439 protein-coding genes, 14 tRNA genes, 3 other RNA genes, 5 pseudogenes and 1 other annotated feature (2 of these 462 only partly in view) are annotated in these 457358 nt (G+C 53.3%); of the genes and pseudogenes, 215 read left to right on the top strand and 246 right to left on the bottom strand.

What is annotated here, in order from left to right:
- From ACS0RQ_RS21520 to amtB, 5 genes are all read left to right on the top strand, one after another.
- Positions 1 to 333 carry the 3' portion of an Lrp/AsnC family transcriptional regulator gene (locus tag ACS0RQ_RS21520; protein WP_041852490.1) on the top strand. It extends 126 nt beyond the left edge of the window, so 333 of the gene's 459 nt are visible here — the last part of the coding sequence; the start codon falls outside the window, past its left edge; its stop codon occupies positions 331 to 333.
- Between the two features lie 45 nt (positions 334 to 378).
- Complete coding sequence (locus ACS0RQ_RS21515) at positions 379 to 2142, top strand: SmdA family multidrug ABC transporter permease/ATP-binding protein (RefSeq protein WP_271850356.1); 1764 nt, start codon at positions 379 to 381, stop codon at positions 2140 to 2142.
- On the top strand, positions 2135 to 3913 hold the full coding sequence (locus ACS0RQ_RS21510) for a SmdB family multidrug efflux ABC transporter permease/ATP-binding protein (RefSeq protein WP_132439382.1): 1779 nt from the start codon (positions 2135 to 2137) through the stop codon (positions 3911 to 3913). The genes ACS0RQ_RS21515 and ACS0RQ_RS21510 overlap by 8 nt, the downstream gene beginning before the upstream one ends.
- Before the next feature lie 255 nt (positions 3914 to 4168).
- On the top strand, positions 4169 to 4507 hold the full coding sequence (gene glnK, locus ACS0RQ_RS21505) for a P-II family nitrogen regulator (RefSeq protein WP_002891893.1): 339 nt from the start codon (positions 4169 to 4171) through the stop codon (positions 4505 to 4507).
- Between the two features lie 30 nt (positions 4508 to 4537).
- The gene (amtB, locus tag ACS0RQ_RS21500) at positions 4538 to 5827 is read left to right on the top strand and encodes an ammonium transporter AmtB (protein WP_271850355.1); all 1290 of its coding nucleotides are present in this window, start codon (positions 4538 to 4540) and stop codon (positions 5825 to 5827) included.
- 66 nt (positions 5828 to 5893) lie between these two features.
- On the opposite strand, the gene tesB is transcribed toward amtB, so the two are convergent.
- Positions 5894 to 6763: an acyl-CoA thioesterase II gene (tesB, locus tag ACS0RQ_RS21495; RefSeq protein ID WP_041852486.1), complete on the bottom strand. Its 870-nt coding sequence runs from the start codon at positions 6761 to 6763 to the stop codon at positions 5894 to 5896.
- 228 nt (positions 6764 to 6991) lie between these two features.
- Here tesB and ACS0RQ_RS21490 point away from each other — a divergent pair, with 228 nt between their 5' ends.
- A complete protein-coding gene (locus ACS0RQ_RS21490) occupies positions 6992 to 7558 on the top strand; it encodes a YbaY family lipoprotein (RefSeq protein WP_071195825.1) in 567 nt (188 codons plus the stop codon).
- Between the two features lie 34 nt (positions 7559 to 7592).
- On the opposite strand, the gene ACS0RQ_RS21485 is transcribed toward ACS0RQ_RS21490, so the two are convergent.
- The gene (locus ACS0RQ_RS21485) at positions 7593 to 7904 is read right to left on the bottom strand and encodes an MGMT family protein (protein WP_193795295.1); all 312 of its coding nucleotides are present in this window, start codon (positions 7902 to 7904) and stop codon (positions 7593 to 7595) included.
- A 165-nt stretch (positions 7905 to 8069) separates the two neighbouring features.
- Here ACS0RQ_RS21485 and ffs point away from each other — a divergent pair.
- From ffs to ACS0RQ_RS21450, 7 genes are all read left to right on the top strand, one after another.
- Positions 8070 to 8166, top strand: an RNA gene (gene ffs / locus ACS0RQ_RS21480) — signal recognition particle sRNA small type.
- 88 nt (positions 8167 to 8254) lie between these two features.
- Positions 8255 to 8806, top strand: coding sequence for a GNAT family N-acetyltransferase (locus ACS0RQ_RS21475; protein ID WP_271850354.1), 552 nt, complete (start codon positions 8255 to 8257; stop codon positions 8804 to 8806).
- 456 nt (positions 8807 to 9262) lie between these two features.
- Complete coding sequence (locus tag ACS0RQ_RS21470; RefSeq protein WP_041852482.1) at positions 9263 to 9514, top strand: hypothetical protein; 252 nt, start codon at positions 9263 to 9265, stop codon at positions 9512 to 9514.
- Entirely contained in the window at positions 9511 to 9729 is a 219-nt protein-coding gene (locus ACS0RQ_RS21465; RefSeq protein WP_271850353.1) for a hypothetical protein, read from the top strand. Before ACS0RQ_RS21470 ends, ACS0RQ_RS21465 begins: the two co-directional genes overlap by 4 nt.
- A gap of 252 nt (positions 9730 to 9981) precedes the next feature.
- Positions 9982 to 11064, top strand: a complete 1083-nt coding sequence (locus ACS0RQ_RS21460) for a LacI family DNA-binding transcriptional regulator (RefSeq protein ID WP_271850352.1) — start codon at positions 9982 to 9984, stop codon at positions 11062 to 11064.
- Between the two features lie 105 nt (positions 11065 to 11169).
- Positions 11170 to 14244, top strand: coding sequence for a beta-galactosidase (locus ACS0RQ_RS21455; protein ID WP_271850351.1), 3075 nt, complete (start codon positions 11170 to 11172; stop codon positions 14242 to 14244).
- A 62-nt stretch (positions 14245 to 14306) separates the two neighbouring features.
- Positions 14307 to 14660, top strand: coding sequence for a DUF1428 domain-containing protein (locus tag ACS0RQ_RS21450; RefSeq protein WP_041852478.1), 354 nt, complete (start codon positions 14307 to 14309; stop codon positions 14658 to 14660).
- A 233-nt stretch (positions 14661 to 14893) separates the two neighbouring features.
- Here the strand turns inward: ACS0RQ_RS21450 and pdeB are convergent, their stop codons facing one another.
- Positions 14894 to 16453 (bottom strand): cyclic di-3',5'-guanosine monophosphate phosphodiesterase PdeB, encoded by a 1560-nt coding sequence (gene pdeB, locus ACS0RQ_RS21445; protein WP_334633786.1) that lies wholly within the window; start codon positions 16451 to 16453, stop codon positions 14894 to 14896.
- A 99-nt stretch (positions 16454 to 16552) separates the two neighbouring features.
- Between pdeB and ACS0RQ_RS21440 the strand changes: the two genes are divergently transcribed.
- Positions 16553 to 17269, top strand: coding sequence for a GntR family transcriptional regulator (locus ACS0RQ_RS21440; protein WP_271850349.1), 717 nt, complete (start codon positions 16553 to 16555; stop codon positions 17267 to 17269).
- A 1-nt stretch (position 17270) separates the two neighbouring features.
- Here the strand turns inward: ACS0RQ_RS21440 and ACS0RQ_RS21435 are convergent, their stop codons facing one another.
- Positions 17271 to 18470, bottom strand: coding sequence for an enolase C-terminal domain-like protein (locus ACS0RQ_RS21435; RefSeq protein ID WP_271850348.1), 1200 nt, complete (start codon positions 18468 to 18470; stop codon positions 17271 to 17273).
- Between the two features lie 276 nt (positions 18471 to 18746).
- Here ACS0RQ_RS21435 and ACS0RQ_RS21430 point away from each other — a divergent pair, with 276 nt between their 5' ends.
- Entirely contained in the window at positions 18747 to 20114 is a 1368-nt protein-coding gene (locus tag ACS0RQ_RS21430; protein ID WP_079497550.1) for a PTS transporter subunit EIIC, read from the top strand.
- 1 nt (position 20115) lies between these two features.
- Here ACS0RQ_RS21430 and ACS0RQ_RS21425 read toward each other — a convergent pair whose 3' ends face one another.
- From ACS0RQ_RS21425 to ACS0RQ_RS21410, 4 genes are read right to left on the bottom strand one after another with little or no spacing between them, the layout of a single operon-like run.
- On the bottom strand, positions 20116 to 20775 hold the full coding sequence (locus ACS0RQ_RS21425) for a methionine ABC transporter permease (protein ID WP_162303311.1): 660 nt from the start codon (positions 20773 to 20775) through the stop codon (positions 20116 to 20118).
- On the bottom strand, positions 20772 to 21563 hold the full coding sequence (locus ACS0RQ_RS21420) for a methionine ABC transporter ATP-binding protein (protein ID WP_271850347.1): 792 nt from the start codon (positions 21561 to 21563) through the stop codon (positions 20772 to 20774). Before ACS0RQ_RS21420 ends, ACS0RQ_RS21425 begins: the two co-directional genes overlap by 4 nt.
- Positions 21560 to 22366 carry a MetQ/NlpA family ABC transporter substrate-binding protein gene (locus tag ACS0RQ_RS21415; protein WP_271850346.1) on the bottom strand — a complete coding sequence of 269 codons (807 nt, stop codon included), beginning with the start codon at positions 22364 to 22366 and terminating at the stop codon, positions 21560 to 21562. The genes ACS0RQ_RS21420 and ACS0RQ_RS21415 overlap by 4 nt, the downstream gene beginning before the upstream one ends.
- A 25-nt stretch (positions 22367 to 22391) precedes the next feature.
- Entirely contained in the window at positions 22392 to 23420 is a 1029-nt protein-coding gene (locus ACS0RQ_RS21410; protein ID WP_271850345.1) for an isopenicillin N synthase family dioxygenase, read from the bottom strand.
- Between the two features lie 265 nt (positions 23421 to 23685).
- Between ACS0RQ_RS21410 and ACS0RQ_RS21405 the strand changes: the two genes are divergently transcribed.
- Both ACS0RQ_RS21405 and ykgO read left to right on the top strand, forming a co-directional pair.
- On the top strand, positions 23686 to 23946 hold the full coding sequence (locus ACS0RQ_RS21405; protein WP_271850344.1) for a type B 50S ribosomal protein L31: 261 nt from the start codon (positions 23686 to 23688) through the stop codon (positions 23944 to 23946).
- Between the two features lie 3 nt (positions 23947 to 23949).
- Complete coding sequence (gene ykgO, locus ACS0RQ_RS21400) at positions 23950 to 24090, top strand: type B 50S ribosomal protein L36 (RefSeq protein WP_006818844.1); 141 nt, start codon at positions 23950 to 23952, stop codon at positions 24088 to 24090.
- Here ykgO and ACS0RQ_RS21395 read toward each other — a convergent pair.
- Positions 24087 to 24788, bottom strand: a complete 702-nt coding sequence (locus tag ACS0RQ_RS21395; RefSeq protein ID WP_271850343.1) for a GNAT family N-acetyltransferase — start codon at positions 24786 to 24788, stop codon at positions 24087 to 24089. The two genes, ykgO and ACS0RQ_RS21395, sit on opposite strands and share 4 nt — an antisense overlap.
- 99 nt (positions 24789 to 24887) lie before the next feature.
- Here ACS0RQ_RS21395 and pdxR (ACS0RQ_RS21390) point away from each other — a divergent pair, with 99 nt between their 5' ends.
- Positions 24888 to 26333, top strand: coding sequence for a MocR-like pyridoxine biosynthesis transcription factor PdxR (gene pdxR, locus ACS0RQ_RS21390; RefSeq protein ID WP_271850342.1), 1446 nt, complete (start codon positions 24888 to 24890; stop codon positions 26331 to 26333).
- Here pdxR (ACS0RQ_RS21390) and ACS0RQ_RS21385 read toward each other — a convergent pair.
- The 6 genes from ACS0RQ_RS21385 to acrA form a co-directional block, all read right to left on the bottom strand.
- Complete coding sequence (locus ACS0RQ_RS21385) at positions 26311 to 26778, bottom strand: YlaC family protein (RefSeq protein ID WP_271850341.1); 468 nt, start codon at positions 26776 to 26778, stop codon at positions 26311 to 26313. The genes pdxR (ACS0RQ_RS21390) and ACS0RQ_RS21385 overlap by 23 nt on opposite strands.
- 99 nt (positions 26779 to 26877) lie before the next feature.
- The gene (gene maa / locus ACS0RQ_RS21380; RefSeq protein WP_271850340.1) at positions 26878 to 27444 is read right to left on the bottom strand and encodes a maltose O-acetyltransferase; all 567 of its coding nucleotides are present in this window, start codon (positions 27442 to 27444) and stop codon (positions 26878 to 26880) included.
- 68 nt (positions 27445 to 27512) lie between these two features.
- Positions 27513 to 27731 (bottom strand): hemolysin expression-modulating protein Hha, encoded by a 219-nt coding sequence (hha, locus tag ACS0RQ_RS21375; protein ID WP_041852465.1) that lies wholly within the window; start codon positions 27729 to 27731, stop codon positions 27513 to 27515.
- A gap of 26 nt (positions 27732 to 27757) precedes the next feature.
- Positions 27758 to 28132 carry an Hha toxicity modulator TomB gene (tomB, locus tag ACS0RQ_RS21370; RefSeq protein ID WP_041852464.1) on the bottom strand — a complete coding sequence of 125 codons (375 nt, stop codon included), beginning with the start codon at positions 28130 to 28132 and terminating at the stop codon, positions 27758 to 27760.
- Positions 28133 to 28651: 519 nt separating this feature from the next.
- Positions 28652 to 31801 carry a multidrug efflux RND transporter permease subunit AcrB gene (gene acrB / locus ACS0RQ_RS21365; protein ID WP_125125202.1) on the bottom strand — a complete coding sequence of 1050 codons (3150 nt, stop codon included), beginning with the start codon at positions 31799 to 31801 and terminating at the stop codon, positions 28652 to 28654.
- 22 nt (positions 31802 to 31823) lie between these two features.
- The gene (gene acrA, locus ACS0RQ_RS21360; protein ID WP_499079237.1) at positions 31824 to 33020 is read right to left on the bottom strand and encodes a multidrug efflux RND transporter periplasmic adaptor subunit AcrA; all 1197 of its coding nucleotides are present in this window, start codon (positions 33018 to 33020) and stop codon (positions 31824 to 31826) included.
- Between the two features lie 141 nt (positions 33021 to 33161).
- Here acrA and acrR point away from each other — a divergent pair, with 141 nt between their 5' ends.
- Positions 33162 to 33815: a multidrug efflux transporter transcriptional repressor AcrR gene (acrR, locus tag ACS0RQ_RS21355; RefSeq protein ID WP_041852461.1), complete on the top strand. Its 654-nt coding sequence runs from the start codon at positions 33162 to 33164 to the stop codon at positions 33813 to 33815.
- 125 nt (positions 33816 to 33940) lie between these two features.
- On the top strand, positions 33941 to 37294 hold the full coding sequence (gene mscK, locus ACS0RQ_RS21350) for a mechanosensitive channel MscK (RefSeq protein ID WP_271850361.1): 3354 nt from the start codon (positions 33941 to 33943) through the stop codon (positions 37292 to 37294).
- Between the two features lie 150 nt (positions 37295 to 37444).
- On the opposite strand, the gene rsmS is transcribed toward mscK, so the two are convergent.
- Together rsmS and priC are read right to left on the bottom strand one after the other, a co-directional pair.
- Positions 37445 to 37597, bottom strand: coding sequence for a pleiotropic regulatory protein RsmS (gene rsmS / locus ACS0RQ_RS21345; RefSeq protein ID WP_271850338.1), 153 nt, complete (start codon positions 37595 to 37597; stop codon positions 37445 to 37447).
- A 14-nt stretch (positions 37598 to 37611) separates the two neighbouring features.
- A complete protein-coding gene (gene priC, locus ACS0RQ_RS21340; RefSeq protein WP_271850337.1) occupies positions 37612 to 38139 on the bottom strand; it encodes a primosomal replication protein N'' in 528 nt (175 codons plus the stop codon).
- A 69-nt stretch (positions 38140 to 38208) separates the two neighbouring features.
- Between priC and ACS0RQ_RS21335 the strand changes: the two genes are divergently transcribed.
- The 8 genes from ACS0RQ_RS21335 to hemH all read left to right on the top strand — a co-directional run bounded on the left by ACS0RQ_RS21335 (position 38209) and on the right by hemH (position 46367).
- On the top strand, positions 38209 to 38586 hold the full coding sequence (locus ACS0RQ_RS21335) for a DUF454 family protein (RefSeq protein WP_271850336.1): 378 nt from the start codon (positions 38209 to 38211) through the stop codon (positions 38584 to 38586).
- A gap of 151 nt (positions 38587 to 38737) precedes the next feature.
- Positions 38738 to 39289: an adenine phosphoribosyltransferase gene (apt, locus tag ACS0RQ_RS21330; RefSeq protein WP_047371543.1), complete on the top strand. Its 552-nt coding sequence runs from the start codon at positions 38738 to 38740 to the stop codon at positions 39287 to 39289.
- Positions 39290 to 39467: 178 nt separating this feature from the next.
- Positions 39468 to 41408 (top strand): DNA polymerase III subunit gamma/tau, encoded by a 1941-nt coding sequence (dnaX, locus tag ACS0RQ_RS21325; RefSeq protein WP_271850335.1) that lies wholly within the window; start codon positions 39468 to 39470, stop codon positions 41406 to 41408.
- Positions 40741 to 40805, top strand: a sequence feature (DnaX frameshifting element). It overlaps the preceding gene by 65 nt.
- Positions 41409 to 41461: 53 nt before the next feature.
- Positions 41462 to 41794, top strand: a complete 333-nt coding sequence (locus ACS0RQ_RS21320) for a YbaB/EbfC family nucleoid-associated protein (RefSeq protein ID WP_041852682.1) — start codon at positions 41462 to 41464, stop codon at positions 41792 to 41794.
- A complete protein-coding gene (gene recR / locus ACS0RQ_RS21315; protein ID WP_193795314.1) occupies positions 41794 to 42399 on the top strand; it encodes a recombination mediator RecR in 606 nt (201 codons plus the stop codon). The genes ACS0RQ_RS21320 and recR overlap by 1 nt, the downstream gene beginning before the upstream one ends.
- Before the next feature lie 146 nt (positions 42400 to 42545).
- Complete coding sequence (gene htpG / locus ACS0RQ_RS21310; RefSeq protein WP_271850334.1) at positions 42546 to 44420, top strand: molecular chaperone HtpG; 1875 nt, start codon at positions 42546 to 42548, stop codon at positions 44418 to 44420.
- A 227-nt stretch (positions 44421 to 44647) separates the two neighbouring features.
- The gene (gene adk, locus ACS0RQ_RS21305; protein WP_041852454.1) at positions 44648 to 45292 is read left to right on the top strand and encodes an adenylate kinase; all 645 of its coding nucleotides are present in this window, start codon (positions 44648 to 44650) and stop codon (positions 45290 to 45292) included.
- Between the two features lie 112 nt (positions 45293 to 45404).
- Positions 45405 to 46367: a ferrochelatase gene (hemH, locus tag ACS0RQ_RS21300; protein WP_041852453.1), complete on the top strand. Its 963-nt coding sequence runs from the start codon at positions 45405 to 45407 to the stop codon at positions 46365 to 46367.
- On the opposite strand, the gene aes is transcribed toward hemH, so the two are convergent.
- A complete protein-coding gene (aes, locus tag ACS0RQ_RS21295; protein WP_271850333.1) occupies positions 46364 to 47329 on the bottom strand; it encodes an acetyl esterase in 966 nt (321 codons plus the stop codon). The two genes, hemH and aes, sit on opposite strands and share 4 nt — an antisense overlap.
- 158 nt (positions 47330 to 47487) lie before the next feature.
- On the opposite strand from aes, the gene ACS0RQ_RS21290 reads away from it, so the two are divergent.
- The gene (locus tag ACS0RQ_RS21290; RefSeq protein ID WP_041852681.1) at positions 47488 to 48792 is read left to right on the top strand and encodes an inosine/guanosine kinase; all 1305 of its coding nucleotides are present in this window, start codon (positions 47488 to 47490) and stop codon (positions 48790 to 48792) included.
- A gap of 139 nt (positions 48793 to 48931) precedes the next feature.
- Here ACS0RQ_RS21290 and ybaL read toward each other — a convergent pair whose 3' ends face one another.
- Both ybaL and ACS0RQ_RS21280 read right to left on the bottom strand, forming a co-directional pair.
- Entirely contained in the window at positions 48932 to 50608 is a 1677-nt protein-coding gene (gene ybaL, locus ACS0RQ_RS21285) for a YbaL family putative K(+) efflux transporter (RefSeq protein WP_041852451.1), read from the bottom strand.
- 232 nt (positions 50609 to 50840) lie between these two features.
- A complete protein-coding gene (locus ACS0RQ_RS21280) occupies positions 50841 to 52061 on the bottom strand; it encodes an MFS transporter (RefSeq protein WP_334633771.1) in 1221 nt (406 codons plus the stop codon).
- Between the two features lie 168 nt (positions 52062 to 52229).
- Here ACS0RQ_RS21280 and ushA point away from each other — a divergent pair, with 168 nt between their 5' ends.
- Positions 52230 to 53882, top strand: a complete 1653-nt coding sequence (gene ushA / locus ACS0RQ_RS21275) for a bifunctional UDP-sugar hydrolase/5'-nucleotidase UshA (protein ID WP_041852449.1) — start codon at positions 52230 to 52232, stop codon at positions 53880 to 53882.
- An 81-nt stretch (positions 53883 to 53963) separates the two neighbouring features.
- Here ushA and ybaK read toward each other — a convergent pair whose 3' ends face one another.
- The 3 genes from ybaK to copA form a co-directional block, all read right to left on the bottom strand.
- A complete protein-coding gene (gene ybaK, locus ACS0RQ_RS21270; protein ID WP_090082487.1) occupies positions 53964 to 54443 on the bottom strand; it encodes a Cys-tRNA(Pro)/Cys-tRNA(Cys) deacylase YbaK in 480 nt (159 codons plus the stop codon).
- Between the two features lie 186 nt (positions 54444 to 54629).
- The gene (locus ACS0RQ_RS21265) at positions 54630 to 55430 is read right to left on the bottom strand and encodes a TraB/GumN family protein (RefSeq protein ID WP_271850331.1); all 801 of its coding nucleotides are present in this window, start codon (positions 55428 to 55430) and stop codon (positions 54630 to 54632) included.
- Positions 55431 to 55514: 84 nt separating this feature from the next.
- Positions 55515 to 58016, bottom strand: a complete 2502-nt coding sequence (gene copA / locus ACS0RQ_RS21260) for a copper-exporting P-type ATPase CopA (protein WP_271850330.1) — start codon at positions 58014 to 58016, stop codon at positions 55515 to 55517.
- A 108-nt stretch (positions 58017 to 58124) separates the two neighbouring features.
- Here copA and cueR point away from each other — a divergent pair, with 108 nt between their 5' ends.
- A complete protein-coding gene (gene cueR / locus ACS0RQ_RS21255) occupies positions 58125 to 58541 on the top strand; it encodes a Cu(I)-responsive transcriptional regulator (protein ID WP_071195807.1) in 417 nt (138 codons plus the stop codon).
- Here the strand turns inward: cueR and ACS0RQ_RS21250 are convergent.
- The 7 genes from ACS0RQ_RS21250 to tesA all read right to left on the bottom strand — a co-directional run bounded on the left by ACS0RQ_RS21250 (position 58531) and on the right by tesA (position 65177).
- A complete protein-coding gene (locus ACS0RQ_RS21250) occupies positions 58531 to 59232 on the bottom strand; it encodes a DUF3142 domain-containing protein (protein WP_271850329.1) in 702 nt (233 codons plus the stop codon). The two genes, cueR and ACS0RQ_RS21250, sit on opposite strands and share 11 nt — an antisense overlap.
- Positions 59202 to 61358: a PA5441 family protein gene (locus ACS0RQ_RS21245; RefSeq protein ID WP_271850328.1), complete on the bottom strand. Its 2157-nt coding sequence runs from the start codon at positions 61356 to 61358 to the stop codon at positions 59202 to 59204. The genes ACS0RQ_RS21250 and ACS0RQ_RS21245 overlap by 31 nt, the downstream gene beginning before the upstream one ends.
- A gap of 22 nt (positions 61359 to 61380) precedes the next feature.
- Positions 61381 to 61839 (bottom strand): NfeD family protein, encoded by a 459-nt coding sequence (locus ACS0RQ_RS21240; protein WP_271850327.1) that lies wholly within the window; start codon positions 61837 to 61839, stop codon positions 61381 to 61383.
- Positions 61836 to 62753 carry an SPFH domain-containing protein gene (locus tag ACS0RQ_RS21235; protein WP_271850326.1) on the bottom strand — a complete coding sequence of 306 codons (918 nt, stop codon included), beginning with the start codon at positions 62751 to 62753 and terminating at the stop codon, positions 61836 to 61838. The genes ACS0RQ_RS21240 and ACS0RQ_RS21235 overlap by 4 nt, the downstream gene beginning before the upstream one ends.
- A gap of 85 nt (positions 62754 to 62838) precedes the next feature.
- Positions 62839 to 63693 carry a co-chaperone YbbN gene (locus ACS0RQ_RS21230; RefSeq protein WP_041852440.1) on the bottom strand — a complete coding sequence of 285 codons (855 nt, stop codon included), beginning with the start codon at positions 63691 to 63693 and terminating at the stop codon, positions 62839 to 62841.
- 58 nt (positions 63694 to 63751) lie between these two features.
- A complete protein-coding gene (locus ACS0RQ_RS21225) occupies positions 63752 to 64522 on the bottom strand; it encodes an SDR family oxidoreductase (protein ID WP_110296092.1) in 771 nt (256 codons plus the stop codon).
- A 28-nt stretch (positions 64523 to 64550) separates the two neighbouring features.
- Positions 64551 to 65177 carry a multifunctional acyl-CoA thioesterase I/protease I/lysophospholipase L1 gene (gene tesA / locus ACS0RQ_RS21220; protein ID WP_125125191.1) on the bottom strand — a complete coding sequence of 209 codons (627 nt, stop codon included), beginning with the start codon at positions 65175 to 65177 and terminating at the stop codon, positions 64551 to 64553.
- On the opposite strand from tesA, the gene ybbA reads away from it, so the two are divergent.
- The 6 genes from ybbA (at position 65145) to ACS0RQ_RS21190 (ending at position 72542) form a co-directional block, all read left to right on the top strand.
- Positions 65145 to 65831 carry a putative ABC transporter ATP-binding protein YbbA gene (gene ybbA / locus ACS0RQ_RS21215; protein ID WP_271850325.1) on the top strand — a complete coding sequence of 229 codons (687 nt, stop codon included), beginning with the start codon at positions 65145 to 65147 and terminating at the stop codon, positions 65829 to 65831. The genes tesA and ybbA overlap by 33 nt on opposite strands.
- Entirely contained in the window at positions 65828 to 68242 is a 2415-nt protein-coding gene (ybbP, locus tag ACS0RQ_RS21210) for a putative ABC transporter permease subunit YbbP (RefSeq protein ID WP_271850324.1), read from the top strand. The genes ybbA and ybbP overlap by 4 nt, the downstream gene beginning before the upstream one ends.
- Before the next feature lie 182 nt (positions 68243 to 68424).
- Positions 68425 to 69570, top strand: a complete 1146-nt coding sequence (locus ACS0RQ_RS21205; protein WP_193795334.1) for a porin — start codon at positions 68425 to 68427, stop codon at positions 69568 to 69570.
- A gap of 409 nt (positions 69571 to 69979) precedes the next feature.
- Positions 69980 to 70816, top strand: a complete 837-nt coding sequence (locus tag ACS0RQ_RS21200; protein ID WP_071195801.1) for a MetQ/NlpA family ABC transporter substrate-binding protein — start codon at positions 69980 to 69982, stop codon at positions 70814 to 70816.
- 57 nt (positions 70817 to 70873) lie between these two features.
- Complete coding sequence (gene sfbB / locus ACS0RQ_RS21195) at positions 70874 to 71890, top strand: virulence-associated ABC transporter ATP-binding protein SfbB (protein ID WP_169039812.1); 1017 nt, start codon at positions 70874 to 70876, stop codon at positions 71888 to 71890.
- Entirely contained in the window at positions 71883 to 72542 is a 660-nt protein-coding gene (locus ACS0RQ_RS21190) for a methionine ABC transporter permease (protein ID WP_041852434.1), read from the top strand. Before sfbB ends, ACS0RQ_RS21190 begins: the two co-directional genes overlap by 8 nt.
- An 87-nt stretch (positions 72543 to 72629) precedes the next feature.
- Here ACS0RQ_RS21190 and purK read toward each other — a convergent pair whose 3' ends face one another.
- The 5 genes from purK to ppiB form a co-directional block, all read right to left on the bottom strand.
- Positions 72630 to 73697, bottom strand: a complete 1068-nt coding sequence (gene purK / locus ACS0RQ_RS21185) for a 5-(carboxyamino)imidazole ribonucleotide synthase (protein ID WP_125125188.1) — start codon at positions 73695 to 73697, stop codon at positions 72630 to 72632.
- Positions 73694 to 74203 carry a 5-(carboxyamino)imidazole ribonucleotide mutase gene (purE, locus tag ACS0RQ_RS21180; protein ID WP_271850323.1) on the bottom strand — a complete coding sequence of 170 codons (510 nt, stop codon included), beginning with the start codon at positions 74201 to 74203 and terminating at the stop codon, positions 73694 to 73696. Before purE ends, purK begins: the two co-directional genes overlap by 4 nt.
- A gap of 98 nt (positions 74204 to 74301) precedes the next feature.
- Positions 74302 to 74631, bottom strand: a complete 330-nt coding sequence (locus tag ACS0RQ_RS21175) for a hypothetical protein (protein WP_271850322.1) — start codon at positions 74629 to 74631, stop codon at positions 74302 to 74304.
- Positions 74632 to 74735: 104 nt separating this feature from the next.
- Positions 74736 to 75458, bottom strand: coding sequence for a UDP-2,3-diacylglucosamine diphosphatase (gene lpxH / locus ACS0RQ_RS21170; RefSeq protein WP_271850321.1), 723 nt, complete (start codon positions 75456 to 75458; stop codon positions 74736 to 74738).
- Positions 75459 to 75460: 2 nt separating this feature from the next.
- Positions 75461 to 75955, bottom strand: coding sequence for a peptidylprolyl isomerase B (gene ppiB / locus ACS0RQ_RS21165; RefSeq protein ID WP_041852430.1), 495 nt, complete (start codon positions 75953 to 75955; stop codon positions 75461 to 75463).
- A gap of 174 nt (positions 75956 to 76129) precedes the next feature.
- On the opposite strand from ppiB, the gene cysS reads away from it, so the two are divergent.
- Entirely contained in the window at positions 76130 to 77515 is a 1386-nt protein-coding gene (gene cysS, locus ACS0RQ_RS21160; RefSeq protein ID WP_271850320.1) for a cysteine--tRNA ligase, read from the top strand.
- Between the two features lie 153 nt (positions 77516 to 77668).
- Here cysS and ACS0RQ_RS21155 read toward each other — a convergent pair whose 3' ends face one another.
- The 5 genes from ACS0RQ_RS21155 to folD all read right to left on the bottom strand — a co-directional run bounded on the left by ACS0RQ_RS21155 (position 77669) and on the right by folD (position 82464).
- Positions 77669 to 78193: a metal-dependent hydrolase gene (locus tag ACS0RQ_RS21155; RefSeq protein WP_071195797.1), complete on the bottom strand. Its 525-nt coding sequence runs from the start codon at positions 78191 to 78193 to the stop codon at positions 77669 to 77671.
- Positions 78194 to 78533: 340 nt separating this feature from the next.
- Positions 78534 to 79550, bottom strand: coding sequence for a substrate-binding domain-containing protein (locus ACS0RQ_RS21150; protein ID WP_271850319.1), 1017 nt, complete (start codon positions 79548 to 79550; stop codon positions 78534 to 78536).
- Between the two features lie 92 nt (positions 79551 to 79642).
- On the bottom strand, positions 79643 to 81142 hold the full coding sequence (locus ACS0RQ_RS21145; RefSeq protein ID WP_271850318.1) for a PTS transporter subunit EIIC: 1500 nt from the start codon (positions 81140 to 81142) through the stop codon (positions 79643 to 79645).
- A 241-nt stretch (positions 81143 to 81383) separates the two neighbouring features.
- The gene (ybcJ, locus tag ACS0RQ_RS21140; RefSeq protein WP_271850317.1) at positions 81384 to 81596 is read right to left on the bottom strand and encodes a ribosome-associated protein YbcJ; all 213 of its coding nucleotides are present in this window, start codon (positions 81594 to 81596) and stop codon (positions 81384 to 81386) included.
- 1 nt (position 81597) lies between these two features.
- Positions 81598 to 82464 (bottom strand): bifunctional methylenetetrahydrofolate dehydrogenase/methenyltetrahydrofolate cyclohydrolase FolD, encoded by an 867-nt coding sequence (gene folD / locus ACS0RQ_RS21135; RefSeq protein WP_271850316.1) that lies wholly within the window; start codon positions 82462 to 82464, stop codon positions 81598 to 81600.
- Between the two features lie 222 nt (positions 82465 to 82686).
- Here folD and ACS0RQ_RS21130 point away from each other — a divergent pair.
- A tRNA-Arg gene (locus tag ACS0RQ_RS21130) sits at positions 82687 to 82763 on the top strand.
- A gap of 77 nt (positions 82764 to 82840) precedes the next feature.
- Here ACS0RQ_RS21130 and ACS0RQ_RS21125 read toward each other — a convergent pair.
- The 7 genes from ACS0RQ_RS21125 to rdgC form a co-directional block, all read right to left on the bottom strand.
- Positions 82841 to 83032, bottom strand: coding sequence for a helix-turn-helix transcriptional regulator (locus tag ACS0RQ_RS21125; protein WP_041852423.1), 192 nt, complete (start codon positions 83030 to 83032; stop codon positions 82841 to 82843).
- A gap of 27 nt (positions 83033 to 83059) precedes the next feature.
- Positions 83060 to 83335: a hypothetical protein gene (locus ACS0RQ_RS21120; protein ID WP_334633759.1), complete on the bottom strand. Its 276-nt coding sequence runs from the start codon at positions 83333 to 83335 to the stop codon at positions 83060 to 83062.
- Positions 83335 to 83592, bottom strand: coding sequence for a hypothetical protein (locus ACS0RQ_RS21115; protein ID WP_334633758.1), 258 nt, complete (start codon positions 83590 to 83592; stop codon positions 83335 to 83337). The genes ACS0RQ_RS21120 and ACS0RQ_RS21115 overlap by 1 nt, the downstream gene beginning before the upstream one ends.
- On the bottom strand, positions 83589 to 84446 hold the full coding sequence (locus ACS0RQ_RS21110; protein WP_334633756.1) for an MmcB family DNA repair protein: 858 nt from the start codon (positions 84444 to 84446) through the stop codon (positions 83589 to 83591). Before ACS0RQ_RS21110 ends, ACS0RQ_RS21115 begins: the two co-directional genes overlap by 4 nt.
- Positions 84443 to 85282, bottom strand: coding sequence for a ParB/RepB/Spo0J family partition protein (locus ACS0RQ_RS21105; protein WP_334633754.1), 840 nt, complete (start codon positions 85280 to 85282; stop codon positions 84443 to 84445). The genes ACS0RQ_RS21110 and ACS0RQ_RS21105 overlap by 4 nt, the downstream gene beginning before the upstream one ends.
- The gene (locus ACS0RQ_RS21100) at positions 85272 to 85982 is read right to left on the bottom strand and encodes a BAR domain-containing protein (RefSeq protein WP_334633752.1); all 711 of its coding nucleotides are present in this window, start codon (positions 85980 to 85982) and stop codon (positions 85272 to 85274) included. Before ACS0RQ_RS21100 ends, ACS0RQ_RS21105 begins: the two co-directional genes overlap by 11 nt.
- A 382-nt stretch (positions 85983 to 86364) precedes the next feature.
- Positions 86365 to 87282: a recombination-associated protein RdgC gene (rdgC, locus tag ACS0RQ_RS21095; RefSeq protein ID WP_334633750.1), complete on the bottom strand. Its 918-nt coding sequence runs from the start codon at positions 87280 to 87282 to the stop codon at positions 86365 to 86367.
- 295 nt (positions 87283 to 87577) lie between these two features.
- Between rdgC and ACS0RQ_RS21090 the strand changes: the two genes are divergently transcribed.
- Entirely contained in the window at positions 87578 to 87889 is a 312-nt protein-coding gene (locus tag ACS0RQ_RS21090; protein ID WP_334633748.1) for a hypothetical protein, read from the top strand.
- Positions 87890 to 88195: 306 nt separating this feature from the next.
- On the opposite strand, the gene ACS0RQ_RS21085 is transcribed toward ACS0RQ_RS21090, so the two are convergent.
- Positions 88196 to 88954 carry a S24 family peptidase gene (locus tag ACS0RQ_RS21085; RefSeq protein WP_317078964.1) on the bottom strand — a complete coding sequence of 253 codons (759 nt, stop codon included), beginning with the start codon at positions 88952 to 88954 and terminating at the stop codon, positions 88196 to 88198.
- Between the two features lie 111 nt (positions 88955 to 89065).
- Between ACS0RQ_RS21085 and ACS0RQ_RS21080 the strand changes: the two genes are divergently transcribed.
- From ACS0RQ_RS21080 to ACS0RQ_RS20885, 40 genes are all read left to right on the top strand, one after another.
- Positions 89066 to 89305, top strand: a complete 240-nt coding sequence (locus tag ACS0RQ_RS21080; RefSeq protein WP_317078963.1) for a transcriptional regulator — start codon at positions 89066 to 89068, stop codon at positions 89303 to 89305.
- 158 nt (positions 89306 to 89463) lie between these two features.
- Complete coding sequence (locus ACS0RQ_RS21075) at positions 89464 to 90006, top strand: YmfL family putative regulatory protein (protein WP_317078962.1); 543 nt, start codon at positions 89464 to 89466, stop codon at positions 90004 to 90006.
- Positions 90007 to 90188: 182 nt separating this feature from the next.
- Positions 90189 to 90380 carry a DUF4222 domain-containing protein gene (locus ACS0RQ_RS21070; protein WP_271850306.1) on the top strand — a complete coding sequence of 64 codons (192 nt, stop codon included), beginning with the start codon at positions 90189 to 90191 and terminating at the stop codon, positions 90378 to 90380.
- On the top strand, positions 90364 to 91389 hold the full coding sequence (locus ACS0RQ_RS21065) for a phage replication protein O (RefSeq protein WP_271850305.1): 1026 nt from the start codon (positions 90364 to 90366) through the stop codon (positions 91387 to 91389). Before ACS0RQ_RS21070 ends, ACS0RQ_RS21065 begins: the two co-directional genes overlap by 17 nt.
- Positions 91386 to 91826 (top strand): hypothetical protein, encoded by a 441-nt coding sequence (locus ACS0RQ_RS21060; protein ID WP_271850304.1) that lies wholly within the window; start codon positions 91386 to 91388, stop codon positions 91824 to 91826. Before ACS0RQ_RS21065 ends, ACS0RQ_RS21060 begins: the two co-directional genes overlap by 4 nt.
- A gap of 3 nt (positions 91827 to 91829) precedes the next feature.
- The gene (locus tag ACS0RQ_RS21055) at positions 91830 to 93029 is read left to right on the top strand and encodes a phage N-6-adenine-methyltransferase (RefSeq protein ID WP_271850303.1); all 1200 of its coding nucleotides are present in this window, start codon (positions 91830 to 91832) and stop codon (positions 93027 to 93029) included.
- Positions 93026 to 93406, top strand: a complete 381-nt coding sequence (locus ACS0RQ_RS21050; protein WP_271850302.1) for a RusA family crossover junction endodeoxyribonuclease — start codon at positions 93026 to 93028, stop codon at positions 93404 to 93406. Before ACS0RQ_RS21055 ends, ACS0RQ_RS21050 begins: the two co-directional genes overlap by 4 nt.
- Complete coding sequence (locus tag ACS0RQ_RS21045) at positions 93403 to 94392, top strand: DUF968 domain-containing protein (RefSeq protein ID WP_271850301.1); 990 nt, start codon at positions 93403 to 93405, stop codon at positions 94390 to 94392. The genes ACS0RQ_RS21050 and ACS0RQ_RS21045 overlap by 4 nt, the downstream gene beginning before the upstream one ends.
- A 16-nt stretch (positions 94393 to 94408) precedes the next feature.
- Positions 94409 to 94813, top strand: a complete 405-nt coding sequence (locus ACS0RQ_RS21040) for an antiterminator Q family protein (RefSeq protein WP_271850300.1) — start codon at positions 94409 to 94411, stop codon at positions 94811 to 94813.
- Between the two features lie 323 nt (positions 94814 to 95136).
- Positions 95137 to 95973, top strand: coding sequence for a TAXI family TRAP transporter solute-binding subunit (locus ACS0RQ_RS21035; protein WP_271850299.1), 837 nt, complete (start codon positions 95137 to 95139; stop codon positions 95971 to 95973).
- Complete coding sequence (locus ACS0RQ_RS21030; RefSeq protein ID WP_167337870.1) at positions 95970 to 96122, top strand: hypothetical protein; 153 nt, start codon at positions 95970 to 95972, stop codon at positions 96120 to 96122. Before ACS0RQ_RS21035 ends, ACS0RQ_RS21030 begins: the two co-directional genes overlap by 4 nt.
- Before the next feature lie 675 nt (positions 96123 to 96797).
- A complete protein-coding gene (locus ACS0RQ_RS21025) occupies positions 96798 to 97013 on the top strand; it encodes a class II holin family protein (protein ID WP_271850298.1) in 216 nt (71 codons plus the stop codon).
- A complete protein-coding gene (locus ACS0RQ_RS21020; protein ID WP_271850297.1) occupies positions 97013 to 97549 on the top strand; it encodes a lysozyme in 537 nt (178 codons plus the stop codon). Before ACS0RQ_RS21025 ends, ACS0RQ_RS21020 begins: the two co-directional genes overlap by 1 nt.
- Positions 97546 to 97998: a lysis protein gene (locus tag ACS0RQ_RS21015; protein ID WP_271850296.1), complete on the top strand. Its 453-nt coding sequence runs from the start codon at positions 97546 to 97548 to the stop codon at positions 97996 to 97998. Before ACS0RQ_RS21020 ends, ACS0RQ_RS21015 begins: the two co-directional genes overlap by 4 nt.
- Positions 97999 to 98382: 384 nt before the next feature.
- Positions 98383 to 98610, top strand: coding sequence for a hypothetical protein (locus tag ACS0RQ_RS21010; RefSeq protein WP_249573362.1), 228 nt, complete (start codon positions 98383 to 98385; stop codon positions 98608 to 98610).
- 578 nt (positions 98611 to 99188) lie between these two features.
- Complete coding sequence (locus ACS0RQ_RS21005; RefSeq protein WP_271850295.1) at positions 99189 to 99992, top strand: hypothetical protein; 804 nt, start codon at positions 99189 to 99191, stop codon at positions 99990 to 99992.
- A gap of 22 nt (positions 99993 to 100014) precedes the next feature.
- Positions 100015 to 100356, top strand: coding sequence for an HNH endonuclease (locus ACS0RQ_RS21000; protein ID WP_249573331.1), 342 nt, complete (start codon positions 100015 to 100017; stop codon positions 100354 to 100356).
- A gap of 146 nt (positions 100357 to 100502) precedes the next feature.
- Entirely contained in the window at positions 100503 to 101000 is a 498-nt protein-coding gene (locus ACS0RQ_RS20995) for a phage terminase small subunit P27 family (RefSeq protein ID WP_499079235.1), read from the top strand.
- Positions 101000 to 102757 carry a terminase large subunit gene (locus ACS0RQ_RS20990; RefSeq protein ID WP_125125521.1) on the top strand — a complete coding sequence of 586 codons (1758 nt, stop codon included), beginning with the start codon at positions 101000 to 101002 and terminating at the stop codon, positions 102755 to 102757. Before ACS0RQ_RS20995 ends, ACS0RQ_RS20990 begins: the two co-directional genes overlap by 1 nt.
- On the top strand, positions 102754 to 102915 hold the full coding sequence (locus ACS0RQ_RS20985) for a hypothetical protein (protein WP_271850292.1): 162 nt from the start codon (positions 102754 to 102756) through the stop codon (positions 102913 to 102915). Before ACS0RQ_RS20990 ends, ACS0RQ_RS20985 begins: the two co-directional genes overlap by 4 nt.
- Entirely contained in the window at positions 102905 to 104131 is a 1227-nt protein-coding gene (locus ACS0RQ_RS20980; protein ID WP_499079234.1) for a phage portal protein, read from the top strand. The genes ACS0RQ_RS20985 and ACS0RQ_RS20980 overlap by 11 nt, the downstream gene beginning before the upstream one ends.
- A complete protein-coding gene (locus ACS0RQ_RS20975) occupies positions 104124 to 104723 on the top strand; it encodes an HK97 family phage prohead protease (protein ID WP_499079233.1) in 600 nt (199 codons plus the stop codon). The genes ACS0RQ_RS20980 and ACS0RQ_RS20975 overlap by 8 nt, the downstream gene beginning before the upstream one ends.
- Before the next feature lie 10 nt (positions 104724 to 104733).
- Entirely contained in the window at positions 104734 to 105960 is a 1227-nt protein-coding gene (locus ACS0RQ_RS20970) for a phage major capsid protein (protein WP_334634428.1), read from the top strand.
- 74 nt (positions 105961 to 106034) lie between these two features.
- On the top strand, positions 106035 to 106352 hold the full coding sequence (locus ACS0RQ_RS20965; protein WP_249573240.1) for a head-tail connector protein: 318 nt from the start codon (positions 106035 to 106037) through the stop codon (positions 106350 to 106352).
- 10 nt (positions 106353 to 106362) lie between these two features.
- On the top strand, positions 106363 to 106701 hold the full coding sequence (locus ACS0RQ_RS20960; protein ID WP_125125519.1) for a phage head closure protein: 339 nt from the start codon (positions 106363 to 106365) through the stop codon (positions 106699 to 106701).
- Positions 106698 to 107144, top strand: coding sequence for an HK97-gp10 family putative phage morphogenesis protein (locus ACS0RQ_RS20955; RefSeq protein WP_125125518.1), 447 nt, complete (start codon positions 106698 to 106700; stop codon positions 107142 to 107144). Before ACS0RQ_RS20960 ends, ACS0RQ_RS20955 begins: the two co-directional genes overlap by 4 nt.
- Positions 107141 to 107488: a tail completion protein gp17 gene (gene gp17 / locus ACS0RQ_RS20950; RefSeq protein ID WP_103245424.1), complete on the top strand. Its 348-nt coding sequence runs from the start codon at positions 107141 to 107143 to the stop codon at positions 107486 to 107488. The genes ACS0RQ_RS20955 and gp17 overlap by 4 nt, the downstream gene beginning before the upstream one ends.
- 57 nt (positions 107489 to 107545) lie before the next feature.
- Entirely contained in the window at positions 107546 to 108022 is a 477-nt protein-coding gene (locus ACS0RQ_RS20945; RefSeq protein ID WP_103245425.1) for a phage tail tube protein, read from the top strand.
- A 43-nt stretch (positions 108023 to 108065) separates the two neighbouring features.
- On the top strand, positions 108066 to 108461 hold the full coding sequence (locus tag ACS0RQ_RS20940) for a phage tail assembly chaperone (RefSeq protein WP_103245426.1): 396 nt from the start codon (positions 108066 to 108068) through the stop codon (positions 108459 to 108461).
- A gap of 11 nt (positions 108462 to 108472) precedes the next feature.
- Positions 108473 to 108730 (top strand): phage tail assembly protein T, encoded by a 258-nt coding sequence (locus tag ACS0RQ_RS20935; protein ID WP_103245427.1) that lies wholly within the window; start codon positions 108473 to 108475, stop codon positions 108728 to 108730.
- 35 nt (positions 108731 to 108765) lie between these two features.
- A complete protein-coding gene (locus ACS0RQ_RS20930) occupies positions 108766 to 112314 on the top strand; it encodes a phage tail tape measure protein (protein WP_334634423.1) in 3549 nt (1182 codons plus the stop codon).
- A complete protein-coding gene (locus ACS0RQ_RS20925; RefSeq protein WP_334634420.1) occupies positions 112314 to 112652 on the top strand; it encodes a phage tail protein in 339 nt (112 codons plus the stop codon). Before ACS0RQ_RS20930 ends, ACS0RQ_RS20925 begins: the two co-directional genes overlap by 1 nt.
- The gene (locus ACS0RQ_RS20920) at positions 112649 to 113404 is read left to right on the top strand and encodes a phage minor tail protein L (protein ID WP_334634418.1); all 756 of its coding nucleotides are present in this window, start codon (positions 112649 to 112651) and stop codon (positions 113402 to 113404) included. The genes ACS0RQ_RS20925 and ACS0RQ_RS20920 overlap by 4 nt, the downstream gene beginning before the upstream one ends.
- A gap of 1 nt (position 113405) precedes the next feature.
- Positions 113406 to 114116, top strand: a complete 711-nt coding sequence (locus tag ACS0RQ_RS20915; RefSeq protein ID WP_334634416.1) for a C40 family peptidase — start codon at positions 113406 to 113408, stop codon at positions 114114 to 114116.
- Between the two features lie 31 nt (positions 114117 to 114147).
- A complete protein-coding gene (locus ACS0RQ_RS20910) occupies positions 114148 to 114558 on the top strand; it encodes a hypothetical protein (RefSeq protein WP_334634414.1) in 411 nt (136 codons plus the stop codon).
- 38 nt (positions 114559 to 114596) lie between these two features.
- The gene (locus ACS0RQ_RS20905; protein ID WP_334634412.1) at positions 114597 to 115187 is read left to right on the top strand and encodes a tail assembly protein; all 591 of its coding nucleotides are present in this window, start codon (positions 114597 to 114599) and stop codon (positions 115185 to 115187) included.
- Between the two features lie 51 nt (positions 115188 to 115238).
- Positions 115239 to 119408 (top strand): TipJ family phage tail tip protein, encoded by a 4170-nt coding sequence (locus ACS0RQ_RS20900; protein WP_334634410.1) that lies wholly within the window; start codon positions 115239 to 115241, stop codon positions 119406 to 119408.
- 42 nt (positions 119409 to 119450) lie between these two features.
- Positions 119451 to 120608, top strand: a complete 1158-nt coding sequence (locus ACS0RQ_RS20895) for a tail fiber domain-containing protein (protein ID WP_334634408.1) — start codon at positions 119451 to 119453, stop codon at positions 120606 to 120608.
- Positions 120609 to 120711: 103 nt separating this feature from the next.
- Positions 120712 to 120951, top strand: a complete 240-nt coding sequence (locus tag ACS0RQ_RS20890; RefSeq protein WP_271850277.1) for a hypothetical protein — start codon at positions 120712 to 120714, stop codon at positions 120949 to 120951.
- Entirely contained in the window at positions 120951 to 121274 is a 324-nt protein-coding gene (locus ACS0RQ_RS20885) for a hypothetical protein (RefSeq protein WP_334634406.1), read from the top strand. The genes ACS0RQ_RS20890 and ACS0RQ_RS20885 overlap by 1 nt, the downstream gene beginning before the upstream one ends.
- 2 nt (positions 121275 to 121276) lie before the next feature.
- Here ACS0RQ_RS20885 and ACS0RQ_RS20880 read toward each other — a convergent pair whose 3' ends face one another.
- Entirely contained in the window at positions 121277 to 122494 is a 1218-nt protein-coding gene (locus tag ACS0RQ_RS20880) for a tyrosine-type recombinase/integrase (RefSeq protein ID WP_271850275.1), read from the bottom strand.
- Between the two features lie 123 nt (positions 122495 to 122617).
- Here ACS0RQ_RS20880 and ACS0RQ_RS20875 point away from each other — a divergent pair.
- Positions 122618 to 122683 (top strand) — tRNA-Arg (locus ACS0RQ_RS20875).
- Positions 122684 to 123006: 323 nt separating this feature from the next.
- Here the strand turns inward: ACS0RQ_RS20875 and ACS0RQ_RS20870 are convergent.
- The 8 genes from ACS0RQ_RS20870 to ACS0RQ_RS20835 form a co-directional block, all read right to left on the bottom strand.
- Positions 123007 to 123405: an SMI1/KNR4 family protein gene (locus ACS0RQ_RS20870; protein ID WP_271850274.1), complete on the bottom strand. Its 399-nt coding sequence runs from the start codon at positions 123403 to 123405 to the stop codon at positions 123007 to 123009.
- Positions 123405 to 124142: an HNH/ENDO VII family nuclease gene (locus ACS0RQ_RS20865; protein ID WP_271850273.1), complete on the bottom strand. Its 738-nt coding sequence runs from the start codon at positions 124140 to 124142 to the stop codon at positions 123405 to 123407. Before ACS0RQ_RS20865 ends, ACS0RQ_RS20870 begins: the two co-directional genes overlap by 1 nt.
- Positions 124139 to 127318: an ATP-binding protein gene (locus tag ACS0RQ_RS20860; protein WP_271850272.1), complete on the bottom strand. Its 3180-nt coding sequence runs from the start codon at positions 127316 to 127318 to the stop codon at positions 124139 to 124141. The genes ACS0RQ_RS20865 and ACS0RQ_RS20860 overlap by 4 nt, the downstream gene beginning before the upstream one ends.
- A 1-nt stretch (position 127319) precedes the next feature.
- Positions 127320 to 127964, bottom strand: a complete 645-nt coding sequence (locus ACS0RQ_RS20855) for a hypothetical protein (protein WP_271850271.1) — start codon at positions 127962 to 127964, stop codon at positions 127320 to 127322.
- The gene (locus tag ACS0RQ_RS20850) at positions 127954 to 130041 is read right to left on the bottom strand and encodes a dynamin family protein (RefSeq protein WP_334634401.1); all 2088 of its coding nucleotides are present in this window, start codon (positions 130039 to 130041) and stop codon (positions 127954 to 127956) included. The genes ACS0RQ_RS20855 and ACS0RQ_RS20850 overlap by 11 nt, the downstream gene beginning before the upstream one ends.
- Positions 130042 to 130800: 759 nt before the next feature.
- The gene (locus ACS0RQ_RS20845; protein WP_271850269.1) at positions 130801 to 131004 is read right to left on the bottom strand and encodes a hypothetical protein; all 204 of its coding nucleotides are present in this window, start codon (positions 131002 to 131004) and stop codon (positions 130801 to 130803) included.
- Positions 131005 to 131361: 357 nt separating this feature from the next.
- Entirely contained in the window at positions 131362 to 134436 is a 3075-nt protein-coding gene (locus tag ACS0RQ_RS20840) for an autotransporter outer membrane beta-barrel domain-containing protein (RefSeq protein WP_271850268.1), read from the bottom strand.
- Between the two features lie 201 nt (positions 134437 to 134637).
- On the bottom strand, positions 134638 to 134952 hold the full coding sequence (locus ACS0RQ_RS20835; RefSeq protein ID WP_271850267.1) for a lipoprotein: 315 nt from the start codon (positions 134950 to 134952) through the stop codon (positions 134638 to 134640).
- Positions 134953 to 135130: 178 nt separating this feature from the next.
- Between ACS0RQ_RS20835 and ACS0RQ_RS20830 the strand changes: the two genes are divergently transcribed.
- Together ACS0RQ_RS20830 and ACS0RQ_RS20825 are read left to right on the top strand one after the other, a co-directional pair.
- Positions 135131 to 135763 (top strand): response regulator transcription factor, encoded by a 633-nt coding sequence (locus tag ACS0RQ_RS20830; RefSeq protein ID WP_271850266.1) that lies wholly within the window; start codon positions 135131 to 135133, stop codon positions 135761 to 135763.
- Entirely contained in the window at positions 135760 to 137544 is a 1785-nt protein-coding gene (locus ACS0RQ_RS20825) for a hybrid sensor histidine kinase/response regulator (RefSeq protein WP_334634397.1), read from the top strand. Before ACS0RQ_RS20830 ends, ACS0RQ_RS20825 begins: the two co-directional genes overlap by 4 nt.
- Before the next feature lie 214 nt (positions 137545 to 137758).
- Here the strand turns inward: ACS0RQ_RS20825 and ACS0RQ_RS20820 are convergent, their stop codons facing one another.
- The 20 genes and pseudogenes from ACS0RQ_RS20820 to ACS0RQ_RS20725 form a co-directional block, all read right to left on the bottom strand.
- The gene (locus ACS0RQ_RS20820) at positions 137759 to 139303 is read right to left on the bottom strand and encodes a methyl-accepting chemotaxis protein (protein ID WP_271850264.1); all 1545 of its coding nucleotides are present in this window, start codon (positions 139301 to 139303) and stop codon (positions 137759 to 137761) included.
- 372 nt (positions 139304 to 139675) lie between these two features.
- On the bottom strand, positions 139676 to 139894 hold the full coding sequence (locus tag ACS0RQ_RS20815) for an acyl carrier protein (protein ID WP_041852336.1): 219 nt from the start codon (positions 139892 to 139894) through the stop codon (positions 139676 to 139678).
- Between the two features lie 17 nt (positions 139895 to 139911).
- Entirely contained in the window at positions 139912 to 141345 is a 1434-nt protein-coding gene (locus ACS0RQ_RS20810) for an AMP-binding protein (RefSeq protein WP_271850263.1), read from the bottom strand.
- Entirely contained in the window at positions 141342 to 142460 is a 1119-nt protein-coding gene (locus ACS0RQ_RS20805) for an MBOAT family O-acyltransferase (RefSeq protein ID WP_101999298.1), read from the bottom strand. The genes ACS0RQ_RS20810 and ACS0RQ_RS20805 overlap by 4 nt, the downstream gene beginning before the upstream one ends.
- 9 nt (positions 142461 to 142469) lie before the next feature.
- Positions 142470 to 142592 (bottom strand): hypothetical protein, encoded by a 123-nt coding sequence (locus ACS0RQ_RS20800; protein ID WP_255423173.1) that lies wholly within the window; start codon positions 142590 to 142592, stop codon positions 142470 to 142472.
- Positions 142589 to 143728, bottom strand: a complete 1140-nt coding sequence (locus ACS0RQ_RS20795) for a D-alanyl-lipoteichoic acid biosynthesis protein DltD (protein ID WP_271850262.1) — start codon at positions 143726 to 143728, stop codon at positions 142589 to 142591. Before ACS0RQ_RS20795 ends, ACS0RQ_RS20800 begins: the two co-directional genes overlap by 4 nt.
- 542 nt (positions 143729 to 144270) lie before the next feature.
- Positions 144271 to 145418, bottom strand: a protein-coding gene (locus ACS0RQ_RS20790) for an IS3 family transposase (RefSeq protein ID WP_085949497.1) whose coding sequence is annotated in 2 segments (ribosomal slippage) — positions 144271 to 145181 and positions 145181 to 145418 — 1149 coding nt in all. Because the reading frame shifts where the segments join, the coding sequence is not laid out codon by codon here.
- Between the two features lie 22 nt (positions 145419 to 145440).
- A pseudogene (locus tag ACS0RQ_RS20785) lies at positions 145441 to 145758 on the bottom strand (anion permease); the annotation flags it as partial.
- A 60-nt stretch (positions 145759 to 145818) separates the two neighbouring features.
- Positions 145819 to 145915 (bottom strand): annotated as a pseudogene (locus tag ACS0RQ_RS20780) (hypothetical protein); the annotation flags it as partial.
- Positions 145916 to 146051: 136 nt separating this feature from the next.
- Positions 146052 to 148646 (bottom strand): bifunctional aconitate hydratase 2/2-methylisocitrate dehydratase, encoded by a 2595-nt coding sequence (gene acnB / locus ACS0RQ_RS20775; protein WP_271850261.1) that lies wholly within the window; start codon positions 148644 to 148646, stop codon positions 146052 to 146054.
- Between the two features lie 64 nt (positions 148647 to 148710).
- Complete coding sequence (locus ACS0RQ_RS20770; protein WP_271850260.1) at positions 148711 to 149274, bottom strand: RBBP9/YdeN family alpha/beta hydrolase; 564 nt, start codon at positions 149272 to 149274, stop codon at positions 148711 to 148713.
- Positions 149275 to 149305: 31 nt separating this feature from the next.
- Positions 149306 to 150178 carry a triphosphoribosyl-dephospho-CoA synthase CitG gene (gene citG, locus ACS0RQ_RS20765; protein WP_271850258.1) on the bottom strand — a complete coding sequence of 291 codons (873 nt, stop codon included), beginning with the start codon at positions 150176 to 150178 and terminating at the stop codon, positions 149306 to 149308.
- On the bottom strand, positions 150153 to 150698 hold the full coding sequence (citX, locus tag ACS0RQ_RS20760) for a citrate lyase holo-[acyl-carrier protein] synthase (protein ID WP_271850257.1): 546 nt from the start codon (positions 150696 to 150698) through the stop codon (positions 150153 to 150155). Before citX ends, citG begins: the two co-directional genes overlap by 26 nt.
- Positions 150698 to 152218, bottom strand: a complete 1521-nt coding sequence (citF, locus tag ACS0RQ_RS20755) for a citrate lyase subunit alpha (protein ID WP_271850256.1) — start codon at positions 152216 to 152218, stop codon at positions 150698 to 150700. The genes citX and citF overlap by 1 nt, the downstream gene beginning before the upstream one ends.
- A gap of 17 nt (positions 152219 to 152235) precedes the next feature.
- Positions 152236 to 153111: a citrate (pro-3S)-lyase subunit beta gene (citE, locus tag ACS0RQ_RS20750; protein WP_271850255.1), complete on the bottom strand. Its 876-nt coding sequence runs from the start codon at positions 153109 to 153111 to the stop codon at positions 152236 to 152238.
- Positions 153108 to 153401, bottom strand: a complete 294-nt coding sequence (citD, locus tag ACS0RQ_RS20745) for a citrate lyase acyl carrier protein (protein WP_041852327.1) — start codon at positions 153399 to 153401, stop codon at positions 153108 to 153110. Before citD ends, citE begins: the two co-directional genes overlap by 4 nt.
- Before the next feature lies 1 nt (position 153402).
- Positions 153403 to 154500, bottom strand: coding sequence for a [citrate (pro-3S)-lyase] ligase (gene citC / locus ACS0RQ_RS20740; RefSeq protein ID WP_271850254.1), 1098 nt, complete (start codon positions 154498 to 154500; stop codon positions 153403 to 153405).
- A gap of 62 nt (positions 154501 to 154562) precedes the next feature.
- On the bottom strand, positions 154563 to 155426 hold the full coding sequence (locus ACS0RQ_RS20735; RefSeq protein WP_271850253.1) for a fumarylacetoacetate hydrolase family protein: 864 nt from the start codon (positions 155424 to 155426) through the stop codon (positions 154563 to 154565).
- 75 nt (positions 155427 to 155501) lie between these two features.
- Complete coding sequence (locus ACS0RQ_RS20730; RefSeq protein WP_271850252.1) at positions 155502 to 156746, bottom strand: MFS transporter; 1245 nt, start codon at positions 156744 to 156746, stop codon at positions 155502 to 155504.
- Positions 156747 to 156840: 94 nt separating this feature from the next.
- Positions 156841 to 157929 carry a 4-oxalomesaconate tautomerase gene (locus ACS0RQ_RS20725; RefSeq protein ID WP_041852323.1) on the bottom strand — a complete coding sequence of 363 codons (1089 nt, stop codon included), beginning with the start codon at positions 157927 to 157929 and terminating at the stop codon, positions 156841 to 156843.
- 155 nt (positions 157930 to 158084) lie between these two features.
- On the opposite strand from ACS0RQ_RS20725, the gene ACS0RQ_RS20720 reads away from it, so the two are divergent.
- Positions 158085 to 159011, top strand: coding sequence for a LysR family transcriptional regulator (locus tag ACS0RQ_RS20720; protein WP_052249353.1), 927 nt, complete (start codon positions 158085 to 158087; stop codon positions 159009 to 159011).
- A 168-nt stretch (positions 159012 to 159179) separates the two neighbouring features.
- On the opposite strand, the gene ACS0RQ_RS20715 is transcribed toward ACS0RQ_RS20720, so the two are convergent.
- The 6 genes from ACS0RQ_RS20715 to ACS0RQ_RS20690 form a co-directional block, all read right to left on the bottom strand.
- Positions 159180 to 160607, bottom strand: a complete 1428-nt coding sequence (locus ACS0RQ_RS20715) for a methyl-accepting chemotaxis protein (RefSeq protein WP_271850251.1) — start codon at positions 160605 to 160607, stop codon at positions 159180 to 159182.
- 341 nt (positions 160608 to 160948) lie between these two features.
- Positions 160949 to 161968 (bottom strand): NAD(P)H-quinone oxidoreductase, encoded by a 1020-nt coding sequence (locus ACS0RQ_RS20710; RefSeq protein WP_271850250.1) that lies wholly within the window; start codon positions 161966 to 161968, stop codon positions 160949 to 160951.
- A 23-nt stretch (positions 161969 to 161991) separates the two neighbouring features.
- The gene (locus tag ACS0RQ_RS20705) at positions 161992 to 163185 is read right to left on the bottom strand and encodes an MFS transporter (protein WP_271850249.1); all 1194 of its coding nucleotides are present in this window, start codon (positions 163183 to 163185) and stop codon (positions 161992 to 161994) included.
- Between the two features lie 108 nt (positions 163186 to 163293).
- Positions 163294 to 164214 carry a LysR family transcriptional regulator gene (locus tag ACS0RQ_RS20700; protein WP_271850248.1) on the bottom strand — a complete coding sequence of 307 codons (921 nt, stop codon included), beginning with the start codon at positions 164212 to 164214 and terminating at the stop codon, positions 163294 to 163296.
- Positions 164215 to 164285: 71 nt separating this feature from the next.
- Positions 164286 to 165467 (bottom strand): MFS transporter, encoded by a 1182-nt coding sequence (locus tag ACS0RQ_RS20695; RefSeq protein ID WP_271850247.1) that lies wholly within the window; start codon positions 165465 to 165467, stop codon positions 164286 to 164288.
- A complete protein-coding gene (locus ACS0RQ_RS20690) occupies positions 165464 to 166609 on the bottom strand; it encodes a serine hydrolase domain-containing protein (protein ID WP_271850246.1) in 1146 nt (381 codons plus the stop codon). The genes ACS0RQ_RS20695 and ACS0RQ_RS20690 overlap by 4 nt, the downstream gene beginning before the upstream one ends.
- Before the next feature lie 112 nt (positions 166610 to 166721).
- On the opposite strand from ACS0RQ_RS20690, the gene ACS0RQ_RS20685 reads away from it, so the two are divergent.
- The 7 genes from ACS0RQ_RS20685 to ACS0RQ_RS20655 all read left to right on the top strand — a co-directional run bounded on the left by ACS0RQ_RS20685 (position 166722) and on the right by ACS0RQ_RS20655 (position 173511).
- Complete coding sequence (locus tag ACS0RQ_RS20685) at positions 166722 to 167615, top strand: LysR family transcriptional regulator (RefSeq protein WP_271850245.1); 894 nt, start codon at positions 166722 to 166724, stop codon at positions 167613 to 167615.
- Between the two features lie 595 nt (positions 167616 to 168210).
- The gene (locus ACS0RQ_RS20680) at positions 168211 to 170460 is read left to right on the top strand and encodes a YadA C-terminal domain-containing protein (RefSeq protein WP_499079232.1); all 2250 of its coding nucleotides are present in this window, start codon (positions 168211 to 168213) and stop codon (positions 170458 to 170460) included.
- A 72-nt stretch (positions 170461 to 170532) separates the two neighbouring features.
- The gene (locus ACS0RQ_RS20675; protein ID WP_271850242.1) at positions 170533 to 170994 is read left to right on the top strand and encodes a hypothetical protein; all 462 of its coding nucleotides are present in this window, start codon (positions 170533 to 170535) and stop codon (positions 170992 to 170994) included.
- Between the two features lies 1 nt (position 170995).
- Positions 170996 to 171337, top strand: coding sequence for a hypothetical protein (locus tag ACS0RQ_RS20670; RefSeq protein WP_271850241.1), 342 nt, complete (start codon positions 170996 to 170998; stop codon positions 171335 to 171337).
- 9 nt (positions 171338 to 171346) lie between these two features.
- Positions 171347 to 171565, top strand: coding sequence for a hypothetical protein (locus ACS0RQ_RS20665; protein WP_132439418.1), 219 nt, complete (start codon positions 171347 to 171349; stop codon positions 171563 to 171565).
- Between the two features lie 187 nt (positions 171566 to 171752).
- Positions 171753 to 172730, top strand: a complete 978-nt coding sequence (locus tag ACS0RQ_RS20660; RefSeq protein ID WP_271850240.1) for a fatty acid desaturase — start codon at positions 171753 to 171755, stop codon at positions 172728 to 172730.
- Complete coding sequence (locus ACS0RQ_RS20655) at positions 172720 to 173511, top strand: phosphate/phosphite/phosphonate ABC transporter substrate-binding protein (RefSeq protein WP_271850239.1); 792 nt, start codon at positions 172720 to 172722, stop codon at positions 173509 to 173511. Before ACS0RQ_RS20660 ends, ACS0RQ_RS20655 begins: the two co-directional genes overlap by 11 nt.
- 138 nt (positions 173512 to 173649) lie before the next feature.
- Here ACS0RQ_RS20655 and ACS0RQ_RS20650 read toward each other — a convergent pair whose 3' ends face one another.
- The 3 genes from ACS0RQ_RS20650 to ACS0RQ_RS20640 form a co-directional block, all read right to left on the bottom strand.
- On the bottom strand, positions 173650 to 175251 hold the full coding sequence (locus ACS0RQ_RS20650) for an EAL domain-containing protein (protein WP_271850238.1): 1602 nt from the start codon (positions 175249 to 175251) through the stop codon (positions 173650 to 173652).
- A gap of 103 nt (positions 175252 to 175354) precedes the next feature.
- Positions 175355 to 177034 (bottom strand): methyl-accepting chemotaxis protein, encoded by a 1680-nt coding sequence (locus ACS0RQ_RS20645; RefSeq protein ID WP_271850237.1) that lies wholly within the window; start codon positions 177032 to 177034, stop codon positions 175355 to 175357.
- A gap of 404 nt (positions 177035 to 177438) precedes the next feature.
- Entirely contained in the window at positions 177439 to 177855 is a 417-nt protein-coding gene (locus tag ACS0RQ_RS20640) for a winged helix-turn-helix domain-containing protein (RefSeq protein ID WP_271850236.1), read from the bottom strand.
- Between the two features lie 625 nt (positions 177856 to 178480).
- On the opposite strand from ACS0RQ_RS20640, the gene ACS0RQ_RS20635 reads away from it, so the two are divergent.
- The 4 genes from ACS0RQ_RS20635 to ACS0RQ_RS20620 all read left to right on the top strand — a co-directional run bounded on the left by ACS0RQ_RS20635 (position 178481) and on the right by ACS0RQ_RS20620 (position 180152).
- Complete coding sequence (locus ACS0RQ_RS20635) at positions 178481 to 178735, top strand: winged helix-turn-helix domain-containing protein (protein ID WP_271850235.1); 255 nt, start codon at positions 178481 to 178483, stop codon at positions 178733 to 178735.
- A 23-nt stretch (positions 178736 to 178758) separates the two neighbouring features.
- On the top strand, positions 178759 to 179289 hold the full coding sequence (locus ACS0RQ_RS20630; protein ID WP_271850234.1) for a hypothetical protein: 531 nt from the start codon (positions 178759 to 178761) through the stop codon (positions 179287 to 179289).
- Positions 179276 to 179749: a YqeJ family protein gene (locus tag ACS0RQ_RS20625; protein ID WP_041852308.1), complete on the top strand. Its 474-nt coding sequence runs from the start codon at positions 179276 to 179278 to the stop codon at positions 179747 to 179749. The genes ACS0RQ_RS20630 and ACS0RQ_RS20625 overlap by 14 nt, the downstream gene beginning before the upstream one ends.
- A 154-nt stretch (positions 179750 to 179903) precedes the next feature.
- Complete coding sequence (locus tag ACS0RQ_RS20620) at positions 179904 to 180152, top strand: biofilm development regulator YmgB/AriR family protein (RefSeq protein ID WP_041852307.1); 249 nt, start codon at positions 179904 to 179906, stop codon at positions 180150 to 180152.
- Positions 180153 to 180261: 109 nt separating this feature from the next.
- On the opposite strand, the gene ACS0RQ_RS20615 is transcribed toward ACS0RQ_RS20620, so the two are convergent.
- The 6 genes from ACS0RQ_RS20615 to ACS0RQ_RS20590 form a co-directional block, all read right to left on the bottom strand.
- Positions 180262 to 180474, bottom strand: a complete 213-nt coding sequence (locus tag ACS0RQ_RS20615) for a hypothetical protein (protein ID WP_041852306.1) — start codon at positions 180472 to 180474, stop codon at positions 180262 to 180264.
- A 163-nt stretch (positions 180475 to 180637) separates the two neighbouring features.
- The gene (locus ACS0RQ_RS20610; RefSeq protein ID WP_041852305.1) at positions 180638 to 180940 is read right to left on the bottom strand and encodes a hypothetical protein; all 303 of its coding nucleotides are present in this window, start codon (positions 180938 to 180940) and stop codon (positions 180638 to 180640) included.
- Positions 180941 to 181049: 109 nt separating this feature from the next.
- Positions 181050 to 181286, bottom strand: coding sequence for a biofilm development regulator YmgB/AriR family protein (locus ACS0RQ_RS20605; RefSeq protein WP_271850233.1), 237 nt, complete (start codon positions 181284 to 181286; stop codon positions 181050 to 181052).
- A 221-nt stretch (positions 181287 to 181507) separates the two neighbouring features.
- The gene (uxuA, locus tag ACS0RQ_RS20600; protein WP_193795380.1) at positions 181508 to 182578 is read right to left on the bottom strand and encodes a mannonate dehydratase; all 1071 of its coding nucleotides are present in this window, start codon (positions 182576 to 182578) and stop codon (positions 181508 to 181510) included.
- 137 nt (positions 182579 to 182715) lie between these two features.
- The gene (locus tag ACS0RQ_RS20595; protein ID WP_271850232.1) at positions 182716 to 183126 is read right to left on the bottom strand and encodes a GFA family protein; all 411 of its coding nucleotides are present in this window, start codon (positions 183124 to 183126) and stop codon (positions 182716 to 182718) included.
- 95 nt (positions 183127 to 183221) lie between these two features.
- Positions 183222 to 183440 (bottom strand): hypothetical protein, encoded by a 219-nt coding sequence (locus ACS0RQ_RS20590; RefSeq protein WP_041852301.1) that lies wholly within the window; start codon positions 183438 to 183440, stop codon positions 183222 to 183224.
- A 337-nt stretch (positions 183441 to 183777) separates the two neighbouring features.
- Here ACS0RQ_RS20590 and ACS0RQ_RS20585 point away from each other — a divergent pair, with 337 nt between their 5' ends.
- From ACS0RQ_RS20585 to ACS0RQ_RS20570, 4 genes are all read left to right on the top strand, one after another.
- Entirely contained in the window at positions 183778 to 184794 is a 1017-nt protein-coding gene (locus ACS0RQ_RS20585) for an iron ABC transporter substrate-binding protein (protein ID WP_041852300.1), read from the top strand.
- 21 nt (positions 184795 to 184815) lie between these two features.
- On the top strand, positions 184816 to 186390 hold the full coding sequence (locus ACS0RQ_RS20580; protein ID WP_041852299.1) for an ABC transporter permease: 1575 nt from the start codon (positions 184816 to 184818) through the stop codon (positions 186388 to 186390).
- Between the two features lies 1 nt (position 186391).
- Entirely contained in the window at positions 186392 to 187426 is a 1035-nt protein-coding gene (locus tag ACS0RQ_RS20575) for an ABC transporter ATP-binding protein (protein WP_271850231.1), read from the top strand.
- A 79-nt stretch (positions 187427 to 187505) separates the two neighbouring features.
- Positions 187506 to 187940, top strand: coding sequence for an EamA family transporter (locus tag ACS0RQ_RS20570; RefSeq protein ID WP_041852297.1), 435 nt, complete (start codon positions 187506 to 187508; stop codon positions 187938 to 187940).
- Here the strand turns inward: ACS0RQ_RS20570 and arnF are convergent, their stop codons facing one another.
- From arnF to arnB, 7 genes are read right to left on the bottom strand one after another with little or no spacing between them, the layout of a single operon-like run.
- Positions 187941 to 188330 (bottom strand): 4-amino-4-deoxy-L-arabinose-phosphoundecaprenol flippase subunit ArnF, encoded by a 390-nt coding sequence (gene arnF, locus ACS0RQ_RS20565; RefSeq protein ID WP_271850230.1) that lies wholly within the window; start codon positions 188328 to 188330, stop codon positions 187941 to 187943. It lies immediately after the preceding gene.
- Positions 188327 to 188662, bottom strand: coding sequence for a 4-amino-4-deoxy-L-arabinose-phosphoundecaprenol flippase subunit ArnE (gene arnE, locus ACS0RQ_RS20560; protein ID WP_271850229.1), 336 nt, complete (start codon positions 188660 to 188662; stop codon positions 188327 to 188329). Before arnE ends, arnF begins: the two co-directional genes overlap by 4 nt.
- Positions 188659 to 190320, bottom strand: a complete 1662-nt coding sequence (arnT, locus tag ACS0RQ_RS20555) for a lipid IV(A) 4-amino-4-deoxy-L-arabinosyltransferase (protein WP_271850228.1) — start codon at positions 190318 to 190320, stop codon at positions 188659 to 188661. The genes arnE and arnT overlap by 4 nt, the downstream gene beginning before the upstream one ends.
- The gene (arnD, locus tag ACS0RQ_RS20550) at positions 190317 to 191216 is read right to left on the bottom strand and encodes a 4-deoxy-4-formamido-L-arabinose-phosphoundecaprenol deformylase (protein WP_271850227.1); all 900 of its coding nucleotides are present in this window, start codon (positions 191214 to 191216) and stop codon (positions 190317 to 190319) included. The genes arnT and arnD overlap by 4 nt, the downstream gene beginning before the upstream one ends.
- Entirely contained in the window at positions 191213 to 193195 is a 1983-nt protein-coding gene (gene arnA, locus ACS0RQ_RS20545) for a bifunctional UDP-4-amino-4-deoxy-L-arabinose formyltransferase/UDP-glucuronic acid oxidase ArnA (RefSeq protein ID WP_271850226.1), read from the bottom strand. The genes arnD and arnA overlap by 4 nt, the downstream gene beginning before the upstream one ends.
- Positions 193192 to 194175, bottom strand: coding sequence for an undecaprenyl-phosphate 4-deoxy-4-formamido-L-arabinose transferase (arnC, locus tag ACS0RQ_RS20540; RefSeq protein ID WP_271850225.1), 984 nt, complete (start codon positions 194173 to 194175; stop codon positions 193192 to 193194). Before arnC ends, arnA begins: the two co-directional genes overlap by 4 nt.
- A gap of 2 nt (positions 194176 to 194177) precedes the next feature.
- Positions 194178 to 195317: a UDP-4-amino-4-deoxy-L-arabinose aminotransferase gene (arnB, locus tag ACS0RQ_RS20535; RefSeq protein ID WP_041852290.1), complete on the bottom strand. Its 1140-nt coding sequence runs from the start codon at positions 195315 to 195317 to the stop codon at positions 194178 to 194180.
- Between the two features lie 665 nt (positions 195318 to 195982).
- Here arnB and ACS0RQ_RS20530 point away from each other — a divergent pair.
- Together ACS0RQ_RS20530 and ACS0RQ_RS20525 are read left to right on the top strand one after the other, a co-directional pair.
- Entirely contained in the window at positions 195983 to 196369 is a 387-nt protein-coding gene (locus ACS0RQ_RS20530; protein WP_271850224.1) for a hypothetical protein, read from the top strand.
- Positions 196370 to 196374: 5 nt separating this feature from the next.
- The gene (locus tag ACS0RQ_RS20525) at positions 196375 to 196917 is read left to right on the top strand and encodes an RNA polymerase sigma factor (RefSeq protein ID WP_071193956.1); all 543 of its coding nucleotides are present in this window, start codon (positions 196375 to 196377) and stop codon (positions 196915 to 196917) included.
- A gap of 68 nt (positions 196918 to 196985) precedes the next feature.
- Here the strand turns inward: ACS0RQ_RS20525 and ACS0RQ_RS20520 are convergent, their stop codons facing one another.
- The 5 genes from ACS0RQ_RS20520 to ACS0RQ_RS20500 form a co-directional block, all read right to left on the bottom strand.
- Positions 196986 to 197690, bottom strand: a complete 705-nt coding sequence (locus ACS0RQ_RS20520) for a DUF2076 domain-containing protein (protein ID WP_271850223.1) — start codon at positions 197688 to 197690, stop codon at positions 196986 to 196988.
- A gap of 215 nt (positions 197691 to 197905) precedes the next feature.
- The gene (locus ACS0RQ_RS20515) at positions 197906 to 199555 is read right to left on the bottom strand and encodes a methyl-accepting chemotaxis protein (protein ID WP_271850222.1); all 1650 of its coding nucleotides are present in this window, start codon (positions 199553 to 199555) and stop codon (positions 197906 to 197908) included.
- Between the two features lie 278 nt (positions 199556 to 199833).
- Positions 199834 to 202443, bottom strand: coding sequence for a bifunctional diguanylate cyclase/phosphodiesterase (locus ACS0RQ_RS20510; RefSeq protein ID WP_271850221.1), 2610 nt, complete (start codon positions 202441 to 202443; stop codon positions 199834 to 199836).
- A 654-nt stretch (positions 202444 to 203097) separates the two neighbouring features.
- A complete protein-coding gene (locus ACS0RQ_RS20505) occupies positions 203098 to 204066 on the bottom strand; it encodes an IS5 family transposase (RefSeq protein WP_023279773.1) in 969 nt (322 codons plus the stop codon).
- An 84-nt stretch (positions 204067 to 204150) separates the two neighbouring features.
- On the bottom strand, positions 204151 to 205221 hold the full coding sequence (locus tag ACS0RQ_RS20500; RefSeq protein WP_271850220.1) for an SDR family oxidoreductase: 1071 nt from the start codon (positions 205219 to 205221) through the stop codon (positions 204151 to 204153).
- A 102-nt stretch (positions 205222 to 205323) separates the two neighbouring features.
- Between ACS0RQ_RS20500 and ACS0RQ_RS20495 the strand changes: the two genes are divergently transcribed.
- Positions 205324 to 206229, top strand: a complete 906-nt coding sequence (locus ACS0RQ_RS20495; protein WP_271850219.1) for a LysR family transcriptional regulator — start codon at positions 205324 to 205326, stop codon at positions 206227 to 206229.
- A 139-nt stretch (positions 206230 to 206368) separates the two neighbouring features.
- Here the strand turns inward: ACS0RQ_RS20495 and ACS0RQ_RS20490 are convergent, their stop codons facing one another.
- Entirely contained in the window at positions 206369 to 206629 is a 261-nt protein-coding gene (locus ACS0RQ_RS20490; RefSeq protein WP_079497931.1) for a DUF2534 family protein, read from the bottom strand.
- Between the two features lie 380 nt (positions 206630 to 207009).
- On the opposite strand from ACS0RQ_RS20490, the gene ACS0RQ_RS20485 reads away from it, so the two are divergent.
- From ACS0RQ_RS20485 to ACS0RQ_RS20475, 3 genes are all read left to right on the top strand, one after another.
- Positions 207010 to 207324: a PTS sugar transporter subunit IIB gene (locus ACS0RQ_RS20485; protein ID WP_271850218.1), complete on the top strand. Its 315-nt coding sequence runs from the start codon at positions 207010 to 207012 to the stop codon at positions 207322 to 207324.
- Positions 207325 to 207686: 362 nt separating this feature from the next.
- Positions 207687 to 209249 (top strand): methyl-accepting chemotaxis protein, encoded by a 1563-nt coding sequence (locus ACS0RQ_RS20480; RefSeq protein ID WP_271850217.1) that lies wholly within the window; start codon positions 207687 to 207689, stop codon positions 209247 to 209249.
- A gap of 166 nt (positions 209250 to 209415) precedes the next feature.
- Positions 209416 to 210384, top strand: coding sequence for an IS5 family transposase (locus tag ACS0RQ_RS20475; protein WP_023279773.1), 969 nt, complete (start codon positions 209416 to 209418; stop codon positions 210382 to 210384).
- Positions 210385 to 210439: 55 nt separating this feature from the next.
- Here the strand turns inward: ACS0RQ_RS20475 and ACS0RQ_RS20470 are convergent, their stop codons facing one another.
- Entirely contained in the window at positions 210440 to 210730 is a 291-nt protein-coding gene (locus ACS0RQ_RS20470; protein ID WP_334633617.1) for a helix-turn-helix domain-containing protein, read from the bottom strand.
- A gap of 423 nt (positions 210731 to 211153) precedes the next feature.
- On the opposite strand from ACS0RQ_RS20470, the gene ACS0RQ_RS20465 reads away from it, so the two are divergent.
- Positions 211154 to 211408, top strand: a complete 255-nt coding sequence (locus ACS0RQ_RS20465) for a YdgH/BhsA/McbA family protein (protein WP_271850216.1) — start codon at positions 211154 to 211156, stop codon at positions 211406 to 211408.
- A 41-nt stretch (positions 211409 to 211449) separates the two neighbouring features.
- Here ACS0RQ_RS20465 and ACS0RQ_RS20460 read toward each other — a convergent pair whose 3' ends face one another.
- Both ACS0RQ_RS20460 and ACS0RQ_RS20455 read right to left on the bottom strand, forming a co-directional pair.
- Positions 211450 to 212901: a heavy metal sensor histidine kinase gene (locus ACS0RQ_RS20460; RefSeq protein WP_271850215.1), complete on the bottom strand. Its 1452-nt coding sequence runs from the start codon at positions 212899 to 212901 to the stop codon at positions 211450 to 211452.
- Positions 212902 to 212910: 9 nt separating this feature from the next.
- On the bottom strand, positions 212911 to 213603 hold the full coding sequence (locus tag ACS0RQ_RS20455) for a heavy metal response regulator transcription factor (protein ID WP_271850214.1): 693 nt from the start codon (positions 213601 to 213603) through the stop codon (positions 212911 to 212913).
- Between the two features lie 274 nt (positions 213604 to 213877).
- On the opposite strand from ACS0RQ_RS20455, the gene ACS0RQ_RS20450 reads away from it, so the two are divergent.
- On the top strand, positions 213878 to 215329 hold the full coding sequence (locus tag ACS0RQ_RS20450) for an MFS transporter (protein ID WP_271850213.1): 1452 nt from the start codon (positions 213878 to 213880) through the stop codon (positions 215327 to 215329).
- A gap of 260 nt (positions 215330 to 215589) precedes the next feature.
- On the top strand, positions 215590 to 216909 hold the full coding sequence (locus ACS0RQ_RS20445; protein WP_108701856.1) for a sensor domain-containing diguanylate cyclase: 1320 nt from the start codon (positions 215590 to 215592) through the stop codon (positions 216907 to 216909).
- Positions 216910 to 217188: 279 nt separating this feature from the next.
- Here ACS0RQ_RS20445 and ACS0RQ_RS20440 read toward each other — a convergent pair whose 3' ends face one another.
- The 21 genes from ACS0RQ_RS20440 to ACS0RQ_RS20340 form a co-directional block, all read right to left on the bottom strand.
- Entirely contained in the window at positions 217189 to 217431 is a 243-nt protein-coding gene (locus tag ACS0RQ_RS20440; RefSeq protein WP_271850211.1) for a biofilm development regulator YmgB/AriR family protein, read from the bottom strand.
- 269 nt (positions 217432 to 217700) lie between these two features.
- A complete protein-coding gene (locus ACS0RQ_RS20435; RefSeq protein WP_271850210.1) occupies positions 217701 to 220328 on the bottom strand; it encodes a fimbria/pilus outer membrane usher protein in 2628 nt (875 codons plus the stop codon).
- 87 nt (positions 220329 to 220415) lie between these two features.
- Positions 220416 to 221135, bottom strand: a complete 720-nt coding sequence (locus ACS0RQ_RS20430) for a fimbrial biogenesis chaperone (RefSeq protein WP_271850209.1) — start codon at positions 221133 to 221135, stop codon at positions 220416 to 220418.
- A 46-nt stretch (positions 221136 to 221181) separates the two neighbouring features.
- Positions 221182 to 221763, bottom strand: a complete 582-nt coding sequence (locus ACS0RQ_RS20425) for a fimbrial protein (RefSeq protein ID WP_271850207.1) — start codon at positions 221761 to 221763, stop codon at positions 221182 to 221184.
- 184 nt (positions 221764 to 221947) lie between these two features.
- A complete protein-coding gene (locus ACS0RQ_RS20420) occupies positions 221948 to 222529 on the bottom strand; it encodes a fimbrial protein (RefSeq protein ID WP_271850206.1) in 582 nt (193 codons plus the stop codon).
- 63 nt (positions 222530 to 222592) lie between these two features.
- Positions 222593 to 223183, bottom strand: a complete 591-nt coding sequence (locus ACS0RQ_RS20415) for a fimbrial protein (protein WP_271850205.1) — start codon at positions 223181 to 223183, stop codon at positions 222593 to 222595.
- Between the two features lie 63 nt (positions 223184 to 223246).
- Complete coding sequence (locus tag ACS0RQ_RS20410) at positions 223247 to 223828, bottom strand: fimbrial protein (RefSeq protein ID WP_271850204.1); 582 nt, start codon at positions 223826 to 223828, stop codon at positions 223247 to 223249.
- 66 nt (positions 223829 to 223894) lie between these two features.
- Positions 223895 to 224482, bottom strand: coding sequence for a fimbrial protein (locus ACS0RQ_RS20405; RefSeq protein WP_271850203.1), 588 nt, complete (start codon positions 224480 to 224482; stop codon positions 223895 to 223897).
- A gap of 88 nt (positions 224483 to 224570) precedes the next feature.
- The gene (locus tag ACS0RQ_RS20400) at positions 224571 to 225026 is read right to left on the bottom strand and encodes a winged helix-turn-helix domain-containing protein (RefSeq protein WP_271850202.1); all 456 of its coding nucleotides are present in this window, start codon (positions 225024 to 225026) and stop codon (positions 224571 to 224573) included.
- A 611-nt stretch (positions 225027 to 225637) separates the two neighbouring features.
- The gene (locus ACS0RQ_RS20395; protein WP_271850201.1) at positions 225638 to 226876 is read right to left on the bottom strand and encodes an EAL and HDOD domain-containing protein; all 1239 of its coding nucleotides are present in this window, start codon (positions 226874 to 226876) and stop codon (positions 225638 to 225640) included.
- Positions 226877 to 227167: 291 nt separating this feature from the next.
- The gene (locus ACS0RQ_RS20390) at positions 227168 to 228454 is read right to left on the bottom strand and encodes a Zn-dependent hydrolase (protein ID WP_271850200.1); all 1287 of its coding nucleotides are present in this window, start codon (positions 228452 to 228454) and stop codon (positions 227168 to 227170) included.
- A 24-nt stretch (positions 228455 to 228478) separates the two neighbouring features.
- A complete protein-coding gene (gene hydA, locus ACS0RQ_RS20385; RefSeq protein WP_271850199.1) occupies positions 228479 to 229927 on the bottom strand; it encodes a dihydropyrimidinase in 1449 nt (482 codons plus the stop codon).
- Positions 229928 to 230185: 258 nt separating this feature from the next.
- A complete protein-coding gene (preA, locus tag ACS0RQ_RS20380; protein WP_071193938.1) occupies positions 230186 to 231490 on the bottom strand; it encodes an NAD-dependent dihydropyrimidine dehydrogenase subunit PreA in 1305 nt (434 codons plus the stop codon).
- Positions 231483 to 232871, bottom strand: coding sequence for an NAD(P)-dependent oxidoreductase (locus ACS0RQ_RS20375; protein ID WP_271850198.1), 1389 nt, complete (start codon positions 232869 to 232871; stop codon positions 231483 to 231485). Before ACS0RQ_RS20375 ends, preA begins: the two co-directional genes overlap by 8 nt.
- Before the next feature lie 234 nt (positions 232872 to 233105).
- Positions 233106 to 233753, bottom strand: a complete 648-nt coding sequence (locus ACS0RQ_RS20370) for a TetR family transcriptional regulator C-terminal domain-containing protein (RefSeq protein WP_052249339.1) — start codon at positions 233751 to 233753, stop codon at positions 233106 to 233108.
- 43 nt (positions 233754 to 233796) lie between these two features.
- Positions 233797 to 234813: an ABC transporter substrate-binding protein gene (locus ACS0RQ_RS20365; RefSeq protein WP_271850197.1), complete on the bottom strand. Its 1017-nt coding sequence runs from the start codon at positions 234811 to 234813 to the stop codon at positions 233797 to 233799.
- Between the two features lie 47 nt (positions 234814 to 234860).
- Positions 234861 to 235934, bottom strand: coding sequence for an ABC transporter permease (locus ACS0RQ_RS20360; RefSeq protein WP_271850196.1), 1074 nt, complete (start codon positions 235932 to 235934; stop codon positions 234861 to 234863).
- Complete coding sequence (locus ACS0RQ_RS20355; protein WP_271850195.1) at positions 235931 to 236812, bottom strand: ABC transporter permease; 882 nt, start codon at positions 236810 to 236812, stop codon at positions 235931 to 235933. Before ACS0RQ_RS20355 ends, ACS0RQ_RS20360 begins: the two co-directional genes overlap by 4 nt.
- A complete protein-coding gene (locus tag ACS0RQ_RS20350) occupies positions 236802 to 237641 on the bottom strand; it encodes an ABC transporter ATP-binding protein (protein ID WP_071193935.1) in 840 nt (279 codons plus the stop codon). Before ACS0RQ_RS20350 ends, ACS0RQ_RS20355 begins: the two co-directional genes overlap by 11 nt.
- 282 nt (positions 237642 to 237923) lie before the next feature.
- Positions 237924 to 238454 (bottom strand): chromate transporter, encoded by a 531-nt coding sequence (locus tag ACS0RQ_RS20345; protein ID WP_169039746.1) that lies wholly within the window; start codon positions 238452 to 238454, stop codon positions 237924 to 237926.
- Positions 238451 to 239002: a chromate transporter gene (locus ACS0RQ_RS20340; protein WP_271850194.1), complete on the bottom strand. Its 552-nt coding sequence runs from the start codon at positions 239000 to 239002 to the stop codon at positions 238451 to 238453. Before ACS0RQ_RS20340 ends, ACS0RQ_RS20345 begins: the two co-directional genes overlap by 4 nt.
- A 208-nt stretch (positions 239003 to 239210) precedes the next feature.
- On the opposite strand from ACS0RQ_RS20340, the gene ACS0RQ_RS20335 reads away from it, so the two are divergent.
- Both ACS0RQ_RS20335 and accB read left to right on the top strand, forming a co-directional pair.
- Complete coding sequence (locus ACS0RQ_RS20335) at positions 239211 to 239813, top strand: cupin domain-containing protein (RefSeq protein WP_271850193.1); 603 nt, start codon at positions 239211 to 239213, stop codon at positions 239811 to 239813.
- Between the two features lie 585 nt (positions 239814 to 240398).
- Positions 240399 to 240860: an acetyl-CoA carboxylase biotin carboxyl carrier protein gene (gene accB / locus ACS0RQ_RS20330; protein WP_041852243.1), complete on the top strand. Its 462-nt coding sequence runs from the start codon at positions 240399 to 240401 to the stop codon at positions 240858 to 240860.
- Between the two features lie 38 nt (positions 240861 to 240898).
- Here the strand turns inward: accB and ACS0RQ_RS20325 are convergent, their stop codons facing one another.
- From ACS0RQ_RS20325 to ACS0RQ_RS20305, 5 genes are all read right to left on the bottom strand, one after another.
- Positions 240899 to 241663 carry a GGDEF domain-containing protein gene (locus ACS0RQ_RS20325; RefSeq protein ID WP_041852242.1) on the bottom strand — a complete coding sequence of 255 codons (765 nt, stop codon included), beginning with the start codon at positions 241661 to 241663 and terminating at the stop codon, positions 240899 to 240901.
- The gene (locus ACS0RQ_RS20320) at positions 241657 to 242073 is read right to left on the bottom strand and encodes a DUF1987 domain-containing protein (protein ID WP_071193932.1); all 417 of its coding nucleotides are present in this window, start codon (positions 242071 to 242073) and stop codon (positions 241657 to 241659) included. The genes ACS0RQ_RS20325 and ACS0RQ_RS20320 overlap by 7 nt, the downstream gene beginning before the upstream one ends.
- Positions 242066 to 242647, bottom strand: coding sequence for a SiaB family protein kinase (locus ACS0RQ_RS20315; RefSeq protein WP_041852240.1), 582 nt, complete (start codon positions 242645 to 242647; stop codon positions 242066 to 242068). Before ACS0RQ_RS20315 ends, ACS0RQ_RS20320 begins: the two co-directional genes overlap by 8 nt.
- An 8-nt stretch (positions 242648 to 242655) precedes the next feature.
- Positions 242656 to 243864 carry a SpoIIE family protein phosphatase gene (locus tag ACS0RQ_RS20310; protein ID WP_041852239.1) on the bottom strand — a complete coding sequence of 403 codons (1209 nt, stop codon included), beginning with the start codon at positions 243862 to 243864 and terminating at the stop codon, positions 242656 to 242658.
- Between the two features lie 469 nt (positions 243865 to 244333).
- Entirely contained in the window at positions 244334 to 245347 is a 1014-nt protein-coding gene (locus ACS0RQ_RS20305; protein ID WP_271850192.1) for a malate/lactate/ureidoglycolate dehydrogenase, read from the bottom strand.
- A gap of 256 nt (positions 245348 to 245603) precedes the next feature.
- Between ACS0RQ_RS20305 and ACS0RQ_RS20300 the strand changes: the two genes are divergently transcribed.
- From ACS0RQ_RS20300 to ACS0RQ_RS20285, 4 genes are all read left to right on the top strand, one after another.
- On the top strand, positions 245604 to 246593 hold the full coding sequence (locus ACS0RQ_RS20300; RefSeq protein ID WP_143348963.1) for an ABC transporter substrate-binding protein: 990 nt from the start codon (positions 245604 to 245606) through the stop codon (positions 246591 to 246593).
- A gap of 20 nt (positions 246594 to 246613) precedes the next feature.
- Positions 246614 to 247456: an ABC transporter ATP-binding protein gene (locus ACS0RQ_RS20295; protein WP_041852276.1), complete on the top strand. Its 843-nt coding sequence runs from the start codon at positions 246614 to 246616 to the stop codon at positions 247454 to 247456.
- Entirely contained in the window at positions 247428 to 248294 is an 867-nt protein-coding gene (locus tag ACS0RQ_RS20290) for an ABC transporter permease (protein WP_041852236.1), read from the top strand. Before ACS0RQ_RS20295 ends, ACS0RQ_RS20290 begins: the two co-directional genes overlap by 29 nt.
- 68 nt (positions 248295 to 248362) lie before the next feature.
- A complete protein-coding gene (locus ACS0RQ_RS20285) occupies positions 248363 to 248812 on the top strand; it encodes a GNAT family N-acetyltransferase (RefSeq protein ID WP_271850191.1) in 450 nt (149 codons plus the stop codon).
- A 45-nt stretch (positions 248813 to 248857) separates the two neighbouring features.
- Here ACS0RQ_RS20285 and ACS0RQ_RS20280 read toward each other — a convergent pair whose 3' ends face one another.
- A complete protein-coding gene (locus ACS0RQ_RS20280) occupies positions 248858 to 249325 on the bottom strand; it encodes a helix-turn-helix domain-containing protein (protein WP_271850190.1) in 468 nt (155 codons plus the stop codon).
- 374 nt (positions 249326 to 249699) lie between these two features.
- Between ACS0RQ_RS20280 and pheP the strand changes: the two genes are divergently transcribed.
- From pheP to ACS0RQ_RS20250, 6 genes are all read left to right on the top strand, one after another.
- Positions 249700 to 251097, top strand: coding sequence for a phenylalanine transporter (gene pheP / locus ACS0RQ_RS20275; protein ID WP_041852233.1), 1398 nt, complete (start codon positions 249700 to 249702; stop codon positions 251095 to 251097).
- A gap of 165 nt (positions 251098 to 251262) precedes the next feature.
- Positions 251263 to 252501 (top strand): MFS transporter, encoded by a 1239-nt coding sequence (locus ACS0RQ_RS20270; RefSeq protein WP_271850189.1) that lies wholly within the window; start codon positions 251263 to 251265, stop codon positions 252499 to 252501.
- Between the two features lie 15 nt (positions 252502 to 252516).
- Positions 252517 to 253581, top strand: a complete 1065-nt coding sequence (locus ACS0RQ_RS20265; protein ID WP_271850188.1) for a sugar phosphate isomerase/epimerase family protein — start codon at positions 252517 to 252519, stop codon at positions 253579 to 253581.
- Entirely contained in the window at positions 253578 to 254726 is a 1149-nt protein-coding gene (locus tag ACS0RQ_RS20260; RefSeq protein ID WP_271850187.1) for a Gfo/Idh/MocA family protein, read from the top strand. Before ACS0RQ_RS20265 ends, ACS0RQ_RS20260 begins: the two co-directional genes overlap by 4 nt.
- A 175-nt stretch (positions 254727 to 254901) precedes the next feature.
- Entirely contained in the window at positions 254902 to 255882 is a 981-nt protein-coding gene (locus ACS0RQ_RS20255; RefSeq protein WP_271850186.1) for a LacI family DNA-binding transcriptional regulator, read from the top strand.
- A 65-nt stretch (positions 255883 to 255947) separates the two neighbouring features.
- Positions 255948 to 256817 carry a DMT family transporter gene (locus ACS0RQ_RS20250; RefSeq protein ID WP_079497961.1) on the top strand — a complete coding sequence of 290 codons (870 nt, stop codon included), beginning with the start codon at positions 255948 to 255950 and terminating at the stop codon, positions 256815 to 256817.
- Between the two features lie 5 nt (positions 256818 to 256822).
- Here the strand turns inward: ACS0RQ_RS20250 and ACS0RQ_RS20245 are convergent, their stop codons facing one another.
- Positions 256823 to 258244, bottom strand: coding sequence for an MFS transporter (locus ACS0RQ_RS20245; RefSeq protein WP_071193926.1), 1422 nt, complete (start codon positions 258242 to 258244; stop codon positions 256823 to 256825).
- 107 nt (positions 258245 to 258351) lie between these two features.
- Between ACS0RQ_RS20245 and ACS0RQ_RS20240 the strand changes: the two are divergent.
- A pseudogene (locus tag ACS0RQ_RS20240) lies at positions 258352 to 259224 on the top strand (helix-turn-helix transcriptional regulator).
- Positions 259225 to 259231: 7 nt separating this feature from the next.
- Here the strand turns inward: ACS0RQ_RS20240 and ACS0RQ_RS20235 are convergent.
- From ACS0RQ_RS20235 to ACS0RQ_RS20225, 3 genes are all read right to left on the bottom strand, one after another.
- Positions 259232 to 260029, bottom strand: a complete 798-nt coding sequence (locus ACS0RQ_RS20235) for a PhzF family phenazine biosynthesis protein (protein WP_271850185.1) — start codon at positions 260027 to 260029, stop codon at positions 259232 to 259234.
- A 62-nt stretch (positions 260030 to 260091) separates the two neighbouring features.
- Positions 260092 to 260460, bottom strand: coding sequence for an MmcQ/YjbR family DNA-binding protein (locus ACS0RQ_RS20230; RefSeq protein WP_271850184.1), 369 nt, complete (start codon positions 260458 to 260460; stop codon positions 260092 to 260094).
- On the bottom strand, positions 260450 to 261040 hold the full coding sequence (locus tag ACS0RQ_RS20225; RefSeq protein ID WP_041852223.1) for a TetR/AcrR family transcriptional regulator: 591 nt from the start codon (positions 261038 to 261040) through the stop codon (positions 260450 to 260452). Before ACS0RQ_RS20225 ends, ACS0RQ_RS20230 begins: the two co-directional genes overlap by 11 nt.
- Positions 261041 to 261234: 194 nt before the next feature.
- Between ACS0RQ_RS20225 and ACS0RQ_RS20220 the strand changes: the two genes are divergently transcribed.
- The gene (locus ACS0RQ_RS20220; RefSeq protein WP_271850183.1) at positions 261235 to 262335 is read left to right on the top strand and encodes an MBL fold metallo-hydrolase; all 1101 of its coding nucleotides are present in this window, start codon (positions 261235 to 261237) and stop codon (positions 262333 to 262335) included.
- 36 nt (positions 262336 to 262371) lie between these two features.
- Positions 262372 to 262713 (top strand): RamA family antibiotic efflux transcriptional regulator, encoded by a 342-nt coding sequence (locus ACS0RQ_RS20215; RefSeq protein ID WP_041852221.1) that lies wholly within the window; start codon positions 262372 to 262374, stop codon positions 262711 to 262713.
- A 139-nt stretch (positions 262714 to 262852) separates the two neighbouring features.
- On the opposite strand, the gene ACS0RQ_RS20210 is transcribed toward ACS0RQ_RS20215, so the two are convergent.
- The 3 genes from ACS0RQ_RS20210 to pdxR (ACS0RQ_RS20200) all read right to left on the bottom strand — a co-directional run bounded on the left by ACS0RQ_RS20210 (position 262853) and on the right by pdxR (ACS0RQ_RS20200) (position 265823).
- Positions 262853 to 263098 carry a DUF1158 domain-containing protein gene (locus tag ACS0RQ_RS20210; protein WP_041852220.1) on the bottom strand — a complete coding sequence of 82 codons (246 nt, stop codon included), beginning with the start codon at positions 263096 to 263098 and terminating at the stop codon, positions 262853 to 262855.
- Positions 263099 to 263169: 71 nt separating this feature from the next.
- Positions 263170 to 264288, bottom strand: a complete 1119-nt coding sequence (locus ACS0RQ_RS20205) for a YbdK family carboxylate-amine ligase (protein ID WP_271850182.1) — start codon at positions 264286 to 264288, stop codon at positions 263170 to 263172.
- Between the two features lie 71 nt (positions 264289 to 264359).
- Positions 264360 to 265823: a MocR-like pyridoxine biosynthesis transcription factor PdxR gene (gene pdxR / locus ACS0RQ_RS20200; RefSeq protein ID WP_271850181.1), complete on the bottom strand. Its 1464-nt coding sequence runs from the start codon at positions 265821 to 265823 to the stop codon at positions 264360 to 264362.
- Positions 265824 to 266056: 233 nt separating this feature from the next.
- Between pdxR (ACS0RQ_RS20200) and ACS0RQ_RS20195 the strand changes: the two genes are divergently transcribed.
- From ACS0RQ_RS20195 to ACS0RQ_RS20180, 4 genes are read left to right on the top strand one after another with little or no spacing between them, the layout of a single operon-like run.
- The gene (locus ACS0RQ_RS20195; RefSeq protein ID WP_041852217.1) at positions 266057 to 266905 is read left to right on the top strand and encodes a transporter substrate-binding domain-containing protein; all 849 of its coding nucleotides are present in this window, start codon (positions 266057 to 266059) and stop codon (positions 266903 to 266905) included.
- A 45-nt stretch (positions 266906 to 266950) separates the two neighbouring features.
- Positions 266951 to 267592, top strand: a complete 642-nt coding sequence (locus tag ACS0RQ_RS20190; RefSeq protein WP_041852216.1) for an amino acid ABC transporter permease — start codon at positions 266951 to 266953, stop codon at positions 267590 to 267592.
- A 14-nt stretch (positions 267593 to 267606) separates the two neighbouring features.
- Positions 267607 to 268272 (top strand): amino acid ABC transporter permease, encoded by a 666-nt coding sequence (locus ACS0RQ_RS20185; RefSeq protein ID WP_271850180.1) that lies wholly within the window; start codon positions 267607 to 267609, stop codon positions 268270 to 268272.
- Positions 268265 to 269026, top strand: a complete 762-nt coding sequence (locus ACS0RQ_RS20180; protein WP_193795429.1) for an amino acid ABC transporter ATP-binding protein — start codon at positions 268265 to 268267, stop codon at positions 269024 to 269026. Before ACS0RQ_RS20185 ends, ACS0RQ_RS20180 begins: the two co-directional genes overlap by 8 nt.
- Before the next feature lie 227 nt (positions 269027 to 269253).
- On the opposite strand, the gene ACS0RQ_RS20175 is transcribed toward ACS0RQ_RS20180, so the two are convergent.
- The gene (locus ACS0RQ_RS20175; RefSeq protein ID WP_271850178.1) at positions 269254 to 270021 is read right to left on the bottom strand and encodes an SDR family NAD(P)-dependent oxidoreductase; all 768 of its coding nucleotides are present in this window, start codon (positions 270019 to 270021) and stop codon (positions 269254 to 269256) included.
- Positions 270022 to 270204: 183 nt separating this feature from the next.
- Between ACS0RQ_RS20175 and ACS0RQ_RS20170 the strand changes: the two genes are divergently transcribed.
- Together ACS0RQ_RS20170 and ACS0RQ_RS20165 are read left to right on the top strand one after the other, a co-directional pair.
- Complete coding sequence (locus tag ACS0RQ_RS20170; protein WP_271850177.1) at positions 270205 to 271542, top strand: aspartate aminotransferase family protein; 1338 nt, start codon at positions 270205 to 270207, stop codon at positions 271540 to 271542.
- Between the two features lie 240 nt (positions 271543 to 271782).
- Positions 271783 to 271935: a Hok/Gef family protein gene (locus ACS0RQ_RS20165; RefSeq protein ID WP_107222510.1), complete on the top strand. Its 153-nt coding sequence runs from the start codon at positions 271783 to 271785 to the stop codon at positions 271933 to 271935.
- A gap of 72 nt (positions 271936 to 272007) precedes the next feature.
- Here the strand turns inward: ACS0RQ_RS20165 and ACS0RQ_RS20160 are convergent, their stop codons facing one another.
- From ACS0RQ_RS20160 to ACS0RQ_RS20120, 9 genes are all read right to left on the bottom strand, one after another.
- Entirely contained in the window at positions 272008 to 272712 is a 705-nt protein-coding gene (locus ACS0RQ_RS20160) for an ABC transporter ATP-binding protein (protein WP_271850175.1), read from the bottom strand.
- Positions 272699 to 273535 (bottom strand): ABC transporter ATP-binding protein, encoded by an 837-nt coding sequence (locus ACS0RQ_RS20155; RefSeq protein WP_271850174.1) that lies wholly within the window; start codon positions 273533 to 273535, stop codon positions 272699 to 272701. The genes ACS0RQ_RS20160 and ACS0RQ_RS20155 overlap by 14 nt, the downstream gene beginning before the upstream one ends.
- A complete protein-coding gene (locus ACS0RQ_RS20150; RefSeq protein WP_271850173.1) occupies positions 273528 to 274361 on the bottom strand; it encodes an ABC transporter permease in 834 nt (277 codons plus the stop codon). Before ACS0RQ_RS20150 ends, ACS0RQ_RS20155 begins: the two co-directional genes overlap by 8 nt.
- Positions 274361 to 275383, bottom strand: coding sequence for an ABC transporter permease (locus ACS0RQ_RS20145; RefSeq protein ID WP_271850172.1), 1023 nt, complete (start codon positions 275381 to 275383; stop codon positions 274361 to 274363). Before ACS0RQ_RS20145 ends, ACS0RQ_RS20150 begins: the two co-directional genes overlap by 1 nt.
- A gap of 78 nt (positions 275384 to 275461) precedes the next feature.
- Positions 275462 to 277030, bottom strand: coding sequence for an ABC transporter substrate-binding protein (locus ACS0RQ_RS20140; protein ID WP_271850171.1), 1569 nt, complete (start codon positions 277028 to 277030; stop codon positions 275462 to 275464).
- Between the two features lie 630 nt (positions 277031 to 277660).
- Positions 277661 to 279172, bottom strand: coding sequence for an FGGY family carbohydrate kinase (locus ACS0RQ_RS20135; RefSeq protein ID WP_271850170.1), 1512 nt, complete (start codon positions 279170 to 279172; stop codon positions 277661 to 277663).
- 32 nt (positions 279173 to 279204) lie between these two features.
- Positions 279205 to 280623 carry an L-fucose/L-arabinose isomerase family protein gene (locus tag ACS0RQ_RS20130; protein WP_334633589.1) on the bottom strand — a complete coding sequence of 473 codons (1419 nt, stop codon included), beginning with the start codon at positions 280621 to 280623 and terminating at the stop codon, positions 279205 to 279207.
- Positions 280624 to 280657: 34 nt separating this feature from the next.
- Entirely contained in the window at positions 280658 to 281602 is a 945-nt protein-coding gene (locus tag ACS0RQ_RS20125; RefSeq protein WP_271850168.1) for a transketolase family protein, read from the bottom strand.
- Entirely contained in the window at positions 281595 to 282425 is an 831-nt protein-coding gene (locus ACS0RQ_RS20120) for a transketolase (protein ID WP_041852202.1), read from the bottom strand. Before ACS0RQ_RS20120 ends, ACS0RQ_RS20125 begins: the two co-directional genes overlap by 8 nt.
- A 316-nt stretch (positions 282426 to 282741) precedes the next feature.
- Between ACS0RQ_RS20120 and ACS0RQ_RS20115 the strand changes: the two genes are divergently transcribed.
- Entirely contained in the window at positions 282742 to 283695 is a 954-nt protein-coding gene (locus ACS0RQ_RS20115; protein WP_271850167.1) for a sugar-binding transcriptional regulator, read from the top strand.
- Positions 283696 to 283990: 295 nt separating this feature from the next.
- Here ACS0RQ_RS20115 and ACS0RQ_RS20110 read toward each other — a convergent pair whose 3' ends face one another.
- The 6 genes from ACS0RQ_RS20110 to ACS0RQ_RS20085 form a co-directional block, all read right to left on the bottom strand.
- Entirely contained in the window at positions 283991 to 285079 is a 1089-nt protein-coding gene (locus ACS0RQ_RS20110) for an ABC transporter permease (protein ID WP_041852200.1), read from the bottom strand.
- 1 nt (position 285080) lies between these two features.
- Complete coding sequence (locus ACS0RQ_RS20105; RefSeq protein WP_271850166.1) at positions 285081 to 286607, bottom strand: sugar ABC transporter ATP-binding protein; 1527 nt, start codon at positions 286605 to 286607, stop codon at positions 285081 to 285083.
- Complete coding sequence (locus tag ACS0RQ_RS20100; RefSeq protein WP_271850165.1) at positions 286607 to 287215, bottom strand: DUF2291 family protein; 609 nt, start codon at positions 287213 to 287215, stop codon at positions 286607 to 286609. Before ACS0RQ_RS20100 ends, ACS0RQ_RS20105 begins: the two co-directional genes overlap by 1 nt.
- A gap of 13 nt (positions 287216 to 287228) precedes the next feature.
- Positions 287229 to 288170, bottom strand: a complete 942-nt coding sequence (locus tag ACS0RQ_RS20095) for a D-ribose ABC transporter substrate-binding protein (RefSeq protein WP_110295786.1) — start codon at positions 288168 to 288170, stop codon at positions 287229 to 287231.
- A gap of 117 nt (positions 288171 to 288287) precedes the next feature.
- Positions 288288 to 288950, bottom strand: a complete 663-nt coding sequence (gene entD, locus ACS0RQ_RS20090) for an enterobactin synthase subunit EntD (protein WP_271850164.1) — start codon at positions 288948 to 288950, stop codon at positions 288288 to 288290.
- A 50-nt stretch (positions 288951 to 289000) separates the two neighbouring features.
- Complete coding sequence (locus ACS0RQ_RS20085) at positions 289001 to 291256, bottom strand: TonB-dependent siderophore receptor (RefSeq protein ID WP_271850163.1); 2256 nt, start codon at positions 291254 to 291256, stop codon at positions 289001 to 289003.
- Positions 291257 to 291507: 251 nt separating this feature from the next.
- On the opposite strand from ACS0RQ_RS20085, the gene fes reads away from it, so the two are divergent.
- The 3 genes from fes to entF are packed head-to-tail and all read left to right on the top strand — an operon-like array spanning position 291508 to position 296842.
- Positions 291508 to 292728 (top strand): enterochelin esterase, encoded by a 1221-nt coding sequence (gene fes, locus ACS0RQ_RS20080; RefSeq protein ID WP_499079230.1) that lies wholly within the window; start codon positions 291508 to 291510, stop codon positions 292726 to 292728.
- Positions 292729 to 292752: 24 nt separating this feature from the next.
- A complete protein-coding gene (locus tag ACS0RQ_RS20075) occupies positions 292753 to 292956 on the top strand; it encodes an MbtH family protein (protein ID WP_271850162.1) in 204 nt (67 codons plus the stop codon).
- Positions 292957 to 292966: 10 nt separating this feature from the next.
- Complete coding sequence (entF, locus tag ACS0RQ_RS20070; RefSeq protein ID WP_271850161.1) at positions 292967 to 296842, top strand: enterobactin non-ribosomal peptide synthetase EntF; 3876 nt, start codon at positions 292967 to 292969, stop codon at positions 296840 to 296842.
- An 88-nt stretch (positions 296843 to 296930) separates the two neighbouring features.
- Here entF and fepC read toward each other — a convergent pair whose 3' ends face one another.
- Genes fepC through fepD form a run of 3 tightly spaced genes read right to left on the bottom strand, consistent with a single transcriptional unit; the run spans position 296931 to position 299721 of the window.
- On the bottom strand, positions 296931 to 297731 hold the full coding sequence (gene fepC / locus ACS0RQ_RS20065) for an iron-enterobactin ABC transporter ATP-binding protein (protein ID WP_271850160.1): 801 nt from the start codon (positions 297729 to 297731) through the stop codon (positions 296931 to 296933).
- Positions 297728 to 298678 (bottom strand): iron-enterobactin ABC transporter permease, encoded by a 951-nt coding sequence (fepG, locus tag ACS0RQ_RS20060; RefSeq protein WP_420372483.1) that lies wholly within the window; start codon positions 298676 to 298678, stop codon positions 297728 to 297730. The genes fepC and fepG overlap by 4 nt, the downstream gene beginning before the upstream one ends.
- A 38-nt stretch (positions 298679 to 298716) precedes the next feature.
- Positions 298717 to 299721 (bottom strand): Fe(3+)-siderophore ABC transporter permease, encoded by a 1005-nt coding sequence (gene fepD / locus ACS0RQ_RS20055; RefSeq protein WP_271850158.1) that lies wholly within the window; start codon positions 299719 to 299721, stop codon positions 298717 to 298719.
- A gap of 110 nt (positions 299722 to 299831) precedes the next feature.
- Between fepD and entS the strand changes: the two genes are divergently transcribed.
- Positions 299832 to 301088: an enterobactin transporter EntS gene (entS, locus tag ACS0RQ_RS20050; protein WP_271850157.1), complete on the top strand. Its 1257-nt coding sequence runs from the start codon at positions 299832 to 299834 to the stop codon at positions 301086 to 301088.
- A gap of 66 nt (positions 301089 to 301154) precedes the next feature.
- Here the strand turns inward: entS and fepB are convergent, their stop codons facing one another.
- Positions 301155 to 302078 (bottom strand): Fe2+-enterobactin ABC transporter substrate-binding protein, encoded by a 924-nt coding sequence (fepB, locus tag ACS0RQ_RS20045; protein ID WP_420372495.1) that lies wholly within the window; start codon positions 302076 to 302078, stop codon positions 301155 to 301157.
- A 223-nt stretch (positions 302079 to 302301) separates the two neighbouring features.
- Here fepB and entC point away from each other — a divergent pair, with 223 nt between their 5' ends.
- The 7 genes from entC to ACS0RQ_RS20010 all read left to right on the top strand — a co-directional run bounded on the left by entC (position 302302) and on the right by ACS0RQ_RS20010 (position 309833).
- Complete coding sequence (gene entC / locus ACS0RQ_RS20040) at positions 302302 to 303477, top strand: isochorismate synthase EntC (protein ID WP_271851257.1); 1176 nt, start codon at positions 302302 to 302304, stop codon at positions 303475 to 303477.
- A gap of 9 nt (positions 303478 to 303486) precedes the next feature.
- Positions 303487 to 305097: a (2,3-dihydroxybenzoyl)adenylate synthase EntE gene (entE, locus tag ACS0RQ_RS20035; RefSeq protein WP_110295796.1), complete on the top strand. Its 1611-nt coding sequence runs from the start codon at positions 303487 to 303489 to the stop codon at positions 305095 to 305097.
- Positions 305098 to 305109: 12 nt separating this feature from the next.
- Positions 305110 to 305961 (top strand): isochorismatase, encoded by an 852-nt coding sequence (locus ACS0RQ_RS20030; protein ID WP_334633581.1) that lies wholly within the window; start codon positions 305110 to 305112, stop codon positions 305959 to 305961.
- Positions 305961 to 306707: a 2,3-dihydro-2,3-dihydroxybenzoate dehydrogenase EntA gene (entA, locus tag ACS0RQ_RS20025; RefSeq protein WP_271851256.1), complete on the top strand. Its 747-nt coding sequence runs from the start codon at positions 305961 to 305963 to the stop codon at positions 306705 to 306707. The genes ACS0RQ_RS20030 and entA overlap by 1 nt, the downstream gene beginning before the upstream one ends.
- The gene (gene entH, locus ACS0RQ_RS20020; RefSeq protein ID WP_041852183.1) at positions 306708 to 307121 is read left to right on the top strand and encodes a proofreading thioesterase EntH; all 414 of its coding nucleotides are present in this window, start codon (positions 306708 to 306710) and stop codon (positions 307119 to 307121) included.
- Positions 307122 to 307428: 307 nt separating this feature from the next.
- Complete coding sequence (gene cstA / locus ACS0RQ_RS20015; protein ID WP_334633577.1) at positions 307429 to 309534, top strand: pyruvate/proton symporter CstA; 2106 nt, start codon at positions 307429 to 307431, stop codon at positions 309532 to 309534.
- Between the two features lie 101 nt (positions 309535 to 309635).
- On the top strand, positions 309636 to 309833 hold the full coding sequence (locus ACS0RQ_RS20010) for a YbdD/YjiX family protein (protein WP_041852181.1): 198 nt from the start codon (positions 309636 to 309638) through the stop codon (positions 309831 to 309833).
- A 104-nt stretch (positions 309834 to 309937) separates the two neighbouring features.
- On the opposite strand, the gene ACS0RQ_RS20005 is transcribed toward ACS0RQ_RS20010, so the two are convergent.
- A complete protein-coding gene (locus ACS0RQ_RS20005; protein WP_271851254.1) occupies positions 309938 to 310681 on the bottom strand; it encodes an SDR family NAD(P)-dependent oxidoreductase in 744 nt (247 codons plus the stop codon).
- A gap of 113 nt (positions 310682 to 310794) precedes the next feature.
- On the opposite strand from ACS0RQ_RS20005, the gene ACS0RQ_RS20000 reads away from it, so the two are divergent.
- Positions 310795 to 311382 carry a TetR/AcrR family transcriptional regulator gene (locus tag ACS0RQ_RS20000; RefSeq protein ID WP_052249346.1) on the top strand — a complete coding sequence of 196 codons (588 nt, stop codon included), beginning with the start codon at positions 310795 to 310797 and terminating at the stop codon, positions 311380 to 311382.
- Between the two features lies 1 nt (position 311383).
- On the opposite strand, the gene ACS0RQ_RS19995 is transcribed toward ACS0RQ_RS20000, so the two are convergent.
- The gene (locus ACS0RQ_RS19995) at positions 311384 to 312472 is read right to left on the bottom strand and encodes an oxidoreductase (RefSeq protein WP_271851253.1); all 1089 of its coding nucleotides are present in this window, start codon (positions 312470 to 312472) and stop codon (positions 311384 to 311386) included.
- Between the two features lie 160 nt (positions 312473 to 312632).
- Here ACS0RQ_RS19995 and ACS0RQ_RS19990 point away from each other — a divergent pair, with 160 nt between their 5' ends.
- The 4 genes from ACS0RQ_RS19990 to ACS0RQ_RS19975 all read left to right on the top strand — a co-directional run bounded on the left by ACS0RQ_RS19990 (position 312633) and on the right by ACS0RQ_RS19975 (position 317600).
- A complete protein-coding gene (locus tag ACS0RQ_RS19990) occupies positions 312633 to 314135 on the top strand; it encodes a sugar ABC transporter ATP-binding protein (RefSeq protein ID WP_271851252.1) in 1503 nt (500 codons plus the stop codon).
- Positions 314132 to 315127 (top strand): ABC transporter permease, encoded by a 996-nt coding sequence (locus tag ACS0RQ_RS19985; RefSeq protein ID WP_271851251.1) that lies wholly within the window; start codon positions 314132 to 314134, stop codon positions 315125 to 315127. Before ACS0RQ_RS19990 ends, ACS0RQ_RS19985 begins: the two co-directional genes overlap by 4 nt.
- Positions 315128 to 315145: 18 nt before the next feature.
- Complete coding sequence (locus tag ACS0RQ_RS19980; protein ID WP_041852175.1) at positions 315146 to 316210, top strand: sugar ABC transporter substrate-binding protein; 1065 nt, start codon at positions 315146 to 315148, stop codon at positions 316208 to 316210.
- Between the two features lie 145 nt (positions 316211 to 316355).
- Entirely contained in the window at positions 316356 to 317600 is a 1245-nt protein-coding gene (locus tag ACS0RQ_RS19975) for an LVIVD repeat-containing protein (RefSeq protein WP_271851250.1), read from the top strand.
- Between the two features lie 107 nt (positions 317601 to 317707).
- On the opposite strand, the gene mtnK is transcribed toward ACS0RQ_RS19975, so the two are convergent.
- Positions 317708 to 318907 carry an S-methyl-5-thioribose kinase gene (gene mtnK / locus ACS0RQ_RS19970; protein ID WP_271851249.1) on the bottom strand — a complete coding sequence of 400 codons (1200 nt, stop codon included), beginning with the start codon at positions 318905 to 318907 and terminating at the stop codon, positions 317708 to 317710.
- Between the two features lie 106 nt (positions 318908 to 319013).
- Between mtnK and mtnA the strand changes: the two genes are divergently transcribed.
- On the top strand, positions 319014 to 320033 hold the full coding sequence (gene mtnA / locus ACS0RQ_RS19965) for an S-methyl-5-thioribose-1-phosphate isomerase (protein ID WP_271851248.1): 1020 nt from the start codon (positions 319014 to 319016) through the stop codon (positions 320031 to 320033).
- Between the two features lie 114 nt (positions 320034 to 320147).
- Here the strand turns inward: mtnA and ACS0RQ_RS19960 are convergent, their stop codons facing one another.
- The 3 genes from ACS0RQ_RS19960 to ACS0RQ_RS19950 are packed head-to-tail and all read right to left on the bottom strand — an operon-like array spanning position 320148 to position 321660.
- Positions 320148 to 320999 carry a Vmh family MBL fold metallo-hydrolase gene (locus ACS0RQ_RS19960; protein ID WP_271851247.1) on the bottom strand — a complete coding sequence of 284 codons (852 nt, stop codon included), beginning with the start codon at positions 320997 to 320999 and terminating at the stop codon, positions 320148 to 320150.
- Positions 321000 to 321007: 8 nt separating this feature from the next.
- The gene (locus tag ACS0RQ_RS19955; RefSeq protein WP_271851246.1) at positions 321008 to 321445 is read right to left on the bottom strand and encodes a hypothetical protein; all 438 of its coding nucleotides are present in this window, start codon (positions 321443 to 321445) and stop codon (positions 321008 to 321010) included.
- A 5-nt stretch (positions 321446 to 321450) separates the two neighbouring features.
- On the bottom strand, positions 321451 to 321660 hold the full coding sequence (locus ACS0RQ_RS19950) for a hypothetical protein (RefSeq protein WP_271851245.1): 210 nt from the start codon (positions 321658 to 321660) through the stop codon (positions 321451 to 321453).
- Between the two features lie 107 nt (positions 321661 to 321767).
- Here ACS0RQ_RS19950 and ACS0RQ_RS19945 point away from each other — a divergent pair, with 107 nt between their 5' ends.
- The gene (locus tag ACS0RQ_RS19945) at positions 321768 to 322646 is read left to right on the top strand and encodes a LysR family transcriptional regulator (protein ID WP_271851244.1); all 879 of its coding nucleotides are present in this window, start codon (positions 321768 to 321770) and stop codon (positions 322644 to 322646) included.
- On the opposite strand, the gene ACS0RQ_RS19940 is transcribed toward ACS0RQ_RS19945, so the two are convergent.
- On the bottom strand, positions 322643 to 323572 hold the full coding sequence (locus tag ACS0RQ_RS19940; RefSeq protein ID WP_108701818.1) for a LysR family transcriptional regulator: 930 nt from the start codon (positions 323570 to 323572) through the stop codon (positions 322643 to 322645). The two genes, ACS0RQ_RS19945 and ACS0RQ_RS19940, sit on opposite strands and share 4 nt — an antisense overlap.
- A 223-nt stretch (positions 323573 to 323795) precedes the next feature.
- Between ACS0RQ_RS19940 and ACS0RQ_RS19935 the strand changes: the two genes are divergently transcribed.
- Together ACS0RQ_RS19935 and ACS0RQ_RS19930 are read left to right on the top strand one after the other, a co-directional pair.
- Positions 323796 to 325220, top strand: a complete 1425-nt coding sequence (locus ACS0RQ_RS19935) for a M20 family metallopeptidase (RefSeq protein WP_271851243.1) — start codon at positions 323796 to 323798, stop codon at positions 325218 to 325220.
- On the top strand, positions 325217 to 326491 hold the full coding sequence (locus ACS0RQ_RS19930; RefSeq protein WP_071193886.1) for an MFS transporter: 1275 nt from the start codon (positions 325217 to 325219) through the stop codon (positions 326489 to 326491). The genes ACS0RQ_RS19935 and ACS0RQ_RS19930 overlap by 4 nt, the downstream gene beginning before the upstream one ends.
- A 33-nt stretch (positions 326492 to 326524) precedes the next feature.
- Here the strand turns inward: ACS0RQ_RS19930 and ACS0RQ_RS19925 are convergent, their stop codons facing one another.
- Positions 326525 to 326977, bottom strand: a complete 453-nt coding sequence (locus ACS0RQ_RS19925) for a hypothetical protein (protein ID WP_041852166.1) — start codon at positions 326975 to 326977, stop codon at positions 326525 to 326527.
- A 205-nt stretch (positions 326978 to 327182) separates the two neighbouring features.
- Between ACS0RQ_RS19925 and ACS0RQ_RS19920 the strand changes: the two genes are divergently transcribed.
- The gene (locus tag ACS0RQ_RS19920) at positions 327183 to 327515 is read left to right on the top strand and encodes an SdpI family protein (RefSeq protein ID WP_271851242.1); all 333 of its coding nucleotides are present in this window, start codon (positions 327183 to 327185) and stop codon (positions 327513 to 327515) included.
- A 127-nt stretch (positions 327516 to 327642) separates the two neighbouring features.
- Here the strand turns inward: ACS0RQ_RS19920 and ACS0RQ_RS19915 are convergent, their stop codons facing one another.
- The 4 genes from ACS0RQ_RS19915 to ACS0RQ_RS19900 form a co-directional block, all read right to left on the bottom strand.
- Positions 327643 to 328206, bottom strand: coding sequence for a hypothetical protein (locus tag ACS0RQ_RS19915; protein WP_271851241.1), 564 nt, complete (start codon positions 328204 to 328206; stop codon positions 327643 to 327645).
- Between the two features lie 139 nt (positions 328207 to 328345).
- On the bottom strand, positions 328346 to 328888 hold the full coding sequence (locus ACS0RQ_RS19910; protein ID WP_071193883.1) for a 1,2-dihydroxy-3-keto-5-methylthiopentene dioxygenase: 543 nt from the start codon (positions 328886 to 328888) through the stop codon (positions 328346 to 328348).
- Complete coding sequence (gene mtnC / locus ACS0RQ_RS19905; RefSeq protein WP_271851240.1) at positions 328885 to 329574, bottom strand: acireductone synthase; 690 nt, start codon at positions 329572 to 329574, stop codon at positions 328885 to 328887. Before mtnC ends, ACS0RQ_RS19910 begins: the two co-directional genes overlap by 4 nt.
- Complete coding sequence (locus tag ACS0RQ_RS19900) at positions 329574 to 330185, bottom strand: methylthioribulose 1-phosphate dehydratase (protein WP_079498400.1); 612 nt, start codon at positions 330183 to 330185, stop codon at positions 329574 to 329576. The genes mtnC and ACS0RQ_RS19900 overlap by 1 nt, the downstream gene beginning before the upstream one ends.
- Positions 330186 to 330310: 125 nt before the next feature.
- Between ACS0RQ_RS19900 and ACS0RQ_RS19895 the strand changes: the two genes are divergently transcribed.
- Positions 330311 to 331471, top strand: a complete 1161-nt coding sequence (locus ACS0RQ_RS19895) for a pyridoxal phosphate-dependent aminotransferase (protein ID WP_271851239.1) — start codon at positions 330311 to 330313, stop codon at positions 331469 to 331471.
- A gap of 6 nt (positions 331472 to 331477) precedes the next feature.
- On the opposite strand, the gene ACS0RQ_RS19890 is transcribed toward ACS0RQ_RS19895, so the two are convergent.
- From ACS0RQ_RS19890 to dsbG, 3 genes are all read right to left on the bottom strand, one after another.
- Positions 331478 to 332104: an IbrB-like domain-containing protein gene (locus ACS0RQ_RS19890; protein ID WP_271851238.1), complete on the bottom strand. Its 627-nt coding sequence runs from the start codon at positions 332102 to 332104 to the stop codon at positions 331478 to 331480.
- On the bottom strand, positions 332089 to 333264 hold the full coding sequence (locus ACS0RQ_RS19885; protein WP_271851237.1) for a phosphoadenosine phosphosulfate reductase: 1176 nt from the start codon (positions 333262 to 333264) through the stop codon (positions 332089 to 332091). Before ACS0RQ_RS19885 ends, ACS0RQ_RS19890 begins: the two co-directional genes overlap by 16 nt.
- Positions 333265 to 333589: 325 nt before the next feature.
- Entirely contained in the window at positions 333590 to 334333 is a 744-nt protein-coding gene (gene dsbG, locus ACS0RQ_RS19880; RefSeq protein ID WP_271851236.1) for a thiol:disulfide interchange protein DsbG, read from the bottom strand.
- A gap of 396 nt (positions 334334 to 334729) precedes the next feature.
- Here dsbG and ahpC point away from each other — a divergent pair, with 396 nt between their 5' ends.
- Together ahpC and ahpF are read left to right on the top strand one after the other, a co-directional pair.
- The gene (gene ahpC, locus ACS0RQ_RS19875) at positions 334730 to 335293 is read left to right on the top strand and encodes an alkyl hydroperoxide reductase subunit C (protein ID WP_041852156.1); all 564 of its coding nucleotides are present in this window, start codon (positions 334730 to 334732) and stop codon (positions 335291 to 335293) included.
- A gap of 374 nt (positions 335294 to 335667) precedes the next feature.
- The gene (gene ahpF / locus ACS0RQ_RS19870; protein ID WP_041852155.1) at positions 335668 to 337233 is read left to right on the top strand and encodes an alkyl hydroperoxide reductase subunit F; all 1566 of its coding nucleotides are present in this window, start codon (positions 335668 to 335670) and stop codon (positions 337231 to 337233) included.
- A gap of 137 nt (positions 337234 to 337370) precedes the next feature.
- On the opposite strand, the gene uspG is transcribed toward ahpF, so the two are convergent.
- The 5 genes from uspG to dcuC all read right to left on the bottom strand — a co-directional run bounded on the left by uspG (position 337371) and on the right by dcuC (position 341011).
- Positions 337371 to 337799, bottom strand: coding sequence for a universal stress protein UspG (uspG, locus tag ACS0RQ_RS19865; RefSeq protein ID WP_110295810.1), 429 nt, complete (start codon positions 337797 to 337799; stop codon positions 337371 to 337373).
- Between the two features lie 132 nt (positions 337800 to 337931).
- On the bottom strand, positions 337932 to 338021 hold the full coding sequence (gene yldA / locus ACS0RQ_RS19860) for a small membrane protein YldA (RefSeq protein ID WP_271851235.1): 90 nt from the start codon (positions 338019 to 338021) through the stop codon (positions 337932 to 337934).
- 128 nt (positions 338022 to 338149) lie between these two features.
- Positions 338150 to 338560, bottom strand: a complete 411-nt coding sequence (rnk, locus tag ACS0RQ_RS19855; protein WP_071193879.1) for a nucleoside diphosphate kinase regulator — start codon at positions 338558 to 338560, stop codon at positions 338150 to 338152.
- A gap of 170 nt (positions 338561 to 338730) precedes the next feature.
- Positions 338731 to 339501 (bottom strand): ribonuclease I, encoded by a 771-nt coding sequence (gene rna / locus ACS0RQ_RS19850; protein WP_271851259.1) that lies wholly within the window; start codon positions 339499 to 339501, stop codon positions 338731 to 338733.
- Positions 339502 to 339637: 136 nt separating this feature from the next.
- A complete protein-coding gene (dcuC, locus tag ACS0RQ_RS19845; RefSeq protein WP_334633562.1) occupies positions 339638 to 341011 on the bottom strand; it encodes an anaerobic C4-dicarboxylate transporter DcuC in 1374 nt (457 codons plus the stop codon).
- A gap of 402 nt (positions 341012 to 341413) precedes the next feature.
- Here dcuC and ACS0RQ_RS19840 point away from each other — a divergent pair, with 402 nt between their 5' ends.
- From ACS0RQ_RS19840 to cspE, 6 genes are all read left to right on the top strand, one after another.
- Positions 341414 to 341773, top strand: a complete 360-nt coding sequence (locus tag ACS0RQ_RS19840) for a DUF2946 domain-containing protein (protein ID WP_334312451.1) — start codon at positions 341414 to 341416, stop codon at positions 341771 to 341773.
- 54 nt (positions 341774 to 341827) lie between these two features.
- Positions 341828 to 342172, top strand: coding sequence for a copper-binding protein (locus tag ACS0RQ_RS19835; protein ID WP_107223631.1), 345 nt, complete (start codon positions 341828 to 341830; stop codon positions 342170 to 342172).
- A 10-nt stretch (positions 342173 to 342182) separates the two neighbouring features.
- On the top strand, positions 342183 to 343439 hold the full coding sequence (locus ACS0RQ_RS19830) for a TolC family protein (protein WP_271851233.1): 1257 nt from the start codon (positions 342183 to 342185) through the stop codon (positions 343437 to 343439).
- Positions 343436 to 344908 (top strand): efflux RND transporter periplasmic adaptor subunit, encoded by a 1473-nt coding sequence (locus ACS0RQ_RS19825; protein ID WP_271851232.1) that lies wholly within the window; start codon positions 343436 to 343438, stop codon positions 344906 to 344908. Before ACS0RQ_RS19830 ends, ACS0RQ_RS19825 begins: the two co-directional genes overlap by 4 nt.
- A complete protein-coding gene (locus ACS0RQ_RS19820) occupies positions 344905 to 348024 on the top strand; it encodes an efflux RND transporter permease subunit (RefSeq protein WP_271851231.1) in 3120 nt (1039 codons plus the stop codon). The genes ACS0RQ_RS19825 and ACS0RQ_RS19820 overlap by 4 nt, the downstream gene beginning before the upstream one ends.
- A gap of 218 nt (positions 348025 to 348242) precedes the next feature.
- Positions 348243 to 348452 (top strand): transcription antiterminator/RNA stability regulator CspE, encoded by a 210-nt coding sequence (gene cspE / locus ACS0RQ_RS19815; RefSeq protein ID WP_012542460.1) that lies wholly within the window; start codon positions 348243 to 348245, stop codon positions 348450 to 348452.
- Positions 348453 to 348507: 55 nt separating this feature from the next.
- Here the strand turns inward: cspE and crcB are convergent, their stop codons facing one another.
- Complete coding sequence (crcB, locus tag ACS0RQ_RS19810) at positions 348508 to 348891, bottom strand: fluoride efflux transporter CrcB (RefSeq protein ID WP_041852145.1); 384 nt, start codon at positions 348889 to 348891, stop codon at positions 348508 to 348510.
- 88 nt (positions 348892 to 348979) lie between these two features.
- Here crcB and ACS0RQ_RS19805 point away from each other — a divergent pair, with 88 nt between their 5' ends.
- Together ACS0RQ_RS19805 and tatE are read left to right on the top strand one after the other, a co-directional pair.
- Positions 348980 to 349768: a deaminated glutathione amidase gene (locus ACS0RQ_RS19805; protein ID WP_271851230.1), complete on the top strand. Its 789-nt coding sequence runs from the start codon at positions 348980 to 348982 to the stop codon at positions 349766 to 349768.
- 127 nt (positions 349769 to 349895) lie between these two features.
- On the top strand, positions 349896 to 350099 hold the full coding sequence (gene tatE, locus ACS0RQ_RS19800) for a twin-arginine translocase subunit TatE (protein WP_041852143.1): 204 nt from the start codon (positions 349896 to 349898) through the stop codon (positions 350097 to 350099).
- A gap of 75 nt (positions 350100 to 350174) precedes the next feature.
- On the opposite strand, the gene lipA is transcribed toward tatE, so the two are convergent.
- The 12 genes and pseudogenes from lipA to ACS0RQ_RS19740 all read right to left on the bottom strand — a co-directional run bounded on the left by lipA (position 350175) and on the right by ACS0RQ_RS19740 (position 362151).
- Positions 350175 to 351140, bottom strand: coding sequence for a lipoyl synthase (gene lipA / locus ACS0RQ_RS19795; protein ID WP_079498387.1), 966 nt, complete (start codon positions 351138 to 351140; stop codon positions 350175 to 350177).
- A gap of 209 nt (positions 351141 to 351349) precedes the next feature.
- Positions 351350 to 352240, bottom strand: a pseudogene (locus ACS0RQ_RS19790) (YbeF family transcriptional regulator); the annotation flags it as partial.
- Between the two features lie 17 nt (positions 352241 to 352257).
- A protein-coding gene (locus ACS0RQ_RS19785) for an IS3 family transposase (protein ID WP_085949497.1) occupies positions 352258 to 353405 on the bottom strand; the annotation gives its coding sequence in 2 pieces (ribosomal slippage) (positions 352258 to 353168 and positions 353168 to 353405; 1149 coding nt in all).
- A gap of 438 nt (positions 353406 to 353843) precedes the next feature.
- Positions 353844 to 354485, bottom strand: coding sequence for a lipoyl(octanoyl) transferase LipB (gene lipB, locus ACS0RQ_RS19780; RefSeq protein ID WP_193795482.1), 642 nt, complete (start codon positions 354483 to 354485; stop codon positions 353844 to 353846).
- An 88-nt stretch (positions 354486 to 354573) separates the two neighbouring features.
- Positions 354574 to 354837, bottom strand: a complete 264-nt coding sequence (gene ybeD / locus ACS0RQ_RS19775) for a DUF493 family protein YbeD (protein ID WP_007373847.1) — start codon at positions 354835 to 354837, stop codon at positions 354574 to 354576.
- A gap of 103 nt (positions 354838 to 354940) precedes the next feature.
- Positions 354941 to 356152, bottom strand: a complete 1212-nt coding sequence (dacA, locus tag ACS0RQ_RS19770) for a D-alanyl-D-alanine carboxypeptidase DacA (protein WP_271850852.1) — start codon at positions 356150 to 356152, stop codon at positions 354941 to 354943.
- Between the two features lie 137 nt (positions 356153 to 356289).
- Positions 356290 to 357435, bottom strand: a complete 1146-nt coding sequence (gene rlpA, locus ACS0RQ_RS19765; protein WP_271850822.1) for an endolytic peptidoglycan transglycosylase RlpA — start codon at positions 357433 to 357435, stop codon at positions 356290 to 356292.
- A gap of 10 nt (positions 357436 to 357445) precedes the next feature.
- A complete protein-coding gene (gene mrdB / locus ACS0RQ_RS19760; protein ID WP_041852137.1) occupies positions 357446 to 358558 on the bottom strand; it encodes a peptidoglycan glycosyltransferase MrdB in 1113 nt (370 codons plus the stop codon).
- Positions 358559 to 358560: 2 nt separating this feature from the next.
- Positions 358561 to 360462: a peptidoglycan DD-transpeptidase MrdA gene (gene mrdA / locus ACS0RQ_RS19755; protein WP_041852136.1), complete on the bottom strand. Its 1902-nt coding sequence runs from the start codon at positions 360460 to 360462 to the stop codon at positions 358561 to 358563.
- A 26-nt stretch (positions 360463 to 360488) separates the two neighbouring features.
- On the bottom strand, positions 360489 to 360956 hold the full coding sequence (gene rlmH / locus ACS0RQ_RS19750) for a 23S rRNA (pseudouridine(1915)-N(3))-methyltransferase RlmH (RefSeq protein ID WP_271850823.1): 468 nt from the start codon (positions 360954 to 360956) through the stop codon (positions 360489 to 360491).
- Positions 360957 to 360959: 3 nt separating this feature from the next.
- Complete coding sequence (gene rsfS, locus ACS0RQ_RS19745) at positions 360960 to 361277, bottom strand: ribosome silencing factor (RefSeq protein WP_041852134.1); 318 nt, start codon at positions 361275 to 361277, stop codon at positions 360960 to 360962.
- Positions 361278 to 361539: 262 nt separating this feature from the next.
- Positions 361540 to 362151, bottom strand: coding sequence for an adenosylcobalamin/alpha-ribazole phosphatase (locus ACS0RQ_RS19740; protein WP_079498423.1), 612 nt, complete (start codon positions 362149 to 362151; stop codon positions 361540 to 361542).
- Between the two features lie 97 nt (positions 362152 to 362248).
- Here ACS0RQ_RS19740 and cobD point away from each other — a divergent pair, with 97 nt between their 5' ends.
- On the top strand, positions 362249 to 363340 hold the full coding sequence (cobD, locus tag ACS0RQ_RS19735) for a threonine-phosphate decarboxylase CobD (RefSeq protein WP_271850824.1): 1092 nt from the start codon (positions 362249 to 362251) through the stop codon (positions 363338 to 363340).
- On the opposite strand, the gene nadD is transcribed toward cobD, so the two are convergent.
- Genes nadD through leuS form a run of 4 tightly spaced genes read right to left on the bottom strand, consistent with a single transcriptional unit; the run spans position 363315 to position 368134 of the window.
- On the bottom strand, positions 363315 to 363956 hold the full coding sequence (gene nadD, locus ACS0RQ_RS19730; protein ID WP_103245940.1) for a nicotinate-nucleotide adenylyltransferase: 642 nt from the start codon (positions 363954 to 363956) through the stop codon (positions 363315 to 363317). The genes cobD and nadD overlap by 26 nt on opposite strands.
- Before the next feature lies 1 nt (position 363957).
- A complete protein-coding gene (gene holA / locus ACS0RQ_RS19725) occupies positions 363958 to 364989 on the bottom strand; it encodes a DNA polymerase III subunit delta (protein ID WP_271850825.1) in 1032 nt (343 codons plus the stop codon).
- Positions 364989 to 365537, bottom strand: a complete 549-nt coding sequence (gene lptE, locus ACS0RQ_RS19720) for an LPS assembly lipoprotein LptE (protein ID WP_271850826.1) — start codon at positions 365535 to 365537, stop codon at positions 364989 to 364991. The genes holA and lptE overlap by 1 nt, the downstream gene beginning before the upstream one ends.
- Positions 365538 to 365551: 14 nt before the next feature.
- Positions 365552 to 368134, bottom strand: coding sequence for a leucine--tRNA ligase (gene leuS, locus ACS0RQ_RS19715; RefSeq protein WP_271850827.1), 2583 nt, complete (start codon positions 368132 to 368134; stop codon positions 365552 to 365554).
- Positions 368135 to 368362: 228 nt separating this feature from the next.
- Between leuS and ACS0RQ_RS19710 the strand changes: the two genes are divergently transcribed.
- Positions 368363 to 368845, top strand: coding sequence for a zinc ribbon-containing protein (locus ACS0RQ_RS19710; RefSeq protein ID WP_041852128.1), 483 nt, complete (start codon positions 368363 to 368365; stop codon positions 368843 to 368845).
- 63 nt (positions 368846 to 368908) lie between these two features.
- On the opposite strand, the gene rihA is transcribed toward ACS0RQ_RS19710, so the two are convergent.
- The 10 genes from rihA to miaB form a co-directional block, all read right to left on the bottom strand.
- Positions 368909 to 369850, bottom strand: a complete 942-nt coding sequence (rihA, locus tag ACS0RQ_RS19705) for a pyrimidine-specific ribonucleoside hydrolase RihA (RefSeq protein ID WP_271850828.1) — start codon at positions 369848 to 369850, stop codon at positions 368909 to 368911.
- Positions 369851 to 369968: 118 nt separating this feature from the next.
- Positions 369969 to 370694 carry an amino acid ABC transporter ATP-binding protein gene (locus tag ACS0RQ_RS19700; RefSeq protein ID WP_041852126.1) on the bottom strand — a complete coding sequence of 242 codons (726 nt, stop codon included), beginning with the start codon at positions 370692 to 370694 and terminating at the stop codon, positions 369969 to 369971.
- Positions 370694 to 371368, bottom strand: a complete 675-nt coding sequence (gltK, locus tag ACS0RQ_RS19695) for a glutamate/aspartate ABC transporter permease GltK (protein WP_041852125.1) — start codon at positions 371366 to 371368, stop codon at positions 370694 to 370696. The genes ACS0RQ_RS19700 and gltK overlap by 1 nt, the downstream gene beginning before the upstream one ends.
- On the bottom strand, positions 371368 to 372108 hold the full coding sequence (locus ACS0RQ_RS19690; protein WP_041852124.1) for an amino acid ABC transporter permease: 741 nt from the start codon (positions 372106 to 372108) through the stop codon (positions 371368 to 371370). Before ACS0RQ_RS19690 ends, gltK begins: the two co-directional genes overlap by 1 nt.
- A gap of 284 nt (positions 372109 to 372392) precedes the next feature.
- Entirely contained in the window at positions 372393 to 373331 is a 939-nt protein-coding gene (locus tag ACS0RQ_RS19685; RefSeq protein ID WP_071193864.1) for an amino acid ABC transporter substrate-binding protein, read from the bottom strand.
- A gap of 365 nt (positions 373332 to 373696) precedes the next feature.
- Positions 373697 to 375235, bottom strand: coding sequence for an apolipoprotein N-acyltransferase (gene lnt / locus ACS0RQ_RS19680; RefSeq protein WP_271850830.1), 1539 nt, complete (start codon positions 375233 to 375235; stop codon positions 373697 to 373699).
- A gap of 5 nt (positions 375236 to 375240) precedes the next feature.
- Positions 375241 to 376116: a CNNM family magnesium/cobalt transport protein CorC gene (corC, locus tag ACS0RQ_RS19675; protein ID WP_041852121.1), complete on the bottom strand. Its 876-nt coding sequence runs from the start codon at positions 376114 to 376116 to the stop codon at positions 375241 to 375243.
- 102 nt (positions 376117 to 376218) lie between these two features.
- Positions 376219 to 376686, bottom strand: coding sequence for an rRNA maturation RNase YbeY (gene ybeY, locus ACS0RQ_RS19670; RefSeq protein ID WP_271850832.1), 468 nt, complete (start codon positions 376684 to 376686; stop codon positions 376219 to 376221).
- Positions 376683 to 377729 (bottom strand): PhoH family protein, encoded by a 1047-nt coding sequence (locus tag ACS0RQ_RS19665; protein WP_041852119.1) that lies wholly within the window; start codon positions 377727 to 377729, stop codon positions 376683 to 376685. Before ACS0RQ_RS19665 ends, ybeY begins: the two co-directional genes overlap by 4 nt.
- 265 nt (positions 377730 to 377994) lie before the next feature.
- Positions 377995 to 379419 (bottom strand): tRNA (N6-isopentenyl adenosine(37)-C2)-methylthiotransferase MiaB, encoded by a 1425-nt coding sequence (gene miaB, locus ACS0RQ_RS19660; protein WP_041852118.1) that lies wholly within the window; start codon positions 379417 to 379419, stop codon positions 377995 to 377997.
- 146 nt (positions 379420 to 379565) lie between these two features.
- On the opposite strand from miaB, the gene ubiF reads away from it, so the two are divergent.
- Positions 379566 to 380741 (top strand): 3-demethoxyubiquinol 3-hydroxylase, encoded by a 1176-nt coding sequence (gene ubiF, locus ACS0RQ_RS19655; protein WP_271850833.1) that lies wholly within the window; start codon positions 379566 to 379568, stop codon positions 380739 to 380741.
- A gap of 87 nt (positions 380742 to 380828) precedes the next feature.
- Here ubiF and ACS0RQ_RS19650 read toward each other — a convergent pair.
- The 12 genes from ACS0RQ_RS19650 to nagB all read right to left on the bottom strand — a co-directional run bounded on the left by ACS0RQ_RS19650 (position 380829) and on the right by nagB (position 387922).
- A tRNA-Gln gene (locus tag ACS0RQ_RS19650) sits at positions 380829 to 380902 on the bottom strand.
- Between the two features lie 77 nt (positions 380903 to 380979).
- A tRNA-Gln gene (locus ACS0RQ_RS19645) sits at positions 380980 to 381054 on the bottom strand.
- A gap of 49 nt (positions 381055 to 381103) precedes the next feature.
- Positions 381104 to 381180 (bottom strand) — tRNA-Met (locus ACS0RQ_RS19640).
- A 27-nt stretch (positions 381181 to 381207) separates the two neighbouring features.
- Positions 381208 to 381282 (bottom strand) — tRNA-Gln (locus ACS0RQ_RS19635).
- Between the two features lie 34 nt (positions 381283 to 381316).
- Positions 381317 to 381391, bottom strand: a tRNA-Gln gene (locus ACS0RQ_RS19630).
- A gap of 23 nt (positions 381392 to 381414) precedes the next feature.
- Positions 381415 to 381499 (bottom strand) — tRNA-Leu (locus ACS0RQ_RS19625).
- 9 nt (positions 381500 to 381508) lie between these two features.
- Positions 381509 to 381585, bottom strand: a tRNA-Met gene (locus tag ACS0RQ_RS19620).
- Between the two features lie 228 nt (positions 381586 to 381813).
- A complete protein-coding gene (asnB, locus tag ACS0RQ_RS19615; RefSeq protein ID WP_041852112.1) occupies positions 381814 to 383478 on the bottom strand; it encodes an asparagine synthase B in 1665 nt (554 codons plus the stop codon).
- 285 nt (positions 383479 to 383763) lie between these two features.
- The gene (locus ACS0RQ_RS19610; protein WP_071193860.1) at positions 383764 to 384516 is read right to left on the bottom strand and encodes an HAD-IIA family hydrolase; all 753 of its coding nucleotides are present in this window, start codon (positions 384514 to 384516) and stop codon (positions 383764 to 383766) included.
- Between the two features lie 168 nt (positions 384517 to 384684).
- Positions 384685 to 385905, bottom strand: a complete 1221-nt coding sequence (gene nagC, locus ACS0RQ_RS19605) for a DNA-binding transcriptional regulator NagC (protein ID WP_271850834.1) — start codon at positions 385903 to 385905, stop codon at positions 384685 to 384687.
- A 9-nt stretch (positions 385906 to 385914) separates the two neighbouring features.
- On the bottom strand, positions 385915 to 387063 hold the full coding sequence (gene nagA, locus ACS0RQ_RS19600) for an N-acetylglucosamine-6-phosphate deacetylase (RefSeq protein WP_271850835.1): 1149 nt from the start codon (positions 387061 to 387063) through the stop codon (positions 385915 to 385917).
- A gap of 58 nt (positions 387064 to 387121) precedes the next feature.
- The gene (gene nagB, locus ACS0RQ_RS19595) at positions 387122 to 387922 is read right to left on the bottom strand and encodes a glucosamine-6-phosphate deaminase (protein WP_041852108.1); all 801 of its coding nucleotides are present in this window, start codon (positions 387920 to 387922) and stop codon (positions 387122 to 387124) included.
- Positions 387923 to 388240: 318 nt separating this feature from the next.
- Between nagB and nagE the strand changes: the two genes are divergently transcribed.
- The 4 genes from nagE (at position 388241) to chiQ (ending at position 394258) form a co-directional block, all read left to right on the top strand.
- On the top strand, positions 388241 to 390265 hold the full coding sequence (gene nagE, locus ACS0RQ_RS19590; protein WP_271850836.1) for an N-acetylglucosamine-specific PTS transporter subunit IIBC: 2025 nt from the start codon (positions 388241 to 388243) through the stop codon (positions 390263 to 390265).
- Between the two features lie 179 nt (positions 390266 to 390444).
- The gene (gene glnS, locus ACS0RQ_RS19585) at positions 390445 to 392112 is read left to right on the top strand and encodes a glutamine--tRNA ligase (RefSeq protein ID WP_079498370.1); all 1668 of its coding nucleotides are present in this window, start codon (positions 390445 to 390447) and stop codon (positions 392110 to 392112) included.
- 392 nt (positions 392113 to 392504) lie between these two features.
- Complete coding sequence (gene chiP, locus ACS0RQ_RS19580; protein ID WP_271850837.1) at positions 392505 to 393905, top strand: chitoporin ChiP; 1401 nt, start codon at positions 392505 to 392507, stop codon at positions 393903 to 393905.
- A 17-nt stretch (positions 393906 to 393922) separates the two neighbouring features.
- A complete protein-coding gene (chiQ, locus tag ACS0RQ_RS19575) occupies positions 393923 to 394258 on the top strand; it encodes a ChiQ/YbfN family lipoprotein (protein ID WP_271850853.1) in 336 nt (111 codons plus the stop codon).
- A gap of 97 nt (positions 394259 to 394355) precedes the next feature.
- On the opposite strand, the gene fur is transcribed toward chiQ, so the two are convergent.
- From fur to ybfF, 4 genes are all read right to left on the bottom strand, one after another.
- Entirely contained in the window at positions 394356 to 394808 is a 453-nt protein-coding gene (fur, locus tag ACS0RQ_RS19570) for a ferric iron uptake transcriptional regulator (RefSeq protein ID WP_041852104.1), read from the bottom strand.
- 289 nt (positions 394809 to 395097) lie between these two features.
- Complete coding sequence (gene fldA / locus ACS0RQ_RS19565; protein WP_041852103.1) at positions 395098 to 395628, bottom strand: flavodoxin FldA; 531 nt, start codon at positions 395626 to 395628, stop codon at positions 395098 to 395100.
- Positions 395629 to 395777: 149 nt separating this feature from the next.
- Positions 395778 to 396071: a LexA regulated protein gene (gene ybfE / locus ACS0RQ_RS19560; protein WP_041852102.1), complete on the bottom strand. Its 294-nt coding sequence runs from the start codon at positions 396069 to 396071 to the stop codon at positions 395778 to 395780.
- Between the two features lie 131 nt (positions 396072 to 396202).
- The gene (gene ybfF / locus ACS0RQ_RS19555; RefSeq protein ID WP_271850838.1) at positions 396203 to 396976 is read right to left on the bottom strand and encodes an esterase; all 774 of its coding nucleotides are present in this window, start codon (positions 396974 to 396976) and stop codon (positions 396203 to 396205) included.
- A gap of 182 nt (positions 396977 to 397158) precedes the next feature.
- Between ybfF and seqA the strand changes: the two genes are divergently transcribed.
- Positions 397159 to 397707, top strand: coding sequence for a replication initiation negative regulator SeqA (gene seqA / locus ACS0RQ_RS19550; protein ID WP_071193854.1), 549 nt, complete (start codon positions 397159 to 397161; stop codon positions 397705 to 397707).
- Between the two features lie 24 nt (positions 397708 to 397731).
- Positions 397732 to 399372, top strand: a complete 1641-nt coding sequence (gene pgm / locus ACS0RQ_RS19545) for a phosphoglucomutase (alpha-D-glucose-1,6-bisphosphate-dependent) (protein ID WP_041852099.1) — start codon at positions 397732 to 397734, stop codon at positions 399370 to 399372.
- Between the two features lie 35 nt (positions 399373 to 399407).
- Here the strand turns inward: pgm and kdpE are convergent, their stop codons facing one another.
- The 7 genes and pseudogenes from kdpE to kdpF form a co-directional block, all read right to left on the bottom strand.
- Positions 399408 to 400085: a two-component system response regulator KdpE gene (kdpE, locus tag ACS0RQ_RS19540; protein ID WP_041852098.1), complete on the bottom strand. Its 678-nt coding sequence runs from the start codon at positions 400083 to 400085 to the stop codon at positions 399408 to 399410.
- A 158-nt stretch (positions 400086 to 400243) separates the two neighbouring features.
- The gene (tet(C), locus tag ACS0RQ_RS19535; protein ID WP_001297013.1) at positions 400244 to 401434 is read right to left on the bottom strand and encodes a tetracycline efflux MFS transporter Tet(C); all 1191 of its coding nucleotides are present in this window, start codon (positions 401432 to 401434) and stop codon (positions 400244 to 400246) included.
- 148 nt (positions 401435 to 401582) lie between these two features.
- Positions 401583 to 401702, bottom strand: a pseudogene (gene rpsL, locus ACS0RQ_RS19530) (30S ribosomal protein S12); the annotation flags it as partial.
- Positions 401703 to 401722: 20 nt separating this feature from the next.
- Positions 401723 to 402301, bottom strand: a complete 579-nt coding sequence (gene kdpC / locus ACS0RQ_RS19525) for a potassium-transporting ATPase subunit KdpC (RefSeq protein ID WP_271850840.1) — start codon at positions 402299 to 402301, stop codon at positions 401723 to 401725.
- Between the two features lie 13 nt (positions 402302 to 402314).
- Positions 402315 to 404363 (bottom strand): potassium-transporting ATPase subunit KdpB, encoded by a 2049-nt coding sequence (gene kdpB / locus ACS0RQ_RS19520; protein WP_041852095.1) that lies wholly within the window; start codon positions 404361 to 404363, stop codon positions 402315 to 402317.
- A 17-nt stretch (positions 404364 to 404380) separates the two neighbouring features.
- Complete coding sequence (gene kdpA / locus ACS0RQ_RS19515) at positions 404381 to 406060, bottom strand: potassium-transporting ATPase subunit KdpA (RefSeq protein WP_271850841.1); 1680 nt, start codon at positions 406058 to 406060, stop codon at positions 404381 to 404383.
- The gene (gene kdpF, locus ACS0RQ_RS19510) at positions 406060 to 406149 is read right to left on the bottom strand and encodes a K(+)-transporting ATPase subunit F (RefSeq protein WP_041852093.1); all 90 of its coding nucleotides are present in this window, start codon (positions 406147 to 406149) and stop codon (positions 406060 to 406062) included. Before kdpF ends, kdpA begins: the two co-directional genes overlap by 1 nt.
- Before the next feature lie 343 nt (positions 406150 to 406492).
- Between kdpF and ACS0RQ_RS19505 the strand changes: the two genes are divergently transcribed.
- From ACS0RQ_RS19505 to nei, 7 genes are all read left to right on the top strand, one after another.
- On the top strand, positions 406493 to 406699 hold the full coding sequence (locus ACS0RQ_RS19505; RefSeq protein ID WP_041852092.1) for a YbfA family protein: 207 nt from the start codon (positions 406493 to 406495) through the stop codon (positions 406697 to 406699).
- A gap of 282 nt (positions 406700 to 406981) precedes the next feature.
- Positions 406982 to 408400, top strand: coding sequence for a deoxyribodipyrimidine photo-lyase (gene phrB, locus ACS0RQ_RS19500; protein WP_271850842.1), 1419 nt, complete (start codon positions 406982 to 406984; stop codon positions 408398 to 408400).
- An 11-nt stretch (positions 408401 to 408411) separates the two neighbouring features.
- A complete protein-coding gene (locus ACS0RQ_RS19495; protein ID WP_271850843.1) occupies positions 408412 to 409161 on the top strand; it encodes a type 2 GTP cyclohydrolase I in 750 nt (249 codons plus the stop codon).
- Positions 409162 to 409172: 11 nt separating this feature from the next.
- Positions 409173 to 409829, top strand: a complete 657-nt coding sequence (gene pxpB, locus ACS0RQ_RS19490) for a 5-oxoprolinase subunit PxpB (RefSeq protein WP_108701793.1) — start codon at positions 409173 to 409175, stop codon at positions 409827 to 409829.
- Positions 409823 to 410755, top strand: a complete 933-nt coding sequence (pxpC, locus tag ACS0RQ_RS19485; protein WP_271850844.1) for a 5-oxoprolinase subunit PxpC — start codon at positions 409823 to 409825, stop codon at positions 410753 to 410755. Before pxpB ends, pxpC begins: the two co-directional genes overlap by 7 nt.
- Positions 410745 to 411485, top strand: coding sequence for a 5-oxoprolinase subunit PxpA (pxpA, locus tag ACS0RQ_RS19480; RefSeq protein WP_271850845.1), 741 nt, complete (start codon positions 410745 to 410747; stop codon positions 411483 to 411485). Before pxpC ends, pxpA begins: the two co-directional genes overlap by 11 nt.
- 12 nt (positions 411486 to 411497) lie before the next feature.
- Positions 411498 to 412289, top strand: coding sequence for an endonuclease VIII (nei, locus tag ACS0RQ_RS19475; RefSeq protein WP_271850846.1), 792 nt, complete (start codon positions 411498 to 411500; stop codon positions 412287 to 412289).
- 98 nt (positions 412290 to 412387) lie between these two features.
- Here nei and ACS0RQ_RS19470 read toward each other — a convergent pair whose 3' ends face one another.
- Positions 412388 to 413674 (bottom strand): citrate synthase, encoded by a 1287-nt coding sequence (locus ACS0RQ_RS19470; RefSeq protein WP_041852084.1) that lies wholly within the window; start codon positions 413672 to 413674, stop codon positions 412388 to 412390.
- A 180-nt stretch (positions 413675 to 413854) separates the two neighbouring features.
- On the bottom strand, positions 413855 to 414037 hold the full coding sequence (locus tag ACS0RQ_RS19465; RefSeq protein WP_075203577.1) for a hypothetical protein: 183 nt from the start codon (positions 414035 to 414037) through the stop codon (positions 413855 to 413857).
- 274 nt (positions 414038 to 414311) lie between these two features.
- Here ACS0RQ_RS19465 and sdhC point away from each other — a divergent pair, with 274 nt between their 5' ends.
- The 8 genes from sdhC to sucD all read left to right on the top strand — a co-directional run bounded on the left by sdhC (position 414312) and on the right by sucD (position 424030).
- Positions 414312 to 414716, top strand: coding sequence for a succinate dehydrogenase cytochrome b556 subunit (sdhC, locus tag ACS0RQ_RS19460; RefSeq protein WP_047371241.1), 405 nt, complete (start codon positions 414312 to 414314; stop codon positions 414714 to 414716).
- Positions 414710 to 415057, top strand: a complete 348-nt coding sequence (gene sdhD / locus ACS0RQ_RS19455; RefSeq protein ID WP_041852082.1) for a succinate dehydrogenase membrane anchor subunit — start codon at positions 414710 to 414712, stop codon at positions 415055 to 415057. Before sdhC ends, sdhD begins: the two co-directional genes overlap by 7 nt.
- A complete protein-coding gene (gene sdhA / locus ACS0RQ_RS19450) occupies positions 415057 to 416823 on the top strand; it encodes a succinate dehydrogenase flavoprotein subunit (RefSeq protein WP_041852081.1) in 1767 nt (588 codons plus the stop codon). Before sdhD ends, sdhA begins: the two co-directional genes overlap by 1 nt.
- Before the next feature lie 15 nt (positions 416824 to 416838).
- The gene (gene sdhB, locus ACS0RQ_RS19445; RefSeq protein WP_041852080.1) at positions 416839 to 417555 is read left to right on the top strand and encodes a succinate dehydrogenase iron-sulfur subunit SdhB; all 717 of its coding nucleotides are present in this window, start codon (positions 416839 to 416841) and stop codon (positions 417553 to 417555) included.
- A gap of 273 nt (positions 417556 to 417828) precedes the next feature.
- The gene (sucA, locus tag ACS0RQ_RS19440) at positions 417829 to 420636 is read left to right on the top strand and encodes a 2-oxoglutarate dehydrogenase E1 component (RefSeq protein WP_041852079.1); all 2808 of its coding nucleotides are present in this window, start codon (positions 417829 to 417831) and stop codon (positions 420634 to 420636) included.
- Between the two features lie 14 nt (positions 420637 to 420650).
- Positions 420651 to 421877, top strand: coding sequence for a 2-oxoglutarate dehydrogenase complex dihydrolipoyllysine-residue succinyltransferase (gene odhB, locus ACS0RQ_RS19435; RefSeq protein WP_271850847.1), 1227 nt, complete (start codon positions 420651 to 420653; stop codon positions 421875 to 421877).
- A 117-nt stretch (positions 421878 to 421994) separates the two neighbouring features.
- On the top strand, positions 421995 to 423161 hold the full coding sequence (sucC, locus tag ACS0RQ_RS19430) for an ADP-forming succinate--CoA ligase subunit beta (protein WP_041852113.1): 1167 nt from the start codon (positions 421995 to 421997) through the stop codon (positions 423159 to 423161).
- Positions 423161 to 424030, top strand: coding sequence for a succinate--CoA ligase subunit alpha (gene sucD / locus ACS0RQ_RS19425; RefSeq protein ID WP_041852077.1), 870 nt, complete (start codon positions 423161 to 423163; stop codon positions 424028 to 424030). Before sucC ends, sucD begins: the two co-directional genes overlap by 1 nt.
- A gap of 74 nt (positions 424031 to 424104) precedes the next feature.
- On the opposite strand, the gene ACS0RQ_RS19420 is transcribed toward sucD, so the two are convergent.
- Entirely contained in the window at positions 424105 to 424554 is a 450-nt protein-coding gene (locus tag ACS0RQ_RS19420; RefSeq protein ID WP_271850848.1) for a winged helix-turn-helix transcriptional regulator, read from the bottom strand.
- A gap of 140 nt (positions 424555 to 424694) precedes the next feature.
- Here ACS0RQ_RS19420 and ACS0RQ_RS19415 point away from each other — a divergent pair, with 140 nt between their 5' ends.
- From ACS0RQ_RS19415 to pnuC, 22 genes are all read left to right on the top strand, one after another.
- A complete protein-coding gene (locus ACS0RQ_RS19415; protein WP_271899766.1) occupies positions 424695 to 425876 on the top strand; it encodes an MFS transporter in 1182 nt (393 codons plus the stop codon).
- A gap of 18 nt (positions 425877 to 425894) precedes the next feature.
- A complete protein-coding gene (locus tag ACS0RQ_RS19410; protein WP_271850849.1) occupies positions 425895 to 427250 on the top strand; it encodes a pyridoxal phosphate-dependent decarboxylase family protein in 1356 nt (451 codons plus the stop codon).
- Positions 427251 to 427945: 695 nt separating this feature from the next.
- Positions 427946 to 429514 carry a cytochrome ubiquinol oxidase subunit I gene (cydA, locus tag ACS0RQ_RS19405; protein ID WP_041852073.1) on the top strand — a complete coding sequence of 523 codons (1569 nt, stop codon included), beginning with the start codon at positions 427946 to 427948 and terminating at the stop codon, positions 429512 to 429514.
- Positions 429515 to 429529: 15 nt separating this feature from the next.
- Complete coding sequence (gene cydB, locus ACS0RQ_RS19400) at positions 429530 to 430669, top strand: cytochrome d ubiquinol oxidase subunit II (RefSeq protein WP_271850850.1); 1140 nt, start codon at positions 429530 to 429532, stop codon at positions 430667 to 430669.
- Positions 430670 to 430683: 14 nt separating this feature from the next.
- Positions 430684 to 430800 carry a cytochrome bd-I oxidase subunit CydX gene (gene cydX / locus ACS0RQ_RS19395; RefSeq protein WP_064572420.1) on the top strand — a complete coding sequence of 39 codons (117 nt, stop codon included), beginning with the start codon at positions 430684 to 430686 and terminating at the stop codon, positions 430798 to 430800.
- Positions 430800 to 431093 (top strand): cyd operon protein YbgE, encoded by a 294-nt coding sequence (ybgE, locus tag ACS0RQ_RS19390; protein WP_041852071.1) that lies wholly within the window; start codon positions 430800 to 430802, stop codon positions 431091 to 431093. The genes cydX and ybgE overlap by 1 nt, the downstream gene beginning before the upstream one ends.
- A 207-nt stretch (positions 431094 to 431300) precedes the next feature.
- Entirely contained in the window at positions 431301 to 431705 is a 405-nt protein-coding gene (ybgC, locus tag ACS0RQ_RS19385) for a tol-pal system-associated acyl-CoA thioesterase (RefSeq protein ID WP_041852070.1), read from the top strand.
- Entirely contained in the window at positions 431702 to 432394 is a 693-nt protein-coding gene (tolQ, locus tag ACS0RQ_RS19380) for a Tol-Pal system protein TolQ (RefSeq protein ID WP_090081892.1), read from the top strand. Before ybgC ends, tolQ begins: the two co-directional genes overlap by 4 nt.
- A gap of 3 nt (positions 432395 to 432397) precedes the next feature.
- The gene (tolR, locus tag ACS0RQ_RS19375; protein WP_041852068.1) at positions 432398 to 432835 is read left to right on the top strand and encodes a colicin uptake protein TolR; all 438 of its coding nucleotides are present in this window, start codon (positions 432398 to 432400) and stop codon (positions 432833 to 432835) included.
- 38 nt (positions 432836 to 432873) lie between these two features.
- Positions 432874 to 434169, top strand: a complete 1296-nt coding sequence (gene tolA, locus ACS0RQ_RS19370) for a cell envelope integrity protein TolA (protein ID WP_041852067.1) — start codon at positions 432874 to 432876, stop codon at positions 434167 to 434169.
- A gap of 131 nt (positions 434170 to 434300) precedes the next feature.
- The gene (gene tolB / locus ACS0RQ_RS19365) at positions 434301 to 435599 is read left to right on the top strand and encodes a Tol-Pal system beta propeller repeat protein TolB (RefSeq protein WP_041852066.1); all 1299 of its coding nucleotides are present in this window, start codon (positions 434301 to 434303) and stop codon (positions 435597 to 435599) included.
- A 27-nt stretch (positions 435600 to 435626) separates the two neighbouring features.
- Positions 435627 to 436139, top strand: coding sequence for a peptidoglycan-associated lipoprotein Pal (gene pal, locus ACS0RQ_RS19360; RefSeq protein WP_041852065.1), 513 nt, complete (start codon positions 435627 to 435629; stop codon positions 436137 to 436139).
- A gap of 9 nt (positions 436140 to 436148) precedes the next feature.
- Positions 436149 to 436937 carry a cell division protein CpoB gene (gene cpoB, locus ACS0RQ_RS19355; protein WP_041852064.1) on the top strand — a complete coding sequence of 263 codons (789 nt, stop codon included), beginning with the start codon at positions 436149 to 436151 and terminating at the stop codon, positions 436935 to 436937.
- Positions 436938 to 437101: 164 nt separating this feature from the next.
- Positions 437102 to 437177, top strand: a tRNA-Lys gene (locus tag ACS0RQ_RS19350).
- Between the two features lie 126 nt (positions 437178 to 437303).
- Positions 437304 to 437379: transfer RNA gene (locus ACS0RQ_RS19345), tRNA-Val, on the top strand.
- 3 nt (positions 437380 to 437382) lie between these two features.
- Positions 437383 to 437458, top strand: a tRNA-Lys gene (locus tag ACS0RQ_RS19340).
- 142 nt (positions 437459 to 437600) lie between these two features.
- A tRNA-Lys gene (locus tag ACS0RQ_RS19335) sits at positions 437601 to 437676 on the top strand.
- Positions 437677 to 437808: 132 nt separating this feature from the next.
- A tRNA-Lys gene (locus ACS0RQ_RS19330) sits at positions 437809 to 437884 on the top strand.
- A 29-nt stretch (positions 437885 to 437913) separates the two neighbouring features.
- A non-coding RNA gene (locus ACS0RQ_RS19325) (RtT sRNA) lies at positions 437914 to 438041 on the top strand.
- Between the two features lie 93 nt (positions 438042 to 438134).
- A non-coding RNA gene (locus ACS0RQ_RS19320) (RtT sRNA) lies at positions 438135 to 438272 on the top strand.
- 212 nt (positions 438273 to 438484) lie between these two features.
- Entirely contained in the window at positions 438485 to 439528 is a 1044-nt protein-coding gene (gene nadA, locus ACS0RQ_RS19315) for a quinolinate synthase NadA (RefSeq protein ID WP_271850855.1), read from the top strand.
- A gap of 37 nt (positions 439529 to 439565) precedes the next feature.
- Entirely contained in the window at positions 439566 to 440285 is a 720-nt protein-coding gene (gene pnuC, locus ACS0RQ_RS19310; RefSeq protein WP_041852062.1) for a nicotinamide riboside transporter PnuC, read from the top strand.
- Here the strand turns inward: pnuC and zitB are convergent.
- Positions 440282 to 441220, bottom strand: coding sequence for a CDF family zinc transporter ZitB (zitB, locus tag ACS0RQ_RS19305; RefSeq protein WP_271850851.1), 939 nt, complete (start codon positions 441218 to 441220; stop codon positions 440282 to 440284). The two genes, pnuC and zitB, sit on opposite strands and share 4 nt — an antisense overlap.
- Before the next feature lie 118 nt (positions 441221 to 441338).
- Positions 441339 to 441719 (bottom strand): protein YbgS, encoded by a 381-nt coding sequence (locus tag ACS0RQ_RS19300; protein ID WP_041852060.1) that lies wholly within the window; start codon positions 441717 to 441719, stop codon positions 441339 to 441341.
- Between the two features lie 321 nt (positions 441720 to 442040).
- Between ACS0RQ_RS19300 and aroG the strand changes: the two genes are divergently transcribed.
- Entirely contained in the window at positions 442041 to 443093 is a 1053-nt protein-coding gene (gene aroG, locus ACS0RQ_RS19295) for a 3-deoxy-7-phosphoheptulonate synthase AroG (protein WP_041852059.1), read from the top strand.
- 185 nt (positions 443094 to 443278) lie between these two features.
- Here aroG and gpmA read toward each other — a convergent pair whose 3' ends face one another.
- The 7 genes from gpmA to modE all read right to left on the bottom strand — a co-directional run bounded on the left by gpmA (position 443279) and on the right by modE (position 451040).
- A complete protein-coding gene (gene gpmA / locus ACS0RQ_RS19290; RefSeq protein ID WP_041852058.1) occupies positions 443279 to 444031 on the bottom strand; it encodes a 2,3-diphosphoglycerate-dependent phosphoglycerate mutase in 753 nt (250 codons plus the stop codon).
- A gap of 208 nt (positions 444032 to 444239) precedes the next feature.
- Positions 444240 to 445280 (bottom strand): galactose-1-epimerase, encoded by a 1041-nt coding sequence (gene galM, locus ACS0RQ_RS19285; RefSeq protein ID WP_271851979.1) that lies wholly within the window; start codon positions 445278 to 445280, stop codon positions 444240 to 444242.
- A complete protein-coding gene (gene galK / locus ACS0RQ_RS19280; RefSeq protein ID WP_041852056.1) occupies positions 445274 to 446422 on the bottom strand; it encodes a galactokinase in 1149 nt (382 codons plus the stop codon). Before galK ends, galM begins: the two co-directional genes overlap by 7 nt.
- Before the next feature lie 2 nt (positions 446423 to 446424).
- On the bottom strand, positions 446425 to 447474 hold the full coding sequence (gene galT / locus ACS0RQ_RS19275; protein WP_499021376.1) for a galactose-1-phosphate uridylyltransferase: 1050 nt from the start codon (positions 447472 to 447474) through the stop codon (positions 446425 to 446427).
- 10 nt (positions 447475 to 447484) lie between these two features.
- Positions 447485 to 448501 (bottom strand): UDP-glucose 4-epimerase GalE, encoded by a 1017-nt coding sequence (galE, locus tag ACS0RQ_RS19270; RefSeq protein WP_071195580.1) that lies wholly within the window; start codon positions 448499 to 448501, stop codon positions 447485 to 447487.
- A 220-nt stretch (positions 448502 to 448721) separates the two neighbouring features.
- Positions 448722 to 450185, bottom strand: coding sequence for a molybdate ABC transporter ATP-binding protein ModF (modF, locus tag ACS0RQ_RS19265; RefSeq protein ID WP_271849876.1), 1464 nt, complete (start codon positions 450183 to 450185; stop codon positions 448722 to 448724).
- Positions 450186 to 450251: 66 nt separating this feature from the next.
- Positions 450252 to 451040: a molybdenum-dependent transcriptional regulator gene (gene modE / locus ACS0RQ_RS19260; RefSeq protein ID WP_271849875.1), complete on the bottom strand. Its 789-nt coding sequence runs from the start codon at positions 451038 to 451040 to the stop codon at positions 450252 to 450254.
- A 141-nt stretch (positions 451041 to 451181) separates the two neighbouring features.
- Between modE and ACS0RQ_RS19255 the strand changes: the two genes are divergently transcribed.
- From ACS0RQ_RS19255 to modC, 5 genes are all read left to right on the top strand, one after another.
- Positions 451182 to 451778 (top strand): hypothetical protein, encoded by a 597-nt coding sequence (locus tag ACS0RQ_RS19255; protein ID WP_271849874.1) that lies wholly within the window; start codon positions 451182 to 451184, stop codon positions 451776 to 451778.
- Between the two features lie 85 nt (positions 451779 to 451863).
- Entirely contained in the window at positions 451864 to 452013 is a 150-nt protein-coding gene (locus ACS0RQ_RS19250; RefSeq protein WP_039077255.1) for an AcrZ family multidrug efflux pump-associated protein, read from the top strand.
- 167 nt (positions 452014 to 452180) lie between these two features.
- Positions 452181 to 452957 (top strand): molybdate ABC transporter substrate-binding protein, encoded by a 777-nt coding sequence (modA, locus tag ACS0RQ_RS19245; RefSeq protein ID WP_271849873.1) that lies wholly within the window; start codon positions 452181 to 452183, stop codon positions 452955 to 452957.
- Positions 452954 to 453643, top strand: coding sequence for a molybdate ABC transporter permease subunit (gene modB / locus ACS0RQ_RS19240; protein ID WP_039077253.1), 690 nt, complete (start codon positions 452954 to 452956; stop codon positions 453641 to 453643). The genes modA and modB overlap by 4 nt, the downstream gene beginning before the upstream one ends.
- Positions 453644 to 453645: 2 nt before the next feature.
- The gene (gene modC / locus ACS0RQ_RS19235) at positions 453646 to 454704 is read left to right on the top strand and encodes a molybdenum ABC transporter ATP-binding protein ModC (RefSeq protein ID WP_271849872.1); all 1059 of its coding nucleotides are present in this window, start codon (positions 453646 to 453648) and stop codon (positions 454702 to 454704) included.
- Here the strand turns inward: modC and ACS0RQ_RS19230 are convergent, their stop codons facing one another.
- Positions 454705 to 455523 carry a pyridoxal phosphatase gene (locus ACS0RQ_RS19230; RefSeq protein WP_271849871.1) on the bottom strand — a complete coding sequence of 273 codons (819 nt, stop codon included), beginning with the start codon at positions 455521 to 455523 and terminating at the stop codon, positions 454705 to 454707. It abuts the gene before it with no gap.
- A gap of 149 nt (positions 455524 to 455672) precedes the next feature.
- On the opposite strand from ACS0RQ_RS19230, the gene pgl reads away from it, so the two are divergent.
- Positions 455673 to 456668: a 6-phosphogluconolactonase gene (gene pgl / locus ACS0RQ_RS19225; RefSeq protein ID WP_125125087.1), complete on the top strand. Its 996-nt coding sequence runs from the start codon at positions 455673 to 455675 to the stop codon at positions 456666 to 456668.
- A 53-nt stretch (positions 456669 to 456721) separates the two neighbouring features.
- Here the strand turns inward: pgl and ACS0RQ_RS19220 are convergent, their stop codons facing one another.
- A protein-coding gene (locus ACS0RQ_RS19220) for a putative acyl-CoA thioester hydrolase (protein ID WP_271849870.1) crosses the window boundary here: on the bottom strand, positions 456722 to 457358 show its end. 647 nt of this gene lie beyond the right edge of the window; only the last 637 of its 1284 coding nucleotides appear in the window; its start codon lies off the right edge, out of view; it ends in the stop codon at positions 456722 to 456724.

Below are 457358 nucleotides of genomic sequence, written 5' to 3'. Positions count from 1 at the left end.
GAGGAGGAGGGGATCCTGCTCGGACGTGTGGCCGTGCTGGATGCGGAGAAACTTGGCCTGAGCCTGACCGCATTTGTGCTGATCAAAACCCAGCATCACAGCAGCGACTGGTACTGTCGCTTCACCGCCGTGGTCTCGGAAATGCCGGAAGTGCTTGGATTCTGGCGTATGGCAGGGGAGTATGATTACCTGTTACGCGTTCAGGTTGCGGACATGAAACGTTATGACGACTTCTACAAAAAACTGGTCAATAGTGTACCTGGCTTGTCCGATGTGACATCCAGTTTTGCGATGGAACAGATAAAATATACCACGGCTTTGCCCATTGAATAACCCTCCCGGCGGTAGCCGGAAAACTCACGTTCAGGATGTAACCGCGTGCGATTATTTGCTCAGTTAAGCTGGTACTTTCGCCGGGAGTGGCGACGCTATCTCGGTGCTGTAGGCCTGCTTATCATTATTGCGATTCTACAACTCGTCCCGCCTAAGGTGGTGGGGATCATTGTCGATGGCGTTACCCGCCACCACTTTACCGCATCGCAGATCATGATGTGGGTAGGCACACTGGTGCTGATTGCTATCGTCATCTACCTGCTGCGCTATGTCTGGCGTGTCTGGCTGTTTGGCGCGTCCTATCAGCTCGCCGTCGAGCTACGCGAAGATTTTTACCGCCAGCTCAGCCGCCAGCATCCGGAATTTTATCTGCGCCACCGTACCGGCGACTTGATGGCGCGCGCTACAAATGACGTTGACCGGGTGGTGTTTGCCGCCGGGGAAGGCGTGCTCACGCTGGTGGATTCATTGGTGATGGGCTGTGTGGTGCTGGTGGTGATGTCCACCCAGATTAGCTGGCAACTGACGCTGTTATCGCTGTTGCCAATGCCGATTATGGCCATTTTTATTAAACGTTACGGCGACCAGTTGCATCAGCGCTTCAAGCTGGCGCAGGCAGCGTTCTCCTCTCTGAACGATCGTACTCAGGAGAGCATGACCAGCATTCGCATGATCAAAGCGTTTGGTCTGGAAGACAGGCAATCGGCGCTGTTTGCCGCGGAGGCCGCCGATACCGGGGCAAAAAACATGCGTGTCGCCCGCGTCGATGCCCGTTTTGATCCGACCATTTATATTGCTATCGGCATGGCAAACCTGCTGGCGATTGGCGGCGGGAGCTGGATGGTGATTCAGGGCTCGCTCACGCTGGGGCAACTCACCAGCTTCACCATGTATCTTGGCTTAATGATTTGGCCGATGCTGGCGCTGGCCTGGATGTTTAACATCGTTGAGCGCGGCAGCGCCGCCTATAGCCGTATTCGCGACATGCTGGCGGAAGCGCCGGTGGTGACCGACGGCACCGAACCTGTTCCGGAAGGGCGCGGTAGCCTGCAGATTACGATTCGCGAATTTACGTATCCGCAAACGGCACATCCGATTTTGAATAATGTGAATGTCTCCCTGTTACCTGGCCAGATGTTAGGGATTTGTGGGCCAACGGGGGCGGGTAAATCCACCTTGCTCTCTCTGATTCAGCGCCATTTCGATATTGAGCAAGGGGATATTCGTTTTCATGGGGTGCCGCTGACGCAACTAAAACTGGATGACTGGCGCAGCCGCCTGGCGGTGGTGAATCAGACGCCATTCCTGTTCTCCGACACTGTCGCCAATAATATCGCGCTGGGTAAACCGGGGGCGACGCAGGACGAGATTGAACATGTGGCGCGGCTTGCCAGCGTGCATGAGGATATCCTGCGCCTGCCGCAGGGCTACGATACCGAAGTCGGCGAGCGCGGCGTGATGCTCTCCGGCGGGCAAAAGCAGCGTATCTCAATTGCCCGCGCGCTGCTGCTGAACGCAGAGATTCTGCTGTTGGACGATGCGCTCTCTGCTGTAGATGGCCGCACCGAGCACCAGATTCTCCATAACCTGCGTCAGTGGGGAGAAGGGCGTACGGTAATTATCAGCGCCCACCGCCTGTCGGCGCTGACGGAAGCCAGTGAGATTTTAGTGATGCAGCACGGACATATCGGACAGCGCGGGCAACATGAACAGCTTGCGCGCCAGCCCGGCTGGTATCGCGATATGTATCGCTATCAACAACTGGAAGCGGCGCTGGACGACACGCCAGAGGAGGCGGTTGATGCGTAAGTTAGTGCAACAGTGGCCTACCCTGAAACGTTTGCTGGTCTATGGTTCTCCCTGGCGCAAACCGTTGACCAAAGCCGTCGTGATGCTGTGGGTTGCGGCGGCGGCGGAAGTGTCCGGCCCGGCGTTGATCAGCTATTTTATCGATAATATGGTGGCGAAAAGTTACCTGCCCGTTGGGCTGGTGGCGGGCATGGTCGTTGTCTATGTCGGCCTGCAGGTGCTGGCGGCCGGGCTGCATTATGCCCAGGCGCTACTGTTTAACCAGGCCGCCGTCGGCGTGGTACAGCGGTTGCGTACCGATGTGATGGATGCTGCTCTGCGACAGCCGCTGAGCGCGTTCGACACCCAGCCGGTCGGGCAGATCATTTCGCGCGTGACCAACGATACCGAAGTGATCCGCGATCTCTATGTGACGGTGGTGGCGACAGTATTGCGCAGTGCCGCGCTGATAGGCGCGATGCTGGTGGCGATGTTCAGCCTCGACTGGCGCATGGCGCTTGTCGCTATCTGCATCTTCCCGGCGGTTATCATCGTGATGTTGATTTATCAGCGTTACAGCACGCCAATTGTGCGACGTATGCGGGCTTACCTGGCGGATATCAACGATGGTTTCAACGAAGTCATCAATGGGATGAGCGTGATCCAGCAGTTTCGCCAGCAGGCGCGTTTTGGTGAGCGCATGGGTTCAGCAAGTCGTTCCCATTACCTGGCGCGAATGCAGACGTTACGTCTCGATGGCTTCCTGCTGCGTCCTTTACTGAGCCTCTTTTCCGCTCTGGTGCTGTGCGGCCTGTTAATGCTGTTTGGTTTTAGCCCGGCTGGCACGATGGAGGTTGGGGTGCTGTATGCCTTTATCAGTTATCTTGGTCGCCTGAATGAACCGTTGATTGAGCTGACGACCCAGCAGTCGATGCTCCAGCAGGCGGTAGTGGCCGGGGAGCGTGTCTTTGAGCTGATGGACTGTCCACGCCAGACCTATGGTTACGACGATGAGCCGCTAAAAAGCGGATCTATTGATATCAACGATGTCTCGTTTGCCTATCGTGATGACCGTCTGGTGCTGCAGGACATTAGCCTGAATGTACCTGCCCGCAGTTTTGTGGCCCTGGTGGGGCATACCGGTAGCGGTAAAAGCACGCTGGCAAGCCTGCTCATGGGCTACTACCCACTGACCAAAGGAGAAATCCGCCTGGATGGCCGGCCACTCTCCGCGCTGAGCCACAGCACACTGCGTAAAGGGGTGGCGATGGTGCAACAAGACCCGGTGGTGATGGCGGATACCTTCTTTGCCAACGTCACGCTGGGGCGTGATATTTCTGAGGAGCAGGTCTGGCATGCGCTGGAGGTGGTGCAATTGGCCGGGCTGGCGCGCGAAATGCCGGAGGGGATTTATACCCGCCTTGGCGAGCAGGGGAATAATCTCTCCGTTGGGCAGAAGCAACTGCTGGCGCTGGCGCGTGTACTGGTTGATACACCGCAAATTCTGATTCTGGACGAAGCAACGGCGAATATCGATTCAGGCACCGAAAAGGCCATTCAGCAGGCGCTGGTGGCGGTCCGGCAGCACACGACGCTGGTCGTGATTGCACACCGGCTGTCGACGATTGTCGAGGCGGAAACCATTCTTGTCCTCAATCGCGGTCAGGCCGTTGAACGTGGCACGCATCAGCAACTGCTTGAGGCAAAAGGGCGCTACTGGCAGATGTATCAACTGCAACTGGCAGGGGAGGAGCTTGCCGCCAGTGTTCGAGAAGAATCGCTAATCGCCTGATGCACCAAAATTAAGCATGCTACTAACAGGATCCGCTGTTGGTGCAAAAAAGTAACGCACTGCGCACTGTCGTGGTGCGTTTTTCTTTTCCAGGAACAATCTGAACCATTCCCATTTTCATCGCTGCGCTATGACATCCTTCTGAGACGGCTTAACAGCCTGAAATTTTCCCATTTTTCATTTTTGGCACACCGCTTGCAATATCTCTTGCGTATTAGCTGCGGCCATTATCGATTTTCGACTGGAGGGGGATCTATGAAGCTGGTTACCGTGGTAATTAAGCCATTCAAACTGGAAGACGTTCGTGAAGCGCTGTCTTCAATTGGTATTCAAGGGTTAACCGTGACCGAAGTGAAAGGTTTCGGACGTCAGAAAGGACACGCTGAGTTGTACCGTGGTGCGGAGTACAGCGTTAACTTCCTGCCAAAAGTGAAGATTGATGTGGCGATTGCTGACGATCAGCTCGATGAAGTGATTGATGTCATTAGCAAAGCGGCCTACACCGGAAAAATTGGCGACGGCAAAATTTTCGTTGCCGAGCTGCAACGCGTCATTCGTATTCGTACCGGCGAAGCCGACGAAGCGGCACTGTAATACCTGGCACACAGTGAGGGGATGGGTAAAATGAAGAAAGCACTATTAAAAGCGGGTCTGGCCTCGCTGGCATTACTGCCGTGTCTGGCTATGGCAGCCGATCCGGTTGTCGTCGATAAAGCCGACAATGCCTTTATGATGATTTGCACCGCGCTGGTGCTGTTTATGTCAATTCCGGGCATCGCCCTGTTCTATGGTGGTTTAATCCGCGGTAAAAACGTCCTTTCTATGCTGACGCAGGTTGCGGTTACGTTCGCACTGGTATGCGTGCTGTGGGTGGTTTACGGCTACTCTCTGGCCTTTGGCACTGGCGGCAGCTTCTTCGGTAGCTTCGACTGGGTGATGCTGAAAAATATTGAGCTGAAAGCGCTGATGGGCACCATCTATCAGTACATTCATGTTGCGTTCCAGGGTTCGTTTGCCTGTATTACCGTTGGCCTGATTGTCGGTGCGCTGGCAGAACGTATCCGTTTCTCCGCAGTTCTTATTTTCGTCGTGGTATGGCTGACGCTGTCCTACGTGCCGATCGCACACATGGTCTGGGGCGGCGGTCTGCTGGCAACCCATGGCGCCATGGATTTTGCGGGCGGTACAGTCGTTCACATCAACGCAGCCGTTGCAGGCCTGGTGGGTGCTTACCTGATTGGCAAACGCGTCGGTTTCGGTAAAGAAGCGTTTAAACCGCACAACCTGCCGATGGTATTTACCGGTACGGCAATCCTCTACTTTGGCTGGTTCGGCTTCAACGCGGGTTCTGCAAGCGCGGCGAACGAAATTGCGGGTCTGGCTTTCGTTAACACCGTTGTGGCAACAGCGGGTGCAATCCTCTCTTGGGTCTTCGGTGAGTGGGCGCTGCGCGGCAAACCGTCTCTGTTGGGTGCCTGTTCTGGTGCGATTGCTGGCCTCGTGGGTATCACCCCGGCGTGTGGTTACGTTGGTGTGGGTGGCGCGCTGATCGTGGGCATCGTTGCAGGTCTGGCGGGGCTGTGGGGCGTTACTGCTCTGAAACGCTGGCTGCGTGTTGACGACCCGTGTGATGTCTTCGGTGTTCACGGCGTGTGCGGTATCGTAGGTTGTATCATGACAGGTATCTTCGCAGCCACTTCACTGGGCGGCGTGGGTTATGCCGAAGGTGTGACGATGGGCCATCAGGTTCTGGTACAACTGGAAAGTATCGCCATCACTATCGTATGGTCTGGTGTCGTCGCCTTCATCGGTTACAAACTGGCTGACATGACAGTGGGTCTGCGTGTTCCGGAAGATCAGGAACGCGAAGGGCTGGACGTCAACAGCCACGGCGAGAACGCCTACAACGCCTGATCGAACTGAGTTATCTCCTGAGCAACATAAGCCTCCCATCGGGAGGCTTTTGTTATTGTACTGCGGTCAGACCGCCGCATCGCGGTTACGCATCACCCCTTCCTGCACGGTGGAGGCGACCAGGACGCCATCCCGGTTGTAAAACTCTCCGCGGACAAAACCGCGTGCGCTCGATGCCGAGGTACTTTCCACACTGTAAAGCAGCCAGTCGTTCAAATCGAAAGGGCGATGGAACCACATGGAGTGGTCGATGGTTGCCACCTGCATGCCTTTTTCGAGAAAACCTACGCCATGTGGCTGGAGCGCAACCAGCAGGAAGTGAAAGTCCGACGCGTAGCCGAGCAGATATTGCTGGACGCGTAAATCCTGCGGCAACGTGCCATTGGCGCGCATCCAGACCTGGCGGGTTGGCTCGGCGACGTGTCCTTTTAGCGGGTTGTGAAATTCCACGGGGCGGATTTCAATCGGTTTATCGCCGAGAAATTTCTCTTTTACCAGCGGCGGTAAAAACGCAGACAGCTCGCGGGCAATTTCCGTTTCGGATTTCAACGACTCCGGTGCTGGCGCATAAGGCATCGCCTTTTGATGCTCATAGCCTGGTTCCGGTGCCTGGAATGACGCCGTCATATAAAAAATCGGTTTCCCGTTTTGAATGGCCGCCACGCGACGAGCGCTAAAACTATTACCGTCGCGTAACACTTCAACGTCATAAATAATGGGTTTCTGGCTATCGCCCGGACGCAGAAAATAGCTGTGAAACGAGTGCACCAGCCTGTCTGCCGGTACGGTTTCTTTCGCCGCGTATAGCGCTTGCCCAACCACCTGACCACCGAACACCTGGCGCAGACCTAAGTCTTCGCTCTGCCCTCGAAACAGACCTTCCTCTATTTTTTCCAGATTCAATAATGACAGCAGATTTGTAAGCGCCTGACTCATAGGTGTCCTCAATAAAAATAAAACCGACGCAGCGGATTCCTTGATCAGTATAACCTGGAAATAAAAGTGGTCCGATGGGTGCAATAATCTGAATAGATGGGGGTTTGCAGGCAAAGATCAGTGACATGTGCCACACTTGAACACGTTACGATGGTCCAACCACACATTCTGGCAGAAAACATTCTTGCTGGTGCATACTTGCTGGTGCATAGAAGATAAGGAGAACTCATGAAACTCGTGCACATGTTAAGTGGTTTAGCAGTCGCTGTAGCGCTGACTGCCTGCGCAAAGAAAGCCGCAGACATACCAACGCCTGCACCAAACCCGCAGGCACCTGCGGCGAGTACGGCGGCGATAACCCAACCTAACGTTTCTGGTACGGTATGGATCCGCCAGAAAGTGGCGTTACCGCCGAATGCGGTCCTGACGGTCACTGTCTCTGACGCCTCCATGGCCGATGCGCCGTCTAAAGTGATTGCCCAAAAAGCGGTACGTACCGAAGGTAAACAGGCACCGTTTAGCTTTGTCTTGCCGTTTAACCCGGCAGACATCCAGCCTAATGCGCGTCTGCTGCTGAGTGCGGCTATTACCATTGATGACAAAATGGTCTTCGTAACCGACACGGTTAAACCGATCATTAACCAGGGCGGTACGAAAGCTGATCTGACACTGGTTCCCGTCCAGCAGACCGCTATTCCGTTGCAGTCAGGCGGTGGCGCGACAACTACCGTGCCTTCAACATCCCCAACCCAGGTAAGCCCTTCTACGGCAACGCCTGCACCGACACAGATGTAATGTGCGTACCTCCTCTCCTGCGGGAGAGGAGGTTTCAGTAAATCCAACGATAGCGTTGCATATCAATCTGTCCACTGCCGGATACCGCTACACCCTCTTCCAATAATGCCTGTCGCTGACGCTGTAAATCCGGTCCGCTTAATGAAATTGAGCCGTGGCGATTAACCACCCGATGCCAGGGTAAAGTACTGCCCTCCGGTAAACGCTTTAGCACGCCACCGACCTGTCTGGCTGCACGTGGCGACCCCGCCAGCCTGGCGACATCACCATAGGTTGTGACATAGCCCTCTGGAATCGAGGCGACGATTTGCCATACCCGCTGTGGAAAAGAATCGTGATTATCCATACTGCCTTCCTGACTGACGAAAGGTCAGCATAAACAGCCTGGTCGTGACTGTGAAGGGGAGATTGCGCAAGAAATCGGCATCCGTCAGGGTGCGGCTTGCAATTGCGGCATGGGACATGGATAATGCGCCAGCGCGTTGGTTAACAACGCTCTCAATGGGGGCTCTGTTGGTTCTCCCGCAACGCTACTTTGTTTACCAGGTCAGGTCCGGAAGGAAGCAGCCAAGGCAAAGGACGTGTGTGCCGGGATGTAGCTGGCAGGGCCCCCACCCATTTCTGGTACCTTCTTTTATCTTGCCCTCTGTGCGCTTTCTGTTTTATGGTCAATTTACCGCCGTTTATGCAGAAAGGATGCCTGTGACCACACCGCAACTCACCACCGAACGATTACTCCTTCAGCCGCTCGTTTCTGCCGATGCGGAACAAATTCAACGTGTCTTCCCTCGTTGGGAGATTGTGCGTTATCTGATTGGCACGATCCCCTGGCCTTATCCGGACGATGGTGCTGCCCAGTATGTTAATCATGTCGCTTTGCCAGCGGCAGAAGCGGGGAAGGGCTGGTACTGGACGATTCGGCGTAAAGCCGAGCCAATGCAACTTATTGGCGTTATATGCCTGATGGACCTGCCCGATAACAATCGCGGATTCTGGCTGGTGCCAGAGTGGCAGGGGCAGGGCCTGATGTCAGAAGCCAGTGATGCGGTGACGCGCTACTGGTTTGAGGAATTAGATAAAGAGGTGCTACGTGCGCCAAAAGCTGCCGTGAACACACGGTCAGTTAATTTTTCGCAGCGTAGCGGTATGCGTCTGGTCCGTCGCGAAAAAGCACACTATGTGGCGGGTGAATTGGATTCCGAACTTTGGGAAATCACCCGCGAGGCGTGGCGGCGTTTACAACGCTAACTCAGCGGTTGTCTCCGGTAACGGTGCTGCGCGATTTTTGAATTTCCATGATGTTTTCTGCGGAGGAAATCATCGCCGTTTTATTAGGGTAAAGATCAACATCGTGCATCTCTTTTTGCTAAGTGATAATTAGCGGTTAAGGTTCTTCTTAGTCTCATTAGCGCGTTATGCTAATGCTGGTGAAGGGCAAGTAAAGCACTTTGCTGTCTCGTTACACCAACGCCACCTCGAAAAAAACGCCACCGTCACCCTTACAGCGGTTGCCGTTATCCATTGCCAACTATTAATAATGTATTGTCATATATTTGAAATATTACTTTCACTTAAATGTCATAAAACAAGGTTAAAATATTTGTGGATATTTTTAATTTGTCATAAGCTTTTAATATAACTCTGGATCAGTATGTTAACTTCGTGTATTAATACTTTGCTAACTTCACACGGGAAGGGATAATCATGACCAGTGCGGTATTGAACGTCAAAATTGATCAGACGTTAAAAGAAAAGCTCCGTCATTACGCAGAAGAAAATAATGAGAACCTCAGTACGGCGACTGAAAAACTGCTGCTGTTGGCGTTTCAGTCAGTTGAACAGGGCGGAGTATCGGAAGAGGATATCGATAACCAACACCTTGAAGAAGAAAGTACTGCTCCATTAAATCCAAAAGAGATCAAAGCATTACGTAAACTTCTGAAGAAGAAAAAATGAACCAACAACTTCTCTCAACGGCCAGCAATTATCGCGAGGCCTGTGACCTGTTACGATCGGGTTTTGTAAAACATGTCCGTCTGAACTGGAATATTGGTAGCGATGAGTTCTTTCGCATCGCTACCGACTGGTGTGATGCTGGCGCAAAAATAAAAAAAGAAGGCGATAGTTTCGTTATTTCTATAAAAGGGTTTCCTATTCCGCGTCAGCAGTAATTGTATTGTCATGAAACTGTCATTTAAATTGCACTCAGTTTTGTGATGATGATACAAAATATAATTACGTTGTAACCATCTCATCATCATCACGGACGATGTTTACGACGGGCCTGTCTGGCTCGTCGACATTTCTTTTCCCCCGCTTTTTTTGCCTCACGCGTATAGCTTTGCTGGCATTTCTTACACCTGCATAACAGTTGCTGGCGTAATCGGGTACACTGGCGCGAAATCCGTCGCCAGATGAGTGCCATGAAAACCATTACGCTCTATGATGTCGCCCGCCTTGCCGGGGTCTCCTACCAAACCGTTTCGCGCGTTATCAATCAGGGCGAACATGTGTCTGCCCGGACGCGGGAGAAAGTGCTGGCGGCGATGGCGGAACTGCACTACATCCCCAATCGCGGGGCGCAGCAACTGGCAGGGAAACGGACCAAAACGCTGGGGCTACTGACTTCCGACCTGGCCTTGCATGCTCCCTCTCAAATTGCCTCGGCGGTGAAATCCCGCGCCACACAATCCGGCGTGAATGTGATCATTTCCATGCCGGAAGTGCAGGACGCCCGGGGATGTACTGCTGCGTTGCAGGATCTACTGGCCCAACGGGTCGATGGATTGCTGGTTAACGTTCCGCTGGATGATGAACAGGCAGAGGCCTTATCGGCACAGGCAGGCCCGGTGCCGGTCCTCTTTCTTGATGTCAGTGAAACGGCGGCCGTCAACAGCCTGATTTTTGATGCTGACCAGGGGGCACGGCTTGGCGCTGCGCACTTGCTGGAACAGGGGCATCAGCGCATTGCGTTGCTGGGGGGGCCGCAGTCATCGGTCTCTGCAAGGGCAAGAATGTCAGGATGGCTGGCGGCACTGGCCGAGTCGGGATTATCGCCCTGTGGCTGCGAATACGGCGACTGGAGCGCGGCATCCGGCTATGAAAAAGGGCATCTGCTTCTGGCGGCAGATACGCCGCCGCAGGCTATCCTGGTTGCCAACGATCAGATGGCCCTTGGCGTGATACGCGTTTGCGCGGAGCGGGGCTTAACCGTACCGGGCCAGATTTCAGTGGTCGGTTATGATGATACGGCCGACAGCGCCTGGTACTCACCGCCGCTCACGACCATCCGCCAGGCGTTCAAACTCGCGGGCGAGCGTAGCGTAGAATGGCTCCTTGCCCGCCTTTCCGGTGACGATACTGGGATTGGCCAGACGCGGTTGCCGGTGACGCTGGTGGAGCGCGCCTCGACCTCACCGGTAACATCGATTAATGTCAGTGGCGAAACGCTGGCCAGACGACTGAATGAGCTGGCACAACTCGCAGCGCAGCTCGATCGTCGTTAACGCTTTTGTGATCCTTTTCGCTTTGCTGCTCGTAAACCCTTTACGTTAGCGCTGATTCGGTGCATTGTGCATGAAATTGTGAGCGCTTCGCAAAATGAGGTCAATATGTCTGTTTCCGCGTTAAGTTCGTTATTCGCTCGTCGGGACTGGGAAAACCCGGTCATCACGCACTGGCACCGTTTACCGGCGCACGCGCCAATGTCAAGCTGGCGGGAGGTGGGCGAAGCGCTTCGTGATGAGGTGCCGTCAACCCGTCGTTTACTTAACGGCGACTGGCAGTTTAACTTCTTTTCATCACCCGAATCTGTACCGGAAAGCTGGATCATGGCCGATCTCGCCGATGCGGTGCGGATGCCGGTGCCGTCGAACTGGCAGATGCAGGGCTTTGATACTCCCATTTACACCAACGTGACCTATCCCATCGCGGTGAATCCACCGTTTGTACCGCAGGACAATCCGACCGGTTGTTACTCGCTCACATTTGATCTCGAAGAACAGTGGCTGGCGAACGGGCAAACGCATATTGTTTTTGATGGGGTCAACTCCGGGTTTTATCTCTGGTGTAACGGCCAGTGGGTCGGCTATTCCCAGGATAGCCGCCTGCCCGCTGAATTTGATCTGAGCAACGTGCTGGTGGCCGGGGAAAACCGTCTGGCGGTTATGGTGCTACGCTGGTGCGATGGCAGTTACCTTGAAGACCAGGATATGTGGCGCATGAGCGGCATTTTCCGTGATGTCTCCCTGCAACATAAACCCCATACCTGCATTGCCAATTATCACTACACCACCCAACTGAATGCGGAATTTACCCACGCGCAATTGCAAACGGAGATAACGCTCGCCGGGGAGTTTGCGGGCTGCCAGGTGGTCGTCGCCTTGTGGCGAGGGGATGACAAAATCGCTGAGGCCAGCCAGAGACCGGGTAGCGCAGTGGTGGATGAGCGCGGAGCCTGGGCCGAGCGCGTAAGCGTGACGATGCCCGTTGAGCGACCGCTACTGTGGAGCGCGGAAACGCCTGAGTTGTATCGTTTGACGATGGCGCTGTATGACGGTGAAAACCATCTGCTGGAAGTGGAAGCGTGCGATGTGGGCTTCCGCCATGTTGAGATCAGCGAAGGGTTGCTGAAACTGAACGGTCAGCCGCTGCTGATCCGTGGGGTCAACCGCCATGAACACCATCCGGAAAACGGTCAGGCGATCGATGAAGCCACGATGCGCCGCGATATCGAACTGATGAAACAGCACAATTTCAATGCCGTACGCTGTTCACATTACCCCAACCACCCGCTGTGGTATCGCCTGTGCGATCAGTACGGGCTCTATGTGGTGGATGAAGCAAACATTGAAACGCACGGCATGGTACCGATGAGCCGTCTGGCGGATGATCCGCAATGGCTACCGGCGATGAGCGAGCGTGTTACCCGCATGGTGCAGCGCGATCGTAACCATCCGTCGATCATTATCTGGTCGCTGGGAAATGAATCCGGTCATGGCGCGTCGCATGACGCGCTCTATCGTTGGGTGAAAACCACCGATCCAACACGTCCGGTACAGTACGAAGGCGGTGGCGCCAATACTGCGGCAACAGATATCGTCTGCCCGATGTATGCCCGCGTCGATCAGGATCAACCGTTCCCGGCGGTGCCGAAATGGTCAATAAAAAAATGGGTCGGAATGCCAGATGAAACCCGTCCGCTGATCCTTTGTGAATATGCGCATGCCATGGGCAACAGCTTCGGCGGGTTTGCCAAATACTGGCAGGCTTTCCGTGCTTATCCCCGCCTGCAGGGCGGGTTTGTCTGGGACTGGGTTGACCAGGCACTGACCAAACTCGATGAAAACGGTGAGCCATTCTGGGCCTATGGCGGTGATTTCGGCGATACGCCGAACGACAGACAGTTCTGCATGAACGGGCTGGTTTTCCCGGACAGAACACCGCACCCGGCGCTCTATGAAGCGCAACGCGCCCAGCAGTTTTTCCAGTTCCAACGGGTCAGTACCTCACCGCTGGCAATCGAGGTAACGAGCGAGTATTTATTCCGTTCGACGGATAACGAAGTTCTGCGATGGTCTGTTACCCGTGATGGCGAGGTGCTGGCGCAAGGGGAGGTGGCGCTGGCGATCGCCCCACAGGGAACCCAGCGTATTGAACTTAACTGCCCGCCTTTGGCCGCGCAACCGGGGGATGTCTGGCTGAATGTGGATATCTATCAGCGTGATGCGACAAGCTGGTCACCCGCGCAGCACCGCTGCGCCTGGGATCAGTGGCAACTGCCGACAGCGCTCGCATTACCAAGAGAAAAAGCCGCACAACCGCGGCCCGCGCTACAGACTGACGCTGCGCATTTCGTGATTGAGCAGGGCGGACATCGCTGGCAGTTCAGCCGGACGAGCGGCCACCTGACGCAGTGGTGGCGTGATGGTCAACCGACGCTCCTTGCGCCGGTACTTGACAACTTTACCCGCGCGCCACTGGACAATGATATCGGCGTCAGCGAGGCCACGCGCATCGATCCCAATGCGTGGGTGGAGCGCTGGAAAGCGGCAGGAATGTATGACCTGACGCCAGTGTTGTTGCAGTGCAACGCGCTGGAAAATGCCACCGATGTGGTCATCGCCACGCGCCATGCCTGGCAGTACAACGGGCAGACGCTGTTTATCAGTGAAAAAACCTGGCGAGTGGCTGGCGATGGCGTTCTGCATGGCGATGTTCAGGTGCAACGCAATCTGGATGTGCCGCCACCTGCGCGTATCGGCTTGCAGTGTCAGCTTGCTGAGGTTGCAGAGCAGGTCAGTTGGCGGGGGCTTGGGCCGCATGAAAACTACCCGGACCGCAAACTGGCCGCGCGGCAGGGGCGTTGGACATTGCCGCTCGCGCAACTTCATACGGACTATATTTTCCCGACCGAAAATGGCCTGCGTTGCGACACGCGCGAGGTGAATTATGGTGCGCATCGTCTGAACGGGCAGTTCCACTTTTCCCTGAGCCGCTACAGCCAGGAGCAATTAAGGGAAACCTCTCACCGCCATTTACTGCGCGAAGAGCCCGGATGCTGGCTGCAACTGGATGCCTTTCACATGGGGCTCGGTGGCGACGACTCCTGGAGCCCGAGTGTGTCCCCGGAGTTTATCCTCAGCGACGATGTTGTGCGCTACACCTTCTGCTGGTCTCAGGGCTAAACTTAGTCAGCCAGACGCAGCGGGAATCGTCCCGCTGCGCGGTTCACTTCGGAGGCTCACTCATGAAGTATGTCGATGGGTTCGTGGTGGCGGTTCCGGCAGATAAGAAAGACGCTTATTTGCAACTCGCGGCCAGGGCCGCCCCGCTGTTTAAAGCGTTTGGCGCAACGCGGATTGTGGAGTGTTGGGCCGACGACGTTCCGGCTGGAAATTTCACCGACTTTCGTCGGGCGGTAAAAGCAGAAGATCATGAAGAGGTGGTTTTTAGCTGGATTGAATATCCCTCTAAAGAGGTACGTGATGCCGCCAATCAAAAAATGATGGCCGATCCCCGCATGCGTGAACTGGGAGACCAAATGCCTTTCGATAGCAAGCGCATGATTTATGGCGGCTTTGTCCCATTGCTGGACGAATGAGACTCAGGACACTTCTCTAACTATCTTCTCTGGCGTAATGCAGGGCTTGCGATATGTCGGCTGAGGGCCTTCTGAGACCCTGTAGTCTGCCAGCCCGGTATCATTATGCTCTTTCACGCTGCGGATGCGCACCACCGGACTGTATTTCAGCCAGTGGCGCACATCATGCAGCGGCGAGAATGGCTTTTCATTGCGCGCCCCCCATGAGTAAAGCCGTTTAACAGGTCACAAACTCAGGAGATATTCCGGTTGCTTTCTGCCCAGCACAGAAACGCGTCTTTCGGCAGCGCTTTGCTGTATAGCCAGCCCTGACCGTACTGTACGCCATGTTCGCTAAGCCATTTGAGCTGATCTTCGGTCTCGATACCTTCGGCCACCATCGCCAGCTTTAGCGCTTTGGCCATTTCGATGATATGAGTGGTCATGTTTTTGTATTCCAGCGCATCCACAAAGGATTTGTCGATTTTGATAATGTCGACATCCAGGTTTTGCAGATAACTGAGGCTGGAGTAACCCGTACCAAAATCGTCAATATAGATGGCATGTCCGGCCGCACGTAATGCTGTGATAGTGGGCATGCAGGTTGTGGGATCGGCAAAACCATGTTCGGTCACTTCCAGCGCGATTTGTGACGGCGAAATTTGCCAGTCATTAACCCGTTGCTGTAACTGTGCCGGAAGCGTCAGGGTTAAGAGATCGGAAGGCTCAAGGTTAATGGAGACATGCAGATCCGGGTTCTTCTGTAGCCAGGGCCCCATGTCCTCAAACACTTTTTCGATAATCACTTTTGTCAGTTGTGGCATCAGCCCCGTTTGTTCCGCCAGCGGAATAAAGGTGTCCGGCGCGAGGTAACTGCCATCCGACTGTCGCCAGCGGGCCAGCGCTTCCGCACCGACAATCTTCCCGTCTGCCAGCGTCACAATTGGCTGGTAGAACATCTCAATTTCCCGTGCGCGAATGGCGTCCTGCATACGGTGTTGCGGTGATTGCAGGCGACGCAGCATGCGCAATAAAAAGAAGGCCAGCACCAGGCTCAACAGCAGGCCAACGGGCAGCCAGATGATCAATAACCGATGCCAGCTCTCCTTAAGCGGCGTCAGCGATGCCCAGGTGATGATGGTCACCCCCAGTTCGGGCACCTGTAATGTATTCCACGCTTCGCCGCCGATAAGCCTTTGAGTGGGGGTATTGAGGTCAATCTGCTTTAGCATCTCCGGATCCAGCGTGCGGTTGCTGGCAATCACCCGTCCGCTGTTCGTCCCGACCAGCGCAATATTGATAGGCCATGGGCCATACGAAAGCACATCAATAAAGGAAAGTGGATCGGTAATAACAATATAGCGACGAGTGCCAAGGCCGACCATTGCACGAGTCAGGCCCAAATCGTTATGGCTGGTCAGCCAGGCACGAAAACCATCTTTAGTTACTCTTTGCGGCGCGGGAAAGGGAGCGCTGCTGCTGTTTCTTTCCAGTGAAGAACAAAGCGGGATCGTTCCTTCGAGGTAGATGACCTCCTGGACATAACGGAATGTATAAGAGATACGACGCATGGCCAGCAGGTGATCCTGACTACACGAAATACCATCGTAAGTTTCCAGTTGACGCAAGGCCGTTTTCCCCTGGCTAACCACGCGCTCAGCACGCATTTTTACCAATGCGGAGAAAGTATTGAGTTCGTTCATAAACGACTCTTCAGCCTGGCGATGCGCCAGCCAGACGCTTAAAGCCACCGGCAAGAGAACGGCGAACAGCAGTTCGCCTGTTATAAGGCTAACTAATCGTCGGTTTGTCATGACCAAAAATCCCTGTTTGATACTGAGAAACAAGCGTATTTAAGACCAGCAAGTGTTATAACACGCGTCAACGAGTGATTTCTTTCAGGAATTGCAGGGATGAAGAAAAAAGAATTTGTGACGCAGGATCTCTTAAGTAAAATTTATCAAAATAACGACGCCGGCCCACGCAAACTTCCCCCTGAAAGGCAGCTAGCCGAAGAGTATGGTGTCTCACGTTTTACCATCCGCCAGGCGCTCGAAAAGCTGGCAAGTATTGGCGTCGTGCGGATCGTACAAGGTTCCGGGATCTGGATTAACGAGCAGGCGCGCAACAACCCGCTGGTCTACAACTCCATCACTGAAAAGCGTTTCGATCAGATCCGTTTTCGGCTGATTAGCCTGCATAAGAAACGTCCTGACCGCGATGAGCAACAGATCTTTGGGCTGACGGATGACAGCTTTATCTGGCAATTTTGTCGACTGCGCTTCGTGGATGAAGAGGCCGTACAAATTGAAATCTCCCGTATGCCTGCTGCTGATTTTGCCGATCTGAATCAACAGATCATTGAGAGTTCACTGCAACAGTATGTCTTAGGCAAGGGGTATCAAATCTCACATATGCTGACGACCTACCGTGCGGTTAATGTGAGTCGTGAGCAGGCGGCGCTGCTGGGGTGCAAGAAAGGCAGCCCGGCGATGCACATCAGTAATCGCGGGATTCTGGAAGGCGGCAGGGTGTATGAAATTAGCGATATTATCGACATTAACTACACCTGCACCTATGTGATCCCGCATAACCGGGCAAATCTTGCCTTTCGTAAAGGCGACACCTGATTTACGGCGTGTGGATTGCGCCATCCGGCAGGCGACTTTGCGTCCATTCATGCGGACGGTACACCACCGGGTAACGCAGACCTTCCTCTTCATTAAAGGTCACGCCAATACCTGGCGCTTGCGGCGCATAGACAAAACCGTCTTTCACCACCGGAGCGCCGGGGAAGACGTTGTCGGTTTGTACGGAGCGTGGAATGTACTCCTGTATGGCCGCGTTATGCAGATGAATATTGAGGTGCGTATTCACCGCGACGCCAATGGGGGACATATCGCCCGGACCATGCCAGGCGAGGCGTACACCAAAGGCCTGACACAGTACGGCCAGTTTTAACGCCGGGGTGATGCCGCCGATTTGCGAAATATGGCAGCGAATAAAATCTATGCGCCGATTCACAATCACATCGTGCCACTCGGCCGGATTATTAAAGAGTTCCCCCATCGCCAGCGGCACGCAGCTATGCTGGCGTACCTGTTCAAGCCAGGCGCTCTGCTGCGGCGGTAAAATATCTTCAATGAAATAGGGCTGATACGGCTCAAGCTGCTTTGCCAGTTGTATCGCCTGCTGGGGGAAAAGACGTTCGTGCACATCATGCAGAATGTGCAGGCTAAAACCGTATTTTTCCCGCAGCGCCTTGAACATGGCGATGGTGTTGTCCATGTATTCTTGCTGATCGAACCTGGCGCCGGGCGTTGGGTTTTCCGGCGTATGTAACTGCGCTGGCGTGCCGCCATAGAAACCCAACTGGCAGCGAATATGGCGATAACCCTGTTCGTGCAGGTGGTCTACGCTGGCAAAGAGTTCCTCCAGTGTTTCGCCGCTGGCATGGCTGTAAGCGGCGATGGCATCCCGGGATTGCCCGCCAAGCAGTTGATAAAGCGGCATACCGGCTAGCTGGCCTTTGATATCCCATAGCGCCATATCGATGCCGGAAATCGCGTTATTCATCACCGGACCGTTTCGCCAGTAGGCATTGACGTTCATCATTTGCCAGAGGTCTTCAATGTGGTTGGCGTCACGGCCGATCAGAAGAGGCTTTAGATATTCATCGACCATGGTTTTGACCGCTAGCGGACGTTGCTGAAAGGTGGCGCAGCCGTGGCCTGTGATGCCTTTATCGGTCATTACCCGCACGGTAATCAGATTATGTCTGTCGGGACGAGTGATAAAACATTCGATATTGTTAATTACGGTTGGCGTCACTGGAAAACTCCTTTACAACGACGTGATATGCCGGAATGGGTATTATCATCTCCTTAATTTTGCGCTGAGGTAAACCGTTTTTTTAATAAATTTTTTGGTCAGTTATTTCTTTTTAATTTAATTAAAAACCATACCAATTTTGATTTTCATGCCTTTTAATTGACATGTGGCGGTGATTTGTGAAGTTCATCATATTTTATTGGTTTGTTTAGTTTTCTCTCTTTCTCTACCCTTGGATACAGATATTAAAACGACAATATTCCTGCAGGAGCATTTATGGGGACGCAAGAAGCCATCAACAATATTATCCGTCTGGTCGGTGGGCAGGATAATATCAACAATGTCTGGCACTGCATGACACGCTTACGCTTTGATCTGGTTGATGATAATAAAGTTGATCAAGGCGCTATCAAGGCATTGCCGGGGGTTCTGGGCGCACAACTGCAAAGCGACCAGTTCCAGATTGTTATCGGGCCGAAGGTTAATAGCTGGTATGAGCAAATGCTGACGGTGCTGGGAAAAGCCCCGCAAGGCGAGACGCATATCAAAGGGCGTAAAAGCCTGGTCTCGATGTTTATGGATACGGTATCCGGCGTTTTTGGCCCTATCGTGCCTGCGATTGCCGGTGCCGGGATGATTAAAGGCCTGCTGGCCGGGCTGATAGCCCTGAAAGTGGTGTCGGCGAAAAGCGACACCGTGGTGGTGATTGATTTGATCGCCAGCGGTGTCTTTTATTTCCTGCCGTTTTTCCTGGCGGTCTCGGCGGCTAAAATTTTCAAGACCAATGAATATCTGGCAGCGGCAGTCGCAGCCTGTCTGATGTATCCATCTCTAATCGATGCCGCAAAGGCCTTGGCGGCGCACCAGGAAGGGGCGGTGAGTGCCTTCTGGCTACTCAACGCACTACCGGTTTCAGTGTTTAACTACGCCTCAAGCGTCATTCCGGTCATTTTCTCTATTCTGGCGCTGAGCTATATCCATCGCTGGGTGGACAGAATAATGCCGGACGTATTAAAAACGGTCTTCACGCCTACGCTGACTTTGTTCCTGGGGGCGCTGGCTGCGCTGGTGATTATCGGGCCGATTGGGATCTGGTTGGGGAAAGCGCTGGCTTTCTTTATTCAGGGACTTTTCGGTATTTCAGCCAGTTTTGCCGGGCTGGTCGTGGGGGCCATTCGCCCGGTAGCCATTCTCACCGGCATGCATCACGCCATGACGCCCATCGCCCTGCAAAATTTTAGTGAGCATGGCTATGACATGCTGATGCCGATGATGTTTATGGCAAATATGGCGATTGCCGGTTCGACGTTCGCCATCTGGCGGATAAGTAAAAACCGTCAGGAGAGAACGGTGACTCTGTCGGCGGCGATCTCCGCGCTGTTGGGGATTACGGAACCCGCGCTCTTTGGTGTCCTTACGCGTTACAAAAAGGCGTTCATTGCCGCCACGGTGGCCAGTTCCCTGGCCTCTGCGTTTATCGCCTTCTTTGGCGTGCGGTTGTATGGCTATATTTTATCGAGCATTTTTAGCCTGCCGGCGTATATCGGCCCGTACTTCGTCTTTGCGCTCTCCGGGGTGGCGATGGCGCTGGTGCTCTCCTTCCTGCTGACCACTGTACTGGTCGGCAAAGACGCGGTGGAATAACTTACCGTCGGTGCGCCAGCCGGCGCACCAGGCGATCGCCTGCCATCTGCACCCCCTGTACCATTGCCAGTAAAATCACCACGGTACCCACCATCACCTGATCGTTAAAGCGCTGATAGCCATAACGAATAGCGAGATCGCCCAACCCACCGCCGCCAATAACGCCCGCCATAGATGAGAAGCCAATCAGCATCACAACGGTGAGCGTAATGCCCGCGAGCAGCGTTGGCAGCGCTTCGGGCAACAGGGCTTTCGCAATCACATGCCAGACGTTACCCCCCATCGACAAAATGGCTTCGATGCGTCCGTAATCCACCTCATCCAGCGCGCTTTCCGTAAGCCGTGCAAAGAAGGGAAACGCGCCAATGGTGATAGGCACTATCGCGGCGGTGCTGCCAAGAGTGGTACCGATCAGCAGGCGCGTGAAGGGGATAAGCGCTATCAACAACACGATAAATGGCAGCGAGCGACCGAAATTGACGACGGCCCCCAGTAGCGCATTGACACGTGGTAAGGGGAACAGGCCATCACGGCGCGAAAGAAACAGAATAACCCCCAGCGGCAGGCCGATCAGCACGGTAAACAGCGACGCCAAAGCAACCATGTATAACGTCTCCAGCGTGCCGTTGAGCAGCAGCGGCCAGAGGTCTTCCCAACTCATGCTACCCCGCATAAAGGCCTCCCGTTAAAACCGTGGCGGGCAAGGAAATCCTGCTCAGCCTGTGGATCGTGCAATAGCGCATGGCGCAGTTTGGACCAGGGCGCAACCAGCAGAGCGGCGATTTTGCCACTCTCCCGTACTTCGCCGTTTTCCAGCAGTGCCGCGTGATCGCACAGAGTTTTTACGACATCCAGTTCGTGGGTGATCAGCACGATGGTCAAATTCAGCTTCTGGTTGATGTCTGCCAGCAGCGCCAGGACAGACGCGGTGGTTTCCGGATCCAGTGCGCTGGTGGCTTCATCGCACAACAGCACATCCGGCCTTGCCGCCAGCGCCCGGGCGATACCGACACGCTGCTTTTGCCCACCGGAAAGTTGCGAAGGAAAAGCATCGGCTTTATCGCTCAAGCCCACCAGATGCAGTAGCTCTTCCACGCGTGCATGGCGCAGCGGTTTCGGCACGCCGGCGATCTCCAGCGGAACGGCGACGTTATCCGCCACCGTACGTGCGTGCAGCAAATTGAAGTGCTGGAAAATCATCCCGGTGCGCAGCCGATGCTCGCGCAGACCGGCTTTATCCAACTGTGTAATGTCGCTGCCGTTGATGATGATGCGGCCCGAAGTGGGCCGCTCCAGCAGATTCAGGCAGCGGATTAAGGTGCTTTTCCCCGCGCCGCTGCGGCCCAGGATGCCGTAAATAGCCCCTTTGGGGACATGCAGCGATACGTTGTTCAGCGCCGGTCGGCCTGTTCCGGCATAGGTTTTACTCAGCCCTTCAATATCAATCATGACTGCGGGGCAACCGGGATCACCGAGCCGTTGTAGGTTTTACGAATGAACTCTGCCACCTGTGGGGAGGTGAGATCTTTGGCCAGTTCTTTGATGCGTGGATCGTTTGCCAGCGACGGGTTGGTTACCAGAATATTGGCGTACGGGTTATGTTCCGCACTCTCCAGTCCCAGCGCATCTTTGGCGGGCGATAAACCCGCTTCCAGCGCGTAGTTGCCGTTGATCACCGCAAGGGCGACGTCATCCAGCGAGCGCGGGATCTGTGGGGATTCCACTTCGAGGATCTTTAAGTGTTTCGGGTTCTCAACGATATCTTTTGGTGTGGCCAGCGTGCTTGCCGGATCGGTAAATTTCGCATCCAGTTTGATTAACCCCTGGCTTTGCAGCAGGAACAGCGCACGGCTCAGGTTGGTGACATTATTCGGGACCGCGATGGTGGCGCCATCCGGTACCGATTTAAAATCTTTGTATTTGTGCGAATAGATGCCCAGTGGTTCGATATGTACCGTGGCGGCGACGGCAAAGGTTTTACCCAGCGCTTTTTCCTGGCTTTTCAGGTAAGGCACATGCTGGAAATAGTTGGCATCCACATCACCACTCGCCAGCAATTCATTGGCATTTGCGCCACTGGTCAGCTCAACGATTTTGATATCCAGTTTCGGATCCAGTTTTTTGACATAGTTCAGGATCTCCGCGTGTGGAACCGGGTCCGCTGCGATACGCAGTGCTTCTGCCTGTGCAGTACCCCATGCCAGAGAAAGAGACAACGCTACCCCTGCCAGTTTAAAAGCGGCATATTTCATGATGTTTTTCCTGTGTTGTTATGGTTTATACGATCAATTGTTCACTGCGCTCACGCAGTACATCGCGGTAATAACGTTCGGCGACATCCGGGTGCGAACGTAAACGCCCTTTCAGGTAGTTCCAGCCGACATCGCGTAAAAGTGGGTTTTGTGGATCGCTTTCCGGCCCTTGCGCCTCACGCGCCAGCGCTTCCGGCAGGGCGTAAACGGGAACCACGGCGTCCAGCTGTGCGCCAAGGAAAAAGGCAATCGACAGGCGGTCTTGTCCGGCGGGCGGCGATACCACACGGTGGACCGTGGCGCGTAAATAGCCATTGGTCGCCAGCTCCAGCAGCTCACCAATATTGACCACAAAACTACCCGGCAGCGGTACGGCGTCGATCCAGTGATCGGGGGAGACTTCGACCTGCAATCCTTTTTGCTCGTCCTGGAGCAGGAAACTCAGAAACCCAGAATCTTTGTGTGCGCCGACACCCTGATTACTCTGGGTGTTATCCTGGCCGGGATAGCGAATCAGCTTGATATGTTCATTGGGCTTGTCGCCATACAGTGCGTCGAAGGCATTAGCAGGCAGGCGCAGCGCTTCGGCAAAGGCACGCAGTAACACGATGGCCATCTCGGTCATCGATTTTTGCCAGTCGAGTAGCGTGGTCTTCAACTCTGGTTGCTCCGCTGGCCACAGGTTCGGCCCCTGCAAGCGCCGCCAGCGCGGGTCGCTGTCGCTCAACAGCAGTTCCGGGCGTTCCGCGCCGATATCGAACTGTTCTCGCCAGTCTGGTTTACCACGGGTGATTTCCGATGCCGCGCGGTTGTAGCCGCGAAAATGGGGGGAGTGAATCATCGCCACCTGCTGTTTTTGCTCATCGTTGAGGGCAAAAAAGCGGCGGGCTTCGTGTTGAACGGCGCGCTGCAGCTCGTCATTCACACCGTGATTAATAAGATAAAAAAAGCCGATGTCGCGTGCGCTGGTGCGCAGCTGATCGAGAAAGGCATCACGTTCAGCGGGGTTGAAGTAGCGGGCCAGATCGAGGATGGGTAATGTTGTCGCGTTCATTGTGTTCTCCGAATAGTCGTTCGCAGGTGATCATTTTTAGAGTCCGGGGTTGGGCACAACAGCAGCGCATCATGATGCTTTCCTCACAAGTGATTTAGGTTCAGCTTGCCTTAAGGCAAAAAAATCAACCAATAACATTCTTTTCTAATTTATGACCGTGCAGGGTTCGTTGCTTTTGCGAAAAATGCATTTAGCGCAGGAGTTGCTTAGGGAAAAGAATTTCGCTAGACTTTTGTTATATTATAACAATACATGCGAGAGCAAAATGAAACCTGATATCCATCCGCACTACCGCACGGTAGTGTTTCATGACACCAGCGCGAACGAATATTTTAAAGTCGGTTCGACGATCAAAACCGATCGCGAGATTGAACTGGAAGGGGTGACATACCCTTACGTGACTATTGACGTCTCTTCTGTTTCCCATCCGTATTACACCGGTAAACAGAAAGTGGTGGGCAATGAGGGAAGCGCGGCGCGTTTCCAGCAGCGCTATGGGCGTTTTATTGGCGCGAAAAGAGGCTAACGCATGCAGGTACTGAACTCGTTACGCAGTGCGAAGCAACGCCACCCTGACTGCCAGATAGTCAAGCGCAAGGGGCGTTTGTATGTGATTTGCAAATCCAATCCGCGTTTTAAAGCTGTGCAGGGAAGAAAGAAAAAGCGTTAATCGCGCAGGCTCTCAAGGGATTGCAACTGTTTGCCGTCGGTAGTGAAATTTCCGGCGGCAAGCCACTGTCGAAACGCCTTATCCAGGCGTGGCCATTCGCTATCAATAATAGAAAACCAGTCGGTATCCCGATTGTGCCCTTTCTGAACCAGCGCCTGACGAAATCGCCCTTCATACTGAAAACCCAACCGAAGTGCGGCACGACGGGACGGTTCGTTCAGGCTATTACATTTCCATTCGTAGCGGCGATACCCCAGCGTCTCCAGGGCATATCGCATCAATAGCCACTGCGCTTCCGTAGAGGCGCGGGTGCGCATAAGCAGAGGAGAGAAATGCACGCTGCCCACCTCAATGACGCCATTGGCGGCGTCAATACGCATGAGCGAAAGTGTACCGACAGGCGACTGAGTGCGGTTATCGATAACCGTGAAATAAACAGGATCCTTTAATTCACAGACGTTTGTTACCCATGCGGTGAAGGCGTCGGGATCGGTTTCCGGTTCACGCAGCAGCCAGGTCCAGCTTCGGTCATCTCCGGCCAGACGATGGGCGGCAAACAGTGCCGGTGCGTGTTCGACCCTCAGCGGCTCCAGGCGGCAATACTGGCCTTCAAGCGTCACGCGTTCAGGAAAAGGGCGGGGCTGCCAGTCGGGAAGGGCATCACCCACGGGTTGTCCGTATTGATTCAGTTGGCTCATAGTGGCTCCTCTTTGCGATTCACCTAGCGTAGAATTTCACTGGTTCCATAAGAAGTGCCATCAAACTATCTTTTCATGGGTCCACTAAGGAGCGACGCGATGAATATTCCCGATGACGCTTTACAGGCACTGCTGCGCCCGGCGCTGGCTGAACGTGCCGGATTAACGCGGCAGCGGGCGTTATATATGGCACTGCGGAATGCTATCCGTAGTGGAACCTTAAAAGCGCATTCGCTGCTACCGGGCTCACGCGTGCTGGCAAAAACACTCGCCGTTTCCCGAAATACGGTAAATGCCGCGCTCGAACAACTCGCTATTGAGGGCTTCGTTCAGCGTGAAAGGCAGGGAACACGGGTATTAATGTTGGCCAGTGCGCCCACCGTACGTAACACGCCTGCTGCATCCCTCGCGCAACGGGTCCGGACCCTGCCGCAAGGGGTGACGCGACATTCCCCCGCACTTGCCTTCACACCCGGTCTACCGGCGGTGAACTATTTCCCCACGGCAATCTGGCGAAGGCTGAATGAGCGCGTCTGGCGTGACGAGGGCAGTGCGCTGCTGGGTTATGGCGAGTCTGGCGGAGAGCGGCGACTGCGCGCGGCTATCGCCCGACATCTCGCGCTGGCCAGAGGCATTCATTGTGAAGTCGAGCAGATTGTGATTACCGAAGGCGCCCAGGATGCGCTGATGTTATGCATTCATCTTCTCTGCGATCCTGGAAACAGTGCCTGGGTAGAAGAGCCGGGCTATAACGGCGCGAAAAGCGCTTTCCTGGCAGCCGGGTTGCAAGTGAAAGGGATCCCGGTGGATGAAGAAGGAATGACGCTGGCGGAGACGATAATGCCGCCGCGCATTATCTATACTTCGCCTTCACATCAATATCCGCTGGGCTATGTGATGAGTGCTGCCCGTCGTTTGCAGTTGCTGGAGACGGCCACGCGCGGCGGAAGTTGGATCATCGAAGATGACTATGACAGTGAGTTTCGCTATCACGGCGATCCGGTACCTGCCATGCTGGGAATGATCCCCAATCCACCGGTTGTCTATCTGGGAACATTCAGCAAGACGCTGTTTCCGTCGTTACGTATTGGTTTTATGGTGATGCCGCCTGCGTTGGCGAACGCGGCGGCACCGGTTATCAATAGTCTGTTGCGTGGCGGGCATCGTAGCGAGCAACTGGCTCTGGCACATTTTATTGAGGATGGTCACTACGCGCGTCATCTGGCGGCGATGCGCCGATTGTACCGTAAACGACAGGCACAATTGCGTGAGGCATTACAGAATGGTCTTGACCTGGAACATCGGGTGTTGGGAGGCGAGGGCGGGCTGCATTTGACGCTTTCAGTACCGGGAATCAATGACCTGAATGTTGTGCAAGAGGCGCGCGGGTTTGGCCTTGCGCCTCATGCATTAAGCCGTTTTTATTTACAGCCATCACCGGCATCAAGTGGGCTGGTTCTCGGGTACGGTAATACCTCAGCCAGCCTGTTTCCTGGCGGTGTTCGTACGCTGGCGCGGCTGGTTACGCAGTCTCAGGGCGGGTAAGGGTAAAGACATCGTAGAAAGAAAGTTCCCCCTTGCGGGATAACATCTGCTGGAGCTGGGTTTTACGCGCAGTATCGACCGCAGGCGAAGTAAGGATGGCGCTGATAAGCTCTTGCGGCACATAACGCGTGTTGTACCATTCGCCGTTATAGCAGACGCGAAAATCGAGCACATCGATATCTTCGTAGTGATAGCGTGGATAAACATCGAAGAAAAAGAAGCCATTCAATAAGACGAATAGCACTACCAGCAGCCAAACGGAGTCCACCAGTGTTTCTGATTGCAACATAACGGCAAGCGTGGCGAGCCAGGCTATATACATGCCGACAAACAGGCCTGGATGTTTGCGAATAAAACTGATGCTAAAGCGCGGACGATTGTCTCGCTTTTCGCGCTGGTTAATGTCGTCGATTGTTTCGCTGAGCAGCCGCTGGATCTCTGTCATCTCACGCCTTCGTCTTTGGGGATATACCGATTAGAGCGTATTTTAAGTTGCCATTTTGTGTGAAAAAAGTAACAGTTTATCGACAAAAAAAGATAACAGTTAAATTGCTTCACCCGGAATGGCTTTGATAACTCGGGCGGGGTTGCCACCGACCACCACATTCGGCGGAACGTCTTTTACGACCACCGCACCGGAGGCGATAACCGCATTATCGCCAATGGTCACGCCTGGATTGATTACCGCACGTCCACCAATCCAAACGTTATTGCCAATGCGAACCGGTTTGCCGTATTCGAGACCGCTATTGCGCGCGTTGGCTTCCAGCGGATGTGTTGCCGTATAGATATGTACACCTGGCGCTAACATGCAATTGTCGCCAATATGGATGGGGCAGACATCCAACATGACACAATCGAAATTGGCGTAGAATTCCTTACCCAGGAAAATATTGTAACCATAATCACAGCGAAAGTTTGGTTCGATATAAGCACCTGAACTTTGGCCGAGTAATGCAGCAAGAATCGTATTGCGTTCTGCTTTTTCGTTAGGGGCCGAATGGTTATAACGATGAAGCAGCTCTCTGGCATGCATGCGGTCAGCTCGCAGCGTATCGTCCGCAGGTCGATACGGTAAGCCGGAAATCATTTTAAGTTTTTCTTCACTCATGAAAAAAACGTGCGCCTGCTAATGCCGCTGGATAAAAAAATTAAAACCGCAAATAAACTCGGGAAGACTTAGCGTACAAATTTCCACACAGAAGGAGGGATTTTGTCATACAGTTTATTCATGGTTAGCTCAGCCAGACGATGATCGGCTGCTGAATAAAACACCGTCAGTTCATGGTCAGGCAGTTCGTATTTATTTTTTTCAATAACGCGTTCGAGCGTGTCAATTGTCTGACAACGTCGTAATCGCATCAAATAATCAATTTTGGTTAATGGCTTATCAGACATGATTTTACCTTTACTGGTTGAAATATTTAACAGGAGTGACTAACAGGGTTAGCCTTGCTCACATTGACGAAACAGCGGAACAATCGGTTTCCCGATTTACGCCATTTCTGCAAGTCTTGTGTGTTGATACCGTAGCTACTGAACAGCATAAACGTATCATCAAGGTATTCGTCTATCTGCTCAATCAGTTTATTATCTTCATTATACTTAATTTTATAATTAAGTGCGAAGGTTGCTATATGTTCAATCAACTCATTTAACTGCAAATTGATTGCCGAAGTAGGATCGTTAACCCATCCATGATGGCTTTCTTCAAGATTCAGGAGACAATCATGGTACAACGTTTCGCAGAGAAATTTAAGCTGCGCGATATCATGCCTTTTCGGCGAGTATTCGTCCATAACACATCCCCTTCTGAGTCGCTTTTTTTACTCACTGAACACTGCTCCGGGGTGGAAACGTCTGATCTGACCAGCAGCATATGCTGCTTTTCCTCATTGATTTAACTATAAGCCAGTCTTAAAAAGATTTCATTGCGCTATTACGAAAAATTACAATTATCGCGTTTTGCTCTCCGAAAATGGAGGGATCGCGCAGTTTATTATCATGTTTTATCTGAGAATTTCCGACGTCGAAATCAAAACTTTCCTTACTCTTCATTAGGTTAGTGAATGATATTGGATATTTAAGGTTATTTAAATATTCCAGAATCACTAATTACCAGGAATATTCTTACTTAAACTGATTGTACCAGATAATTAAGAATTTTACCTAAGCATATAAGACGCTCTCCCAATGGAGTATTAATTCTGTGCGCTATTACGACTGCACAAAATAAACAAAGAGACAATACGTACTTTTAATGATCAGAAAAATGAATATGAAAAAGGCCGCTTTCGCGGCCTTTGCATTCATGACTATCAGTGTTGCTCAACCTTATGGCTATGCTCAACGTCGTCACTTCTGCGACTAAAGCGGCGGCGCACCACCACAAAGAACACAGGAACGAAGAATATCGCCAGTACCGTTGCGGTAATCATACCGCCCATTACACCGGTACCTACGGCGTTTTGCGCACCCGAGCCTGCACCCGTACTGATAACCAGTGGCAGAACCCCAAGGATAAACGCCAGCGACGTCATCAGGATTGGACGCAGACGCATACGTACCGCTTCCAGGGTCGCTTCAATAAGCCCTTTGCCCTCTTTATCCATCAGATCTTTGGCGAATTCGACGATAAGTATCGCGTTCTTCGCCGACAAGCCAATGGTTGTCAGCAGGCCCACCTGGAAGTATACGTCGTTAGTCAGACCGCGTAAGGTCGCGGCCAGCAGCGCACCAACAACCCCGAGTGGGACCACCAGCATAACGGAGAACGGAATTGACCAGCTCTCGTACAGGGCTGCCAGACACAGGAATACCACGATCAAGGAAATGGCGTACAGCGCAGGCGCCTGGTTACCTGACAGACGTTCCTGATAGGACATACCCGTCCAGTCGTAGCCAATACCCGTCGGCAGTTTACCGGCCAGTTGTTCCATCATCGCCATTGCTTCACCGGTACTTTTACCCGGTGCAGCCTGGCCGAGGATTTCCATGGATGGCAAACCGTTATAGCGTTCCAGACGCGGAGAGCCGTACTCCCAGTGCGACGTCGCAAAGGCAGAGAAAGGCACCATCGAGCCGCTTGCCCCACGGACATACCAGTTACCGATATCGCTCGGCAGCATACGGTATTTCGCGTCAGACATAACGTACACTTTCTTCACACGACCACGGTCGATGAAGTCGTTGACGTAGCTACCGCCCCATGCTGCGCCTAGCGTGGTATTGATGTCACTTAATGAGACACCCAACGCCTGTGCTTTTTCCTGGTCGATATTGATTTTGAACTGGGGCGTATCTTCCAGGCCGTTCGGACGCACACCCACCAGCAGATCCGGATGTTGTGCAATCTCACCGAACAACTGGTTACGCGCCTGCATCAGCTTGTCATGCCCCAGGTTCGCCTGGTCAATCAGCTGGAAGTCAAAGCCGGTCGCCGTACCCAGTTCAACGATCGCTGGTAGGTTAAAGGCGAAGACCATCGCATCTTTAATTTGCGAGAAGTGTGCACTTGCACGACCTGCAATCGCCGGTACTTTGTTCTTCTCGCCCGGACGTTCATCCCAGTTTTTCAGCGACACGAACGCCAGACCGGTGTTCTGACCACGCCCGGAGAAGCCGAAGCCGTTAACGGTAAACACAGAGTTCACGTTATCTTTTTCGTTTTCCAGATAGTATTTAGACACTTCATCCAGCACTTTCTGCGTACGCTCTTGCGTCGCACCCGCCGGAAGCTGCGCCATGGTCAGGAACACACCCTGGTCCTCATCTGGCAGGAACGAACTCGGCAGACGAACAAACAGGATGGCCATACCAACCACGATAAGAACATAGAGCAGCAGGTAACGCCCCGTACTACGCAGAATGTTACCTACGCTGTCGGTGTAGTGGTGCGTGCTCTTATCAAATACGCGGTTAAACCAGCCAAAGAAACCTTTTTTGCCTTCACCGTGATCGCCTTTGGCAATCGGTTTAAGCATGGTCGCACAGAGCGCTGGCGTCAGGATTAACGCTACCAGCACAGAGAGCGCCATTGCCGAAACAATGGTGATAGAGAACTGACGGTAAATCGCACCGGTAGAACCACCGAAGAAGGCCATCGGGATAAATACCGCCGACAGAACCATCGCGATACCGACCAGTGCGCCCTGAATCTGGCCCATGGACTTACGCGTGGCTTCTTTTGGCGGCAAGCCCTCTTCGGACATGACACGCTCAACGTTCTCTACGACGACGATGGCGTCATCCACCAGCAAGCCTATCGCCAGCACCATACCAAACATGGTGAGGGTGTTTATCGAGTAACCAAATGCTGACAGTATGGCGAAGGTACCCAACAGGACGACTGGCACCGCGATGGTTGGAATCAGCGTTGCGCGGAAGTTCTGCAGGAACAGGTACATAACCAGGAATACCAGCACGATCGCTTCAACCAGCGTTTTCACCACTTCGTTAATCGAGATCTTAACGAACGGGGTGGTATCGTACGGATAAACCACTTTCAGCCCGTGCGGGAAGAAAGGTTCCAGTTTGGCAATAGTGGCGCGCACCGCATTTGCGGTATCCAGCGCGTTCGCGCCGGTTGCCAGCTTGATACCAAGACCGGATGCGGGTTGACCGTTGTAGCGTGCGATAACGTCGTAGTTTTCGCCGCCCAGCTCAATTCTTGCCACGTCACGCAGACGAACCTGCGAACCATCCTGGTTAACTTTCAGCAGGATCTTACCGAACTCTTCCGTGGAGGTCAGACGTGTTTGCGCGATGATAGAGGCGTTCAACTGCTGGCCTTTCACCGGCGGCGTCCCACCTAACTGACCTGCTGCGACCTGGGCGTTCTGCGCTTTAATAGCCGTAATGACATCAACAGGAGTCAACTGGAAGTTATTCAGTTTGTTCGGGTCCATCCAAATACGCATTGCATACTGCGCACCGAACAGCTGTACGTCACCCACACCTTTGGTACGGCTGACCGGGTCTTTCACGGTGGCGCCCACGTAGTCGGCAATATCTTCCTGCGTCATGGAACCATCGGTACTGATCATACCGAGAACCATCAGGAAGCTACTGGACGACTTCTCAACGCTCACACCCTGCTGCTGAACTTCCTGCGGCAATAATGGCATTGCCAGTTGCAGTTTGTTCTGCACCTGTACCTGGGCGATATCCGCGTCGGTACCAGAGTCAAAGGTGATGGTGATCTGTACCGTACCAGAGGAGTCACTGGTGGAGGACATATACAGCAGGCCATCGATACCGTTCATGTTCTGTTCGATAACCTGCGTAACGGTATCCTGCACCGTTTTTGCATCAGCACCTGGGTAGGACGCACTGATCTGAATTGCCGGTGGCGCAATTGTTGGATATTGCGCGACAGGCAGCTTCAGGATCGCCAGTCCCCCCGCAAGCATGATGATTATGGCGATCACCCAGGCAAATATGGGGCGATCAATAAAGAAATTTGGCATGTCTTAACGGCTCCTGTTTAAGTTAAGACTTAGACGGCTGTGACTGCGCGCCGGCCTGGGCTTGCTCTTTATTCTCAGCGGTCACTTCCTGTGCTTTTACCTGCGCACCGGGTCTTACTTTTTGAAGGCCTGTCACAATCACGCGATCGCCTGCTTTCAGGCCATCTGTCACCAGCCATTTATCGCCAATGGCCTGAGTCGCGGTGAGTTTACGAATTTCGACTTTATCGCCTTCACCCACGACCATCGCGGTAGCATCACCACGCGGGGTACGGGTCACACCCTGCTGTGGAACCAGCAGTGCATTAGGATTGGTACCTTCTTCAAGTTTCGCCCGTACGAACAGACCTGGCAGCAGCGTCATATCCGGGTTCGGGAAAATGGCACGCAGTGTGATAGAACCGGTAGTTTGATCAACAGTGACGTCAGAAAACTCCAGTGTACCGCTCTGCGGGTATTTCGTGCCGTCGTTGGTCACCAGCTCGACTTTCGCTTTACCGTTTTCCTGTTTCAGCGTGCCGTTCGCCAGTTCCTGTTTCAGCCGCAGGTAGTCATTGCTGGACTGTGTAACATCAACGTAGATCGGGTCGAGCTGCTGAACGGTTGCCAGAGCGGTTGTTTGCCCGGTCTGCACCAGCGCACCTTCGGTCACGGACGATTTACCAATACGGCCGCTGATCGGAGAGGTGACTTTGGTGTAAGCAAGGTTGATACGCGCGGTTTCAACTGCGGCTTTTGCCGCAACGACAGTCGCATCGGCCTGCTGTGCGTCAGCCTGAGCCGTATCATAATCTTGTTGGCTGATGTACTTGGTACCCAACAATTTCTGATAACGGGCAGCGGTCATGCGTGCGATATTTGCCGCAGCCTGCGCTTTTGCCAGATCGCCTTTCGCGCTTTCATAAGAAGCCTGATAAGTGGCCGGATCAATCTGATAAAGCGAGACACCCGCTTCTACATCACTACCTTCTGTGAAGTTGCGTTTTAAAATAATGCCACTGACCTGAGGACGGACTTCCGCAACGCGAAACGCGCTGGTTCTACCTGGAAGTTCGGTTGTGATCTGCAGAGGTTCTGTTTTTAGCGTGACGACGCCGACTTCTGGCGCCTGACCCGCAGCACCCTGCTGAGCGGGTTTTTCATCACATCCTGTAAGCGCTAAGCTGCCTGAAAGCATCAGAACGACCGCCAGAGGCGTTAACCCTCTGTTTTTGTTCATATGTAAACCTCGAGTGTCCGATTTCAAATTGATCAATGGATCAAATGTCCCAAACCCATTGCTGCGTTTATATTATCGTCATGCTATGGTACAAACATTCATAAATGTATGTAAATCTGACTCCTGTCAATTCACCAACATATGGCACGAAAAACCAAACAGCAGGCACAAGAGACACGCCAGCACATCCTTGATGTGGCCTTGCGTTTGTTCTCCCGGCAGGGCGTATCAGCGACCTCACTGGCAGATATTGCACAGGCAGCGGGGGTAACCCGTGGTGCGATTTACTGGCACTTCAAAAATAAGTCGGATTTATTCAGTGAAATCTGGGCGCTGTCAGAATCCAGCATCAGCGATCTCGAAACTGAGTATCGGGCAAAATTCCCTGACGATCCACTGTCAGTTTTAAGGGAAATTTTGGTCTATATCCTTGAAGCAACCGTAGTCGAAGAGCGTCGCCGACTCATGATGGAAATCATTTTTCACAAATGTGAGTTTGTTGGCGAAATGACGGTCTTGCAAGAGGCGCAGCGTAATTTGTGCCTGGAGAGTTACGACCGCATCGAGCATACACTTAATGAGTGCATTAAAGCCAAATTGCTTCCTGAGAGCTTACTCACCCGCCGGACTGCAGTACTGATGCGTGCCTATATTTCCGGTGTGATGGAGAATTGGCTTTTCTCGCCCCAATCTTTTGATTTAAAAAAAGAAGCCCGAGACTATGTCGCGATATTACTGGAGATGTGCCAGTTTTGTCCAACACTGCATAATAAAGCGTCAGGCCTTTCAGCCTGAGTCAGAATGAGCGGAAAAAGCGACTGCTAACATTACGTTACTAGGTTGTAACTTCACGGCGTGATATTCTTCGCGCGTGGCTAGCTTCGGCCATCTTTCCTGTTCACAGATTAATCACGCAAATGATGCTGCAATCCACACGCTCAAAAAGTGCGCTCCCGGTTTTGGCTGCCGCGCTGTTTTTTGTCCTTGCCTTTATTACAGGCAGTGCCCTCGCGGCCCCGACAAACAACGACTTACCCGCTCGCTCCGATGTCCAGAGTCAGCTCGACGCTCTGAATAAGCAAAAAGATCCCACCGCTACGGATAAACTGGTTATTCAGGATTTAACGGAAACCCTGGATGTTCTGGATAAAATTGAACGGGTTAAGCAGGAAACTGTTCTCTTAAAACAGAAAATCACCCAGGCGCCGGACAAACTGCGTCAGGCGACTGATGCCCTCAATGCGCTCAGTGATAAAGATAACGACGATGAAACGCGCAAAACGCTGGCAACGCTTTCTCTGCGTCAGCTTGAGTCGCGCGTGGCACAGTTACTGGACGACTTACAAACGGCTCAGAACGATTTATCGAATTATAACAGCCAGTTAGTCTCATTGCAGACGCAGCCGGAACGTGTGCAGAGTTCCATGTACACCGCTTCACAGCAGTTACAGCAAATCCGCAATCGTCTTAATGGCACGGCGGCAGGTGAGGGGGCTCTGCGTCCGACGCAGCAGACACTTTTACTTGCTCAACAGGCATTGCTGAATGCGCAAATCGAACAGTTGCGTAAGAGTCTCGAAGGTAATACAACGTTGCAGGACACACTGCAGAAACAGCGTGATTACACTACTGCGAACAGCAATCGCCTTGAACATCAACTGCAACTATTGCAGGAAGCCGTTAATAACAAGCGGCTGACGCTGACAGAAAAAACCGCCCAGGAAGCCGTAACGCCCGATGAAACCGCGCGTATCCAGGCGATGCCGTTAGTGAAGCAGGAACTGGACGTTAACCACCAGCTTAGCCAGAAGCTTATTACCGCGACAGAAAACGGTAACTCGCTGGTGCAGCAAAACATCAAAGTGAAAAACTGGCTTGACCGCGCGCTACAATCTGAGCGCAACGTGAAAGAGCAGATTTCAGTACTTAAAGGCAGCTTGCTGCTGTCGCGTATCCTTTATCAGCAACAACAAACGCTCCCTTCCGCTGATGAGCTTGAAGACATGACCAACCGCATTGCGGACCTGCGTCTGGAGCAGTTTGAAGTCAATCAACAGCGCGATGCCCTTTTCCAGAGCGATGCGTTCGTGGCAAAACTGGAAGAGGGGCATTCGAGTGAGGTTAACGACGAAGTGCATGACGCGCTGTTACAAGTCGTGGACATGCGTCGTGAACTGCTCGATCAACTGAATAAGCAGCTTGGTAATCAGCTGATGATGGCGATTAACCTGCAGGTTAATCAGCAGCAACTGATGAGCGTGTCGAAAAGCCTTCAGGAGATCCTGACGCAGCAAATTTTCTGGGTAAACAGTAACAAGCCGATGGACGGGGACTGGGTTAAATCTTTCCCACAGGCGCTGAAAGACCAGATAAGCAAAATGAAAATCACCGGTAACTGGGAAAAAGCCTGGCCTGCAATGGCCATTGCTTTCCTTACAGGCCTACCCCTGTTACTGATTGCAGGTTTAATTCGCTGGCGTCTTGGCTGGTTGCGCAGCTATCAGGCGCGTCTTGCGACCCAGGTTGGCCAGTTACGCAATGACAGTCAGTTACATACGCCGAAAGCGATTCTTATCGACCTCATTCGCGCGCTGCCTGTCTGCCTGATCATTCTGGCTATCGGCCTCATTTTACTGACGATGCAGCTCAATATCAGTGAACTGCTGTGGGCGTTCAGTAAAAAACTGACCGTATTCTGGCTGGTATTTGGCCTGTGCTGGAAGGTGCTGGAAAAAGACGGCGTGGCGGTAAACCACTTCAACATGCCGGAACAACTGACCAGCCACTGGCGTCGACAGATTGTGCGCATCAGCCTTGCGCTCCTGCCACTCCATTTTTGGTCCGTGGTCTCAGAGCTTTCGCCACTGCACTTGATGGATGATGTGCTTGGACAAACGGTGATTCTGCTTAACTTGCTGGTCATCACCGGGCTGGTATGGCCGATGTTCCGGGAAAGCTGGCGGGATAAAGAGTCTCACAGCATCCGTCTTATCACCATTACCGTTCTGGCGATTGTTCCGATAGCATTGATGGTGCTGACGGCAACCGGGTATTTCTATACAACGCTGCGCCTGGCCGGACGCTGGATTGAAACGGTCTATCTGGTCATCCTCTGGAACCTGCTTTACCAGACTGTGTTGCGTGGCCTGAGCGTTGCCGCGCGCCGTATTGCTTACCGTCGTGCGCTGGCCCGCCGCCAGAACCTGATAAAAGAGGGGGCCGAAGGCGCTGAGCCTCAGGAAGAGCCGGGTATAGCCCTGGAGCAGGTCAACCAGCAGACATTACGTATTACCATGTTGCTGATGATCGCCCTCTTTGGCGTCGTGTTCTGGGCGATTTGGTCGGATTTGATCACCGTTTTCGCTTACCTGGACAGCGTTGTCCTGTGGCACTACAACGGCACGGAAGCAGGCGTCGCCGCCGTAAAAAGCGTGACCATGGGGAGCATGCTGTTTGCCTTAATTGCCACGGTGGTGGCCTGGGCGCTAATTCGTAACTTACCGGGTTTGCTGGAAGTTATCGTTCTCTCGCGGTTGAACATGCGCCAGGGGGCGTCCTACGCCATTACCACCATTCTGAACTATGTCATCATTGCCGTTGGTGCGATGACGGTGTTCGGGTCGTTGGGTGTCTCATGGGACAAACTACAATGGCTGGCGGCAGCTCTCTCGGTTGGTCTGGGTTTTGGTTTACAAGAGATTTTCGGTAACTTTGTCTCCGGCCTGATTATCCTCTTCGAACGTCCGGTGCGTATTGGCGATACCGTCACCATCGGCACTTTCTCCGGGGCGGTAAGTAAGATCCGTATTCGTGCCACCACGATCACCGATTTTGACCGCAAAGAGGTCATTATTCCCAACAAGGCGTTTGTGACCGAACGTCTGATCAACTGGTCGCTGTCAGACACCATTACCCGCGTGGTCATCCGTCTGGGCGTGGCGTACGGCTCCGATCTGGATAAGGTGAAAGAGGTATTGTTAAAAGCGGCGATGGAGCATCCGAAGGTGATGCACGATCCGGAGCCGTCGGTGTTCTTTACCACCTTTGGCGCGAGTACGCTGGATCATGAACTGCGTCTGTATGTACGTGAACTGCGCGATCGTAGCTATACGGTGGATGAGCTAAACCGCACGATCGACAGACTGTGTCGTGAAAATAACATCAATATCGCCTTTAACCAGTTGGAAGTGCATTTACGCAATGCGAGCGGTGACGAGCATACGGAAGTGAAGCGCGAGCTGAAAGGCGACGATCCGACGCCTGCGCAGAGTTGATTCAGATATCTCTCTTGTCGTAGCCCCGGTAAGCGCTGGCGCCACCGGGGATTATTCCCGGATGGCGGCGTGACCGCCTGTTCCGGGCTACGGTTTTCTACTTCTCCCCGTGGGAGATAGCCGGGGTGAGGGCATCAGGCCGCACCAGGCTTAACCCTCACTCTCACTCACTTTGCGTTCAAAATCCCGCTGCACAATTTCCAGCGCTTTGAGCACGGTTTGCGGCGCAATAGCATGCTCTTCCAGCAGCATAATCAGATCGACCGCCAGCTTGACCTCATCCGGTGCATCTTCCAGCGACATACTCTCTCCTCGGGTTAACGTGTCAGGCGCGCCAGCACCCGCTCAATATTATCCAGCGCCTCGCGACAGCGGCGCAGCCTGCCTTCAAATACGGTGATTTCTTTATGTAATTGCTGCTGTTCGGCGAAAGTTTCGACCTTTGCCAGACGCGTTTCCCGCTCACGTTTCATCGCCATCAGACGTTGTTCGAATTCCTGATGTTGCAGTCGCTTACGCTGCCATTTTTGAATGCCGGGCGCGGAATTATCCCACTCACGCAGCGACCATGAGGCCGATTCGCGACTCAGGGCGGCAATCTGTGCCCCAAGGTGCTCTGCAAGCCATGCCACCTGCTCGATTTGCTGTGCGTCGACGGCATGGCGAAGCGCGCTCAGACTGTGCCGGGCTTCTTGCAGGCAGGCATCCATTGTGGTGCTACGTGTGCGGAACAGATGACGATCAAAACGTGGGCTCACCGTGGCGTGCTTTGCCTGAGGAGCGATTTGCCGCGCCAGCTCGTCCAGCTTTTGTTCCAGAGCCTGTAAAAGCAACGCGCTTCTCACGATTATCTCCCCTGTAAATGACGCCGACTATGCTACATTAGCCGCTCATCAATGATAATGATTCGCACTATGCAACGGACTATTTTAATCATCATTGGCTGGCTGGCGGTAGTGCTGGGTACTCTCGGCGTCGTTTTGCCATTGCTGCCGACCACGCCGTTTATTCTGCTGGCCGCCTGGTGCTTTGCGCGCTCGTCGCCCCGTTTTCATCAGTGGTTATTGTACCGTTCCTGGTTTGGCGGCTATTTGCGTCACTGGCAAACCTATAAAGCGATGCCGCCTGGCGCCAAACCCCGGGCCATCGCCGTGATACTGGTCACTTTCGCCATTTCGCTGTGGCTGGTGAAGATTATATGGGTGCGATTGCTGCTGCTGGCCATTTTGTCTTGCCTGCTGATTTTTATGTGGCGACTGCCCGTGATTGACGCAAAGCAACAAAAACCATAAAGCTCACCAATGTAAGTTGCAATTGTCGCGTTCTGCCAGTAAATTCGAGCGTTTTCGAGCACAGGCGCGACTGGTTAAATGTTAACCGCAGGTTACATGCGAAACCTCAGTGTGCGCCGTGAGTAACACCGTTTCTATCAGGCAAAAATCCATGACAGCGACTGCGCAGCAGCTTGAATTTCTCAAAAACAGCATCAAAAGCATTCAGGATTATCCGAAGCCGGGCATCCTGTTCCGTGATGTCACCAGTTTGCTGGAAGACCCGAAAGCGTACGCTCTCAGCATTGAACTGCTGGTTGAACGCTACAAAGACGCCGGGATCACGAAAGTAGTAGGTACAGAAGCGCGTGGCTTCCTGTTCGGCGCACCGGTTGCGTTAGGCCTGGGTGTTGGCTTTGTACCGGTACGTAAACCGCGTAAACTGCCGCGTGAAACGATCGCGGAAAGCTACGAACTGGAATACGGTACCGATCAGCTGGAGATCCACATCGATGCGATCCAGGCTGGCGATAAAGTCCTTGTGGTTGACGATCTGCTGGCGACCGGCGGCACCATCGAAGCAACCGTAAAACTGATCCGCCGTTTGGGTGGCGAAGTGACCGATGCAGCATTCATCATTAACCTGTTCGATCTGGGCGGTGAACAACGTCTGGAAAAACAGGGGCTGACCTGCTTTAGTCTGGTGCCATTCCCGGGGCATTAATTATCAGACTGCTTTATTTGTCATTTTAGCGCCGGGCAGTGCTCGTAATCCTCACGTACTCCGTGTACGTTCCGGTTACCGTGCGCTGTCCGTCACTAAGAGTCAGCCTCGCTGATTAGGTGAGGTTGTGATAGCATTCCCCCCTATTAATCCACCTCCAGCGTTTCAGAGCCTGCCAATGAGTTATCAGGTCTTAGCCCGTAAATGGCGACCCCAAACTTTTGCTGACGTCGTCGGCCAGGAGCATGTGCTGACCGCACTGGCGAACGGCTTATCCTCAGGACGCATCCATCATGCCTACCTGTTTTCCGGTACGCGTGGCGTCGGTAAAACCTCTATTGCCCGACTGCTGGCAAAAGGGCTGAATTGCGAAACAGGTGTCACGGCGACGCCCTGCGGCGTGTGCGATAGCTGTCGGGAAATCGAACAGGGGCGCTTTGTTGACTTAATCGAAATTGATGCGGCATCCCGCACCAAGGTCGAAGATACCCGTGACCTGTTGGATAACGTGCAGTACGCCCCCGCGCGTGGCCGTTTCAAGGTCTACCTTATTGACGAAGTGCACATGCTCTCGCGCCACAGCTTTAACGCGCTGTTGAAGACGCTTGAAGAGCCGCCTGAGCACGTCAAATTCTTGCTGGCGACGACCGATCCGCAAAAATTGCCGGTGACGATTCTGTCGCGTTGTCTGCAGTTTCATCTTAAAGCGCTGGACGTTGATCAAATCCGTCAGCAGCTTGAACACATTCTTGATGCCGAAAGTATTTCCCACGAACTGCGTGCGCTCCAGTTGCTGGCCCGCGCCGCAGACGGCAGCCTGCGTGATGCGCTGAGCCTTACCGATCAGGCAATTGCCAGCGGTGATGGGCAACTGACTGCGCAAGTTGTCAGCACGATGCTCGGGACGCTCAATGACGACCAGGCACTGGCGCTGATTGAAGCGCTTGTGGCTGCTGACGGCGAAAGGACGATGGCGCTGGTAAATGAGGCTGCCTCCCGTGGCGTCGAATGGGAAGCCCTGCTGGTGGAGATGCAAACGCTGATGCACCGCATCGCCATGATTCAGCTCAGCCCGGCGGCGCTCGGCAGTGATATGGCCCCCATTGAACAACGTATGCGGGAACTGGCGCGCATAGTGCCACCGGGCGATGTGCAGCTCTACTACCAGACGCTGCTCATTGGCCGCAAAGAGTTGCCGTATGCGCCGGACAGACGCATGGGTATGGAGATGACCCTGCTGCGTGCGCTGGCGTTTCATCCGCGTGAGCCTTTAACGGTGCCGGATGCGCCCCAGGCTTCTTTCGCGCCAGCCGCGCCTGCTGCGGTGTTGAATTCGGCGCAGGTTCCAGTGCAGGCGGCGCCATCGCAGCCGCAACAGCAGCCGCAACATGATGTCGCTCTGCCCGATGCCACCAGCCAGGTGCTGGCGGCCCGTCGCCAACTGCAGCGCGCTCAGGGAGCGGACAAAACAAAAAAGAGTGAACCGGCAGCCGCATCCCGCGCGCGGCCGGTGAACAATAGCGCGCTGGAGAGACTGGCGTCAGTCACCGAGCGCGTGCAGTCGCGCCCGGCAACGTCTTCGCATGAAGAGGCTACGGTAAAAAAAGAGGCCTACCGCTGGAAAGCGACAACCGTCACCGAAGAGGTGAAAGAGACGGTAGCCACGCCGAAGGCGCTAAAAAAAGCGCTTGAGCACGAAAAAACGCCGGAGTTGTCGAAGAAACTGGCCGAAGAGTCGCTTGAGCGTGATGCCTGGGCGGCGGAAATCAGCCAGCTCACCCTGCCAAAACTGGTTGAACAGGTGGCGCTCAACGCCTGGAAAGAGCAGGATGAGAGCCGAATTTGCCTGCATTTACGTTCTGCTCAGCGGCACCTGAATTCGCCGTCTGCGCAAAAAACGCTGGCGGACGCGCTTTCGGCATTACATGGCAACACGGTTGAATTGACTATCATTGAAGATGATAATCCGGCGGTGCGCACGCCACTGGAATGGCGTCAGGCCATATATGAAGAGAAACTTGCGCAGGCGCGTGAGGCGATTATTACGGATAACAACATTCAGACACTGCAACGCTTCTTCGATGCGGATCTGGATGAAGAGAGTATTCGTCCCATTTGATGGTAAGCTGGCTTGCTGTCAACCTTAACTATGACTTACTGAGAGAAGAGCCTATGTTTGGTGGAAAAGGCGGTCTGGGTAACCTGATGAAACAGGCCCAGCAGATGCAAGAAAAAATGCAGCAGATGCAGGAAGAAATCGCAAAGCTGGAAGTGACCGGTGAGTCTGGTGCTGGCCTGGTAAAAGTGACTATTAACGGTGCGCATAACTGCCGCCGCGTAGAGATCGATCCGAGCCTGCTGGAAGACGATAAAGACATGCTGGAAGATCTGGTGGCTGCGGCGTTCAACGACGCTGCGCGCCGCATTGAAGAAACCCAGAAAGAGAAAATGGCTTCTGTTTCCTCCGGTATGCAACTGCCGCCGGGCTTCAAGATGCCGTTCTGATGCAGACCAGTCCGCTGTTAACGCAGCTTATGGAAGCGTTGCGCTGCCTGCCGGGCGTTGGCCCGAAATCGGCGCAGCGCATGGCGTTTACGCTATTGCAACGTGACCGCAGCGGTGGAATGCGCCTGGCGCAGGCATTGACCCGCGCCATGTCGGAAATCGGCCATTGCGCCGATTGCCGCACCTTTACCGAGCAGGAGATCTGCAATATTTGCAGCAATCCGCGCCGTCAGGAAAATGGTCAAATCTGTGTGGTGGAGAGTCCTGCGGATATCTACGCCATTGAGCAGACCGGCCAGTTTTCCGGACGCTATTTCGTGTTGATGGGCCACCTGTCGCCGCTCGATGGTATCGGGCCGGACGATATTGGCCTCGATCGACTGGAGCAGCGTCTGCAGGCGGAATCGATGCAAGAGGTGATTCTCGCCACCAACCCGACGGTAGAAGGTGAGGCAACCGCCAACTATATTGCTGAGCTTTGCGCGCAATATGGGGTGGAAGCCAGTCGTATTGCTCACGGCGTTCCCGTTGGCGGTGAGCTGGAAATGGTTGACGGTACCACGCTGTCCCATTCGCTTGCGGGTCGCCACAAGATTAAATTCTGACCAAACGGAGGCTGCGACACGTGGCCTCCGCTTGAAAAAATCCTTCTCAATCCCCATCTCACCCTCATCATTTCAATAGCCTGTACATTCGCGGCGCGAAGAATGACGGCTATTACTTTTTAATGGCATTGTTGAGGTCGACTTACATGAAAGGACAAGAAACCCGCGGTTTCCAGTCAGAAGTAAAACAGCTTCTGCACCTGATGATCCATTCCCTGTATTCCAATAAAGAAATCTTCCTGCGTGAGCTTATCTCCAACGCCTCGGATGCGGCGGATAAACTGCGTTTTCGCGCGTTGTCCAAACCGGATCTGTACGAAGGCGATGGCGAACTGCGTGTGCGCGTCTCGTTTAATAAAGACAACCGCACACTGACCATTGCCGATAACGGTATCGGGATGAGCCGCGACGAGGTCATTGAGAACCTCGGCACGATTGCCAAGTCCGGCACCAAAGCATTTCTGGAATCGATGGGCTCCGATCAGGCGAAAGACAGCCAGTTGATTGGTCAGTTCGGGGTGGGCTTCTACTCTGCATTCATCGTTGCCGATAAAGTCACTGTACGCACCCGCGCAGCGGGCGAAAGTGCTGACAATGGCGTGTTCTGGGAATCTGCTGGCGAAGGTGAATATACCGTTGCCGACATCAACAAACCGGAGCGTGGTACTGAAATCACGCTGCATCTGCGCGAAGGCGAAGATGACTTCCTGAATGACTGGCGTGTGCGCTCGATCATCAGCAAATATTCCGATCATATTGCGCTGCCGGTGGAAATTGAGAAGCAGGAAGAGGTCGACGGCGAAACCGTGGTCTCCTGGGAAAAAATCAACAAAGCACAGGCGCTGTGGACCCGCAGTAAGTCGGAAATCAGCGACGACGAATATAAAGAGTTCTACAAACATATCGCTCATGACTTTACCGACCCGCTGGCCTGGAGCCATAACCGCGTGGAAGGCAAGCAAGAGTATACCAGCCTGCTGTTTATCCCTTCGCAGGCGCCATGGGATATGTGGAACCGCGACCATAAACATGGCCTGAAACTGTACGTACAGCGCGTCTTTATCATGGACGACGCCGAACAGTTTATGCCGAACTACCTGCGCTTCGTGCGCGGTCTGATAGATTCCAACGATCTGCCGCTGAACGTTTCCCGCGAAATTCTGCAGGACAGCACCGTTACCCGTAATCTGCGTAATGCGCTGACCAAACGCGCCCTGCAGATGCTCGATAAGCTGGCGAAAGATGACGCGGAAAAATACCAGAGCTTCTGGAAACAGTTCGGCCTGGCGCTGAAAGAAGGCCCGGCGGAAGACAATGCCAACCAGGAAGCGATTGCCAAACTGCTGCGTTTTGCTTCTACCCACACGGACTCTTCCGAACAGACCGTATCGCTGGACGATTACCTCTCGCGCATGAAAGAAGGGCAGGAGAAAATCTATTTTATCACTGCCGACAGCTACGCGGCGGCGAAGAGCAGCCCGCATCTGGAACTGCTGCGTAAGAAAGGTATCGAAGTTCTGCTGCTCTCCGATCGTATCGACGAATGGATGATGAGCTATCTGACCGAGTTCAGCGGTAAGCCGTTCCAGTCGGTCTCTAAAGCTGACGAGTCGCTGGATAAACTGGCTGATGAAGTGGACGAAACCACCAAAGAAGCAGAAAAAGCGCTGGAGCCGTTTGTTGAGCGCGTTAAAACCCTGCTGGGCGAACGCGTGAAAGAGGTACGACTGACGCATCGTCTGACCGATACCCCGGCGATTGTCACCACCGATAACGACGAAATGAGCACGCAGATGGCGAAACTGTTTGCTGCTGCGGGCCAGAGCGTGCCGGAAGTTAAGTACATCTTTGAACTGAACCCGGATCATCCGCTGGTGAAACGCACCGCCGATACTCAGGATGAGACGAAGTTTGGCGAATGGGTCGAACTGCTGTTGGATCAGGCGCTGTTCGCGGAACGCGGCACGCTGGAAGATCCAAACCTATTTATTAAGCGTTTGAATACCTTGTTAATGTCGTAAATCCACCGTTATCCTCTCCCCGCAGGGGAGAGGATATGGCACCGCGCACTTTTTTCTCCTTCGTTCCCCCGGAAGAGGACTGTTGCGGGGAGGATTGCCGCATTTTTTAAACATTCTTTCCCACTAACCGTTTCAGCCCCGTAGCCTTCCTTGAGCCATACTCATTCTGGTGGTATCGTTTAGCGCTTTTTTGAAAAATTGAATCGACATTTGAGGGGATTTCCGCAATGCGTATTATTCTGCTTGGCGCTCCAGGCGCGGGTAAAGGAACTCAGGCACAGTTCATTATGGAGAAATACGGTATTCCGCAAATCTCCACGGGCGATATGCTCCGCGCCGCTGTGAAATCTGGCAGCGAACTGGGCAAGCAAGCAAAAGACATCATGGATGCCGGTAAACTGGTGACTGACGAACTGGTTATCGCCCTGGTGAAAGAGCGTATTGCACAGGAAGACTGCCGCAATGGTTTCCTGCTCGATGGCTTCCCACGCACCATCCCGCAGGCTGATGCAATGAAAGAAGCCGGTATCAAAGTCGATTACGTCCTGGAATTTGACGTACCGGACGAGCTGATCGTTGACCGTATCGTAGGTCGTCGCGTACACGCCGCTTCTGGCCGTGTTTACCACGTTAAATTCAATCCGCCGAAAGTGGAAGGCAAAGACGACGTGACCGGCGAAGAGCTGACCACCCGTAAAGATGACCAGGAAGAGACTGTCCGTAAGCGTCTGGTGGAATACCATCAGATGACTGCGCCGTTGATCGGTTACTACTCCAAAGAAGCGCAGGCGGGTAACACCAAATACGCGAAAGTTGACGGCACCAAAGCCGTGGCTGACGTGCGCGCAGAGCTGGAAAAAATCCTCGGCTAATCGCCTCTATCCCCGGTGTTCGCCGGGGATAATCTTCCAATCGCTGTGATTGGTTTCGTTTACGCGCTTTTCAGTTACAATCATTAGCCAGTTCAATGGTTAAGAGGCGCGAATGAGTCAGACGAAAGCAGGTATTCTGCTGGCCAATCTTGGTACCCCCGAAGCACCCACTCCCGAGGCCGTTAAGCGCTATCTGCGGCAATTCTTAAGCGACCAGCGCGTCGTCGATACGTCCCGTTTACTATGGTGGCCTTTGCTGCGTGGCGTCATTCTGCCTATTCGCTCTCCGCGCGTCGCAAAGCTCTATCAATCCGTGTGGATGGAAGAGGGCTCGCCGCTGATGGTCTACAGCCGCAGGCAGCAAGCCGCGCTGGCAGCCCGTCTTCCTGATGTCCCCGTTGCGCTGGGAATGAGTTACGGTTCGCCGTCGCTGGCGAGCGCGGTGGAGGAACTCCAGTCACAAGGCGTTGAACATATCGTCGTGCTGCCACTCTATCCGCAATACTCCTGTTCAACGGTGGCGGCGGTATGGGACGAACTGGCGCGTATCCTTGCCCCGAAACGCCATATTCCCGGCATCTCGTTTATTCGCGACTATGCGGATGACCCGGCATATATCAACGCGCTGGCAAATAGCGTGCGTGCCTCATTTGCCCGCCATGGCGAACCCGACTTGCTGCTGCTCTCTTATCACGGCATTCCGCAACGCTATGCGGATCAAGGTGACGATTACCCGCAGCGCTGCCGGGATACCACACGTGAGCTGGTTTCAGCCCTGGAACTGCCGCCAGAAAAAGTGATGATGACCTTCCAGTCGCGCTTTGGTCGCGAGCCCTGGCTAACGCCCTACACCGATGAGACCATGAAAATGCTCGGTGAGAAGGGCGTAAAACATATTCAGGTTATGAGCCCGGGTTTTGCCGCCGATTGCCTTGAGACACTCGAAGAGATCGCTGTGCAGAACCGTGAGTTTTTCCTCGAAGCGGGCGGCGAGAAATATGAATATATTCCTGCGCTTAATGATTCCCCGGATCACATCGAGATGATGGTCAGTCTCACGGAGAAATATCGCTAACGGCTGTTTTCGCAGAAAAATCGTGCGCCATCGCGTAGCGCACGATCTGCGGTCTCCATCATTCGTGAGTAATGCAGAAACGCGTGCAGCGTTCCCGGATACATTTGATAACGACAATGCGCGTTATGTTCCCGAATGATCGCGTAGAGGGTTTTGCTGTCATCAATTAAGGGATCATATTCGGCGCTGGCGATAAAACAGGGAGGGATAGCCTGCGTCAGTTCGTTGTTAAAGATGCAGTAGTAAGGTGATTCACGATCCTGTTCATCGCGCAGATAAGCCTGATCGTAACTTTGCAAATCTTTCCGGGTTAAACCATCCCAGGTGCCGCCATAGAGCCGGCGGCTACGTGAATCCTGTAAACCATAGAGGCCGTAATAGAGCAGCAGCGCTGTCATTTGCCCGCAGTCAATGTTGTTATCACGTATCCATAATGCGGTTGCCATCGCCAGCATGGCGCCAGCAGAGTCTCCTGCGAGACCGAAACGCTGCATATTCAGGTTAAAGGTGTGAGCGTGTTGCGCATAAAACTGGCATACCGCTACGGCTTCTTCTATGGCTTGAGGAAAGCGCGCCTCAGGTGAAAGCGTGTAATCGATCCCGACCACCGTACACTGTGTATAGTGCGCCAGTAGTCGCATGATACGATCGTGCGTATCGAGGTTGCCCAGCACAAAACCCCCATCGTGAAGATAAAAGAGCGTCGCCTGACTCTCTGGTTTTGGCGAGGCGTAAATGCGCGTACGAACGGTGCCATAGCGCGTGGGTACGTCAACATCTTTAGTCGGTATGTCTGGCCCTCCGGCGTTCCAGTAGAGCCGCTCTTCGTTATAGGCCCGGCGCTGGGTGGGATAATCATCGCCGTCTGGTTCGGGCTGCGGGTTTTCCTGTTGAAAGTGTAATACTTGCTGCATTTCAGCAGAGATACGCTCAAGGACGCGTATTTTATTCCCTTTATCCATGGTGTCCTCCGGTAAATAATCCTTCATTGTAAGGGGCAAGGTGACCTGAACCGGGATCTGCGTAGCCGATATTGAACATGTATGCGGTGTAATGCCGATCGCCAGGCGCGGGGAATGTGCTACCATTCTTCGCCCAATCCTCACCCGTAACGATGACCATGAAATTTCCCGGTAAACGTAAATCCAAACACTATTTTCCCGTTAACGCCCGCGATCCGTTATTGCAGCAAATTCAGCCAGAGAATGAAGTCAGTGCCTCCTGGGTGGTGGGTATTGACCAGACGCTGGTGGATATCGAAGCGAAAGTGGATGACGCGTTTATCGCCCGTTACGGTCTGAGCGCGGGTCACTCTCTGGTCATTGCAGACGATGTGGCCGAGGCGCTATATCAGGAACTGGTGCGCGAAAACCTGATTACCCATCAGTTTGCGGGCGGTACCATTGGCAATACCATGCACAACTACTCGGTACTGGCGGATGACCGCTCGGTCTTACTGGGGGTGATGTGCAGCAATATTGAGATTGGTAGCTACGCCTATCGTTACCTGTGCAATACCTCAAGCCGTACCGACCTGAACTATCTGCAAGGCGTAGACGGTGCAATAGGCCGCTGTTTTACCCTGATCAGCGAGTCGGGCGAGCGTACGTTCGCTATTAGCCCCGGTCATATGAATCAATTGCGTCCGGAAAGTATTCCTGAATCGGTCATCGCCGGTGCCTCCGCCCTGGTACTGACCTCTTACCTGGTGCGGTGTAATCCGGGTGAACCGATGCCGGAAGCTACCATGCAGGCCGTGGCTTACGCCAAAAAGCATAACGTGCCGGTGGTGCTGACGCTCGGCACGAAATATGTGATTGCTGATAACCCCCAGTGGTGGCAAAACTTCCTGAAAGAGCATGTCTCCATTCTGGCGATGAATGAAGAAGAGGCGCAGGCGTTGACCGGAGAAAGCGATCCGCTGCTGGCTTCGGATAAGGCGCTGGATTGGGTCGATCTGGTGCTTTGCACCGCAGGTCCGGTGGGGCTGTATATGGCCGGCTTTACCGAAGATGAAGCGAAACGCAAGACGCAGCATCCTTTATTGCCAGGGGCGATTGCTGAGTTTAATCAGTATGAATTTAGCCGCGCGATGCGCCATAAAGATTGCCAGCAGCCGCTGCGCATTTATTCACATATTGCCCCGTACATGGGCGGCCCGGAAAAAATCATGAATACCAACGGGGCGGGAGATGGCGCGCTGGCGGCATTGTTGCATGATATCACCGCCAACAATTACCACCGTATCAATGTGCCAAATTCCAGTAAGCACCAGTTTACCTGGCTGACTTACTCGTCGCTGGCGCAGGTCTGTAAATATGCCAACCGTGTGAGCTATCAGGTATTGAACCAGCATGCGCCGCGTTTGTCCCGCGGGCTGCCGGAGCGTGAAGACAGCCTGGAAGAGTCGTACTGGTCACGGTAGTTCTGTGCGAAGCCTTTTAATGGCTTCCCGGATGGCGCTGGCGCTTATCCGGGTTACCATTCGGAGGTGCGTGCGGGCTACGGTTTTTGCCCTTTCCCTGTGGGAGAGGGCGGGGTGAGGGCATCAGGCGGCCAGGCCTTTACCCGGTCATCGCTTCAACAACGGGGGGCTTCTCAATCAACGTCAGCATGGTGTTCGCAATCTCTCGCTCGCCCATCACCACCTGGTTTGCGCCACGTTCGACAATGTATTCCACCTCGTCGTCATAATGGGCGCGGGCGATAATCTCAATGTTCGGACACTTCTCGCGCGCCGTTGCGACAATCTCGCCCGCTTCATAGCCGTTCGGAATCGTCAGCAGCAACCAGCGGGCGCAATCCAGATGCGCGAGATTCATGATCTCCTCGTTGGCCGCATTCCCCAGCACGGCACGAATGCCACGCTCGCGCAGTTCATCCACGCGGGTGCGTGATGTCTCAATGACAACCAGCGGGATCCCCTGGGCCATCAGCTTCTCGCCTAACAGGCTGCCGACACGGCCAAAACCCACCAGCAGCGCGTGATTGCAAATATCCACCGGGATCTGCTTCTCGTCCTCAATGGCTTCTTCGAGGGTTTGCTCTTCCAGCGTTTCGGTTTTATCGAGATATTTTTCCAGCAGCGTGAACAGCACCGGGTTCAGCATAATGGAGAGGATTGCCCCTGCCAGTACCAGGTTTTGCCCTGCCTGCGGCAGTAAATCCAGCGCCATACCCAGCCCGGCGAGGATAAAAGCAAATTCACCAATTTGCGCCAGACTGGCGGCGATAGTCAGGGCCGTACGTGGCGAGTGACCGAACAGGCGAACCAGGAAAAAAGCGGCAACCGATTTACCGAAAATGATAATTGCCAGCGTGGCCAGCACCGCCAGTGGTTGATTAATCAGTACCATGGGGTCAAACAGCATGCCCACGGAAACAAAGAAGAGCACCGCGAAGGCATCACGCAACGGCAGGGTATCGTGTGCGGCGCGGTGGCTCAGTTCGGACTCGTTCAATACCATCCCGGCGAAAAATGCACCCAGTGCGAAGGAGACATCAAAAAGCTCGACAGCCCCGAAAGCGATACCGAGCGCCAGTGCCAGAACCGAAAGGGTAAAAAGTTCCCGAGAACCTGTTGCCGCGCTGCGCGCCATAATCCACGGCACCAGGCGGCGGCCCACCAGCATCATAATGGCGATAAAGGCGACCACTTTGCCGATGGTTATTCCCATATCGACGGCGAGCGTCGCCAGCCCCACGTTGCCTTTTTCCACCATTCCGGCAACGGCGGGTAACAGAACCAGCGTCAGGACCATCACAAGGTCTTCGACAATCAGCCAGCCGATGGCGATTTGCCCGCGCTGGCTATCAATTAACTGTCGTTCCTCAAGCGCACGTAGCAGCACCACGGTACTGGCGGTGGAAAGACACAGCCCAAACACTATGCCGGTCATCAGCGACCAGCCTAATGTTGCGGAGAGCGCCATACCCAGGAGCGTGGCGACGGCAATTTGCGCTATCGCTCCGGGAATGGCGATGGACTTTACCGCCATCAGATCCTTTAAAGAGAAATGCAGCCCCACGCCAAACATCAGCAGGATCACGCCCAGCTCCGCCAGTTCCGGCGCCAGCTTGGTATCGGCAACAAAACCTGGCGTAAAAGGTCCGGCCAGCACACCCGCTAACAGATAACCCACCAGAGGAGAAATTCGAAGTTTATTGGCAAGCATGCCGAGGATAAAAGCGAGAACAAGCCCGCCGACAATGGTGGTAATAAGCGGTGTGGCGTGATGCATTCCGTCTCCTTTCGTTGATGCGTGGATCCATTTTGGTTTATTAACCAAAACCCAGGTTACAGTTTATGACAATTTTAAGCATCGTGTTCATGAATAATCGTTGAATTCTGAAGAAAATGGCACGTTGGGCGAAATTAAACGGCAACCCGGTCATAGAGAGCAGAGATCCCGTTGTAAGTGCATGTTTGCCTGAGAAGTATGAGGCCAAAGCCAGACTTTGGCCGGAGGGAAATCACGCTTTATGGCGATTATCGGGCAGGAATATGGTCAATATCCCCAGTAAGGGCAGGTAAGCACAGATTTTATAGACCAGATCGATACTGGTATGGTCGGCAACGACCCCAAGTACTGCCGCTCCAAGCCCACCCATACCAAAGGCAAAACCAAAAAACAGCCCGGAAACCATACCGATACGCCCGGGAAGCAGCTCCTGAGCGTACACCAGGATGGCGGAAAACGCGGATGCCAGCACAAAGCCAATGATCACCGTCAATACACCCGTCCAGAACAAGGTTGCATAGGGTAAAAGCAGGGTAAAAGGCGCAACGCCAAGGATAGAGCCCCAAATCACATATTTTCGCCCGATCTTATCGCCGACAGGCCCGCCAATCACCGTGCCCGCCGCAACGGCGAACAAGAAGATAAACAGGTGAATCTGCGCATTCTGGACGGATAAATCGAACTTATGCATCAGATAAAAGGTGAAATAGCTGCTGATGCTCGCCATATAGAAATATTTCGAGAAAATCAGCACTAACAGGATGCACACTGCCAGAACCACTTTATTGCGCGGTAGTGGATTGATTACCGTCGCCGCTTTTTTCCCTTTGTTGACCCGGTGCTGTGCGGCATACCAGCGGCTCACCTGCGCCAGTACCACGATAGCCAGCAGCGCCGCGAGCACGAACCAGGCGACGTTACCTTTACCGTAAGGGGCAATGATAATGGCCGCCAGCAGAGGGCCAAGCGAGCTACCGAAATTCCCGCCTACCTGAAAGATAGATTGTGCCAGTCCGTGACGTCCGCCAGAGGCCATACGCGCCACGCGAGAGGATTCCGGATGGAACACCGACGATCCCGTGCCCACAAGTGCGGCGGCAATCAGCACTGTTTCAAAACTGCCCGACAGCGCCAGCAGAACCAGGCCGCTGAGGGTAAAGCACATGCCGACAGGAAGCGACCAGGGCATCGGATGCTTATCCGTCCAGTAACCGACAATCGGCTGTAGCAATGATGACGACAACTGGAAGGTCAGGGTTATCATCCCAATCTGTAAAAATGAGAGGGAAAACTCATTTTGCAGCAGCGGGTAAATCGCCAGAATCAGCGACTGGATCATGTCGTTAAGCAGATGGGAAACGCTAATCGCACCAAGGATGCCAAAGGCGGTGCGCGCCTTAGGAACTGCCCCGGAAGACGGGGGCAGTGGCTGAGGAGTTTCACTGATTGCCATAAATACTCTGTCAGGTTGAGCGATGTAAGAATTGTCAGAACTGAAATAGTTATCTGGCTAACATACCTGCGGATAAGGTTTGAAGGAAGTCGCAATTCTGAAAACTTATTTGTCTATTCTTTCAGAGCACAGTACTTTTGCGTTTGTTAATGAATCAGGGAGAGAAGCATGAAATTGTTAAAAAAGAGCATGGTGCTGGCGCTGCTGGCCGCCTTTACTCTGGCAAGTGGTTCGGCTCAGGCTTATGAGCAGGACAAAACCTATAAGATAACCATCCTCCATACCAACGATCATCACGGTCACTTCTGGCGCAACGATTATGGCGAGTACGGCCTCTCAGCACAAAAAACACTGGTGGACGGGATTCGCAAAGAGGTGGCGGCTGAAGGTGGCAGCGTCCTGTTGCTCTCTGGCGGCGACATCAATACCGGCGTGCCGGAGTCCGATCTGCAGGACGCAGAACCTGACTTTCGCGGCATGAACCTGATTGGCTACGACGCAATGGCGGTGGGCAATCACGAGTTTGATAACCCGATGAGCGTGCTGCGCCAGCAGGAAAAGTGGGCCAAATTCCCGTTCCTTTCCGCCAATATCTATCAGAAAAGCACCGGTGAGCGTCTTTTTAAACCGTGGATGATTTTTGACAGGCAAGGGCTGAAAATCGCCGTCATCGGTTTAACCACCGATGACACGGCAAAAATCGGCAACCCCGAGTATTTTACCGATATCGAGTTCCGCAAACCGGCGGACGAAGCAAAGCTGGTGATTGAAGAGCTGCAACAAACCCAGAAGCCGGATGTGATCCTTGCCACCACCCACATGGGGCACTATGACAATGGTGAGCACGGTTCCAATGCGCCGGGCGATGTGGAAATGGCGCGCAGTCTGCCTGCCGGGTCGCTGGCGATGATTGTGGGCGGTCACTCACAAGACCCGGTGTGCATGGCGTCGGAAAACAAAAAGCAGGTGAATTACGTACCGGGTACGCCCTGTGCGCCGGATAAGCAGAATGGTATCTGGATTGTTCAGGCCCACGAATGGGGCAAGTACGTAGGACGTGCGGACTTTGAGTTTCGTAATGGCGAAATGAAGTTGGTGAACTATCAACTGATTCCGGTGAACCTCAAGAAGAAAGTCACCTACGATAACGGCAAAAGTGAGCGCGTACTCTTTACCCCGGAAATTCAGGAAAACCAGCAAATGCTCTCCCTGCTGACGCCGTTCCAGAATAAAGGTAAAGCGCAGCTCGAGGTTAAAATCGGCAATACCAACGGCCACCTCGAAGGTGACCGCAGTAAAGTCCGCTTTGTACAGACCAATCTGGCGCGTCTGATTCTGGCCGGGCAGATGGCGCGTACCAATGCCGACCTGGCGGTAATGAGCGGCGGCGGTGTGCGTGATTCCATTGAAGAGGGTGCTATTACCTATAAAGATGTGCTGAAAGTACAGCCTTTTGGCAACACCCTGGTCTATGCGGATATGAGCGGTAAAGAGCTGACGGACTATCTCACTGCTGTGGCGAAAATGAAGCCGGACTCCGGTGCTTATCCGCAGTTTGCCAATGTCGGGTTCGTGGCGAAGAACGGCGTACTGAGCGACCTGAAAATCAAAGGTGAGGCTATAGACCCGGCGAAAACCTACCGTCTGGCAACGTTAAGCTTTAACGCCACCGGTGGTGACGGCTATCCGCGCATTGATAATAAACCGGGTTATGTCAATACCGGCTTTATTGATGCCGAGGTGCTTAAGCAATTTATTGAGCAGAACTCGCCGCTCGATGCGAATGCTTACGAGCCGAAGGGTGAGGTGAGCTGGCAGTAACACTCAAGTCGATCCTCTTGTCCTGTTCCCTCTCCTCTTTGGGGAGAGGGCCAGGGTGAGGGGAAAACCTGCGCTGAGCGGTTAATCCCGGCGGGCGATATCGGCAAACTTCGCGTCCAGCATTTTTGCCAGATCGCTCGCCGCCAGTTCAATATCCAGCCCGCGTTTGCCGCCGGAGACAAAAATAGTGGCGAATGTCTGTGAAGGGGCGTCAATCAGCGTGGGCAAACGTTTCTTTTGCCCCAGTGGGCTGATACCACCCACCAGATAACCGGTTGTGCGCTGTGCCACCATCGGGTCGGCCATATCCACTTTCTTCGCGCCCAATGCTTTCGCGACCTTTTTCAGATCCAGTTGCCCGGCAACCGGCGTCACCGCAACGGCCAAATGCTTCATATCGCCATTGACCGCAACCAGCAGCGTTTTGTACACCTGATCGGCATTCAGACCGAGCTTGCGGACCACCTCGTCTCCAAAGTTTGTCTCGTTCGGATCGTGGTCATAGGTGTGTATCTGGAAAGGAACCTTGTTTTTTTCTAATAACTTAACGGCGGGAGTCATAGCAATCCTTCAAACCACAGTAATTTCATGCAGCCAGCTTACGCCCGATTTATCACGCAAAAATAGTACTATCTTGCGCAATAGTATTGGCAGTGACGAAAAGTTTGAGCGACAATCCGCTAGTCCGAAGCACGAGCTTCGGTATAACTATAAAAACTGAAATTCCTCTTTGACGGGCCAATAATCTTATTGGCCATTTTTTTGCGCTAACAGCGACGGCAAATTCCCTTCACCATACAGATGCAGCGCACCTGCGGCGACCACATAACGCCCCGGCGGTAACGCCAGCAGCCGTTCACACCAGGCACGGTTACGCTGATGCATCAGCACATCATGCAGCGACTGACTGAACGTCGACGGTAGCGACAGCGGCTCACTGGTGGGGGGCGAGTCCAGCCACCAGCTTATCATCACCTGCAGCAGCCGCGCATTTTCACGCCAGTGGGTCAGCGTATCCTGTAACAGTTCAAGACCGCCATCCGCCAGTTGACGCAAAATTGCGACCTGGTTCTCCGTCCCTTCCAATTCAATCACCGGCGTTGCGAACTGACGCGCCGCCTGTAGCAACTGATAATCGATGCCGTAGTCGGGGCGAAGGCCCAGCCTCTGTGCCTGCATGGCTTGTAAGACCAGCGCAATATGCCAGGCGGGACATGTTTCAAACTCATCCTGCGACAGATCAAGACCTTCGATGGTTTCTCTTAACTGGGTGAGAAGCGCTGGGCTCAGGCGTTCGGCCAGGGGCGGGCTATCGGGGATATCGACAAAGGGTGAACCGCTGCTGGCGACATCGGCTTCGACAATCAGCGCATCGGCTTTGCGCAGTTTTTGCAGCAGCTGGGCGGGCAGGGGGGACATCCCCTGGGTACCCATATGGATGCTGCCAATCAGATGCAGATGGCGATTGCCCGACAGCGTAATATCCACCGCGGGCCATGGGTAACGGCGCGTGCGAAAAAAGCTTTTTAACCAGTCAAACAGGCCCATACGCGCTTCCTGAAATGAAAAGGCCATGCTAGCGCGTAGGGGAGAAAGGTGCAATTGCCCCGCCGGATGGCGGGGCGGCCGCGGTCAGTCTTTCGGCGTAAAGCGTAGCAGGCGGTTAGCATTGCTGACCACGGTAATGGAGGAGAGCGCCATCGCGGCCCCCGCCACCACCGGGTTAAGCAGGGTTCCCGTCAGCGGCCATAAGATCCCGGCGGCAATGGGAATACCAAGCGAGTTATAGACAAACGCGCCAAGCAGGTTCTGTTTCATGTTGCGCAGCGTTGCCTTCGAAATAGCCAGCGCGTCCGCAACGCCCGTCAGGCTATGGCGCATCAGGGTGATGGCGGCAGTTTCAATCGCGACATCACTCCCGCCGCCCATGGCGATACCAACATCGGCCTGAGCCAGCGCCGGGGCATCGTTGATGCCGTCACCGACCATCGCCACACGGCGACCTTCGCGCTGTAATTTGGCAATGGCCTCGGCTTTACCATCCGGTAAAACCCCGGCAATCACTTCATCGATCCCGGCTTCTTTCGCAATGGCTTTAGCCGTAGTGGGGTTATCTCCGGTCAGCATCACCAGGCGATAGCCAGCAAGATGCAGGCGTTGCAGGGCATTGACGCTGTCTTCGCGCAGCGGATCGCGAATGGCGAGCAGGGCGGCAATTTTGCCATCAACTGCCAGCAGTACCGGGGTGGCCCCTTGCGCGGCCTGGGATGCCATCTCGTCTTCCAGTTCGCGTACAGTGATCTGCTGTTGCGACAGCAGTGCCTGGTTGCCGAGCAGTAAGCGGCTGCCTTCTGCTTCGCCGCTCACGCCAAGGCCGCGCAACGTGCGGAAGCTCTGCACCGTTGGCAATGCCTCAGCGCCCGCTTTTTCGAGGATGGCGTGCGCCAGCGGGTGGCTGGAGCCTTGTTCCAGCGCGGCGGCAAAGCGCAGCGCCTGGTGTTCGGTAAAGCCATTCGCTGTTTTGATGGCCACCACTTGCGGTTTGCCGCGGGTCAGGGTGCCGGTTTTATCAAACACCAGCGTGTCGAGAGTGCTCGCTCTTTGCAGCGCATCGGCATCGCGCACCAGCACGCCAAACTCCGCCGCGCGACCCACGCCTGAAATGATCGACATCGGCGTTGCCAGCCCTAACGCACAAGGGCAGGCGATAATCAGAACCGTGGTAGTAATGACCAGCGTATAGACGATTTGCGGCGCCGGGCCGAAGAGATACCAGATAGCGCCGCTGAGCAGGGCTATCACTACCACTACGGGCACAAACACCGCCGAAATTTTATCGGCCAGTTGTCCGATTTCCGGTTTACTACTTTGCGCCTGCCGCACCATGCGAATAATGCGCGACAGCGTTGTCTGGCTGCCTACCGCGCTGGCGGTAAACAGCACGCTACCGTCCTGTACCACCGTTCCGGCGTGCACGGCATCGCCAATGCTTTTCTCCTGGGGAATCGGCTCGCCCGTGAGCATGGCTTCATCAAACCAGGCATCGCCCTGGCTTATTTCTCCATCGACAGGCACCCGATCGCCGGTGGTTAAACGCAGCGTCATGCCGGGGTGAACGTCGGCGAGAGGGAGCATTTTCTCGCCCTCGTCGGTTACCACACGGGCGGTGGGGGGCGTCAGATCGAGTAATTTTTCCAGCGCTTTTGAGGACCGCTGGCGCGCACGCGCTTCCAGCATATGGCCGAGGTTGATCAAACCAATGATCATCGCACTGGCTTCATAATAGAGATGGCGTGCTTCCATCGGGAACCACTGCGGCCAGATGTTTACGCTCATCGAGTAAAGCCAGGCTGCACCGGTACCGAGCGCCACAAGGGTGTCCATGGTGGCGGTGCCGTTGGTCAGGCTTTTCCACGCGCTACGATAAAAATGGCCGCCCGCGACGATCATCACACCCAGCGTCACCAGGCCAATAAACAGCCACAGGGAGCGGTTGGCGTCGGTGACCATCATGTTGTCACCTACCATCCCCCAGACCATCACCGGTACGCCGACCAGCAGGGCGACAATGGCCTGCCAGCGAAAACGCTTCATGGTCGCGTTGGCCGTTTCCTGCTGACGTTCGCGGCGTTTTACGTCGTCTTCTATGGCTTCCGCACCGTAACCGGCACCTTCGACGGCGCTCACTAAATCCTTTGCGGAGGCGCTACCCATCACCAGCGCAGTGCGCTCCGCCAGATTGACCCGTGCCTGCGTGACGCCCGGAACCGCCTGGAGGGCTTTCTGTACGCGGGAGACGCAACTGGCGCAACTCATGCCATTGATTAACAGTTGCTTGCTGTCATCAAGGTCATCCGTTGCCGGAAGCTCAGGAGTGGCCGCTGTCAGTGCTTCCGACGGGGTTGATGACTCTGCCAGCGGTTTAGCCTTTGGGTGGCTAATGCTCGCTCCGTACCCGGCTTGTTTGATGGTATCGATAAGCGCCGAAGCGTCGGCGCTGCCGGTGATCTGCGCATGGGTAAGGGTAACGTCCGCCTGCTCAACGTCAGCACGTTGTTCCAGACTCTCTTTAACACGTTTAACGCAGTGGCCGCAGGACAGTCCGTCCAGCTCCAGCTCTGTAATGTGAGACATAATTAATTTCCTGTATGATAGATCGTATAAAGATTGACCTGATTAATTACATGTACTAACTGTGTAACAGGTTAAACCTTCCATCAAGGGGAAGGTCAAGGGGGAAAGGTGAATATCAGTATTGTGGCGAAAAAGACCGGCTTAACCAGCAAAGCGATTCGCTTTTATGAAGATAAAGGGCTGGTGACGCCGCCGCTGCGCGGGGAAAACGGCTACCGCAGCTACACGCAGCAACACATCAATGAATTGACACTGCTACGCCAGGCGCGCCAGGTGGGGTTTAACCTCGAAGAGTGTGGCGAACTGGTGAATCTGTTTAACGATCCGGCCCGTCACAGCGCGGATGTCAAAGCCCGCACATTGCAAAAAGTGGCGGAAATTGAGCGTCATATTGTCGAGCTTGAAGCGATGCGCAAGCAGCTTATGTCGCTGGCGGAATCCTGCCCTGGCGATGACAGCGCCGACTGCCCGATTATTGATAATCTATCCGGCTGCTGCCATCACAAGGCACACGCTAAGGGTTGAGCATAAAGATCACCGTGCCGCGATACCATGGCGAGGCGGCGAGGCGCTGTTCCTCTTGCGGATCCCAGACGCCGTTTTGCACGCGTCCGACTTTAAACGGAATGCGTAACCCGGCCAGCGCAGGAAGGTAGGCGGTATAATCCTCGACGGTGTTGCGCCCCTGATAGCTTTGCACCACCAGTTCATCCACCGGCAGGGCGTTCAGCGTTTTCACGCTGCCAGTTTTCGCCCAGTCCAGCAGCCCCGTTACGCCCAGCGCGAACTGTGGCGAGAGGATTTCCCGCAACCGGTGCAGAAACTGCGCGTAATGATCGAGGCGGTGCGTGGCGGCATCAAAATCAATCTGCAGACCCGTCACGTTGTTACCGGCGGCTTGCCAGCGCAGTAACAGACGGTTCAGGCGTGCCAGCATCTCATCAGAAACATCCAGCGTCGTCAGGCGCACGGTCAGCCAGATATGGGGAAACGTCAGGCGGCTAACCGGTAATCCTTTGCGTTCAAAAACGGCGGTACCGGAGAAGGCAATAACATCACCCTGATGCAGATAGACGGTGCGGGCGTCGCGCAGTTCGTCACCTGTCTTAACGCCCGACCATAGCCAAAAATCCTGCCCGTCTGCGGCATTCGCCACAGACATAAACAGAGAACTGATAAAAGCGATTACCAGTAATACTTGAGGCTTTTCGCCCATACGCTTCCTGGATAATCGCGCTTAAGTTGCAGGAACCAGGCTTTACGCACGGCTTTATCGACATCTTCACCACCGCAATCATTGTAGCCCGATGGCGCATAGCACATCACCGCGCGGTAAAGCGCATAGCTCTTGTCTTCCGGTTCGGCCTTCGTGTCGTTAATTACCTGCTGGTACCACGCCAGGCGATGTGGTTTCCCGGAAAAATCGTCCTGACGTGTGGCGATATCCAGCGCATCGTTGCCGCCACGGTCTTTCGCCAGGCTGACTTCGGTTTGCGTGGTGCGGAAAAACTCACCCAGACAGTTAAGGGCATGGCCATCCTGCGGATTCTTGCTCAGCACGCCAACGGTGTCATTCAACGATGCGCAGGCATAGGCTTTTTCCGGGTCTGTGCCTGTCCATTTAAAGACGCTGACATCCACATCGTCAAACGCTTCGCCGGGAATGGCGGCGGTGATGGCCGTGAGCAGGGATTTATCCTGCAACCAGTCGGCATAGTGGCCCTGTGCCAGATCCTGCGTCAGCAAGGTATGCAGGGCAATGGTGCGCTCTTCGTTGTTTGGCCCCTTGCCCGCCTGCTGGCGTAACAGCTCAGGAGTGGCTTTGGTTTTCAGCACCAGCGAGCGATAGCGAAGATTCGTTATGCGGCTATCGGGAGCGAAAATCTTCTCCAGTGCATTGCTGTTGACTAGCGTGGCCGCCAGCTTCGCCTGCAGTAACTGTTGTTGCTCAACATCTTTGCTGAGATCCAGCAGATGCAGCCAGTGATCGCGTGCGGCATCCCATTGCTGCTGACCCATCAGCGCATCGCCGTAGAGCGCCTGTTCGCTAAACGCGAGGATATTGTGCTCGGGCAGGCTCTGCGCCGGAGTAATGTCTTTCACCACCGTCGCGTAATCCTGCTTGTTGTAAGCGAGCATCAGGCGCAAATAGTTCCACAGATCGGCCCGTTTGTTTTTTTCGAAATCGGCTTTAAGGCCATCGAGATACGCCTGATCGACACAGTGGGCGTGATTTTCGCACTGATTATCGCGCATCAGCCTGAGCGTCTGGATAAAGGTCAGCAGCGACGCATCGGGCGCACTTAGAAAATAGCTGTCTCCCCAGGTCAGATCTTTGCTGAGCAACTTATTGTCGCTTTCGTTAATCAGCGCGCTCAGCGCATCGCTGTCGGCAGCCTGCGGCAGAATATGTTCATAGAGTGTTGCCAGCGTATTCCAGTCCTGCAGATACCAGTTGATACGGCGCAGCAGCCCCTGTGTTGAGTCGGCGTATTTTCCCTGCGGCCATTTTTTGAGGTAGGTATCTGCGCTGTCCCGCGCCTGTTGCGCCAGGGCTTTATCCACTTTGGTGACGTCAAAATCACCGTATTCGCCGTTGGCATTTTCACTGCTGGCGTTAAGCGCGTTACGCATCAGCATATAGCTGGCGGTTTCGGCGATCCACGGCTGCGGGTTCGTGCTAAGGGCGGTAAAGCTCTGCCTGGCTGCGGTGTAATTCCCGGCGTAAAACTGATTTGCGGCCTGCAAATAGTCACGAAACGCAGCGGCAGAGCCTTCCGGAACGGTGAGTTTGTTGAGTTCATCCTGAGCATTGCTGCTGCCATCGACAAGCAGGCGCGTCTTCGCCAGCGTCTGACGTAGCTCGGGGGTCAGTGTTGTATCGGCCAGCAGCGCGGCGAAAAAATCCGATAGCGTATCGCTATTGAGCGACACAAAGCGGTTTTCGTTTTCGTCCTGCAGCGCCGTCAGGTGAGTGATTGCCTCGGCGTCGAGGCCCAGGGTCGCGATTTGCTGGCTGAGGGGATCCTCGCCAGGCGTCGTGTCCGAGTCGTCATCCACCGGGGGATCGTAATCCAGCATATGCATGCCGAAATAGAAATCCCGACTGCGGGTAATATCCGACGGGACAGGCTGGCGCAGGGATAAAAAGCCTTTTTGCTCATCCAGCAGTCGCAGCAGGTTATCGCGGGTATCGTTCGCCACGCCAAGGACCGGCGGGCTGACCAGAAAACAGCCCGGGCTCGCCCAGGCACAAGAATCCATATCCATTGATGCCAGCGCAGCGCTGCTGGTGGCAAATGAGAGGCACAGGCCCAGCGTGAGGTGGCTTTTTTTCACCATCTTTCCTTGCGTATTATTACGATTATTCGACCGCAGCTTTGATGTGCAGCGTAATGCCTTCGACGGCGATAACTTCTACTTTGCTTCCTGCCGGTAAATCTGACCCGGCACTCACCGGCCAGGAACTGTCTCCCACCCGTATGTGCCCGCGCCCGTTGACCAGAGCATTATCGAGGATAAAACGGCGGCCCACCAACTGCTGTCCGCGCTGATTAAGCGACGCATCTGCCGGTTTCTGGTCACGTACCCGTCTGGAGAGCCACAGCCACCACAGCCAGGCGGCGATAAGCGTGAGTACCGCGAAGATCACCCCCTGTAATTCCCAGCCGAACGGAACCAGCCAGACCAGCAGGCCGGTGACCACTGCCGCCACGCCGCTCCACAGCAAATAGCCGCTGCCGCCGAGCATCTCAGCGGCCAGAAGCAGGCCGCCAAGACTCAACCAGAAAATGTAGGCATGTTCAAAGAGCACGGCTATCATGGTTTTTTCCGTTCACTGGTGCTGTCTTTTACCAGCTCCGCGATCCCGGCAATCGAGCCCATCAGGCTGCTGGCATCCAGCGGCATCATCACGACTTTACTGTTATTAGCAGAGCCAATTTGTTGCAGCGCTTCGGTGTATTTTTGCGCCACAAAGTAGTTAATTGCCTGCACGTCGCCCGCCGCAATCGCCTCGGAGACCATTTTGGTCGCCCGTGCTTCTGCTTCTGCCGAACGTTCACGGGCCTCTGCTTCAAGGAACGCCGACTGCCGTTCACCTTCGGCTTTGAGGATTTTGGCCTGCTTTTCACCTTCTGCTTTGACGATTTCCGCCTGGCGAATCCCTTCGGCTTCCAGGATGTAAGCACGCTTGGTACGTTCGGCTTTCATCTGGGCGTTCATGGAAGAGACCAGCTCCGCCGGTGGGCGAACATCGCGAATTTCAATACGGGTGACTTTGATGCCCCACGGATTGGTGGCTTCGTCCACGATGTGCAGCAGGCGAGTGTTGATGCTGTCGCGCTGAGAGAGCATTTCGTCGAGCTCCATCGAGCCGAGCACGGTACGGATGTTGGTCATGGTGAGGTTAATGATCGCCAGTTCCAGATTGCTCACCTCATAGGCGGCTTTCGGGGCGTCGATAACCTGAATAAAACACACCGCGTCGATGGTGACGTTGGCGTTATCTTTGGAAATAACTTCCTGGGAAGGGATATCGAGAACTTGCTCCATCATATTGATCTTACGACCAATGCGGTCCATAAACGGTACCACAAGGCTCAGGCCTGGCTGGAGCGAACGGGTATAACGACCGAAGCGTTCTACCGTCCACTGATATCCTTGCGGAACGATTTTGACACCGGCGCCTACAATGACCAGTGCGACGAAGATAAGAACGGGGATGACGATGAGCATCAAATAAACCTCCTGTTTAATTTGATGTCATTCTAACCAAATTTGGGGATCTTAACAGCGCGACCCCCAAATTTAGCGGGCGGGGCTAGTAAAGCAGGGAGTAGAGCTGGCGACGGTATTTCGAGGCCAGTGCATCGCCGGTACCCAGCGCGGCCAGGATCTCCTGCAACATTTTGCGCGCCTCACCGTCTGCTGCGCCTAAATCTTTACGCAGATGACTGAACAGCAGCTCCAGCGCCTCTTCATTGCGGCCAACCTGATGCAGTTGCAGCGCCAGTTGCGTTGCCAGTTGCGCATCCGCCGGGTTCTTTTCGACCTGTTCTTGCAAATGCTGAATTTCCGGGGTGTCCGCGGCTTTTTTCAGCAGCTCGATTTGCGCCACCAGCCCTTGATAGCGGGTGTCCTGATCCTGCAGCGGAATGGTTTTCAGCACCGCTTCGGCATCATCAGAGCGGTTGAGCGCAATTTGCGTCTCCGCCAGCAGCAGGCCGATTTCACTGTTCTGCTGCGATAACTGCCAGGCCTCTTTCAACAGCGGCAGCGCTTCGGCATGTTTGCCTTCTTCCATCAGTTGCATGGCCTGTTGCGCTTTTAACTCTTCTTCGCGCGGCAGGACTTTATCAAGCAGGGCGCGTATGGCCTCTTCCGGCTGCGGCCCCTGGAAACCGTCGACCGGCTGGCCGTTCTGGAACAGGTAGACCGTTGGGATCGCACGTAAACCAAACTGTGACGCAAGCATCTGCTCAGCATCGCAGTCCACCTTCGCCAGAATAAATTGCCCGTTATATTGCGCCGCCAGGCTTTCCAGCACCGGGGTCAACTGCTGGCAGTGCTGGCTACGCTCGGACCAGAAATAGAACAGCACCGGCGTGGTCATTGACTGTTCAAGCGTCGGGTGAAGGTTTGCTTCGTTAATGTTGACGATGTTCTGTACAGACATGAGTCATTCTCTGTTTAAGTGTTTATTCATACATGGGGACAGGCGCTGTGCCTTCAACTCACCCGTGTAAAATTTTATCCATTGCGCGTCCCGGCAGTATGCGTTTCAGCAGGCTTACCACCCAGGTGACGACCGTAACCGGATAACGCAGTTTGGGTTTCGGACTTTCAAAAGCATGGCGTACTTTGGCGACGACCGCCTCCGGGCCGAGGGTAAAACGTGCGGCAATACCGGGGTTTTCCACCGGTTTGTCACTCTGCGTCTGGTTGACGTTCTCGGTAAAGCGGGTGCGGATAGGGCCCGGCTCAATCAGGCTGACCTTGATGCCGCTGTGGCGCAATTCCATACGCAGCGCATCGGACCAGGCTTCCAGGGCGTACTTACTGGCCGCATAAGCGCCACGACCAGGGGTCGAAATCAGCCCCATTACCGAGGAAGTCATCACAATGCGGCCTTCGCCGTGCGGGAGCATGGCGGGTAATAGGCGCATGGTGAGCTGGTGTGCACCAAAAAAGTTGGCGGAAAACTGTTTTTCCATTTGCTCGCGGCTGATGGTAGACAGCGGGCCATACAGGCCAAAGCCCGCGTTATTAAAAATGCCATACAGACGGTTTTCCGTCAGGGCAATGACCTCGTCAGCGGCACGTTCTACGCTTTCGGGGAGGTCGAGATCCAACAGTACGCCGGTAAATCCGGCCTGATTCATACGTGCAACATCCTCGCTTTTGCGGCAGGCCGCCAGGATGCGAAAGCCCTGACGCTTGAGTTCATGGGCGCTTTCCAGACCGATACCGCTGGAACATCCTGTTATTAAGATCGTTTTTTGCATAACTTTACCTGAAAGCGTCCCTGATAAATCAGGAGTCGTGATTAACTAATGGAGCCAACCGGGTCGCCATCCAGTCGGCAATAAAAGGCTGAGCGTCACGGTTTGGGTGGATCCCATCATCCTGCATCCACTGGGGTTTGAGATAGACCTCTTCCATGAAAAACGGCAACAGAGGAATATCAAACTCTTTGGCGAGCTTAGGATAGATGGCGCTGAATGACTCAGTATAACGGCGTCCATAGTTGGCGGGCAGCCGTATTTGCATCAGCAAGGGTTCGGCGTTTGCGGCTTTTACCGCCTGCAAAATGGTACGCAGCGTTTGTTCGGTTTGTTGGGGCGCAAAGCCGCGCAGACCATCGTTACCTCCCAGCTCAATCAACACCCAGCGAGGCTGATGCTCTTTAAGCAGCGCGGGTAAGCGTGCCAGCCCCTGTTGCGAGGTGTCGCCGCTAATGCTGGCGTTGATGACGGGCGGTTTTTGTTGCCACTTCTCGTTGAGCAACGCAGGCCAGGCGGTATTGGCCGCCATGCGATAGCCCGCGCTCAGGCTGTCTCCCAGAACCAGTAACGTGTCCGCAGCGGCGGCACGCAGGCTAAACAGAAGCAAAAACAGGAAGGCCAAATGCCAGCGGAAAACATTGTTGAAGTTCATCATCTTAAGAAGTCCGTCGGTCAGGGGGAGCAGGAACTTTCCATCCTCACCGGAGTTGAGCTTGTTGTCAAACGGGCGCAAACCATCGCCCTGATTGGTGAATCAGGCTCGGGTAAGTCAACATTGCTGGCGATTCTTGCCGGGCTTGATGATGGCAGTAGCGGTGAGGTCAACCTACTGGGCCAGCCGCTTCACGCGATGGATGAAGAGGCGCGGGCAAAGCTGCGTGCCGCGCATGTCGGTTTTGTTTTCCAGTCTTTTATGCTGATCCCCACCCTGAATGCGCTGGAAAACGTCGAGCTTCCGGCGCTGCTGCGGGGTGAAAACAGTGCGCAGAGTCGTGCCAGTGCTAAAGGATTATTGGAAGAGTTGGGGCTGGGGAAACGTCTCGATCACCTTCCCGCGCAGCTTTCCGGCGGCGAGCAACAGCGTGTGGCGCTGGCCCGTGCGTTTAATGGTCGCCCGGCGCTGCTGTTTGCCGACGAACCCACCGGCAACCTCGACAGGCAGACCGGCGATAAGATTGCTGATTTGCTCTTCTCGATGAACCAGCAATATGGCACCACCCTGATTCTGGTCACGCACGATCCTCAACTGGCGGCGCGTTGCGACAGGCGTTTACGTCTGGTGAACGGCGAATTGCGGGAGGAAGCATGATCGCCCGCTGGTTCTGGCGCGAATGGCGCTCTCCCTCTTTGCTCATTGTCTGGCTGGCGTTAAGCCTGGCGGTGGCCTGTGTGTTAGCGCTGGGCAATATCAGCGACCGGATGGAAAAAGGATTAAGCCAGCAGAGCCGCGAGTTTATGGCTGGCGACAGGGCGTTGCGCAGTTCACGTGAAATTCCGCAGGCGTGGCTGGAAGAGGCGCGAAAAGAGGGGCTTAAAGTTAGCGAGCAAATCTCATTTGCCACTATGACCTTCGCCGGTGACACACCACAACTGGCAAACGTGAAAGCGGTGGATGACAGTTATCCGCTCTACGGCGACCTGCAAACCACGCCGCCTGCGATCAAACCGCTGGCCGGAACGGTGCTGCTGGCCCCACGGTTGATGGCGCTGCTAAACCTGAAAACCGGCGACTCGATTGATGTGGGGGATGCCACGCTGCGTATCGCCGGGGAGGTGGTGCAGGAGCCGGATTCCGGTTTTAACCCCTTCGAAATGGCGCCGCGATTATTAATGAATACGGCGGATGTGGCGAAAACAGGAGCGGTACAGCCGGGAAGCCGCGTCACCTGGCGGGTAAAATTTGCCGGCACACCCGCACAACTGGAAGCCTACGAAAAATGGTTACTGCCGAAGCTTAAGCCGGAACATCGTTGGTATGGCCTTGAGCAGGACGACGGCGCGCTCGGCAAGTCATTACAGCGCTCCCAGCAATTCTTGCTGCTGTCGGCGTTGTTAACCCTGCTGCTGTCAGTCGCGGCGGTGGCTGTCGCGATGGGGCATTATTGCCGCAGTCGTTACGACCTGGTGGCCATTCTCAAAACGCTGGGGGCGAGCAGGGCGCAGTTACGCAAATTGATCATCGGCCAGTGGCTGATGGTGCTCGCGCTGGCGTCCATCACCGGTGGCGCGATGGGGCTGTTGTTTGAAAAAATCCTGCTGATCTTGCTCAAGCCGGTTCTGCCGGTGGCACTCCCTGCCGCCAGCGGCTGGCCGTGGCTCTGGTCGATTGGCGCCATGCTGGTGATTTCGTTGCTGGTGGGGATACGGCCCTGGCGCTTGCTGCTGGCAACGCAGCCTTTGCGGGTATTGCGGCGTGATGCTGTCGCGGATGTCTGGCCGCTGAAATTTTATATTCCCGTTATCAGTATCGTGTCTGTGTTGCTGCTGGCCTGGCTGATGGGGGCCAGCATGCTGCTGTGGTCGGTGCTGGCGGGGGCGGTGGTTCTGGCATTGCTGTGCGGCGTAGTCGGCTGGCTGCTGCTGCGGGTGATGAAAAAGCTTACCCTCAAAACACTGCCGCTGCGTCTGGCGGTCAATCGTCTGCTGCGCCAGCCGTGGTCGACGCTGAGTCAGTTATCGGCTTTCTCGCTGTCATTCATGCTGCTGGCAATGTTGCTGGTGCTGCGTGGCGATCTGCTCGACCGCTGGCAGCAACAGCTTCCACCGGAAAGCCCGAACTATTTCCTCATTAATATTGCCCCGGAGCAGGTCGAACCGGTGAAAGCGTTTCTCTCTGAACACCAGGTGGTAACCCAGGCGTTCTGGCCTATCGTGCGTGCCCGACTGACGCAGATAAACGGTCAAAGTACGGAAGGGAACCCGGATGAAGCGCTGAACCGCGAATTGAATCTGACCTGGCAGGGGGCGGATGCAAACCACAACCCGGTTACCGCAGGTTCCTGGCCACCAAAACCCGGTGAGGTCTCGGTCGAAGCAGAACTGGCTAAACGCCTGGGACTCAAACTCGGCGACAGCGTGACCTTTATGGGTGATACCCAGGATTTCACCGCTAAAGTCACCAGCCTGCGTAAAGTGGACTGGGAAAGTTTGCGTCCCAACTTCTTCTTTATTTTCCCGCAGGGGGCGCTGGACGGACAGCCGCAAAGCTGGCTAACCAGTTTCCGCTGGCAGAATGGCAACGGTATGTTGACCCAGCTTAACCGCGAGTTTCCCACCATCAGCCTGCTGGATATTGGCGCTATCTTAAAACAGGTTGGCCAGGTGCTGGAGCAGGTGAGTCGGGCGCTGGAAGTGATGGTTGTGTTGGTCACCCTGTGCGGTGTGCTGCTGTTGCTGGCCCAGGTGCAGGTGGGGATGCGCCAGCGTCATCAGGAACTGGTGGTGTATCGTACGCTCGGCGCCGGCAAGCGACTGTTACGCACCACGCTGTGGTGTGAATTTGCCCTGCTCGGGCTTGTCTCCGGGCTGGTGGCGGCGATCGGTGCGGAAACGGCGCTGGCGGTGCTGCAAACAAAAGTCTTTGACTTCCCCTGGGAGCCGGACTGGCGGTTGTGGGTAACGCTACCGCTGTGCGGCGCCGTTTTGTTATCCGCATGCGGTGGCTGGCTGGGCACACGGCTACTCAAAGGGAAAGCGCTGTTCCGCCAGTTTAGCCAGTAAAATCATGTCATTTTGATTACACGTCGGTTAAATAATCGGCGTGTCTTTTTTTAAGTGCACAAATTGCTAACTACCTGATTTTTAAGCGCACAAAGTACGAAAAACTCGACAACATGGCGTGCTTAATCGGCGTTAATATTCAGCTGGCAACTATTTGGCTGCTTATTAACCAAGGAAACAGCATGGCACATAAAATAAAAGCGCTGGCGATAACGATCGGCGCGGCACTGGCGATGACCTCATTTGCAACGCAAGCAGAGATCACGCTGCTGAAACAAGATCCGCAGGCGGGCGATCCGTTAAGCCGTCTGAATTTCACCGTGGGCGGCAGTATTCGTCCGCAGTTCAACATGATGACGGGAGATGGCGATAAAGGCTCTTACAAACGTAACGGCTTCGACGGCGGTACCCGTTTCCGCTTCGCCAGTGATTATTACCTGTTTGATGACATCAGTTGGATTAACTACTACGAGCTGGGCGTCAATATTCCGGCGGTGTTTGACTGGGATAACCACTATGCAAAAGGTGCCCACGACACCACGCGCCGTATGCTCTATACCGGACTGAAAAGCAAAACCTGGGGAACATTGACCTACGGTCAGCAAAACAGCATTTACTATGATGTGGTAGGGGCGAAAACCGATATCTGGGATTACGACATGATTGGTCAGGCGCCGGGTAACGGTATCAACGGCGATTATGACGGCTCTTATCGCTCACGCAATATGCTGAAATATAAGAATACGTTCGGGGATGCGGATGTTTACGCCTCCTATCTGTTCGATGATAACGAATATCTGCCGGGTAACGGTCTGCGTTACAAACGTAAAGGTGGTGGCTCGCTGGGTCTGGATTACCATCTGACTAACACCCTGACATGGGGCGCGGCCTGGAACTATACCCGTGCTGAAATGCGCAATCCGGGCAATGACGACAGCAAAACGTACGACCAGAATATTCTCGGTACTGCGCTGAGCTGGACACCGGATAACTGGACCTTCTCCGCTGGCGGCGGCTGGTATCAGAACTTCCTGCTGAGCAAGAAAAACACGGTTCACAATTACTTCGCGGGTGATGCGTGGGGCGTTGAATATTTCGCCGGTTATAAGATCCCGGTTAATCAGTACGCTGTGAAATCTGTCCAGCCGTACTTTATGGGCGATCGCATCGAATACGTGAATGGACGCAACTATCAGCGTATCGATAACGGTGTAGGTATCAGCTTCCAACTGGATTATGGTTTCCGCGTGGATTACGAACACGTGTTTACCTCCAGCACCGACGATCTGGGCGATATGAACTTAGTGCGTCTGCGCTACGACTTCTAAAATTCCAGGCATTTGGCTATCTGACTTGCCAGTTTGAACCCGGCAGTGCTCGAAACCCCACGTACTGCGTGTCCGTTCCGGTTTCGGCGCGCTGTCCGTGTTCAACCTGTCTGCGCCGATAACGCCAACTGACCCCAGAATTAGCGTCCTGCACTTCTGCTTAGCAAAGATCTCACTTTGCTTATCTGGAAAATGCATAAAGGAAGGCGACTGAATTTCGCTTTTCTTTATGCTTCATCGCCTTAGCTTTGCAAAATCTCCCATCATTCAGTGACATACTTCACAACAACATGAATTTATTTCAATTACCGCTGCGTTATGTTTATGCCATCTTATCCCTGTAATGAATATGGAGCGCGCCGCGTCGACGGTGCGCCACACAGCAGACACACTTCGTTAGGGAGAATGTATGGGACGTCGTCTCGGTTTACGCGCCACCGTTGGGGCACTACTTCTGGCATGCGGTTTATCTTCCGCGCAGGCCAATAGCGATCCGCACACCATTGTCTTCGGCGTTGCGCCGGGGCCTTATGGTGACATGGTCAAACAGGCCATTGAGCCGTCACTGAAAGAAAAAGGCTACAAAGTCGTGGTGCGCGAATTCAGCGACTATGTGCAGCCGAATATGGCGCTGTCGAATGGCAGTATTGATGCCAACCTGTTCCAGCACTCGCTCTATTTCGATAAATTCACTGCGGATAAAGGGCTGAAGCTGACCAAATTGATTACCGTACCGACGGCGGGCATGGGCTTCTATTCCCACAAAATTAAAAGCCTCGATGAGCTGAAAAAAGGCGACATCGTTACGCTGTCCAACGATCCGACTAACCTGGCCCGTGGCCTGCGTTTCCTGAAATCGCTGGATCTGATCACTATTAAAGACAATATCGATCCGACCAAAGCCTCTGAACGCGATATCGCCAGCAACCCGAAAGGGCTGGTGTTTAAACCGCTGGAAGCCGCACAGTTGCCGCGTACGCTGGATAGCGCCACCGCAGCCCTGGTTAATGGTAACTTCGCTATTGCCGCTGGGTTGGATCTTTCTACTGCGATCAAGCAAGAACATCTGGATGAGAACCTCAAAAACATCATTGCGGTACGCAGTGAAGATGCGGATAAACCCTTCGCCAAAGACATTGTTGAGGTCGTGAAATCTCCGGCTTACCGTGCGGTGATTGACGATCCGAAAAATGTTTACGGTGCCTTCCAGAAACCGGAGTGGATGACTGCCGCTGATAAGAAGTAAGGGCAGCGCTGGGTTAACAGGCAGGCTGCGGCCTGCCTTTTGCTATTTGAGGGACACATGATTGAGATAGATAAGGTGTGCGTGGATTTTCCCGCCGTACGGGGAGCGAAACCCATGCGTGCCGTGGACAACGTCAGCTTGCGTATTGCGCCCGGTGAGATTTTTGGCATTGTCGGCACCAGCGGCGCGGGGAAAAGCACCCTGTTGCGTACGTTGAATGCCCTGCAACGCCCGAGTGAAGGCTGCGTTAAAGTGAACGGCGTGGCGATTTCAAAAATGGAAGGCCTGACGCTGCGTAAAGCCCGTCAGCGTATCGGCATGATCTTCCAGCACTTCAACTTGATGCATACCCGCACCGTCGCGCAAAACGTGGCGTTCAGCCTGAAGGCGGCGGGGTGGGATCGCAGCAAAATCGCCCCGCGCGTCACGGAAATCCTTGAACTGGTGGGGTTGGGCGACAAAGCAAACCGCTATCCGGTACAACTGAGCGGTGGGCAGAAGCAGCGTGTCGGTATCGCCCGCGCTATCGCTAACCACCCGGACGTATTGCTGTGCGATGAACCGACTTCGGCGCTGGATCTGGAAACCTCGGCCACTATTCTCGAACTGCTCAAGCAGATCAACGCACAGCTCGGTATTACGATCGTGCTGATCACCCATGAGATGAACGTGATCAAATCCATCTGCGATCGCGTGGCGGTCATGTCCGCCGGCAAGGTGGTAGAAACCGGCGATGTGTTTGATATTTTCGCCCATCCGCAGCATGCCTTTACTCAACAACTGGTTTCACGCACGTTGAATCTGACGCTGCCGGACCGTCTGCGGGAGCACCTGCCGGGGCAATTGTTGAAAATCCTGTTTATTGGCGATTCGGCTGAGCAGCCGGTTCTCTCCGATGCGGCCATCAACTTTGGTGTGGCGGTTAATATTCTGCACGGGAAAATCGAGTATATCGGCGAGCGTGCGCTCGGCATTCTGGTGGTGCAACTTACCGCAGAAGACCCGGCTGTTGTCGAACAGGCGGTAGACTACATTCGTAACCGTACCGCTCAGGTGGAGGTGATCCGTGGATAATTTACTGGCCGATTTGAGCCTCGCGTTTGGTGAAACCTTCCAGATGCTGAGCATCTCAACGGTGCTGGCGATCATCGGTGGCCTGCCGCTGGGGTTTCTGATCTTCGTGACTGACCGAAACCTCTTCTGGCAAAACCGCGCGGTCTATCTCATCAGCTCCGTGCTGGTGAACATCATCCGCTCCGTGCCTTTTGTCATCCTGCTGGTTTTGCTGTTGCCGTTAACCCAATTTTTGCTCGGCAACACCATCGGGCCGATTGCCGCATCGGTGCCGCTGTCCGTGGCGGCGATTGCCTTCTATGCCCGTCTGGTGGACGGCGCGTTGCGTGAAGTGGACAAAGGCATTATTGAAGCGGCGGAAGCCTTTGGTGCCAGCCCCATGCGCATCATCTGCACGGTGCTGTTGCCGGAAGCTAGCGCGGGCCTGCTGCGTGGGTTAACCATTACGCTGGTGAGCCTGATCGGTTACTCGGCGATGGCGGGGATCGTGGGCGGCGGCGGTGTCGGTGACCTGGCTATCCGTTACGGTTACTATCGCTACGAAACCCAGGTGATGATTGTCACCGTGGTCGCGCTGATTGTGCTGGTGCAGGTCGTGCAGATGTTGGGCGACTGGCTGGCACAAAGGGCGGACAAGCGCGACAGGCATTGAGATGTTTCCGGATGGCGGCGTGACCAACTGACCCGGGCTACAAGCTGAACCGTAGCCCCGGCAAGCGCAGCGCCGCCGGGGAGCCAGTCAGGCAAGTTTTGCCTGTGCCCAGGCGATGCCGCTGGCATACTCCGGCGGTAGCAGTGGCACCAGCGCTTCCAGCGTCGCACTCAGGCGGCCGGTGTCGCTGTCATTCAGGTTAAGGTGCCCCACCTTGCGGCCCGGACGCACCTCTTTGTCGTACCAGTGCAGATGCACCAGCGGCAGTTTTAACCAGTCATAATTCAAATCGCTGCCGATCAGGTTCACCATCACCGACGGGCTGTTAACCACCGGTGGCGGCAGCGGTAAATCCACCACCGCACGCAGATGCAATTCAAACTGGCTGATGGAGGCACCGTTTTGCGTCCAGTGGCCGCTGTTGTGCACACGTGGCGCCAGCTCATTGATCAGCAACCCCGCCGGGGTCACAAAGCACTCCATCGCCATCACGCCCACATAATTCAGCTCGTGCATAATGGCAGAGAGCATACTTTCCGCTTGCTGTTGCTGGCGCATGTCGGCCTGTGGAAAGACCACGCTGGTGCGCAGAATACCGTCCTGATGCAGATTGTGAGTCAGCGGATAGAACACCGTGCTGCCGTCATGGCCGCGTGCGCCCACCAGCGATACCTCACCGGAAAAATTGATGCCCTGCTCAACGATGCATTCGCCGTAGCAGTCATCCGGCAACTGTTCTGTTTCGTCTGCACGCAGACGCCACTGACCGCGGCCGTCGTACCCGCCCACGCGGCGTTTGACAATCGCCAGCTCGCCCAGCGTATTGAAGACCGCAGGCCATTCGCTTTTGTCTGCCAGCAACTGCCACGGTGCGGTGGCAAGCTTAAGTTTGTCGAACAACTGCTTTTGCGTCAGGCGGTCGGCAATAATCGGGAACACATCGCGATTCACAAACGCCGGATGACGCGCCAGCTCGCGGGTCAGCGCGGTTTCCGGCCAGCGTTCGATCTCTGCGGTAATCACGCTCTGGGCAAACGGCACCGCTTCCGGGTCTGCATCGAGCCCCACGGGCCACACGGCGATGCTCAGCGGTTCGCCTGCCTGGCGCAGCATGCGACCAAGCTGACCGTTACCTAAAATGCAAACCTGTTTCATGCCGCACCCCGTGGATCCGGGTTTTCCAGCACTTCATCGGTCTGGGCGCGGCGGAACTCGGCCAGGCGCTGATGCAGTCCGGCGTCGTGCTGGGCCAGAATTTGCGCGGCCAGCAGGGCGGCATTCGCGGCCCCGGCTTTGCCAATGGCCAGCGTACCGACCGGAATACCGCGCGGCATCTGGACGATAGAGTAGAGGCTATCCACACCGCTCAGCGCGGCGCTCTGTACCGGCACACCCAGCACCGGCACTAATGTTTTCGCTGCAATCATCCCCGGCAAGTGCGCCGCGCCGCCTGCACCCGCAATGATCACCTGAAAACCGTTCTCTTCGGCGCTTTCGGCAAAGCTGAACAGTTTATCGGGGGTGCGGTGAGCGGAGACGACTTCAACGTGGTGCGGGACATTCAGGATATCGAGAATTTCGGTGGCGAACTGCATGGTCGCCCAATCGCTTTTCGATCCCATGACAATGGCGATACGCGCCGGTTGGTTAACAGAAGACATGCGTTAAGAAAACTCCTGTGGGTGTGACTACGGACAGCTTTTGAGGGCACAAAGAATAGCACGGAAAACGGGCAAGGAAAACGGTTGCGTAGGCGTGATTAGCCCTCTTTTGGCGGCGAGGTATTCTGCGAAACCCGCAAGTTATGCGCCGCATTCGCGCTGGCAAAGTACGCAAAAATAAGCACGATACTCCAGGGCAACAGCAGGATCCCGGTTATCAATACGCAGATTTGTACATAGCGAGCATCATGCGGGCGCGTCAGCAGCAAATAAAAGCAATAAAAATAGAGTACCCATAATAAAACCGCAAAGCCTGCAACGCTTAGCGTGCCGAAATAGAAACCGACCAGGCCGAATATACTGACTGCAATAGGGCCGATCAGCGCGAGGAACATTCCCCAGATAAGCGATTGATTCCATTTATTCATGTGATTTTCTCTCCTTGAATATGAGACAAAACTATAGCAGCGGGCGGGAAAAGGACAGGCGGCAGGGCGTTTGAAGCCGGGTTTTCAGACAGAACCCTGAAAAATCAGAAGGGAATCGGCAGGAGTTCGACGTTATTCGCCGTCACGCTGACCATCGAGCCTTCGTGATGCCAGGCGCCTAATACCACGCGATGCGCAACCTGGCCATTGGCGGTAAGGGTATGAATGGCCGGGCGATGGGTATGGCCGTGGATAAGCCACTGCACGTGATGTTTTTGCATGGCTTCCACTACCGCCTGCAGGTTCACGTCCATGATATCCATCGACTTATTACTGTTGGCGGCCCTGCTGCCCGCGCGCATTCTGGCTGCGATACGTTGGCGAACAAACAGCGGCAGTGCGAGAAACAGCCTCTGTAGCCAGGGCTTGTGGACTTTAGCGCGAAACGCCTGGTAGCCTGCGTCATCCGTACAGAGCGTGTCGCCGTGCATAATCAGCACCTTGCGACCATACAGATCGAGCACTTTCTCTTCCGGCAGAAGCTGCATGCCGCTTTCGCGCGCATAGCGTTTGCCGAGCAGGAAGTCGCGATTGCCATGGATGAAGTAACAGGGCACGCCACTGTCGACCAGCGCCTTAATGGCGGCGGCGATGTCACGGTGCAGGGGAGTGGGGTCGTCGTCGCCAATCCAGGCTTCGAACAGGTCGCCCAAAATATAGAGCGCGTCAGCCTGTCGGGCTGTGCCTGTCAAAAAACGCAGAAAACCGGCGGTGATCGCCGGTTCTTCTGTTTGCAGATGAAGGTCTGCGATAAAAAGTGTCGCCACGATTACTCGCTGACGGTCACGCTTTCAATCACGACATCTTCTTTCGGCACGTCCTGATGCATACCGCTGCGGCCGGTAGGAACGGCTTTAATTTTGTCTACCACGTCCATGCCTTCAACCACTTCGGCAAACACACAGTAGCCCCAACCCTGCAGGCTTTCGCCAGAGAAGTTAAGGAAGTCGTTATCCACGACGTTGATAAAAAACTGTGCAGTTGCGGAGTGCGGAGCCTGAGTACGCGCCATTGCCAGCGTGCCACGGGTGTTTTTCAGGCCGTTGTTAGCTTCGTTTTTGATCTGATCTTTGGTTGCTTTCTGATGCATGCCCGGCTCGAAGCCGCCGCCCTGGATCATAAAGCCATTAATGACACGGTGGAAAATGGTGTTGTTGTAAAAACCTTCACGGCAGTAGTCCAGGAAGTTTTTAACTGTTTCAGGCGCTTTATCATCAAAAGTTTTGATTACGATGTCGCCGTGATTAGTGTGGAAAGTAACCATTTTTGCATCCTGTTCCGGTAGAGTAGTGCGCAGACCCGACTGTGGGTCAGTGATAGTCGCTTGTTATAGCATAACCGGGAGGTTGGATCACCTTGCAAAGTGTGCTGCTTCGGGATTGAATTACAGGTAATATATGCGTTTTTCCGTTCCACACACGTCTACATGGAATCTTCGATGTTAAAAATCTTCAATACACTGACGCGCCAAAAAGAGGAATTCAAACCTATCCATGCCGGGGAAGTCGGCATGTACGTGTGTGGTATCACTGTTTACGATCTCTGTCATATTGGTCATGGCCGTACTTTCGTGGCGTTTGATGTGGTCGCTCGCTACCTGCGTTTTATCGGCTATAAGCTGAAATACGTGCGCAATATTACCGATATTGACGACAAAATTATCAAACGCGCCAATGAAAACGGCGAAAGCTTTGTGGCGTTGGTCGACCGAATGATCGCAGAAATGCACAAAGATTTTGATGCCCTCAATATTCTGCGCCCGGACATGGAACCGCGCGCGACGCACCATATCCATGAGATCATCGAAATCACTGAACAGTTGATCGCCCGTGGTCACGCCTATGTTGCTGACAATGGCGACGTGATGTTCTCTGTGCCGACGGACCCGAACTACGGTCAGTTGTCGCGCCAGGATCTCGACCAGTTGCAGGCGGGGGCGCGCGTGGACGTCGTTGACGTGAAGCGTAACCCGATGGACTTTGTGCTGTGGAAGATGTCCAAGCCGGGCGAGCCGAGCTGGACCTCGCCGTGGGGCGAAGGGCGTCCGGGCTGGCACATTGAATGTTCCGCGATGAACTGCAAACAACTCGGCAACCATTTCGATATTCACGGCGGCGGTTCTGATCTGATGTTCCCGCACCATGAAAACGAAATTGCCCAGTCAACCTGTGCCCATGACGGCGAGTATGTGAACTACTGGATGCACTCCGGCATGGTGATGGTCGATCGCGAGAAGATGTCCAAATCGCTGGGTAACTTCTTTACCGTCCGTGATGTGCTCAAATATTACGACGCCGAGACTATTCGCTACTTCCTGATGTCCGGCCACTATCGCAGCCAGTTAAACTACAGCGAAGAGAATCTCAAGCAGGCGCGTTCAGCGCTGGAACGTCTGTATACCGCGCTGCGCGGTACTGACAAATCTGTTGCGGCGGCCGGTGGCGAGGCGTTTGAAGCGCGCTTTATTGAGGTCATGAACGATGACTTCAACACACCGGAAGCCTATTCGGTGCTGTTTGATATGGCGCGTGAAGTGAATCGCCTGAAATCAGAAGATATGGCGGCGGCGAATGCGCTGGCCTCTCATCTGCGTAAGCTCTCTTCTGTGCTGGGGCTGCTGGAACAAGATCCCGATGCGTTCCTGCAAAGCGGTGCGCAGGCAGACGATAGCGAAGTGGCTGAGATTGAAGCGTTGATTCAACAGCGTCTGGATGCGCGTAAAGCGAAAGACTGGGCAGCAGCAGATGCGGCGCGCGACCGTCTTAATGAGATGGGCATCGTGCTGGAAGATGGCCCACAGGGTACGACCTGGCGCCGTAAGTAATTACTGCGCCTGAGGGGAACGCGATGTTCCCCTTTTCCCTTCTGCTCTCCCCAGGGAGAGGCGCATCTATCAGAGGGGGTTGGTCTCTGGTAGCCCGGATAAGGCGGTTACGCCGTCATCCGGGACATTCCCTGCCGGGTTACGCAGCCTGATTTATCGGGACCGCCAGTGCCACAGTACGCCCATCAGAATGAGCCCCGGCACCCACACCCACAGCAATTCCGAAATGATCACCTGATGCCCGTAAGGCGTCATATACCGCGACAGGGCAAAAGGCGCGACCTTAATCACCTGCCAGGGGGCAAAAAAGCGTTCATCTGACCACGGCCAAAGCCAGCCGACCCCTTTGCCGCCGGTGGTAATCGAATCCAGCAAACTGTGCGACAGCAATGAGACGGTCAAAAAAGCCCAACAGCGCATCAGGCTCGCTTTAAACCAGCGTCGCCCCAGCCATGTCACCAGAATGGGCACTACAAAGGCGAATAACAGCGAATGGGTGAAGCCGCGATGACCAAACACATTGCCGTACGCCACGCCAAATTTGAATGCCAGCACATCGGCATCCGGCAACATCGCAAGGGCAACGCCTGCCAGCAATAATCCCCTGGGGATCACCTTGTTGCCCAGTCCCAATCCCAGGCAAAGTGGTACGGCGGCGTGAGTAATAACGGTTGGCATTGTCAGTCCTTGAACAAAAGAAAAGAGTATAAACGAGACGGCTTACATCGCCGGATGTGTGTTTTCTGATAAGTCAGGGTATAAAGAAAAAATTATTTTTGCGATGCGGCAGGAAATTCACATCAGCGTTTTCTGATAGTTGGTCTGTTGCATAAAGAGGGACGATATTTTTCAGGGGCATGCCGAAATCGAAATGTCCGGCCTGATGCGCAGGATGGCTTATCCGGCAGAGGGTGCCATGATATCTGAAAAAATGAGGGATGTGGCAAATGCAGCCGCCGTAATGCAACGCGAATGCACTCAGTGCATACGTTAAAAAAGCGTGCCAATACTCGCGTTATTATGCGGATTCCCGCACCACCAGTTGCCCGGAAAGGGTAATCGTCTGCGTCAGCAAATCTGGCTCTTTCAGCTTACGTATAATCAGCCCCGCAGCCTGACGGCCCGCCTCTTCACTGGCCGACGAGACATAGGTAAAAGAGGGGGAGGTGAGGTTCACGTGGAGCATATCCTCGAAGCCTATCAGTGCCACCTGTTGCGTCAGGAAGACATCTTTACCGATGGTACGCCCCACCTGATGAATACCGCTGATAGAGCCAATCACCGCGTTCGGCGAATGGCATAGCAGGGCGGTGATGGTGTTGTTTTTTTCCAGCAAATGACGCGTTGCCAGGCTGGCTGATTCGGTCGATTCACTGCAGGCGGGAGCATATTCATCGCGCAGCACCATACCGTATTGCTTGAGGGCACTGTGTACGCCCAACAAACGCTGGTGGCGTACCAGGTCTTTTTCCATACCGCCGATATAGGCGATGCTGCGATGCCCGCGTTCGATAAGGTAGCGCGTGGCAAGGCTTGCGGCCTGGCGGCTATCGCGCATCACCAGATTGCAGCTCTCGGCAGGCATGGACTGGGACACCACCACCATTGGCAGCGGACACTGGCTGATTCTTTCCGGTAAATGCGGATTAAGGGGATCCGACGAGAGATATATCACGCCCGCCACGCCCTGTTGCTTAAAAGAGAGCAGGCAGCGTTCCAGGTGCTCATGATCATCCAGCGGCTGCCCCAGGAAGACCATATAGCCCTTACGCTCCAGCTCCTGGACAATGCTCGCCATCACCTTGATGGAAAAGCTGTCGCTGAAATCACGCAAGATCAGGCCAATCAGGTTCGAGGTATTAGCGCGCAGATTCGCGGCCGCGACGTTGTGCACATATCCCAGCTCATTGATAGCCGACTGAACTCTCTCGATGGTGGCATCGGAGATTTTTCCCTTTTGGCGCAGCACCAGAGAGACGGTTGAAACCGAAACGCTCGCCAGTTTAGCGACATCAATGATGCTGACCTTTTTCAATCGTGCTCCCTGAAAGTACAGAATAATCAGTCAGAAATAGTAAAGCCTCCTGCATAAATACAGGAGACTTATTTCACCTTACCAGCACAAGGTTATTTGCCAAGCGATGTCGCCATAGCCTGAGCAATAAATTGGGCTCTGGCGCCGAAGATCACCTGCACGCCTTTATCCCCGACAAAGACCACGCCGCGTGCGCCCACACCGTTAAGTCCTTCTTTATTCACCTGGCTGCCGTCCAGCACTTCAATACGCAGGCGGGTAATACAAGAACCAACGGAATCAATGTTTTTTGCCCCGCCCAGCAGGTCAACAATCTCGGTAACCAGCTCCTCGTCCGTTTTGTCTTTCGCATCCGCAGACACTTCGGTACGGCCCGGTGTTTTGACATCAAAGCGACGGATAACAAAGCGGAAAGTAAAGTAGTAGATCAGCGCCATCGGCACGCCAATGATCACCGCATTCAGGTAGTTTGTCTCATAGCCATTAAACGACGGCAGAATACCAAACGAAATGTAGTCGATCAGACCGGCTGAGAACGATTTCGCGATATGCGCATGCATCAGGTACATGGACATGTACGCCAGGCCCGCCATGAGCGCATTGAACACATACAGAATCGGCGCGACGAAGATAAAGGTAAATTCGACCGGCTCAGTGATGCCTGTTAAGAAGCAGGTCAGCGCGGCGGAAAAGAGAATACCCGCAGCGATTTTTTTGTTTTTGGTATGCGCTTCGTGGTACATCGCCAGACAGGCGGCAGGCAGTGCGAACAGCATCAGCGGGAACTCGCCCTGCATGAATTTACCGGCGTTCTGATAGGTGTCGCTACTGAATGTCTTGGTGCCTTCCTCCAGCATTTTGAACCAGATTGTCTGGTCGCCGTGGATAACCTGGCCTGCCTGAGTGGTGTAGTCCCCGAAGGAGTACCAGAACGACGGATACCAGATATGGTGCAGACCGAGCGGGATCAGCGCACGTTCTGTCAGGCCAAAGATAAAGGTTGAGGCCGCCTGATTATCGCCGTTAACGATAACGGAGAGCGCGTCAATGCCCGCCTGGATATGTTGCCAGACGTAGGGCAGCAGCAGGCCGAGAATAAACGACATAAACGCGGTGGCGATGGCGACAAAACGCTTACCGGAGAAGAAGCCCAAAAATTCAGGCAACTGCATAGTGTGGAAGCGGTTATAGCACCAGGCTGCGAGGATGCCGCAGATTAAGCCGCCAAAAACCCCCATTTGCAGCGATGGGATACCGACCACCATCGCATATTTCCCGCCCTGTGAAGCCATTTCCGGCGTAATCGACAGTACGGTGCTGATGGTAATGTTGGTGACAAACACCGAAACGGCCGCAGAAAGGGCGGCAATCCCGGATTCAGAGGCCAGACCAACCGCAGAGCCGATGGCGAACAGCAGCGGCAGGTTATCGAAAATAACCCCACCGGCATTCATCATCAGCGGTAAATGAAACTTATCGCCAAACGCCAGCAGCAGACCGGCAGCCGGCAGTAATGAAATAGGCAGCATTAACGCACGCCCAATCATGGACAACTTTGAGAGTGATTTAATAAACCCTGATAACACATTCATCGTGTGATTCCCCCGAATCCAGGCTTTTTTGTTGCGCGAAATACGCGCATTTATTGTCAGTAGAACGTTCTAGTAAAACGTTCTACTTATCGTGTTAGAAGAGATTCTTCTCCGCAACTGAAATTTCACTTTCAGTCATAGCAAAATGTGATTATTTGAAGGCGATCAATTATTGACCGTGCCGGCAGTAAGGGAAATGGGCAGGGAAACAGGCCCGGCTCGCGGGCCTGTAGAAGGGATATCAGGCAACTACGGTGACGCTTTGTCCCTGAAATACAACGGTTTGTCCGGCGATGATCTTGCAACGCTTACGGGTTTCGACCTTGCCGTCAACCTTGACAAGACCATCATCGATAGCGATCTTCGCCTGCGCGCCGCTTTCGCTCCAGCCTTCCAGTTTCAGCAGATCGCAGAGTTCAACGTGCGGATGCTTGCCCAGTGAGAATGTTGCCATCTTATGCTTTCTCCACGTCGTGGTACTCTTCGCACGCCTGTAGTGTGTTCTGAATCAGGGTTGCGACGGTCATCGGGCCTACACCGCCCGGCACCGGCGTGATATACGAGGCACGCGCCGCGGCATCTTCGTAAACCACATCGCCAACCACTTTGCCGTTTTCCAGACGGTTGATGCCAACATCAATCACGATGGCGCCTTCTTTGATCCACTCACCAGGAATAAAGCCTGGTTTGCCGACCGCAACGACCAGAAGATCGGCGTTTTCCACATGGTGACGCAGGTTTTTGGTGAAGCGGTGGGTCACGGTGGTGGTGCAACCGGCCAGCAGCAGCTCCATGCTCATCGGGCGACCGACGATGTTAGATGCGCCGATGACTACGGCGTTCAGGCCGTAGGTATCAATGTTGTAACGTTCAAGCAGCGTCACGATACCACGCGGGGTGCACGGACGCAGACGCGGCGCACGCTGGCACAGGCGGCCAACGTTATACGGGTGGAAACCGTCGACGTCTTTATCCGGTGAAATGTGTTCCAGCACTTTGACATAATCGATACCGGCAGGCAGCGGTAACTGTACCAGGATGCCGTCGATTTCATTGTCCGCATTGAGCTTGTCGATAAGCGTCAGCAGTTCGGCTTCGGTGGTGGTTTCCGGCAAATCGTAGGAGCGGGAGATGAAACCCACTTCTTCGCACGCTTTGCGTTTGCTGCCGACATAAATCTGCGACGCAGGGTTGCTACCGACGAGGATAACGGCCAGACCAGGGGCGCGTTTTCCGGCTGCCAGGCGGGCTTTCACCTTTTCAGCAACCTCAGAGCGCACCTGCTGCGCAATCGTTTTACCATCTATAATCTTTGCTGCCATCAGAGAGAAGATTCCATCTGTAACTAAAAAGAAGTGGGGATGTGTATATTTTGTCAGAAGTGGGCGGCGCTGTCAGTTACCGTTTATGTTTCGTGCGTAAAGGCAGGGCGGTGAAAGTGCGCAATGGTGCTCACTTCGCGAGCATCTGAGAGCAAAGCCATTGACTCGACAGGTGTTGACCGTATAATCCCGATCCGCAACTCTCCCGTAAGAGATATCAGTGCGCCCTTAGCTCAGCTGGATAGAGCAACGGCCTTCTAAGCCGTAGGTCACAGGTTCGAACCCTGTAGGGCGTACCATTTAATTCAATAAGTTAGCCTATAAATATGAAAAACCCGCTACGACGCAAGGTCAGGTAACGGGTCAGGTATTGAAATCAAAATGGCTGGCTTTTATTACTGATTACCCAATCTTCATAAACCTTCTCGCTCCACCCCAGGAATGTCCCACTTGCCGTTCGTTCTGGTTTAGGGAACTCACCGCGCTTTGCATACATTCGCCATAACGTAGGTTTACTCTTCCCTGTTAACTGGCACATGTCTTTCATTGTGAGATATTTTGTAGCCATACTTTCTCCACTACCGGCTGCACCCGGTTATCGATCATTGTAGGCACAAGCGGAACAGCCGCCCCGTGCGCCGTCATTACATTTAAGGCAAAGCTGATGCTCTACGCGCTTGGCCTTCATGCCTTCAATTACTGCTGGTGGCACCATCATCGGCAACACTACGTGAATCACCTGGCCTTTCAGTCGCTCAATCTCGGCGGCGTGCTCCAGTGCGATTTCTTTCCAGTCATTGGCCTCATCGCGCCACCAGGCAACATCTGATTTAAGGCGGCGCAAGCGCCGCTGTTTCAGTTTGCTGGGCATCAGTCGTCGTCCTCTCCCCAGTCTTCATAGCAATCACTGTCATAGTCCATCATCCCTGGGCGAATGAGTGGGTTCGTGGCCGCCAGCATTTCAGATGCTGCGCCTCGGCGTTGCATCCTGCGAAGTGCCTCATACAGTTCAAACGCTTCCGTACGTTCCTCACCGATATCGAGGGAGCAAGCGAACTGGTACGCGTCGGTAATGAGTGATTCCAGCTTTTCAATAACCTGTTCTTTGCTCGGTAATTGTGTGGTCATGCTGCATTCTCCCCTGGTAGAGGCTGCAACCCATCACTCAAAGTTTTTTCCATGCGAGTTAAAACACCGCGTAGCCTTTGGATTTCTTCGTCACCAGTAAGTCGGCGTGTAGCCTCCCAGAGCGTGCGGATTAACACATACATAGGCACATTTGGTTCAAGGCCCAGTGCTTTCGCCAGGTCCTGCTGCGCATCTGTAAGCCTTTCTTCGGACTCTTCACGGCGCTTGCGTCTGCGCTCAATCTCTTCCTGGCTTTCCTTGCGAACCTCTTTAAGGCGTTCATCCCTTGCCTTAATTTCCTGCTCCAGTCGTTCCTTTGACCTATGAGCACGAGACACAAGATCGGCAATCTCAGCCCCATGAGTTTTCATCAGTTTCTGATCGACAAAATAGGTATTAATCGCGCGACTTTTAATCTGTGTACGCTCTACCTGGCGTGTAACTCCATCCATCAGAAGTTTCATCCAGGCATCGCGAGGCAGGTTGTCAATCTGGCGCATTGTCGGACCTTTCAGAGTGTGCCAGCCGGATTCTTTACGGATCATCAGGCCGCAACCTTCCGGAATATCGCTTTTCTTGAGCAGTCCTTCGGGCACGGCAAACACGACACCGCCTGCGTACTTGAAGTATTTGGTGTACTTTCCAGCGGTGACGTCAGCGCGGAAGTCACTAACGCTTACCTTGACTTCGTAAACAACGGGGCAAAATTTGCTGTAGCTATGGGCCATTGCATATACATCAGGGCGGCAGGTTCCGGACGGGCCAAGTTGCATATCTTCCCAGTAGATACGAGCAGTGTTTTGGCGTAAATGTTCAGCCAGATCGTGAGCTAATTCGTTGTGTCCCCATTTCATGATCGTGCTCCTTTGCTTTCACGCTGCGCTGAGATGGCCTTATGTTCATCGATAATCGCAATCGCCTCTGCCAGTGCTAGGCCTTCCAGAGTGACTACACCGTTATCGTCAATACCAGCCAGGCTGATCAGTTCGACGAGACGGCGGGCGCTTTTGACGCTGATCTCCGGGGCGATAACCTTTTTAGTGATTTTCTTTTTGCCAGCAGCAGCGGCAACGGCGCGATCCTGTTCAAGAACTTTCCCGGCGTTCTCGCCATGCTCACGAACACGCTCAACTGCAACGCCTACGGAAACTTCGCCATTTTTAACAATCTGCTGAACGTCATGGTTAGCAGTGGCGAGGGTTAGTAACTTCTCAACCGTAGGGACCGACTTGTGAACAAGCTTCACTATTTCCTGAGTGGTCAGGTTGAAAGTTGTAGCCAGTTCCTTAATTACCTGCGCCTGTTCCAGCGGGGTGAGGGGCAACTGGTTATTACTGGTCATGACACGAGCCAGGCGCTCAACGTCATTGCCAACGAATGGCATGATGTGAATGCGATCAACCGGTTTACCTGCATCACGGCAGCGCTCATAGCAGCGGCAACGACGGTGACCTTCAACAACCCAAACACCGCCTTCGTCGCGTGGGGTAACTTCCAGCGGGGGAACGGTGCCGCCATTCATGAGGTAGTTGAAAAGGTCGTCATCAGCCTGGCGAGTACGCTCGTCATCGTCGCGTTTGTTAAAGCCCTCTTTGACGAAGATATTATCCAGGCTGATAAACATCCCGGTATCGGTGCGTTTAATCACACCGCCCTTCGTGGTCATCTTTTTGAATGAGTTAGCGGCCATTGCTTGTGGCCCCCGAAAGTTTACTGACCCACTCGGTCAGTGATTTCTCTGCGTACTCACCAGACAGCCCATCGGCTGGTGGTACGGGGTCGTTAGCTAAATCATTCTTGGCGTCCAGTATCATTCGGACAATGTCGCCAACTTCTGACATTGGCTTATCAACAAAACCGTGGTTGTACGCTGCAGCGAGACGTGAAGCTGCGAAGTTAATACCCTCATCACGCAAAGCCATTACTCCAGATGCGCTCACTGGAATTCGCTTATTCAATTCGGCGAGTGCTTCTTCGCGGGTCAGGAAACCTGTTTTGCCATCCTCGCTTCGCATGTAACTGTCGTACCATAACTGCAAGCCATCCGGAGTCATGTCGTCTGGCATTTCTGCAACAGCTTCGTCAGTAGTGCCCTCCAGCCAGTCCCGAGCAGCTTTGATGTCGCCTTGAGACAGGCAGAGCAAAGCCGCCTGCATACCGAGCATGGCGCGGTTATGTAGCCAGGAGGTGTTTAGTTCACGAGCAGCCATCCCCAGCAAGAAGTTATTTTCAACTGCCAGTGCCTTACGCTGCTCCAGCGATTCGCTTAACGCCACACTGGTGACGTCCAGACGGTTAGCCAGTTCATTAATAATGTCTGCGGTCGCCTCCGGCACGTATTTAGCCGCTTTCCGTGCGGCGTCTAGTAATTGCTCTTTGGTCATACGCATTGTTAGTTCTCCTGAATTTCACGCTGCACCGCGCTTAATTTTGAGGTTCAGAACAAGCCTTGCTGAGTGTCTTTCTTGCTTCGCTTTGGTGCTGAACGCTCCGATTTTGTTGTCTGTTTTTCGGCCCACAACTTCGCGTGCCTCAAAACATCGTCGTAAATCATTCCTTTCTTACTGTCCTGTGACATTCGCTTATATAAATCAACCGCTTGCCACGCCCCCCCTGAGCCACCGAAGGTGCAAACCCTTGCCGGGTAAGTTCTTTTTTAACGTTCTTTTCGATAAACTCGATATGGTTCATCTGGCCTCCGATACCTGAAATCGTCAGATTTCGCGTGCAGCAACCCAACCCATTGAGATGGGGTAAATTACTGCCGAGGGGTTATCGCCGGGCTTCGCCGCCGAGAGAGGTGGTTAAGCCATTAATCAGAGAAGACAGTTCGCCAGTCATGAGAACAAAATCAGCGTCAAAGCGCTGGGCGATATCTTCGCGGTCTATGTCGTCGTTCTGCTGTATGAGTTCGTCAGCAAACTTGAGCCGCTTAACGCTGCCGTCATCACAGAGAACAAATTGAATGCGGTTCTGCCAGTCGAGGGATAACTTCGTTACTACTTTCCCGGCTTCGAGATGCATGTGAATCTCATCGCTAACCAGAGCCTGTTTTTTGAAGCGACCAATACCGCCATCTTCCAGGATTGCTTTAAGTTCAGCCTCATCACCCAGTGCAAAACCTGCGGGAGCATTACCGGAGCGCACCCACTCAGTGATGGTTAACTCGATTGGGGTTTCCATTGTGAGAGGAACAACAGGCAATGAACCAAGCGTTTTGCGAAGAAGGGCAAGCGAGTCCTCAGCACGTTTAGCGCTTGAGGCGTCAACCATGATCAGCCCGTCAGTGACGTTGATCCACAAACGAACAACTGAATTTTTAGAAAAGGCGCGAGGCAGTAGAGAATGCAGCACTTCGTCACGCATAGAATCTTTCTCCGTCTTTTTCAAACGGCGACCCTGATCCTGCTCAAGACGTGAAATGCGTTTCCTGAGTTCCTCACTGATAACCGGCTTAGGAAGTATTTTCTCTTCGCGACGAATAACCAACAGAATTTGCTTATTCACTTCGTGGTGCAACTGATCTGACTCCTGGCCCATTGGTGTGACCCAACCAGTTTTAGCCATATCCTGACTGCCACATGGGGTGAAGCGAAGCAGTTGTAACTGCTGTTCTAACTCGGCTGTATCGATGTTGAAATCGCGACTTAGGCGATAAACCATCAAGTTTTTGAAGAACGGGCTGTTCATATTAATTTCCTCAACGCCACTGCACTGGCGCTAAACGTTAGTTTCTCCACACAATACAAAAGAGCACCTGCGGTGAGTGCCGCCCGTAGCGATTGGGTTATGAGCCGTCGCTGCGGTGATGCTCTTGTGTGTTGTGTAAAAAGAGGGCGGTACCAGCCAGAACATTATCATCTGCCTCTTAAGTGGAAGATGCTGATACCGCCCGAAGACTACACAGCTTTATTCTTTGCCTGTATTTTAACCACACCAGGCTCGGTGCTATCCTTCTGGCTACCTATAGTAAGAAGGGAATTTTATGAGTAGAGAACGTTATCAGGTTCGATGGAACCTTCATCGCGCCATCGCAGACCTCAATTACAGTCTGGAGTGCTTTGGCGATCATCTTGGCCAAAAGCAAGGCTATCCATCTGACATTGATGGCTTTGAAGCGATTTACCTTTATCTTTGTGAGAAACACCACTGGCCGATTTCTCAATGTCGCTTAATGGAAAAAGAGGATATCCGGTTAGCTCTTTCACAAGAGATGAAAGGGTGGACACTTCCGAAAGAAGCGCGCTTTGGTCACCAGAAGCGTGATGACTTTGAAGTTGTAATTGAGCGCACCTAGTTGCTGCCACCGTATTAATTGACGCCCAGAATTGCTGCGGCGTCATTTTCTCTGTACTTCCCATACTGATCCTCCACTGTTGCCTGCGAATCATCCCCATCTTCATACGCCTGGGGCGGCTACTTCGTGGGCGTCCTGCCTGTTCGCTGTTGATGGATTAAAATTTATCACAAAGATAAAAAAGGTAAAGAGAAAATTTATCAAAAAAGATAAATAAGCTTTATCAAGTAAAGTTTGGTGGGAAATTCGGAGGTGAATAGAAACATAAAAACCAGCACGCGGCTGGTTTTTTAGGATGGTGACAGGTTAACCAAGTCTGGTATACGTCATGTCGAATTTGCCAATCAGGAATCCAATGATGCGCAACCCTTTCCGCTCATCATCGCTGATAATCCAACTATCGTATGCCTTATTGTCACTAATTACAGTCAGATCATGTTTAACGCGCTGCAGTCGTTTAAGATGAATATCTCCTTCAAATTCAAAAAGATATATTCCATCTGAAACAACTTCATGCACTGTTATATCCAGTACAACAACTTCACCAGGATCAACTGTTGGCAGCATACTATCACCGTGTGACGTGTGAATTCGCAACGCCGAACTTTCACGACCACCAAACATTGACCGCGCGTACTCTTCGTCGACGTCGATCTGGTTTATAACGCTGGAATAACTGTCCATCAGCTTAACATCTCCGATAAAGTCACTGTCGCTTAATTTTATCAGATTAAAGCTACTACTGTTTGTTTGTCCAGTATTCGTGTTAGATGAAAGTTGATTCAGGATAAATTTATTGCGTACTGAATCAGAATTCACCACTAGTTGCTGATGTTGAGTTACATCCAGCCAACCCCTTGCCAGATTTAGATTTTCTTCAATTCTGCGAGCAACCCTATCTCCAATGTTTCTACTGGCTGGGTCAGAAGTGACGTGAGTAAGCTGCGGCGCTTCAACACCGATCAATTCTGCGAAGTCTTTTTTCTTCCCGCCATCAGCAAGGTAAGCATCCAGCAGGGCGCGCAGATTCCTGCGTCTTATTTCGTTTATCTCCATGCGGGACATGATCACACCCTTGATAAATTTGATAAATAGCCAAAAAGATAAATTGCATTTGCTAAAAATTTATCAGAAAGATAAACTTTAATTTACCAACAACCCATCCAAGGACAACGAATGAGCAATGACAATGAATTACTCCGTTGGCGCAAGGATTCGAAAAAAATAGATCCAGCGCTATGGGGAAAACTGGCCGCTCTGGTTGGAACATCACCAGGCTACCTGAACTTGTATGCCTATGGCGTAAGAACCCCCTCCCCGCGACGCGCCTCAGCAATTGAGGAGGCGACCAAGAAAATTGAGGGTGTTCCACCTGTAAGTAAAGAATCATTATTATTTTATCTTGGCGATAACTGATTTATCAATTTGATAAATGTAATGAAGTGAAATTTAACATTTTTTGACAATCGAGCTATTGAACCGGGTAAACGTTAGATAAACGCAATTAATTTATCTGCTTTACCAAATTAGTCCGGTATAGCAAAAAATGTAACCACAGAATCAAGGGGTTAACCGTGGGTAATCACTGGCAAGTAGATAAACAACCAGCGTGGATGGTGGTTGCAATCAAAAAGACGATCGCCGCGCTACCTGGCGGATACGCCGAAGCCGCTGAATGGCTGGGTGTTACTGAGGACGCGCTTTTTAACCGGCTTCGTGCTGGTGGTGATCAGATATTCCCGATGGGGTGGGCGATGGTCCTCCAGCAGGCAAGCGGTACCAAACATATCGCCGATGCCGTTTCTCGCCAGTCGAACAGCGTCAACGTTCCGCTGGTGGCTATTGAGGATGTTGATAACGCAGATATCAATCAGCGCCTGATGGAAACGATTGAATGGATCAGCGAGCACTCTCAGTACGTCCGCATAGCGACGGCTGACGGGGTTATTGATGCTGACGAACGCGAGCGAATTGAAGAGAACAGTTACCAGGTTATGGCGAAGTGGCAGGAGCATTTAACGCTTCTGTATCGGGTTTTTTGCGCGCCTGAAAAGGGTGACGCCCGCGAGTGTGCAGCTCCGGGCGTCGTGGCGCATAGCAATCGTGTGGAGAACTAACGCATGAACATATTAACAACACCGTACCGCCGCTCGCAACTGATTGCGCTGCCTATGCCTGGTGGCAAAGCGAAGGTTGATTATTGCTATGCAGTAAATATACCCGGTGATCGCCCGGTTGTATCCCACGAGTTTACCGAGTGGGCTGTGGGTGACTGGCGGCGTGAGGTGGAGGCTCAGCTATGCGCAACATCAATCGGCATTTCAGAGACCAATACGGAATCCCTGTTCGGGTTATCCGCTGGGAGCCAGAAAGCAACCGCGTTATCTACCTCCGAGAAGCTCAGGGATATAAGCCCGAGTGCTTTAGCCCTCTCGACAGATTCCTGCAATATTTCAAAGAGATAGAGGGCAGGGATGAGCCAGATATTTGAAATTGTTCAGTCGATGTCAGGGCAGAGGAATAGCATCACTATCCCTGTACCTTACCTCGACTTCTTTGCCGGTGATCAGCAAGCGCATGCCCTTGGGGCGGTGCTGAATCAGCTCGTGTTCTGGTCAGGTAAGTCCGATCAGAAGGATGGCTGGTTTTACAAGGAGCATAGCGAGCTTGCTGCTGAAATTCGCGGTGTAAGCGAGGACCAGATTCAGAGGCTTGTAAACAAGATTTGCACCCGCTGGCTACCAGGCATCATCGAGAAAGCGCAGCGGCAAGTTAATGGTACGAAAAAGACCCACTATCGTGTTAAAGGAGAGGCTTTAATTGCCGCTATATTCGCGGACCCTCTGGATTCCGCAGAATCACGGAACGGGAAACGCGAAGTTGCGGAACCTATTCCGCAGAATCACGGAACCCATTCCGCAGAATCACAGAACCTTAGCCGCGATGTCGCGGAACCTATTCTCTATACAGATCATTACACAGATCACCACAATCAGATCTTAAAACCCTCTTGTCCGACCGCTTCGCAGTCAGACGAACCTGAGTTATCTCCGGAAGAGAAATTCTTAAAAAGCCATCCAGACGCACACACCTGGAACCTTAGCAAACGTCAGTGGGGAACAGAGGCTGATTTAGTCTGTGCTCAATGGATTTGGAAGTTAATCCGCAAGATGTACCAGGACGCGGCAGAGCAAGATCCAAGCGTATCTATTCCTGCAGACCCGGACTGGCACTTATGGGCGAACGATGTTCGACTCATGCGCACTCTTGACGGTCGTACTCACAAACAAATCTGCGAGTTGTACAAGCGCGTCAACCAGGATGCTTTCTGGAAGAAAAACATCAAGAGCCCTTCCAAGCTGCGTGAGCAGTGGGACGAAGTGACCTTGAAACTAAGTCCAGCGGTCAATCGTCCAGTAACCCGAGAAGATCAGGCATTCAAGGCCACCCACGGCCAGGTTGATTACTCACTTCCTGATAACGCGGGGTTTCGCACATGAGCCTGATTCACGAAGTCCTGAAATACATCGAGGCACACCCCGGAACAAGCGCTGCAGATCTCCGGCTGGTATTTCACAGGGTTCCACGCACCGTTGTGCAACGTGCGGCCTACCGACTGTATGAAAGTGAGTTCACCACCAGGGAGATGATCAAAGGCCAGTACTGCTATTTCGCGGCTAAGTCGTACCCCGAAACTGGCGGTATACCGCTCGATGAAATCACCCGTTCGCGGGGGCTGGTTCGCAAGGCGCAGGAACTGCAATCAAAAGGGCTGTATCTCCGCGCAGCTACGATGTGGCTTGAAGCGTTTGATGCATCGCGACTAACCGAAGAGAGAGCGTATTGCCTAGAGCAGCGTCTGAAATGCCTGGAAAACCGAGCCTATAGCGCTTGCGGTGAACGTGTTTACGACCTTCCTGGTCGGTTTGTGGGGTGACTTATGACTAATAAATATACTCAGGCACTGAATGAACTTCGTGGAAAAGCCTCTCATGAGCTTAAAGAGATTGGCGATCAGTGGTGTACCCCCGACAACATTTTTTGGGGAATTAATGCCATGTTTGGCCCGTTGGTGCTTGATCTGTTCACGGATGGCGAGAATTCAAAATGCCCTGATTTCTATACAGCAGAAGACAATGCGCTGACGCATGACTGGTCAGAGCGTCTTGCAGAACTGAACGGAGCGGCATTCGCTAACCCACCATACAGCCGCGCAATGCAGCATGATGATGTGTATATCACCGGGATGCGCCACATTGTCGATCACACAATGGCGATGCGAGAAAAGGGCGGACGTTATGTCATCCTGATCAAAGCCGCGACAAGTGAGGTCTGGTGGCCTGAAAACGCTGATCACATCGCATTCATACGCGGTCGCATTGGTTTTGATGTGCCGAAATGGTTTATTCCAAAAGATGAGAAGCAGGTACCAAGCGGCGCGTTCTTTGCAGGTGCTGTCGCTGTGTTCGATAAAAATTGGAATGGCCCCGCAACCAGTTATATCAGCCGTAAGGATCTGGAAGCGCGTGGTGATGCATTCATGGCGCAAATTCACCGTGAAGCATTACGAATGCTACCCCAAATCCAACAACAAAATATTCCTGAAATTATTCCGAAACCAATCGTCAAAGAAGCCGTAGCTGAAAACGTTCCTTTGCCTGTAGCTCGCGTTGAGAGTGAGTTACCACTGACACAAGAAGACATCCTAAGCAGAAGCGGTGTAGAGACATGGGCATGTGTACGCGCTGCGTTCGGGAACAAGGATGAGTATTCATTCAATGAATCAAAGTTCGCGCACACCTGGGCCGCTGACACAGTATCCAAGCCGACAGTTGTGACGGTAACGGCAGATACAATTTTAGTCGCAGAATCATTGATAGAGGCGAAAAGTCTTGAGATTGCGGTAAGTGACTGGCTGAACAAACTATCCTTGGCTGACTCATCTGTTCGCGATGATCTGCAAGAACGGTTAGTCAGAGCGGGAATTGAAGCCGTAATGGAACACAGGATGACAACCCCGGTATTCATCAGCGCTCTGGAGTCATTACCAGAAACGAGCCGTGAAAACATTCGCCTGATCCGCGCCCATATTCGTCAGTATGCGGCCACTTTAACCCAGGCAGGCGAGGTGCATTCATGAAGCTAACCTTGCCATTTCCTCCGAGCGTAAACACCTACTGGCGCGCCCCGAATAAAGGGCCGCTGAAAGGCAGGCATATGATCAGTGAGGCGGGTAGGCGTTTCCAGAGTGACGCTTGCGCTGCAATCATTGAGCAACTTCGTCGCTTACCAAAGCCATCAGGTTCTCTGTGTGCTGTGGAAATTCTGCTGTACCCGCCAGACAACCGCCGCCGGGACATCGACAACTACACCAAAGGGCTGTTTGACGCGCTGACCCATGCCGGAGTGTGGGAAGACGACAGCCAGGTAAAACGCATGCTGGTGGAGTGGGGGCCGGTAATCAGTGGCGGCAAGGTAGAAATAACGATATCGGTCTATTCGGGGGGAACTGCGTGAGGGCATTACTCAAGCCGGTAGTCATTCCAGAACTGGGGCTGGTGGCGTTTCGCCCTGGCTCTCAGCTACTGCCTCATTTTCACCGGGGCCGCATGTTGATCGAGAATGAGCCTGAGCGCCTGTCTGACTTGCCCAGCGGTGAAATCCCATCAGCAGAGCAGCCGCTGGCAGAAGACCCTGCGTTAAGTTCAGTATTCACTAACGAGGCAGTGTTACGTCGTGCTGGTGGCCTTTCAGGTCTTGAGGACTGGTTATTACGTGAAAAATCCTGCCAGTGGCCGCATGAGTCATGGCACATGGAGAGTATCACCACGATGCGCCATGCACCTGGGGTAATCCGTCTGTGCTGGCACTGTGACAACCTGCTACGCGACCAGCAATCCAGTGCAGTGGAGTCTATCGCCCTGGCGAACTGCGCCGCTTACATCCTCACAGCGGTTCGCCGTGAGCTGGGGTTTGATGATACCCACGCACTGACACTGCCCGAGCTTTGCTGGTGGCTGGCCCGCAATGGCCTGGCTGATGCGATACCGGAAACCGCAGCGCGTCAGATACTGCGATTGCCTAAACCCGTTATTCAGTCAGTTACCAGAGAGTCCGATCTTGTGCCAACGCCCGGACCCTCTGAGATTGTGCAGGAAACAGCAAAGCGTGTGCTGGCGCTAAAGGTGGACCCTGAGACGCCGGAATCATTCATGCTGCGCCCGAAGCGCCGCCGCTGGGAAAACCCCACATACACCCGCTGGGTTAAAGCGCAGCAATGTGCATGCTGCAATAACCCGGCAGACGACCCACACCACGTTATCGGACATGGACAAGGAGGGATGGGAACCAAAGCCCATGATTTATTCGTGTTGCCGCTGTGCAGAGCGCACCACGATGAGTTGCATCGGGACCCTGTGGCTTTCGAAGCCAAATATGGCAGTCAGTTAACGCTGCTGTTTCGTTTTTTAGACCATGCGTTAGCAATTGGCGTACTGGCGTAAATCTGTGGAGAGATTAATGCGTGATATTCAGTTAGTTCTTGAGCAATGGGGCGCATGGGCAGCAAACAATAAAGAGGATGTCGTATGGTCCTCGATCGCTGCTGGATTTAAAGGGCTTTTGCCTGCGAAGGTCAAATCACGGCCTCAGTGTTGCGATGATGACGCAATGGTAATTTGCGGTTGTTTCGCTCGTTTGAATAAAGTGAATCCCGATATGCACGACCTGCTGGTCGATTATTATGTTTTCGGCATGACATTTATCACTCTGGCCCGCAAACACAACTGCTCAGATGGGCATATCGGGAAGCGTCTACAAAAAGCAGAGGGAGTGATTGAAGGAATGCTAATGATACTTGAAGTCACGCTACAAATGGATAAGAACGTTTCTCGTAATCCGGCAGCAAAGGAAGTTGCCGCTTAATCAAAAAAACATTTTACGTACGTAAAAATATAATTATCCTGTTAAGAGTGACATCTACGTCGCAATGCTTAAAACACTTTTTAAACCTCGCTTCGGCGGGGTTTTTTCATTTCTGGCCTCGGGAACCACACACAACCTTCACTTTTAACGAAAGCGCCCGAAGGCCAGATCCTTCTTTACCTTGTAGTTGCATTACAAAAATCACCGCGTCTGTGCCGACGTAAACATAAAACCGCAGAGCCTTTACAGGGGTGAGCCACGGGGAGTTTTGACTCTCTGCGTTCTCTCCCTGGGCACTGGCTCACCCCTTAAAGGAAAGTCCCATGAAGAAATCATTCACCGCTATTGCGGCGGTTCTCCTGTTTTCCAGTTTTGGAGCAACAGCCGCTGACATCACGATCACCACCGGGCAGCAGGGCTTAACGTACAACGCTGTATATGGTGTGAACCTTGCCGGTGCGCTAAGCGAATATGGCTATAAATCGACAGTAGTCCCGAGCAAAGGCTCACTGGACAACCTTGATAAAGTCGCCAGCGGCGAAGCGCAGATCGGTTTCACTCAGGCTGATGCATTTCAGTTCTGGCGCAGCCGACACGGTAACGAAGCTCAGAAGGTCGACATCATCGGCGAGCTGGGCGATGAATGCGTGTTTGTGGCCGTGAAAGACGGCGGGAAGGTCGGCAGCGAAAGCGATCTGAAAGAAGGCATTAAAATCGCCGTGGGTGAACCTGCCAGCGGTTCTTATGCATCCTGGCAATATCTCCAGTCCCTCGAAAAGGATTACGCGAAAGTAGAGACCTACGCAAAAGGCGGCGTTCGTTCGCTGGCAAAAGTCACTACCTGGGAATATGACGCGTTCCTGTGGGTGTCAGCACCAGACCGCACGAATAAGTTTCTGGAGTCAGTAAACCAGAAGGGCAGCGGCCTGACGATGATCAGCATGAATGGCTGGAACGTCGACGATAAGTTGCCAAACGGCAAAGCGGTTTATGAGCTGAAAAAGGCGGTCACTGAATCTGGCTGGCTCAGCGATTCAAAAGTGAAAGTGCCGTGTACTAAAACGCTGGTGGTCGCAAACACAGATGCCGGAGATGACATGCTGGAAACCGCATCAACTGTACTGCTCAAAAACCTGTCCCGCGTGCTGGGCAACAAATGATTAAGCGCATTGGCGGGTGGACTCTTTTTATCGTGTCTCTGTTTATTGCCTGGCGGCTGGCTGGCGTACTGATGGATTTTGCTCTGCTGGGCATTTCCATCGTCATGCTGGTGGTCTGCTGGTACCGACCTTATAAAGCTAAAAAATAATACTGCACAAAAATCCCCTGTTGTATGGGGGGGGAGTGTGGAATGTTATGAAAAAAAACAGGAAGTGACGACACCGTACACTCCATGTGAAATACAGCAACACGTCTGGTTATATGTCTGTTAACGCCTGATAAGTGTGGATCAGATCACGAAAATGTACAAAGCTAAATTTTGGCGAAATGCTTTTATACCCGTGGTAATGTATTTCTGTAATAAATCCAGATTTGCGGGGGTGTGTAAGACAGGTTGCTGTTTCTGTAACTTACACCAACGGTACGCAACAGTCCTGCACCTTCGGAATACTTGGAATTATGCATAACAAATATAGAGATAACCCTGATTTATGACCTGTCCCGTGGCAGGTCTTTTTTTATGGCTAAGGCTGTTGCTTTGTTTGGACGATGAGTTTAACTCATTGACGAATTGGTATTGGCAATTTTACATTGTTGAGGTGGTGAATCCCCCTGTGCGGAGGGGCGTAAACAGTACCGGTTTTCCACTACGGTCTCATTAGCTAACGCGAGTCACGGTGGCTGACCAAAGACTCACCGGGAGGCACCCGGCACCACAGTATTCTCTGTTTTGTTATTTTTCTCTTTAGGCCTGCTCCCTGCGAGTGGGCCTTTTTTATTTCTCCCTCTTCCACACAGCACTTCCCAAAAGCGGAGGTGGAGTATGTATCGAATGGACAAAATCACAACTGGTGTGAGCTACGGTTTTGCCGGAGCAAACGGAGGGTTCTGGGTGCTCCAGCTACTGGATAAAGTCTCGCCCTCGCAGTGGGCAGCGTTAGGTGTTCTCGCAAGTATTCTTTTTGGTCTGCTGACGTATCTGACCAACCTGTATTTCAAAATCAAAGAGGATCGGCGCAAAGCCGCCAGGAGTGAGTGATGGCAAACAGGGCAAAGCTTAGCGCGGCAATGTTGTCTCTCATCGCTGCAGGTGCATCAGCGCCGGTACTGTTTGATCAGTTCATCAGCGAGAAAGAAGGCAATGCGCTGGTGGCCGTCGTCGATCCCGGTGGCGTCTGGTCACTATGCCACGGCGTAACGATTATTGACGGTAAGCCAGTTGTTAAAGGCCAGCGCGCAACGGAAGCACAGTGCAAGAAGTTAAACGCCGTCGAGCGTGATAAGGCGCTTGGATGGGTAGAACGAAATATCAAAGTGCCGCTAACTGAACCGCAGAAAGTAGGCATTGCGTCATTCTGCCCGTACAACATCGGCCCCTCTAAGTGTTTCCCCTCCACATTCTACCATCGCATTAATGCTGGCGACCGTAAAGGGGCATGTGAAGCAATCCGCTGGTGGATTAAAGATGGTGGCCGTGACTGCCGGTTAACCAAAGGCCAGGCGAACGGCTGTTACGGGCAGGTAGAGCGACGGGATCAGGAAAGCGCGCTAACGTGCTGGGGGATGGATAAATGACGCCAAAAGCCTGGCTGATAATCGGGGCTGAGTTACTCCTGTCGCTTCTGCTTATTTACATCCTGCTTGGTCAAATTAGCAGTGAGAAAAAGCGGGCCGACGAAGCCACGTCGCTGGCTAAACAGCGTCAGGAAACCATTAAAGATATGACAGTACGTCAGCGTGATGTCGCCACGCTCGATGCGAAATACACTGGAGAACTCGCAGATGCTAAAAAGCAGCTTGAAGACCTGCAGCGTTGCGTTCGCACTGGTAAGTGTGGGTTGCGCGTCAACGCCAAATGTCCAGCGAACGGAACGGCCAGCGCCCCCGGCATGGATGATGCAACCAGCCCCCGACTTACTGACGCCGCTGAACGGGATTATTTCACCCTCAGAGAGCGAATCGATACCATCACCAAACAACTGACGGGCCTGCAGGCGTATGTACGTAATCAGTGCCTGAAATAGGATTAATTGGAAAGTCAATAACTTATTGATTTTAATATTTTTTTAATAAATGGTGAAGAAAATCAAGGGATTGATAATTTCTGTCGATTAGTTTGTTGGATATTATTTGCTATTTCCTATTAATGACATAGTCTTTACGATGGTTCTGTCAGCAAGGCCACAACTGATGGCAGAGTCTGTTATCCCGGCGAGGTTTCTCGTTTCCTTCTGGGTGGCTCCAGGATGTGAGGGCATCTTGCCCTGATAACAACTACCCAAGGCCACGTTTGAGTTAGCGTGGCCTTTTCTAAGTGTTTGTTAATGCTCTAACTTTGCATCCGAATTGTATATGTGATTAGGAGCACAGGCACATTCATTTATGTAAACCCGCTGCAGGTTAGAATAATGAAAAAGGTTTTGGTATTTTTTAACGCTCAGCCGGTTGAAGTTGTGGAAACACTAAAAGCTGTGACAACTATCCAACGGATTTGTCCTGATGGCAAAAAGGCGCACCTAAGAATAATGCAGGCGGGGATACATTCTGTAACAGGTGATCATATTGCAATTTACGTTGCTGCAAATCGGGAAATATCCTCCGAAGAAATTGTGAGGGCAGCACAAAAATTCCTTTGAAACAATTACTTAGTCTGCTTGATTAGATAACCATTCCGGCAGTTGGTGAGGGTTCATCATACATCTGATTCTCTTTTTTTTTGTAAAATGCCTTGAATAAAAAAAGAAACATATTAAATTCTGAGCGTCCCGATTTTACTGTTACGTTTGTAACATGCGGGAGTATGAGAAAATACGTATGAAGTTGGTACCGGGTGGCTCCTACATCTTCTTCTACGGTTGCTCATGATCAAAGTATGCATGGACGCTTAAAAAAGGGCATCAGTGCCCAAAAAAATAACCTCAGGAACAGGAAATCCAGTCTGTTCCTAAGGTATGCAATTGCATATTCGTTACACTATCACTGTAAAGAAACTATAAGTAGTCTAAATGAGAATGTTCTCATAAATTAAAGTCTCATATTTGCTTTGTTCTACTAGTTGTCATTTTCTCAATGAAGCCACTGGCATCCGCTGGTGGCTTTTTTATTGCGCCTCGCACGCGCAGCCTAACGATATCTTTCAGTAGTGAGCCTGGGGCATTCCGCTTTATCGGGCGGTCTTCCCGTGCGTCAGGCTCACACCTAAAAGGAAACAAACATGAACTTCCAGATCAAAAAAGTGATCGTCAACATTTCATCACTTGGCTCTACGCTTTCCAGTGATCACCTTACTGTTCACGTGTACGCCAGCAATGAAGCTGAAAAGTTGTTGGTTGGTCGCCTGGATTTTGTGGGCAAAACAGATTCAGTTTTCAAAAGTTCTCTGAATGTGATTTGTCCTGATGGGTTTGAACTATCGGCCATTGCCGTGGATGAATTCGGTGCGCTACATCCATTTAACGACAGATGGGGCATAGCGGTCGCTGATGATTTGTATTTTCCGCGTGGTGGAGTTCTCCCGCCTGAAAAGGCTATAAGCAAAGAACTTTCCGGCGCTGCTGGTCGCGATGCTGTTCAGGCTATCGTTGGGCGCTATCTTACCGGCGAAGCCACAGAATACGCAGAAGATATGATTGATGAATTGATGGCACTGCGTTCTGTACGAGAGCTGGTAATCAAGACGTCAATTGACGCTTCCGAACTACAGTCGACCATTGATGAGGTGCTGGACTCAATCCGTAAGAGTGATGTGTTCAAAATACTCAGCGGCCAGGGAATTGAGAAACCAAAAAGCGACGGGCAACAGCAGGTTGTATTCGATAATGATCAGCACCGCGCCGGAATTATAGCTAATGCCACCAGCCTAATTGAAGCGATGAATGCAGCATACGCCAGACAAGAAGCGATGATGATTGAACTGGCATCTGCTCGTGCTGCCATTACGGAAAGCATTAACCAGGCTGTGAATGATGCCATTGCAAATGCTCTCAAGCCTGGTGGTTTACTGTACGCAAGGAAGTGACTATGCGCATAAGGATTGAACGATGCCCGCTCTAATACCGAGAGCGTGCCGAAAGCGTGGATGCCCAGGCACTACCACGGACCGTTCAGGCTACTGCGATAAGCACCGCAACGAAGGCTGGGAGCAGCACCAGCAGGGCAGAAGCAGACATCAGCGAGGATACGGCAGCAAGTGGGAGATTCGCCGCGCTCGCATCCTAAGCCGTGATAACCACTTGTGCCAGTCATGCCTGAAAGAGGGCCGCGCTGTACCTGCTGTGACCGTTGACCATATCAAGCCGAAGTCGCAAGGGGGTACCGATGATGATGCCAACCTGCAAAGCCTGTGCTGGCCGTGCCATCGACACAAAACAGCGACCGAATGAGAGCTATTCTCATCAAGGCGGGGGGGGGATCAAATCCCTACAGCCGCGCGGCCTGCGGACCGACGCCTGACCTTTCTTCACATCGCCGCAGGTTACGAAACTTTTTTTGGGGATCCCCAGCCGATCATTAATAGGAGTTTTCGATTATGTCTGGACCACCGAAAACCCCGAGCCATCTGCGTTTGGTGAGGGGTAACCCATCCAAGCGCCCGATCAACAAAGATGAGCCAAAACCCCCGAAAGGGGTTCCCCCAACTCCGAAGCATTTCGATAAGCAGGGTAAGTACTGGTTCAAGCGAATGGCCGAGGAACTGGACGCATTAGGCGTTCTTTCTGAGCTGGACGCGCGTGCGCTTGAATTGCTGGTTGAGGCATATACCGAATACCGACACCACTGCGACACACTGGAGCGTGAAGGTTACACCTACGCCGTTTATAGCGAAGACGACGGCGACGAAAGAAAAGAGCGCGAAATTCGCATGATAAAGGCTCACCCGGCGGCAATTATGAAGGCTGACGCCTGGAAACGACTTCGCGCCATGCTGGCAGAATTTGGCATGACGCCCGCCAGCCGCTCAAAAGTCAGTATTAAAAAACCCGGCGAGGTTGATCCAATCGCTGAGTTCATGAAAGCGAGGGACTAATGGCTAAGGTGGCAGAAGGCATACGCTACGCCGAACGGGTGGTGGCGGGGGAAATTGTTGCCTGTGAATATGTGCGCCTGGCCTGCCAGCGTTTTCTTGATGATCTGGCGCACGGTGAGGAGCGGGGCATTTTTTTCAGCGAGGCGCGCGCGCAGCACATCCTCAATTTTTATAAATTTGTACCTCACGTTAAGGGGGCACTGGCAGGCCAGCCGATAGAATTAATGGACTGGCATGTTTTCATTCTGATTAACATCTTCGGCTTTGTTATTCCCCTGGTGAATGAAGCGACCGGGGAGGTGGTTCTGCGTAACGATGGCAGCGGACGCCCGGTAATGGTTCGCCGCTTCCGGACCGCTTATAACGAAGTGGCCCGAAAAAACGCAAAATCTACGCTTTCCTCTGGTGTTGGCCTCTATATGACCGGGGCTGATGGCGAAGGGGGCGCAGAGGTCTATTCAGCGGCGACCACCCGCGATCAGGCTCGTATTGTTTTCGAAGACGCCAAAAACATGGTGAAAAAGGCGAAAGCGACACTGGGCCGACTGTTCGAATTCAATAAGCTGGCGATTTACCAGGAGCAAAGCTCATCCAAGTTTGAACCGTTATCGTCTGACGCCAACAATCTCGACGGCCTGAATATTCACTGCGGCATCGTCGATGAGTTGCACGCACATAAAACGCGTGATGTGTGGGACGTTCTTGAAACAGCAACAGGTGCGCGCCTGCAGTCGCTTTTGTTTGGCATCACAACCGCCGGATTTAATAAAGAGGGCATCTGTTACGAGCTGCGCGACTACGCCATAAAGGTTCTGCAGGGCTACAACAGCAAGGTTGAAGGCGCCGTTAAAGATGACAGCTTTTTTGCCATCATTTTCACCCTTGATAAAGGCGATGATCCGTTTGATGAAACGGTATGGCAAAAAGCGAACCCCGGACTGGGCATCTGTAAACGGTGGGATGATCTGCGCCGCCTGGCGAAAAAAGCGAAAGAGCAGGTTTCCGCGCGCGTTAATTTCTTCACAAAGCATATGAATATCTGGGTGACCGCTGAATCAGCCTGGATGGACATGATGAAGTGGGAGGCTTGTGAAGACATCGCGCCCGTGCATGAGCTGAAAACGTACCCGATGTGGGTTGGCGTGGATTTGGCCCATAAAATCGATATCTGCGCAGCCGCGAAGATATGGAGGGCCGATAACGGCCACCTGCATGCGGACTTTAAATTCTGGTTACCCGAAGGGCGTCTGGAAAAATGCTCTGAACAAATGGCGCAGATGTACCGGGGATGGGCCATGCTCGGAAAATTAGAGCTGACCGACGGTGACGTAATCGACCATCATCAGATCAAAGCTGATTTGCTCGACTGGATTGGCGGGCAAAGCCTGAAAGAGGTCGGTTTTGACCCCTGGAGTGCCACACAATTCAGCCTTGCACTCGCCGAAGAAGGGATCCCGCTGGTGGAGGTTCCTCAGACGGTCCGCAACTTCTCTGAGGCCATGAAAGAGGTTGAGGCGCTGGTGTACGGGGGCAGATTTCACCATTCAAATCACCCGGTAATGAACTGGATGATGTCGAACGTGACGGTCAAACCGGACAAAAACGACAACATTTTCCCGAATAAATCCACACCGGAAGCAAAAATCGACGGTCCGGCAGCGCTTTTTACCGGGATGAGCCGCGTGCTTGTGAACGGTGGCGATGCTCCCGACTTCCTTTCCACTCTGGACCCGGATGACGACCTCTTAATTCTATGAAATCTCTGATTATCGACATTATCGGGCTGTCCGGTTTCGGGCTGCTCACGGGCGGGGTTTATCTGCAGTTTGGGCTGGCCCCTGCGTTGATGTTTTCTGGTGGGTTGTTGCTGGTGGGGGCGTTGTTGACAGCAAAAGGGGGCAAGCGTGTTACTTGATGCCATTTTCCGCAGTGAACCACTCGAAAATCCCGCCACGCCGCTGACAGGTGAGACCGCCGACGCTGACAACAGCCTGGGGCGTGATATTTACGTCAGCCCGGTGACCGCCATGAAGCTGGCGGCGGTGTATTCCTGTATTTATGTGATCGCGTCCAATCTTGCGCAAATGCCGTTACACGTCATGCGAAAGAACGGGAATGCAGTTGCTCCGGCGCGCGACCATCCGGTGTTTTACCTGCTGCACGATGAGCCAAACATCTGGCAGACCAGCTATAAATGGCGCGAACTCACTCAGCGGCATGTGCTGGGCTGGGGGAATGGATATGGCTGGGTGAAGCGTTCCCGGCGCGGGGAGGTTCAGTCGATTGAAAACCCGATGCCCTGGGAAACCACCTTACTGAATACCGGTGGGCGCTACACCTACGGGGTTTACAACGAAGAGGGCGCTTTTGCGATCAGTCCCGACGACATGATTCATGTTCGCGCACTGGGTAACAACCAGAAAATTGGCCTGTCGCCCATTATGCAGCACGCTGAAACCATCGGTATGGGGATGAGCGGCCAGCAGTACACCAGTTCATTTTTTAACGGCAATGCACGACCTGCCGGGATTATCTCCGTGAAAAACGACCTGAATGAAGAAAGCTGGTCGCGACTGAAAAAAGTATGGCAAAAAGCCGTGGCCGCGCTGCGCAGCCAGGAAAACAAAACGATGTTGCTCCCGGCGCAACTGGATTACAAAGCGTTGACGGTTTCCCCGGTCGATGCACAGATCATCGATATGTCCAAACTGAACCGTTCAATGATTGCCGGGATTTTCAACGTCCCGGCACACATGATTAACGACCTGGAAAAAGCCACGTTCAGCAATATCACCCAGCAGGCCATTCAGTTTGTTCGCTACACGATGATGCCGTGGGTGACTAACTGGGAGCAGGAGCTTAATCGCCGCCTTTTCACCCGTGCCGAACGTGCTGCCGGTTACTACGTGCGCTTCAACCTGACGGGGCTATTACGCGGTACACCGCAGGAGCGTGCCCAGTTCTACCACTTTGCCATCACCGATGGCTGGATGAGCCGCAATGAGGCCCGCGCCTTTGAGGACATGAACCCGGTTGACGGGCTGGATGAAATGCTGGTCAGTGTGAATGCCGCAAATCCTGCCAGCGATTTTAAACCCGATAAAACAACAGAGGATAAAACCGATGAATGACCGTGAATTACGGTGTTACAGCGGCGAGGTTCGGGCAGAACAGCAGAGCGATCAGCCCACGCGGATCATCGGTTACGGTTCCGTGTTCAATTCCCGTTCCGAGCCACTCTGGGGCTTTCGCGAAATCATCAAGCCCGGTGCGTTTGATGACGTTCTGACAAACGACGTTCGCGGACTGTTTAACCATGACCCGAATTTCATTCTTGGGCGCAGCGCGGCGGGTACGCTATCGCTGAGCGTGGATGAGCGCGGCCTGCAATATAACATTCTGGCACCGGATACGCAGACCATTCGCGATCTGGTCATTGCGCCGATGATGCGAGGTGATATCAGCCAGTCTTCGTTTGCGTTCCAGGTGGCACGTGATGGTGACGACTGGTACGAGGATGACGAAGGCATTGTGATTCGTGAAATTAGCAAGTTTTCCCGTCTGTACGATGTCTCGCCGGTGACGTATCCGGCCTATCAGGATGCTGATTCCGGCGTCCGCTCTATGAAAGCCTGGCAGGAGGCGCGCAACAGCGGTGCGCTAAAGAACGCCATTAACCAACGAATGGCGCGCGAGCGCCTGCTGACCCTTCTTAACGCGTAAGGATATTTTTATGAAACTGCATGAAATTAAACAGAAACGTAACACCATCGCAGCGGACATGCGCGCGCTTCACGAAAAGATTGGCGATACCGCCTGGACTGACGAGCAGCGCACGCAGTGGGGCGCGATGAAATCTGAGCTTGACGCGCTGGACGCCCAGATTGCTCGCGAAGAAGAACTTCGCCGCCAGGATCAGACTTATATTGAAGATCAGGAAGGAGAGCAGCGCCAGCAGCAGGGTAACAATGGCGATCCACAGCAACAGGCCAGTGAACGCCGCGCCGCCGCGTTTAATGGCTTCCTGCGCCGTGGCGTAGCTGAACTGAGCACAGAAGAACGTCAGGCGTTGCGCGAACTGCGTGCGCAGGGTACCAGTCCTGATGAGCAGGGTGGTTATACCGTTCCGACCCAGTTCCAGAACCGCATTGTTGAATCCATGCGGGCCTATGGTGGCATTGCCAGCATTTCGCAAATCCTCACGACGGCCACCGGGCAGGATATCGCCTGGTCAACGTCCGACGGTACGACAGAAGAAGGTGAACTTCTTGCTGAAAATACCGCAGCCAGTGAGGGTGATACCACGTTCGGTACCGCCATTCTGGGTGCAAAAAAACTCTCCTCCAAAATCATCCGTGTGTCCAATGAACTGCTGCAGGATAGCGGTGTGGATATTGAGGCATTTCTTGCGTCACGCATTGCGTCCCGTATTGGACGCGGTGAGGCGAAATACCTTGTGCTGGGTACGGGGGCTGGTACGCCGCTGCAGCCGAAGGGGCTGGCAGCATCAGTGACCAATACGGTCAGCACAGCAGCAGCCGCAACCTTTAAATGGACTGAGCTGAACTCCCTTAAACACGCCGTTGATCCGGCATATCGCAATGGTCCTAATGTGCGCTTTGCCTTTAATGATGCGACGCTGCAGGTAATTGAAGAGATGGTGGACGCGCAAAACCGTCCGCTGTGGTTGCCCAGCATCATCGGCGGAGCACCGGCTACGGTTCTCCAGACGCCATATGTTATCGACCCGGCCATTCCGAATGTTGCAGCGGGCGCCAAGTTCGCTTATTTCGGTGATTTTAACCGCTTCATCATTCGCCGCGTGTCGTATATGACCCTCAAACGCCTGGTGGAGCGTTACGCTGAGTATGACCAGACCGCATTCCTGGCCTTCCATCGCTTTGACTGTGTGCTGGAAGACACTGCAGCGATTAAAGCGCTGGCGGGTAAATCCGCGTAATCGAACCCCGGAATTGCCTCCACCGCTTCGGCGGTTTTTTTATGCCCGCAGTTCGCTGCGGGCTAAGGAAAATCATGGTTCCTTCACTCGAACAACTGCGGATGCAGTGCCGTATTGATGACGATGACACATCAGGCGACGCTCTTTTAACGCTGATGGCGGCGGCGGCACGAAAGCGTGCGGAAAACTTTATCAACCGTAAGCTGTATGACGTGGTCGTACCTGACACCGATCCTGACGGTCTGGTTATCAGCGAGGACATTTGCCTCGCGCTGATGCTGCTGGTGGGCCACTGGAATGAGAGCCGGGAAGAAGCCTCCGAAGTGGCAAAAATGAGTATCCCCTGGGGCTTCGCTTCGCTGCTTGAGCCTTATCGTTATATTCCACTTTAAGGGGTACGGTATGCAGGCAGGTCGAAACCGTCACCGCGTCATCATCCAGAATAAAGTCACGACAAGATCGCCGTCAGGCCAGATTAAGGAAGACTGGCAGAATGGTAAGGAAGTATGGGCAGAAGTGAACGGCGTTTCTGGCCGGGAGCTGGTCGCCTCTGCGGCAGAAAAAGCAGAAATAACAATCCGTGTCTGGATGCGTTACCGCCAGGATGTTTCAGCAGCGTCACGACTGAAAATTATAACTGGTCCATTCAAAGGAAAAACGCTCGAAATCGTGGGTCCACCAATACCGGATGCGAAAGCAACCCGGCTGGAAATTCTCTGTAAACAGGGGGTAAAAACGTGATTAATACACATCTGGATTTTTCCGGGGTGCTTGACCTGTCTCTTGATCTGAATTTACTCAGCAAAGCAGAAAGTAAAAAGGTTCTGCGCGATGGCACCCGCGCTGCTGCTGAGGTTGTTCAGGCATCCATCATTGAAAACGCCCCGGAGCGTACCGGGAAACTGAAAAAAAACGTCATGGTGGTAACCATGCCGGGGCGGAAAAACGCTATTTCATCCGGCATTCATATCCGTGGTATTAACCCGGACACGGGTAACAGCGATAACAAAATGAAGGCGGGCAACCCTAAAAACGCGTTTTACTGGCGTTTTGTTGAACTCGGAACGTCAAGCGCACCCCCGCACCCTTTCGTCCGTCCTGCATTTGACGCCAGTCAGGATGAGGCATTTCGTGTAGCCATTGAAAAAATGAATGCTGCAATTGATGAGGTGTTAGCCAGATGACTGAGGCCGACGTTTATTCACTCATCGGTGCGCTGGCGGATGGGCAGGTTTACCCTGATGTGGCTCCCCTCAGTGACACGGGTTCGCCTGCCATCTCCCCACCGTGGATTACGTTTACACTGGTCAGTCAGGTTTATGGCGACACGCTGGGTGCACTGGCGGAGGAAACCACGTCACTACAGGTTGATGTTTACGCTGACACCGTCGATGACGCCCGCGAACTGCGTGACGCTGCTCAGGCTGCGCTGGTTCCACTGCGATTTACCCGGCTCACGAAAACCGGTGGCTACGAATCTGACACAGGGTTGCGACGGGCCACGCTCGAAATTTCCATCCAGCAGTAATTAACCCCATCACCAACATAACCGCCGCCTGGCGGTTTTTTTTCGTCTGGAGAAAACATGACCAGTAAATATGAAAAAACAAAGGGCACGCAGATCGGCATTTCGAGTGCGCCGGTCACCGAAGAGGATTTTAAGGCCGCCGGGTTTCCGACTGCTGGTATCACATTCCTGGTTGCCGAATGCGCCACGAAAGAGATCAGCTACACCGGCGGCCAGAAAAGTGACATCGATGTCACCACGCTTTGCTCCACCGAGCAGGAGCAGACCAACGGCCTCGCGGCTCCGGCAGAAATGTCCATTTCCCGTAACTGGGTGGGCGATGAAGAGGCGCAACTGGCGCTACAGACGGCGTATGAGAATGACGAGCTACGGGCGCTAAAAGTCGTTTTCCCCTCCGGCAACGGTTTTTATGTGCTGGTGGAGGTTCGGCAGAGTAGCTGGTCTGCCGCAACATCTGCTGTGGTCGGGGCAACTTATTCCCTGCGCGTCAAAGGCAAGCCAAAACGCATTGTCGCGGCTGCATCGGGTTCGTAAGCGGCTCCGGCCGCATTTTTATCCTTATTAAACGGGAAAATAAATGGCTATTAAGAAAAAATCACTGCGCGATCTGGCGCTCACTGCTGATTCTGCATATCGCACAAAAATCGTTGAGGTTCCCGAATGGGAGGGCGCGACGGTCATTCTGCGCGAGCCTTCCGGTGGTGCGTGGGTGAAATTTCGTGAGTTTGTCGGCGAACCGGAAGAAGACGCGCCGCCGCTTTCAGCCGCGCAGGAGTTTTTGCGGAATAAACGCGCCGACGTGATCCTGCTAATTGATGTTCTGCTGGATGAGTCCGGTACACAGATTTTTAGCGAGTCTGACACAGACCAGCTCGTTGAAATTTACGGGCAGGTACATGCACGTCTGCTGCGCCAGGCAATTGCACTCAGCTCGTCACAGGAATATGCGGAAAAAAAGTCGCGCAGCCGCTGACGTTCTTTCTCATGTCTCTGGCGCTCCGTCTGGGGCGAACCCTGCACGAACTCCGGCAGACGCTGACGGCCAGCGAACTGAAACTGTGGATCGCCTATGACCGACTCAGCCCCATTGGTGACTGGCGCGGTGATGTTCAGGCGGCGCAGATTTCCGCTGCCGCTATTAATGCGCAGGGCGGTAAGGCGAACATGACTGATTTGATACTAAAATTCGGTCAGCAGGAAGAAGAAAGCAGCGAGTTTGAAAACTGGATGTCTGATCTGTAATGCCCGCCCCGTGCGGGCTTTTTTGTGGGTGATATATGGCAACGTTGCGCGAACTGATTATCAAAATTTCCGCCAATTCAGCATCGTACCAGTCTGAACTGGCGCGCGCTGGTCGTATGGGGCAGGATTTCTACCGCACCATGCAAAATGGTGGTCGTCAGGCTGCCGCTGCCGCCCGCGAAAGTGAACGGGCATTGTCAGATCTGACCAGCGGTTTCGCCACGGCTGGCCGCGCCGCGTCCGCTGCTGCGGCTGCATTTGCCACGGGTAAAATTGTCGCGGTTGCTGATGAATGGACCTCGGTTAATGCACGGCTGAAACAGGCCTCGGCATCGACTGAGGATTTTGCAGCATCCCAGCGCCGGTTAATGGCGATCAGCCAGAGTACAGGAACCGCGTTTTCATCGAATGCCAACCTGTTCTCCCGCGCTGCTGCATCAATGCGTGAATTTGGTTATTCCTCCGGCGACGTTCTTAAAATTACCGAGGCGGTCAGCACGGGTCTGAAATTATCGGGGGCCAGTACAGAGGAGGCGGGCTCCGTCATTACCCAGTTCAGCCAGGCACTGGCGCAGGGTGTGTTGCGTGGCGAGGAATTCAACGCCGTCAATGAATCCGGTGATCGTGTCATCCGTGCGCTGGCCGCAGGCATGGGCGTTGCGCGTAAAGACCTGAAGGCGATGGCAGATCAGGGGAAACTCACGATAGATAAGGTTGTCCCGGCGTTAATCAGCCAGTTGGGTACGTTACAGAGTGAATTTGCCTCGATGCCGCAGACCGTTGGCGGCGCGATGCAGAAAGTTGAAAACTCATTCATGGCCTGGGTCGGCGGAGTGAACAACGCAACGGGCGCGACACAGTCTCTTTCCGGTGGGTTAACGGGTGTCGCCGGTATTCTGGATTCGTTCACCCATTCCGCTGTCAGTGGTGCGCTCAATGACGTGGCTAATAACATGTCAATGATCACCACCGTAGCGGGCGCACTGGTTGGTGTCGGCCTGGCTAAATACCTCGGTGGCGTGGTAACCAGTGCCACGGGGGCCACCGCGGCGCTCATTTCTGCCGCTAAGGCTGAGGTGGCGCTGGCCGTTGCACAGGATAAAGCCGCAGCTTCGTCTGTCGCTGCCGCCCGCGCGGATGTGTACCGGGCACAACAGGCGTTACAACGGGCAAAAAGCGCCGACGTTCAGGCAGCCCAGCAGGAGCGCGTGGCAGCAGCAGAGGCGAAAGTCGCAGCCGCTCAGGCCCGCCTGACAACCGCACAGGCCAGCGGTACAGCTACCGAGAAGGTAAAGGCGCGCACAGCGCTGGAGCGGGCACAGGCGGCGCTGGTGGCCGCAAAAAACACCGATGCGCAGGCAGTTGCCGAACGCCGCCTGGCAGCGGCGCAGACTGGCCTCAGTAATAACCTGGCAAACCGTGTCAGCGCGCAGAGCAACCTGAATAGCGTAACCGCAGTCGGGACACGTCTGTTGGGTGGCGCGCTGGGGCTGGTTGGGGGTATCCCTGGACTGGTTATGCTGGGAGCGGGTGCGTGGTACGCCATGTACCAGAACCAGGAGCAGGCGCGCCAGTCGGCACAGGAATATGCACGGACCATTTCCGAGGTTATTAAGGCGACCAAAACGATGAGCCTCCCGGAGTCTGACGACAACCGGGTTAAGGCTGTAGCCTCACTGGCCGAGCAAAATCGCCTCGTCGACGAGCAGGAGAAAAAAGTCGCCGCCGTTAAACGGCAAATCGACGAACTGAATAAGTCGCGCGGCCAGCCTGGCATGACGAGTGAAAATGATGCAAATATCGTTAAGTCGCTCGGTATTCTGACTGACCAGTTAACGGTTGAAGAAAACAAGCTGAACCAGATGCGCGACCGTTCCCATGTCATTCAGAAAGCCCTGGAGGAAATAGAAACAAGACGAAATGATCTAATTCGCGAACAGGCCTGGCGACAAAACGAGGCTTATTATTCGCTGTTAAAAATGACAGGTGCACACTCTGAGTTCAACAGGCTCATGAGTCTGGGTAACACACTTCTCTCTGCACGTAACAGCCTGGTGCGGGTACCTATGGCGATCCCACAGGCACCCGTTTCCGCTAAAGATGCGCAGGCGCTGGAGAAAAAGCAGCAAACAGCCGAACTGGCTGGACTCACTGGCAAGGATAAGGTTTTACGCCAGGCTGATTTTGAACTGGAAAGCATGGGTAAGACGGGGCCAGAGAACACCACTTTTTCCTCAAACTGGCGCAAGGCCGCCGTAGATGAATATAACAATACGCAAAACGTAGCAAATGCTCAAAAAGCAAAAGAGGCCGCTACGCGCGCCGCCGAAAAAGCGGATCGCGCCGCCACCGCGCAGGCCGAACGCTATACCAGTAAAATTGAAGATCTCACCATTGCCATTCAGGTGCAAAAGGTTCGCTCCAGCGAGGGAGAGAAAGCGGCTGACTTGTACGCCGCTGCGCACCAGAGCGGTATTAAATGGACCGCTGAACAGACCGAGGAAATTCGGAAGCAGGCCGCAGAGCTGTCCCGCTGGACGGCACGGGCTGACGATAACGTCAAGAAACAGCGCGATCAGGCTGAGGCACTGAAACAGCTTACCGAAGCTACACGTAAATTCCGTGACGAGGCCACGTCGGCGACGGATACCGCCGGACTGAGCGACAGGCAGCGGCAACGTTTCGACGAAACCCAGCAGGTTGAGCGACAATTCGAAAAAACCGATAAGGGCACCGCCGCTATCGCTGCGCGGAACGCTGCGCTTACTGAACTGAATAACAAATATAAGGCGATTGCCGAATCTGAGTCTGACTGGCGTAACGGCGCTTCTAAGGGGTATGCGAACTGGCTGGAGGAAATGTCGAACATTTCCGGGACCGTTTCGGATGGCGTTAAATCCTCGCTTGATGGCGCATTCAGCAACGTAACATCCATGCTGGAGGGAAATAAGGTCTCGTGGAAATCCTGGGGTATTTCGGTTCTGCAAATCCTTGAAAAAGTCGCGCTGCAGATGGCAGTTGTTAATGTACTCGGCACTTCTGGTGCATCAGGTTCTTCTGGCCTGCTTGGTTCTCTTGTCAGCGGAATAGCAGGGTTTATCGGCGGTGGCGGCACATCTTCGGTTATGTCTTCAACATCCAGCACGGTAGTCACCGGACAAAGTTTCTCCGTGCCAACGCCACACCTTAATGCCCTCGGTAGCGTGTACGACTCACCGTCCCTTAGCGCATACAGCAATGGTGTTTACAGCACCCCGAAAACATTCGCATTTGCCAAAGGCGCGGGAATTTTCGGAGAAGCAGGACCAGAAGCCATTATGCCGCTGACTCGTGCTGCTGATGGTTCACTGGGGGTACGTGCTGTCAATTCAGGTGTAAATAACGTTCAGACAGCCAGCGGTTCGCCGCAGGTTTATATCACCATCGAAGGTAATGGCAATACCAGCGTTCAGACGGATGGCGGTATGACAGAACAATTCGGCAAGGAGATTGGGAGCTATGTTGAGCGCCGTTATCGCGAACTGATGGCGCGTGATATTGCCCCAGGCGGTGCCGTATGGAATCTGGCTAAAGGAGGTCGTTAATGGCTATCGAAACATTTACCTGGTGCCCGCGCATTAACCCGGAGCAGGAAGTCAGTTTCCGAACACGCAAAGCACAGTTTGGCGATGGTTATGCGCAGGTTTCCGGCGATGGGCTCAATCCACGTTCGCAAAAGTGGACTCTGGAGTTTACGGGGAGCGAAACCTATATCACGACGATTAAAGCCTTTCTGGACAGGCATGGTGGGGTGAAAGCATTTCAGTGGACGCCACCGCTTGAGCCGCTGGGCTTATACCGTTGCGCAGGCTATAAGCCCACGCCGCTGGGCAATAAAAAATACAACCTTTCCGTGACCTTTGAACAGGCATTCGCACCATGAGTTTAAACAACGATTATCAGAAACTGGAGCCGGGTAACACCGTTCGGTTGTTTGAGGTGGACGGTACCGCGTTTGGCGTTGGCGAGGTTTTGAGGTTTCACAATCACAATATTCCCCATACAGAAGCGGAAATAACCGCCGCTGGTGGGGATGAGTCAAAACTTCCGGCTAAATCCATCTGGTGGCAGGGCGTCGAGTATTCAGCGTGGCCATGCCAGATTGATGGCCTGGAAAAATCGACTACCGGCAGTGGCGCCACGCCAAAACTGAACGTGGCGAACCTTGACGGCTCCATCACTGCGCTTTGCCTTGCATATGACGACCTGTTGAAAGCGACGGTTACTATACATGACACGCTGGCGCAGTATCTGGATGCGCGTAATTTCACTTCCGGCAATGCCACTGCAGATCCCACTCAGGAAACATTGCAGGTCTGGTATATCGACGGGAAAAATACAGAAACGTCAGAGGCTATCGAGTTTCGGTTAACCAGCCCGATGGACCTGCAGGGCTTAATGATCCCGACCCGTCAGCTTCATTCTCTCTGCTCCTGGTGTATTCGTGGTAAGTACCGCAGCGGTGATGGCTGTGATTATGCAGGCACGAACTACTTCGACAAAAACAACAACCCGGTAACTGATCCTTCATTAGACCAGTGCAACGGCACGCTAACGGCTTGCAAGTTACGGTTCGGCGAAAATAACGAGCTTTCTTTTGGTGGATTCCCCGGCACGTCACTCATCAGGAGCTGATATGCGTCAGAAAACCATAGATGCCATCATGGTGCATGCCGCTGCTGAATATCCCCGTGAGTGTTGTGGTGTCGTGGCGCAAAAAAGTCGAGTGGAGAGATATTTTCCTTGCCGTAATCAGGCTAACGAACCCACTGAACATTTTGTTCTGTCGCCGGAGGATTATGCTGCCGCCGAGGACTGGGGGACGGTGATCGCTATTGTGCACAGCCACCCTGATGCGACAACACAGCCCAGCGAACTGGATAAGGCGCAATGCGATTTGATGGCTATCCCCTGGCATATTGTCAGTTGGCCGGAAGGTGATCTGCGTACAATCAACCCGCGCGGTGAATTGCCACTGCTGGAGCGGCCTTTTGTGCTGGGGGTTTACGACTGCTGGGGGCTGGTAATGTCCTATTATCGGCAAACGTACGGCATTGAGCTGCCGGATTACCGCGTCGATTATCCGTGGTGGGAGGACAAGTACCCCGATAATTTATATCAGGATAACTGGTATGAATGCGGATTCCGTGAAGTGTCTGGAGACCCGCAACCGGGTGATGTAGTGATCATGCAGGTGCAGTCCAATAAATGGAATCACGCCGGGGTTTTGCTGGAAGGTAATCTGTTGCTCCATCATCTTTATGGGCGACTCAGTAATCGCACTCCGTACGGTGGCTACTGGATGGAACGAACAATGAAAATTTTGCGTTATAAGACTTTGTGCTAACCTATTTTTTTATTGCTAATAGGATAGGGATATGAAAAACGCATTGCTGTTTTTTTTTGTGATTAGTTTGGTTGGTTGCTCTACTGAGCCGGTCAACCCAAATTATGCGAAGGAAGTTTCCCCCACAGCTTCTTTTGGAAAAAAAGAAAATCACGTTCCGGTTACGATAGTTAGAGATAAGGGGTTTATAGCAGGTGGGTGCGCAATAACAGCTTTTATCGATGGTAAGCCTGTTGCTGAGTTGAATACTTCCGAAAAGGTAACAGCTTATGTTAATCCCGGTGAGATTATAGTTGGAGCTGGATTTATTGGGAAAGGCCTATGCTCCGGAGCACCAAAAAAAGAACGAGAATTTATAGTTAGAGAAAATACTCCTAGATTTCTCAGAGTGTTTATAGATCAAAGCGGCAACGTTGATATATTGCCAATGACCTTAAACTAAAAACAACCACCTACGGGTGGTTTTTTGTTGGGGAAAACATGAAAGAGATAATGATACAAATTGAGCTTGGCGGAATTCTCGGAAAAACTTTTGGTAAAATCCATCATCGCTTGATCAGTACAACCCATGAAGCCACCCGTGCACTGGCCGCAACTATTCCCGGCTTCGAAAAATTTATGATAACCAGTAATCGACGCGGACTAACCTATGCGGTTTTTCGCGGTAAAAAAAATATTAGCCAAGACGACCTGGGTTTCCCTGTAACAAATGAAATTATTCGCATAGTCCCAGTTATTATTGGCAGTAAAAAAGCTGGCGTGCTTCAAACTATACTAGGTGCTGTTCTTGTGGTTATTGGTGCAGTTCTTAACTTCACTCCTCTTGCTGCTGCTTCGCCATTTTTCTACCAAGTTGGTGGAGCAATGATTATTGGTGGTGTTATTCAGATGCTCTCACCACAGCCCGCAGGATTAGCCAGTAAACAGGATGCCGATAACAAAGCATCTTACGCTTTTGGCAGCGTCACGAATACGGCAGCACAGGGATATCCAGTTCCATTGGGTTATGGAAAGCGTCGTATCGGCGGTGCAATTATTTCGGCGGGGATTTACGTTGAAGACCAGCAATAAAAATACCTCAATTTAATGACCGCCTCCGGGCGGTTTTTTTATGGGCGCAATATGGCAAATAAGAAAATTCAGGGTCGCAAGGGCGGTAGCTCCAGTTCCCGCACGCCAACTGAACAACCCGATGACCTCCAGTCGGTAGCGAAAGCAAAAATCCTGCTGGCGCTGGGTGAGGGTGAATTTTCCGGCGGCCTCACTGGGCAAAGTATTTTCCTGGACGGTACGCCGTTGCTTAATGCTGACGGTTCGTCAAATTTCAGCGGTGTAACCTGGGAGTTTCGTGCAGGCACACAGGCGCAGCCCTACATTCAGGGTATGCCGGGCAGTGAAAACGAGATCAGCGCAGGCGGTATTACTGTTTCCAGTGCAACTCCCTGGACCCGTACATTTACGAATCCCCAGCTTTCTGCAGTTCGCCTGCGCCTTAAATGGCCGTCAATTTTCAGGCAGGAAGATGATGGCGATCTGGTGGGTTACAGCATTAACTACGCCATTGATCTGCAGACAAACGGCGGCGCGTTCCAGACGGTAATTAATACCTCAGTCAGCGGTAAAACGACCAGCGGTTACGAGCGCAGTCATCGCATCAATTTGCCAGCCGGTGCCACAACGTGGACGGTTCGCCTGCGCAAAATAACTGCGGACGCGAACAGCGCAAAAATCGGCGATACCATGACCTTGCAGAGCTACACGGAAGTGATCGACGCCAAGTTGCGTTACCCGAATACCGCTCTGTTGTACATTGAGTTCGACTCCAGCCAGTTTAATGGCTCAGTACCACAGATTTCCTGCGAACCCTATATGCGTGTGATTCGCGTACCGGATAATTACGATCCCGTTACTCGTTCATATTCTGGAACATGGCAGGGTGGTTTTAAGTGGGCGTGGACGGACAATCCGGCGTGGATATTTTATGATCTGGTGGTAACTGATCGCTTTGGGCTGGGCGACAGGCTGACGGCAGCTAACATCGATAAATGGATGCTGTATCAGGTTGCGCAGTACTGCGATCAGCTTGTCCCTGACGGGAAAGGCGGTGATGGTCTGGAGCCTCGCTACACCTGCAATGTTTATGTGCAGGACCGTAACGATGCATACACAGTCATGAGGGATTTTGCGGCTATTTTCCGGGGTATGACGTACTGGGGCGGCAATCAGATTGTTGCTCTGGCTGATATGCCGCGTGATGTCGATTACAGCTACACGAACGCAAATACCCTTGACGGTAAATTCACGTACAGCAGCAGCACCTCTAAAACCCGCTATACCTCTGCACTGGTTTCATACTCCGACCCGGCGAATGCGTATTCCGACGCAATGGAGCCTGTATTCGAGCAGGATCTGGTGCGTCGCTTTGGCTTTAACCAGCTTGAACTGACGGCTATCGGCTGCACCCGGCAATCGGAGGCAAACCGTAAGGGGCGCTGGGGCATTCTGACCAATAACAAAGACCGCGTGGTGACCTTTTCTGTCGGGCTCGACGGGAATATCCCGCAGCCGGGATACATTATTGCTGTCAGCGACAGGGATCTGGCCGGAAAAGTGACAGGTGGCCGCATCAGCGCGGTAAGTGGTCGGGTACTGACGCTCGACCGCGTACCGGATGCCGTGGCGGGTGATCGCATCATGGTGAACCTCCCGACAGGCGCATCACAGAGCCGCACCATTCAGGCAGTCAGCGGAAATAAAGTCACCGTTTCGACGGTGTTCACTACAACGCCAGAAGCCCAGGCGGTGTGGGTGGTTGAGTCAGATTCGCTTTATGCTCAACAATACCGCGTCGTCAGTGTTACGGAAAACGACGACGGCACGTTCACCATCGTGGGTGCCGCACACGACCCGGATAAATATGCCCGCATCGATACAGGTGCGATTATCGATCAGCGCCCGGTAAGCGTTATCCCGCCGGGTAATCAGTCTGCACCTTCGAATATCGTCATTTCCAGCTATGCCGTTGTGAATCAGGGGATCAGCCTGGAGACGATGCGCGTCAGCTGGGACCAGGCACCTAATGCCATTTCTTACGAGGCCCAGTGGCGGCGTAACGATGGCGACTGGGTGAACGTACCCCGCAGCTCTACCGCGTCGTTTGAGGTACCGGCCATTTACACCGGACGTTATCTTGCACGGGTGCGGGCTATCAACGCGGCTGAAATTTCCTCCGGCTGGGGATATTCAACCGAGACAACACTGACCGGGAAAACGGGAAATCCGCCTAAACCTGTCGGTTTCACCGCATCAGACAATGTGGTTTTCGGCATTGAACTGAACTGGGGATTCCCTGCGAACACGGACGACACGCTGAAAACGGAAATTCAGTACAGCACCACGGGGACGACTGATGATGCGGTTTTGCTGGCAGACGTGCCGTATCCGCTGCGCAAATATCAGCAGATGGGACTCAAAGCGGGGCAGGTTTTCTGGTACCGCGCGCAACTGGTGGACAGAACCGGGAACGAGTCGGGGTACACCGACTGGGTGAGGGGGCAGGCCAGTGTTGATGTGTCTGATATCACCGATGCCGTGCTTGAGCAGATCAAGGATACCGAACTGTTCAAAGACCTTATTGAAAATGCCGTGGAGAGCAGTGAAAAGGTTGCTGAACTGGCAGAGGCGGTCAGACAAAACGCCGACCAACTGGCGGCGGCAGTGGGCGCGAACCGACAGACAGCAGAGGCCATCATTGGTAATGCCCTGGCTATCGCTGATGTGGTGGTGAGACAGTCGGCGCAGAACGGCGCAAACTCGGCATCGTTCACTCAGTTGCGGGAGGTGATTGCCACAGAAACACAGGCCCGCGTTACGGACGTCACGCGCCTGGAGGCGAAAACCGACCAGAACTCGGCACAGGTAACACAGCTCACGCAGGCGCTCTCTGACGAGACTCAGGCCCGCGCCACGGCGGTTGATACACTGACGGCTCAGACGGAGGACAATACCGCTAACGTAACCCAGCTCACACAGGCGGTGTCCACCCTCGACAGTTCTACCGCATCCCGTTTCGACGAACTGTCAGGGAAAACGGCTAACGCGGCTGGCGGGGTGCAAAACACGGCGGTGGCACTGATTCAGAACACACTGGCGCAGGTGAGTCAGGATGTAAAACAGAGCGTGCAGTACGGCGCTAATGTGGCCAGCATTCAGCGCGTTGAGAACGTTGTCGCCAGCAGTAATGAGGCCACTGCGCAATCATTACTCCAACTCCGCACGGACGTGGCTGGGAATACCTCGACTATAAGCAGTCTGTCTCAGTCCCTCTCCAGTTATCAGCAGGCATCTGCCACGCAGATAAATTCACTGAGTGTAACGGTTAACAGCCATACATTGTCTATCGCCACTAACGCTCAGGCAGTAGCAGATATCAACAACAATCTGAATGCGATGTACAGCATCAAAGTCGGTATAGACGCCAACGGCGTGCAGTACGCGGCAGGGATGGGGATTGGTGTGCAAAACACACCCAACGGCATGCAGTCACAGGTTATTTTTCTTGCTGACCGTTTCGCTGTTATGTCTCAGGCAGGAGCCGCCGTCACACTGCCGTTTGTTATTCAGAACGGCCAGACGTTTATTCGTGACACGTTTATCCAGGACGGGACTGTTGGAAACCTGAAAATTGGTAACTACATTCAGTCAAATACCTGGGACGGGACAGGGAATGTCGGCTGGCATATTAACAAATCTGGATACGCGACGTTTAACGGCGTCACGGTACGCGGGACTGTTTATGCGACGGACGGGGAGTTTACCGGGAAAATCAATGCGACCAGCGGGACGTTTAAAGGCACAGTTCAGGCTGAATCATTTATCGGCGATGTGGCTGTGGGGCAGACGTTTAGTGATATTGAGGGAGATAATGTCACCCGAAATTTTGTATACACCGATTCCGGTAACCTGCCTGGTGAAAAACATGTAGTGATAATGGCGCTGGTTAAGGTCCAGATTTCTGCGACAGAGGCCGGTGCAGGGATTACTCAGACAAAAGGGACGGCGATTCTCACCATTGGTGGGTCGAGCAGAACCATTGACGTTTATACCCCACCAAATACTGACAGATCGCGTCCTACGTACGTCACGGTTATGCACAGCGCCCGCGTTACCGGACAGGTGGTGAATTGTTCGATTCAGATGCGCAGTGATAATGCGACATATCACGCGAACGTTGGTATTTATTCCCCGACAATACACGTATCCAGGGGTTCCGGTTCGTTCACTCAATCCTGATTTCAACCCGCTCCGGCGGGTTTTTTTATGCCTGGAGAAAACATGATTTACACAACTGGCTCGATTGCGGTCAACGGCAATATCCTGACGGGTACTGGCACAAATTTTACAGCGGCAGGTTCGCTCATACGGGTTGGGTGCTCGTTGATTTCCCTGACTACACCGCCACAGGTATTCCAGATAACGGCAATCAACAGCGCGACCCAACTCACCGTAACGCCAGCGGCGAATCCGGCACTTGCAGCCGGTACCGCTTACGCCATCCTGCTGAGTGATTCGCTGAGCGTTGACGGTCTGGCGCAGAATATCGCTGAGACGCTGACGCTGTATCAGCGGAATATGTCGGGCTTCGCCGACGTGATGAACGGGGCGGGTGACGTCACTATCACGATTAATGGTGTGGCCGTCACGGTTCCCGGACAGAAGTCGCTGGCAAAAAAAGGGGCTAACTCAGATATCACTTCACTCAGTGGACTGACAACACCATTAAGCCGAGGGCAGGGCGGTACCGGGGCAGCTAACCCATTCGGTACGACTGCAGGTAGCTTCTGTGAGGGCAGTGATACGCGCCTGAGCACAATAGACGGGAAGTCGGGCGGGGTTATCGCGGGGTCGGTAAAATCTGGTGGTACTTCACCCGCTGCAATGCCTGCCAACGGTACAACAACAAACGCAGAGTCAGTCGGTTCCAGATTCCGCACTGGTGTTTATGCCGGGATTGATTTTTCGCTGTATGCACAGGTTGTCCATGGTAACGGCTCGTACGGGGTAATTCAACTGGCTTACGGAGGCGCACCGGCTTACTGGATTTTCTCTCAGTCTGGCGTGGCAACCGGCGTTTCATGGACTCCGACATGTGACGAACGACTGAAAGACCTGGACGGCCCAATCACTGACCCGCTGGGAAAAATGGCTCTTATGCGGGGGCAATCCTGGCACTGGAAAACTAACGGGAGTTACGGAATAGGCCTGACAGCTCAGGATGTACAGCGGGCATTCCCGGATGCAGTTGTTGAGACTCATGATGTGACCCTGCCAGATGGCGGCGTGGTGAAGAATGTATTGTCTCCGGACTCCTACGGCGTTGCGGCAGCTCTGCATCATGAGGCCATTCTGGCTCTAATGGCGCAGATTGACGCACTGACGGCGCGCGTTGCTGAACTGGAGACAAAAAAATCCGAGGTACCAGCGACAGAGTAATCAAAGCGTTATTCAGTGCTAAAAATTGATAGTCACAAGCTGAGTTGATCTGTTGCTCAATAAAAACTACTGTATTCATATACAGTATTTTCAGGAGGTGACTATGCCCCGCAGAAACGATGTTTTTGTCGCGTTCCGTGAAGCCGTACAACTCAACCCAAAGGGTTATATGTGTCTGAGGACTTCGGATTTTATCAGTAAATTACGGGCCTACAACCACCATTTCACAGAGCAGGACGCCAACAGGTGGATTGAACTGAACCAGCCCAGCTTCGTCGATAAAACGCCAGATTTCAGTGAAAACCGTCTCTGGTTGCTTCGCAATATGGGGAGGGTTCGGTAATGGGCTTTGTATTACCTGCAACTGATTATGCCGAAACCAGGCTGATGCTTGATGCGATTTGCGGCATGAAACCAACGTGTGGAGTTCTGCCAACCTCAACCGGTTATGCGGTCATTGATGCCAGCCTTGCCACCATTGAGCAGGGATGCATTGTAGTGATCTCTTTATATGGCGCTACGCAGTTTGCGAAACTGATGGGGACGGCCTTCATTACGGAAGACGGGGAGGCAATTGAAGGTGAGGCGCTGGAAGATATCGTTGTGCTTGGTCGAGTAACGTATTTCGTCAATCGAGCAGGGGAGGATGACTCCCCTGTTATCTGAGGTTAAAGGGAATTTAACCTTTCTTCCCATTGTTGAATTATTTCTCTTTTTTCTTTGATGTAATCATAGCGGTCGTAATGCTTAGCTGAAACACCTGGCCGCTTATGATTCTGCAACCTGTCACGCATTTCTGTACTTACCCCCATGTCCCCCGCCAAAGTTTTAAACGTGCGTCTTATGTCCCTGGGTGTAAATTTATTGAACGGTTCCCGCTCACAAAACTTCCTTAACTGTTTGCCGTATTCAGCAGAAAGAAGATGCCCTTCTGCCGTTTCTGCCGGGAACAGAAAATCACTATCAGGGTAGCGTTGACTCATATCTTCCAGAATCGCTGTAGCTGAATCACTCAATGGAATTACGTGATAGTCGCCGTTCTTTGAAATAGCGGGTGGCACAGTTAATGTTTTACCTTTCCTGTCCCAATTAGATTTTAGGTTTGTCATAAGCTCCCAAGGGCGCTGTCCCGCAGTGTGAATGCAGAGCAAAAGCAACCGCGAAAAGTCATAGCTAAGTGGAACAGATGCCGGGTCTCGACTCAAGATTTCGAGTAACTGTGCTAATTCATTCCATTGAAGAAACCTGTCCAGCGCCTTGTCAGCTCCTCGTTGCGAGGGGACTACCGAGACGGGGTTACTTGATAGTGCATATACGGTTTTCTTTCCCAGGTTTGCCGGATCATTGTCAGCAAAAAGCCCGAAATTAAAAACTGCATGAAGGTTAGCACGCACCTTATTGGCACCTGCTCTCGCTCCACGAGTGATAAATTCAGCGAGCACATGTTTTATGTGATCAGGCGTAATCGATTTTGCTTCCATACCAGGATCGATATGCTTACTTTCGAGCACCTGGTTTAGTCTGTTTTGCGTTTTATCATAAGACCTTTTACCCCTTGCTTTTTGGTCTGCAATATAGTCATCAAATAACATCTTCACAGTGGCATGATCAGTAACTGCTTTCTGTGGCTCAGCTACGTTTATAGCGGCCTGTTGAGCTTTCTGAATTGCCTCTGCAAGGGATAGCGTAGGGTAGTCGCCAAGACTTATAAACTTCTCCTTACCAGTGATATAGTAGCGATAGACGAACGTCTTACGACCAGACGGATAGGTCTTCACTCCAAGTCTTCCGGTACCTCGTGTCGCCGCCGCTTGCCAGGTATAATATGCCGAAGGTTTAGGTTTTAACCCCCGAATCTTGCTGTCTGTTAGTAGTGTGCTTGCCATGTTTGCAGGTCAGGTTGTGGGTCAGGTTATGTTGAAATAATATGAAACCACAAGAAACCAAACAAGCCAAAAAATCCCTTTATTTTCATTATGATGAAATCTGGTGAAACTTGAGGAAACTATGCGAAATCAGCCGTTTACGTCCTTCTAAGCCGTAGGTCACAGGTTCGAACCCTGTAGGGCGTACCATTTTCAAGTAAACTGACGTCAACCGACGTCTTTTTTTATGCCTAAAATTCAAGATATTGGCTGAATTTAGCGCGTCGTTATTCTACCGGGCTCTACTCGTATCAACGTACATCAAGTAGTATTTGTTGGTATATGTGATGGTGACCCTGCACAAATGGCTCATGAATGCACGTCAGGTCGAAACTGCAGGGCAGGAGATAAAGCCCACAAGTTCGCTGACGAACCAGGGCTCAATCCCATGGCCTATATTCACGTTTCAAAGCGTAAAAAGACTCGCTTTGTGTGCATAGCACGATTATGCGAGATACTTACTACGGAATGGCTTATTTTTTTCGATCAACAATATAATCATTTAATGACTGTGCAATAATCTTTGGCTGACTATTTGGCGATGTTTGATAAATAATACCATGCGTATCTTGCCAAATGATAATACCATCGACACCTGTATTCTCAACGACGTACATGTTACGAGGTACATGAGTGTTCAGTGCCCATTCTTGTTTCGTAACAGGAACAACATTTCGGTGTTCTGATTTAGCTATCCCGGTTAATTCAATACCATCAGCCATAATTGCGCCAAATGTTGATAAGTACAACCGGTACTCCTCAGCAAAGTTGACTCTCAATTGAAGTTCGGCATCTGTTATTTCAGTTTTTGATGCTGCCTTTAATGGTAGTAAGTTAGGTAATGTCTGGATTGTGTTTACGATTGCGTTCATTATTTATTACCTTCTTCTAAAAGGTTATCTGATCGGGATGACCAATGTTCTTTTCTCTCCTGAGACCAGGAGTTTCCCTCACCATGCACCTCTGTTTCAAGGGTATTATCATGCCAAAGGCTCTGATTTTTCTTTCCATTTTCATATTCGCCCGTTCGATGCTCTTCTGCCGTTAATTCTACGAGCGGTGAATCCATTTTCTGACCAAGATGGTGCAATTCAAGTGGCTTCCCCGTCTTACTATCCAGAGGAGCCAGTCCACGAGCGATACGGTCACGGTTAGAGATCCCATCACTATCCGTATAATCAAGGTCTATATTTTCCTTGATAAGGCATATCCGCCCATTAATTGTAACTTCGATCAATCCCGCATTCTTGAGAACTTCGTATTGCTTCATATTCTGGATGTTATCAATGATCACATCTGACCAACCCGTTTCCTCTTTAATAACGGCCTTTTCATCATCAGTTAATCCTTTATTTTCAGAAGCATCAGACTCTCCTTCTGCCTCTCCAGTGTCAGGATGAGGCTCGACAAGCGTGAAGCCATGCCGCTCGATCAACGCAGCGCGAGTTGTTCTTTCAATAAATGCGATATCAGGCTTTTCGATCCCACCACTGGTATTATATTCCCGTGACTCGGTCAGGTCATGAATCACAGGAAGATCCTTCCCTTCCGGCAGACGAGGTGGCAAATCTTTACTGTCTTTAAGAATAAGCTCGATTCCGCTGTTCATAAGATGCTACTTCCTTTTACCGATGCCATTATCTCATTCATTGTACCAGAGGTGATCTGCGTAAAATACTCGAGAATTGAAGCACTTATATCTGTATCTTGCTTCAGAGAACGCTTAACCAGATACGTGATATTTTGCTTTGCATACGTTGCAATATTCCGGTTATAAAGTTTCAACAAACTTTCTTTTATCCCCTGAAATTTATCAACTGTAGGTAAAGAAAAGGTATCTTGTAATTTTTCGAAAAATGAATCATTTGGCAAAGCATCAGTACAATAAACACCTCTGACAATCATTGTCAGTAAAACATCTGCAATGTAACCCGATATAACTTGCGAAGGATCCCGACATAGCACAAAAGAAACGCCTCTTTGAATAAGTAGGCTATTTATTTTTTTGAGAATAAGACTGTACGATGTAAAACTAATGTAAGCTGATTCGATAAAAAGAGTATTCATGAATGCGAAGACAATACGTTTGGCTGTATCATCGCTATCAAGGGCAACACGCGCCAGGTTATTATTAATTTTTGAAAAACGACTGCTATTTTTATAGTACAAAGATTCATCACTAACATAAACATCTAATTCCTGCTCGAACTCTTTCTCATTCTTAATTTTATTTGAAACTTTAATCAAGGTTGGTAAGGACATTCCTTCTTTATGGCAAAATGCATAGCCAGACTCGAGTGTCCCTAACTGTAATGCGTCATTCTCGGTTATACCGATGGTATTGGCAATTACCTTTTGATCATCCATAGAAACGATACGCTGAACAATTTTAGTCGACGAGTTTTTAATGATATCAGGGGCTAACTTGGTCGGGATTTGTTCAGCTACAATAACCCCTTGTCCATAAGATCGCATCTCTGCGATCATATTTGTAAAATGCTCGACGGCTTTGCCCTTAGGGTTACCCGATGTCTCTGTAGTGCGTTCCGTATCAACGTTCTTCAACAACCGATGCGCTTCTTCAATTACCAGTAGATGTTTTAACTCGGTCTTCTGATTACCACTGATTTCTTTAGCAATTTGTCTGTATTCGTTTATGAATATAACCAATAAACCTACACTAAATGCTTTATCCGAATCATCAGCCAATCCTTCTAACTCAACAACCACATTTTTTTCAAGTAGTGTTGCAAAATCAAGATATTCATTTGTGTTAAAAGTAAAGCCTTTTGCGCCACCACATAAATTTTCCAAACGTACCTTAATCGCAGTCTTAACATTTCCTGCAACTTCACCATCGTACTTTAATTCCTCTTCTACATAACGCGCTATCTCATCCTTTAATTCTTGCATTGTCGGGAAAAGGTACTTGTGACTCTTAAGGGAGTATTTTTTTCTTGTATATTCAATATTGAAGAAATCTGTTTCGCGCTGGCTATTCGTTAACATAGGATGGTATCCAAGGGTCAGATTCCAGCCTTTATTTTCATATACTGTATGTAAGCATTTTTCCAGAATATAAGGCATTGGTCCGTAAAAAGAGAATGACGCATTGAATAGATCCTTTAAATAATCGATATGCGTCTGTGGACTTACTCCTGGTAATATATAGAAGGGATTGATTTGAGGGCAGTTCAGTTCAGGTTTGCCAAGTGTATATACGGTAGTATCTACAGCAATATTACGATATTCTTTTTTGGCAGACTCAATAACTAAAAAAGGTTTTCTAGCCTCGATCAATATTTTCTTTACAGTAGTGGTTTTTCCGCTGCCAGTTATACCACAGATAAATGTATGCTTATTCAAATCAAGAGAGCTGAGCGCGAAAGGCATATTCTGGATGGGTTTTTTACCATCGGCAACAAAACCAATATTTATCGAATCTAAACCATTAATCGTTCGGAATAGCGGATAGCTTTTTTCAATACGTAATTCAAAATCGGGTACGGTTTCAGTCGGCAATGTACACATGAGTGCCAGCTCAGCTGAATTCATATATGAGCACAACGGATTTCGCTTTTCATGTGCTAAAAAATCAGGAATGCGTAGTACGTCTTCTGAGGATGGATTTAACTCAAATTCACGTAAAGGTAACTTATCCACATCTGGCCTGGACAACTCACCAAGAAGACAAGCTTTTATAATATTTTTTGATGTGTATGAATCAGCCGAGTACGAAATTGCGGTCTGCCATATGCCATTATTTTGGCCGATTTTTAACCGTTCAATCGCTTTGTCTGCATAGTTAATAAGTTCCAGGGCAAAGCCATTTTGGATATCTCCAGCGATAGTTCCGCCATTTGTTATGGCTTCTGATACCGAATCGCTATATCCTTCTGAGTGCGTTTTTCCTCCCCCGATCACATTCCCAATCAACGTGCCAAGGCTACCGCCAACCACGGCTCCGATGCCAGTTCCTAGCATGGGGATAAAGGATCCCGCTATCGCACCGACAGAGGCACCAGCAGCCGCACCGATTTGACCTGCCGTACTACTTTTTCCATCATTTACATTATCTGTATGCGAATGTGTTATGGAATGATTATTTGACCGTGCGATATTCCGTTTACTAACGGCAAAAGCCTGGTCTCTTATCGAAATAAGTTTAGAGATATCCGTAGAAACGTCGCTCACGTTTACCGGCTTTGCAATAAATAGTACCGTATAATCATTACCATTCAAGCTGCGCATAATAGAAGATAAACTAAAGGATTGTTTTTTTCCTTGAATATAAAGCGAGGGAATGCCGGAAAGCACACCAGAAATCATTTGTGGATTCTTCCTTGCAGAGAAGTCAGGTGCATAACTGACCAACTCAATCCCTGAAAGCATTCCTTCTGTTATACGTTTAACACTTTCTACATCACGATTTGAATAAATGCCAAGAACGATATTAGTAATACCGTTGTGACTAACAAGTCCATACCCTACTGTAACATTTATAGAATGTAATGCAGTAAAGAGCTTTTCAATTTTTGAGTTTATTTCCTCAAAAGCATTATCCACTGATTCCGCGGTACAGCTACGGATACGAAAATAGGTCATCCCGTCAAGCTGAAGCGTACTGTGCTTATCCAGCATCTGTTCTATATTTTGGTTTTCAACGAGATATGAAGGATAGATCTGCTGCAAGAATGCTTCGGTTTGTTCACCAATCGTATTCGAATCAATGTCAAAGGTATTGCCATCAAATATATTCTCAACGCCGTGTATCTCATTGTTCATTTTACATTCCCTGGATTGTTTCTTTAATCTGCTCAACACGAATATTGTAATAATTTTCTACACTATCAAACCAGCTAAGATATTGCTCTTTAGCCTCGTTGAGATATTTATCTACAGCAGAAGAAAAACGTTTTTTGCTTTTTTGGGGTCCAATGAAGAGGTAATCCATTAGCGCTGCACCTATCGCAGTAGCAAAAATCGCACTAACAGGAATAGGAACTAAACTTGATAACTCAAGTCCAGAGGAAACTATGACGCCGAGGCCCAATACACCACCGGAAATAAGAATTACACCACCAATTTTAAACGCACGCAGAATTCTGGATGCTTCCTGGTAATTGACTGTGGCGGTTGTGGTGAACTGATATTTATTTGTGATTTCCTTTCGCAAGCCCAATGATGAGAATTCATTTTTTCTGGAAAGATTATCAGCGAAAAATGGCGTGTTAAACAATGCGCGGTCTAACTCAAATAGCATGTCACCAAGCATTAATTCGCTACGCGATGTGGTTTCTGAAATGACACGCTGATAAATGTTATTTATAGCATCGTTTAATGAACCCGTTTCATAAACTACTTCTTGTATTTCTATCCGAAGATCGTTAAACATTTTATCAATTTTAGGAGCAATCATTTCACTGTACATTTTTAACGATACCTCGCTTTATCTTTTCAGCATCTGATTGCTCACTGGTAACATTGGTAAGTAAAATAGTCAGATTGTTGATTATTTCTTTTATCTGCTCGGCTGTTATTTTTGCCTCAATGATGATATCCAATTCTTTCTTCTTGGTTCTGGCATTTTCCTTCAGTTCTGAAATATATCTGTCACTCACATTATCAACAAATGCAATAAGATTTTTAATCAAATCGCCCTTTATGTTTTGGAGGCGGGACAGAATGTTCGTTTTAATAAGATTGTAATGTTTCCCTCTGGAGTATATTGATCGCGTATGCGTCTCTTTAAATGTAACTCCCTCTTCATAGGATTGTCTTTCTGTTGCTTTAGATTCTGTTGATGCCCGGATTTCAGCAAAAGTACTTTGTGTGAAATTTGGACGTAGCCACTCAAAAGAGATCGTACTATTATCGCTTAACGAAACGAGCTCTTTATCAAATTCTGTAATAATATTTTCTTGCAATTCTATCGCTAGTACTTTGAACCCATTAATCTTTTTTATTGATTCTCTCTCCAGTTCGCTAAAAGCATCAGATGAGTTTTCATCGATTAATGATATTTGCTTTTTATAGTCGGAAACTGCTTTTTCAGCTGAGCTACGAATTAATCCATCATCACTTCGAAAGTGTTGCCTTACTTTATCAACGCCACTACGCATTTTATCTTCAAGAATATCTAGCTCTTTTTTAGTTGTGGCTATCTTTATTGACAACTCAGTCGGATCTTCTGCTTTTTGTTGAAATATATCCATTTGAAAATTTAAATCACTATAAAGAGCTCTATAGAGATCACAAATGGAATCCAGCAATGATACCAACAAAATATAATGAGCCTTACGCCCGAAAGTCTCCATGGCATTATAGACTTGCTCGAAGCGAGATTTCTCGGAAAGGACCTTAATAAAATCGTTTTTGTCCCCATTGCCAAAAAGGCCACTAACGTCATTGTACGCTTTAACAACAAAATCATCGAGAGTACCAGCCTGATTTAACCGCCGAAGTTCGGCTTCGATTTCATCAATGTTGGCGAGTTTCTTGGCGTATAGCTCGGCTTTGCTATCAACAAAGAGAATATTATTTTTGTCAATATTATTAAACTGTTGATAAGCCTCACCTTCTAATCTACGAAGATCTTCTGGCGTTACGTTCGTTGTGCGTGTAAGAACGAGAAACAGTGCATTTTTATTTCTCGCCACGCTTGCGTTTTTTATAAATTGATTAAACTGCGTTGATTCCAAAGCCTGGCCGGACACTGGCTTTAAAAATATAATTGCATCGGCGTTTTCAATATACTGTGATGTAATTTCAGCAACCCCACCTCGGGCGCAAACCCCCGGGCTGTCAATAATTTCTATACCACGCATTTCTTCACCGAAAGGAAAAACGACTTCGATTTTGGTGACAATGGTCTGCCAGCTATTTTTTCTTTCCTCAATGTATTTTTTTATTTTACGGTTGTAGTCCTGCACCGGGATGTTATGGATGTTAGCTTCCTGAACCTCTAGTGCGTTCAGAAAATCTTCTATTTCAGCTTTTAAGATTTTGATCAAAGTTCCTTTATTTGCTGCTCGCATTCCGGACTTAACAATAATTTCACTGTTAATTGTAGGGACGGGTATATCCCGATACTCGTCGTCTAACGCCGCATTTTTTTTTAAAAATTCTCTGGCCTCAGCATCTCCGCGGATTTCTTTTTTGTCTCCATTCGCATAAGTTGCCCTGACATAAAACTCTTCACCATTTTTGATTTCAATGATAGCACTGGTACATTGTTTTACATCCATGGGAAGAAGTTCAACGCCTAAATAAGCATTGATAAAAGTTGATTTTCCGCTTTTAGACTCACCCGCGATCATCAGGCTGAATCGGTCATTGCGAATTTTTTCTACTTTACTGCGGATATCAGTTAAAAGTGGCTCTAAACGCTCCAGGGGGCCTGGAACCCCTATGCGTTGAGCATTTTTTGTTATCTCTGCGACCAGATCTTCAACCTTTTTATGGGAAGCCAGCACCTCATTTTTTCGCGATTTGTAGTCTGTGATCATTACTTTATCCTTAAGCGATCCTAAATATATTAATATAAAAAGTTATTAGCTTACCTTGATGCTACCAGTTACAAGTGACAGGTTGTGTCAGTAGTGGCTGATCTATCGAAATTTCTATATCGGCAAATCACAGCCCTTCCTTAAGGAAAGTATTACTTATGTCGGGCTTCGATTTCTGAATAGAGCAGATTTTTGCGTCAGAATGAATAAACACCAGGGGGAAATTCGCAGGATGATCTGTTTTCCGGGTGATGGAGCAGAGGCAGTAAAGTGTTATAGAAATATGTGAGGGACTGACCTGCTACAGTGTTTGGCGACTGGTGCGCCACTATAACTGCTTGCATCACGGTCCTGACACTGGAACCCCATCGTTTCGGTTATCACTGTGTGTTAACCGTTCTGCCAACTGGCAAGGCTGGCGCTATAATCTTAGGGTACTTTTTGTGTGGGGAGCAGTTTTGCAGATCTTCTGATGAAAAAAGGCGTCTCCATATTTAATTTATCCATGACGCATAATGGGACAAATTGATAAACAAGTCATATCGCTTCGTAATCTACCCACCATGAAGCAATGAGTGATTCCGGATTGCCAACGCCCTTACAATGGAGCAATAAAAAATTGCGGCCCTCCTTGCCGACTCCGGCACTCACTGCGGTAAAAGCGCGCTGAAGGAAAAGAGTCGTGGTTAGATAATTGCTGGTACCCTTTTAAACCATACCGATCAGATGATTATTACGTATGTTCGAATCCGTAGGTTTTCATCCACACAACGATTCGTTAAACCTGATTTGGTATGGCTGTTCCGCTGCTATTTCTGCAAACGCCTTTTCGGATCCTTTGCGTATTTCCAGCCGCGCATGGATGGCTTCTGCCGTAATAGCGCATCCAGTGTTTTCTAACTCCATCACTGCGTAACCGATAGCTTTCGCCATCTCCTCTTTACTCTGTTCTGTTGCTCGCATAAAACCACCTCAACGATAAGGGAATCCACTTTCTCTGACTATTACACCTTCATGCTCAAGGTTACCAGGTGGTTCGATTTGCTCAGGGTGTTTCATGGGAACGTTTGGTGGTTAACTTAATGTATTTATAGAGTTATATGATTTATATATGGTGTGGCGGGGAACCAGATTGCCAGGTTATGGAACAATCAAGTTGAGACAGGTTGCCTGAATCACAAACTGTCCGGGCGCGAGTTATGTCATTTACCTATTTTCTTTCCGTAGCGCGGTTACCGACGAGTAAAACTCTTGGCTATCCCTTCGCCCTGTTAACAAAAAAGCCGCCCATCGGGGCGGCCTGGTAATACGCTACATCACTTAGAATGACCAGCGGAGATTGGCGTTCACGGCGTTGACACGGGTGTCGGAACCGATTTGTCCTTTATAACCGACATTAAGCGTCGCCGAGTGCGGCAGTGTAAAGCTGACGCCCACGTCGCCTACCAGCATATCCTTGTCAACCGGGTTACCTTCGCTCGTGAAGCCGTCGCTGCCAGCAAACGCCATACGCGAGGAGGCTTTTCTGTCACCGTAGGCGTGCTGCCAGCCTAGCGAGCCGTAAAGGCTGACGTTTTTCGGCAGTTCAGTCACCGCGCGTGCGCCGAGCGTCGAGAAGAAGGTGTCAACCGTGTCGTTACGCACGCTCAGGGCTGCAGCACCGCCGTCCTCTTTGAAGTCATCCGTGTTCAGACGGATATAGCTCAGGTTAACGAATGGCTCGATATTTTGCTCCGGCTGACCGAAGCGGTAGCCTGCTTCGGTGAAGGCCTGCAGTGAGTTGGCGTCGTAATTGGCACTCAGGCGATCCGAGTAGCCGCTGAAATCAACCTTACGTTCGGCGTCAATTTTATGCCAGGTGTAACCCAGTGAGCCACGCAGGGAGAACGCATCCTGACGCGCCGCTGCATACAGGCCGAGATGGTAATTATCGATATCCATTGAGGAGCGACGGCTGTCGACATCGTAATTTCCACGGCTGTAACCGAAGAAGCCACCCACTCTTACGTTATGACTGTCCAGCTTGCGATCGGCACCCAGCAGGAAGCCCGCGGTGTTACCGTCCAGCTTACCGGTATTACCGTCGCCGTCGGTTTTCACCCAGGAGCCGAATGTCTGTCCCCACACACCGTTGTTCTGTGCAGGGGCTGACTGAGCAAATGACATGGCCAGCGGCGGGATCGGCAACGTGTCATTGTCGAATGAACTCGCCATGCGCTGATTCAACACGTTAAACAACTGAGTGCTGCCCGCAATAAGAGTGGACTGAACGGAAGGGTAAGCCTCGCCCGAGAGCTGATTGAACGCGTCGCGTGCTTCCGGTGCGCTTAACATCAGCAGCGAGTTATAGAGTGCCAGCGATGGGCCGCTTTGTGTGAGGGTAGAGAGCGCACCTGCGGTATTCCACTGGTTGCTCGTTTGTGCCACAGTCTGGAAAATGCCCGGTTTGCCGCTGCCGGGGTTGCCCGCACCCGGATTACCCGGATTCTCGCCACCCGGATTACCCGGGTTTTCACCGCCGGGGTTGCCCGGATTTTCACCGCCAGGGTTGCCCGGGTTTTCACCGCCCGGGTTGCCCGGGTTTTCACCGCCCGGATTCCCCGGATTCTCACCGCCCGGATTCCCCGGATTCTCACCGTTCTCTTTCTGCGTGATGCTCAGGTCTACGGCATTTGCGCTCTGATTCAATGCCACATCCAGGAAGGCAGATTTAGAGACCGCAGAGGCGAACTGACCATCAATACCGCCTGCCGAGTTGAGAATGCGATAGACCTGGCCGGTCTGGTAGCTGGTCTGCGGATCGAGTGCGGTGACCTGCACGATAGCCTGATTGCTGATGGTGGTTTTACCTTCCACGTTCAGCAGATCGCTGCGCCCGTCACCGGTAATATCGACGTCATAAAACGACTCGCCGATAAAGTTCAGGTAGCGTTTCAGCGTCAGGGTGCCGATGCCGCCATCACCCGGAGAAATATGACCGCCGGAGAGGATCTCCGTTTGCCCGAGGGTGCCGGTGCCGCCAAGGGTACCGCCCGCTTTAATCGACGCGGCGCTACTGTAGCCAAGGCCGTTGCTGACGTCACTCCCGGCGGTGGCGTTGAGGATTAACGTCCCGCCGTTTTCTGCGCTCAGGGTCTGGATATCAAAAATATTGGTTTCAGGCTGCGTGTTGATATCACTGGCAATAATAATTTTGCCGCCACGGGCGAGGACATTCGCTTTGAGCCCGGTCAGGTCGCCGCTGAGTGTCGTCTGCCCCGAGGCGTTGATGACATCACCTTCGCCACTCATGGTGTTGGCGAACAGATAATTATCATCGGTGTGATTGAAGTAGACGTAGCTGCCGAACAGCCCACCGCGCAAGACAACTGCCGTCTGGGCATCAATGGTGCCCGCGCCACCGGCTGCGCCCAGAGTGGGTTCGGTAAGGCCGGTGCCGGTATCTATATTGCCGCGGCTACCGATAACCAGCGCTCCGCGGTTGGAACCCGATCCGGTATCGCCCAGCACGATCGCGTTACTGCCTGCGGAGATCACCGCCCCATCCACCGCTGACACGACGCCGTTACCGTAATCGCCCACGAGGATATTGCCACCGCTGGTGAAGCGGGAATTATTGCCCGCGACGTACAACTCGGCGGTTTTGCGCGTACCGGAAACCCCCTCGACCTCAATGCTGCCGACGTTAACTGCGCCGCCGTTGAGCACGTCAAGGTCGCCGTTAAGTGTCAGTAACTGGGTGACGTTCCAACGGGAGTTTTCACCCGTCACTGTGGCTTTCGGGTTCAGCTTATCCGTTTCATCCGGATCGTAGCCATCGCCGATGCGTGCCTGGAGGTTGGTGGTAAGGGTCGCGCCATCCTCGATTGAAACAGTGGAGCGTGAACCTGCGGTGGTGCCGACGCTCAGATAGTTACTGGTGACACGGGAGTTCGCGCCAGTGGCGATAAGGTGGCTGTCATAGCCCCGGGTGGTGCCCACCACGATCTCTTTCGCGCTGGCCAGCGCACCATTTTCGACTCGTAGCGTGCCGAGGCCAAGGTCCATACTGCCGTGCAGTACAAATTGATCGTTCAGGGCGTTCAGCTCAGCATCCGGCCCGCTGACCGTCACCGTGCTGTTGAAAATCTGACCGTTATAGAGCCTGCCGATATTGACGTTGTAAGCCGTTATTTTCCCGTTATTGATGAGTAAGTTGCCGCTCTGCGTGCGGCCCACATAGACATCGTCGGTATAGACTAACGACTGCGTGACCTGGGTATCGCCGTCAAAAATCACATCGGCAGCCCGGGTATCCTCGGGCATCAATAACATCAGCGGGGCAGAGAACAGAGCGAGGTAAAGTTTAGAAAGTGAGGTTTTCACTTTTAATTGGTGCGAGAAATTGTCATTCACGTGCTATCTCCAGATTGATTAACGTGATGTCGCGAAGGTCATTGTTTTATAGAGATTAAATTCACTGACTTGTATGACGCTTTATTTCGCGAATTCAGGCGTGCAGGTAAATTATCCGGCGAAGCGAAAACCTATAACTCCCTGGTTATTACGCTGCGACGGGTGAAAATAGAGAACGGTAGTTACGTTCTCTGCGATAGATTATTTATGGGTAACAACCGGCGTACAGGTTGGTGCGCTCAGAGTTGGCGCAGAGCCTAAAATTCCCGGCATCATCATGGATGAGCAATCAAAAATACGGCCTTTTTCTGTGGTCGCGCGATAGGTAAGTTTTTGCCCGCCCAGCGCATCAGGCTGAGCACCATTCACCTGGGTAACTGTAATTTCATCGGATGATCCCAGTCCCAGCATTTTTGCTGTTTCCGCCTGAAGGAGCGGAATAGCCTGATCGGTTTTCAACGTTGAACAACCCGCGACCATAATTGTAACGATGAATGCGATGAGTGGCTTTTTCATAAATTATCCTTGTAATCAGTCCGTATCGATTGCGCTATGGCAAAACATTTCTCTTTTTTAAGAACTGAAATAAGATATTTCTCTTTTCTGGAATGCAAAACCCTCCTAAAGTAGGGAGTGTTGTTGATGTGGAAATTGGCAGAATATCGCCCTTTCCACTCATCAAAAGGAGATACCTTTGGGAAAATATTATGCATTGGTTATTGATGACCACCCTTTGGTCGGCAGCGGAATTGCCAATTTTCTGACGTCCCATTTAGGGTTCAGGTCAGCCATGGTGGTGGCGGATGAGGAGAGCTGTTATCGGCATATTCGCGACAATGGCCCTCCAGACCTGCTGATCATTGATTTCTGGCTTTCATCTTCAACCGCACTGAAATTACTAAAAGAAATTAAGAACAACTTCCCTAAAGTGCGTTTACTGGTGGTAAGCGGCGACGAAAATAATGATATCTGGATGAAGGTGCAGAGTGCCGGGGGGCATGGTTTTGTACTGAAAAACGAGGCGCCGGATTTATTTGGTGAGGCCGTTCAAGCGCTTATGAATAATCAGACATGGTTTCCGGAGCCTCATGCTGAGATAAATGGAAAAGACAGTGTTATATTGCAAAAATTTAACTTAACGCCACGCCAGGGAGAGGTTTTACAGATGATGATGCGTGGATTGCCAAATAAAAGAATCGCTTCGCAGCTTTCAATATCAGAGCCTACGGTTAAAGAGCACATCAGCAATATTTTAAAAAAACTGGGTGTGAATACACGTGTGGAAGTCATTACACTTCTCCACGGCCAGCGGGACGAATCATCATGAAATGGATAGCCGATGTGGATACTGGCACCATTTCATCGCGCGCACAGATCCGTCTGCTCAATAATACTTTTATCCGCCTGGTGTTCAGCTTTACCGCTGTGCCTTTTGTCGGTATTCCATTTGCAATCTGGATATATTGGCTGGGGGGAAACACCGGGCCAACCCTTGTCTGGATCGTTATTTACCTGCTCTGCGCAGGGTTAATCAGAATATGGCACCGACGCTATCAGCGGGAAATCAAAGAAAATAACGCAGATGATGTTCTGCGCCGCTGGCTGCCGAATCTTAATAAGGTTGCTTTCGCTCACGGCATGGGTATTTCTTCGCTTTACCTGATTACCCCGCAGAGCCAGAACTTTGATTTTTTCCTGCTGCTGAATATCAGCATCGCTGCGATTGTCGCCGCCAACGCGACGCATTTAACACCGGTCATCAGTACCTTTAAACGCTTTTTTTTCTCTTCCTGGGGATTCTTAAATCTCGGCATCATCTGGCGTATGGACGACGCGATGTTGATCGTTCTGATGTTGAATCTGCTGTACGGTTTTGCTATCTACCGTCACGCGTTAACGTCGCATGCCTTTTTTATTCAGCAGGCCAGGCTTGAAGAGGAGAGTGCGCGTCTGGCAGAACAATTTCGCCAGGCAAAAGAGGAGGCTGAGCAGGCGCTGCAGGATAAAAATCAGTTTCTGACCACCGCCAGCCACGATCTGCGCCAGCCCGTACACGCCATGGGTTTTCTTATTGAGGCGATTATTCATAAAAACAGCAATGACGCGCTGATGCCACAGTTGCTGGACTTGCAGCAAAGCGTGCGCTCCGTTCAGTTGATGTTCAATTCGCTACTTGATCTGAGCAAGATTGAATCGGGCAATATGATGACCACCACAACCCATGTGGACATCGGTGCGCTGCTGGATTCGGTCATCACGCTGTTTCGCGAGGAGGCGAAAAGCCGGGGACTGAAGCTGCGTACCTGGCGGCCCGGTCGGCGCATCTACGTGATGGGCGATCCGCTGCTGGTACGCCAGTCGCTGATCAATCTTATCCAGAATGCCCTGCGCTACACGCCGCGAGGGGGCGTGCTGGTGGCTATCCGCCCGCGCGGTGAAGCGTGTCTCCTTGAAGTGTGGGACACCGGGGTGGGCATCGCCGATGACGAAAAAAACAAAATCTTCTCCCCTTATTACCGCCCCGAACTGGCGTGGAAAATCGACAGTGCCGGGCACGGCCTCGGGCTTGCCGTGGTGGCGCGCTGCGCGAAACTGATGAACGTCACTTACGGTATGCAGTCTATTGAGGAGAAAGGTTCCCGCTTCTGGATGCGCTTTCAGCAGCATCAGGGAGAGAGTAAAGCGCTCGATCCCACCCCTGCCATTGACGCCGTCGTACCGGTTACCCGCCGCGCATCGCTACGGGGAAGCTGTCTTGTGGTTGATGACGATCCGCTGGTCACCTCCGCCTGGGAAAGTCTGATGAGCAGTTGGGGGATCGTTGTGCGCTGCGCCGCCTCCGCCGAAGAGGCTTTTGCTATTGTTGACGGGGGATTTACCCCAAGCGTCGTGCTGTGCGATCAGCGATTGCGCTCGGGCGAAAGCGGTTTTGAAATCCTTAAGGCGCTGCTTGAACGCCTGCCAAAGGTCAGCGGGGCGATGGTCAGCGGCGAGTTCAACTCTCCGGTACTGCGCGACGCAGAAGAGGAGGGATATCTGGTGCTGCGCAAGCCGCTGGAGCCTGCAACGCTGCATGCCCTGTTAACACAGTGGTCAGCCAGCCAGTAAGCGGCGCGCTATCGGCAAAAACGGAGAGGGGAGAAACAAGTCTCCGCAGCTTAGAAATAATTTTTTCCAGCGTCAGGATAGCAGATATTTAATACAGTAATCTGCCTTATGCTTTATCTGACAGGGAATGGCTTTCTGGGCGAAGGGGGGCTGGAATGGCGACGTTAATTACCGGGAACCCTCGTGCACGGGTTCCCGGTGTGTTACGGATCGATTAGCGGCCCGTATTAAAGAAGGCCACGGTCTGCGTCAGCCGCCGGGTTTGTGCTTCCAGGGCGCTGGCGGCGGCAACAGCATGCTGAACCAGTTGGGAGTTCTGATGCGTCACCGAGTCGATTTGTACGATCGATTCATTCACCTGACTTATCCCGATACTCTGCTCATCGGTCGCCACCGAGATTTGCGACATGATGTCTGAAACGCGCTGCACGGCTTCAATCATCTCGTCGATATGGCTTCCGGCGGTTTTGATCTGGGTAGAACCGCTGTTGACTCGCGCTACCGACTCTTCGACCAGCACTTTTATCTCCTGTGCGGCTTGTGAGCTGCGTAGGGACAGATTTCGCACTTCACTGGCCACCACAGCAAACCCTTTTCCTTGCTCACCGGCGCGCGCTGCCTCAACGGCTGCGTTCAGCGCAAGAATATTGGTCTGAAAGGCAATGCTATTGACCACCTCAATAATGTTGGCGATTTTACCGGCGCTTTCAGAAATGCCACTCATGGTGCCATTTACATTCTGCATCATCACGCCGCTACGCGAAGCGATATCCACCGCACCTCGCGCCAGTTCGCGAGCCTGCCCGGCATTTTCCGCATTTTGTTTTACGGCGGCGGTAATCTCTTCCATGCTGGAAGATGTTTTTTCCAGCGACACGGCCTGCTGCTCGGAATGTTCAGCGATCTCCTGATTGCCAGCGACGATATCATGGGTGCTGGTGTTAATGACCTCCGCGACGCCCCTAATCTCCGCGATAACCGAGGTCAACTGCTCGCGCATGACTCCCATTTCATGTACCAGACTTTCGTTATCGTTGGCTTTTTTGTTCACCGCCTGCGACAGGTCCCCGGAGGCGATACGGGAGACGACTTCTGCGGCATAACGCGGTTCGCCACCGAGTGTTTTCAGCGTGCTGCGATTAATGAAATAAACAAGGATTGAAAGCACAATGCTGATGGCAATGAACTCAATAATGCTCTGGTAAAGCGAACTCAAAAACGCTTGCTGGATATCATCCACATATAACCCGGTAGTGATTATCCAGCCCCACGGTGTCCATGGAATGCTGTAGGCAACTTTAGGTTGTGGCTCTGTTTCTCCGGGGCGCGGGAAAATATACTGCGTGAAACCGGCGTTATCGTTTTTGGTGACCGCCACCATATCCCGAAAAATATAAACCCCATTGGCATCAGAAATATCCGGTCCTTTGCCAATCAACGCAGCATTTATCGGGTGCATGATGACCTGAGCCTGGTTATTCAGAATGGTAAAATAACCCGTTTCACCATAACGCAAATCTTTAATAGTCTGAAGGGCCCGTTGCTGTGCCTCCTCTTGTGAAATCAATCCTTTGTCGGCAAGTGCAGCCTGCGTTTTTACAACGTTAAGGGCTAACTGCGATACATGCATTAACTCCCGTTCTCGCAATGTGAGCTGGTTCTCTTTAATTTTTACAGAGCCGAAAAATAACGTTCCGGCAAGACATAACAGCGCGACGATGAGTGGGATCCACAGTTTCTGGGCAAAGGATAATTTCATAGCATGCTAACCTGTTGTTGTTTTATATGGCTGGTCCTGCGTCAGTCCCCTGGTAACAGACCGCGCTATATCTTTTATCGGGAATTAAAAAAAAGAAATTAATCGATAAAATCGATATAAATATTACATATGTTCCTTTTTTGTTATAAAGGAATTAACTGATTGGTAAATAAAGAGTTAATATTAGTAATGGGGTTGACGATTTTTATGCCTTGAAGATAAATATGAAGGCGATCACAATAATATTTTCAATGGGATTAAAGTTATTCAATAACAAGCGAAATAGGGGAGGTCAGGGTAGACGAAACGGTATAAAAAACCCCGAATCAAATCATTCAGGGTTTTCAAAAAAGCCATTAACCTCAAAAACGATTAACGGTTTTCTTCAATGTAGCGCGCCAAATCCGCAGGGGTTTTCAGCACGGTGGCGACTTCGGTCGGCGGGATCATGCATCCGTAAACGTCCTGCACTTCCAGCACCAGATCGACCGCCAGAATTGAGTCGAGAATGTCAGACTCAATCAGTTCATCATGAAAGCCCACTTTGCGGGATAACACTTTTTCAAACAGGGCGAGAATTTCTTGTTCCATAATAGTTTCCTGGCTAATTAATTCGTGCGGGCATGGGTGTCCAGCAATTTACGATCGATTTTGCCGTTCGGATTAAGCGGCAATGCATCTTTAATAATAATTTGTGACGGCACCATGTAATGGGGGATCACTTTCGAAAGGGATGTTTTGATCACCTCCGGTGCCAGATCCGTCACGCAGAACGCCGCAATACGCAGTACGCTTCCGCATGATTTCATCAGCGGCAGTACAACCGCTTCACTGATGCCGGACATCGCCAGCAGGCGATTTTCAATCTCGTTGATTTCAATACGGTAGCCGTTCAGTTTGATCTGGCTATCGTTGCGGCCCTGGCAGTAGATAAGACCGTCTTCATAACCCAGATCGCCGGTTCTGTAACCGCGATATTCTTCACTTTCGCGTCGTAGTAATTTTGCCGCATTTTCTTGCGGCAGGCCGAGATAACCGCGCATCACATTTTTACCCCAGATGATCAACTCGCCATCGGCGGTAATTTCCATGTGGGTGTCCGGCATCATCACGCCAACGGGGAGCAGTGGGTTGTCGTTATTGAGAATTTCATCGGTGATTTCAACCACCGTGGTGGCGATAGTCGCTTCCGTTGGGCCGTAGGAGTTAAGGATTTTGGCCTGCGGGAAACGGCGGCGTAACTGTTTTACCAGCGCTTTATTTAATACTTCGCCAATGAAGATAAAGACATTGAGTTCAGGCAGATAATCGCTATTAAATTGTGGCGACAGCAGGCGCTGATAGGCGAAAGAGGGGGTTGAAACCCAGACGGAAACATCGTTCGCTTTCAGACGATCCAGCCAGTTTTCCGCCGCGATATCTTCTTTCGCGTTCAGCACAATGTGCCCGCCAGTGGCCAGATTCGCCAGCAGTGGAATCAGCGAGAGATCGAAGCTGAACACCGCGTGGTTCATCAGCACCGGTTTTTCCGGCAAGGAAAAGTCCTGACTTACCCACTTCATGAAATGCCATACGCTTTCACGTCCGATCTGCACCCCTTTCGGTTTTCCGGTACTGCCGGAGGTGAACATGATGTAGGCGAGATCTGGCTCGGCCAGTACCTGGCCGGTTATGCCGGTCGCGATAAATTTTTTCGCGGCCACATCATAATAGAAGGGGGCATTGGCGAGCTGGCAAATCTCTTTGAGACGCTCCTGCGGATAGATGCAGTCCACCGGAATGTACGGAATATTGTGTAACAGGCAGCTATAGAGCGCGACGGCAAATTCCGCCTGCTGATGCCCGTACAACACCACCGGCGTACCGGCAGGTTGATTGCATTGTTGGTAACGTTGCGCCCAGTCAGTAACCGCGACGGAAAGCTGCTGCCAGGTGATAGCTTCATCGCTACCGCTGATCGCCAGTTGCTGAGGGGACGCGGGATCGCGTAATGCCGCACGCAAGAAGTTTTGTAGTTCCAGAAGTTCGGAGTCATTTTTCATAAGGGAGACATTCCACTAAAGATGTAAAGGGAGGCCGCGGCGCTTCCCAGCGTCAAAATTCGTCCCACAAACACAGAAACCGGATGTTGAAGTCCGTTGCTCAAAGCCGGATGGCGTTTGGCAAACCATTGCAGCATGTTGTGAACAACGGAAATGGCGCCAAACAGCGCGCCGCTAATGACATAGTGTCGTTCGAGTCCATTCCATGCCCCCATACAAAACAGGGTGCAGAAGATGCCAATATTTTGCGCCAGCGTTTTGTTCTGGCGGAAAAAGTTGTGCTTCATCAGATTCATATAAATCGGCATAAAGACCACATCCCTCAGCCATTCAGAGAGGCTGATGTGGAAGCGGCGCCAGAAATCCTGCGGAGTTTTTGCCAGAATCGGCATATTGAAGTTTGCCGGAATGTTCAGGCCAAATAAGCGGCCCGCCCCGATAGCCATGTTGCTGTAACCCGCAAAATCAAAGTAGAGATAGGCGCTATAGGCAATCGACATCACCACGCCCACTTTCAGGGTAAATGCTTCATGGCTCCACGGCTGAACGACCAGGGTATCGACCAGCATGGCGAACAAGAATTTCTGGATAATCCCGGTAATAATTTGCTCTAAAGCCACTAAAAACTGCTCACGAGTCAGCGTGAAAACCGGCTTATTGATATCGGTCATCCAGGTCCGCCAGCGGTACATCGGGCCGGCCAGGATAATAAACGGCATAAACAGGTAGCAGAAATAGTGCAGAAAATTCTGGCCATCCTTTTTACTGCGGTACAGCAGTACATCGATGGCGCGGAAGGTCATAAAAGAGAGCCCGATCATGCCCCAGTGGTTGTTCAGATGTAATTTCACCAGGAACAGCGGCAGCAATGTTAATGTGACTGCCTGCCAGGTTTTTAACCAACCTTTCTCTTTTAATGTGACAAGAATATAAAAACTGAAAAATACTGCCGCTGGGACAATATAGTCGCCTTCGAAGATATACCCCCAGCCTAAAGCCGCCAGCACGGAAAAAGCGGATATATATGTCAGCCGGTGACGCAATACGCGGTTAACCAGCGCAAACACCAGCGCTGATGAGAACAAATAGAAGAAAAACATGCCTGAGCTGTACATTATTCGTCCTCAGAACTTTTGATATTCAAAATGCAATTGCAAACTCATGCTGTCATCCACGGAGGTCCACGCAACAATGGTTATCGCCAGCAGGAGATAAAGTAAAAACAAGCGAATGGCGGTTTTCATCATTTAAAGTTCTCCGCGATAAAGCGAACCATAGGAACCCATGCCGTTTCCGATGGGTGCAGGCGATCCCAGTTCCAGCCGTTTTGATACGGCATCGCATACATATCTAAATAAGGCACCTGGTTTTCCGTCAGGATCGCCTGAATTTGCTTATCAACCGGCTGAAACGTATTGGTATTGGTCAGCGCCCATGGGTTAATCGGGTCGACAATCGCAATCACCTGTACATGACGCTCTTTCAGGAGCTTGATGGTGGCGCGGAAAACCTCGATTTGCTTCGGCACGACAGGCGTGTCATCCCACTGTTCAGGGGTATCCCCGGCCTCATAAACCGCCTTGTCCATCCACATCGTGGCTGCACTTTGCTTGCGCGCTTTGTTGAGTTCACGGGCATTAGCCAGCTCTTGATCCCAGTCGGGCATCGTTATGTTGCCAGGCTGTGTGGGCCAGGGTTGCGCGGCAGGCTGTGGCTCAATCTTGAGCAGGTCCAGCCAGTCGTTTTTTATCATGGTGCAGAAGTTGGCAAACTGATAGCTCACTTCTTCCCAGATCAGGTCCGGATGCCAGCCATAAATGGCCATTTCACCAAAACTCAAATGGCTGATATCGTCCGCTTCAATATGTTTTAAGTAATTGACCAGCAAAGGACGAGCCTGCTTGTCTTTCATTAATGGATCGAAAATTGAACCTGGAAAATTATCCGCAAAGATCGCCGGAGGAAGCCCATTTGAATAAAAGCTATCCGGTGCAAGGAGCAACACCACTTTACTGTTTGCGTTAAGGCTGTCTTTAAAACGGGAGAACAGTAAAAATTGTGTGACGTCGTCGACATAACTATCGCCGTATGCCACTAAAGGTCTGTGCAATTGCTTATTGAAGTAATTATAGACAGCGTAATGTTCATTTTCGGAAGTGGAAACTTCTGACGCCCCGATAAAGAAAATTGCATTTCCTTGTAATGCATGGGAAATGGTGGCTATTTTTTCTGCTTGCTCTTTTGTTGTGCCTTCCATCGATTTAATCAGCGGCTGGAATTTAAGCGGCGGATCAAAGCTCGTCACCACCGGGTGAACGCTCAGGACCAGGATGGCAAGGAGAGCCATCAGGATATGTAGGCAGAGAGTATTTTTGATTTTCATTATCATTATAAAAAAGTAAGACTACATGACATTAACTTGTTTAAAATTTGTTGTTTCTTAGCGTTACAACAAATAGACAACAATTGGGACAATGGGTATTTGGACTTTATTCCAATCTATCTTCTTTGACATTCTATACCAGGTACATCTGAAAAGATGAGCATTGCTGTGTAACGGTATGTACAGCGTTAGCGTGTTAATAATAAGCGCTGCATCCATGAAGATAAGGGCTTGCCGTGACTGACATTTCCCTTGTTACTGCGAGTGGTAATCAACAACGATAAAGCGCAGTTATACTTAACTGCAGCCGTCGGCGATGCGATTTTGATTGAGGCGGTACACACTATTGCCCGCTCCGGAAGAGGAGCGGACGTATCTGTTCTGTACTATTTCACAGGTACAGGGCGGCGACAGAGAACACCCTGCGTCATCCGACGCGTCTGAGCGATAAAACATCAACACGACGAAAACAAGGCCAGCACGCTCTTATCATTAGAGTAAGCCACTCGCTTTCTAATACTCCCTGAATCGCCACGGATAATCTAGACACTTCCGAGCCGTTGATAATACTGGTTTTCATATTCTGTCGGTGACATCTGTTCGCTAGAACCATGCCGACGCTTACTGTTATAAAACATTTCGATGTAATCAAAAATATCACTGCGGGCTTCTTCCCGCGTTCCGTAGATCTTTTTCTTTATCCGTTCACGTTTCAACAACTGGAAAAAACTTTCTGCAACCGCATTATCATGGCAGTTACCGCGACGGCTCATGCTACCCTCCAGGCCGTGTGATTTCAGGAACGACTGCCACTCATGGCTTGTGTACTGACTGCCCTGATCCGAATGAACCAGCACCTGTTTTTCGGGATTACGCCGCCATACAGCCATCAGCAGTGCGTTCAGGACAATGTCCTTTGTCATCCGGGATTGCATGGACCAGCCGATAATTTTGCGTGAGAACAGATCAACAACAACGGCAAGATACAGCCAGCCTTCGTGGGTCCTGATGTAGGTTATGTCCGTTACCCAACGCTCATCAGGAGCATCCGGATTGAACTGTCGCTGGAGCCTGTTGGGTGACACGATACTGGCCTCGCCTTTACGTGCCCGCGGGCTTCGGTATCCGACCTGAGCCTTTATTCCGACACGTTTCATCAGTCTCCAGACTCTGTTTACTCCGCACTGTTGCCCGCTGTCACGCAGATCCAGATGGATTTTGCGATAACCATAGACGCATCCCGACTCCAGCCAGAACTGTTTAATCTGTCCTGTCAGTCTCAGGTCTGCCTGATGGCGTTGTGAATGCGGCTGCTGAAGCCAGGCGTAAAAACCACTGGGATGAACATCCAGCACCCGACAGAGCAGGCGAACAGGCCAGCAACAGGAGTTGTCACGGATAAAGGCGTACCTCAGTCGGACAGCTTTGCGAAGTACGCCGCGGCTTTTTTTAATATGTCCCGTTCGTCGGTAACCCGTTTCAGCTCTTTCTGGAGACGGCGGATCTCGGCCTGAGCATCTGACTGTTCTTTATTAGTGGAAGAATCCGGACCGTACTTCTTTATCCAGGCATAAAGGCTGTGGGTGGTGATATCGAGACGTGTTGCAACGCTGGCAACAGAATAACCGCGATCAACAACCTGTTTGACTGCTTCAGTTTTAAACTCTTCGGGATAACGCTTACCGCTCATGGGCACCTCTCTTTAAGCCATCTTAAATGACTCTGAGGTGTCTGTTAAACCCGTGGCGATTCACCCACCACGGGAACCCGACGACAATATGAATAACAAACGTTAATAATGCGACAATCGTACCCGTTATCCACCAGGATTTTATATCGTTATAGCCAGCCGCAAAAATAATGGGCCCTGCCGCGCCGCCATAATGGGTAATGCAGCCACCGTATGAATTGGAAAATAAAATCGCTAAGGAAAAGATGACCGGATCGGCACCTGTGACCAGACCTGGCGTTGCAAATACAGGGACCATCGCTGCAACATACGCGCCACCGGATGCAAATAAATAACGAATTTTCAGGATAGGGTTTGCTCACCAGACCAATGATAGCCGCAAGATAAATACTGGCCAGTACCCATGCCTCTTTTGAAAGGCCGTCAAGCGGCGATGTTATTAATGAAAGGCTGATAATGAAAACAAGGAATAATAATTTTAATAATTTTGTGTTCATTTTAATTAATCCATTCCTTTGACAATATCAGAGGTCCCATTTAAAAATGAGACCTCTGCCGATTCAAAAAAATAAACAGGTAATGAGAAGGCGAAAAACATGCCCGGGAATATTATTGGGCATGTTTTTGAGACGATTACATTGTTACCACATCAATTCGTTGCTTGTCCGGTACTTGATACTCCGCCAGCGTATGGAAATTTAAGTAACGATAGGTCTCTTCACGGGTGTCATTGATTTTGTCCATATGCCAGTGATACTGCTCAACCGTCGGCATTTTTCCAAGCATGGCCGCGATGGCACTGAGCTCAGCCGACGCCAGGAAGACGTTTGCATCGGTACCAAGGCGGTGCGGGAAGTTGCGGGTGGATGTTGAAACAACGCTGCTCCCTTCCTTGACCCTGGCCTGGTTACCCATGCAGAGAGAACAGCCCGCCGGTTCGATGCGTGCGCCGGAACGGATGAACTTACTAAAATAACCCTCGCTTGAGAGCTGTTGGGCATCCATTTTGGTTGGCGGGGCAATCCACAGGCGGGCAGGGATCTCTTTTGCATCCGCCAGCAGCTTCCCGGCGGCCCGGAAGTGACCAATGTTTGTCATGCAGGAGCCAATAAACACTTCTTGTACCGGTGTGCGCGCCACCTCAGACAGTAAACGGGCGTCATCCGGGTCATTGGGCGCACAAACGATCGGCTCCGTGATTTCAGTCAGGTCGATGTCAATAATTGCGGCATACTCGGCATTGTCATCAGCGCTGAGTAATGACGGATTAGCCAGCCATGCCTCGATCTCTTCAATACGCTTTTCAAGGGTCGGCGCGTGCTGATAACCCTGGCTAATCATCCAGCGCAGCAATGTGGCATTGGAACGCAAATATTCGGCAACGTTCTCTTCTTCGAGGCGTAGCACACAGGCAGCCGCTGAGCGCTCTGCGGAGGCATCCGCCAGTTCAAAGGCCTGCTCAGCCTTCAACATGTGTAAGCCTTCGATTTCCAGAATGCGGCCGGAAAATATATTGCGTTTGTTTTTCTTCTCGGTGGTCAGCAACCCTTGTTTAATGGCGTAGTAAGGGATCGCGTGAACCAAATCGCGCAGGGTGATCCCTTTTTGCATTTCCCCTTTAAAGCGGACCAGCACAGATTCCGGCATATCAAGCGGCATAATTCCGGTGGCGGCGGCAAAAGCAACCAGCCCGGAACCGCCCGGAAACGAGATCCCTAAGGGAAAGCGCGTATGTGAATCCGCACCCGTACCGACGGTGTCCGGGATCAGCATACGGTTCAGCCATGAGTGGATAATCCCATCGCCGGGTTTCAGCGCAACGCCTTTTCTGCTGGTAATGAACTGCGGCAGCGTCTCATGCAAATTAACATCGACAGGTTTGGGATAGGCTGACGTATGGCAAAAAGACTGCATCACCAGATCGGCAGAAAACCCTAAGCATGCAAGGTCCGTCAGTTCATCACGTGTCATCCCGCCGGTGGTATCCTGCGATCCCACGGTGGTGATTTTAGGTTCACAATATTGCCCAGGACGAATACCTTCCACGCCGCACGCTCTGCCCACCATCTTCTGCGCCAGCGTAAACCCGGCTGAGGATGGCGCAGGCGCTTTGGCTTTCCTGAAAATGGACGCTGCCGGCAGGCCTAAAGAGGCTCTGGCTCTTGCCGTTAAGCTGCGGCCAATGATCAACGGGATGCGACCACCTGCCTGGACTTCATCCAGCAAGACGTCTGTTTTCAGGCTGAATGAGGCAATAAGCGTCTGATCGTGATGATGGCGAATCTCCCCTTTGTACGGATAAAGGTCAATCAACATTCCTGTCGATAAACCGGAGACATCCACTTCAATGGGTAATGCGCCGGAGTCCTCCAGGGTATTGAAAAAGATCGGCGCAATTTTTCCGCCTAAGACAACGCCCCCGCTGCGTTTATTGGGGACAAAGGGAATATCCGTCCCGATATGCCAGAGGATGGAGTTTGTTGCGGATTTTCGTGAAGAGCCGGTTCCTACCACATCACCAACGTAAGCAAGAGGATACTGGCGGGCTTTTAGTTCCCGGATCTGGGCGATTGGCCCGTATTGTCCCGGTTGGTCCGGGTTCACACCTTCACGGGCGGAACTCAGCATGGAGAGCGCATGCAGGGGAATGTCCGGACGTGACCACGCCTCAGGGGCTGGCGAAAGGTCATCGGTATTGGTTTCGCCGGGCACTTTAAAGACTGTCAGCGTTACTTTTTCCTCAAGCTTCGTGCGTTCGCTAAACCACTCGGCATTCGCCCATGATGTAATAACCGCTTTAGCATGCACATTCCCGTTACGGGCTTTTTGCTCAATATCGTTAAATTTTTCAAAGATAAGAATGGTATGGCTGAGTTTATTCGCCGCTAACTGAGCCAGTTCACTATCGTCCAGCGAATCAATGAGCGGCTGAATGTTGTAGCCCCCCTGCATTGTTCCAAGAATAGTAATAGCATCCTGTGGCGTGATACCGAATTCACTTGTTTTTGCTTTGATAATTTTATCAAGGAATTCTGCTTTCACTTTTGCAGCAGCATCAACGCCGGGAGAAACCTGGTTAATTAACAGGCTAATTAACGCCTCTCGATCCTCGCACCGTTTATTTTCGAGGAGGGCAATTAATTCTCTGACTTGTTGCGCGGTTAAGGGTTTAGCGGGTATTCCATTTTTTGCGCGCTCAGCGACATGCTTCTTATATTCTTCAAACATAAAATATCCTGACCTTATTATAAGGAAATTAAAAAATGTGCTATGGTGTTTTTACATCAAATAATCATGTTGCTATTTTTAATAGCCCTTCTCCAAATTCAGATATTCTTTCAAGGCCATATTTCCACTCACCAAAACCTGATTCCGAATTAATATGACCAGCGTCACCCATGTCGATAAGCTCACATCCCCAGCAGTCGGACCAGAATAGCGCGCGGTTGAAGGACATCAGCGGGTCATTACGACTGGCAAAGACAAGGCCGGGAACGTTCAGCTTTGACGCGGTGACGATCTCTTCAAGTTCAAACCAGGAAGGTTCCGCCGGTGCGACCATGACAATTCCGGCAATATTTGACGCCTGACGCTGAACCTGATACCAGGACGCAAGGGCACCAAAGCTATGCCCAATTAAAATAACGGGTAACTTGCACGTGGTTAATTCCCTGCGGATCGCGGCGCACCAGTTTTCAATATCCGGCTGGATCCAGTTTCGTTGGCTTATTCTTTTCCAGCGAGGTAACTGGCGTGCCCAACAGGTTTGCCAGTGGTACTCGTCGCTATCCCTCAATCCCGGAACCAGAATAGTGGTAAAAGCATCATCCAGTGCTAACAGGCGCGATATTGTCATGGTAAATTCCGTCAATCTTTCGTTTTCGCCCTCAGGCTGGAAAACGGGAAAGGAGCCAGGTTACGGCCAGCAGATCGGCGCTTCCTCCCGGACTTAAATTTCTGGCGATGAACGCCTTGTCCATATTAAAAAGAGCCTGCCTGAACCTGTTGCCGGTAAGATGTTTAATACGCAGAAGTCGGGCCGCATACCGCCTGGCGTAGCGCAATCCATTAAGGCCGCCTCGCGAGAGAATATTGGTGTCAGGATTATGGGCAATTAAGGAAAGCAAAACCCGCAGCAAAGACTCCTCCGGTGAATAACCCGACGTTATGGCTTTTTCCCATACGGGTAAGCCGTAGCGCCTGACCGTCACAAATCCGCTTTCCGCTTCACCACGGGCGCCCGTGAAGCCATGATCCCGAAACAGTTGCTCACCTTTGGTCTTCGCATCGCCATGTTGTTTCAACTCACGGCTCACCATACCGGCGCAGATCAGACTCATTTCACGGCAGATCGCGCTGCGATCGATCGCTTCGCCTTTGCCTTGCAGACGCCCGGCGGCAGAACAAAGCAGACCAAGCGAAAAGATCCCCCCTTTATGGGTGTTGATGCCCCCCGTCGCGCGAAACATAGCCTGCTCACAGGCAAGCCCGATAGGGCGGATAGCCCGAAGTGTCTGAGCGGGCTCCTGTCTGGCTGTCTGCGTCCCTTTGGAGACAAACAACGCAAACCACGGGGCAATGGCCGCGATACTGGACATAAAGAGCTTCATATTCATATCCGTATGCGAACCATTGTTATGGCGGTCTACCAGACCCGGTTTGGGGGTCAAAATCACTTCGCGGTACATCGCCTCTGCGGCGAGCTCAGCAACGTTAAGCCCCTCAACCAGCGGTTCACTTCTGATGGCGGAAATAGTCATTGATCCTGGCCTCCATGACAGTTTGCAGGGAATGAAGCGAATGGCGCCGCATGCGTGAACAGACATGTGCGGGTTCATCACAGATGAAGCAACGTCTTTTGTTTTCACCTACGGATTTACGGCTCAATAAGCCGTTCTCCGGGCAAAACACATCGATATCCCACAACCTGCCCAGAGGATGGCTCTCCTCAAGAAGGATGGTGGCCTTTTTGACCTGCGATGCGGGTGCATTAACGGACCAGAATGACTCCGGTCCGGTGATAAGCAGGCGAGCGTCGTGCCGGACGATCTCCCAGCCATTAGCGAGAATAAGCCCCGAAAGAGCCGCATTCGCCACCTCCATTACAGCCCTGGAGACCGGCGTGTCTTTGACCTCGCCCGGCCAGACCAGGGTCGTCGAAATGAGCGTCTGTCCCCACTGCGTTAACCAGCGCTGCTGTTGCTCTGCGCGGGCGTCTCTGGAGGCTAATAGCTGCGCTAATGAGACAGGTAAACACGCTGCGTCTGCCATCGCGTTCATTACTCTTTTACCTGCCGGACGACATCAATGACGCTTCCATCACGGTAACGAACAATGCCCACGATTTTGTCGGTAAACTCGATGGCTTTTGGGTGACCGCAGATTTCCAGAGCGCGCTGGTGCAACGCCTCAATACTCAGCACAGGCAAGCCTGCAGCCACTAACCGCTGATGAATTTCAGGACGTGAAGGATTTACGGCAATACCATGATCGGTAACCAAAACGTCAATGCTTTCGCCCGGCGTCACGCAGGTGGTTACCTGCTTCACCACCGTTGGAATTCGGCTACGGATAAGCGGAGCAACCACCACCGTCAGGTTTGCGGCGGCAGCCACATCACAGTGACCGCCGGAGGCACCGCGCATCACGCCATCAGAGCCCGTCAGCACGTTAACGTTGAAATCAGTATCAATTTCAAGGGCGCTCAAAATCACGATGTCGACCTGGTCGCAGCATGCCGCTTTGGATGACGGATTCGCGTAAACGTTGGTGGAAATCTCAACATGGTTTGGGTTTCTGGCTAAAGAAGCGGCGGCGGCACCGTCAAAACTCTGGGTATCCAGCAATTTGGCAATCAGCCCCTTTTCATGAAGATCCACAATGCTGCCGGTGATACCGCCTAAGGCAAAACTCGCCGTGATGTTTTTATTTTTCATGCGCGATTCTAAAAAGCGCGTACAGGCCGTTGATGCCGCGCCAGAACCGGTCTGAATGGAGAAACCCTGTTCGAAATAACCGGAGTGCTCGACCACATCCGCCGCCGAGCGCGCAATCATCAACTCACGAGGATTACTGGTTACGCGAGCCGCACCGACGCTGATTTTTGCCGGGTCGCCAACGCTGTCAATTTTTACGATGTAATCGACCTGGTCCTGAACAATACTTGCGGGCATATAAGGGAAGGGCTCGATGGATTCGGTCAGCAGTACCACGCGTTTAGCGTACTGCGCATCGACCATCGCATAGCCGAGCGAGCCACAGCGTGATTTACCGCCGCTCCCACTCGCATTGCCATATTCATCAGCACATGAGACAGCGAGGAAGGCGACATCGATATTAATTTCACCTTTCTGGATGAGATTAACGCGACCGCCGTGCGAGTGAATTTCTACCGGTTGCGCCATCAGACCATGCGAAATCGCATCGGCTAATTCCCCGCGCATGCCGGAGGTGTAAATTTTAGAAATAACACCGTTACGAATATGCTGAATTAGTGGGGCGTTGCAGGTCATTAATGAGCTGGATGCCAGGGTAATATTTTTCAGACCCAATGCAGCGAGTTTATCGACGACAAGATTGATAACTTTATCGCCTTCACGAAAGGCATGATGAAATGAAATCGTCATCCCATCACGTAATTCGCAGCGGTCTATCATTTCATCCAGACTGTCACAAAGTTTACGCTGGTGCTTTTGCCCGACATCTGCCAGATAAGGTGTGGTCGCGTTGGCATGGGTAAACGCCACATATTTTTTTGATTGCCCGACCTGTTCTTGTAAAGCTTCAATTAATTTGCTCATCTTTATTATCCCGTCGATTAGTGGCGAATGCCTGATGCTTTTCTTCTCTCAAGAACGACCCTGGCGTGATTGATAATTGGCGCATCGATCATTTTGCCATTCAGAGAAATTACACCCAGCCCGCTACGTTCACCTTCTTCGGCGGCAGCAATGACGCGTTCTGCATAATCAACCTCTTCCTGGGTTGGCGCATAAGCGTTATGCAGCAACTCAATCTGCCGTGGATTAATTAAAGATTTACCGTTGAAGCCCATGCGGCGAATTAAATCCACTTCTTTTAAGAAGCCTTCTTCGTCGTTCACATCGCCATAAACAACGTCAAACGCATCGATACCCGCAGCACGCGCCGCATGGAGAACCGCACAACGCGCATAAAACAGTTCAGTACCGTCTCCGCGTTCTGTCTGCATATCCATCACATAGTCAAATGCGGCTAACGCAATGCCCATCAGTCGGTCTGAGGAGCGGGCAATGGCAACAGCATTGATAACGCCAATTGCAGATTCAATAGCCGCCATCACCTGTGTGGAGCCAACCTCACGGCCACAGCTTTCTTCAATGCGCACAATTTCACGTTCAAGCTCATGAATATCTTCTGGCGTATCTGTTTTCGGCAAGCGAATAACATCGACCCCGGCGCGGACCGCCGCCTCAAGATCTTTTAAACCGAATGGGGTGTTTAGCGGGTTAATGCGTACCACCGTTTCAATATCTTTATACATGGGATGCTGGAGGGCGTTAAAAACCAATATACGAGCGCTGTCTTTCTCCCTTAACGAAACCGCATCTTCAAGGTCAAACATGATTGAATCCGGTTTATAAATAAACGCGGTCGATAACATGGAAGCGCTTGAGCCCGGTAAGAAAAGCATACTGCGGCGTAATTTTTTCATTGTAATTTCTCCCAGTTAATTTCATCGCTACAGGTTCCTCGCATGATGGCGACTTGCATCCGGGAGCGAATAACACAATCCAGTGCGCCTTTATCATCAACAATGATTTGCCCATGGGTGACATTGAATGCAGCCAGCGTTTCTTTAACGACCTGAGTGATTTGTTCGCCAAATTGCTTCATCACTTCGCTATTAATAACAATATCCAGCCCGCTGTCAGAAGGGCTAACTTTAACCATGAGGTCGCTCGATTCCAGCGTGCCCGCCAGAGCTGCCTGTATAATTTTCATGTTAGAGTCCTACGCTAATACTCATAAGATTCCCTGCCAGATGTTGTTCCGGCAAGTCAGGGTGATTTGCTTTTAGCCAGTTATATAAGTAAGGCATGGTGCTTTCGGGCACCATATTTCTTGCGACTGACAGTTTGTTCTTATTCAAGAGGGCGCGAACAGCCGATGCTGAGATTGGATAATTATTTTCATCGGTTTTTCTGTCGATTTCATGCACTTTAATGGCGGTGGAGGGAATGACAAATTCGTCTTCAAGCCAGTGGTGCATAGCCTGGTTATACTGGGCTGTAACTTTACAATATGGCTCAGTGCCAACGAAACGATGTGTAATACCCAGTGCGGGTGCAATATAACGTCGGAACATAATTAAATCGATCGCGGAATAGACATCATTCACCACCTGTTTCTCTTTTAAAAAATAGCTGGGGAAAGTGCCGCGAGAAATAATGTATCTGGAACCGGGATGTACCGTTATGTTAGTGAGATGTTTTACCCCGTCACGTACCATTGCAATGCGCTCAGTAAAGGAGAACTGAGATAAGTTTTCTTCCACAACAAACACATGTAGCCAGTCGCACGCACGGGCGGCCTGCTCGATAAGGAACTGGTGTCCTAACGTGAAGGGGTTCGCATTCATAACGATACCGCCAATATTCGCCGCCGGGACGAAAAATTCTGCGCGCAGTTTCTTACAGTAACGGTGAATGCCAACCGGGGTGTTTTCCATTAACGCGGCCTTGCCATCAAGGGTGGCTAAAGGAAAGAAACCGCAACCACGGAAAGATTTAACGTTATCAGGGCAGGTTAAAAGGAACAGATGATGATCGCCGTTCTGGTTTGCCAGATTTTCCGCTTCGCGAATCAACTGTAATCCCAGCGATGTTCCGCGCCATTCAATATGCACAGCGATACATTTTAATGTATTGCCCGCCAGGCCCGCACAGGCAATTAATTCTTTGCCAGCGCGCGCAATGACGAATTGCCCGACATCATCATCTATTCCTAATCCATTACTTTTCAGAAATCCGATAATCTCGTCTTTGAGAACACCGTTGCTAGTTTCAACAGTATCGAATTCTAGCGTTTTTTCGGCATACATCTAAATTTCTCCTGACCTGGTGTTCATCGATACTGAATGACGCATGTGTTATGACGAGCGAATTAAAGGACAAATGCATTGGATGGCGACGTCGACTCGACAATGGTATTGGTCAGCCTGCCTAATTTCTCAATAGCGACTTCGACACAATCACCTTCATGCATGAATAAAGGCGGATTGCGTTTTTTACCAACACCACCCGGTGACCCCGTAATAATGACATCGCCAGGGCTGAGCATCGTGAAGGTGCTGATATAAGCAATGAGATCGGCGACTTTGTGAATCATGCTGGCAGTTGAATCATTCTGCACCAGCATGCCATTCAAATACGTCTGAATGGATAATGCGTGCGGATCGGGGATTTCATCAACGGTCGTCATGTAGGGCCCGAATGCGCCGGTCTGACGCCAGTTCTTACCGGCAGTAAACCATGCGTGCTGCCAGTCGCGAACGGAACCGTCCATATAACAGCTATAGCCCGCTACATGGCTTAACGCATCGCTACGATTAATGTTCTCGCCCGCTTTTCCGATGATGACAGCCAGTTCGCCTTCGTAATCAAATTCCTCCGTAAGATTCGGTTTGATGACTGGCCGTGCGTGGCCCGTCTGCGAATCCGGGAAGCGAATAAATAACGTTGGCGCGTTGTTGGTTTCGGAGAACTCCTTTCTTTTTTCTGCATAGTTCATTCCCACGCAAAAAATTTTCCCAGGCTCCTCAATAACCGGTAAGAACGTAATATCTTTATCTGTAATATCCGCCGGGTAGTCAACATATTGCTGGGCGACATCGAGAGCATCCCATTGCAGGAGTTCTTTTAATGTTGGATATTGCTGACCAATTTTTTGACCAAGGTCGATAATACCTGCTTCGGTATAAATACCGTAGCTTTTACGACCGTGATGAATGTAACTTGCAAGTTTCATAATGACACCTAATTCTGGCTTTTAAACTTTATTTACTCACGCCAGTTGATGGCGTGAGTGGTATATCGATTGCGGTTATTTTGACGTTTCTGCAGGCACCAGATTTGCTTTCGCGCCGGAGGCAAGATGTGTCGCGACAATCATACCCAGTACCAGCAGAGCAATAATAAATGCGGTCATGCCTGCCCAGCCGGTTGAGTGGAAGACGAAACCGTTGAGGAAGCCAATAACAGAGCCACCCATGTAGTAGAAGAATAAATAGAGGGCGACGGCCTGCCCGCGAGCATGTGTGGCATTCTTACTTACCCAGCTCAGACCGATGGAATGGCAACCGAAGAAGCATGCCGTGAAGATGACGGCACCCATGATAAAGGTGATGACGTTAGAGGTTAGCGTCAGCAACATCCCCAAAGACATGATGGCAAACAACACGCGAAGCACATTCATGCTGCCATATTTCGCAGAGAACCGCCCGGCCTGTGGCGCCGTGAAAAAGCTTAACGCAAAGCTGAAAGAGAGCAGCCCGGCGTTGGCAGGGGAAATATGGAACGGCTCACCCTTAAGGAAGAAGGCCAGATAGTTGTAGAGAGAGGTGAAAGTACCAAAAATGATAAAGCTGATAACAAATGCCAGAGCGAGTTTTTTATTTTGGAAATGCGACGCGGCGCCCTTCACGACACGTAATACATTCAGGGTTTCCGTCGGTTTGAAGTTTTTGGAAGCGGGCAGAATAAAGTAAACCAGTAGCGCAACAACAATCAGGCTTGCCGCAAAACCGTAGAAAATCGTGTTTATGGAAATGTGTTCAATCAACTGGCTGGCCACGATACGGCCCGACATTCCACCCATTGAGTTGCCAAACACAAAGTAACCGGTTACCACGCCAGCAACGACCGGGGCCACTTCTTCGCTAATATAAGCCGTTGCCGCAGCGGCAATGCCGCTCAGCGCCAGGCCAATAACGGCACGTAACGCCACCAGCATCGCCCATGACTGGACCAGCGGGCACAGAATAGTGAGTAACCCGCCCAGTAACAAGGAGACAATAATCAGGCGTTTACGGCCATAATGATCGGAAAGTGTACCCGTGAACAACAGACCAATGGCAAGCAGGGCAGTTTCTGCGGAAAGAATGATACTGACCTGACTGACGGGGACATCATATTCAACCGCGAGAACAGGTAACAACGGTTGAATGAAAAATAAAGACGCTAATTCAGCCAAACCTGACAAGGCTAAAGCAAAGATGACACGGATGTATTGACTCGCTGTTACATCGCCGGAACCGCCTGAAATATTTTTAACGTTCGTTATAGCCATAATATCCTCGACATTATTTTTCTGGTACAGAGCTTCTTAGCCGTTACAGGCTAAAGGTATTAATCGGTAAAACTTCTAAAAGGCTGGCTGATGTTCAGATAACTTCCGCTAAAGCGATTTCCGGAACATAAACACTACCCTCAAACAATTTACGGGTCGTTCTGATTACAGCAGCACGGGTGTTTTCGATTTTATTTCCGTCTTTTAATAATGAGACTGTAATTTTTCCGCTTGGGTGTTCAATATTAACAATATTGGTAAATGCATCTTTCGGTTGGTCACTAATGATTTTCTGGGCAACAGAGCCATCAATGATGGTTGCTGTTGAAATACCAATAGATCCGGTAATAGCCAGCGATTTATGGCAATTATGCGGCATGAAATAGCGAACCTTAATCGTGCCGCCTGCCGTAGGTTTGCTCAGAAGCACAGGTTTGGGAATCACTTTGTCGCTGACATCGCCAAAACCCATGGCCTCGCCAGCCTTGCGACGGATTTTTTCAAGACGTTGCATAAACGCCAGATCGGCTTCCAGCTCCGCAGGGGATTCACCACCGGTTTTATCCATCTGCTGTGCATCGATTAAGATCATCGGCATCGCCATATCAATGCAGGTGACTTCCACTCCGTCAAAAACATCCGTTGTGTTACCGGTCGGGAGTAATTTACCGGTTTTACAGCCTGCGGAATTGAGGAACGTTAAACCGACCGGCGCTGCGGCGCCAGGCACGCCATCAATTTGCGTGTCACCCTCATAACACACCTTGTAATCAGGGGTTTGCACTTCGGCGTCAACAAATGTTCCGGTGTTGAGATTACGGATGCGAACCGTGGTGACTGGGTTTTTTGCCGCAACCAACCCTTTTTCAATCGCAAAAGGGCCAACCGCACATAACATATTTCCGCAGTTGGGCGTGGTATCCACACGGCGCTCTTTCACCATGACCTGGGCAAACAGATAGTCAATATCCGCATCCGGGCTCTCTGAACGGCTCACAATCGCCACTTTACTGGTTTGCGGGCTGCCGCCACCGATGCCATCAATTTCCAGCTCATGGCCGGCACCCATCAGCGCCAGCAGAACCGCATCACGTTCCTGAACATCGGTGGGCAAATCGCTTGCCAGAATAACGGGTCCCTTAGAAGTACCGCCGCGCATCAGTACGCAAGGTATGTTGAACATAGGTTTTCTCTTTCCACACATTAAATGATGCAGTAAGCGTCCCATATGCGGATAAATAACTCTAATGTCAAAAAACGAAGGATTAATGCGTTTTACACATTAATAAACTGTCGGTTACGATGGTTTAATAGCGGGGTAAACGTGGGGGGATAAACATGCAGCATGAATTACAGGGTATTCAAGCGTTTGTTAAGATTGCGGAAATTGGCTGTTTCACAAGGGCGTCACAATTTTTACACATCTCCCAGCCTGCCTTAACAAGGCGAATAAAAAAGCTTGAGGAGAGTTTGGGCACAACGTTATTTGAGCGGTCGACCAGACGAGTAAAACTGACCGCCGTCGGGCGAGATTTTCTGCCTAAGGCAAAGAATCTCATCGATTTTTATGAAAGCTCTATTCTCAGCATTAAAGAGATGGCAACGCATCAAACGGGGGTTATTACGCTCTCCTGTTTACCTACCGCCGCGTTCTATTTCTTGCCCTCCGTTATTCGTGATTACAATGAACATTACCCGAATATTCGCATCCGCATTCTTGAGCATAGTGCCAGCGACTGCCTCGAAGCCGTGCTTAATGGCGACGCAGATTTCGGCATAAATATGATAAACATCACACATCCTAATATAGAGTTTACTCCTCTGGTGAATGAACCCTTTGTTCTGGCCTGTAAACGCGATCATGAACTCGCCAAAAAATCGCTGGTGATGTGGGAAGATCTTGCCGGGCTCCGACTTATCGGCGTCCGCAAATCGAGCGGCAACCGGCTCCTGATCGACCAGGCGCTCGAAGGGTTCGACTGGCAGCCGAACTGGTTTTATGAAGTCAGGCATCTCTCTACATCTCTCGGGATGGTGGAAGCGGGTCTGGGGGTTGCGGTTGTCCCCAGCCTGGCAATGCCTACCGATGAGCATCATGTGCTGGTTAGCCGTCCTCTTATCGAACCCGTTATCCGAAGAACGCTTGGCTTAGTGTTAAGAAGGGGGGATTCATTGAGCCCGGCGGCCGAGAAATTTCGCGAGATGTTGATGAAGTTATGGTCGCAGGATAAAACCAGCCCATGGATTGGTAAATTCAGTCATTAAGCGCAAGGGGAGTGGCTGCCGGGCATGGGAGTGTCAGAAACGGGTGTTTGCGAAGAGTAGCGATGCGGTGCTGCTCTTACGCGTCACGGACACCTTCATGTTGTAAAACACTGCGGTGTCCGTGACGTTATTGAGGATTCAGATGTTCGTTCTTATGCCCGGTCTGACTCACTGCGCTCTGGCGGGGATGAGCTTTCTTGCAAAATCTGCGTGGGTGCTTTCTCGCCGTACTGTTGTGCCAGGAAGCGTGAAGTGACTGACCACCTCATTAAGGATTTCGGTTCTGGCATTGAGATTATTGGCAGACGTCGTCACCTGTTGGACAAGTCCGGCATTCTGCTGTGTCACTCTGTCCAATTCCGCAACCGCATGGTTGAGCTGTGAAATCCCCTTACTTTGTTCATCGGAAGCCAGTGCAATCTCGCCGATAAGCGTATTCACGCTGGCGACGTTCCCTTTCACCTCTGTCATCGCCGCACCCGCAGCATCGGTAATCTCTTTGCCCTCATGCACCGAAACGATGGCTGATTTTATCAGGGCCTCGATTTCCCGTGCGGCCGTTGCGCTACGCTGGGCAAGGGAACGCACTTCTGTCGCCACCACAGCAAAACCGCGCCCCTGTTCACCCGCTCGCGCCGCTTCTACTGCTGCGTTAAGCGCAAGGATATTGGTCTGGAAAGCAATGCTATTGATGGTTGAGGTGAACTGGCGAATCTGCTCAGAGCCGTCCGCGATACGGTTCATGGTGCTGGCAAGATTCTCAACCAGTTCGCTGGCTTTTTCCGTCGTTTCTGCGGTCGTCACTGACAGGTCGCGAACCTGGCGGGCGTTATCCGCGTTATGGCTTACCGTTGAGGTTAACTCTTCCATACTCGTCGCCGCCTGTTCCAGAGAGGCCGCCTGCCGCGTGGTGCGGTTTGCCAGGTCACTATTGCCCGCCGCGATTTCGCTTGCTTCGCGATGAAGCGCGTCACTGTTTTCGCTTATCGCGGTGACCGTCTTAAGGAGGCTGTGCTGCATTTCCCGCACCAGGGGGATCATCTGGCCGACGCAGTTACGTCCAATATCTTTCGGCTCACGGGTAAGGTCACCCTGCGCAATAATCTGGAAGTATGAACGAATATCGCCAACCGGTTTAACCAGATGGATGACCAGATAACAGTCGCAGAAGAGGACCAGGCCGCCGAGCGCAAACAGCGCAATGAGCAACACGATATTCAGTCGCTTACCGTCAGATGAATTCAGCGCATTGTCGAAAACGGCATGCTGTGTCAGGTCTTTAATACGCGCCGTGACTTCTGTTTGCCAGTTAGCGGAGGTGTCCGATAACGCCTGGGACAGCGTTGTCCATTCCGGGCCCGCCGGGATTTCATTTTTAAGCGCCTGTTTTTCAGCATCTGTGCCATGTTGTAAAACCAGTGTGGCGTGGGCGAGGAAAAGGGCCTGTTGTGTCTGCTCCGCATTCTGCTCGGTGTTCTTGTTCATGTTGTGCGCTGTGTAAGCGGCATAACCGCCTGTGGCGGCGATAAGTGCAAATGCCGTGAGCAGGATGCACAGGACAACGCGGCGGATGGTGAAGTTTTTTAAAGAGTTCATAGTCGCGCTCTGTTTTAGAGAGGTGGCATAGGGCGTAAACGGTACGCAATATAAATCGCTCGATATTAAGTAGTGTGCGATTTAGTTGGAGTCTAACAGGAGTGCTGATAAATAAATACAGGAGAGAAAGAAATAATTTTGCGAAGAAACTATATACATCTTGCTTACAAAAACCGTGGCGCAAAATGTCCGTTGTTTTTTATAGGAATATGCGAAACGCCCAAACTTTAATCGTTTATTCCTTGCTCAACGATAGGCGTTACTGTGGTGACAGGAGCGATCGGCCTCTTCTCGCTTCTCTGTTGGCGATGCCTGCCCTGGGCCAGACATCGCCGGTGCGTTTACTGCTCCATCACCAACACCACTTTCCCGATATGTGCGCTGGCATCCAGCATCCGGTGTGCTTCGCTCGCCTGGGTCAGTGGAAAGGTTTTAAAGACTTGCGGCTTCACCGACCCGGTTTCAATTAACGGCAACACGTTTTTGGTGAGGGCATCAATCAGCTCCGCTTTTTCCTCTGCCGTACGTGAACGCAGTGTGGAGCCCAGATGCGTGAGCCGTTTGCTGAGCATAGGGAACAAATTGACCTCTTTAGCCACGCCGCCAATCACGCCAATCTGCACAATGCGACCGTTCATCGCGGCAGCGGCATAATTACGGGCAACGTAATCCCCGGCCACAATGTCGAGAATAATATCCGCGCCATGCCCGTCGGTCTCACGATGAACGGCATCCACGAAATCTTCCTCTTTATACAGGATGGCGGCATCCGCCCCCAGTTTCAGGCTGGCCTGACGATGCGCTTCTGAGCCGACCGTGGTGATGATTTTCCCGGCGCAAAAGGCTTTTGCCAGCATGGTTGCCGTCGTGCCAATACCGGATGCGCCGCCATGAATCAGGATAATATCGCCCGCTTTAAACTGACCGCGCTGGAACATATTGAGCCAGACCGTCATAAACGTTTCGGGTAACGCGGCAGCTTCGGTCAGGCTAAGTTCAGGCGGTAAGGGCAGGATATTGATTTCATCCGCCACGCAGTATTGCGCATAGCCACCGCCTGGGATCAGCGCGGCCACATGATCGCCCGGCTTAACACGGTGTACTTTGCTACCGATGGCCACGACCACACCGGAAACCTCCAGACCGGGGATATCTGATGCGCCAGGCGGTGGTGCATATTGCCCTTTGCGTTGCATCACGTCAGGACCGTTGACGCCCGCCGCGGCAATCTGAATCAGCACTTCATTCTCTTTAGGGCGCGGTACCGGGCGCGTTGTTGGTTTCAGCACCTCCGGACCACCGGGCTCTGTAATTTCGATGGCAGTCATGGTGTCGGGGATCACGTTCGTTTGTTCAGACATAATTTCTCCTCAGTCCGTGCGTTTTAGCGATGCGACGGCGTTGATGTACTGATTAAAAGATGGGCGCACAGCGCCGTAACGGCAAAGAGTGCCCCGGTCAGCGCCAGTCCGTGCCAGCCGAGTGAAGCTGATGTGGTGGCCGCAACCGCCGTTCCCGTTGCGCCGCCAAGAAAATAGCTGGTCATAAACAGGGTATTAAGGCGGCTACGCGCGGTGGCCGAAAGCGCGGTAATGCGACTTTGATTCGCTACCAGACCCGCACGGTTACCGATATCGATCATCGCCATTGCCACGATAAGTAACCACAGATGTGAAGCACCGACGCCTACCAGCGCAAAAGCCGCCACTAACAGCAGTGCGCCAGCGAAAAGCATCTTGCCAGAACCCACACGGTCGACCGTGCGGCCAATCGTCGGGGAAGCCAGCAGACCGGCGATTCCGACGAAACCAAATGCCCCCACGGCGTCCGGGCCAAATTCATACGGCGGGCGCGCCATCAACATAGCGAGCGTAGACCATAATGCGCAGAAGGCGGCAAACATCAGAAATCCCGTAGCGCAGGCGGCGCGAACGGTGGGTTCATCTTTAAACAGAGCCCACAGTGATGACAGCAAGGCGGTATAGGGGAGTGATGTGGCCTGCGTGGTCGACGGGAAGCGGAGGATAATTACCACCATCACCAGTACATCGATGGCGACGGCCAGCAAAAACATCATACGCCAGCCCTCACTGGCACCGACAAAACCACTTAAGGTGCGGGCAAACAGTAAACCTGCAGAGAGGCCGCTCAACAGTGTGCCAACAACCCGTCCACGCATGGCCGGATCGACCAGACCTGACATGGTGGGGATAATAATTTGTGCGCTCACGGCACTGGCGCCGACGGCGAAGCTGGCAAGTTTTAACAGGTTAAAATTGGGTGCGACGCCTACCGCCAGCAGGCTAACCATATTGCATGCCAGCAGCGCGATGATGAGTCGTTTACGATCGACCCGATCGCCGAGTGGAACGAGCAGGAACAGGCCGCTGGCATAACCGAGTTGCGTCAACATGGCAATCTGGCCCGCCTGCGCATCGGAGCGCCCGAAGGTTGCCCCCATGCTGGCGAGTAGCGGCTGGTTGTAATAAAGCGTTGAAACTGCAAAGGCGCAGGCCAGGGCCATCATAAAAACAGTGGTGGCCGAGAGCGGCGCTGACGATGAAGAAGAGGTAACCATGGTGGCATCAATCCCGTATCAAGAGTTGCCACCACTCTATACGGCATGATGCAGGATGATAACGCCGTTTCAGACGCAACATCTTTGCGCATTATGCAAAGATGAAGTTCAGGGTTCCCAGACAGGCGGTGTGCCGATGGCCTGGCAAAGTGCCGCATTAAAGGCGCGGACTTTGGCACCGGGCTGTGGCAGTGCGCGCAGCAGATGAATGCGCGACGGGGCGGCATTCCAGGGTTCGTCGTCGAGCGAAAGACGCGTGAGTGCGCCCGCTTTCACATCCTGGCCGACAATCCATGTGGGCAGAAAGGCGATGCCCATGCCCGCCAGTGCCGCGCTGCGTAAGGCTTCAAAATCATCGCAGCGAAAGAATACCCCGGCACGTTGCGCATCGCTGTGCGAAAAACCGGGGATCTCCTTCCATCCCAGCAGGTCGGTACCGTGCAGTTTATCGAGCAGACGGTGCGTGACCAGTTCGCCAGCATTGACCGGCTGGCCTGCACGCGCAAGGTAAGCGGGGCTTGCCACCAGCAGGCGTGTCAGCGGCGCGAGCGTCATGGCGATGAGTGTGCTGTCCGGCAGATCGCCCATGCGAATCATCACGTCCAGCCGCTCTGTGACCGGATTGTAAAGCCGTTCGGTGAGATCGAGTTCAACGCGCAGCGCCGGGTGTTCCGCTTCCAGCGCTGCGATGACCGGCAGAACGTACCGCTTACCAAAAGAGGGCAGACACGCGATGCGCAGGGTGCCGGACACGGAAATATCAAACGCTGAGACCTCCGCGTGAACATCAGCCAGCTCATCAAGCAGGCGCAGCGCCCGTTGGTAGAGCTTCTGCCCCGAATCAGTCAGCGTCAGTGAGCGCGTTGAGCGAATAAATAACGCGACACCCAGCTCATGTTCCAGCGCATCAATTTGCCGTACCACGGCAGACGGGGTTTGTGCACGCTTACGCGCAGCAGCGGAAAAGCTGCCGCTGCGCACGACATCGGCGAAGACAGAGAGATATTCGGCAAAATTGGGTGTTATCATCTTTGCGCATTTCGCAAAATTATTCACAATGTGCACAACATATCACGCTGCGTGCCGATGTGCTCGTTGCCTTACTGTTCGATGAATGATTGCTGCTCACCCGCGCAGGTTTTTTTGCCTGTTACCCATGCCACTCCCATCGCCACGGCCAGCAGTAAGAGCAATAGCGGGGTAAAACCGCCTGTTCCAATGTGTTGTAACACCATGCCCCCCAGCACGCCGCCGCCGGCAATCGCCAGGTTCCACACCGTTACCAGCATTGATTGTGCGATATCTGTCGCCGCTTTCGCGCGGATCACCATCGCGGTCTGAAACAGGGTGGCGGCCCCGCCAAAGGCCAGCCCCCACAGCGTCACCGCGACCCAGACCGTGGAGGCACTGCTCGCATTCAGTTGCAGTAGCAGGGCGGCCAGCATAAACAGACCAACGCTCAGCACGGTGAGTCGGTGCAGGTGGCGGTCAATCAGTGTCCCCGTTACCGCGATACTCACCAGTGAACACAGACCAAACAGTAGCAGGACAGCATCCGTTCTTGCCGTTAACCCTGCGGGGGCCAGAAACGGCGAAATATAGGTATAGAGCAGGTTATGCGCCAGCACGAAACAGAGCACCAGCAGCAGGACGCCGCCCACGCCGGGCAGTTGTGCGACGCGGCGTAGCGATAAGCGCTGTTGTACCGTAGCCGCGCCATGATCCGGCGCGCTCAGACGCAGGACGATGATCAACAGCAGCGACATGACGCTAAGCATCGCAAAACAGAGTCGCCAGCCAATCAGGTTACCCACGAAAGTGCCGATGGGCACGCCAATGGAGAGCGCCAGCGGTGTGCCTGCCATGGCAATGGCGATTGCTTTTCCCCTTTTATGGACGGGGGCCATCGAGGCGGCGAACCCCGCCAGCAGTGCCCATAGAATACCGGCTGCGATGCCAGCGATCCCGCGCGCAGCGAGCAGTAGCCAATAATCGGTGGCAAAGGCGGTGACGGTATTTGCCAGCGTGAACCCGGCGAGCGTCAGCAACAGCAGGCGGCGGCGTCGCCACCCTTGCAGTAACGACATTAGCGGGATGGCGGCGATAAACGAGCCGATGGCATAGACCGTCACGCTTTGCCCGACCGCCGCGGGCGTGATGGAGAGATCGTCTGCCATGAGCGTCAGCAACCCGGCAGGCAGCGTTTCGGTGACAATAGTGACAAATGCCGCCATCCCCAGCGCCAGCAGCGGCAAAATGGGCAGTCGTTCCGCGCCTGTCATGATGCCTCCCGCAGGCCGTGGTAGACCGCATCGCGCAGATCATTCACAAACTGTCCCGACATGCCTTCATACAGCGTATTGCTAAAGGCCACTACGCTGAGTGCCTGCTTCTGGTCGACAAACCAGGCGTGGCCGTAGGCGCCACCCCAGCGCCAGGTGCCGGGGGATTCCGGTGAGGCGGCGAGTTGTGGATCGCGAAGAACGGAAAAGCCCAGTCCAAAGCCCACGCCGGGGGCGTCCGGGAGTTCATGTGGCGCAATCTGATCGCGGCCCATTTCCGCTACCCATTCGGGGGCCAGCAGGGAACCACCACCGCTGCGCAACGTTTCAAGCAGGCGCATCACATCGCCCACGGTGCCGACCATTCCCGCCCCGCCCGACGGGTACGCCTGGCTGTTGTAGACCCGTGACGGGTTGTAGCAGATACCCACGGTGTTCTCAAAAGGGGCTGCAAACTCACCCTCTTGCAGGCGGTGCGGCTCCGGCTGGTCATTCACATAGGCGGTGGCAACCTCTTGTTGTGGGGCTAGCGCGAAGGCGGTGTTGTGCATGGCCAGCGGCCCGGTAACCAGCGTTTTTATCGCCACATCCAGCGGTTGACCCTGTACCTGCTCAATCACCGCCCCCAGCACATCGATGGCCAGCGAATAGCACCACGCGGTTCCCGGCGCATATCGCAGAGGGACCGTGGCGATACGACGGACGTTTTCGTTAAGCGTTACCCCGGATGCATCCATCCCATCAGAAACCCCCGCGCGGGCGTAGGGGCCGTTCGCATCCTCTTCAAGGAAGCGGTAACCCAGACCGGCGCTGTGGCTCATTAACTGGCGCAGCGTGATGGTGGCCTGGCCGCCATTCGGCAAGGGCGGGGTAAAGTCAGGCAGGTAGCGGGTGATGGCCTCATCAAGATGCAATTTCCCCTGCTGAACCAGCACCATCGCGGCGGTGGTCACGATGGGTTTACTGACCGACGCAAGACGAAAACGGGTATTGAGCGTCATCGGGCGCTGCGTTTCCCGGTCGGCATAGCCCGCCGCCTGGTGATAAAGCGTTTGCCCACGGTGGGCGATCATGACTTCCACGCCCACCAGGCGGCGCTCATGCAGTGCCTGACGGACAACGCGTTGAATGAAATCGTGCATATGTTCTCTCCTCAGTGTTCAACGTTTCCACAGTAGAAGCTTCGCGATTGCGGAAAAAGAGGGGTATATTTCATGACACTGCGGAGATAAATGTCCGTAATGGCGAGGGTGTATGGAAAGTCTTAACGGGTTTGTGGTGTTTGTGCAGGTGGCGGAGATGCGCAGCTTTGTGGCCGCCGGGCGTAACCTTGGCGTGTCGGCCTCGGCGGTTGGCAAGAGCATCGCCCGTCTGGAAGATAAACTCGGTGTACGGCTGTTTCACCGCAGCACGCGCAGTATCACGCTGACGGCAGAAGGGCATTTACTGCTGGAGCGTAGCCGACGCATCCTCGCGGAAATTGAGGCCGCACAGCAGGAACTCACACAGGCGGCGGAGCATCCTGTCGGACGTTTGCGGCTCAGCTTGCCGCTGGTGGGTTCGCTGGTACTACCCGTACTGGGTGATTTTATGCGCCAGTACCCGCAGATCCAGTTGGATCTGGAATTTACCGACCGCATGGTGGATGTGATTGCCGAAGGCTATGACGCCGTGCTGCGCATCGGCCCGCCAGCGGATTCACGGCTTTCTGCCCGCAAACTGGGCCACTTTCGTACCGTGGTCGTGGCATCGCCGGCGTATCTGGCCCGCTGTGGTGAACCGCAAACCCCTGCGGATCTTACGCGCCATGCCTGTCTGCAATACCGTTTTCCCTCAAGCGGTAAACTGGAGCGCTGGGTGATGCGTGGCAACGAGGCGGAAAACGAACTCGCGCTTCCGGCGACCATGGTATGCAATAACATTGAAACCCGCGTCTGCTTCGCGCTACGTGGGCTGGGCATTGCCTGGTTACCTGACTTCGCCATTCGCGAAGCGCTGGAAGAGGGCGCGCTGCGGGAAGTCCTGGCCGATTACGCCAGCCACACCGGCGTGGTACATCTTCTGTGGCCTGCCAGTAAGCATCCCTCGCCAAAGCTACGTGTACTGATCGATTTTCTTAGCGCGCGGATCTTTCCTCCAGCAAAGTAAAAAGCGTCATCAAGTCAAAAAGAGCCACAGCCATGCGCGCAGAGTACAGTCTGGGGGAGAGTGTTATGTCTTGCTTTTTGACTTTTTACAGACTTTTTTATATTTTTTGCATCATGATTGATCCTTGCAGGGTCTTTGGTGATGTAGCACTACGTCTTTTTTTGCCTTTTTCTCCTTTCCGATACCCTTCTGCCCTACCTTTTTCTCAACACTGCCAAAAACCAGTCGTTTTACAGTTTAAGGCTTACCTTTGTTCTGGTTTTTTATCGTTTATTTATTGTTTTTAATGGGTTATTTCCTTTTTTTTACCATCTTATTGAAAATGGTTATCAGTTGGTTGTCTGGCGCGTTATTGATTACTTAGGTGACTATTTGATGTCTTTAGAAAAACTTTTTAAAGTTATGAAATATTTTAAGACAAAAATATTAGTCTTTTCAAAGTCATCTCTAAAACTCATGTGTAGCTAATAAAGAAACAGTTGATAAGTCTTTTATATGTCTGTAGGATTCGCGACATTGAAGTCTTGATTAACTCTGGGGCTAGCGAGATTGTCTGTGCCTCATTTTCAATTTAACGAATGATGGTAAGCACATAATGAAACGTAATACGGTTGCCAGATTGACGACCCTTGCCGTGCTGGTGGGTTCGATTTGTTCTGTGAACGCAACGATCTACCCCGGCACAGTTGAACAATACGTTGCCGATATTCAGGCCACACGGCATGACCTCAACCAGGCCGCAGATGTGAATCGCAGATATAAAAACACCCATAACCAGATAGCGATGCTGACCGACGCGGAGATCAAAGAGTGGTCTAACGCAGGGCAGACGATGAATATTGCGTCCAGACATATGGCTGACTTGCAGGCGGTTACAGGGTTCACGCCTGTTGCCAAACCTGTACAAATCCCGCAGCCGATCAAAGCGCCGACGCCGATTCCACAGGCAGTACCGAGCGTGCAGCAACTGACGCCGCAGCCGATGAAAGCGCCGACGCTGACTGCGCAGGCGGTTCCGAGCGTGCAGCAGCAGACGCCGCAACCGATGAAAGCGCCGACACTGACTCCGCAGGCGGTTCCGACAGTGCAGCAGCAAACCCCGCAGCCGATGAAAGCGCCGACCCTGACAGCGCAGGCAGTACCGAGCGTGCAGCAGCAGACGCCGCAGCCGATGAAAGTGCCGACCCTGACGGCACAGGCGGTTCCGGGCGTGCAGCAACAGACGCCGCAGCCGATGAAAGTGCCGACGCTGACTGCGCAGGCAGTTCCGAGCGTGCAGCAGCAGACGCCGCAACCAATGGCCGTGCCGACACCGATTCCGCAGGCAGTTCCGAGCGTGCAGCAACTGACGCCGCAGCCGATGAAAGCGCCGACCCTGACGGCACAGGCAGTGCCGAGCGTGCAGCAGCAGACGCCGCAACCGATGGCCGTGCCGACCCTGACAGCGCAGGCAGTGCCGAGCGTGCAGCAGCAGACGCCGCAACCGATGGCCGTGCCGACTCTGACAACGCAGGCAGTACCGAGCGTGCAGCAGCAGATCCCACAGCCGATGGCCGTGCCGACCCTGACAGCGCAGGCAGTACCGAGCGTGCAGCAGCAGACGCCGCAGCCGATGGCCGTGCCGACTCTGACAACGCAGGCAGTACCGAGTGTGCAGCAGCAGAAGCCGCAGCCGATGGCCGTGCCGACCCTGACAGCGCAGGCAGTACCGAGCGTGCAGCAGCAGACGCCGCAGCCGATGGCCGTGCCGACTCTGACAACGCAGGCAGTACCGAGTGTGCAGCAGCAGAAGCCGCAGCCGATGGCCGTGCCGACCCTGACAGCGCAGGCAGTACCGAGCGTGCAGCAGCAGACGCCGCAGCCGATGGCCGTGCCGACACCGATTCCGCAGGCAGTGCCGAGCGTGCAGCAGCAGACGCCGCAACCGATGGCCGTGCCGACTCTGACAACGCAGGCAGTACCGAGCGTGCAGCAGCAGACCCCACAGCCGATGGCCGTGCCGACCCTGACAGCGCAGGCAGTACCGAGCGTGCAGCAGCAGACGCCGCAGCCGATGGCCGTGCCGACTCTGACAACGCAGGCAGTACCGAGCGTGCAGCAGCAGATCCCACAGCCGATGAAAGTGCCGACCCCGGTATCGCAGGCGGTTCCGACCGTGCAGCAACAGACGCCACAGCCGAACACTGTTTCAGCACAGGCTCCACATGCATCAGTGACAGTACCGCTGAAAACCTATCCGCAGACCACTGTGTCAACGATGCCTGTACAGACTGTTATCACCGGGACGAAAGTGACCACCCTCAATGGTCAACCTTCCGGGACGCCGCAATCTGGCGGGAATATTCAGGTGATTAATGTTGTGGGGCAGCCGGGTAAAAATGGCACCAACGGTACGAATGGTACGAATGGTACGAATGGTAAGAACAGTGCGACGACCTTAACGGTTAATGCCTGGACGGTCGATACGACAGCGCGAACCCAGATCAGCCGCAACAATACCGCCATTTACAACAACACCACCAACATTTACCAGAACCGTAGCGCTATCTCTGCGAACCGTTCCGCGATTGCGGCTAACAAACAACGTATCGATCAGAACAGCAAAGATATCCATGAAAACCGTAAAACGATCAACCAGGTAGGAGCGATGTCGCAAGCGACCAGTAACCTGCATTATGCCGGCCACCAGTCCGGGTATGCGGTGGCGGTGGGTGAATATGACAATGAAACTGCCGTTGCAGGCGGCCTGAACTTTGGTCTGACGGCGAAGACCTCGGTAAGCGTGCAGGTCTCCTATGACGGTAATGCGACAGGCGGCTCTGTCGGTTTATCGGGCTCCTGGTAATCACCCCACGCCAATAGACGGGCGCAGTCACGATAAGCGTTATGGTAACGGATAGATGGAGAGAGACGTTTAATGAAGTTACCAACACGTATGAACATCGTGACGGGCGCCCTCCTGGCGCTCTGCGTGACGCAGGCTTATCAGTTGTTTTTCGTCTCAGATAATTTAAGCGACTCGGGCTGGGAGGCGAGTGATTCCCACTCGCCGATTCTCAAAAGTATGCTGGCCCTTAAGCATGCACTAACGTTTGCAACGGATAGCGACGAGATCGTGGACTATAGCGGGTGGTTTGTGGAAGACCAGAGCGTACAACACGTCGACCCCACGCCATGCGAAAACAGTCTCCAGCGCCCGGAAGCGGGCACCTTAAACAGGATATTCGCCGCTGAAACAGACGTCTGTGACAATCCTATTTATCGCGACTCTTCTGGCTGGCATTACAACCGAATTATGTTCAGGCCCCATGAATCCAAACGACTTGCAACACACATTCAAAACCGGGTTTGCAACATAAAAAGAAAGGAATATCAGTAAGATGCGTAACATTTTAAGTGTGATTATATTGGCGTTTATGGTGACGGGGTGTATGACATCTGTGCCCACAAAGTCTACTCAGACCCACAGTGAAGAAGCGGCTACCGCTGCAGCTTCCGTTCCTGCGCAAACGTCTGTGCTGCGTCGCTGGTCCGGCTACGGCATTACCTTTGAGTATGTAAGCAAAGAAGAGGCGTTTATTGACGGTCAACGCGCCGACATTATCGAACGGGAACCTGGGGCAACGGTTTACCAGTCAGGCGACAAGACGGTGATTCACTATTTTCCTGAACAAAAAGCGTATTACAAACACGGTACAACGCTGGTTGGCTATCTCAAGTAAGGTCTGCTGATGAATAAGAATGAACGTTTTAACCAGTTAAATGCCGTTTCAGCGCTTCTCGGTGAGGAGACGCTGGAAACGGTATTGATGATGGACTCCCGCTTAATGATGCTCCCGCTTGATGGAATGGCGTCGATTACCGTCACCCTGACCTCGGTCGAGGGGGTATCGTTGACGGCAAAGCGCTCAGGAAAACAGCAGGATGTGCGCTGGCGTGTTAAGACGTAACACAGCGTGTTTTCCCGAGTCTATCAACGCGTTCCCCCATTGATTATTGATAACGCCATTCGTCTGTTTATTTGATAGCTGCGTATAGCGCTTTTTCGCAATAGCTCATCCATTTAAATACTTTGTTATTTCCGGCTTTTTCTCCCATCGTCGGCACAGAAAAAGGCTGAAAAAGGGCATTGAGTGGATGGCAAAAAGTAAGGCGGTTTACCTACACGAGCAGCAGCGCGCGTTTATCCGGCGGCTGTCCGGTTCCTGGCTGTGGCGCAGTGAATTTCCGACCTGGGCATTGATAGTCGTTATCTACGGTGGCTGGTTTGCCACGCTGGCCTGCCATGAAACGCTGGGTTTATTGCCCGCCACGTTACTGCTTATCTGGTTTACCGCCTGGTATATGTCATTGCAGCATGAACTTATTCATGGGCACCCCACGCGCTACCCGTGGGTCAACCAACTGCTGGGGCTGATGCCGCTGGCCGTCTGGTATCCGTATGGGTTGTACCGCGATTCTCACCTTGCGCACCACCGCGCCCACCTGCTGACGTTGCCGGATGACGACCCGGAATCCTACTACTTTTCTGCGCATCGTTGGCAGCGTTTACCCCACTGGCAGCGCCGCCTTATCCAGTTACGTAATACCTTTCCGGGGCGTTTGCTGCTGGGGCCGCTATTCGACATCGTGCAAATGGTGGCGGGTATGATCACGGCATTTCGCACCCGCCAGCGTGATGCTATTGCGATGTGGCTGGTTCACGGGCTGTTATTGGTGGTGACCTTTGCATGGATTGTCCACTGCGGCTTTTCGCTCATCTGGTTTCTGCTGGCGGTCAGTTATCCGGCGCTGGCGCTCACCAAAGTGCGCTCGTTCCTGGAGCACCGGGCAGAGAAGGACCCGCTGGCCCGTTCGGTGATTAACGAAGCCGCCTGGCCCTGGCGCGTGTTATTCCTTAACCTGAACTATCATTCTGTGCATCACGACTTACCGGGCGTCCCCTGGTACGGATTGCGTACGGTCTACTTATACGATAGCGCCGGTTATCAGGCACGCAACGGGGGATTTGTGGTGCGTGGGTATGGCGTATGGCTGCGGCGTTTTCTGTTCCGCGCTGTCGATGTGAACGCGCATCCGGGGTTTACCGCGAGCAATAACAATCATGCGCCATGAAATTGCTTTTCCAATGTACGACTTGCACCGCCCGGACACCCTGGCGCTGATTCACGCCGTGAGTGAACGGCTGGCGGCGAAGGGGATTACCGTCAACGCGGTCTGGCCGCAAGAGGCACTGCTTTCCCACTGGCGAAGTGACGCCCTCTTACTAAGCCAGACCTGTGGTTTTCCGTTGGTCACGCAGTTGCCCGATGTGCAAACGGTCGGCTGCTTTCATTATTCTGCCCCCGGCTGTGACGGCTTTCACTACCGCAGCCTGCTGGTGACGCGCGAGGAAAACACCCGGCAAACGCTGGCGGATTTCCGTGGCCGCGTGGCGGCCTGCAATAGTGTGGACTCCCAGTCGGGCTACAACGCATTACGCAAAATGGTGGCACCGCTGGCAGAGGGCGGGGCGTTTTTCTCATCCGTGGTATTGAGCGGTAGCCACCGACAATCACTGGTGGCGATTGGGCAGCGAAGGGCGGATATCGCGGCCATTGACTGCGTGAGCTGGGCGTTATTAGCACGCCATGAACCTGAGCTGCTGGCCGGACTGGTGGTGATTGGCTCAAGCCCGCTGGTCCCAGGGCTTCCACTTATCACCGCAAAACAGACATCGGCACAGAGCCTTTTACTCCTGCAGGAGGCATTATCTGAGCTGGTCAACGATGCGCGTTACCAGGCGGTCTGCGACGCATTACTGATAACGGGGTTTAGCCCGGTTGCGCGCGAGGCTTATTCCCCATTGCTGGCCTGGCGCGATGAGGCGGCGGCGCTGGGTGTAACGCAGTTATAGCCTTGCGGACAACACAGGGCGTTTTACGTCTGCACATTCAGTGTTAACCTCGCTTTTCCTTACTGTGCAGAAGGTTTCCCCGGTGCCCATTGACACTGTTTTTGCTTTCCTGTCCGGGGGGCTTTTTAGGGCTGGCCCTTAAGCTGGCGATGACGCAGCGCTAACCTCAAGCCTCATCCGCTTAATAAAGTCTTCTGCAGGCAGTGGACGGCAGAAATAGTAACCTTGCATGAAATCGACATCTTTTGCGCGCAGGTAATCTACCTGTGCCTGGGTTTCAACCCCTTCGGCAATCACCTTGAGACGCATTTTTTTTGCCAGATCAATGACGCTTTCCACCAGGCGAGTATCGGTATTGTTGTCTATCTGGCTGACAAACATCTTGTCGATTTTGAGAAATTCAGGCTGCAGCGCGCAAATATAGGCGAGGTTTGAATAACCGGTGCCGAAATCATCGAGCGCCACGGATATGTTGGCGCGACGCAGTGCGGCAAGCCATTCGTTCAGTTGTGGCGTGACATGCAGCGGATGCCGTTCGGTCACTTCAACCACGATATGGCGTTTTTTCGCCTCCAGATTGTGCATCATGTCGCTGATATCAATTTCAAAATGCGGATCAAGGCAATTTTGCGCGCTGATATTAATGCAGATATAGAGTCCATCGGGAAAGTGATGGATAGCATTCTGAAAATCGGCGGTGATTTGCTGCATCAGCAGTCGGGTTAATGGGCCAATCAGATGATGCTGTTCGGCCAGCGGAATGAAAATATCAGGTGAAACATAGCCATACGTGGGGTGTTTCCACCTGGCGAGTACCTCAAACCCGGCGATCTTACCCGTGTCACCTTTAAAGAATGGCTGATAAAACGGATGGATCTGCCGTTGCGTAATCGCCTGCTGTAACGTCTGGAAGGGCGATGTGAAATAGCCCATCAGTCGCCAGAAGAGATAGCCGCACATTGTTGAAACCAGCAGGGCAAACGCGAGTATCGATGTGTTTTCCGCAATAAAGCGATACAAGGGGATCGCCATGGGGTATTGCCAGGCGACCGAAACAGGGAAGGTCGCCGACCTCAGGTGCATAAAGTGGTCGTTGTCTCCGGAGGCATAAATAATACTGCCGTCACTCCAGACCTGTGCGCCGCCAATTTGCAGATACATATTTCCCTGCACACCATCAAGATTAAAGGCATTGTTAATAAAAGAGGCGCTGATATTGACCAGTAACGTATTGTTTTGAATATTGGCGAGATAATAAAGGGTTGGCATATCAAACAATAATGTTTCAACGGGTGCATCTGTTGTGCCGATATGTGAAAACAGCCGTTGTGGAATTATTTTTCTCTGGGCCGCGGTCAATGAGGAGCAACCAATCGTATTCCCTTGCACAAAACTTATCGCCTGAATATGGGGGAAATGGTTCAGCAAAAACGCCTGTTCACGAGAGAGGCTGCCACTGCATATGACCTGTTGCGCCTGCAGGCTACTTTTGGCGGCATCGCTGGCTTCGCCCAGCAACTCCTCGGTATAGGTGAGGATGCTTTGTGCCGCGACGCGGGCATTTTCCCGTTCTGAATGTAACTGGTGCATAGCGATCAAACTGAGCCCTGATGCCAGCAAGACCAGTGATAAAAATACAGCGGCTATTAATTTCACCGTGCCGGTCATCACGACGAAACCAAAATAGGTTTTCTGTTGCAGTTGCGAAAACAACGTTGCTGCTTTAATCAGGTTTGGCATAGTCCGGTATCGTTGTCATAAAACAGAGTCAAAGGGGGTGGCAATCGGTGGTTGTGTCGTCAGGCAATTACGATTGCCTGACGAGATTTAGAAAAACGGAGACTCAGAACTTAACCCAGTCGCCATTATCATGGTTGCTGGCTTTTTTAATGGGTAGCGCCGCCAGATTATTACTGCGTGCCAGAACCCGTTTTTCGCTCTGAATGGCGGTCTCTTTAGCAACCCGGAAAATTGAAACCACTTTTTCGAGCTGCACCGCCTGATCTTCCAGCGAGCTGGCAGCGGCAGAAGACTCTTCAACCAGCGCGGCATTTTGCTGCGTGGTGGTGTCCATTTCTGCCATGGCCTGAGCAATTTGCGAAATACCCCGGTTCTGTTCATCGGTTGCCGCGGCAATCTCGCCCATAATGTCGCGTACCTGGGCTACCGACGTCTCGATTTTGGACATGGCTTCACCCGCACTTTCGACCAGCGTGAAGCCACTGTCGACGTACACCACGGATTCCTGAATCAAGTTTTCAATCTCTTTTGCCGATTGCGCACTGCGCTGGGCGAGGTTACGAACTTCGGCGGCGACCACCGCAAAGCCTTTACCCTGATCGCCAGCGCGCGCGGCTTCAACCGCCGCATTGAGCGCCAGAATGTTGGTCTGGAAGGCAATGCTGTTGATAACTGTGGTAATTTCAGAAATGCGGTGCGAACTGCTGCGCACGTTCTTCATCGTGTCGATAACCTGCTGCGAGATCTGGCTACCCTGACTGGCATTTTGCGATGCCTCTTCTGAGAGCTGACGGGCATGGCTGGCGTTTTCGGCATTGAGCGCCACGGTGGAGGTTAACTGCTCCATACTGGCGGCTGTTTCCACAACGGCGGCGGACTGCTGTTCAGTACGAGATGATAAGTCCATATTGCCTGCGGCAATTTCCGAGGATGACCGCGCCACACTCTCCACGCCATTACGCACGTCATAAATGATGTTTTTCAAATTCTCATTCATGGTGGCAACCGCCTGCATTAGCAGGCCTGGCTCATCGCGACGATTGCTGGTCAGGGTACTGGTCAGATCGCCTTTCGCAATTTGCTCCGCCACATGCAGGGTTTCATTGAGTGGGTGGGTAATGGTGCGGGTTATCCAGAACGCTAAAACAATACCGGCCAGGATACCAATCAGCGCTACCGTACTCATTTGCCATTGCACATTGCTGACGACAGTGGCGACAATTTGCTGCTGGAGATCAAACAGATCCTGAATGGCGTTAGTCAAAATCACTGCCCGGTCAGTCAGTTGAGATGACAGGGTGGACTGTTCCGTCCACACATTGCGATAGTGCTCCAGTTCCGCAGCAATATTCTGGAAATAAGGCATATCATCGGCAAGCCAGCTTTTCTGGTCATCCGGCAATTGCAGAAGAAGCTGTTCCGTCGCTGTTTTACAGGCGGCCAGGCGAAGAACAATCTCCTTTTGCAACTGTTCCGTCGGGTGGCTTTTATAGACCGTGACCTGTGAGTCAATATCACTCATGAGGAAAGCCACTTGCTCTGCCAGCAGTGCCTGGCTTTGAGTGAGTGAACTGTTTTTACTGGTTTTATCAGCCTGTGCGGAATCGTCATTGAGTTCCTGCGTATCCAGTTTTTTCTCACTCAGCCTTTTCGTGTTCAGCGCTTTGGTGAAAAGATTTAGCGTTTCGACATAGTCGTTAACCGCACTTGCCGTTTTGTCCAGGGCGCTTTTACCCTCAACAGACCAGGTGAATTTGTTAAGCTGGTTGAGAGTGTCCTGCATACGACGTGCGGAGGTGTTTGTTTGATCTAAATATTTTTGATCAAGCGTATACTGAAAATTAGTTCGACCAAGCCTTACACTTGCAAGTGAATTAAAAAGGTCGGTTGTAAGCTCATTTTTGGTGACTTTATCCTGAATATTGTTTAAGCCAAACATACCGGAGGTCAGAACCGCGATTGTAACAAACAATACGATCGAGAAACCTAACAGTAATTTCCTGCCAACTTTCAGGTTTAAAAAAAGTTGTATCAGATTCATTTATTCTTCCAGTCTCGGCATTACCGTCATTGGACGGTTTCATAGCATCAGTATTAAAGGGGGGGCAGATTACGTCCCGTTATCGGATTGCAATAGAAAAAAAAGCCCTTTGCACGGGGGTGCGCAGGGCAAATCCCTGGCTGACATCACTCTCGCAGGGTATCTGGCTTCTCCTCTTTTTTAATAGAGTGAGCCGGGAGTTCACTCACTCGATAATAAATAGGTGTAACATCCTCATAATTTACGGTATAGCCCCGGCCTTTCTTATTAATAATAAAGTCACGAGGCAGGCCGATTAGAGTAAGCTTTTTACTTAAGTTATTTAAAACCTGCCATAGTCGTTGTGAGGAAGGGCTTAAGTTACTCACTTCCCAAATGTTATGAAATAATTCTTCTTTACTGATGTTGTTATGTCGACCATATTTCAATAAATAAAGAAAAAGATTCATCATCGTATCGTTAAAAACGACAGAGGCAAATATCAAATTGTTATCAGATTGGCTGGTTGGTAACCTGTACAAGCGACGACTATTAATGTCGAAATGTATTTCTTTACCAATCATAAATCCATATAAGCGATAGCCCATTCTGTCATGCTCGCATTAAAATAGATCGGCCTGATGCCGCGACACAGAGTGCTTCTCGATAAACCATACATTTATAGGGTGATTATATGGCTGATACCGGGGCTTTCCAATCTCCGAGCCGCTGCGCTATTTCGGGGTGGATGCTACTCCGCGCCTCAATCATTTAATCTTATCTAAATCGAACCTTTAGTTTTTTGTCCTGAAAAGTGGCTTCATCGTTCCTCTTTTTGCTGTTAAAGATTCTTTTTTTAGTCATCAAGATTTATAACTATATTTTCGTTAGAAGCTAGTTATTCATGCTGATGTGAGCTTCTTGTTTCCGCCTCTGAGCCTGACATCGCCCTGTCTGGCGGAGAACATACTTTTGGCACAATCAGTGTGCCGGATGTCAGCTACTTTAGGGAATGTGGAAAAAAAGTGGAGTGACGTTATATGATTTATACTGAATGGAAAGCGATCCGCAGGCAGGAATACGTAGGTTTAGTGTTTGAGAAAATGATAATAACATGCTGAAAATTAACAATAAAAATATGAATCAGATTTTTGTGCACACGGTTGTTTCAAGGGGAGTCAGTGTGCGTATATCTCTGATGATAACGCTATGAAGACTGCATGGTTGATTAACGATGTGGTCCTGTTTGAACCCGATGAGCGACGTCTTTGCGCGATACAAAACTACCCTGCCCAATGCATTATCCTCCACGGCCCGGTAAACGAATGCTTGTTGCAGCTTCTTTTACATAACGGAGAGGTGCTTTCGCAGCGTTTTTTATTTGATGCGGTATGGGGAAAGCAGGGGCGGTTGTCACAACTAACGCTTTATATCAGGCCATTGCGTCAGTCAGAAAAGCGTTGAAGTCTGCAGGACTCGCCGATGATGTGATTAAAACAATTCCCAAGGCAGGGTTTAAATCTGTCGCGCAAATTTGCGCGGGGGAAGCGGCCGATTTTCTGCCACAGAGGACGGTTATCTCTGAGCCTGCTGTTGCCGGGGATATACCCATTACGAATGACAATATAATCATCAACAAGCAAGACTCAAGATGGGGCGCGCTATTACATTCACCTGTCGCCTTTTTTATGGCAGGCCTGCTTTTTTGCCTCTCATGTGCAGTGCTCTATGGCTCACTTAATAATGATAAAGCCGTGTTTGCGGAATACCAGCAGGTTGGAAAAATTGGCAACTGTGAGGTTTTTTCTTCCTGGTACGATGTGGAGCACAGTCGCAGCCAGTTTAACGCGTTATCGGCGCGTTATCCCATCACCTGTAAGCCAGGGGACAGTGCCTATATGACAGTCAATCGCCTGCAGCAGGGAATATCAATCTTCATATGTGATAAAACACCTGATAGTGCTAATGCACATTGCAGGACCCTTTTTTATCGGCAGAAATATCATGAAAACCAATAAACTTTTTCTGCTCTGGGGAGCTATCTTAATCGCCATTGCGACGCCGCTACTTTGCGCCGGGTATCTCAGCTATCAGCGTAACCATTTTACCTGTGATGCACATGCCATTATTGTCGATGAGGATGCCATAATGGATATCATTACCAATTATTCATTCGATGGCGGTAGTGGCAGTTATGAATCATCGGGGAAATATATAAAAGGGACTCAGCCGGCGCTGTCTACCAGTAATAACGTCTCTTTTAATTATTGGTATGAGAATGGGAAAATGATTATGGTGTCGAACGATACCAATGAACTGCCAAAACGGACGGAACCTTTGCTGGACCAGATGCCCGATTTTTACCATCTTCGCGATCGTGGTATCAGTATCGATATCGTGCGAGCGAATGCGGCAAGTTACTATTTTGTCTATGGTCATACGCCAGTATTTTACTGTACAAAAAGCCGGAATGATTGATGTCAGGCAAGCGGCAAAGCGCGTCTGGACCAGACGGTCAAAAAATTTCATCAATGACATTGCGGGTAATGAGATTGCTGTCTAATTTTATTCTTGGTTTGGTTCTTCTGACACCTTGCAGAGAGCCGTGGTTTACTTTTTTACAGGAATGAATATGCAGAGCACGACAACTGAGGAACAACTAAACGCCTTTTTTGGTCGCGATCCTCATGCTTTCGAGGCGGAAGAACAGCTTATCGCAGAAATCACGCAGAGCCTCCGTGCTCACAAGGCTGATGTAAGCAATAAAGACCTTATCTTTGCGCTCATTCAACTGCTTGAAATTGAAAAAGATGTCGTCAAACTGGATATCTATCGCAACGCGCTTGAAATGGTTGTTCAGAAAACCCCCGACGACGTTTAATTCAAATTTTCTGTTTCCCTGCCTGAAAACATGCTGCCTTCGCGATGAAATCGAAGGCAGCCATCAATCGTACTTGTCTCCGTCACGCCAGGATAATGCCGGGTAGCCATTACAGCGGCTTTTTGCGCCGCTGTATCAGATAGTGTCGGGTGGCTTCCAGAACGCTTCTCTGGCGGGAACATGTTGCCATGACTTCCTGCGCGCGAAGCACCATGACGAGGTTATCTGCCTTTATGGGCAGGCGCGAATTCATAAGATAAGTGGCGGCCAGGCCAATCGCCTCATGGATTTCCTCTGGTTGAACTTGCTCATTTTCGTTCAATTACTCTCCCGTTGTTGAGATGATGAACGTCTTCTAAAGCCGTGAGGCCAGATCAAATTCACAATGAGCATTATGTCGGAACATGCTGACGCAAGTCTGATTAGAAGGGGACAGGTGGAATCGCAAACCTGTTAACCATACAGGTTAAACAGGGCGTGTATGCTTAGTGTTTGATTGCTTTGCTGATACTTAACAGAGTGTCGTCACGGAGTCGACTTTTGCGCTGGGTCGTTTGCAAAGACCAGGCGCTTTTTTTGCTGTGCTCGGGCTGCGTACGGAAATGGTGCACACCACTGATTGCGCTTCGCCAGGCTTCCTGCCTTTCACTGTCGGTTTCACTACTTAGGTTTTCCTGCAATTGCACAATTAAGGCATCGAAAGAAATATCATCCGCTGATTCCAGAAGCGTAAGAATCGCTTCTCCCATGACAGTATCTACAAGTTTGTCCTTATCATTTTTACTCATTTCGCCTCTCAAAATTTACGACACTGTTTTACACAAGCCCTAAACATTATGCACACTCAGGCCAAACCTGCCTCTTTTTGTTGATCTTATTTAAAAGATGGCCGCGCTTTCACTTCTGACCTTTGGTAAAGATCAGCGCCATTAAGGCGTTAAGTTGCGCTTCGGTTGCCGCGTCCGTCTCAGTCGCTATGCGGGCAGCAATTTTAAGGCAGATGGTGCGTTTGCTGATGGTTTGCTTAGCGCGCAACATCTCTATCACAAGCGCGCCCAACCTCTCTTCACACGAGCGCATCTGTGTTAAAGGGCACTTAATGGCACCATCATCGCTGTCACGGGTACCCTTCACGACGGCCTCATTCAGTCAGGATCTATAGCCAAAGATTTGGCGAACGCCATGCAGCAGGCAAGTTGATCCATAAGTGTAATCGAAACGCTAAAAAATGCAAAAATCCAGGGGTGATTTATTGAATGATAAGAGGGGAATTACCCGGTGCGGTGATGGCGAGGAGAGGAAGATGTGAAATGTGGGGTAACCGCCTGCCCAACTATGCGCAGGCGGCAAACAGGTTAATGCTGTTTCTTCTGCAGCGCTTCCCAGAGGCCGACAAGATAGGTCACACCCAGAGCACGGTCATATAAGCCGTAGCCCGGACGACCGGTTTCCCCCCAGATAAAGCGGCCATGATCCGGGCGGATATAACCCTCGAAGCCATTGTCATGCAGTGCCTGCATCACCTTGTACATGTCCAGCGAACCGTACGGAGAGGGATGTGCGCACTCATAGAAATCTTTGTCTTTGATGAGCTTAATATTGCGCACATGCGCAAAATGAATGCGTTTACGGCGTGTGAACTCCGCCAGGATGTCGTAGACATTATTTTCCGGGTCTTCACCGATGGAACCTGTGCACAGCGTAATGCCATTAGCCGGGGAGTCGACGGCGTTACAGATCCAGTCAAGGTCGTCGCGGTTTTTTACCACGCGCGGCAGACCGAAGATCGAATACGGCGGATCGTCCGGGTGAATAGCCATTTTCACGCCAACCTCTTCACACACCGGAATGACGCGCTCAAGGAAGTAGACCAGATTGGTGCGCAGCGTCTTATCGTCCACGTCTTTGTATTTCGCGAACAGTTCCTGCACGCCGGCCAGACGTTCAGGTTCCCAGCCGGGCAGGGCGAAACCGTTAGAATTATCCAGCACCTCGCGCACCACTTGCTCAAGACTCTTGTCGATACCCTTTTTCTCAAAGGCCATGGTCAGCGAGCCATCCGGCAGGACGTAATTCATCTCGGTCTTCATCCAGTCGAATACCGGCATGAAGTTATAACAGATCACCTTCACGCCAAAACGGGCGAGGTTACGGATGGTCTGCTGGTAATTTTCGATGTACCGATCGCGGCTGGGCAGGCCAATCTTAATGTCGTCATGGATGTTAACGCTCTCGATAACTTCCATCTTGAGGCCTGCCTGATGGGCGAGACCAACCAGGTGTTTAATTTTATCGACAGGCCAGACGTCACCGACAGCGACGTCGTAAAGTGCGCCGACCACACCTTCAACCCCTGGCACCTGGCGGATATGTTCAAGCGGAATTTTATCCTCGTCTGGCCCAAACCAGCGCATTGTCATTTGCATCACAGTTGTCCTTTTATTGAGTCATGTTTCTTTTACTACCATACTAGTATCTTTCAATGGCGAGTAAAAGGGGCAGATGCGCAAAATGACGAGGTAAATGTAGAGAACCCCTGGCCCGAGGTCAGCCAGGGTAGGGGTTACTTCACGTTGAATGTCAGATAGCCCATGATGCCATCGCTTGGGCCATCTTTGGGGTGATGCACGCCATCCATGACGGGAATGACCGGAAAATCGAAAGGGGAAACGCCTTCAATGCAGGCGACATTTACGCCAAATTGCTCCGGGTTGGAGCGGCGCTGGTGAAAGGTATAAATCCCACAGACGGAGCAAAAATAGTGAGCCGCTGCCTGGGTATTAAACCGGTACTCGGTGAGTTTCTCTTTGCCCCGCGTCACTTCGAGCCCGGATAACTGGGCAGAGACAGCTATCGCACCGCGCATCCGACAAAACGAGCAGTTACAGCGGCGTAGGGTATTAAACCCATCAGTGAGTTCAACGGTAAAAGCGACGGCACCGCAGTGGCACTGCGCGTGAAGCTTTTCTGACATAACAATCTCCATGGTGACAAAAGAGGATGTGATGAGTGTAGCCGTCTGGCGTCTAACGCGGTTGCGTTGTCAGGGGAAAAACGGGGCAGGAGGCCTTAACTTTGCTTTTTCTTCTTGTATTCAGCAATGGCCTGATTAATGTTATTGGTTTCGATAGAGTCGACCTTTTCGTTATCAGAGAAGACATCATAACGGCCTTCATTGTAGCGAAAAAGAACAGTGACGCCCTGAAAGCGAACTCTTTTTTCCTTTACCGTAATGCCACGACTGCGCATGGCAATTTTTGCGATGGTATCTATTTTTTTACCGTTCATGATGTGTCAGCGTGCCTTTTATTATTAATTATAGTGTCCCTGCTGGCATCAGGGATAGAATGATATTAATTTTATAAATCCTGAAAAGAAAGGACGATACCAAAAAATGGAAGCTGAAAAAAGTTGATAAATTTCAGGCGGGTTAAGGTTTTCTTAATCTTTGGATGTTCTCGTAATTTAAAACGATATGTTTATTAAAATATTTAAAATTCGGCAGTATTAAATAGCGAACTCGAATGTTGAGAATTATTTCGATTCTCATTCCGATATCTGTGCGTTTAAACTCCAGCCAGCTTGCAAACGCTTCGTTTATACACACCTTTTATAAGGAATAAATATGAGAAATCGCTTTTCTGCCATGTGTTCGATAGCTTTGGTCATCTCTTCTGTTTTCGCGGGTTCATCTGCTTTTGCGGCCGACAACGACGACGGCATTGTCATTTATAATGCCCAGCATGAAAATCTGGTTCAGTCATGGGTTGATGGTTTCACGAAAGAGACCGGGATTAAAGTGACCCTGCGTAATGGCGGCGATACCGAGCTGGGTAATCAGCTTGTCCAGGAAGGGAGTGTTTCGCCTGCCGATGTTTTCCTGACTGAAAACTCTCCGGCCATGACCCTGGTCGACAACGCAAACCTGTTCGCTCCGCTGGATGCCGATACTCTAAAACAGGTGCCTGCCGCTTATCGTCCGGCGCATGGCCGCTGGATTGGGATTGCCGCACGTAGCACCGTGTTCGTTTATAACCCGAGCAAAATCAGCCCGGCCCAGGTGCCGACATCTCTCATGGATTTAGCGAAGCCGGAATGGAAAGGGCGCTGGGCGGCCTCTCCGTCGGGTGCCGATTTCCAGGCGATTGTCAGCGCTATGCTGGCGTTAAAAGGCGAACCGGCGACTCTCGACTGGCTGAAAGCGATGAAAACCAACTTTGTTGCTTATAAAGGTAACAGCACTGTCTTAAAAGCGGTGAATGCCGGGCAGATTGATAGTGGCGTTATTTACCATTACTACTATTTTGTCGATCAGGCAAAAACCGGTGAGAACAGCAAAAACACGCAACTTCACTATTTCAAACATCAGGATCCGGGTGCCTTTGTCAGTATTTCCGGTGGCGGTGTGTTAGCGTCCAGCAAACATAAAGCGCAGGCCCAGGCCTTTATTAAATGGATCACCGGTAAAACCGGGCAGGATATTCTGCGCACCAACAACGCGTTTGAATATGCGGTGGGCGTGAACGCTGCCTCTAACGAAAAACTGGTACCGCTGAATAAACTTGAAGCGCCGAAAGTTGAACCGTCTACGCTCAACAGTAAAAAAGTCACCGAGCTGATGACCCAGGCGGGTATTCTTTAAAATAATAACAGTGAGCGCCTTATGTCTGGTTTGAGCATTCCGTTGGCTGGAAAACAGCAACGCCAAACGCATCAGCATCGCCCCGCGCGAATGTTGGTGATATTAGCCATGCTGGTTTCCCTGTTGGCGTTACTGCCCGTTGGGTTTGTGATTGCGACAGGTATTGATACGGGATGGGAGAGCGTTAAGGCGCTCGTTTTTCGCCCGCGTGTCGCGGAATTACTGGCGAACACGCTGCTGCTGATACTTTTTTCACTCCCTATTTGCGTTTGTCTTGGCGTAGCGCTGGCCTGGCTAACGGAGAGAACCGCACTGCGGGGGCGTCGCGTCTGGTCGTTGTTGGTGGTTGCGCCGCTGGCGATCCCTGCTTTTGTGCAAAGCTACGCGTGGGTGAGCGTTATCCCTTCATTACATGGGCTGGCGGCCGCCGTGTTTATCTCCGTGCTGGCTTATTACCCGTTTATTTATATGCCGGTTGCCGCCGTTCTGCGGCGACTGGACCCTAACCTTGAAGACGTTGCCGCATCTTTAGGCATTGCTCCGTGGCAGGTTTTCTTTCGTGTGGTATTGCCGCAACTGAAACTGGCTATCTGGGGCGGCGCACTGCTGGTGGGCCTGCACCTGCTGGCAGAGTATGGCCTGTACGTGATGATCCGCTTCGATACCTTCACTACCGCTATTTACGATCAGTTCCAGTCTACCTTTAGCGGCCCGGCGGCCAATATGCTGGCAGGGGTGCTCGCGCTGTGCTGCCTGGGGCTTCTGTTGCTGGAAGGGGCAACCCGCGGCAAAGCTCGCTATGCCCGCGTGGGGGGAGGCTCCGCCCGCCGTCAGAATATCCATGCACCCGCAATGGCAGGTCATCTGCTGGGACAACTCCTGCTGGCTTGCGTGGTCGTGCTGGCGTTGGGAACGCCCATCGCGGTGCTGGGGCGCTGGCTGTGGGCGGGAGGCCTGGCGGTCTGGCAGAACGGTGATTTGTGGTTATCCCTGCATCAAACAGTGGTCCTGGCGTCGGCCGGGGCACTCATTACCACTGGCTTTGCTATTCCGTGCGCGTGGCTGGCGGTTCGCCATCCGCGTCGCCTGTTCCGGCTGCTGGAAAGCATGAACTATGTGGCCAGTTCCCTGCCGGGGATCGTGACGGCGCTGGCGCTGGTGACGGTCACCATTCATTACGCGCGGCCCATTTATCAGACCGAAGTGACACTCTTTCTGGCGTATATGCTGATGTTTATCCCCCGGGCGCTGATCAACTTACGCGCGGGTATCGCTCAGGCGCCTGTCGAACTTGAACATGTCGCGCAGAGTCTCGGGGTATCGCCAGGATGGGCGCTATGTCGCGTGACAATGCGTCTGGCGGCGCCCGGTGCGGCGGCTGCGGCGGCACTGGTCTTTCTGGGGGTGAGCAATGAGCTGACGGCGACATTACTGCTCTCTCCGCTGGGAACACGCACGCTTGCCACCGGTTTCTGGGCGCTGACCAGCGAGATTGATTACGTTGCTGCGGCCCCGTATGCCCTGTGCATGATCCTGATTTCTCTTCCCCTGACGGGCCTGCTTTACAAGCAATCACAAAAATTATCGGGTCGTTAAGATGTTCGAGCTTATTAATGTGTCGAAAAAATTTGGCCACACTCAGGTGCTGGATAACATCACGCTTTCATTGTCACCCGGCAGCCGCACCGCGATAGTGGGGCCGTCAGGCTCCGGTAAAACCACCCTGTTACGCCTGATTGCCGGGTTTGAGATGCCCGATAGCGGCCAGATAACGATGCGCGGTACGCCGCTGTTTAGCCCGACAGTATCGGTTCCGGCGCATCAGCGAAAAATTGGTTTTGTTCCACAAGAAGGGGCGCTTTTTCCGCACCTTACGGTTGAAGAAAACATTGGCTGGGGGATCCGCGCCTCGCGCCAGGAACGGCGTAAGCAGGTTGAGGCCCTGATGGATCGGGTATCTCTGGACAGGCAACTGGCGCGTCACTGGCCGCATGAAATCTCTGGTGGTCAGCAGCAGCGCGTGGCACTGGCGCGTGCGCTGGCGCAGCAACCGGCGCTGATGTTGCTGGATGAACCATTCTCGGCGCTGGATACCGGACTGCGCGCCACAACCCGTAAAGCGACCGCCGATCTCCTCTCTGAGGCGGGCGTTGCTGCCGTGCTGGTCACTCACGACCAGAACGAAGCGCTCTCTTTTGCCGAGCAGATTGCCGTCATTCGCCACGGGCGGTTTGCCCAGGTGGGGACGCCGCAGGCAGTCTATTCGCAGCCGGTCGATGAAGAGACGGCGCTCTTCTTAGGGGATGCGTTAATCCTGACGGGGGAGGTCGCCAACGGCAAAGCCAGATGTCTGGTTGGGGATGTGCCGGTGGATGACAACCTGGCACAGGGGGTGCGGCGCATCATGCTGCGCCCGGAGCAACTGATGATTACCCCGGCGTCAGCGGGTGAAACTGCGTTGCAGGCGACGGTGCTGGATATTGATTTTGGCGGTTATCTTTCGACGCTGACGCTGGGGTTTACGGATCGTGCGCAAACGCTCACCATCAATACCGTCACCCCACAATTATTATTGCCAGGTACTCCGGTTGCGCTCAACATTACAGGCCATGCGCGGGTATTTGCGGCATAAAAATAGCCCGCCGATTTGCGGCATAATCTCTTTTATCCGCAGGAGTCTATATTGATGGTAATAATGAATGGGAGAGCGCATGTTTTCACTCAGCAACTGGTTTATCTGGGCGCTGCTGTCCGCCTTTTTTGCCGCACTGACCGCCATTTTCGCTAAAGTCGGGATTCAAAATGTAGACTCCGATTTTGCGACCTTAATCCGCACCGGGATTATTATCGTTATTCTCGCGGCTTTTATTTACTTTACCGGTAAGTGGCAGAATCCCTTGCTGATTGGCAAACGTACCTGGCTTTTTTTGATCTTATCGGGTCTGGCGACGGGAGCATCCTGGGTGTGTTATTTCCGGGCGTTGAAGATCGGCGAAGCGTTTAAAGTCGTCCCGGTCGATAAAATGAGCGTAGTGATGGTGGCGATTTTCGCTTTTATTTTTCTCGGCGAACGACCTGGGTTGCGTGAAGCGGGGGGACTGCTGCTGATTACCGCAGGCGTATTATTACTGGCGCTGCGGCGATAATCAGCCGGGTTTTTTATGTGCGGGCAGAAAAATAACCAGTACGCCCGCAATAATAATCAGCACGCCCGTTAGCGACTGAACGGAAAAAATGCCGCGCATACCGGGCAAAATAAGGGACGCCGACCACACCAGAATATAGCTGAGACTCAGCAGGGCATAGGCTTTGCTCAATGCCAGATGGTGCAAAGCCAGATACCAGAAAAACATCGAGGCCAGATAACCCGCAAGCCCGGCCAGCAGCAACGTTGTTTCCAGATGAATGGGCCACAGCGCGCCGATAAAGGCATAAAATTGCGATACCGGTGGAAGGGCCGCCATGGCATAGCCCATTGCAAGCTGCGCCGCACTGGTTAACAACACACTGACCAGCGCCAGAAAAATACCTTTCATGCTGCCCCACCCAGAACCACAATGCCCACAATAATTAACCCCACGCCAAACCAGTGGCGCAGGTTAACCGGTTCACGCCAGATCCCCCAGGCGGCCAGCGTCACCCAGACAAAATTGAGACTTAACATCGGGTAGGCGATGCCAACGGGGACGCTCTGTAAGACCAGTAGCCAAAAAATCATGCCCAGGCCGAGACAGGCCAGCGCCAGCCCGAGCCAGGTTAGGATATGCCGACGGCGGCCCACCCTAAGGGCAGGCCGCGTCGCTTGCTTTTGGCACAACTGTCCGGCAAAGCTTAGCAGGCTTGCCAGCATAAGCAGAAACCAGATCATGGTTGTGGCGCATATTCAATAAGTGCGATTCGCCCCTGAACAAACACATTTGACGGCGGAGGAATCGGCAGGCTATTCACACTTTCACCGCGTGAAAGCAGCACCACCAGCGTAACTTTGCCTTCCTGACGATGTTGTTCCAGCCAGTCGTTGAAATCTTTCTCAGCAATAAATTTGTCTTTCGCATCCGGGTAGCTAAGGCCATATTGCAGCTCACCGGTCTGGCCAAACATTATAATATCGCTGCGTTTGAGTTCCCACGCCAGGCCTGCGGCGATGCCGACATTATCACTCAGTATATAGCGGCTGGATGCCAGGGATTCTTTGGTCATGCCGATCGCGAATTGCGGCTGTTTTGACTCCATCACCCGGTTAGGGATGGCGAAACCAACCAGCAGCGCAAGCCCGGCCGGACACAATGCCGAGAGCATCCAGCTTTTTTCGGTATTGCGCAAGGTGTACCAACCCACCAGTGCCCAGACAAAAAAGGCCATGGCGGCACAAAACACTTTATAGCTTTCGAGTGTCGTCCATACCGGGTTTTTCAGTGGCCCCCATGGGGAGGCAATAAATGCGGCAACCAGGCCAAACAGACCAAAGCCAATGTTGAGCCAGGCATTAACGCGCAAAGCACGGTAGCCTCTCTCTGCGGCCTGCACCGAATAACCAGCCATCAAAATCGCCAGCGGTGCGAAGCAGGGCAGGATATAGGTCACCAGTTTGCCTTTTGCGATACTGAAAAACAGAAATGGCATAACAATCCAGCACAGCAGGTAGAGCGTCGCGCGGTTATTCTCACGGGTGAACCATGCCAGACGAAGCGAACCGGGCAGCAGCCCCAGCCAGGGTAGGCTTCCCAGTAAGACAAATGGCAGGTAGTACCAGAACGGGGCTTTGTGCTGCGCATCCGCCATGGCAAAACGCTGAATATGCTCCACCCAGAAGAAGTAGTGCCAGAAATCCGGCTCGTGTTGGGCAATAGCCAGCCCCCACGGCAGGACAACCAGCACGCAACTGGCGATGGAGAGCCAGCCCCAAATGAGCACCTCTTTCCATTTTTTCTGCGCGATAGCCCAGGGTAAAACGCTCAGAACCGGCACGGCCAGCGCCAGGAATCCTTTGGTCATGACACCCATGCCGCAGGTCAGGCCCAGCAGCACATAGCCCGCCGCTTTCACGGAGGTGGTTTTGGCCTGAACGGCAATCCAGAACGTGCACATCCCGGCAACCAGCCACAGGGCAATCATCGGGTCGAGTACCGCATAAGTGCCGATACCGTAAACTTCCAGCATGGTGATGAAAATGATGGCGGCCATCATCGCCACGCGTTTATCGCGCCAAAGCTGCCAGGCAAACCATGACACCATCCCGGCAACCAGCGCGGTTGAAAAGATAGCTCCGGCGCGAACGGCAAAGTTGGTTTCGCCGAATAGCCACTGGAATATGGAATTCACCCAGTAACCGGCGATCGGTTTTTCAAAATAACGCAGGCCGAGAAAATGCGGCACGGTCCAGTTTCCGCTGCTAAGCATTTCACGGCTGATCTCTGCATAACGCGTTTCATCAGGCTGCCAGAGTAAACGCCATTCGACAGGGATCAGGTAGTAGAGGACAAAAAGGGCAAGTACAACCAGACCGTAGCGTGACGACTTCGTCATTCCGTTCTCTCCATTTGCTGACAACCCAGCCATCCTTCCCGGCCGGCAATTTCACCTCGCACAACTTTGCCCGTAGGCAAGGTGCGTAAATTGGCAGGTAACAGTTCACCCAGCGGGCAGAACTGAATATTCGCCTCGGCGGCGCGCTGGAGTAAATCTTCAAACTCAAGGCGATGGGCGATCCCTTCGACCTCGGCGTGAATGGTATAAACCGGTACGCCGGGATCATCGAGCATGCGGGTCAGGATGAAATCGTTGAACCCGCTGGCGCTCACGTCACTCCCGACAACCTCATCCCAGGTCGGCAGCGTCACCGGAATTTGCACCGTGCCCGTCTGGCCGACACCCGTTATCGGTAAAAAGGGCGCGCTGCCCCGGCAGTCGCTGTTATAGCGAAAATCAAAAGCTTCTTTCGCTTTAATGACCCGTTGATCGGCACGCCAGCCAGCCACGGCTGAACAGGTAATATCCGTGCCGATTATCGATTCCAGCTCTTCTTTACCCAGTGCGATTTGGTGGAGCAACTCATCGCTGTCCCATACGCCGCACCAGGTCTGCCAGGCGTGATGATCCCACGCATGCAACCCCACTTCGTGGCTGGCGGCGGCGCTGCGGATAATATCCGCGTTGGCGCGCCCGATATTCCTGCCGGGCCACGCGGTGCCCGCCAGTAAAATATCCCAGCCATACAGCGAGGCCGCTTTTGAGCGCAGCATCTTTAGCAAGAACTTCGGCTTAACCAGCCGCCAAAGATGCCGTCCCATATTGTCCGGCCCCACACTAAAGAAGAAGCTTGCGCGAACGCCGTAGCGATTGAGCATGTCCAGCAGCGACGGCACCCCCTTACGGGTGCCGCGGAAGGTATCGACGTCTATGCGCAGGCCGACTTTTCTCATGGCTTCTGTTCCGTGACCTCAACGGTGCGTAAAAAGAAGTCCAGCGTCTCTTCAACGGTCTGGTGCATTTCTACCGTCGGTTGCCAGTCAAGGCAGCGTTTAGCGTTGCGAATGCTTGGCTTACGGTGCTCAACGTCCTGGTAGCCTTTGCCGTAGTAGTCGCTGCTTTCTACTTCGCGGAAGCCAGCAAACGGCGGGAAACGGTCGCGCAGCGGGTGACGTTCGAAGCAGTCGAGCAGCATTTCCGCCAGCTCTTTGATGCTCGCTTCGTTGTCCGGGTTACCGATGTTGATGATCTGCCCATCGCAGCGACCATCTTTGTTTTCGATGATGCGGAACAGGGCTTCAATACCATCGCTGATATCGGTAAAGCAGCGTTTCTGTTTACCGCCTTCGATCAGCTTAATCGGCGAACCTTCAACCAGGTTGAGGATCAACTGGGTGATGGCGCGGGAGCTGCCGATACGCGCGGCGTTCAGGTTATCCAGACGCGGCCCCATCCAGTTAAACGGACGGAAGAGGGTGAATTTGAGGCCGGTTTTGTCGCCGTAGGCCCAAATCACGCGGTCCAGCAACTGTTTGGATACCGAGTAGATCCAGCGCTGCTTATTAATTGGACCCACCACCAGATTGGAGGTGTCTTCATCAAAGTTCGCGTCGGTACACATGCCGTACACTTCCGACGTGGACGGGAAGATGATGCGTTTGTTGTATTTCACGCAGTCACGAATGATTTTCAGGTTCTCTTCGAAGTCCAGCTCGAACACGCGTAGCGGGTTACGGGTGTACTCGATTGGGGTCGCAATGGCCACCAGCGGCAGTACGACATCACATTTCTTAATGTGGTATTCAATCCATTCGGAGTGAATGCTGATGTCGCCTTCGACAAAGTGGAAACGCGGGCTGTCAAGGAAACGGCTGATCGCATCAGAACCAATATCCAGACCGTAAATCTCGTAATTATCATCCTGCAACAGACGTTCAGTCAGATGGTTACCGATAAAACCGTTAACCCCCAGGATCAGCACGCGGGTACGACGTTTCACGGCAACAAACGGACGGCTGGAGAGCAGCGCGCCCGGTACCAGACCCATCGCCGGCGCAAGCTGAGTCCCCTGCATGTAAACGCCGTTTGCGCTCTGGCCGGTAATGATTTCCAGCGCGCCTTCACCACAGGCCACTACAAGCGGGGCGACGGACAGCACGGTGCCTGGCTTCGCCGCCGCCAGATCGGTACGCACGCGGGATTTCCAGACGATAAATTTGTTGGTGCCCACATAGCCAAACGCGCCCGGCCACGGATCGCTGACCGCACGCACCAGGTTATGCAGCTCCTGCGCCGGTTTTTCCCAGGTCAGACGACCATCTTCCGGGGTACGACGGCCAACATAGGTGGCCTGAGATTCATCCTGTGCACGCTCCTGAGTCTGGCCGCTGCGGATTTTCGGCAGCACGTCGCCCAGCAGGCTTTGTGAGGCCGCACAGAGTTTGTGATGCAGGGAGAGCGCCACGTCAGTGTCGCTAATCGCCACACTCTGTTGCGCCACAATATCGCCTGCATCGGCGCGTTGGGTCATGCGATGCAGGGTGACGCCAGTCTCTTTCTCACCGTTGACCAACACCCAGTTCAACGGTGCGCGACCACGGTATTTCGGCAGCAGCGAACCGTGCAGGTTGAATGCGCCTTTTGTCGGCAGGCTTAAAATGTCGTTACACAGCAGGTTGCGGTAGTAGAAGGAGAAAATCACTTCTGGCGCCATTGCGCGAATGCGATCAACCCACAGAGGGTGGTTTACATCATCCGGGGCATATACCGGAATTTCCTGCTCAGCCGCGAGGCGCGCCACCGATTTAAAAAAGTGGTTTTCGCCCGCATTGTCGGCGTGAGTAAAAATGGCGGCAATCTCGAAGCCTGCTTCCAGCAGTGCTTGTATGCCCGTGCACCCCATATCGTGATACGCAAAAACGACGGTTTTCATGACTCAATTTCCTCAATAGAATTTGGGGTTTCCTGACGGATAACACGCTGAATAAAGTAACGGGGACGGGCACGGACATCGTTATAGATGCGGCCAACGTACTCGCCGAGTAAGCCCATGCCAACGAACTGCGCACCGATAAAGGTGAACAGGACGGCGAAAAGGGTGAACACACCTTCGGCAGCCCACTGTGGCCCAAGAGCAAGACGCATGACGACTAAAACGACGGAGAGCGCAAAACCCACCAGCGCGATAACGCTGCCAAACACGCTCAGCATGCGCAGCGGCGTGGTGGTCAGGCAGGTCACCAGGTCATACATCAGGTTAATCAAACGCATAAAGCTGTATTTCGAATCACCGTACTCGCGCTCCGCGTGATGCACGGGAATTTCCGTGGCCCGGCGGGCGAACATATTGGCGAGGATGGGAATAAACGTGCTGCGCTCGTGGCAGTGCAACATCGCATCGACAATATGGCGACGATAGGCGCGCAACATGCAGCCGTAATCGCCCATCGCTTTACCGGTGGTGCGCTGAATCAGGTGGTTGATCATGCGTGATGCCGTTTTACGAAACAGGCTGTCCTGGCGGTTCTGCCGAACCGTACCCACCACGTCATAACCTTCTTCTGCGGTTGCCACCAGGCGAGGGATCTCTTCGGGTGGGTTCTGTAAATCCGCATCCAGAGTGATGATCAAATCGCCGGTAACATGGCTAAAACCGGCCATGATTGCGGAGTGCTGACCATAGTTGCGGTTAAGCAGCACGGCCACGATATGGCTGCCGTCGGCCTGGGCGGCTTCGACCAGCATTTTGGCGGAGTCATCGCTACTGCCGTCATCAACCAGCAGAACTTCATAATCTTTACTCAGCAGATCGCAGGCGGCGGTCGTACGACGAATCAGTTCCGGCAGGCTGTCCTGTTCGTTAAATACAGGGATCACAACGGATACTTTATTGATGGGGCTTGTTTCAAACATCGTTATTGCCCTGCCAACTGATGAAGTGCGGCGATAACACGGCTGGTGTCATCATCGGTCATATCCGGGAACAGCGGCAGCGAGCAGATACGTGCGCTATTCCACTCCGTATTGGGTAATGAAACGTCAGGGAAATTCTCGCGGTAGTATTTCTGCGTGTGGGCGGCGCGGAAGTGCAGGCCCGTACCGATGCCCTGTGCTTTCAGTGCTTCCATCAGCGCGTCACGGGTCAGGCCGCAGCGTGTTTCATCAACGCGAATAATAAACAGATGCCAGGCGTGAACGTGCGGCCAGGCCGGAACCGTCAGTGGCTGGAATGGCGTATCAGCCAGCTCACGTAAATAGCGTTGGGCTATCTCGGTACGACGCTGGTTGGCTTCGTGAAGCTTGCCGAGCTGCACCAGTGCCAGCGCGGCATTGATATCCGCCAGGTTGTATTTGTAGCCAGGGGAGATCACTTCCGCCTGCGGTGCGCGACCGTGTGTCTGGCGATCGTAGGCATCGACGCCAAGACCGTGGAATTTCAGGCTGCGAATACGCTGGGCCAGTTGCTCATCATCCGTCACCACCAGACCGCCTTCGGCACAGGTCATATTTTTAATGGCATGGAAGGAGAAAATCGCCGTACCGCGACAGCCGACATGGTGACCTTTGTAATAGGTTCCGGCGGCATGTGCGGCATCTTCAATAACGGGAATATTGTACTTTTCGCCCAACGCGCGAATTGCATCGATATCGGCAGGCGCGCCAGCGTAATGAACGGGAATAATGGCCTTCGTTTTTGATGTAATCGCGGCCTCAATGCTCTGCGGGGTAACCATCAGCGTGTCGCGGTCAACATCGATCATGACCGGGGTTGCGCCGAGCAACACAATCATATTGAGGGTGGAGACCCAGGTCATGGAGGGGGTAATCACCTCATCGCCGGCGCCAATGCCCATCGCCATTAACGTGACATGCATACCGGCTGTTGCCGAGCTCAGGGCAATGGCATGCTGGTTGCCGGTCAACTGGCAAAATGCTTCTTCCAACTGTTGGTTTTTGGGACCTGTCGTAATCCAACCCGACTTCAGAACGTCCTGAATCGCCGTTAGTTCCTCGTCGCCCATAGAAGGACGTGAGAAGGGTAAAAATTCACGCATTACTTTTCCTTACCGTTGCTGGCAATGAATTCGCACTGTAACCAGGGAAGCAGCAGACTCATTTCGTTGAGAGTACTTGGTACTTGCCTAGGCTAAGGCTTATTTATTAACTCAACCTTAAGAGATTGCATATTGTCATTAACGTTCACTTAAGATCGTTTCTGTTTAACTGGCGTTGAGGAAATAAATATTAGCAGGCGATGTTTTTGTTATTTTTGTTATGTTTATCATGATGTTAGGTTTATTTTTGTGCGAGATGGGTAAAATAACTTAGCGGCGGATCGAGCTACCGTAAAGATTTTTTGTCGCTATCTTAAATTTGTTTAATTTATATTTATAGTCATCCTCTTGTCATTATGCTGTCACTAAATTTAGGGGGGCTTAATAATGAAGAGATGTGCCAGCTTTAAAAAACGAGAATAGTCAGATTTGACTTTTAGTGCTGTAACAAATCGTCATTAAGGTGATGTGGATCACAAAAATGGCTGTTTTTTGCACTGTCACGATCAAAGCATTAACATTTCAATAGAAAATCATTTCAAATCATTTAATTACAATGGTTATTGGTTTTCATTTTCCCGACGCCTGAAAAAAATCATATTTTTTAGCAATATTTTTCTCGCTCATTCGTCTACCCGAATACAACGATATGAAGGAGAGACAACATGAGAAGATTTGGTAATCACAGACGCCATCCTGGCAAGTTTGGTGTGATGTTTATTGTTTTTGCCGTCGTGATGACGCTGGTGGTGATGACCCTGTGGAACGCCATTATTCCGGGTCTGTTTGGTCTGAAAACTATCGGCTTCTGGACCGCGCTTGGATTGCTGGTGCTATGCCGGGTGCTGTTTGGCGGTATGGGCATGGGACCGATGATGTTCCGAATGGCGCGCGATCATCGTCAATTGCATGAACGGTGGATGAACATGAGCGAAGAAGAGAGACAGGCCTTTTTCCAGAAACGCCACCGTTGGGGCGGGCGCGATGGCTGGCGCTGTGGCCCTGACATGCCCACAGAGAATGAATCACCGAAGCCGTCGGACAATGCGTGAGCATAATGGATAAGGCCGACAACGCCCGAACTGTGCGGCTCCTTGAAGCGCTCTCAGCGTGCCGGACAACGCTGAGAGCCTTTATCCGCCGCCGTATTCCGCAACGAGAAGACGTGGACGATATTTTACAGGATGTGACGCTGCAATTGATCAACGTCGAACAACCGGTTGAGAACGTCTCCGCCTGGCTGTTTCGCGCGGCGCGCAATGAAATGATCGACCGCGGACGAAAAAAGCGGGAGTGGTTATTTTCGGACGACGAGGAGGCTGATGATCAACTCTATGATGTGCTTTTTGGCGATGTGCAGACACCAGAAGAGGCACGCTTAAGAGAGATTTTCTGGGATGAACTGGAAAGCGCGCTGGCGGCGCTTCCTGCGGCCCAACGCGAGGTATTCGAAAAAACCGAACTGGAAAGTTACAGCTTCAAAGCCCTTTCCGCTGAGACGGGGCTGCCCGTACAGACCTTGCTGTCGCGTAAGCACAAAGCGGTACGCTACCTGCGAGAGCGACTTTCCGCGCTCTATCACGACATCATGCTGCCCTAGGCAGATACCGACAAAAAATCCCCGCCGCACCGGGCTGGTGTGGCGGGGATTATCATCATTGCGATTAATCAGATAAAGCTGTCGTCGTCGTTATTGCCGCCGAAATCGTAGTCATCATCCTGATCGAGGAAACGGCTATTGTCGTCGTTGCCCTGGTCAAAGAAGCTGCGGTCAGAGGCATTGGTGAAGCTGTCCTGATCCTGAAAATCGTTAGTGAAATTCCGATCACCGGCGACATCAGAAACCTGTTCGACAGGCTGCTCAATAATGTTCACGATCTCCTGTGGCTGGGAGTGGTGGAACATACTGGTCAGCATATCGGCGAGCACGACCCCACCGGCTACCCCGGCTGCGGTTTGCAGCGCACCGGCCATAAAACCGCCGGAGCGGGGAGCCGGTTGCGCATAAGTGGGCGCTGTCTGTTGCTGCGGCGGCTGTTGTTGTGGCGCGCTGTTCCAGTTGTTGGCTGGCTGTTGTGGCTGGTTTTTTCCACCGCCAAACAGGCTACTCAGGAAACTACCACCGCCGTTTTGCTGGCTGTTTTTCAGGGAGGCCACTTCATTCTGGAGATCCTGAATCTGTGCATGAAGGCGTTTCAGCGCAGCTTCCTGAATCAGCATCGACTGGGCCATATAGTAAGGCGCAGAGGGCTGCTGGCGCACAAACTCAGCGATCATATGATCGGCCTGGCTATCCCGTGCGCCGCTTTGCTGTTCCGCCTGTTTCAGACGCTGGAAAAGCCCCTCAATAAGCCGTTGTTCTTCATTTTGCATAGCAAAAACCTCAGGAGTGCATGGAGTTGTGGCAATGGTGTGCGGGCCCGTGCAGGTATTGGCTTACGCACGCCAGGTAAGAGTTATTTTAGCCGATCAAAGTTATACGAAATGACAAGCAAACGCAGAATGATGGGAAAAGAAGAAGGGGACAGGGCTTTAAAATAAAAATGGCCGGTATATGTCCGGCCATTTTCTCAGAAGGTGACCCGTGCTTAGAAGGTCTGCCAGTTATCGTTACTTGGGGTGGATAAAGGCACGCGCTGTGTCTTCGCGCTGGTTTTTTTCGCACTGCGTGTGGCGGAAACCGCACCGTTGCCCAGATCAAAGCGATCGACGGTCTTGTTCAACCTTTCCGCTTCGGATTCGAGGGATACCGCATTGGCGGTAGCTTCCTGTACCAGCGTGGCGTTTTGTTGTGTCACGCCATCCATCTCGGTCATCGCCAGCCCGATTTGTTCAATACCACGGCTTTGTTCATCCGAAGCAACTGAGATTTCGCCCATCAGGCTATTTACCTGGGCGACAGACTGGATAATTACGGACATGGCGTCGCCAGCCTCCTGTACCTGCTCCGCACCGGTTTTTACTCGGTTGACCGATTCGCTGATCAACGCTTCAATCTCTTTTGCCGCCTGCGCACTGCGCTGTGCCAGCAGGCGTACTTCACTGGCTACCACTGCAAAGCCACGACCTTGCTCGCCAGCGCGAGCCGCTTCCACAGCGGCGTTTAGTGCCAGCAGGTTGGTCTGGAATGAAATACTGTTGATCACGCTGGTGATATCGGAAATTTTTTGCGAACTGTCGGTGATCCCGTGCATGGTTTGCACCACCGTTGAGGTGATATCGCCGCCTCGTTTCGCCGTTTTTTGTGCTTCCTCAGTCAGTTTGAGAGCTTCACGCACGTTCTGGGCGTTGTTTCTGACAGTGGAGGTCAGTTCTTCCATACTGGCGGCCGTTTGTTGTAGAGCGGCGGCCTGCTGCTCAGTACGGCTCGACAATTCTTCATTACCACCGCGGATTTCACTGGTGTTGGCAAAAATGCTGGCGGAGCTATCCTGGATGGTTTTTACCGTTGTATGCAGGCTTTCCTGCATTTTTTGTACATAGGGAATCAACTGGCCGGCGCAGTTACGGCCAAACGTCTCAAGCTGGCTACTTAATTTTCCGGCGGTCAGCAACTCAAGATGATTTTTTAACATCCCAAGCGGTTTAACCAGGTAATTTACTAAATAGCGATCGGTCAATAAGAGCGTTACCAGACCCGCCAGTAATGCGCTGATGAGCACTATTTTGTTATAGGAAATTTGGTCTTTGGTTTTCACCAGAATGGCATCAGATTGAATCGCCTGAGTATATTTTTCAGCGGTTGCACCAAACTGCACGCTTAATGGCGGGTAGGTTTTACGAAATAACTCGCGGAATTTATCCGGCTGATTATTCTTCGCCGCATCGTACATAGGGACAATGGCGTTAGTCAGCAGTGCGTCCCAGTCATTTATCATCGCTTTTATGACATCATCGCTCACACCAGGATGCTGCGCATCGCGAAACTGTGCAAGCATATTCTGGCTTATCGCCAGCGCTTTTCCGGCAGATTCCATTGTTTTTGTTGAATTTTCTTCATCACCTGTCTGGCGATAATCCATTGCACGCAACATACGCGTCATGGTGCGAAAATATTGATCATTGCCTTTTACCAGCATGGCATAGGCATTCTTCTGTGATGCGTTTTGTGTGAGTAGTTGATCAATTGTGGAAAAATTATAAAAAGTAAGCAGGGTAGCCATTCCCCAAATAATACTGAAAACAACCAGTATCAGTAATATCATTTTCCTGATGGTAATATCGCGTAAAATTTGCATAGCTACCCCCGGTAACTGAATATAAAATATATTTGCAGACGAGCAGCCCAGTCGAACAGGCCTGGTGTTAAAGTGTTTATGCAATAAGGCATAAAATTAAATTTCGCAGACTAATTGTTACCCTTCGAACGGATGTTTACGACACGCGTAAAACATCATCAATGATATTCTTTTTTGTACTTGTAAATAATGTTTTGGCAAGGTTAATAATGGTAACATAAATTTTATATACGCTAAAGTCATTATTCCGTCCTGGCGTGCGATCACAAATCTATGATTTAAAATTCCTCTTCAGTCATGGCTGGCTTTTTCTTTTTGAAATTTTGGTTAAGTTCAATTTTATCCAGGGTGGTCGGACGACCTATAAAAAAACCTTGTGCGATATCGCACTCAAATTGTTCAAGTTGTTGTAATTGAATGAACGTTTCTACCCCTTCTGCAGTGACCTCAAGGTTAAAATCTTTACCCAGTCCGATAATCTTCTCGACTATATTTTTTGCGCTTTCCGAGTCACCCATCGCCATAATAAAAGACTTATCGAGCTTGATGCCATCAAAAGGGAAACTCCGTAGATAATTGAGTGAGGCATAGCCAGTACCAAAATCATCCATTAAGAGTTTGACACCGAGACTTTTTAATTGTTGCATGATTTTTAAGGCATTTTCTGGCTTACTCAGGGTAGCGTTTTCAGTGACTTCGAGTTCGAGACGTGAAGGATTAAAATCCGTTCTGGTCAGGATTGATTTCACTCGATGAACAATGTCGCTGGCCTTAAATTCCACCGGAGATATATTTACTGATAGGGACAGCCCTGCTGATTTTTCTCGTACCTCGCGACACGCTGTTGACAGAACCCAGTCTGTTAGCGCGATGATTATTCCGGTCTCCTCCGCCAGAGGAATAAATTGGTCAGGCATAAAAAGCCCGTGAGTCGGATGCTGCCAGCGTACGAGCGCTTCGAGTGACGTTATCTTCTGCAAAGTTATATCGTAGCGAGGCTGATATAAAAGAAATAATTGATCCTGTTTTATTGCCTCGCGAAGTTCTTGTTCCAGTTCTCTGCGTTGGACAATTTGTTCTGCCATATCAGGTTCATAAAAAACCCAATGCGCATTAGGATCATTTTTCGCTTTGTAGAGGGCGATATCAGAATAGCGGAGGAGATCGCTTGCGGTGCGTGCATCTTGTGGGGCCAGGGCAATGCCCATACTGACGCCAATAACAATCTCATTTCCACAGATATTAAAGGGATGATTCAGTTCTTCCACGATCCGTTTGCAAAAACGTTCAATATCTCCACGTTGGTTAAGGTCTGCGGCAACGATGATAAATTCGTCTCCACCCTGACGCGTTACCAAATCAATGCTTCGCATGCAGCGGCGCAGGCGGTTAGAGGCTTCACTGAGTACCTGGTCACCCACCGTATGGCCGTAAACATCGTTAACGGTTTTGAAATCATTCAGATCGACACTGATCATTGCCAACGCATTTTTCGACTCATTTTCTGATTGCAGTCTACCCTCAAGAAATTCTTTCATCCGGACGCGATTAGGCAGACCGGTTAATTCATCATGGTGTGATAAATACTGAATGCGTTCGCTGGCCTCCACTTCCAGGGTGACATCTGTCGCGGTACCACGGAACCCTAGTGAGCCATCAATAAGGTTGACGCGTTTAATGGTTAAATTGCAGTAACGTTGATTTCCCTGGGCGGAAAAATAACTGCAATGGTTAAGGGTGAGGAAGTTACCTGCGTAAGGAAGATCCAGCCATTTCGTCAGCGCCGGGTTGTCTTGTGACAGAAACGCCCGCAGCGAACGGCCTGTCCAGTCATCAATCCGGTGACCGGTAATAGCCGTAAAGCGCACAGATATCCAGGTGAGTTGTAAGAGCTCATCGGCTTCCCAGATCCAGTCCGTCGTAGTTTCCACCACGTCACGAAAACGACGCTCGCTAATGGCGAATGCCCGGCGGCTTTGTTCCAGCAGGAATGTTTTTTCGTCATTCAGCCGTGCTTTTAAAAGCCCTTTGCGCACAAGAGAGAGCGCCAGAAGGACTGAGGTGAGCATCAGCAGGACAAGAAGAGGGAGTACCCACGTGAGCAGCGTGTCACTGGGATTTTTATTGTTCCATTCAAAATAAATTTCTCCCCCCGACACCGGCCATAACAAGCCCGCAGTATGTGGTTGATGGCGTTTGGGTTTTGACGCAAGGATATGCAAATCTGCAATGGCATATTCCTCGCCCATAGCGGCGAGTTTTTTAGGTGTCAGTTTATCAACAAAGATCATCATAGAATGATCCGCAGGCGCTTTCGCAAGAGCAACCTTATCCTCAGTCGTAATCCATGCGGCTGAAATGAGGATTAATTCATTATTGGCAAAAACGACGCGCGAAACGGCTGTTCCGCTGCTTACCTTCAGTGCCGTGCTTAATTCTTCATTAATATTTTTCCCCAGCCACTCCTCAAAAGGTACAAGGTGAAGACCGCCATCGATAACGCTGTAGCGCGTTTCTTCTTTTGGGGAGAGCACAAACACGCCTTCGTAGCCGAATTTGGAATACAATGATTTACCGAGGTTTTGTTCGTCCCATGCCCAGCTTATGTCTACCTTACGATGAAGATTATCCCAGGCTTCGTTCCACGCGGCGTTATCGGCAAGATGCAAACGAAGGTTTTCCTGCCGATTGTCGAGCGCTTTCATTAACAGCTGTCGGGTTTGGTGGCGAGTGTTACGCGCCAGATCATTTTCTGTCTGAATGAGCGCAAATATTGTCGTTAGAAAAATGAAGCCCATGAGCATCAGTACCAGCGTCACCGTCTGCTTCATGATGCGATGCGTATCAGGAGCAGGAGCAGGCGCGTACTGGTCGTCGAAAATGTTCATACTTCACCTTTTCTAAGCGTTTTAATAAGCAAAATATGTTTTTTTAGTCATCTGTATTAACGGCAAGAGGCAATTAAACTTTAAGTAAAAATCCATATATCGGTAAGGACGGTTAACTTTGTGATGCACATCATTTTTTTAAGCAAGAAGAGAAGAAATATCGTTTTTAATATTAAGATAACCTTAAGGTTAATAAATTTAATGATTTGTCTGGTGGTGGTTATTTTGCGATGTTTTTAACTTTATGATTTTATTGTTTTTCTTAATTTAGTGTTTTGGTGTTTTCATAATGAGACTGTTTTGGTGCCATCAAATAATAATGTTAAATTGCACGTGTTTAGCCTCAATCCGTAATAAATGAGTTTTTTCTTCGTGCCACTTATGTCGAATGTGCAAAAATGAATGTGATATTGTCTTGTTTAAGAATACGTTATGACGACTTAAAAAGAAATTTTATAACCTCCCAGTGAAACTATGTGCATTGTGATCCATGCTTTTAATTGTCATTTTCAGGAAGGCAATATGGCGGGGGAAGGCCTGTTATTGTGAGATAAGTACCTTTCAACACGTGGCGCGACACGACCGACAGATTATAAAAGGCTTTGTTGAATAAATCAGATTTCGGGTAAGTCTCCCCCGTAGCGGGTTGTGTTTTCAGGCAATACGCACGCTTTCAGGCATACCTGCTTTCGTCATTTTGTTCAGCGCTCGTACCAGGGCCATAGCCTCCGCAACCTGACCATCGTAGTCACGCAGCGTCAGTGACCCCCCGAACAGCTGTTTTACCCGGTACATTGCCGTTTCCGCTATCGAGCGACGGTTGTAATCTGTTGTCCATTTCCACCGCGCATTACTCCCGGTCATTCGCTGATTAGCCACTGCACGGTTACGGTCTGCATATTCACCGGGCCAGTAACCCGCACCTTTTCGGGGAGGGATAAGCGCGCTGATTTTCTTACGCCGCAGTTCATCGTGACAGAGCCGGGTGTCGTAAGCGCCGTCTGCCGATGCTGCCCTGATTTTTCTGTGAGTCTGCCGGATAAGACCCGGGAAGGCTTCTGAGTCCGTCACATTGTTCAGCGACAGGTCTGCACAGATGATTTCATGTGTGTTGCTGTCAACGGCTAGATGCAACTTTCGCCATATACGACGGCGTTCTTTGCCGTGTTTTTTGACTTTCCATTCGCCTTCACCAAAGACCTTCAGCCCGGTGGAATCAATCACCAGATGCGCGATTTCACCCCGGGTGAACGTTTTGAAACTGACATTAACCGACTTTGCGCGCTTGCTGACACTGGTGTAATCCGGGCAGCGCAACGGAACATTCATCAGTGTAAAAATGGAATCAATAAAACCCTGTGCAGCCCGCAGGGTCAACCTGAACACGCGTTTAATGACCAGCACAGTCGTGATGGCAAGGTCAGAATAGCGCTGAGGTCTGCCTCGTGAAGAAGGTGTTGCTGACTCATACCAGGCCTGAATAGCTTCATCATCCAGCCAGAAAGTTATGGAGCCACGGTTGATGAGGGCTTTATTGTAGGTGGGCCAGTTGGTGATTTTGAACTTTTGCTTTGCCACGGAACGGTCTGCGTTGTCGGGAAGATGCGTGATCTGATCCTTCAACTCAGCAAAAGTTCGATTTATTCAACAAAGCCATTATAAAAATCAGGGACGAAGATGATCGCCCCTGACCTCTTCATCAGGGCATTAGTGGTTCGGAATAATTTTCTCTGCCTTTAGGGTATCAAACAGGTGGGTAAACGAATCCAGTGTCGCCCGGTAGCCGGTAAACCCGGCCTTACGGCTTTTGCTCATGTCGGTGAAGGCTTCCATCGGTCGACCGAGGTCCGCGTCGGTGTGCCACCAGGAGGCCAGTCGGCTGATATCGGGCTCGGCAAGTGAATAGCGGGCGGCAATTTCGCGCCATGCGGCGGCAGCTTCCTGCATCCGTCCTTCCAGCGGCATCATGGTTTGTGGGTTTCCGCCAGATTCAATGCCAAAATAGGCGGCCAGACGCGGCCAAAGCCAGTTCCAGCGGAACACGTCGCCGTTAACAGCGTTGAAATCTTCGTTTGCCGCATTCGGGCTTTGTGCCGCCCAGGCGAGCTGCTCGGCTAGCAGGTTTGCATCAGTGACGTCGGAGATGCCATGCCACTGTTCCGGTGAGCCCGGGAAAATAAACGGCCAGCCTTTCTCCCGGCACAGGGTAGCGTAGACTGCCAGCGTCAGACCCATGTTCATTGCGTTACCGACCGCATAACCGATGATGGTGTGCGGACGGTGCACACTCCAGCGATAACCGTATTTTTCCGCGCCGGCAAAGGTCTCATCTTCCTGCGCATAATAGAAATTATCCACGGGCTGACGACCCTGCTCTTCGCGAAAAGGCGTAACCGGTACGGCGCCTTTGCCATAGGCCTCGAACGGACCAAGGTAGTGTTTTAGCCCGGTAACCAGTGCGACATGCGCGCCGTTCAGGCGGTCACCCAGTTCCTCAATCACGTTTTTGACCATCGCACCGTTGACGCGGATGTTCTCTTTTTCATTTGCCTGACGCGACCAGACGCTGAAAAACAGTGCGTCGGGTTTTATGGCCGCCAGCGCCGTATTCACCGCCTGCGGGTCCGTCAAATCGGCGGTCAGACGGTTGCAGCCTTCCGGCACCGCGCCGCGCCCGCGCGACAGTCCTGAGACCTTCCAGCCTTCCTGCATCAGCTTTTGCGCCAGCGCGCGGCCAATCACCCCGCTGATGCCGACAATCAGTGCCTCTTTTTGCATTTCACTCTCCTCATGCGTAAACGTTATGAGTAGACTAATCGAGAATTTTGCTCTTATTTCTGGCATTAATTCACATCATTCTTAACCTGAGTTCATGAATCAATGCACGATCAACGACTGAAGGACATTGTCCCCTTTGTTGCCAGTATAGAAGGGGGGAGCTTTGCCGCCGCGGCGGAGCGCTTGCATGTGACCGGTTCAGCCATCAGTAAAAGCGTGAGTCGTCTGGAGGCGAGGCTGGGCTCAACGTTGTTGGAGCGGACGACCCGACGCCTGAAACTGACCGACGCCGGGCACGCGTATTACCAGACCTGTATTCGCATTATGGAAGAGCTGGCGGAGGCGGAGTCGGTACTGGCGGCGCAACGCAGTATTCCATCCGGGCGTCTGCGGCTGGCCGTGCCAAATACCTATGGCAGGCTGTGCGTCATGCCGTTATTGATCACGTTTTGCCAGCAGCATCCGGAGATTGATATCAGCATGACGTTTTCTGACCGTTTCGTGGATCTGTTTGATGAAGGGATTGATATTGCGGTGCGGATTGGCAAAACGGCGGAGATGCCTGCGTCGCTGGGATATCGGCAACTGGGGCGAGAGAAGATGGTGTTTTGCGCTTCACCCGCGTATCTGGCGCGCGAGGGGCACCCGGAAAGCGTCGAGGCGCTGTTGCAGCACAGGGCCATTTTGTACGAGCGCGTCGACGCCAGTGGTAAGCCGTGGCAGCTTATCACCGAGGATGGGTATCCGGACTGGCGTACCGTGCCCTACCATATGGCGCTGGGGGATGTGGATGCCCAATTACAGGCGGTTCGTAGCGGGTTAGGCGTTGCCCAGATGCCGACATGGCTGATTCGCGACGCCCTTGCGCGCGGGGAGCTGGAGATCATTTTGCCGCATATTCAGCCCGACGGGCTGGCGTTGACGCTGGTATGGCCGCGCCGTAAGCAGCTATTGCCAAAGGTGGATGCGCTGCTTTGTGCGCTGAGCGGGCTGGATATCGGTGGGTGAAGTGCGGTGGGGCGGGGTACGGTCTGATGCCCTCACCCCGGCCCTCTCCCACAGCGATAGGGGGCTATTTCGTGCGGCCTGAACGTCTGGTCGCCCTGATAAGGCGTTTACGCCACCATCCGGGGAACCAGCACCGAACCTAACCGCGGTCATCCTTTGGTCCAAGGAACCAAAACGCGAAGGGCAGCGAACCGATGATGGTAAACATCAGGCTGTAGATAAACACCCACGCGCCCTGAATCACAAACATCGACACCGACCACTCGTCCATCGGCAAATCGTACTGATCCACCACGCCCTGGAAGGCGGCTTCTGAGATAACCGACACGGCAACCACAAACACAATCGCGACGGCGATAAGGAATTTTTTACCCTCACGGGTACGCAATTTTTCCAGCATATAAATCTCCTTATAATTCTGTGCAGCCCGCAGGTAATGATGAATATCCATCCGGCGAAGGTTGCTAATCAGATGCACTATTTCGCTGCTACTGCGAGAGCCTTTCCCATATGTCTGTGCTATGGGCTTCTCGCGCCTGACCTCAGGATGACGCTACGCGCGTATGAAAACACCCATCATACGAGTTACAAACCGGAAGTGTATCTTATTCTCATCTTACATGTTACCGCTGATCGACCAGGAGGAGGAGAGGTGTTTATGCGGAGAATTTGCTCAGATTGATTAAATGTTAATCAAATATATTCGTAAACATGATGCAGGGCGCATTTTTTAAGCCAGGGCAGGCATAGCGTATCGGTAACTTCCAGGAGGGCACTACCATGAAAAGGTTATTAATATGTTGCCTGTTTGGTAACACGGCGGTAACGCTGGCCAAAAAAATGCAGGATGTTGCGGACGCAAATCGGTATCAGATTCAAATTAGCGGAATAGGGGCTGAGGCATTTGCCAGTGTGGCGCCTGCTTTTGATTGTTTTCTGGTTGCACCGCATATTCAATATAAAAAAGAAGAACTGAAAAAATCGATTAAAGAAGGCCAACATATTGAGGTTATTGCTGGCTATCCGTACGCCGCCATTGATGCAGAGAAAATATTAAAATTTGCCATCGATCGTATGGAGGAGTTGGTGGATTAATCGGTTATTGAGAAATCTCCAAATAGGGCATGCAAAAGGGCTCAGGGATGAGCGGGCAATGTCGTCATTATTCTACTGATGTTATCGAACGGTTGATTTATTGTATCTTTATGAAAAATAAGTTTTTAATATAGTGACTGTTCCCCTTTTTGCTCAGGACGATGTGCCACCATGTCTGTTCTGGCGCAACCTGTCCGTTTAGTCAAACCATCGCTATTTCATATTTTCCCCGGTTTTTTACGCTACGTATATTAACCCTGTTCGCTATTACGCATTCGTGCGCCTGCAGTTGCTTTCTGCGGGGCTGATACGAGTGTCTTTTCGCCGTTATGGGGTTTCGGGATTCATTTATCGAGGGATATATGCGAGTAAAAAGACATTTCTCTCTGGGTGCGCTGCTGGGCACCGGCTTTGCCGCGATTATTGCTATCGGTCTGTTGGTGGCGATTTTTGGTCGGGCTGAATTGAATAACACCAGTAAACATATCGAATTCTACGAGAAGTACCATTTGACCAATCTGCTGTCGATGCAGGCATTAAAGGACAACCTCAATAATGCCACCAAGGCGACATTCATCATGGTGTTTCAGGATGATGAAAAGAGCCAGATGGAAGAGGAAAAGCTGACCGAACTGTCGATTAAACGCAACGATGAGCTGGTGGCGCAGTTGCAGGCGAATGTGCAGGATACTGACGCACAGAACATGCTGAACAATTTTAAAGCCACACAGGTGGAGTACGTGAATGTTGTGCGCCAGACCGTGGGGCTGGCGAAGAATGGCCAGATGCTGGATGCCCAGTCGCTGGCAGTCGAAAAGATGCAGCCGTTACAGATTCGCCTGTTTGAAGAGATTTCCGCGATGATCCAGACCCAGCAGGCCAGCACGACCTCAGCGGCGGCGGCTTCCACCGCAAGCGCCCGCTCCGCTGGCGACGCCCTGCTGATGATTGCTGCGGTGGCTGCGCTACTTGGGATCGCCATTGCCTGGCTTTTCACGCGCTACATCAAGCGGCAACTGGGGGGCGAACCCGCTTATGCGCTGCAGGTCGTCCATGAAATTGCGCAGGGAAATCTGGCCACCCGGATTACGCTTGCCCCGGATGACAGCACCAGTTTGCTGGCAGGGATGGATGAGATGCGACAAAGCCTGAGTGGTATCGTCAACCAGGTGCGGGAAAGCAGTGAGTCAATCTCGGCGGGGGCAAATGGTGTGGCGGAGGGCAGCACTGACCTGAGCCAGCGTACCGAGCAGCAGGCGGCCAGTTTGCAGCAAACGGCTGCATCCATGGAACAAATCGGCCAGGCGATTCGCCAGAATGCCGATACGGTGCGTGTCACCAATCAACAGGCGGCAACCGCGAGCGAAATTGCCGCAAAAGGGGGCGAGGCGATTGAGAACATCGTGCGTACGATGGATGAGATCAGCCAAAGCTCTCGCAAAATCAGTGAGATCATTGCGGTGATTGACGGCATTACCTTCCAGACGAATATTCTGGCCCTGAACGCCGCGGTAGAGGCGGCGCGGGCAGGGGAGCAGGGGCGGGGTTTCGCGGTGGTAGCGGGTGAGGTGCGTTCGCTGGCCCAGCGGTCAGCGTCTGCGGCAAAAGAGATTAAGGCCCTGATTATGGATAGTATTGAGCGTGTGGATAACGGCACGGCGCTGGTGAATCACGCGGGCGCGACCATTGGCGAACTGGTGCGGCAGTCGCACCATGTGGCGGGGATGATCGACGAGATTGGCGTGACAACGCGTGAGCAAGAATCAGGTGTCGGGCAGGTGAATGAAGCCATTACCCAACTGGATAAAGTGACGCAGCAAAACGCGGCGCTGGTGGGGGCGTCAAGTACGGCGGCGGAAGATCTGCGCGATCAGGCGCAGCATCTGGTCACGCTGATGAGCGTGTTCCGTACCGTAGCCGTGTAGCTTTGGCCATACAGGAGGTGGCCCGGATGGCAGTGTAAACGACGTATCCGGGCGCGATAGCGGGTGAGGAGACCTACTCCTCACCCGATTGATGATAGCGACGCCATGCGCCCGGCGGCATACTGTATTTGCGGGGCTTTGTTGAATAAATCGAACTTTTGCTGAGTTGAAGGATCAGATCACGCATCTTCCCGACAACGCAGACCGTTCCGTGGCAAAGCAAAAGTTCAAAATCACCAACTGGCCCACCTACAATAAAGCCCTCATCAACCGTGGCTCCATAACTTTCTGGCTGGATGATGAAGCTATTCAGGCCTGGTATGAGTCAGCAACACCTTCTTCACGAGGCAGACCTCAGCGCTATTCTGACCTTGCCATCACGACTGTGCTGGTCATTAAACGCGTGTTCAGGTTGACCCTGCGGGCTGCACAGGGTTTTATTGATTCCATTTTTACACTGATGAATGTTCCGTTGCGCTGCCCGGATTACACCAGTGTCAGCAAGCGCGCAAAGTCGGTTAATGTCAGTTTCAAAACGTTCACCCGGGGTGAAATCGCGCATCTGGTGATTGATTCCACCGGGCTGAAGGTCTTTGGTGAAGGCGAATGGAAAGTCAAAAAACACGGCAAAGAACGCCGTCGTATATGGCGAAAGTTGCATCTAGCCGTTGACAGCAACACACATGAAATCATCTGTGCAGACCTGTCGCTGAACAATGTGACGGACTCAGAAGCCTTCCCGGGTCTTATCCGGCAGACTCACAGAAAAATCAGGGCAGCATCGGCAGACGGCGCTTACGACACCCGGCTCTGTCACGATGAACTGCGGCGTAAGAAAATCAGCGCGCTTATCCCTCCCCGAAAAGGTGCGGGTTACTGGCCCGGTGAATATGCAGACCGTAACCGTGCAGTGGCTAATCAGCGAATGACCGGGAGTAATGCGCGGTGGAAATGGACAACAGATTACAACCGTCGCTCGATAGCGGAAACGGCAATGTACCGGGTAAAACAGCTGTTCGGGGGGTCACTGACGCTGCGTGACTACGATGGTCAGGTTGCGGAGGCTATGGCCCTGGTACGAGCGCTGAACAAAATGACGAAAGCAGGTATGCCTGAAAGCGTGCGTATTGCCTGAAAACACAACCCGCTACGGGGGAGACTTACCCGAAATCTGATTTATTCAACAAAGCCTATTTGCGGGTAAAAACCCGAGTAAAAGTTTGCTGGGAGTCGAAGCCGTAGCGGGTGGAGATGGTGATAATCGACTCCTTTGTCACGCTCAGGTCATGGGCGGCGCCTTCCAGCTTTTTGTTGCGAATATACACACCTAACGGAATATCAATAATCTGATGAAAGAGGCGCTGTAAATGCCATTTGGAATAACCTGCCCGGTGGGCAACATCATTAATCCGTAAAGGTTTGTCAATATTATTATCAATCCATGTCTGAATATCGAGGATAACCGATTTTTGCATGGCCATAATATATGCCCCTCTTTGCTAAATATGAATGCGCGTCGTCTCTTTTAACAGCAAGATAAAGCGCAACATAATTGCCCGACGTATTACCCAGGAAGCTGAGTTTAAATCAGCGTGGCTGTCGTTAGCGTGACGTGAAAATGACATTCCTGTCAGGTTTGTGAACAACGCGGCGGGTGGCAGACCCTGGCGGGAGATCGATGAATAAATGCTGAAAATACTGGCGATTCATTCTTCTATTTGTCGTATTTGAGAGGTGCGAACAAATCCTGATAATAAGAATATTTAAAGGATAAATTAAAATAAATGTATATTTTTGTTATCTGACGCATCTGTTATTTGGGCGTCAGTGAACTGACAGCCAGCCTTTCTAAAATCATTCATGTCAGCGGATATTCCTGACTATTCTCTTTGCGAGGTGGAAACATGAAGATGACAAAAGGCATTATGAGCGCAATGATAGTTGGCCTGTTTTCCGCCGGTGCGCTGGCGGCGGTACCCGTAGAGTCCGGTAGCGGGCTGCAAAAAATGGGTTCGGTGTCGGCATCGGGCGCGACAACGCTGTCTGATTTGCATGAGGAGCTGGCGCAAAAAGCCGACGCGGCGGGAGCAGGCTCGTATCGCATCGTAGCGGCCGGGGGCGAAAACCAGATGCACGGCGTGGCGGTTATCTACAAATAAGCCGAAAAACAGGAGGCTTAGCCTCCTGTTTGCTTTTCTGTTCAGGCGTTTTTGAACTGTGTCTGCTCATCAAGCGCCGGTTTGTCACCCGGCGCAACGGTAAGCCCATCCGCATTTATTTTACCGATTGCCAGTGACAGACCAAAAGTGTTGCTGCCGTTTTCACTACGAACAAACACATCGCCACGGTGCATCAGTGCGACCGCACGAACAATGGATAATCCCAGACCATGATGCGTATCGCTGCGCGTGCGGGACGAGTCGATACGATAAAAACGCTCAAACAGACGCTCCAGATGTTCTGCGGCGATTGGCTCGCCCACATTGGCGACAGCTATGATCGCATGCTCATGCCGCTGGCGAATGGAAACGGTCACTGTGGTATTTGGTTTTGCATGGCGAGCCCCGTTTTCCAGCAGGTTTGCCAGCGAACGGTGGAACAGCCGACGGTCGATACAGGCAATGACATCGCCTTCCACGTTGATAGTGAGGTTCTTCTCGGCAAAGGAGGGTTCGACATATTCGGCCGTCTTCCATGCCTCCTCGCGCAGCGATACCTCGGTAAGCTGGGTGGCGTGTTCCCCGGCCTGGGCATGTGAGAGAAAGAGCATGTCATTGACAATCGAGGTCATACGCGCCAGCTCTTCCAGATTGGATTCCAGTAAATCTTCCAGCTCACTGATGGAGCGTTCGCGGGATAATCCCAGTTGTGTCTGGCCTATCAGGTTAGTCAGAGGTGTGCGCAGCTCGTGGGCGACGTCAGCGTTGAAACTCTCCAGTTGCCGCCAGGCCACTTCCTGGCGTTCCAGCACACCATTGAATGCTTCCGCCAGCGTTTGCAGTTCATCCGGCAGGGTTGTGGCGTCGAGGCGCTGTCCGTGGTCGCCGGGGGCAAGCTTATGCGCCTGCTCGCTCATTGTATTCACCGGGCGCATGCCAAACCGTGCAATCATAAAACCTAACACGGCAACCAGTATCACCCCGAGGGCGGTGATCAGCAGCAGCGTGCGGGTGAACTCTTCCAGCGTGCCCATATAAGGCGTGGAATCGATAGCAATCACATAGCGGATCGCCGGGCGTTCCCCCCGCGCCGGAATTAGTTTGATCAGGATAAAGAGCGAACAGGACTCTTTCGTGGCGCCCGGCGCTTCGCTAAATCCGTCGGCAAGTGTCGCCCAGTTGACCCCTTGCGGTGGCTCGCCGCCCACCTGATAGCGGGGATCATCGCTGAGAACCCAGTACTGTACGCGTCCGCCTTCTGCCGTGGTCATATCGGCGAGCTTGGTGGCGAGCATCTGCCAACTGTGCAGCGTGGTGCGCGATAGCAGCCACGGCTCCATTAGCGATTCCCTGAAAAGCAGCTCGTTGTGCATCTGTTTTTGTAAGGATTCATGCAGGGTGCTGCGCAGCAGAAAACCGATCGCCGAGACGATAAGTACAGAGGCGAGGGCAAACATTAATGCAAGGCGTCCTGAAATCGAACGTTTGAGCATAGACTGACTCTATTTAGCGGGGCTCTCGGGCCGGGTTTCAAGGACATATCCCATGCCCCGGACGGTATGCAGCAGTTTTACGGGGTAGGGGGCGTCCACTTTGGCCCGCAGGCGTTTAATCGCCACCTCCACAACGTTGGCATCGCTGTCAAAATTCATATCCCATACCTGTTCCGCAATCATCATTTTGGAGAGGATTTCACCTTTATGGCGGGCGAGCAGGCTCAACAGGGCAAACTCTTTGGCTGTCAGCTCAAGACGGTCTCCGGCGCGTGAGACGCGACGGGCGAGCAGGTCGAGATGTAAATCATGGATCTGCAACTGCGTGGCGTCTGCGCCATCACTGGATCGGCGGCGCAGCAAGGCCTGAATACGGGCGACCAGTTCAATCAGGGAAAACGGTTTGGGAAGATAATCGTCTGCCCCCTGACGCAGCCCTTTAACCCGTTCATCGACGGAGCCACGGGCGGAAAGCATCAGCACCGGTGTATTTTTACTGGCACGCAGCCCTTTTAACACGCTGTAACCGTCAAGGCCTGGCAGCATGACGTCGAGAATGATGGCGTCATAGTCAAATTCAACCGCCAGATGCAAACCTTCTGTACCGCTGGCGGCGACGTCAACGGTAAAACCCAGTTCGCTGAGCGCACGATAAATATATGACGAGGTTTTTTCCTCGTCTTCGACCAGCAGAAGTCGCATGGGGCTCTTCCTTTGTCGCTACGGACAAATGTGATGATACCAGTGATTTTATCGCGTTATTGCCAACAACTGGCTGACTTTTTACTGACATTTTTGTCAGCTTGCGCCAGAGGAAATCGACGAAGACGGGCAGCAATACATTGCAAAATATCAATCTGCGGACAATCACCAGGAAATTGGGTTATCGGACGGTTTGCATTTTTTGGTATAACAACTTTCTATTCTTGTCAGACCTCTGCCAGGCAGTAGAGGTTAACCATGTTGAGGGGACGTTATGGCCTCGTCTGAGACAACCCAGACGCAAACGCCACGGGAAAAAGTGACCCGTTCCGGGCGGATTTCCGGGGTGGCGTTGCTGGTCGCCAGCGCGTTTTTTATGGAGTTTCTTGATGGCACGGTGATTGCGACTGCCCTGCCGGACATGGCGAAAGCCTTTGGTGTTTCCGCTATCGATTTGAATATCGGTATTAGCGCCTATTTGTTGACGCTGGCGATGCTGATTCCGGCCAGCGGCTGGGTGGCGGAGCGCTTTGGCGCGCGGACGGTTTTTAGCCTGGCGCTGCTGATTTTTACCGTGGCGTCTTTGCTTTGCGGCCTGACAAATAACGTCACCGGATTTGTGCTGATGCGCGTTCTGCAAGGGGTGGGGGGCGCGATGATGGTGCCGGTAGGGCGTCTTGTCGTTTTGCGTACCACGCCGAAAGAGCAGTTGATTAAAGCCATCGCCACTTTGACCTGGCCTGCGCTGGTCGCGCCGATTATTGGTCCGCCGCTGGGGGGCTTTATTACCACCTATGCGAGCTGGCACTGGATCTTTTTCCTCAATGTGCCGCTGGGGCTGGTGGCTATCGTTCTGGCCTTGAAAATGATGCCGGGGCTATCGGCTGATGAAAAACGTCCGTTCGATGTGGTGGGTTTTATCGCCACAGGGCTGACCATGCTGTGCCTGGTGGCGGGGCTTGAGATGTTGAGCCAGCAGCATGTGAGCATGGTTAGCGCCGGGGCGACGCTCGCCGTTGGTCTGTTGGCGCTGGTGTGGAGTATTCATCACTTACGCCGTGCGCCTGCGCCGCTGATTGGCCTGAGTTCGCTGTCGGTACATTCTTTTCGCGTCACGATGCGCGGCGGGTTTATTCTCCGCGCCACTATCAGCTCCGCGCCCTTTATGTTGCCCCTGATGTTTCAGGTAGGCTTCGGGATGAGCGCGTTTGAGGCCGGGTCGCTGGTGCTAGCGGTCTTTGCTGGTAACCTGGCGATGAAGCCCGCCACGACGCCGCTTATTCGCCGTTTCGGTTTTAAAAAGCTTTTGATTGGTAACGGGGTTGTCTGCGTGTTGTCGCTGTTTTTCTGCGCTTTTTTAGCGCCGGATTCACCGCAAACGCTTACCCTCGCGCTGTTGTTTATCGGTGGGTTGAGCCGCTCAATGCAGTTTACCGGGATCAGTTCGCTGGCATTTGCCGAGGTACCGGCGGCAGAGATGAGCTCCGCAAACACTCTCTTTAGCACCTCGTTGCAACTGGCTAACGGCCTCGGGGTAACGCTGGGGGCGCTGAGTATTCGCGCAGGCGCGCTTATCGCCGACAATCTGGGGTATGGCGATATTCAGGGGATGGCCTTTAAGCTGGGGTTTGTGATGATTGCGCTTATCACGGCTGTCGGGCTGTATGATATGACACGCCTTGAAGCCGGGGCGGGGCGAAATGTTTCGCAGAAACCGAAGAAATAAATAGAGGGGCGCGCAGCCCCTCGCAGGCGCATCAACTGATTGTGAGTGAATAAAACTTAGCGAGTGATTCATCGATCTCTCTGGCGATCGGACCCGTTTCAGCTTTTTCTGCGTTGTTATCGTTACTGCGAATTAGTAAAACGTTAACATTTACTGTATCAATGATAGTGAGTTTAGCGCTTCGCTGAAACGTGTAGTCAGGCGTCAACACCACTTTGCCCTTGCTGTCCGGGCGGTTTTTGGACATGCGGATAACATTCATGAACGATAAAAAAAAGCCGTCGCCTCTCCAGGATGTGGATGTGCAGCATCTGTATGATTTATTAAATCAAAATTCGGATTGGGTATGGGAAGTGGATGCGCAAGGACGTTATACCTGGGCCTCCGATGTGGTCACCAGCTTGCTCGGCTATCCCCCGAGTGAAGTCATTGGGAAGACCCCATTCGATTTTATGCCACCCGGCGAGGCTGAACGCGTTGGACGCGCTTTTATGGAGATCGTGCAAGAGAAAAGGGCTTTTTCAGGCCTGGTGAATCGTAACCAGCGTGCCGATGGGCGCATTGTGGTACTGGAAACCAGCGGCGTTCCCCTTTTTGATGAAAACGGTGAATTACGCGGCTATCGGGGAGTGGACCGCAATATCTCGACCCTGGGTGAGCGCGTGTTGCAACTGGAAACTATCTACGACACCACCCCCGTGGCGCTGTGTATGATTGACCGTCATGGCCGCCTGGTTATGTCGAATAAAGCAATGAATCATCTGTTGCACAATGATGGGCATGAGCTTGCGGAGAGCTATCTTTCCGAGCATATGCCAGAGTTCTGGCATCTTTTTGAGGAAGATTTTGCTCTGGCAGACATGGGCGAGGCCATTCCCCGTCGTGAAATGATCTGGCATGACCGCTGCTACGATGCGCAGTCTATTGCTGTGACAGATGCGAGTAGTAATGTTGTGGGGCTGTCGATTACCTGGGTGGATATCACCGCGCGTCGTCAGGCTGAACAAAAACTGGCGGGCGCGAACCTGGTGTTGCAGCGGCACGCACAGCACGATCACCTGACCGGCTTGTTTAATCGCCGATATATGGATGAGTGCCTGCTGACGGAAGTCACTCGTTCTTATCACGGCCACTTTCCGCTCTCAATCTGCCTGGTGGATATCGATTTTTTTAAACTCTATAACGACAGCCAGGGACATCAGGCGGGGGATGAGTGTCTGCAAATCGTGGCGAAGGCGCTGGTTACTTCCCTGGTTCACCCGGATGCCAATGTTAGCCGCTATGGTGGGGAAGAGTTTCTGGTGATATTACCGGATACCAATAAATCGGCTGCGTTATCGATTGCCGAGCGTCTGCGTAAGCAAATCAATGCGCTGAAATTGCCGCATGCCGCAAGCCCTATGGGTTTCTTAACGATCAGCATTGGTGTGGCAACGCTCGATTGCGAGAGCATCTTTTCTGAGGACAAGCCGCAACATATGATTGCCAGCGCGCTGATCGGTAAAGCCGATACTGCGCTGTACGCGGCGAAAAAGCAGGGACGTAATCGGGTGGTTGCTGCGGACACACATGCAGGGTGAGTCGATACCGAGCGACGGTTCAAAAAATACCCCTTCTGAAGATAAATCCATGGCTTCAGAAGGGGAGACCATATGGCCATTCGTTACAAAAGCCTCTTAAAAATAATTAGCGTGATTATAAAAGCATATGTATAAATATTTTTCATGGATGATGACGATGAGCATCAATCTCTTATAAAAAGTGTGGCTTCTGCGTATAACGGGGGGAAGAGGGTTGCCGGGCACGGCATGATGGAGAAAAAACCTCCACCTACAGGTGGAGGAAACGAGACGCAGTGCTTAGATATCATCCGGCGTGGCATGCACCACGCGTTCAAGCGCATTTCGGTAAACGTCCAGTTTTGCCATATCCTTTTCGGTTTCCAGCCTGACCAGCAACTCCAGAATAATGTCCTTATTTGTGGCCATGGATTTACGGGCCAACAGTGCTGCGCGGATCCCGGCAATAATCTGCTGCCCGGTATCGTTGGCGTCCAGATGCGGGGCTGCGGGGGATTCAATATCCATTTCATGAACGCTCATCAACAAATGCACCTGTCAAAAAAGAGGATGATTATTTTCCCGATGTTGGCGGGAGTGTTTCGTTTTGCCTGATAAAAGTAGACATGGAAGGGCGTCTTTACAAATGGGATCGCTATGAAAATGCAGTTAAATTTCATCTATTTATATAACGGTAGGTTATATAAATCGGAGGGTTCGTGGAATAATGCATAACTTATTGTTAGTAAAAGAAAAGCATCCATAGCGGGGACTATGGATGCTTTGACGAAAACCGCTTGCTGCGCTTTCGTTTACTGGGCGCTGGCCAATTCGGTGTTTTGACCTTTGCTTATCGGGCCCTGTACCGGCAGACACGGACTGGTGAACTGCTGAATGTGAGTGGTCTGGGCATCGCTCTTCGTTGGTGCCAGCATATAGTTCACTTTACAGCTTGCATCAGTGCTATTGCCCCATTTGACCAACAGCGTGCCTTTGTCTTCCTTGACGCGGGCATAGATTGCCCCGGTCTGGTTTACAACGCCAATAGAGGTATTATTTTCATCAAGAACCTCTGCCCCGAAAGGTAAGTTTTCGCCGCCAAAAGAGGTGGCAATCAGTACCGGTGTCCCTTTGTTGGTGTTGAATTTGACCTTCACCACAGCGCCCGCACGCGGCGCGATTCGTTGCGCTGTATTATCAAATTCTACGTCCAGCGACGAACCTTCCGGGTCGATGGCGACCTGGTTCATCTGATATGCAGACAACGACGGGAAGAGTGCATAACCGAAGCTGTCGATGGAAGTGCCTGCGTAACCGCTGATTTTGGCGCCTTTCGCGTCTTTTGCTTCCACCAGCGCATAGGTATCACTGTTGTAAGGGGTAAAGGTCACCCCGCCAGAGTGTGCTACCATCGCACCGGAGAAACCCAGCGACATGCTGTGGTAACCACTGCCTGTACTATAACCGCCATTCACCGTCGCTATGCTACCTGTCATACCGCCGCTGACGTTACCTGATGTGCCATTCTGGTCATGTGAGGCGGTAAGGTTATAGCTGTATTTGCCGTCTTTACCCATAGAGCCAGACAGCATGGCCTGCTCAGACTTGCCACCGTTGTTATCCTGGTTGTAGTTCAGGCTAAAATAAGGGGCCTGCGTTTCCCAGCTTTCCCAGAGCGGGAAAGAGAGGTTCAAGTACCAGGAGGTCTGGTCACGCCCATCATTGGTTTTACTGCGACCAACGTTGATGCTGTAATTCATCCGCTTCCAGTTATTGGAGTAGCCTATCTGGTACTGTTTGTTATAGCCCTTCTTATCACTGTTCCAGTAGTTTTCCAGTGTGGCACTGACGAACAGGCTGCCCCATTTTTCAGGTAATCCCTGGTTAAAGCTCACGTTAAAACGGTTTTTCGAGCGCCAGATGCTATTAGGATCGTAGCCATTTGCCACCGTTTCGCGAGTTTGTAAGGCGGTCAAAAGCTCCATATAGCCTGCCGTTGAGTAGCGGTAAGCCGCAAGCGTGACGTTACTATTGGTCTCATTGAACAGTTTACTGTAGCTTACGCGGTAGCTCTGGCCCGTCTTTTTGCCCCCCGCCCGGTTTCCTAGCTGACTGATAGCATGGGTGGCGTCAACACTGATGGCCCCAGCTATGCTGCCTGTCGCCAGCCCAATCTGATAAGCCTGATAGTTTTCGCTTATCTGCGCCCCGGTATAACCGGTAAAAATATTGCTCAGGCCGCGCGTATAGGTAGCCTCATAGAACATGGGTTCATTTGAAACCCCCGCATTGCGCAATTTACCCGCAGTGAGGCTGTAGCGTTGGGAACCGGGGCGCAGCAACTGGGCGACAGAGGCATAGGCAATGGTGTATTGCTGGGTGCTGCCGTCGGCTTCCTGGATGGTGACTTCCAGATCGCCACCGTAGCCTGCCGGGTAGAGATCGTTAATAACGAAGGCTCCCGGGGTGACGGTCGTTTCATAGATAATATTGCCTAACTGCTTAACGGTGACTTTGGCATTGGTTTTTGCCACGCCGCGAATATCCGGTGCATAACCGCGCTGTGATTCCGGCAGCATACGTTCGTCGCTGGCGATTTGCGCGCCCGTGAAGGGTAGCGAGCTGAACAGTTGTCCGGTGGTGTTATATTCACCAACAATTGCACGGCCACGAATAGCATTAATGTCACGCTGTAAGTAGCTGTTGGAGACCTGGTATTCTCCGCCCATGCCATCCTGCCAACTGTACGAACCGTTGTGGCGGAAGTACCATGCACCGATATTTAACCCGGCATTGAACGAGGCATAGACAGAACGGTTGTTACCGCCGTTGCTGTATTTGGAATCGTAGGCGTTTGCATAGTAGCCGAAGAGTAATGCCGGAACGCCGCTGTCCCACAATTCCGGGTTGACGGTACCTCGGGCAATACGGTTGACATACACCTGCGGTACCTCAATGTTGAGTTCCTGCTTGTTACTGTCAAACTCGAATTTGGCCTCTGGAATAATTTTTACCAGATTCGCACAGGTTGCCGGCGTGGCGAGCGCCTGGCTCATTTCGGATGTCAGATTGTCTTCGTTAAAGTTAATAAGCTCAATCAGGCGCGGTGTCAGGCACGGATAAACTTTCCGGTCATCGTCGGCTTTAAATTCCACGTTTTCATTGGCCGCTTCTATGCCATTGATAGAGATAGCCACCTGATAGGTACCAGGTGAGGCGCTGGAGCCAAAGGAGAAACGGCTCAGGTCAACTTTACTGCCGCTATCCAGACGCAATAGATCGGATTCAAATTCCACAACGTTGCGTCGTGCATAGTCGCGGGGTTTATCGTCTTGCGCTTCCGCAATACCGACCGGGAACGCCATCATTAACATTAAAGCCAGTGGCGATAACCGAGCCTTAAACAGTAATGGATGATGGCGTACGGTGGATATTTTCATAATAACTCCCGAAAAGTCTTCGTCCCTGAATGTATTTTTATTTTTGTGATAAAAACATTCTTCGTTAATTATTTCTGCCGCCGGGTATTATGGTTTGGCTTTAAATTCGTTATAACCACCATAATCGTTCACCGTGGTATAACTTAATTGATTAATACTGGTTATTGAACTGTCCTGGATTTCATGGAACTCCGTGGCGCCGGGGGCAATCATTTTACCTTTTATGGCCATTTTTTTACCGCCTGAGGTAAAGGTAATATTGACCAGGGAAACGTAGAATTTCGATGGGTTGGTCACTTCTACGCCGCCGCTTTTCATTTTCCAGTGCAGCGTTTCCATTGCCTCTGCTGCTGAACCAGGAAGATCATTCGGACGGTAGAACAATTTTATACGTGAACGAAAGGCAATATTAAGCTTGCTCTTCTCGTCCATGTCTTTGGCTTTTGCCGGGACTTCAAGCACATTTAAGTAAAATACAGACTCGCGGTCTGTTGGCATTGTCGCCGAGCCCAGATAACTGATGCGCAGGGTTTGCGCTTTACCCGCATCAATGCGATTAATAGGGGGCGTCAAAATAAAGGGGGTATTTTGACTGGCGGCGTCATCCGGATTTCCGCTGTCGATCCAGCTTTGTATCAGTACCGGGTTGTTATTTTGATTGGATACCGTCACCGTGACTTCTTTTTTTCCGGCTGGGTAAACTACGCGGGTGCCGTCAAGCACAATGCTGGCCTGGGCCATATTGCTGAGACCCGTCATCAATATTGCCCCTAGTGCAACGGAGATAATTTTGGCGTAATAAGACATATCCAGTTCCTTTGGAAAAAAGGGGGGGAAGCCCCCCCGTATTTAATTATTGGTAAGCTAACTCGTAAACGGCAACACCTTTCACAAGACCAGCTGTCGCTGCTGCAGAACCGTTGTTTTTGTATTGCACGTGATACTGCATCTTGGCCGTAGTGGCATTTGCAGCGACGGAGGTATATTTATAACCAGTGTCGCTAATAGCTTTACCCAACGGTACTACAGATTTAGTGCCTGATACTGCCTCATGCAGCAGTTCAAGACCAACGTTGGTTGCTGCTGTTGCGCCTGTTTCCAGGTTTTTCAGCGTTGAAGTGGTGGTGTCGATGTTGGTGGAGTTATCCGGGAAGTACGCGGTCACGCCAAACGCAGTTGCGGCGGAAGTACAGCCGGTCAGATCTAATGAGAACGGAGTTTGACCTGCTGTATTGTTTGTGGCACCAAGCGCACTTTTCGGTACGGTTGGCAGTGTTACGGTGCCGGTAGCGCTGGAGCCGCCATTCAGTACAACCTGGCAGGTCTGGTCAGAGATTTTACCGGTAAAGGTAATGGTACCGCCAGTTGCTGCGTTTGCGACATTCGCCAGAGACATTGCAGAGGCAATAGAGGCGACTAACAGAATCTTTTTCATAAATATTCCCTTTGATATGAACTTACTCGTTGTGAATGATAATTATCAGCAATAACTACCGCTGCATAATTATCAATTTCTTATTAAGCACTTCAGGATGAACAACTGTGCTATCCTTTTTCTACCTAATGCTTTCCTTACTTTCCAGTTATGTATTTATGGAATGGTTTTGTACTGCAAAAATTTATTCGTAATACAACTCGTAAACAGCCATGCCTTTAACTTTACCGGCTGTTATGCTTGTACTACCCCAGCTTACGTATTGTGTGTAGTAGTTTAAGTCTGCGGACGTTGCGCCAGCAGCGACGGTCGTATACTGATAATTGCCGTTAGGAATGGATTTTCCCAAATAGATTTCTTTTTCGTTAGTTCCGAATAATTGAACTATCTTAAGATAAACCCCTTGCGCCGCCGTTGTGCCCGTTTCAAGGTTTTTAAGGTAGCCATAAGGACCTACACTTTCTGTATACGTTGTTGGAGGAAAATAGGCCAACACGCCAAATGGGGTGGAGCTAGCCTTACAACCCGTTAATTTTAATTTAAACGTTGTCTTACCCGCCGTATTGAAGCTAGTAGTTAGTTTTTCTTTTGGTACCGTAGGCAATATCACCGTACCGCTCGCGCTGGCCCCATCGTTTAATGTAACCTGGCAGGTCTGATCGGTGAGTTTACCGCTAAAATTTACCGTACCATTGGTCGCTGCATTGGCTGTATTTACCAGAAGTATTGCCGCCGTGATGGACGCCATTAAAATTAGGTTTTTCATCGATATTCCCTTTTGTATAATTCTTTTCCATAAGATAATTATTGATGATGTTTCTTTTATTGGTTATTGATACGCTAATTCGTAAACAGCGATGCCTTTAACTTTGCCGACTGTTACGGGCGAATCGCTCGTACTACGAAAATTTATGTATCGTACGCTGTACTCCAGGGTCGCCGACGTGGCGTTGGCGGCAACGGTGGTAAATTGATAGCCTGAATCAGTGATGGGTTTTCCTAAATTTATCTGCCTCTCGGTAGAACCGTCATTTTTATATATTGTCAACATAACTCCATCTGCTGCTGTTGTGCCGGTTTCCATATTTTTCAGGAAACCCAAAGCATCAAATTCAGTTATATATGTGGTTCGAGGAAAATAGGCCAATACACCAAATGCTGTGGAGCTGGCCTTGCAGCCGGTTAACTTTAATGTAAACGGCGTAATACCTGCCTGACTAAACCTTGTGGAGAGTCTTTCTTTAGACACTGGAGGTAACTCTACCGTACCGCTTGCGCTGGTTCCGTTGTTCAGTAAAACCTGACAGGTCTGGTCGCTGAGTTTACCGCTAAAGTTTACCGTACCACTGGTGGCGGCATAGGCAGTATTTACCAAAGATATTGCTACAGTGACTGATGCCACTAAAAGTAATTTTCTCATCACTATTCCCTTTGGTATGTCACTATTCCGTAAGTTAATTATTGATTATGTTTCTTTTATTGGTTATTGATAAGCTAATTCATAAACGGCCATGCCTTTGACTTTGCCGGCTGTTACTCCGTCATCCCATCGAATATATTTCACAGTGTACGTCAGGGTCGTCGACGTTGCATTGGCGGCAACGGTAGTATATTGATAACTCGCATCAGTGATGGGTTCTCCCAACTTGATCTGCTTCTCCGTAGCCCCAAACATTTGATATATTGAAAGATATATACCTTGTGCTGCCGTTGGACCTGTTTCCAGATTTTTCAGGAAACTAAAGTAATTATTCATCTTTTGTATATAAGATGAAGGCGGAAAATAGGCCAATACGCCAAATGCGGTGGAGCTAGCCTTACAACCCATTAATTTTAATGTGAACCCTGTATTACCCGTCGTACTATACTTGCTAGGGAATCTTTCTTTTGGCACAGTTGGCAATGTCACCGTACCGCTTGCACTGGTTCCGTTATTCAGTAAAACCTGACAGGTCTGGTCGCTGAGTTTACCGCTAAAGTTTACCGTACCGCTGGTAGCTGCACTGGCGGTATTTACCAGAGATATTGCTGCTGTGGCTGACGCCACTAAAAGTAATTTTTTCATCACTATTCCCTTTGGTATAAATCTGTTCCGTAAGTTAATTATTGGCGATATGCTTTCTTTTATTGGCTATTGATACGCTAATTCGTAAATGGCGATGCCTTTGACTTTGCCGGGGGTTGTGTTGTACTGAGAGCCACTGACCCAACTGTTTTTGTATCGCACCGCGTAGTGCATAGTCACCGATGTAGCACCAGCGGCAACGGTGGTAAATTGATAGCTGGCATCAGTAATTGGCCTTCCTATTTTTAACGGCTTCTCGGTGGTACCGTTTTTTTGAAGTATTTCAAGGGTAACACGTTCGGCAGCCGTTGTACCCGTTTCTATATTTTTTAAATAGCCGCCACCATCTGTATACGCAGTTGCTGGAAAATAAGCGGTCACGCCAAATGTTGTAGTGCTGGCCTTGCAGCCAATTAATGTTAATGTAAACGGTGTTTTTCCTGCAGTATGCCCACCGCCACTTGTCAGTAGCTCTTTCGACACGGTGGGTAATTCCACCGTACCGCTTGCACTGCTTCCGTTGTTCAGTACAACCTGGCAGGTCTGGTCAGTAAGTTTACCGCTAAAGTTAACCGTACCATTGGTGGCTGCACTGGCGGTATTTACCAGTGATATCGCTGCTATGACCATCGGGATTAAAAATAAGCTCTTCATTGATATTCCCTTCGATTTAACCCTGTCCATTAGTTAATCATTGATGATACTTTCGAATAATAGTTTTTATTTTTGGTTGTGATGTTTTCTACTCAATCATTCCGCTCATCGATGACTCAAAGGTCTTGGTGCGCTGTAATGGATACTCTGCGCCGTTTTTAGATAGCTGCCTGCGCTTGCAATAGAGTTCCATCACCATTTCGTTAGCGATCATGTAGCCCTTGCCGGTAATACGCATAATAAAGTTATCCGGCAGACCAACCAGCGCCAGTTTGTTTTTCAGATTATGCATCACCTGCCACAAGCGCTGGCTGGAACAGCTCAGTCCGTTATTTTCCCAGACCTGGATTTGCAGGGTTTTATCCGGGACAATTTCACCAACGGCATTTGCCAGCAGGTATTCCAGCAGGTTTGCCATGGTCGGCCTGAGGTATTCAACTGCTTTTCCCGGTGTTTCGGGGAGCAGTAAACATCTTTTAAACGGCAGGAACTCAACTTCGTTGCGTTCGCCAAGACGATATCCATACACTGTAAGTTTGACCATTGTCCTTAATCTTCCTTCTCGTCCGGGAAGGGCTGATTAAGACTGACTGGCATTCCTGCCTGCTTAATCATAATTCTTCTCTGTGTTGCTGACGGGGTGAATGTTATTGATTTTTTCGTTCGTTAATCAACTTTATTTCATTAAACCATAGAATCAAGGCGAAATACTAAGTTGTATATTATTTCTAGTGTAAAATTTTATTGATCTTGTAACACGCGAAACTTTGCATTGTTACACTGATTTGAATCGTGCCTGAACTCACAAAATCTTCATCATTTTATACTAAAATAATTATCCTGTTTTTTGGCCTGTTAGTGGTTTTTAATTCGAATTGTTTGGTTTGTGTTAATAATTAAATGGAGTAAATAAATGAGGCTTATATTGGTGGTTTAATATATTGATGTGAGGAATATATTTCAACAGGAAGTAAAGAATAGCGATTCCTGTAATAATTAGAAAGTGAAAACGAAGAGAATAGCATTTTTGATCCATTTGCATGAATGGCACTGGTAGATATATTTATCGATGAAATATAACGTGCGTTGTGGGAGTGGAAAAACGCGGGTTTGTAGAATGCGTCTCAATGCGCGCTACTTCCAAACCCGGGGGATTTAGCTGGTAATACCCGTTGGAATGTCATCTGCCCACTGCGTTGCCGTGGTGATCAATTCAGCCACCACGCTGCGGTTGAAGCCGAGCCGATGGCCCAGCGCGCTGACATCTTCCCATTTATGGTTTTCATACAGTTGCGCCAGGTGGAGATAAGGATAGAGCGGGCCACGTTTCTCTTTGAGCGCCATCATGACATTGCTTGAGACGTCAATCTGGCCAATCAAATCCGCCATCGGCATTTCGAAGATATCGTCCAGTTGTGAGAACAGGCCCACAATAAAGGCATCGTCCGATGAATGTCGGCTGATGGAACGGGCGGCGGCCAGTTCGCAGAATTTTCCGCGAATCAGGCAGCGGTGGTAGATTTCATCGGTTTTGCCGACATTCACCGACGTTAAGCAGGCCACCAGCACGAACCGGCGTAGCTCATTCGCGCCAAGATAAAAGATGATGTCTTTGAGCGACTGGCTGCGAAAGTTTTTAATGCCGCGCGCGTTGAAGACGATGTTCTGTGCATAGCGCATCAGCTTGAAAGAGAGCGCAAGGTCCTGTTTCAGCAGCGCTTCGATTCTGGCGAAGTCCGGTGAGTCAGTGTTCACTTCCTTCATTAGCTTTAAGGTCACAGACTGATTCTGGATAAGCTTGTTGTTAGCGTGAATAACTGGCTTGCTGAAGAAGTGCCCCTGAAAGAGGGTGCAACCGAGGTTACGGTAGCACTCATACTCTTCCTGCGTTTCGACTTTTTCCGCCAGAAAAACCGTGCCTTTGAGCAGCTCAGCTTTGCTTGCTATGTACTCTTTGATCGCTTCCGGTGTACTCATACGTACATCAAACTTGATGATGCTGACATAGGGCAGAAAATCGTTCCATGTATCGCCGAGTTCAAAATCGTCCAGGGCGATACGAAAACCGTGCTGATAAAGCTGTTTTACGGTCTGAAGCAGGCGCGGCGTGGGTTCAGCCGTTTCGAGTATTTCCACAATCACGCGATCTTTGGGTAAGGTTTCCGCCATGCCCTGTATTAACAGTTCATAGGGGAAGTTAACGAAAATCGCGCTGTATTCCTTGAGACGGCCCAGCGGCGCACCAAGAAACTGTTCTACGATAATTTGGGCAGTGGCATATTCCGGAGTAACGTCGGGAAACCGGTTCGTCATGCTGTCTCTGAACAACAGCTCATAACCGACTGTGTTCATATTTTCGTCAAAAATCGCCTGGCGGGCGACAAAAGAAAACATTGGATACTCCATACAGATGCCTGTAGATATCAAAACCCGGTTAAACAGGTATGTAACCGGTTAATCCCCCAGCATTTTCTCTTACCGATGAAAGGGAAGCCTGGACGAAAATGGCAAAGACGCATGTGGGTCTTACAGAAGGCAGTATCTTTTGTAAACTTCTTAGGGACTTAAGTCAAATCCCATCTACGTTTACAGGGTATTATTGAGCCGGTTTTCTGAAAAAATGTTCAGTTCGCTAAAAAAATAACCCGATTGCCTGCAACCGGGTTTTTGGTGAGGGGAACCCGATTATGACCGAGAGACAACTCCGGCTTTTTCCAGCATAGCGTGTAACAAGACATTTGCCCCGGCCGTGACCTGTTCCGGCGCGGAATATTCTATCTCATTGTGACTGATGCCATCTTTGCAGGGAATAAAAATCATGCCAGCAGGTGCGAGCATGCTCATATAAACCGCGTCATGTCCGGCGCCTGAGACGATATCCATAGAAGAGTAGCCTAATTTTTGCGCTGCCTGCCGTACGGCCTCTTTACAATCCGGGTGAAAAGGCGCAGCAGGGTAGTGGGAGACCTGTTGCAGCGCTACGCTCAGGCCGGTTTTTTGTTCAATCTGCGCAATATACGCTTTTAAGGCCGCATCCATTTTGTCTACTTCGGCGTCGGTCATATTGCGAAAGTCTATGGAGAATTTCACACTGCCGGGCACGACGTTGCGGCTGTTAGGATGCACCTGTACCATGCCCACGGTCCCGCGTCCGTGAGGCGCAAATTGCCCGGCAATATTGACCACTTCCTGCATGATATGTGTGGCAACCTGCAGGGCATCTTTGCGCATCACCATGGGCGTTGGCCCGGCGTGAGACTCCATCCCCGTGACGGTACAGTCATACCAGCGAATACCGAGCACTGCCTGCACCACGCCGATGGTGATGTCCTGATCTTCAAGGATGGGGCCTTGCTCGATATGGGCTTCAAAATAGGCGCCGATAGGGTGGTCGCCCGGTACAATATCGCCCGCATAACCAATTTTGAACAGCTCATCTTTCACCGATTTTCCTTCAGTGTCGGTTGCGGCATAGGCCGTCTCCAGAGGGAAGATACCCGCGAAGACGCCAGAGCCCATCATGACCGGCACAAAGCGTGAGCCTTCTTCGTTAGTCCAGAAAACCATCTCCACCGGCGCTTCGGTTTCAATACCGCGATCGTTCAGGGTACGAATAACTTCCAGTGCCGAGAGCACGCCAAAGTTGCCGTCGAACTTGCCCCCGGTTGGCTGGGTGTCGATATGGCTACCGGCGACAATCGGTTTTAGAGCATTGTTGCGGCCTGGGCGGCGCATGAAGACGTTGCCAATCTGATCTATTTCGACCGACAGCCCGGCCGCTTTGCCCCAACTGACGACCAAATCTCGACCCTGACGGTCGAGGTCGGTCAGCGTTAAACGGCAGACTCCGCCTTTGGGCGTGGCGCCAATTTGCGCGAGGTCCATTAACGATTGCCACAAACGCTCGCCATCAACCCGCAGGTCACTGATATCAATGCTGTTCGTATCTGGTGAAACGACTTCACTGCTCATGATTATTTCCTCAATGTCAGGTGATTAGCGGGCGACGGCCTGCGGGGCGCGCTGGCGCTCCCATGCAGCCGCTGCGCTGAAATCCGGGCCGAACGCCGGACGTTTGATATAGCGCCCCGCGCCTTCGCGGGCGCGCAGGTCGCCATCAGCCCATACCAACTGGCCCTGGCTGATGGTGAAGGCCGGTACGCCGGTTACCGTACGGCCTTCGAAAATATTAAAATCATTGCGCGAATGATGAGTGCTGGCGGAGAGCGTTTTGCTGCCCGCCGGGTCCCAGAGCACCAGGTCTGCATCGGCGCCCTGTGCCACACAGCCTTTACGCGGATAAATATTGAAAAGGCGCGCGGTATTGGCAGAGGTAATCGCCACGAACTCGCTCGGTGTCAGGCGTCCGCTGTTGACTCCCGCATCCCAGATGACCGCCATACGTTCTTCCACGCCGCCGCAGCCGTTGGGAATTTTTGTGAAATTATCGCGGCCCGCCGCTTTCTGGTTGGCGCAAAAAGTGCAGTGGTCGGTGGCGGTGGTGTGGAGTTGGCCGGATTGCAGGCCGTGCCACAGCGCTGACTGATGGGATTTATCGCGAAACGGCGGGCTCATGACGTGAGCGGCGGCAAAGCCAAAGTCCGGATGGCGGTAGACGCTGTCGTCAATGACTAAATGCCCGGCAAGAACTTCGCCATAGACGCGCTGCCCGCGACCACGCGCGCGGGCGATGGCATCAGCGGATTCGCGGCAGGAGACATGTACCACGTAAATTGGCACGCCCATAATGCTGGCTACCGTGATGGCGCGGTTGGCGGCTTCGCCTTCCACTTCCGGCGGGCGGGAGAGGGGGTGGGCTTCCGGCCCGGTGATGCCTTGTTTGAGCATCTCTTGTTGCAGCAGGTAAACCATCTCGCCGTTTTCCGCGTGTACTGTCGGCATCGCCCCCAGTTCCAGGCAGCGGCGGAAGCTGTTCATCAGGGTTTCGTCATCGCACATGATGGCGTTTTTGTAGGCCATAAAGTGTTTGAAGCTGTTAACGCCTTCCTGTTGGACCAGCGTGCCCATGTCCTGGCGTACGCTTTCATCCCACCAGGTTATGGCGACGTGGAAGCTGTAATCGGACGCCGCTTTTTCCGCCCAGCCGCGCCATTGCTGATAAGCGTCCATCAGCGGTTGCTGTGGATTAGGGATGACGAAATCGATGATAGTGGTTGTGCCGCCCGCCAGTGCGGCAGCGGTGCCGCTGTAGAAGTCATCGACCGTAGTGGTGCCCATAAACGGGAAATTCATATGGGTGTGCGGGTCAATGCCGCCGGGCATGACGTACAGCCCGCCCGCATCTACGGTTTCGGCTCCGGCGGGGATGTCCCATTGGGATGCATCGCCGACGGCCGCAATGACTCCGTCGACACAGAGCACATCGGCACGACGCTGATGGTCGGCGTTGACGACGGTTCCGCCTTTGATCAACAGGTTACGCATTCGTTTTCTCCTGTAGTGCTTTGGTTAGTTATGTTCTTTTCCCCTGACCCTCTCCCCGAAGGGAGAGGGGACCGGACCGAGCTGGTTTGCTTTTCCCCCTCTCCCCAAAGGGGCGAGGGGACTGGACCGAGCAGGCCTGCTTTCCCCCTCTCCCCAAAGGGGCGAGGGGACTGGACCGAGCAGGCCTGCTTTTCCCCCTCTCCCTTGAGGGAGAGGGTCGGGGTGAGGGGGAGCAAGCCGCACCCCAGTCCCCGTCAACTACGCTGATTGCGCCATCGGGTTATTCGGGTGCGTCGTCCAGTTGGCGTACTGGTCCGTTACCACTTTGCCGGTACGCTTATCCACTTCGCCGGGCTGCAGACTGCGCAGTGAAATGCAGTTCTCCACCGGGCAAATCGAGGCACACAGGTTGCAGCCGACACAATCCTCTTCGCGCACTTCGAAACGCCGTTCGTCACCGGTGGTGGCGGAAATCGCCTGGTGCGACGTGTCCTCACACACCAGATGGCAGCGCCCACACTTAATGCACGACGCCTGGTCGATCACCGCTTTATCTACGTGGTTGAGGTTGAGATAGCGCCAGTCGGTGACGCTTGGCAGCGCCATGCCACGGAAGTCTTCGAGGGTCCGGAATCCTTTCTGGTCCATGTAGTTCTCAAGGCCGCTTATCATGTCGCGCACAATCTGGAAGCCATGAACCATCGCGGCGGTACAGACCTGCACCGTTGCGCACCCCAGCGCGATAAACTCCGCCGCATCGCGCCAGGTGGAGATGCCGCCAATGCCGGAAATCGGCAGACCACGGGTTTGCGCGTCGCGGCCAATTTCTGAGACCATATTCAGCGCAATCGGCTTCACCGCCGGGCCGCAATAGCCGCCGTGTGAACCCTGGCTGCCGGTATGCGGCGACATCAACATCTGGTCGAGATCGACGCCAATCACCGAATTAATGGTGTTGATAAGCGACACGGCATCCGCGCCGCCCGCTTTCGCGGCTCTCGCCGGGTAACGAATGTCGGTGATATTCGGCGTCAGTTTGACGATCACCGGCAGGCTGCAATATTGCTTGCACCAGCGGGTGACCATTTCGATATATTCCGGCACCTGGCCGACCGCCGCGCCCATCCCGCGCTCACTCATGCCGTGCGGGCAGCCGAAGTTAAGCTCGATACCGTCTGCCCCCGTGGCTTCTACCTGCGGCAGAATGGTTTTCCATGCTTCTTCTTCGCAGGGCACCATGATCGACACCACAACCGCCCGGTCGGGCCAGCGTTTTTTGACGCGGGTAATCTCTTCAAGGTTGATGGCCAGCGTACGGTCAGTGATGAGCTCGATATTATTCAGCCCCAGAACGCGTCGATCGGTCCCGAGTAGAGTGCCGTAGCGTGGCCCGCTGACATTCACCACATGCGGATCCAGCCCGAGCGTTTTCCACACCACGCCGCCCCAGCCCGCCTGAAAGGCGCGTTCCACGTTGTACTCTTTGTCGGTGGGCGGCGCAGACGCCAGCCAGAACGGATTGGGACTTTTAATGCCCAGAAAATCGGTATGCAGACTAGCCATGAGAGTGCTCCTGAAATGAGGTGGCGTTAGCGGCGTCGGAGATAGTGAGGGCCAGCGCGATAGCGCGGGCGGCGAGTTTGCCCTGGCGTACGGCATCGACCGTCAGGTCAAGGCCATCTGCACAGCAGTCGCCTCCAGCCCAGACGTCTGCCAGCGAGGTGCGGCCGCACTCGTCGGTAGCGATACGCCCGTGTTTAAGTTGGATGGCTTGTCCGACAGGGGCGCTGTCGAAGGTCTGACCGATGGCTTTAAGCACCATGTCGGCTTCCAGCGTGAAGGTCTCATCGCTGACTTCACCTTGCCGCACCACGCTGAACGTCACGCCGGTCAGTTGGCGATTGTGCTGCTCGAAGCGCAGAGGGGCGGCCCACAGGCGTATCGTTACACCATTAAGCTGTGCCCACTGGCGCTCTTTTTCTGAAGCTTTCATCTGTGCTTCGCCACGGCGATAGACCAGCGTGACCTCCTGAGCGCCAAGCTTTTTCGCCTGAACGGCGGCATCGACGGCGGTCATACCGCCACCAATCACCACCACTTTGCGACCAACGGGGAGCTCGCTGAGATCCGCGCACTGGCGCAACCTGGCAATGAAATCCACCGCTTCACAAACGCCTTCAGGTTCAGCGTCCCCGGTTTCCAGTTGGTTAACACCCGCCAACCCAAGGCCGAGAAATACCGCGTCGTGGCTTGCCCGTAACTGCGCAAGGCTGAAATCTTTGCCCAGTGTTTGACCCGTGTGCAGCGTAATACCGCCGATGGAGAGTAGCCAGGCCACTTCGCGTACGGCGAAATCGTCGGTCACTTTGTAGCTGGCAAGGCCGTATTCATTCAGACCACCTGCTTTGCTGCGGGCATCAAAGAGATCCACGCTGTGGCCCGCTATCGCCAGATGATGAGCGACGGTAAGCCCGGCGGGACCGGCACCGACCACGGCAATACGCCTGCCAGTTTCAGGCCCGCGAACGAACAACGGTTTACCGGGGTTAGCAAAAAAATGATCGGTGGCGTGGCGCTGAAGCAGGCCGATATTAATTGGGCGACCATCCTGAGCGTTACGTACGCAGGCCTGTTCACACAAGGTTTCGGTAGGGCAGACGCGGCTACAGATCCCGCCTAACACATTGGCGCGCAAAATGACCTCTGCCGCACCGCGATCGTTGCTCTGGGCGATGCGCTGGATAAAGCTTGGCACATCAATATCCGCCGGGCAGGCCCGCGAGCAGGGGGCGTCAAAGCAGTAGTAACAGCGTTCTGCTTCAATGACTGCCTGGGTGGCAGTTAACGGGGGGGCGCAGTCCGCAAACTCGCGGGCATACGCGTCGGGAGCAAGCCGTGCGGCCTGGATCCCCTGGACGTGGCTACCTGAATCGTTGCTCATCATGCTTCTCCTGAATTGTCAGTGGGGTTATCTCTCCCCGCGTTAAAATCCTGACCAGATGGTTAAGTTTTCGCGTAATAACCATGCTAATTACGTGCCATTTGCGACAAGTTTGCTGCATGACGCGTAAATTCAGGGAAGCAGAGAAACATGAATAAAATAACCGGACTTTTATTGCTGTTTTTTGGTGCATTTCGCACCTTATTTGACGCTGATTGCTGCATTTTGCGGCAAGGTTCATTCAAGGCCGCAGATCCGCCAGACGCAACGCAAAACATGTTCTGTCGCCCGTTGCTGTGCCGTCTTGCTGTGTGAGTCCTCTCCCAACACGGCGGCAATCTGGATATCAAAATCCGCATAGGTTTGGGTCATCGACCAGACGGTAAAAAAGAAGTGGGTGGTGTCCATCGCAGAGAGCTTGCCGAGGGCAATCCAGCCATCCAGGATGCGGGCCTTTTCCGCTACCAGTTGTCGAAGTTGGGTTTTTAGCAGTGGGTGAACCACCTGCGCGCCTTGCAGGATCTCATTGGCGAACAGGCGTGAGGCTTCCGGGCGGGCAAAACTAAAGCCGATCTTTTTACGGACATACTCTTCCAGCGCGGTTTTGGGATCGGCGCTGGCAGAGATCCCCTCCAGCGGCGCCAGCCAGTCGTGCAGAATGCACTCCAGCACGCGCAAATAAAGGGTTTGTTTATTGCCAAAATAGTAGTGCAGATTGGCTTTGGGCAGGTCGGCGGCATCGGCAATCTGTTGCATAGTGGTGCCGCGAAATCCATAACGGGCGAAGACCCGTTCGGCTGCGGGCATAATGATCGCCTCGTTATCCTGGCGAATACGCCCTTTCTCAAGTGAGATCGCAATGCCGCTCAGCAGGCTTTCGTTCATGACAGGCTCCAGTGAAATCCGCCCTCCCTGGCGGGGGGAGGGGTTATTTCAGTTTCGCCGCGGCATCCCAGACGGTATGGGTCATCGCGCTGTCACCCGGATCTTTTTTGATTACCGGGGTATCGCCACCGCTGTGCAGTAAAACATCAATGGTGCGACGGTAGGCCGCCGGGTCGAGATAGCCGATTTTCGGTGTGTTGGCGTTAGTGATGAGCTTCGCCACGTTCTCCATCTGGCGAGTCTGTACCTCTTCGGTGGCGGCGCCGGACGCATCTTCAGCAACCACGATTTTCGCCGCCTCTTGCGGGTGTTTCACCGCATAATCCCAGCCTTTGAACGAGGCTTTGAGGAACTTCGCCATTTTGGCGACGAACGCCGGATCTTTCAGGCTGGAATCCAGCACATACAGACCATCTTCGAGAGTGGAAACGCCCTGATCCTCATACGGGAAGGTGATCAGATCCGCTTCTTTCAGTCCTGCGTCGATCAACTGCCAGTATTCGTTGTAGTTCATGGTGGAGATACAGGCTGCCTGATCCTGCAACAGTGGATCGACGTTAAAGCCCTGTTTGAGGATGGTAATGTCTTTGCCCGGTTTCAGGTTCAGTTTGCTCATCCAGTTGAAGAAGGGGTACTCATTGCCGCCATACCAGACGCCCAGTGTTTTACCTTTGAAGTCGGCAGGCGTTTTAATGCCGCTCGATTTTTTACAGGTCAGCATCATCCCGGAACGATCGTAAATCTGTGCAATGTTCACCAGCGGCACGCCCGCCTCGCGTGAGGCCAGCGCATCCGGTAGCCAGTTGACGATGACATCCGCGGATTTGCCAGCAATCACCTGAACCGGGGAGATATCCGTACCGCCGGGTTTGATCGTGACATCCAGTCCTTCCTCTTTATAGAACCCTTTTTCCTGTGCCACGTAGTAGCCAGCAAATTGCGCCTGCGGTACCCATTTCAACTGCAGCGTGATTTTTTCTGCTGCGTGTGCTGAAAAGGTAAAAGCCACAGACATTGCCGCCAGCAACAACCCCCGGCGAAAAGCGGAACGTTTCATCATGGGATAACTCCTCGGGTTAGTGTGCATCATCATGTTTTTATGTTGTTTTACTTTTCCGTTGCCATCCCGCGAATCGAGGGATGCCAGAAATTTACGCGGCGATCGAGCCGGACCAGCAAGGTGTAAATCAGCGAACCGGCCAGCGATGACACCACAATCGCTGACCACACGATGGGCATATGCATGCGCGCCGATTCTGTGGAGATACGAAAGCCAAGCCCGGCGGTCGGTGAGCCAAAATATTCGGCGACGATGGCGGTAATCAGCGCCAGGGTGGCGTTCACTTTCAGGGCGCTAAAAATAAAAGGCAGTGCGGCGGGCAGGCGCAGCATGCGCAACTGCTGGTGGGGCGTTGCGGCGTAGCAATACATCAGTTCTTGCTCAAGCTTGCCGCTTGCTTTCAGCCCGGCAAGCGTGCTGACCAGCGCCGGAAAAAAGGTCACCAGAATGACCACGGCAGCTTTTGACGGCCAGTCGAAACCAAACCACATCACCGCGATAGGGGCGACGCCGACCAGTGGTACGGTGCTGGTCAGGCTGGCGACCGGCAGCAGCCCGCGTTGCAGGAAGGGTAATCTGTCGATAAGCAGCGCCACGCCAATGCCTAAACCACAACCCAGTAGATATCCCACCAGCACCGATTTGAGGACCGTTTGTACCAGGTCACCCGCCAGCAGTGAGACGCCGTCGACTAACGCGGTGAGAATATCCAGTGGCGCAGGCAGGATGACCTGCGGAACGGCAAAGCCAGTGACCAGAATCTGCCAGAACCACAGCAGCCAGATGCCGAGCAGCGCGGCGACGGCGGCAGGCGGGACCGGGGCGCTCGCCAGTCTCTGTACGCTGACGGCGGCAAGCAGCGCCAGGGCGAGGGTGCTCAGGCCATTAAACGGCAACAGCGCAAGCCAAAGTGCGCTGCCTGCGAGCGCAACGGCGAACAGCACGCTACGTAAAGCCGTCTGCGAACAGGCCAGCAGCGAACAGACAACAAGCAGCAGCGCATGGAAACGAAGCCCATAAGCGGCATCGCTGTCTCCGCTTAACTGAATCAGCGACAGAACGGCAACAATGAAGGCGCTGACTAACAGCAGGGTGCCTGGCGTTGTATTTTTTTTCATCATGCCCCCTTACGCTGGCGCATCACCAGCCGTTCGGTCAGGGTTACCAGCCCGGTTAATGCCAGGCCCAGCAGGGAGGCCATCACCAGAGCAGACCAGATCTGAATGGTGTTGCCGTAATAGGAGCCGGTGAGCAGCCTTGCCCCCAGCCCGGCCTGTGCGCCGGTGGGCAGCTCCGCCACCATCGTGCCGACCAGACCACTGGCAATGGCGACGCGAAAGGCCGGAAAGAGATAGGGCAACGAGGAGGGCAGACGCACCATCCAGAAGATATCGACCCGTCTGGCGGCATAGGTATGCACCAGTTCCATCTCCATTTTTTGCGGCGAACGCAGCCCCTGCACGGTGGCGATGGTGACCGGAAAAAAGCACAGGTACATGGCGATGGTTGCTTTGGGGAGCATACCCGTAACCCCCAGACTGCCGAGAATAATCAGCACGATGGGGGCAATCGCCAGTACCGGAATGGTTTGCGAGGCGACAATCCACGGCATCAGCGCTTTATCGAGCGTCCGTGAATGGACAATGCACACCGCCAGAAGTACGCCTAACACCACGCCCATGGCGAAACCGGTCAGCGCGGCGCTGGCGGTCACCCAGGTATGCAGTAATAGGTTGCGTGGAGAAGTAAGTGGCCACTGGGTGATGCTGTTCCAGATATCAATAATCAACTGATGTGGCGCAGGCAGCAGCGGGCGGGTGGCATTGAGGGAGGCGTCAATCAGGTCTGTGCTTGTCCAGGGGCCGCGCGGGGTCAGTACACGGTCAATCACCCCGGAGGCATTCAGGGCGAAAGCCAGCACGTACCAGAGAATCAACGCCACCAGCAATACGCTGCCGACGGGCAGAACGTGCAGATGCAGACGCTGACTAATGGTCATGATGTCCCTCCACCAGTGCTTCGCGCACGTCGGCGGCGAGTTGTAAAAACGCCGGGGTATCGCGAATGGCAAGGGAGCGCCCGGCCGGAAGCGGAGAGTCAATTACCTTCACAATTCTGCCCGGACGCGGCGACATCACCACAATTTTGGTCGACAGGTAGACGGCCTCGGAAATGGAGTGGGTCACGAAGACCATCGTGCGCTGTTCGTTAAACCACAGTTGTTGTAATTGCTGGTTGAGGTTGTCGCGCGTCAGTTCATCCAGCGCGCCAAAAGGTTCGTCCATCATCAGAATTTTGGGTTCAAAACCCAGCGCACGGGCAATGGAGACGCGCTGTTGCATGCCGCCGGAAAGCTGCCACGGATATTTTTTCTCAAAGCCTTTTAGCCCGACGCGTGCCAACTGCTCGCGGGCGATTTCGTCGCAGCGCTCCGGCGGCACGCCCTGGATTTGCAGCGGCAGTTTGACGTTGGCCAGCACGGTGCGCCATGGCAACAGGACCGGGGCCTGGAAGACATAGCCGTAGGCTCCCGCCTGGCGAGCCTCCGAAGGCGACATATCGTTTACCAGTACTTCGCCGGAGGTGATGGGTTCGAGGTCTGCAATGGCACGCAATAACGTGGTTTTGCCACAGCCGGAAGGGCCGATAAACGAGACAAACTCCCCCTGGCGAATGGTCAGGTTAATGTCTTTGAGCGCATGTACCGGCTGGTCGGCTGCCGGATAAATCACGTTGGCCTGGTTTACCCTGATGGCAGGCCGTGCGGTGGCGGTTGCCGGTTTTAACGGTACGACCGCAGATTCCTCTGCATAGATCAACTGGCTCATTCCAGGCCTCCCCTGTTTTTTGACTAACTGGTTAAGTTTGTTTCTCTATGCCATTTTTGTGCCAGGCGTTAAAAGGCGGTTTTTCGCGGTTTTTGGCTGCAAGATAAGGTTTTTTGATGGCTAAATTGGTGCAAATGTCGACAATGGTGCGTGGTCGTGGGGCAAGGCGGTGTGGGGAAGTCGGGGCGAATTCGGTGAAAAAAGAAGCGGTAGTGTGCAGGTTACACTCCCCCTTCGCAAAGGGGGAGTGACAGTCTGGATGTGGCGGTGTGGCAGATGAGGTCAGAGCCCGTATAAGGCGGCTATCAGTCCGACTATTCCGCCTGCGGCCAGTAAAATCAGCGGCGAAAGGCGGGTTTTCAAAAACAGGACAATACAGACCGCAATCGTGGCGAGTTGCAGATAATTATGGATCACCGCTCCGGCGACCAGCGCCCCGCCGGAGATAACCAGCCCGACCGTCAGCGGGATTAACGCATGGTTTAATACGCGTTTCATTTTCTCGTCGGTGTTCTTATTCCATAAGGTCACGCACGCCACCACGATCAGTGACGAGGGGACGAACTGGCAAACGGTCGACACCATCAGCCCGGCGATGCCCGCAACGCGCCAGCCGACCAGTGAGGTAATCATCATATTGGGGCCAGGCGCGGCCTGGGCGAGAGCGAACAGTTCGCTGAACTCCCGTGAGGTCATCCAGTGATGCACGTCGACCACCTGGCGTTGCAACTCAGGGATAATGGCATTACCGCCGCCCAGGGCTAAAAACGAGAGCTGTAAAAAAATGAAGGCGAGGGAAAACAGCGTTGTCATGATGTGTGTTTCCGGTAGCTCAGCATAATACTCAGCGGCACGGCGACCAGTAAGACCGGCAGCAGCGGCAGGCGGAAAAGGGCAATCGCAACAATGATCCCGCCAAGAATAAGCCACGATGTCAGCGCACGCGGCATCGAGCGCAGGATTTTCAGGCCAGTAGCAATGATAAGCCCCGCGGCAGCGGCGGATATACCGGCGAAGACCGAGGCGACCAGCGGGTTGTCATGCCAGAGTAGCCAGGTATTGCCAAGACAGACTATGACCAGCAGCGGTGCGGTCAGTAACCCCACCAGCGCGATAAATCCCCCTTTTATGCCATGGAATTCCACCCCGGTGGCGACGCACAAATTCACGGCATTTCCGCCAGGCAGAAACTGACACAGCCCCAGCAGTTCGGCAAAACGTTGTTCTGATAGCCAGCGCTTTTTTTCCACCAGCGCCCGGTGCATAAGCGGCAACACCCCGCCAAATCCGGTCACCCCTAACATAAAACAGGCCAGCCAGAGCTGCCCCAATGTGGGTTTCGCGTCAGGCGACGCGGACATCTTCTTATTTTCTTGCACAACGACCTACCTTTAATGGCCGGATCCCTGGCGATCGATAACCCATTTGTAATCATGATGAAATTACAGGAATTTCATTGGCAGAAAAATGATCGCCGCCGGGATCCATAGCGACAGATATCGCAAGAGGGCGAAGGGATGGTGGGATTTCATCTACGCTAAGGAGATGGATCAACATGCAGGAGGGGCTATGGCTGATATGAATCGTCGCTGTTTTATGAAGATGCTTTCTGGCGCTGCGCTGACGACCCCCTGGTTGCTTGAGGCGGCTGAAAAGGGGCAGTCCGCGGCAGCTTCGGCTCCCGTGACCGGGGCTTTCTTGCTTTCGCCAAAAGAGTGGGTACCTAATAATCCAGTGTTGCCCGTGTTGCTGTATCGCCAGGTGATTCCGGGGCGGGCAACAGCCCAGGACGCGCAGCAGTTGTTTGCGAAAAATGGCTGGCCGCCACAATGGGTGGATGGGGTGTTTGATTACCACCACTACCACAGCACGGCGCATGAGGTACTGGGGATTGTTGGCGGTGAAGCCAGGCTGATGTTGGGCGGTCCGGGCGGTAAAGAATTGACCGTGCGAGCGGGTGATGTGGTGGTATTACCTGCCGGGACAGGGCACTGTAATCTCGGCAGTAGCGCGGATTTTTCCGTCGTCGGCGCGTATCCACCAGGGCAGGATTTCGATCTCTGCCGTGATGCAGCCGATGCGCAAAGGTTAGCCGCGATTGCCAGTGCGACCTTCCCCCATAGCGACCCGGTTTTTGGCGCGCAGGGATTGCTTTTAGAGCAATGGCTTTAGTCGTGTTGCCAGGAATTTTCTTGTTTTATAGCAGGGCTAACTTTGCGGTCTACGCTTAAAGCGCATTAGGAATGCAAAGCTCTCTGTGTATGTAATGATGGTCTTCTCTATTGAAAGACATTGTTGGATAAAAGGTTTTGGACATGTTGCGGCCAGCTCGTGAGAGCTGGCTTTTTTTTGGCCATTTAGTGAGTTTTTTTGGAACCTTTAGGAAATTATGATCGCCGTCATAATTCTGAAAAGCTGGTATGATCTGCTTATTGCCAGGAATTTTCCGATAGACTACTATGGCTTCACCCCCAGACAGAGCTAACGCCACAATAGATAGTGAGTGCCGGAGATAAGCGCCGGGAGGGTAAATAAACTTGAAGTATTTGCTCGACTTAAAACACCAGGCCCTGGCATCTGCCAGGGCTTAATCGTTTTTAGCGCCGCTGTTTTTCTTCACCCTGCGCATTTCGTTATTCCCCTTCGATCGCCGGAGATCCTGTTTGTCGTTGCGCTTTGCAATAACCTCTTCTATACACTGCATATTCACGTCGTTACACTTGCGCGACATCCGGCACTGAACCACTGAGAACCCCTATGGATATTGAGAAAATCAAGCAACTGATCAAACTGGTCGAAGCGTCAGGCATCTCCGAACTGGAAATTTCCGAAGGCGAAGGGTCGGTGCGTATCAGTCGCGCGGTCGCTACCCCTGCGACACAGCATACGTATACCCTCCCCGTCATGCCGCAACCAGCACAGTCAAACGCAGTTGCGCCAGTCGTAACCACAGTGGCGGCAGAGTCTGCTGCCGCACAAATCAGTGGTCACATCGTGCGTTCCCCGATGGTCGGGACCTTTTATCGAACGCCGAGCCCGGATGCCAAAGCGTTCTGTGAAGTCGGCCAGAAAGTGAATGTGGGCGATACCCTGTGCATTGTTGAAGCGATGAAAATGATGAACCAAATCGAAGCGGACAAAGCAGGGGTAGTGAAGGCGATTCTGGCGGAAAGTGGTCAGCCGGTTGAGTTTGACGAGCCGCTGGTCGTCATCGAATAACGCGACTGACGACCGGCATATCAGGATGCCCTGCTACCCTAACGGACGAGTGCGATGTTCGCCTGGACCGGGGGGGCCTGGCGAAAAAAATCCTCATGTAGCGCAACCTGGTTACGCCCGCGCTTTTTCGCTGTATAAAGCGCGGCGTCGGCGGCGCTGTACAGGTTTTCAAAATCACTGTTTTTCATGCCAAGGCTGACACCAAAACTGGCGGTCACCAGTTGTTGCGGTAAGACATCCAGCGGCGATGCATTCAGGGAAGAGTGAATGTAACTGGCAATGATCATCGCATCTTCAATCCGGGCTTCCGGCAGTAAAATCGTAAACTCTTCACCGCCGACGCGGCCAATGGACGCACTTTCCGGCAGCGCGCGGCGAATGCGCGATACCAGCGCGCAAATTACCCTGTCACCCGTGGGGTGACCATATTCATCATTGATGCGTTTGAAGTGATCAATGTCCAGCAGGATCAGGGCGACGTTTGCCTGCGTCAGGGATTTATTGATGTGGTTGATGATGGCGCTGCGGTTAAAGACGGCGGTGAGCGGGTCGTGTGTGGCCTCATACTCAAGCTGCGCCGCCAGTTTTTGCAGTTGCTCATTCATACGGTTCAGTTCACGTTCCGCACGGTCGCTGCGGCTGATCACGCGGTAGGATTCGCGGATCAGGCGTTGATAATGCTTCGCCACGCTCCACAGTTTTTCACGACAGGCGTCTGCGGGCAGCGTGGCGTCTGCCGCCGCCAGGCGAGCCTCTTCGAGTACGGAATATTCCTCCTTGAAAAGCTCATTAATATCTAGCATGCGTCAAGATCCGGGATAAGAAAGACCGCCAGGGAAGGGAAGTCGATACGTAACTCCTGACCGAACTCTTCGGAAATATCGTCTTCCTCGTCATAGTACCAGTGCAGCTCGCAGGCGATACCGCCTTTCGCAAAGCCGTTCAGACACTCGAACAGTTCAAATAACAGCTTGGTGCTGGAGCTATTGAAATAGCTCAGTGCGACATGCAGACGAACCGGTTCATCGGTGGCCGGTTTGTCTTGCAGCCAGTTCTCAATGGCCTGCAACAGCGGGCGAAAGAACGCCGCGGCATTTTCAGGATAAGCTTCACCTTTAAGCACCAGACGATGTGCTGAAAAATCAAAATTCACTTCCGGTGTGGCCTGGGTTGCGGGCTGCTCAATGGAAGAGGTTAATGTCATATCAGTCATGGCAAAACGTTGCCTTTAGGTGAAAGGCGGACAACGGACTGGCCGCCAGTGGATGAATGCGATACTCCAGTGGCTCACTGGTATCCCGCGCCATGGTCAACAAACCAATGTTCGCGCCCTTGCTTGTGGCAGGCGCTTCACTGCGTAATCCCTGTTTCCAGGCATTGCGGATTTCCGCCTGTGTCATTGTGCGCAGGACTTCGAGGTTTGTTTTTAGCAAAGAGGATTCTTCCGGGCCAACCAGATTTGCGGTTTCGAGGTAATAATTTGCCTGGTCGGTGTGAAAACACAGTGAACCATAACGCAATTCATCCTGGCCCGTGCACAGAAAGCGTTCATCCGATGAATAGCGAACGATGTTTTGCCCCATCTCAATAAAGACGGAGAATAATTTGCGACGCGTCGCAGAGGAGGCTTCATGTTTATCCAGCCACGTGCGCATCACGTCACCCATCGACACAATGTGCTGTTGGGAAAAATAGCCCGTATAAAAAAGCTCGACAGCGCTTTGCCGCTGAAGAGTGAAAAGGGGGAGCAAAACCGCTTCTTTGACCTGCAGGTCGCTTATTTTCATTTAATTTATCACCAACGGAAACCAAACCAGGTCATGTCATCACGCGCGGATTGCTTGCCCTGCCAGCTCGTCAGCGCCAGGAGTAGCGCCTCGGAAATGGATGACATCGGCAGCGCACGTTGCTGCAATAACAATGACTGAATACGCTTTTTACCAAACATTATTTCCCGCGGACCGCCAATTTGATCGGTTACGCCATCGGTTACGATCAACAACTGATCGCCGCGACGTAACGGACGCTGATGACGACGCCACTGATAATCTGTGGCCGTATCTGAATAGCCGATACCTTTGCGATCGCCGTCAAGATTAACGACCTCTTCGTCGTCCGCGCCGAGCATAAAGGCATGCATACGCGCGTTAGACCAAATGAGCTGCTCATTTTGCGTATCGACAAACACGGCGATGGCGTCACAACCGTCGTTGGACTGGCCCATATCTGCGGTGGGATGACTCTGGCTCAACGTCTGTTTTATATAATGGTTGATTGACGCGAGCAGGCGATCTGGCTCGTGGGCCTGCGCCTGAGTCAGCGCTTTTTCGAGCGCAGACGAAAAAATAAAGGTCATAAACGCACCGGGAACGCCGTGCCCGGTACAGTCGGCCAGCACCAGAAGCCAGCCGTTTTCGCAGCGCTGAAAGGCGTAGATATCGCCGCCTACACAATCACGCGGGTGCCAGTACAGACACCAGTCATTCAGCGTTTGCTCAATGTTTTGCCGCGAGCGGCTGAGCATGGACTCCTGAATGATGCGCGCATATTCAATGCTTTGCATGATTTGCCTATGCTGTTTCGCCTGCAAATCCGATACCGTGCGAATCAGATCAAGACCGAGGCCAATACCGATGTATTGGTTATCTTCGGTCAGGATAAACCCCTCGGTAATCGCTTTATCGCCCGTTTCGATGACGCGCTCGGCCAGGTAATCCAGGCCTGCGTCAGCCTCGACAATGAGCGGCGTTTTATCCATAAACGCGATGCAGCTTTTCTGGTCATACAGTTCATGGAAAAACGGACGGCTCATCTGCGAAAGAAAAATGTGGCGGTTAATCATGCCAATAGGGCGATTCTGTTCAAGAACGGGTAAGCCAATCAGTGACTTATGTTCGGAGAACATCGACATGACCTGCACATTATTTGCTTCGGGGGTTACGTGCGGAACGGCAATACGTAACACGCCCGCAGTAAGCTGCCGCGATGAAAGAGGTATATCCATGATCCTGCTGTTTTCCTTGATAAGAATAATCTGAGGATAAAGCCTGATTGTGACGGTTTCATTGCAGCGGATTACAGATGATTATTACGGTAGATTATTGTTCCTAAAGGCAAATCACAGCCACTTTGCCAGAGGCAAAAAAAAGCCCGCACGTGACGCGCGGGCAAATAATACTGGAAGCAATGTGAGCAATGTCGTACCGAATACCTGAGCGATTTACTCAACTACTCGGTGATGAGAAAGATAATCTTTATCATCTTTGTTATCAACCCCAAATTTTGTGCAACTTTCAAAAAAAAGTGGCGGGGAGGGGTCTGCGGCTGTTCCCTCTCCCTCAAGGGGTGAGGAATCCCCACAAAATGCGAGCACGATCGGTCCCCTCTCCTCTTTGGGGAGAGGGTTAGGGAGAGGGTGAAAAGCGGTTTCCTCGCCCCTGGAGTGAGGGGAAAAGGTCACTTTGCGGGAAAACCTACAGCCCCAGCGCCTCAAACTGTTTCCAGCTCACCTCGTCAACGTAGATTCCGTTCTCCAGCCGCTGTTGCCTGGCGCGGGCTTCCGGTTCGCCGGGAAGCAGAACATCGTGCCCCTGCTGGTCGTGCTTCATCCAGTCCAGTTGAGCCATCACCTCCTTAACATAATTCTCGCCCGCGCCCAGCCGGGCAGGATCGAAAATAATAGAAAGCATATTATTGATGATGCCCTTGCGCGGCGGGATCTGGTGGCTCTCGGTCTCGCCGCCGGTTAGCGCGGCCCCCAACAGACTGCAAATCAGCGACAGCCCTGCGCCCTTATGCCCGCCGAAGGCCAGCAGCGCGCCATATGGCTCCTCCATTAGCCAGCGCGGATCGGTGGTGGGATTACCGTCTGCATCCACCGCACAGCCTGGCGGAATGGCGCGCCCCTCATTCCAGGCAATGCGCGCTTTATTCCCGGCGATGGCGCTGGTGGCGAAGTCCAAAATCACCGGCGCTCGCCCGCTGACCGGCACGCCCACGCAGAAGGGATTGGTGCCAAGGCGCGGGCTGCGTCCCTCAAACGGTAATACCGCAGACGGCGCGGCGACATTAGCAAAATGGATCGACACCAGCCCCTCCGCGGCGACCTGTTCGGCCCAGGCGCCGATACGCCCCAGATGGTGTGAATCCGCAAGGCTTACCAGCGCGACGCCATATTGCTGCGCGCGTTCAATACCCGCCGCCATCGCCTGCCTGCCGAGAACCTGGCCAAAACCGTATCCGCCATGAAAAGAGAGCAGGGGGCCAGCATCGCGAATCAGCCGCAACTGCGCCGACGGTTGTAAATCGCCCGCCAGAATGGCGCTGATATAGCGTGGAAGAAGGGTAACGCCGTGTGAATCGTGACCTTTTAGCGAGGCGTCGACGAGGTTGTCAGCGACCTGGCGGGCAATGTCTTGTGGGGTATTTACACGCACGAGATGCTGTTCCAGCAGTGTGCGCAATTGCTGGTGGGTTAATACGGGCATAATTAATCTTACCGCAAGCAGGGTTATTGAGTGTATTTTGACTATAGCGAGGATGCTTTTTTTACATAACCATCAAAAATAACTTAGCTTTGCCACTTTTTAACTATTCATCTCCATAAAACACCGCACATCTCTATTGTGAATTTTTAGCTAAGCATTGCGAATAAAATCATTTCCTTTTTAATGCCCCGCCAGCCAATCATTTTCCGGATATGACTTATGAAACCTCCGGGGAAAGGACATGAATAAAATGAAAATGATCGCCAGCGCAATATTGACCGTCGCGCTGAGCGGTATTAGCGCATCGGCGCTGGCAGAAGGAAAAATCAGCATTGCACAGCAGTTTGGTATTGGTTATTTGATTCTTGATGTGGTGCGTGACCAACAGCTTATCGAAAAAGAGGGGAAAAAAGAGGGGCTCGATATTGAGGTTGACTGGCGCACCATTTCCGGGGCGACAGGCATGAATGAAGCGCTACTTTCCGGCGCGCTGGATGTGGCATCTGCCGGGGTTCCACCGCTTCTGACCCTGTGGGATCGCACCAAAGACAAACAAAATGTGAAGGCGATTGCCTCATTAGGATCGATGCCTAACTACCTGCTCAGCAATAATCCGGCGGTGAAAACCATAAAAGATCTTAGCGATAAAGACCGTATCGCAGTACCCGCAGCAGGAGTGGGATTCCAGTCGCGAACCTTGCAAATTGAAACCGCCAAATTATATGGTAACGCCGATTTCAAACGTTTCGATAATATAAGCGTCAGCTTGCCACACCCGGATGCTAGTGCCGCATTAATTGCCGGTGGCTCGGAAATTACAACTCATTTCTCCAGCCCGCCATTCCAGTATCAGGCGCTGGAACACAGCAACGTACATAAAATTCTCAGCTCTTATGATGTGCTTGGCGGACAGGCGACATTTAACGTGTTGTACACCACGCAAAAATTCCATGATGAGAATCCAAAAACCTATAAAGCGTTTTATCGTGCGCTCGTCGAAGCGGCAAAAATTATTAATGCCGATAAAAATGCAGCCGCAGAAACCTATATTCGGGTAGAGAAATCTCGCCTGCCGCTGGCGCTGGTACAAAAAATTGTTAATGACCCGGAAATCAGCTTTACCGTCTCGCCTGAACGTACGGGTGTATACGCCGAAAAACTTCATGAGCTGGGCGTGTTGAAAAACAAAGCCGACTCCTGGAAAGACTATTTCTTCAACGAAGCGTGGGAAAACCCAGGCAGTTAAGCCGCATGGCGGAGGCAACGATGGCACAGACAACGTCCGACGGACCACTGCTGCAGGTCAGAAATGTGGATATTGAATACCGCACCCGTGAACGCCAGGTGCGGGCTACCCATGATGTCAGCTTTGATGTCTGGCCAGGCGATCGCTTTATTTTGCTCGGACCATCCGGGTGCGGAAAATCCAGCCTGCTAAAAGCGGCAGGGGGTTTTCTTGCGCCGCGCGGCGGGGAAATGTTGCTCGAAGGACAACGTATTCGCGCCCCTGGTCCGGAGCGGATGATGGTTTTCCAGGAGTTTGACCAGTTGCCGCCCTGGAAGACGGTGCTGGAGAACGTGATGTTCCCGTTGCTGGCAAGTCGCAAGGCTACTCGCCCGGAAGCCCGTGACACGGCGCTGCATTTCCTGAGCAAGGTGGGGCTGGCGGACTTTGCCGATGTGATGCCGCATATGCTCTCGGGGGGCATGAAGCAGCGGGTGGCGATTGCCCGGGCGCTGGCGATGAAACCGCGTATTCTGCTGATGGATGAACCCTTTGCCGCACTGGATGCCCTGACGCGTCGCACGATGCAAGAGGAGTTGCTCGCCCTGTGGGAGGAAGAACGCTTTACGCTGCTGTTTGTGACGCACTCTATTGAGGAAGCGCTGGTGGTGGGAAGCCGAATTCTGGTGCTGTCGCCGCACCCTGGCCGGGTACGTGCTGAACTCAATTGCCATCAATATTCCCTGAATGACTACGGTAGCGAAGCGTTTCAACATGCCGCCCGTCATATTCACGATTTGTTATTCCCGACCACGGCGAACGACCCGCGGCCCGAACAGAAACAGGAGCGTGCCTATGTCGCAGCCACCTTACATTCGTCCTGAGTTTGAGCGTGAGCTGGCGCCGCTGCGCGATCTCCCGGTTGAGACGCCGCTACCGCTGGGCCAGCGCTTATGGAATCAGACATGGCTGCGCAAATCGTTGATTCTGCTTTTGGTACTGGCGTTATGGGAGCTGGCCGCGCGGGTGGCGCAAAACGATTTGATGTTGCCAGGTGTGGTGCAGACAATGCATGCTCTGGCAGAGGATATGCGTAACGGCGAGTTGCCGGAAAAGATCGTCAACTCGTTTAGCACATTACTAAAGGGCTATTTGATTGGCAGCGTACTGGCACTGTTGGCGAGCGCGCTGGCAGTCACCACGCAGTTTGGCCGTGACCTGCTGAGCACGCTAACGGCGATGCTTAACCCATTACCCGCCATTGCGCTGTTGCCGCTGGCGCTGTTGTGGTTCGGGCTGGGGAATGTCAGCCTGGTGTTTGTGCTGGTACATTCGGTGATGTGGCCGATTGCGCTTAATACCTGGTCAGGGTTCAGTGGCGTGCCGGAAACGCTGCGCATGGCCGGGCGTAATTATGGGCTGAGTGGTCCACGCTATGTTTTAACCATTTTGATCCCGGCATCGCTACCGTCGATCCTCGCCGGGTTAAAGATCGGCTGGGCGTTTGCCTGGCGTACACTGATCGCCGCTGAGCTGGTGTTTGGCGCCTCGAGCGGCCAGGGCGGGCTGGGGTGGTATATCTTCCAGAACCGCAATGAATTGTTTACTGACAGGGTATTCGCCGGGCTGGTGACGGTGATTGCGATTGGCCTGCTGGTGGAAGGGGTGGTGTTTGCCACTCTGGAGAAAGTGACGATTAAGCGCTGGGGAATGCAGCGTTAGCGTTTTCTCCTCTTCCCTACAGGGCAAAGGGCCGATTGCGCGCTCTGTATCAGCCGTAAGAGGGAAGAATGATCCAGGTAGAAAGAGCCGATCCGCTATCGGCAGACTCGCAGGTGCTTATTGAAAAACTCTCTGCCGTGCTTGCGCGCATCACTGGCAGCAGCGGCAAGCGATCTTTTAACATTGATGACCTGCAATCCGCGCGTTCAGTATGGGCGCTGGCCCGAAACGCGCAGGGTGTTGCGATAGGCTGTGGCGCTATTCGCCCGTTAACAGAGGAAACGGCGGAGCTGAAAAGGATGTATTCCACGGGGAGCGAAGCGGGGGTGGGCAGCGCAATACTGCGCTTTCTGGAAGAGGCGGCAAGGACACTTGGCTATCGCGAAATCACCCTTGAAACGCGGCGCGTCAACCACAAGGCCGTGGCGTTTTATGAAAAGCATGGCTACACCGTTACCGACAATTACGGTGTCTATATTGGCAGGGCTGAGGCGGTCTGTTTTATCAAGCGCCTGTAAGGTCCGGGCAAGGCGCTACGCACTGGCAGTAGCGCGCTTATCTCATTACTTGCGCAGCAGCTTTTGCAGTCGTTTTTTCTGCCATCCGCTAATCAGATTGGCAAAGACAAAAACACGCAGCCCACGCACCACCAGTAATGCGCCCCAGATGGCAGCCACCCAGAGCGACCAGACGCTTTCTGGCGACGTTGTGCGATTGAGGATATAGAGTAAAACGCAGACCACCACCGCGGTTAATATTGAGCGGTACAGGCGGCTCTCTTCTTCCAGTTGCTTTCTGGCTTCCGTAATGCGCTGATCCAGCGCTTCATCGCCTTCGCTTTGTGTGCTGCCGGACAGTTCGCTAACGCTCACTTCAAAAACGGCAGCCAGGGCGCTGAGCGTTTCCAGGCTTGGTTGCTCCTGGTTTTCAATGCGCTGTATGGTGCGCACGCTTAATGCAGCCATTTCCGCCAGTTGTTCCTGTGACCAGGCACGGGCAAGGCGAAACTCTTTCACTCGATTGGTACTCATCAGAATGTCTCCGTGGTTAGCAGGATGACAGCGTCGCCCAAAAGCGAAAATAGCGACACGACATGCACCCGACAGTAACCTGACAGCGGCATGACACGGCGCTTGCCGACCCACTTTGCTCTCTGATGTCCCGATATTCAAGCATAACGCGTGATGCGTTTTTCTCGGTTTTCTTCTGCCGCAAATACACGGGTTTTTGCCGGGGGGCTTCTCAAGTCATCTATGCAGAACGGATTATTATCCCGTGCGTCTCCATGGCAGGCGATATTGCGTGCCTGCTCACGACGCCTTTTTGGCGGCCCTGACTTTCTTGCTACGCCGTGCCGTAAATGTTAAAAGGTGCGGCTTTACGAAAACACGAAAAGGGGAAAGACGTGAAAAACGCGTCAAGGGTATCTGAGCATTCAGCAGATACCGCGTCGGAATCGGGGCCGACGCTGCAACGAGGACTAAAAAACCGCCATATTCAATTAATCGCCCTGGGGGGCGCTATCGGTACCGGGCTGTTTCTGGGTATCGGTCCGGCAATTCAGATGGCGGGGCCCGCCGTGCTGCTGGGCTATGGCGTCGCGGGCATCATTGCTTTCTTAATTATGCGCCAGCTTGGTGAGATGGTGGTTGAGGAGCCGGTATCAGGTTCATTTGCCCATTTTGCCTTTAAATACTGGGGACCTTTTGCAGGCTTCTTATCCGGCTGGAACTACTGGGCGATGTTTGTGCTGGTGGGCATGGCGGAACTGACCGCCGCCGGCATCTATATGCAGTACTGGTTTCCCGATGTCCCCACCTGGATCTGGGCTGCCGCCTTTTTCATCATTATTAATGCGGTCAACCTGGTTAACGTGCGTCTGTATGGCGAAACCGAGTTCTGGTTTGCTCTTATCAAAGTGCTGGCGATCATTGGCATGATCGGCTTTGGCCTGTGGATGCTGTTCGGCGGCCACGGCGGAGAAAAAGCCAGCTTTGACAATCTCTGGTCTCACGGCGGCTTCTTCGCTACCGGCTGGAACGGCCTGATCCTCTCCCTTGCGGTAATTATGTTCTCTTTTGGCGGCCTGGAACTGATTGGGATCACGGCGGCAGAAGCCAGCGAGCCGCACACCACTATCCCGAAAGCGGTCAACCAGGTGGTCTATCGCATTCTGCTCTTTTATATCGGTTCCCTGGTGGTTCTGCTGGCGCTTTATCCGTGGGTTGATATCAAAGCGGATAGCAGCCCGTTTGTGATGATCTTCCATAACCTGAACAGCAACCTCGTGGCATCGGCGCTGAATTTTGTCATCCTGGTGGCCTCACTGTCGGTCTATAACAGCGGTGTGTATTCTAACAGCCGCATGCTGTTTGGTTTGTCGGTACAGGGAAATGCGCCGGCGTTCCTGACCCGCGTCAGCCGTCGCGGCGTGCCGGTGAACTCACTGTTCCTCTCCGGGGCGATCACGTCTCTGGTGGTGCTGGTTAACTACATCCTGCCAAAAGAGGCGTTTGGACTGTTGATGGCGCTGGTGGTGGCGACGCTGCTGCTGAACTGGATCATGATTTCGCTGGCGCACCTGAAATTCCGCGCCGCGATGCGCCGTAAAGGGCGCGATCCCCAGTTTAAGGCGCTGCTCTATCCCTTCGGCAATTATCTGTGCATCGCCTTTATGCTGATGATCCTCATCCTGATGTGCACCATGGACGGCATGCGCCTGTCTGCTATTCTGCTGCCGGTGTGGATCCTCTTTCTGTTTGCTGCTTTCCGCCTGTCACGCCGTTCTGCAAAACGCGCGTAATGATCGCTGCCTCGCCGGATCCGGCGGGGCATTTTCTCCCTGGTAAATTTATCGTGATTGATCTCCCACAATTGCGTCAGCGCTCAGGATAAATAAATTGTAATCGATTACTTTTCTTCTTGATGCGTTTTGTAATCGATTACTTTTTAAAGGTGAGGCAAAAAAATGGTGTCAACAACCGAAAGTAGTGGAAATCTGGTCCAGCATCGACTGCTGGTACCGCGGCTGTCGCTGATGATGTTTTTACAGTTTTTTATCTGGGGGAGCTGGTCTGTCACGCTCGGTCTGGTGATGACGCAGCACAACATGTCGCTGCTGATTGGCGACGCATTTTCCGCCGGGCCTATTGCGTCTATTCTGTCGCCGTTCGTGCTCGGCATGCTGGTGGACCGGTTCTTCGCCTCGCAAAAAGTGATGGCGGTGATGCACCTGGCGGGGGCCGCGATTTTGATGTTTGTGCCGCAGGCCCTGGTGGCGGAAAACGGCGCCATGCTGATTGCGCAGCTGTTTGGCTATACGCTGTGCTATATGCCTACACTTGCGCTGACCAACAATATTGCCTTCCACAGCCTGAGCAATATCGATAAAACTTTCCCGGTGGTACGCGTGTTCGGCACCATTGGCTGGATTGTGGCGGGGATCTTTATCGGCGTAACGGGCATTTCCTCCAGCGTGACCATTTTCCAGGTGGCGGCAATCTGCTCCGTAGCGCTGGCGCTTTATAGCCTGACGTTGCCGCATACGCCGGCACCCGCTAAAGGGCTGCCTGTCGCTATGCGCGATCTGTTCTGTGCCGATGCATTTGCCTTACTCAAAACCCGTCACTTCTTTGTTTTCTCGCTCTGCGCGACGCTGATTTCTGTCCCACTCGGCACCTATTACGCCTATACCGCCTCGTATCTGGCGGATGCCGGTGTGGCGGATGTGAGTACCGCCATGTCATTCGGCCAGATGTCTGAAATCTTCTTTATGCTGGTGATCCCGCTGCTGTTTCGCCGTCTTGGCGTGAAGTACATGCTGCTTATCGGCATGTGTGCCTGGTTTGTGCGTTACGCCTTCTTTGCCCTCGGCGTCAGTGAGGAAGGGCGCTTCCTGCTCTATCTCGGCATTTTGCTGCACGGGGTCTGTTACGACTTTTTCTTCGTCGTCGGCTTTATCTACACCGACCGCGTGGCGGGCGAAAAGGTAAAAGGCCAGGCGCAAAGCATGATTGTGATGTTTACCTATGGCATTGGCATGCTGCTGGGCTCACAAATTTCCGGCGCGCTGTACAACCGCCTTGTCGCCGGGCAGACACTGCCGCAGGCATGGGTGACCTTTTGGTGGATCCCGGCGATTGCCGCGGCCGTTATCGCGCTGATTTTCCTTCTTTCTTTTAAATACAACGACCAAGAGCACGCATAAGCTGTGGGAGGTGCTATGAAAACCATTCAGGGGCCGGGGATTTTTCTGGCGCAATTCATTGGGCAGAAACCGCCGTTTAATACGCTTGAAGGGCTGGCCGGTTGGGCGGCAGGGCTGGGGTACAAGGCGCTGCAAATCCCCTGTAACCACCCGGCGATTTTTGATGTCGAACAGGCGGCGCAAAGCCAGAGTTATTGTGATGATGTGCGCGGCGTGCTGGCGGAGCGCGGTCTGGTGATTAGCGAGCTTTCCACCCACCTTGAAGGGCAACTGATTGCGGTACACCCGGCTTATGACGCGGCGTTTGACGGCTTTGCACCCGCGGCGCTGCGGGGAAACCCGGCGGCGCGTCAGGACTGGGCTATAGAAAAACTGTTTCAGGCGGCGCGTGCCTCAAAAAACCTTGGGTTACGCGCCCATGCGACCTTCTCCGGTGCGCTGGCCTGGCCTTATCTCTACCCGTGGCCGCCCCATAACGCCCTGTTGTTTAAAGAGGCGTTTGCTGAATTAGCCCGCCGCTGGCGACCGGTGCTGGACCGCTTTGATGAACAGGGTGTGGACCTGTGCTATGAAATACACCCCGGTGAAGACCTGCATGACGGCGCCACCTTTGAGCGTTTTCTTGACGGCGTAGACAACCACCCGCGCTGCAATATCCTCTACGACCCGAGTCATCTTCACCTGCAACAGATTGATTATCTGGCGTTTATCGATATTTATCATGAACGCATCAAAGCTTTTCATGTGAAGGACGCGGAGTACCGGAAGGAGGGCCGCAGTGGCGTGTATGGCGGCTATCAGAACTGGGTCGACAGGCCCGGTCGTTTTCGTTCGCCGGGCGACGGGCAAATCGATTTTGGCGCGGTGTTCAGCAAGCTCACCCAGTACGGCTATGACGGCTGGGCGGTGCTGGAGTGGGAATGTTGCCTGAAAGCGGGAGAGACCGGCGCGCGGGAAGGGAGCGAGTTTATTCGCCGTCACATCATCCCCGTGTCGGAATACGCGTTTGATGATTTTGCCGCCGGGCAAGAAGACAGGGGTAGTGTGCGCAACATGTTAGGACTGGGGAGTGTGGAATGATTCAGGTCGGGATTATCGGTACCGGGTTTATTGGCCCGGCGCATATTGAAGCTATTCGGCGGCTGGGCTTCGTTGAGGTGGTGGCGCTGTGCGATGCGGATCTGGCGGACGCGCAGCAAAAGGCGCGGCAGCTTGGCGTGCCGCATGCGTATGCCAGCGTGGAGGCACTGCTGGCGCATCCGGGGTTACAGGTGGTTCATAACTGTACGCCGAATCATCTGCATGCAGAAATTAACCGCCAGACCCTGCGGGCCGGAAAGCATCTGTTTTCGGAAAAACCGTTGTGCATGACCGCCGAAGAGGCGCGTGAACTGGTGGCGCTTGCTGAGCAGGCAAACGTTGTGCATGGCGTCAGTTTTGTCTATCGCCAGTTTGCGATGGTTCAGCAGGCGGCGAGTTGGCGCCGATCCGGGCGGCTGGGCAGGCTGTTTTCCGTCTACGGCAGTTATCTGCAAGACTGGATGCTGCTGGAAACGGACTATAACTGGCGCGTCGACGCGGTAACCGGCGGCCCATCGCGGGCGGTGGCCGATATCGGTTCGCACTGGTGCGATACATTGCAGTTTGTCACCGGACGGCGCATAACTCAGGTGATGGCGGATCTCTCTATTGTCTGGCCGACACGCAAAGCCAGTCGGGGAGCCGCAACCTTCACTTCTACGCAGCAGGCCGCAGAGGTGGAGGACAAAACCGTGACTACCGAGGATGCCGGGTCGGTGCTGGTCCGTTTTGATGATGGCAGTAAGGGCTGTTTTAGCGTGTCGCAGGTGAGTGCCGGGCGGAAAAATCGCCTCAGTTTTGAAGTAAACGGTAGTGAGTGCTCACTGGGTTGGGACCAGGAAGTGCCACAACAGCTTTGGATTGGCCACCGCCAGCAGCCTAACCAGATACTGACCGATGACCCAGGGCTGATGTCGCCGGATGTCGCCGCCAGCGCCCATTTTCCCGGCGGGCATATCGAAGGCTGGCCGGATGCGTTTAAGAATATGATGCTGAATTTCTATCGCGCGGTGCAGGACGGGAAAATGCCTGCCCGCGATGAGGCGCGGTTTGCCTCGTTCTACGATGGGGCCAGCGTGATGTTTATTATCGATGCCATCCTGCAAAGTCACCAGCAGCAAAAGTGGGTGACAGTGGCCTGTTGAGGTAGGTCGCCCCGGACGGGTTGTCCCGGATGAGGCGTAACCGCATCCGGGACAACCCTGGCGGCGCTTACGCCTGCCATGCTATCCGGATGCGGCACCAGGTGTGCATCGTGCATGCCATCCGACGTTGTGGTAGCCTGCTAGCCAGACGCTAACCGCAGGAAATATCGACGTTATGTCCATTCAGAAAATCGCCAGGCTGGCTGGCGTTTCCGTCGCGACCGTTTCGCGCGTGCTCAATAACAGCGAATCTGTTAAAGAAAAAAACCGCGAGCGCGTGCTCAAAGCCATTGCCGAAAGCAACTATCAGCCGAATCTGTTGGCGCGCCAGCTTCGCACCGCCCGCAGCTCAATGATTCTGGTGCTGGTTTCCAATATCGCCAACCCGTTTTGCGCCGAGGTGGTAAAAGGAATTGAAGAGGAAGCGGAAAAAAACGGCTTTCGTATCCTGCTGTGCAATACCGGTTCTGATATGGCGCGCTCCCGCTCGGCGCTGAACCTGCTTTCCGGGAAAATCGTCGATGGCATTATCACCATGGACGCCTCCTCGCGCTTGCCGGAACTGGCGACGCTTATCGGTAACGCCCCCTGGGTGCAGTGCGCGGAATATGCCGATGACGGCGATGTCTCCTGCGTGGGCATCAATGATGTTGGCGCCGCGCAATGCGTGATTGATCGATTACTGGCGCGCGGCTGTCAGCGTATCGCGCTGATTAACCACGATCTCAGCTATAAATATGCCCGCTCGCGTGAAGAGGGCTACCAGAGCGGACTTAAGGCGCACCGGTGTGAGTATGCGGTTGTTGAGTATGCCAGCGACCTGAGTTTTAGCGCCGGGAAAGCGGCCATGCAGGCGTTGCTGCGCCATGCAGAACGTCCCGATGCGGTCTTTGCGGTGTCGGATACCCTTGCGGCGGGGGCCGTGCTGGCCATTCACGAAGCCGGATTGAAAATGCCGCAGGATATTGCGGTGGTCGGGTTTGATGGCACAGAACTGGCGGAAATGGTGACACCGCCGCTGACGACCGTTTATCAACCGTCAAAAGAGATTGGTCGCAAAGCCGTGGGGCTGCTGCTCAATAAAATCGATAACCCCGAGGCCCCGGCGGAGAGGATCATGATGGACTGGCAGTATATTTCCCGCGCCAGCGCCTGATAATATTGATGTGATTTTTTTGCCAGCCTTTTCGCTGGCTTTTTTATACGTTGGGAGCTTTGCCCATGAACCGGCAACGACAAGCAGAACTGTTTCTGGTCATCACCACCATCATTGCCGCCTGCGGCTGGATTTTTTCTCGCGAGGCTATCTCCGGGATGCCCGTTTTCGCCTTTCTGGGGTTACGTTTTTTAGGCGCGGCACTGGTATTGCTGCCATTTTGTCGCGGGCAGCGTATTGCGCTGGCAAAACTGCGTCAGGTCTTTATCAGCGCGTTATGGATGGCACTCACGTTGTGCCTGTGGATTTGGTCGGTGTCGACCACGCCGTCGCTGGGCGAGGGGGCATTTATCATGAGCCTCTCTATGCTGTTTGTGCCGCTGGTGGCCTGGGCCATGATGGGCGTGCGTCCGGCCCGTGCCTACTGGGAGTGCCTGCCGCTCGCCTTTATTGGCCTGGCGCTGTTAAGCCTGCACACGCCGATTGTCTTTCATCCCAGCCAGGGCTGGTTCTTGTTGACCGCTTTTGTGCAATCCATTTCGTTTTGCTACACCAGCCGCATTGCCCGTGATGTCCCGTTACTCCCGCTCACCACGGTGCAACTGGCGGTGACGGGGGTTGCGGGCGTGTTGATCTCACTTTTATTTGAACACTGGACGCAGCCGTTTACGGGCACCACTGCACTGTGGCTGGTCGCCAGCATTCTGATTGCCACCAGCCTGCGCTTTGGCCTGCAATTGCAGGGGCAGAAATATGCCGCTGTCGCCAGCGCTGCTATCATCATGGTGCTCGAACCGCTGCTGACGGTGATCGTTGCCGCCCTCTGGTACAGCGAACGTCTGCCGCTGCAAAAAATTATCGGCGGCGTGCTGATTCTGGTTGCACAGATCTGGTTTCGCTGGCGGCTGGTGGCACGCCTGCCGTCTAAGATCTAATCCCCTCAGTTTGCCGGGCAGCGGGGGGCGAGCTGCTGGCGCGCGCCAATCGCGGCGACGGCAAGCATCAGCATCATCACAATCTCTGCCACTAAAAACCCGCCCAGCGCTTCGTTGTAGTTGCCCTGGGTGAGATTGAGCAGATGCAAAAACAACCCGCCAAGCACTGCCGGGCCCAGGCCCAGCGTGGCCTGTTGCAGCGTGCTGAGAATGGCGCTGCCTGACCCTGCGTCCTGAGTGGCAATGTCACGCATCCCGATACGGTAAAAACTGTTCACAATCAGCGCCTGGCCGTAGCCAATCAGCGCGGTTGAAGGCGCAAGGTTTAGGGCGTTGAGGTGCCCATGGGTCAACCAGAGCGTGGCGAACAGCGCCAGCAGGCCGCTTACTTGAATCGCAATGCCACTCAGCAGAATGGTACGTACGTTGTGGCGGGCAATCAGTTTCGGCGCATACCACGCCGAGGCGAAATAGGTCACCCCAAGCACAACAAAACTGTTACCGGACTGCCACGGCGCCATGCCTACGCCTGCCTGTAATGTCAGCGCCATACAGAACATAAAGCCGGACCAGGCGCTGAAAAACAGCAACGCAATTAACAGGCCGAAACGGATGCTGGGCAATTTGAGTAAGCGTGGCGGCATCAGCGGATGCAGCCCTTGCTGTTCCTGACGCAGCGCGCCGGCACGCATCCACAGTGTTAGCGGAATTATCGCCAGTAATGCCGCCTGGCTTTGCCATGGCCAGCCTAAATCCGGGCTGAGGGAGAGCGGGAAGAGCAGGCAGCATAAGATCAGCGCCAGCGCAAAGGTGCCCTGCCAGTCAATGCGCGTTGGGGTTTCATTGCGGGTTTCCGGGATATAGCGATGACTCAGTGCCAGCACCAACAGGCTTATCGGCACGTTAATAAAAAAGGCGTTTCGCCAGCCGAGCCCGGCGATATCTGCCGATACCAGCCAGCCGCCACCCATCTGCCCGATGATAAACGCCACGCCGCCAATCCCCCCATACAGGCTGATAGCGCGGGCATGGGCCGTACCTTTGAGGGTCACGTGCAGCGTTGCGAGAATTTGCGGCATGATCAGCGCCGCGCTCATCCCTTGCAGGGTGCGCGCCGCGAGCAGGGCGGTGATGGAGTTGGCGATACCGCACAGCAGCGAGGCGATCCCGAACAGCGCCACGCCCCATAAGAACATTTTGCGGCGGCCAAAGTTATCACCCAGTTTACTCCCCATCGCCAGGCAGACGGCAAACGCGACGCCGTACAGCGCAACAATCAGAGAGAGTTGCGTGGTATTGGTGTGCAGCGACAGCGTGATGGAATCAAGGGCGACGTTGGTGATCGAAGTATCGATCAGCGGCAGCATTTGTCCGGTCAACAGTAATAACAAGCCCGCACGACCGGGTGAAACAGCAGACGTATTCATGGTAACTCCATTGCGTCATTCATCGGATAGACGTAGCATCGCTGATACGAAAAACGGGTACCAGTTCTTGCTTATACTGGTACTGGCAATACCATGCTGGAGGTTTTATGAGCCTGATGTCGGAACGATCCCCTCTGTTGAGCGTCCAGGATGAGAACCGCAAACAGCTCGGCGCATTTTTACGCTCCCGCCGGGAAAGCCTTGACCCGCAGCGTCTCGGCCTGCCGCGCAGTGGGCGGCGTCGTACGCCAGGCTTAAGGCGCGAAGAGGTGGCCTTGCTCGCAGATGTTGGCGTGACCTGGTATACCTAGCTTGAGCAGGGCAGGGATGTGAACCCGTCGGCCAGCGTGATGCAGGCAATCGCCAATGCGCTGGAGTGTTCGGCAACTGAAACCCGCCACCTGTTTTTGCTGGCGGGGCTGACGCCTGCGGAAACGCCTGTGGTGCCGCAGTGTGAAGGCATCAGCATCGGGACGCGTAAAATGCTCGATAGCCTGTTACCTCAACCGGCCAGCATCCAAAAATCCAATTTTGATATTGTGGCGTGGAATGATGCTTTTTCGCGGATGATGGGTGTTGATTTTCACCAAATACCGGAAGATGAGCGCAATTGTATTTATCTCTATCTGACCAACCCGACCTGGCGTAGCCGTATTGGGCGTAAGGAGAGTGTGCTGCCGACCTTTGTTGCCTATTTCCGGGCGGCGATGGCGGAACATCGGGGCGACCCGCTGTGGGAAGCGAAGCTGGCGCGCTTTTGCGCAGTATCGGAAGAGTTTGCCTCGCTGTGGCATAAGCGCTACGACGTGCGAGGCGTTGAAAATCAACTGAAAACCTTTACCCATCCTGAATTAGGCGAATTTTCTTTGCAGCAGATGTACTGGTTTTCAGCGCCGCGTAACGGCTCGCGGCTGCTGGTCTATTTACCGATAGATGAGCGGGGCGAGCAGGCGCTGGCATGGCTGGCAGAGCACGCTTAGCCGCTTCTCAAAGATAGAGTTTTCCGGCCAGGACCGTATGCGACTGGCCTGCCAGCGCTACCCGGCCTTCTGCGGTGAGCGCAATCTGCAATTCGCCGCCGCGCGGTGAGGCCTGCCAGGCGCTGAGGGTACGCTTATCGAGACGCGAACCCCAGTAGGCCGCCAGTGCGCAGTGCGCGGAACCGGTCACTGGATCTTCATTTACCCCCACCCACGGCGCGAAGTAGCGAGAGATAAAATCGTATTTGCTATTACCGGGTGCCGTAATGGCCACGCCGCGTCCGGGCAGTGCGCCAAGCGCCTGGAAGTTGGGTTTGAGCTGCTCAATGACCTGCGCGTCTTCCACCACAATCATCGCTTTCGGGCCAAATTTCCCACTGGCAGAGACGTCACTGGCGTCGAGACCCAGGGCGTCCAGTAAAGCGTTATCCGGCGCATAATGCATATCCGGTACTAAGAGCGGGAAATCCAGTTCGATAGTGTCAGGGCGGGCGGTGGCTTTAAGCGGGCCGGAAAGGGTGGTGAAGACAACGCTTTCTCCAACAGCAAGCTGCCCGGTCTGGCGCAAAATATGGGCCGTGGCGAGCGTGCCGTGACCGCATAAATCGACCTCAGCCTGAGGAGTAAACCAGCGCAAACGGTTATCATCGCGTGCCAGAAACGCGGTCTCAGAGACGGCCATCTCTGCCGCAATCTGCTGCATGGTGGCGGTTTCAAGCGCCTGGGGCGTGATACACACGCCCGCCGGATTGCCGGAAAAAGGGCGTGTGCTGAAAGCATCAACCTGGTAAATCTCAAGTTCCACTGCGCGTGCTCCTCTCGGAAAACGAAAACGCTACGGTAACGCGTTTTCGTTTTTCCGAACAGTCAGCGCGGACGCAGACGTTGCTGATCTTTTTTCGCCAGCGTGTCGACCACCAGATCCCGCGAGTCGTTAATCAGATCGACAAGCAAATCTTCGCTGATATCATCGCCAGCAAAGATGGAGATCCAGTGCTTTTTATTCATGTGATATCCCGGCTCAATGCTGCGATAAATCTGTTGATTGAGCAGGGATTTTTGCGGATCTGATTTCATGGTCACCATAGGCCGACCATGAGCGGTGGTAATCATCATGAAAATCTTGCCGCCGACTTTGAAAATGTCGTGTTCCGGGCCAAACGGCCAGCACGGCTCAGTGAACGGTAGTTCCAGCGCAATGTGACGTGCGGTCTCTTGCAGGGTTTTACTGTCCATCGCAGTTATCCACGGTGAGCGCGCGCCACATGGCTTCAAAGCCCAGCCGTTTGGTCTCTTTTGCTTTTTGCGGGTCGCGATTGGCGAAATCCATCGTGGTTTCTGCCAGCGTCAGAAAAATGGCGTCACCAAAAGGTGAGAGCGCTTCGGAAAGAAATTCAGGCCTCACCGAGCGGTGGCAGATTTCATGTAGCTCAGGGAACATATCGATAACCTGCTGGCGCGTTTCCGGGGTGATTTTTTCGCTCACCGAAATCTGGCGAATCGCGTTATGTGCCGACGGGTGACGGATGCCCCAGTCGATATAGCTGTTCCAGATGGATTGGGTATGTATTTTGGAATTGCTGTGCGACCTGTCGAGGCTGTCGATCATGGTCTGGCAAAGGTCAGATTTTAAATGCAGGTAAAGCGCATTGAGCAGATCGTCTTTGGTGGCAAAATAACGAAACAGGGTGCCTTCAGCCACGCCCGCGTTACGGGCAATCACCGCGGTCGAGGCGGCAATACCGGTTTGCGCGATAGCGACAGCCGCCGCATCCAGTAATGCTAATTTCTTATCTTCACTCTTCGGACGAGCCACTACACTTTTCCTCATACATTTTGAAAAACCACGATTGAACCATGCCCACTGTGACGCTGCAACGCTGAACATCAAAGATTGAAAATCATCTTGACGACTTTCTATTCATTTCTATAATGAGTGCTTACTCACTCATAATCAAGTCCAGTCTATTTTAATGTGCCAACGGAAGGGACATTTTCTCGGATCAGGGTATGCATCGTCTCTTACTTAGCGTGGTTCTTATTATGCTCGTTGTATCTGCCGCCAGTTTGCCTTTTGTTTTGAACGCCGGATTTGGTCAGCGCCCGCAGGGTGAGCAACTGACCAGAGTTGAGCAGTCCCCGCACTACCGGGACGGTGAATTTCATAACCAGTTGTCTACGCCCAGCTACACGGGGCAAAAAAGCATGGTGGCGGCAACGTGGGAGTTTTTAACCACCCGTCGGGAAAATGCGCGCCCGCAGCGGCCATTGCCGATGGTGAAGACCGATCTGGCAAGCCTGCCGCTGGAGCAGGATACGGTCGTATGGCTGGGCCATTCATCCTGGTATCTGCAACTGGCCGGGAAACGCATTCTTATCGATCCGGTGCTGAGCAATTACGCCGCGCCGTTCTCGTTTCTGAATAAAGCCTTCGACGGTGACTATCCGTGGACGGCAGAGGCCATGCCGGAGATCGACCTGCTGATCATATCCCATGACCATTACGACCACCTGGATTACGCCACTATCAGGGCGCTGATGCCAAAAATCAAACGGGTGATAGTCCCGCTGGGTGTGGGATCGCACCTGCGTTACTGGGGCATGAATCCGGACATCATCCAGGAAGCGGACTGGCAACAAAAAATCACGTTTAGCAATGATCTGGAGGTGCATGTGCTGCCTGCACGGCACTTTTCAGGGCGCGGTCTGAAACGTAATCAGACGTTGTGGGCGAGCTTTATGTTCGTCACCCCGGATCGCAAGCTCTATTACAGCGGCGATACCGGTTACGGGCCGCACTTTAAAGCCATCGGCGAACAGTTTGGTTCGGTGGATCTGGCGATTCTTGAAAACGGTCAGTACGACCAGGACTGGAAGTACATCCACATGATGCCGGAGGAAACGGCGCAAGCAGCGGAGGAGTTAAATGCGCGGGCGGTACTGCCGGGCCACGCCGGACGATTCGTGCTGGCAAAACATACCTGGGACGATCCTTATAAACGTCTGGCGGCGGCAAGCCTCGGCAAAGGGTATCGATTGTTAACGCCCACCCTCGGCGAAGCGGTGCATGCGGCGGATAACGCCCAGCAATTCCGCGCCTGGTGGGAATAACGGTTTATTTCGAAGAGCAGAGAGGGGGAGCGCTGTATGACTATTTCCGCTCAGGTTATCGACACTATCGTCGAGTGGATCGACGACAATTTACACCAACCATTGCGTATTGATGATATTGCGCGCCACGCCGGGTATTCAAAGTGGCATCTGCAACGGCTGTTTTTGCATTACAAAGGTGAGAGTCTGGGGCGCTATATTCGCGAACGTAAACTGTCACTGGCGGCGCGGGATTTACTCAATACCAATGATAAGGTCTACGATATTTGCCTGAAATATGGCTTTGATTCGCAGCAGACCTTTACGCGGATCTTTACCCGCACGTTCAATCAGCCGCCGGGCGCCTGGCGCAAAGAGAATCATCCGCGCGCGCATTGACGCATAAGCCCGGTGGCCTAAGGTCAACCGGGTTTTTTTTGGCCTGGATGACACCGCCCGGTGTACCGCTTCTCTCTTTGGGGTAAGGGAAAAAACATCCCGGATGGCGACGCAAGCGCCTGATCCGGGCTACGAACCCTTAAGCCAGCGAAAACCAGCGGCGCCAGATAAAGCGCACCACGTAGAACTCGATCGCACCCAGTAACAGAAACCACAGGCAAAACAACACGGTATAGAGCTGATTCAGGTCCTGAAAATGGAAGGTATCCAGCAGTTTTTGCGCCAGTACCAGCCCCAGGGAAGGGGCGGGTAGCAGCAATACCGAGATGAAAGCCATCAGCAGAATACCTGCCGCGGTGGTTAATGTTTCCAGTGGGTGCTTCATGACAGTTAATCGCTTGTTAAAAACGACATTGTCCGGGAAAGTGCGTAAGGGTGCAATCTCCCTGCACCGTTCTAGCCCGCTGCCCAAATCTCGGTGTGTTTTTGCACCAGGCCGATCAGCGAGCCGCCGTCGGCGACAAAATCGCGCATCATTTGCGATTCGCTTTTCCCTCGTTTGACGAAATTCATCAGTTCGGAGATAGCGCTGCCTGCGTTGAGCTTATCCGCCCATGGCGCAACTTTTTCCAGCATTCGTTCGATATCGTCGGCTATTTTACGCTGCTCGCCGGTGTGGACATCGGTAATGATCCCCTCAAGGCCAAAACGGCAGGCCTGAAAACGGTTGAATTTGTAGAGCAGGTAATCGCGCTCCTGATGTTTGAACGGGCGCTCTGCCAGCAGCCAGTGGGCGATAGCCTGAATAAATCCAGTGACATTAATGGCATGCGCCAGGGTCAATGGCGTATCCATCACCCGCACCTCGACGGTGCCAAAATGGGGGCTCGGGCGAATATCCCAGTGCAAATCTTTAATGCTTTCAATCATGCTGGTGTAGCTCAGGCGACGAAATAACCCTTCAAACTCTTGCCAGTTACTGACCCAGGGCATGGGGCCATTATCCGGAAAAGATGAAAAAATATTCAGTCGCGATGAGGCGAAACGGGTATCGGTGCGCTGCACGTATGGGGAAGCGGCGCCAAGCGCGATAAAATGCGGCACAAAACGTGATAAGCCATGAAGAAGATAGATGGCGTCATCGCCACTCGGACAACCCACATGCACATGCTGGCCGAAAACGGTCGCCTGCTGCATCAGGTAGCCAAACATTTCCAGCGTCCGGTGATAGCGTTCATCGTTGCTGATCTCCTGACGCTGCCATTTTTGAAAAGGGTGCGTGCCGCCGCCGCAAATCTGTACGTGATGCTCGTTTGCCGCCTGCAAAATAATCTGCTGCATGGCAGAAAACTGGTGTGCCGCCTGGTTGATGTCGCGACAGACCCCTGTCGCAATTTCCAACATACTTTCCGTGATGTCGTGCTTGACCTCACCGGTTTTGACCTGTGCTTTTACCGCATCGATCAGCCGCGAGGAGTCCTGGCTAAGGTCGTATCCGGGTGGGTTAACGACTTGCAACTCAAGTTCAATGCCCAGGGTAAAAGGAGTGGAAACGTGAAAGTCGGGTAGAGGCATATTTTCTTATCCTTTCCTTGTGAGGTTGGGATTAAGTATAGGCATGCCCTCTAAACCCGCCTTTATGCGAACTATCCGATTTGCTCCAGTTGCCCACGCAGCACTTCCACGCCGGGCACGATGGCATCCGGATTGATGGCGTGAAACCCCATCCGGAAATAGTTATCCGGTGGGGCGTCGTCAAGAAAATGCCGCGCCCCCGGTTCAATTAATACCCCCGCATGGGCTGCGCGCCAGGTGAGTTGTTGGGTACTGATATGCTTTGGCGTACTCAGCCAGAAGGCGTTGGCATGTTCGCTGCCGCCGAAGGTTTTGCATTCGGGCAAAAAGGTTTGCAGCGCGGTATGCAACGTATCCCAACGGCGCGCGGAGTCTTCGTGGTAGCGGCGCAGGTGCGTCTCGTAATGGCCCTGAGCCAGAAAATGGGCCATCTGATACTGAATGTTGGTTGGGGGGTGACGATACACCAGGCGGCGCAACGCACGGGCTTCGTCGATGATTTCCGGGGCCGCTACCATAAAACCGAGTCGCAGACCCGGCGAAAGCGCTTTTGACAGACTGCTGACATAGATAACGCGGCCGCTGCGGTCACTGGCTTTCAGCGCCGGTAACGGATTTTGCGTAAAGTTACTTTCCGAGTCGTAGTCATCTTCAATGATCACCGCGTCATGCCGGGTAGCGTATTCGAGCAACTGGACCCGGCGCGCTTTACTCATGGTGACGCCCGTTGGCACCTGGTGGCCCGGCGTCACGTAGTAGTAATCACAGGGCGTTTCGCCCAGCACAATGCCTTCTTCATCAACCGGATGCGGAACGATATGGGTATCGTTAAGCAGAAAGGTGTTGATCGCTTCACGAAATCCCGGATTTTCGACCGCCACACGCGTCTGCCGGGACATCAACAGGCGGGTCAACAAATAGAGGGCGTTCTGTGACCCCAGCGTGATGAGGATTTCGTCCGGGGCGGCCACGATACCGCGTTTCGGCAGCACCCTGGTGCGGATCTGCTCAACCAGCATGGGCACATCCTGATCGATATGGTCGATAACCCAGGAGGGGTCTCGCACGCCGCCGTGCAGCCAGTTTGCCGCAGCGCGCCAGAAGGCGAGGGGGAACTGTTGTGTGTCCGGCTGGCCGTAAATAAACGGGTAGCGATAGTGCATCCAGCCAGCCGGTTTAAGGATAGATTCCTGTTGGCTGGGCGTGATTTGCAGGCGGTTGCTCCATCGTGGTGCAGCGCTTTCGCATTCAGGTGCAGTTTGCGACACGTTTTGGCCGGCGTGGTAGTAATCCGGGTGCAGGTAATACCCGCTGCGTGGGCGGCTGACCAGATACCCTTCGTTGACCAGACTTTCAAACACCAGCGCCGTGGTATTGCGAGAAACATTAAGCTGACCAGCCAGTTGGCGACATGAGGGAAGGGGCGTATCGGCCAGAAAAATGCCGCTCAGGATGGCGTTTATCAGTGATTCACGCACCTGTTCCTGTAACCCACGCTGACCATCAAAATTGACATGCAAAAGGTGACGAATCATGACGCACTCCGCTGGAAAAGACATGGATATATTTGAGCAAATTCCATACCAGCTTCCCGATATCTGACACATTCATTTGCCGAAACTGGCTCTATTCAGAAAGCAAAAAGGCTCCCTATTGTAAAAACGCAGTCACAAAAGCGCGGTCAAGAAACGCAGTCGGCATATTTATTGCAATGATTCCAGCATGTCTGGGATGAACCTTTCTGGCATATTTAATTAAGGGTAGAGAAATGAAAAAAGTATTCGGCAAATATTGTCTTGCAGCCATGTTCACTTTGGCTTTTTCTTTACACGCAGTCGCAGCAGATTTACCCGAAATCGAAAAGTCTGGCACGTTGAAAGTGGCGACCGAAGATGACTATGCGCCGTTTAACTTTATGAAGGATGGTAAATCGGAAGGGTTTAACAAGGATATGCTCGACGAGTTGCGTAAATACGCAAAATTCAATATCAACCAAAGTATTTTACCCTGGACGGGGCTGCTCGCCGCCGTCTCTACCGGACAATACGATATGGCGTTAACCGGTGCGGTGATTACCGATGAACGTCTCAATGTATTTAATTTCACCCCGCCATGGGCGTCTGCTCAGCATTATTTTGTGAAACGCGCAGATGATAAAACATTAAATACCATCGCTGATTTGAGCGGTAAAAAAGTGGGCGTCCAGGCGGGCAGCGCATTACTGGCGCGTCTGCCGGAACTGAAAGCGATGCTGGAGAAAGTGGGCGGTAAACTGGGCCCGGTTGTGGAATATCAATCTTACCCGGAAGCCTATGCCGATCTTGCCAACAAACGCGTCGATTACGTGATTAACGTGGTTATCTCCGTCAACGACCTGGTGAAAGCGAAGCCGAAAGTGTTTGCCAAAGGGCTGCCGGTCTCTGGCCCAGGCTACATGGCATGGCCAATCTCCAAAAGCTCCCCGGAATTACTGGCCTTCATGACCAAATTTATGAATCACATGACCGAAACCGGCAAGCTGGCTGAGTTGCAGAAAAAATGGTTTGGCGAAACCTACGATCTGCCGAAAGAGCCGATCACCAGCGCCGATCAGTTCCATAAGTTAGCGGGTTTATAAGTTCAATGCGGCGGGTAACCGCCGCCAGTTAGAAAAGGGGGCACCATGGATTCAATGGCATGGCAGTTATTAATTGAAGGCGCATGGACGACCCTCTGGATTTCGGGCGTGGCTATCGCGTTCGGGGTGGTCATCGGTCTGGTGATCGCCTTTATTCGAATGATGAAAATCCCGGTCGTCGACCAGGTGCTGGTGGTCTATATCAGTCTGGCGCGCGCCACACCGCTGGTGACGCTGGTTCTGTTCCTGTTCTTATCGCTGCCGACGCTTGGGATAAACCTGGATAAAACGGCGGCGGCGATTGTGGCGCTGACGTTGAATACCTCCGCCTTTAATGCCGAAATCTGGCGTAACGCATTTCGTAACTTCCCTCGCGAACAGCGGGAAGCTGCCGAATCTGTCGGTATGCGGCGCTGGACCTATTTCCGTTACATCATGCTGCCGCAGATGTGGATTGAAAGCCTGCCTGCGCTGGTCAATGAGATGTCTTTCCTGATTAAAGGCAGCCCGGCGATAGCGATAATCGGCGTGGTAGACCTGACCCGCGTCACCAATCGCATCTCTTCGGTGACCTATGAACCTCTGTCGCCCATTCTGGCGGCGGGATTGCTCTACGTCATTATTATCGGCTTGTTGCTGAAATTGCAGGGCATGGCGGAACGTAAAGCGAAGCGCCTGGCGCGATAAAAGCAGGAGGATATATGAGTCAGTGGAGTATTGTCTGGTCAGCACGCGAGAGTTTTTTTAATGGCCTGCTTTCAACGCTTGAGCTGTTTATTATTGCAGCCGTTCTCGGCTTATTTATCGGGATTTTGCTGTGCTACATTATGGAATATCAAAATCGCGTTATTGACAGGATAATTATTGCTTTCGTCAGCCTGATGCGTGCTGTTCCCTTTTTGATTCTGGCCTATTTACTTTATTACGGTCTGCCGCAGTTGGGCATTAGTATGGAAGCCTGGACTGCCGGTCTGTTGGCGCTGGTGATTTATCATGGTGCCTATTTCTTCGAGATATTACGCAGCCAGCGTCGTATATTTTCCGCGGGTTATATTGAAGCCGCTGTGTCGCAGGGTTTTTCTCGCTATAAAATCTTTCAGCGAATCGTCCTGCCTAACATTTTCTCTTCTGCACTGCCGCTGATGGGCAACCAGTTAATTATCTGTCTGAAAGATACGGCCTTCCTGTGCATTATTACCGTACAGGAGATCACCGCCGCCGCGAATAGCGTGCAGTCGACGTATTTTATTCCGTTTAACGCCTTTATCGTCGCCATTGCGCTGTACTGGGGCATCAGCATTTTACTTGAATTGCTGATTAAACGACTAAGCCAATATGGAAACAAGCGAGGAATGACCCATGCCTGAACAAAGTGCGGTTAGCGTTAAGAATCTGTCCAAGCAGTTTGATAACGTTGAAGTATTGCGTGATATCAACCTGACGGTGGAGAAAGGCACAGTGGTCAGTATTCTCGGTTCTTCCGGTTCCGGGAAATCGACCTTGTTGCGCTGTATGAACTGGCTGGAGCAGCCGGATCGCGGCGAAGTGCGCATTAGCGGTCAGCGGCTGGGTATTGATGACGCCTCAGGCAAGGCCATGTCACATAAAGCGTTGTCAAAAATCCGCGAACGCGTGGGAATGGTATTCCAGAGCTTTAATTTGTGGCCGCATCTGACGGTGTTACAAAACGTCACCGAAGCGCTGATCCACGTGAAGGGCATGAAGCGGGACGCGGCTGACGAGATTGGTCGTCGTCAGTTAGATAAGGTCGGGATGAGCCATAAAACGGATGTGTACCCGATTACCCTTTCTGGCGGACAGAAACAGCGTGTGGCGATTGCCCGTTCGTTGGCGATGTCGCCAGAGGTGATCTTGTTCGATGAACCGACATCGGCGCTGGATCCTGAACTGGTCAATGAGGTGCTGGGGGTGATGAAAAACCTCGCCGCCGAAGGATACACAATGGTGGTGGTAACGCACGAGATGGATTTTGCCCGTCAGGTGTCGGACGAGGTGGTATTTTTGGAGAAAGGGTTGCTGATCGAGAAGGCATCGCCAGAGAAGTTCTTTACCAATCCGGATTCGGACCGGGTACGGAAGTTTTTGCAGTCCAGCCGCTAATGTCCCTTCTCAAGTGTAGACCCGGTAATCATCGCGTTACCGGGGAACACAAATCCCGGATGTCGCTATGGTTGCTATTCGGGAAGACGAGTCAGCCGTGGCTAAAAAGGTTGAAAACATTCACAGTATCTACCGATCGCACTCACCGTAGCCCCGGTAAGCGTCAGCGCCACCGGGGAATATCCTGGATGCGGCGCAAGCGCCTTATCCAGGCTACCACAGACATATTAATCCCGGTCAATGGCAAACGGCTGCCAGGCCTGACGCACCGGCATGACTTCCACCCGGTTAATATTCATATGGTCTGGTAGTGTGGCGATGTAGAACATCTGTTCGGCGATATCCTGTGCGCTGAGTGGCGTGGTGCCACGGTATAAGTTATCGGATGCCGCCTGATCGCCTTTGGTGCGAACCAGCGTGAATTCGGTTTCCGCAATACCCGGCGCCAGATCGGTCACCCGCACACCTGTACCCAGCAAATCGCAGCGCAGGTTATAGCTAAACTGTTTCACAAAGGCTTTGGTTGCGCCATAAACGTGGCTGCCCGGATAGGGCCATTGTCCGGCAATCGAACCAATATTGATGATACTCGCCCCTGCGCCATGCTGAATCAGCGTGGGCAGCAGCGCGTGAGTCACATTGACCAGCCCGGTGACGTTGGTATCAATCATGGTCTGCCAGTCTTCCAACTCAACGTTTTGTGCGGGCTGCGGTGAAAGCGCCAGCCCGGCGTTATTGATAAGCGTGGTGATATCGGCGAACGCGGGTGGGAGCCCGGCAACGGCCTGCTTCACGGCGTCTTTATCGCGTACATCCAGCTCAATAATGTGAACGGGTACTTCTGCCGCCAGCGAATCCTGCAACGCCTCAAGGCGTGCCAGACGGCGTCCACTCAGTACCAGCGACCAACCTGCTTTGGCAAAGACCCGCGCGGCGGCTTCGCCGAACCCGGATGTCGCGCCGGTAATAAAGACCACTTTCTTTGCTGTTGTCATCTCTCTCTCCTGTGCTGGTTTCTTCCGCCACTATAAAAAACGCGCGCGCAGGAGAGACAGAGCCAGTTGGTGAGTAAATATGTGACACGTGTGTCACATGCCGCTAACAAGACTGGCTCTACCTGACTGCGCCAGGTGCGCCGCATGATGGAATCAACAACAACGGTATGAAAGGAGCAGGGTATGAAACTGGCACTTCAGAGCGAGATGGCGATAACCAACGATGATGTACGTCAGCTGGACCGTTCGTATGTGTTCCATTCATGGTCGATGCAAGGCAACCTCAATCCGCTGGTGATCGCCGGTGCACAAGGGTGCGAATTGTGGGATTACGATGGCAATACGTATCTGGATTTCAGTAGCCAACTGGTAAACGTCAATATCGGTTATCAGCATCCGCGTGTTCTGGCGGCGATGAAGGCACAACTGGAATTATTGACCACTATCGCGCCGGCGACGGCAAACCTCGCACGCGGCGAAGCGGCAAAACGGATTGTTGATCTGGCGCCCGAAGGCTTTAGCAAAGTGTTCTTTACGAACGCCGGGGCCGACGCCAACGAAAACGCCATGCGTATGGCGCGTATGTATACCGGGCGTGACAAGATTTTTTCTGCCTACCGTTCTTACCATGGGAATACCGGTAGCGCCATTGTGGCCACGGGCGATCCCCGTCGTATTCCGAATGAATATGCCCGTGGGCACGTTCACTTCTTTAACCCGTACCTGTATCGCAGCGAGTTTAACGCCACAACCGAAGAAGAAGAGTGTCAGCGCGCACTGGCGCATCTGCGCCGGATGATTGAGTGTGAAGGGCCGAATTCTGTCGCCGCTATTCTGCTGGAGTCCGTACCGGGTACGGCCGGGATTCTGGTGCCGCCTAAAGGCTATATGCAGGGCGTGCGCGCACTGGCAGATGAGTTCGGCATTGTGCTGATTGTCGATGAAGTGATGGCCGGTTTCGGTCGCACAGGTAGCTGGTTTGCGTTCGAGCAGGATGGCATTGTTCCCGATCTCATCACCTTCGCAAAAGGTGTTAATGCGGGTTACGTACCGGCGGGCGGCGTCATTATTTCCGAGAAAATCTCACATTACTTTGACGACCACTTCTTTGCAGGCGGCCTGACCTATTCCGGCCATCCGCTGGCGATGTCGGCCATTGTCGCCACGCTCGATGCGATGAAAGATGAAAAAGTGGTAGAAAACGCGGCAACGGTGGGGGACGGCGTGTTGCGCGCTGGCCTGACGTCGCTGGCGCAGAAACATGCGTTGATCGGTGATGTGCGTGGTCGTGGTATGTTCCAGGCGCTGGAGCTGGTCACCGACCGCGTGGCGAAAACGCCAGTCGCCGCAGCCGATATGGCGGCGATCAAAGGCGCGTTGCTCAACGCCGGGATTTTGCCTTTTGTCGCTGAAAACCGTATTCACGTGGTGCCGCCTTGCACTATGAGTGCCGCCGAAGTGCAAAAAGGGTTAGCGATTTTTGATGCCGTGCTTGAGCAGTTTGGCAGCCTGGCGAAGTGATAGCGTCTCGCCTGAACATATTCTGAAAAGTGAATTTAACTGGATATAAATACAGTTTTTCTTTCGTGCGAAGGGAATGAAGAGGTTAGGATGCTCGCGGGTGCCTGAGGCTTTCTGAGCCGGGCATTTGCAGGGTTCAGAAAGGTGAAAGCCCCAGGAGATAGTGTTATCAACCTGAGGCTTACATCCCAACCCTGAACAAGTTGGATGTTAGTCTCTTTTTTGCACGGAGGCAACGACATGCTAACGAAGTACGCCCTGGTGGCGATCGTGGTGCTGTGTATGACAGCACTGGGTTTCACGCTGTTAGTACGCGACTCGCTTTGCGAGATGACGTTCAAACAACGGGATACGGAGTTTAAAGCTGTTCTCGCTTACGAAACGAAGAAGTAGCTGACTTGCGGGGAGCCATCCCCGCAAATCATCTTGTCAGGTTGGATCCTCACGCACCCAAACCCTTTTCACTTACCCCATACGGTGTTCGCCACGTGCCAGCGCATCCCGGTCAAAAAAGCGCTCGATTTTACCGTTCGCCATAAAGGCGGCCCGGTCTGACATATGCGCAATGACATCGGCATCGTGGCTAACCAACAGATAACTCATATTGTGCTGGTCTTTCAGACGGTTCAGTAAGTTGAGTATTTCTGCCTGGATCGACATATCCAGCGCTGAGGTTGGCTCATCAAGCAGAAGAATCTGTGGACGCAACAGCAATGCCCGGGCGATCGCCACACGCTGACGCTGACCACCTGAGAGTTGATGTGGATAGCGTCTGGCAGCATCCGCAGGCAGCCCCACCTCTTCCAGTGCCGTGCTGACGCGCTGCTCTACCGCTTTCTCACGGTGAATCTGTAGCGGTTCTGCGAGAGAACGATACAGCGTATGGTTGGGATGCAGTGAAGCGTACGGATCCTGAAAGACCATTTGTACGTTGCGTCGCAATGCCCCCTGGTAGCGCGTGCCCGCTTTTATCTCTGAGCCGAAGAGTGACATTTCACCACGCCAGTCACGCTGCAGCCCTGCCAGTACGCGCATCAGCGTTGATTTGCCACAGCCTGATGCGCCAATCAGGCTAAATGTCTCGCCCTGTTCGAGGCTAAAACTGGCATCACGGACGACGGTTTTTTCCCCGAAGCTTACTTCCAGATGGCGAATTTCAGCGATGACCATGGTCTGACTCCGTAAAGATTTGGCTGCGATCAAGTGTCGGGAGCATTTGTCCATAGGTCTGCGCCTGTGGTCGACAGGTCCACAGCGTGCGCGTGTAAGGATGCGTGGCATTGGGAAGTTCGCTGGCGGTCATTTCATCCACCTTTTGCCCCTGGTACATCACCAGCACGCGATGACAGTGCTGCGCGACCAGCGGTAAATCGTGACTGATAAGCAGCATGGCCATTTGCCGCTGTTCACACTGCGCCACCAGCAGTTCAAGGATCTGATTGCGCAGGCGCGCGTCGAGCGCTGAGGTCGGTTCATCCGCTATCAGCACCTGTGGGTTGTTAACCAGCGCGATGGCGATCATCACACGCTGGCCCATACCACCGGAAAGCTCTCCGGGGTAGCGTTGCAACACCGCCGGTTCCAGCTCCACGGCGCGCAATGCCTCGTTTATTTTTTCCAGCCGCTGTTTGCGGTTCAGGCGCTGATGAAGCGTCAGGGCTTCGTCCAGTTGTGCCTGCACAGTTTGGACTGGATTAAGCGCATAGCGCGGGTCTTGTAGTACCATCGCAATGCCATTGCCACGCAGGGCGCGCCACGCTTTATTCTCCATGGTCAGTAAATCATGCCCGGATACGCTCAGTTCACTGGCGCTGACCTTTCCGGGTTTACGTACCAGCCCCATCAGGGCACGGGCGGTCATTGATTTACCGGAGCCAGATTCGCCCACCAGCGCGAGGCGTTCATTGCCCAACGTGAAACTCAGGTTATTGACCACGCGGGCGCCGGGATAATCAACATTAAGACCCGATACGATAATTCGTTTTTCAGTCATGTTGTGGCTCCAGTACATCACGCAGGCCATCGCCCAGCAGGTTAAACGCAAGACTCGCCAGTAAAATGACCGCGCCAGGGGCTGCGGCAATCCACCATTGATCGAAGATAACTTGCATACCATCAGCGATCATGGCGCCCCATTCCGCCATCGGTGGGCGAGCCCCCAGACCCAGAAAACCCAGTCCGGCGGCGGCAAGGATAATGCCCGCCAGGTCCAGAGCCAGACGCACAATCGCGGATGGCAGGCAGAGTGGCAGAATATGCCCCAGTAACAGCCGCCAGCCGCGAATTCCCATCATCTCAGCCGCTGCCAGGTAATCGCTGTGACGAAGTCGCTGGATCTCGCTACGTGCCTGACGCGCATAGGCAGGCCAGGTAGTCAGCGCGAGGGCGAGTGCGCCATTGACGAGGCCCGGGCCAAGCATGGCGACAAACGCGAACGCAAGGATGAGACGCGGCATGGACATGACCACATCGGTAAAGCGCATCAGAACGCGTTCCAGCCAGCCACCGTAATAGCCAGACAAAATACCGACCAGCAGGCCGGCAGGCAGCGTAATGAGGGTGACCATGGCCACCAGCCCCAGCGCCGGACGCGTGCCATAAATGAGCCGTGACAGCAAATCACGGCCATAGCTGTCGGTTCCCAGCCAGTGTGCAGCCGAGGGCGGCTGTAAGCGCGACGCGGCATCCTGCCAGTTGGGGTCTTGCGGTGCCAGCCACGGCGCCAGAATGGCAACCAGCAGGAGTAACACCACAATAATCAATCCGCTAAAACCCGCAGGCGAATGGCGCAGACGGCGTAAAAAGAGAGTCGTCGGCATTAGCGAATCCTCGGGTCAGTGAGCCGTACCAGCATATCGGCGAGGTTATTTATCAGGACAAAGCAGACACCGATAACCAGTGTGCCGCCCATAATCGCCGTGGTGTCACCGGCAAACAGCGCGGTCGTGAGATAGCGGCCAATACCCGGCCAGGAAAAGACGGTCTCTGTCAGCACCGCGCCTTCCAGCATGCTGGTATAGGACAGCGCAACCACGGTCAGGAGCGTGCCGCGAATATTTGGCAGGACATGGCGCAGCATGATTGTCATCTCGCCAGCCCCCTTTGCGCGTGCCAGCAAGATATACTCTTTGTTCATTTCGCCAAGGCAGGCCGAGCGGGTTAGTCGCGTGATGCTGGCCAGAGAATAGTAAGCAAGCAGGCTGGCCGGAAGTACCATATGGCTAAGGGCATTTCTGAATGCCTGACTGTCACCGGAAAGCCAGGTATCGATAAGCACAAAGCCGGTCTGCGGGGTGACAGTGTACTGATAAATATCATCCAGCCTGCCGGGGCCTGCGCTCCATTGCAGGTTCGCGTAGAACAGCGCCAGCATTAACAGACCGAGCCAGAAGATAGGGACAGAGTTACCGAGCAGGGTAAAAGTGCGCACGGCCAGATCCAGCGGGGAACCGGCAAAACGGGCACATAATACGCCCGCGAGAATACCCAACGCGGTACCGATAACCAATGCCAGGGTAGCCAGCTCCAGCGTGGCAGGAAAAGCGGAGAGTAGATCCTGCAAGACGGGCTGTCCGGTGGCGCTGGCGGTGCCTAAATCACCGTGAGACAGGTCGAGTAAATAGTGCCAGAACTGCACGGGCAGCGGTTGATCCAGCCCGAGTTGGTGGCGGACCTGGTCATAGGTCGACTGGCTGGCATGGTCACCGACGATTTGCAGCACACGGTCAACGGGCGAGAGTGCCGAGAGTGAAAAGGTAACCAGTAACAGACCAAATAACGTCAGGGCGAGGGTTATCAGGGTCTGGATAACCCGTAACAGCCTGGGTGAGATGTGGGACATGACTAACTCTTAATGGCATCGTTCTTTAATGATGACCCTCTCTCGTCATGAGAAAGGGTCAACGGCGCAATCGCTAACTTACTTGGTTACGCGGTCATACCACACCATATCGGCATTTAACCCTTGCTGGTAGCCTTTCACATTATCACGTACCACGATTTGCGTTTTCCCTTGATCAACAAAGATATAAGGGGATTTATGCTGCAACTCTTGCTGCATTTTTTTGTAGAGCTCCAGACGTTTGGCGGCATCCGGCTCGGCAACGGCCGCGAGCGTGGCTTTGCTTAATTCAGGGATCTGCCAGCCATTCAATCCGGCAACCGTACTGGATTTCCCGTCATTATAGGCGAAGGCGCTGGCGTTGGAGTGGGCGTCAAAATAATCGGGGATCCACAGACGAATCGCCGCCTGATGCTGTTTGGCACGCACGCGGGCATAGACCTGGCTGCCCGCAGCGGGTAACAGATCTACCTTCACGCCGCCCTGAGCAAAACTGGCTTGCATAGACTGGGCGATGGTAATGAACGGCGGTTTGTTTTCGACGTCCAGGGTGAAGTGCGCATCCTTAATGCCCGCTTTGGCGAGGATCTCTTTTGCTTTTGCCGGGTCGAATTTAAACGGGTTATCTTCCAGCGCGCCTGGCAGGCCGACCGGCAGGAAACTCTGGTGGACAAAATATTGCCCTTTCAGCAGATCTTTGGTGATGCCGTCGTAATCGACCAGCCAGCGTGCCGCCTCCCAGAAGGCGGGATTGTTCAGCAACGGGTTCGCGCTGTTACCGGCGTTAAAGACCAGATAGTTCTGCTCAGCAGACGGAATACTCAGCACCTTAATGCCTTTCTTATCTGCCAGCGCGCTAATCTGATCGGCACCGAGATCGCGCGCCACATCGGCATCGCCCTGTTGAATTAACAGACGACGGGAAGCCGGATCCGGTACGTTTTTAATAATGATATTTTTCAGTTTGGGCGCGCCGCCAGGCGAAGTGGGATTGGCGTCCAGTACGATAGCCTGATGCGGTTGATAAACGCGCATTTTGTACGCGCCGCTGCCCGCAGAGTGCAGTTTTAGCCAGGCGTTACCAAAATCATTGTCTTTGACGTTCGCGCTGACCAGTTTCTCATCTACGATTGAGGCGATAGGCGTGGAGAGAATATTCAGTGCCACTGCCGGGCTGACATCCGCCGTCCAGTGCAACTGGATCGTATGATCGTCGATTTTCTTTAACTGGCTGGCGATATTGTCCGGTTCCCAGCCCAGGACGTTAAGAATAAAGGCCGGGGATTTGTTCATGGTGACCGCGCGGGTATAGGAGAAAATCACATCCTCAGGGCGCAGCGGGTTACCGGAAGCAAACTTCGCGTCACTTTTCAGTTTGATGGTCAGGGTTTTGGCGGCCGCATCGGGCTGCCAGCTTTCTGCCAACACCGGGTTAATCTTTTCAGGGTTCTCACGATCCGGCTGGACCAGGCGCTCGTACAGGCTTGGAACGGTCTGGATACTGGAAAGCTCATTGGCTTCTGCCGGATCCAGGCTGACAATATCGTCCAGACCTTGTGCAACAACCAGGGTATCTGGCGGCGTTGCCGCATAGCTGGTGGCAGAGAGCAGCGTCATGATGACGAGAGGCAGCAGTTTTTTGGTCATATGAGATCCCTGTAAAGTTAATTTAGTGTCATTATTTTGTATCGCTAAAGTAGGCTGCTTCCGATTTTTCTTAAAGTTTAAATTCGTCTTTATTTATGCGCTTAAGGCATAAGCCAGATTATTTGGCTATGAAAATGGAGCCAAACAAAGATGAAAAAGCGGAGGGATTTTTAGCGTTTTTATGTTTTCTGAAAAATTGATTTTAACTGGATATAAATACAGTTTTATTCGTACAGAGGGAAGTAAGCGGGTAGCATTCTCGCGGGTGCCTGAGGCTTTCTGAGCCAGGCATTTGCAGGGTTCAGAAAGGTGAAAGCCCCAGGAGATAGTGTTATCAACCTGAGGCTTATCATCCAACCCTAGACAAGTTGGATGTTAGTCTCTTTTTTGCACGGAGGCAACGACATGCTAACGAAGTACGCCCTGGTGGCGATCGTGGTGCGGTGCCTCTAGTAGAGGGGTTCTGACCATTTTTTGAAAGTTCGAAATCGGAACATCAGGCTATCTTCTTTGCCAGTGTTGATTTAAGGCGAGTCTCGCGAACAACCGAAGAAGTAGCTAACCTGAATTGCGGGGGAGCCATCCCCGCAAATCATCTTGTCAGGTTTGAACCTCACGCACCCAAACCCTTTAGCCTGGCTGCATTTTCTGTGTGCGGGCAAGCTGTACTGCGCTTTGCCAGTCATGCCAGCGTTTTTGCAATCTGTCGTGACGCTGTTCATCCGGTGTGAACGTCGCATGTTCGGGAAGATACTGGCGAAGCTGTTCTGTATCGACCTGCAACAGCGCCTTTCGTGCCAGCAGTGCCGCCCCCATAGCCGATAGCTCCGGGACGTCGCTGCGCATCACCGGGCAACCCAGCAGGTCAGCCTGATACTGCATCAGCCAGTCGTTCCTGGTTGGGCCGCCATCGACCATCAGCGCTTTTAAGGCGAAATCGCCGTGCTGGCGCATGGCAACCACCACGTCGGCAATCTGGTAGGTGATCGACTCCAGCGCTGCGCGAACCAGATGCGCGCGCTTGACGCCACGGCTCAGGCCATGAATCAGACCACGCGCATCTTCGTCCCACCAGGGGGCGCCGAGGCCCGTCAGCGCCGGAACAAAATAGACGCCGAGTGTTGATTCCACTGAGGCCGGTAGCGTATTCAGCGCTTGCGCCAGTTCCGCTTCCGGCAGCTCGCTTAAGCCTGTGCTTTCCGCCATCCATGCCACTGCATCGCCGGTATGAGGAATGTTGCCTTCCAGCCCGTACACCAGCCGTTCGCCATCATGCCACGCTACGGTGGTCGCCAGTGATTTCACGTCACACTGTGCGGATACCACCGGAGCCATTACCGATGACCCTGTGCCGTAGGTCGCTTTCACACACCCGGCGGCGCCAAGGCCGTGGGCGAACAACGCGGCGTGCGAATCGCCGATCATCGCCAGCACCGGGATACCCTCCGGGATGGCGTCCAGCCCTTTGGTGTAGCCAAACAAGCCACTGGAGGGGCGAATTTCCGGTAGCGCCTGACGGGGGATCTGGAAGAGTGTGAGCATCTCCGCGTCCCAGTCGGCGGTATTAAGATTCAGTAACTGTGTGCGCGAGGCATTCGAGTAGTCGCAGCAAAATGACTCGCCCGCCGTCAGGTGCCAGAGCAACCAGCTATCTATTGTGCCAAGACAAATTTCACCTTGTTCCGCCAGCCCCCGACCATTGGGCAGCGAATTTAACAGCCAGCGCATTTTGGATGCGGAAAACAGTGGGGCGACGGGCAGCCCCGTCACCGCTTTAATTTTAGCGTCCTGACCTTGCTCGCGCAGAGCATGGCAAAAATCTGCCGTACGTGAACATTGCCAGGTTATGGCCGGACCTAACGGCAACCCGCTTGCGCGATACCAACCAATGGCCGTTTCCCGCTGATTGCTGATCGCCAGCGCCGCTACGCGCTCGGGGCCAACCTGCGCAATCACCTCGCTTATTACCGCCAGTGACGCCTGCAATAGCGCTTCGCCAGACTGCTCTACCCAGCCCTCGCGGGGTGTCTGGATGGTCAACGGGCGCGCGCTTTTCGCCACCACATTGCCCTGAGCATCCAGCGCGACGGCTTTGGCGTTCGTTGTCCCTTCATCAAGCGCGATGACAATATCTTTCGACATGGTATTTCTCCATCAGGCCCATGCGCACTGCATTACTGGTGCAGGTAAGTATCAACGCCGAGATAGCGCGTGAAGGCTTCATGCAGGATGGCGCCACTGGCCGCGTGGTTCATCGCCACGTGGTGCTCAAAACCGTTACGGCAAATATAGGTGAGCAACGCTTCCAGATGCGGAACCTGAATGACTGCGCGACAACCGACAGTATCCAGCGGATCGTCGACGGATTTGCCTTCGCCCACGTAGGCTTTGATTTCACCGGTCAAATCGTCAGTGCTCAGACGGAAATAGGTGAGGGGGCCGGATTTCAGGCGGCCATGCACCGCGCCACAGGTGTTCTCTTTACCCACGGTAGTACCGATGATATCCGCGGTGCCCATATGCGGGGTTTCGAGGCTGGCGGCAGCGAAGTTACCGCAGTGAAACAGCACGCATTTGTCGCGATCGTCGCCAAAGTTGTTGTTCCAGTCGGCAATCGAGGCCGGGCTCATATTGGCGCTTGCCAGTGCGTACATAGAAAGCGCGCCCATCACGTCGACTTCACAGGCTGACGGCATCAGTTGACCGGACATCACGCTCATGATGGAGCAGACGTTAATGCCCAGGTTTTCCTGCAACGAGGTCCAGCACTGAATGGCCGTGGTGTCGATATCGTTGGCGATAACCCATTCGCTGATGACCACAAACAGCTTCGCCATGGTGACCAGTTTGTCCGCGGCGATACCGCTGGCATCGGCGTTATCCATCAGCAGACGGCGCTTCTCATCAACGCGGATATCGTCGTCACGCAGCAATTTGATACGGGTGAATACTTCGGACAGATCCAGGGTTTCCACTGCAATGCCCAGGCGCTCAAGCAGTTTTTCGCTGTAACGTACGGTGTTGAAACCGGCCGGGCGTGCGCCGATGGCCCCCACGCGAACGCCACGCATGCTGCTCACCACGCGGCAAATTTGTTCAAAACGTTTCAGATCCTGCTCGAAAATCTCGCCGCTCAGGGCGCAAACGTGCTGTGTTGTCAGGGTGAACGGGATACCGTACTGGCGCAGGTTGTTACACAGGGAGATCTTGCCGCAGAAGCTATCACGGCGCGTCGCCAGCCCCATCTTGTCCAGATTGTCCTCTTCCGCCTGTACCAGCACAGGGACGTTTAAACCGGACAGGCGCAGGGTTTCCGCCACCGCTTTTTCATCGCCGAAGTTCGGCAGAAGCACAACCACGCCGTGAATTTCATCACGGTGGGCGCGGAACAGTTCGGCACAGGTTTTGGCATCCTGACGGGTTTCAACACCGCCGAGCTCGGTCTGGGTCTCATCGAGCATAATAGTCTTAATGCCAAGGCGGCCAAACAGGGCGACCGCCTGTTCACGGGCTTCTGCCACCAGGTAGCTTGGGAAAAATCCGCGGTTACCGATAATCACCGCCATGGTCAGTTGTTGAGGAATTCGGGACATTGCTCTCTCTCCAGTAAGTTGTTCTTTATTATTCTTATTGCCGTGTCAGCAGTTCACGGGCGTTTTTCACCACACCTGCGGCATCAATCTCATGGCGTGCGCGGGTGGAGGCGCGATCGGCGGCGATCGCATATTGACCATCAGGGATACCGAGGCGGCGCAGCGGGATGCCGTATCCGGCTTCTGCCAGTACTTCGGCGACCAGGCTGCCCACGCCGCCGTTGACGTTGTGCTCTTCAACGCTGACGACCGCTTTACAGGTGTTCAGTGCGGCCAGTAATTGCGAGGTATTACACGGACGAATAGACGGTACACTGATAACACAGGCCTCAATACCGCCTTCTGCCAGTTGTGTGGCGGCGGCGACAATTTCATGGACTGTCGATCCCATCGCCACCAGCGCAATGTCTTTCCCTTCGCGCAGCACATCAATGTCACCCGGTTTGAACTGATAACCTTCATCATGCAGCTCCGGCAACGCTTTACCGTCGAGGCGGATATAGACCGGGCCGACGTGGTCCAGCGCATAGTCAATTATTTGACGGCATTCAACAGGGCAGGAAGGGGCGTAAATTTCGATGTTGCCAAAACCACGCAACACGGAAATATCGTCGATGCTATGGTGCGTACTGGCCAGCGGGCCATAGCTGGCACCGGCATTCAGGCCAAACAGCTTCACGTTGGTGTTGTTGTAACAAATGTCTACTTTGATCTGTTCGTTAGCACGCGAGATCAAAAATGGCGCGGCATTACAGGTCACCGCAACTTTGCCGCCAATGGCAAGCCCTGCGGCGGCACCCACCAGCGTTTGCTCGGCGATACCAACATTCACCAGGCGGCCTGGGAATTTCTTCATAAACGGTGAGATCTTGGCCGTGGAGGTGGAATCTGCCACCACCGGTACCAGGTCTACCCCACGGTCAACAGCGTCGATAAACGCATTCACCATCACCGTTGCGAGATGTTCGCTATTACTCATCTTTCAGTTCCTCCAGCGCCAGTTCAACTTCTTCACCTTTCGGCACCCGGTGGTGCCATTCCGGGCGTCCCTGAATAAAGGAGATGCCAGCGCCTTTGGTGGTGTAAGCAATCACGACGTGCGGTTTCCCCGCAGGCTGTAACCCTTCCAGCGTCGCCACCACGTCGGCCATATCGTTACCTTTACACTCGGTAACCTGCATGCCAAAGGCGCGCCATTTTTCATCCAGCGGATCGGTGTTCATGATCTCTTTGGTTGGGCCGGCCAGTTGAAGGCTGTTTTTATCGTTAATAATGATCAGGTTATCGAGCTGGTAATGGGCGGCGACCAGCGCGGCTTCCCAGTTACTGCCCTCAGCCAGTTCACCATCACCGGTAACGACAAACACCCGGCGTTTGCTGTTGCTGCGTTTGGCCGCCAGCGCGATACCGACCGCAACGGGCAGGCCGTGGCCCAGTGCGCCGGTATTAAGTTCGATACCCGGCGTTTTATGTTTTACCGGATGGCCCGGCAGATGCGAATCGGGATGCTGATAGGTTGCCAGCCAGTCCACAGGGATAAATCCGGCTTCCGCCAGAATGCAGTAATAACCCCCCACCGCGTGACCTTTTGACTGGATATAAATGTCGCGTTCATCGCTCTCTTTCAGTTCTGGCGAACAGTTCAGAATGCGGAAGTAGAGCGCTGTCAGCAGCTCAACCTGGGATAGGTCTGCGCCCGTGTGCCCACCTGCCGGGCTTTCGGCATTCAGCACGATGATGCGACGGCGTACGGCGCGTGCTTTTTTTTCAAGCTCCTCAACAGAGAGCGAAAACGGATTCATAGTCCACCTCTTGAATTTATAATCTAACTTGAATAAATATTCAATCAGGGTGAAAAAGCACACCTGCGCACCCTTTTGCGGTCGATCCCACAAGGTTAAACGTCAGGTTGTTATTGCTTTGAATATATATTCACTGATGATTTATTATTCATGAATAAAGATATGCCTTGTACGGAGGTTTGTCTACGCCTTGTGAAAGCAAATTTGGAAGAAAGGAGAATAGGATCACATTTGGATCCTCCCGCCTGGTATTGCGCAGCTTGTTATCTATTCGGGTATGAATAAAAATGACAGGAGAGAATTGAAGGGGAAACCAATGTCAAAGCAGGATGAGCAGCGTTTGCTGGTGAAGATCGCCACGCTTTATTACAACGAGAACAAAAAGCAGTCAGAGATTGCCTCGCTGTTGAACTTGTCGCAGTCATTTGTCTCACGCGCACTGACTCGCTGTCAAAAAGAAGGGCTGGTGAAAATTACCGTGGTGCAGCCCACCAATATTTTTGTGTCGCTGGAAAAGGCCATTGAGCAACAGTATGGCATCCGTCAGGCAATTGTGGTGGATGTGGGGGAAAACGCCAGCAATGCGCAGATAAAACATGCCATTGGCAGTGCGGCGGCGCACTATGTGGAAACCCGCGTCCGCCCGGAAGACCTGGTGGGGATCTCTGCCTGGAGCAGTACCATTCGCTGCATGGTCGATGAAATGCACCCGCAAAATATCCGCGCCCAGGGTGTTATTCAGCTTCTTGGCGGGGTGGGGCCGAACGGTAACGTGCAGGCGACTATTCTGACCCAACAACTGGCTGAACATTTAGGCTGCCCGGCCTGGCTGCTGCCTTCGCAAAGTATTGAGCACTCGGTTGAAGAGCGCGCACGGCTGGTTAATAGCCCGGATGTGGCGGCGGTGGTGGCGAAATTTGCCGAGGTCGATGTGGCAATTGTCGGGATTGGCGAGCTGGAGCCGTCACAATTGTTGAAAAACTCCGGCAACTACTACAACGAAGATATGCTGCATTTGCTCTCCGAACGTGGCGCGGTAGGGGATATCTGCCTGCATTACTACGATGCGTCGGGCAAACCCGTCCTTACCCAGGAGGAGGACCCGGTGATTGGCATGGAGCTGGAGCAAATTCGTGCCTGCCAGCAGGTTATCGCGCTTGCGGGCGGGCCGGAAAAGCACAATGCGATTCGCGGCGCGTTGCAGGGAAATTATATTGATGTCCTGATCACCGATTACGCCACCGCGCGTAGTCTGGTAAGCAATGGCTGACCTGGGTTACGCCGCCTCCGGGAGTCCCGGGTGCGCTGCGCTTACCCGGGCTACGACCGGTTTTCTTCCTCTCCCCCGGGGCGGAGGAATCCCCACAAAAATGCGAGCACGAACGGTCCCCTCTCCTCTTTGGGGTGTACGGTCCGGAGACATAGTGAACGCTTGTTCGGGGACATGGTAGACACTTACAACTGAGGCATAAGAACCCGTGGACGTGCCAGGGTGGCTCACCGCCACCACCCTGGCGACTTTTGTCGATATCTGAGGCCTGAGAAACCAGGCCATGCCGATAAAACTACTTACTTTCTATCACTGCTTTTTGCGCAACCACCGCCGCTTTTTGCTGCATACGGTTCTGCATCTGATCGATGATGACCGCAACGATAATCACGATACCTTTAATCACCATCTGCCAGAATTCACTCACGCCCATCATCACCAGCCCGTCGGCGAGGAAGCCGATAACGAAGGCACCGATCAGTGTCCCGAGCACGGTGCCGCGCCCGCCTGCCAGCGAGGTTCCGCCAAGCACCACCGCAGCGATGGCGTTCATTTCAAAGGCTGTACCGTTCGCCGGGTGGCTTGCCAGCAACTGTGCCGACACCACGATCCCGGCCAGCGCTGCACAGAACCCGGAAATGGTGTAGACCCAGATTTTGACCTGCCTGACCTTCACGCCGGAAAGCTCTGCCGCACGCTCGTTATCGCCGATGGCATAAACGTGGCGGCCAAAGGGCAGGCGACGCGCGACATAGGCAATCACCACCGCCAGCACGATCATCAGCCAGATAGCCCACGGGATGCCAAACAGCGTACCGGCGCCAATCTCATCAAAGCCGGTATTGCCCAGCAACGGATTGCCGGAAAGCCCCGGAAAGGTTTGCCCATCTGAGGTGAGCATCGCGGCGCCACGCAGGACATACATCGTACCGAGCGTACAGATAAAGGGCGCGACGTTATAGCGGGTGATTATCCAGCCATTCACCGCGCCAATTAAGCCGCCGATCAGTAACACCAGCGGCACAATCACCCAGACGCTGGGGAAGATGGCGATACCAAACATCGGCAGCACAATCCCTTTGGTGATCATCCAGCCGGCTATCATCCCGCACAGGCCCAGCGTTGCACCGATGGACAAATCGATCCCGGCAGTGATGATGACAAACGTAATGCCCAGCGCCAGGAAGGCGTTGATGGCGATATGTTTAATCATGATCACCAGGCTGCCCGTCGAGAGGAAGCCGGGTACCGTGGCGGTAAAGAAGCCAACAATCAGGAACAGTGCGATAAAGGTTCGCAACTTTAACAGTAGAAGCAGAATGCTTTCGCGTGACAGCGATGCGCTTGCGCGCGGGGCCACCGCCACAGATTGTGTTGTTTTCATATCAGAACCCCTGAGCACTTGCCGTTACCAGCGCCGATTCTTCGGCCCGATCGCGCACAATATCGGCAGTAAGTTTGCCGCCGGACATCACCAGAATGCGGTCAGATACCGCCATGATTTCTTTCAGATCGGAGGTGGAAAAGACCACTGCGATCCCCTGTTCGGAGAGCTGCACCATCATGCGGAAGACGTCGGCTTTCGCCCCCACGTCAATCCCGCGTGTCGGTTCATCCAGAAACAGGACTTTCGGGTTGGTTAACAGCGAGCGACCAATGACCACTTTTTGCTGATTACCGCCGCTCAGCGCCTGGATTTCCACATCCGGCGTTGAGACCTTAATCGACAGATTGCCAATCGTGCTCGCCACCACCGCCTGCTCATCTTTTTGCGAAATGGTGATCCCGCGCTGCAATCGCCGCCACAGGCTGGCGATGGTCAGGTTGGTTGCCACCGACGATATCGGGAAGATACCGGTACGTTTGCGGTCTTCCGGTACCAGGCTCATCCCCATGCGGATACGATCCGCCGTTGCCAGCCGCTGCGGCACAGGTTTGCTGTCGAGCCACAATTTGCCCAGGTAGTTGCGTTCGGTACCGAGCATGCATTCAAACAGCTCCGTGCGCCCCGCGCCCATCAGGCCGTAAATACCGACAATTTCCCCGCTGTGAACTTTAAAGGTCACATCGTCCACCACCGCATTGCCCGCGCTGTTAACGCAGGTGATGTGCTCCGCTTCCAGCACCGGCGCGCCAAAGGTACGGCCCGGTGCCAGGAAGTTGCTCACCGGATCGCTGCCCAGCATTTCGCGAACGATCCACGGGACGTCGATGTCGCACACTTTCGCTTCGGCCTGAAACTTGCCGTCGCGCAGAATGGTGATGACATCGCCAATGGCCATTAACTCTTCCAGACGGTGCGAAATATAGATAATCGACACCCCCTGGCGGGTCAGTTCACGGATCACGCGAAAGAGGATCTCCACTTCCGTTTTACTCAGCGCCGACGTGGGTTCGTCGAGGATCAGGATGTCCGCGTCTTCCGCCAGCGCCTTGGCGATTTCCACTAACTGCTGCTGGCCTACTTTCAGGTTGCCCACCAGCTCTTTCGGTGAAATAGGCTGGTCGAGACGTTTTAACAGCCCGGCGGTCCGTTTTTCCTGTTCCGCTTCATTGATAGGCGCAATCCCTTTTTGTAACTCGCGTCCCAGGAAAATATTCTCGGCGACGTTGAGGTTTTCAAACAGGTTCAGCTCCTGGTGCACCATGCCGATACCCAGTGCGGCAGCGGCGCGGGTACTGGAAATCTGCACCGGTTTGCCGTTGAGTTCGATTTCACCCAGGCTCGGTTGCTGTACACCCGCGAGGATTTTCATCAGGGTGGATTTCCCTGCGCCATTCTCGCCGATAATCACATTCACCTTGCCGCGCCAGACGTTGTAGTCCACGTTGTCCAGCGCGATGGTGCCGGGAAAGAGCATCGAGATGCCGCGCGTGCGCAGAATAATGTCATCCACAGGTACATCGCTCATTACTGTGTCTCCTGTTTCAACTCCAGTGCCGCGGCATCTGTTGTCTTACCGCTCTTAATCGTGACGGCCATCAGCACAGTCGCCTGTTTGCCCACCCAACTCTCATCCACTTTGGGTAAGTGCTTGATGGTTTCGCGGTTGTAAGCCCGTGATAACTGCGCAAATTGAACCTGGTTGGTAAAGTCTTCAAATTTAAAGCCTGTGGCATCGCGAATGGCATTGCCCTGGATAACCGGCCCGGTCTGCACTTCCAGCGGCTGGCCGTTGAACGTAATGATCAGCTTTTGTTCACGTTCATTACTGACATCGACGCGTTCGACCTTGCTTATCAGGTGAACAAACACGCTTTGTGGTTTGTCGCTTGTCGCCTTCAGTTGTGTGGTGAGTGCGGTGGCGTCCAACGCATGCTTGTGGGCGGCGTCGATGACGCGTTCTTGCCATGTTTGTTGCGCGATCTGCTGTGGGGTCATGTTATCGAAGCTGGCTTTCGCATTCGGATCGGCAGGCATTATCGGCTTGCCGTTTGCATCCAGATCCACCACTGTGCAGGCCGTCAGCAACAGGGTGGTGCACCCTACGAATGCAGCACCCCATTGTTTTAACGACATAACATCTCCGCTCTTACTTGCTCAGGTTGAACATTTTCAGTTTGCTGGCGTTGCTTTCGTCGATCAGCATGCAGTCCATAAGCTGTTTCTCTTCTTTCTGGGCTTTGCCGTTTTTCAGGAAGTAATCGGCCTGTTCGACTGCCATTTGCGCCTGTTGCCAGCCTGGTTGCAGAACGGTGGCTTTGATGTTGCCTTTGTTGATGATGGAGTCACGCACGTAATCGCTGCCGTCAAAGCCAACCACAATGACGTTGGTTTTCCCGGCGGCTTTCAGCGCCGCTTCTGCGCCGAGCGCCATGGTGTCGTTACCGGAGATAACACCCACGATGTCCGGGTTGGTTTGCAAGATAGCTTCCATACGGGTGAAGGCTTCGGTCTGGCTCCAGTTCGCGGTCTGTTGCGCCACCATTTTCATATCCGGAAAATCATCCAGCACATCGTGGTAGCCCTGCGAGCGGACGCTGGCGTTGGTATCAGACTGACGCCCTAACAGTTCGACATACTTGCCTTTACCGTCCAGCAATTTGGCGAATTTTTGTGCGCCCAACTGTGCGCCCTGATAGTTGTTAGAGACGATTTGCGCGACAGCAACGCCGGTTTTGTTGATTTCACGGTCAATCAGGAAGGCCGGTACGCCAGCCGCTTTGGCTTTTTCCAGCGGGCCGACGGTGGCGTCTGCGCCAGCGTTATCAAGGATGATCGCTTTCGCTTTACGGGCAATCGCCGTTTCGATCAGTTGGTTTTGTTTGTTCACGTCATCATCATGGGAAGCCACGAGGGTGGTGTAGCCCAGTTCTTTGGCTTTTGCCGCCGCGCCGTCTGCTTCCGCTTTAAAGAATGGGTTGTCGTGTGAGGGGGTGATAATGGCGATCAGTCCGTTATCCGCGGCAAACAGCGAGCCGGAAGCGGCGATCAGGGAAGCCAGTACAGCAGATTTCAGTAGGGTCGTTTTCATCTTTTTCTCCACATTGAATATTTATTCAATAATGATTTATTATTCAAGTTAACGATAAAACGGCAATGCTGAACTGTCTATGGTTTGTGCAGCAAATTTCTTAAAAGGAGAAAACGATCACGATCCTGTGGGAATACCGCTCACCAGCGTCAGGATCTGTTCTGCATGAGAAATCCATGCAATATCGACGCACATACCTGCGTGATAGCGACTGAATTGCGCATTGATGCGCAGGGTGAGTGATCCGTCATTCAGGGCAATGAGCTGCGCGCTATGGAAGCCGGGAAAGGGAAAAGCAAGGGTGGAAAAGGCTTTGAAAAGACTCTCTTTTGCGGAAAAAGCAAGCGATAACCCCAGTTCAAAGGGAAGCGAAGCACACTGTAGTAATGCGTATTCTTCGGCATTCACGATGCTTTCGGCGATCTCTTTACTCAGTTGAGGAGAGAGTACGCTCTCAATATCCACGCCGACACAGGCAGATGAGACAACCGCGACCGCGGTCTGCCCGGCATGGCTGATGCTGCCGTAAAGTCCGGCGGGCCAGAGCGGTTCGCCGCCAGCCCCGATACCCGGCACGGCCTGATGACCATAATTTCGCAGGGCATGCACGGCGGCAATCCGCCCGGCCAGATGTTCGCTTTTACGCTTGCGTCCGGCGTTTGCTAAGCGGTCATGGTGGGGTAGCCACAAAAGATCGCGCTCTGCAAAGCTTGTGAGGTCGAAAGTGATGAAATGGACCGGGTGGGAATGAAGGGTAAGCGTGGAGTGAAGGATATCCATATTTCGCCTTACGCCCGCCCTCTCCCCGCAGGGAGAGGGAAGGTTAGTGCTTAAAAGTGGGTATTGATACCCATATACCAGGTGCGACCGGACTCGTTGTAGGTATTGGCACCAGCGCCGTACATCCAGCCGGTAGTGCCGCCGGTGCTCTGCGCGTTACCCATACGCCAGTGACGTTTATCAAAGACGTTGTCGACACCGGCGGTCAGGCTCACGTATTTGTTCACATCCCAGGTACCGCTCAGACCAACGATGCTATACGGGCTGACTTCGTCCTTAGCAGAACCGGTCACCGGGTTACCCTGGTAGTCATATTTCTTCGGCTGTTGTTTGCCGTACCAGGTGAAGGTGGACTGCACGGAAACATCCTGCACAACCTGCCAGCTCAGCGTTGAGTTGAGGGTATATTCAGGGATGATCGACAGACGTTCGCCGGTGGTTTTATTCTTACTTTGCAGCATGTAAGTGACGTTGTTGCTCAGGGTTACCGTGTCGGTGACCGGAATGTTCAGCGTCCCTTCCAGGCCTTCAACGACCGCTTTAGGTACGTTTTCCCACTGATAGATATCGGTTTTGGTGCTGCCGACTTTGGTCTGGCTTAACGGTGAATAGCCCGCTTCAATCTTGTTGCGGTAGTCGTTACGGAACCAGGTCACGCCCGCCAGCCAGCCTTCATGTTTGAACTCCAGACCAATCTCTTTGTTGATGCTGGTTTCCGCTTTCAGGTCGTCGTTACCCATCATGTAGCAGCCCACGCCGGTGCCGCTGGCGTAACAGCCCTGACCCTTACTGTACAGAATGTAGTTCGGGTTGGTCTGGTACAGGCTCGGCGCTTTATACGCACGGGCGATCCCCATTTTCAGGGTAAAGTCATCACCCAGACCTTGAGACAGGTTCAGCGACGGGCTCCAGTTGTTGCCGACCACTGTATGGTGATCGAAACGCAGACCGGGCGTCAGCATGGTGGTGTCGGTCACTTCCATATTATCTTCGGCGAAGACAGAGAAGATTTCCGCGCTGGAGTAAGGGCTACGGCCCGTGCTGGCGAAACCGGAAATCGGACCGCCCTGCAGCGCCTGGGTGTTGGATGCCATATCCTTCATCCGCTGCTGGTTCCATTCGGTACCGACGGTCAGGTTCTGGTTGATCAGCAGGTCAAACGGCACGCTCACTTCGCTGTGCAGCATCACGTCTGCCAGATCGATATCTGAGAAATGGTTACTGTTGAACAGGCCTTCCAGCCCGCCCGCCAGCCCTTCGCCGAGACGCGAGTTGCGGGTGTGCTCATACTGTGCCCAGTTATTGGTGGTCACACCGTTATCCCAGCCGCCCGTCCAGTTGATGGAATAGTTCTGGCGATAGAGGCGGTTGGTCTCCTTGCCGTAGTTTTCCTTCACGTAGTTGTTGGTGCTGCTGTCGTTGTTGGTGTTCTGGGTGTCGCCCGCGTAGAGGTTCCCCTGGCGGCTGTAACCGGCCTGGAACTCCAGCGCTTGTCGCGGCGCGAAATCCCAACGCACGACGCCGTTTATATCTTTGTTCTCCACCCCTTCACGCCCTGCGGCCATAGTGTTGGAGTAGATACCGGTACGTTCAGACTGGTGATCCTGGTTAATGTCCCAGGCATCGGCCTGCGTTTTATTCAGGTTACCGTACAGACGGAAGCTGAAATCGCCGCCCAGCGGGCCGCTCAGGCTAAAGTCGGTACGTTTAGTCGCGCCTTCATCTTTGTGCTCCGGTGCGTTGAAATAACTGTTCCACGAACCGTGCCATGCCTGATCGGTCGATTTTTTGGTGATGATATTCACCACCCCCCCCGCAGCACCATTGCCATAACGCGCAGCGGCCGGGCCACGAATAACCTCAATACGTTCAATCATGTCGGCCGGTACCCAACTGGTATCGCCACGAGTATCACGCTCACCGCGCCAACCCTGACGAACAGAGTTACGGCTGGTGACCGGTTTTCCGTCGACCAGGATAAGGGTGTTTTCCGGCCCCATCCCACGGATATCAATCTGGCGGTTGTTACCACGTTGACCGCTGGTAGAGTTACCCGTCAGGTTAACGCCGGGCATGGTGCGGATGATTTCGGAAACGTCACGTGCGGGTGGGTTTTTGCGGATCTCATCAGCGGTAATGGTTGATACCCCTGGCGCCTGCAGATTTTGCTGCGCGGCGGTAACCACAATGGTGTCATCATTACTGGCTGTCTCGTTGGTCGTCGTCTCTGCCGCGAAAGCGGGTAAAGCCACGCCGTAAATTCCCAGATTGACCAATAAGGTCAGGGAACGCATTTTGTTTTTCATTGTTTTTCCTGCTTTTCTTGCCGTATTCCCGCGCGATCCATCCCCAGACGGGTAAGAAACACGGCACGCCATTGCCATTCATTTGCGAAGGGGGCTCATCCTGAGAAAATCCGCAAAAGATGGCATTGTGATTATGAAAGACGCGCTCGCCAAAGCGCGACAATACGCTATTGCAAATGAAAATAGTTATCAATAATATTATCAATAATTGTTAATCTGCAAGCAAAAATTTCCACAGTGAATGTGAGGTTATGGCGTTGGCATTGATAGCGGGAAGCGAGGCCTGGTGGAAGGCAAAAACGGGGCCAGAATGGTGTCTGGAAAGTGATGGAAATTATCAGGTTACCTTCTGGTGGCGCGACCCGGCGGGTACCGAAAACACCTCCAGCACTACCCATGTCTGGATCTATATCACTGGCGTCACTGACCACCATCAGCAGGCGACGCCGCAGTCGCTGGCGCGCATTCCCGGAACGGATGTCTGGTGCTGGCAAACGCAACTGGAAGCAGGGTGGCGCGGAAGCTATTGCCTGATCCCCTCCGATCGCGCTGACGACTTCTCGCCGCAGGTGTTTGCCCAATTGCAGCCGGATCGTATGGCACTGCGCGAAGGCTGGCGCAAACTGCTGCCACGCGCGATTGCCGATCCGCTTAACCCGCATTGCTGGCGTGGCGGGCGAGGCCATCCCGTATCGCCGTTGGCGATGCCCGGTGCTCCGCATCAGCCCGGTTGGGATCGGCCTGATGCCGTATACAGCCCGGCGACGGTGATGAGCTGGCATAGCCAACGCCTGAATAACCATCGCCGCGTGTGGGTTTACGCCACCGGCGATGACCCGAGCGCTGAGCGCCCGCTGGCGATACTGCTCGACGGTCAGTTTTGGGCCGAAAGCATGCCTGTCTGGCCCGCGTTGGCAGCCCTTACCGAACAGGGTTTATTGCCGCCTGCCGTCTATCTGCTCATCGATGTAATTGATACCACCCACCGCAGCCAGGAGTTGCCCTGTAATCCCGATTTCTGGCTGGCGATTCAGCAGGAATTATTACCGCAAGTGCAGGCGATAACTCCCTTTAGCGATGACGCTGGCCGCACGGTGGTGGCCGGGCAGAGTTTTGGCGGTTTGTCAGCGCTCTATGCCGCCTTGCACTGGCCGCAGCGTTTTGGCTGCGTGCTGAGTCAGTCGGGCTCCTTTTGGTGGCCAACGCGCGACGGCCAGCAGGATGGCCTGCTTATCGAACAACTCAAACGCGGCGAACTCTCAGCTCACGGGCTGCGTATTGTGCTGGAAGCCGGGGTACGCGAGCCGATTATTTTCCGGGCTAATCAGGCCCTTTATACCCAATTACAACACACACAGCAGACGGTTTTCTGGCGTCAGGTTGACGGCGGACATGATGCGCTTTGCTGGCGCGGCGGGCTGACCGCAGGGCTGATGACCCTCTGGCAACCTTTGACACGCGCGGCGCAATAAGCGCAATTACGACAGGAGCCTGGTATGGAATGCAGCAATCCCTTCGATAATCAGCAAGGGCAATTTTTTATTCTGCAAAACGCGCAGCAGCAGTTCAGCCTGTGGCCACAGCAGTGCGCGCTTCCGCAAGGCTGGCGCGTGGTATGCCAGCCCGCCTCGCAGGAGGTGTGTAACGCCTGGCTCAACGCCAACTGGCAGAGTTTAACCCCGGCGCATCACGCCTGCTAAGGAGACGCGAATGACCACACGTTTACCCCTCGTGGCCGCGCAGCCGGGGATCTGGATGGCAGAAAAACTCTCCACGCTGCCCAATGCCTGGAGCGTGGCCCATTATGTGGAGCTGGACGGCGAACTGGACGCACCGCTACTGGCGAAGGCCATCAAAGAAGGCCTGGCCCAGGCTGATACTTTGCGTATGCGCTTTACAGAAGACAATGGCGAGGTCTGGCAGCAACTGGACGATGATAGCGTGTTTGCCCTGCCGCAGATTATTGATGTTCGCCATCATGCCGACCCGCATGCGGCCGCGCTGGCATTAATGCAGACCGATCTCGCGCAGGATCTTCGCGTTGACAGCGGTAAACCGCTTTTTTGCCATGTGCTTATTCAGGTCGATAACCATCGCTGGTTCTGGTATCAGCGTTATCACCATCTGCTGGTAGATGGCTTTAGTTTCCCCGCCATTACCCGCCAGATTGCCGCTATTTACCGTGCCTTACGTGCGGGTAACGCCATTCCCCCGACACCTTTTACCCCCTTTGCCGGGGTGGTGGACGAATATCAACGCTACCGGGAAAGCGACGCCTGGCAGCGTGACAAAGTCTTCTGGGCGGAACAAAAACGCACCTTACCCGCACCGGCTTCCCTGTCACCTGCGCCACTGCCGGGCCGTGCGGCGACGACCGATATTCTGCGTTTGACATGTCGCCTGGATACCGCCGCATTCCGTCGCCTGACCCAGGCGGCGAACCAGTGCCAGTCAGCCGATCTGGCACTGGCGCTGGTGGCGTTGTGGTTAGGCCGACTCTGTGGGCGGCTGGATTATGCCGCCGGGTTTATTTTTATGCGCCGGATGGGCTCAGCGGCGCTGACCGCAACCGGGCCAGTGCTCAATGTGCTACCGCTGGGCGTGCATATTGAGGAGACGCAAACCCTGGCAGAACTGGCCAGTGCCCTTGCCGGGCAACTGAAAAAGATGCGCCGCCATCAACGTTACGATGCCGAACAAATCCAGCGTGATGCCGGACGCGCTGCCGGGGATGAGCCGCTCTTTGGCCCGGTGTTTAACGTCAAAATGTTCTATTACCTGCTGGATATTGACGGGATTGCCGGGCAAACCCATACACTGGCGACAGGCCCGGTCAACGATCTGGAGATTGCGCTCTTTCCGGACGAAGAGGGCGGCCTGACGCTGGACGTGCTGGCTAACCGCAGCCGCTACGATGAACGCGTGCTCAATCACCATGTCGCCCGTTTACACAGCCTGCTGAGCCAGTTTGCCGCGGACCCGACGCTGCGCTGCGGTGAGGCGCAGTTGATCTCCATTGATGAGTGGCAGAGCATCGAAAAAATTAACGATACCGGCATGATGTTGCCAGCCACAACGCTGAGCCAACTGGTGGCCGAACAGGCGGCAAGAACGCCGGATGCTCCGGCGCTGGCCGATGCGTGCTGGCAATTAACCTATCGGGAGATGCGTGAGCAGGTGGTGGCGCTGGCGCAACTTCTGCGTGAGCGCGGCGTTAAACCCGGCGACAGCGTTGCCGTCGCGTTACCGCGCTCTGTGTTTTTGACGCTGGCGCTGCACGGCATTGTTGAAGCCGGGGCTGCCTGGCTGCCGCTCGATACGGGTTATCCGGATGAGCGGCTGCACATGATGCTGGAAGATGCCAGGCCGCGTCTGCTTATCACCTCTGATGACCAGCTTTCACGTTTTCGTGGTCTGCCTGGCCTGACTCACCTTTGCTACAGCGCACCGCTGGCGGTGACGGGCGGCGAACCCCTGGCGCTGTCCCGCCCGGAACATACCGCGTATATCATCTTTACCTCGGGGTCTACCGGGCGACCAAAAGGGGTGATGGTCGGGCAGACCGCTATCGTCAACCGTCTGTTGTGGATGCAAAACCACTATCCGCTGAACGCGCAGGACGTCGTGGCGCAAAAGACGCCGTGCAGCTTTGATGTCTCCGCGTGGGAGTTCTGGTGGCCGTTTATTGCCGGCGCGCAACTGGTGATGGCGGAACCGGAAGCACACCGCGATCCGCAGGCGTTGCAGCGCTTCTTCGCCCGTTTTGGCGTGACCACCACGCACTTCGTGCCGTCCATGCTGGCTGCGTTTGTTACATCGCTGACGCCAGAAACGGCGCAAGCAAACTGCCGCACATTGAACAAGGTATTTTGCAGCGGCGAAGCGCTTCCGGCGGCCCTGTGCCGCGAGTGGCAACAACTGACCGGCGTGCCTTTACATAATCTTTATGGGCCTACGGAGGCCGCCGTTGATGTGAGCTGGTATCCGGCGTTTGGCGATGCGCTGGCGGCGGTGAAGGGCAACAGCGTACCGATTGGCTACCCGGTGTGGAATACGGGTCTGCGTATTCTGGACAGCATGATGCAGCCGGTACCGCCGGGCGTGGCGGGGGATTTGTACCTGACCGGTATTCAACTGGCGCAAGGCTATCTGGGGCGGCCGGATCTTACCGCCAGCCGCTTTATCGCTGACCCCTTTGCGCCCGGCGAGCGTATGTATCGCACCGGTGATGTGGCGCAATGGCTGGAGAATGGTGCGGTGGAATATCTGGGCCGCAGCGACGATCAGCTAAAAATTCGCGGGCAGCGTATTGAGCCTGGAGAAATAGACAAGGCATTACAGACACTGACAGATGTCGCGCAGGGCGTCGCCCATGCCTGCGTGCTCAATCAGGCGGCGGCAGGCAATGGTGATGCGCGCCAGTTGGTGGGCTATGTGGTCTCAGAGAGCGGTCTGCCGCTGGATCTCACCGCGCTGCGCGAGCAACTGAGTACGCAGCTACCGCCGCATATGGTGCCGGTGGTGCTGCTGCAACTCGGCGAGCTTCCGCTGAGTGCCAATGGCAAGCTCGACAGAAAAGCGTTGCCTCTGCCTGAGCCCGCGCGTGAGCAGGTCGGTCGGGCGCTGAATCCGGGCGTGGAAACGCAGATTGCACAGGCTTTTTCCGCGCTGCTCGGCTGCGAGGTTCAGCACGCGCAGGCCGATTTCTTTGCCCTCGGCGGCCACTCTTTGCTGGCGATGCGTCTGGCTGCACAACTGAGCCAGACGTTTTCGCGCCCGGTGACGCCGGGGCAGGTTATGGTGGCCTCAACGGTCGAGAAACTGGCGGTCTTGCTGACGCAGACGCAGGCCGATAGCCGGCTTGGTCTGCAAACCCTTCTGCCCTTGCGCGATGGCGACGGGCCGGTGCTGTTCTGTTTCCATCCGGCTTCTGGTTTTGCCTGGCAGTTCAGCGTGCTGGCGCGCTATCTCTCGCCGCGCTGGGCGATTATGGGTATCCAGTCTCCGCGTCCTGATGGGCCGATGCAGCAGGCCGCGACACTGGATGAGGTGTGCGAACATCATCTTGCGACACTGCTTGCACAGCAGCCACACGGGCCTTATCACCTGTTTGGTTATTCGCTGGGCGGTACCCTGGCGCAGGGGATTGCCGCCCGGCTGCGGGCGCGTGGGGAAACGGTCGCATTTTTAGGGCTGCTGGATACCTGGCCGCCGGAGACGCAGAACTGGGCGGAGAAAGAGGCCAACGGGCTGGATCCTGCCGTGCTGGCGGAAATCGAGCGCGAGCGACAGGCGTTTCTGGCGGCGCAAAAAGGACAGGCCTCGACGGAACTGTTTGCCGCGATTGAAGGTAACTATGGCGATGCGGTACGTCTGTTGACCACGGCCCACAGCGCGAAATTTGACGGTAAAGTGACGCTCTTTGTTGCCGAACGCACGCTGACGGCGGGGATGGATCCTCATAAAGCCTGGTCGCCGTGGGTGAGTGAACTGGAGGTTTATCGTCAGGATTGCGCCCATGTGGATATCATTTCCCCGCAGGCGTTTGAAGCGATTGGCCCGGTTGTGCGGGAGCTGTTGGGGTAGTTGTAAGGGAAATGTCCCCGGTGGCGCTGTCGCTTACCGGGGCTACGGTGGCCGCCCGGATAAGGCGAAGCCGCCATCCGGGACAGCATCAGAGCGAACGTCGTCCCAGCGGCACCACCAGCGGCGTACCGGCGATCGGATCGTCAATAATCATACAGCGCAAACCGTACACCGCTTCGATAAGTTCCGCGGTCACAATCTCTTTCGGCGCGCCTTGCGCCACAATCTTGCCGTCTCGCAGGGCAATCAAATGGGTAGCGTAGCGACAGGCCTGATTCAAATCATGCAACACCGCCGCCAGCGTATACCCCTGCTCGCGGTTTAACGCACTGAGCAACTCCAGCAGATCAATCTGATAGCTGATATCAAGCCAGGTGGTCGGCTCATCAAGCAGCATGATCGAGGTCTCTTGCGCCAGCACCATGGCTATCCACGCGCGCTGCCGCTGGCCGCCGGAGAGCGTGTCCACACTCTGCAACGCCAGCGTGTCCACCCCGGTGGCGCGCATGGCGCGGGTGACCGCCTGCTCATCCTCCTGACGCCAGCGGGTAAACAGCGGCTGGTGCGGATAACGGCCACGGGCGACCAGCTCCTGAACGGTGATATCACCAGGCGTAGTGGCATTTTGCGCCAGCAGCCCGACACGTCGCGCCACCTCTTTGCTGGCGAAACGCTGGATCTGCTCGCCGTCCAGATAAACATGGCCTTTCTCTGGCGTCATCAGGCGGCTCAGGGTGCGCAGCAGCGTCGATTTCCCGCAGCCGTTCGGCCCAATAATCGCCGTGAAGTGGCCATCGGGAATCGAGACGCTCAGGTCTCTGGCGACAACTTTTTTACCGTAGCCCAGGGTTAACTGTTCGCCATGCAAACGGGCCTGAGTATCGATCATTTCTTGCGGGACTCCTGAATTAACAAGGCGATAAGGTAGATACCGCCAATGCTGACGGTGACGACGCCCACCGGCAACTGATAAGGGATAAACAGCCGTTGTGCGCAAATGTCCGCGGCCAGCAGGAGAAGGGCGCCGCAGAAGGCCGACTGTGCAAGGCCCCAGCGTGTGGTGGCGCTGATACGCCGGGCAATATGCGGCGCGACGAGCGCGATAAATGAGATAGGCCCGGCAAGTGCCGTGGCCGAGGCGGTCAGCACAACGGCCACCAGCATCAGCAGCAGGCGCGAACGCTCCACGCTCACGCCAAGGGCGCAGGCGCTGTCATCCCCCATCTCCAGCAGTCGCATACGGCGGGAAAGCAACGCTGCGCCGATAAACATCAGCAGAATAAACGGCGCAGAGGGGAAGGTTTTGGCCCAGGTCAAACCATTAAGCGACCCCGCATTCCACAGCCCGGCAGTAAGCGAGGTTTCCAGCGAGGCCTGTAAAATCAGCCAGGTGTTAAAAGCCATCAACATCGCCCGTACCCCGATGCCGACAATAATCAGGCGGAAGGTTTCAATGCCGTTGCGCCACGCCAGCGACCAGACGATGAACGACGTCAGAATGCCGCCCGCCATAGCGGCGAGCGTAATCGCCGTCAGATGCTGACCAAAAAACACCATTGCCACCAGCACGCCACTCCATGCCCCGGTGTTAAAGCCCATTACATCCGGGCTGCCTAACGGGTTTCGCATCAGCGACTGAAATATAGCGCCGCTGACGCCCAGCGCGGCACCGATCAGCAGCGCCATCAGAACGCGGGGCAGCCGCCATTCGATGACCACAAGCTGCATGGCGGGCGGCGCACTGCCGGTGAGCGCATTAATGACCTGGCTGCTATCAAGCATCACCGCACCGTTGCGCAGACCCCAGAGGGCAAAGACCAGGCTTGCCAGCAGCATCAGCAGACAACTGATGATCAGACGACGGGACGGGGCGGTCACAGGCCACCTCCGCGCGTGCGGCGAACCAGGATAATCAGAACCGGTGCGCCAATAAAAGCACTAACAACCGACACGCGCAGCTCACCCGGCACCAGCAGACGGCCAATAATATCGGCAAACAGCAGCAGGGCAGGGGTGGCGATGAGGGTCACCGGCAGCGACCAGCGGTGATCGGCCCCCACCAGCCAGCGCGAAAGGTGCGGCATCATCAGCCCGATAAAGGCGATGGGGCCAACCACTGCGGTCGCGCTACCGCAAAGTACGGTGATGGCCAGCAGACCGGAAAGCTGCGTGCGTGCCACTTTGCTGCCAAGCGCGGTCGCGGTATCGCTGCCCAGATTGAGACTGTTCAGCGCTCGGCTGGAGATGAGCGCAATACTTGCAGCCAATAGCACCGGCAGAAGCACAATTTTCACAGTTTGCAGGGTGCGAATGTCCAGTGACCCGGCCTGCCAGAAGCGCAATTGATCGTAGACATCGGCGTTGAGTAGCGAAATGCCGCTGGAAAGCCCTTCGAGCACGGCAGCCAGCGCCACACCCGCCAGCGTCAGACGTACCGGGCTCAGTTGCCCTCCGCCCTGGCTGCCAGTAAAGGCCACGATCAGCGAAGCCATCAGTGCGCCACCAAAGGCCAGCGCCAGTTGTTCAACGGGGGATGCGGCGCCAAATAAGGCCGCACCCAGGACAATGGCGAAACTGGCCCCGGCATTTACGCCCAGCAGGCCCGGATCTGCCAGCGGGTTGCGGGTGAGGGTTTGCATCAGCGCGCCCGCCAGGCCCAGTGCGCCGCCCGCGAGTAATCCGGCCAGGGTGCGTGGCAAGCGTGCGTCGCGAATAATGGTGCAGTCTGCGCTCTGGCAGGTGCCTGTCAGCGCATCAACGATCACGTTGGCGGGCACCGTTTTTGCACCGACCAGCATACTGAGCGCCATTGCCACAATAAGCAGTATCAATAGCCCGAAAAGCGTGAGAGCACGCCTTGAGGAACGAGGAAGCGACATAAAACATTCCTGACTTGATAATGATAGTAATTATCGTTATCGATCTTGTTTGCTTATGTTACCATGCACGCCCTGGAATGGATAAAAAAAGATTGCCTTAAGGCGTTGTAATGAACCAACAATCCCGGCTGCTGAATGTAAGCCTTCTGAAGACGCATCCGGCCTTTCGTGCCGTGTTTCTTGCCCGTTTCATCTCAATCTTATCGCTGGGTTTGCTGGGCGTTGCCGTCCCGGTACAGATTCAGGCGATGACCGGTTCAAGCTGGCAGGTGGGCCTGTCCGTTACCCTGACCGGCGGCGCGATGTTCGTTGGATTGATGACGGGCGGCGTTCTGGCCGACCGTTATGAACGCAAAAGATTGATTCTGCTGGCGCGAGGCACCTGCGGCATGGGTTTTATCGGCCTGTGGCTTAACACGCAGTTGCCGGAACCGTCCCTGCTGGCGATTTATTTGCTCGGTTTATGGGACGGTTTTTTCGCATCCCTCGGCGTGACCGCGCTGCTGGCGGCAACCCCGGCGCTGGTCGGGCGTGAGAATTTAATGCAGGCCGGGGCGATCACCATGCTGACGGTGCGCCTGGGTTCGGTGATTTCCCCGATGTGCGGCGGCCTGTTGCTGGCAACGGGCGGGGTGGCCTGGAATTACGGGCTGGCGGCGGCAGGGACCTTTATCACCCTGTTGCCGTTACTGAGTTTGCCTGCGTTGCCGCCTCCGCCACAGCCGCGTGAACACCCGCTGTCTTCGCTGGTGGCGGGTATTCGTTTTTTGTTCAATAGCCCGCTGATTGGCGGTATCGCGCTGCTCGGGGGCTTGTTGACCATGGCCAGCGCCGTGCGCGTGCTGTATCCCGCACTGGCCGTTGAGTGGCGCATCCCGGCGGCGCAACTTGGCGTGCTGTATGCGGCAATCCCGCTTGGCGCGGCGACAGGCGCGTTAACCAGTGGGCGGCTGGCGCAACATCCGCGCCCGGGCCTGTTGATGTTGGGCAGTAGCGTGGGGGCGTTTGTTGCTATTGGGTTATTCAGCCTGATGCCTTACTGGGTGCTGGGCGCGGCGTTTCTGGCCCTGTTTGGCTGGCTGAGTGCGATCAGTTCACTGTTGCAGTACACGTTGATTCAAACGCAAACGCCGGAAGCAATGCTGGGGCGTATCAACGGTCTGTGGACGGCGCAAAACGTCACGGGCGATGCGATTGGCGCGGCAGTCCTGGGCGGGCTTGGGGTTGTGATGACGCCTGCGGCCTCGGCGAGTAGCAGTGGTTTTGTGCTGGCGATGGTGGGTGTGATGCTGGTGCTGACGTTGCGCGAATTACGTCGGTTTCGCCAGATTCCGCTGGTTTCCCCGGATGGCGGCGCAGGCGCCTGATCCGGGCTACGCGCCTGGAAAGCGATACGTAGCCCGGCTAAGCGAAGCGCCAGCCGGGAGGGCGTATTAGCCAAACAGCGCGGACAGCCGCGCTAATACCCGCGTTGCACTGTAGTAATCGAGACGGAACGTTTCGGCCCCCAGCGCATAAACACGCTTGTTCTGAACCGCGCCCAGATGGGCAAGCAGCGGGTTGGCATTCAGCGCGTCAGCATCTTTTTGATCGCTGGCGAACAGGAACAGCGCTTCGCCGTTCAGACCGGCCGACAGATTTTCACCGCCCAGTTGCACGATGTCATGACGTTTACCCTGGCTTTGCAACGTCTGCAATCCTTCCGGCAGCGGTGCGATCGCAAAACCCAGTTGTTGCAGAAGCTTGCCCTGGGCGGATTCCGTGGTCCACAGATTCGCACTGTGCGCCGCCGGCGTATAAACCAGCGCATTAACCGGCTGCGGCGGCAGTTTTATGTGCGCTTTAACATCGGCCATTTGCTTATCGAACTCAGCAATACGGGCAGCGGCCTCTTTTTCCTGGCCGGTGATTTCACCCAGTTGGCTAAGCAGGGCCTGCCAGCTTTTATCGTCGTAATTGATGACCAGGGTCGGCGCAATGGTCGAGAGCTGATCGTAAAGCGATAACGCAGAGTCACCGCCGGTGGCGCTGATCAGAATCAGATCCGGCATCTGGGCGGCAACGGCTTCGGCATTCGGCTCGCCAATATAAATACGCGCGACATTGCGCGATTTTGCGACTTCGCCCCACTGGCGTAAAAAGCCCTGATCGTCGGCGAATCGGTTGTTCGGCGTTGTAGCGCCGCTGGCGATAACCGGGGCATCGATAGCCAGCAGAGAACCCGTTAGCGTCACGCTGGTGGAGACAATACGCAGAGGTTTGTGGTCGAGTGTATGGCTGCCTTTGCTATCAGTCACCTGACGCGGCCAGTCGGCGGCGGTCGCTGCGGAAAGTCCGAAAACAAAAATACCCAACATGATAAGGGCCTTACGGCAAGAGAAAGGGAGTCTCACGAAGTCACATCCTGTTTTTGTTGAAGTTAATGCTTCTCATTTTCATCATTGCGCATGATGGATGCAAGCGTTAGTCACAAGGGAGTTGGGCGCACCAGTTGACATGTCGGTTCATTACCTTTAGCTTACCGAACCAAAATTCAAATGATAATCATTCGTAATATATTTATCATTTTTGGAGGATGATATGGATACGTCATTGGCTGAGGATGTACAACAGGCTGCGAAAACCCTGGCGTCGGAGCAGTTCTTCTTTATGTCGCCGTTTCGCAGTTTTATGACATCGGGTTGTTTTGCCCGTATCAGTGAACCGGCGGTGGAAGGGGATGACCCGGACAGCACGTTTCAACAGAAACTGGCGCAGGCTTTTGCTGATGCCAAAACGCGGGGCATTGCCAATCCGGTGGTTGTGGGGGCCATCCCTTTTGATACTACCCAGCCGTCTGAACTGTTTATTCCCGCTTCCTGGCAGACCTTTTCGCGCCCGTCTAAGCAGCGCTCCTCCCGCTATTTCTCCGGGCACGACATGCCTGACGTCACCAGACGTACGGAAATTCCGCCGCAGGATGTCTTTATGGATATGGTTGCCCGTGGGGCCGCGCTGACCGCCACACCGGAGGTGGACAAAATAGTCCTCTCGCGGCTGATTGATATTGCCACCGATGCGCACCTCGACAGCGGCATCCTGCTGGAGCGCCTGATAGCCCAAAACCCGGCGAGCTTTAACTTTCATGTTCCGCTGGCGCAAGGAGATGTGTTACTGGGCGCAAGCCCGGAACTGTTGCTGCGTAAAGAGGGTGATCAATTTAGCTCTCTGCCGCTGGCCGGGTCGGCGCGACGTCAGCCGGATGACATGCTGGATCGCGAAGCGGGCAACAGACTGCTGGCCTCGGAAAAAGACCGTCATGAACATGAGTTGGTCACTCAGGCGATGAAAGCTTTGCTGGCGCCACGCAGCCGCGCTTTGAGTCTACCGGATTCCCCACAACTGGTTACCACCCCGACGCTATGGCATCTGGCGACGCCAATTGAGGGAACCGCGCTACCGGGTGAAAACGCCCTGACGCTCGCCTGTTTGTTACATCCCACGCCTGCACTGAGCGGTTTTCCGCATCAGGTGGCGAAAACGCTGATTGCCGGGTTAGAACCCTTTGAGCGCGAACTGTTTGGCGGCATTGTCGGCTGGTGCGACGCCGAAGGTAACGGCGAGTGGGTCGTGACTATCCGCTGCGCGCGCATTCACGAAAACCGCGTTCGGTTATTTGCCGGTGCGGGCATTGTCCCCGCGTCGTCACCGGCGGCGGAGTGGCGCGAAACCGGCGTCAAGTTGTCCACCATGCTGAACGTTTTTGGCCTGCATTAAGGAGCGATGATGACCATTCCCTTTACCCCCTGGCCGGATGAATTCGCCACGCGCTACCGTGAAAAAGGTTACTGGCTGGATGTGCCGATGACCGACATACTGACCCGCCATGCGCAAAGTGACGCGGTGGCCGTAATTGAGGGTGAGCGCAGTTTTAGCTACCGGCAGCTTCATCAGGCTTCTGACAATCTGGCAAGCGCGTTACAGGCGCAGGGTATTCAGCGCGGCGAAACGGCGCTGGTACAGCTTGGCAATGTGGCTGAGTTTTACATCACCTTCTTTGCGCTGCTCAAAATCGGCGTTGCCCCGGTGAATGCGCTGTTCAGCCACCAACGCACGGAGCTTAACGCCTATGCCGTGCAGATCAAACCAGCATTGCTGATTGCCGACCGTGCGCATGCGCTCTTTGCGACCGATCAGTTCTGGCAGGATTTCACCGCCGAACATGCATCGGTGCGCGTGTCGCTATTTCTTAATGGCAGCGGTGAGAAGTCGCTGACGGCGGCGATTGAATGCCCGGCAGATACCTTTATCGCCACGCCGACACCGGCCGATGAAGTGGCCTTCTTCCAGCTTTCTGGCGGCAGTACCGGCACGCCGAAGCTGATCCCTCGTACCCATAATGACTATTACTACAGCATCCGCCGTAGCAACGAAATCTGCGGGATTACGGCAGATACCCGTTACCTCAACGCACTGCCCGCCGCCCACAACTATGCGTTGAGCTCCCCAGGCTCGCTGGGGGTGCTGTTGGCGGGCGGCTGCGTAGTGCTGGCGAATGATCCCAGCGCCCCGCTCTGCTTCCCGCTCATCGAAAAGCACCGCGTCAACGTTACGTCGCTGGTACCGCCTGCGGTCAGCCTGTGGTTACAGGCGATTGCCGAAGGGGCCGACAAGGGGCAACTGGCTTCGCTCAGGCTGCTACAGGTGGGGGGGGCGCGTCTGTCTGCCACGCTGGCGGCACGCATTCCCGAGGAGATGGGCTGCCAGTTACAGCAGGTCTTCGGCATGGCGGAAGGGTTGGTGAATTACACCGCGCTGGACGACACGCCGGAGCGCATTTTCAACACCCAGGGCCGCCCGATGTGCCCGGACGATGAAGTCTGGGTGGCCGATGAAAACGGTCATCCGCTGCCGCGTGGTGAAGTGGGGCGCCTGATGACGCGCGGGCCGTATACCTTTCGGGGCTACTTCAATAGCCCGGAACATAATGCCAGCGCCTTCGATGCCAATGGCTTCTACTGCTCCGGCGACCTGATTTCTATTGATGACGCGGGTTACATCACCGTGCAGGGGCGCGAAAAAGATCAGATCAACCGGGGGGGCGAGAAGATTGCCGCCGAAGAGATTGAAAATTTACTGCTGCGCCACGAGGCGGTGATCCACGCCGCGCTGGTCAGCATGGAAGACAGCCTGCTGGGGGAAAAGAGCTGCGCGTATCTGGTGGTCAAACATCCGGTACGGGCGGTGGAGATCCGTCGTTTCCTGCGTGAACAGGGTGTGGCGGATTTCAAACTACCGGACCGCGTTGAATGCCTGGCGGCACTGCCGCTGACCCCGGTAGGCAAAGTAGATAAGAAACAATTACGCCAGACGCTGGCAGAACGCGCCCAGGCGTAACGAGGAGAAAAGATGGCCATTCCCAAACTGACCGGCTACGCACTGCCAACCGCGAATGATATCCCGGATAACAAAGTGCAGTGGGCCTTTGAACCTGACCGCGCCGCCTTGCTGATTCATGATATGCAGGAGTATTTCCTCAATTTCTGGGGCGATAATTGCCCGATGATGGAAAAGGTGGTCGCCAATATCGCCGCGCTGCGCCAGTTCTGTAAGCAGCACAATATCCCGGTTTATTACACCGCTCAGCCAAAAGAGCAGAGTGATGACGATCGCGCGCTACTCAACGATATGTGGGTGCCGGGGTTGACCCGCTCGCCAGAGCAGCAACGGATTGTGGCGGCGCTTGCCCCGGACGAAGCCGATACGGTGCTGGTGAAGTGGCGTTACAGCGCCTTTCACCGTTCGCCGCTGGAGCAGATGCTGAAAGAGACCGGGCGTAATCAGCTCATCATAACGGGCGTATACGCCCATATCGGTTGTATGACGACTGCCACTGATGCCTTTATGCGCGATATCAAGCCCTTTATGGTGGCCGATGCGTTGGCGGATTTCAGCCGCGAAGAGCATATGATGTCGCTGAAATACGTGGCGGGCCGCTCCGGGCGTGTGGTGATGACCGAGGCGTTACTTCCGGTGCCCACCAGCAAAGCGGCGCTGCGCGCATTGATCCTGCCGCTACTGGATGAATCTGACGAGCCTTACGATGATGAAAATCTGATTGATTACGGGCTGGATTCCGTACGCATGATGGCGCTGGCGGCGCGCTGGCGCAAAGTGCATGGCGATATCGATTTTGTGATGCTGGCGAAAAACCCGACCATCGATGCCTGGTGGGCGCTGCTCTCTCGCGAGGTCAACTGATGGACTTTTCAGGGAAGACCGTCTGGGTGACCGGAGCCGGAAAAGGCATCGGTTATGCCACGGCGCTGGCGTTTACTGACGCGGGCGCGCAGGTAACGGGGTTTGACCAGGCTTTTGACGGTGAACACTACCCTTTTACCACCGAGATACTGGACATTGCCGATGCAGAGCAGGTCTCGCGGGTCTGCTCTCGTATGCTGGCGCGGAATGCGCGGCTGGATGTGCTGGTCAACGCGGCGGGCATTTTGCGTATGGGGGTAACGGATGCGCTTTCGCAGGATGCGTGGCAGCAGACTTTTGCCGTCAACGTTGGCGGGGCGTTTAACCTGTTTCAGGCGACCATGGCGCAGTTTCGCCAGCAGCGGGGCGGGGCGATTGTCACCGTGGCCTCCGATGCCGCGCACACACCGCGCATTGGCATGAGCGCTTACGGCGCGTCGAAAGCGGCGCTGAAAAGTCTGGCATTGACGGTGGGGCTGGAGCTGGCCGCCAGCGGCGTGCGGGCGAATCTGGTCTCACCTGGCTCTACCGATACCGATATGCAGCGTACTTTGTGGACCAGCAGCGATGCGGAACAGAAGCGTATCGCCGGCTTTGGCGAACAGTTCAAGCTGGGTATCCCGCTGGGGAAGATTGCCCGCCCGGAAGAAGTCGCCAGTACCATTCTGTTTCTGGCGTCTGACTATGCCAGCCACATCACGCTACAGGATATCGTGGTGGATGGCGGCTCGACGCTGGGGGCATAAATGATCTGGAAGCGCCGTTTAACGCTTGATGAACTCAATGCCACAAGTGTCCGCACGCTGGTCGGCCATTTAGGGATTGTCTATACCCGCCTGGGTGATGATGTGCTGGAAGCCGAAATGCCGGTGGATGCCCGCACATATCAACCTTTTGGTTTGCTGCACGGTGGGGCTTCCGCCGCGCTGGCGGAAACGCTGGGGTCGATGGCCGGCTATATGATGACTGTCGATGGTCAGTGTGTGGTGGGGACGGAGCTTAATGCCACCCATCACAGGGCGGTGTCGCAGGGTAAAGTGCGTGCCGTCTGCCAGCCGCTGCATCTGGGCCGTCAAAATCAAAGCTGGGAGATTGTGGTGTTTGACGAGCAGGGACGGCGCTGCTGCACCTGCCGTTTAAGCACCGCGGTGATCGGGTAGCGAGATTGCCCCTTGTCCTAATCATGGCCTGAAGTGGACTGGAGCAGGTTTTCTCCCTCGCCCCTTTGGGGAGAGGGCCGGGGTGAGGGGAACAGGCCGCACCCTTCTCCCAAATCCAAACCCGCTTCCTCCTCTCATTCTTCTCCCCCCATACTCATTCAAATACGCCCTATAAGTGATCCCCGTAGCACACTGAAATAAATGCCCGGATTGATAGCGAAATTCCAATGTTTCAATGTTGTTAAAACACGCAAAGTGTTCTAGAAACAAAATGTAACATCTCCTTTTACGCACACGGATAATCGCTATGAATAACTCAGGGAAATACCTTATTTGGGCATTGCTCTCCGTTGTCGGGGCGTTTGCTCTTGGCTACATCGCGCTTAATCGCGGTGAGCAGATCAACGCCTTGTGGATAGTCGTTGCCGCAGTTTGTATCTATCTGATTGCCTACCGTTTTTATGGTTTATATATTGCCAAAAACGTGCTGGCCGTCGATCCGGGTCGGATAACGCCCGCCGTGAAATACAACGACGGGCTCGATTACGTCCCGACGGATAAAAAAGTGCTGTTTGGTCACCACTTTGCGGCAATCGCCGGGGCAGGGCCGCTGGTGGGTCCGGTGCTGGCAGCCCAGATGGGCTATCTGCCGGGGATGATCTGGATCCTCGCCGGGGTGGTGCTTGCCGGGGCGGTACAGGACTTTATGGTGCTGTTCGTCTCGACTCGCCGTGATGGACGTTCATTGGGTGAGTTGGTCAAAGAGGAGATGGGGCCAACGGCTGGGGTTATCGCACTGGTGGCGACCTTTATGATCATGGTGATCATCCTGGCGGTGCTGGCGATGATCGTGGTGAAAGCACTGACCCACAGTCCGTGGGGAACCTACACCGTTGCCTTTACCATTCCACTGGCGATTTTCATGGGGATCTACATCCGCTACCTGCGTCCTGGACGCATTGGTGAAGTCTCCGTCATTGGCCTGTTTTTCCTGATTTTCGCGATTATCTCCGGCGGATGGGTGGCGGAAAGCCCGACCTGGGCCCCGTTCTTTGATTTCACCGGGGTACAGTTGACCTGGATGCTGGTGTGCTACGGCTTTGTGGCCGCCGTACTGCCGGTCTGGCTGCTGCTGGCACCGCGTGACTACCTTTCCACCTTCCTGAAAATTGGCACCATCATCGGTCTGGCGATCGGCATTCTGATCATGCGCCCGACCCTGACCATGCCTGCACTGACGAAATTCGTTGATGGCACCGGCCCGGTCTGGACCGGCAACCTGTTCCCGTTCCTGTTTATCACCATCGCGTGCGGCGCGGTGTCGGGCTTCCATGCGCTGATCTCCTCTGGTACCACACCGAAAATGTTGGCGAACGAAGGGCGGGCCTGCTTTATTGGTTACGGCGGCATGCTGATGGAGTCGTTCGTGGCCATTATGGCGCTGGTGTCGGCCTGTATCATCGACCCGGGCGTCTACTTTGCAATGAACAGCCCGATGGCGGTACTGGCACCTGCCGGGACGACCGATGTGGTGGCCTCTGCCGCGCAGGTGGTCAGCGGCTGGGGCTTTAGCATTACCCCGGACACGCTGAAACAGATTGCCACGGAGGTGGGCGAGCAGTCGATTATCTCCCGTGCGGGCGGTGCGCCAACGCTGGCAGTGGGGATGGCCTATATCCTGCACGGCGCGCTGGGCGGCATGATGGATGTGTCGTTCTGGTATCACTTCGCGATTCTATTTGAAGCGCTGTTTATTCTGACGGCGGTGGATGCCGGTACCCGTGCCGCACGCTTTATGCTACAGGACTTGCTGGGGGTGATTTCACCGAACCTGAAACGCACCGACTCGCTACCGGCAAACCTGATTGCGACCGCGCTCTGCGTACTGGCCTGGGGTTACTTCCTCCATCAGGGGGTGGTCGATCCGTTGGGCGGCATCAACACACTCTGGCCGCTGTTTGGTATTGCTAACCAGATGCTGGCGGGCATGGCGTTGATGCTCTGCGCGGTTGTACTGTTCAAGATGAAACGTCAGCGTTACGCATGGGTGGCCCTGTTGCCCACGGCCTGGCTGCTGATTTGTACCCTCACCGCTGGCTGGCAGAAAGCGTTCAGCCCGGACAACAAAGTCGGCTTCCTGGCGATTGCTAATAAGTTCCAGGCGATGATCGACAGTGGTACTATTCCGGCACAGTACACCCAGTCACAGCTTTCCCAGTTGGTGTTTAACAACCGTCTGGATGCCGGGCTGACCATCTTCTTTATGGTAGTGGTTGTGGTGCTGGCGTTCTACTCGGTGAAAACGGCGCTGGCGTCGCTGAAGATCGACAAGCCAACGTCACAAGAGCGTCCGTATGAGCCCATGCCGGAAAATCTTGATGAGATTGTGACTCAGGCGAAAAGCGCACATTGATTAACCTTTACCGGGAGGCTGCGAGGCTTACCGGTTGATGCACTTATCCTCCCTCTCCCCTCAGGGGAGAGGGGCGGGGTGAGGGGAAAACGTGAGGCAGTATGTTCGACACCCTTTCTAAAGCAGGAAAATACTTAGGCCAGGCCGCCAAAATGATGATTGGCGTGCCGGACTATGACAACTACGTTGAGCATATGCGTATCACTCATCCTGATCAGACGCCAATGACCTATGAAGAGTTTTTCCGCGAGCGGCAAGAAGCACGTTATGGCGGCAAAGGCGGGGCGAAGTGCTGTTAACCCTCCCCCTGTTCCTGCTTACTGTCATAAACGTCGGCCCGTTCTTCACGGGCCGCTTTTGATATTGCGTTACCTCTGCCGGGTGGCAGAGGTAGGCATGATCCTCAGGCGTTGAGGCCACCATCCACATCAATCCCGGTTCCGGTGATGTGTTTTGCCGCCGGGCTTGCCAGGAAAGTTACCGCATCGGCGATATCTTCTGCTTTACCGTAATGTCCAAGCGCAATCAACTGACGCTGGGTTTCAGCGCCTTCGCCATCCGCCGGGTTCATGTCGCTGTCAGTGGGGCCAGGGTGCACCAGATTGACGGTAATGCCACGCGGGCCAAGATCGCGCGCCAGCCCACGGGTTAACGAGTTGAGAGCGGATTTGGTCATCGAGTAAACGGCAATTCCTTGCAGCGGGACATGGTTGGCGAGACAACTGCCGATGTTGATAATGCGCCCGCCGTCCGGCAGATGAGCAATCGCCGCCTGGGTAGCAATGACCACGCCGCGAATATTCACATTGATTAACGCATCGATATCTTCATCGGACATCGCTTCCAGCGGCCCGCCGCGCGCTATCCCCGCGTTATTCACCAGAATATCCAGCCCGCCCAGTTTCTCAACCGACTGAGCGACTGCTGCACGAATGGCCTGCGGACTTGCGCTGTCGGCCTGAATGGCGACCCCGTTGCGCCCGAGCGCGCGAATTTCATCGGCCACGGCCTGTGCTTTTTCGACTGACTTTTCAAACGTTATCGCCACATCTGCCCCTGCGCGGGCTAATGACAGGGCGATGGCTTTACCTAAACCACGACTTGCGCCTGTAACCAGCGCGCGTTTACCGGAAAGTGAAGATGACATGGTGACTCCTGAATTAATTATGTGTTGATCGATATATAATTAAAGTAAACGCACTTCCCTGTGGCCGTCAATGGTATTAATATATCGATCAGCACAAAATGTTGGAGACCACCATGAGCCGTGGAAGACCACGCGAGTTTGACCGTACAGAAGCGCTGAACCAGGCGATGAAAATCTTCTGGCAGAAGGGCTATACCGCCACGTCCATGAACGATTTATACGAGGCGATGGGCATTAAATCTCCCAGTCTGTATGCGGCGTTTGGCAGTAAAGAGGATTTGTACGAAGAGGTATTGCTGCACTACGAGCAGTCCGTTGCGCCGGTTATCTGGGGGCATATGACCAGCGAACCGTCGCCGCGTCAGGCGGTGTGGCTGTGGCTGGAGCGTTCTGCCGACATGCTGACACAGACCGATATGCCGCACGGTTGTATGGTCACACTCTCGGCGGTAGGCAGCGAAGGTAATGACAGGCTGGGCGACCTGGTGCGTCGCATGCGTGCTGCGGGTTTTTCTCTGTTAAAAACGCGGCTGGAGCAGGCGCAAAAACAGGGTGATTTGCCCGGTTCGGTGGATGTCGAGGCACTGACGCGCCTCTATGTCAGTATTCAGCAGGGGATGTCAATTCAGGCCCGCGATGGCGCGAGCCGTGAAATCTTGCTGAGCATTGCCCGCTCCGCCATGGCCTTATGGCCTGCCTGAATCAGCGGGTAAAATGTTCGACTTTTTCAAACGCTGCGCGCAGCGTGGCGGGAGAAAGCTCGCCCGGCAGATAGTGAATGGATTCGACCGGGCGCAGGGTATGGGCAATCACCCGCTCCAGCTCGTCATGATTGTTGATGTCCACCTCCAGGGCCGCCAGCGTGGTGGGCAGGTTAAAACGCTTATAGGCGTTCACGAGCTGCGCCAGCACATCATCCTGACCGAGCAGGGCGCTTTGCACCAGAATACCGTAGGCTACTTTGGTGCCGTGCAGGAATTTCTCTGTTTGTGGCAATACTGTCAGACCGTTGTGAACGGCGTGCGCTGCGGCAACACGGGTATAGCGCTCGCCGAGACCGCCCACCATACCGCCACCGGCGATAATCGCATCCACCACGTCACGAAACGCCTGCGTCACGTCGCCACGCGTCTGATCCGCCAGCGCTTCTTCGCTACTGGCGAGTAGCACATCGCGAATCGCCAGCGCGTTATTAATCCCCAAACGTACCGTCAGCGGCAGCTTTTCCGGAGCAGGTGCCAGCACCACCGCTTCATACCATTTCGCGAGTGTATCGCCGATCCCCGCCAGCAGATATTCCGCAGGGGCATTAAGAATGATCTGCGGTTCGACCAGCACCAGGAAATTGGCGTCATCGAAAATCTCGAACTGTAGCGCCTGACCGGCGTCGTTGTACCAGACGGAGAGCGGCGTCCAGGCAGCGCAGGTTGCCGCAATGGTCGGAATTGCCACCACGGGCAAACCTAAACGACGCGCCACCGCTTTGGCTGTATCCAGCAGGGCGCCGCCGCCTACGCCTATCACGACCGCGCGATCATCACCGGACAACTGCGCCAGTTCCGCCACGTCATGCTCGCTGCAATGGCCTTTGAACAACAGATGCTTCGCGCCCGGTGCGTTAAAGCCCTCCGGCAGGAACGGACGCGCCCCTTCAATGGCGCGCTCGCCGTAAATCCACACCGCACGGGAAAGTTGCTCAGCCGTATAAAAATCATGGAGATGCGCGAGACTTCCCGCGTGTGAGAAATAGTTAGCCGGGCCGGTGACGACGCGAATATTGGTGTTGCTCATTTGTTGTGTCCTTATGTACTATCGCTAACCTGATGTTATGTCTGGACATCCGGATGGCTAATATTATTTTGCTTTATCTTATGCCTTTTCTGTCGTTGCCAGTCAAGGCGGCCTATGAAAAATTCGTCAAATAAACTTATTTATCAGGAACTCGCGTCGGATGAGCACTAACCACCTCGAAATGCGCACTATCAGCCTCGCGTTTGGCGGGTTCAGCGCATTGTCGCATGTTGATTTCACCCTGCGCGGCGGTTCCGTTCATGCACTCACGGGCGCGAACGGTGCAGGAAAATCGACCCTGATGGCGGTGTTGTGTGGCACGCATGACCACTACGAGGGCGAGATCGCCATTAATCATCAGCCGGTTTCCATTCGCACCCCGCGTGACGCCAAACAGCTTGGTATTCATCTGGTGCAGCAGGAAGTGGACGTGGCGCTCATCCCCGGCCTGTCGATTGCTGAAAACATCATGCTCGACAGACTGGCGGAACCGGGGCACGCCTGGCACTGGGGCGAAGTGCGTAAACTCGCACAGGATGCCCTGGCACAACTGGATGTGTCGCTGGATGTGCGTCGCTCTATCGATACCTGCACCCTGGCGGAGAAGCAGCAAATCCTGCTGGCGCGCGCGTTGTCTCATCATTGCCGCTTTTTGATTCTGGATGAACCCACCGCGCCTCTCGATCAACACGAGAGCGAGCGCCTGTTCACCGTGGTGCGACGTCTGCAACAGCAGGGCATCGGCGTGGTGTTTATCTCCCACCGCATCCATGAACTGAAAGCGATTTGCGACACCCTGACCGTGCTGCGTGACGGCAAGCTGATTGAGTCTGGCCCGATGGCGGAACTGAGCGGCGAGCAAATCGTTGAGAAGATGCTCGGCCATGAACTGAGTGATATCTACCCGCCCAAGCGCCCGCCGCACAGCGATGAAGTGCTCTTGAGTATTGACGGCCTGCATGACGAGAAACTGCTAAAAGACATCTCTTTGCGCCTGCGTAAAGGGGAGATTCTGGGCATTGCCGGGCTGGCTGGCGCGGGTAAAACCGAGCTGTGCAAGGCGCTGTTTGGTGCGAGCAAAAGTAAAGTCACGCGCGGCGAGCTTAACAGTCAGCCGTGGCGACCACGCGACCCGGCGGATTCCGTATTACGCGGTATGGCGCTGGTGCCGGAAGAGCGGCGCAAAGAGGGCATCTTCATTGAAGAGCCTATTGCCATGAACCTTTCGGTGAGCGCGGACAACTCTTTTTCCCGCTGGAGCCTGTTCGGCCATCGTAAGTCCTGGCGTTGGGCGCAAGAAGTGATAGCCCGCGTCGGCGTACGCACTACCGGGCCGGGGCAGACCTTGCGTCGCCTGTCCGGCGGTAACCAGCAAAAAGTGGCGATTGGCAAATGGCTGCGCGGCAACGCCAACGTGGTGATTTTTGACGAGCCGACCAAAGGGGTCGATGTGAAAGCCAAAACCGACCTGTTCCAGTTGATTGACGGGCTGGCGCGGGAAGGAAAAGGCGTGATTTATGCCTCCGGGGAGTTTTCCGAACTGGTGGGCCTGTGCGACCGCATTTGTGTGCTCTGGGATGGGCGCATTGTCGCAGAAGTGAAGGGCGAGGAGGCCCGCGAAGAGACTTTACTTTATTTTTCCACCGGAGGAACGGCAGCGTGAGCAAAGCCCTTTCAGTTAAGGCTGCGGTGTCATCCCGTCAGCAGTTTTTCGATTTTCTTTATAAATGGGGCATGCTGCTGACGGTGGTCGCGCTGGTCGTTATCTTCGGTCTGGCATCGGATAACTTCCTCGACCCGTTCAACATCATCAACATCTTACGCTCCATCGCCATCGTCACGGTAATTGGGGTGGGGGTCTCCATTTCGCTGACTATCGGCGGTTTCGACCTGTCCGTCGGTTCAACTGCTTCACTGGCAAACGCGCTGGTGATTTCACTCTTCGTCTGGCATGGCTTTGGTACCACCGAAGCCATTCTGGTGACGCTGGCGCTCTGTACGCTGGTAGGCCTGTTTAACGCGTTTTTAATTGTGGTGCTGCGTATTCCCGACATGCTGGCGACGCTCGGCAGCCTGTTTGTGATTCAGGGCGTGGCGATGACCTACAGCTACGGTGGCTCGATCACCGAAAACATGGTGCTACCGAGCGGCGACATGGCAGAAGGGGCGATCCCGGCGGCGTTTGGTTTGCTCGGCCAGGTGCCGACCATTGTCATCATCATGCTGGCGGTGACCATTGTGGCGCAGCTTGGCCTGTCGCTGACCACTCACGGGCGCCGTATGTATGCCATTGGCGGTAACCCGGAAGCGGCGCGTTTATCCGGTATTCGCACTACCCGTTACAAAGTGGCGGCCTATGTGATTGCCTCACTGCTGGCGGGCTTAGGCGGCATTCTGCTGGCTTCACGCATTGGTTCTTCGCAGGTGAATGCGGGCAGCGGCTACCTGATGGATGCGGTCGCAGCGGCGTGGATTGGCTTTTCGCTGGCCGGTTCCGGCAAGCCGAATGCGCTCGGCACGCTGGTGGGGGCAGTGATTCTCGGCGTGCTCTCTAACGGACTGGTGATGCTCTCCGTTCCGTATTACGCCATGGACATTATTAAGGGGCTGGTGCTGGCCGGTGCCCTTGCGTTGACTTACTTCCAGCGTCGTTAATTATTCAGGGGATAACAGATGAAAAAGATAGCACTCTCTTTACTGACGCTGGGATTACTGAGCGCGCTGCCGGGTTATGCGGCGACGCCTGCCCCGGTTCCGGACGCCATTGCTAACCATAGCGGCCCGATTCGCATCGCGCTGATCCGTAACCTCGGTTCCGATGACAATACCACCCAGTTTGTGTCCGGCGCGCTACAGGAAGGCAAAAAACTCGGGTTTAAAATCAGCACTTTCCTGAGCAACGGCGATGACGCTAAGTTCCAGGACTTCGTGAACCAGGCTATCACCCAGAAATATGATGGCATTATCCTCTCGCAGGGCCGTGATCCGTACTCCACTGCGCTGATTAAAAAAGCGGTCGATGCCGGGATCAAAGTCTCGGTGTTCGATACCGCTGTGAACGGTGAAATCCCAGGCGTGACCGTTACCCAGCAGGATGACGCTTCCCTGACCAAACTCTCCTTTGGCGCACTGGCTAAAGATTTCAACGGCAAAGCCAACATCATCAAACTGTGGGTCGCCGGCTTCCCGCCAATGGAGCGTCGTCAGGCCGCCTATGCTGAGTTGCTGAAAGAGTATCCGGGCATTAAAGAGCTGGAGTCCATCGGCGCGGTCTCTTCCGACGTGCAGGGCGATACCGCCAACAAAGTGGGCGCGGTGCTGGCGAAATACCCGAAAGGGCAGATTGATGCTATCTGGGGTACCTGGGATGCCTTTAGCCAGGGGGCTTACAAGGCGCTGAAAGAGAACGGACGCACCGAGATCAAGCTCTACAGCATCGATGTCTCCAACCAGGATCTGCAACTGATGCGCGAGTCCAACAGCCCGTGGAAAGTGAGCGTGGCGGTGGATCCGAAGCTGATTGGCGCGACCAACGTGCGTCTGGTTGCCAACAAGATTGCTGGCGAACAGACCCCTGCGACCTACGACTTTAAAGCCGCCGCCATTCCACAGGCGCTGCTGGCGGCGCAGCCGGGTGCGGTGAACGTGGCATCACTGGCGAAAATCATCCCAGGCTGGGGCCAGACCGAAGACTTTATCGCGCCGTGGTTCGCTACTCTGGAAGCAAAAGCGAAGTAACGGATGCTTTCCCCCTCCCTCACCGGGAGGGCGGCCTGCTCTTCTCCCTTCCCTCAGGGGGAAGGCGGTTTGCTTTTCTCCCTCTCCCGTGGGAGAGGGGTGGGGTTAGGGCAACAGGCCGCACCCCGGCTTAAAAGGAACAACAATGGCAACTGAACTCCCACGCCCGGAATACAGCCGTAATATGCGGCTAATTGGTCATAGCGACCAGGGGGGACGCCCGGACGGCGTACAACTGATGGTGCATCGCGGCTATGCCTACATCGGCCACATGGTTTCGCAGGGCTTTTCTATTGTCGATGTGCGCGACCCCAAAAATCCCAAACCTGCAGGCTATGTTCCGGCCCCTCCCGGCACCTGGAACGTGCACTTGCAGGCGCATGATGATCTTCTGCTGGTGATCAACGCCCGCGACCTCTTTGCTGACGCCCGCTTTGCCGATGAAAAAGTCTATTACACCCGCCCGGTGGGTGAGACGGTCAGTGACGTACAGGACAAAGGCTGGAGCGCCGGGCTGCGCATTTTTGATATCTCCACGCCGGATAAACCACGTGAAATCAGCTTTCTGTCACTTAGCGGCATTGGTATTCACCGCATCTGGTACGTAGGCGGACGCTGGGCCTATGTCTCTGCGCTGATTGATGGCTTTACCGATTATATTTTCCTGACTATCGATCTGGCCGATCCGCGTAAACCGGAAGTGGCAGGGCGCTGGTGGCTGCCGGGAATGAACCAGGCGGCTGGCGAAACGCCGGACTGGGAGGCGGGGAAACGTTATGCGCTGCACCATGCGATTATCGCGGGCGATACCGCCTACGGGAGCTGGCGCGACGGCGGCCTGACGCTGCTGGATGTGAAAGATCGCGCTCAACCGACGCTCATTAGCCACCGCAACTGGAGTCCGCCGTTTGGCGGTGGCACCCATACCGCGCTGCCGTTGCCGGATCGTGACCTGCTGGTGGTGCTTGATGAAGCGGTACTGGATAACCAGGAAGACGGTGAGAAGCTGATTTGGCTGTTTGATATTCGCGAACCGTCAAACCCGGTCAGTATCTCCACTTTCCCGCAGCCGGATGAGATTGACTATGTGGCGAAAGGGGCGCATTTCGGGCCGCATAACCTGCATGAGAACCGTCCGGGGAGCTTTATCAGTTCGACGCTGATTTTTGCCACTTATCAGAACGCCGGTGTGCGTGCCTATGATATTTCCAATCCCTATCGTCCGGTGGAAACCGGAGCGCTGGTGCCTGCCGCTCCGGCGAAAATGATGGATACGCGTCCAGGCCGCCCGCAGGTGATCCAGTCCTGTGATGTGTTTGTGGATGCGCAGGGGGTGATTTACAGCACGGATTACAACGGCGGTTTGTCGGTGATCGAGTATCTGGGGTGACACAACCCTCACCCTAACCCTCTTCCTGAGGGAGAGGGGATCGATCTGCACCCGCTTTTCTCCCTCTCCCTGTGGGAGAGGACCGGGGTGAGGGCATCCGCGCGCACTTAGCTATACTGACGCACCCGGGCAATCAGTTCATCCACGCTGTCAATGCGCGGGGCGATCACAATCAGTACCTTACCGAGCGCAATAGCATGGCGCAGGCATTCGTGGCGCATCTCTTCATCGGCGATAGTGTCGATATCCGCAACATGCGAGAGGCCCACGCTACGGCGAATCAGCTCGGTACCGCAGAAGCCGACCGCGTCCGTCCACACTTTTTTGAGAAACTCAGACGCATAGCCCGGTACGTTCAGGGCGGCATCTTGCGTTTTCTCGCGTGCCAGCGCCTGGAAACGCTCGGCGAATGTTGACCAGAGTTCCTGAATATCTATCAGACGCTGCTCACGCGCCGCTGCCGCATCCCGAATGCCCAGATGGCCCGGCAGGCCGCAGTAGTTAAGCAGCAAATTACCGATTGCCGTACCGATATCAAAGCCGATGGGACCAAAATAGCCGAACTCGGCGTCAATCGCTTTCAGACTGCCTTCGGCAACGAAAATGGAGCCGCTGTGAATATCGCCGTGCAGCAGCGCTTCGGCATGCGAGAAGAAGCTGTGCTTGAGGGAGGCGACCGCCAGCTTAAGCTGTGTGTCCTGGCGCAGGGCATCGACGTCGGCCTCCAGGGCTGCCGGGTAGTTATTACGTTCATGGACCTGATAGGGATCGTTAAAGAACAGGTCTTCGGTGATCTCGCACATTTCCGGGTTAATAAACTGCGCGACCTGGGCTTTTTTCACATGCGGATGCAGGTAAAAATCGCTGGTATGGAACAGCGTTTGCGCCAGATATTCACCTAACTGGCGTGCGGCCTGCGGGTAGTAAACGTTTTTAATCAGCTCGCTGCGCCAGATGCGATGGTCAGAGAGATCTTCCATGACCATCACCGCCAGTTCCGGGTCGTAATGCAGAATATTGACCGTGTGCTGCGGGGCGTGTTTATAGTGCTCGACCAGCGTTTGGGCTTCCAGACGTGCGCGATCAAGGGTCAGCGGCCAGGACTCTCCAACGCAGCGCACATAGGGCAGCGCCTGTTTGACGATAATGCGGCTTACGCCCTGACTATCAAAAATCTTAAACACCAGGTTCAGGTTACCGTCGCCGACCTCCTGCGCTTCAACCAGTTCGGACGGCGTGTCCAGACCACCAAATTGTTGTGCATACGCCACAGCATCCTGGGCGTTGAAGGTTCGGTATTGCGACATTGCCAGTTCCTCATGTTCTTATGCTAATAAAGCCATTCAGACGTCTATACATCTGGATTTCATCCTGACACAATACGATACAACAACGCAACAGGGATTTAACGCTATGCAGACATTACAGACCACCAGCCTGCGGGTTGTTGATAATCAACTCTTTATTCTTGACCAGCAGGCGCTGCCGCAGGAAAAACGCTGGCTGCCAGCGGATTCGGTGGCTTTGCTGGTGGAACATATTCATGCGTTACGCGTGCGCGGCGCGCCGTTGATTGGCCTCTCCGCCAGTCTGCTGTTGGCGCTATTGGCGGAAAACGGGGCGAACCGTGACGTGCTGGCCCAGTCGCTGGAGACTCTGCGTGCCTCGCGCCCGACGGCGGTCAACCTGATGAACAACCTCGACCGAATGAAACAGGCGCTGGCACACGAAGATTTCGTTCCGGCGCTGGTGGCAGAGGCGCTGCGCTTGATTGCAGAAGATAAAGCCTTGTGCGACAGCATCGCGCAGGCAGGCAGCAGGCTGGTCAAACCGGGCAGCCGCTTGTTAACGCATTGCAACACCGGGGGGCTGGCGACTGCTGGCGTCGGTACGGCGCTGGGTGTAATTGCGCTGGCCCATCAGCAGGGCAAGGTGGCGAATGTCTGGGTGGATGAGACGCGTCCGTTGTTGCAGGGTGGGCGTTTAACGGCGTGGGAGTTAGGCGAACTCGGGGTGCCCTATCAGTTAATTACCGACTCGATGGCCGCCAGCCTGATGGCCAAAGGGCAGGTGGATGCGATTTGGGTGGGGGCAGACAGGATTGCCGCTAACGGCGATGTGGCGAATAAAATCGGCACTTACTCGCTGGCGGTACTGGCAAAATTCCACGGCATTCCGTTTTATGTTGCGGCACCGCAAACCACGCTGGATCCGAACTGCCCGAACGGGGAGGCGATTCCTATCGAGCAGCGCGCCGCGAGTGAAGTGACGGGTGTTGCCGGGAGCTTTGGCGCCATGCAGTGGGCGCCGGAAAATGCGCAGGTCTATAACCCGGCTTTTGACGTCACGCCCGCCGCACTTATCAGCGGCTGGGTGCTCGACAGCGGCGTGGTGACGCCTGAGCAGGTGAGTGGCGGGTTTTTTGCCCGCTGAGTCGGTCTTTGGCCCTCATCCGTTTTCTCCAGGATGGCGGCGTAAACGCGTGATTCGGGCTACCGTCTGAAAACGTAGCCCGGCTAAGCGCAGCGCCAGCCGGGATATTTGTTGTTACCACTTCATCTCGCCGGTGTTCACCTTTGCGCTCAACTCCAGCGAGCTCTCATCCGCAAGCCCAGGATAAGCTGCTTTCATCGCTTCGATCACGGCCGCTGAGCCCTTCTGATGGTTCAGTGTCTGTTCGAATGTTTTCAAATAATCATGGGTAAAAGTAATCGCCCCATCGCCTGCCGGGCGTTCACCCAGGTAGTGACCCGGAATAACCTGTCGGGGTTTCAGTGCCTGCATTTCGCGTAATACGTTCATCCATCCCTGGCGAATGGCCGGGGTCTGGGTATCTGCCGTCCAGACATGAATTCCTGACGCAATACCGGTGCCGCCTAAAATGGCCTTGTTCGCCGGGATCCAGACATAGGCGGCATAATCACCTGCGTGTTTCAGCTCCAGCGTTTCCCCGTCGACGGTAAAACGCGTGGTGGTGGTTGCTTGCGGAACGATAAGTGTCGTTGGCGCGCCATCTTTCATCTGTGGCCCCCAGAAGGCCAGTTTGGCCTCTTTCGTTGCCTTGATATGGTCAACCACCGCTTTGGACGCCACCACTTTTGCCTGTGGGAAGGCTTGTACCAGCGGTTCGAGACCAAAATAAAAATCCGGGTCGCCAGAGGTGATCACTATCTCTTTTAGCGTTTTGCCACGCGCTTTGATGAGCTTCACCAGTTCCTCGCCATCTTTAACGCTGAACTGCGCATCAAACAGCACGGCTTCTTTCGGCCCGGAGACCAGCGTTGAAGAGACCGGGAAAATGCCTTTTTCCTGCGGGTTATACACATCCAGTTGCAGTGGTGCGGCAAACACCGGTGCGGCGGCCAGCGACAGTAACAGGGTGGCGTATTTTGCGTTCATGACATTCCTTAATGGCTGAGTGAAGAGAGAAGGGGATTAACCAGTGAGAAAAATGCCTCTGGTTGCCCGTAATAACGCGAGACAGGTAAGAGCGTGTACTGCCCGTCTTTATTGATGAATACCGCGGTGGGGAAGCCCTGGCCGCCCGTTTGTGCCATCAGCATTCGTCCATGTTGAATGGCATCCAGCGCTTCATTTTCCGGAATTTGCCCCAGCATGATGTCTGGCCCAACGGATTGACTCAGTACTTCATTGACCACATCGGTGCGGGTAATGTCCTGCCCCTGATCGTACCAGGCGCGCTGTACAGTATTCAGAAACTGGATGTCGCTACCGGGAGTCGCAAAGCGTTGTGCAGCCAGAAGCCCACGGCTGGCGGGGAGGGAATCCAGCACAATCTCACTGTTCGCCAGCAACTGCGTGCGGTAATCGCTGCCGAAAGTCATGCCGGTTAAAGCAGCGATACGCGTATCATGTTCATGAACATGCGAGAGCCACCCGGCGTCGAGCTTTCTGCGCCGGGTGCCGATGAATAATCCCCCCGGTAAATATGCTGTTGCGTAAAATCCTGTGCCACACGGTTGAGCAAGGGCAATGCGCCATAGCTCCAGCCGCAAAGCGGATCGATTATCCAGTAAAGGCCGGGTTGAAATCCCATCATGCAGTTCTCCAGAGAGTCAGTGATCACCATTCTACGGATTGCAGCTTCTGCTACTATTCCTGAAACAATTCATGCTGTGTTTCGTAAAACGATCAAATGGGGTGGCAATGGACAGGATCATGGCGGCAATGACCTACAACCGGATTTGCGAACTGGGCAGCCTGAGCGCGGCGGCACGTTCGCTGGGTATCTCACGTCCGATGGTCAGCCGCTATCTGGATGAAATGGAAAAATGGGCCGGGGCGCGCTTGATTCATCGCTCGACGCGGCGGCTAACCTTAACCCCCGCCGGTGAGAAAATCCTTGAGAAAACTCGGCAACTGGCTTCTCTGTCGCAAGACATTGAAGGTGACGCCACGCGCCTGACGCCTGCGGGCACGCTGCGTATTGCCTGCGCCCACTTTACGGCGACCCACCTGCTGGGGCCGGTGATCCCGGCGTTTCTGGCGCGCTACCCGGCGCTGCGCATCGAAGTGGATATCAATAATCAGCCGGTCAGCCTGGTGGGTGAGCGCATCGATCTGGCGATACGGATAACCAATTCCCCCGAACCAGGGGTGATTGCCCGCGCGCTGGGGGAATGCCGTTCGGTATTGTGTGCCTCCCCGGCCTACCTTGCGAGAGCCGGGCAGCCTGAAACCCTTGACGATCTCGCTCAGCACAATTGTCTGCATTACAGCCGCTTTTCAGGACAATCATGGACGTTTCGCGATCCGGAAAAGGGCACTGTCGCCGTTGCGGTTAATGGTAATTTCAGCGCCGGGATATCGTCTTTGTTGTGTGATATGGCGATGGCGGATGTAGGGCTGGCGCTGGTGCCGGAAATTGAGGCGCGTGTCGGGCTTCAGAGCGGACAACTGGTCAGCGTACTGCCGCAACTGGAGCCGCAGCCGCTGGGCATTTATGGGTTATATCAATCCCGCGATCATCAGCATGCGGCGCTCGGCTTGTTTCTCGATGCGATTAAGCAGCATCTCGCCGCTTAAGCCTGGGTCAGTTCCGCCATCCACTGCTTATGTTCTCTGTCCAGCTCCAGGGCGGTAAGTTCGAGGAAAGCATTGACCGCAGTCGGTCGGTGTTTGCTTCCCGGCACCTGAATCTGCAAAGTGCGCTGGCTTAGCGACGAGTTATTGATCGTTTTAAGCGTCATGCCATCCTGCTTTGCGCGCCATAATACGCTGAAATGGCTACACACGGTCAGGGCATCGGGTGTATGACGGGTAAAACCGTACAGGGCGGCAAAATTATTGCTGCTGAACGCCGGTTCGAGAAAGGTGCCCGCCATCCGACAGGAGAGATCAAAAAGCTGGCGCAGCGTGGTGCCAGCCTCCGGGAGAACCAGCGGATAGTGGTGCAAATCTTCCATCGCCACACCCGGCTGCGACACCAATGGATGCTCATCCGCCAACAGCAACAGTACCGGCGCGGGCCAGGCGGCAATAATTTCCACGTCCCGTTCAGGCGCGAGGCTGAACTGAAAGGCGACATCACAATCATTGCGCCGGACCCACTCCGCCACCTGCATCGCCGTGCCGACCTGCAAATCAAAACTCACCGCAGGGTGTTGCTGACGAAAACGCGCCAGTACCCCTGGCAACAGGTCAAACGCCATGCCCTCGGTACAGGCAATACGTACCAGGGCTTTGCGCACCGCTTTCAGCCCCTGAATTTCGGCCATTGCAAATTCCATATCGCGCATGTTTTTGCGCACATGGTTAGCCAGAATCTGCCCGGCATCGGTTAAAACCATACCGCGCGAATGCCGTTCAAAGAGCGTGACGCCCAGCCGGGTCTCCAGCTTGTGGATTTGTCGGCTGATGGCGGAACCCGCCACGTAAAGCTGTTCGCTGGCGGTGCTGAGAGAGCCGGTGGTGGCCACCGCAAAAAAGTAGCGTAGTTCATTGCTCAACATAGATGAATCCTCTGCGATGCCCTGAGATTGTGCAGTGTACCCTTATCAAAAAAGCAACGCCAAATTACAATTATTATTATTGTGGCAAGGCTCTGTTCTGGTTTAGAACAAAAAGACAACAACATCTCATTGCGCCATCGGCAGCAAATGAACCCTGAAAAATTCGCGTTGCAGCCACGCAACTGCGGCTCGACATTTGACGGGGACAGACAGGGCAAACAACATGACAACACAACAGATCGTCGACCAGGCGCTGGCGTGGTTCGACAGCGGCCATTTTAAAAGCATCCTTGCCAGCCGGGTGGCAATCCCCAGCGAAAGCCAGCGTAATGACAGGGATGACGCGCTCACACGCTATTACAACGACGTATTCATTCCCGCTTTTCAGGAATTGGGCTTTACGACCGAGGTGATTGCTAACCCGGTCAATGCCGCCCGACCATTTTTACTCGCCAGCCGCGAAGAAGACCCGACGCTGCCCACCGTGATGTGCTACGGACATGGCGATGTGGTCTTCGGTGACGATGCGCGCTGGGCCGAAGGGCTTTCGCCGTGGACGCTGGTCGAGCGTGATGGCAACTGGTACGGACGCGGTACGGCTGACAACAAAGGTCAACATTCGGTTAACCTCGCCGCACTGGAGCAGGTTTACCACGCGCGTCACGGTCGGCTGGGGTTTAACTGCGTCTGGCTGTGCGAAATGGGTGAAGAGGTGAGTTCGCCGGGGCTGGCCGCCGTCTGCGAACAACTTAAAGCACGCATCAATGCAGACCTGTTTATCGCCTCTGATGGACCGCGCCTGAACGCTGAACGCCCGACGCTATTCCTCGGTTCGCGTGGCTGCGCCAACTTCCGTCTGACCATTAATGCGCGCGCCAAAGATTATCACTCTGGCAACTGGGGCGGGCTGCTGAGCAACCCCGGTACGCAACTGGCAAACGCCATCGCGAGCCTGGTGGATGGTAAAGGCGAAATCCAGATTGCGGCGCTGAAACCGCCTGCCTTAACGCCGGAACTGAAAGCCATTCTGGCGGATATCACCCCGGCACGTGGCGAAAACGATCCCATCACCGACCCGAACTGGGGCGAGCCCGGATTGTCGGCGGCAGAAAAACTGTTTGGCTGGAATACCCTGGAAGTGCTCTCTTTCCTGACAGGGAATCCGGCACAGCCCATGAACGCGATCCCGGGGCAGGCGACAGCGGTCTGCCAGTTGCGCTTCGTGGTGGGTACCGACTGGGAACATCTGGAGCAGGCGGTTCGTGCGCATCTGGACGCGCACGGCTTTTCTATGGTGACCATCAGCGAAGTGCGCGGCACCCCTGCAACGCGCTTTGATCCGACCGATCCGTTGGTGAACTGGACGCTTGAGGCGATGGCGGAGACGACAGGCAAGAAACCGGCCCTGTTGCCAAACCTCGGCGGCTCGCTGCCTAATGATGTGTTTGCCGGGATTTTGGGCCTGCCAACGCTGTGGGTGCCGCATTCGTACCCGGCCTGTGGCCAGCATGCGCCAGACGAGCACCTGCCGATTGCCATTGCCCGCGAGGGGCTGGCGATCATGACCCGCCTGTTCTGGGATTTGGGCGAGCGGGGAGCGACACTGCTTGCCAGCCATCAGGCGCATCAGAATGGAGGTGCAAAATGACAACTCTCGCCCGTGAGACAGAGCAGGGCAGCGTGCGCCCGAACCTGGCGAAAACGCTTTTTGCCACCTGTATTGGTAATGCCCTGGAGTGGTTTGATATTGCAGTGTACGGCTTCTTTGCCAGCTATATTGCCCAGGTCTTTTTCCCGACGACTAATCCAACGGTCTCGCTGCTGCTCGCTTTCGGTAGCTTTGGTATCGCCTTTTTGATTCGCCCGCTGGGGGCGGTGGTGCTTGGCGCTTATGCCGATAAACACGGTCGTAAGGCCTCGCTGCTGCTCTCCATCAACCTGATGATGCTGGGCGGGGCGATGATCACCTTTATGCCCGGTTATGCCACCCTCGGTTTGGCCGCGCCGCTGCTGATTTTGCTGGCGCGCCTGATTCAGGGCTTCTCCGCAGGCGGTGAGTTTGGTAGTTCGACGGCGTTTCTGGTGGAGCACTTCCCGGAGCGTAAAACCTTTATCGCCAGTTGGCAGTTTGCCACACAGGGAGCCAGTACGCTGATGGCATCAGCATTTGGTCTGGGGCTGGCACACTGGCTGACGCCGGAGCAGTTGCTGGACTGGGGATGGCGCGTGCCGTTCGCTTTTGGTCTGCTGATTGGCCCGGTTGGGCTGTGGATCCGTCGTCATGTGCACGAGCCTGAGGCGTATGTTGAGATCGAGAAACCGCGTCATCCGGTGAAGCAACTGTTGGGTTCGCAAAAACGCCTGTTGGCGCTGGCGATTGGTCTGATGGTGGTCTCCACGGCAATTAACTACATGCTCAATTATGTGCCGACCTGGGCGACCAAAAGCCTTGGCCTGCCCGCGTCATCCGCCTACAGCGCGACGTTGCTGGCCGGGGTGATTCTTACCGTGGTGACGCCAATAGGTGGCCTGTTGGCGGAGCGTGTCGGGCGGGAGCGTCTGTTGTGGACCGCGTTGGGTCTGCTGGCGTTTACGCTGCTGCCCGCGTTCTGGCTGATGAGCCTGAACGTCACGCCTCTGTCGCTTTCACTGCTGGTGGGATGGATGGCGCTGTTGAAATCCATCTACTTCTCGACCATTCCGTCGGTGATGGCGGATATTTTCCCGGTATCGACCCGGGCCAGTGGGATGTCCATCAGTTACAACATCGCCGTCACGGTATTCGGCGGGTTTGCGCCATTCATCTGTACGTTGCTTATCAGCGCAACCGGCAGCCACTTCGCACCGGGCTTCTACCTGATGGTTACCGTGTTCCTGAGCGTTGCCGCGCTGTGGCATACGCAAAAACAACTTCGTTAATCAGCAAGCCGCCCCTCTCTGTCCGGAGAGGGGTTATCCCTGTGCGCCGGATCCCGGCAAAATCACCTGAGAATTATCAATTTCACTGTTTGGCGTCTGCGGCGCACTTTTTTTGCTGCTTACGATATTGTTTTCATAACGCGGCGGAGTGATGACCGGATAGACGTAGCTTTCCTGTTCCGAACATTGCACAGGATCGCGCGAACCCGCATAAAACAGATAGTACTGATGGGAGTTGGGGAAATAGGCCAGATCGTCGCCATTGCCAAAGGTGGTGGTCCAGAATGGCACTCCGGCTTTGGTGTGGCTTTGCAATTTGCCCGAGGCGACCTGGAAATGATCGCCCCATTTCATGGTGATGAGATAGTAATCAAAAAAGGAGACGGTGATGGCCCCACGGGGCGGGCAGTTAAGTTTGACGGCGTCATCCGCACGTGCCGCCAGTGCCGGTAAAGTCAGTAATAATAAAAACAGTGGATATTTCACGCATCCATTCTCGAGGCCGTAAGGTCAGGAGAGGAATCCTACGGTGTTGGGCCGTGGCATGACCAGCAGCAAGCTGTTACATCTCCCTCTAAAGTTAATCAAAATATGACGTTACTCTTATTCGTCCGTTAATTTTCCTCTACCATCCATCATGACAGTGAATATCCCTTTTCGGGGATATAGGCGTTTAAAGGGAGAGTCGCTGATGGATATGAATTTTATCTGGCTGAGTATCACCAGTCTGATATTAATGGCTATTGCCATTCCGCTGCTATTGCAGAAGGTGAAACCTAACCGCTGGTATGGGATAAGAACCGCGCGAACGCGCAATGATGACGGGCTGTGGTATCGGGCCAATCGTCTGTACGGCATGGCGATGCTGACGGCGGGCGTGGCATTTTTTGTGCTCTCGGCCATCCTCGGGAACTGGCGTCCAGGCGAAGATAACCAAAAGATAAGCCTGGTGTTGTTTATGCTTGAAGTGCTGGTACCTGTGTTCTTTACCCAGGCGAGAGCGAGGATCCTGGCACGGAAATGATGCCCCTGGCGTTTCCCGGCTGGCGCTGCGCTTAGCCGGGCTACGAGCAACCCCGATTCAGCGAACGGTGGCCCGGATAGGGCGCTTGCGCCGCCATCCGGGGGCAGGTATCGCTGCGGGCAATCCCTTAAACACAGGGTCCCTTCGCGCAACCGTACATCATCACCAGCGGGAAAATGGGGATCATCAACGGAGCCATATAACTCACATTCTGTTCGGTTTTGTCGGTGATCGTCACCGTCACAGGAGGATCCAGTCTGGTCGCGTCAGCGGTAGAGTAATGCAGGCTCCCAGCATAAGTGCCTTTGGCTTTAAACACGGCGACCAGCGTTTTCCCGGACTCCATCACATGCGCGTTATAATGATATTTGAGCCTGTCCTTCTGGGCGGGTGTTAACTGTGTCGCATCGACAATCGCGCGATATTCCGCCGTGACATCTTTATCTTTCACCACAAAGTACACCGCCACACCGGGGCTCTTATCACCGAACTCGTCATAAAAGGCTTTGTAGTCGTTATAAACATCACGGGTCTTATCACGTTTAAAGACATAGCCGTACTTGTCTGACATGACCGTAATATTATTTTCTGTCACCCGCAGGTAGTCGAGAGTGTCCTCTTTCGGCATGGGCACTGTGGTGGCGCAACCGCTCAGCACCATTGCCAGGAGCATCAATATGATTTTGTTCATTCTTCCTTCCCTGTGAATCGCATTCGCAAAAAGAGCAAGTATAGGCCGGGTTTAGCAGGAGAAAAGACAGACTACGGGAATGGGTAGGGGCCAAAAAAAGCCCCGCGTTAATGCAGGGCCACAACAAGGGGGCGGGAACTCACGCCAGCCGTGGATAGTTTTCCGCAATCGCATCGCCGGTGAACTGTGCGATCCAGCCTTCCGGGTTGTCGAAAATGCGAATGGCGGTGAAGTTCGGCTCGGAACCCATATCAAACCAGTGCGGGGTACCGGCGGGCACGGAGATCAGGTCATTCTTCTCGCACAATACCTGGTACACCTCGTCACCAATATGCAGGCAGAACAGCCCGGCACCTTCCACGAAAAAACGCACTTCGTCTTCGCCGTGGGTGTGTTCGTTGAGGAATTTTGCGCGTAGCGCCTCTTTTTGCGGATTATCGGCACGCAGGCTGATCACATCCCAGCTCTGGTAGCCCTTCTCGGCAACGAGTTTGTCGATCGCGTGCTGGTAGGCGACGATCACTGTCTCCGGTGATGGATCTGCGCCCAGGTCACGGTCGGCTTCCCAACGTTCAAAACGGACGCCTTTGGCGTTCAGCTTTTGCTGAATGCCGGCGGCATCGGTGCTCTGCCAGACAGGCTTGCTGGCGTCTTTGTCAGAATAAATCGTCAGTGCGCTCATGAGGGGATCTGCTCCGGCTTAATGTGGTCAAAAGAGGGAACCTGGTGATGTTGGCTCGCTGCGTCATGGTCGCCGCGAATCAGTTGTATGGTTCGTAAACCGGCCTGCGTTGCGGCGTCCAGCTCCTGATGGATATCAGAGAGGAACAGGATCTGCCCCGGCGGCACGCCCAGTTGTTCAGCGATATTGCGATAGGACTGAACCTCGCGTTTCGCCCCTACCAGGGTATCGAAGTAGCCGCTGAACAGATGAGTAATATCACCTTCGTCGCTGTAGCCAAATAACAGTTTTTGCGCTGCCACTGAGCCAGAGGAATAAACATACAGATCAATACCTTTGGCTTTCCATTTTTCCAGCGCGGGTAATACGTCCGGGTAAAGATGACCGGTGAAGTCGCTATTGACGTAGCCATCACGCCAGATAATGCCCTGTAGCGCTTTCAGTGGCGTGGATTTGCGGTCCTCATCCATAAACTGCACAAGCGTATCAAGCAGATCGGCGGTGGTCGCCTCCGGCTGCGCTATCTCTTCACGCAAGTTATCGAGAATAGTTTTTACCGGCTCGATATACTGCTGCGCGTTCAGAAAAGCCGGCAGACGTTCGCGGGCATAGGGAAATAACACATTGTGCACAAAGCGAATATCGCTGGTGGTACCTTCTATGTCGGTAACTATCGCGCGGATCATTATTTCTCCAGCAGACGGCGCTGCATTTCGCATTCAAATAAAAATTCCAGCCCTTCCAGATGGCGACGCGCTTCAGCCACATCGCGCCCCCAGCATGTCAGACCGTGACCACGTAGCAAAAAGCCATAGTTCAAGGGGCGTTCTTGCGCGTAATGTTCAATATGGCGGGCGAGGGCATCAATATCCTGGGCGTTATCGAAAATTGCAATCGGCACGGTATCAAGATGCGTGGTTTGTCCGCGCAGGGATTTTTGCATTTCGAAGCCGCTGATGAGCAATTCAGGGGCACGCTCAACGCGTGACAGTACGGTGGCATTCACCGTATGGACATGAAGCACCGCATTCGCATCCGGGAACAGGCGGTAAATCAGCGTGTGCAGGCCCGTTTCCGCTGACGGCTTACGCCCCGATGGCGCATGGTTATCGGCGATCGACACTTGCAGGAAGTCCGCTGTCGTCAGGCTGCCTTTGTCTTTACCGGATTCGCTCAGCCAGCACCATTGTGCATCTTCGCGCACCGACATATTGCCACCGGTGGCAGGGGACCAGCCTTTCTGGCCTATCCAGTGACAGGCGTTAACGAGATCATGAAGTTGCAGGTTGTTTGTCATAGTCTTCCTGGTTGCGCGTCGGCAGGAATATTCTTATGGTTTAGACGTCTAAGCGTCTTGATTGCCAAATACTAACATCGTGTTATAGTGGCAGCAACATCAGTATTACAAGCAGGCACGCAACTATGAGCGATAACGCACTGATTCCGCAAAGTAAACTTCCCGCTTTAGGCACCACTATTTTCACGCAAATGAGTGCGCTGGCGCAGCAGTATAAGGCCATCAACCTGTCTCAGGGATTCCCGGATTTTGATGGTCCACGCTACTTGCAAGAGCGGCTGGCTTACCACGTGGCACAAGGGGCGAATCAGTACGCGCCAATGACCGGGGTGCAGGCGTTGCGCGAGGCCATTGCCGATAAAACCGAAGAACTGTATGGCTACAAACCGGACGCGGGCAGCGATATCACAGTAACGGCGGGGGCGACCGAGGCCCTGTATGCAGCGATCACCGCGCTGGTACGTAAAGGCGATGAAGTCATCTGCTTTGATCCCAGTTATGACAGCTACGCCCCGGCGGTGGAATTGTCTGGTGGTGTGCTAAAACGTATTGCCCTGCAACCGCCGCATTTTCGCGTGGACTGGCAGGCATTCGCTGCACTGCTGAGCGATAAAACCCGTTTGGTTATCCTTAATACGCCGCATAACCCGTCCGCGACGGTGTGGCGCAAAGAGGATTTCGCGGCGTTATGGCAGGCGATTGGCGAGAAAGAAATCTATGTGCTGAGCGATGAAGTCTACGAACATATTTGCTTTGTCGAAGCGGGCCATGCCAGCGTGCTGGCGCACCCGCAACTGCGTCAGCGGGCGATTGCCGTTTCCTCGTTTGGTAAAACCTTCCATATGACCGGCTGGAAGGTGGGGTACTGCGTGGCTCCGGCGGCCATTAGCGCCGAGCTGCGTAAGGTGCATCAATACCTGACCTTCTCGGTCAATACGCCTGCACAACTGGCACTGGCGGATATGCTGCGAAGCGAGCCGGAACATTATCGCCAGTTGCCCGCATTTTATCAGGCTCGTCGCGATGTGCTGGTCAATGCGCTCAGCAGCAGTCGGCTGGAGATCCTGCCGTGCGAAGGGACTTACTTCCTGCTGGCCGATTACAGCGCCATTTCCGATCTTGATGATGTGAACTTTTGCCAGTGGCTGACGAAAGAAGTTGGGGTGGCGGCTATTCCGCTGTCGGTTTTCTGCGCCGACCCCTTCCCCCATAAGCTGATTCGCCTGTGTTTTGCAAAACAGGAATCGACCCTGCTGGCAGCCGCTGAACGGTTATGTCAGCTATAACTGACGCTATTTAACCGTCCACGCACGCGAGAATCGACGGCCTGCAAAGAGTTCTGTCAGGCCGTTAATCTGTTTGAGGCGCAATACTTCATCGCTGTCCATCCCCAGCTCATGGCCAATCTGCTCTTCTGTCCAGCCCATCCGCGAGAGTTCACGAACAATTTCCGCCATCTCATTGATTTGATGGCGGCCACGTGCCCGATTATGCCGGATGGTGGCCGCCATACGATCGGACTTGCTGGCTCGGTCGCTGTTCAGGCAAGTAATCGGGAGATAGCCTTTAAGTTTACTTTTTAGCGCCGCCCGACTTTTACCCAGTTCGTGGCGGTGAAAGCCATCGACAATTTCGAAGTGATGAGGTTTGTCTTCCTGCACCACAATGGGCTGGGTGAAACCGTCGGTCTCCAGCGATTTCAGTAACAACCGTTTCTCCGGCGGTGCAACATTGTTAGGGTTGTAGTCATTTGGGGAAATGTGGTCGTTCTTCACCCATAAAACACAATCGACAGGCTGATCGCGAAACGGGCTTAACGCGTGGAGAGTACGACGAAAATCATTGATAGCTTCAATCCGTTCTTCCTCAGGTAATGCGCCGAGAAATGCCTCAATCTCGCTGATTAATCGCTGTTGCATAAAATTCCCCACTCCTTGCGTTTGTTTTTGATTCGTTCGTGATAGCGCTTGTAATTGCTTGTTTTTGTAGGGCTAAAAGAGAGGGCCCTGCACCAGTAATCGTTATTAAGCAGCACTTTGCAGATGCGGCGCCAGGAAGGTATATCCTTTGCGCCAACATCCCCGGGCTGGCTATCGGGAATGAGTGTCAGCCCCTGTTTTTCAAACCAACGCAAATAGACGGCGATTTTGTTGCGATAATGCTCCGCGGATTGCTCCGGCATGCTGTCGAGTAAGAAAAGGACATATTCCCGCCAGCTCAAATGCGTAGGTTTAGTGAGCTTTCTGTGACCGTAGAAAAGGTTGTCCTGACCGGCATAAATCCCGCCGCTGCTGACGCCGCTGACCCGCTCGCACATCGAGGCCCAGCGCTCAGGCTCTAAAACATGATAGAGCCACAGCCCCTGGCGTTGCTCCGGGCCGAAAGGTTCGCAAATGCGCATATAGCGCGTAGGCACGCCTGCCTGATACATCAAATCGTATAAGGGGTTATAGGGGGTTTGGGTTTTACCAAACCAGGTCCAGATATCGGCTGTTTTCCAGTCATAAATCGGGTAAATGTACCAGGCATGCCCGCGCGGGGCAGCGGTAGTCCAGGGTTTATCGTCGGCGAAACGCATTTTGCGTGCCGACGCAATAGCCATAAAGCGGTTGTAAGATTCATCAGCGCGAATACCGATCATCATGGCTGCCGGGCGATGGTTGGCGAACCAGTCGGCAAACTCACTGACAAACGATTCAAAGGTCATGCCTTGTTGATAAAAAGGCAGCTCCGCTGGATCCGTAAGCGCATGTTCAGGCGGTTGCCGTACCCATTCAACACCGGGTTGCCAGCATTGCCAGGTGGGGGAGAATTGCGATAAGCCATTTTGGGTGGTCAATGGCAACGCAATCCAGAAGAAGCGTTCTGTGATATCACTGTATTCAGCACGCATACGCTCAACATGCTCAATGGTATAGCTAAACTGGGCCTCCCAGTCGATAAATAAAATACTGATTTTCTTTTTTAACTGGCGCGCAAGTTGCGCCGTCAGATTGAGCATGATGCTGGAGTCTTTTCCACCCGAAAAAGAAACGCATACTCTCTGAAAATTTTCCAGTGTCCATTTTATTCTTTCCATGCTGGCGTCCAGAACATCTTGTTCCAGAATTTGCTTGTTAATTTTCACCGTCAATTAATCCCAGTCGTTTACATACTCAGGCTGGGAATGATAATAAAATTATATAAAGAGTTAATCTTTAATTTGCTATAGATTTCAATGATATAATTATTTTAAATGTTTGCAATTATTTATATTCATTGCATTTGTCATTTTGTTTATTAGTGCGCGACTCTGCTACGGAAACTTATTATTGGTGACAAAAAAAGTGCGCCGGAGAAATAATCATAACTCTCAGTGATGTATTTCTCCGGCTTACGTTTTGCCATTATTGTGTTTTTTACCCTTACTCGCCAAAAATCAGCTTCAGTTTCTCCTCATCGGGGAGACCAACCTCCTGCTGCAGCACATTATCTTTATTCATATAGTAAATGGCTGGAGTGGCATTTGCCCCCAATTCGTCCATTAACGTTTGATTACTTTTTAGAACATTCATGATCGTTGGGGGAATAGATTGCGGTAAATTCAGCGTCATTTTACCGAGAGATTGCTCATAGTCATGCCATTTTTTAGCCGGATCGCTATCGCTCAAAATAGCTGCCGCTGCTGCCGGACTTTCGGGTTTGATGACCCCAACCAATAATGTGCGGATTTGCACTTTACCGGCCTCAACCCAGGGACGTGACTGTTGCCAGAAGCGGCTACAGTATGGGCAGAAAGGATCAGCAAAAACGTAGATCACACGCGGTGCATCCTTTTTGCCATCAAGGATCCACGTTGATTTTTCCATCTGCTGCCAAAGCGCCCGACCTGCCGGTGAGTAGATCTCATCCTGAATCATTTTTTCACTCAGGTTGGTGCCAGCGGTGTCATACATATAGCCAGAAATCGCCTGTTTGCCGTCTGGCGTAACATAGATGGTGACGCCCATGTCCTGATATTTCCCGAGATAGCCTTTCATACCGCCCGGCGCATCGAAGGATTTAATGATAGTGATACCTTGTTTTTCAATGGCTTGTACGGGCGCAGGCAGCTCTTCTGCCTGAACGTAGAAAGGCAAAAGAGAAAGGACGAGTAGACGTTTAAGCATAAAAAACCTTAAGTAACAATGAGATGAATTTTATGACGGTAAAACCTATCACAACCATAGGCAGTATCTGGAGCCTGTGCATTGTTATGTAGTAGCGAGAGTGTTGTAATCCCCACTGTCTGTGCGATAACTTTTATCTTGTCGCGCAACACGATGCCAGTATGACTGGCGCTGAAGCACCCACGGGTATTTCAGGTCTAAAGCCACCCGTGAGGTGGCTTTTTTGTTTTTACCGATGGGATCCCCGTCGACCTTATGCACGTTCATGTTCGGTACATTAAGCAGTTTTGTGCGGGTTGTTAGCTAACGCTTATTGATTTGATAATGCAAACGCATTAGCCGAATCGGAAAAAAATCGTTAACTTACACCTCAACGAAAACACGGAGGAAGTATAGATGTCTTTAATTAACACCAAAATCAAACCTTTTAAAAACCAGGCGTTCAAAAACGGTGAGTTCGTAGAAGTTACTGAGAAAGATACCGAAGGCCGCTGGAGCGTCTTCTTCTTCTACCCGGCTGACTTCACTTTCGTATGCCCGACGGAACTGGGTGACGTTGCTGACCATTATGAAGAACTGCAGAAACTGGGCGTAGACGTTTACTCTGTTTCTACCGACACCCACTTCACGCACAAAGCATGGCACAGCAGCTCTGACACCATCGCTAAAATCAAATATGCGATGATTGGCGACCCGACTGGCGCCCTGACCCGTAACTTTGAAATCATGCGTGAAGACGAAGGTCTGGCTGACCGTGGTACCTTCATCGTTGACCCGCAGGGTATCATCCAGGCTATCGAAGTTACCGCTGAAGGTATCGGCCGCGACGCATCTGACCTGCTGCGTAAAATCAAAGCAGCACAGTATGTTGCTTCCCACCCAGGCGAAGTATGCCCGGCTAAGTGGAAAGAAGGCGACGCGACGCTGGCTCCGTCCCTGGATCTGGTTGGTAAAATCTAAAATTCACGGCGTCTTTCGCGCTACAGATGCGTTGGCTGCGCTTAATCACCCCGGTCACTTACTTTTGTAAGCTCCCGGGGATTCATAAGCTTGCCGCCTTTCTGTAACACGAAAGCCTTGTGAATTGAAATTTCCGTCGCCTTTCGCGCCATAGCGGCGTTGGCGTCACCTGCTCGCCCCGGTCACTTACTTTTGTAAGCTCCCGGGGACTCTCAGGCTAGCCGCCTTGCTCTGACGTGAAATTCTCGGAAATTGCGTAGTACTATCTGGGCGCTTTCGCGCCCATTTTATTCCAACACCATGATGCAAGTTGCATTCAGGCAGCCCCGATAAGGCAGCTTGCATGATGATGTTTTAAGCCCAGGAGATTAAAAATGCTCGACACAAACATGAAAACGCAGCTCAAGGCTTACCTTGAGAAACTGACTAAACCTGTTGAGCTGATTGCCACGCTGGATGACAGCGCGAGATCGGCAGAAATCAAGGAACTGTTGGCTGAAATTGCTGAACTGTCAGATAAAGTTTCTTTCAAAGAAGACAACACGCTGGCCGTGCGTAAACCGTCGTTCCTTATTACCAACCCAGGTTCAAACCAGGGGCCGCGCTTTGCAGGCTCGCCGCTGGGACACGAATTTACCTCGCTGGTTCTGGCCCTGCTGTGGACCGGTGGCCATCCATCGAAAGAAGCGCAGTCTCTGCTCGAACAGATTCGCGATATCGACGGTGATTTTGAATTTGAAACCTATTATTCACTGACCTGCCATAACTGCCCGGATGTCGTACAGGCGCTTAACCTGATGGCCGTGCTGAACCCACGCATTAAACATACGGCAATTGATGGCGGCACCTACCAGAATGAAATCACTGACCGTAATGTGATGGGCGTTCCGGCTGTCTTCGTCAATGGTAAAGAGTTTGGTCAGGGTCGTATGACGCTTGCTGAAATCGTGGCCAAAATTGATACCGGCGCGGAAAAACGCGCAGCTGAAGAGCTGAACAAGCGTGACGCGTATGATGTGCTGATTGTCGGTTCCGGCCCGTCTGGTGCGGCGGCAGCGGTTTACTCCGCACGTAAAGGTATCCGTACCGGGCTGATGGGTGAGCGTTTTGGTGGCCAGGTGCTCGACACCGTGGACATCGAAAACTACATTTCCGTGCCGAAGACCGAAGGTCAAAAACTGGCGGGCGCGCTGAAAGCACACGTGTCGGAATACGACGTTGATGTGATTGATTCGCAAAGTGCGACCAAACTGACCCCGGCTGCCGTGGAAGGTGGTTTGCATCAGATTGAAACCGCATCCGGTGCCGTGCTGAAAGCACGCAGTATCATCATTGCGACCGGGGCAAAATGGCGCAACATGAACGTGCCGGGCGAAGAACAGTATCGTACTAAAGGTGTGACCTACTGCCCGCACTGCGATGGTCCGCTGTTTAAAGGTAAACGTGTTGCGGTCATTGGCGGCGGTAACTCAGGCGTGGAAGCAGCCATCGATCTGGCGGGTATTGTGGAACATGTCACCCTGCTGGAATTTGCGCCCGAAATGAAAGCTGACCAGGTGCTGCAGGATAAAGTGCGTAGCCTCGGTAATGTCGATATCATTTTGAATGCGCAAACTACCGAAGTGAAAGGCGATGGCAGCAAATTGACGGGGCTGGAGTACCGCGATCGCGTGAGCGGCGATGTGCATCATATCGCGCTGGCCGGTATTTTCGTGCAGATTGGTTTACTGCCGAATACTACCTGGCTGGAAGGTGCCATTGAGCGCAACCGTATGGGCGAAATTATCATTGATGCGAAATGCGAGACCAGCGTCAAAGGTGTGTTCGCGGCGGGTGACTGCACCACGGTGCCGTACAAGCAAATTATTATCGCCACTGGCGAAGGTGCGAAAGCCTCTTTGAGCGCATTCGACTACCTGATCCGCACTAAGCGTGCATAAACACTAAGCGTGCATAAAAAAGAAAGTAAGATATCCCAACGTATTCGGGTTGCATAACGCTAACGCGCAGGCAACTCGAAGAACAAAGGGACAATACCTGCAATAATCAAGAGGCTGCCCGAGGCAGCCTCTTTTTTTTACCGTACTACCAGCACCGGAATATGTGCATGGCGTACTACGCTCGAAGCGTTCGACCCCAGCAAATGGGTAGTGATAGAGGGGTTACGTGAACCAATCACCACCATATCCGCATGTAACTCTTCGGCCATTTCATTGACCACATCGCGTACGCTTCCCAGACGAACATGGGTGTGGATACGTTCAGGGCTGATTGAAAAGTGGCTTATCATCGTGGTCAGCCGGGTTTGCGCTTCATGCTGCAAGTGTTCTTCAAAACGACGAATATCGGCAGCGAATCGGTGCAGGCTGAGGCTGGAAGAAGCAGGCAGAACGTGCAGTAAATGGATGACGCCCGTGTCCTGAGCAAGGAACTCGGCGTGACGCACGGCTTTGTCGCTTAACTCCATTTCGAAAACATCTACCGGCATAATAATTGTCTGATACATAAACGTGTCTCCCTGTAGATTATGTCACTGGTATTTCAGCAGGAATGACAGAATGATTCTGCTACGTCGCTGGCAATTATTTATTTGAGCTGGAGTTTTCGTAGAAATGAGGATTTTCCGGTAAACCGGGCGTTACCAGTGTCGTTCGAGATAAAGCACGGCCGCGACGATAATCGCCGCCACGATCAAAAAGATAAGGGCGATAATCCATGTTTCGCTCATATGCGAACCCAGGGCAAAAACCTCTTACCACAATAGAAGCCTGAGCGGGACAACGAAATGCGACATTCGGGTGAGCGGGGCAGGGAAAGAGGATGTGGTATGCATCCTCTTAACAGCGTATGGCATGCTTAGCGCAGATATTCGCCAGCGGCTTCCGGTTGGTAGATTAACTCCAGCACTTCGAGATCGGTCGTCGCACCGCCGGGCAGTTCCCAGTGGATACTATCGCCGACGCGTAAGCCCAGTAATGCCGCACCGACCGGAGCCATCACGGACAGTTGCGTCGCGCTATCGGTCATTTGCGCCGGGTATACAAGGGTTCGTGTGCGGATATCGCCACTTTTAAGCTCACGGAATTTTACCGTGCTGTTCATGGTGACCACGTTGGCTGGCATCGCTTCGGGGGCGCACATCTGCGCGCGATCCAGTTCGTCATTCAGCACCTTCGCGACCGGCAGACTGGCATGAGCGGGTTGCTCCAGCAGACGGTCAATGCGCTCAGCGTCAAGTTCATTGATGATAATTGCAGGTCTGGACATCTATTACTCCATGTCATGAGGCGAAATCCCGCCAGATTGATCCAAAGAAAAACCCTCGCCGTCTGGCAGCGAGGGTTTAACTCTTCGGATGATACTGAGACTGCACGCAACTTTGAAGTGACTTAGCTCACATTTGCCGGGTTTATGTGTTTAACCCGAAAGGGGGAGGATTAATAACCGACGCTGTCGATAATAAAGTCGTTCCCGCAGTTACCCGGATGCGGTTGCGCCAGCAGGGATTTCGCGGAAAGTGGCTCGTTGATCGCTCGCGCATCAATGGCGACTTGCATTTCGGTAAGATACGCCGGATTACCGTTACAAGTTAGTTTTACCGCTTTAACACTGTTATCGCCCCAGGCCTTAGCAACGGCTGCGTCAAAATCGCTACGGCTGACGTGTTTACCATAATTGTTCGCCAGGAAAAGCCCCAAAGCACTGCGTTTCACTTCCTGATTCAGACGTACCATCGTCCCGAATAAAGCATCCGGATCGAAGCCGAAACAAACGCCGTGTTTGGCGTATTCGTAACGTTCGAGGCAAGATGTGCCGCCTGCGCCGGGCATAACCGTGTTGAGTTTATTGGCCATTTCCAGTGACATCCCGGTTTCGGCAGCAGAACATTTCTGGCTGATTTTCGCCTCTGGCATATTGGGAACAGGTCGCGTGGCGCAGCCATATCGCATCCAGCGTTTTTCATCCACGCCGCGGACGGCAATAGATTTCGGCAGGCCGGGCCACAGGCCGTGAACGGTCAGAAAATCGATTTTTTGCGGTAGCTCTTTTTGCAGTCGGCATTCCTGCGGCTCGCGCCCTCCGCGGTCATGCTGACTTTGGCAAAAGCCAGTTTGCCACGAAAGTGCCAGCACGTAGCGGTCAAAGTCACCGTACTGTTTGGGCTCGAGTGGGGCAGCGTGAGCAGGGGTGAGCGACAGCATCGCCATGGCGACACCCAGACTGGCGACGAGTCCCTTTATGAACATTTCTGATCCTGATGATTGCGTTTAAATAATTTCCGTAGGTTATTAAAGCACAAAAAGCGCCGGAGGGGCGCTTTTTGCGTTATGGCAGGACAGACCGTTAGTGCACGGCAGCGCCGGGAACCAGGATCTCTGTTGCCACGATCACCACAATCAGACCCACAATGACCGGTACGGATGTCAGTTTAACCACTTCAAATGGAGAGATATTGGCCATACCTGCTACAGCAACCACCACGCCGGATACCGGTGAAATGGTACGGCCAAGGTTAGAAGCCTGCAGCATCGGAATAGAGAGGTACGCCGGGTTGATGCCTGACTCATGTGCCAGTTTCGGGATCATCTCGACAAACGCGTAGAACGGCGCGTTACCAGAGCCCGTCGTCATCGCCGCCAGCATGGTGAGAATGACCAGTACCAGCATCAGAATGATACTTGCGGAACCAAACGAGGTGGCAATGGAGATAAGACTCTGGATAAAGCCAATCGTGCTGAGACCCTGTGCGAAGACACCAGCGGCAACTAACAGCATTACCACGCCAGCAAACGCATCTGCCATGCCGCGATAGGCTACTTCCAGGCCGGAAAAGACGTTCTGTGTATTGAAACCGCGGAAAAACTCCAGCACTGCGGCGAGCAGCATGCAGATCACCAGAATTGTGATGATATGCAGTTCCGGCCCCCATTTACCGTCGAAAATCAGCACGCCGATGATGGGCGTAAACGGCAGAATGGCATAAAAAGACGGGGCGGTGGTGGTGATGTCTTTCACATCCAGCATCTCTGCGGTGATGTTCTCTTTTTTATCCAGATAGCGCTGCCAGAAATAGTGGGCGATGGCCATAAAGATAATGGCAGCGATGGAGATCGGCAGCGTCGTTTTAAACGCGAAGTCGATGAGCGGCATTTCAGCGGCTTTCGCGGCTAAAACGACATCCCCGGAGGTTGGAGATAAAATAATCGCGGCCGGAGAGGCACAAATAGCCGCGGCAGCCCCGCGGCTTATCCCCACGTTCACCATCACGGGGAAAAGCGTTGCCATTAATAACACGCCAAGGCCAGTGGCTGAGGAGACCGCCAGCGACATCAGGCAAGCGACGAAATAGGCGGCAATCATTAATAAATAGGGCGAGTTAATAAAACGCAGTGGGCGGGAGGCGAGCTTCACGACCATATCGTTGGCACCGATATGGGTCATATAGGCGGCAAACCCACACAGCATCATGATCATCATGCCCAGATCGCCACCGCGGCTCATCAGCAAGATTTTGATGTATTCAACGATGTCTGTTGCGGTGTAACCCGTGCTGGTAGCACTGCCCGGCAGGACTTTATGCCCCATCAGCGCACTGACGATTAATAACGCCAGCCCGCCGACAAACAGCACGCCGGTGGCAGAGTAACCTTTGATGATATAGCGTGCGACACCCACGATTACCACGACGCCAATCAGAAGTTCAATAAACGTTAACATAATGTTCTGGATCCCAGCGTAAAGAACATGAAAAATGACTACCGGAAAAGGAAGAAACGCAATGTGCCGAATAACCGCTAATGAGTAGATGATTAAAATCAAGGAAGATTCGTTTTGCGTATATTATCGCGCATTTTTGCTTATTTTCCGCAAAATGACAAAAATACCGTTGCGGAAGTTCGCAAAAAATAATGGGCGTAATGGGATCTAAAAAGAAAATAAAAAGTTAATAAAGTTAGTTTCTTTGGTTGCGAATGAATAAGCCACGTAAATTAATCAAAAAAAGCTTTAAAAAGAAAAATATCGGGGCCTATACTCGCTCCCGGTTCCCGTATTGATTGACAGGTTATTATGCACACTGGCTGGATTAGTCGTTTACGCGTAATGAGGCGGCATCTGACGATGTTGCTGATCGCGTTCGGCTGGCTATTAATCCAGAGTCAGGTGGCCATAGCCTCGCATGATTGCGACCTGGATGTGCAGGGCGAAACGGTAATGACACAGCATTACGATCATATGATGACCGATAATGCAATGCAGCCGCCTGCCCATCAGATGAAAGCGCCTCTGTGCGACAAGCATTGCGTACCGGATGTGGCGCAAAAAGACAGCGGTCATCAGACGCCAGTCGCGCTACCTGTCAGCATGACACTGGTCGTCGCCAAACCCCTTTGTATTGATACCGTCCGTGAGGGCTGGTCACTCACACCTCCCGCAGCAGGGCCGCCGGCAACCATCCGTTTTTGCCGGTTTCGCGAGTAGAAAACTGTTAATTCGTTGAATTTTAATTAATTTTCGATTAACAGGAGTTTTACTATGCGTTCTTCTATTTTTCGCGCGCTGACAGGCGTGCTGGCTGTACTCTCTTTTTCTGCCGTGCAAGCGCACGCCATGAACCACGACATGAATCACGACATGGCGCAGCACACCGCCATGCAGGCGCATGTTTACCACGCCCAGGGCGTTATCAAAAAAATCACGCCGCAGTCCGTTTCTATCGCTCATAAAGCCATCCCAGATCTCAACTGGCCGCCGATGACCATGCAGTTTGATCTGTCGGAAGCTGCGCCATCGCAGTTGGCTGTGGGCGAAAAGGTTGACTTCGCGTTTGTGCAGAACGCGAACGGTTACCAGATCGTTTCTCTGACGCCGCAAGAATAACGGGGGCAGGATGAAACGATACTCCCTGAGCCTGGTGCTCGGTGGGGTGTTGCTGGGCTTGATGTGCTCCGCCGCTTCGGCGGAGCCACTGACGCTCACGCAGACCCTCGCCGCTGCAGAACGCTACTCTGCCGAATTATCCGCTAACCGCAATGAAGCGCGGGCGCTGGATGCAATGGCAGATTCGGCCCGTCAACTTCCCGACCCGAAGCTGAAATTCGGTATTGATAACCTGCCTGTACAGGGCAGTAACGCACGCCGTTTTACCCGTGAAGGTATGACCATGCAGCGCATCGGCGTGATGCAGCAATACGTCAGTGCCGAAAAACGCGATCGCAAAGCTGACACGCTGCTGGCACAGGCACAAAGCGTGAACGCGAAATCCTCGGTGGCGCGTGCGAATTTGCAACGCGATGCGGCGCAGGCGTGGCTGGATCTCGCGCTTTCCACACGCGCCCTGCAAACCGCGCGCAAATTGCTGGCGGAAACGACCGCACAGCAGGGGGCGCAAAAAGCCAGCGTCAGTGCGGGTAACGCGACACCTGATAGCGTGCTTGCCTTCCAGATTGGCCTGAGTGCGATGCGCGACAAAGTCACCCTTGCGGAACGTGATGTTCAGGTGGCCCGGACACGCCTGACCCAACTGACCGGACAGCCCGTTACCACTATCACTGGTGACTTACCTCGCTATGAACGCCTGCCTGCCGACGAGCAAACACTGGAGAACGGCGTCGCACTGCATCCGGAAATGATAGCCGCCGCCAGCGAAGCTAACAGTGCGAAGGCGCGCTCTGCCGAGTCCGCTGTTGCTGCCATTCCGGATGTGGAAGTGGAAGTCTGGTATGGCCGTCGCGCCGAGGGGTATGAAGACATGGCTGGAGTGATGTTTACCGTTGATCTTCCCCTTTTCAAATCACAGCGTCAGGACAAAGACCATGCGGCGGATATCTCCCGCTCAATGCAGGCCAACGATCAACTGGCACAGACCGAACGCGAACATGTGGCGCAGGTTCGCACCTTGATTGCTGAGTACAACGCCGCTCAGGCGCTGTGGATGCGCCAGCGCGACGACGTCTTACCGCTGGTACGCAAACGCGCCTCGCTGATGGCGGCGCAATATCGCGCCGGGCAGACACAGTTGCCGGAATTGCTGGATGCGCGCCGCACGGTTCTTGACAGCGAGCTGGCGGTTTATCAGGCAGAAAAAGAGATGGCACGGACATGGGCCGCCATCCATTGGTTGATTCCTCAGGAGCTGGCGCAATGAAAAAAACAGTTTTAGCGGTTCTGATTGCCGCCTGCGTGGCAGCGACGGCGGGCTATGTCGCAGGCCGACAACAGGTCGCGCCGACAGCAGACACCCACGACCATGCCAGTACTAACGCGGAACGAAAAGTCCTCTACTGGTACGACCCCATGGTGCCGGGGCAGCGCTTCGATAAACCGGGGAAATCGCCTTTTATGGATATGCCGCTGGTGCCGCGTTATGCGGATGAAGGGCCAACCGACAATGGTGTCAGCGTGAGTGCGCGTCAGCAGCAAAATCTGGGGATGATCACGGCGAGTGTTGGGAAGCGCGTACTGGCTCCCGCTTTTTCTGCTTTTGCGACGGTGACAACCGATGAGCGCAGCATCCAGACGATCTCTGCTCCCGCCAATGGCGTCGTAGAAAAACTGTTTGTTCGTGCGCCTCAGCAGTGGGTGAAAAAAGGTGAGCCGCTGGCGCAATTATGGATCCCGCAATGGACGACGGCGCAGCAGGAGTATCTGGCTGTACGCCAGCTAGGTGACGGTGCGTTGACACGTGCGGCGCGTGACCGACTGGTGTTGCAGTTTATGCCAGAAGCGACAATTCTGGCGGTAGAGCGCAGTGGCAAACCGCAAACTCGCCTGACGCTGCGCGCCGATCGCGCGGGTTACGTCGTGAAACTGGATTCACGAGAGGGGGCACAGGTTGCCCAGGCACAAACGCTATTTGAACTTGCCAGCCTCGATCCCGTCTGGCTGGTGGTGGATTACCCACAAAGTCAGGCACAAACCCTGAGCGCGGGCAGCGAGATCATCGCGCGATCCTCAAGCTGGCCGGGCGAGCAATTTCATGGACGGGTGAGCGAGCTACTGCCACAACTGGAAACCACCACGCGCACATTAAAAGCGCGCATCGTGCTGGATAACCCACAGCAAAAACTGAAACCCGGCATGTTCCTGACGGTGACGCAGCCGGAAACGTCGCAGCAGCCTGCGGTACTGGCGATCCCCGAAGAGGCGTTGATTGAAACCGGGGTGGCAACCAGGGTCTTGCTCGCCTCCGGCGAGGGGCACTTCCAGGCGGTGAAGGTGACCACAGGCAGAACATCGCAAGGCTGGACTGAGGTGCTCTCCGGTCTTAAAGAGGGTGACAGCGTGGTCACTTCCGGGCAGTTCCTGATTGACTCTGAAGCCAGCTTACGCAGCGCCTTACCGGAAGACACGGCGCAGAGTGCGGTTCCCGACCAGAAACAGGCGCAAGAGTACGAAACCACCGGGGTGATCAAAGCCATTGATGCGGGCAGCATCACACTGGCGCATCAACCCATTCCAGCGCTGAATTGGGGGGCGATGACGATGGATTTTACACTCAAAACGCCGGTTTCCACCCTCAAACCCGGCGACCGCGTGATGTTCAGTTTTACCCTTGATGATGAAAACGGCGCGGTGATCACCCACCTGATGCCAGCGACGGAGGCGATGAAATGATAGCCGCCATTATTCGCGCCTCTTTACGTAACCGACTGCTAATCCTGCTTGCCGCGCTGATGTTGACGGGGTGGGGCATATGGTCGGTGCAGCGTGCGCCGCTTGATGCCTTACCGGATCTGTCGGATGTGCAGGTGATTATTCGTGCCAGCTATCCGGGCAAAGCACCACAAATCATCGAAAACCAGGTTACCTGGCCGCTCACAACGGCAATGCTATCCGTGCCGGGTGCCAAAACGGTACGCGGTTACTCGATGTTTGGCGACGCCTACGTTTACGTACTGTTTGATGATGATACCGATCTGTACTGGGCGCGTTCGCGGGTACTGGAGAATTTAAGCCAGATCCAGACGTCACTGCCTGCCGGGGTTAACGTGGCGCTGGGACCGGATGCAACCGGGGTGGGGTGGATCTACGAGTATGCGCTGGTTGATCGCACAGGGAAACATAACCTTGCCGATCTGCGCGCATTGCAGGACTGGACGCTGAAATTTGAGCTGAAAACCGTACCCAACGTGGCGGAGGTGGCCAGCGTCGGCGGGATGGTTCGTCAGTACCAAATCGTACCGGATCCGGCTCGTATGCGGGCGTTGAATATCACCCATGCGCAGTTAATCACCGCCGTTCAGTCGGCGAACCAGGAGAGTAGCGGTGCGCTACTGGAGATGGGCGAGGCCGAATTTATGGTGCGCACCACCGGTTATTTGCAGACGCTGGAGGACTTCCGCCATATCGTCATTACCAGCCGCGAGGGCGTGCCGGTTATGCTCTCAGATGTGGCCAGCGTGCGGCTTGGACCGGAGCTGCGCCGTGGGGTTGCGGAGTATAACGGTGAAGGGGAGGTGGCGGGCGGCATCATTGTGATGCGCTATGGCAAAAATGCGCTGGAAACCATCCATGCGGTAAAAGCAAAGTTACAGGCGGTGCAGAAGACCCTGCCTGCCGGGGTGGAAATCGTTCCTGTATATGATCGCTCTACCCTGATTGAGCATGCGGTAGAGACCCTGACCCATAAACTTATTGAAGAGTTTATTGTGGTGGCGCTGGTTTGTACGCTCTTCCTGTTTCATTTTCGCTCGGCGCTGGTGGCGATTGTATCTTTGCCGCTTGGCATTCTTGGCGCGTTTATTGTTATGCATTATCAGGGCATTAACGCCAATATCATGTCACTGGGCGGGATTGCCATCGCCATTGGCGCGATGGTGGATGCCGCGATAGTCATGATTGAAAACATGCACAAAGTGATGGAGCAGTGGCGGCACGATAACCCCGGACGCAAACTGGTGGCGGCGGATTACTGGCGTTTGTCGGAGCAGTCTGCGGTGGAAGTTGGTCCTGCGCTATTTTGCAGCCTGCTTATCATCACCCTGTCGTTTATTCCGGTGTTTTCGCTGGAGGCGCAGGAAGGGCGAATGTTCTCGCCGCTGGCGTTTACAAAAACCTGGTCAATGGCCGTGGCGGCTGGCCTGGGTATCACTCTGGTGCCGGTGCTGATGGCACTCTTCATTCGTGGGAAGATCCCGGATGAAAAAGCGAACCCCATCAACCGTTTTCTTATTCGTCTCTATGAGCCGCTGCTGGACCGGGTACTGAACTGGCCGAAAGCGACCATTGGTGTTGCTTTGTTGTTACTGCTTGCCACGCTCTGGCCGCTCAGTCGCCTGGGCAGCGAATTTATGCCACCGTTGAATGAGGGGGACCTGCTCTATATGCCGTCGACACTACCGGGGATTTCGGCCCGGGAAGCGGCAAGACTGTTACAGCAGACGGACAGACTGATCAAAACTGTCCCGGAAGTGGAAAGCGTCTTCGGTAAAGCGGGCCGGGCAGAGAGCGCAACGGACCCGGCACCCTTAACCATGCTTGAGAGCACCATTCGCTTTAAACCTCGCGAACAGTGGCGTCCAGGCATGACGCCGGAAAAACTGGTCGAGGAGCTCGATAAAACGGTTAGCCTGCCGGGGATTGCCAATGTCTGGGTGCCGCCGATTCGTAACCGACTGGATATGCTGGCGACCGGGATCAAAAGCCCCGTGGGGATAAAGGTGAACGGTAATAACATTGCCGACATCGAGCGAGTGGCTCAGCACATCGAGCAGGTCGTGAAAACCGTGCCTGGCGTGACGTCGGCGCTGGCAGAACGGCTGGCGGGCGGGCGTTATGTAGATATCAATATCAACCGCCAACAGGCCGCACGCTACGGCGTTTCGGTCAAAGAGTTGCAATCGCTGGTCTCAACTCTGGTGGGCGGGGAAAACGTCGGCGAGGTTTTGCAGGGGCGCGAGCGTTTCCCGATCAATATTCGCTATCCACGTGAAATCCGCGACAACGTCGACGATCTTCGTGCGCTGCCGGTGATCACTGAAAACGGCAGTCAGATCGCTCTGGGCGAACTGGCGGATATTGTGGTGAAAGAGGGCCCACCGATGCTGAAAAGTGAGAATGCGCGCCTGTCGAACTGGATCTATGTCGATTTGCGTGGTCGCGACCTTAAATCAGCCGTGGACGAGATGCAGCAACGGGTTGCTGAACAGGTGAAATTACCGCAGGGGGTTACGCTCTCCTGGTCCGGTCAGTTTGAGTATCTGGAGCGGGCGACGGCGAAATTGAAAGTCGTCTTACCCGTCACGCTGATGATTATTTTTGTCCTGCTGTTTATCACCTTTAAGCGCATTTCCGACGCGTTATTGATCATGGGAACGTTGCCGTTCTCGCTGATTGGCGGCGTCTGGTTGTTGTGGCTATTGGGATACAATTTGTCCGTGGCGGGCGCCGTCGGCTTTATTGCGCTGGCGGGAGTGGCGGCAGAGTTCGGCGTGATAATGGTGCTGTACCTCAATCATGCGCTGGAGAAGTATCGCCAACGCGATCCGGATGGCGGCCAGACGATGTTAAGACGGGCCATTCATGAAGGGGCGGTGCTGCGCGTGCGGCCAAAAGTCATGACGGTTGCCACCATTATGGCAGGCCTGTTGCCGATAATGTGGGGCGGGGGAAGCGGTTCAGAGGTTATGAGTCGTATTGCTGCGCCCATGATCGGCGGCATGGTCACCGCGCCGTTGTTGTCGATGTTTGTGATCCCGGCGGTGTATGAATTGCTTCATCGTCGTCGCTAATCCAGCGTTAAAATGCCGCGTCTCGTTTCCGGGACGCAGCATTTTTGGGGCGGTTAATTCTTAACCATTGATGCGGATCCCAAATAAACGGTAGCTTTGAAAAAACTTAGCGACATTTATCACTTTTTGATGAATAACGACTGGACAAAAGTCTTCACAATTGTTGTACTGTAACTCGACACAGCATTTGTGTCGTTTTTCATGTAAAGGTAATATTGATGTCTAAGATTAAAGGTAACGTTAAGTGGTTTAATGAATCCAAAGGGTTCGGTTTCATTACTCCGGAAGATGGCAGCAAAGACGTGTTCGTACACTTCTCTGCAATCCAGAGCAATGGTTTCAAAACTCTGGCTGAAGGTCAGCGTGTAGAGTTCGAAATCACTAACGGTGCCAAAGGTCCTTCTGCTGCTAACGTAATGGCTATCTAAGTTAGCAATAAGACAGAATTTCAAAACCCGCCTCTAAGGCGGGTTTTTTTTGCCCTTAATTTGCATTCACGCTGGAAAACAACCAGAACGCGAGTGCCGTCATTGCAAATGATCCGAGCAGATTAACGGCCACGTTGAGCAAAGCCCAGCTAAAGCGTCCTTCCTGCAGTAAAAACACCACTTCGGCCGAAAATGTTGAAAACGTCGTCAGACCGCCGCAAAAACCGGTGGTCAGCAACACCTTCCACATTGGGTCGATATGGGTCATGCGGTTAAACCAGGCCAGCCCCATGCCAATGATAAACGCGCCGGCTAAGTTCGCGGTCAGTGTCCCCAACGGAATAGCGTGATGGGCGGGGTTAAATTTCATGCTGAGCGCCCAACGCGCCACGCTGCCAGTCCCACCACCAATAAATACAGCTAAAAGAAGTTGTAACACGGGTAAAACCTGCTATTTGATTTGTTAAAGTGGTGAGTGTAGCGCCGAAGCGCAAGGCTGGCTATGGCGACAGAATCAGGAGAAAACGATGATTGTTGCAGCAGGGCAATTTGTGGTTACCCCGGACTGGCAAACGAATGCCCGGACATGTGTAACCTTGATGGCGCAAGCGGCACGCCAGCAGGCGTCGCTGTTGGTACTTCCAGAAGCGTTACTGGCAAGAGATGACAACGACCCCCATATGTCTGTGAAATCGGCTCAGACGCTGGATGGCGGCTTTTTAAGCCTGTTGCTGGAAGAGAGCCGTCACAACAAGCTAACAACCATACTGACCCTCCATGTGCCTTCTGCGCCAGGCAGGGCGGTCAATACGCTGGTGGCGCTGCGCGAAGGGCACATCATTGCCCATTACGGTAAACTTCATCTGTACGATGCATTTAACATGCAAGAGTCGGCTCGCGTGGATGCGGGGCATGAAATCGCACCATTAATTGACGTAGACGGGATGAAGGTTGGGTTAATGACCTGCTATGATCTGCGTTTCCCCGAGCTGGCATTGTCGTTGGCGCTACAGGGGGCAGACATTCTGGCGCTTCCTGCTGCCTGGGTTCGGGGCCCGCTCAAAGAGCGGCACTGGGCGACATTGCTGGCTGCACGAGCACTGGACACGACCTGTTATATCGTTGCGTCAGGTGAATGTGGCAATAGGAATATTGGCCTGAGTCAGGTGGTCGACCCTCAGGGGGTTGTTATTGCCGCAGCGGGGGAAGCCCCGCAGCTCATCATGGCGGAGATTACGCAGCAGCGCTTATCGCAGACGCGGGAAAAATTACCGGTACTGCGCAACCGCCGTTTCGCTCCACCGCAACTGATGTGATGTTTTTTTAAACAACGCTTGATTCATCTCGTTACAGATTGCTATTGTGTGCGCGCGTCGAATGACCGTTAATGACATCAGGTTATAATGGTGCTTTACGCAGTCCGATTTATGAAAGAAGGTATCTATGGGTGAGATTAGTATTACCAAATTGCTGGTCGTGGCCGCACTGGTCATTCTGCTGTTTGGTACCAAAAAACTTCGTACGCTGGGCGGTGATTTGGGCACAGCGATCAAGGGCTTTAAAAAAGCCATGAACGACGATGACACCACGGCGAAGAAAACTGCGGAAGACGACGTTCCAGCCGAAAAGCTTTCTCATAAAGAGTAAGCCTGTTCGTGCAGCATAAAAAAACCGGCGCAATGGCCGGTTTTTTTATGGCAAGTGTAATCAGATATTACCGCATTATTTGACTTCAATACCTTTAGCTTGCAGGTCAGCGTGGTAGGACGAACGCACGAATGGACCGCATGCGGCATGGGTGAAGCCCATCGCCAGCGCTTCCGCTTTCATTTCATCAAACTCTTCCGGGCTGACATAACGCTGTACAGGCAGGTGGTGACGGCTTGGCTGCAGATACTGGCCCAACGTCAGCATGGTGACGCCGTGACGGCGCAGATCACGCATAACCTCGACGATTTCCGCATTGGTTTCGCCAAGTCCCACCATCAGACCAGATTTGGTTGGGATCTCCGGATGCGCTTCTTTAAAGCGTTCCAGCAGTTTCAGCGACCAGTTATAGTCTGCACCCGGACGGACCTGGCGGTAAACGCGCGGTACGTTTTCCAGGTTGTGGTTAAACACATCCGGCGGGGTAGCCGTCAAAATATCCAGCGCGCGGTCCATACGACCACGGAAATCTGGTACCAGCGTCTCAATCTTGATTGCGGGGTTTTTCTCGCGAATCGCACTGATACAGTCAGCGAAATGCTGAGCGCCACCGTCGCGCAGATCGTCACGGTCTACGGAGGTAATAACGACGTAACGCAACGCCATATCAGAGATAGTTTGTGCCAATTTTTTCGGCTCATTGGCATCCGGTGCAACAGGGCGGCCGTGTGCCACATCGCAGAACGGACAACGACGCGTACAGATAGCGCCGAGGATCATAAAGGTTGCCGTGCCGTGATTGAAACACTCTGCCAGGTTCGGGCAGGACGCTTCTTCGCAAACCGAGTGCAGCCCATTCTTACGCATGGCCGCCTTGATGCCCTGAATACGGGACGAGTCAGCCGGAAGTTTGATTTTCATCCATTCCGGTTTTCTTAACAGGGCTTCGCGCTCTGTTGCCACGTTTTTAACCGGGATAAGGGCCATTTTATCGGCATCGCGGTACTTAACACCGCGTTCCATCACAATGGGTTTACTCATAGCGTGCGTGTTCCAGTTGCGGATAACGAAGTAAGTGTTTCAATTCAAGGGAATGTTGTATTTATCAACTATTTTTGAATTAATGACGTGCAGTATAGCACTGATAAAGGGCAGAAAGCAGCCTGGCAACTCGGCAAAATGTAAAATAGTTGTTGTTTTGTACCCTTTGCCCAATGGTCATTGTCCGTTTTGCCAGGCTGATATGGAATTCAGAATGCGCGGCGAATAACGTTGATAACGTTTTCAAGCACGGGGTCACGAAGGCTTAACTTGTTGTAATACAGAGAAACATCCAGTCTTTCGTTACTGACTGGCGGAAAATCAATTTCCACCAGAGGCCAGCACGCGCTAAAAAGCTTGAACAGACGAGTCGGCATCAGCCCCAGCATATCGCTGTTGCCAATCAGTGCTGCGATAGTGAACATATTGTAACTGCTAAAGCTGACGTGACGTTCAGGGAACAGATCCTGAACACGCTGACGCAACGCACTCAGGTTTTGTCCCTCTAGCATCAATAAGGTGTGTTCATAGTGTTGCAGGACATCTTCGTTGATCGTCGAGCGCAGGCATGGGTGCCCTTCGCGACACACCAGCATTAGCCTGTCTGTATAGAGTGCATGATGGCTGAGAGTGCGTGCCGACGGGATATTGGTATCGATGATGAGATCGGTCTGGAACTGACTGAGCTGATTTTCGGCATCATGAATAGGGATGTTGCGCATTACCAGATGTGGTGCGCTTTCTTTGATCGCCTGCCAGATGACGGGAATCACAATCGCGCCCAGCGAAGGCGGTGTGCCTATGGTAATGGTTCGCTGTTTATCATAACTGCCGGTGAGATCCAGCGCACCGAGAATCGACTCCAGACCCTGGCTGATATACTCATGTAAATGCGACGCATAGGCTGTTGGCGTCACGCCCTGGCCTTTACGAATAAAAAGCGGATCGGGAAATATTGTTCGTAATTTTTGAATGGATTGACTAATTGCGGACGGCGTCAGGTTAAGCACTCGCGCGGCATTCACAATCCCTTTGTGTACATATACTGCCTCAAAGATGGTCAATAAATTGAGGTCTATATTGCGTAACGTTCGGAAGATGAATCGCCACGGATAATCTAGACACTTCCGAGCCGTTGATAATACTGGTTTTCATATTCTGTCGGTGACATCTGTTCGCTAGAACCATGCCGACGCTTACTGTTATAAAACATTTCGATGTAATCAAAAATATCACTGCGGGCTTCTTCCCGCGTTCCGTAGATCTTTTTCTTTATCCGTTCACGTTTCAACAACTGGAAAAAACTTTCTGCAACCGCATTATCATGGCAGTTACCGCGACGGCTCATGCTACCCTCCAGGCCGTGTGATTTCAGGAACGACTGCCACTCATGGCTTGTGTACTGACTGCCCTGATCCGAATGAACCAGCACCTGTTTTTCGGGATTACGCCGCCATACAGCCATCAGCAGTGCGTTCAGGACAATGTCCTTTGTCATCCGGGATTGCATGGACCAGCCGATAATTTTGCGTGAGAACAGATCAACAACAACGGCAAGATACAGCCAGCCTTCGTGGGTCCTGATGTAGGTTATGTCCGTTACCCAACGCTCATCAGGAGCATCCGGATTGAACTGTCGCTGGAGCCTGTTGGGTGACACGATACTGGCCTCGCCTTTACGTGCCCGCGGGCTTCGGTATCCGACCTGAGCCTTTATTCCGACACGTTTCATCAGTCTCCAGACTCTGTTTACTCCGCACTGTTGCCCGCTGTCACGCAGATCCAGATGGATTTTGCGATAACCATAGACGCATCCCGACTCCAGCCAGAACTGTTTAATCTGTCCTGTCAGTCTCAGGTCTGCCTGATGGCGTTGTGAATGCGGCTGCTGAAGCCAGGCGTAAAAACCACTGGGATGAACATCCAGCACCCGACAGAGCAGGCGAACAGGCCAGCAACAGGAGTTGTCACGGATAAAGGCGTACCTCAGTCGGACAGCTTTGCGAAGTACGCCGCGGCTTTTTTTAATATGTCCCGTTCGTCGGTAACCCGTTTCAGCTCTTTCTGGAGACGGCGGATCTCGGCCTGAGCATCTGACTGTTCTTTATTAGTGGAAGAATCCGGACCGTACTTCTTTATCCAGGCATAAAGGCTGTGGGTGGTGATATCGAGACGTGTTGCAACGCTGGCAACAGAATAACCGCGATCAACAACCTGTTTGACTGCTTCAGTTTTAAACTCTTCGGGATAACGCTTACCGCTCATGGGCACCTCTCTTTAAGCCATCTTAAATGACTCTGAGGTGTCTGTTAAACCCGTGGCGATTCAAGATTTGCGGTTTATCATCTTCGGGGCGCTCGGCTATTCTCTGTTCCGGCAAGTTATTATAATCCACGCTTGTACTCCGTAATCATTCACAATATGAATGATAGTTGAATTTATTATTTATGGTGATGTGTAATTTAAGCTGTTTTTTTCTTCACATATCATCATTATGGATGGTTTTCAGCATGATGCAGGACATTAAGCTTAAATTTAATCCGGCTATTCGCAATTCGACGTAGTAGCAAAGGTGCCACGCGTTGCGAATTAACCTGATCAGGCAGGTATTTTGAAAATAGAGAAGAGCGTTGCGGTTGTAAAGTATAACTGGGGGAAATATATAACGACTTGCTTAAAAAGCAAGCCGTTATACATCATATATTAAGTACTGGTATATATATGCGGCGGATTGTTTAGCTGTGCTAAAAGATGGCTAATAAGCACAGGTCTTATTTTGTCCATATTGGCATCAGGCGCGAAATGTTTTACTTGTGTCATTTCCATCCCCGCGTACCCACAAGGATTGATGCGTAAAAAAGGGGTAAGATCCATCGCAATATTTAACGCCAGACCATGAAATGAGCAGCCTTTACGGATGCGCAACCCCAGCGAACAGATCTTTTTATCCTGCACATAAACGCCCGGAGCATCGGCGCGCGCACGAGCCTCAATACCCAATTCCGCCAGCGTATCGATGACAGTTTGTTCCATCACGGTGACGAGTTCGCGGACGCCAAGTTTGCGACGCTTGAGGTTTATTAATATGTACATAACCTGCTGACCGGGACCATGATAAGTGACCTGGCCACCACGGTCGCTTTGTATCACCGGAATATCACCCGGAGAGAGTACATGCTCAGCTTTACCTGCCTGGCCCTGGGTGAATACCGGGTTGTGTTCAACCAGCCAGATTTCGTCAGGCGTGCTCTCGGTGCGGGTTTCCGTGAATTCATGCATTGCCTCCGACACAGGGTCGTAGGGCTGCAGGCCAAGGTTACGGATTAGGATTGTATCCTGAGACAAAACAGCATCTCCGGGAGAAGAAAAGGTGAGGGGAGTATATCACAGAGAGGGTGTTACCCGACCAGCGGCCCGGTAACACCTGGCTTAATTACAGCACCATACGAACAATTTCAATATTGCCCAGTTCTTCGTACAGTGTCTCAACTTGCTCAATATGCGTGGCGGTGATGGTGATGGATACCGAGTGGTAATTGCCTTTGCTGCTCGGTTTTACCTGCGGAGAGTAATCACCGGGCGCATGGCGCTGTACCACTTCAACCACCAGATCAACCAGCTCTGGTTTCGCCAGTCCCATCACTTTGTATGTAAAGGGAGTCGGGAATTCAAGCAGTTCTTTGAGATTGGTTTTCATGTCAGCTCCGGCGTAAAAATAATAACTCCTGCCGAAAGGGCAGGAGTTTATTTGAGATGCTTAGTATATGGGGACGGAAATCACACTTTCAAGTGTTCGTTTTTTAGCCGAACCAGTGGTGGAACATCAGCTTGATATAGTCGATGATTTTACCGAAGAAATTCCCTTCCTGGATTTCCTGCAGCACGACCAGAGGACGTTGTTCGATGGTTTTGCCGTCCAACTGGAAGTTAATCGTGCCGACCACCTGATTTTTCTGCAACGGTGCATGCAGTTCGCTGGTGGTTAAGACATAACTTGCTTTCAGGTCTTTCATGCGACCACGTGGGATTGTCAGGTATACATCTTTATCAACACCCAACGAAGCGCGATCGTTATCACCGAACCAGGCTGGCTCAGAGGCGAACTCTTTGCCTGCTTTCAGCGGACTTACGGTTTCGAAGAAACGGAAACCCCATGTCAGCAGTTTTTTACTTTCGGCTTCACGCCCTTTGAACGTTCTGCCACCCATCACCGCGGAGATCAGACGCATCTGGCCTTCGGTTGCAGACGCCACCAGGTTGTAACCCGCTTTGTCTGTGTGACCAGTTTTAATACCATCGACATTCAGGCTGTTATCCCACAGCAGACCGTTACGGTTGGTCTGGCGGATACCGTTAAAGGTGAACTCTTTCTCTTTGTAGATGGAGTATTCGTTTGGCACATCACGAATCAATGCCTGGCCAATCAGAGCCATGTCACGTGCTGAACTGTATTGCCCCTCAGCATCCAGACCATGAACAGTCTGGAAGTGGGAGTTCTGCAGGCCAAGCGCGTTAACGTAGTTATTCATCAGACCGACAAACGCGTCCTGGCTGCCAGCAACATAATCGGCCATCGCCACACAGGCGTCGTTACCAGACTGCAGGTTGATACCACGGATGAGCTGGGAAACCGGCACTTGCATACCCGGTTTCAGGAACATCAGAGAAGAGCCACGGAACACCGGGTTGCCGGTCGCCCATGCGTCATTGCCGATAGTGACCAGATCGCTGTCTTTAAATTTACCCGCTTTCATTGCCTGGCCGATGACGTAACTGGTCATCATTTTCGTCAGACTGGCCGGATCACGGCGCGAATCGGCGTTCTGTTCTGTCAACACCTTGCCGGAGTTGTAATCGATGAGGATCCAGGATTCGGCATCAATCTGTGGGGCGCCAGGAATCATGGTCTTGATGTTGAGATCATCGGCATGGGCTGCGCCGAGGGTTGCGGCAGTGAGTGCCGTGGTGAGCGCCAGGCGCTGTACGAAACGAACGGAGAGAGTGGTCTTCATGGTCTGAACAACGACATCCGTGATGGAGTTAAAAAAGTGCCCTACTATAGCAAAAGCTATTCTGACAGGCATCCGACTTTCCGCATGACTTTGTTAATGCTGTTTACACTGGCTGACAAAGTCAGATGCCAAATCTGTTATTGCGCGTTGGTCACAAAAGACTGTAACTGCGCTTCATTTCGTAGACGCTGTTGTAATGCACTGGCGTCCGACTTATTGGTAAATGGTCCAAGCTGAATACGCCACACAGCGCCGTTTTGTACCACCCGGCCCGGCACAGAAAATTGCTGGGCCAGGCGTTGCTGGTACTGTTGTGCGCGGGTTTGATCGCTGACTGCGCCAACCTGCACCATATAACTTCCACTGGCTGCCGCCGGCGCGGCTGATGTCGCAACGTGGCCCTGTACTGAACCTGGCGCGGTGATCGGCGCCGTCACAGGTGCGGTGCGTGTTACCGGGGCCGCTACCACTGGCGCAGCGGCAACGGGGGGCGTGGTCTGCGTCGTCACCGCAGGCGCAACGGCTTCGCTGCCCTCAAGTACGCCAGCATGCAGCGGCGTCGGCGCCCCAAGGAAACCGCCGCTACTTACTGGCTTTGTGTTTTCGTCCCCTTTCAGCGTCGAATTGCTGACCATACGCACGTTATCAGGAGCAGGCTGTGGTTGTGACGCGCCATTACCGCTTAAATCCGGAAGTGCTGGCAGGGCATAGGTCTGCTTCGCGATAGTGGTACAAACCGTACCCGGGCCGGACATGGAACCGTCCTGCGCCACAATGATCGGGTCGATGCGCACTTTGGTATTGTTCGACGTATTCAGGCGATCCGCTGCCGCACGTGACAATGAGATCACGCGATCGTTACCATAAGGGCCGCGATCGTTGATGCGTACAACCACCATGCGACCATTGGCCAGGTTGGTGATACGGGCATAACTTGGAACGGGCAGCGTCGGATGCGCGGCGGTCAGTTGTAACGGATCGAACGCTTCTCCCGTCGCGGTTAAATTGCTGCCAGGTTCCGCATCATAGATAGCGGCGAACCCTGCCTGGCTGAACTGCGAAGGATTCTGCACAATTTTGTAGCTTTTGCCGTCGCGCTCGTAATCCTGGTTTGCCGAAGGATTCGGCGTTTCAAAACGAGGCTCCGCGCCGCTGATTTCAACGACCGGACCGCTGCACACCGGAGTAGGCGGCGCGACCATCGTCTTTTGCTGACCATCATCACTTGAACATGACGCCAGCAATACTGCTGCTATACAGACACCTGGCCATTGCTTACGCATTGCGCACCCCTTATACGCTTTTTGATAACATCTTCCTGTGGGTATGAATCGACATCACGATACCAAACCCCGCCATCAGTACAATCAGGGCCGAGCCCCCGTAACTTACCAGCGGCAACGGTACGCCCACCACCGGCAAGATACCACTCACCATACCAATATTTACGAATACATAAACGAATAAAATCAACATCAAACCGCCCGCCATGACCCGGCCAAAGGTGGTTTGCGCGCGCGCGGCAATCCATAAGCCACGCATGATCAGCAGTACATAAAGCCCGAGCAGGATCAAAATACCAATCAGCCCCAACTCTTCGGCAAGGACGGCAAAGATAAAGTCGGTGTGGCGTTCAGGCAAAAACTCCAGCTGCGACTGCGTACCGTGCAGCCAACCTTTCCCCTGCAACCCACCGGAGCCGATGGCGATTTTCGACTGAATAATATGATAGCCTGCGCCGAGGGGATCGGTTTCCGGATCGAGCAACATCATCACGCGCTGGCGTTGATAATCGTGCATCAGGAAGAACCACAATATGGGTATAAATGCCGCTATCAGGAGAACGGCCACTAAGATGAGGCGCCAGCTCAGGCCGGATAAAAACAGCACGAAAAGACCGGACATAGCGATAAGAATGGCGGTACCGAGGTCGGGCTGGGCGGCCACCAGCAGCGTTGGCATAAATATCAGCACCAGCGCAATCGCGGTGTTTTTCAACGATGGCGGACAGACGTCGCGGTTAATAAAACGCGCCACCATGAGCGGTACAGCAATTTTCGCAATTTCCGATGGCTGGAAACGCACGATGCCTAAATCAAGCCAGCGCTGAGCACCTTTGGAGATCGCCCCGAAAGCATCAACGGCGACCAGCAGGATGACGCAAAAAACATACAGATAGGGTGCCCAACCTTCATAGACGCGTGGTGGAACCTGCGCCAGTACTACCATCGCGATAAGACCCATGGCTATCTGGCCGACTTTACGCTCGGTCATGCCGATATCCTGCCCGCTGGCGCTCCAGATAACCATCGCGCTGTAGAACAGCAGAGCCAGCACAATCAGCAAGAAGGCGGGATCGATATGGATTTTATCCCAGAACGATTTTTTGTTCGGATTATCCGTCATGATTATTGGTCCTCTGCCGCTGTTGATGCCGGGTTTTCCGACGGCAATTCAGTGTTGTTGTCGCCAAGCATTATATGGTCGAGGATCTGGCGCATAATCGTACCGACCGCAGGGCCGGCGCCGCCGTTTTCCAGGATCATTGCCACCGCAACCTGGGGATTATCATAGGGTGCGAATGCCGTCATCAACTTATGGTCACGCAGACGTTCGGCGATGCGGTGCGCGTTATAGGTTTCGTTAGCTTTTAGCCCGAAGACCTGGGCTGTACCGGATTTTGCCGCGACTTTGTACGGTGAACCGGCAAAATATTTATGCCCGGTTCCGTTCGGACGGTTTGCCACGCCGTACATCCCATCCTTGGCGATTTCCCAGAAGCCGGAGTGCACATCGCCAACCTGTTTTTGCGGCGGCTGTTGCCATGGAACTTGTTTACCGTCTTCCGTCGTACTCATTAACAAGTGCGGCACTTTGACAATGCCGTCGTTAATCAGCGTCATCATCGCTTTGTTCATTTGTACTGGCGTTGCGGTCCAGTAACCCTGGCCAATCCCGACGGGAATCGTGTCCCCCTGGTACCAGGGTTTCTTAAAGCGTTTAAGCTTCCATTCGCGCGTTGGCATATTACCCGAGCGCTCTTCGGCCAGGTCGATACCGGTATACTGACCGTAACCAAACTTGGTCAGCCACTCGGCAAGGCGGTCGATGCCCATATCGTAGGCGACCTGATAGAAGAAGGTATCCGCTGACTCTTCCAGTGATTTGGTGACATTCAGGCGGCCATGACCCCACTTTTTCCAGTCACGATAGCGTTTTTCAGAGCCGGGCAGTTGCCACCAGCCCGGATCGAAAAGGGTGGTATTGCGAGTGATCACGCCGGCGCTCAGGGCAGAGACGGCAACATAGGGTTTCACCGTCGATGCAGGCGGGTAAACCCCTTGCGTGGCGCGGTTCACCAACGGTGTGTTCGGGTCGTTGAGCAGCGCGGTGTAATCCTTGCTGGAGATGCCGTCGACAAACAGGTTCGGGTCATAGCTCGGCGTAGAGACCAGCGCGAGAATGGCACCATTACGCGGGTCGGTCACTACGACCGCCGCACGGCTACCCTGCAGCAGGGTTTCAATGTATTGCTGCAGTTTTAAATCCAGCGTCAGGTAGATGTCATGCCCGGCTTGAGGTGGCACTTCTTTTAACTGGCGAATCACGCGCCCGCGGTTGTTAACTTCGACCTCTTCGTAACCGGTCTGTCCGTGCAGCACATCTTCGTAATAGCGTTCAATGCCGAGCTTGCCTATGTCATGCGTGGCGGCGTAGTTCGCCAGCTTGCCTTCTTTATCCAGCCGTTCGACGTCTTTATCGTTTATTTTGGATACGTAGCCAATCACGTGCGTCAGCGCTGAGCCGAATGGATAGTAACGGCGTTTATAGCCTTTTACTTCCACGCCAGGGAAACGATATTGATTGACCGCGAAGCGCGCCACCTGAACTTCATTGAGGTTGGCTTTGACCGGAATCGAAGTAAAGCGATGGGAGCGGGAGCGCTCCTTTTTGAAGTTAGCAATATCCTCATCGGTCAGGTCCACCACGTCACGCAGCGCATTGAGTGTTTGCTCAACGTTGTCGACCTTTTCCGGCATCATCTCAATCTGGTAGATCGTGCGGTTCAGCGCCAGCGGCGTGCCGTTGCGATCGTAGATAATGCCGCGACTTGGCGGAATAGGTACCAGTTTGATACGGTTCTCGTTAGAACGCGTCTGGTAGTCAGCATGACGGACAATTTGCAGATTATAAAGGTTGGCGATAAGCACGCCGGTGAGCAGCAAAATCCCTGCAAAAGCGACAAGGGCCCGGCGCACAAACAGCGCAGACTCAGCCGAATAGTCGCGAAAAGAATTCTGTAATTTCATCCGCTGCTTAGTTTACCTGGTGGTCATTACTCACGATGATAAGGATGGTTGGTCGTGATGCTCCATGCGCGATACAAACTTTCCGCCACCAGCACACGCACCAGCGGGTGAGGAAGCGTCAGCGCAGAGAGTGACCAGCTTTGTTCTGCCGCATCTTTACAGGCGGGGGATAACCCTTCCGGCCCGCCGATAAGCAGGCTGACGTCACGTCCGTCCTGTTTCCAGCGTTCCAGTTCATTTGCCAGTTGCGGTGTATCCCAGGGTTTACCGGGGATATCGAGGGTGACGATCCGATTTTTACCTGCCGCAGCAAGCATCAGTTCACCCTCCTTGTCGAGAATACGCTTGATATCTGCGTTTTTGCCGCGCTTGCCCGCCGGGATTTCCACCAGCTCAAAAGGCATATCTTTCGGGAAACGACGCAGATATTCAGTAAACCCGGTTTGTACCCAGTCCGGCATTTTTGTGCCGACGGCTACCAGTTGCAGCTTCACGCATTAACCCCAGAGTTTTTCCAGCTCATACAGGCGACGACTCTCTTCCTGCATCACGTGGACGATGACATCACCCAGGTCTACGACGATCCAGTCAGCGACATTTTCACCTTCCACTCCCAGAGGAAGCATACCCGCAGCACGAGATTCCTGAACCACATGATCCGCGATGGACATGACGTGGCGTGTGGAAGTGCCGGTGCAGATTATCATACAGTCGGTGATACTGGATTTGCCGTGAACGTCGAGTGCGACGATGTCCTGACCTTTCAGGTCATCAATTTTGTCGATTACAAAATCCTGGAGTGCTTTACCCTGCAAGTGTTCCCCCTGGGGTGTACATGAAAACGGTGTAAATAAATGGCCTGACATTATACCTGAACTACGACCATTGTCGGGACAAATGTCCGACCCTGGCTTTTAAAAAGTGGGCTATCATCCCACCCCATGAGTGAGATTGCATCGCCATTTTTGTAAAACAATTTCTGTAAGGCCGCAGATAGCGGTGCGGAGGATAGCAGCCTGTCCGTGTGTGTCAATGACCTGACTCGCGGGAGAGGCGTGCCGGGTGAAAAAACGGCCGTTAATCCTCCGCTTGCCACACCGCGCGGCTGTTGAGAACGCGTAACATGGAGAAATCATCATGGATGTCCATTGCGCTCCAGGTGCCCTGATCTACACGAAAATGCCATAACGACGCCGCTGGCATCTTAAGTAAACTGGCGATGAGCAGACTCAATACGCCCTGATGGCTGACGATCAGCAGATTTTCCGCCGGGCCCCAGTTGGGGAGCTGGCTGATAAAATCTTGTACACGTGCGGAGAACGCCTGAAAACCCTCTCCGTTGGTAGGAATGGCGTTCTGCCAGTCGGCACACCACGCGGCATAGCTCTGCGGATCTTCTCGTGTCAGGTCCCGGTGGTGGCGCATCTCCCAGTCGCCAAAAAACATCTCATTGAGCAACGGCGTTGAGTGTTGAACGATATTGCGATCGCTCAGTACCAGCCTTGCCGTGTGTTGCGCACGTTCGAGTTCGCTGCAGATCACCCGGTCAAAAGGTACTTCACGCAGCAGGTGATGTAGCGTTTGCGCCTGTGAAATCCCCTTTGCGGTTAGCGGGGTAGGTGAGTGACCACTGTAGAGTCCTGCAACATTTGCTTCGGTTTCGCCATGTCGAATCAACCAGAGTCGCATTGTTTTCTCCCGTGCGGTTTTCTGCACGAAGTTTATCATTACACCCTTATTCCTGGTGGCTTTTCGTTTAAAATATCGCTTTTGCCCGGAGCAGAAGATGGCTTTATTTCACAGCGCGCATGGCGGAAATATCCGTGAGGCCGCTGCTATGGTGGGTGTTTCAGCCGAGGATTTATTGGATTTCAGTGCGAATATCAACCCGGCAGGTATGCCCGCGTCATTGAAACACGCTTTACTGAATAATTTTGCCGTGGCTGAGCGCTACCCGGATCCCGAGTATCAGCAATTACATCAGGCGCTTGCCGCACATCATCAGGTTCCCGCTGACTGGATCCTCGCGGGCAACGGTGAAACCGAATCAATATTTACGTTGGTGAAAGGCCTTCTCCCGCGCCGGGTGATGCTCGTCACGCCGGGGTTTGCCGAATATCGCCGCGCCTTGCAGCTTTCCGGGTGTGATATCGTCGATTATGCGCTGCGTGAAGAGGATGGCTGGCAGATTACCGGGGCGATTCTTGACGCACTCACCGGTGGCGTTGACTGCCTGTTCCTTTGCACTCCCAATAATCCCACCGGCCTGTTGCCAGATGCTTCACTGATGCATGATATTGCCGCACGCTGTAAGCAGCTCGGCATCACACTGGTGCTGGATGAAGCCTTTATCGATTTCCTTAGCGATCGCGACGGATTTATCCCCCATCTGGCGGACAATCCGCATATTTGGGTGCTGCGTTCCCTGACCAAGTTTTACGCTATTCCGGGGCTACGCCTGGGGTATTTGCTCAGCAGTAGCACACATCTTGTCACCCGCATGCGTCAGCAGCAGATGCCCTGGTCTATTAACGCCTTTGCGGCGCTGGCGGGAGAGGTGGTTTTAAACGATAGCGCGTATCAAAAAGAAACATGGCAATGGCTCAACACGGAACGACCGCGTTTGCGGCAGTCGCTGGAAAATTTGCCAGGGTTATCCGTCTGGCCTGGCGTGGCGAATTATCTCTTCTTGCGCTGTGATGCAGGTATTGACCTACAGCAGGCGCTGCTGCGCCAGCACATTTTGATTCGCAGTTGCGCAAACTATCCTGGGCTCGACGCGCGTTACTACCGTGTTGCGGTACGCAGCGCGTCAGAAAACGACCGGCTGATTGAGGCGCTGGATAGCGTCCTCAGCGATAGAGGCCGTGCTGATTGATATAATCGAGTACCGTGGCGGGAAGCAGGTCATCGCAATTCTCGCCTCTTTCCAGCCTTTCGCGGATGAGCGTGGCGGAAATGTTGAACCATGGCGTTTCCGCTAAATAGATTTTCCCGGCAGGCAGGGTGTGCAAATCATCCGCGTTATGTGTCAGATGGTCTTCCAGCCACTGTTGATCGGCTTCATTCTCCATGGCTAACGGGTAACCGGGGCGGCGGCAGACAATCAAATGGCTGTTGTTCAGAATAGTTTCATAATGATGCCATGTCGGAAACGTTAGCAGCGAGTCCTGACCAATAATGAAGGCCAGTGAGCGCTTTGGCCCTTGTTCTTCTCGCCACGCCTGCAAAGTTTGCGCCGTGTACGAGGGGCTCTCCCGCCGCAGTTCGCGCTCATCAAGGGCAAAAAGCGGCTTATCGCTGATCGCCAATTCCACCATTGCTTTACGCTGTACGCTTGTCGCCTCAGGCTGTGGACGATGGGGGGGGACGTTATTGGGCATGATAATGACGCGTGACAGCCCAATCTGGTTTGCCAGTGCTTCGACCGGTTTCAGGTGCCCGTAGTGAATAGGATCAAATGTACCGCCAAAAAGTGCCTGCAACTGATTCATATCAACCATCAATAAAAACGTCTGCCAGTGCCTTATGACAGAGTAGCAGAGAAAGTCCTTCCAGCTCTGCCCACACCGACTGACCAAAATCCTGTTTCACAATCAATTCAATACGCGTAAGCAGATGCACAGCCTGGCGCAGTTGCTCGTTGCTCAGACGTTGTAGCGCTTCACCGATAAGGCCGCGCCGATTTTGCCAGACCCGGTGTTTATCAAACAGCGAACGCAGCGGCGTATGGGCAGACTGCCGTTTTAGCGTCACCAGTAACGTCAGCTCACGCTGGATAGTACGCAGCAGGATAACCGGTTCACTGGCTTCGAGTTTAAGCTGATGCAGTATATGAAGCGCACGTTTACTTTTCCCTGCCAGCAGGGCGTCTACCCAGTGAAATGGCGTGAAGTGAGCGGCATCGTTAACGGCCTGTTCCACGCGTGGTAGCGTCAGCTTACCGTCCGGGAAGAGCAGCGCCAGTCTTTCCAGCGCCTGCGCGGCGGCCAGCAGATTACCTTCGTAGCAATAGCAAAGCAGCTGATTCGCGGCATCATCCAGTTGCAGGTTATTCTGCTTCGCACGCGCGGCAACCCAACGGGGTAGATTGGCCTGCTCCGGGGTCTGACAACTGACCGAAACGCTGCGATTGGCCAGAGCAGTATACCAGGCGGCATTTTCCTGGGCCTTCGTCAGCTTATTGCCACGCACAATCAATATCAGATCATCATGAAGCAGGCCCACCAGCATGGCGAGCCGTTCATTGAGCGCGGCGTTAGGGCCATTTTCCGGCAACTGTAATGACAGTATCTGGCGGCTGGCAAACAAGCTGAGCGCCTGGCAGATCGCATAGATAGCATCCCAGTCCGTGCTGGCATCAATGGTGAAAGCGTGATGTTCGGTGAAGTCTTGTGCGAAGGCCGCCTGACGTACGGCGTCATGGCTTTCCTGCAATAAAAGAGGGTCATTACCGAGCAGTAAATACGCCGCGCGCAGCCCTTCATTGAGCTGCGCGCGGAGTTGTTCCGGATACAACTTAAGCATTAGCTACCCGGTTTCGCCGCAGGACGCGCGGACGGCGGGTTTTTCTCGTTATCTGCCGCTTGTACGCTAGACAGTTTGCGAATCAGCTGTTCTGCCGCCTTGTCGTACATTTCCTGAAGGATGATGTCTTGTTCAGCATCTTTCGCCAGCGCCGTCTGTGGGTTATCAAAGAACGAACGATACACTTTGGTGTTGATCGGGTAGATGTCATGGCCCGGAATCAGCACGCTGGCGTCAACTGTCATCACCAACTGATACTCCGCAGTGCGTCCGTCCTGGAAGATAGACGCAGTATCACGTGCGAGAGTCATAGCACCAAGGCGAAGGGAAGGCACATCCTTACGCAACGAGCCTTTCTCCACCAGTTCCACGCCATTCAACCGCAACTGATTACGTACAGCACGGCTAAGAGGACCGTTCGGATCTGCGGAATCAAAGATTATTGTGTTCATATTGCCCGGCACCTGCGTCGTATTACGCAAGTGCCAGCCACATCCGGCGGTGAGAAGCACCGCCAGTGATAACAACCATGTTGCCAGATATCGCACGCTTCCTCCCGCGCTTAGCCAACGACCAGATTAAGCAGTTTACCCGGTACGTAAATCACTTTACGCAAGGAAACGCCATCAAGATATTTTGCGACCAGCGGTTCCTGGCCTGCACGTTCACGGACCTGTTCTTCGGTCGCGTCAACGGCAACGGTGATTTTACCGCGCACTTTACCGTTAACCTGCACGACAACCAGCGTGGTGTTTTCAACCATCGCCGCGTCGTCTGCAACCGGCCACGGCGCGTTGTCGATATCGCCTTCGCCGCCCAGTTCTTTCCACAGGGTAAAGCTCGCATGTGGCGTGAACGGGTTAAGCATACGGACAACCGCCAGCAGCGCTTCCTGCAGCAGAGCACGATCTTGCTCGCCTTCGGTCGGCGCTTTCGCCAGTTTGTTCATCAGCTCCATAATCGCCGCAATCGCGGTGTTGAAGGTCTGACGACGACCAATATCATCCGTGACTTTAGCGATAGTTTTGTGAACATCGCGGCGCAGCGCCTGCTGGTCTTCGTTCAGTGCGCTGATATCCAGTGCTACAACCGGGCCGAGTGCTTTATGTTCATAAGCCAGTTTCCAGACGCGTTTCAGGAAGCGATTTGCCCCTTCCACGCCGGACTCCTGCCATTCCAGCGTCATATCTGCCGGCGAAGCGAACATCATAAACAGACGCACGGTGTCTGCACCATAGCGTTCCACCATTTCCTGCGGGTCGATACCGTTATTTTTCGACTTGGACATTTTGCTCATGCCGGTGTACACCAGCTCATGGCCCGCCGCGTCTTTCGCCTTCACGATACGGCCTTTCTCGTCGCGCTCAACGATGGCTTCTTTCGGTGAAACCCAGTTACGCTCGCCGTTTTCGCCAACGTAGTAGAACGCGTCTGCCAGTACCATGCCCTGACACAGCAACTGTTTTGCAGGTTCGTCAGAGTTCACCATACCTGCGTCGCGCATCAGCTTATGGAAGAAGCGGAAGTAGAGCAGGTGCATAATGGCGTGTTCGATACCGCCAATGTAGATATCAACCGGCAGCCAGTAGTTAGCCGCTTTCGGGTCCAGCATGCCTTCTTTGTACTGCGGGCAGGTGTAACGCGCGTAGTACCAGGAGGACTCCATAAAGGTGTCGAAAGTATCGGTTTCTCGCAGCGCGGGCTGGCCGTTGACGGTGGTTTTCGCCCACTCAGGATCGGCTTTGATCGGGCTGGTGATGCCGTCCATGACCACATCTTCTGGCAGAATCACCGGGATCTGATCTTCTGGCGTTGGGATCACAGTACCGTCTTCCAGCGTCACCATCGGAATTGGCGCGCCCCAGTAACGCTGACGGGAAACGCCCCAGTCACGCAGACGATAGTTGATTTTGCGCTCGCCAACGCCTTTGGCCGCCAGTTTGTCGGCAATGGCATTGAAACCTTCTTCAAAGCTCAGGCCGCTGAATTCGCCAGAATTGAAGAGGGTGCCTTTTTCGGTCAGCGCTTGTTCTGACAGATCGGGTTCAGAACCGTCTGCTGCCAGAATGACCGCTTTGATCGGCAGATTGTATTTGCTGGCAAATTCATAGTCGCGCTGGTCATGACCCGGAACGGCCATCACGGCACCAGTACCGTACTCCATCAGCACGAAGTTTGCTGCCCAAACCGGAATCTCTTCGCCGGTTAATGGATGAACGGCTTTAAAGCCGGTATCGACGCCTTTTTTCTCCATGGTCGCCATATCTGCTTCGGCCACTTTGGTAGTACGGCATTCGTCGATAAAGGCTGCCAGTTCAGCATTGGTTGCCGCCGCTTTCTGCGCCAGCGGGTGACCAGCCGCCACCGCCAGATAAGTGGCACCCATAAAGGTGTCCGGGCGGGTTGTGTAAACGGTCAGCGTTTTGTCATAGCCGTTAACGTTAAAGGTGATTTCCACGCCTTCGGAACGACCAATCCAGTTGCGCTGCATGGTTTTCACCGTGTCAGGCCACTGATCCATATGATCCAGGTCGTTGAGCAGTTCTTCGGCATAGGCGGTGATTTTGATAAACCACTGCGGGATCTCTTTACGCTCAACTTTGGTGTCGCAGCGCCAGCAGCAGCCGTCGATAACCTGTTCGTTCGCCAGCACGGTCTGGTCATTCGGGCACCAGTTCACTGCGGACGTTTTCTTATACACCAGGCCTTTTTTATACAGTTCAGTGAAGAACTTCTGTTCCCAGCGATAGTATTCCGGGGTACAAGTGGCCAGCTCGCGGCTCCAGTCATAGCCGAAGCCCAGCATTTTGAGCTGGTTTTTCATGTACGCGATATTGTCGTACGTCCACGGTGCCGGGGCCGTGTTGTTTTTCACCGCCGCACCTTCGGCAGGCAGACCGAACGCATCCCAGCCAATCGGCTGCAACACGTTCTTGCCCAGCATGCGCTGGTAACGGGAAATCACATCACCGATGGTGTAGTTACGCACGTGGCCCATGTGTAGTCGGCCAGAAGGATAGGGAAGCATCGACAGGCAGTAATATTTTTCTTTGCTCTCGTCTTCAGTTACTTCGAAGGTACGCTTCTCTTCCCAGTGAAGCTGGACTTTGGATTCTATCTCTTCCGGGCGGTATTGCTCTTGCATGGCAGCCAGTGGTCCTGTATTTGCGATACAGCTACAAATGTAGCGTTTTACGTGGTTTTTCAGATCCGCATAGCATAGCCCAAACGACTTCGTCACAACAGCCTTTCGCACATTTAGCCTGTGAAAAGCCCTCGACGAGAATTTACGCACTCTGTGGGGTAATTGACAAAGCCAACGGTAAATAACGTCTATTATTAGAACAGGTTAACTGCCCGGGAGAGGAAAACAATGAACAAGGTTGCTCAATATTATCGCGAACTGGTTGCATCATTGACCGAGCGGCTACGCAATGGCGAAAGGGATGTTGATGCGCTGGTAGCCCAGGCACGTCAACGAGTAAGCCAGACCGGGGAGCTAACGCGTACTGAAATCGAAGAGTTAACGCGCGCGGTGCGCCGCGACCTGGAAGAGTTTGCTCGCAGTTATGAAGAAAGCCAGGACGATGTCACCGACAGCGTGTTTATGCGGGTTATCAAAGAGAGCTTATGGCAGGAACTGGCGGATATCACCGATAAAACGCAACTGGAGTGGCGTGAAGTTTTCCAGGACCTTAATCATCATGGGGTTTACCACAGCGGCGAAGTCGTGGGGCTTGGCAATCTGGTGTGCGAGAAATGTCACTTCCATCTGGCTATTTATACGCCGGATGTGCTGCCACTGTGTCCGAAATGCGGACATGACCAGTTCCAGAGAAGGCCCTTTGAGCCCTAGGTAAACGCACAACGTTTTAATGCTTGCACCCTCTCCAGATCGGAGAGGGGTGGGGTGGGGGCATCAGGCCGCAGTGTAAAATGTCAGACGTTCTGCCAGTAAATCCACAAACCCTTCGCGGTCGACATCGACCATCACGGTGGCATTCGGTTTATTTCCCGTCAGGAAATAGTAATCCACCACCGTCATCCCCTGGGTATATTTGCCCTGCGTTTCTACCCCCACCCAGCGTTCCACGGTGGTGAAGAGGTCCGGTTTCAGCAGCCAGGCGATAGTACATGGGTCATGCAATGGCGCGCCAACAAATCCCCATTTTTCCTGTTTGTGGTACTCCATAAAAAAGTCGAGCAATTCGGCCACAATGCTAGATATTGGGTTGTCTATGGCACGAAAACGCGCAATGTCATCCGCGTGGATTTGCGCCCGATGCGTGACATCCAGACCTGCCATCACCACCGGAATGCCCGACTGGAAGACAATTTCGGCGGCTTCCGGGTCGACATAGATATTAAATTCCGCCGCAGGGGTCCAGTTCCCAAGCGACATCGCACCGCCCATGATCACAATGCGATTGATTTTGCTGTGCAACTCCGGATGACTGTTTAGCAGCAAGGCTACGTTGGTTTGGGGGCCGGTGGAGACAATAGTGACTGGAGCAGGGCTGTTACGTAGCACTGTCGCCATCAGTTCTACGGCGGTACACGACTGGGGTGCAAAAGAGGGCTCCGGCAGGGCAGGGCCATCCAGACCGCTTTCGCCATGCACGTTGTCCGCGATAATCAGTTCACGCATCAGGGGCTTAATGGCACCACCCGCCACCGGGATATCGCTACGATTGAGCAGGGTGAGCATGCGCAGCACATTACGCAGAGTCTTCTCCGGTGTCTGATTTCCCGCAGAGGAAGTGATGGCTTTTACATCGAGTTCGGGTGAGGCGAGAGCAAGAACAATTGCGATTGCGTCATCATGACCAGGATCGCAATCAAGAATGATGGGCTGAGCCATAGCAACTCCTTGTTAGCATTAGTGTGCGACAAGGTTAAAACGTTGCTGTAAATCAGACGAGAAGTGAAACAGTAAAGCGTGATGAGACGCGCATTCTGATGAATGCGCGTCGGAGCGATTAATGCAGGATTTTGGCGAGGAAGTCTTTCGCGCGTTCAGATTTCGGATTGGCGAAGAACTCTTCTTTCGCCGAATCTTCAACTATTTTCCCTTCATCCATAAAGATAACCCGGTGCGCCACCTTGCGGGCAAAACCCATTTCGTGAGTGACCACCATCATGGTCATCCCCTCATTGGCCAGTTCAACCATAACGTCCAGCACCTCGTTGATCATTTCCGGGTCAAGGGCAGATGTCGGTTCATCAAACAGCATCGCGACCGGATCCATACACAGCGCGCGGGCAATCGCCACACGCTGCTGCTGACCACCGGAAAGCTGCGCCGGAAATTTGTTGGCATGGGCAGACAAGCCAACGCGCTCTAACAGTTTCAGTCCTTTCTCGCGCGCAGCGGTTTTATCGCGTTTAAGCACTTTGACCTGTGCCAGCGTCAGGTTCTCAATGATCGACAGATGCGGGAAAAGTTCAAAATGCTGGAACACCATCCCGACATGAGAACGTAGTTTGGCCAGGTTGGTTTTTTTATCATTCACGGTGGTGCCGTTGACGATAATTTCCCCTTTCTGCACGGGCTCAAGGCCGTTCACCGTTTTGATCAGGGTCGATTTGCCTGAACCGGATGGACCGCAAACGACCACCACTTCGCCTTTTTTCACTTCCGTGGAGCAGTCGGTCAGCACCTGAAAGTGACCATACCATTTAGAAACATTTTTCAGGGTAATCATTAAACTGTCCTTTTCTTCAAATAGCTGACCAACAACGATGCACTCAAGCTAATAGCAAAATAGACGGCACCGGCAAACAGGATCATTTCAACTTGTGTCCCGTCGCGCTCGCCAATGGTGGACGCGGTACGGAAGAAGTCCGCGAGGCTTAATACGTAGACCAGCGAGGTATCCTGGAACAGGACAATTCCCTGGGTCAGAAGCAGTGGGACCATCGCCCGGAATGCCTGCGGCAGAATGATCAATTTCATCGACTGCCAGTGGGTCATGCCCAGCGCCAGCGCTGCACTTGACTGCCCGCGAGAGATACTCTGTATACCGGCACGGATGATCTCAGAATAGTAGGCGGCCTCGAACATGGAGAATGCCACCATTGCTGATATCAGGCGGATATCCGATTTTGGCGACAGACCCAGCACGTTTTGCAGCAGTCCCGGCACAATCAGATAGAACCACAGCAGCACCATAACCAGTGGAATGGAGCGGAAGACGTTCACATAGGCTTTTGCAAACCAGGCGATGGGGGCAAAGCTGGACAGGCGCATTACCGCCAGCAGAGTCCCCCAGACAATCCCGACGATAATGGCCGTCACGGTAATCTTTAAGGTAATCACCAGCCCCGCCAACAGATAAGGAATGGACGGGATGATTGAACTCCAGTCAAATTCGTACATTATTTGCCCCCCATATTGCCCGGCAGGCGAATTTTGCGTTCTACCAGATTCATCACCAACATAATGAAGGCGTTAATTAATACATACGCGACGGTAATCGCGGTGAAAGACTCCCAGGCGTGAGCGGAATAATCCAGCAGCTTACCCGCCTGTGCCGCCATATCCACCAGCCCGATAGTGGATGCGATGGCCGAGTTTTTTACGAGGTTCATCATCTCCGAGGTCATTGGTGGGACGATGACGCGATAGGCATTCGGCAACAGGACATAGCGGTACGTTTGCGGCAGCGTCAGCCCCATGGCGAGCCCCGCGTTTTTCTGCCCGCGTGGTAACGATTGAATCGCCGCACGGACCTGCTCGCAGACGCGTGCAGCGGTGAACAAGCCAAGGCAGACCATCGAAGAGACAAAGAACTGAATATTGGGATCCAATTCGGATTTGAACCACATGCCAATGTTTTCCGGCAGCAGTTCCGGTACCACCAGATACCAGGTAAAGAATTGCACGATCAGCGGGACGTTACGGAACAGCTCCACGTAGCAAGTACCGATACCGGACAGGATACGATTGGGAACGGTTCGCAGAATACCAAACAGAGAGCCCACCAGGAACGCGATGATCCAGGCAGTGATCGACAGCGCGATCGTGACCTGAAAACCGCTCCACAGCCAGCCGAGATAGGTTGTGTTGCCGAACGGGGCTTGTTGCAGGAAAATTCCCCAGTTCCAGTCTATGGACATAAATCTACTCCGGAAAAAAAAGGGTAGCAGCGCTACCCTCGAAGATTGTGCGAAGAGCTTGTGTTCGCGTCGAATGGGGAACGACCATTCAACGTATAGTCTGTCCGTGCTACTTCAACAATCGAGAGGGCTGGTTATCCCGCCCCTGACTACACTTCATCCACGATACCGCTTTGTACGGGTTGCTTTGACCTACCCCGACCATGATATTTGGGGGCCTTTGGGGATCCGTTCAATCGCAGCCCGAATACAGCATCAGTAAATGTGTGTATTCTTTTTGTTAATTAGTTCAGAGCCTTATCATTCGGTTCTTTGAACAGTGCTTTCATCTCGTCAGAGAGTGCGAAATTGAGGTTCAGGTTTTTTGGCGGAATAGGGTTTTTGAACCATTTATCAAACCATTTTTCCGCTTCACCGGAGGTCTGCGCCTTAGCGATGGTGTCATCCATCAGCTTTTTGAACTCAGTATCGCCTTTACGCAGCATGCAGCCGTAAGCTTCCTGTGATTGCGGTTTGCCCACGATATCCCAGTTATCCGCTTTCTTCGCTTTCGCACGTTCACCCGCCAACAGAGCGTCATCCATCATAAAGGCCACTGCACGACCGCTTTCCAGAGTACGGAAAGAGTCGCCATGGTCTTTGGCGCTGATAATGCGCATGTCCATTTTCTGTTCGTCATTCAGCTTGTGCAGCAGGATCTCAGACGTTGTACCGGAGGTCACAACCACCGCTTTGCCTTTCAGATCCGGGAAGTCTTTAATGTCGCCGCCTTTTTTGACCAGAAGACGAGTACCGACAACAAAGATAGTGTCAGAGAATGCAGCCTGCTTCTGACGTTCCAGGTTGTTGGTGGTCGAACCGCATTCGAAATCGAAGGTGCCGTTTTGCAGCAGCGGAATACGGTTTTGTGAGGTAATTGGAATCAATTTAACTTGCAGGTCAGGCTTGTTGAGCTTTTTCTTCACTGCTTCAACGATAGCGTTGGAGTAGTCCTGAGAGTAACCCACAACTTTTTGCTCGTTGTCGTAATAGGAGAACGGTACGGAAGATTCACGGTGCCCGACCACGATCACGCCGTTTTTGGCAATTTTTTCAAGCGTAGGCTGTTGCGCCTCAGCCGGGGCGGCTGCCGCGTCGGCAGGTTTCGCCTCATCGGCGGCATGCGCCAGACCCGCAGACATTCCCATAACCAGCATTGCTGTGGCCAGTTTACGTAATTGCATATCCAACTCCTTTATCGTCGCGCCAGAGACGCATTGATACCCATTGTGAGTGTTGTGTTTGTTATATCCTGCTGCAAATGCGTGCAGTGTTGTATGCGTTTGTTAGCATTTAGTTTGGCTTAATGTAAAGATTTTGCTGCGGTATTGTTTGTTTTTGCGAAGTGTACCGCACCGTTTGAAGGCAAAAATCTCCCGTTGCACCACTTTAGTGCTGTATGCGATCCGTCATAGTGCGTGCTATCCGCACATCGGGGAAAATCGCCATTACATGGATTTATTTTGCAATTGATGTGCCAGAAATGGCATTTGAGGAAAAGAGGGTGAAAGCGCCCTCTCTGGTCAGAAAGAGGGCGCGGAAGGGGTAATTACTTGCGGCGTTGCCGCAGGCTCATGATTAGCCCGCCAAAACCGAGCAACGCGGTCAGAAGCCACAGAGGCCAATTACCCATGCGGGCATAAGGGGTCAGGCCGGAGGTCGGAGTGACTTTGGTGGTCAGCACTTGCCGGGTGAACTGCGGGAGCATCGCCTGGATCTCACCGGTTGGCCCAATCACCGCTGTAATGCCATTATTCGTGCTGCGCAGCAGCGGGCGCGCCAGTTCCAGCGAGCGCATCCGCGCCATCTGGAAGTGTTGCCACGGGCCGATCGATTTACCAAACCAGGCATCATTCGAGATGGTCAGCAGGAAATCAGTATCCGGACGGAAATTATCTCGCACCTGCTCACCGAGGATAATTTCGTAGCAGATGGCCGGCGTCAGCTTATAACCGTGGGCAGACAGCGGAGGCTGAATGTATGGTCCGCGACTGAATGAAGACATGGGCAGATCAAAAAACGGAGCCAACGGGCGCAGGATAGATTCCAGCGGGACAAACTCACCAAAAGGTACCAGGTGATTTTTGTTATAGCGGTCGGTAGAGCTGTAGCTATAGGCGCTGTCTTTTCCAAGAGTGATGACGGTGTTGTAGGTGTCGTAACGGTTCTGCTGATTAAGACGCGCGTCCACAATCCCGGTGATAAGCGAGCTGTCATTCTTGCGCATCAAATCATCCATCATGCCCAGGAAGCGCTGTTGGTTGATTTCGAGATCAGAAATGGCAGATTCCGGCCAGATTATAAGCTGTGATTTGCCCAATTCCGGCTGGCTGGCATTGAGGTAGATTTTCAGCGTATCCAGCAATTGACCTTCATCCCACTTGAGCGCTTGCGGGATATTGCCTTGTACCAGCGATACCTGCGTCGTTCTTTCCGGCAGCAACTGATACCACTGGATATAGCGCAGCGGGAAGGGCAGAGCAAAGAGCACCAGCGCCACGATGAAAGGACGCCAGCAGCGTGTCGCCGCCGCGAGGACCAGTAAACCGCTTACCGACATCAACAGGAAGGTAATGGCATCAACGCCTAATATCGGCGCCAGCCCTTTCAGTGGCCCGTCAATCTGGCTGTAGCCAAACTGCAGCCAGGGAAAACCCGTCAGCACCCAGCCACGTAAAAACTCACTCAGTTGCCAGATGACCGGCGCCGCTACCGCGACGCGCAGCCAGGTTGTTTTGGGCCACAACCGGGAAAGCATGCCTGCGAATAGCCCGGTATAGAGCGAAAGGTAGGCGGCAAGCAGTACCACCAGAAAGACGTTCACCGGCCCGGGCATCCCACCGAATTGTGCGATGCTGACATAAACCCAGTGAATACCGGAGCCAAACAGACCGAGCCCCCAGAAATAACCTACCCAGGCGGCTTGCGCCGGACGCCGGTTAAGCGTGAGCGCTTGCAACCCCATCAGGGAAACAATTGCGGCAGGCCAGATATCATAAGGAGAAAAAGCCAGCGTTCCGCTGGCTCCGAAGAGTAGCGCCAGCAGCAAACGTACGCGCTGGCGTTCAAACAGTGGGGCAAATGCCATTTACATTACTCATCCAATTTCGGAACGGGGGAATCGTCCGGCATTCTTACATGAACCTGAATAATACGTCGACTGTCCGCCATGGCGACTTTAAATTGGTAACCATCAATATCAATGGATTCCCCACGCGCAGGCAGATGCCCGAAGGCCTGCATGACCAGACCACCAATAGTATCGACTTCGTCATCGCTAAAGTGGGTGCCGAAGGTTTCGTTGAAATCTTCGATAGACGCAAGAGCGCGTACGGTCCAGGTATGGCGGCTGAGCTGGCGGAAATCGATATCTTCTTCGTCGTCATATTCGTCTTCGATTTCGCCGACGATAAGTTCAAGAATATCTTCGATAGTGACAAGGCCCGAGACGCCGCCGAACTCGTCAATCACAATAGCCATGTGGTAACGCTGGGAGCGAAACTCTTTGAGCATCCGGTCAACCCGTTTGCTTTCCGGCACCACCACGGCCTGACGTAACACTTTTTCCATGCTGAAGGCTTCGGCATCGCTGCGCATAAACGGCAGCAAGTCTTTGGCCATCAAAATCCCTTCAATGTGATCCTTATCTTCGCTGATCACCGGAAAACGCGAGTGTGCAGACTCAATGATAACGTCGAGACATTCATCAAGGCTTTGGTTGCGTTTCAGGGTAATCATTTGCGAGCGGGGGATCATGATGTCGCGAACGCGCTGGTCGGCGATGTCCATTACCCCTTCGAGCATTTCGCGCGTATCCTGATCGATAAGCTCGTTCTGCCCGGAATCACGGATCAGCTCCAGTAACTCATCACGGTTTTTAGGTTCGCCGTGAAAAAGTTGGCTGAGTAAAAGGGAGAAGAATCCCTTCTTGTTGTTAATGTCGCTACTGTGTGAATTGTCGTCGCTCATGGCGTCGTTTGGGTTCTCATGTTAGTGGTTCTGTCGCCAGGACGCGCAAACTCAGCGCCTGGCAGCATTTTCTGTCAGCACGGCAATGGGTTGCCGCACAGACTACTCCTTCTCGGAAATGTACGGATCCTCATACCCCAGAGCAAGCATTATCTCTGTTTCGAGTCCTTCCATCTCTTCGGCTTCGTCATCTTCAATATGGTCGTAGCCCAGCAGATGCAGGCTACCGTGAATCACCATATGCGCCCAGTGCGCATCAAGCGGTTTATCCTGTTCTTTGGCTTCCTGCTCAACCACCTGGCGGCAAATGATCAGATCGCCCAGCAGCGGCATTTCGATGCCCGGCGGCGCTTCAAACGGGAAAGATAGCACATTTGTCGGCTTGTCTTTCCCACGGTAAGTCAGGTTTAACTCATGACTTTCCGCCTCATCCACCAGACGGATGGTCACTTCCGCTTCTTCCTGGAATTGCGGAATGACCGCGTCCAGCCAGCGCTGAAACTGTACTTCTTCCGGCAAACCGGCGTTCTCTTCACATGCCAGCTGTAAATCGAGGATCACCTGACTCATTTTTGCTCCTGCTCCTGGGCTTCGCGTTTGCGCTCGGCCGCCTGTTCCGCCCGGCGTTTTTGATCCGCCTCTTCCCAGGCTTCGTAAGCATTCACGATGCGTGCGACAACAGGATGACGGACAACGTCTTCGCTATGGAAAAAGTTAAAACTGATTTCTTCGACTTCCGCCAGTACTTCAATGGCGTGGCGCAAGCCGGATTTAACATTGCGTGGCAGGTCAATCTGCGTCACGTCACCGGTGATGACCGCTTTGGAGTTAAAGCCAATACGGGTCAGGAACATCTTCATCTGTTCGATGGTGGTGTTCTGGCTTTCATCAAGAATGATAAAAGCGTCATTCAGCGTGCGACCACGCATATAGGCCAGCGGCGCAACTTCAATGACATTACGCTCAATCAGCTTCTCAACTTTCTCAAAGCCGAGCATTTCGAACAGCGCGTCGTAGAGCGGTCGCAGATAGGGGTCCACTTTCTGGCTTAAATCACCCGGCAGGAAGCCCAGTTTTTCCCCGGCTTCCACGGCTGGACGGGTCAGCAGAATACGGCGAACGTCCTGACGTTCCAGCGCATCCACCGCCGCGGCAACCGCCAGATACGTTTTACCTGTACCCGCCGGCCCCACGCCAAAAGTGATGTCATGATCAAGAATATTGGCGATGTACTGCGCCTGATTTGGCGTACGGGGTTTAATCACGCCGCGTTTGGTTTTGATATTGACCGCTTTTCCATACTCCGGCACGCTCTCCGCGCTCTGTTCAAGCACGCGGGCTTCTTTGATAGCCAGATGGATCTGTTCCGGTTCGATATCCTGAGTTTGCCCACGCATGGGGGCCGTATCGACATAGAGGCTGAGCAAAATATCTGCAGCAGCGTTCACGCAAAGGGTACGTCCGGTGAGTTTGAAGTGATTATCGCGACGGTTAATCTCGATGCCCAGTCGCCGTTCCAACTGTTTGATATTGTCATCAAACGGTCCGCACAGGCTCAGCAGGCGAGCATTGTCCGCGGGTGTCAGGGTAATTTCACGGGTATCTATGTTCAAACTGTTCCTCTTATTCAGATAGTGCCGAATGGAGCCTGGCTAACACAGCCTGAGGCCGTCAGCCTTATAGAGAATTATTCACGCCATGGAATAAAGGCGCAAGCATTGCGATGGATATAAGGGCGGGAAGGGGAAATGCAAGGGCTGCTCAGTCATACTCAGCCGCAGATTCGTGGATTTTGCATGGGCTCCGGTCGCATCATCTCTGCGACCGGGCACTTGCCTGCTGTCTTTCTGCAACGTTGAGCAGCCAGAACCGTGAAGATTAAGGCTGGTAGAGACCAACGCCGATATCATTCTCTTTACGGGTACGGGCGATGACCGATTCTGGCGACTGCGCTATGCGCAGGCCCATTTCGTCTTCGGTACGCACCACTTTACCGCGCAGGGAGTTTGTCCAGACGTCGGTGATTTCCACGTCAACGAATTTCCCGATCATCTCCGGTCTGCCTTCGAAGTTCACCACACGGTTATTTTCGGTACGGCCTGACAGCTCCATGATGCTCTTACGGGACGTCCCTTCCACCAGAATGCGCTGAGTCGTGCCGATCATCCGGCGGCTCCAGGCCATTGCCTGCTGGTTGATACGTTCCTGTAGAATATACAGGCGCTGCTTTTTATCCTCTTCCGGTACATCATCAACCATATCGGCCGCAGGCGTTCCCGGACGAGCGGAGAAAATAAAGCTGTAACTCATATCGAAATTCACATCGGCAATCAGCTTCATGGTCTGCTCGAAGTCCTGGGTCGTTTCGCCAGGGAAGCCAACGATAAAGTCAGAGCTGATTTGAATGTCCGGACGTGCGGCACGCAGTTTGCGGATGATCGCTTTGTATTCCAGCGCGGTATGGGTACGGCCCATCAGGTTCAGTACGCGGTCAGAACCACTTTGTACCGGCAGATGCAGGAAACTCACCAGCTCCGGCGTATCGCGATAGACATCAATAATATCGTCGGTGAATTCGATAGGGTGGCTGGTGGTAAAACGAATACGGTCAATACCGTCAATCGCCGCCACCAGACGCAGCAGATCGGCGAAGGAACCGGTGCTTCCGTCGTAATTCTCACCGCGCCAGGCGTTGACGTTTTGGCCCAGCAGGTTAACTTCACGTACGCCTTGTGCCGCCAGTTGCGCGATTTCAAAAAGGATATCGTCACACGGACGGCTCACCTCTTCGCCACGGGTGTAGGGCACGACACAGTAAGTACAGTACTTATTGCAGCCTTCCATGATGGAGACAAAGGCGGTCGGACCTTCGGCTTTCGGTTCCGGCAGGCGGTCGAATTTTTCGATTTCCGGGAAGCTGATATCCACCACCGGGCTGCGATTGCCGCGCACGGAGTTGATCATTTCCGGCAGACGGTGCAGCGTTTGCGGTCCAAAAATAATGTCAACATAGTGGGCACGCTGGCGAATATGGTCGCCTTCCTGAGATGCGACGCAACCGCCGACACCAATGATCAGGTCTGGATTTTTTTCCTTTAATAATTTCCAGCGCCCCAACTGGTGGAAGACTTTCTCTTGCGCCTTCTCGCGGATTGAGCAGGTATTAAGCAGCAGCACATCTGCTTCTTCGGCCACTTCGGTGAGTTGATACCCGTGAGTGGCATCCAGCAGATCGGCCATCTTCGATGAATCGTACTCGTTCATCTGACAGCCCCAGGTTTTGATGTGGAGTTTTTTTGTCATCGACTTGCTCATGCTTTGTTTAATGGCCCAATGCAGGGCGCGTATTGTAATGCTTTGGTCGCGTGCTGACCAGTATGACGCTTGTCAGACTCAAGATGTAAAAAATCCGGTAAACTTAGGAGATTCTCGTTTAAGGATAATGGGCCATGATAAATCAATCTACTGAGGTCGCGGTTGTCGGCGGCGGAATGGTCGGCGGGGCGCTGGCGTTGGGTTTAGCGCAGCAGGGTTTTAGTGTCACGGTCATTGAACAACATGCGCCGCCTGCCTTTGACGCGACGGCACAACCGGATGTGCGTATTTCGGCGATTAGCGCCTCTTCCGTAACGCTGCTCCAGACGCTGGGCGTCTGGGATGCGGTTCAGGCGATGCGTTGTCATCCATGGGAGCGGCTGGAGACCTGGGAATGGGAAAACGCGCATGTCGTCTTCGACGCGCGTGAGTTAAAACTGCCGTTGCTTGGCTATATGGTCGAAAACAATGTCTTGCAGCGCGCGCTGTGGGAAGCGCTGGAGCGCCACCCACTGGTAACGCTGCGCGTGCCTGCGGCGCTCAGTACGATGCGACAGAATGATGAGTCTCACGAGCTGACATTTGAAGATGGCGAAACGCTTTCGGCGAAGCTGGTGATTGGTGCTGATGGGGGGAATTCCCGGGTGCGCCAGTGTGCCGGTATCGGCATTCACGCCTGGCAATATCAGCAATCCTGCATGTTGATCACCGTAGAGTGTGAGCGCGCGCCCGGGGAGAGTACCTGGCAGCACTTTACCCCCAAAGGTCCCCATGCTTTCCTGCCGTTATTTGACTACTGGGCATCGCTGGTCTGGTACGACACACCTGCCCGTATTCGTCAGTTGCAATCGTTAAACATGGTGCAGTTACAGAAAGAGATCGCGGCACATTTTCCATCCCGACTGGGGCATGTTATGCCCGTCGCTGCCGGAGCGTTCCCGCTCGCGCGTCGCCACGCACTGCAATATGTACGTCCAGGGCTCGCGCTGGTGGGGGATGCAGCGCATACCATCCATCCGCTGGCGGGGCAGGGGGTAAACCTCGGCTATCGCGATGTAGACTGCCTGCTAGACGTGCTGACAAGGGCGCGTAGCCACGGTGAAAACTGGGCAAGCCTTTCGGTGCTCAAACGCTATCAGACACGCCGTATGGCAGATAATTTTATTATGCAAAGTGGCATGGACTTGTTCCATGCCGGGTTCAGTAACGATCTGGGCCCGGTACGCGTGCTGCGTAATATCGGTTTGATGGCGGCGGAACGGGCTGGCGTACTCAAACGCCAGGCGCTGAAATATGCGTTAGGACTGTAAAAGGACGGCGGGAAACCGCCGTTTTCTATTTCAGCAATAGCCAAAAAAGCAAAAAGCCCGCCGAAGCGAGCTTTTTGCTTTTTTATGTGGCTGGGGTACAAGGATTCGAACCTCGGATGGCGGAATCAGAATCCGCTGCCTTACCGCTTGGCGATACCCCAATAGGCGTGAAATTTTACGCGTTAACGATAAAACTTCAACCTTTGCGTCTACCCGAAAGCAAACGACTTTTTGAAATTGGCTGGGGTACGAGGATTCGAACCTCGGAATGGTGGAATCAGAATCCACTGCCTTACCGCTTGGCGATACCCCAACAATTTTTTACTCAGGTTAATGTTCTCATGAACACCAGCCTTTAAATATGGTGGCTACTACGGGAATCGAACCTGTGACCCCAGCATTATGAGTGCTGTGCTCTAACCAGCTGAGCTAAGTAGCCAAATTTTACTACAAACCAGTCACCGACTGGCTGGGGTACCTGGATTCGAACCAGGGAATGCCGGTATCAAAAACCGGTGCCTTACCGCTTGGCGATACCCCAATACCGTCGCGGTGAACCGCAAACATCAAAAATATGGCTGGGGTACCTGGATTCGAACCAGGGAATGCCGGTATCAAAAACCGGTGCCTTACCGCTTGGCGATACCCCATCCGTGCAACGCTTACTGGTGAATGGTGCGGGAGGCGAGACTTGAACTCGCACACCTTGCGGCGCCAGAACCTAAATCTGGTGCGTCTACCAATTTCGCCACTCCCGCAAAAAAAGATGGTGGCTACTACGGGAATCGAACCTGTGACCCCAGCATTATGAGTGCTGTGCTCTAACCAGCTGAGCTAAGTAGCCATCTTTTTTTCGCGTTACCTTATCGGCGTTGCGGGGCGCATTATGCGTATTGGGCCTGACAGCGTCAATACCTTTTTCATCGAAAATTGCCGGAATGTGACTGTTTGGTTAGGTTGCGAACAGCGTGACGCATAATTCGGCAATTATTGGTTATTTATCGATTTTGTATAGCAAAACATATGCAGAAATAAAAAAAGGCCCCGCAGGGCCTTTAACGATAACAATTGCTTATTTGTAAGCAGACTGGTGTACGCCAACCGCGCGACCTGATGGATCGTTCATGGATTTGAATGATTCATCCCACTCGATTGCTTTTGCAGATGAGCACGCCACAGACGGGCCGCCAGGCACACATTCAGCGGCACTGGGTACCGGGAACAGCTCTTCAAAGATTTCACGGTACAGATACGCTTCTTTCGAGCTCGGCGTGTTGTACGGAAAACGGTAGCTGGCCGTCGCCAGTTGCTGATCGCTAACCTGCTGTGCCGCTACTTCTTTGAGTGTATCGATCCAACTGTAACCTACGCCGTCAGAAAACTGCTCTTTCTGACGCCATGCAACACTCGCCGGCAGATAGGATTCGAAACATTCACGCAGCACGTGTTTTTCCATTTTGCCGTTGCCGCACATTTTATCCTGCGGGTTGATGCGCATCGCTACATCGAGGAATTTCTTATCCAGGAACGGCACACGCGCTTCTACGCCCCAGGCGGACATCGCTTTGTTAGCACGCGCGCAGTCGAACATATGCAGCGCCTGCAGCTTACGTACGGTCTCTTCATGCAGCTCTTTGGCATTCGGCGCTTTATGGAAATAGAGGTAGCCGCCGAACACTTCGTCAGAACCTTCGCCAGACAGTACCATCTTGATGCCCATCGCTTTGATTTTACGGGACATCAGATACATCGGTGTAGAGGCGCGAATGGTGGTTACATCGTAGGTTTCGATGTGATAAATCACGTCGCGAATCGCGTCCAGACCTTCCTGTACGGTAAAGTGGATTTCGTGGTGAACCGTACCCAGATGGTTTGCCACTTCTTGCGCAGCTTTCAGGTCCGGTGCCCCTTTCAGGCCCACAGCAAAGGAGTGCAACTGCGGCCACCAGGCCTCAGAGCGTTCCTGATCTTCCACACGGCGCGCGGCGAATTTTTTGGTAATAGCGGAAATGACAGAAGAGTCCAGACCGCCCGAGAGCAGAACGCCATACGGCACATCTGACATCAGGTGACTTTTCACAGATTCTTCAAGCGCCTGACGCAGTTCGTTTTTGTCAGTGACGTTATCTTTCACTGCGTCATAGTCGAACCAGTCACGCTGATAGTAAGAACGGATTTCACCGTCTTTGCTCCACAGATAGCTACCCGCCGGGAACTCTTTGATGGTACGGCACACCGGTACCAGCGCTTTCATTTCGGAAGCAACATAAAAGTTGCCGTGCTCATCATGGCCCATATACAGCGGGATAATGCCGATGTGGTCACGACCAATCAGATAAGCGTCTTTTTCGCTGTCATACAGGGCGAAAGCGAACATACCTTGCAGATCGTCGAGGAATTCTGGGCCTTTTTCCTGATAGAGCGCGAGGATAACTTCACAGTCAGAACCGGTCTGGAACTGGTAGCGATCGCCATATTCCGCACGCAGAGCCTGATGGTTGTAAATTTCGCCGTTAACGGCCAGCGCATGTGTTTTTTTCTCGTTGTATAGCGGCTGGGCACCCGCATTGACGTCAACAATAGACAGACGCTCATGGGCAAGAATCGCTTTATCGCTGGCATAAACGCCAGACCAGTCAGGGCCGCGGTGGCGCATCAGGCGGGATAATTCGAGCGCTTTTTTACGCAGCTCAACCGCGTCGGTTTTAATATCCAGTACGCCAAAAATAGAACACATAGACTTCTCCGTTACTTTAAGGCAATGCCGTGTTGTGTGAGTGCAGACGCCGCGTCATCGCGTTGTCTTATTGCTTGTTTAAGAAAATGCCGCAAAGGTGTGACGCGCGCAAGCGTTTTACAGCCTTGAAAATAAAAAGCGCAATGGCGATTGCCGAATGCTGAAAAAAGAACATGAATTGAGCTGAGATATTGATGAATTATCAGTTTTCAGCGCATTTTATTAAACGGTCTGTTTTTTATTGGTGCGGAAAATGAAAAACCACGTCCGGGGACGTGGTTTCGTTTAAAAAATGTCGATTTCAGCAACCGAAGGGTAAATCCATGAAGGACGGAACGGCATGCTGTCGATATCATCCAGCGTTGATACGCCAGAGAGTACCAGGATAGTCTCCAGACCCGCCTGGAAGCCCGCAAGAATGTCGGTACGCAAATTGTCGCCGACAATCACCGTCTGCTCTGAATGCGCCTGCATAGTATTGAGCGCGGCGCGGATAATCCACGGACTCGGTTTGCCGACGTAGAAAGGCTCGCGGCCGGAGATTTTTTCAATACCGGCGCACAGCGCGCCGCAGCCAGGGTAGTAACCGCGTCCGTGGGTGTCCGGGTTGGTGGCAATAAAGCGCGCACCGTTGGCGACGAAAAAGGCCGCCTTATGCATCATTTCCCAGTTGTAGGAACGCGTTTCGCCCACGATAACAAAATCCGGGTTGATATCCGTAATGGTAAACCCGGCTTTATAGAGTTCGTGAATCAATGCGCCTTCACCGACTACGTAAGCTTTTTTCCCTTCCTGACGTTTAAGGAAGTCAGCCGTCGCCATTGCAGAGGTATAAAAGACACTGGCTGGTGCATCTATACCGGCAGAGGCAAAGCGGTTAGCCAAATCCTGCCCCGTCTGGGAAGGGTAGTTGGTGAGTAGCACCAGCGGCATCCCTTTTTCCAGGATTCGATGAATAAACTCCGCTGCGCCCGGCACGGCGACATTATCGTGCATCAACACGCCGTCAATATCACAGATTACGTTCTGAATGGTCATGGACTACCCGGTAAAAAAAGAGAAGCAATAACTATAACCGTCATACTTCAAGTTGCCTATGCGTTGGTGACCTTTGCCCGGCCCAGTTGCTTACCTCAGTAAGCTCCGGGGCACTTACGCGCTTGCCGCCTTTGTGCAGTTCGAATTATTTAGGGTATCTAAACTCTGTCAGCTTTCCAGCAGGCGTTGCAGCAGCATGCCGTTCAGCATAGCGCGTTTCACCAGGGCGAAAGCACCTATCGCCGAGCGATGGTCAAGGGTAGATCGCACCACCGGAAGATTTTTACGGAATGCTTTGAGCGACTGGGTGTTAATGCAACCTTCAATAGCAGGCAGCAACACTTTCTCCGCTTCAACAATCTCCCCGGCGATGACCACTTTCTGCGGATTGAAGAGGTTAATGGCAATGGCGATGGTTTTACCCAGATGGCGACCGACGTACTCAATCACTTCACACGCCAGCGCGTCGCCTTTATTTGCGGCTTTACAGATATTTTTTATCGTGCAGTCATCCAGCGTTACGCGGCTTTGGTAGCCCTGTTCCAGCAGATGCCTTACGCGTTGTTCAATGGCGGCATTGGCGGCGATGGTTTCCAGACAGCCAAAGTTACCGCAATGACATCGCTCGCCGAGGGGTTCTACCTGGATGTGACCAATTTCACCCACATTACCGTTGCGACCGATAAAAATGCGCCCGTTAGAGATGATTCCTGCCCCGGTTCCGCGATGAACACGCACCAGAATGGAATCCTCACAGTCCTGACTTGCCCCAAAATAGTGCTCTGCAAGGGCCAGACTGCGGATATCGTGACCGACGAAACAGGTTAATTTGAAACGTTTTTCCAGTGCGTCCACCAGCCCCCAGTTCTCAACCTGAATATGCGGCATATAGCGAATGACGCCGCTTTCCGGGTCGACAAGGCCTGGTAAAATAACCGAGATGGCGATCAGTTCGCGGATCTTACGCTGATTGCTTTCGATAAAGCCGCTGATAGTGTTCAGTAACGCGTGTTCCAGCGTTTCCTGCGTCCGCTCCGGCAGAGGAAAATGCTCTTCTGCCAGCACTTTGCTGCTCAGATCATAAAGGGTGAGGGTGGTATCGGAACGTCCAAGACGCACACCAATAGCCTGAAAATTGCGGGTTTCGGTAATGATTGAGATAGCGCGGCGGCCCCCGGTGGAGGCCTGCTGATCAACTTCTTTGATCAGGCCGCGTTCAATAAGCTGACGCGTGATTTTTGTCACGCTGGCGGGCGCAAGCTGGCTCTGCTCGGCAATTTGAATACGCGAAATAGGGCCAAGTTGATCAATCAGGCGGTAAACAGCCGCACTGTTAAGTTGTTTAACGAGATCAACGTTACCAATCTGAGCTTGTCCGCCTGCTGTCATACCTTTTATTTACTCGATGACGACCTCGTTACCATTAACGATGGTCTTGATTATTTTATAATCGTGCGTGAAGGCGGTCAGGTTCGCGACCTTACCCGGGGCAATGCTGCCGAGTTGCCCGTCGACGCCTATCGCGCGAGCCGGGTACAAGGTTGCCATGCGCAGTACTTCATCCAGCGCAATACCCACATGCTCGACCAGGTTCCGAACCCCTTCAATCATTGTCAGGGAGGAGCCGCTCAGCGTACCGTTTTCATCCACACACAGTCCATTACGGTAGTATATTGTTTTACCAGCAAAAATGAACTGGTCAATATCTGCCCCTGCAGGCGCCGTTGCATCTGTAACTAAACAGAGTTTGTCGCCTTTCAGGCGTTTCGCATTACGGACATTAACGTAATCGACATGCAGCCCATCTGCAATGATCCCGCAATAAACATCGGCATCATCCAGTACCGCGCCCGCCAGACCCGGTTCACGTCCGGTGATGTACGGCATCGCATTGTATAGATGCGTCGCAAACGTGATGCCTGCGCGGAAACCCGCTTTCGCTTCTTTTAATGTCGCGTTCGAGTGGCCTGCTGACACCACAATACCCGCCGCAGCCAGCTTGCTGATAACCTCAGTACCGGCCATTTCCGGCGCCAGCGTCACTTTGGTGATGACGTCAGCATTGGCGCAGAGATAATCCACCAGTTCGGCATCCGGCTTGCGGACAAATTTCGGGTTATGGGTGCCTTTTTTTACGATATTGAGCCACGGCCCCTCGAGGTGCAAACCAAGCGCCTGATGTGCATGTTTCGCCAGGTAATCACGCATCACCTGAATGCCTTGTTTCATCAGGTCATCGCTGGTGGTGATAAGCGTCGGCAGAAAACTTGTGCAGCCTGATTTTTCATTGGCGCGCTGCATGATTTCCAGCGTTTCAATACTCACGGCTTCGGGGGTGTCGTTGAACTGCACACCACCGCAGCCATTCAGTTGTACATCAATAAAACCGGGGGCCAGCGTTGCGCCATTGAGATCACGCTGCTCGATAGTGGGCGGCAGCTCAGCCACAGGGCAGAGACGATCAATCAGGCCATCGGCGACAATCAGCGCGTGGTCATCCAAAATTTCATGGCCGGTGAAAATCCGGCAATGGGTTAAAGCATACATAACGACCCCCGGTTAACAAATGGGTGTCGTCCCGCTGGGTTTGCGGAACGAGACACAATTACAGACCTTTAATATTTTCCGCTTCTAATTCATTGAAATATTTCAATGTTTTAACTTTCAGTTCCATCGTGGACGGCTCGTCACACACCATTACTGCTTTCGGGTGCAGTTGCAGGCAGCTAATGGTCCACATATGGTTCACGTTACCTTCTACGGCCGCCTGCAGAGCCTGCGCTTTCTGGCTTCCCAGCACCAGAATCATCACTTCTTCTGCATCGAGCAGCGTACCCACGCCCACGGTCAGTGCGTATTTCGGCACCTGATTAACGTCGCCATCGAAGAAACGGGAATTGGCCACGCGGGTGTCATGGGTCAGCGTTTTAATACGGGTACGAGAAGCCAGCGAAGATGCGGGCTCGTTGAAGGCGATGTGACCATCGTTGCCAACGCCGCCCATAAACAGGTGAATTTTGCCATAGGAACGGATTTTTTCTTCGTATTGGCGGCATTCTGCGTCAATATCCGGCGCATTGCCATCCAGGAGGTTAATATTTTCCGCCGGAATATCAACGTGATCGAAAAAGTTACGGTGCATAAAGCTGTGATAGCTTTCCGGGTGCTCCTTCGGCAGGCCGACATATTCGTCCATATTGAACGTGACAACATGTTTAAAACTAACCTGGCCCGCTTTGTGCATTTCAACTAATGCTTTGTAGGCGGTGAGAGGCGTGCCACCGGTTGGCAGGCCAAGCAGGAACGGACGATCCGCTGTAGGTTTAAATGCATTGATGCGATTGACGATATGGCGGGCCGCCCATTTACCGACTTGTTCAGCTGTTGCCAGAGGAATCAGTCTCATTGTTCACCTCTAAGTTGATTAAAGTTAGCGGATTGCGTTCCAGTGCAGTGTAAAGCGTAACTCAGTTTCGCTCCCTATGGGGGCAATCCGTCTTGATTTTTTGAATGATAAAATAAGTTTTGCTGGTTAGCCAGCAAAGAGGAGGTCAAATAACGATATTTGGTGATTAAAATCACAAAAAAGGTGCTTTTAATTTGCGAGACGAATTAATTTTCAACACACTCTCAATGTAATGAAAAATGGCCGTGTTTTCAGGGTTAGTCAGACAATAAAAAGACTGTTTCTAAGGGCTCCGGTGGGGTTCAAAGGGGGAATAACGTGAATCTTTTAGGTTACTTGCAAAAGGTTGGCCGCGCGCTCATGGTGCCGGTCGCCACGCTGCCTGCCGCAGCGATTCTGATGGGGGTCGGTTACTGGATCGACCCGGTAGGCTGGGGTGGATCTAACGCGCTGGCGGCGTTCTTCATTCAATCTGGTTCTGCCATTATTGATAACATGGGCGTGCTGTTCGCCGTGGGTGTTGCTTATGGTATGTCCAAAGATAAAGACGGTGCTGCTGCACTGGCCGGCTTTGTGGGTTTCCTTGTATTGACGACGCTGTGCTCGCCAGCCGCTGTCGCTATGATCCAGAAAATCCCAGCCGATCAAGTTCCTGCCGCGTTTGGCAAGATCAAAAACCAGTTCGTTGGGATCATGGTCGGTATCATTGCCGCGGAACTGTATAACCGCTTTAGCAGTGTAGAGCTGCCGAAGGCGCTCTCCTTCTTTAGCGGTCGTCGTCTGGTGCCGATCCTGACCTCGTTTGTCATGATCGCTGTCGCGTTCATCATGATGTTTATCTGGCCGGTAGTCTTCAGTGGTCTGGTTGGTTTCGGTGAGCACATTCAGAAACTGGGCTCTGTCGGTGCGGGCGTCTACGCTTTCTTCAACCGTCTGTTGATTCCGGTAGGGCTGCACCATGCGCTGAACTCCGTATTCTGGTTTGACGTTGCCGGTATTAACGATATTCCTAACTTCCTGGGCGGCGCGCAGTCTATTGAAGCGGGCAAAGCAGTTGTTGGGGTTACGGGCCGTTACCAGGCGGGCTTCTTCCCGATCATGATGTTTGGTCTGCCAGGTGCCGCGCTGGCGATTTACCACTGCGCGCGTCCGGAAAATAAAGCCAAAGTCCTTGGTATTATGATGGCAGGCGCCTTTGCTGCCTTCTTTACAGGTATCACTGAACCGCTGGAATTCTCCTTCATGTTCGTGGCACCGGTGCTGTACTTCATTCACGCTGTGCTGACCGGGATTTCTGTGTTTATCGCCGCGACTATGCAGTGGATTGCCGGCTTCGGCTTTAGTGCCGGTCTGGTGGATATGGTGCTTTCGTCCCGTAACCCGCTGGCCGTACACTGGTACATGCTGATTCTGCAAGGCCTGGTGTTCTTTGTTATCTACTACGTGGTGTTCCGTTTCACTATCCTGAAATTCAACCTGTTGACCCCGGGTCGTGAACTGGCGGTTGCCGGTGACGAAGCGGATGGCCAGGATGTGAATGTCAGCACGGCTTCCGAGCAGGATGTGACCGGCCTGGCGCGTCAGTATATTGCCGCTGTCGGGGGTTCCGCGAACCTGACCGGTATCGATGCCTGCATCACACGTCTGCGTCTGAGCGTGAAAGACTCTTCCCTGGTCAACGAAGCGCTGGCTAAACGTCTGGGTGCGAGCGGGGTTATTCGTTTGAATAAAACCGGCGTACAGGTGATTGTGGGTTTTGCGGCCGAAAAAATTGCTAATGCGATGAAAACGGCGGGCGACGTTCCGGCTGCAGGCGCAGCGGCTCCGGCCCCGGCAGCCGCCAGCGCGCCTAAACCGCAGGCAGTGCCGAACGTTAGCGCGGCGGTGATTGCGGAACTGGTCTCTCCGGTGACCGGGCAGGTCGTTTCTCTGGATGAAGTGCCGGATGAAGCGTTTGCCAGCAAAGCCGTTGGCGATGGCGTAGCGGTAAAACCGACAGAGAAAACGGTTGTTGCACCGGCAGCGGGTACCATCGTGAAAATCTTCAATACCAACCACGCGTTCTGCCTGGAAACTGAAAAAGGCGCGGAAATCGTTGTTCATATGGGCATCGACACCGTTGCGCTGGGTGGCCAGGGCTTCACGCGTCTGGTCGAAGAGGGGGCAACCGTTACAGCGGGTCAGCCAATCCTGGAAATGGATCTGGAATATCTGAACGCCAATGCCCGTTCTATGATCAGCCCGGTGGTATGTAGCAATATTGATGATTTCTCTGGTCTGGTTATCAAAGCACAAGGTTCCGTTGTGGCAGGGCAAACGCCGCTGTACGACATCAAAGGCTAATGATGTAATCTGAACCAGAAATAGCCATAAGCGGCAGGGGATCTTCCTCTGCCGCTTTTTTTTTGCGTGAATTAAAGTATTCCGTTTTGTATCTATTTTCCGTAACTAAAGGTTGTCTCTGAGGGCGGCTTATAAGATCATGTGCCGTTATATGTTGTTTACGCCTTGAGGAATCTACGATGAGTGAGGCTGAAGCCCGCCCGACTAACTTTATTCGTCAGATCATTGATGAAGATCTGGCTACTGGAAAGCACTCTACTATTTGCACCCGTTTTCCGCCTGAGCCGAATGGCTATCTGCATATCGGTCATGCGAAATCCATCTGCCTGAACTTTGGTATCGCGCAAGATTATCAAGGGCAATGCAACCTGCGTTTTGATGACACCAACCCGGTAAAAGAAGATATCGAGTACGTTGAGTCCATCAAGAATGACGTGCAGTGGTTAGGTTTCCACTGGTCAGGCGATGTGCGCTATTCCTCTGATTATTTCGATCAACTGCACAACTATGCCGTAGAGTTAATCAGCAAAGGTCTCGCCTATGTTGACGAGCTGTCCGCTGACGAAATCCGTGAATACCGCGGCACGCTGACGGCGCCGGGTAAAAATAGCCCGTATCGCGATCGTACGGTTGAAGAGAACCTCGCACTGTTTGAAAAAATGCGCGCGGGTGGTTTCGAAGAAGGTAAGGCGTGCCTGCGTGCGAAGATTGATATGGCGTCGCCGTTCATCGTGATGCGCGATCCGGTGCTGTACCGTATTAAATTTGCTGAACACCATCAGACGGGCAACAAGTGGTGCATCTACCCGATGTATGACTTTACCCACTGCATCAGCGATGCGCTGGAGGGGATCACTCACTCTCTGTGTACGCTGGAATTCCAGGATAACCGTCGTCTGTATGACTGGGTTCTGGACAACATCACCATTCCGGTTCACCCGCGTCAGTACGAGTTCTCCCGACTGAACCTGGAATACACCGTCATGTCCAAGCGTAAGCTGAACCTGCTGGTGACTGACAAACATGTTGAAGGCTGGGACGACCCGCGTATGCCGACCATTTCTGGCCTGCGTCGTCGTGGTTACACGTCCGCCTCCATCCGTGAGTTCTGTAAACGTATTGGTATCACCAAACAGGACAACACCATTGAGATGGCGTCACTGGAATCCTGCATCCGTGAAGATCTCAATGAAAACGCACCGCGCGCGATGGCTGTTATCGATCCGGTTAAGCTGGTTATCGAGAACTATCCGCAGGGCGCCAGTGAAATGGTTTCGATGCCTAACCATCCGAACAAACCGGAAATGGGCAGCCGTGATGTCCCATTCAGCGGTGAAATCTGGATTGATCGTGCCGATTTCCGTGAGGAAGCCAACAAGCAGTACAAACGACTGGTGCTGGGCAAAGAAGTCCGCCTGCGTAACGCGTATGTAATCAAAGCGGAACGTGTTGAGAAAGACGCGGAAGGCAATATCACCACGATTTTCTGTACGTTTGATGCCGATACGCTGAGCAAAGACCCGGCAGATGGCCGTAAAGTGAAGGGTGTTATTCACTGGGTTAGCGCGGCACACGCACTGCCGGTTGAAATTCGTCTGTATGACCGCCTGTTCAGCGTGCCAAATCCGGGTGCAGCGGAAGACTTCCTGACAGTCATGAACCCGGAATCGCTGGTCATTAAGCAGGGCTTTGCTGAGCCGAGCCTTAAGGCCGCTGAGGTAGCGAAAGCGTATCAGTTTGAGCGCGAAGGTTATTTCTGCCTCGACAGCCGCCATGCTACGGCGGACAAACTGGTCTTCAATCGCACTGTGGGTCTACGCGATACCTGGGCGAAAATCGGCGAGTAATCCCGTCTTGCCAGGATGCTAAAAACGCTGCCTCGTGCAGCGTTTTTTATTTCTCGACTGAAAATAAGTTACTGCCCACCTTCTTTTTTTCTAAAATATTGTTTTAAATTTATCCAATCATCTTTTCAGTTATTTATCGATAACGCAGACTCTGTCACTCTGAAAGCCTTGCTGCGTAAGCCACCAGCCTGTAAGCAACAAATCTGTGTGGTGCGTCATAATCCCTGTATTCCTTTCCTGTAAACACTTGATAATTCGCGTCGCGAAAAATATGCTTACAAACGACAGATTTAGAAACATTTTCTATAACTGTCAGTAATATTTCATTTTTTTACTTTGTTGCTGTTTGCCTTTGCGCAGCACTTTTTATTTTTCGTCAAAGAGGAACACTCATGAACGCGTTTAACGCTAAACGTAAGGCGTTAGCGTTGGCTATTGCCTGCGCCACCGCATTACCTGGTTTAACTTTCGCTCCTTCCGCCAGCGCCACTGGTTTTGTTGATGATGCCACGCTCACCGGCGGGATTTACTACTGGCAGCGCCAGCGTGACCGTAAAGATGTCACCGATGGCGATAAATACAAAACTAACCTGTCGCACTCCACCTGGAATACCAATCTCGATTTCCAGTCAGGTTATGCTGCCGATATGTTCGGTATTGATGTCGCGGTCTTTGCAGCGATTGAGATGGCTGAATCCTCAGAAAGCGCACACCCGAATGAAATCGCATTTTCAAATAGCCACAAGGTGTATGACGAAGACTGGTCCGGCGATCGCAGCGGCGCAAGTCTCTATAAAGCCGCCGCGAAATTTAAATATGGCCCGGTGTGGGCGAGGGCAGGGTACATCCAGCCGACGGGGCAAACGCTGCTGGCCTCAAACTGGAGCTTTATGCCGGGCACCTACCAGGGGGCAGAAGCCGGTGCAAAACTGGATTTCGATGATCGCGGTGCGCTGAGCTTCTCATACATGTGGGCCAATGAATACAAAGCGCCGTGGTATAACGAAACGGATAATTTCTACCAGAACGATGGCGTGAGCAAAATTGATTATGTCCACTCTCTGGGCGCATCGTACGACTTTAAAAACGATCTGATCCTCGAAGCCGCGTTTGGCCAGGCACAGGGCTATGTTGATCAATATTTTGCCAAAGCCAGCTATAAGTTTGACGTCGCGGGTAATCCGCTTTCCACCAGTTATCAGTTCTATGGCTCGCGCGACAAGGCCGATAACAACACCATTAATGATATTTATGACGGCACCGCGTGGCTACAGGCACTCACTTTTGGCTATACGATCGGCCCTGTGGATTTACGCCTGGAAGGGACCTGGGTCAAAGCTGATGGCCGTCAGGGCTATTTCAACTCACGTATGACGCCGCAGTATGGATCTTCCAACGGTCGCCTGGATATCTGGTGGGATAACCGCTCCGACTTTAACGCCCATAATGAGAAATCCGTCTTTGCTGGCGCTATGTATGACCTGAAAGGCTGGAACCTGCCGGGGTGGGCGGTCGGTGCATCGTATGTATATGGCTGGGATGCCAAACCGTCCAATGTCTCCTCTGGCGATAAATATTACGATGCGGGAAATTCCATCAAAGAGTCGGCGTACAGCCTTGACCTGCTTTACACGGTGCAGGAAGGGATGGCAAAAGGCACCTTATTCAAGCTGCATTTCACCCAATATGATAACCATTCCAATATCCCGAGTTGGGGCGGTGGATATAACAACATCTTCCAGGACGAACGTGACGTGAAGTTTATCGTCATTGCGCCCCTGAATATTTTCTAATGCGAGGGAATGCCATGATGACGAAACCGATATTGCTAGCCCTGATGACGCTGGGGCTTGCCGCCTGTGTGCAACAGCCGCAGGCACCAAAGGAAGATGCGCGATTAAAAGAGGCTTATAGCGCCTGTATTACTACGGCAGAAGGTTCTCCGGAAAAAACAGCGGCGTGCAGAAGTGTGCTGGATGTCCTGCGCAAAGAGAAAGCGCACCAGCAATTTGCGCAGGAGGAGAGCGTGCGCACCCTGGATTATCAGCAGTGTCTTGAAGCGACGCATACCGGAAACGGGCAGGCGGTAAAATCCCGCTGTGACCAGATCTGGCAGGAGATACGCCACCATAACACGGTAAATTAACCGTCTGAAAGGGCCCGCTTCGGCGGGCTTTTTCGTGTGGTGAAAGCAGAAAATAAAAAAGCCAACCCGGAGGTTGGCTTTATAACGATGCGGGTGATTATTTATCAGCCGCTTCGTGCGCGTTTTCATCAGTACGGCAGTCACCTTCGGCGCAGTGGCCATACAGGTAGAGACTGTGGTTCGTCAGACGAATACCATGCTTAGATGCGATTTCACGCTGACGCGCTTCAATAGAGTCATCGCTGAACTCGATCACTTTGCCGCAATCCAGGCAAATTAAGTGGTCGTGGTGATGCTGCTGCGTCAGTTCGAAGACGGATTTACCGCCTTCAAAATTATGGCGGGTCACAATCCCGGCATCGTCGAACTGGTTAAGTACACGGTACACCGTGGCCAGCCCAATCTCTTCGCCCATGTCGATCAGGCGCTTATATAGATCTTCCGCACTGACATGATGGTTCTCCGGCTCCTGAAGCACTTCCAGGATTTTTAACCGAGGAAGCGTGACTTTCAGGCCGGCCTTCTTTAATGCGGTATTGTTGTCAGTCATGCGGAATCTGTCCTGTTGCTAAACGATTCACTTCCCGTCGGGAAGCTACAAGGAATGCACCTGGGATAATGCGTCTCATTATAGAACTGCCATGCCTGAATGAAAACTGCAAGTCCTCAAGTAAAGTAAGCTTATAAAACGTGGTAGCGTCTACAAAGTCCTTTGGGCTAGCCGTTTTAATCAGGGGCCATTGTACAGCGCTGGAGAAAAAAGTTAAAAAATTGTAGCAATTATTTCCATCGCTTTTATCTATTAATCCGGCGCAACCAGCAGGTTGCGCCAAACATCATCAGGCATTGAGGATGTCGTTCAGGTGAAGTTCTTCAGAAATCTGTTTTACCCATTTGTCGACGCGGCCAGCGGTCAGTTCAGGCTGACGGTCTTCGTCAATGGCAAGGCCAACGAAGTGGTTGTCGTCTGCCAGACCTTTTGACGCTTCAAAATGGTAACCTTCGGTCGGCCAGTGGCCTACGATAGTTGCGCCGCGCGGTTCAATAATGTCGCGAATGGTGCCCAGCGCGTCACAGAAGTACTCTGCGTAGTCTTCCTGATCGCCACAGCCAAACAGAGCAACCAGTTTGCCGTTAAAATCGATATCTTCCAGCGTCGGGAAAAAGTCATCCCAGTCACACTGTGCTTCACCATAATACCAGGTCGGAATGCCAAGCAGCAGGATGTCGTAACCTTCCAGATCCTCTTTGCTGCTTTTAGCAATGTCATGCACATCGGCAACATCTTTACCAAGTTGAGCCTGGATCATCTTTGCGATGTTTTCGGTATTACCGGTATCGCTGCCGAAAAAAATGCCTGTGATTGCCATGAGTAAAATAACCTCTTGAAACTTAATGATATGGTGGTGGCGATTGGCCCACGGATAAGGGCAATCATAGCAGATCAGAGAAGCACGCGGAAACTGCAATCACGCAAGACTGCACTCTGTGCAACATGAAAGTGAATTTTTGCGATAATTCAGAGGATTTCCTGGTCGTTCAGCGCGTTAAGCTGAGCCAGTAACATCTCTTCAATCAATTCGCTCCGGCTCATTTCCCGCGCATCCGCCAGCGCGTTTAGCGCGTCGACAGCCTCGGCGTTGAGTTTTAATTCGACGCGTTTAAGCCCACGAACCTTGTCGCGTTTAAGCTGATTGCGCTTATTGATGCGCAATTGCTCGTCGCGAGAGAGCGGATTGGTTTTAGGACGTCCCGGGCGACGTTCATTCGCGAACAGATCTAATGTCGTGCGGTCCGTTTGTTCTTTAGCCATGATTTAAGAATACTACGGGAAGTACAAGCAATCGGGTCATAGCCCGGGCTGATTAGCGCGCCATCATACATCAGCGATGCGGACACGCCAACGACCGGGCGCTTTCAGGCAACCGGTCGCCGGGTTTTTAATCAGTTTGTCTTTTCAGCGAGATAACGGCGGATGGCGCGCAGAACCGCTTCTGGCTTTTCTGCATGCACCCAGTGCCCGGCACCGGCAATGACATGCGCGCGCGCCTGCGGGAACTGTTGCAGCAGTTCGTCGCGATACTGTTCGGTAACATAGGACGAATTGCCGCCAGGGATAAAGAGAGCAGGGTGGTTCCAGGCGGGCACTGTTTCCCAGCCCACTATATGGGGGTACTGATCCCACAACGCGGGCACATTGAAGCGCCATTTGCCATCGACAAACGACTTGAGCAGGAACTGTATCACCCCTTCTTCATTTATATGCTCACGCATGACGGCGGTGGCCTGCTGGCGCGTCGTGACACCGGCATCGGTTACCGCATTGATGGCAGAAAAGATCTCATCGTGACGGCGTACATGGTAATTGACCGGGGCAATATCGATAGCGACGAGCTTGTCGATGCGTTCAGGCGCCAGTGCGGTAAAGGCCATCACCGCTTTCCCCCCCATGGAGTGACCAACGAAGGTTGCGCGCTCGATACCGTGGGCATCAAGAGTATCCAGTAAGTCCTGTGCCATCGCCGGATAATTCATCTCCGGTGAGCGTTCGGAAAGGCCATGATTGCGCATATCAACCTGAATAATATCATGGTCATTGACGAGGTCACGGGCGAGCACGCCAAGGTTGTCCAGGCTACCAAATAAACCGTGAACCAGCACGATGGGGGAATTGTTGTGCGATTGTTGTGCAGATTGCGCTCGGGTATTCAATTTCATGGCAAAGTTCTTTTTTTCGCTCTTTCGGATTAAGGTATTATGTTGAACATTCTGCCGTCCGGCTGCAAGGTTTTGACACACTCTGACTTTGCCGCCATCCTGGTTTGACGCTATCCGCTGTTGGGATTTGACTTTATAATCTCAATAACTTGTATTCAGAATAGACACTGCACTGGATTAAGATGAAAACGATCGAAGTTGATGATGAGCTCTACAGTTATATTGCCAGCCATACAAAGCACATTGGCGAGAGCGCATCCGACATTTTACGGCGCATGTTGAAGTTTTCCGCCGCTTCGCAGCCAGCTGCCGCTGTTCAACTCGCGAAAGAAACCCCTGCACCTGTTACGGTTGAAGAAGTGAAACCGGCTAATACGGCAAAAGATAAAGTCCGCGCGGTGCGTGAACTGCTGCTCTCTGACGAGTATGCAGAGCAGAAAAAGGCCGTTAATCGCTTTATGCTGGTGCTGTCTACACTTTACTCATTAGATAAAAAAGCTTTTGCAGAATCCACTGAGTCTCTGCATGGGCGCACCCGCGTATACTTCGCGGCGGATGAACATACCCTGTTGCAAAACGGCAACCAGACGAAGCCAAAACAGGTGCCTGATACCCCGTACTGGGTTATCACTAACACGAATACGGGTCGTAAATGCAGCATGGTGGAGCACATCATGCAGTCAATGCAATTCCCGGCGGAATTGATTGAAAAGGTTTGCGGCACAATTTAATCCTTGCATAAAAAGGACCAGGCAATGGCTAACCACGAACGTGCGGGGCAACCTGCGCAACAGAGCGATTTGATTAACGTCGCCCAGCTTACTGCGCAGTACTATGTGCTGAAACCAGAAATCGGCAATGCTGAGCACGCGGTAAAATTTGGTACGTCAGGTCACCGCGGCAGCGCGGGGCGTCACAGTTTTAACGAACAACACATTCTGGCAATTGCTCAGGCTATCGCCGAAGAGCGCGCCAAAAACGGTATCACTGGTCCGTGCTATGTCGGTAAAGACACGCACGCCCTGTCTGAACCTGCCTTTATCTCTGTACTGGAAGTGCTGGCGGCGAACGGCGTTGATGTGATCGTGCAGGAAAACAATGGCTTCACGCCTACCCCTGCGGTGTCCAACGCTATTCTGGTGCACAATAAAAAAGGTGGCGCGCAGGCTGACGGGATCGTCATTACCCCGTCGCACAACCCACCGGAAGATGGCGGTATCAAATACAATCCGCCAAACGGTGGCCCGGCTGATACCAACGTGACCAAAGTGGTTGAAGATCGCGCGAACGCGCTGCTGGCTGATGGCCTGAAAGGCGTGAAACGCATTACGCTGGATGCCGCACTGGCGTCCGGCCACGTGAAAGAGCAGGATCTGGTGCAGCCGTTTATCGAAGGGCTGGCCGATATCGTCGATATGGCGGCTATCCAAAAAGCGGGCCTGAAACTGGGCGTTGATCCGCTGGGTGGTTCCGGTATCGAATACTGGAAACGTATTGCGGCGTTTTACAAGCTTGACCTGACTATCGTTAACGATCAGGTTGATCAAACCTTCCGCTTTATGCACCTCGATAAAGACGGCGTGATCCGCATGGACTGCTCCTCTGAGTGCGCTATGGCCGGTTTGCTGGCGCTGCGTGACAAGTTCGACCTGGCCTTTGCCAACGACCCTGACTATGACCGTCACGGTATCGTGACGCCAGCCGGTCTGATGAATCCGAACCACTACCTGGCGGTCGCGATTAACTACCTGTTCCAGCATCGTCCGCAGTGGGGCAAAGATGTCGCCGTGGGTAAAACCCTGGTCTCTTCTGCCATGATTGACCGCGTGGTGAATGACCTGGGGCGTAAGCTGGTGGAAGTGCCGGTCGGCTTTAAATGGTTTGTTGACGGTCTGTTTGACGGCAGTTTCGGCTTCGGCGGCGAAGAGAGCGCAGGGGCCTCCTTCCTGCGTTTCGACGGCACGCCGTGGTCTACCGATAAAGACGGTATCATCATGTGCCTGCTGGCGGCGGAAATCACCGCGGTTACGGGTAAAAACCCGCAGCAACATTACGATGAGCTGGCCGCACGTTTCGGCGCGCCGAGCTACAACCGTCTGGGTGCCAGCGCAACCTCCGCACAGAAAGCGGCATTGTCCAAACTCTCTCCGGAAATGGTCAGTGCCAGCACGCTGGCGGGGGATCCCATCACCGCACGTCTGACGGCAGCACCGGGTAACGGCGCGTCTATCGGTGGTCTGAAAGTGATGACTGACAACGGCTGGTTCGCTGCCCGTCCGTCAGGTACAGAAGACGCCTACAAAATTTACTGCGAAAGCTTCCTCGGTGAAGAACACCGTAAGCTGATTGAGAAAGAAGCGGTAGAAATTGTCAGTGAAGTGCTGAAAAACGCGTAATCCTCATCAGGCCCTGTTCAGGGCCTGATTCTTTTCTACAGCATAAATCGATAGCCAATGCCGGTTTCTGTCAATAAATGGCGGGGACGTGCAGGATCGGCTTCCAGCTTCTGACGAAGATGGCCCATATAGATGCGTAAATAGTGACTATGCTCAACGGCGTTTGGTCCCCAGACCTGGCTTAACAACTGGCGTTGGGTCAACACCTTACCGTGGTTATTGAGTAACACGGCCAGCAGACGAAACTCGATAGGAGTAAGATGCAGCTCTTCACCCGCCCGCATAATACGGCGGTTGGCGAGATCAACCTGAATATCTGAAAAGCTCACCAGGGGATCGCTTTGTTGCATACCCGCATTGCGGCGCAGCGCTACGCGCAGGCGCGCCTGCAATTCCCCGATACCAAAGGGTTTACTCAGATAATCGTCAGCCCCGGCATCCAGCGCGGCAATCTTGTCGCTCTCTTCGGTTCGCGCGGATAGCACGATAACCGGAATCTGGCTCCACTGACGCAGATCGCGGATGAAATCAATGCCATCACCGTCCGGCAGGCCTAAATCGAGGATCACAAGGTCTGGCTTGCGCGTTGCGGCCTCGATAAGGCCACGCTGCAGTGTTTCGGCTTCCCAGGCGCGCAACCCCTCGGCTTCCAGCGCAGCACGCAGAAAACGACGTATGGCCTGTTCATCTTCAACGATGAGAACGTTAATCACAAATCAAGCTTTTGGCGGGTGTCGGGGCGCAGCCATGACCCAGTCACGTAGCGATAGCGGAGTGTATACTGGCTTAACTATGCGGCATCAGAGCAGATTGTACTGAGAGTGCACCATAAATCAATCTAAAGTATATATGAGTAAACTTGGTCTGACAGTCAGGTCGAGGTGGCCCGGCTCCATGCACCGCGACGCAACGCGGGGAGGCAGACAAGGTATAGGGCGGCGCCTACAATCCATGCCAACCCGTTCCATGTGCTCGCCGAGGCGGCATAAATCGCCGTGACGATCAGCGGTCCAATGATCGAAGTTAGGCTGGTAAGAGCCGCGAGCGATCCTTGAAGCTGTCCCTGATGGTCGTCATCTACCTGCCTGGACAGCATGGCCTGCAACGCGGGCATCCCGATGCCGCCGGAAGCGAGAAGAATCATAATGGGGAAGGCCATCCAGCCTCGCGTCGCGAACGCCAGCAAGACGTAGCCCAGCGCGTCGGCCGCCATGCCGGCGATAATGGCCTGCTTCTCGCCGAAACGTTTGGTGGCGGGACCAGTGACGAAGGCTTGAGCGAGGGCGTGCAAGATTCCGAATACCGCAAGCGACAGGCCGATCATCGTCGCGCTCCAGCGAAAGCGGTCCTCGCCGAAAATGACCCAGAGCGCTGCCGGCACCTGTCCTACGAGTTGCATGATAAAGAAGACAGTCATAAGTGCGGCGACGATAGTCATGCCCCGCGCCCACCGGAAGGAGCTGACTGGGTTGAAGGCTCTCAAGGGCATCGGTCGACGCTCTCCCTTATGCGACTCCTGCATTAGGAAGCAGCCCAGTAGTAGGTTGAGGCCGTTGAGCACCGCCGCCGCAAGGAATGGTGCATGCAAGGAGATGGCGCCCAACAGTCCCCCGGCCACGGGGCCTGCCACCATACCCACGCCGAAACAAGCGCTCATGAGCCCGAAGTGGCGAGCCCGATCTTCCCCATCGGTGATGTCGGCGATATAGGCGCCAGCAACCGCACCTGTGGCGCCGGTGATGCCGGCCACGATGCGTCCGGCGTAGAGGATCCACAGGACGGGTGTGGTCGCCATGATCGCGTAGTCGATAGTGGCTCCAAGTAGCGAAGCGAGCAGGACTGGGCGGCGGCCAAAGCGGTCGGACAGTGCTCCGAGAACGGGTGCGCATAGAAATTGCATCAACGCATATAGCGCTAGCAGCACGCCATAGTGACTGGCGATGCTGTCGGAATGGACGATATCCCGCAAGAGGCCCGGCAGTACCGGCATAACCAAGCCTATGCCTACAGCATCCAGGGTGACGGTGCCGAGGATGACGATGAGCGCATTGTTAGATTTCATACACGGTGCCTGACTGCGTTAGCAATTTAACTGTGATAAACTACCGCATTAAAGCTTATCGATGATAAGCTGTCAACACATTTCCCCGAAAAGTGCCACCTGCAGATCCATGGGACGTCGACGTTTGGCCTTACTTAACGGAGAACCATTAAGCCTTAGGACGCTTCACGCCATACTTGGAACGAGCCTGCTTACGGTCTTTAACGCCGGAGCAGTCAAGCGCACCACGTACGGTGTGGTAACGAACACCCGGGAGGTCTTTAACACGACAAGCTTGTCTGTCATGACTTATTTATCCTTGAGCGCATCCAGCGCCAGATTCAGTTCAACGATATTCACCACCGGCTGGCCAATAAAATCGAAAAGCGGGTGAGTGGTGTTTTGTTCTACTAACCGGGCAACGGTCTGTGCGGGCAGATTGCGTGCCTGGGCAACACGCGGGATTTGCCATTCCACAGCCTGCGGCGTCAGATTGTTGTCCAGACCGCTGGCCGATGTTGTTATCAGTTCCACGGGCACACGGGCATCAGCCTGTGGGTTTTCCTGACGCAACTGGGCAACGCGCGCAGCCACTTCTTTATCCAGCTCCGGGTTACTGGCCGCCAGATTACTCCCACCGGACGCCATCGGATTATAAGGCGCATCGGCGGTGGCGGAAGGGCGGCCATGAAAATATCCCGCTGCGGTGAAATTCTGCCCAATCAGTCGGGAGCCGCGAACCACATCATCTCCCTCACGAATAAGCGAACCGTTGGCCTGTGTCTGAAATAACCACTGCCCCAGCGCCGTAGTAACCAGCGGGTAAAGCCCGCCGGTAACCAACGTCAGTACAATTAAGAGTACAAATGCCGGACGAATCAAAGCCATTTTTTTATCCCTCTTACACCAGGCCGAACAGGGTCAGCAACAGGTCAATAATCTTGATGCCGATAAACGGCACTACCAATCCGCCCAACCCATAAACCCACAGGTTGCGGCGCAGCATGGCGGAGGCGGTCAACGGTTTGTAGCTCACCCCTTTCAACGCCAGCGGGATCAAAAAGACAATGATCAGGGCATTGAAGATAACCGCGCTCAGAATGGCCGATGCCGGGGAGTGCAGATGCATCACATTCAGCGCATTGAGCTGCGGGTAGGTGGCGGCAAAGGCCGCGGGGATGATGGCAAAATATTTCGCCACGTCGTTGGCGATACTGAATGTGGTCAAGGAACCACGGGTCATCAGCATCTGCTTGCCGATATGCACCACCTCAATCAGCTTGGTGGGGTTAGAGTCCAGATCCACCATGTTGCCAGCCTCTTTCGCGGCCTGTGTCCCGGAGTTCATGGCAACCGCAACATCCGCCTGCGCCAGTGCCGGGGCGTCGTTAGTGCCATCACCGGTCATCGCCACCAGACGGCCTTCTGACTGATACTGGCGAATCAGCGCCAGTTTTGCTTCCGGAGTTGCTTCGGCCAGGAAATCATCCACCCCGGCTTCGGCGGCGATAGCGGCGGCAGTAAGGCGGTTATCCCCGGTAATCATGACTGTCTTGATGCCCATTTTCCGCAGTTGGGCGAAACGCTCTTTGATGCCGCCTTTGACGATATCCTTGAGTGAAATCACCCCCAGGACACGTGCCCCTTCCGCCACCACCAGCGGTGTGGCACCGAGACGCGCCACCTGTTCCACACGCTGCTCGACATCGGCCGGGAACTGACCGTTGTTAGCCTCAATGTGACGACGAATGGCATCCACTGAACCTTTACGGATCATGCGCCCTTGCACGTTAATGCCACTCATACGGGTCTGCGCGGTAAAAGGGACAAACGTCGCCTGCAGACTTTGTACATCCCGTTCACGCAGGTTAAAGCGCTGCTTTGCCAGTATCACAATGCTGCGGCCTTCCGGCGTTTCATCCGCCAGCGAAGAGAGTTGCGCAGCATCGGCCAGGGTTTTTTCATCCACACCGTTTGCAGGCAGGAACTCGGAGGCCTGGCGGTTACCGAGTGTGATGGTACCGGTTTTATCCAGCAACAGTACGTCGACATCACCTGCGGCTTCTACGGCGCGCCCGCTGGTGGCAATCACATTGGCGCCGAGCATACGGCTCATCCCCGCGACGCCGATGGCCGACAGCAAACCGCCGATGGTGGTCGGGATCAGGCAGACCAGCAGGGCCACAAGAACGGTGACGCTGACCGGCGTGCCGCCGTAGACCGAGAATGGCCACAGGGTGGCGGTCGCCAGCAGGAAGACAATGGTCAGTGCCACCAGCAGAATGGTCAGCGCGATCTCATTGGGGGTTTTACGGCGCTGGGCGCCTTCCACCATGGCAATCATCCGGTCAAGGAAGGTTTCGCCAGGGTTAACGCTACACTGAATCACCAGCCAGTCGGAGAGAATGCGCGTACCGCCGGTCACGGAGGCGAAATCGCCGCCGGACTCGCGGATAACCGGCGCGGACTCCCCGGTAATAGCGCTTTCATCCACTGACGCGCCGCCCTCGATGACTTCCCCGTCGCAGGGAATAATATCGCCCGCTTCCACCAGCACCACATCACCTTTACGCAAATCAGCGGCGGGAATGTGGTCGATTTGTGCATCATGCTGCGGTGCGCGTAATTTGCGGGCGAAGGCCGTTTTCTTCACTCCTTTCAGGCTGTTGGCCTGCGCTTTACTGCGACCTTCCGCCAGCGCTTCTGCGAAGTTGGCGAACAGTACGGTAAACCACAGCCACAGACTGACCGCTCCGGTAAACCAGGCGCTGCCGTCGAGATACCCGCTCGCCATCGCAATCGCCAGCAGCGTGGTCAGCACGCTGCCAATCCAGACAATGAACATAACCGGATTGCGCCACTGGATATGCGGGCTCAGTTTGGTAATGGAATCAATCAGCGCCTGACGCACCAGCGTCGGTTCGAGCAGGGCCATTTGTTTGCGACTCATGACAAATACTCCGCAAATCAGCGTAAAGAGAGGTATTCCGCCACCGGACCCAGGGCCAGTGCAGGAATAAAGGTCAGGGCACCAACCAGCAGTACGGTACCGATCAGCAGGCCGATAAACAGCGCGCCGTGTGTCGGAAGCGTCCCGGTACTGGCGGGCTGGATTTTCTTGTTGACCAGCGACCCGGCAATCGCCATGACCGGCACAATGATGTCGAAGCGACCAATGAACATGCAGAACGCCAGCAGGCAGTTCCAGAACGGCGTATTCGCGCTCAGGCCAGCAAAGGCACTGCCGTTGTTATTCGCAGCAGAGGAGACGGCATACAGCACTTCGCTAAAACCGTGGATACCCGGGTTGAGCATGCCGCTACGTCCCGCCTCGGTCATCATTGCCAGCGCGGTGCCAATCAACACAAGGGCAGGGGTGACGAGGATCGCCAGCGCGGTCATTTTCATTTCGCGCACATCGATCTTTTTGCCGAGGTATTCCGGGGTACGGCCAATCATCAGCCCGGCAATAAACACCGCCAGCAATACAAACAGCAACATGCCGTATAAGCCGGAGCCCACGCCGCCAAATACCACCTCGCCGATTTGCATCAGCCACATGGGCACCATCCCGCCCAGCGCGGTAAAGGAGTCATGCATGGCGTTAACGGCACCGCAGGAAGCTGATGTGGTGATGACCGCAAAGAGGCTACTGGCAAGAATGCCGAAGCGGCTCTCTTTCCCTTCCATATTGATGGCGCTGTCACCGCCTAACGTCAGGAAGTGCGGATTACCCTGCCATTCGGCCCACATGACCACGGCAACGCAAATGACGAAGATTATCGACATCGCCCACAAAATGGCGTGTCCCTGACGGCGATCGCTGACAGCATCACCAAAGGCGAAGCACAGCGCCGCCGGGATTAAAAAGATCGCCAGCATTTGCAGGAAGTTGGTTAACGCCGTGGGGTTTTCAAACGGGTGCGAGGAGTTGGCATTAAAGAAGCCGCCGCCGTTAGTTCCCAGCATTTTAATGGCTTCCTGCGAGGCAACAGGCCCCATCGGTAATAGCTGTTTTGCCCCTTCAATGGAGGTAAAAGGCTGATAGGGAAGGACGTTTTGCAGAGCGCCTTGTTGAATAAAGATCAGCGCAAGGATCAGCGACAGTGGCAGCAGCACCCACAGGGTAATGCGGGTTAAATCGACCCAGGCATTTCCGAGCGTCGTCACGCTATGGCGGGAAAATGCGCGGATCAGGGCGAAAATGACCGCAATACCAGTAGCGGCGGAGAGGAAGTTTTGTACCGTGAGTCCCACCATCTGGCTGAAATAGCTCAGAGTGGTTTCACCCGAATAGGATTGCCAGTTGGTGTTCGTCACGAAACTCACGGCGGTGTTCAGCGCCAGATGCCATGACAAGCCAGGAAACTGTTGCGGGTTAAAAGGCAGGATGCCCTGCAACATCAGCATGGCGAACAGCAGCACCAGACCGAAAATGTTGAGCCACAATATCGCCATCAGATACTGGAACCAGCCCATTTCGCGGGAATCAATCCCCATCATCCGCCATAGCCCGGTTTCCAGAGTGGATATGCCAGGAAGGGAAGCGCCGACGATCATCTTCGCCAGTAACGTCCCGAGCGGGCGAGCGAGAATAAACAGGACCAGTAAAAAGCTGGCAATCAGTAAAAACGCCTGGGCTGCCATCAGAAAGCCTCCGCGTTAATCAGGGCATAGACCAGATAGCCCAACAACAGGAAAACCAGCACGATGCCGGTTACGACGCCTGCACTCACAATCCACCTCCAGGTGTTTTAGGGATTGCAGTGAGGGTAGGATTTCGCGTGCAAAGATTTCGCAAAAATCAGCCGGGCGGGTGTAAAAAAAATATAAAAATGGATAAAACCATATTTTAACTAATGGTTAGTATTAATTTAACTTTTATGTAACTTAATTACGGCGTGAATGTAAATAACGCCAGAAATGACAAAAAAAGTGGTCGGATGAGTAGTAAAATTACAAACAAAACGGTACTATTTTAACCAGATTCAGATGCGCCCCACAGGATCCGTCAAGGATCTCTGTCATGGGGGAACATTTTTCCGGTGAATGTTACCGGCCAACAAAGGGGAGAGAATTATGACCGTATATAAAACATTTCCAGTTCATATCGTCCTGATGCGTCGCATTTTCGCCGTGCTGGCTGGCGTACTGGCATTGCCGGTAATGATGTTCTGGAAAGACCGCGCACGTTTTTACAGCTATCTGCATCGCGTCTGGGCTAAAACCAGCGATAAACCGGTTTGGATGGCTCAGGCCGAAAAAGTGACCTGCGATTTTTATTGATCAATTGATTACACTCAGCAATAAAAAAACCGCTACGTTTTTGACGTAGCGGTTTTTTTTACCTTTACAGGAGCCGCAACTCATCGGTAAAAGTCGCGAATCCTGTGCAGGGCGATGCATCTTCATGCCTCAGATTATGTGCGTCATCCTGCTGGCGCGTTACATTCACCCGCTACACTTAACCCACGCTGTTGTTTTGAGGCGTAAGCTCTGCTTGCACTCGCAACCTTCCTTTAACACACTATCGACATTTTCTGACGGATATCTGTTACCTGGAGAGTTATGACCACCCATCTGGTCTGGTTTCGCGCGGATTTGCGCGTACATGATAATTATGCCCTCGCTGCCGCCTGTAATCATCGCGACGCCAGTGTCAAAGCCCTGTTTATTGCCACGCCGGGACAGTGGAAGAAACATGCGATGGCCCCACGGCAGGCTGCATTTCTCGCCACTCACCTCAACGCGCTCCAGCAGGCACTGGCGGAGAGAGGCATTCCGTTAATTTACCGGGAAGTAGACGATTTTGCCGCCAGCGTGGCTACCGTGGCGGCGGTGTGCGCCGAAGAAAAGGTCAGCCATCTTTTCTATAACTACCAGTACGAAGTGAACGAACGCCAGCGTGACGCGGCGGTGGAAAAGGCGCTTGTCGATGTCGCCTGCCAGGGATTTGATGACAGCGTAATGCTGGCGCCAGGCAGCGTTGTGACCGGCAATCATGAAATGTACAAAGTTTTTACGCCCTACAAAAACGCCTTTTTGCGGCGGCTAAAAGATGAGCTACCCGCATGCGTTGGCGCACCGGATGTTCGGACGGGGGGCGCATTAGACGGGCCGCTTGCGACATTGACGTTTGATTATCCGCAAGAAGAATTTGATTCAACCCTGTTTGCGGTGGATGAGAAAACGGCCATTCAGCGCCTGCGCGCTTTTTGCCAGCAGCACGCCTCCGCTTACGAGCAGCAGCGTGATTTTCCGGCAATTGAAGGCACCAGCCGCCTGTCTGCCTGCCTGGCGTTAGGGGTTCTTTCGCCGCGACAATGTTTGCATCGTCTGCTGGCCGAGCAGCCCGAGGCCTTGAATGGCGGCGCGGGCGCGGTATGGTTAAATGAGCTGATCTGGCGGGAGTTTTATCGCCATTTAATGACTTATCATCCTGATTTATGTAAGCATCGTCCTTTCATTCCGTGGACGGATAAGGTGCAATGGAAAGACCATCCGGAGCAGCTTCGCGCCTGGGAGGAGGGGAGAACGGGTTATCCGATTGTGGATGCGGCCATGCGCCAGTTGAAGAGCACTGGCTGGATGCATAACCGCTTGCGGATGATCGTTGCCAGCTTTCTGGTTAAAGATCTCCTGCTCGACTGGCGTTTGGGCGAGCGTTATTTTATGACACAACTTGTCGACGGTGACCTGGCTGCCAATAACGGCGGCTGGCAGTGGGCGGCGTCAACGGGAACAGATGCCGCACCTTATTTCCGTATTTTTAACCCTACGACTCAGGGGGAACGGTTTGATAGCGATGGCGAATTTATTCGGCAGTGGATCCCTGAACTTGCTGCTGTGCCGGGTAAGGCTATTCACGACCCCTGGACATGGGCGGATAAAAGAGGCATTTCTCTGAATTATCCGCGCCCGATAGTGGAACACAAACAGGCACGGGCTGCGACGCTTGCGGCCTATGAAGCCGCCCGTAAACCGTAAAGAGAGTGACGATGAAAAATACCGAACTGGAAAAACTGATCAACGAAAAACTCAACAGTGCGGCGTTCAGCGATTACGGTCCGAATGGCCTACAGGTTGAGGGACGCGAAACCGTCAAAAAAATCATCACTGGTGTAACGGCAAGCCAGGCATTGCTCGATGAAGCGGTACGCCAGGAAGCCGACGCGGTGATTGTGCATCATGGCTATTTCTGGAAAAACGAACCGGCGATCATTCGTGGCATGAAGCGCAATCGCCTGAAAACGCTGCTGGCGAATGATATCAACCTCTACGGCTGGCATCTGCCGCTGGATGCGCACCCGGAGCTGGGCAATAACGTCCAACTGGCCTCGCTGCTGGGGATCACGGTGATGGGCACCGTTGACGGTGATGCGCTGCTGCCGTGGGGCGAACTGGCAATGCCGGTACCGGGGCTGGAACTGGCATCCTGGATTGAAGCGCGTCTTGGGCGCAGGCCGCTGTGGAGCGGTGATACCGGGCCCGATCTGATTAAGCGCGTCGCCTGGTGCACCGGCGGTGGTCAAGGTTTTATCGATAACGCAGCCCGTTTTGGCGTTGACGCGTTTATTACCGGAGAAGTCTCTGAGCAAACCATTCACTCTGCGCGTGAGCAGAACCTGCATTTTTACGCAGCAGGTCATCATGCCACCGAGCGCGGCGGTATTCGTGCATTGAGCGAGTGGCTGACGGAGAATACCGATCTGGACGTGACATTTATTGATATTCCGAATCCGGCATAAGGAGCGGGACAGTGCAAAGAGCACGTTGTTATCTGTTAGGTGAAACGGCGGTGGTGCTGGAGCTGGAGCCTCCCGTCACATTGGCCACGCAAAAACGTATCTGGCGCTTAACGCAGCGTCTGGCGGATGTGCCCGATGTGGTTGAAGCTATTCCTGGAATGAATAACATCACCGTGGTATTGCGCGATCCGCAAACCCTGGCGCTGGATGCCATTGAGCGTTTACAGCGCTGGTGGGAAGAGAGCGAAGCGCTGGAGCCTGAATCGCGCACAATCGATATCCCGGTCATTTATGGCGGCGAAGCCGGGCCGGATCTGCCTGATGTGGCGCGCCATACCGGGCTGACGCAGAAACAGGTCGTTGAGTTGCACTCTTCCATTGATTATGTGGTGTGGTTTTTAGGATTCCAGCCGGGCTTCCCGTATCTGGGCGGTCTGCCCGAAAATCTCGCCACGCCGCGTCGCGCTGAACCTCGCGTGCGCGTGCCTGTAGGTTCTGTTGCCATTGGCGGGGCGCAAACAGGGATCTATCCGCTCGAAACGCCGGGCGGCTGGAACCTGATTGGCCGCACCGAACTGCCGCTGTTTAACCCGTCGCTCTCAGAACCGGTATTGCTTCGCCCCGGTGACACGCTGCGGTTTATCCCGCGTAAGGAGGGCATATGCTGAAAATTCTTCGTGCGGGTATCTACACCACAATCCAGGCAGGTAAACGTGTGGGGCTGCGGCAATCCGGCGTCAGCTATTGTGGCGCGCTGGATGGCCCGGCGCTGTACATCGCCAACGCGCTGGTTGGTAACGACGGCGATGCTCCAGGCCTTGAGATAACGCTCGGTCAGTGTGAAGTGCAGTTTAACGAAGCAACGTGGTTTGCGCTGACGGGCGCGGGTTGTGAAGCCAAACTCGACGGCAAAGCAGTCTGGACGGGCTGGCGCTACCCGGTCCAGGCTGGGCAAAAACTGGTACTGAAACGACCGCAGCACGGCATGCGCAGTTATCTGGCCGTAGCTGGTGGACTGAACGTGCCGGAAGTACTGGGCTCCTGCAGTACGGATTTAAAAACCGGGTTAGGTGGGCTGGAAGGCCGCTTACTTCGTGATGGCGATGAAATCCCGCTGCGGGCTGTTACGCAGAACTTTAAGGGGCCACAAGGGGTGAAGCAGTTGCTTTGGGGCAACCGCATTCGCGCACTGCCAGGGCCGGAGTATCGGGAGTTTGATCAACACTCGCAGGAGGCCTTCTGGCGCGTGCCATGGCATCTCGACCCGCAAAGTAACCGTATGGGATACCGTTTGCAGGGCCATAAATTAATACGCTCTACCGATCGCGAGCTGGTTTCGCACGGGCTGTTACCCGGTGTGGTACAGGTGCCGTCGAATGGGCAACCCATCGTGTTAATGAATGATGCTCAGACAACGGGCGGTTACCCACGGATCGCCTGCATTATCGAGGCCGACATGTACCATCTGGCGCAGATCCCTCTTGGGCATCCTATCCATTTTGTCCCCTGTACGCTGGAAGAGGCGCTGGCGGCGCGCCAGGATCAGCAACGTTACCTGGAACAACTGTCGTGGCGGCTGCGTAATGAAAATTGATTTAAACGCCGATCTGGGGGAAGGCTGCGGCAATGATGCCGCGCTCCTGAAACTGGTCTCCTCAGCCAATATCGCCTGTGGCTTTCATGCGGGCGATGCGCAAACCATGCGCGAATGTGTGCAGGAGGCGTTGAAAAATGGCGTGGCGGTGGGGGCACACCCGAGCTTTCCTGACCGGGAGAATTTTGGTCGCACGGCGATGCAGTTACCCCCACAGACTGTCTACGCGCAGATGCTATACCAGTGCGGTGCGCTGGCGGCGATTGTGCGTGCCGAAGGGGCGCGCATGGTTCATGTCAAACCGCACGGCATGCTTTATAACCAGGCCGCCGTCGATCCCATGCTGGCGGAAGCTATCGCCCGCGCGGTGCGCGACTGTGACCCGTCGCTGATTCTGGTCGGTCTTGCGGGCAGTGAGCTTATTCGCGCCGCAAAACACCTTCAACTTACCACGCGCGAGGAAGTGTTTGCCGATCGCGGTTATCAGGACGATGGCACGCTGGTGCCACGTTCACAGCCGGGGGCACTGATTACCGATGACGAGACCGCGCTGACGCAAACGCTGGGGATGGTCTTATCCGGCAAGGTAAAAAGCGTCAACGGGCGTGATGTTGCGCTGCGGGCGCAAACCGTCTGCCTGCATGGCGACGGAGAACATGCGCTGGCATTTGCCCGTCGTCTGCGTGAAGCATTCGATCGGTCTGGTATTGTCGTGAGTGCAGAACATTAAAAGGATGTTGTGATGCCAGAAGGTCCTGAAATTCGCCGTGCAGCAGACAGTCTTGAAGCGGCCATCAAAGGTAAACCGCTCACGGATGTCTGGTTTGCCTTTCCCCATCTTCACTCTTTCGCGCCGACGCTGGTTGGCGAGTGCGTTGAACGCATTGAAACCCGGGGTAAAGCATTGCTGACCCACTTTTCCAATGGCATGACGATGTACAGCCACAATCAGTTGTACGGCGTCTGGCGGGTGGTTGAAGCGGGAGAGGTGACAGAAACCAACCGCGTGCTGCGTGTACGGCTGGCGGCGAAAGACAAAGCCATTTTGCTCTACAGTGCCTCTGATATCGAGATACTGACCGCCGACGAGCTGGCCGTTCACCCTTTCTTACAGCGCGTAGGACCGGATGTGCTGGATATGTCACTGACCATCGAACAGGTCAAATCGCGGTTATTATCTCCCCGGTTTTGTCGTCGCCAGTTTTCCGGTTTGCTGCTTGATCAGGCGTTTCTCGCCGGACTGGGGAACTACTTGCGCGTGGAAATCCTGTGGCATGCCGCCCTTGCGCCGCAGCATAAAGCGATTGATCTCAATGAGGCCCAACTCGACACACTGGCCCAGGCGCTGCTCGACATTCCGCGCCTTTCCTACCAGACACGCGGCAAGGTAGATGAAAACCACTATCACGGGGCGCTATTTCGCTTTAACGTTTTTCACCGGGCCGGGCAGGTTTGCGAGCGCTGCGGGGGGATAATCGAAAAATCGACCCTCTCTTCGCGCCCGTTTTATGGGTGTCCGGGGTGTCAGAAGTAATCCTGCTTAGCCGGGCCACTGGTTTTGGCGTTAATTTTTTGTCACCAGACAGCAGCCAATAAAAAACCCGCCGCAGCGGGTCTTTTACTATCAGCAGCTTAGTGCTTTTCGAGATCGGTTTTGAAATCGCGTTTTTCATAACCGGTGTAAAGCTGACGCGGACGGGCAATTTTAATGCCGTCGTCGTGCATTTCGTTCCAGTGTGCAATCCAGCCCACGGTACGCGCCATCGCGAAGATAACGGTAAACATGGAAGACGGAATGCCCATCGCTTTAAGGATGATACCGGAGTAGAAGTCCACGTTCGGGTACAGCTTACGCTCGATGAAGTACGGGTCGTTGAGCGCGATATGCTCAAGTTCCATTGCCACTTCCAGCAGATCGTCTTTGGTACCCAGCTCACGCAATACTTCGTGGCAGGTTTCACGCATAACGGTCGCGCGCGGGTCATAGTTCTTGTAGACACGGTGACCGAAGCCCATCAGACGGAACGAATCGTTCTTATCTTTGGCGCGACGCAGGAATTCCGGAATGTGTTTAACGGTGCTGATCTCTTCGAGCATTTTCAGCGCGGCTTCGTTCGCGCCGCCGTGCGCCGGTCCCCACAGGGAGGCAATACCCGCAGCGATACAGGCAAACGGGTTCGCACCTGAGGAGCCTGCGGTACGGACGGTGGAAGTCGAGGCGTTCTGCTCATGGTCAGCGTGCAGGATCAGGATGCGGTCCATTGCACGTTCCAGCACCGGGTTCACTTCATAGCTTTCGCACGGAGTGGCGAACATCATATGCAGGAAGTTACCGGCGTAGGAGAGGTCGTTACGCGGATAAACGAAAGGCTGACCAATAGAATATTTGTAACACATCGCTGCCACAGTCGGCATTTTGGACAGCAGGCGGAAGGCTGCAATCTCACGGTGACGCGGATTGTTCACATCCAGAGAGTCATGGTAGAACGCCGCCAGCGCGCCGGTGACGCCGCACAGAACCGCCATCGGATGAGAGTCACGACGGAAGCCATGGAACAGACGGGTAATCTGCTCGTGAATCATTGTGTGGCGAGTGACGGTGAGTTTGAACTCATCGTATTGCTCTTGCGTCGGTTTTTCGCCGTACAGCAGGATATAGCAGACTTCGAGATAGTTGGAATCGGTGGCCAGTTGGTCGATCGGGAAACCACGATGCAACAGGATACCTTCGTCGCCATCAATGAAGGTGATTTTGGATTCGCATGATGCGGTAGAGGTGAAACCTGGGTCAAAAGTGAATACACCTTTTGAACCGAGACTACGGATATCAATAACATCCTGACCGAGCGTGCCCTTTAGCACATCCAGTTCAATAGCAGCGTCACCATTATAGGTGATGTTTGCTTTTTTATCAGCCATTTACGGTCTCCTTAGCGCCTTATTGCTTAAGACTACCTGTTACCGGATTTGCATTCAAACTGCCTTTTAACGCTACCAGATTATTATTTGGCTCGCTGCTCTGATGAGAGGAAAAACCAGGGTACAGAGCGATGGGCGCTAGCAGGTACACATTGAAAGTACAGTCAAAACAGCAACAAATCAGGTTCTTAGCAGTCGGATTTTGTCAAACCTGCTATCACTAATAACTGTCCTGATTAATTCGGTCAACTTCATCACACTGTTGCATAACTTATTTGCAGGTGAAAGATAGACCCCATAACTTTTGCGAATTATATCTCTCTTCTGATGAAGTTTGTAACAAGAATGTTTAACTTTTGTCAAATCAGATGATTAAATTTTAAAATAATGTTGTTATCGTGACCATGATCACTGTTCAGCATAAAACCCGACAAACTATATGTAGGATAATTGTAATGATTTTGTGAACGACCTATACTGCCGCCAGGTCTCCGGAATACCCTGCAATCCCGAGCCACCCAGCGTTGTAACCTGTCGTTTCGCATCTGGAAGCTGAAATTTTGCATTACGCGCAGTTATAGAAAAGGACGCTGTCTGACCCGCAAGCAGACCGGAGGAAGGAAACTATAAGAACAGCATGTGGGCGTTATTCATGATAAAAAATGTGAAAAAACAAAGACCTGTTAATCTGGATCTCGCAACGATCCGGTTTCCTGTTACGGCAATAGCGTCCATTCTTCACCGCGTTTCCGGCGTCATCACCTTTGTGGCGGTCGGCATCCTGCTGTGGTTACTGGGCCTGTCGCTGTCATCCGAAGAAGGCTTCCAGTCTGCCTCCGCTATTATGAGTGGTTTTTTTGTTAAATTCATTTTGTGGGGCATTCTGACTGCACTGGCTTACCACGCGGTTGGCGGTATTCGCCACATGCTGATGGATTTTGGCTGGCTGGAAGAAACTTTTGAGGCAGGAAAACGTTCCGCCAACGTGTCATTTGCAATTACTGTCGTGCTTTCACTTCTCGCAGGAGTCCTCGTATGGTAAGCAACGCCTCCGCATTAGGACGCAACGGCGTACATGACTTCATTCTGGTCCGTGCTACCGCAATCGTCCTGACGCTCTATATCATCTATATGGTCGGTTTTTTCGCTATCACTGGCGATATTACCTGGCAAGTCTGGACAGGCTTCTTCTCATCCGCCTTCACGAAAGTCTTCACCCTGCTGGCACTGTTCTCCATTTTGATTCATGCCTGGATTGGCATGTGGCAGGTGTTGACCGACTACGTTAAACCGCTGGCTGTGCGCCTGATTCTGCAACTGGCTATTGTCGTTGCACTCGCGGCTTACGTTATTTATGGATTCGTTGTGGTGTGGGGTGTGTGATGAAACTGCCAGTCAGAGAATTTGATGCTGTCGTTATTGGCGCAGGCGGCGCAGGTATGCGCGCGGCGTTACAAATTTCCCAAAGCGGCCAGACCTGTGCGCTGCTTTCTAAAGTTTTTCCAACCCGTTCTCACACTGTATCCGCTCAGGGCGGCATTACGGTAGCGCTGGGCAATACCCACGAAGATAACTGGGAATGGCACATGTACGATACGGTAAAAGGTTCCGATTACATCGGCGACCAGGATGCCATTGAATATATGTGTAAAACCGGTCCGGAAGCCATTCTGGAACTGGAACATATGGGCCTGCCGTTTTCGCGTCTTGATGACGGCCGCATCTACCAGCGTCCGTTCGGCGGCCAGTCAAAAAATTTCGGTGGCGAGCAGGCTGCACGTACCGCAGCGGCGGCTGACCGTACCGGGCACGCGTTATTACATACGCTTTATCAGCAAAACCTTAAAAACCACACTACTATTTTTTCCGAGTGGTACGCGCTGGATCTGGTGAAAAACCAGGATGGTGCAGTCGTCGGTTGTACCGCGCTGTGCATTGAAACCGGTGAAGTGGTTTACTTCAAAGCCCGTGCGACCGTTCTGGCAACGGGCGGCGCTGGTCGTATTTACCAGTCCACCACCAACGCGCACATCAATACCGGCGACGGTGTCGGGATGGCGCTGCGTGCCGGTGTGCCGGTGCAGGATATGGAAATGTGGCAGTTCCACCCGACCGGTATCGCCGGGGCGGGGGTGTTGGTCACCGAAGGTTGCCGCGGTGAAGGCGGCTATCTCTTAAACAAACATGGTGAGCGTTTCATGGAGCGCTATGCGCCGAACGCAAAAGACCTGGCGGGTCGTGACGTGGTGGCACGTTCCATCATGATCGAAATCCGTGAAGGTCGTGGCTGTGACGGTCCGTGGGGACCACACGCCAAACTGAAACTCGACCACCTCGGTAAAGAGGTGCTTGAGTCGCGTTTGCCTGGCATTCTGGAGCTGTCCCGTACTTTTGCGCACGTCGATCCTGTAAAAGAGCCGATCCCGGTGATCCCAACTTGTCACTATATGATGGGCGGGATCCCGACCAAAGTGACTGGTCAGGCGCTGACGGTGAACGCGCAGGGCGAAGATGTGGTGATCCCAGGCCTGTTCGCAGTGGGCGAAATTGCCTGCGTATCGGTGCACGGTGCCAACCGTCTGGGCGGCAACTCCCTGCTTGACCTTGTGGTCTTTGGTCGTGCGGCAGGTCTGCATCTGCAAGAATCTATCGCTGAGCAGGGCGTACTGCGCGATGCGAGTGAATCTGACATTGAAGGTTCGCTGGAGCGTCTCAACCGTTGGAATAACAACCGTTCAGGTGAAGATCCGGTGACCATTCGTAAAGCGTTGCAGGAATGTATGCAGCATAACTTCTCGGTCTTCCGTGAAGGCGACGCGATGGCGAAAGGTCTTGAGCAACTGAAAGTCATTCGCGAACGCCTGAAAAATGCCCGTCTGGATGACACCTCCAGTGAATTTAACACCCAGCGTGTTGAGTGCCTGGAGCTGGATAACCTGATGGAAACCGCGTACGCGACGGCGGTATCTGCCAACTTCCGTACCGAGAGCCGTGGCGCGCATAGCCGCTTCGACTTCCCGGAGCGTGATGATGAAAACTGGCTGTGCCATTCCCTGTATCTGCCAGAGACGGAATCCATGACGCGCCGTAGCGTCAACATGGAACCGAAGCTGCGTCCGGCTTTCCCGCCGAAGATTCGTACTTACTAATGCGGAGACAGGAAAATGAAATTCGAGTTTTCAATTTATCGCTATAACCCGGATGTTGACGACGCTCCGCGCATGCAGGATTACACCCTGGAAGGGGAAGAAGGTCGTGACATGATGCTGCTCGATGCGTTGATGCAGCTTAAAGAAAAAGACCCGAGTCTCTCTTTCCGTCGCTCCTGTCGCGAAGGGGTATGCGGTTCAGACGGCCTCAACATGAACGGGAAAAACGGTCTGGCGTGTATTACGCCGCTGTCGGCGCTGGGCAACGGTAAGCAGAAGATTGTGATTCGCCCACTGCCGGGGCTGCCGGTAATCCGTGATTTGGTTGTGGACATGGGGCAATTCTATGCCCAATATGAGAAGATTAAGCCTTACTTATTGAATAATGGGCAAAATCCACCTGCGCGTGAGCATCTGCAGATGCCTGAACAGCGTGAAAAACTCGATGGGCTGTACGAATGTATCCTTTGTGCATGCTGCTCCACGTCCTGTCCGTCGTTCTGGTGGAATCCGGATAAGTTTATCGGCCCAGCCGGTCTGCTGGCCGCGTATCGCTTCCTGATTGACAGTCGTGATACCGAGACCGATAACCGCCTGGAAGGGCTGAGTGATGCTTTCAGCGTATTCCGCTGCCATAGCATTATGAACTGCGTCAGTGTTTGTCCGAAGGGACTGAACCCGACGCGCGCCATCGGTCATATTAAATCGATGTTGTTGCAACGCAGTGCGTAAGTCAGAGGGGCGCTTTTCCCCTCACCCTAACCCTCTCCCCCAAGGGGAGAGGGAATAGATTGCAGGAGACCTTTAAAAACTGCCGCACGTTCTTCCCCCTCTCCCTCCGGGAGAGGGCAGGGGTGAGGGAAAATATTCAGACAGTTTTTAAAGGTTCCTTCGCGGGCCAACAAAGAGAAGAGCTCGCAAGTGAACCCCGGGACGTGTGCGCCCTGCCGCGCGCGTTGTAGTTATCCACGGCGAAGTAAGCATAACAATGCTTAAGGGATCACGATGCAGAACAGCGCTTTGAAAGCCTGGCTGGACTCTTCTTACCTCTCTGGTTCGAACCAGAGCTGGATAGAACAGCTCTATGAAGACTTCTTAACCGATCCTGACTCGGTAGATGCGACATGGCGTTCCATGTTTGAAGAGTTACCGGGCACCGGAGTGAAACCGGATCAATTCCATTCCAAAACACGTGATTATTTCCGTCGTCTGGCGAAGGACGCCTCACGTTACTCTTCCTCCATTTCTGACCCTGACACCAATGCGAAGCAGGTAAAAGTCCTGCAGCTCATTAACGCCTATCGTTTCCGCGGTCACCAGCAGGCCAATCTCGATCCGCTGGGACTGTGGCAACAAGAGCGCGTTGCAGACCTCGACCCGTCATTCCATGACCTGACCGAGGCAGACTTCCAGGAGACGTTCAACGTAGGTTCTTTTGCCATCGGCAAAGACACGATGCAGCTTGGCGATTTGATCGCAGCTCTGAAACAAACCTACTGCGGCTCCATCGGTGCTGAATATATGCACATTACCAGCACCGAAGAAAAACGCTGGATCCAACAGCGTATTGAATCCGTTGCTGGCAAAGCCTCCTTTACCGCTGATGAGAAAAAACGTTTCCTCAGCGAACTGACGGCGGCAGAAGGGATGGAGCGTTATCTGGGCGCGAAATTCCCCGGTGCGAAACGCTTCTCGCTGGAAGGCGGTGATGCGCTGGTGCCGATGCTCAAAGAGATGATTCGCCATGCCGGTAAAAGCGGCACGCGCGAAGTAGTGCTGGGTATGGCGCACCGCGGTCGTCTGAACGTGCTCATTAACGTGCTGGGTAAAAAACCGCAGGATCTGTTTGACGAATTTGCGGGTAAACATAAAGAGCACCTCGGTACGGGTGACGTGAAATACCACATGGGTTTCTCGTCCGATATCGAAACCGAGGGGGGGCTTGTGCACCTGGCGCTGGCGTTTAACCCGTCGCACCTTGAAATCGTCAGCCCGGTAGTAATGGGGTCCGTGCGTGCACGTCTTGACCGCCTGGATGAGCCGAGCAGCAACAAAGTTCTGCCGATCACGATTCACGGTGACGCTGCCGTTACAGGTCAGGGCGTGGTTCAGGAAACCCTGAACATGTCCAAAGCGCGTGGTTATGAAGTGGGCGGTACCGTGCGTATCGTTATCAACAACCAGGTGGGCTTCACCACCTCTAACCCGCTTGATGCGCGCTCCACGCCATACTGTACCGATATCGGTAAAATGGTGCAGGCGCCGATTTTCCACGTTAACGCGGATGACCCGGAAGCCGTTGCTTTCGTTACCCGCGTGGCGCTGGACTTCCGCAATACCTTCAAACGCGATGTGTTCATCGACCTGGTCTGCTATCGCCGTCACGGCCATAACGAAGCCGACGAGCCGAGCGCAACTCAGCCGCTGATGTACCAGAAAATCAAAAAGCATCCGACCCCGCGCAAAATCTATGCTGACAAGCTGGAGCATGACGGTGTTGCGACGCTGGAAGACGCGACCGAACTGGTGAACCTCTACCGTGACGCACTGGATGCCGGTGAGTGTGTCGTGAAAGAGTGGCGTCCGATGAATATGCACTCATTTACCTGGTCGCCGTACCTCAACCACGAATGGGATGAGAGCTACCCGAACAAGGTCGAAATGAAGCGCCTGCAGGAACTGGCCAAACGCATCAGTACGGTGCCGGAATCCATCGAAATGCAGGCCCGCGTTGCAAAAATTTACAACGATCGTCAGGCGATGGCGTCGGGCGAGAAACTGTTCGACTGGGGCGGTGCGGAAAACCTGGCCTATGCGACACTGGTTGACGAAGGCATCTCCGTACGTCTGTCCGGTGAAGATTCTGGTCGCGGCACGTTCTTCCATCGTCACGCGGTTATCCATAATCAGGCTAACGGTTCAACCTATACGCCGCTGCATCACGTCCACAATAGCCAGGGGCCGTTCAAAGTCTGGGACTCCGTTCTGTCTGAGGAAGCGGTTCTGGCGTTTGAGTACGGTTACGCTACCGCAGAGCCGCGTACCCTGACCATCTGGGAAGCGCAGTTCGGTGACTTTGCCAACGGCGCTCAGGTGGTTATCGACCAGTTCATCAGCTCCGGTGAGCAGAAATGGGGCCGTATGTGTGGTCTGGTGATGCTGCTGCCACACGGTTACGAAGGCCAGGGTCCGGAGCACTCCTCCGCGCGTCTGGAGCGCTATCTGCAGTTGTGCGCTGAACAAAACATGCAGGTCTGTGTACCGTCAACCCCTGCACAGGTTTACCACATGCTGCGTCGTCAGGCGCTGCGCGGTATGCGCCGTCCGCTGGTTGTCATGTCGCCGAAATCGTTGCTGCGCCACCCGCTGGCGGTCTCCAGTCTCGATGAACTGGCGAATGGCACCTTTATGCCTGCGATCGGTGAGATAGACGCCCTTGATCCGAAAGGGGTTAAGCGCGTCGTTCTGTGTTCTGGTAAGGTTTATTATGACCTGCTTGAACAGCGTCGTAAGAACGATCAGAAAGACGTCGCCATTGTCAGGATTGAGCAGTTGTATCCGTTCCCGCACCAGTCGGTGCAGGAAGCGCTGAAACCGTATGCGCATGTACAGGATTTTGTCTGGTGCCAGGAAGAGCCGCTCAACCAGGGCGCATGGTACTGCAGCCAGCATCATCTGCGAGAAGTGATTCCGTTTGGGGCAGCCCTGCAATATGCAGGTCGCCCGGCCTCCGCTTCGCCAGCGGTAGGATATCTGTCCGTTCACCAGAAACAGCAACAAGCTCTGGTCAATGACGCGCTGAACGTCGATTAATTAAAGGATAAATAATGAGTAGCGTAGATATTCTTGTACCCGACCTGCCTGAGTCCGTTGCTGACGCGACCGTTGCGACCTGGCACAAAAAACCGGGCGATACCGTCCAACGCGATGAAGTGTTGGTAGAAATCGAAACTGACAAAGTGGTACTGGAAGTACCGGCATCGGCAGACGGCATTCTGGACGCAGTGCTGGAAGATGAAGGCACTACCGTAACGTCACGCCAGATTCTGGGCCGCCTGCGCGAAGGTAACAGCGCAGGCAAAGAGAGCAGCGCAAAATCTGACGCCAAAGAGTCTACCCCGGCTCAGCGCCAGCAGGCGTCTCTCGAAGAGCAAAACAATGACGCGCTCAGCCCGGCTATCCGTCGCCTGCTGGCCGAGCATAATCTTGAAGCCAGCGCCATTAAAGGCACCGGCGTCGGTGGCCGTCTGACTCGCGAAGATATTGAAAAACATCTTGCGAAAGTACCGGCGAAAAAAGAAGAAAGTAAACCTGCCGCGCCGGCTGCAGCACCTGCTGCACCGCAACTGGCGGGCCGCTCTGAAAAACGCGTGCCGATGACCCGTCTGCGTAAACGTGTGGCAGAGCGTCTGCTGGAAGCGAAGAACTCCACCGCCATGCTCACGACTTTTAACGAAGTGAACATGAAGCCGATTATGGATCTGCGTAAGCAGTACGGCGATGCCTTTGAAAAACGTCATGGCATCCGCCTGGGCTTTATGTCCTTCTACGTAAAAGCGGTGGTGGAAGCGCTGAAACGCTACCCGGAAGTGAACGCCTCTATCGATGGTGACGATGTTGTGTACCACAACTATTTCGATGTCAGCATGGCGGTCTCTACGCCGCGTGGCCTGGTAACCCCGGTTCTGCGCGATGTGGATACCCTGGGCATGGCCGATATCGAAAAACGCATTAAAGATCTTGCGGTGAAAGGGCGTGACGGCAAACTGACCGTTGAAGACCTGACCGGTGGTAACTTCACCATTACCAACGGCGGTGTCTTTGGTTCGCTTATGTCTACGCCAATCATCAACCCACCGCAGAGCGCAATTCTGGGTATGCATGCCATTAAAGACCGCCCGATGGCTGTGGATGGCAAAGTTGAAATTCTGCCCATGATGTATCTGGCGCTCTCTTATGACCACCGCCTGATTGACGGTCGCGAATCCGTTGGCTTCCTGGTGGCGATTAAAGAGCTGCTGGAAGATCCGACACGTCTGCTGCTGGACGTGTAGTGTCCTTTGCCCGGCGGCGTAATGCTGCCGGGTTACAAAAACGAACACCTGCATTGTAAGCCGGATACGCGCAGCGCCGTCCGGCGTAACAAGTCTAATGAAGGATGGATAGAACACATGAACTTACATGAATATCAGGCAAAACAGCTTTTTGCCCGTTACGGTTTGCCTGCTCCTGTAGGCTATGCGTGCACGACGCCGCGTGAAGCGGAAGAGGCTGCGTCCAAAATCGGCGCGGGTCCGTGGGTAGTAAAGTGCCAGGTACACGCAGGTGGCCGTGGTAAAGCGGGCGGTGTAAAAGTTGTTAACAGCAAAGAAGATATTCGCGCGTTCGCGGAAAACTGGCTTGGCAAACGTCTGGTGACCTATCAAACAGACGCCAATGGCCAGCCGGTCAACCAGATCCTGGTTGAAGCAGCGACTGACATCGGCAAAGAGCTGTATCTGGGCGCTGTTGTTGATCGTAGCTCCCGTCGCGTTGTGTTCATGGCGTCTACCGAAGGCGGCGTAGAAATCGAGAAAGTGGCGGAAGAAACCCCGCACCTTATCCACAAAATCGCCCTTGACCCGCTGGCCGGCCCAATGCCGTACCAGGGGCGCGAGCTGGCGTTCAAACTGGGCCTGGAAGGTAAGCAGGTTCAGCAGTTCACCAAAATCTTTATGGGCCTGGCGACCATTTTCCTGGAGCGCGACCTGGCGCTTATCGAAATTAACCCGCTGGTCATCACTAAACAGGGCGACCTGATCTGCCTCGATGGCAAACTGGGCGCTGACGGCAACGCACTGTTCCGTCAATCCGAACTGCGCGAAATGCGCGACCAGTCTCAGGAAGACCCGCGCGAAGCGCAGGCGGCACACTGGGAACTGAACTACGTTGCGCTGGAAGGCAACATTGGTTGTATGGTTAACGGCGCAGGCCTGGCGATGGGGACGATGGACATCGTTAAGCTGCACGGTGGCGAACCGGCAAACTTCCTTGACGTGGGCGGTGGCGCGACCAAAGAGCGCGTAACCGAAGCGTTCAAAATCATTTTGTCTGACGAAAACGTGAAAGCCGTTCTGGTTAACATCTTCGGCGGTATCGTTCGCTGCGACCTGATTGCCGACGGCATTATCGGCGCGGTAGAAGAAGTGGGTGTTAACGTACCGGTTGTCGTTCGTCTGGAAGGTAATAACGCGGAGCTGGGCGCGAAGCGTCTGGCTGACAGCGGCCTGAATATTATTGCAGCGAAAAGTCTGACGGATGCAGCGCAGCAGGTCGTTGCCGCAGTGGAGGGGAAATAATGTCCGTTTTAATTGATAAAAACACTAAAGTTATCTGCCAGGGTTTCACCGGAAGCCAGGGTACTTTCCACTCCGAACAAGCGATTGCTTACGGTACGCAAATGGTCGGCGGCGTTACGCCAGGCAAAGGCGGCACCACCCATCTGGGCCTGCCGGTGTTTAATACTGTGCGTGAAGCGGTAGAAGCAACGGGCGCAACCGCGTCTGTTATCTATGTTCCGGCGCCGTTCTGCAAAGACTCCATTCTGGAAGCGATTGACGCAGGCATTAAGCTGATTATCACCATCACCGAAGGTATCCCGACGCTGGATATGCTGACCGTGAAAGTGAAACTCGACGAAGCGGGCGTGCGCATGATTGGGCCGAACTGCCCTGGCGTTATCACCCCAGGCGAATGCAAAATCGGCATCATGCCGGGCCACATTCACCAGCCAGGCAAAGTGGGCATCGTCTCCCGTTCTGGTACGCTGACCTATGAAGCGGTTAAGCAGACTACCGACTACGGCTTCGGTCAGTCCACCTGTGTGGGTATCGGCGGCGACCCGATCCCGGGCTCTAACTTCATCGATATCCTGAAACTGTTCCAGGAAGATCCGCAGACTGAAGCGATCGTCATGATCGGTGAAATCGGTGGTAGCGCGGAAGAAGAAGCGGCGGCTTATATCAAAGATCACGTGACCAAACCGGTTGTAGGCTATATCGCCGGTGTGACCGCGCCGAAAGGCAAACGTATGGGTCACGCGGGTGCAATCATCGCAGGGGGTAAAGGGACAGCGGATGAGAAATTCGCCGCTCTGGAAGCCGCTGGCGTGAAAACAGTTCGCAGCCTGGCCGATATCGGCGAAGCGCTGAAAGCGATTATCAAATAAGACTCAATGCCCCTCGTTGAAAGGGGCTGTAATATGTTCGACATGGTTGGCCGCTCCGAAAAGAGCGGCCTTTTTTATGCGCCGATTTTACGCACGCGGGTGTTTTCACCGGTCAATGTTTGGCCGTCAGGCGCGACCGGGGCCATCGGTGGGATAGCCTCACCGGTGCGTGTATCCACCAGCAACGAATGCGGTTCGCCCGGGGCAAAGAGATGGCCTTCGCCCCACTGACGTAGTGCGACAATAACCGGAAAGAGCGATTGCCCTTTTTGCGTCAGCACATACTCCTGATACGCCGTGCCGTCAGACGCAGGCTGGGTGGCGAAAATACCCGCCTCGACCAGCTTACGCAGACGGTCGGTGAGAATATTGCGCGCCATCCCCAGGCCACGCTGAAAATCGCCAAAACGCCGCACACCGTCGAACGCGTCGCGCACGATAAGCAGCGCCCAGCGATCGCCGATGATATCGACTGACCGGGCGACCGGGCAGGGCTGGTAAGCGGGGGAGCGTTCAGATGTCATAGCCGGGCCTCGTGAAAAACTTTCAAGTTGCATTTTAAAACTGGTTTGTTTACGCTTCAACTGGTTTTCTTTTGCAACCAGGTTGGGCGATGAAAGAAGAGATATGCCGTATGCCCACTGCACCCCCATGCAGTGAAACCATGAAACCGACAGCGATGCCGCGTAGCCTGGTGTTGCTGTTTGCCATCGCCAGTGGGCTGAGTGTGGCGAATGTTTATTACGCGCAACCGCTGCTCGACATTCTGGCACAGGACTTCGCCATCAGCCAGGCTGCGGTCGGCGGTGTGGTTACCGCAACGCAGGTGGGCTGTGCGCTGGCATTACTGCTGCTGGTGCCGTTGGGGGATATTGTGGAGCGACGGCGCCTGATGTTGTTGCAACTGCTGGCGCTGATTGCTGCGCTTGGGATCGTTGTGATGGCGCCATCTGCCTGGGTTTTGCTGGTGGGCATGCTGGCGACGGGGTTGCTGGGCACGGCGATGACGCAGGGGCTTATCGCCTGTGCGGCCAGTGCTGCCGATGTTCAGGAGCGTGGGCGGGTGGTTGGCGCGGCACAAGGCGGTGTTTTTATTGGTTTGCTGCTGGCACGTGTCTTTGCCGGTGTGGTAAGCGATCTGGCGGGATGGCGCGCAGTATATGGCGCTTCTGCGTTAATGATGCTGGTACTGCTGCCGCTGCTCTGGCGACAACTGCCGCGCTTTGGTGTGCATCCCGAATCCGTCAGTGCGAGACAACTGCTGTTCTCGATGCTGACATTACTCTGTACCGATCGCGTATTGCAAATTCGCGGCGTGCTGGCGTTGTTAATGTTTGCCGCCTTTACGATTTTCTGGAGTGCAATGGTGCTCCCGCTAAGTGCGCCTCCCTATGGTTTTTCACATACAGTGATTGGGCTGTTTGCGCTTGCCGGTGTGGCGGGAGCCCTTGCCGCGACCAGAGCCGGGCGCGATGCCGATCGCGGTCATGGGCAGCGCACCAGTTTTTATGCGCTGGTGCTGCTATCACTGGCATGGTGGCCCCTGTCACAGCTTGAGCATTCCCTGGCACTGTTATTGGTAGGGATTGTGCTGCTGGATTTGGGTGGGCAGGCGCTGCACGTTACCAATCAGAGCATGATTTTGCGCACGTCAGCGGCACACGGGCGGCTGATTGCCCTCTATATGCTGTTCTACGCCACGGGAAGTGGGGTTGGGGCTATCGCGACCACTACGGTATTTGCTCACCATGGCTGGCAGGGGGTCTGTTTATTAGGGGCGACGGTAAGTCTACTGGCGCTGATGATATGGGCGTTAACACGGCATCTGATGCCAGATAAGAATTAAGACAACAGGGGTAATGAGATGAACGAACGGGATCTGCTGGCTGAGGCTGATGCGCGCGGCTTACGTTATCTGGAGGGGAACAGCACGCGACGCGTTTTTCCTGATGCTGACGCTATCGCCGCACTAAGCGCGTTTGATGAACCGCTACCGCAGGCAGGGGAATCGGCTGAGCAGACGCTGGCCCTGCTGGATGATATTGGTTCACCTGCGACTACAGCATCGAACGGGCCGGGTTATTTTGGTTTCGTGGTGGGGGCGACATTGCCTTCCGCCTCAGCGGCTGAGCGGTTAATGGTCGCCTGGGATCAGTGCGCCTCGTCGTTTCTGAACTCACCGGTTGCCGACACGGTGGAACGTGTTGCGGGCCGCTGGGTGCTGGAAGCGCTGGACTTGCCGCGTGAAAGCGCCGTTGGTTTTGGCACCAGCGCAACGGCATGTACCTTAGCCGCTCTGGCGGCAGCGCGCCGTGAGCTGCTGGCACGTGAAGGCTGGGATATCGACAACGACGGGTTGCCCGGCGCGCCGGAAATCAAAGTGGTGGTCTCTGAGTTGGTTCACATCACGGTGAAAAAGGCGCTGCGTATTCTGGGGTTCGGCATGTCGCGACTGATTATTGCGCCAGTAGACGCGTTCGGGCGTGTTGACGTGCAGCAACTGCCGCCGCTTGATGCCCGCACCATACTTTGCCTGCAGGCAGGGGAGGTGAATACAGGTGAGTTTGATCCTTTCGCGCAGATTATCCCACGGGCCCACGCGGCAGGGGCATGGGTCCATGTTGACGGCGCCTTTGGTCTCTGGACTCGCGCGTCATCACAGGCGGCGCTGACAGAGGGCATTGAACTGGCTGACAGTTGGACCACCGATGCCCATAAGTGGCTCAACACGCCTTATGATTGCGCAATGGTCATTTGTCGTGATCCTCAGGTACTGGCCGGGGCGATGAACAGCGATGCGGTTTACATGAGCGCCAGTGCCGATGCGCAGAAGAATCTGACGCTGGAGTTTTCTCGTCGTCCACGAGGCATCCCGGTTTGGGCCGTGCTGCGCGTGCTGGGTCGTGAAGGGGTACGCGAGATGGTCGACAAACACTGCATGCTGGCGCGTGTCATCAGCGAGGGGCTCAAACAGTTTGGGTTTGAGGTGCTGAACCGTGTGGTGATTAATCAGGTACTGTTTCGTTGTGGAAGTGACGCGCAAACGGAGGCAGTACTGGCTGCGGTACAAGCATCGGGTAAGACCTGGTTTGGCAGTACCCGCTGGCAGGGAAGGCCAGCGCTACGTATCAGTGTTTCATCCTGGCGCACACAGCGGCAGGATGTGGATGCGCTTCTGGAATTGTTGGGACAAATTAACGCTGAAAGCCAACAATCATAACCTTGAGGAATGTTAATAAGCCGTTCCTGTTAGATTTTTACTTAAGGCTGCGTAACACTGCGCGGCCTTTTTTATTGAATAGTAACCCTGTGGTGTTAAATATTTTTTCCTGAAAGTGAAATTATTGTGAAATAAATGAGGGTAATAAAATCACCTCTTTTTCCCTGAGCAATCCGACCTTTTTTGCAAGCCGTAATGCGCACTCAGGATTAAACGTTAAATAAGCGGGTAATTATTTCTCTTTCGCGACCGTTTGATAACGGTTGTCTGCGTTAAGATATACATATTGTTAACACCTTTTTTACTAAAAGGATGCCGTGTCTACAAAATTAACAGAAACTGATGAAATTGATTTAAATCAATATTTAAAAGCTTGGAAAAGGCATCAAAAATAGTTAAATTGTCGCCGATCAAATTGGCTTAAAACTGCTAAATTCAGTATAAATTGATCACTGTCGAAAAACGTAAAACAAACACAATAAAAACCTTTTTATTGTAAGGGGTTTGCGGAGTAATATATTCGAGAGATCAATTTGGGTTTTTTATTAACGTAGTTGTAACTTTTTTGAATCAGCATCAACGTTATTGCTGATGATGATTTAAAAGTGCAACAACTTTTGTATTGGGGCATGCGCGTAAACCTTCGCTGACGAGGTTTACTCTCGGAGTCTTCATGCGATGAGCAAGGAGTCATGATGTTAGATATAGTCGAACTGTCACGTTTGCAGTTTGCCTTGACCGCGATGTACCACTTCCTTTTTGTGCCACTGACGCTCGGTATGGCGTTCTTGCTGGCCATTATGGAAACGGTCTACGTCCTCTCCGGCAAACAGATTTATAAAGATATGACCAAGTTCTGGGGCAAGTTGTTTGGTATCAACTTTGCTCTGGGCGTGGCCACTGGTTTGACCATGGAGTTCCAGTTCGGGACTAACTGGTCTTACTATTCTCACTACGTTGGGGACATCTTCGGTGCGCCACTGGCCATTGAAGGTTTGATGGCCTTCTTCCTCGAGTCCACTTTTGTAGGTCTGTTTTTCTTCGGTTGGGATCGTCTGGGCAAAGTACAGCATATGGCAGTGACCTGGCTGGTCGCGCTGGGCTCCAACTTGTCCGCGTTGTGGATCCTTGTGGCAAATGGCTGGATGCAAAACCCGGTTGCTGCAGATTTCAACTTCGAAACCATGCGTATGGAAATGGTCAGCTTCGCCGAACTGGTACTGAACCCGGTTGCTCAGGTGAAATTTGTCCATACCGTGGCCTCTGGCTATACCTGCGGTGCCATCTTCATCCTTGGTATCAGCTCTTACTACCTGCTGCGCGGTCGTGACATCGCGTTCGCGAAACGCTCCTTTGCTATCGCAGCGAGCTTCGGTATGGCTGCCGTGCTGTCCGTTATCGTACTGGGTGATGAATCCGGTTACGAAATGGGTGACGTGCAGAAAACCAAACTGGCGGCCATCGAAGCTGAGTGGGAAACCCAACCTGCACCGGCTGCGTTTACCCTGTTTGGTATTCCGGACCAGGATGCGCAGAAAAACCATATGTCCATCCAGATCCCTTACGCGCTGGGCATCATCGCTACCCGTTCTGTCGACACGCCGGTTATCGGCCTGAAAGACCTGATGGTGCAGCATGAAGAGCGTATCCGTAACGGTATGAAAGCGTATCACCTGCTTGAGCAACTGCGTTCCGGTTCGAAAGACCCGTCCGTACGCGATGAGTTCAACAACGTGAAGAAAGACCTGGGCTACGGCTTGCTGCTCAAACGCTATACGCCGAATGTGGCGGATGCGACTGAAGCGCAGATTAAACAGGCAACGCAGGACTCCATTCCACGTGTGGCGCCGCTGTACTTCGCCTTCCGTATTATGGTGGCGTGTGGCGTGCTGATGCTGTTCATCATCGCCGTGTCGTTCTGGACCGTTTGCCGTAACCGCATCGGCGAGAAAAAATGGCTGCTGCGTGCTGCGCTGTATGGCATCCCGCTACCGTGGATTGCTATCGAATCCGGCTGGTTTGTGGCGGAGTACGGTCGTCAACCGTGGGCTATCGGTGAAATGCTGCCGACCGCTGTGGCGAACTCGACCCTGACCGCAGGCGACCTGCTGTTCTCGATGATTCTGATTTGCGGTCTGTATACCCTGTTCCTGGTGGCTGAAATGTTCTTGATGTTCAAGTTCGCACGCCTGGGCCCAAGCAGCCTGAAAACTGGCCGCTATCATTACGAGCAGTCCACTGTGGCTTCTCAGCCGGCACGCTAAGACAGGAGTCGTCAAATGATCGATTATGAAGTATTACGTTTTATCTGGTGGCTGCTGGTTGGCATTCTGCTGATCGGTTTCGCCGTCACCGACGGCTTCGACATGGGGGTGGGCATGCTCACCCGTTTCCTGGGTCGTAGCGATACCGAACGCCGTGTGATGATCAACTCCATCGCACCACACTGGGACGGTAACCAGGTATGGCTGATCACGGCGGGTGGTGCATTGTTCGCTGCCTGGCCAATGGTCTATGCCGCCGCGTTCTCTGGTTTCTATGTGGCGATGATCCTGGTGCTGGCCTCTCTGTTCTTCCGTCCGGTAGGTTTTGACTATCGCTCTAAGATCGAAGAGAGCCGCTGGCGCAACATGTGGGACTGGGGCATTTTCATCGGTAGCTTTGTGCCGCCGCTGGTCATTGGTGTTGCCTTTGGTAACCTGCTGCAGGGCGTACCGTTCAGCGTCGATGAATATCTGCGTCTGACCTACACCGGGAACTTCTTCCAGTTGCTCAACCCGTTTGGTCTGCTGGCCGGTGTGGTAAGCGTGGCGATGATCATCACCCAGGGCGCAACCTATCTGCAAATGCGTACGGTGGGTGAACTGCATCTGCGTGCACGTACAACCTCGCAGGTTGCCGCGCTGGTTACCACGATCTGCTTCGTGCTGGCCGGGGTGTGGGTGGTCTACGGTATTGATGGTTATGTTGTGACTTCCGCAATGGACCACCATGCTGCTTCCAACCCGCTGAATAAAGAAGTGGCGCGTCAGGCTGGTGCCTGGCTGGCGAACTTCAATAACATCCCGTCATTGTGGGCGATTCCTGCCCTTGGTGTGGTGTTGCCGCTGCTGACGGTGCTGACTTCGCGTGCGGAAAAAGGCGCACTGGCGTTCGTGTTCTCTTCACTGACCCTGGCCTGCATTATCCTGACTGCGGGTATCGCGATGTTCCCGTTCATCATGCCGTCAAGCATTATGATGAACGCCAGTCTGACTATGTGGGATGCTACCTCCAGTCAGTTGACCCTGAACCTGATGACTTTTGTGGCGCTGGTCTTCGTACCGATCATTCTGATTTACACCGCCTGGTGTTACTGGAAAATGTTCGGTCGTATTACGAAAGAAGACATCGAAAGCAACACCCACTCTCTGTACTAAGTAAGGAGCTGATAATGTGGTATTTCGCATGGATTTTAGGAACGCTTCTTGCCTGTGCTTTTGGAGTGATTACGGCGCTGGCATTTGAACACGTGGAAGCGCTGAAAGCCGGTAAGCAAGAAGAGCATTGATGAACGAGATTATCGCGAAACTTTATGCGGTAATGGATAAGCGCCCGTTAAGGGCGCTTTCCTTAATTATGGCATTAGTGCTGGCAGGCTGTATCTTTTGGGATCCCTCGCGCTTCGCGGCAAAGACCAGCGACCTGGAAATCTGGCATGGCTTTCTGCTGATGTGGGCCGTCTGCGCTGGTGTGATTCATGGAGTAGGATTCCGTCCCCGCGCGATACACTGGCAAGGCATTTTTTGCCCGCTGATCGCAGACCTGGTAATGCTGGCAGGTTTGATTTTCTTCTTCTTTTGAATAAGAAATCTCCGCTTATGATATGGGCTTGCAAAAGCCCATATATTTTTACTCTCCGTTTACTTCTACCCATTCCAAACCATCTTCCCCGCGCGTATAGTAGCGAAGTTTAAAAGCTCTAACTTGAGGTTGAGTCCTGCCATTGTTCATCAGCACCATCCGCGAACCATGACAGGACACAATTTAATTGCATTACCGGGATGTAAAGTGAATACAACGCTGTTTCGATGGCCGGTTCGTGTCTATTACGAAGATACCGACGCCGGTGGTGTGGTTTACCACGCCAGCTACGTGGCTTTTTATGAACGAGCACGCACTGAGATGCTGCGCCACCATCACTTTAGCCAGCAAGTCTTGCTGGCCGAGCGCGTCGCATTCGTGGTACGCAAGCTCACGCTGGAGTATTTTGCGCCCGCCAGACTCGACGATATGCTCGAAGTCCAAACGGAAATTACATCAATGCGCGGGACCTCTCTGGTCTTCACGCAGCGGATCGTCAACGCAGAGAATACAGTTCTGAACGAAGCTGAGGTACTGATTGTCTGTGTTGATCCACTCTTAATGAAGCCTCGTGCGCTTCCCAAGTCTATTGTCGCGGAGTTTAAGCAGTGACTGACATGAACATCCTTGATTTGTTCCTGAAGGCTAGCCTTCTGGTCAAACTTATCATGTTGATTTTGATTGGTTTTTCAATCGCATCCTGGGCCATCATCATCCAGCGAACGCGCATTCTCAACGCAGCCGGTCGTGAAGCGGAAGCCTTTGAAGACAAGTTCTGGTCGGGCATTGAACTGTCGCGTCTGTACCAGGAAAGCCAGGGGCGTCGTGATAACCTGACGGGTTCGGAACAAATCTTCTACAGCGGGTTCAAAGAGTTTGCGCGTTTACACCGTGCCAACAGCCATGCGCCGGAAGCGATTGTTGAAGGGGCATCCAGGGCGATGCGCATTTCGATGAACCGCGAGCTGGAAAACCTGGAAACGCATATTCCTTTCCTCGGTACCGTCGGTTCCATCAGCCCGTATATTGGTCTGTTTGGTACGGTGTGGGGGATCATGCACGCCTTTATCGCACTGGGTGCGGTGAAGCAGGCAACCTTACAGATGGTTGCGCCGGGTATCGCCGAAGCGTTGATCGCCACCGCAATCGGCCTGTTCGCAGCGATTCCGGCGGTAATGGCCTACAACCGCCTGAACCAGCGCGTGAACAAACTGGAGCTGAACTACGACAACTTTATGGAAGAGTTCACGGCTATTCTGCATCGTCAGGCGTTTACCAGCACCGAGAGCAACAAGGGGTAAACCATGGCCAGAACGCGTGGACGGGGCAGCCGTAACAGTCGTGGCCTCAAATCCGAAATCAATATTGTTCCGCTGCTGGACGTGCTGCTGGTGCTGTTGCTGATCTTTATGGCAACCGCACCGATCATCACCCAGAGCGTGGAGGTTGACCTGCCGGATGCGACAGAGTCGAAAACCGTCAGCACCAATGACGATCCTCCGGTCATTATTGAGGTTTCCGGTGTCGGACAATACAGCGTGGTGGTGGAAAAAGATCGCATGGATCAGCTACCGCCAGAGCAAGTGATTGCAGAAGCGCAGCGTCGCCTGCAATCAAATCCGAAAACCGTTTTCTTGATCGGTGGCGCAAAAGAAGTGCCTTACGATGAAATCATTAAAGCGCTAAACCTGTTACACAGCGCGGGTGTTAAATCGGTTGGCTTGATGACGCAGCCTATCTGATCACCGGCTTAACAGGCGGCAGTTTTTGGGAACCGAGAGTGTCAAAGGCAACCGAACAAAACGACAAACTTAAACGAGCGATAATCATTTCGGCGGTGTTGCATGTGATTCTGGTTGCACTGCTGATCTGGAGTTCGTTTGATGAAAATATTGATGCTTCTGCGGGTGGCGGCGGCGGTTCTTCTATTGATGCGGTAATGGTCGATCCCGGTGCCGTTGTCCAGAATTACAACCGTCAGCAGCAGCAACAGGCCAGCGCAAAGCGTGCGCAAGAGCAACGTGACAAGCAGGCCCAGCAGCAGGCAGAAGAACTGCGTGAAAAACAGGCTGCCGAGCAGGAGCGCTTAAAACAGCTTGAGCAGGAACGTTTGCAGGCGCAAGAAGCTGCCCGTGAGCAGGCCGCAGAACAGAAAAAAGCAGAAGACGCCGCGAAGAAAGCGCAGGAAGCGCAGAAACAGGCGGAAGAAGCTGCAGCAAAAGCCGCTGCTGATGCAAAAGCGAAAGCGGATGCACAGGCAAAAGAAGCCGCGGAAGCCGCGAAGAAAGCGGCGGCAGATGCACAGAAAAAAGCAGAAGCCGATGCAGCCAAAGCGGCGGCTGATGCGAAGAAAAAAGCTGAAGCAGAAGCGGCCAAAGCTGCAGCCGATGCTCAGAAGAAAGCCGAAGCAGAAGCCGCGAAGAAAGCTCAGCAGGATGCTGAGAAGAAGGCGGCTGCGGACGCTGCGAAAAAAGCCGCAGCAGAGAAGGCCGCCGCTGAAAAAGCCGCGGCTGCCGAGAAGGCAGCGGCAGAGAAAGCCGCCGCTGAAAAAGCCGCTGCTGCTGAGAAGGCCGCTGCAGATAAGAAAGCGGCTGCTGAGAAGGCTGCTGCCGATAAGAAAGCCGCTGCCGAGAAAGCGGCTGCAGCCAAGAAAGCGGCTGCAGAGAAAGCGGCTGCCGCGTCAGGTGTTGACGATCTGCTGGGCGACCTGAGTTCCGGTAAGAATGCGCCGAAAGGTCATTCCAGTGGTACCACAGGTGGCGATTCACCTGCTAAAGGAAGTAAGGCAGGTCAAGGCGGAGCGTCTCAGGCTGATATCAGTGCTTATATGTCTCAAGTACAGGCGGCGATTAAAGGCCATCTGTATGACTGGGACACTTATGCGGGCAAAACCTGTACGTTGCGTGTGAAAATTGCAGAAGACGGCACTTTGCTCTCAGTGGCGCAGGAGGGGGGCGACCCAGCGTTTTGTCAGGCGATGTTAGCCGCGACAAATCGTATGTCGAAGTTCCCTAAACCGCCAACGGCTGAGGTCTATAAGGTCTTTAGAAATGTACCTCTGGACTTTAAACCTTAGTTACGAATTCTTCTGCACGGGCAGGGAAAACAGACTAAGTTAGTCCCTGTGTTTCGGTAGTTTTGTATAATTGAGTTTGTTAACATTCTGCTAAATTATCGCGGGTTTTCCGCCCGGATAAGGGAGATGAGATGAAGCAGGCATTACGTGTAGCGTTTGGTTTTCTGATGCTGTGGGCAGCGGTGCTGCACGCAGAAGTACGTATCGAGATCACCCAGGGGGTGGACTCGGCACGCCCAATCGGTGTTGTGCCCTTCCAGTGGGCAGGCCCTGGCGGCGCGCCAGAGGATATCGGCAATATCGTGGCGTCGGATCTGCGTAACAGCGGTAAATTCAATCCTCTGGATCGTTCTCGTCTGCCTCAGCAGCCGGCGACGGCACAGGAAGTTCAGCCCGCAGCATGGTCTGCACTGGGTATTGATGCTGTCGTTGTGGGCCAGGTCAGCCCGAACCCGGATGGCACCTATAAAGTGGCTTACCAGCTGGTCGACACCGGCGGTGCGCCGGGTACCGTACTGGCACAGAACTCCTTCAACGTCAGCAAACAGTGGCTGCGCTATGGCGCGCACACTGCCAGTGACGATGTGTTCCAGAAACTGACCGGCATTAAAGGTGCATTCCGCACCCGTATCGCGTATGTCGTCCAGAGCAGTGGCGGCCAGTTCCCGTACGAACTGCGCGTCTCTGACTACGATGGTTTCAACACTGCCGTCGTTCACCGCTCTTCACAGCCGCTGATGTCTCCGGCGTGGTCGCCAGATGCCTCTAAACTGGCGTATGTGACCTTCGAAAGTGGTCGTTCTGCGCTGGTGATTCAGGATCTGTCCAGTACCGCGATTCGTCAGGTTGCGTCTTTCCCGCGTCACAACGGTGCGCCGGCGTTCTCTCCGGATGGTTCTAAGATTGCCTTTGCGCTGTCAAAAACCGGTAGCCTGAACATCTATGTGATGGATCTGGGGTCTGGTCAAATCCGTCAGGTCACCGACGGTCGCAGCAATAACACTGAACCCACCTGGTTCCCGGATAGCCAGAATCTGGCGTTTACTTCCGACCAGGCAGGTCGTCCACAGGTTTATAAAATTAACGTTAACGGCGGCGCTGCGCAGCGCATCACCTGGCAGGGTTCACAAAACCAGGATGCTGACGTAAGTTCTGACGGTAAGTTTATGGTAATGGTGAGCTCCGATGGCGGTCAGCAACACATTGCCAAGCAGGATCTGGTAGCGGGTGGCGTGCAGGTTTTATCGTCAACGTTCCTGGATGAATCGCCGAGTCTGGCACCTAACGGCACGATGGTAATCTACAGCTCTTCTCAGGGGATGGGATCCGTGCTGAATCTGGTTTCTACAGATGGGCGTTTCAAAGCGCGTATTCCGGCGTCTGATGGACAGGTGAAATCCCCTGCCTGGTCGCCGTATCTGTCTAAATAATAATTGGTAATTAAAGGAATTAACGAAATGCAACTGAACAAAGTGCTGAAAGGCCTGATGCTGGTTCTGCCGATCATGGCAATCGCGGCCTGTTCTTCTAAAAAAGCAACCAACGACCAGAATGGCGAAGGTATGCTGGGTGCGGGCACTGGTATGAACGGTAACGGTAACATGTCTTCTGAAGAGCAAGCTCGTCTGCAGATGCAGCAGCTGCAGCAGAACAACATCGTCTACTTTGATCTGGACAAGTATGACATCCGTTCTGATTTTGCTGCGATGCTGGACGCGCACGCTAACTTCCTGCGTAGCAACCCGTCTTACAAAGTCACCGTAGAAGGTCACGCGGACGAACGTGGTACTCCGGAATACAACATCTCCCTGGGCGAACGTCGTGCTAACGCCGTTAAAATGTACCTGCAGGGTAAAGGTGTTACCGCTGACCAGATCTCCATCGTTTCTTACGGTAAAGAAAAACCTGCAGTACTGGGTCATGACGAAGCGGCTTACGCTAAAAACCGTCGTGCCGTACTGGTTTACTAAGAGAATTGCATGAGCAGTAACCTCAGACATCATTTATTGAGTCTGTCGTTACTGGTTGGCATAGCGGCCCCCTGGGCCGCTAATGCTCAAGCGCCAATCAGTAGTGTCGGCTCAGGCTCGGTCGAAGACCGTGTCACTCAACTCGAGCGTATTTCTAATGCTCACAGCCAGCTTTTAACTCAACTCCAGCAACAACTCGCTGATAACCAGGCGGATATTGACACCCTGCGTGGCCAAATTCAGGAAAGTCAGTACCAGCTTAATCAGGTTGTTGAACGTCAGCAGCAAATTCAGCAGCAGATCGGTAGTCTGAGTAACGGCGGTGCGGCAGGTCAAACGCAGCAGGCTTCGGGCGATCAGGGTGGGGCAGCGGCACAGGCAGCGCCTGACGAAGCGGCAACCTCTGGCGCACCGGTACAAAGCGGTGATGCCAATACCGATTACAATGCAGCGATTGCCCTGGTACAGGATAAATCTCGCCAGGATGACGCGATTGCCGCATTCCAGAACTTTGTTAAAAAATACCCGGATTCAACCTATGTTCCGAATGCCAACTATTGGCTGGGGCAGTTGAATTACAACAAGGGTAAAAAGGATGATGCGGCGTTCTATTTTGCCTCCGTTGTGAAAAATTACCCCAAATCACCGAAAGCGCCAGATGCGATGTTTAAAGTCGGCGTGATCATGCAAGACAAAGGTGACACGGCAAAGGCGAAAGCCGTTTACCAGCAGGTGGTCGCGAAGTATCCGGGTACCGAAGGTGCAAAACAGGCACAGAAACGTCTCGGTTCTATGTGATGAATAGCACATGACCAGAAATCGCTTTTTTTCTGGTCTTGTCGCGTGAATCATAAGCAGTCAGGTGATCTTCCTCGAAATTCTTGTTGCGCTGCGTTCTTAAATCAGTAATATATGCCGCCGTTGCCACGGGATATCAAACAAACCAAAAGCAACGCAAAAGTGGGTCGTTAGCTCAGTTGGTAGAGCAGTTGACTTTTAATCAATTGGTCGCAGGTTCGAATCCTGCACGACCCACCAATCGTTCTGGTGGAACGCGATAGTAAAACGTGAAGGATAACGTTGCGTCAGCAACGGCCCGTAGGGCGAGGCGAAGCCGAGTCATCCTGCACGACCCACCACTAAGTCAGTATCCAGCGAAGTATCGGGTGATTAGCTCAGCTGGGAGAGCACCTCCCTTACAAGGAGGGGGTCGGCGGTTCGATCCCGTCATCACCCACCACTCGGGTCGTTAGCTCAGTTGGTAGAGCAGTTGACTTTTAATCAATTGGTCGCAGGTTCGAATCCTGCACGACCCACCAATTTAACGCTTTACTCCAGTGTTAAACGTGAAGGATATGGTTGCGTTAGCAACGCCCGAATGGTGATGCAAAGCCGAGTCATCCTGCACGCTCCACAGCTTCATGTGGTTCCGAGTAAAAATCTTTCAGATGACACCCGTATGGGTCGTTAGCTCAGTTGGTAGAGCAGTTGACTTTTAATCAATTGGTCGCAGGTTCGAATCCTGCACGACCCACCAATTGCAAGGTGGTCACTGGTAGAGAACGTGAAGGATAACGTTGCGTCAGCAGCGGCCCGTAGGGCGAGGCGAAGCCGAGTCATCCTGCACGACCCACCACTCTGAATGATTAAAGCAGTAAAATCCCGCAAGGGGTCGTTAGCTCAGTTGGTAGAGCAGTTGACTTTTAATCAATTGGTCGCAGGTTCGAATCCTGCACGACCCACCAATGTAAAAAAGCGCCCTAAAGGCGCTTTTTTGCTATCTGCGATATAAAAGATTCGAACCTGCAGCAGGTTCGGGTCGAACGAAGTGAGACAACGGAGCCGCCTGCGGCGACGGCCCGAAGGGCGAGGCGAAGCCGAGTCATCCTGCACGACCCACCAATGTAAAAATGGCGCTGGCGGCGCTTTTTTGCTATCTGCGATATAAAAGATTCGACAAAATTGTCGGGAACAATTTTGAACAACGCGATAGCGTTGGCCCGGAGGGTGAGTCTCAGGATGAGACGAGTACACCTGCAGCAGGTTCGGGTCGAACGCAGTGAGACAACGGAGCCGCCTGCGACGACCGCCCGAAGGGCGAGGCGAAGTCGAGTCATCCTGCACGACCCACCAATGTAAAAATGGCGCTGGCGGCGCTTTTTTGCTATCTGCAATGAGCCGATTTATCGCTTTCCCTTGCACTTCATCACCCATCCGTTCATTTATTGTGACTTTTACCCCTTAATCCGCTATCTTGTTTAGTATATAAAACACATTCGCCTTGCCTTTGCCGCGCTGTCGTAAAAGAAAGGCATTTTGTTAAGCCAGTAAAACGAGTAAGCATGATGAGCGTAATGTTCGATCCGCAAGCAGGAATCTATCCTTTTCCCCCTAAGCCTCTCCCGCTGAGCCGTGATGAAAAAGAATTTTATCGGGAAAAAATCAAACGCTTGTTAAAAGAGCGTGATGCCGTGATGGTTGCACATTACTACACGGACCCGGAAATTCAGCAACTGGCGGAAGAGACGGGCGGCTGTATTTCTGACTCACTTGAGATGGCGCGCTTTGGAGCCAAACATCCGGCCTCAACGCTGCTGGTAGCTGGCGTGCGCTTTATGGGTGAAACCGCCAAAATCCTCAGTCCCGAAAAAACCATCCTTATGCCGACACTCAACGCCGAGTGTTCTCTGGATTTGGGCTGTCCGATTGAGGAGTTCAGCGCTTTTTGCGATGCGCATCCGGACCGTACCGTTGTGGTATACGCCAACACCTCGGCGGCAGTAAAAGCCCGTGCTGACTGGGTTGTGACATCCAGTATTGCCGTTGAGTTGATTGAACATCTGGATAGCCTTGGCGAGAAAATCATCTGGGCGCCTGACCGCCATCTCGGCAGCTACGTACAGAAACAAACGGGTGCGGATGTACTGTGCTGGCAAGGGGCCTGCATCGTACATGACGAATTTAAAACACAGGCGCTGATTCGCATGAAGGCGCTTTATCCGGATGCCGCCATCCTGGTGCACCCGGAATCTCCGGATTCTGTGGTCAAACTGGCCGACGCGGTCGGTTCCACCAGCCAGTTGATCAATGCCGCAAAAACACTTCCACATAAGCAACTGATTGTCGCCACTGACCGCGGTATCTTTTATAAAATGCAGCAGGCGGTGCCAGAGAAAGAGTTACTTGAGGCGCCGACCGCCGGGGAGGGAGCAACCTGCCGTAGCTGTGCTCACTGCCCGTGGATGGCAATGAATGGTCTGAAAGCCATTGCCGAAGGGCTGGAGAACGGTGGCGCGGCGCACGAGATCCATGTCGACGCCGCGTTGCGTGAAGGCGCTTTGTTGCCACTGAACCGTATGTTGGATTTTGCGGCTACACTACGTTCTTAATGAGGAAAAATGCGTAGGAATACGCTCTGGGGAAAAGATGGATTTTTTTAGCACGCAGAATATTTTGGTACATATCCCGATCGGCGCCGGAGGCTACGATCTCTCATGGATTGAAGCGGTAGGGACGGTGGCGGGTCTGTTATGCATCTGGCTCGCCAGCCTGGAAAAAATCAGTAATTATGCATTTGGCTTAATCAACGTAACGCTGTTTGCCATTATCTTCTTCCAGATTCAGCTCTACGCCAGCCTGTTGCTCCAGCTTTTTTTCTTTGCCGCCAATATCTACGGCTGGTACGCCTGGTCACGGCAAACAACCGCCAACGAGGCAGTTCTGCAAATCCGCTGGTTGCCTTTACCTAAGGCTCTAGCCTGGCTGGTTGTCTGCGCGCTTGCTATCGGTTTTATGACCTTCTTTATCGATCCGGTCTTTGCGGTGCTCACTCGCGTGGCGGTCTCGATGATGCAGACGGTGGGGCTGAATGTGGCGATGCCCGAATTGCAGCCAGACGCCTTCCCGTTCTGGGATTCCTGCATGATGGTACTTTCCATCGTCGCCATGGTTTTGATGACGCGGAAATATGTCGAGAACTGGCTGCTGTGGGTCATTATCAATGTAATCAGCGTCGTGATTTTTGCCCTGCAAGGCGTCTGGGCCATGTCGCTGGAATATATGATTCTGACCTTTATCGCACTCAACGGTAGCCGGATGTGGATAAATAGCGCCCGTGAGCGCGGCTCTCACGCGTTCTCGAACTAATGGTGGTGTGAATGGCTGTGGTCTGGCTGCGTCTCGCTGAGATGGCAGTCAGGCCCGCTACAGGGCTGGTACTCCATCTGAATGGTGACATGCTCAATCTGATAGTGATGCACCAGAAAATGTTCAATTTGCCGCAGTAGTCCGTCGTGATCGTGTGGTGGAATAACCTGGACATGTAACGTCATCAGCGCTTTTTCTCCCACCAGCCAGACATGCACATGATGGACATCGCGCACTTCGCTAATGGCCCGCCGCAGATGCCGTTTCAGAGCGTTGATATCCAGTGACGTGGGCGCTCCCTCCAGCAATTCATTGACGCTTTCACGCAAGAGTGCCCACGCGCTGCGTAATACCAGCACCGAGACCAGTATCGAAAGTATCGGGTCGGCGGGTGTCCAGCCGGTAAACATAATGATCAGCGCAGCGGCAATGGCGCCCACGGAGCCCAGCAGATCGCCAAGAACATGCAGGGCTGCCGCCCGGACATTCAAATTCCGTTCTTCATTACCACGATGCAGCAGCCAGAATGCCAGGATATTCGCCAGCAATCCCATGACGGCAATCACCATCATTGTCATACCTGCCACGGGTTGAGGATGGTAAAAGCGCTGAATGGCTTCCCAGACGATAAAAAAAGTAATCAATACAAGCGCAATGGCATTAATAAAGGCAGCCAGGGTGGTCAGACGAAGCCAGCCAAAAGTGCGTCGGGGTCCTGAGGGGCGGTGGGCAAAATGCACTGCCAGCAGGGCAAAAAAGAGTGCAGCAGCATCCGTCAGCATATGCCCGGCATCGGCCAGTAACGCCAGTGAGCCTGAAATCAGTCCCCCAACCACCTCGACCAACATGAACAATGCTGTGACGCTAAAGGCCAGAAGTAATCGCCGCGCATTGGCGTCAGCAGGGAGGTGAGAGTGAGAGTGTGAATGCGCCATAATAAGCCGTCCCGTGTAATTGGCGTTAGCAGCGTCTTACATCATTGCAGATCTTTTGCTAATCAGCAGAAAAAATTGAGGAGAGCCGAAGCTCTCCCCATTTTAGCCGCAGGCTATTTTACTGCGTAGTGCCGTCGGTTTTGGTATCTGTGTCATTGTTAATACCGTTACCGGTCTGAACTTTCTTATTGATATCCGGACACTTACCGTCTTTACACTGAGAGTTTTTATGGATCTCATCTTTTGTCATGTGCTGAGTGCCGACATGAGAGTTGGTGTGTTTTTCAGTGTTCAGTTTCATGCCTGAAGAATCAGAACCATTTGTGGAGGTATTTGGCGCAAGGTTCTCTTTCGCATCCGGCGCTGTCTGCCCCGCACTGGCGGCGGCGTTTGCCTGACCATTATTGTTTTGAGAGGTAGAATCCGCAGCGAATGCCGCACCGCTTGCCAGGGTCAGAGTTGTCGTCAAGAAAAGTGTCGCTAATTTATTCATTTTCATCATGATGCTCCTGTTCTGGTCATTGTTTACCGATACGAATCATCGGCCTGACATGCGCGAACGAACTATCACGCTCAGTAGTGAAACATGTTATATATCGCCGATTAAGGCGGAATATAATCTTGAAAAATAAATCAAACTAAGTATTAACACTTAAAAAGTGTAGCGTCGTTATCGCTATTCGCTACTTTCTGGCGGTTTTTAGGGGAATTCCAGGAATTTTCTGCCCGAACTGTAAATTCGCGTTTACACTACCTGACCGACAAGTTAGATTGGAGAGATTGCATTCATTAAAATAAGTATGGCAACGCTGGAACGATCATGAATTATCAGAACGACGATTTACGCATTAAAGAGATCAACGAGTTATTACCTCCTGTCGCGCTCCTTGAGAAGTTTCCTGCTACCGAAACTGCGGCCAAAACGGTCTCTCATGCCCGCAAAGCGATTCACAAAATTTTGAAAGGCAATGACGATCGCCTGCTGGTGGTGATTGGCCCGTGCTCTATTCACGATCCGGCTGCGGCCAAGGAGTACGCAGCGCGTCTGCTGACGCTGCGTGAAGAGCTCCAGGGTGAACTGGAAATCGTGATGCGCGTTTACTTTGAAAAACCGCGCACCACCGTGGGCTGGAAAGGGCTCATCAACGATCCGCACATGGATAACAGCTTCCAAATCAACGATGGCCTGCGCATTGCGCGTAAGTTATTGCTGGATATCAATGACAGCGGATTACCGGCTGCCGGTGAATTCCTTGACATGATCACCCCGCAGTACGTTGCCGACCTGATGAGCTGGGGCGCTATTGGCGCACGTACCACTGAATCCCAGGTTCACCGTGAGCTGGCCTCTGGTCTTTCGTGCCCGGTGGGATTCAAAAACGGCACTGACGGTACCATCAAAGTCGCCATTGACGCGATCAATGCAGCGGGAGCGCCACACTGCTTCCTCTCCGTGACCAAATGGGGGCACTCCGCGATTGTTAACACCAGCGGGAATGGCGACTGCCATATCATTCTGCGCGGTGGTAAAGAGCCGAACTACAGTGCAAAACATGTAGCAGAAGTGAAAGTGGGGCTGGAAAAAGCCGGTCTGCCTGCACAGGTGATGATTGATTTCAGCCATGCGAACTCCAGCAAGCAGTTCAAAAAGCAGATGGAAGTGGGGGCAGATGTCTGTCAGCAGATTGCTGGTGGCGAGAAAGCAATTATCGGCGTGATGATTGAAAGCCACCTGGTAGAAGGCAATCAGAGCCTCGAAAGTGGCGAGCCGCTGGTCTATGGCAAGAGCGTGACCGATGCGTGCATTGGCTGGGAAGATACCGACACGGTCCTGCGCCAACTAGCGGCAGCAGTAAAAGCGCGTCGCCAGTAACTACACTTCATCCTTAAGCCTGTCTCTTTATTGGCTGCACTCAGAAACCCCGGTTACAGAGTTATCTATGCTCTCGGGGATTTCATTCTTTGCCGCCCCGGCACAGCCTCAAATGATGTTGTGTATTGGTGCCGCAAAGAAAAAAAGCGTGGATTGCTCCACGCTTTTTTTATGCTTTGCGAAAATTATTTCGCTTTACCCTGGTTGGCAACGGCAGCCGCTTTTGCAGCGATCTCGTCGGCGTTCCCCAGGTAATAGTGTTTGATAGGCTTGAAGTTTTCGTCGAACTCGTAAACCAGCGGCACGCCAGTCGGGATGTTCAGTTCGAGGATTTCGTCTTCACCCATGTTATCCAGGTATTTCACCAGCGCACGCAGGGAGTTGCCGTGTGCGGCGATGATGACGCGCTCACCGCTTTTCAGGCGCGGCAGAATGGTTTCGTTCCAGTAAGGCACAACGCGTTCGATAGTCAGCGCCAGGCTCTCGGTGGTCGGCAGCTCTTTCTCGGTCAGTTTTGCATAACGCGGATCGTGGCCCGGGAAACGCTCATCATCTTTCGTCAGCTCCGGTGGAGTAACAGCAAAGCCGCGACGCCACTGTTTCACCTGCTCGTCACCGTATTTCTCCGCGGTTTCTGCTTTGTTCAGACCCTGCAGCGCACCGTAGTGACGTTCATTCAGTTTCCAGGATTTCTCTACCGGCAGCCAGGCCTGATCCAGTTCGTCCAGCACATTCCACAGGGTGTGGATGGCACGTTTCAGCACAGAGGTATACGCAAAGTCGAAGCTGAAGCCTTCATCTTTTAGCAGTTTACCTGCTGCTTTGGCTTCGCTAACACCTTTCTCCGACAGATCAACGTCGTACCAACCGGTGAAGCGGTTTTCATTGTTCCACTGGCTTTCGCCGTGACGAACCAGAACCAGTTTAGTAACAGCCATACACTTACTCCTTCATAAGCCTGATTGAATGATAACAATTCTCATTATATTGCCCTGTAATGACCAGCAGCAACGATTACCCTTAACCATAGCGAAAATAGTGGCCCAGTGTAAGGTGCTTGTGAATTAGTGGTTACCATTTTGTCGATGATTGGCCGATATTTCAGCGAAATGGGCAAAAAAAACCCTCCGCGTGGAGGGTTGGTTATCAGGCGGGAATAAAGTGATATTCCGTCAGGCTGACATATTCATCGCCGGGTTGCAGAATACAACTGCCGTGAGGATAGTCCGGGCGGTTCGGGCTGTCGGGTAAAAACTCGCTTTCCAGCGCCAGACCCTGCCACGCACTGTAGGCCGTATTGCCGCGTGCGGGTGTCCCTTCAAGGAAATTCCCGGAGTAAAACTGTAGCGCCGGGGCAGAGGTATAAACAGACATTTGCAGTTTATTGTCCGCCGACCAGACGTGTGCGGCAGGCTGGCTGGCATCGCCTTTGGCTTGCAGCAAAAACGCATGATCGTAACCTTTTACCACGCGCTGATCGTCATCGCTTAAGAAATCCTGTGCCAGCGTTTTCGGCTGGCGGAAATCAAAGCTGGTCTGTGCCACGTTTTTCAGGTCGCCGACCGGGATGCCCATGCTGTTGACCGGTAGATAAGCATCCGCCAGCAATTGCAGCCTGTGGCTGCGCACGTCGCTCTGATCGCCGTTAAGGTTGAAGTAGGCGTGGTTAGTCAGATTCACCGGGCAAGGCTTATCCGTGGTCGCGCGATACTCAATAGCGAGGCGGTTATCTCCGCCAAGGCGATAAAGCACGCTGGCGTTCACTTTGCCAGGAAAACCCTGGTCGCCATCAGGCGAGGTTAATGAGAGCAGCGCTTCACTGTCATTTTGTCGCTCAATCCGCCAGCGGCGCTTATCAAACCCTTCCGGGCCGCCGTGCAGCTGGTTTTCACCCTGGCTTGGCACGAGCGTGTAAGTTTCCCTGTCGAGGACAAACTGGCTTTTGGCGATACGGTTCGCGTAGCGCCCCACTGAGGCGCCCAGAAAGGCGTTCTGGTGGATATAGTGTTCAGGGGTGGCACAACCGAGCAGCGCTTCACGCACTGAGCCATCGGAAAGCGGGACCCGTGCCGACAGCAACGTTGCGCCCCAGTCCATGACGGTGACCACCATCCCTGCGCTGTTGCGCAGGGTAATCAGACGGAAGGGCAGTCCATCTGGCGCTGCCCCGGAAGATTCATTTAGCACTGTCCCGCTCCCTGTGAAGGTTTGCACACGTAAAAGGTTTCTTTAATGCCGGTTTTAGCTTCGTACTGTGCCGCAACGGCCTCTTTCACCGCAGGCACCAGCGCTTCCGGCACCAGCGCGACCACGCAGCCGCCAAATCCGCCGCCGGTCATGCGCACGCCGCCTTTATCGCCGATGGTGTTTTTCACGATCTCCACCAGGGTGTCGATGTGCGGTACGGTGATTTCGAAATCATCACGCATGGAGGCATGGGATTCCGCCATCAGGACGCCCATACGCTGCAGGTCGCCTTTTTCCAGCGCGCTGGCGGCTTCCACGGTACGCGCATTTTCGGTCAGCACATGGCGGACGCGGCGGGCAACCACCGGGTCCAGTTCGTGCGCGACGGCGTTGAACTGATCGATATTCACGTCACGCAGCGCTTTTTGCTGGAAGAAACGCGCGCCGGTTTCGCACTGCTCACGACGGGTGTTGTACTCGCTGCCCACCAGGGTGCGTTTAAAATTACTGTTAATGATGACGATGGAGACGCCCTCCGGCATGGAGACCGCCCTGCTGCCCAGCGAACGGCAGTCGATCAGCAGCGCGCTGCCTTTTTTACCCAGCGCCGAGATAAGCTGGTCCATAATGCCGCAGTTACAGCCGACAAACTGGTTTTCCGCTTCCTGGCCGTTCAGGGCGATTTGCGTGCCGTCCAGCGGCAGGTGGTACAACTGCTGAAACACGGTGCCGACTGCCACTTCCAGTGAGGCGGACGAGCTCAGGCCCGCGCCCTGCGGCACGTTACCGCTGATCACCAGATCCGCGCCGCCAAAGCTGTTGTCACGCTTTTGCAGATGTTTCACCACGCCACGCACATAGTCTGACCACTGCTGTGAAGGGTGGGTCACAATGGGAGCATCGAGTGAGAATTCATCCTGCTGGTTGTCGTAATCGGCGGCGATAACGCGCACGGTACGATCCTGACGCGGTGAACAACTGATCACGGTCTGGTAATCGATGGCACAGGGCAGCACAAACCCGTCGTTATAATCGGTATGTTCGCCAATCAGGTTTACGCGCCCCGGCGCCTGGATAGTGTGGGTGGCAGGGTAGCCAAATTTTTCAGCAAACAGGGACTGTGTTTTCTCTTTCAGACTCATGGTTAAACTCCGGATTCGCGGAAATGAATATCGCTGACCGCGCGCAGACGTTCGGCCGCCTGTTCTGCCGTCAGGTCACGCTGCGTCTCAGCCAGCATTTCATAACCGACCATAAACTTACGTACCGTGGCGGAGCGTAATAACGGCGGGTAAAAATGCGCATGCAACTGCCAGTGGCTCTGATCCTGTCGGGTGAAGGGCGCCCCGTGCCAGCCCATCGAGTAGGGGAAGGAGCACTGAAACAGGTTATCGTAGCGGCTGGTCAGTAGCTTAAGGGCCAGCGCCAGGTCGCCACGCTGCGCGTCGGTTAAGTCGGTGATCCGCCGGATATGCGCTTTGGGTAACAGCAGCGTTTCAAACGGCCAGGCCGCCCAGTAGGGCACCACGGCCAGCCAGTGTTCGGTCTCAACGACGGTGCGGCTGCCGTCCTGGCGCTCGCGTCCGGCGTAATCCACCAGCATGGGGGAGCCGTACTGGCGGAAATAGTCGCTCTGCAGACGGTCTTCGCGTTCGGCTTCATTGGGCAGAAAGCTGTTGGCCCACACCTGGCCATGCGGGTGCGGGTTCGAGCAGCCCATGGCCGCGCCTTTGTTCTCAAAAACCTGAACCCACGGGTAAGTGCGGCCCAGATCGGCGGTCTGTTCCTGCCAGGTTTTCACCACCGTCTCCAGCGCGCTCAGGCTCAGTTCCGGCAGCGTTTTGCTGTGATCCGGCGAGAAGCAGATAACGCGGCTGGTGCCGCGTGCGCTCTGGCTGCGCATCAGCGGATCGCTGCTTTGCGGCGCATCCGGCGTGTCGGTCATCAGTGCCGCAAAGTCATTGGTGAAGACATAGGTGCCGGGGTAATCGGGGTTTTTATCGCCGGTGACGCGCATGTTCCCCGGGCACAAAAAGCAGTCCGGGTCATGGGCCGGCAGGGTCTGTTTCGCCGGGGTTTCCTGAGCCCCCTGCCAGGGGCGTTTGGCGCGGTGCGGCGAAACCAGAACCCATTGATCGGTCAGCGGGTTGTAACGGCGATGCGGATGATCGACCGGATTAAATTGCTGCGTCATGACCCTTCCTTTAATCGCTGTAACCCTGCGGGTGGCGGGATTGCCAGCGCCAGGTATCTTGTGCCATTTCATCGAGCGTACGGGTCACACGCCAGCCCAGTTCATTATCCGCTTTGCTTGCATCTGCCCAGTAGGCAGGCAGATCGCCATCGCGACGGGGAGCAAAGTGGTACGCCACCGGCTTACCGCACGCTTTGCTGAATGCGTTAACCACGTCCAGCACACTGCTGCCAACGCCTGCACCGAGGTTATAAATATGGACGCCTTGCTTGCCCGCCAGTTTTTCCATCGCCACAACGTGCCCGTCGGCCAAATCCATCACATGGATGTAATCACGAACGCCGGTGCCATCAGGCGTCGGGTAGTCATTACCAAATACCGCCAGAGAGTCGCGACGGCCCACGGCCACCTGGGCAATGTAAGGCATCAGGTTGTTCGGGATACCCTGCGGGTCTTCACCCATATCTCCTGACGGATGGGCGCCCACCGGGTTGAAATAACGCAGCAGCGCAATGCTCCAGTCCGGCTGGGCTTTTTGCAGGTCGGTCAGGATCTGCTCGACCATCAGCTTGCTTTTGCCGTAGGGGCTTTGCGGGGTGCCCGTCGGGAAACTTTCGACATAAGGGATTTGCGGCTGATCGCCATAGACCGTGGCGGAGGAGCTAAAAATGAGGTTTTTGACGTTGGCCGCACGCATGGCATTCACCAGGCGAAGCGTGCCATTGACGTTGTTGTCATAGTACTCCAGCGGTTTGGCTACTGACTCACCAACGGCTTTTAACCCCGCGAAGTGGATAACCGCTTCGATTGCATGATCGTGCAGGATTTCAGCCAGCAGTGCTTCATCACGAATGTCACCCTGGATAAACAGGGCGGATTTGCCCCCCAGGCGTTCAAGCACCGGCACGACACTGCGTTTGCTGTTACACAGGTTGTCGAGGATGATGACGTCGTGGCCATTTTGCAGCAGTTGCACACAGGTATGGCTTCCAATGTAACCGCTACCACCTGTAACCAAAACTTTCATATATCACTCCATCAAGCGTATGTTATGAATTAACTTTAGCATAACAGAGATGGCAAAACTGTGATATGTGATAAATTAGTGGAATCGTTTACACTACAATATGCCACGCATTACCTGCCCACCTAACTGATTATAAATCAGATAAATAATGACGTAATGATGCATAAATTCTGAAAATGCTTTGAAACAGAGGCGGGGGGATGCCCCGCCTGTGAAAAACTCAATCAAACTGGTAGCGCCAGTTGTCGCCGTCCGGGACAAACTGTAAACGATGCGTGATACACGAAGGGGCATCACTGGCATGGTGGGAGACAAACAATAATTGCGTTTCGCCTTCGCCAATTAGTACGTCAACAAAGCGGCGAATCAATTGACGGTTCAGCGGATCCAGCCCTTGCAGCGGTTCATCGAGGATAAGTAAGGTCGGATGTTTGACCAGCGCACGGACAATCAGCGCCAGACGCTGTTGGCCCCATGACAGGCTATGGAACGGCGCATCGGCGGTTTTCGCATTAAACCCGGCGATGTCCAGCCACTGTTGCGCCAGTTTACGCTGTTTATCCGAAACAGCCTGATAAATGCCAATGGAGTCAAAATAGCCGGAAAGAATGACATTGCGCACGGTCGTGCTGACGCGATAGTCCAGATGCAGGCTGCTGCTGACGTAACCGATGTGCTTCTTAATATCCCAGATGGTTTCGCCGCTGCCGCGACGGCGGCCAAAAAGGGTTAAATCGTTGCTGTAGCCTTGCGCATGATCGCCCGTTACCAGGCTGAGCAGCGTCGATTTTCCCGCGCCGTTCGGCCCGCTAATTTGCCAGTGTTCCCCCGGTCGAACGGTCCAGTTGAGATGATTGATAATCGGACGATCATTATAGGAGACGACACCCTCTTTCAGCACAATCAGCGGCTCACCGGCGGTCAGTTGATCGCGCGCTGGCGGCGCATCTGGCTCCGGCAGCGCCATTCCCGCCAGATTCTCGCTATGCGCCAGTTGTGCGATGAGCGCCTGCTGTAACAACGCCGATTTCTCGCCGATTTCCGTTAGCGCGCAGTCAGCCAGCACGCCCGCATTGTGCACAAAATCCGGAATTTCATCGAAGCGGTTCAGGACCAGCACCAGGGTGTAACCTTCTGCATTAAGCTCGGCGAGGAGGAGAGCAAGATTTTGCCGTGAATGAACATCCAGTCCGTCAAAAGGCTCGTCCAGAATCAGTAAATCAGGTTGCGACATCAGTGCCTGGCAGAGAAGTGTTTTGCGCGTCTCTCCTGTGGAGAGGTATTTAAAGCGGCGTGAGAGCAGGGAAGTGATACCAAAACGTTCGGCCAACTGCTGGCAGCGCTCGGCGTCTTTAACCTCATCCTGGATGATTTCTGCGGTGGTGCGTCCGGTGTCATCTTCACCGGGACTTAGCATATCGGTGTTATTACGTTGCCACTCCTCACTGACCAGTTTTTGCAACTGTTCGAATGACAGACGGGTAATGCGTGAGAAGCTACTCTGGCGATCCCCTTTAAGGAGTGTCAATTCACCAGCCAGTGCTTTAGCCAGCGCCGATTTCCCGCTACCGTTTGCACCGACAAACGCCCAGCTTTCACCCGACTGCAGCGTTAAGTGATCAATCGACAGCGTCCGGGTGTCGCCAAGACGAAACGTGCCTTGCGAAATTTGCAATGATGACATTATGTATCCCATTTTTTGCAGCGATACAGACAGGGATACGTGCTGGCAGGCAACTTGTCAATCTACTTAGCACAACGTGGCGAGAATGACCTTGTCAGCATTAAAATATGCCGTGACCTCAGCCGCTTCCTTTAGATCTTGCGCCTGCTGTGCGGGCACGGTCGCACATAACTGCTGGCCGTCGGGTAGCGCCAGTAAAACTTCACACTGCAGCTCGCCACGCTCAATATGGCTGATTCGCCCACGGAGCTGATTATCGGCCTGCTGCGCAGTGGCATGGTCGGTTGTAATGTCTACCCACGGTGCTTTCAGCAGCACCAGCACTTCTTTGCCTTGCGTCAAATCCAGGCGCTGCGCGCTTTGGGCAGTAATGGCGACTTTGAGTGATGTCGTACCATCCGCCAGAAGCACATCGACATGTTGCTGTACCTGCTGGTGGTCGAGGGCGGTAATGGTACCAAACCACTGGTTACGGGCGCTGGTTTGCAGTGAAAAACGGGAAATGGCCGCCAGCAGGCTGTTCAGCGGCATAGCATCGTCGTCGCTCAACACATCAAACGCTTTTTGCTGAATCTGACCCAGTAAATCATAGAGTTGAATAAGACGCTGACCGTAGCGGGTGATAACTGCGCCGCCGCCGCCTTTTCCCCCGGTCGCGCGTTCCACCAGCATCTGTTCGCTGAGCTGATTCATTTCATTAATGGCATCCCAGGCACTTTTATAGCTGATGTTCGCATTCTTCGCCCCCTGGCTTATGGAACCCGTCTGTTCTATTTGTTTGAGTAAATTAATCCGGCGCGGGTCAGCGAACAGCCGTTCCTGGAGTTTAAGGGTAAGAAGAATTTCAGCCTGCATAGCGTAGTGTCCTGATGTAAAAAGAATAGTGTGAAGGAAAATCGACCTGGAGCCTAGTCTTCACCTGCGCGCATTGTTTTTCTAAAGATAATGTCACAATTGTCGATAGGGGAAAGAGACACTTCACTGAAGGAACAGAATATGGCAGTTAAAAAACGCCCGGCCTTGCAAGGCGAATTGGACGGAGCCTGTGGCTTTTACGCCATCGCGAACGGGATACATTTACTGGAACCTGAACTGGCGCTCCCGGAAATCTTCCCGATTATTTTGCAGCAATACGTTTTTGATGGCGATCCGATGGGATTTGTTAACGGCATTGCTCGCGGTTCGCTTAAAAATACCCTGAGTCGGACGATGGCGCTGTTGAACGCGGAGTATGAATTTTACGATCCGAAAAACCACGAACAATGGCAGTTCACCTTCAGCATGCCCTACTGGCATAACGATAAACCCCGCGATCGCCGGGATATCCTCGATACGTTAAGTCTGGCGAACCATAAAGAAGGGCGCGTGATTATTCAGGCTTACGATTATAATGATGGTGAGCAGGAATATAGCCACTGGACAGTCATTTCGAAAGTGACGGACGAGGGGCTGGCCACCTGGGATTCAAGCAAAGAAGTTAAATGTATTCCATTTGATAAAATACGAGTCGATAGCATTCAACATTCGAATATTGCCCGGCCATGGAATATTCGCAGCGCGGATACGTTTGTACTGAGTCGTCAACCCTTGTAAAAGGTGACCGACGATGGCACAAAAGGCGAGTGTTTTTCTGTCAGATGCGGTTAGAATGCCCCCTTAACACTAAATGGAGTTGACCATGTTTGAGTTATTGAAAAGCTTAGTTTTTGCCGTAATCATGGTCCCTGTGGTGATGGCTATCATCCTGGGGTTGATTTATGGCCTGGGTGAGGTATTCAACCTTTTTTCAAATGTTGGTCATCGCGACCGCCCCGCACAACGCCGCTGAATTTAAAAAACGCCCGCAATCGCGGGCGTTTTGCTATTCAAGTTCGGCATAAGCTTGCCGATATCTCATAAATCTCAGTAATTCTTGATGAGTATGACCTCACCCGGTGAATCTCTGGTAGTATCGTTATGTTCCCAAGTATATAACGACACTCACAGGAGTTACAGATGACACGTACATGGTTACGCCTTTTTGCCGGGGCGACTTTATCGCTTTCCGTTGCCGGACATGCGCTGGCTGATGAAGGGAAAATTACCGTTTTTGCGGCAGCGTCGCTGACCAATGCAATGCAGGACATTGCCGCTGCGTATAAGAAAGAGAAAAACGTCGAGGTGGTCTCGTCGTTTGCTTCGTCTTCCACGCTGGCACGTCAAATCGAAGCGGGTGCGCCTGCGGACCTGTTCATTTCTGCTGACCAGAAATGGATGGATTACGCGGTTGATAAAAAGAGTATCGATACCGCCACGCGCGTAACCTTGCTGGGTAATAGCCTGGTTGTTGTGGCGCCGAAGAGCAGTGCGCAGGGCGACATTACCGTTGATGCGACCACTGACTGGGCAAGCTTGTTGAAAGGCGGCCGCCTGGCGGTTGGCGATCCGGAGCACGTCCCGGCAGGTATCTATGCGAAAGAAGCGCTGCAAAAGCTGGGGGCGTGGGATAAATTGTCTCCGAGCCTGGCACCAGCAGAAGATGTACGTGGTGCTCTGGCACTGGTTGAACGTAGCGAAGCCCCGTTGGGTATCGTCTATGGTTCTGACGCCGTGGCCAGTAAGGGCGTGAAAGTTGTCGGGACTTTCCCGGAAAACTCTCACCAGAAGGTGGAATATCCGATGGCGATTACCGAAGGTCATAAAAACGCAACGGTTAGCGCGTTCTATGATTACCTGAAAACCCCGGAAGCTTCCGCCGTGTTTAAACGTTACGGATTTACGACACACGAATGATATTAACGGATCCCGAATGGCAGGCAGTGATACTTAGCCTGAAAGTTTCATCCCTCGCAGTTGTTATTAGCTTGCCCTTTGGGATTTTCTTTGCCTGGTTACTGGTGCGCTGTACCTTTCCAGGCAAAGCCCTGCTTGACAGTCTCCTGCATCTTCCCCTGGTTCTGCCTCCGGTTGTCGTAGGGTATTTATTACTTATTGCCATGGGAAGACGTGGATTTATCGGCCAGTGGCTCTTTGACTGGTTCGGGATAACCTTCGCTTTTAGCTGGCGAGGCGCGGTGCTTGCGGCGGCGGTGATGTCCTTTCCGCTGATGGTGCGTGCCATTCGCCTGGCGCTGGAAGGCGTTGACACCAAACTCGAACAGGCCGCCCGTACCTTAGGTGCCGGGCGCTGGCGCGTGTTTATGACGATTACGCTGCCCTTAACATTGCCGGGAATTATTGTCGGCACCGTGCTGGCCTTTGCCCGTTCGCTGGGTGAATTTGGGGCGACCATCACCTTTGTCTCAAACATCCCTGGCGAAACGCGCACCATTCCTTCGGCGATGTACACCCTTATCCAGACACCCGGCGGCGAAATGGCGGCGGCGCGTTTGTGTGTGATCTCCATTATTCTGGCGCTTGTCTCGCTGCTCATTTCGGAATGGCTGGCGCGCGTTAGCCGTGAACGGACCGGGAGATAACTATGCTGGAGCTGAATTTTAGTCAGACGCTCGGAACGCACCGTCTGCAGGTAGCCGAAAGCCTGCCAGCCAGCGGTATCACGGCGGTATTTGGCGTATCGGGAGCGGGGAAAACCTCTCTTATCAATGCGATTAGCGGCTTAACGCGCCCGGAGCAGGGGCGTATCGTGCTCAATGATCGCGTACTGTATGACGCTGAGAAAAAAATCTGCCTGCCGCCGGAAAAGCGCCGGGTCGGTTATGTCTTCCAGGATGCGCGCCTGTTCCCGCATTACAACGTGTTAGGCAACTTGCGCTACGGCATGGCGAAATCCATGGCCGGGCAGTTTGACAAGCTGGTGGCGCTTCTGGGGATCGAACAGCTTTTAGAGCGCCTGCCAGGCGGGCTGTCGGGTGGGGAAAAGCAACGCGTGGCGATTGGTCGCGCCCTGTTAACCGCGCCGGAATTGTTGTTGCTGGATGAGCCGCTGGCATCGCTGGATATTCCGCGTAAACGTGAGCTGTTGCCATATCTGCAACGCCTGGCGCGGGAAATCAATATTCCTGTGCTGTATGTCAGCCACTCGCTGGATGAGATCCTGCATCTTGCCGATCAAGTGATGGTGCTGGAAGCGGGGGTTGTTAAAGCCTTTGGTAACCTCGAAGATGTCTGGGGGAGCAGCGTGATGAATCCGTGGCTACCCCAGGAGCAGCAAAGCAGTATTCTGAAGGTCAGCGTGCTGGAGCAGCATCCGCATTACGCCATGACGGCGCTGGCGTTAGGCGACCAGCATATTTGGGTGAACAGACTGGATAAGCCGCTTCAGGCTGCTGTGCGCATTCGAATTCAGGCAACAGATGTGTCGCTGGTGCTGCAACCTTCCGGCAATACCAGTATTCGTAATACTTTGCGGGCGAAAGTGGTGCAAAATTACGATCTGGACGGGCAGGTAGAAGTTCAGTTGGATGTAAGCGGAAGGACGCTATGGGCGCGAATTAGCCCGTGGGCCAGGGATGAGCTCAATATCAAACCTGGCCTGTGGCTCTATGCACAAATTAAGAGTGTATCGATCACCGCCTGATCAGAGCAGATGGCTATAGATAAAGCTGGCAATGCTGTCGGTGGTGTTATCGCCAATCACAACGTTGGCGCGGGCTTTGACCGCGTCATCGGCATTCCCCATTGCGACTCCAAGGCCCGCTGCCTCCAGCATGCTGATGTCGTTGTAGTTGTCACCGAACGCCACCACTTCTTTCATCGACAAGCCCTGTGAAGTGACCCACTCGGTCAGGCGTTTGCCTTTGCTATTGCCCGTGCGCGCGATATCAACCTGATCATGCCACGACCACTCGCACTCCAGTCCCAGTGTTTGTTCAACCGTGTGGGCAAACTGCTTAAGCTTATTGGTGTCTTCGTCGGTCAGGGCGAATTTCCAGATAGCGTCAACGTCACGGGCGGCAGCGCGCAACGAGTCCACCTGGGTGAAGACCGGGCGCTGTTCCGGCGGCAGAGTTTGTGCCCAGTTATTGGTACGGATGACATGACCGGTTGGCTTTTCATAGAGCATGGCATTATCGACATACATGAGACCGTGGACATCGTGGGATTCGAGCATTTCAATCAGTTTAACGGCTTGCGAAACCGGCAGAGGATCGGCTGTTAACACTTTTTTTGCCTGATAATCATACAAATAAGTGCCATTACAGCAAATTGCAGGTGTATCAAGCGCCAGTGCCTGATAAAAAGGATGGATGGCAACGTGATGCCGCCCGGTAACAATAATTAACTGATAGCCGGCTGCTTTTGCCCGGGCAAGCGCCTCGATAGAAGAGGGGAGCAGCGTTTTTTTAGGCGTCAGTAAGGTACCATCTAAATCCAGTGCTAATACACGCGAGGTCATGTCGTTTTCCGTGGTCAATGTTGAATTTGGCTTTTTCGGGATGGTACACCGAGTCGCGCCATGGGCAAAATTTGCGCGTGAAATTCAGCATTAACCACGAAAAAAGGCTATCCTGGTAAATTAACGCAGTATCAAGGAAAGGAGTATTCATGAAACAAACCGTTTATACCGCCAGCCCGGAAAGTCAGCAGATTCATGTCTGGCGTTTGAATCCCGAAGGCACCCTGACGCTTGTGCAGGTGGTGGATGTTCCCGGCCAGGTTCAGCCGATGGTCATAAGCCCTGATAAACGTTACCTCTACGTGGGCGTACGCCCGGAATTCCGCGTTATTGCTTACCGTATTGCGCCAGATGATGGTGCGTTGACCTATACCGCAGAAGCGTCGCTGCCAGGTAGCCCGACGCACATCTCAACCGATCACAGTGGTCGTTTCCTGTTCAGCGGTTCCTATAATGCGGGTTGTGTCAGCGTAACCCGTCTCGACGATGGCGTGCCGACCGAGACCCTGGACGTGGTGGAAGGGCTGGAAGGTTGTCATTCTGCCAATATTTCGCCTGACAATCGCACTCTGTGGGTTCCGGCGCTGAAACAAGATCGTATTTGTCTGTTTACGCTGTCCGAAGATGGCAACCTGCAACCGCAAGACCCGGCGGAAGTGACCACCGTTGAAGGCGCAGGCCCGCGCCATATCGCCTTCCATCCGAACAAACGTTTTGCCTACTGTGTGAATGAGCTGAACAGCTCTGTCGATGTATGGCAGCTTAATGATGCGCACGGCAAGATTGAATGCGTGCAGACGCTGGATATGATGCCGGCTGACTTCTCCGATACCCGCTGGGCGGCGGATATTCATATTACGCCGGATGGCCGTCACCTGTATGCCTGTGACCGTACCGCCAGCCTGATCACTGTGTTCAGCGTGTCAGAAGATGGCAGCGTACTGGCTATCGAGGGCTTCCAGCCGACAGAAACGCAGCCGCGTGGCTTTAATGTCGATCACAGCGGTAAATTCCTGATTGCGGCAGGGCAGAAATCCCACCATATCGCGTTGTATGAAATTAACGGCGAGCAGGGGCTGCTGACCGAGAAATCCCGTTATGCGGTAGGCCAGGGGCCGATGTGGGTTGTGGTTAACGCGTACTGATTTTCAGGCATAAAAAAACCTCGCCGCGGCGAGGTTTTTTCGTTTCAGAATGCTTACTTTTTCGGTTCAGCAACAACCTGGCTGCCTACGCCACGGTTGTTGAATTCCCACATGCGGTTGAAGCGCGGATCGTTCAACTGACGCTGAATGTTACCTTTATCATCCACCGCACCCGTATTACCGGCAAACGCGCGACCCGAAGCCGCTGCGGCCGCCCACGGTTTCGCCACGTTGAAGCCTTCGTTGATCACGCTATCGCGAATCACAACCTGACCGTTGGTATTGGCATCCACGTCCAGTGAGCGGCCCAGTTGCGCCACGCCGTTACCGGTTGCGGTAAAGCGGCTGTTGGTCGCCAGGAAACCGAAATTAACGCTGGACAGGGTTGCCGGTGCGAACACGTAGCCTTCTTGTTGGGTACGGGAGTTCACAACGCGGAAATCGGTGTTATCAAACACAACCGCGCCGCGGCCTGCAACGATATCCACATCCCCTTCTACATAGCTGTTGGTGACCAGCGTACGGGTCTGGCGATCGTTACGCAGGGTGTTATCGACACCGCTATTGGTCACGAAGAAGGTGTTCTGGCGACCCAGAATATTAACGTTATTCAACTGAACTTTGTCGCCGTCGCTGCGGAACGCAACCGCCTGATGGTTACCGGCGTCAACGCTGTCGCCAAGGCTATTC

Origin of the sequence: Phytobacter diazotrophicus (assembly GCF_052061655.1) — a bacterium.
GTDB classification, from domain to species: Bacteria; Pseudomonadota; Gammaproteobacteria; order Enterobacterales; family Enterobacteriaceae; genus Phytobacter; species Phytobacter diazotrophicus.
This window is presented reverse-complemented; position numbering and strand designations above follow the sequence as displayed.

What these genes read in the sequence shown, in the direction of transcription:
- ACS0RQ_RS21510 (WP_132439382.1), top strand. Translation starts at nt 2,135, where the DNA reads ATGCGTAAGTTAGTGCAACAGTGGCCTACCCTGAAACGTTTGCTGGTC.
- glnK (WP_002891893.1), top strand. Translation starts at nt 4,169, where the DNA reads ATGAAGCTGGTTACCGTGGTAATTAAGCCATTCAAACTGGAAGACGTT.
- amtB (WP_271850355.1), top strand. Translation starts at nt 4,538, where the DNA reads ATGAAGAAAGCACTATTAAAAGCGGGTCTGGCCTCGCTGGCATTACTG.
- tesB (WP_041852486.1), bottom strand. Translation starts at nt 6,763, where the DNA reads ATGAGTCAGGCGCTTACAAATCTGCTGTCATTATTGAATCTGGAAAAA.
- ACS0RQ_RS21490 (WP_071195825.1), top strand. Translation starts at nt 6,992, where the DNA reads ATGAAACTCGTGCACATGTTAAGTGGTTTAGCAGTCGCTGTAGCGCTG.
- ACS0RQ_RS21485 (WP_193795295.1), bottom strand. Translation starts at nt 7,904, where the DNA reads ATGGATAATCACGATTCTTTTCCACAGCGGGTATGGCAAATCGTCGCC.
- ACS0RQ_RS21475 (WP_271850354.1), top strand. Translation starts at nt 8,255, where the DNA reads ATGCCTGTGACCACACCGCAACTCACCACCGAACGATTACTCCTTCAG.
- ACS0RQ_RS21470 (WP_041852482.1), top strand. Translation starts at nt 9,263, where the DNA reads ATGACCAGTGCGGTATTGAACGTCAAAATTGATCAGACGTTAAAAGAA.
- ACS0RQ_RS21465 (WP_271850353.1), top strand. Translation starts at nt 9,511, where the DNA reads ATGAACCAACAACTTCTCTCAACGGCCAGCAATTATCGCGAGGCCTGT.
- ACS0RQ_RS21460 (WP_271850352.1), top strand. Translation starts at nt 9,982, where the DNA reads ATGAAAACCATTACGCTCTATGATGTCGCCCGCCTTGCCGGGGTCTCC.
- ACS0RQ_RS21455 (WP_271850351.1), top strand. Translation starts at nt 11,170, where the DNA reads ATGTCTGTTTCCGCGTTAAGTTCGTTATTCGCTCGTCGGGACTGGGAA.
- ACS0RQ_RS21450 (WP_041852478.1), top strand. Translation starts at nt 14,307, where the DNA reads ATGAAGTATGTCGATGGGTTCGTGGTGGCGGTTCCGGCAGATAAGAAA.
- pdeB (WP_334633786.1), bottom strand. Translation starts at nt 16,453, where the DNA reads ATGACAAACCGACGATTAGTTAGCCTTATAACAGGCGAACTGCTGTTC.
- ACS0RQ_RS21440 (WP_271850349.1), top strand. Translation starts at nt 16,553, where the DNA reads ATGAAGAAAAAAGAATTTGTGACGCAGGATCTCTTAAGTAAAATTTAT.
- ACS0RQ_RS21430 (WP_079497550.1), top strand. Translation starts at nt 18,747, where the DNA reads ATGGGGACGCAAGAAGCCATCAACAATATTATCCGTCTGGTCGGTGGG.
- ACS0RQ_RS21425 (WP_162303311.1), bottom strand. Translation starts at nt 20,775, where the DNA reads ATGAGTTGGGAAGACCTCTGGCCGCTGCTGCTCAACGGCACGCTGGAG.
- ACS0RQ_RS21420 (WP_271850347.1), bottom strand. Translation starts at nt 21,563, where the DNA reads ATGATTGATATTGAAGGGCTGAGTAAAACCTATGCCGGAACAGGCCGA.
- ACS0RQ_RS21415 (WP_271850346.1), bottom strand. Translation starts at nt 22,366, where the DNA reads ATGAAATATGCCGCTTTTAAACTGGCAGGGGTAGCGTTGTCTCTTTCT.
- ACS0RQ_RS21410 (WP_271850345.1), bottom strand. Translation starts at nt 23,420, where the DNA reads ATGAACGCGACAACATTACCCATCCTCGATCTGGCCCGCTACTTCAAC.
- ACS0RQ_RS21405 (WP_271850344.1), top strand. Translation starts at nt 23,686, where the DNA reads ATGAAACCTGATATCCATCCGCACTACCGCACGGTAGTGTTTCATGAC.
- ykgO (WP_006818844.1), top strand. Translation starts at nt 23,950, where the DNA reads ATGCAGGTACTGAACTCGTTACGCAGTGCGAAGCAACGCCACCCTGAC.
- ACS0RQ_RS21395 (WP_271850343.1), bottom strand. Translation starts at nt 24,788, where the DNA reads ATGAGCCAACTGAATCAATACGGACAACCCGTGGGTGATGCCCTTCCC.
- pdxR (WP_271850342.1), top strand. Translation starts at nt 24,888, where the DNA reads ATGAATATTCCCGATGACGCTTTACAGGCACTGCTGCGCCCGGCGCTG.
- ACS0RQ_RS21385 (WP_271850341.1), bottom strand. Translation starts at nt 26,778, where the DNA reads ATGACAGAGATCCAGCGGCTGCTCAGCGAAACAATCGACGACATTAAC.
- maa (WP_271850340.1), bottom strand. Translation starts at nt 27,444, where the DNA reads ATGAGTGAAGAAAAACTTAAAATGATTTCCGGCTTACCGTATCGACCT.
- hha (WP_041852465.1), bottom strand. Translation starts at nt 27,731, where the DNA reads ATGTCTGATAAGCCATTAACCAAAATTGATTATTTGATGCGATTACGA.
- tomB (WP_041852464.1), bottom strand. Translation starts at nt 28,132, where the DNA reads ATGGACGAATACTCGCCGAAAAGGCATGATATCGCGCAGCTTAAATTT.
- acrB (WP_125125202.1), bottom strand. Translation starts at nt 31,801, where the DNA reads ATGCCAAATTTCTTTATTGATCGCCCCATATTTGCCTGGGTGATCGCC.
- acrA (WP_499079237.1), bottom strand. Translation starts at nt 33,020, where the DNA reads ATGAACAAAAACAGAGGGTTAACGCCTCTGGCGGTCGTTCTGATGCTT.
- acrR (WP_041852461.1), top strand. Translation starts at nt 33,162, where the DNA reads ATGGCACGAAAAACCAAACAGCAGGCACAAGAGACACGCCAGCACATC.
- mscK (WP_271850361.1), top strand. Translation starts at nt 33,941, where the DNA reads ATGCTGCAATCCACACGCTCAAAAAGTGCGCTCCCGGTTTTGGCTGCC.
- rsmS (WP_271850338.1), bottom strand. Translation starts at nt 37,597, where the DNA reads ATGTCGCTGGAAGATGCACCGGATGAGGTCAAGCTGGCGGTCGATCTG.
- ACS0RQ_RS21335 (WP_271850336.1), top strand. Translation starts at nt 38,209, where the DNA reads ATGCAACGGACTATTTTAATCATCATTGGCTGGCTGGCGGTAGTGCTG.
- apt (WP_047371543.1), top strand. Translation starts at nt 38,738, where the DNA reads ATGACAGCGACTGCGCAGCAGCTTGAATTTCTCAAAAACAGCATCAAA.
- dnaX (WP_271850335.1), top strand. Translation starts at nt 39,468, where the DNA reads ATGAGTTATCAGGTCTTAGCCCGTAAATGGCGACCCCAAACTTTTGCT.
- ACS0RQ_RS21320 (WP_041852682.1), top strand. Translation starts at nt 41,462, where the DNA reads ATGTTTGGTGGAAAAGGCGGTCTGGGTAACCTGATGAAACAGGCCCAG.
- recR (WP_193795314.1), top strand. Translation starts at nt 41,794, where the DNA reads ATGCAGACCAGTCCGCTGTTAACGCAGCTTATGGAAGCGTTGCGCTGC.
- htpG (WP_271850334.1), top strand. Translation starts at nt 42,546, where the DNA reads ATGAAAGGACAAGAAACCCGCGGTTTCCAGTCAGAAGTAAAACAGCTT.
- adk (WP_041852454.1), top strand. Translation starts at nt 44,648, where the DNA reads ATGCGTATTATTCTGCTTGGCGCTCCAGGCGCGGGTAAAGGAACTCAG.
- hemH (WP_041852453.1), top strand. Translation starts at nt 45,405, where the DNA reads ATGAGTCAGACGAAAGCAGGTATTCTGCTGGCCAATCTTGGTACCCCC.
- aes (WP_271850333.1), bottom strand. Translation starts at nt 47,329, where the DNA reads ATGGATAAAGGGAATAAAATACGCGTCCTTGAGCGTATCTCTGCTGAA.
- ACS0RQ_RS21290 (WP_041852681.1), top strand. Translation starts at nt 47,488, where the DNA reads ATGAAATTTCCCGGTAAACGTAAATCCAAACACTATTTTCCCGTTAAC.
- ybaL (WP_041852451.1), bottom strand. Translation starts at nt 50,608, where the DNA reads ATGCATCACGCCACACCGCTTATTACCACCATTGTCGGCGGGCTTGTT.
- ACS0RQ_RS21280 (WP_334633771.1), bottom strand. Translation starts at nt 52,061, where the DNA reads ATGGCAATCAGTGAAACTCCTCAGCCACTGCCCCCGTCTTCCGGGGCA.
- ushA (WP_041852449.1), top strand. Translation starts at nt 52,230, where the DNA reads ATGAAATTGTTAAAAAAGAGCATGGTGCTGGCGCTGCTGGCCGCCTTT.
- ybaK (WP_090082487.1), bottom strand. Translation starts at nt 54,443, where the DNA reads ATGACTCCCGCCGTTAAGTTATTAGAAAAAAACAAGGTTCCTTTCCAG.
- ACS0RQ_RS21265 (WP_271850331.1), bottom strand. Translation starts at nt 55,430, where the DNA reads ATGGGCCTGTTTGACTGGTTAAAAAGCTTTTTTCGCACGCGCCGTTAC.
- copA (WP_271850330.1), bottom strand. Translation starts at nt 58,016, where the DNA reads ATGTCTCACATTACAGAGCTGGAGCTGGACGGACTGTCCTGCGGCCAC.
- ACS0RQ_RS21250 (WP_271850329.1), bottom strand. Translation starts at nt 59,232, where the DNA reads ATGGGCGAAAAGCCTCAAGTATTACTGGTAATCGCTTTTATCAGTTCT.
- ACS0RQ_RS21245 (WP_271850328.1), bottom strand. Translation starts at nt 61,358, where the DNA reads ATGGTGAAAAAAAGCCACCTCACGCTGGGCCTGTGCCTCTCATTTGCC.
- ACS0RQ_RS21240 (WP_271850327.1), bottom strand. Translation starts at nt 61,839, where the DNA reads ATGATAGCCGTGCTCTTTGAACATGCCTACATTTTCTGGTTGAGTCTT.
- ACS0RQ_RS21235 (WP_271850326.1), bottom strand. Translation starts at nt 62,753, where the DNA reads ATGCTCATCGTCATCCCCGTTCTTATCTTCGTCGCACTGGTCATTGTA.
- ACS0RQ_RS21230 (WP_041852440.1), bottom strand. Translation starts at nt 63,693, where the DNA reads ATGTCTGTACAGAACATCGTCAACATTAACGAAGCAAACCTTCACCCG.
- ACS0RQ_RS21225 (WP_110296092.1), bottom strand. Translation starts at nt 64,522, where the DNA reads ATGCAAAAAACGATCTTAATAACAGGATGTTCCAGCGGTATCGGTCTG.
- ybbA (WP_271850325.1), top strand. Translation starts at nt 65,145, where the DNA reads ATGCCAGCGGAAAACATTGTTGAAGTTCATCATCTTAAGAAGTCCGTC.
- tesA (WP_125125191.1), bottom strand. Translation starts at nt 65,177, where the DNA reads ATGATGAACTTCAACAATGTTTTCCGCTGGCATTTGGCCTTCCTGTTT.
- ybbP (WP_271850324.1), top strand. Translation starts at nt 65,828, where the DNA reads ATGATCGCCCGCTGGTTCTGGCGCGAATGGCGCTCTCCCTCTTTGCTC.
- ACS0RQ_RS21205 (WP_193795334.1), top strand. Translation starts at nt 68,425, where the DNA reads ATGGCACATAAAATAAAAGCGCTGGCGATAACGATCGGCGCGGCACTG.
- ACS0RQ_RS21200 (WP_071195801.1), top strand. Translation starts at nt 69,980, where the DNA reads ATGGGACGTCGTCTCGGTTTACGCGCCACCGTTGGGGCACTACTTCTG.
- sfbB (WP_169039812.1), top strand. Translation starts at nt 70,874, where the DNA reads ATGATTGAGATAGATAAGGTGTGCGTGGATTTTCCCGCCGTACGGGGA.
- purK (WP_125125188.1), bottom strand. Translation starts at nt 73,697, where the DNA reads ATGAAACAGGTTTGCATTTTAGGTAACGGTCAGCTTGGTCGCATGCTG.
- purE (WP_271850323.1), bottom strand. Translation starts at nt 74,203, where the DNA reads ATGTCTTCTGTTAACCAACCGGCGCGTATCGCCATTGTCATGGGATCG.
- ACS0RQ_RS21175 (WP_271850322.1), bottom strand. Translation starts at nt 74,631, where the DNA reads ATGAATAAATGGAATCAATCGCTTATCTGGGGAATGTTCCTCGCGCTG.
- ppiB (WP_041852430.1), bottom strand. Translation starts at nt 75,955, where the DNA reads ATGGTTACTTTCCACACTAATCACGGCGACATCGTAATCAAAACTTTT.
- cysS (WP_271850320.1), top strand. Translation starts at nt 76,130, where the DNA reads ATGTTAAAAATCTTCAATACACTGACGCGCCAAAAAGAGGAATTCAAA.
- ACS0RQ_RS21155 (WP_071195797.1), bottom strand. Translation starts at nt 78,193, where the DNA reads ATGCCAACCGTTATTACTCACGCCGCCGTACCACTTTGCCTGGGATTG.
- ACS0RQ_RS21145 (WP_271850318.1), bottom strand. Translation starts at nt 81,142, where the DNA reads ATGAATGTGTTATCAGGGTTTATTAAATCACTCTCAAAGTTGTCCATG.
- ybcJ (WP_271850317.1), bottom strand. Translation starts at nt 81,596, where the DNA reads ATGGCAACATTCTCACTGGGCAAGCATCCGCACGTTGAACTCTGCGAT.
- folD (WP_271850316.1), bottom strand. Translation starts at nt 82,464, where the DNA reads ATGGCAGCAAAGATTATAGATGGTAAAACGATTGCGCAGCAGGTGCGC.
- ACS0RQ_RS21125 (WP_041852423.1), bottom strand. Translation starts at nt 83,032, where the DNA reads ATGGCTACAAAATATCTCACAATGAAAGACATGTGCCAGTTAACAGGG.
- ACS0RQ_RS21120 (WP_334633759.1), bottom strand. Translation starts at nt 83,335, where the DNA reads ATGCCCAGCAAACTGAAACAGCGGCGCTTGCGCCGCCTTAAATCAGAT.
- ACS0RQ_RS21115 (WP_334633758.1), bottom strand. Translation starts at nt 83,592, where the DNA reads ATGACCACACAATTACCGAGCAAAGAACAGGTTATTGAAAAGCTGGAA.
- ACS0RQ_RS21110 (WP_334633756.1), bottom strand. Translation starts at nt 84,446, where the DNA reads ATGAAATGGGGACACAACGAATTAGCTCACGATCTGGCTGAACATTTA.
- ACS0RQ_RS21105 (WP_334633754.1), bottom strand. Translation starts at nt 85,282, where the DNA reads ATGGCCGCTAACTCATTCAAAAAGATGACCACGAAGGGCGGTGTGATT.
- ACS0RQ_RS21100 (WP_334633752.1), bottom strand. Translation starts at nt 85,982, where the DNA reads ATGCGTATGACCAAAGAGCAATTACTAGACGCCGCACGGAAAGCGGCT.
- rdgC (WP_334633750.1), bottom strand. Translation starts at nt 87,282, where the DNA reads ATGAACAGCCCGTTCTTCAAAAACTTGATGGTTTATCGCCTAAGTCGC.
- ACS0RQ_RS21090 (WP_334633748.1), top strand. Translation starts at nt 87,578, where the DNA reads ATGAGTAGAGAACGTTATCAGGTTCGATGGAACCTTCATCGCGCCATC.
- ACS0RQ_RS21085 (WP_317078964.1), bottom strand. Translation starts at nt 88,954, where the DNA reads ATGTCCCGCATGGAGATAAACGAAATAAGACGCAGGAATCTGCGCGCC.
- ACS0RQ_RS21080 (WP_317078963.1), top strand. Translation starts at nt 89,066, where the DNA reads ATGAGCAATGACAATGAATTACTCCGTTGGCGCAAGGATTCGAAAAAA.
- ACS0RQ_RS21070 (WP_271850306.1), top strand. Translation starts at nt 90,189, where the DNA reads ATGCGCAACATCAATCGGCATTTCAGAGACCAATACGGAATCCCTGTT.
- ACS0RQ_RS21065 (WP_271850305.1), top strand. Translation starts at nt 90,364, where the DNA reads ATGAGCCAGATATTTGAAATTGTTCAGTCGATGTCAGGGCAGAGGAAT.
- ACS0RQ_RS21060 (WP_271850304.1), top strand. Translation starts at nt 91,386, where the DNA reads ATGAGCCTGATTCACGAAGTCCTGAAATACATCGAGGCACACCCCGGA.
- ACS0RQ_RS21055 (WP_271850303.1), top strand. Translation starts at nt 91,830, where the DNA reads ATGACTAATAAATATACTCAGGCACTGAATGAACTTCGTGGAAAAGCC.
- ACS0RQ_RS21050 (WP_271850302.1), top strand. Translation starts at nt 93,026, where the DNA reads ATGAAGCTAACCTTGCCATTTCCTCCGAGCGTAAACACCTACTGGCGC.
- ACS0RQ_RS21040 (WP_271850300.1), top strand. Translation starts at nt 94,409, where the DNA reads ATGCGTGATATTCAGTTAGTTCTTGAGCAATGGGGCGCATGGGCAGCA.
- ACS0RQ_RS21035 (WP_271850299.1), top strand. Translation starts at nt 95,137, where the DNA reads ATGAAGAAATCATTCACCGCTATTGCGGCGGTTCTCCTGTTTTCCAGT.
- ACS0RQ_RS21030 (WP_167337870.1), top strand. Translation starts at nt 95,970, where the DNA reads ATGATTAAGCGCATTGGCGGGTGGACTCTTTTTATCGTGTCTCTGTTT.
- ACS0RQ_RS21025 (WP_271850298.1), top strand. Translation starts at nt 96,798, where the DNA reads ATGTATCGAATGGACAAAATCACAACTGGTGTGAGCTACGGTTTTGCC.
- ACS0RQ_RS21020 (WP_271850297.1), top strand. Translation starts at nt 97,013, where the DNA reads ATGGCAAACAGGGCAAAGCTTAGCGCGGCAATGTTGTCTCTCATCGCT.
- ACS0RQ_RS21015 (WP_271850296.1), top strand. Translation starts at nt 97,546, where the DNA reads ATGACGCCAAAAGCCTGGCTGATAATCGGGGCTGAGTTACTCCTGTCG.
- ACS0RQ_RS21010 (WP_249573362.1), top strand. Translation starts at nt 98,383, where the DNA reads ATGAAAAAGGTTTTGGTATTTTTTAACGCTCAGCCGGTTGAAGTTGTG.
- ACS0RQ_RS21005 (WP_271850295.1), top strand. Translation starts at nt 99,189, where the DNA reads ATGAACTTCCAGATCAAAAAAGTGATCGTCAACATTTCATCACTTGGC.
- ACS0RQ_RS21000 (WP_249573331.1), top strand. Translation starts at nt 100,015, where the DNA reads ATGCCCGCTCTAATACCGAGAGCGTGCCGAAAGCGTGGATGCCCAGGC.
- ACS0RQ_RS20995 (WP_499079235.1), top strand. Translation starts at nt 100,503, where the DNA reads ATGTCTGGACCACCGAAAACCCCGAGCCATCTGCGTTTGGTGAGGGGT.
- ACS0RQ_RS20990 (WP_125125521.1), top strand. Translation starts at nt 101,000, where the DNA reads ATGGCTAAGGTGGCAGAAGGCATACGCTACGCCGAACGGGTGGTGGCG.
- ACS0RQ_RS20985 (WP_271850292.1), top strand. Translation starts at nt 102,754, where the DNA reads ATGAAATCTCTGATTATCGACATTATCGGGCTGTCCGGTTTCGGGCTG.
- ACS0RQ_RS20975 (WP_499079233.1), top strand. Translation starts at nt 104,124, where the DNA reads ATGAATGACCGTGAATTACGGTGTTACAGCGGCGAGGTTCGGGCAGAA.
- ACS0RQ_RS20970 (WP_334634428.1), top strand. Translation starts at nt 104,734, where the DNA reads ATGAAACTGCATGAAATTAAACAGAAACGTAACACCATCGCAGCGGAC.
- ACS0RQ_RS20965 (WP_249573240.1), top strand. Translation starts at nt 106,035, where the DNA reads ATGGTTCCTTCACTCGAACAACTGCGGATGCAGTGCCGTATTGATGAC.
- ACS0RQ_RS20960 (WP_125125519.1), top strand. Translation starts at nt 106,363, where the DNA reads ATGCAGGCAGGTCGAAACCGTCACCGCGTCATCATCCAGAATAAAGTC.
- gp17 (WP_103245424.1), top strand. Translation starts at nt 107,141, where the DNA reads ATGACTGAGGCCGACGTTTATTCACTCATCGGTGCGCTGGCGGATGGG.
- ACS0RQ_RS20945 (WP_103245425.1), top strand. Translation starts at nt 107,546, where the DNA reads ATGACCAGTAAATATGAAAAAACAAAGGGCACGCAGATCGGCATTTCG.
- ACS0RQ_RS20940 (WP_103245426.1), top strand. Translation starts at nt 108,066, where the DNA reads ATGGCTATTAAGAAAAAATCACTGCGCGATCTGGCGCTCACTGCTGAT.
- ACS0RQ_RS20935 (WP_103245427.1), top strand. Translation starts at nt 108,473, where the DNA reads ATGTCTCTGGCGCTCCGTCTGGGGCGAACCCTGCACGAACTCCGGCAG.
- ACS0RQ_RS20930 (WP_334634423.1), top strand. Translation starts at nt 108,766, where the DNA reads ATGGCAACGTTGCGCGAACTGATTATCAAAATTTCCGCCAATTCAGCA.
- ACS0RQ_RS20925 (WP_334634420.1), top strand. Translation starts at nt 112,314, where the DNA reads ATGGCTATCGAAACATTTACCTGGTGCCCGCGCATTAACCCGGAGCAG.
- ACS0RQ_RS20920 (WP_334634418.1), top strand. Translation starts at nt 112,649, where the DNA reads ATGAGTTTAAACAACGATTATCAGAAACTGGAGCCGGGTAACACCGTT.
- ACS0RQ_RS20915 (WP_334634416.1), top strand. Translation starts at nt 113,406, where the DNA reads ATGCGTCAGAAAACCATAGATGCCATCATGGTGCATGCCGCTGCTGAA.
- ACS0RQ_RS20910 (WP_334634414.1), top strand. Translation starts at nt 114,148, where the DNA reads ATGAAAAACGCATTGCTGTTTTTTTTTGTGATTAGTTTGGTTGGTTGC.
- ACS0RQ_RS20905 (WP_334634412.1), top strand. Translation starts at nt 114,597, where the DNA reads ATGAAAGAGATAATGATACAAATTGAGCTTGGCGGAATTCTCGGAAAA.
- ACS0RQ_RS20900 (WP_334634410.1), top strand. Translation starts at nt 115,239, where the DNA reads ATGGCAAATAAGAAAATTCAGGGTCGCAAGGGCGGTAGCTCCAGTTCC.
- ACS0RQ_RS20895 (WP_334634408.1), top strand. Translation starts at nt 119,451, where the DNA reads ATGATTTACACAACTGGCTCGATTGCGGTCAACGGCAATATCCTGACG.
- ACS0RQ_RS20890 (WP_271850277.1), top strand. Translation starts at nt 120,712, where the DNA reads ATGCCCCGCAGAAACGATGTTTTTGTCGCGTTCCGTGAAGCCGTACAA.
- ACS0RQ_RS20885 (WP_334634406.1), top strand. Translation starts at nt 120,951, where the DNA reads ATGGGCTTTGTATTACCTGCAACTGATTATGCCGAAACCAGGCTGATG.
- ACS0RQ_RS20880 (WP_271850275.1), bottom strand. Translation starts at nt 122,494, where the DNA reads ATGGCAAGCACACTACTAACAGACAGCAAGATTCGGGGGTTAAAACCT.
- ACS0RQ_RS20870 (WP_271850274.1), bottom strand. Translation starts at nt 123,405, where the DNA reads ATGAACGCAATCGTAAACACAATCCAGACATTACCTAACTTACTACCA.
- ACS0RQ_RS20865 (WP_271850273.1), bottom strand. Translation starts at nt 124,142, where the DNA reads ATGAACAGCGGAATCGAGCTTATTCTTAAAGACAGTAAAGATTTGCCA.
- ACS0RQ_RS20860 (WP_271850272.1), bottom strand. Translation starts at nt 127,318, where the DNA reads ATGAACAATGAGATACACGGCGTTGAGAATATATTTGATGGCAATACC.
- ACS0RQ_RS20855 (WP_271850271.1), bottom strand. Translation starts at nt 127,964, where the DNA reads ATGTACAGTGAAATGATTGCTCCTAAAATTGATAAAATGTTTAACGAT.
- ACS0RQ_RS20850 (WP_334634401.1), bottom strand. Translation starts at nt 130,041, where the DNA reads ATGATCACAGACTACAAATCGCGAAAAAATGAGGTGCTGGCTTCCCAT.
- ACS0RQ_RS20845 (WP_271850269.1), bottom strand. Translation starts at nt 131,004, where the DNA reads ATGCGAGCAACAGAACAGAGTAAAGAGGAGATGGCGAAAGCTATCGGT.
- ACS0RQ_RS20835 (WP_271850267.1), bottom strand. Translation starts at nt 134,952, where the DNA reads ATGAAAAAGCCACTCATCGCATTCATCGTTACAATTATGGTCGCGGGT.
- ACS0RQ_RS20825 (WP_334634397.1), top strand. Translation starts at nt 135,760, where the DNA reads ATGAAATGGATAGCCGATGTGGATACTGGCACCATTTCATCGCGCGCA.
- ACS0RQ_RS20820 (WP_271850264.1), bottom strand. Translation starts at nt 139,303, where the DNA reads ATGAAATTATCCTTTGCCCAGAAACTGTGGATCCCACTCATCGTCGCG.
- ACS0RQ_RS20815 (WP_041852336.1), bottom strand. Translation starts at nt 139,894, where the DNA reads ATGGAACAAGAAATTCTCGCCCTGTTTGAAAAAGTGTTATCCCGCAAA.
- ACS0RQ_RS20810 (WP_271850263.1), bottom strand. Translation starts at nt 141,345, where the DNA reads ATGAAAAATGACTCCGAACTTCTGGAACTACAAAACTTCTTGCGTGCG.
- ACS0RQ_RS20805 (WP_101999298.1), bottom strand. Translation starts at nt 142,460, where the DNA reads ATGTACAGCTCAGGCATGTTTTTCTTCTATTTGTTCTCATCAGCGCTG.
- ACS0RQ_RS20800 (WP_255423173.1), bottom strand. Translation starts at nt 142,592, where the DNA reads ATGATGAAAACCGCCATTCGCTTGTTTTTACTTTATCTCCTGCTGGCG.
- ACS0RQ_RS20795 (WP_271850262.1), bottom strand. Translation starts at nt 143,728, where the DNA reads ATGAAAATCAAAAATACTCTCTGCCTACATATCCTGATGGCTCTCCTT.
- acnB (WP_271850261.1), bottom strand. Translation starts at nt 148,646, where the DNA reads ATGTTTGAAGAATATAAGAAGCATGTCGCTGAGCGCGCAAAAAATGGA.
- ACS0RQ_RS20770 (WP_271850260.1), bottom strand. Translation starts at nt 149,274, where the DNA reads ATGACAATATCGCGCCTGTTAGCACTGGATGATGCTTTTACCACTATT.
- citG (WP_271850258.1), bottom strand. Translation starts at nt 150,178, where the DNA reads ATGACTATTTCCGCCATCAGAAGTGAACCGCTGGTTGAGGGGCTTAAC.
- citX (WP_271850257.1), bottom strand. Translation starts at nt 150,698, where the DNA reads ATGAACGCGATGGCAGACGCAGCGTGTTTACCTGTCTCATTAGCGCAG.
- citF (WP_271850256.1), bottom strand. Translation starts at nt 152,218, where the DNA reads ATGAGCAAATTAATTGAAGCTTTACAAGAACAGGTCGGGCAATCAAAA.
- citE (WP_271850255.1), bottom strand. Translation starts at nt 153,111, where the DNA reads ATGAAAAAATTACGCCGCAGTATGCTTTTCTTACCGGGCTCAAGCGCT.
- citD (WP_041852327.1), bottom strand. Translation starts at nt 153,401, where the DNA reads ATGAAAATTATACAGGCAGCTCTGGCGGGCACGCTGGAATCGAGCGAC.
- citC (WP_271850254.1), bottom strand. Translation starts at nt 154,500, where the DNA reads ATGTATGCCGAAAAAACGCTAGAATTCGATACTGTTGAAACTAGCAAC.
- ACS0RQ_RS20735 (WP_271850253.1), bottom strand. Translation starts at nt 155,426, where the DNA reads ATGAAACTTGCAAGTTACATTCATCACGGTCGTAAAAGCTACGGTATT.
- ACS0RQ_RS20730 (WP_271850252.1), bottom strand. Translation starts at nt 156,746, where the DNA reads ATGGCTATAACGAACGTTAAAAATATTTCAGGCGGTTCCGGCGATGTA.
- ACS0RQ_RS20725 (WP_041852323.1), bottom strand. Translation starts at nt 157,929, where the DNA reads ATGTTCAACATACCTTGCGTACTGATGCGCGGCGGTACTTCTAAGGGA.
- ACS0RQ_RS20720 (WP_052249353.1), top strand. Translation starts at nt 158,085, where the DNA reads ATGCAGCATGAATTACAGGGTATTCAAGCGTTTGTTAAGATTGCGGAA.
- ACS0RQ_RS20715 (WP_271850251.1), bottom strand. Translation starts at nt 160,607, where the DNA reads ATGAACTCTTTAAAAAACTTCACCATCCGCCGCGTTGTCCTGTGCATC.
- ACS0RQ_RS20710 (WP_271850250.1), bottom strand. Translation starts at nt 161,968, where the DNA reads ATGTCTGAACAAACGAACGTGATCCCCGACACCATGACTGCCATCGAA.
- ACS0RQ_RS20705 (WP_271850249.1), bottom strand. Translation starts at nt 163,185, where the DNA reads ATGGTTACCTCTTCTTCATCGTCAGCGCCGCTCTCGGCCACCACTGTT.
- ACS0RQ_RS20700 (WP_271850248.1), bottom strand. Translation starts at nt 164,214, where the DNA reads ATGATAACACCCAATTTTGCCGAATATCTCTCTGTCTTCGCCGATGTC.
- ACS0RQ_RS20695 (WP_271850247.1), bottom strand. Translation starts at nt 165,467, where the DNA reads ATGACAGGCGCGGAACGACTGCCCATTTTGCCGCTGCTGGCGCTGGGG.
- ACS0RQ_RS20690 (WP_271850246.1), bottom strand. Translation starts at nt 166,609, where the DNA reads ATGCACGATTTCATTCAACGCGTTGTCCGTCAGGCACTGCATGAGCGC.
- ACS0RQ_RS20685 (WP_271850245.1), top strand. Translation starts at nt 166,722, where the DNA reads ATGGAAAGTCTTAACGGGTTTGTGGTGTTTGTGCAGGTGGCGGAGATG.
- ACS0RQ_RS20680 (WP_499079232.1), top strand. Translation starts at nt 168,211, where the DNA reads ATGAAACGTAATACGGTTGCCAGATTGACGACCCTTGCCGTGCTGGTG.
- ACS0RQ_RS20675 (WP_271850242.1), top strand. Translation starts at nt 170,533, where the DNA reads ATGAAGTTACCAACACGTATGAACATCGTGACGGGCGCCCTCCTGGCG.
- ACS0RQ_RS20670 (WP_271850241.1), top strand. Translation starts at nt 170,996, where the DNA reads ATGCGTAACATTTTAAGTGTGATTATATTGGCGTTTATGGTGACGGGG.
- ACS0RQ_RS20665 (WP_132439418.1), top strand. Translation starts at nt 171,347, where the DNA reads ATGAATAAGAATGAACGTTTTAACCAGTTAAATGCCGTTTCAGCGCTT.
- ACS0RQ_RS20660 (WP_271850240.1), top strand. Translation starts at nt 171,753, where the DNA reads ATGGCAAAAAGTAAGGCGGTTTACCTACACGAGCAGCAGCGCGCGTTT.
- ACS0RQ_RS20655 (WP_271850239.1), top strand. Translation starts at nt 172,720, where the DNA reads ATGCGCCATGAAATTGCTTTTCCAATGTACGACTTGCACCGCCCGGAC.
- ACS0RQ_RS20650 (WP_271850238.1), bottom strand. Translation starts at nt 175,251, where the DNA reads ATGCCAAACCTGATTAAAGCAGCAACGTTGTTTTCGCAACTGCAACAG.
- ACS0RQ_RS20645 (WP_271850237.1), bottom strand. Translation starts at nt 177,034, where the DNA reads ATGCAGGACACTCTCAACCAGCTTAACAAATTCACCTGGTCTGTTGAG.
- ACS0RQ_RS20640 (WP_271850236.1), bottom strand. Translation starts at nt 177,855, where the DNA reads ATGATTGGTAAAGAAATACATTTCGACATTAATAGTCGTCGCTTGTAC.
- ACS0RQ_RS20635 (WP_271850235.1), top strand. Translation starts at nt 178,481, where the DNA reads ATGAAGACTGCATGGTTGATTAACGATGTGGTCCTGTTTGAACCCGAT.
- ACS0RQ_RS20625 (WP_041852308.1), top strand. Translation starts at nt 179,276, where the DNA reads ATGAAAACCAATAAACTTTTTCTGCTCTGGGGAGCTATCTTAATCGCC.
- ACS0RQ_RS20620 (WP_041852307.1), top strand. Translation starts at nt 179,904, where the DNA reads ATGCAGAGCACGACAACTGAGGAACAACTAAACGCCTTTTTTGGTCGC.
- ACS0RQ_RS20610 (WP_041852305.1), bottom strand. Translation starts at nt 180,940, where the DNA reads ATGAGTAAAAATGATAAGGACAAACTTGTAGATACTGTCATGGGAGAA.
- uxuA (WP_193795380.1), bottom strand. Translation starts at nt 182,578, where the DNA reads ATGCAAATGACAATGCGCTGGTTTGGGCCAGACGAGGATAAAATTCCG.
- ACS0RQ_RS20595 (WP_271850232.1), bottom strand. Translation starts at nt 183,126, where the DNA reads ATGTCAGAAAAGCTTCACGCGCAGTGCCACTGCGGTGCCGTCGCTTTT.
- ACS0RQ_RS20590 (WP_041852301.1), bottom strand. Translation starts at nt 183,440, where the DNA reads ATGAACGGTAAAAAAATAGATACCATCGCAAAAATTGCCATGCGCAGT.
- ACS0RQ_RS20585 (WP_041852300.1), top strand. Translation starts at nt 183,778, where the DNA reads ATGAGAAATCGCTTTTCTGCCATGTGTTCGATAGCTTTGGTCATCTCT.
- ACS0RQ_RS20580 (WP_041852299.1), top strand. Translation starts at nt 184,816, where the DNA reads ATGTCTGGTTTGAGCATTCCGTTGGCTGGAAAACAGCAACGCCAAACG.
- ACS0RQ_RS20575 (WP_271850231.1), top strand. Translation starts at nt 186,392, where the DNA reads ATGTTCGAGCTTATTAATGTGTCGAAAAAATTTGGCCACACTCAGGTG.
- ACS0RQ_RS20570 (WP_041852297.1), top strand. Translation starts at nt 187,506, where the DNA reads ATGTTTTCACTCAGCAACTGGTTTATCTGGGCGCTGCTGTCCGCCTTT.
- arnF (WP_271850230.1), bottom strand. Translation starts at nt 188,330, where the DNA reads ATGAAAGGTATTTTTCTGGCGCTGGTCAGTGTGTTGTTAACCAGTGCG.
- arnE (WP_271850229.1), bottom strand. Translation starts at nt 188,662, where the DNA reads ATGATCTGGTTTCTGCTTATGCTGGCAAGCCTGCTAAGCTTTGCCGGA.
- arnT (WP_271850228.1), bottom strand. Translation starts at nt 190,320, where the DNA reads ATGACGAAGTCGTCACGCTACGGTCTGGTTGTACTTGCCCTTTTTGTC.
- arnD (WP_271850227.1), bottom strand. Translation starts at nt 191,216, where the DNA reads ATGAGAAAAGTCGGCCTGCGCATAGACGTCGATACCTTCCGCGGCACC.
- arnA (WP_271850226.1), bottom strand. Translation starts at nt 193,195, where the DNA reads ATGAAAACCGTCGTTTTTGCGTATCACGATATGGGGTGCACGGGCATA.
- arnC (WP_271850225.1), bottom strand. Translation starts at nt 194,175, where the DNA reads ATGTTTGAAACAAGCCCCATCAATAAAGTATCCGTTGTGATCCCTGTA.
- arnB (WP_041852290.1), bottom strand. Translation starts at nt 195,317, where the DNA reads ATGCGTGAATTTTTACCCTTCTCACGTCCTTCTATGGGCGACGAGGAA.
- ACS0RQ_RS20530 (WP_271850224.1), top strand. Translation starts at nt 195,983, where the DNA reads ATGAGAAGATTTGGTAATCACAGACGCCATCCTGGCAAGTTTGGTGTG.
- ACS0RQ_RS20525 (WP_071193956.1), top strand. Translation starts at nt 196,375, where the DNA reads ATGGATAAGGCCGACAACGCCCGAACTGTGCGGCTCCTTGAAGCGCTC.
- ACS0RQ_RS20520 (WP_271850223.1), bottom strand. Translation starts at nt 197,690, where the DNA reads ATGCAAAATGAAGAACAACGGCTTATTGAGGGGCTTTTCCAGCGTCTG.
- ACS0RQ_RS20515 (WP_271850222.1), bottom strand. Translation starts at nt 199,555, where the DNA reads ATGCAAATTTTACGCGATATTACCATCAGGAAAATGATATTACTGATA.
- ACS0RQ_RS20510 (WP_271850221.1), bottom strand. Translation starts at nt 202,443, where the DNA reads ATGAACATTTTCGACGACCAGTACGCGCCTGCTCCTGCTCCTGATACG.
- ACS0RQ_RS20500 (WP_271850220.1), bottom strand. Translation starts at nt 205,221, where the DNA reads ATGCAAAAAGAGGCACTGATTGTCGGCATCAGCGGGGTGATTGGCCGC.
- ACS0RQ_RS20495 (WP_271850219.1), top strand. Translation starts at nt 205,324, where the DNA reads ATGCACGATCAACGACTGAAGGACATTGTCCCCTTTGTTGCCAGTATA.
- ACS0RQ_RS20490 (WP_079497931.1), bottom strand. Translation starts at nt 206,629, where the DNA reads ATGCTGGAAAAATTGCGTACCCGTGAGGGTAAAAAATTCCTTATCGCC.
- ACS0RQ_RS20485 (WP_271850218.1), top strand. Translation starts at nt 207,010, where the DNA reads ATGAAAAGGTTATTAATATGTTGCCTGTTTGGTAACACGGCGGTAACG.
- ACS0RQ_RS20480 (WP_271850217.1), top strand. Translation starts at nt 207,687, where the DNA reads ATGCGAGTAAAAAGACATTTCTCTCTGGGTGCGCTGCTGGGCACCGGC.
- ACS0RQ_RS20470 (WP_334633617.1), bottom strand. Translation starts at nt 210,730, where the DNA reads ATGGCCATGCAAAAATCGGTTATCCTCGATATTCAGACATGGATTGAT.
- ACS0RQ_RS20465 (WP_271850216.1), top strand. Translation starts at nt 211,154, where the DNA reads ATGAAGATGACAAAAGGCATTATGAGCGCAATGATAGTTGGCCTGTTT.
- ACS0RQ_RS20460 (WP_271850215.1), bottom strand. Translation starts at nt 212,901, where the DNA reads ATGCTCAAACGTTCGATTTCAGGACGCCTTGCATTAATGTTTGCCCTC.
- ACS0RQ_RS20455 (WP_271850214.1), bottom strand. Translation starts at nt 213,603, where the DNA reads ATGCGACTTCTGCTGGTCGAAGACGAGGAAAAAACCTCGTCATATATT.
- ACS0RQ_RS20450 (WP_271850213.1), top strand. Translation starts at nt 213,878, where the DNA reads ATGGCCTCGTCTGAGACAACCCAGACGCAAACGCCACGGGAAAAAGTG.
- ACS0RQ_RS20445 (WP_108701856.1), top strand. Translation starts at nt 215,590, where the DNA reads ATGAACGATAAAAAAAAGCCGTCGCCTCTCCAGGATGTGGATGTGCAG.
- ACS0RQ_RS20440 (WP_271850211.1), bottom strand. Translation starts at nt 217,431, where the DNA reads ATGAGCGTTCATGAAATGGATATTGAATCCCCCGCAGCCCCGCATCTG.
- ACS0RQ_RS20435 (WP_271850210.1), bottom strand. Translation starts at nt 220,328, where the DNA reads ATGAAAATATCCACCGTACGCCATCATCCATTACTGTTTAAGGCTCGG.
- ACS0RQ_RS20430 (WP_271850209.1), bottom strand. Translation starts at nt 221,135, where the DNA reads ATGTCTTATTACGCCAAAATTATCTCCGTTGCACTAGGGGCAATATTG.
- ACS0RQ_RS20425 (WP_271850207.1), bottom strand. Translation starts at nt 221,763, where the DNA reads ATGAAAAAGATTCTGTTAGTCGCCTCTATTGCCTCTGCAATGTCTCTG.
- ACS0RQ_RS20420 (WP_271850206.1), bottom strand. Translation starts at nt 222,529, where the DNA reads ATGAAAAACCTAATTTTAATGGCGTCCATCACGGCGGCAATACTTCTG.
- ACS0RQ_RS20415 (WP_271850205.1), bottom strand. Translation starts at nt 223,183, where the DNA reads ATGAGAAAATTACTTTTAGTGGCATCAGTCACTGTAGCAATATCTTTG.
- ACS0RQ_RS20410 (WP_271850204.1), bottom strand. Translation starts at nt 223,828, where the DNA reads ATGAAAAAATTACTTTTAGTGGCGTCAGCCACAGCAGCAATATCTCTG.
- ACS0RQ_RS20405 (WP_271850203.1), bottom strand. Translation starts at nt 224,482, where the DNA reads ATGAAGAGCTTATTTTTAATCCCGATGGTCATAGCAGCGATATCACTG.
- ACS0RQ_RS20400 (WP_271850202.1), bottom strand. Translation starts at nt 225,026, where the DNA reads ATGGTCAAACTTACAGTGTATGGATATCGTCTTGGCGAACGCAACGAA.
- ACS0RQ_RS20395 (WP_271850201.1), bottom strand. Translation starts at nt 226,876, where the DNA reads ATGTTTTCTTTTGTCGCCCGCCAGGCGATTTTTGACGAAAATATGAAC.
- ACS0RQ_RS20390 (WP_271850200.1), bottom strand. Translation starts at nt 228,454, where the DNA reads ATGAGCAGTGAAGTCGTTTCACCAGATACGAACAGCATTGATATCAGT.
- hydA (WP_271850199.1), bottom strand. Translation starts at nt 229,927, where the DNA reads ATGCGTAACCTGTTGATCAAAGGCGGAACCGTCGTCAACGCCGACCAT.
- preA (WP_071193938.1), bottom strand. Translation starts at nt 231,490, where the DNA reads ATGGCTAGTCTGCATACCGATTTTCTGGGCATTAAAAGTCCCAATCCG.
- ACS0RQ_RS20375 (WP_271850198.1), bottom strand. Translation starts at nt 232,871, where the DNA reads ATGATGAGCAACGATTCAGGTAGCCACGTCCAGGGGATCCAGGCCGCA.
- ACS0RQ_RS20370 (WP_052249339.1), bottom strand. Translation starts at nt 233,753, where the DNA reads ATGAACGAAAGCCTGCTGAGCGGCATTGCGATCTCACTTGAGAAAGGG.
- ACS0RQ_RS20365 (WP_271850197.1), bottom strand. Translation starts at nt 234,813, where the DNA reads ATGATGAAACGTTCCGCTTTTCGCCGGGGGTTGTTGCTGGCGGCAATG.
- ACS0RQ_RS20360 (WP_271850196.1), bottom strand. Translation starts at nt 235,934, where the DNA reads ATGATGAAAAAAAATACAACGCCAGGCACCCTGCTGTTAGTCAGCGCC.
- ACS0RQ_RS20355 (WP_271850195.1), bottom strand. Translation starts at nt 236,812, where the DNA reads ATGACCATTAGTCAGCGTCTGCATCTGCACGTTCTGCCCGTCGGCAGC.
- ACS0RQ_RS20350 (WP_071193935.1), bottom strand. Translation starts at nt 237,641, where the DNA reads ATGAGCCAGTTGATCTATGCAGAGGAATCTGCGGTCGTACCGTTAAAA.
- ACS0RQ_RS20345 (WP_169039746.1), bottom strand. Translation starts at nt 238,454, where the DNA reads ATGACAACGCTGTTTTCCCTCGCCTTCATTTTTTTACAGCTCTCGTTT.
- ACS0RQ_RS20340 (WP_271850194.1), bottom strand. Translation starts at nt 239,002, where the DNA reads ATGTCCGCGTCGCCTGACGCGAAACCCACATTGGGGCAGCTCTGGCTG.
- ACS0RQ_RS20335 (WP_271850193.1), top strand. Translation starts at nt 239,211, where the DNA reads ATGGCTGATATGAATCGTCGCTGTTTTATGAAGATGCTTTCTGGCGCT.
- accB (WP_041852243.1), top strand. Translation starts at nt 240,399, where the DNA reads ATGGATATTGAGAAAATCAAGCAACTGATCAAACTGGTCGAAGCGTCA.
- ACS0RQ_RS20325 (WP_041852242.1), bottom strand. Translation starts at nt 241,663, where the DNA reads ATGCTAGATATTAATGAGCTTTTCAAGGAGGAATATTCCGTACTCGAA.
- ACS0RQ_RS20320 (WP_071193932.1), bottom strand. Translation starts at nt 242,073, where the DNA reads ATGACTGATATGACATTAACCTCTTCCATTGAGCAGCCCGCAACCCAG.
- ACS0RQ_RS20315 (WP_041852240.1), bottom strand. Translation starts at nt 242,647, where the DNA reads ATGAAAATAAGCGACCTGCAGGTCAAAGAAGCGGTTTTGCTCCCCCTT.
- ACS0RQ_RS20310 (WP_041852239.1), bottom strand. Translation starts at nt 243,864, where the DNA reads ATGGATATACCTCTTTCATCGCGGCAGCTTACTGCGGGCGTGTTACGT.
- ACS0RQ_RS20305 (WP_271850192.1), bottom strand. Translation starts at nt 245,347, where the DNA reads ATGCCCGTATTAACCCACCAGCAATTGCGCACACTGCTGGAACAGCAT.
- ACS0RQ_RS20300 (WP_143348963.1), top strand. Translation starts at nt 245,604, where the DNA reads ATGATCGCCAGCGCAATATTGACCGTCGCGCTGAGCGGTATTAGCGCA.
- ACS0RQ_RS20295 (WP_041852276.1), top strand. Translation starts at nt 246,614, where the DNA reads ATGGCACAGACAACGTCCGACGGACCACTGCTGCAGGTCAGAAATGTG.
- ACS0RQ_RS20290 (WP_041852236.1), top strand. Translation starts at nt 247,428, where the DNA reads ATGTCGCAGCCACCTTACATTCGTCCTGAGTTTGAGCGTGAGCTGGCG.
- ACS0RQ_RS20285 (WP_271850191.1), top strand. Translation starts at nt 248,363, where the DNA reads ATGATCCAGGTAGAAAGAGCCGATCCGCTATCGGCAGACTCGCAGGTG.
- ACS0RQ_RS20280 (WP_271850190.1), bottom strand. Translation starts at nt 249,325, where the DNA reads ATGAGTACCAATCGAGTGAAAGAGTTTCGCCTTGCCCGTGCCTGGTCA.
- ACS0RQ_RS20270 (WP_271850189.1), top strand. Translation starts at nt 251,263, where the DNA reads ATGGTGTCAACAACCGAAAGTAGTGGAAATCTGGTCCAGCATCGACTG.
- ACS0RQ_RS20265 (WP_271850188.1), top strand. Translation starts at nt 252,517, where the DNA reads ATGAAAACCATTCAGGGGCCGGGGATTTTTCTGGCGCAATTCATTGGG.
- ACS0RQ_RS20260 (WP_271850187.1), top strand. Translation starts at nt 253,578, where the DNA reads ATGATTCAGGTCGGGATTATCGGTACCGGGTTTATTGGCCCGGCGCAT.
- ACS0RQ_RS20255 (WP_271850186.1), top strand. Translation starts at nt 254,902, where the DNA reads ATGTCCATTCAGAAAATCGCCAGGCTGGCTGGCGTTTCCGTCGCGACC.
- ACS0RQ_RS20250 (WP_079497961.1), top strand. Translation starts at nt 255,948, where the DNA reads ATGAACCGGCAACGACAAGCAGAACTGTTTCTGGTCATCACCACCATC.
- ACS0RQ_RS20245 (WP_071193926.1), bottom strand. Translation starts at nt 258,244, where the DNA reads ATGAATACGTCTGCTGTTTCACCCGGTCGTGCGGGCTTGTTATTACTG.
- ACS0RQ_RS20230 (WP_271850184.1), bottom strand. Translation starts at nt 260,460, where the DNA reads ATGGACAGTAAAACCCTGCAAGAGACCGCACGTCACATTGCGCTGGAA.
- ACS0RQ_RS20220 (WP_271850183.1), top strand. Translation starts at nt 261,235, where the DNA reads ATGCATCGTCTCTTACTTAGCGTGGTTCTTATTATGCTCGTTGTATCT.
- ACS0RQ_RS20215 (WP_041852221.1), top strand. Translation starts at nt 262,372, where the DNA reads ATGACTATTTCCGCTCAGGTTATCGACACTATCGTCGAGTGGATCGAC.
- ACS0RQ_RS20210 (WP_041852220.1), bottom strand. Translation starts at nt 263,098, where the DNA reads ATGAAGCACCCACTGGAAACATTAACCACCGCGGCAGGTATTCTGCTG.
- ACS0RQ_RS20205 (WP_271850182.1), bottom strand. Translation starts at nt 264,288, where the DNA reads ATGCCTCTACCCGACTTTCACGTTTCCACTCCTTTTACCCTGGGCATT.
- pdxR (WP_271850181.1), bottom strand. Translation starts at nt 265,823, where the DNA reads ATGATTCGTCACCTTTTGCATGTCAATTTTGATGGTCAGCGTGGGTTA.
- ACS0RQ_RS20195 (WP_041852217.1), top strand. Translation starts at nt 266,057, where the DNA reads ATGAAAAAAGTATTCGGCAAATATTGTCTTGCAGCCATGTTCACTTTG.
- ACS0RQ_RS20190 (WP_041852216.1), top strand. Translation starts at nt 266,951, where the DNA reads ATGGATTCAATGGCATGGCAGTTATTAATTGAAGGCGCATGGACGACC.
- ACS0RQ_RS20185 (WP_271850180.1), top strand. Translation starts at nt 267,607, where the DNA reads ATGAGTCAGTGGAGTATTGTCTGGTCAGCACGCGAGAGTTTTTTTAAT.
- ACS0RQ_RS20180 (WP_193795429.1), top strand. Translation starts at nt 268,265, where the DNA reads ATGCCTGAACAAAGTGCGGTTAGCGTTAAGAATCTGTCCAAGCAGTTT.
- ACS0RQ_RS20175 (WP_271850178.1), bottom strand. Translation starts at nt 270,021, where the DNA reads ATGACAACAGCAAAGAAAGTGGTCTTTATTACCGGCGCGACATCCGGG.
- ACS0RQ_RS20170 (WP_271850177.1), top strand. Translation starts at nt 270,205, where the DNA reads ATGAAACTGGCACTTCAGAGCGAGATGGCGATAACCAACGATGATGTA.
- ACS0RQ_RS20165 (WP_107222510.1), top strand. Translation starts at nt 271,783, where the DNA reads ATGCTAACGAAGTACGCCCTGGTGGCGATCGTGGTGCTGTGTATGACA.
- ACS0RQ_RS20160 (WP_271850175.1), bottom strand. Translation starts at nt 272,712, where the DNA reads ATGGTCATCGCTGAAATTCGCCATCTGGAAGTAAGCTTCGGGGAAAAA.
- ACS0RQ_RS20155 (WP_271850174.1), bottom strand. Translation starts at nt 273,535, where the DNA reads ATGACTGAAAAACGAATTATCGTATCGGGTCTTAATGTTGATTATCCC.
- ACS0RQ_RS20150 (WP_271850173.1), bottom strand. Translation starts at nt 274,361, where the DNA reads ATGCCGACGACTCTCTTTTTACGCCGTCTGCGCCATTCGCCTGCGGGT.
- ACS0RQ_RS20145 (WP_271850172.1), bottom strand. Translation starts at nt 275,383, where the DNA reads ATGTCCCACATCTCACCCAGGCTGTTACGGGTTATCCAGACCCTGATA.
- ACS0RQ_RS20140 (WP_271850171.1), bottom strand. Translation starts at nt 277,030, where the DNA reads ATGACCAAAAAACTGCTGCCTCTCGTCATCATGACGCTGCTCTCTGCC.
- ACS0RQ_RS20135 (WP_271850170.1), bottom strand. Translation starts at nt 279,172, where the DNA reads ATGTCGAAAGATATTGTCATCGCGCTTGATGAAGGGACAACGAACGCC.
- ACS0RQ_RS20130 (WP_334633589.1), bottom strand. Translation starts at nt 280,623, where the DNA reads ATGTCCCGAATTCCTCAACAACTGACCATGGCGGTGATTATCGGTAAC.
- ACS0RQ_RS20125 (WP_271850168.1), bottom strand. Translation starts at nt 281,602, where the DNA reads ATGAGTAATAGCGAACATCTCGCAACGGTGATGGTGAATGCGTTTATC.
- ACS0RQ_RS20120 (WP_041852202.1), bottom strand. Translation starts at nt 282,425, where the DNA reads ATGAATCCGTTTTCGCTCTCTGTTGAGGAGCTTGAAAAAAAAGCACGC.
- ACS0RQ_RS20115 (WP_271850167.1), top strand. Translation starts at nt 282,742, where the DNA reads ATGTCAAAGCAGGATGAGCAGCGTTTGCTGGTGAAGATCGCCACGCTT.
- ACS0RQ_RS20110 (WP_041852200.1), bottom strand. Translation starts at nt 285,079, where the DNA reads ATGAAAACAACACAATCTGTGGCGGTGGCCCCGCGCGCAAGCGCATCG.
- ACS0RQ_RS20105 (WP_271850166.1), bottom strand. Translation starts at nt 286,607, where the DNA reads ATGAGCGATGTACCTGTGGATGACATTATTCTGCGCACGCGCGGCATC.
- ACS0RQ_RS20100 (WP_271850165.1), bottom strand. Translation starts at nt 287,215, where the DNA reads ATGTCGTTAAAACAATGGGGTGCTGCATTCGTAGGGTGCACCACCCTG.
- ACS0RQ_RS20095 (WP_110295786.1), bottom strand. Translation starts at nt 288,170, where the DNA reads ATGAAAACGACCCTACTGAAATCTGCTGTACTGGCTTCCCTGATCGCC.
- entD (WP_271850164.1), bottom strand. Translation starts at nt 288,950, where the DNA reads ATGGATATCCTTCACTCCACGCTTACCCTTCATTCCCACCCGGTCCAT.
- ACS0RQ_RS20085 (WP_271850163.1), bottom strand. Translation starts at nt 291,256, where the DNA reads ATGAAAAACAAAATGCGTTCCCTGACCTTATTGGTCAATCTGGGAATT.
- fes (WP_499079230.1), top strand. Translation starts at nt 291,508, where the DNA reads ATGGCGTTGGCATTGATAGCGGGAAGCGAGGCCTGGTGGAAGGCAAAA.
- ACS0RQ_RS20075 (WP_271850162.1), top strand. Translation starts at nt 292,753, where the DNA reads ATGGAATGCAGCAATCCCTTCGATAATCAGCAAGGGCAATTTTTTATT.
- entF (WP_271850161.1), top strand. Translation starts at nt 292,967, where the DNA reads ATGACCACACGTTTACCCCTCGTGGCCGCGCAGCCGGGGATCTGGATG.
- fepC (WP_271850160.1), bottom strand. Translation starts at nt 297,731, where the DNA reads ATGATCGATACTCAGGCCCGTTTGCATGGCGAACAGTTAACCCTGGGC.
- fepG (WP_420372483.1), bottom strand. Translation starts at nt 298,678, where the DNA reads ATGCTGCTGGCAAGCCTGGTCTTTGCCCTCTGGGGTCTGCGCAACGGT.
- fepD (WP_271850158.1), bottom strand. Translation starts at nt 299,721, where the DNA reads ATGTCGCTTCCTCGTTCCTCAAGGCGTGCTCTCACGCTTTTCGGGCTA.
- entS (WP_271850157.1), top strand. Translation starts at nt 299,832, where the DNA reads ATGAACCAACAATCCCGGCTGCTGAATGTAAGCCTTCTGAAGACGCAT.
- fepB (WP_420372495.1), bottom strand. Translation starts at nt 302,078, where the DNA reads ATGTTGGGTATTTTTGTTTTCGGACTTTCCGCAGCGACCGCCGCCGAC.
- entC (WP_271851257.1), top strand. Translation starts at nt 302,302, where the DNA reads ATGGATACGTCATTGGCTGAGGATGTACAACAGGCTGCGAAAACCCTG.
- entE (WP_110295796.1), top strand. Translation starts at nt 303,487, where the DNA reads ATGACCATTCCCTTTACCCCCTGGCCGGATGAATTCGCCACGCGCTAC.
- ACS0RQ_RS20030 (WP_334633581.1), top strand. Translation starts at nt 305,110, where the DNA reads ATGGCCATTCCCAAACTGACCGGCTACGCACTGCCAACCGCGAATGAT.
- entA (WP_271851256.1), top strand. Translation starts at nt 305,961, where the DNA reads ATGGACTTTTCAGGGAAGACCGTCTGGGTGACCGGAGCCGGAAAAGGC.
- entH (WP_041852183.1), top strand. Translation starts at nt 306,708, where the DNA reads ATGATCTGGAAGCGCCGTTTAACGCTTGATGAACTCAATGCCACAAGT.
- cstA (WP_334633577.1), top strand. Translation starts at nt 307,429, where the DNA reads ATGAATAACTCAGGGAAATACCTTATTTGGGCATTGCTCTCCGTTGTC.
- ACS0RQ_RS20010 (WP_041852181.1), top strand. Translation starts at nt 309,636, where the DNA reads ATGTTCGACACCCTTTCTAAAGCAGGAAAATACTTAGGCCAGGCCGCC.
- ACS0RQ_RS20005 (WP_271851254.1), bottom strand. Translation starts at nt 310,681, where the DNA reads ATGTCATCTTCACTTTCCGGTAAACGCGCGCTGGTTACAGGCGCAAGT.
- ACS0RQ_RS20000 (WP_052249346.1), top strand. Translation starts at nt 310,795, where the DNA reads ATGAGCCGTGGAAGACCACGCGAGTTTGACCGTACAGAAGCGCTGAAC.
- ACS0RQ_RS19995 (WP_271851253.1), bottom strand. Translation starts at nt 312,472, where the DNA reads ATGAGCAACACCAATATTCGCGTCGTCACCGGCCCGGCTAACTATTTC.
- ACS0RQ_RS19990 (WP_271851252.1), top strand. Translation starts at nt 312,633, where the DNA reads ATGAGCACTAACCACCTCGAAATGCGCACTATCAGCCTCGCGTTTGGC.
- ACS0RQ_RS19980 (WP_041852175.1), top strand. Translation starts at nt 315,146, where the DNA reads ATGAAAAAGATAGCACTCTCTTTACTGACGCTGGGATTACTGAGCGCG.
- ACS0RQ_RS19975 (WP_271851250.1), top strand. Translation starts at nt 316,356, where the DNA reads ATGGCAACTGAACTCCCACGCCCGGAATACAGCCGTAATATGCGGCTA.
- mtnK (WP_271851249.1), bottom strand. Translation starts at nt 318,907, where the DNA reads ATGTCGCAATACCGAACCTTCAACGCCCAGGATGCTGTGGCGTATGCA.
- mtnA (WP_271851248.1), top strand. Translation starts at nt 319,014, where the DNA reads ATGCAGACATTACAGACCACCAGCCTGCGGGTTGTTGATAATCAACTC.
- ACS0RQ_RS19960 (WP_271851247.1), bottom strand. Translation starts at nt 320,999, where the DNA reads ATGAACGCAAAATACGCCACCCTGTTACTGTCGCTGGCCGCCGCACCG.
- ACS0RQ_RS19955 (WP_271851246.1), bottom strand. Translation starts at nt 321,445, where the DNA reads ATGACTTTCGGCAGCGATTACCGCACGCAGTTGCTGGCGAACAGTGAG.
- ACS0RQ_RS19950 (WP_271851245.1), bottom strand. Translation starts at nt 321,660, where the DNA reads ATGATGGGATTTCAACCCGGCCTTTACTGGATAATCGATCCGCTTTGC.
- ACS0RQ_RS19945 (WP_271851244.1), top strand. Translation starts at nt 321,768, where the DNA reads ATGGACAGGATCATGGCGGCAATGACCTACAACCGGATTTGCGAACTG.
- ACS0RQ_RS19940 (WP_108701818.1), bottom strand. Translation starts at nt 323,572, where the DNA reads ATGTTGAGCAATGAACTACGCTACTTTTTTGCGGTGGCCACCACCGGC.
- ACS0RQ_RS19935 (WP_271851243.1), top strand. Translation starts at nt 323,796, where the DNA reads ATGACAACACAACAGATCGTCGACCAGGCGCTGGCGTGGTTCGACAGC.
- ACS0RQ_RS19930 (WP_071193886.1), top strand. Translation starts at nt 325,217, where the DNA reads ATGACAACTCTCGCCCGTGAGACAGAGCAGGGCAGCGTGCGCCCGAAC.
- ACS0RQ_RS19920 (WP_271851242.1), top strand. Translation starts at nt 327,183, where the DNA reads ATGGATATGAATTTTATCTGGCTGAGTATCACCAGTCTGATATTAATG.
- ACS0RQ_RS19915 (WP_271851241.1), bottom strand. Translation starts at nt 328,206, where the DNA reads ATGAACAAAATCATATTGATGCTCCTGGCAATGGTGCTGAGCGGTTGC.
- ACS0RQ_RS19910 (WP_071193883.1), bottom strand. Translation starts at nt 328,888, where the DNA reads ATGAGCGCACTGACGATTTATTCTGACAAAGACGCCAGCAAGCCTGTC.
- mtnC (WP_271851240.1), bottom strand. Translation starts at nt 329,574, where the DNA reads ATGATCCGCGCGATAGTTACCGACATAGAAGGTACCACCAGCGATATT.
- ACS0RQ_RS19900 (WP_079498400.1), bottom strand. Translation starts at nt 330,185, where the DNA reads ATGACAAACAACCTGCAACTTCATGATCTCGTTAACGCCTGTCACTGG.
- ACS0RQ_RS19895 (WP_271851239.1), top strand. Translation starts at nt 330,311, where the DNA reads ATGAGCGATAACGCACTGATTCCGCAAAGTAAACTTCCCGCTTTAGGC.
- ACS0RQ_RS19890 (WP_271851238.1), bottom strand. Translation starts at nt 332,104, where the DNA reads ATGCAACAGCGATTAATCAGCGAGATTGAGGCATTTCTCGGCGCATTA.
- ACS0RQ_RS19885 (WP_271851237.1), bottom strand. Translation starts at nt 333,264, where the DNA reads ATGGAAAGAATAAAATGGACACTGGAAAATTTTCAGAGAGTATGCGTT.
- dsbG (WP_271851236.1), bottom strand. Translation starts at nt 334,333, where the DNA reads ATGCTTAAACGTCTACTCGTCCTTTCTCTTTTGCCTTTCTACGTTCAG.
- ahpC (WP_041852156.1), top strand. Translation starts at nt 334,730, where the DNA reads ATGTCTTTAATTAACACCAAAATCAAACCTTTTAAAAACCAGGCGTTC.
- ahpF (WP_041852155.1), top strand. Translation starts at nt 335,668, where the DNA reads ATGCTCGACACAAACATGAAAACGCAGCTCAAGGCTTACCTTGAGAAA.
- uspG (WP_110295810.1), bottom strand. Translation starts at nt 337,799, where the DNA reads ATGTATCAGACAATTATTATGCCGGTAGATGTTTTCGAAATGGAGTTA.
- yldA (WP_271851235.1), bottom strand. Translation starts at nt 338,021, where the DNA reads ATGAGCGAAACATGGATTATCGCCCTTATCTTTTTGATCGTGGCGGCG.
- rnk (WP_071193879.1), bottom strand. Translation starts at nt 338,560, where the DNA reads ATGTCCAGACCTGCAATTATCATCAATGAACTTGACGCTGAGCGCATT.
- rna (WP_271851259.1), bottom strand. Translation starts at nt 339,501, where the DNA reads ATGGCGATGCTGTCGCTCACCCCTGCTCACGCTGCCCCACTCGAGCCC.
- dcuC (WP_334633562.1), bottom strand. Translation starts at nt 341,011, where the DNA reads ATGTTAACGTTTATTGAACTTCTGATTGGCGTCGTGGTAATCGTGGGT.
- ACS0RQ_RS19840 (WP_334312451.1), top strand. Translation starts at nt 341,414, where the DNA reads ATGTTGCTGATCGCGTTCGGCTGGCTATTAATCCAGAGTCAGGTGGCC.
- ACS0RQ_RS19835 (WP_107223631.1), top strand. Translation starts at nt 341,828, where the DNA reads ATGCGTTCTTCTATTTTTCGCGCGCTGACAGGCGTGCTGGCTGTACTC.
- ACS0RQ_RS19830 (WP_271851233.1), top strand. Translation starts at nt 342,183, where the DNA reads ATGAAACGATACTCCCTGAGCCTGGTGCTCGGTGGGGTGTTGCTGGGC.
- ACS0RQ_RS19825 (WP_271851232.1), top strand. Translation starts at nt 343,436, where the DNA reads ATGAAAAAAACAGTTTTAGCGGTTCTGATTGCCGCCTGCGTGGCAGCG.
- ACS0RQ_RS19820 (WP_271851231.1), top strand. Translation starts at nt 344,905, where the DNA reads ATGATAGCCGCCATTATTCGCGCCTCTTTACGTAACCGACTGCTAATC.
- cspE (WP_012542460.1), top strand. Translation starts at nt 348,243, where the DNA reads ATGTCTAAGATTAAAGGTAACGTTAAGTGGTTTAATGAATCCAAAGGG.
- ACS0RQ_RS19805 (WP_271851230.1), top strand. Translation starts at nt 348,980, where the DNA reads ATGATTGTTGCAGCAGGGCAATTTGTGGTTACCCCGGACTGGCAAACG.
- tatE (WP_041852143.1), top strand. Translation starts at nt 349,896, where the DNA reads ATGGGTGAGATTAGTATTACCAAATTGCTGGTCGTGGCCGCACTGGTC.
- lipA (WP_079498387.1), bottom strand. Translation starts at nt 351,140, where the DNA reads ATGAGTAAACCCATTGTGATGGAACGCGGTGTTAAGTACCGCGATGCC.
- ybeD (WP_007373847.1), bottom strand. Translation starts at nt 354,837, where the DNA reads ATGAAAACCAATCTCAAAGAACTGCTTGAATTCCCGACTCCCTTTACA.
- dacA (WP_271850852.1), bottom strand. Translation starts at nt 356,152, where the DNA reads ATGAAGACCACTCTCTCCGTTCGTTTCGTACAGCGCCTGGCGCTCACC.
- rlpA (WP_271850822.1), bottom strand. Translation starts at nt 357,435, where the DNA reads ATGCGTAAGCAATGGCCAGGTGTCTGTATAGCAGCAGTATTGCTGGCG.
- mrdB (WP_041852137.1), bottom strand. Translation starts at nt 358,558, where the DNA reads ATGACGGATAATCCGAACAAAAAATCGTTCTGGGATAAAATCCATATC.
- mrdA (WP_041852136.1), bottom strand. Translation starts at nt 360,462, where the DNA reads ATGAAATTACAGAATTCTTTTCGCGACTATTCGGCTGAGTCTGCGCTG.
- ACS0RQ_RS19740 (WP_079498423.1), bottom strand. Translation starts at nt 362,151, where the DNA reads ATGCGACTCTGGTTGATTCGACATGGCGAAACCGAAGCAAATGTTGCA.
- cobD (WP_271850824.1), top strand. Translation starts at nt 362,249, where the DNA reads ATGGCTTTATTTCACAGCGCGCATGGCGGAAATATCCGTGAGGCCGCT.
- nadD (WP_103245940.1), bottom strand. Translation starts at nt 363,956, where the DNA reads ATGAATCAGTTGCAGGCACTTTTTGGCGGTACATTTGATCCTATTCAC.
- holA (WP_271850825.1), bottom strand. Translation starts at nt 364,989, where the DNA reads ATGCTTAAGTTGTATCCGGAACAACTCCGCGCGCAGCTCAATGAAGGG.
- leuS (WP_271850827.1), bottom strand. Translation starts at nt 368,134, where the DNA reads ATGCAAGAGCAATACCGCCCGGAAGAGATAGAATCCAAAGTCCAGCTT.
- ACS0RQ_RS19710 (WP_041852128.1), top strand. Translation starts at nt 368,363, where the DNA reads ATGAACAAGGTTGCTCAATATTATCGCGAACTGGTTGCATCATTGACC.
- rihA (WP_271850828.1), bottom strand. Translation starts at nt 369,850, where the DNA reads ATGGCTCAGCCCATCATTCTTGATTGCGATCCTGGTCATGATGACGCA.
- ACS0RQ_RS19700 (WP_041852126.1), bottom strand. Translation starts at nt 370,694, where the DNA reads ATGATTACCCTGAAAAATGTTTCTAAATGGTATGGTCACTTTCAGGTG.
- gltK (WP_041852125.1), bottom strand. Translation starts at nt 371,368, where the DNA reads ATGTACGAATTTGACTGGAGTTCAATCATCCCGTCCATTCCTTATCTG.
- ACS0RQ_RS19690 (WP_041852124.1), bottom strand. Translation starts at nt 372,108, where the DNA reads ATGTCCATAGACTGGAACTGGGGAATTTTCCTGCAACAAGCCCCGTTC.
- ACS0RQ_RS19685 (WP_071193864.1), bottom strand. Translation starts at nt 373,331, where the DNA reads ATGCAATTACGTAAACTGGCCACAGCAATGCTGGTTATGGGAATGTCT.
- lnt (WP_271850830.1), bottom strand. Translation starts at nt 375,235, where the DNA reads ATGGCATTTGCCCCACTGTTTGAACGCCAGCGCGTACGTTTGCTGCTG.
- corC (WP_041852121.1), bottom strand. Translation starts at nt 376,116, where the DNA reads ATGAGCGACGACAATTCACACAGTAGCGACATTAACAACAAGAAGGGA.
- ybeY (WP_271850832.1), bottom strand. Translation starts at nt 376,686, where the DNA reads ATGAGTCAGGTGATCCTCGATTTACAGCTGGCATGTGAAGAGAACGCC.
- miaB (WP_041852118.1), bottom strand. Translation starts at nt 379,419, where the DNA reads ATGACAAAAAAACTCCACATCAAAACCTGGGGCTGTCAGATGAACGAG.
- ubiF (WP_271850833.1), top strand. Translation starts at nt 379,566, where the DNA reads ATGATAAATCAATCTACTGAGGTCGCGGTTGTCGGCGGCGGAATGGTC.
- asnB (WP_041852112.1), bottom strand. Translation starts at nt 383,478, where the DNA reads ATGTGTTCTATTTTTGGCGTACTGGATATTAAAACCGACGCGGTTGAG.
- ACS0RQ_RS19610 (WP_071193860.1), bottom strand. Translation starts at nt 384,516, where the DNA reads ATGACCATTCAGAACGTAATCTGTGATATTGACGGCGTGTTGATGCAC.
- nagC (WP_271850834.1), bottom strand. Translation starts at nt 385,905, where the DNA reads ATGACAGCAGGCGGACAAGCTCAGATTGGTAACGTTGATCTCGTTAAA.
- nagA (WP_271850835.1), bottom strand. Translation starts at nt 387,063, where the DNA reads ATGTATGCTTTAACCCATTGCCGGATTTTCACCGGCCATGAAATTTTG.
- nagB (WP_041852108.1), bottom strand. Translation starts at nt 387,922, where the DNA reads ATGAGACTGATTCCTCTGGCAACAGCTGAACAAGTCGGTAAATGGGCG.
- glnS (WP_079498370.1), top strand. Translation starts at nt 390,445, where the DNA reads ATGAGTGAGGCTGAAGCCCGCCCGACTAACTTTATTCGTCAGATCATT.
- chiP (WP_271850837.1), top strand. Translation starts at nt 392,505, where the DNA reads ATGAACGCGTTTAACGCTAAACGTAAGGCGTTAGCGTTGGCTATTGCC.
- chiQ (WP_271850853.1), top strand. Translation starts at nt 393,923, where the DNA reads ATGACGAAACCGATATTGCTAGCCCTGATGACGCTGGGGCTTGCCGCC.
- fur (WP_041852104.1), bottom strand. Translation starts at nt 394,808, where the DNA reads ATGACTGACAACAATACCGCATTAAAGAAGGCCGGCCTGAAAGTCACG.
- fldA (WP_041852103.1), bottom strand. Translation starts at nt 395,628, where the DNA reads ATGGCAATCACAGGCATTTTTTTCGGCAGCGATACCGGTAATACCGAA.
- ybfE (WP_041852102.1), bottom strand. Translation starts at nt 396,071, where the DNA reads ATGGCTAAAGAACAAACGGACCGCACGACATTAGATCTGTTCGCGAAT.
- ybfF (WP_271850838.1), bottom strand. Translation starts at nt 396,976, where the DNA reads ATGAAATTGAATACCCGAGCGCAATCTGCACAACAATCGCACAACAAT.
- seqA (WP_071193854.1), top strand. Translation starts at nt 397,159, where the DNA reads ATGAAAACGATCGAAGTTGATGATGAGCTCTACAGTTATATTGCCAGC.
- pgm (WP_041852099.1), top strand. Translation starts at nt 397,732, where the DNA reads ATGGCTAACCACGAACGTGCGGGGCAACCTGCGCAACAGAGCGATTTG.
- kdpC (WP_271850840.1), bottom strand. Translation starts at nt 402,301, where the DNA reads ATGGCTTTGATTCGTCCGGCATTTGTACTCTTAATTGTACTGACGTTG.
- kdpB (WP_041852095.1), bottom strand. Translation starts at nt 404,363, where the DNA reads ATGAGTCGCAAACAAATGGCCCTGCTCGAACCGACGCTGGTGCGTCAG.
- kdpA (WP_271850841.1), bottom strand. Translation starts at nt 406,060, where the DNA reads ATGGCAGCCCAGGCGTTTTTACTGATTGCCAGCTTTTTACTGGTCCTG.
- ACS0RQ_RS19505 (WP_041852092.1), top strand. Translation starts at nt 406,493, where the DNA reads ATGACCGTATATAAAACATTTCCAGTTCATATCGTCCTGATGCGTCGC.
- phrB (WP_271850842.1), top strand. Translation starts at nt 406,982, where the DNA reads ATGACCACCCATCTGGTCTGGTTTCGCGCGGATTTGCGCGTACATGAT.
- ACS0RQ_RS19495 (WP_271850843.1), top strand. Translation starts at nt 408,412, where the DNA reads ATGAAAAATACCGAACTGGAAAAACTGATCAACGAAAAACTCAACAGT.
- pxpC (WP_271850844.1), top strand. Translation starts at nt 409,823, where the DNA reads ATGCTGAAAATTCTTCGTGCGGGTATCTACACCACAATCCAGGCAGGT.
- pxpA (WP_271850845.1), top strand. Translation starts at nt 410,745, where the DNA reads ATGAAAATTGATTTAAACGCCGATCTGGGGGAAGGCTGCGGCAATGAT.
- nei (WP_271850846.1), top strand. Translation starts at nt 411,498, where the DNA reads ATGCCAGAAGGTCCTGAAATTCGCCGTGCAGCAGACAGTCTTGAAGCG.
- ACS0RQ_RS19470 (WP_041852084.1), bottom strand. Translation starts at nt 413,674, where the DNA reads ATGGCTGATAAAAAAGCAAACATCACCTATAATGGTGACGCTGCTATT.
- sdhC (WP_047371241.1), top strand. Translation starts at nt 414,312, where the DNA reads ATGTGGGCGTTATTCATGATAAAAAATGTGAAAAAACAAAGACCTGTT.
- sdhD (WP_041852082.1), top strand. Translation starts at nt 414,710, where the DNA reads ATGGTAAGCAACGCCTCCGCATTAGGACGCAACGGCGTACATGACTTC.
- sdhA (WP_041852081.1), top strand. Translation starts at nt 415,057, where the DNA reads ATGAAACTGCCAGTCAGAGAATTTGATGCTGTCGTTATTGGCGCAGGC.
- sdhB (WP_041852080.1), top strand. Translation starts at nt 416,839, where the DNA reads ATGAAATTCGAGTTTTCAATTTATCGCTATAACCCGGATGTTGACGAC.
- sucA (WP_041852079.1), top strand. Translation starts at nt 417,829, where the DNA reads ATGCAGAACAGCGCTTTGAAAGCCTGGCTGGACTCTTCTTACCTCTCT.
- odhB (WP_271850847.1), top strand. Translation starts at nt 420,651, where the DNA reads ATGAGTAGCGTAGATATTCTTGTACCCGACCTGCCTGAGTCCGTTGCT.
- sucC (WP_041852113.1), top strand. Translation starts at nt 421,995, where the DNA reads ATGAACTTACATGAATATCAGGCAAAACAGCTTTTTGCCCGTTACGGT.
- sucD (WP_041852077.1), top strand. Translation starts at nt 423,161, where the DNA reads ATGTCCGTTTTAATTGATAAAAACACTAAAGTTATCTGCCAGGGTTTC.
- ACS0RQ_RS19420 (WP_271850848.1), bottom strand. Translation starts at nt 424,554, where the DNA reads ATGACATCTGAACGCTCCCCCGCTTACCAGCCCTGCCCGGTCGCCCGG.
- ACS0RQ_RS19415 (WP_271899766.1), top strand. Translation starts at nt 424,695, where the DNA reads ATGAAACCGACAGCGATGCCGCGTAGCCTGGTGTTGCTGTTTGCCATC.
- ACS0RQ_RS19410 (WP_271850849.1), top strand. Translation starts at nt 425,895, where the DNA reads ATGAACGAACGGGATCTGCTGGCTGAGGCTGATGCGCGCGGCTTACGT.
- cydA (WP_041852073.1), top strand. Translation starts at nt 427,946, where the DNA reads ATGTTAGATATAGTCGAACTGTCACGTTTGCAGTTTGCCTTGACCGCG.
- cydB (WP_271850850.1), top strand. Translation starts at nt 429,530, where the DNA reads ATGATCGATTATGAAGTATTACGTTTTATCTGGTGGCTGCTGGTTGGC.
- cydX (WP_064572420.1), top strand. Translation starts at nt 430,684, where the DNA reads ATGTGGTATTTCGCATGGATTTTAGGAACGCTTCTTGCCTGTGCTTTT.
- ybgE (WP_041852071.1), top strand. Translation starts at nt 430,800, where the DNA reads ATGAACGAGATTATCGCGAAACTTTATGCGGTAATGGATAAGCGCCCG.
- tolR (WP_041852068.1), top strand. Translation starts at nt 432,398, where the DNA reads ATGGCCAGAACGCGTGGACGGGGCAGCCGTAACAGTCGTGGCCTCAAA.
- tolB (WP_041852066.1), top strand. Translation starts at nt 434,301, where the DNA reads ATGAAGCAGGCATTACGTGTAGCGTTTGGTTTTCTGATGCTGTGGGCA.
- pal (WP_041852065.1), top strand. Translation starts at nt 435,627, where the DNA reads ATGCAACTGAACAAAGTGCTGAAAGGCCTGATGCTGGTTCTGCCGATC.
- cpoB (WP_041852064.1), top strand. Translation starts at nt 436,149, where the DNA reads ATGAGCAGTAACCTCAGACATCATTTATTGAGTCTGTCGTTACTGGTT.
- nadA (WP_271850855.1), top strand. Translation starts at nt 438,485, where the DNA reads ATGAGCGTAATGTTCGATCCGCAAGCAGGAATCTATCCTTTTCCCCCT.
- pnuC (WP_041852062.1), top strand. Translation starts at nt 439,566, where the DNA reads ATGGATTTTTTTAGCACGCAGAATATTTTGGTACATATCCCGATCGGC.
- zitB (WP_271850851.1), bottom strand. Translation starts at nt 441,220, where the DNA reads ATGGCGCATTCACACTCTCACTCTCACCTCCCTGCTGACGCCAATGCG.
- ACS0RQ_RS19300 (WP_041852060.1), bottom strand. Translation starts at nt 441,719, where the DNA reads ATGAAAATGAATAAATTAGCGACACTTTTCTTGACGACAACTCTGACC.
- aroG (WP_041852059.1), top strand. Translation starts at nt 442,041, where the DNA reads ATGAATTATCAGAACGACGATTTACGCATTAAAGAGATCAACGAGTTA.
- gpmA (WP_041852058.1), bottom strand. Translation starts at nt 444,031, where the DNA reads ATGGCTGTTACTAAACTGGTTCTGGTTCGTCACGGCGAAAGCCAGTGG.
- galK (WP_041852056.1), bottom strand. Translation starts at nt 446,422, where the DNA reads ATGAGTCTGAAAGAGAAAACACAGTCCCTGTTTGCTGAAAAATTTGGC.
- galT (WP_499021376.1), bottom strand. Translation starts at nt 447,474, where the DNA reads ATGACGCAGCAATTTAATCCGGTCGATCATCCGCATCGCCGTTACAAC.
- galE (WP_071195580.1), bottom strand. Translation starts at nt 448,501, where the DNA reads ATGAAAGTTTTGGTTACAGGTGGTAGCGGTTACATTGGAAGCCATACC.
- modF (WP_271849876.1), bottom strand. Translation starts at nt 450,185, where the DNA reads ATGTCATCATTGCAAATTTCGCAAGGCACGTTTCGTCTTGGCGACACC.
- modE (WP_271849875.1), bottom strand. Translation starts at nt 451,040, where the DNA reads ATGCAGGCTGAAATTCTTCTTACCCTTAAACTCCAGGAACGGCTGTTC.
- ACS0RQ_RS19255 (WP_271849874.1), top strand. Translation starts at nt 451,182, where the DNA reads ATGGCAGTTAAAAAACGCCCGGCCTTGCAAGGCGAATTGGACGGAGCC.
- ACS0RQ_RS19250 (WP_039077255.1), top strand. Translation starts at nt 451,864, where the DNA reads ATGTTTGAGTTATTGAAAAGCTTAGTTTTTGCCGTAATCATGGTCCCT.
- modA (WP_271849873.1), top strand. Translation starts at nt 452,181, where the DNA reads ATGACACGTACATGGTTACGCCTTTTTGCCGGGGCGACTTTATCGCTT.
- modB (WP_039077253.1), top strand. Translation starts at nt 452,954, where the DNA reads ATGATATTAACGGATCCCGAATGGCAGGCAGTGATACTTAGCCTGAAA.
- modC (WP_271849872.1), top strand. Translation starts at nt 453,646, where the DNA reads ATGCTGGAGCTGAATTTTAGTCAGACGCTCGGAACGCACCGTCTGCAG.
- ACS0RQ_RS19230 (WP_271849871.1), bottom strand. Translation starts at nt 455,523, where the DNA reads ATGACCTCGCGTGTATTAGCACTGGATTTAGATGGTACCTTACTGACG.
- pgl (WP_125125087.1), top strand. Translation starts at nt 455,673, where the DNA reads ATGAAACAAACCGTTTATACCGCCAGCCCGGAAAGTCAGCAGATTCAT.